Annotated in this window: 390 protein-coding genes, 1 tRNA gene and 15 pseudogenes (2 of these 406 cut by a window edge); 163 read left to right on the plus strand and 243 right to left on the minus strand. The window is 70.7% G+C overall.

From position 1 onward, the window contains the following. The 3 genes in view from D1369_RS06330 to ribA are tightly spaced (at most 45 nt apart) and all read right to left on the minus strand, a layout consistent with a single transcriptional unit that may run on beyond the window. Positions 1-910: the 5' portion of an FAD-binding oxidoreductase gene (locus tag D1369_RS06330; RefSeq protein ID WP_007385983.1), read on the minus strand. 239 nt of this gene lie to the left of the window's left edge; 910 of the gene's 1149 nt are visible here — the first part of the coding sequence; the start codon lies at positions 908-910; the stop codon falls past the left edge of the window. Continuing rightward, complete coding sequence (locus D1369_RS06335) at positions 907-1461, minus strand: hypothetical protein (RefSeq protein ID WP_118082321.1); 555 nt, start codon at positions 1459-1461, stop codon at positions 907-909. The genes D1369_RS06330 and D1369_RS06335 overlap by 4 nt, the downstream gene beginning before the upstream one ends. Before the next feature lie 45 nt (positions 1462-1506). Continuing rightward, complete coding sequence (ribA, locus tag D1369_RS06340) at positions 1507-2166, minus strand: GTP cyclohydrolase II (protein WP_007385981.1); 660 nt, start codon at positions 2164-2166, stop codon at positions 1507-1509. 38 nt (positions 2167-2204) lie between these two features. Between ribA and D1369_RS06345 the strand changes: the two are divergent. Then, a pseudogene (locus tag D1369_RS06345) lies at positions 2205-2951 on the plus strand (creatininase family protein); the annotation flags it as partial. On the opposite strand, the gene D1369_RS06350 reads toward D1369_RS06345, so the two are convergent. The 5 genes from D1369_RS06350 to D1369_RS06370 all read right to left on the minus strand — a co-directional run bounded on the left by D1369_RS06350 (position 2837) and on the right by D1369_RS06370 (position 7934). After that, the gene (locus tag D1369_RS06350; RefSeq protein WP_118082322.1) at positions 2837-4258 is read right to left on the minus strand and encodes a lysylphosphatidylglycerol synthase transmembrane domain-containing protein; all 1422 of its coding nucleotides are present in this window, start codon (positions 4256-4258) and stop codon (positions 2837-2839) included. The pseudogene D1369_RS06345 and the gene D1369_RS06350 overlap by 115 nt on opposite strands. After that, positions 4255-5262, minus strand: a complete 1008-nt coding sequence (locus D1369_RS06355; RefSeq protein WP_007385979.1) for a class I SAM-dependent methyltransferase — start codon at positions 5260-5262, stop codon at positions 4255-4257. The genes D1369_RS06350 and D1369_RS06355 overlap by 4 nt, the downstream gene beginning before the upstream one ends. Beyond that, positions 5259-6443, minus strand: a complete 1185-nt coding sequence (locus tag D1369_RS06360; RefSeq protein WP_037902028.1) for a glycosyltransferase family 4 protein — start codon at positions 6441-6443, stop codon at positions 5259-5261. Before D1369_RS06360 ends, D1369_RS06355 begins: the two co-directional genes overlap by 4 nt. Further along, on the minus strand, positions 6440-6838 hold the full coding sequence (locus D1369_RS06365) for a 6-carboxytetrahydropterin synthase (RefSeq protein WP_020123858.1): 399 nt from the start codon (positions 6836-6838) through the stop codon (positions 6440-6442). Before D1369_RS06365 ends, D1369_RS06360 begins: the two co-directional genes overlap by 4 nt. Positions 6839-6953: 115 nt before the next feature. Continuing rightward, entirely contained in the window at positions 6954-7934 is a 981-nt protein-coding gene (locus D1369_RS06370) for a zinc-binding alcohol dehydrogenase (protein WP_007385976.1), read from the minus strand. Positions 7935-8055: 121 nt separating this feature from the next. Between D1369_RS06370 and D1369_RS06375 the strand changes: the two genes are divergently transcribed. Continuing rightward, positions 8056-8853 (plus strand): CDP-alcohol phosphatidyltransferase family protein, encoded by a 798-nt coding sequence (locus D1369_RS06375; RefSeq protein WP_037902025.1) that lies wholly within the window; start codon positions 8056-8058, stop codon positions 8851-8853. 24 nt (positions 8854-8877) lie between these two features. On the opposite strand, the gene D1369_RS06380 is transcribed toward D1369_RS06375, so the two are convergent. The 5 genes from D1369_RS06380 to D1369_RS06400 form a co-directional block, all read right to left on the minus strand. Further along, a complete protein-coding gene (locus D1369_RS06380; protein ID WP_007385974.1) occupies positions 8878-9327 on the minus strand; it encodes a GNAT family N-acetyltransferase in 450 nt (149 codons plus the stop codon). 705 nt (positions 9328-10032) lie between these two features. After that, on the minus strand, positions 10033-11250 hold the full coding sequence (locus tag D1369_RS06385; protein ID WP_007385973.1) for an MFS transporter: 1218 nt from the start codon (positions 11248-11250) through the stop codon (positions 10033-10035). After that, positions 11247-13040 carry an ABC transporter permease subunit gene (locus tag D1369_RS06390; protein ID WP_118082323.1) on the minus strand — a complete coding sequence of 598 codons (1794 nt, stop codon included), beginning with the start codon at positions 13038-13040 and terminating at the stop codon, positions 11247-11249. Before D1369_RS06390 ends, D1369_RS06385 begins: the two co-directional genes overlap by 4 nt. 3 nt (positions 13041-13043) lie before the next feature. Beyond that, a complete protein-coding gene (locus tag D1369_RS06395; protein ID WP_205574520.1) occupies positions 13044-14525 on the minus strand; it encodes an ABC transporter substrate-binding protein in 1482 nt (493 codons plus the stop codon). A gap of 5 nt (positions 14526-14530) precedes the next feature. Then, a complete protein-coding gene (locus D1369_RS06400) occupies positions 14531-15067 on the minus strand; it encodes a GNAT family N-acetyltransferase (protein WP_082319496.1) in 537 nt (178 codons plus the stop codon). 116 nt (positions 15068-15183) lie between these two features. Here D1369_RS06400 and D1369_RS06405 point away from each other — a divergent pair, with 116 nt between their 5' ends. Together D1369_RS06405 and D1369_RS06410 are read left to right on the plus strand one after the other, a co-directional pair. After that, positions 15184-16143 (plus strand): ATP-binding protein, encoded by a 960-nt coding sequence (locus D1369_RS06405; RefSeq protein WP_007385969.1) that lies wholly within the window; start codon positions 15184-15186, stop codon positions 16141-16143. A 40-nt stretch (positions 16144-16183) separates the two neighbouring features. Next, positions 16184-16576 carry an SCO5389 family protein gene (locus D1369_RS06410; protein WP_007385968.1) on the plus strand — a complete coding sequence of 131 codons (393 nt, stop codon included), beginning with the start codon at positions 16184-16186 and terminating at the stop codon, positions 16574-16576. An 85-nt stretch (positions 16577-16661) separates the two neighbouring features. Here the strand turns inward: D1369_RS06410 and fusA are convergent, their stop codons facing one another. From fusA to D1369_RS06425, 3 genes are all read right to left on the minus strand, one after another. Next, a complete protein-coding gene (gene fusA, locus D1369_RS06415; RefSeq protein ID WP_118082325.1) occupies positions 16662-18698 on the minus strand; it encodes an elongation factor G in 2037 nt (678 codons plus the stop codon). A gap of 308 nt (positions 18699-19006) precedes the next feature. Beyond that, on the minus strand, positions 19007-20113 hold the full coding sequence (locus D1369_RS06420; protein WP_007385967.1) for an EstA family serine hydrolase: 1107 nt from the start codon (positions 20111-20113) through the stop codon (positions 19007-19009). Positions 20114-20210: 97 nt separating this feature from the next. Further along, positions 20211-20298 (minus strand) — tRNA-Leu (locus tag D1369_RS06425). A gap of 160 nt (positions 20299-20458) precedes the next feature. Here D1369_RS06425 and D1369_RS06430 point away from each other — a divergent pair. Continuing rightward, positions 20459-20884, plus strand: coding sequence for a PAS domain S-box protein (locus tag D1369_RS06430; RefSeq protein ID WP_037902019.1), 426 nt, complete (start codon positions 20459-20461; stop codon positions 20882-20884). Positions 20885-20946: 62 nt separating this feature from the next. Here D1369_RS06430 and frc (D1369_RS06435) read toward each other — a convergent pair whose 3' ends face one another. Next, positions 20947-22203 carry a formyl-CoA transferase gene (gene frc, locus D1369_RS06435; RefSeq protein ID WP_007385965.1) on the minus strand — a complete coding sequence of 419 codons (1257 nt, stop codon included), beginning with the start codon at positions 22201-22203 and terminating at the stop codon, positions 20947-20949. 29 nt (positions 22204-22232) lie between these two features. After that, the gene (oxc, locus tag D1369_RS06440; RefSeq protein WP_007385964.1) at positions 22233-23981 is read right to left on the minus strand and encodes an oxalyl-CoA decarboxylase; all 1749 of its coding nucleotides are present in this window, start codon (positions 23979-23981) and stop codon (positions 22233-22235) included. 254 nt (positions 23982-24235) lie between these two features. Between oxc and D1369_RS06445 the strand changes: the two genes are divergently transcribed. Continuing rightward, entirely contained in the window at positions 24236-25822 is a 1587-nt protein-coding gene (locus D1369_RS06445) for a FadD7 family fatty acid--CoA ligase (protein WP_007385963.1), read from the plus strand. A gap of 545 nt (positions 25823-26367) precedes the next feature. Here the strand turns inward: D1369_RS06445 and D1369_RS06450 are convergent. From D1369_RS06450 to D1369_RS06470, 5 genes are all read right to left on the minus strand, one after another. Next, positions 26368-27321 carry a LysR family transcriptional regulator gene (locus D1369_RS06450; protein WP_272920824.1) on the minus strand — a complete coding sequence of 318 codons (954 nt, stop codon included), beginning with the start codon at positions 27319-27321 and terminating at the stop codon, positions 26368-26370. Positions 27322-27383: 62 nt separating this feature from the next. Then, positions 27384-27596, minus strand: coding sequence for a formate dehydrogenase subunit delta (locus D1369_RS06455; RefSeq protein WP_007385961.1), 213 nt, complete (start codon positions 27594-27596; stop codon positions 27384-27386). A gap of 1 nt (position 27597) precedes the next feature. Continuing rightward, complete coding sequence (gene fdhF, locus D1369_RS06460; protein WP_007385960.1) at positions 27598-30414, minus strand: formate dehydrogenase subunit alpha; 2817 nt, start codon at positions 30412-30414, stop codon at positions 27598-27600. Then, positions 30411-32012 carry an NADH-quinone oxidoreductase subunit NuoF gene (locus D1369_RS06465; RefSeq protein ID WP_007385959.1) on the minus strand — a complete coding sequence of 534 codons (1602 nt, stop codon included), beginning with the start codon at positions 32010-32012 and terminating at the stop codon, positions 30411-30413. Before D1369_RS06465 ends, fdhF begins: the two co-directional genes overlap by 4 nt. Then, positions 32009-32488: a formate dehydrogenase subunit gamma gene (locus tag D1369_RS06470; RefSeq protein ID WP_037903877.1), complete on the minus strand. Its 480-nt coding sequence runs from the start codon at positions 32486-32488 to the stop codon at positions 32009-32011. The genes D1369_RS06465 and D1369_RS06470 overlap by 4 nt, the downstream gene beginning before the upstream one ends. Before the next feature lie 297 nt (positions 32489-32785). Between D1369_RS06470 and D1369_RS06475 the strand changes: the two genes are divergently transcribed. Continuing rightward, entirely contained in the window at positions 32786-33475 is a 690-nt protein-coding gene (locus D1369_RS06475; RefSeq protein ID WP_007385957.1) for a GntR family transcriptional regulator, read from the plus strand. Positions 33476-33493: 18 nt separating this feature from the next. Here the strand turns inward: D1369_RS06475 and D1369_RS06480 are convergent, their stop codons facing one another. Continuing rightward, positions 33494-34402 carry an acyl-CoA dehydrogenase family protein gene (locus tag D1369_RS06480; protein WP_037902011.1) on the minus strand — a complete coding sequence of 303 codons (909 nt, stop codon included), beginning with the start codon at positions 34400-34402 and terminating at the stop codon, positions 33494-33496. 120 nt (positions 34403-34522) lie between these two features. Here D1369_RS06480 and D1369_RS06485 point away from each other — a divergent pair, with 120 nt between their 5' ends. Continuing rightward, the gene (locus D1369_RS06485; protein ID WP_007385955.1) at positions 34523-34873 is read left to right on the plus strand and encodes a hypothetical protein; all 351 of its coding nucleotides are present in this window, start codon (positions 34523-34525) and stop codon (positions 34871-34873) included. Positions 34874-34923: 50 nt separating this feature from the next. On the opposite strand, the gene D1369_RS06490 is transcribed toward D1369_RS06485, so the two are convergent. The 5 genes from D1369_RS06490 to sucC form a co-directional block, all read right to left on the minus strand. Beyond that, positions 34924-35445, minus strand: a complete 522-nt coding sequence (locus D1369_RS06490) for a carbonic anhydrase (protein WP_007385954.1) — start codon at positions 35443-35445, stop codon at positions 34924-34926. A gap of 29 nt (positions 35446-35474) precedes the next feature. Further along, on the minus strand, positions 35475-36704 hold the full coding sequence (frc, locus tag D1369_RS06495) for a formyl-CoA transferase (RefSeq protein WP_037903875.1): 1230 nt from the start codon (positions 36702-36704) through the stop codon (positions 35475-35477). Between the two features lie 82 nt (positions 36705-36786). Continuing rightward, complete coding sequence (locus D1369_RS06500) at positions 36787-38343, minus strand: aldehyde dehydrogenase family protein (protein WP_007385952.1); 1557 nt, start codon at positions 38341-38343, stop codon at positions 36787-36789. A gap of 128 nt (positions 38344-38471) precedes the next feature. Then, on the minus strand, positions 38472-39401 hold the full coding sequence (gene sucD, locus D1369_RS06505; protein ID WP_007385951.1) for a succinate--CoA ligase subunit alpha: 930 nt from the start codon (positions 39399-39401) through the stop codon (positions 38472-38474). Positions 39402-39412: 11 nt separating this feature from the next. Continuing rightward, complete coding sequence (gene sucC / locus D1369_RS06510) at positions 39413-40543, minus strand: ADP-forming succinate--CoA ligase subunit beta (protein ID WP_007385950.1); 1131 nt, start codon at positions 40541-40543, stop codon at positions 39413-39415. A gap of 140 nt (positions 40544-40683) precedes the next feature. On the opposite strand from sucC, the gene frc (D1369_RS06515) reads away from it, so the two are divergent. From frc (D1369_RS06515) to D1369_RS06525, 3 genes are all read left to right on the plus strand, one after another. Further along, positions 40684-41916: a formyl-CoA transferase gene (frc, locus tag D1369_RS06515; protein ID WP_007385949.1), complete on the plus strand. Its 1233-nt coding sequence runs from the start codon at positions 40684-40686 to the stop codon at positions 41914-41916. Positions 41917-42090: 174 nt separating this feature from the next. Beyond that, positions 42091-43482 (plus strand): OFA family MFS transporter, encoded by a 1392-nt coding sequence (locus D1369_RS06520; protein ID WP_037902007.1) that lies wholly within the window; start codon positions 42091-42093, stop codon positions 43480-43482. A 1-nt stretch (position 43483) separates the two neighbouring features. Further along, the gene (locus D1369_RS06525; protein WP_007385947.1) at positions 43484-44902 is read left to right on the plus strand and encodes an OFA family MFS transporter; all 1419 of its coding nucleotides are present in this window, start codon (positions 43484-43486) and stop codon (positions 44900-44902) included. A gap of 411 nt (positions 44903-45313) precedes the next feature. On the opposite strand, the gene D1369_RS06530 is transcribed toward D1369_RS06525, so the two are convergent. Further along, on the minus strand, positions 45314-45988 hold the full coding sequence (locus D1369_RS06530; protein WP_086023285.1) for a GntR family transcriptional regulator: 675 nt from the start codon (positions 45986-45988) through the stop codon (positions 45314-45316). Between the two features lie 242 nt (positions 45989-46230). Between D1369_RS06530 and D1369_RS06535 the strand changes: the two genes are divergently transcribed. From D1369_RS06535 to fdhD (D1369_RS06545), 3 genes and pseudogenes are all read left to right on the plus strand, one after another. Then, positions 46231-47202 carry a 2-dehydropantoate 2-reductase gene (locus D1369_RS06535; protein ID WP_007385945.1) on the plus strand — a complete coding sequence of 324 codons (972 nt, stop codon included), beginning with the start codon at positions 46231-46233 and terminating at the stop codon, positions 47200-47202. Positions 47203-47249: 47 nt separating this feature from the next. Then, positions 47250-47996: pseudogene (locus tag D1369_RS06540) on the plus strand (molybdopterin dinucleotide binding domain-containing protein); the annotation flags it as partial. Positions 47997-48004: 8 nt separating this feature from the next. After that, a complete protein-coding gene (fdhD, locus tag D1369_RS06545) occupies positions 48005-48856 on the plus strand; it encodes a formate dehydrogenase accessory sulfurtransferase FdhD (protein ID WP_007385943.1) in 852 nt (283 codons plus the stop codon). A gap of 86 nt (positions 48857-48942) precedes the next feature. On the opposite strand, the gene D1369_RS06550 is transcribed toward fdhD (D1369_RS06545), so the two are convergent. The 16 genes from D1369_RS06550 to D1369_RS06625 form a co-directional block, all read right to left on the minus strand. Then, entirely contained in the window at positions 48943-49983 is a 1041-nt protein-coding gene (locus D1369_RS06550; protein WP_037902005.1) for a sugar phosphate isomerase/epimerase, read from the minus strand. 60 nt (positions 49984-50043) lie between these two features. Further along, positions 50044-51441, minus strand: a complete 1398-nt coding sequence (locus D1369_RS06555) for a nucleotide pyrophosphatase/phosphodiesterase family protein (RefSeq protein WP_007385941.1) — start codon at positions 51439-51441, stop codon at positions 50044-50046. Next, a complete protein-coding gene (gene eboE, locus D1369_RS06560) occupies positions 51438-52607 on the minus strand; it encodes a metabolite traffic protein EboE (protein WP_007385940.1) in 1170 nt (389 codons plus the stop codon). The genes D1369_RS06555 and eboE overlap by 4 nt, the downstream gene beginning before the upstream one ends. A 3-nt stretch (positions 52608-52610) precedes the next feature. After that, positions 52611-53459 carry a TatD family hydrolase gene (locus tag D1369_RS06565; RefSeq protein WP_037902003.1) on the minus strand — a complete coding sequence of 283 codons (849 nt, stop codon included), beginning with the start codon at positions 53457-53459 and terminating at the stop codon, positions 52611-52613. Further along, a complete protein-coding gene (locus D1369_RS06570; RefSeq protein ID WP_007385938.1) occupies positions 53459-54193 on the minus strand; it encodes an EboA domain-containing protein in 735 nt (244 codons plus the stop codon). Before D1369_RS06570 ends, D1369_RS06565 begins: the two co-directional genes overlap by 1 nt. Beyond that, positions 54190-55152, minus strand: coding sequence for a sugar phosphate isomerase/epimerase family protein (locus D1369_RS06575; protein WP_118082326.1), 963 nt, complete (start codon positions 55150-55152; stop codon positions 54190-54192). Before D1369_RS06575 ends, D1369_RS06570 begins: the two co-directional genes overlap by 4 nt. Continuing rightward, the gene (locus D1369_RS06580; RefSeq protein WP_118082327.1) at positions 55149-56456 is read right to left on the minus strand and encodes an SCO3242 family prenyltransferase; all 1308 of its coding nucleotides are present in this window, start codon (positions 56454-56456) and stop codon (positions 55149-55151) included. Before D1369_RS06580 ends, D1369_RS06575 begins: the two co-directional genes overlap by 4 nt. Next, the gene (locus D1369_RS06585) at positions 56453-57628 is read right to left on the minus strand and encodes an inositol-3-phosphate synthase (RefSeq protein ID WP_007385937.1); all 1176 of its coding nucleotides are present in this window, start codon (positions 57626-57628) and stop codon (positions 56453-56455) included. The genes D1369_RS06580 and D1369_RS06585 overlap by 4 nt, the downstream gene beginning before the upstream one ends. 94 nt (positions 57629-57722) lie before the next feature. Beyond that, a complete protein-coding gene (locus D1369_RS06590; protein ID WP_118082328.1) occupies positions 57723-59066 on the minus strand; it encodes a ThuA domain-containing protein in 1344 nt (447 codons plus the stop codon). A gap of 14 nt (positions 59067-59080) precedes the next feature. Next, positions 59081-61591: a PQQ-dependent sugar dehydrogenase gene (locus D1369_RS06595; RefSeq protein ID WP_037901999.1), complete on the minus strand. Its 2511-nt coding sequence runs from the start codon at positions 61589-61591 to the stop codon at positions 59081-59083. A gap of 138 nt (positions 61592-61729) precedes the next feature. Next, positions 61730-62734, minus strand: a complete 1005-nt coding sequence (locus D1369_RS06600; protein WP_007385934.1) for a sugar phosphate isomerase/epimerase family protein — start codon at positions 62732-62734, stop codon at positions 61730-61732. A gap of 14 nt (positions 62735-62748) precedes the next feature. Continuing rightward, positions 62749-63951 carry a Gfo/Idh/MocA family oxidoreductase gene (locus tag D1369_RS06605; protein ID WP_007385933.1) on the minus strand — a complete coding sequence of 401 codons (1203 nt, stop codon included), beginning with the start codon at positions 63949-63951 and terminating at the stop codon, positions 62749-62751. A gap of 158 nt (positions 63952-64109) precedes the next feature. Beyond that, positions 64110-65162: a substrate-binding domain-containing protein gene (locus tag D1369_RS06610; protein ID WP_007385932.1), complete on the minus strand. Its 1053-nt coding sequence runs from the start codon at positions 65160-65162 to the stop codon at positions 64110-64112. 17 nt (positions 65163-65179) lie between these two features. Then, the gene (locus tag D1369_RS06615; protein WP_007385931.1) at positions 65180-66199 is read right to left on the minus strand and encodes an ABC transporter permease; all 1020 of its coding nucleotides are present in this window, start codon (positions 66197-66199) and stop codon (positions 65180-65182) included. Then, positions 66196-67716, minus strand: a complete 1521-nt coding sequence (locus tag D1369_RS06620) for a sugar ABC transporter ATP-binding protein (RefSeq protein WP_007385930.1) — start codon at positions 67714-67716, stop codon at positions 66196-66198. The genes D1369_RS06615 and D1369_RS06620 overlap by 4 nt, the downstream gene beginning before the upstream one ends. Positions 67717-67816: 100 nt before the next feature. Next, positions 67817-68998, minus strand: a complete 1182-nt coding sequence (locus tag D1369_RS06625; RefSeq protein WP_037901996.1) for an ROK family transcriptional regulator — start codon at positions 68996-68998, stop codon at positions 67817-67819. 198 nt (positions 68999-69196) lie between these two features. On the opposite strand from D1369_RS06625, the gene D1369_RS06630 reads away from it, so the two are divergent. After that, positions 69197-70030 carry an NAD(P)H-binding protein gene (locus D1369_RS06630; protein WP_007385928.1) on the plus strand — a complete coding sequence of 278 codons (834 nt, stop codon included), beginning with the start codon at positions 69197-69199 and terminating at the stop codon, positions 70028-70030. 395 nt (positions 70031-70425) lie between these two features. Here the strand turns inward: D1369_RS06630 and D1369_RS06635 are convergent, their stop codons facing one another. From D1369_RS06635 to D1369_RS06645, 4 genes are all read right to left on the minus strand, one after another. Beyond that, positions 70426-71103 carry a GntR family transcriptional regulator gene (locus D1369_RS06635; protein WP_007385927.1) on the minus strand — a complete coding sequence of 226 codons (678 nt, stop codon included), beginning with the start codon at positions 71101-71103 and terminating at the stop codon, positions 70426-70428. Between the two features lie 129 nt (positions 71104-71232). After that, the gene (locus D1369_RS06640) at positions 71233-72171 is read right to left on the minus strand and encodes a beta-ketoacyl-ACP synthase III (RefSeq protein WP_118082329.1); all 939 of its coding nucleotides are present in this window, start codon (positions 72169-72171) and stop codon (positions 71233-71235) included. Positions 72172-72318: 147 nt separating this feature from the next. Beyond that, positions 72319-72456: a hypothetical protein gene (locus D1369_RS42810; protein WP_020124584.1), complete on the minus strand. Its 138-nt coding sequence runs from the start codon at positions 72454-72456 to the stop codon at positions 72319-72321. Beyond that, positions 72422-73756 carry an OFA family MFS transporter gene (locus D1369_RS06645; RefSeq protein ID WP_007385925.1) on the minus strand — a complete coding sequence of 445 codons (1335 nt, stop codon included), beginning with the start codon at positions 73754-73756 and terminating at the stop codon, positions 72422-72424. Before D1369_RS06645 ends, D1369_RS42810 begins: the two co-directional genes overlap by 35 nt. A gap of 154 nt (positions 73757-73910) precedes the next feature. Here D1369_RS06645 and D1369_RS06650 point away from each other — a divergent pair. Both D1369_RS06650 and fdhD (D1369_RS06655) read left to right on the plus strand, forming a co-directional pair. Next, a pseudogene (locus D1369_RS06650) lies at positions 73911-74100 on the plus strand (Fe-S-binding domain-containing protein); the annotation flags it as partial. A 7-nt stretch (positions 74101-74107) separates the two neighbouring features. Further along, positions 74108-74956: a formate dehydrogenase accessory sulfurtransferase FdhD gene (fdhD, locus tag D1369_RS06655; protein ID WP_007385924.1), complete on the plus strand. Its 849-nt coding sequence runs from the start codon at positions 74108-74110 to the stop codon at positions 74954-74956. 12 nt (positions 74957-74968) lie between these two features. On the opposite strand, the gene D1369_RS06660 is transcribed toward fdhD (D1369_RS06655), so the two are convergent. Next, entirely contained in the window at positions 74969-75790 is an 822-nt protein-coding gene (locus tag D1369_RS06660; RefSeq protein WP_037901992.1) for a LysR substrate-binding domain-containing protein, read from the minus strand. Between the two features lie 117 nt (positions 75791-75907). On the opposite strand from D1369_RS06660, the gene D1369_RS06665 reads away from it, so the two are divergent. After that, positions 75908-76627: an SDR family oxidoreductase gene (locus D1369_RS06665; protein ID WP_037901990.1), complete on the plus strand. Its 720-nt coding sequence runs from the start codon at positions 75908-75910 to the stop codon at positions 76625-76627. 4 nt (positions 76628-76631) lie between these two features. Here D1369_RS06665 and D1369_RS06670 read toward each other — a convergent pair whose 3' ends face one another. Then, the gene (locus tag D1369_RS06670) at positions 76632-77159 is read right to left on the minus strand and encodes an isochorismatase family protein (RefSeq protein WP_007385921.1); all 528 of its coding nucleotides are present in this window, start codon (positions 77157-77159) and stop codon (positions 76632-76634) included. Between the two features lie 16 nt (positions 77160-77175). Continuing rightward, a complete protein-coding gene (locus D1369_RS06675; protein ID WP_007385920.1) occupies positions 77176-77616 on the minus strand; it encodes a MarR family transcriptional regulator in 441 nt (146 codons plus the stop codon). A gap of 109 nt (positions 77617-77725) precedes the next feature. On the opposite strand from D1369_RS06675, the gene D1369_RS06680 reads away from it, so the two are divergent. From D1369_RS06680 to D1369_RS06690, 3 genes are all read left to right on the plus strand, one after another. Further along, positions 77726-78643, plus strand: coding sequence for a zinc-binding dehydrogenase (locus tag D1369_RS06680; protein ID WP_118082330.1), 918 nt, complete (start codon positions 77726-77728; stop codon positions 78641-78643). 100 nt (positions 78644-78743) lie between these two features. Further along, complete coding sequence (locus D1369_RS06685; RefSeq protein ID WP_007385918.1) at positions 78744-80606, plus strand: sialidase family protein; 1863 nt, start codon at positions 78744-78746, stop codon at positions 80604-80606. A gap of 11 nt (positions 80607-80617) precedes the next feature. Continuing rightward, a complete protein-coding gene (locus tag D1369_RS06690; protein ID WP_007385917.1) occupies positions 80618-81844 on the plus strand; it encodes a DUF4185 domain-containing protein in 1227 nt (408 codons plus the stop codon). On the opposite strand, the gene D1369_RS06695 is transcribed toward D1369_RS06690, so the two are convergent. Continuing rightward, positions 81780-82814, minus strand: a complete 1035-nt coding sequence (locus D1369_RS06695; protein ID WP_037903871.1) for a bile acid:sodium symporter family protein — start codon at positions 82812-82814, stop codon at positions 81780-81782. The genes D1369_RS06690 and D1369_RS06695 overlap by 65 nt on opposite strands. 182 nt (positions 82815-82996) lie before the next feature. On the opposite strand from D1369_RS06695, the gene D1369_RS06700 reads away from it, so the two are divergent. Next, complete coding sequence (locus D1369_RS06700) at positions 82997-83860, plus strand: LysR substrate-binding domain-containing protein (protein ID WP_007385915.1); 864 nt, start codon at positions 82997-82999, stop codon at positions 83858-83860. A 339-nt stretch (positions 83861-84199) separates the two neighbouring features. Continuing rightward, positions 84200-86026 (plus strand): AMP-dependent synthetase/ligase, encoded by a 1827-nt coding sequence (locus D1369_RS06705; RefSeq protein WP_007385914.1) that lies wholly within the window; start codon positions 84200-84202, stop codon positions 86024-86026. A gap of 27 nt (positions 86027-86053) precedes the next feature. Here D1369_RS06705 and D1369_RS06710 read toward each other — a convergent pair whose 3' ends face one another. The 5 genes from D1369_RS06710 to D1369_RS06730 are packed head-to-tail and all read right to left on the minus strand — an operon-like array spanning position 86054 to position 95571. Continuing rightward, positions 86054-88084 (minus strand): PQQ-dependent sugar dehydrogenase, encoded by a 2031-nt coding sequence (locus tag D1369_RS06710; protein ID WP_007385913.1) that lies wholly within the window; start codon positions 88082-88084, stop codon positions 86054-86056. Between the two features lie 11 nt (positions 88085-88095). After that, a complete protein-coding gene (locus D1369_RS06715) occupies positions 88096-90345 on the minus strand; it encodes an alpha-galactosidase (protein WP_037901987.1) in 2250 nt (749 codons plus the stop codon). Continuing rightward, positions 90342-93584 carry a glycosyl hydrolase family 28 protein gene (locus D1369_RS43410; protein WP_237557695.1) on the minus strand — a complete coding sequence of 1081 codons (3243 nt, stop codon included), beginning with the start codon at positions 93582-93584 and terminating at the stop codon, positions 90342-90344. Before D1369_RS43410 ends, D1369_RS06715 begins: the two co-directional genes overlap by 4 nt. 12 nt (positions 93585-93596) lie before the next feature. Beyond that, the gene (locus D1369_RS06725; RefSeq protein ID WP_007385910.1) at positions 93597-94388 is read right to left on the minus strand and encodes a hypothetical protein; all 792 of its coding nucleotides are present in this window, start codon (positions 94386-94388) and stop codon (positions 93597-93599) included. Between the two features lie 4 nt (positions 94389-94392). Then, complete coding sequence (locus D1369_RS06730; RefSeq protein WP_037901984.1) at positions 94393-95571, minus strand: glycoside hydrolase family 88 protein; 1179 nt, start codon at positions 95569-95571, stop codon at positions 94393-94395. A gap of 298 nt (positions 95572-95869) precedes the next feature. Here D1369_RS06730 and D1369_RS06735 point away from each other — a divergent pair, with 298 nt between their 5' ends. Further along, entirely contained in the window at positions 95870-96706 is an 837-nt protein-coding gene (locus D1369_RS06735) for an aldo/keto reductase (protein ID WP_007385908.1), read from the plus strand. Positions 96707-96790: 84 nt separating this feature from the next. Here the strand turns inward: D1369_RS06735 and D1369_RS06740 are convergent, their stop codons facing one another. After that, entirely contained in the window at positions 96791-97492 is a 702-nt protein-coding gene (locus tag D1369_RS06740) for an SDR family oxidoreductase (protein ID WP_007385907.1), read from the minus strand. A gap of 108 nt (positions 97493-97600) precedes the next feature. Then, positions 97601-98488 carry a class I SAM-dependent methyltransferase gene (locus D1369_RS06745; protein ID WP_037901981.1) on the minus strand — a complete coding sequence of 296 codons (888 nt, stop codon included), beginning with the start codon at positions 98486-98488 and terminating at the stop codon, positions 97601-97603. A 148-nt stretch (positions 98489-98636) separates the two neighbouring features. On the opposite strand from D1369_RS06745, the gene D1369_RS06750 reads away from it, so the two are divergent. Beyond that, positions 98637-99413 carry a phytanoyl-CoA dioxygenase family protein gene (locus D1369_RS06750; protein ID WP_237557694.1) on the plus strand — a complete coding sequence of 259 codons (777 nt, stop codon included), beginning with the start codon at positions 98637-98639 and terminating at the stop codon, positions 99411-99413. Positions 99414-99533: 120 nt separating this feature from the next. On the opposite strand, the gene D1369_RS06755 is transcribed toward D1369_RS06750, so the two are convergent. Together D1369_RS06755 and D1369_RS06760 are read right to left on the minus strand one after the other, a co-directional pair. Then, the gene (locus D1369_RS06755; RefSeq protein ID WP_007385904.1) at positions 99534-101264 is read right to left on the minus strand and encodes a glycoside hydrolase family 6 protein; all 1731 of its coding nucleotides are present in this window, start codon (positions 101262-101264) and stop codon (positions 99534-99536) included. A gap of 84 nt (positions 101265-101348) precedes the next feature. Further along, on the minus strand, positions 101349-102827 hold the full coding sequence (locus tag D1369_RS06760; protein WP_007385903.1) for a cellulose binding domain-containing protein: 1479 nt from the start codon (positions 102825-102827) through the stop codon (positions 101349-101351). A gap of 253 nt (positions 102828-103080) precedes the next feature. On the opposite strand from D1369_RS06760, the gene D1369_RS06765 reads away from it, so the two are divergent. The 3 genes from D1369_RS06765 (at position 103081) to D1369_RS06775 (ending at position 109503) form a co-directional block, all read left to right on the plus strand. Then, complete coding sequence (locus D1369_RS06765; RefSeq protein WP_007385902.1) at positions 103081-105996, plus strand: glycoside hydrolase family 48 protein; 2916 nt, start codon at positions 103081-103083, stop codon at positions 105994-105996. Positions 105997-106262: 266 nt separating this feature from the next. Beyond that, positions 106263-108932, plus strand: a complete 2670-nt coding sequence (locus D1369_RS06770) for a cellulose binding domain-containing protein (RefSeq protein ID WP_007385901.1) — start codon at positions 106263-106265, stop codon at positions 108930-108932. A 298-nt stretch (positions 108933-109230) separates the two neighbouring features. Beyond that, positions 109231-109503 (plus strand): hypothetical protein, encoded by a 273-nt coding sequence (locus D1369_RS06775; protein WP_007385900.1) that lies wholly within the window; start codon positions 109231-109233, stop codon positions 109501-109503. A gap of 49 nt (positions 109504-109552) precedes the next feature. Here D1369_RS06775 and D1369_RS06780 read toward each other — a convergent pair whose 3' ends face one another. From D1369_RS06780 to D1369_RS06795, 4 genes are read right to left on the minus strand one after another with little or no spacing between them, the layout of a single operon-like run. Then, a complete protein-coding gene (locus D1369_RS06780; RefSeq protein WP_007385899.1) occupies positions 109553-111430 on the minus strand; it encodes a rhamnogalacturonan lyase in 1878 nt (625 codons plus the stop codon). A 43-nt stretch (positions 111431-111473) separates the two neighbouring features. Next, positions 111474-111776 (minus strand): WYL domain-containing protein, encoded by a 303-nt coding sequence (locus tag D1369_RS06785; protein ID WP_342364946.1) that lies wholly within the window; start codon positions 111774-111776, stop codon positions 111474-111476. A 58-nt stretch (positions 111777-111834) separates the two neighbouring features. Next, positions 111835-112578, minus strand: coding sequence for a class I SAM-dependent methyltransferase (locus D1369_RS06790; RefSeq protein ID WP_118082331.1), 744 nt, complete (start codon positions 112576-112578; stop codon positions 111835-111837). A 4-nt stretch (positions 112579-112582) separates the two neighbouring features. Continuing rightward, entirely contained in the window at positions 112583-112888 is a 306-nt protein-coding gene (locus tag D1369_RS06795; RefSeq protein WP_118082332.1) for a 4a-hydroxytetrahydrobiopterin dehydratase, read from the minus strand. Positions 112889-113109: 221 nt separating this feature from the next. On the opposite strand from D1369_RS06795, the gene D1369_RS06800 reads away from it, so the two are divergent. Further along, positions 113110-113934 (plus strand): helix-turn-helix transcriptional regulator, encoded by an 825-nt coding sequence (locus tag D1369_RS06800; RefSeq protein ID WP_007385896.1) that lies wholly within the window; start codon positions 113110-113112, stop codon positions 113932-113934. Here D1369_RS06800 and D1369_RS06805 read toward each other — a convergent pair. Next, positions 113916-114341, minus strand: a complete 426-nt coding sequence (locus D1369_RS06805) for a hypothetical protein (RefSeq protein WP_007385895.1) — start codon at positions 114339-114341, stop codon at positions 113916-113918. The two genes, D1369_RS06800 and D1369_RS06805, sit on opposite strands and share 19 nt — an antisense overlap. A gap of 229 nt (positions 114342-114570) precedes the next feature. On the opposite strand from D1369_RS06805, the gene D1369_RS06810 reads away from it, so the two are divergent. The 3 genes from D1369_RS06810 to narJ all read left to right on the plus strand — a co-directional run bounded on the left by D1369_RS06810 (position 114571) and on the right by narJ (position 116866). Further along, positions 114571-115434, plus strand: a complete 864-nt coding sequence (locus D1369_RS06810) for a helix-turn-helix transcriptional regulator (protein ID WP_007385894.1) — start codon at positions 114571-114573, stop codon at positions 115432-115434. A 49-nt stretch (positions 115435-115483) separates the two neighbouring features. Then, entirely contained in the window at positions 115484-116284 is an 801-nt protein-coding gene (locus D1369_RS06815) for an SAM-dependent methyltransferase (RefSeq protein WP_007385893.1), read from the plus strand. A gap of 114 nt (positions 116285-116398) precedes the next feature. Continuing rightward, positions 116399-116866, plus strand: coding sequence for a nitrate reductase molybdenum cofactor assembly chaperone (narJ, locus tag D1369_RS06820; RefSeq protein WP_037901976.1), 468 nt, complete (start codon positions 116399-116401; stop codon positions 116864-116866). Between the two features lie 24 nt (positions 116867-116890). Here the strand turns inward: narJ and dnaK are convergent, their stop codons facing one another. The 8 genes from dnaK to D1369_RS06860 all read right to left on the minus strand — a co-directional run bounded on the left by dnaK (position 116891) and on the right by D1369_RS06860 (position 127136). Beyond that, positions 116891-118750 carry a molecular chaperone DnaK gene (dnaK, locus tag D1369_RS06825; RefSeq protein WP_007385891.1) on the minus strand — a complete coding sequence of 620 codons (1860 nt, stop codon included), beginning with the start codon at positions 118748-118750 and terminating at the stop codon, positions 116891-116893. A 109-nt stretch (positions 118751-118859) separates the two neighbouring features. Beyond that, positions 118860-119618, minus strand: coding sequence for a glycerophosphodiester phosphodiesterase family protein (locus tag D1369_RS06830; protein WP_118082333.1), 759 nt, complete (start codon positions 119616-119618; stop codon positions 118860-118862). A gap of 7 nt (positions 119619-119625) precedes the next feature. Further along, complete coding sequence (locus D1369_RS06835) at positions 119626-120969, minus strand: hypothetical protein (protein ID WP_007385890.1); 1344 nt, start codon at positions 120967-120969, stop codon at positions 119626-119628. Positions 120970-121062: 93 nt separating this feature from the next. Then, the gene (locus tag D1369_RS06840; protein WP_007385889.1) at positions 121063-121491 is read right to left on the minus strand and encodes an OsmC family protein; all 429 of its coding nucleotides are present in this window, start codon (positions 121489-121491) and stop codon (positions 121063-121065) included. Between the two features lie 64 nt (positions 121492-121555). Further along, on the minus strand, positions 121556-123349 hold the full coding sequence (locus D1369_RS06845; RefSeq protein WP_118082334.1) for a hypothetical protein: 1794 nt from the start codon (positions 123347-123349) through the stop codon (positions 121556-121558). Then, on the minus strand, positions 123346-124407 hold the full coding sequence (locus tag D1369_RS06850; RefSeq protein WP_007385886.1) for a MoxR family ATPase: 1062 nt from the start codon (positions 124405-124407) through the stop codon (positions 123346-123348). Before D1369_RS06850 ends, D1369_RS06845 begins: the two co-directional genes overlap by 4 nt. A gap of 178 nt (positions 124408-124585) precedes the next feature. Further along, a complete protein-coding gene (locus D1369_RS06855) occupies positions 124586-126670 on the minus strand; it encodes a phage holin family protein (protein WP_007385885.1) in 2085 nt (694 codons plus the stop codon). Between the two features lie 64 nt (positions 126671-126734). Further along, the gene (locus D1369_RS06860) at positions 126735-127136 is read right to left on the minus strand and encodes a hypothetical protein (RefSeq protein WP_007385884.1); all 402 of its coding nucleotides are present in this window, start codon (positions 127134-127136) and stop codon (positions 126735-126737) included. An 83-nt stretch (positions 127137-127219) separates the two neighbouring features. Between D1369_RS06860 and D1369_RS06865 the strand changes: the two genes are divergently transcribed. Both D1369_RS06865 and D1369_RS06870 read left to right on the plus strand, forming a co-directional pair. Next, complete coding sequence (locus tag D1369_RS06865; RefSeq protein WP_118082335.1) at positions 127220-127993, plus strand: MBL fold metallo-hydrolase; 774 nt, start codon at positions 127220-127222, stop codon at positions 127991-127993. Then, on the plus strand, positions 127990-128604 hold the full coding sequence (locus tag D1369_RS06870) for a VTT domain-containing protein (protein WP_007385882.1): 615 nt from the start codon (positions 127990-127992) through the stop codon (positions 128602-128604). The genes D1369_RS06865 and D1369_RS06870 overlap by 4 nt, the downstream gene beginning before the upstream one ends. Here the strand turns inward: D1369_RS06870 and D1369_RS06875 are convergent. The 5 genes from D1369_RS06875 to D1369_RS42825 form a co-directional block, all read right to left on the minus strand. Beyond that, positions 128601-129656: an MBL fold metallo-hydrolase gene (locus D1369_RS06875; RefSeq protein WP_037903864.1), complete on the minus strand. Its 1056-nt coding sequence runs from the start codon at positions 129654-129656 to the stop codon at positions 128601-128603. The two genes, D1369_RS06870 and D1369_RS06875, sit on opposite strands and share 4 nt — an antisense overlap. After that, positions 129653-130897, minus strand: coding sequence for an aminotransferase class I/II-fold pyridoxal phosphate-dependent enzyme (locus D1369_RS06880; RefSeq protein ID WP_118082336.1), 1245 nt, complete (start codon positions 130895-130897; stop codon positions 129653-129655). Before D1369_RS06880 ends, D1369_RS06875 begins: the two co-directional genes overlap by 4 nt. Before the next feature lie 156 nt (positions 130898-131053). Beyond that, positions 131054-131746 carry a hypothetical protein gene (locus D1369_RS06885; protein ID WP_118082337.1) on the minus strand — a complete coding sequence of 231 codons (693 nt, stop codon included), beginning with the start codon at positions 131744-131746 and terminating at the stop codon, positions 131054-131056. 201 nt (positions 131747-131947) lie between these two features. Next, positions 131948-132745 (minus strand): RNA polymerase sigma factor SigF, encoded by a 798-nt coding sequence (locus tag D1369_RS06890; protein ID WP_007385880.1) that lies wholly within the window; start codon positions 132743-132745, stop codon positions 131948-131950. A 324-nt stretch (positions 132746-133069) separates the two neighbouring features. Further along, positions 133070-133243, minus strand: coding sequence for a hypothetical protein (locus D1369_RS42825; RefSeq protein ID WP_162951068.1), 174 nt, complete (start codon positions 133241-133243; stop codon positions 133070-133072). A 129-nt stretch (positions 133244-133372) separates the two neighbouring features. On the opposite strand from D1369_RS42825, the gene D1369_RS06900 reads away from it, so the two are divergent. Genes D1369_RS06900 through D1369_RS06915 form a run of 4 tightly spaced genes read left to right on the plus strand, consistent with a single transcriptional unit; the run spans position 133373 to position 136867 of the window. After that, positions 133373-133759, plus strand: coding sequence for a DUF2795 domain-containing protein (locus D1369_RS06900; protein WP_037901963.1), 387 nt, complete (start codon positions 133373-133375; stop codon positions 133757-133759). Beyond that, the gene (locus D1369_RS06905) at positions 133756-134190 is read left to right on the plus strand and encodes a CBS domain-containing protein (RefSeq protein WP_007385877.1); all 435 of its coding nucleotides are present in this window, start codon (positions 133756-133758) and stop codon (positions 134188-134190) included. Before D1369_RS06900 ends, D1369_RS06905 begins: the two co-directional genes overlap by 4 nt. Positions 134191-134225: 35 nt before the next feature. Then, entirely contained in the window at positions 134226-134768 is a 543-nt protein-coding gene (locus D1369_RS06910; protein ID WP_007385876.1) for a type 1 glutamine amidotransferase domain-containing protein, read from the plus strand. Continuing rightward, complete coding sequence (locus D1369_RS06915; RefSeq protein WP_037901959.1) at positions 134768-136867, plus strand: catalase; 2100 nt, start codon at positions 134768-134770, stop codon at positions 136865-136867. Before D1369_RS06910 ends, D1369_RS06915 begins: the two co-directional genes overlap by 1 nt. Before the next feature lie 86 nt (positions 136868-136953). Here the strand turns inward: D1369_RS06915 and D1369_RS06920 are convergent, their stop codons facing one another. Further along, positions 136954-137235 (minus strand): DUF6158 family protein, encoded by a 282-nt coding sequence (locus tag D1369_RS06920; RefSeq protein WP_037901957.1) that lies wholly within the window; start codon positions 137233-137235, stop codon positions 136954-136956. A gap of 65 nt (positions 137236-137300) precedes the next feature. Here D1369_RS06920 and D1369_RS06925 point away from each other — a divergent pair, with 65 nt between their 5' ends. Beyond that, positions 137301-138404, plus strand: coding sequence for a Vms1/Ankzf1 family peptidyl-tRNA hydrolase (locus D1369_RS06925; RefSeq protein ID WP_007385873.1), 1104 nt, complete (start codon positions 137301-137303; stop codon positions 138402-138404). Between the two features lie 30 nt (positions 138405-138434). On the opposite strand, the gene D1369_RS06930 is transcribed toward D1369_RS06925, so the two are convergent. After that, positions 138435-140057: an ATP-binding cassette domain-containing protein gene (locus D1369_RS06930; RefSeq protein ID WP_007385872.1), complete on the minus strand. Its 1623-nt coding sequence runs from the start codon at positions 140055-140057 to the stop codon at positions 138435-138437. A gap of 235 nt (positions 140058-140292) precedes the next feature. Between D1369_RS06930 and D1369_RS06935 the strand changes: the two genes are divergently transcribed. Both D1369_RS06935 and D1369_RS06940 read left to right on the plus strand, forming a co-directional pair. After that, positions 140293-141126 (plus strand): class I SAM-dependent methyltransferase, encoded by an 834-nt coding sequence (locus D1369_RS06935; protein ID WP_007385871.1) that lies wholly within the window; start codon positions 140293-140295, stop codon positions 141124-141126. 42 nt (positions 141127-141168) lie between these two features. After that, positions 141169-141339, plus strand: coding sequence for a hypothetical protein (locus D1369_RS06940; protein ID WP_037903861.1), 171 nt, complete (start codon positions 141169-141171; stop codon positions 141337-141339). Between the two features lie 13 nt (positions 141340-141352). On the opposite strand, the gene D1369_RS06945 is transcribed toward D1369_RS06940, so the two are convergent. The 13 genes from D1369_RS06945 to D1369_RS07005 are packed head-to-tail and all read right to left on the minus strand — an operon-like array spanning position 141353 to position 151211. After that, on the minus strand, positions 141353-141616 hold the full coding sequence (locus D1369_RS06945; protein WP_037903860.1) for a gas vesicle protein K: 264 nt from the start codon (positions 141614-141616) through the stop codon (positions 141353-141355). A 20-nt stretch (positions 141617-141636) separates the two neighbouring features. Then, a complete protein-coding gene (locus D1369_RS06950; protein ID WP_007385868.1) occupies positions 141637-141825 on the minus strand; it encodes a gas vesicle protein in 189 nt (62 codons plus the stop codon). Next, positions 141822-142592 (minus strand): GvpL/GvpF family gas vesicle protein, encoded by a 771-nt coding sequence (locus tag D1369_RS06955; protein ID WP_007385867.1) that lies wholly within the window; start codon positions 142590-142592, stop codon positions 141822-141824. Before D1369_RS06955 ends, D1369_RS06950 begins: the two co-directional genes overlap by 4 nt. Then, positions 142589-142927 carry a gas vesicle protein gene (locus D1369_RS06960; protein WP_007385866.1) on the minus strand — a complete coding sequence of 113 codons (339 nt, stop codon included), beginning with the start codon at positions 142925-142927 and terminating at the stop codon, positions 142589-142591. The genes D1369_RS06955 and D1369_RS06960 overlap by 4 nt, the downstream gene beginning before the upstream one ends. Next, positions 142924-144042 carry an SRPBCC family protein gene (locus D1369_RS06965; protein ID WP_037901955.1) on the minus strand — a complete coding sequence of 373 codons (1119 nt, stop codon included), beginning with the start codon at positions 144040-144042 and terminating at the stop codon, positions 142924-142926. The genes D1369_RS06960 and D1369_RS06965 overlap by 4 nt, the downstream gene beginning before the upstream one ends. Continuing rightward, the gene (locus D1369_RS06970; protein WP_007385864.1) at positions 144042-144794 is read right to left on the minus strand and encodes a hypothetical protein; all 753 of its coding nucleotides are present in this window, start codon (positions 144792-144794) and stop codon (positions 144042-144044) included. The genes D1369_RS06965 and D1369_RS06970 overlap by 1 nt, the downstream gene beginning before the upstream one ends. Further along, a complete protein-coding gene (locus tag D1369_RS06975; RefSeq protein WP_007385863.1) occupies positions 144791-145054 on the minus strand; it encodes a gas vesicle protein GvpG in 264 nt (87 codons plus the stop codon). The genes D1369_RS06970 and D1369_RS06975 overlap by 4 nt, the downstream gene beginning before the upstream one ends. A 7-nt stretch (positions 145055-145061) precedes the next feature. Then, positions 145062-145832: a GvpL/GvpF family gas vesicle protein gene (locus D1369_RS06980; RefSeq protein ID WP_007385862.1), complete on the minus strand. Its 771-nt coding sequence runs from the start codon at positions 145830-145832 to the stop codon at positions 145062-145064. Further along, the gene (locus D1369_RS06985; protein WP_007385861.1) at positions 145829-146254 is read right to left on the minus strand and encodes a gas vesicle structural protein GvpA; all 426 of its coding nucleotides are present in this window, start codon (positions 146252-146254) and stop codon (positions 145829-145831) included. The genes D1369_RS06980 and D1369_RS06985 overlap by 4 nt, the downstream gene beginning before the upstream one ends. A gap of 58 nt (positions 146255-146312) precedes the next feature. Continuing rightward, on the minus strand, positions 146313-146681 hold the full coding sequence (locus tag D1369_RS06990) for a gas vesicle protein (protein WP_007385860.1): 369 nt from the start codon (positions 146679-146681) through the stop codon (positions 146313-146315). 44 nt (positions 146682-146725) lie between these two features. Continuing rightward, positions 146726-147658: a non-homologous end-joining DNA ligase gene (gene ligD / locus D1369_RS06995; protein WP_007385859.1), complete on the minus strand. Its 933-nt coding sequence runs from the start codon at positions 147656-147658 to the stop codon at positions 146726-146728. Continuing rightward, positions 147655-149502: a transketolase gene (locus D1369_RS07000; protein WP_007385858.1), complete on the minus strand. Its 1848-nt coding sequence runs from the start codon at positions 149500-149502 to the stop codon at positions 147655-147657. Before D1369_RS07000 ends, ligD begins: the two co-directional genes overlap by 4 nt. After that, complete coding sequence (locus D1369_RS07005) at positions 149499-151211, minus strand: NAD(P)/FAD-dependent oxidoreductase (RefSeq protein WP_037901953.1); 1713 nt, start codon at positions 151209-151211, stop codon at positions 149499-149501. Before D1369_RS07005 ends, D1369_RS07000 begins: the two co-directional genes overlap by 4 nt. A gap of 140 nt (positions 151212-151351) precedes the next feature. Here D1369_RS07005 and D1369_RS07010 point away from each other — a divergent pair, with 140 nt between their 5' ends. Together D1369_RS07010 and D1369_RS07015 are read left to right on the plus strand one after the other, a co-directional pair. Continuing rightward, positions 151352-152311, plus strand: coding sequence for an LLM class F420-dependent oxidoreductase (locus D1369_RS07010; RefSeq protein ID WP_007385856.1), 960 nt, complete (start codon positions 151352-151354; stop codon positions 152309-152311). Positions 152312-152320: 9 nt separating this feature from the next. Continuing rightward, a pseudogene (locus D1369_RS07015) lies at positions 152321-153072 on the plus strand (enolase C-terminal domain-like protein); the annotation flags it as partial. Positions 153073-153100: 28 nt separating this feature from the next. Here D1369_RS07015 and D1369_RS07020 read toward each other — a convergent pair. Continuing rightward, positions 153101-154117 carry an SDR family oxidoreductase gene (locus D1369_RS07020; RefSeq protein ID WP_007385855.1) on the minus strand — a complete coding sequence of 339 codons (1017 nt, stop codon included), beginning with the start codon at positions 154115-154117 and terminating at the stop codon, positions 153101-153103. A gap of 36 nt (positions 154118-154153) precedes the next feature. Continuing rightward, positions 154154-154660 (minus strand): phage holin family protein, encoded by a 507-nt coding sequence (locus D1369_RS07025; protein WP_037901946.1) that lies wholly within the window; start codon positions 154658-154660, stop codon positions 154154-154156. A 124-nt stretch (positions 154661-154784) separates the two neighbouring features. On the opposite strand from D1369_RS07025, the gene D1369_RS07030 reads away from it, so the two are divergent. Next, positions 154785-155135 carry a VOC family protein gene (locus D1369_RS07030; RefSeq protein WP_007385853.1) on the plus strand — a complete coding sequence of 117 codons (351 nt, stop codon included), beginning with the start codon at positions 154785-154787 and terminating at the stop codon, positions 155133-155135. 14 nt (positions 155136-155149) lie between these two features. On the opposite strand, the gene D1369_RS07035 is transcribed toward D1369_RS07030, so the two are convergent. Together D1369_RS07035 and D1369_RS07040 are read right to left on the minus strand one after the other, a co-directional pair. Then, positions 155150-157075: a DUF5107 domain-containing protein gene (locus D1369_RS07035; protein WP_118082339.1), complete on the minus strand. Its 1926-nt coding sequence runs from the start codon at positions 157073-157075 to the stop codon at positions 155150-155152. Between the two features lie 40 nt (positions 157076-157115). Beyond that, positions 157116-158015 carry an arginase family protein gene (locus tag D1369_RS07040; protein ID WP_037901940.1) on the minus strand — a complete coding sequence of 300 codons (900 nt, stop codon included), beginning with the start codon at positions 158013-158015 and terminating at the stop codon, positions 157116-157118. A gap of 59 nt (positions 158016-158074) precedes the next feature. Here D1369_RS07040 and D1369_RS07045 point away from each other — a divergent pair, with 59 nt between their 5' ends. Continuing rightward, positions 158075-158422, plus strand: coding sequence for a DUF6204 family protein (locus D1369_RS07045; RefSeq protein ID WP_007385849.1), 348 nt, complete (start codon positions 158075-158077; stop codon positions 158420-158422). Here D1369_RS07045 and D1369_RS07050 read toward each other — a convergent pair. The 5 genes from D1369_RS07050 to D1369_RS07070 are packed head-to-tail and all read right to left on the minus strand — an operon-like array spanning position 158394 to position 164044. Then, the gene (locus tag D1369_RS07050; RefSeq protein WP_007385848.1) at positions 158394-158957 is read right to left on the minus strand and encodes a GNAT family protein; all 564 of its coding nucleotides are present in this window, start codon (positions 158955-158957) and stop codon (positions 158394-158396) included. The two genes, D1369_RS07045 and D1369_RS07050, sit on opposite strands and share 29 nt — an antisense overlap. Positions 158958-158991: 34 nt before the next feature. After that, positions 158992-159915 (minus strand): LD-carboxypeptidase, encoded by a 924-nt coding sequence (locus D1369_RS07055; protein WP_007385847.1) that lies wholly within the window; start codon positions 159913-159915, stop codon positions 158992-158994. Beyond that, a complete protein-coding gene (locus D1369_RS07060) occupies positions 159912-161897 on the minus strand; it encodes a prolyl oligopeptidase family serine peptidase (protein ID WP_037903855.1) in 1986 nt (661 codons plus the stop codon). Before D1369_RS07060 ends, D1369_RS07055 begins: the two co-directional genes overlap by 4 nt. A gap of 16 nt (positions 161898-161913) precedes the next feature. After that, positions 161914-163218, minus strand: coding sequence for a M20/M25/M40 family metallo-hydrolase (locus tag D1369_RS07065; protein WP_007385845.1), 1305 nt, complete (start codon positions 163216-163218; stop codon positions 161914-161916). Further along, entirely contained in the window at positions 163211-164044 is an 834-nt protein-coding gene (locus D1369_RS07070) for a M55 family metallopeptidase (RefSeq protein WP_007385844.1), read from the minus strand. The genes D1369_RS07065 and D1369_RS07070 overlap by 8 nt, the downstream gene beginning before the upstream one ends. A gap of 146 nt (positions 164045-164190) precedes the next feature. Here D1369_RS07070 and D1369_RS07075 point away from each other — a divergent pair, with 146 nt between their 5' ends. After that, entirely contained in the window at positions 164191-165306 is a 1116-nt protein-coding gene (locus tag D1369_RS07075; RefSeq protein WP_007385843.1) for an acyltransferase family protein, read from the plus strand. A 21-nt stretch (positions 165307-165327) separates the two neighbouring features. On the opposite strand, the gene D1369_RS07080 is transcribed toward D1369_RS07075, so the two are convergent. The 4 genes from D1369_RS07080 to D1369_RS07095 form a co-directional block, all read right to left on the minus strand. Then, positions 165328-166053 (minus strand): class I SAM-dependent methyltransferase, encoded by a 726-nt coding sequence (locus D1369_RS07080; protein WP_007385842.1) that lies wholly within the window; start codon positions 166051-166053, stop codon positions 165328-165330. A 145-nt stretch (positions 166054-166198) separates the two neighbouring features. Then, positions 166199-168667 carry a SpoIIE family protein phosphatase gene (locus D1369_RS07085; RefSeq protein WP_118082340.1) on the minus strand — a complete coding sequence of 823 codons (2469 nt, stop codon included), beginning with the start codon at positions 168665-168667 and terminating at the stop codon, positions 166199-166201. Between the two features lie 132 nt (positions 168668-168799). Continuing rightward, positions 168800-171148, minus strand: coding sequence for an MFS transporter (locus D1369_RS07090; RefSeq protein WP_037901938.1), 2349 nt, complete (start codon positions 171146-171148; stop codon positions 168800-168802). A 148-nt stretch (positions 171149-171296) separates the two neighbouring features. Then, positions 171297-171740 carry an SRPBCC family protein gene (locus D1369_RS07095; protein ID WP_007385839.1) on the minus strand — a complete coding sequence of 148 codons (444 nt, stop codon included), beginning with the start codon at positions 171738-171740 and terminating at the stop codon, positions 171297-171299. 144 nt (positions 171741-171884) lie between these two features. On the opposite strand from D1369_RS07095, the gene D1369_RS07100 reads away from it, so the two are divergent. From D1369_RS07100 to D1369_RS07115, 4 genes and pseudogenes are all read left to right on the plus strand, one after another. Beyond that, positions 171885-172922 carry an Rv2578c family radical SAM protein gene (locus D1369_RS07100; protein WP_007385838.1) on the plus strand — a complete coding sequence of 346 codons (1038 nt, stop codon included), beginning with the start codon at positions 171885-171887 and terminating at the stop codon, positions 172920-172922. Positions 172923-173057: 135 nt separating this feature from the next. Beyond that, entirely contained in the window at positions 173058-174635 is a 1578-nt protein-coding gene (locus D1369_RS07105; RefSeq protein ID WP_007385837.1) for an alpha/beta hydrolase, read from the plus strand. Between the two features lie 39 nt (positions 174636-174674). Continuing rightward, positions 174675-174980: a hypothetical protein gene (locus tag D1369_RS07110; RefSeq protein WP_007385836.1), complete on the plus strand. Its 306-nt coding sequence runs from the start codon at positions 174675-174677 to the stop codon at positions 174978-174980. Between the two features lie 9 nt (positions 174981-174989). Continuing rightward, positions 174990-175440: pseudogene (locus D1369_RS07115) on the plus strand (GNAT family N-acetyltransferase). 4 nt (positions 175441-175444) lie between these two features. On the opposite strand, the gene D1369_RS07120 reads toward D1369_RS07115, so the two are convergent. Continuing rightward, entirely contained in the window at positions 175445-176020 is a 576-nt protein-coding gene (locus D1369_RS07120) for an adenylosuccinate lyase (RefSeq protein WP_007385834.1), read from the minus strand. 376 nt (positions 176021-176396) lie between these two features. Between D1369_RS07120 and D1369_RS07125 the strand changes: the two genes are divergently transcribed. The 13 genes from D1369_RS07125 to pssA all read left to right on the plus strand — a co-directional run bounded on the left by D1369_RS07125 (position 176397) and on the right by pssA (position 193316). Next, entirely contained in the window at positions 176397-178202 is a 1806-nt protein-coding gene (locus tag D1369_RS07125; protein ID WP_118082341.1) for a 3-hydroxyacyl-CoA dehydrogenase, read from the plus strand. A 160-nt stretch (positions 178203-178362) separates the two neighbouring features. After that, positions 178363-179178: a TetR family transcriptional regulator gene (locus D1369_RS07130; RefSeq protein ID WP_007385833.1), complete on the plus strand. Its 816-nt coding sequence runs from the start codon at positions 178363-178365 to the stop codon at positions 179176-179178. 311 nt (positions 179179-179489) lie between these two features. Beyond that, on the plus strand, positions 179490-180767 hold the full coding sequence (locus tag D1369_RS07135) for a nucleotide sugar dehydrogenase (RefSeq protein ID WP_118082342.1): 1278 nt from the start codon (positions 179490-179492) through the stop codon (positions 180765-180767). Then, positions 180764-182260, plus strand: coding sequence for a glycosyltransferase (locus D1369_RS07140; protein WP_118082343.1), 1497 nt, complete (start codon positions 180764-180766; stop codon positions 182258-182260). Before D1369_RS07135 ends, D1369_RS07140 begins: the two co-directional genes overlap by 4 nt. 100 nt (positions 182261-182360) lie before the next feature. Then, positions 182361-184424 (plus strand): polysaccharide deacetylase family protein, encoded by a 2064-nt coding sequence (locus D1369_RS07145; protein WP_162951001.1) that lies wholly within the window; start codon positions 182361-182363, stop codon positions 184422-184424. Next, positions 184421-185221, plus strand: a complete 801-nt coding sequence (locus tag D1369_RS07150; RefSeq protein ID WP_240436053.1) for a DUF1080 domain-containing protein — start codon at positions 184421-184423, stop codon at positions 185219-185221. Before D1369_RS07145 ends, D1369_RS07150 begins: the two co-directional genes overlap by 4 nt. 341 nt (positions 185222-185562) lie before the next feature. Beyond that, entirely contained in the window at positions 185563-186900 is a 1338-nt protein-coding gene (gene ccrA / locus D1369_RS07155; protein WP_007385827.1) for a crotonyl-CoA carboxylase/reductase, read from the plus strand. 17 nt (positions 186901-186917) lie between these two features. Beyond that, complete coding sequence (locus D1369_RS07160; protein WP_007385826.1) at positions 186918-188966, plus strand: protein meaA; 2049 nt, start codon at positions 186918-186920, stop codon at positions 188964-188966. Next, a complete protein-coding gene (locus D1369_RS07165) occupies positions 188963-189928 on the plus strand; it encodes a CoA ester lyase (protein WP_007385825.1) in 966 nt (321 codons plus the stop codon). The genes D1369_RS07160 and D1369_RS07165 overlap by 4 nt, the downstream gene beginning before the upstream one ends. A 2-nt stretch (positions 189929-189930) precedes the next feature. Then, entirely contained in the window at positions 189931-190437 is a 507-nt protein-coding gene (locus D1369_RS07170; protein WP_007385824.1) for a MaoC family dehydratase, read from the plus strand. 5 nt (positions 190438-190442) lie between these two features. Then, a complete protein-coding gene (locus tag D1369_RS07175; RefSeq protein WP_007385823.1) occupies positions 190443-191648 on the plus strand; it encodes an acyl-CoA dehydrogenase family protein in 1206 nt (401 codons plus the stop codon). A gap of 170 nt (positions 191649-191818) precedes the next feature. Further along, positions 191819-192475, plus strand: coding sequence for a phosphatidylserine decarboxylase (locus tag D1369_RS07180; protein ID WP_007385822.1), 657 nt, complete (start codon positions 191819-191821; stop codon positions 192473-192475). Between the two features lie 22 nt (positions 192476-192497). Beyond that, positions 192498-193316, plus strand: a complete 819-nt coding sequence (gene pssA, locus D1369_RS07185) for a CDP-diacylglycerol--serine O-phosphatidyltransferase (protein WP_037901932.1) — start codon at positions 192498-192500, stop codon at positions 193314-193316. 140 nt (positions 193317-193456) lie between these two features. Here pssA and D1369_RS07190 read toward each other — a convergent pair whose 3' ends face one another. The 11 genes from D1369_RS07190 to D1369_RS07240 all read right to left on the minus strand — a co-directional run bounded on the left by D1369_RS07190 (position 193457) and on the right by D1369_RS07240 (position 202723). After that, positions 193457-194575 (minus strand): glycerate kinase, encoded by a 1119-nt coding sequence (locus D1369_RS07190; protein WP_037901931.1) that lies wholly within the window; start codon positions 194573-194575, stop codon positions 193457-193459. A gap of 296 nt (positions 194576-194871) precedes the next feature. Beyond that, positions 194872-195690 carry a thioredoxin domain-containing protein gene (locus D1369_RS07195; protein ID WP_007385819.1) on the minus strand — a complete coding sequence of 273 codons (819 nt, stop codon included), beginning with the start codon at positions 195688-195690 and terminating at the stop codon, positions 194872-194874. Positions 195691-195693: 3 nt separating this feature from the next. After that, positions 195694-196182, minus strand: a complete 489-nt coding sequence (locus D1369_RS07200) for a MauE/DoxX family redox-associated membrane protein (protein ID WP_007385818.1) — start codon at positions 196180-196182, stop codon at positions 195694-195696. A gap of 35 nt (positions 196183-196217) precedes the next feature. Then, positions 196218-197102 carry an ABC transporter permease gene (locus tag D1369_RS07205; protein ID WP_007385817.1) on the minus strand — a complete coding sequence of 295 codons (885 nt, stop codon included), beginning with the start codon at positions 197100-197102 and terminating at the stop codon, positions 196218-196220. Positions 197103-197107: 5 nt separating this feature from the next. Beyond that, on the minus strand, positions 197108-198085 hold the full coding sequence (locus D1369_RS07210; RefSeq protein ID WP_007385816.1) for a daunorubicin resistance protein DrrA family ABC transporter ATP-binding protein: 978 nt from the start codon (positions 198083-198085) through the stop codon (positions 197108-197110). Continuing rightward, a complete protein-coding gene (locus D1369_RS07215) occupies positions 198082-198579 on the minus strand; it encodes a lasso peptide biosynthesis B2 protein (RefSeq protein WP_007385815.1) in 498 nt (165 codons plus the stop codon). Before D1369_RS07215 ends, D1369_RS07210 begins: the two co-directional genes overlap by 4 nt. Then, positions 198576-198839: a lasso peptide biosynthesis PqqD family chaperone gene (locus D1369_RS07220; RefSeq protein ID WP_007385814.1), complete on the minus strand. Its 264-nt coding sequence runs from the start codon at positions 198837-198839 to the stop codon at positions 198576-198578. Before D1369_RS07220 ends, D1369_RS07215 begins: the two co-directional genes overlap by 4 nt. After that, a complete protein-coding gene (locus D1369_RS07225; RefSeq protein WP_118082346.1) occupies positions 198836-200659 on the minus strand; it encodes an asparagine synthase-related protein in 1824 nt (607 codons plus the stop codon). The genes D1369_RS07220 and D1369_RS07225 overlap by 4 nt, the downstream gene beginning before the upstream one ends. Positions 200660-200782: 123 nt before the next feature. Beyond that, positions 200783-200917, minus strand: coding sequence for a lasso RiPP family leader peptide-containing protein (locus tag D1369_RS07230; protein WP_106433542.1), 135 nt, complete (start codon positions 200915-200917; stop codon positions 200783-200785). Positions 200918-201041: 124 nt separating this feature from the next. Continuing rightward, entirely contained in the window at positions 201042-201791 is a 750-nt protein-coding gene (locus D1369_RS07235) for an ABC transporter permease (protein WP_050789790.1), read from the minus strand. A gap of 23 nt (positions 201792-201814) precedes the next feature. Beyond that, entirely contained in the window at positions 201815-202723 is a 909-nt protein-coding gene (locus D1369_RS07240) for an ATP-binding cassette domain-containing protein (RefSeq protein ID WP_037903843.1), read from the minus strand. 131 nt (positions 202724-202854) lie between these two features. On the opposite strand from D1369_RS07240, the gene D1369_RS07245 reads away from it, so the two are divergent. Further along, positions 202855-204063: a sensor histidine kinase gene (locus tag D1369_RS07245; protein ID WP_240436054.1), complete on the plus strand. Its 1209-nt coding sequence runs from the start codon at positions 202855-202857 to the stop codon at positions 204061-204063. Further along, positions 204060-204770, plus strand: a complete 711-nt coding sequence (locus tag D1369_RS07250) for a response regulator transcription factor (RefSeq protein WP_007385809.1) — start codon at positions 204060-204062, stop codon at positions 204768-204770. The genes D1369_RS07245 and D1369_RS07250 overlap by 4 nt, the downstream gene beginning before the upstream one ends. A 38-nt stretch (positions 204771-204808) precedes the next feature. Here D1369_RS07250 and D1369_RS07255 read toward each other — a convergent pair whose 3' ends face one another. Beyond that, positions 204809-205528, minus strand: coding sequence for a response regulator transcription factor (locus D1369_RS07255; protein WP_007385808.1), 720 nt, complete (start codon positions 205526-205528; stop codon positions 204809-204811). An 815-nt stretch (positions 205529-206343) separates the two neighbouring features. On the opposite strand from D1369_RS07255, the pseudogene D1369_RS07260 reads away from it, so the two are divergent. The 3 genes and pseudogenes from D1369_RS07260 to D1369_RS07270 form a co-directional block, all read left to right on the plus strand. Beyond that, a pseudogene (locus D1369_RS07260) lies at positions 206344-206814 on the plus strand (ADP-ribosylglycohydrolase family protein); the annotation flags it as partial. Between the two features lie 105 nt (positions 206815-206919). Then, positions 206920-207414 (plus strand): NUDIX hydrolase, encoded by a 495-nt coding sequence (locus D1369_RS07265; RefSeq protein WP_007385805.1) that lies wholly within the window; start codon positions 206920-206922, stop codon positions 207412-207414. A gap of 91 nt (positions 207415-207505) precedes the next feature. Next, positions 207506-208243 carry a Sir2 family NAD-dependent protein deacetylase gene (locus D1369_RS07270; protein WP_007385804.1) on the plus strand — a complete coding sequence of 246 codons (738 nt, stop codon included), beginning with the start codon at positions 207506-207508 and terminating at the stop codon, positions 208241-208243. Here D1369_RS07270 and D1369_RS07275 read toward each other — a convergent pair. The 3 genes and pseudogenes from D1369_RS07275 to D1369_RS43720 form a co-directional block, all read right to left on the minus strand. Then, positions 208240-208722, minus strand: a complete 483-nt coding sequence (locus D1369_RS07275; protein ID WP_007385803.1) for a methylated-DNA--[protein]-cysteine S-methyltransferase — start codon at positions 208720-208722, stop codon at positions 208240-208242. The two genes, D1369_RS07270 and D1369_RS07275, sit on opposite strands and share 4 nt — an antisense overlap. 9 nt (positions 208723-208731) lie before the next feature. Then, a complete protein-coding gene (locus D1369_RS07280; protein ID WP_272920823.1) occupies positions 208732-210222 on the minus strand; it encodes an AlkA N-terminal domain-containing protein in 1491 nt (496 codons plus the stop codon). A gap of 49 nt (positions 210223-210271) precedes the next feature. Beyond that, a pseudogene (locus D1369_RS43720) lies at positions 210272-211047 on the minus strand (HAD family hydrolase); the annotation flags it as partial. Between D1369_RS43720 and D1369_RS07290 the strand changes: the two are divergent. Next, positions 210956-212044: an MFS transporter gene (locus D1369_RS07290; protein WP_240436170.1), complete on the plus strand. Its 1089-nt coding sequence runs from the start codon at positions 210956-210958 to the stop codon at positions 212042-212044. The pseudogene D1369_RS43720 and the gene D1369_RS07290 overlap by 92 nt on opposite strands. Positions 212045-212086: 42 nt before the next feature. On the opposite strand, the gene D1369_RS07295 is transcribed toward D1369_RS07290, so the two are convergent. The 9 genes from D1369_RS07295 to D1369_RS07335 form a co-directional block, all read right to left on the minus strand. Continuing rightward, positions 212087-215944, minus strand: coding sequence for a glycoside hydrolase family 2 TIM barrel-domain containing protein (locus tag D1369_RS07295; RefSeq protein ID WP_007385799.1), 3858 nt, complete (start codon positions 215942-215944; stop codon positions 212087-212089). Between the two features lie 227 nt (positions 215945-216171). Continuing rightward, positions 216172-216738: a hypothetical protein gene (locus D1369_RS07300; RefSeq protein ID WP_037901922.1), complete on the minus strand. Its 567-nt coding sequence runs from the start codon at positions 216736-216738 to the stop codon at positions 216172-216174. Between the two features lie 189 nt (positions 216739-216927). After that, positions 216928-217437 (minus strand): O-acetyl-ADP-ribose deacetylase, encoded by a 510-nt coding sequence (locus D1369_RS07305; RefSeq protein WP_007385797.1) that lies wholly within the window; start codon positions 217435-217437, stop codon positions 216928-216930. Positions 217438-217490: 53 nt separating this feature from the next. Further along, positions 217491-218903 (minus strand): NAD(P)/FAD-dependent oxidoreductase, encoded by a 1413-nt coding sequence (locus tag D1369_RS07310; protein WP_007385796.1) that lies wholly within the window; start codon positions 218901-218903, stop codon positions 217491-217493. 570 nt (positions 218904-219473) lie between these two features. Further along, on the minus strand, positions 219474-220319 hold the full coding sequence (locus D1369_RS07315; protein WP_007385795.1) for an inositol monophosphatase family protein: 846 nt from the start codon (positions 220317-220319) through the stop codon (positions 219474-219476). A 142-nt stretch (positions 220320-220461) separates the two neighbouring features. Continuing rightward, a complete protein-coding gene (locus tag D1369_RS07320) occupies positions 220462-222288 on the minus strand; it encodes a gamma-glutamyltransferase (protein WP_118083121.1) in 1827 nt (608 codons plus the stop codon). Positions 222289-222546: 258 nt separating this feature from the next. Further along, on the minus strand, positions 222547-223368 hold the full coding sequence (locus D1369_RS07325) for a class I SAM-dependent methyltransferase (protein WP_007385793.1): 822 nt from the start codon (positions 223366-223368) through the stop codon (positions 222547-222549). A 43-nt stretch (positions 223369-223411) separates the two neighbouring features. Then, positions 223412-224074 (minus strand): response regulator transcription factor, encoded by a 663-nt coding sequence (locus D1369_RS07330; RefSeq protein ID WP_007385792.1) that lies wholly within the window; start codon positions 224072-224074, stop codon positions 223412-223414. A gap of 540 nt (positions 224075-224614) precedes the next feature. Beyond that, positions 224615-225733: a sensor histidine kinase gene (locus D1369_RS07335; protein WP_118082348.1), complete on the minus strand. Its 1119-nt coding sequence runs from the start codon at positions 225731-225733 to the stop codon at positions 224615-224617. Positions 225734-225900: 167 nt separating this feature from the next. On the opposite strand from D1369_RS07335, the gene D1369_RS07340 reads away from it, so the two are divergent. Together D1369_RS07340 and D1369_RS07345 are read left to right on the plus strand one after the other, a co-directional pair. Continuing rightward, the gene (locus D1369_RS07340; RefSeq protein WP_037901919.1) at positions 225901-226905 is read left to right on the plus strand and encodes a carboxymuconolactone decarboxylase family protein; all 1005 of its coding nucleotides are present in this window, start codon (positions 225901-225903) and stop codon (positions 226903-226905) included. A gap of 150 nt (positions 226906-227055) precedes the next feature. Continuing rightward, complete coding sequence (locus D1369_RS07345; protein WP_037903834.1) at positions 227056-227724, plus strand: hypothetical protein; 669 nt, start codon at positions 227056-227058, stop codon at positions 227722-227724. Positions 227725-227777: 53 nt separating this feature from the next. On the opposite strand, the gene D1369_RS07350 is transcribed toward D1369_RS07345, so the two are convergent. The 9 genes from D1369_RS07350 to D1369_RS07390 form a co-directional block, all read right to left on the minus strand. Beyond that, the gene (locus tag D1369_RS07350; protein WP_007385789.1) at positions 227778-229328 is read right to left on the minus strand and encodes an NCS1 family nucleobase:cation symporter-1; all 1551 of its coding nucleotides are present in this window, start codon (positions 229326-229328) and stop codon (positions 227778-227780) included. A 160-nt stretch (positions 229329-229488) separates the two neighbouring features. After that, positions 229489-230508, minus strand: coding sequence for a TIGR03842 family LLM class F420-dependent oxidoreductase (locus tag D1369_RS07355; RefSeq protein ID WP_007385788.1), 1020 nt, complete (start codon positions 230506-230508; stop codon positions 229489-229491). Between the two features lie 11 nt (positions 230509-230519). Then, complete coding sequence (gene hydA, locus D1369_RS07360) at positions 230520-231914, minus strand: dihydropyrimidinase (RefSeq protein WP_118082349.1); 1395 nt, start codon at positions 231912-231914, stop codon at positions 230520-230522. Positions 231915-231945: 31 nt separating this feature from the next. Further along, on the minus strand, positions 231946-232788 hold the full coding sequence (locus D1369_RS07365) for a nitrilase-related carbon-nitrogen hydrolase (protein WP_118082350.1): 843 nt from the start codon (positions 232786-232788) through the stop codon (positions 231946-231948). A 155-nt stretch (positions 232789-232943) separates the two neighbouring features. After that, on the minus strand, positions 232944-234494 hold the full coding sequence (locus D1369_RS07370; RefSeq protein ID WP_007385785.1) for a PucR family transcriptional regulator: 1551 nt from the start codon (positions 234492-234494) through the stop codon (positions 232944-232946). 23 nt (positions 234495-234517) lie between these two features. Beyond that, complete coding sequence (locus D1369_RS07375) at positions 234518-235807, minus strand: aspartate aminotransferase family protein (RefSeq protein ID WP_007385784.1); 1290 nt, start codon at positions 235805-235807, stop codon at positions 234518-234520. Continuing rightward, the gene (locus D1369_RS07380; protein WP_007385783.1) at positions 235804-236646 is read right to left on the minus strand and encodes a nitrilase-related carbon-nitrogen hydrolase; all 843 of its coding nucleotides are present in this window, start codon (positions 236644-236646) and stop codon (positions 235804-235806) included. The genes D1369_RS07375 and D1369_RS07380 overlap by 4 nt, the downstream gene beginning before the upstream one ends. Before the next feature lie 182 nt (positions 236647-236828). After that, a complete protein-coding gene (locus D1369_RS07385; protein ID WP_240436055.1) occupies positions 236829-238769 on the minus strand; it encodes a hypothetical protein in 1941 nt (646 codons plus the stop codon). 134 nt (positions 238770-238903) lie between these two features. Further along, positions 238904-239155, minus strand: coding sequence for a helix-turn-helix transcriptional regulator (locus tag D1369_RS07390; protein ID WP_158680177.1), 252 nt, complete (start codon positions 239153-239155; stop codon positions 238904-238906). A gap of 33 nt (positions 239156-239188) precedes the next feature. Here D1369_RS07390 and map point away from each other — a divergent pair, with 33 nt between their 5' ends. Both map and D1369_RS07400 read left to right on the plus strand, forming a co-directional pair. Continuing rightward, complete coding sequence (gene map, locus D1369_RS07395; protein WP_007385780.1) at positions 239189-239956, plus strand: type I methionyl aminopeptidase; 768 nt, start codon at positions 239189-239191, stop codon at positions 239954-239956. Between the two features lie 174 nt (positions 239957-240130). Further along, on the plus strand, positions 240131-242662 hold the full coding sequence (locus D1369_RS07400) for an ATP-dependent Clp protease ATP-binding subunit (protein WP_037901912.1): 2532 nt from the start codon (positions 240131-240133) through the stop codon (positions 242660-242662). Positions 242663-242715: 53 nt separating this feature from the next. Here D1369_RS07400 and ggt read toward each other — a convergent pair whose 3' ends face one another. After that, entirely contained in the window at positions 242716-244512 is a 1797-nt protein-coding gene (gene ggt / locus D1369_RS07410) for a gamma-glutamyltransferase (protein ID WP_007385778.1), read from the minus strand. Between the two features lie 144 nt (positions 244513-244656). Here ggt and D1369_RS07415 point away from each other — a divergent pair, with 144 nt between their 5' ends. Further along, positions 244657-245418 (plus strand): hypothetical protein, encoded by a 762-nt coding sequence (locus D1369_RS07415; RefSeq protein WP_202477126.1) that lies wholly within the window; start codon positions 244657-244659, stop codon positions 245416-245418. A gap of 116 nt (positions 245419-245534) precedes the next feature. After that, positions 245535-247100, plus strand: coding sequence for a CocE/NonD family hydrolase (locus D1369_RS07420; RefSeq protein ID WP_007385776.1), 1566 nt, complete (start codon positions 245535-245537; stop codon positions 247098-247100). Between the two features lie 170 nt (positions 247101-247270). On the opposite strand, the gene D1369_RS07425 is transcribed toward D1369_RS07420, so the two are convergent. The 9 genes from D1369_RS07425 to D1369_RS07465 form a co-directional block, all read right to left on the minus strand. Further along, positions 247271-248017: an amino acid ABC transporter ATP-binding protein gene (locus tag D1369_RS07425; protein ID WP_037901910.1), complete on the minus strand. Its 747-nt coding sequence runs from the start codon at positions 248015-248017 to the stop codon at positions 247271-247273. A gap of 126 nt (positions 248018-248143) precedes the next feature. Then, positions 248144-248551, minus strand: a complete 408-nt coding sequence (locus D1369_RS07430) for a DUF6278 family protein (RefSeq protein ID WP_007385774.1) — start codon at positions 248549-248551, stop codon at positions 248144-248146. Positions 248552-248672: 121 nt separating this feature from the next. Beyond that, on the minus strand, positions 248673-249452 hold the full coding sequence (locus D1369_RS07435; RefSeq protein ID WP_007385773.1) for an exodeoxyribonuclease III: 780 nt from the start codon (positions 249450-249452) through the stop codon (positions 248673-248675). Positions 249453-249482: 30 nt separating this feature from the next. Then, the gene (locus D1369_RS07440) at positions 249483-250118 is read right to left on the minus strand and encodes an MBL fold metallo-hydrolase (RefSeq protein WP_007385772.1); all 636 of its coding nucleotides are present in this window, start codon (positions 250116-250118) and stop codon (positions 249483-249485) included. A gap of 33 nt (positions 250119-250151) precedes the next feature. Further along, positions 250152-251366 carry a 4-carboxymuconolactone decarboxylase gene (gene pcaC, locus D1369_RS07445; protein WP_237557691.1) on the minus strand — a complete coding sequence of 405 codons (1215 nt, stop codon included), beginning with the start codon at positions 251364-251366 and terminating at the stop codon, positions 250152-250154. A gap of 205 nt (positions 251367-251571) precedes the next feature. After that, on the minus strand, positions 251572-252555 hold the full coding sequence (locus D1369_RS07450) for a site-specific integrase (RefSeq protein ID WP_007385770.1): 984 nt from the start codon (positions 252553-252555) through the stop codon (positions 251572-251574). Between the two features lie 1010 nt (positions 252556-253565). After that, on the minus strand, positions 253566-254102 hold the full coding sequence (locus tag D1369_RS07455; RefSeq protein WP_007385769.1) for an Imm1 family immunity protein: 537 nt from the start codon (positions 254100-254102) through the stop codon (positions 253566-253568). Between the two features lie 40 nt (positions 254103-254142). Continuing rightward, positions 254143-261069: a polymorphic toxin-type HINT domain-containing protein gene (locus tag D1369_RS07460; RefSeq protein ID WP_240436056.1), complete on the minus strand. Its 6927-nt coding sequence runs from the start codon at positions 261067-261069 to the stop codon at positions 254143-254145. 197 nt (positions 261070-261266) lie between these two features. Beyond that, entirely contained in the window at positions 261267-264914 is a 3648-nt protein-coding gene (locus D1369_RS07465) for a LamG-like jellyroll fold domain-containing protein (RefSeq protein ID WP_237557690.1), read from the minus strand. Positions 264915-265355: 441 nt separating this feature from the next. On the opposite strand from D1369_RS07465, the gene D1369_RS07470 reads away from it, so the two are divergent. Then, positions 265356-268748, plus strand: coding sequence for a hypothetical protein (locus D1369_RS07470; RefSeq protein WP_118082353.1), 3393 nt, complete (start codon positions 265356-265358; stop codon positions 268746-268748). A gap of 679 nt (positions 268749-269427) precedes the next feature. Here D1369_RS07470 and D1369_RS43725 read toward each other — a convergent pair. From D1369_RS43725 to D1369_RS07495, 5 genes and pseudogenes are all read right to left on the minus strand, one after another. Further along, a pseudogene (locus D1369_RS43725) lies at positions 269428-269529 on the minus strand (3-oxoadipate enol-lactone hydrolase); the annotation flags it as partial. Positions 269530-269673: 144 nt separating this feature from the next. After that, positions 269674-269847, minus strand: coding sequence for a hypothetical protein (locus D1369_RS07480; RefSeq protein ID WP_202477125.1), 174 nt, complete (start codon positions 269845-269847; stop codon positions 269674-269676). Positions 269848-269977: 130 nt separating this feature from the next. Beyond that, on the minus strand, positions 269978-270802 hold the full coding sequence (locus D1369_RS07485) for an ABC transporter ATP-binding protein (protein ID WP_007385764.1): 825 nt from the start codon (positions 270800-270802) through the stop codon (positions 269978-269980). 4 nt (positions 270803-270806) lie between these two features. Continuing rightward, positions 270807-271772 carry an iron ABC transporter permease gene (locus tag D1369_RS07490; protein ID WP_007385763.1) on the minus strand — a complete coding sequence of 322 codons (966 nt, stop codon included), beginning with the start codon at positions 271770-271772 and terminating at the stop codon, positions 270807-270809. A gap of 56 nt (positions 271773-271828) precedes the next feature. Next, a complete protein-coding gene (locus tag D1369_RS07495; protein WP_007385762.1) occupies positions 271829-272866 on the minus strand; it encodes an ABC transporter substrate-binding protein in 1038 nt (345 codons plus the stop codon). Between the two features lie 471 nt (positions 272867-273337). Here D1369_RS07495 and D1369_RS07500 point away from each other — a divergent pair, with 471 nt between their 5' ends. Next, on the plus strand, positions 273338-274144 hold the full coding sequence (locus D1369_RS07500) for an SGNH/GDSL hydrolase family protein (protein WP_007385761.1): 807 nt from the start codon (positions 273338-273340) through the stop codon (positions 274142-274144). A 217-nt stretch (positions 274145-274361) separates the two neighbouring features. Here the strand turns inward: D1369_RS07500 and D1369_RS07505 are convergent, their stop codons facing one another. Beyond that, positions 274362-274937 carry a PadR family transcriptional regulator gene (locus D1369_RS07505; RefSeq protein ID WP_037901909.1) on the minus strand — a complete coding sequence of 192 codons (576 nt, stop codon included), beginning with the start codon at positions 274935-274937 and terminating at the stop codon, positions 274362-274364. Between the two features lie 131 nt (positions 274938-275068). On the opposite strand from D1369_RS07505, the gene D1369_RS07510 reads away from it, so the two are divergent. After that, the gene (locus D1369_RS07510; protein WP_007385759.1) at positions 275069-275461 is read left to right on the plus strand and encodes a nuclear transport factor 2 family protein; all 393 of its coding nucleotides are present in this window, start codon (positions 275069-275071) and stop codon (positions 275459-275461) included. Positions 275462-275850: 389 nt separating this feature from the next. On the opposite strand, the gene D1369_RS07515 is transcribed toward D1369_RS07510, so the two are convergent. Beyond that, the gene (locus D1369_RS07515) at positions 275851-276729 is read right to left on the minus strand and encodes an alpha/beta hydrolase (RefSeq protein ID WP_007385758.1); all 879 of its coding nucleotides are present in this window, start codon (positions 276727-276729) and stop codon (positions 275851-275853) included. Between the two features lie 509 nt (positions 276730-277238). Here D1369_RS07515 and D1369_RS07520 point away from each other — a divergent pair. Beyond that, entirely contained in the window at positions 277239-278087 is an 849-nt protein-coding gene (locus D1369_RS07520; protein ID WP_106433540.1) for a YihY/virulence factor BrkB family protein, read from the plus strand. A 233-nt stretch (positions 278088-278320) separates the two neighbouring features. Here D1369_RS07520 and D1369_RS07525 read toward each other — a convergent pair whose 3' ends face one another. The 4 genes from D1369_RS07525 to D1369_RS07540 all read right to left on the minus strand — a co-directional run bounded on the left by D1369_RS07525 (position 278321) and on the right by D1369_RS07540 (position 281644). Next, positions 278321-278860, minus strand: coding sequence for an NAD(P)H-dependent oxidoreductase (locus D1369_RS07525; protein WP_007385756.1), 540 nt, complete (start codon positions 278858-278860; stop codon positions 278321-278323). A 91-nt stretch (positions 278861-278951) separates the two neighbouring features. Further along, positions 278952-279932 (minus strand): aldo/keto reductase, encoded by a 981-nt coding sequence (locus D1369_RS07530; RefSeq protein ID WP_007385755.1) that lies wholly within the window; start codon positions 279930-279932, stop codon positions 278952-278954. A gap of 373 nt (positions 279933-280305) precedes the next feature. Then, on the minus strand, positions 280306-280788 hold the full coding sequence (locus D1369_RS07535; RefSeq protein ID WP_007385754.1) for a nitroreductase family deazaflavin-dependent oxidoreductase: 483 nt from the start codon (positions 280786-280788) through the stop codon (positions 280306-280308). A gap of 10 nt (positions 280789-280798) precedes the next feature. Continuing rightward, positions 280799-281644, minus strand: coding sequence for an SDR family oxidoreductase (locus D1369_RS07540; RefSeq protein WP_007385753.1), 846 nt, complete (start codon positions 281642-281644; stop codon positions 280799-280801). 226 nt (positions 281645-281870) lie between these two features. On the opposite strand from D1369_RS07540, the gene D1369_RS07545 reads away from it, so the two are divergent. From D1369_RS07545 to uppS, 4 genes are all read left to right on the plus strand, one after another. Beyond that, positions 281871-282830, plus strand: a complete 960-nt coding sequence (locus tag D1369_RS07545; protein ID WP_082319492.1) for a helix-turn-helix transcriptional regulator — start codon at positions 281871-281873, stop codon at positions 282828-282830. Positions 282831-283093: 263 nt separating this feature from the next. After that, a complete protein-coding gene (locus D1369_RS07550; RefSeq protein ID WP_007385751.1) occupies positions 283094-283699 on the plus strand; it encodes an ABC transporter ATP-binding protein in 606 nt (201 codons plus the stop codon). Beyond that, entirely contained in the window at positions 283696-284565 is an 870-nt protein-coding gene (locus tag D1369_RS07555; protein WP_007385750.1) for a hypothetical protein, read from the plus strand. Before D1369_RS07550 ends, D1369_RS07555 begins: the two co-directional genes overlap by 4 nt. Before the next feature lie 16 nt (positions 284566-284581). Further along, positions 284582-286477 carry a polyprenyl diphosphate synthase gene (uppS, locus tag D1369_RS07560; protein ID WP_007385749.1) on the plus strand — a complete coding sequence of 632 codons (1896 nt, stop codon included), beginning with the start codon at positions 284582-284584 and terminating at the stop codon, positions 286475-286477. A gap of 465 nt (positions 286478-286942) precedes the next feature. Here uppS and D1369_RS07565 read toward each other — a convergent pair whose 3' ends face one another. From D1369_RS07565 to D1369_RS07585, 5 genes are all read right to left on the minus strand, one after another. Next, positions 286943-288934, minus strand: a complete 1992-nt coding sequence (locus tag D1369_RS07565; protein WP_118083122.1) for an SWIM zinc finger family protein — start codon at positions 288932-288934, stop codon at positions 286943-286945. Between the two features lie 767 nt (positions 288935-289701). Next, positions 289702-292566 (minus strand): DEAD/DEAH box helicase, encoded by a 2865-nt coding sequence (locus D1369_RS07570; RefSeq protein WP_240436171.1) that lies wholly within the window; start codon positions 292564-292566, stop codon positions 289702-289704. 100 nt (positions 292567-292666) lie between these two features. Further along, positions 292667-293251, minus strand: a complete 585-nt coding sequence (locus tag D1369_RS07575) for a hypothetical protein (protein WP_007385744.1) — start codon at positions 293249-293251, stop codon at positions 292667-292669. Further along, positions 293248-294396: an ROK family glucokinase gene (locus tag D1369_RS07580; protein ID WP_020119061.1), complete on the minus strand. Its 1149-nt coding sequence runs from the start codon at positions 294394-294396 to the stop codon at positions 293248-293250. Before D1369_RS07580 ends, D1369_RS07575 begins: the two co-directional genes overlap by 4 nt. A 118-nt stretch (positions 294397-294514) precedes the next feature. Continuing rightward, entirely contained in the window at positions 294515-295252 is a 738-nt protein-coding gene (locus D1369_RS07585) for a GntR family transcriptional regulator (RefSeq protein ID WP_007385742.1), read from the minus strand. 130 nt (positions 295253-295382) lie between these two features. On the opposite strand from D1369_RS07585, the gene D1369_RS07590 reads away from it, so the two are divergent. After that, a complete protein-coding gene (locus tag D1369_RS07590) occupies positions 295383-296405 on the plus strand; it encodes a Gfo/Idh/MocA family oxidoreductase (protein WP_007385741.1) in 1023 nt (340 codons plus the stop codon). 70 nt (positions 296406-296475) lie between these two features. On the opposite strand, the gene D1369_RS07595 is transcribed toward D1369_RS07590, so the two are convergent. From D1369_RS07595 to D1369_RS07605, 3 genes are all read right to left on the minus strand, one after another. Further along, complete coding sequence (locus D1369_RS07595; RefSeq protein WP_037903826.1) at positions 296476-297678, minus strand: cytochrome P450; 1203 nt, start codon at positions 297676-297678, stop codon at positions 296476-296478. Between the two features lie 40 nt (positions 297679-297718). Further along, positions 297719-298408, minus strand: a complete 690-nt coding sequence (locus D1369_RS07600) for a response regulator transcription factor (RefSeq protein ID WP_202477124.1) — start codon at positions 298406-298408, stop codon at positions 297719-297721. 82 nt (positions 298409-298490) lie between these two features. Further along, positions 298491-299750: a histidine kinase gene (locus tag D1369_RS07605; RefSeq protein ID WP_007385738.1), complete on the minus strand. Its 1260-nt coding sequence runs from the start codon at positions 299748-299750 to the stop codon at positions 298491-298493. Positions 299751-299919: 169 nt separating this feature from the next. On the opposite strand from D1369_RS07605, the gene D1369_RS07610 reads away from it, so the two are divergent. Then, positions 299920-300120, plus strand: coding sequence for a hypothetical protein (locus tag D1369_RS07610; protein ID WP_037901896.1), 201 nt, complete (start codon positions 299920-299922; stop codon positions 300118-300120). Between the two features lie 54 nt (positions 300121-300174). Here D1369_RS07610 and D1369_RS07615 read toward each other — a convergent pair whose 3' ends face one another. Next, positions 300175-300564, minus strand: a complete 390-nt coding sequence (locus D1369_RS07615; RefSeq protein WP_007385736.1) for a ribonuclease domain-containing protein — start codon at positions 300562-300564, stop codon at positions 300175-300177. A gap of 178 nt (positions 300565-300742) precedes the next feature. Here D1369_RS07615 and D1369_RS07620 point away from each other — a divergent pair, with 178 nt between their 5' ends. Then, positions 300743-301498 carry a 3-oxoacyl-ACP reductase family protein gene (locus D1369_RS07620; protein ID WP_007385735.1) on the plus strand — a complete coding sequence of 252 codons (756 nt, stop codon included), beginning with the start codon at positions 300743-300745 and terminating at the stop codon, positions 301496-301498. 97 nt (positions 301499-301595) lie between these two features. Here D1369_RS07620 and alc read toward each other — a convergent pair whose 3' ends face one another. Both alc and allB read right to left on the minus strand, forming a co-directional pair. Further along, positions 301596-302711, minus strand: a complete 1116-nt coding sequence (gene alc, locus D1369_RS07625) for an allantoicase (RefSeq protein ID WP_037903824.1) — start codon at positions 302709-302711, stop codon at positions 301596-301598. Positions 302712-302747: 36 nt separating this feature from the next. Continuing rightward, the gene (gene allB / locus D1369_RS07630; RefSeq protein ID WP_007385733.1) at positions 302748-304088 is read right to left on the minus strand and encodes an allantoinase AllB; all 1341 of its coding nucleotides are present in this window, start codon (positions 304086-304088) and stop codon (positions 302748-302750) included. Positions 304089-304351: 263 nt separating this feature from the next. On the opposite strand from allB, the gene D1369_RS07635 reads away from it, so the two are divergent. Beyond that, complete coding sequence (locus D1369_RS07635; protein WP_007385732.1) at positions 304352-305146, plus strand: IclR family transcriptional regulator; 795 nt, start codon at positions 304352-304354, stop codon at positions 305144-305146. Positions 305147-305192: 46 nt separating this feature from the next. Here D1369_RS07635 and D1369_RS07640 read toward each other — a convergent pair whose 3' ends face one another. Beyond that, positions 305193-305477, minus strand: coding sequence for a DUF5955 family protein (locus D1369_RS07640; RefSeq protein WP_205574460.1), 285 nt, complete (start codon positions 305475-305477; stop codon positions 305193-305195). Between the two features lie 206 nt (positions 305478-305683). On the opposite strand from D1369_RS07640, the gene D1369_RS07645 reads away from it, so the two are divergent. After that, positions 305684-306283: an NTP transferase domain-containing protein gene (locus tag D1369_RS07645; protein ID WP_007385730.1), complete on the plus strand. Its 600-nt coding sequence runs from the start codon at positions 305684-305686 to the stop codon at positions 306281-306283. Between the two features lie 184 nt (positions 306284-306467). Continuing rightward, a complete protein-coding gene (gene aceB / locus D1369_RS07650; protein ID WP_118082355.1) occupies positions 306468-308102 on the plus strand; it encodes a malate synthase A in 1635 nt (544 codons plus the stop codon). A gap of 12 nt (positions 308103-308114) precedes the next feature. On the opposite strand, the gene D1369_RS07655 is transcribed toward aceB, so the two are convergent. From D1369_RS07655 to D1369_RS07670, 5 genes and pseudogenes are all read right to left on the minus strand, one after another. Further along, complete coding sequence (locus D1369_RS07655) at positions 308115-308402, minus strand: SelT/SelW/SelH family protein (protein ID WP_007385728.1); 288 nt, start codon at positions 308400-308402, stop codon at positions 308115-308117. Positions 308403-308413: 11 nt separating this feature from the next. Then, complete coding sequence (locus tag D1369_RS07660; protein ID WP_007385727.1) at positions 308414-309319, minus strand: HipA family kinase; 906 nt, start codon at positions 309317-309319, stop codon at positions 308414-308416. Positions 309320-309343: 24 nt separating this feature from the next. Beyond that, positions 309344-309433: pseudogene (locus tag D1369_RS43730) on the minus strand (integrase); the annotation flags it as partial. 259 nt (positions 309434-309692) lie between these two features. Then, positions 309693-309875 (minus strand): hypothetical protein, encoded by a 183-nt coding sequence (locus D1369_RS07665; RefSeq protein WP_158680176.1) that lies wholly within the window; start codon positions 309873-309875, stop codon positions 309693-309695. Between the two features lie 23 nt (positions 309876-309898). Next, positions 309899-310591 carry a phosphotransferase gene (locus D1369_RS07670; protein WP_240436057.1) on the minus strand — a complete coding sequence of 231 codons (693 nt, stop codon included), beginning with the start codon at positions 310589-310591 and terminating at the stop codon, positions 309899-309901. Positions 310592-310651: 60 nt separating this feature from the next. Between D1369_RS07670 and D1369_RS43735 the strand changes: the two are divergent. Then, positions 310652-310986: pseudogene (locus D1369_RS43735) on the plus strand (IS5/IS1182 family transposase); the annotation flags it as partial. 82 nt (positions 310987-311068) lie between these two features. Here the strand turns inward: D1369_RS43735 and D1369_RS07680 are convergent. The 4 genes from D1369_RS07680 to D1369_RS07695 all read right to left on the minus strand — a co-directional run bounded on the left by D1369_RS07680 (position 311069) and on the right by D1369_RS07695 (position 318903). Further along, on the minus strand, positions 311069-311416 hold the full coding sequence (locus D1369_RS07680) for a hypothetical protein (RefSeq protein WP_118082357.1): 348 nt from the start codon (positions 311414-311416) through the stop codon (positions 311069-311071). Next, entirely contained in the window at positions 311413-312162 is a 750-nt protein-coding gene (locus tag D1369_RS07685) for a hypothetical protein (protein ID WP_118082358.1), read from the minus strand. Before D1369_RS07685 ends, D1369_RS07680 begins: the two co-directional genes overlap by 4 nt. 62 nt (positions 312163-312224) lie before the next feature. After that, complete coding sequence (locus tag D1369_RS07690; protein WP_118082359.1) at positions 312225-316982, minus strand: RHS repeat-associated core domain-containing protein; 4758 nt, start codon at positions 316980-316982, stop codon at positions 312225-312227. A gap of 403 nt (positions 316983-317385) precedes the next feature. Beyond that, entirely contained in the window at positions 317386-318903 is a 1518-nt protein-coding gene (locus D1369_RS07695; RefSeq protein ID WP_162951003.1) for an IucA/IucC family protein, read from the minus strand. 70 nt (positions 318904-318973) lie between these two features. Between D1369_RS07695 and D1369_RS07700 the strand changes: the two genes are divergently transcribed. From D1369_RS07700 to D1369_RS07710, 3 genes are all read left to right on the plus strand, one after another. After that, positions 318974-320461, plus strand: coding sequence for an IucA/IucC family siderophore biosynthesis protein (locus D1369_RS07700; protein WP_118082360.1), 1488 nt, complete (start codon positions 318974-318976; stop codon positions 320459-320461). Between the two features lie 68 nt (positions 320462-320529). Then, a complete protein-coding gene (locus tag D1369_RS07705; RefSeq protein WP_007385720.1) occupies positions 320530-321795 on the plus strand; it encodes a VWA domain-containing protein in 1266 nt (421 codons plus the stop codon). Continuing rightward, positions 321795-322604 (plus strand): hypothetical protein, encoded by an 810-nt coding sequence (locus D1369_RS07710; RefSeq protein WP_037901887.1) that lies wholly within the window; start codon positions 321795-321797, stop codon positions 322602-322604. The genes D1369_RS07705 and D1369_RS07710 overlap by 1 nt, the downstream gene beginning before the upstream one ends. 40 nt (positions 322605-322644) lie before the next feature. On the opposite strand, the gene D1369_RS07715 is transcribed toward D1369_RS07710, so the two are convergent. After that, entirely contained in the window at positions 322645-323271 is a 627-nt protein-coding gene (locus D1369_RS07715) for a winged helix-turn-helix transcriptional regulator (protein ID WP_037901884.1), read from the minus strand. 87 nt (positions 323272-323358) lie between these two features. Between D1369_RS07715 and D1369_RS07720 the strand changes: the two genes are divergently transcribed. From D1369_RS07720 to D1369_RS07730, 3 genes are all read left to right on the plus strand, one after another. After that, positions 323359-324567 carry a pyridoxal phosphate-dependent aminotransferase gene (locus D1369_RS07720; protein ID WP_007385717.1) on the plus strand — a complete coding sequence of 403 codons (1209 nt, stop codon included), beginning with the start codon at positions 323359-323361 and terminating at the stop codon, positions 324565-324567. A 103-nt stretch (positions 324568-324670) separates the two neighbouring features. After that, a complete protein-coding gene (locus tag D1369_RS07725; RefSeq protein ID WP_050789785.1) occupies positions 324671-326989 on the plus strand; it encodes a hypothetical protein in 2319 nt (772 codons plus the stop codon). A 9-nt stretch (positions 326990-326998) separates the two neighbouring features. Next, positions 326999-327394, plus strand: a complete 396-nt coding sequence (locus tag D1369_RS07730; protein WP_007385715.1) for a hypothetical protein — start codon at positions 326999-327001, stop codon at positions 327392-327394. A 114-nt stretch (positions 327395-327508) separates the two neighbouring features. Here D1369_RS07730 and D1369_RS07735 read toward each other — a convergent pair whose 3' ends face one another. Next, complete coding sequence (locus D1369_RS07735; protein ID WP_037901881.1) at positions 327509-328237, minus strand: TetR/AcrR family transcriptional regulator; 729 nt, start codon at positions 328235-328237, stop codon at positions 327509-327511. Positions 328238-328326: 89 nt separating this feature from the next. On the opposite strand from D1369_RS07735, the gene D1369_RS07740 reads away from it, so the two are divergent. From D1369_RS07740 to D1369_RS07755, 4 genes are all read left to right on the plus strand, one after another. Further along, positions 328327-329187 carry an SDR family oxidoreductase gene (locus D1369_RS07740; protein ID WP_007385713.1) on the plus strand — a complete coding sequence of 287 codons (861 nt, stop codon included), beginning with the start codon at positions 328327-328329 and terminating at the stop codon, positions 329185-329187. 152 nt (positions 329188-329339) lie between these two features. After that, entirely contained in the window at positions 329340-329939 is a 600-nt protein-coding gene (locus D1369_RS07745; RefSeq protein WP_007385712.1) for a histidine phosphatase family protein, read from the plus strand. A gap of 70 nt (positions 329940-330009) precedes the next feature. Further along, complete coding sequence (locus D1369_RS07750; RefSeq protein ID WP_007385711.1) at positions 330010-330636, plus strand: hypothetical protein; 627 nt, start codon at positions 330010-330012, stop codon at positions 330634-330636. Positions 330637-330691: 55 nt separating this feature from the next. After that, positions 330692-331108 (plus strand): acyl-CoA thioesterase, encoded by a 417-nt coding sequence (locus D1369_RS07755; protein ID WP_007385710.1) that lies wholly within the window; start codon positions 330692-330694, stop codon positions 331106-331108. Position 331109: 1 nt separating this feature from the next. Here the strand turns inward: D1369_RS07755 and D1369_RS07760 are convergent, their stop codons facing one another. Then, on the minus strand, positions 331110-331505 hold the full coding sequence (locus tag D1369_RS07760; RefSeq protein ID WP_007385709.1) for a helix-turn-helix domain-containing protein: 396 nt from the start codon (positions 331503-331505) through the stop codon (positions 331110-331112). Positions 331506-331616: 111 nt separating this feature from the next. Here D1369_RS07760 and D1369_RS07765 point away from each other — a divergent pair, with 111 nt between their 5' ends. After that, a complete protein-coding gene (locus D1369_RS07765; protein WP_037901878.1) occupies positions 331617-333053 on the plus strand; it encodes an MFS transporter in 1437 nt (478 codons plus the stop codon). 118 nt (positions 333054-333171) lie between these two features. Here D1369_RS07765 and D1369_RS07770 read toward each other — a convergent pair whose 3' ends face one another. Then, positions 333172-334032, minus strand: coding sequence for an SDR family oxidoreductase (locus D1369_RS07770; protein WP_007385707.1), 861 nt, complete (start codon positions 334030-334032; stop codon positions 333172-333174). A gap of 87 nt (positions 334033-334119) precedes the next feature. Here D1369_RS07770 and D1369_RS07775 point away from each other — a divergent pair, with 87 nt between their 5' ends. Continuing rightward, positions 334120-334920: an AraC family transcriptional regulator gene (locus D1369_RS07775; protein ID WP_007385706.1), complete on the plus strand. Its 801-nt coding sequence runs from the start codon at positions 334120-334122 to the stop codon at positions 334918-334920. Positions 334921-334940: 20 nt separating this feature from the next. Further along, positions 334941-335750 (plus strand): chitosanase, encoded by an 810-nt coding sequence (locus D1369_RS07780; protein ID WP_007385705.1) that lies wholly within the window; start codon positions 334941-334943, stop codon positions 335748-335750. Here the strand turns inward: D1369_RS07780 and D1369_RS07785 are convergent. The 7 genes from D1369_RS07785 to D1369_RS07815 form a co-directional block, all read right to left on the minus strand. Next, positions 335735-337099 (minus strand): nucleobase:cation symporter-2 family protein, encoded by a 1365-nt coding sequence (locus tag D1369_RS07785; protein WP_037901876.1) that lies wholly within the window; start codon positions 337097-337099, stop codon positions 335735-335737. The two genes, D1369_RS07780 and D1369_RS07785, sit on opposite strands and share 16 nt — an antisense overlap. 233 nt (positions 337100-337332) lie before the next feature. Further along, the gene (locus D1369_RS07790; protein ID WP_007385703.1) at positions 337333-338712 is read right to left on the minus strand and encodes an 8-oxoguanine deaminase; all 1380 of its coding nucleotides are present in this window, start codon (positions 338710-338712) and stop codon (positions 337333-337335) included. Between the two features lie 114 nt (positions 338713-338826). Next, a complete protein-coding gene (gene pucL, locus D1369_RS07795) occupies positions 338827-339720 on the minus strand; it encodes a factor-independent urate hydroxylase (RefSeq protein WP_007385702.1) in 894 nt (297 codons plus the stop codon). A 2-nt stretch (positions 339721-339722) separates the two neighbouring features. Further along, on the minus strand, positions 339723-340136 hold the full coding sequence (gene uraH, locus D1369_RS07800; protein ID WP_007385701.1) for a hydroxyisourate hydrolase: 414 nt from the start codon (positions 340134-340136) through the stop codon (positions 339723-339725). A 5-nt stretch (positions 340137-340141) separates the two neighbouring features. Then, entirely contained in the window at positions 340142-340651 is a 510-nt protein-coding gene (gene uraD, locus D1369_RS07805; protein WP_037901875.1) for a 2-oxo-4-hydroxy-4-carboxy-5-ureidoimidazoline decarboxylase, read from the minus strand. Between the two features lie 84 nt (positions 340652-340735). Then, positions 340736-341044, minus strand: coding sequence for a helix-turn-helix domain-containing protein (locus D1369_RS07810; protein ID WP_086023284.1), 309 nt, complete (start codon positions 341042-341044; stop codon positions 340736-340738). Positions 341045-341091: 47 nt separating this feature from the next. Then, positions 341092-341343 (minus strand): hypothetical protein, encoded by a 252-nt coding sequence (locus tag D1369_RS07815; RefSeq protein WP_007385698.1) that lies wholly within the window; start codon positions 341341-341343, stop codon positions 341092-341094. A 144-nt stretch (positions 341344-341487) separates the two neighbouring features. Between D1369_RS07815 and D1369_RS07820 the strand changes: the two genes are divergently transcribed. The 3 genes from D1369_RS07820 to D1369_RS07830 all read left to right on the plus strand — a co-directional run bounded on the left by D1369_RS07820 (position 341488) and on the right by D1369_RS07830 (position 343871). Continuing rightward, a complete protein-coding gene (locus D1369_RS07820) occupies positions 341488-342309 on the plus strand; it encodes a TIM barrel protein (RefSeq protein WP_007385697.1) in 822 nt (273 codons plus the stop codon). 26 nt (positions 342310-342335) lie between these two features. Further along, the gene (locus tag D1369_RS07825) at positions 342336-343250 is read left to right on the plus strand and encodes a 2-hydroxy-3-oxopropionate reductase (RefSeq protein ID WP_007385696.1); all 915 of its coding nucleotides are present in this window, start codon (positions 342336-342338) and stop codon (positions 343248-343250) included. 381 nt (positions 343251-343631) lie between these two features. Beyond that, positions 343632-343871 carry a hypothetical protein gene (locus D1369_RS07830; RefSeq protein WP_007385695.1) on the plus strand — a complete coding sequence of 80 codons (240 nt, stop codon included), beginning with the start codon at positions 343632-343634 and terminating at the stop codon, positions 343869-343871. 226 nt (positions 343872-344097) lie between these two features. Here D1369_RS07830 and gcl read toward each other — a convergent pair whose 3' ends face one another. Further along, positions 344098-345882, minus strand: coding sequence for a glyoxylate carboligase (gcl, locus tag D1369_RS07835; protein ID WP_007385694.1), 1785 nt, complete (start codon positions 345880-345882; stop codon positions 344098-344100). A 156-nt stretch (positions 345883-346038) separates the two neighbouring features. Between gcl and D1369_RS07840 the strand changes: the two genes are divergently transcribed. Next, the gene (locus D1369_RS07840) at positions 346039-346731 is read left to right on the plus strand and encodes a hypothetical protein (protein ID WP_037903818.1); all 693 of its coding nucleotides are present in this window, start codon (positions 346039-346041) and stop codon (positions 346729-346731) included. A 279-nt stretch (positions 346732-347010) separates the two neighbouring features. Here D1369_RS07840 and D1369_RS07845 read toward each other — a convergent pair whose 3' ends face one another. Both D1369_RS07845 and D1369_RS07850 read right to left on the minus strand, forming a co-directional pair. Then, complete coding sequence (locus D1369_RS07845; RefSeq protein ID WP_007385692.1) at positions 347011-348597, minus strand: AMP-binding protein; 1587 nt, start codon at positions 348595-348597, stop codon at positions 347011-347013. Further along, positions 348594-350261 carry an AMP-binding protein gene (locus D1369_RS07850; RefSeq protein ID WP_007385691.1) on the minus strand — a complete coding sequence of 556 codons (1668 nt, stop codon included), beginning with the start codon at positions 350259-350261 and terminating at the stop codon, positions 348594-348596. The genes D1369_RS07845 and D1369_RS07850 overlap by 4 nt, the downstream gene beginning before the upstream one ends. A 116-nt stretch (positions 350262-350377) precedes the next feature. Between D1369_RS07850 and D1369_RS07855 the strand changes: the two genes are divergently transcribed. The 3 genes from D1369_RS07855 to D1369_RS07865 all read left to right on the plus strand — a co-directional run bounded on the left by D1369_RS07855 (position 350378) and on the right by D1369_RS07865 (position 355187). Further along, on the plus strand, positions 350378-351208 hold the full coding sequence (locus tag D1369_RS07855; protein ID WP_007385690.1) for a helix-turn-helix transcriptional regulator: 831 nt from the start codon (positions 350378-350380) through the stop codon (positions 351206-351208). A gap of 143 nt (positions 351209-351351) precedes the next feature. Next, a complete protein-coding gene (locus D1369_RS07860; RefSeq protein ID WP_118082361.1) occupies positions 351352-354168 on the plus strand; it encodes a LuxR family transcriptional regulator in 2817 nt (938 codons plus the stop codon). Between the two features lie 227 nt (positions 354169-354395). After that, positions 354396-355187, plus strand: coding sequence for a serine protease (locus D1369_RS07865; protein WP_007385687.1), 792 nt, complete (start codon positions 354396-354398; stop codon positions 355185-355187). Positions 355188-355333: 146 nt separating this feature from the next. On the opposite strand, the gene D1369_RS07870 is transcribed toward D1369_RS07865, so the two are convergent. Beyond that, positions 355334-356440, minus strand: a complete 1107-nt coding sequence (locus D1369_RS07870) for a winged helix DNA-binding domain-containing protein (protein ID WP_037901870.1) — start codon at positions 356438-356440, stop codon at positions 355334-355336. Positions 356441-356590: 150 nt separating this feature from the next. On the opposite strand from D1369_RS07870, the gene D1369_RS07875 reads away from it, so the two are divergent. Both D1369_RS07875 and D1369_RS07880 read left to right on the plus strand, forming a co-directional pair. Further along, entirely contained in the window at positions 356591-357793 is a 1203-nt protein-coding gene (locus D1369_RS07875) for a magnesium and cobalt transport protein CorA (protein ID WP_007385685.1), read from the plus strand. A gap of 34 nt (positions 357794-357827) precedes the next feature. Then, on the plus strand, positions 357828-358313 hold the full coding sequence (locus D1369_RS07880; protein ID WP_007385684.1) for an NUDIX domain-containing protein: 486 nt from the start codon (positions 357828-357830) through the stop codon (positions 358311-358313). Positions 358314-358813: 500 nt separating this feature from the next. On the opposite strand, the gene D1369_RS07885 is transcribed toward D1369_RS07880, so the two are convergent. After that, complete coding sequence (locus D1369_RS07885) at positions 358814-359296, minus strand: MarR family transcriptional regulator (RefSeq protein ID WP_007385683.1); 483 nt, start codon at positions 359294-359296, stop codon at positions 358814-358816. Positions 359297-359445: 149 nt separating this feature from the next. Between D1369_RS07885 and D1369_RS07890 the strand changes: the two genes are divergently transcribed. Together D1369_RS07890 and D1369_RS43740 are read left to right on the plus strand one after the other, a co-directional pair. Beyond that, the gene (locus D1369_RS07890) at positions 359446-360612 is read left to right on the plus strand and encodes a PP2C family protein-serine/threonine phosphatase (protein WP_037903816.1); all 1167 of its coding nucleotides are present in this window, start codon (positions 359446-359448) and stop codon (positions 360610-360612) included. A 31-nt stretch (positions 360613-360643) separates the two neighbouring features. Further along, positions 360644-360766, plus strand: a pseudogene (locus tag D1369_RS43740) (anti-sigma regulatory factor); the annotation flags it as partial. A gap of 131 nt (positions 360767-360897) precedes the next feature. On the opposite strand, the gene D1369_RS07900 reads toward D1369_RS43740, so the two are convergent. Then, complete coding sequence (locus tag D1369_RS07900) at positions 360898-361401, minus strand: MarR family transcriptional regulator (protein ID WP_007385681.1); 504 nt, start codon at positions 361399-361401, stop codon at positions 360898-360900. A gap of 471 nt (positions 361402-361872) precedes the next feature. Between D1369_RS07900 and D1369_RS07905 the strand changes: the two genes are divergently transcribed. Both D1369_RS07905 and D1369_RS07910 read left to right on the plus strand, forming a co-directional pair. After that, positions 361873-362229, plus strand: a complete 357-nt coding sequence (locus D1369_RS07905) for an STAS domain-containing protein (RefSeq protein WP_240436058.1) — start codon at positions 361873-361875, stop codon at positions 362227-362229. After that, positions 362229-363161 carry an anti-sigma factor RsbA family regulatory protein gene (locus tag D1369_RS07910; RefSeq protein ID WP_007385679.1) on the plus strand — a complete coding sequence of 311 codons (933 nt, stop codon included), beginning with the start codon at positions 362229-362231 and terminating at the stop codon, positions 363159-363161. Before D1369_RS07905 ends, D1369_RS07910 begins: the two co-directional genes overlap by 1 nt. A 198-nt stretch (positions 363162-363359) precedes the next feature. On the opposite strand, the gene D1369_RS07915 is transcribed toward D1369_RS07910, so the two are convergent. Continuing rightward, positions 363360-363572 (minus strand): hypothetical protein, encoded by a 213-nt coding sequence (locus D1369_RS07915; RefSeq protein WP_007385678.1) that lies wholly within the window; start codon positions 363570-363572, stop codon positions 363360-363362. Between the two features lie 63 nt (positions 363573-363635). Continuing rightward, a complete protein-coding gene (locus tag D1369_RS07920; RefSeq protein ID WP_106433641.1) occupies positions 363636-366866 on the minus strand; it encodes an RHS repeat-associated core domain-containing protein in 3231 nt (1076 codons plus the stop codon). 825 nt (positions 366867-367691) lie between these two features. Here D1369_RS07920 and D1369_RS07925 point away from each other — a divergent pair. Both D1369_RS07925 and D1369_RS07930 read left to right on the plus strand, forming a co-directional pair. After that, complete coding sequence (locus D1369_RS07925; RefSeq protein ID WP_158680175.1) at positions 367692-368033, plus strand: hypothetical protein; 342 nt, start codon at positions 367692-367694, stop codon at positions 368031-368033. Positions 368034-368092: 59 nt separating this feature from the next. After that, a pseudogene (locus D1369_RS07930) lies at positions 368093-368640 on the plus strand (transposase family protein); the annotation flags it as partial. Positions 368641-368674: 34 nt separating this feature from the next. Here the strand turns inward: D1369_RS07930 and D1369_RS07935 are convergent. Beyond that, the gene (locus D1369_RS07935) at positions 368675-370033 is read right to left on the minus strand and encodes a glycoside hydrolase family 43 protein (RefSeq protein WP_037901864.1); all 1359 of its coding nucleotides are present in this window, start codon (positions 370031-370033) and stop codon (positions 368675-368677) included. 974 nt (positions 370034-371007) lie between these two features. On the opposite strand from D1369_RS07935, the gene D1369_RS07940 reads away from it, so the two are divergent. From D1369_RS07940 to D1369_RS43745, 3 genes and pseudogenes are all read left to right on the plus strand, one after another. Continuing rightward, entirely contained in the window at positions 371008-373314 is a 2307-nt protein-coding gene (locus D1369_RS07940) for a beta-L-arabinofuranosidase domain-containing protein (RefSeq protein WP_037901862.1), read from the plus strand. A 63-nt stretch (positions 373315-373377) separates the two neighbouring features. Then, positions 373378-374802 (plus strand): non-reducing end alpha-L-arabinofuranosidase family hydrolase, encoded by a 1425-nt coding sequence (locus D1369_RS07945; protein ID WP_007385670.1) that lies wholly within the window; start codon positions 373378-373380, stop codon positions 374800-374802. A 117-nt stretch (positions 374803-374919) separates the two neighbouring features. Continuing rightward, positions 374920-375090 (plus strand): annotated as a pseudogene (locus D1369_RS43745) (hypothetical protein); the annotation flags it as partial. A gap of 151 nt (positions 375091-375241) precedes the next feature. On the opposite strand, the pseudogene D1369_RS43750 reads toward D1369_RS43745, so the two are convergent. Next, positions 375242-375412 (minus strand): annotated as a pseudogene (locus D1369_RS43750) (GntR family transcriptional regulator); the annotation flags it as partial. 299 nt (positions 375413-375711) lie between these two features. Here D1369_RS43750 and D1369_RS07965 point away from each other — a divergent pair. Beyond that, positions 375712-377901, plus strand: coding sequence for a carbohydrate-binding protein (locus D1369_RS07965; RefSeq protein WP_037901859.1), 2190 nt, complete (start codon positions 375712-375714; stop codon positions 377899-377901). A gap of 250 nt (positions 377902-378151) precedes the next feature. On the opposite strand, the gene D1369_RS07970 is transcribed toward D1369_RS07965, so the two are convergent. Further along, a complete protein-coding gene (locus tag D1369_RS07970; RefSeq protein ID WP_037901856.1) occupies positions 378152-378388 on the minus strand; it encodes a hypothetical protein in 237 nt (78 codons plus the stop codon). Positions 378389-379024: 636 nt separating this feature from the next. Here D1369_RS07970 and D1369_RS07975 point away from each other — a divergent pair. Genes D1369_RS07975 through D1369_RS07985 form a run of 3 tightly spaced genes read left to right on the plus strand, consistent with a single transcriptional unit; the run spans position 379025 to position 381490 of the window. Then, positions 379025-379462 (plus strand): GntR family transcriptional regulator, encoded by a 438-nt coding sequence (locus D1369_RS07975; protein ID WP_082319491.1) that lies wholly within the window; start codon positions 379025-379027, stop codon positions 379460-379462. Positions 379463-379466: 4 nt separating this feature from the next. Then, the gene (locus tag D1369_RS07980; protein WP_037903813.1) at positions 379467-380399 is read left to right on the plus strand and encodes an ABC transporter ATP-binding protein; all 933 of its coding nucleotides are present in this window, start codon (positions 379467-379469) and stop codon (positions 380397-380399) included. Then, positions 380396-381490, plus strand: a complete 1095-nt coding sequence (locus tag D1369_RS07985) for an ABC transporter permease subunit (RefSeq protein WP_050789783.1) — start codon at positions 380396-380398, stop codon at positions 381488-381490. The genes D1369_RS07980 and D1369_RS07985 overlap by 4 nt, the downstream gene beginning before the upstream one ends. 184 nt (positions 381491-381674) lie before the next feature. Here D1369_RS07985 and D1369_RS07990 read toward each other — a convergent pair whose 3' ends face one another. Continuing rightward, the gene (locus D1369_RS07990) at positions 381675-382370 is read right to left on the minus strand and encodes an SDR family NAD(P)-dependent oxidoreductase (protein WP_007385663.1); all 696 of its coding nucleotides are present in this window, start codon (positions 382368-382370) and stop codon (positions 381675-381677) included. A 102-nt stretch (positions 382371-382472) separates the two neighbouring features. On the opposite strand from D1369_RS07990, the gene D1369_RS07995 reads away from it, so the two are divergent. The 4 genes from D1369_RS07995 (at position 382473) to meaB (ending at position 388467) form a co-directional block, all read left to right on the plus strand. Then, entirely contained in the window at positions 382473-383351 is an 879-nt protein-coding gene (locus D1369_RS07995) for a helix-turn-helix transcriptional regulator (RefSeq protein ID WP_007385662.1), read from the plus strand. A gap of 150 nt (positions 383352-383501) precedes the next feature. Further along, positions 383502-385310, plus strand: coding sequence for a methylmalonyl-CoA mutase subunit beta (locus D1369_RS08000; protein ID WP_007385661.1), 1809 nt, complete (start codon positions 383502-383504; stop codon positions 385308-385310). After that, entirely contained in the window at positions 385310-387484 is a 2175-nt protein-coding gene (scpA, locus tag D1369_RS08005) for a methylmalonyl-CoA mutase (protein ID WP_037901854.1), read from the plus strand. The genes D1369_RS08000 and scpA overlap by 1 nt, the downstream gene beginning before the upstream one ends. Next, positions 387481-388467, plus strand: coding sequence for a methylmalonyl Co-A mutase-associated GTPase MeaB (gene meaB / locus D1369_RS08010; protein WP_007385659.1), 987 nt, complete (start codon positions 387481-387483; stop codon positions 388465-388467). Before scpA ends, meaB begins: the two co-directional genes overlap by 4 nt. A gap of 168 nt (positions 388468-388635) precedes the next feature. On the opposite strand, the gene D1369_RS08015 is transcribed toward meaB, so the two are convergent. Next, a complete protein-coding gene (locus tag D1369_RS08015; protein WP_118082362.1) occupies positions 388636-389430 on the minus strand; it encodes an ANTAR domain-containing protein in 795 nt (264 codons plus the stop codon). Positions 389431-389561: 131 nt separating this feature from the next. Between D1369_RS08015 and D1369_RS08020 the strand changes: the two genes are divergently transcribed. Continuing rightward, on the plus strand, positions 389562-389903 hold the full coding sequence (locus tag D1369_RS08020) for a winged helix-turn-helix domain-containing protein (protein WP_007385657.1): 342 nt from the start codon (positions 389562-389564) through the stop codon (positions 389901-389903). 200 nt (positions 389904-390103) lie between these two features. Here the strand turns inward: D1369_RS08020 and rox are convergent, their stop codons facing one another. The 3 genes from rox to D1369_RS08035 form a co-directional block, all read right to left on the minus strand. Further along, on the minus strand, positions 390104-391528 hold the full coding sequence (gene rox / locus D1369_RS08025) for a rifampin monooxygenase (RefSeq protein ID WP_007385656.1): 1425 nt from the start codon (positions 391526-391528) through the stop codon (positions 390104-390106). A 149-nt stretch (positions 391529-391677) separates the two neighbouring features. After that, positions 391678-392691 (minus strand): hemolysin family protein, encoded by a 1014-nt coding sequence (locus tag D1369_RS08030; RefSeq protein ID WP_007385655.1) that lies wholly within the window; start codon positions 392689-392691, stop codon positions 391678-391680. Continuing rightward, on the minus strand, positions 392688-394010 hold the full coding sequence (locus tag D1369_RS08035; protein WP_007385654.1) for a hemolysin family protein: 1323 nt from the start codon (positions 394008-394010) through the stop codon (positions 392688-392690). Before D1369_RS08035 ends, D1369_RS08030 begins: the two co-directional genes overlap by 4 nt. A 291-nt stretch (positions 394011-394301) precedes the next feature. Between D1369_RS08035 and D1369_RS08040 the strand changes: the two genes are divergently transcribed. The 4 genes from D1369_RS08040 to D1369_RS08055 all read left to right on the plus strand — a co-directional run bounded on the left by D1369_RS08040 (position 394302) and on the right by D1369_RS08055 (position 396729). Beyond that, positions 394302-394526: a twin-arginine translocase TatA/TatE family subunit gene (locus D1369_RS08040; protein ID WP_007385653.1), complete on the plus strand. Its 225-nt coding sequence runs from the start codon at positions 394302-394304 to the stop codon at positions 394524-394526. A gap of 73 nt (positions 394527-394599) precedes the next feature. Further along, the gene (locus tag D1369_RS08045) at positions 394600-395226 is read left to right on the plus strand and encodes a hypothetical protein (protein ID WP_037901852.1); all 627 of its coding nucleotides are present in this window, start codon (positions 394600-394602) and stop codon (positions 395224-395226) included. A 70-nt stretch (positions 395227-395296) separates the two neighbouring features. Then, entirely contained in the window at positions 395297-396001 is a 705-nt protein-coding gene (locus D1369_RS08050; protein ID WP_007385651.1) for a DUF1775 domain-containing protein, read from the plus strand. 92 nt (positions 396002-396093) lie between these two features. Beyond that, positions 396094-396729, plus strand: a complete 636-nt coding sequence (locus tag D1369_RS08055) for a hypothetical protein (protein WP_118082363.1) — start codon at positions 396094-396096, stop codon at positions 396727-396729. Here the strand turns inward: D1369_RS08055 and D1369_RS08060 are convergent. Further along, positions 396692-397555: an isocitrate lyase/phosphoenolpyruvate mutase family protein gene (locus D1369_RS08060; RefSeq protein ID WP_007385649.1), complete on the minus strand. Its 864-nt coding sequence runs from the start codon at positions 397553-397555 to the stop codon at positions 396692-396694. The genes D1369_RS08055 and D1369_RS08060 overlap by 38 nt on opposite strands. 162 nt (positions 397556-397717) lie before the next feature. Between D1369_RS08060 and D1369_RS08065 the strand changes: the two genes are divergently transcribed. From D1369_RS08065 to D1369_RS08075, 3 genes are all read left to right on the plus strand, one after another. After that, positions 397718-398107: a DUF6153 family protein gene (locus tag D1369_RS08065; protein WP_007385648.1), complete on the plus strand. Its 390-nt coding sequence runs from the start codon at positions 397718-397720 to the stop codon at positions 398105-398107. Between the two features lie 53 nt (positions 398108-398160). After that, complete coding sequence (locus D1369_RS08070; RefSeq protein ID WP_007385647.1) at positions 398161-398781, plus strand: DUF305 domain-containing protein; 621 nt, start codon at positions 398161-398163, stop codon at positions 398779-398781. A 128-nt stretch (positions 398782-398909) separates the two neighbouring features. Then, a complete protein-coding gene (locus tag D1369_RS08075) occupies positions 398910-399218 on the plus strand; it encodes a DUF3040 domain-containing protein (RefSeq protein WP_037901851.1) in 309 nt (102 codons plus the stop codon). Between the two features lie 3 nt (positions 399219-399221). Here D1369_RS08075 and D1369_RS08080 read toward each other — a convergent pair whose 3' ends face one another. Continuing rightward, entirely contained in the window at positions 399222-399794 is a 573-nt protein-coding gene (locus tag D1369_RS08080; protein ID WP_007385645.1) for an HAD-IIIA family hydrolase, read from the minus strand. Positions 399795-399973: 179 nt separating this feature from the next. Between D1369_RS08080 and D1369_RS08085 the strand changes: the two genes are divergently transcribed. Then, a complete protein-coding gene (locus tag D1369_RS08085; RefSeq protein ID WP_007385644.1) occupies positions 399974-400405 on the plus strand; it encodes a hypothetical protein in 432 nt (143 codons plus the stop codon). A gap of 232 nt (positions 400406-400637) precedes the next feature. On the opposite strand, the gene D1369_RS08090 is transcribed toward D1369_RS08085, so the two are convergent. The 5 genes from D1369_RS08090 to D1369_RS08110 all read right to left on the minus strand — a co-directional run bounded on the left by D1369_RS08090 (position 400638) and on the right by D1369_RS08110 (position 407263). Next, complete coding sequence (locus tag D1369_RS08090) at positions 400638-401792, minus strand: XdhC family protein (RefSeq protein WP_007385643.1); 1155 nt, start codon at positions 401790-401792, stop codon at positions 400638-400640. 46 nt (positions 401793-401838) lie between these two features. Continuing rightward, positions 401839-403296 carry an NCS2 family permease gene (locus D1369_RS08095; protein ID WP_007385642.1) on the minus strand — a complete coding sequence of 486 codons (1458 nt, stop codon included), beginning with the start codon at positions 403294-403296 and terminating at the stop codon, positions 401839-401841. A 145-nt stretch (positions 403297-403441) separates the two neighbouring features. Then, positions 403442-405829 carry a molybdopterin cofactor-binding domain-containing protein gene (locus D1369_RS08100; RefSeq protein WP_007385641.1) on the minus strand — a complete coding sequence of 796 codons (2388 nt, stop codon included), beginning with the start codon at positions 405827-405829 and terminating at the stop codon, positions 403442-403444. A gap of 1 nt (position 405830) precedes the next feature. Continuing rightward, positions 405831-406373 (minus strand): (2Fe-2S)-binding protein, encoded by a 543-nt coding sequence (locus D1369_RS08105; protein WP_037901849.1) that lies wholly within the window; start codon positions 406371-406373, stop codon positions 405831-405833. Next, positions 406373-407263, minus strand: coding sequence for an FAD binding domain-containing protein (locus D1369_RS08110; protein ID WP_007385639.1), 891 nt, complete (start codon positions 407261-407263; stop codon positions 406373-406375). Before D1369_RS08110 ends, D1369_RS08105 begins: the two co-directional genes overlap by 1 nt. 368 nt (positions 407264-407631) lie before the next feature. On the opposite strand from D1369_RS08110, the gene D1369_RS08115 reads away from it, so the two are divergent. After that, the gene (locus tag D1369_RS08115; protein WP_007385638.1) at positions 407632-409305 is read left to right on the plus strand and encodes a PucR family transcriptional regulator ligand-binding domain-containing protein; all 1674 of its coding nucleotides are present in this window, start codon (positions 407632-407634) and stop codon (positions 409303-409305) included. A gap of 127 nt (positions 409306-409432) precedes the next feature. After that, entirely contained in the window at positions 409433-410206 is a 774-nt protein-coding gene (locus D1369_RS08120; RefSeq protein ID WP_118082364.1) for a hypothetical protein, read from the plus strand. Between the two features lie 395 nt (positions 410207-410601). Here D1369_RS08120 and D1369_RS08125 read toward each other — a convergent pair whose 3' ends face one another. Beyond that, a complete protein-coding gene (locus tag D1369_RS08125; protein WP_037901847.1) occupies positions 410602-411411 on the minus strand; it encodes a GntR family transcriptional regulator in 810 nt (269 codons plus the stop codon). A gap of 155 nt (positions 411412-411566) precedes the next feature. Here D1369_RS08125 and D1369_RS08130 point away from each other — a divergent pair, with 155 nt between their 5' ends. Together D1369_RS08130 and D1369_RS08135 are read left to right on the plus strand one after the other, a co-directional pair. Then, the gene (locus D1369_RS08130) at positions 411567-412442 is read left to right on the plus strand and encodes a (2Fe-2S)-binding protein (RefSeq protein ID WP_118082365.1); all 876 of its coding nucleotides are present in this window, start codon (positions 411567-411569) and stop codon (positions 412440-412442) included. Positions 412443-412756: 314 nt separating this feature from the next. Next, a complete protein-coding gene (locus tag D1369_RS08135) occupies positions 412757-413797 on the plus strand; it encodes a DUF2637 domain-containing protein (protein WP_007385634.1) in 1041 nt (346 codons plus the stop codon). Positions 413798-413889: 92 nt separating this feature from the next. Here the strand turns inward: D1369_RS08135 and D1369_RS08140 are convergent, their stop codons facing one another. The 3 genes from D1369_RS08140 to D1369_RS08150 all read right to left on the minus strand — a co-directional run bounded on the left by D1369_RS08140 (position 413890) and on the right by D1369_RS08150 (position 416310). Continuing rightward, positions 413890-414312 (minus strand): ATP-binding protein, encoded by a 423-nt coding sequence (locus tag D1369_RS08140; protein WP_007385633.1) that lies wholly within the window; start codon positions 414310-414312, stop codon positions 413890-413892. Positions 414313-415119: 807 nt separating this feature from the next. Further along, complete coding sequence (locus tag D1369_RS08145; protein WP_007385632.1) at positions 415120-415587, minus strand: hypothetical protein; 468 nt, start codon at positions 415585-415587, stop codon at positions 415120-415122. Between the two features lie 111 nt (positions 415588-415698). After that, on the minus strand, positions 415699-416310 hold the full coding sequence (locus tag D1369_RS08150; protein WP_037901844.1) for a hypothetical protein: 612 nt from the start codon (positions 416308-416310) through the stop codon (positions 415699-415701). A gap of 211 nt (positions 416311-416521) precedes the next feature. Between D1369_RS08150 and D1369_RS08155 the strand changes: the two genes are divergently transcribed. After that, positions 416522-417937 (plus strand): helix-turn-helix transcriptional regulator, encoded by a 1416-nt coding sequence (locus D1369_RS08155; protein WP_007385630.1) that lies wholly within the window; start codon positions 416522-416524, stop codon positions 417935-417937. Between the two features lie 173 nt (positions 417938-418110). On the opposite strand, the gene D1369_RS08165 is transcribed toward D1369_RS08155, so the two are convergent. From D1369_RS08165 to D1369_RS43755, 3 genes are read right to left on the minus strand one after another with little or no spacing between them, the layout of a single operon-like run. Further along, a complete protein-coding gene (locus tag D1369_RS08165; RefSeq protein ID WP_118082366.1) occupies positions 418111-418482 on the minus strand; it encodes a VOC family protein in 372 nt (123 codons plus the stop codon). 27 nt (positions 418483-418509) lie between these two features. Next, positions 418510-420252, minus strand: a complete 1743-nt coding sequence (locus tag D1369_RS08170) for a pyruvate dehydrogenase (RefSeq protein ID WP_007385628.1) — start codon at positions 420250-420252, stop codon at positions 418510-418512. A gap of 54 nt (positions 420253-420306) precedes the next feature. Beyond that, positions 420307-422067, minus strand: a complete 1761-nt coding sequence (locus D1369_RS43755; RefSeq protein WP_240436173.1) for a protein phosphatase 2C domain-containing protein — start codon at positions 422065-422067, stop codon at positions 420307-420309. Positions 422068-422688: 621 nt separating this feature from the next. Here D1369_RS43755 and D1369_RS08180 point away from each other — a divergent pair. Both D1369_RS08180 and D1369_RS08185 read left to right on the plus strand, forming a co-directional pair. Continuing rightward, positions 422689-423171 (plus strand): DUF456 domain-containing protein, encoded by a 483-nt coding sequence (locus tag D1369_RS08180; RefSeq protein ID WP_007385626.1) that lies wholly within the window; start codon positions 422689-422691, stop codon positions 423169-423171. A 98-nt stretch (positions 423172-423269) separates the two neighbouring features. Continuing rightward, positions 423270-423641 (plus strand): PPOX class F420-dependent oxidoreductase, encoded by a 372-nt coding sequence (locus tag D1369_RS08185; RefSeq protein ID WP_037901840.1) that lies wholly within the window; start codon positions 423270-423272, stop codon positions 423639-423641. Here D1369_RS08185 and D1369_RS08190 read toward each other — a convergent pair. From D1369_RS08190 to rsgA, 3 genes are all read right to left on the minus strand, one after another. After that, positions 423638-424129: a methylated-DNA--[protein]-cysteine S-methyltransferase gene (locus D1369_RS08190; RefSeq protein ID WP_007385624.1), complete on the minus strand. Its 492-nt coding sequence runs from the start codon at positions 424127-424129 to the stop codon at positions 423638-423640. The genes D1369_RS08185 and D1369_RS08190 overlap by 4 nt on opposite strands. A 2-nt stretch (positions 424130-424131) precedes the next feature. Further along, entirely contained in the window at positions 424132-425511 is a 1380-nt protein-coding gene (locus D1369_RS08195; protein WP_037901838.1) for a DNA-3-methyladenine glycosylase 2 family protein, read from the minus strand. A 147-nt stretch (positions 425512-425658) separates the two neighbouring features. Further along, positions 425659-426759 carry a ribosome small subunit-dependent GTPase A gene (rsgA, locus tag D1369_RS08200; protein ID WP_007385622.1) on the minus strand — a complete coding sequence of 367 codons (1101 nt, stop codon included), beginning with the start codon at positions 426757-426759 and terminating at the stop codon, positions 425659-425661. 323 nt (positions 426760-427082) lie between these two features. On the opposite strand from rsgA, the gene D1369_RS08205 reads away from it, so the two are divergent. From D1369_RS08205 to D1369_RS08215, 3 genes are all read left to right on the plus strand, one after another. Then, complete coding sequence (locus D1369_RS08205) at positions 427083-427898, plus strand: hypothetical protein (RefSeq protein ID WP_037901837.1); 816 nt, start codon at positions 427083-427085, stop codon at positions 427896-427898. A gap of 178 nt (positions 427899-428076) precedes the next feature. Further along, a complete protein-coding gene (locus tag D1369_RS08210) occupies positions 428077-428322 on the plus strand; it encodes a hypothetical protein (protein WP_037901836.1) in 246 nt (81 codons plus the stop codon). Between the two features lie 715 nt (positions 428323-429037). Continuing rightward, on the plus strand, positions 429038-430738 hold the full coding sequence (locus D1369_RS08215; protein WP_037901835.1) for an RICIN domain-containing protein: 1701 nt from the start codon (positions 429038-429040) through the stop codon (positions 430736-430738). 57 nt (positions 430739-430795) lie between these two features. On the opposite strand, the pseudogene D1369_RS43760 reads toward D1369_RS08215, so the two are convergent. The 6 genes and pseudogenes from D1369_RS43760 to D1369_RS08245 form a co-directional block, all read right to left on the minus strand. Next, positions 430796-431006 (minus strand): annotated as a pseudogene (locus D1369_RS43760) (zinc ribbon domain-containing protein); the annotation flags it as partial. 134 nt (positions 431007-431140) lie between these two features. Beyond that, positions 431141-433615, minus strand: a complete 2475-nt coding sequence (locus tag D1369_RS08225) for a non-reducing end alpha-L-arabinofuranosidase family hydrolase (protein WP_240436174.1) — start codon at positions 433613-433615, stop codon at positions 431141-431143. Positions 433616-433747: 132 nt separating this feature from the next. After that, the gene (locus D1369_RS08230; protein WP_118082367.1) at positions 433748-434539 is read right to left on the minus strand and encodes a hypothetical protein; all 792 of its coding nucleotides are present in this window, start codon (positions 434537-434539) and stop codon (positions 433748-433750) included. Next, the gene (locus tag D1369_RS08235; RefSeq protein ID WP_037901830.1) at positions 434536-435069 is read right to left on the minus strand and encodes a SigE family RNA polymerase sigma factor; all 534 of its coding nucleotides are present in this window, start codon (positions 435067-435069) and stop codon (positions 434536-434538) included. The genes D1369_RS08230 and D1369_RS08235 overlap by 4 nt, the downstream gene beginning before the upstream one ends. A gap of 143 nt (positions 435070-435212) precedes the next feature. Beyond that, entirely contained in the window at positions 435213-435425 is a 213-nt protein-coding gene (locus D1369_RS08240) for a hypothetical protein (RefSeq protein WP_037901827.1), read from the minus strand. 640 nt (positions 435426-436065) lie between these two features. Further along, the gene (locus tag D1369_RS08245) at positions 436066-436560 is read right to left on the minus strand and encodes a MarR family transcriptional regulator (RefSeq protein WP_037901825.1); all 495 of its coding nucleotides are present in this window, start codon (positions 436558-436560) and stop codon (positions 436066-436068) included. Positions 436561-436650: 90 nt separating this feature from the next. Between D1369_RS08245 and D1369_RS08250 the strand changes: the two genes are divergently transcribed. Further along, on the plus strand, positions 436651-437787 hold the full coding sequence (locus D1369_RS08250; protein ID WP_037901823.1) for an ABC transporter substrate-binding protein: 1137 nt from the start codon (positions 436651-436653) through the stop codon (positions 437785-437787). A gap of 95 nt (positions 437788-437882) precedes the next feature. Here the strand turns inward: D1369_RS08250 and D1369_RS08255 are convergent, their stop codons facing one another. From D1369_RS08255 to D1369_RS08275, 5 genes are all read right to left on the minus strand, one after another. Continuing rightward, positions 437883-438425, minus strand: coding sequence for a DoxX family protein (locus tag D1369_RS08255; RefSeq protein WP_050789781.1), 543 nt, complete (start codon positions 438423-438425; stop codon positions 437883-437885). Between the two features lie 65 nt (positions 438426-438490). Continuing rightward, positions 438491-439261, minus strand: a complete 771-nt coding sequence (locus D1369_RS08260) for an SDR family oxidoreductase (RefSeq protein WP_007385611.1) — start codon at positions 439259-439261, stop codon at positions 438491-438493. Continuing rightward, positions 439258-440559, minus strand: coding sequence for a histidinol dehydrogenase (gene hisD / locus D1369_RS08265; RefSeq protein ID WP_007385610.1), 1302 nt, complete (start codon positions 440557-440559; stop codon positions 439258-439260). Before hisD ends, D1369_RS08260 begins: the two co-directional genes overlap by 4 nt. Positions 440560-440587: 28 nt before the next feature. Then, positions 440588-441523 (minus strand): VOC family protein, encoded by a 936-nt coding sequence (locus D1369_RS08270; protein ID WP_007385609.1) that lies wholly within the window; start codon positions 441521-441523, stop codon positions 440588-440590. Further along, positions 441520-442482 (minus strand): fumarylacetoacetate hydrolase family protein, encoded by a 963-nt coding sequence (locus D1369_RS08275; RefSeq protein WP_007385608.1) that lies wholly within the window; start codon positions 442480-442482, stop codon positions 441520-441522. Before D1369_RS08275 ends, D1369_RS08270 begins: the two co-directional genes overlap by 4 nt. 253 nt (positions 442483-442735) lie before the next feature. Between D1369_RS08275 and D1369_RS08280 the strand changes: the two genes are divergently transcribed. The 8 genes from D1369_RS08280 (at position 442736) to D1369_RS08315 (ending at position 450508) form a co-directional block, all read left to right on the plus strand. Continuing rightward, on the plus strand, positions 442736-443041 hold the full coding sequence (locus tag D1369_RS08280) for an antibiotic biosynthesis monooxygenase (RefSeq protein ID WP_007385607.1): 306 nt from the start codon (positions 442736-442738) through the stop codon (positions 443039-443041). A 38-nt stretch (positions 443042-443079) separates the two neighbouring features. Beyond that, positions 443080-444204 carry an FAD-dependent monooxygenase gene (locus tag D1369_RS08285; protein WP_007385606.1) on the plus strand — a complete coding sequence of 375 codons (1125 nt, stop codon included), beginning with the start codon at positions 443080-443082 and terminating at the stop codon, positions 444202-444204. Next, a complete protein-coding gene (locus tag D1369_RS08290) occupies positions 444201-445214 on the plus strand; it encodes an amidohydrolase family protein (protein ID WP_007385605.1) in 1014 nt (337 codons plus the stop codon). The genes D1369_RS08285 and D1369_RS08290 overlap by 4 nt, the downstream gene beginning before the upstream one ends. After that, positions 445211-446179, plus strand: a complete 969-nt coding sequence (locus D1369_RS08295) for a cyclase family protein (protein ID WP_007385604.1) — start codon at positions 445211-445213, stop codon at positions 446177-446179. The genes D1369_RS08290 and D1369_RS08295 overlap by 4 nt, the downstream gene beginning before the upstream one ends. 8 nt (positions 446180-446187) lie before the next feature. Then, on the plus strand, positions 446188-447558 hold the full coding sequence (locus tag D1369_RS08300; protein WP_037901820.1) for an FAD-binding oxidoreductase: 1371 nt from the start codon (positions 446188-446190) through the stop codon (positions 447556-447558). 3 nt (positions 447559-447561) lie between these two features. After that, positions 447562-448518, plus strand: coding sequence for a fumarylacetoacetate hydrolase family protein (locus tag D1369_RS08305; RefSeq protein WP_007385602.1), 957 nt, complete (start codon positions 447562-447564; stop codon positions 448516-448518). A 191-nt stretch (positions 448519-448709) separates the two neighbouring features. After that, positions 448710-449693 (plus strand): LysR family transcriptional regulator, encoded by a 984-nt coding sequence (locus D1369_RS08310; RefSeq protein WP_037901817.1) that lies wholly within the window; start codon positions 448710-448712, stop codon positions 449691-449693. Positions 449694-449731: 38 nt separating this feature from the next. Next, the gene (locus tag D1369_RS08315) at positions 449732-450508 is read left to right on the plus strand and encodes an SDR family oxidoreductase (RefSeq protein WP_007385600.1); all 777 of its coding nucleotides are present in this window, start codon (positions 449732-449734) and stop codon (positions 450506-450508) included. Positions 450509-450572: 64 nt separating this feature from the next. Here D1369_RS08315 and D1369_RS08320 read toward each other — a convergent pair whose 3' ends face one another. From D1369_RS08320 to D1369_RS08330, 3 genes are read right to left on the minus strand one after another with little or no spacing between them, the layout of a single operon-like run. After that, positions 450573-452108, minus strand: coding sequence for an MFS transporter (locus D1369_RS08320; RefSeq protein ID WP_007385599.1), 1536 nt, complete (start codon positions 452106-452108; stop codon positions 450573-450575). Then, positions 452105-452554 (minus strand): VOC family protein, encoded by a 450-nt coding sequence (locus tag D1369_RS08325; protein WP_007385598.1) that lies wholly within the window; start codon positions 452552-452554, stop codon positions 452105-452107. Before D1369_RS08325 ends, D1369_RS08320 begins: the two co-directional genes overlap by 4 nt. A 6-nt stretch (positions 452555-452560) precedes the next feature. After that, complete coding sequence (locus tag D1369_RS08330) at positions 452561-453331, minus strand: SDR family NAD(P)-dependent oxidoreductase (protein WP_007385597.1); 771 nt, start codon at positions 453329-453331, stop codon at positions 452561-452563. A 279-nt stretch (positions 453332-453610) separates the two neighbouring features. Here D1369_RS08330 and D1369_RS08335 point away from each other — a divergent pair, with 279 nt between their 5' ends. From D1369_RS08335 to D1369_RS08360, 6 genes are all read left to right on the plus strand, one after another. Beyond that, on the plus strand, positions 453611-454819 hold the full coding sequence (locus D1369_RS08335; RefSeq protein WP_007385596.1) for an FAD-binding oxidoreductase: 1209 nt from the start codon (positions 453611-453613) through the stop codon (positions 454817-454819). Beyond that, the gene (locus D1369_RS08340) at positions 454816-455115 is read left to right on the plus strand and encodes a (2Fe-2S)-binding protein (RefSeq protein ID WP_007385595.1); all 300 of its coding nucleotides are present in this window, start codon (positions 454816-454818) and stop codon (positions 455113-455115) included. Before D1369_RS08335 ends, D1369_RS08340 begins: the two co-directional genes overlap by 4 nt. After that, entirely contained in the window at positions 455108-456517 is a 1410-nt protein-coding gene (locus D1369_RS08345) for an NAD(P)/FAD-dependent oxidoreductase (RefSeq protein ID WP_037901813.1), read from the plus strand. The genes D1369_RS08340 and D1369_RS08345 overlap by 8 nt, the downstream gene beginning before the upstream one ends. Before the next feature lie 30 nt (positions 456518-456547). Next, positions 456548-457444: a dihydrodipicolinate synthase family protein gene (locus tag D1369_RS08350; RefSeq protein ID WP_007385593.1), complete on the plus strand. Its 897-nt coding sequence runs from the start codon at positions 456548-456550 to the stop codon at positions 457442-457444. A 20-nt stretch (positions 457445-457464) separates the two neighbouring features. Then, positions 457465-458466: a proline racemase family protein gene (locus tag D1369_RS08355; protein ID WP_007385592.1), complete on the plus strand. Its 1002-nt coding sequence runs from the start codon at positions 457465-457467 to the stop codon at positions 458464-458466. A 65-nt stretch (positions 458467-458531) separates the two neighbouring features. Then, positions 458532-458598, plus strand: the 5' end (the start) of a protein-coding gene (locus D1369_RS08360; RefSeq protein ID WP_037901810.1) for a GntR family transcriptional regulator. Its footprint extends 611 nt past the window's final position; the window shows 67 of its 678 coding nt (coding positions 1-67); the start codon lies at positions 458532-458534; its stop codon lies beyond the right edge, outside the window.

Genomic DNA, 458598 nt, shown 5'->3' on the forward strand with positions numbered 1-458598 from the left:
CGCCGGTGCGGCGCAGGTCGAGGAGAGCGGGGGCGCGGTGCTGCATGGCCTCGGCCAGGCGGGGGATCCAGCGGTCGTGGGTGGCGGTGTCGAAGCCGGGTCTCTCGTCGGGGTCGGACATGCCGAGGAGGAGGCCGGGGCCCTCGCGGTGGAAGTAGAGGCTGCTGGTGAAGTCGATGGTCATGGGGAGGCCGGGCGGCAGTGCGGCGACCGGTTCGGTGACCGCGATCTGGCGGCGCAGCGGCTCGACCGGCAGGTCCACGCCGACCATCGCGCCGACGGCCCGCGACCAGGCACCGGCCGCGCAGATCACCGTGCCGGTGGCGATCCGGCCCCTGGTCGTCGTCACGGCGGTGATGTCGTGGCCGTGCCGTTCGATGCCGGTGACCTCGGTGTGCCGGAGGATCGTCAGGCCGTGGCGGCGGGCGTCGGCCGCGTAGCCGTACACCACGGACTCCGGGGTGCAATGGCCGTCCTCGGGCGAGAAGGCGGCGGCGAGCAGGCCGTCGGTGGTGATGAGCGGGGACAGCCGGCGCGCCTCGGCCGGGTCGATCATGCGGCTCGGGACGCCGAGGCTGTTCTGGAGCCGCACGCTCTGCTCGAAGGAGGCGACCTCCTCGGGCGTCGACAGCAGGAACAGATATCCGACCCGGTGCAGGCCGATGTCCTGTCCTGTCTCCTCCCCGAACCGGCCGAACGCCTCCAGGCTGCGGGCCCCGAGCCGGATGTTGAGCTCGTCGGAGAACTGCGCCCGTACCCCGCCCGCCGCCTTCGAGGTGGAGCCGGAGGCGAGCTCGTCCCGCTCGACGAGCACCACGTCCCGTACGCCCGCGCGCACCAAGTGGCGGGCGATGCTCGTCCCCATGACCCCGCCGCCGATGACGACGACCTCGGCCGTGCGCGTGCTCACCGGCGCTCCCCCTCGGCCGCCCGCACCACGACGCGGGCGGCGGCCGCGTGCTGGTGGACGGTGTCACCGGGGGCGGCCCGGGCCACGGCTCGTCCGGTCGATACGTCACCCAGGCCGACGAGACCGGTCGCCGGCCCCGTCCGGAGCACGCCCCCGACCGACCCGGCGTGCTCCGCCGCGGTCGCCGGGTCGTTCACGACGACGGCCGCCGATCGCCGTAGGACTCCGGTGTCCGCCTCCCGGCGGGTTGCCTCGAAGGCGCCCCCGCCGACCACCGTGCACCCGGACGCGGGCGACGTCCCGCGCAGCACCGGTGTCGTACTCGGCGTGCGGGCAGCGAGCAGGCAGGCGCCCGCCATCGCCTCCTCGGTGTCCCCGGGCGCCTCGCGCGCGCGGGCGATCCCCCGCCCCCGGGCCTGAGTGCCCAAGCCCAGAACGGCGAGGTAGGTGGTGTCGGGCACGGCGGCACCGCGGCCGGCCACCAGGTCGCCCGGGGCCGCGTCGCGCGGGCGCGTGACCCGCTGTCCGGGGAGGAGGACGTCGTCGGTCATTCCCTCTTCCTGTCCGGATCCGGCCACCCGGAATCCGCCCGACGATCAGGACAGGTGGGCCACCGCGTCCAGATGGGGCAGGACGTGGTCCAGTCGCTCCCGCTTGGTGCGCAGATAGGTGATGTTGCTCTCGCACGGCGTGATCAGCAGCGGCACCGTCTCGGTGACCTCGATACCGTGCCGTTGCAGCGCCTCGCGCTTGCGCGGGTTGTTGGACATCAGGCGGACCGAGTTCACGCCCAGGTCGTGGAAGATGCCGGCGGCGACACCGTAGTCGCGGGAGTCCACCGGCAGACCGAGCGCGAGGTTCGCCTCGACGGTGTCCAGGCCCTCCGCCTGGAGCGCCATCGCGCGCAGCTTGGCGAGCAGGCCTATGCCCCGGCCCTCGTGGCCGCGCAGATAGACGACGATGCCGCTGCCCTCCTTGACCACGGCCCGCAGCGCGGCGTCCAGCTGGTCACCGCACTCGCAGTGCTGGGAGCCGAAAGCGTCACCGGTCAGGCACTCGGAATGCAGCCGCACGAGGACGTTCTCCGCGTCGATGTCACCGTAGACCAGGGCGACCTGTTCGTCACCGCGGTCGTGATCGAGGTAGCCGACCGCCTGGAATTTCCCGTACACGGTGGGCAGCGGGGCATTCACCACGCGTTCCACCCCGGTGCGCTGCGGTGCCTTCTTGCCGAGTACGCCAACGTAATCTGTCATGATCTGTTTCCTAAGCAGAGACGAAAGGCCGTGAAAAGATGAGCGGTTCGGAAATACGGTCGGCGGCGTACGGTCTGTTGCCGACGGACACTACGGAAGACGTACGGACGCGGGGCGCGGGCGTCTCAACTCAGGTCGCCGTCCTTCCGGTCGGGAGCTTCGAACAACACGGTCCGTACCTTCCCCTGGCGACCGACACCCTCGTCGCGTGTGCCGTCGCGCGGGAGATCGCCGCGGCGTACCCGGTGCACCTCCTCCCCCCGGTGACGATGTCCTGCTCGCACGAGCACGCGGCCTGGCCGGGGACCGTCAGCATCTCCGCCGTCACCCTTCACTCGGTGGTACAAGACATCGCCGCCTCGCTGCGCCGCTCGGGCGTCGAGGCTCTGGTCGTGGTCAACGGCCACGGGGGGAACTACGTGCTGGGCAACGTCGTCCAGGAGGCCTCCGCCCGCGGGGAGCGGATGGCGCTGTTCCCGGCCGCGGAGGACTGGGAGACCGCCCGTACGGAGGCGGGAGTGGTCACCTCGCTGCTCACCGACATGCACGCGGGAGAAATCGAGACCTCCATTCTTCTGCACACGCACCCGGAAAGTCTCCGCCCCGGTTACGAGACCTCCGATTTCGTCGCGGACGACCGTCGTCATCTCCTCACCCTCGGTATGTCCGGTTACACCGATTCCGGTGTCATCGGGCGCCCTTCACTGGGCTCGGCGGAAAAAGGGAAAGCCTTGCTGGAGAGCCTCGCGGCATCCTTCGGGACGTATTTCTCGATGCTGACCGCGTCCGGCGACGGCGCCGAGTAGGGCTTCGCCGGGCGCCGCAGACCCTGGTACCAGCGGGCGACCAGGACGGCCGCGCCCGGCAGGCTCGCCACGAAGCTGAGGACGCCGTACACGATCGCGGTCGCGAGGCCGGCGCCGGCGCCGAGGCCCATGGCGGCGAACGCCCAGGCGGTGACGCCCTCCCGGGGGCCGAAGCCGCCGATGTTCAGGGGCAGTCCCATGGCGAGCAGGGCGAGCACGGCCAGCGGCAGCAGGGCGGCGACGGAGGCGTCGGAGCCCGCGATGCGTGCGGCGAGCACGAACATCCCGAGGTGGCCGGCGAGGACGACGGCCGAGGAGAGCGTGACGCCGGGCCAGTTGCGGCGGGACAGCAGCGCCTCGCGGGCCTCGCCGAGGGTCGCGCGCAGCATCCGGCCGCGACGGGTGGAGGGGGCCCGGTTCATCCGCAGGGCCACGACGACGGCGAGCGCGCCGAGGCCGGCCAGGCCGGCGACGGGGGCGAGGTGGCGGGCCTGGGCCAGCACCGGGGAGTCCATGGTGAGCAGCACGGCACCGCCGACGACCGCCAACGCGATCTGACCGGCGACCCGTTCGAGGACGACCGCCCGTACTCCGCGGCCCATGTCGCCGGCGCTCTGTCCGTGGCGGACCGCGCGGTGCACGTCGCCGAGGACACCGCCGGGCAGGGCCGCGTTCAGGAACAGGGCACGGTAGTAGTCGGCCACGGCCTCGCCGAGGGGCAGCCGGATGCGCAGCCCGCGGGCCACCAACTGCCAGCGCCAGGCGCTGAACACGGTGGTCAGCACGCCGATCGCGAGGGCCGCCAGCAGGGCGGGGCCGTCGATCCGGCGCAGCCCGTCCAGGAAGACGCCGGTGCCGAGGCGCCACAGCAGGAGGGCGAGGATGGTGACCCCGGCGACCGTGCCGAAGTGGGTGCGCAGGGCGCGGGAGTTGAGGACGGCGCGCAGGGCCGTACGCCACCGGGGGGCTGCGGGGTGAGCGGGCTCGGGCCGGGCCGCGGTCACGATCACGCCGATCCGGTCGTGGGAGACGGCGGCTTCGGCCAGGTCCCCGGCGGGCACGCCGGCGGCTTCGAGGATCTCGGCCCGGGCCACGAGTGCGTCGGTCCGTGCGGTGAGCAGCTCGTCCCGGGTCTGGACCACCTCGGCCCGCAGGGTGCGGGCCCGGTGGGAGAGCGTGCCCGGCCCGGCCGGGTCCGCGGGTCGCCGTACGGGCAGCGGCGCCTTGGTGCGGCCGGTGCCGCGGGCCGAGAGGTCCGTGTCCGGCCGCACCGTCTCCACGCTCATGACGCTCCGCCCGTCGGACGGGACAGCGCCAGCAGGTCGCTGTGGTGGACGACGACCTTCAACTCGCCCGCGCGGCAGGCCTCCAGACGGTCCTGGAGGTAGCGCTCGGCACGCTCCTTCAGTTCGGGGCGCTCCTCGACGGCCGCGCCGACCCAGCCGCGCAGCCACTGCGCGGTGAGCGCGGACTCGGCGGGGCCCAGGCGCCAGGCGCTCGGGTGCAGCCGGACCGTCGCGCCCCGCTCGGAGAAGGCCTCGCAGGCGACGGTGACGGCGTCCGGGCCGAGCAGTCCGCCGCGCCGCTGGTGGGCGTTGAACGCGTCGGCGATCTCCTCGTCCAGCGGGTCGGCCGGGGTGAGTTCGACGCGGCCCGCCACGGACAGGGTGAGCAGGGCCGGGCATCCGGCGCCCGTGCAGGCCGCGGCGAGGGTGTCGATCTCCTCGCGGGTGAGGACGTCCAGGAGCGCGGAGGCCGTCACCAGGGACGCGCCGGCGAGGGCGTCCGGGGTGAGCAGGCCGACGTCGCCGCGGCGCGTCTCGACGGTGACCCGGCTGCCGTCGGCCGCGGAGCGCGGGGAGGCGACGGCCGCGAAGTGCAGGAGGTAGGGGTCCCGGTCGTGCAGGATCCAGTGCTGGGGGCCGTCCAGACGGGACGCGAGCCAGCGCCCCATCGAGCCGGTGCCGCAGCCCAGGTCGTGGATGACCAGTCCGGCCTTGCCCGGCAGGTTGGCCAGCCGGATGCGCAGCGGGTCGAGCAGATCGGCCGCCCGCGCGGCCGCGTCGGGTCCTTCCCGCAGTTCCAGCCACTCGGGGGCGTAACGGGGAGCGTCGTCGGGTCCGGCGTCCCTGAGGCGTACGGTCGGACGCTCGCCGGGGCGGGTGCTGGGACCGGCACCGGGGATGACCGATTCTGCTTCGGCAGGGACACCAGGATTCACCGACGCCACCTCTCGAGGCCCCGGCTGTGCCGGGATCTTGCCGCTCTGCTTGGTCGCCGTCTTCCTCATGCCGCCCTCCTGGGCTCGCTCGGGAGTCGGCCGAGTACTCCGGCCAGGCTGCGGGCCGTGGTCGCCCAGCCGTCCAGGGCGGCCCGTCGGCCCCGGGCAGCCGCCTTGAGCCTGCGTCGTACGTCCGCCTCGCCGAACCAGCCGCGCAGTTCGGCGGCGAGGGCGGCCGGGTCCTCCGGCGGGACGAGGATGCCGGGCACCCCGCCGTCGGGGGCGCGGCCGACCGCCTCGGCGACTCCGCCGACGTCGGTGGCCAGCACCGGGATGCCGCGCGCGAGGGCCTCGGTGACCGCCATGCCGTAGGTCTCGGCGTAGGAGGTGAGGACCATCAGGTCGGCGGCGGCGTAGCTGGCGTCGAGCTCGGCGCCGGCCTTCGGTCCCGCGAGGTGCAGGCGGTCCTGGAGGCCGTACCGCTTGATGAGCATCCGCAGGTGGGCGACGTACTCGGGATCCTGGGTGATCCCGCCGACGCACACGCAGCTCCACGGCAGGTCCTGGGCACCGGCCAGGGCCTCGATCAGCCGGTGCTGTCCCTTGCGGGGCGTCACCGCGGCCACGCACAGCAGTCGGGAGACTCCGTCGGTGCCGGAGGCGAGCGGGGCGATGTCGGCGCCCGGGGTGGCGACATGGACCCGCTCGGGGGCGAGGCCGTGGTGGGAGACGAGCCGGCGTACGGCCCAGTCGCTGGTGGCGATGACGGCGGGCACGGCCCGCAGCACCTCGCGCTCCTTGGCGTCCAGTTCGAGGGCGAGCCCGGGTTCGAGTCCCGTCTCGTCGCCGAGCGGCAGGTGGACGAGGACGGCGATGCTCAGCCGTTCGGCCTCCGGGACGACGATCTCCGGTACGCCGCAGGCGACCAGCCCGTCGATGAGGACGACGGTGCCGTCGGGCAGGTCCCGCAGGGTGCGGGCGAGTTCGGTACGGGCCGGCGCTCCCGGCCGGGGCCAGCTGCCGGCCACCGCGTGCCGCTCGACCTGCCAGCCGAAGCCGGGCAGGTCCAGGCAGACCCGCCGGTCGTAGGCGTTGCCGCCGCTCGGCGCGGTCGGGTCGTCCACGCCGCCCGGCATCACGAAGTGCACGGTCCGCAGGGACATCGGGATGATCTCGGCCTTCTTGAGAGCCGTGTGCTGTACGGGCACGTAGTCGAGCGTGGCCGTCCGCCCGGTCGTCATGTCGGTCACAGGGCACGCTCGTAACTCGCCCACGCGACATGCGACTCGTGCAGGGTGACGGTCAGCCCCGCGAGACCCTTGGCGCCCTCGCCGAGAGCGCCCTTCTCGATGCGCTCGGCGAGCCGGTCCGCGATGACCTTCGCCAGGAACTCCGTGGAGGTGTTGACCCCGGCGAAGTCGGGTTCGTTGTCGAGGTTTCTGTAGTTCAGCTCGCTGACTACGGCCCCGAGTTCCTGGGTGGCCAGTCCGATGTCGACGACGATGTTGTCGTCGTCCAGCTGTTCGCGCCGGAACGTGGCGTCCACGAGGAACGTCGCGCCGTGCAGTCGCTGCGCGGGGCCGAAGACCTCGCCGCGGAAGCTGTGGGCGATCATGATGTGATCGCGGACGGTGATGCTGAACAACGGACGACCCTCCAGGTGCGGCGCGTCTGGTCCCCGGCTGATCCCTGCCGGGGGATGCCGTGTAGTACGGCTCTCCGCTTCCCCGTGTTCAGCCGGATCTCACTCTTTTCTCAGGTCAGGCGCTCTTGCCGTACCTCACGAGGTGACAGAGGGCCGGAATCTCCCCACTGGCCAGCAAGGGCATCACCTCCGGCAGTTCTTCGAACGCGCTTTCCCCCGTGATGAGGGCGTCAAGCACCGGATCGGCGAGCAGTTTCAGCGCGAGGGCGAGCCGGTCGCCGTAGCTGCGGTTGCCGCGGGCGGGGGACACCGTGCCGACCTGGCTGCTGCGGATGACGAGCCGCCGGGAGTGGAAGGCCTCGCCGAGCGGCAGGCTGACCTTCCGGTCGCCGTACCAGCTCAGTTCGAGGACCGTGCCCTCGGCGCTGAGGAGTTCCAGGGAGCGGGCGAGGCCCTGTTCGGTGGCGCTGGCGTGGACGACGAGGTCGCAGTCGCCGAGGGCGTCCGCGGGGGACGCGAAGCCGACGCCGAGGGCCTCGGCGGTCTCGGCGCGGGCGGGGTCGGCGTCCACCAACTGGACACGCACGCCGGGAAAGCGGGCGAGGAGCGCCGCCACGGAGCTGCCGACCATGCCACCACCGACCACCGCGATCCGGTCGCCCACCAGGGGGGCGGCGTCCCAGAGGGCGTTCACGGCGGTCTCGACCGTGCCGGCGAGGACGGCCCGGCGGGCGGGCACGTCGTCCGGTACGACCGTCACGGCGCTCGCGGGCACCACGTACCGCGTCTGATGCGGGTACAGACAGAAGACGGTCCTGCCCTTCAGCGCGGCGGGCCCCTCCTCCACCAGCCCCACGCTGAGGTAGCCGTACTTCACGGGTCCCGGGAAGTCGCCCTCCTGGAACGGTGCCCGCATGGCCGCGTGCTGGCTCTCGGGCACCTGGCCGCGGAACACGAGTGTCTCCGTGCCCCTGCTGACTCCCGAGTACAGCGAGCGGACCAGCACCTCGTCCTTGCCGGGGGCCGGAAGCGCGATGTCCCGCAGCTCGCCCTTCCCCGGAGAACGGAGCCAGAACGCACGTGCGGCGGCCTTCATCGAAACCCTCCTGAACGATCGGGAACTCGGGCACGTACCTCGTCACGTAACCGAGGTGTGCACAGGCCGCGCACAGTACGCGGCCTTGATCGACTCTGTCATCTGGCCGGAGGAATGTGCGGTGGCCCTGAACAACACTTACGAAGCAAGGCTGGTCCAGCAGGAGACCGCTGTGGGAGCGGGCGTTCAGATCCTGTTGCTGGCCCTGCTCGGCACGGCGATAGGCATGGGGCCGGCGGGCTGGCTGACCGGCCTCGCCTTCGCCGTCGCCACCTGGGCCGTGCTCTCCAGGGCGCTGCACCGCACCCGGCCGCGGTCCTTCGGGCCGGCCAACCGGGTGACGCTGGGCCGGGCCACGCTGGTCGGCGGAGTGACCGCCCTGGTCGCGGACTCCTACCAGGACTCCCCGCCGGTCACCCTCTTCGTCGGCCTGACGGCGGTGGCCCTGATCCTCGACGGCGTCGACGGCAAGGTGGCCCGCGCGACGGGCACCTCGACGCCGCTGGGCGCGCGGTTCGACATGGAGGTCGACGCGTTCCTGATCCTGGTGCTCAGCGTGTACGTGTCGATGTCCCAGGGCCCGTGGGTCCTTCTCATCGGTGCCATGCGCTACGGCTTCGTCGCCGCGGCCCGCGTCTGGAACTGGCTCAACGCCCCGCTGCCGCCGAGCATGGCCCGCAAGACGGTGGCCGCGCTCCAGGGGATCCTGCTGCTGGTGGCCGCGTCGGGGTACCTGCCGCACACGGTGACCTTCGGGGTCGTGGCCCTCGCCCTGTCCACCCTCGTCTGGTCGTTCGGCCGGGACGTCCTGTGGCTGTGGCGCACGCACCGGGCGGACCAGGCGGCGGTGGGCGAGCTGCTGGAGCTGGAGTTCGTGGCGGTGGAGCGGGAGCGGGAGCCGGAGGCGGTGGCGTCCTGAGGCCCTGCCGGCTCGGCTCGCAGGTCAGCTTTTGAGCGGCACCCGGTAGACGGTCGACTCCCGCTGCCGGAAACCCTGCCGCTCGTACAGCCGGTTGGCCGCCGCCCGGTCCGGGCGGGAGGTCAGGTCGACGGTACGGGCCCCGGCCTCCCGGGCGAGCCGGATCGCCTCCCTGATCAGCAGCCCCGCGATGCCCTGGCCGCGGGCCGCGTGGTCGACGATCACGTCCTCGATACGGGCCCGCAGTCCCGCGGGCGCCGGGAACATGACGAGGGTGAGGGTGCCCACGACCGCCCCGGCCGCCGACCTGGCGATCAGCATGGTGTTGGCGTCACAGGCCAGGATGCGGTCGAGCGCGGCGAGGTCGAGGGCCTCGGCCGTCGAGGACAACTGCGGCAGCATCCGCGCGAACGCGCCGACGAGCTCCTGGTCCGCCTCCCGGACGATCTCCACCCGGATGTCCTGAGTCTCCATGGGGTGGACCCTATCGCCGCGACTGCGAGCCCTACGGCAGATCCGATGCGCCGGGGCACGGGAGCCGTCCGGCGGTCGCGGCGCGGAGGCTGGGGGCGTCGGATGGGTTCCTGGCTCGGCCGCTTGGCTGTCTGGCGGATGCACCCGATTCGGCCGTGAACGGTCCGGCGAGTACGTTCCCGGCGCCTGCGCCTCCCCGCGAGACCTGCCCCGGACACATGAACCGTCCGGCGGTGCGGTCGGCGTCTGAACTCCCGCCACGATCCTGCCCGGGGCGCGCCTGAACCGTCCGGCGACTGTTCCTCCCGCCGCAACCCTGACCGGGCCCCCTCAACCCGCCGACACCACCCCGCCCCGGCCACACAACCCTCCCGCAAGCCCTCCCAGCTCGGACACCTGAACCCACCCGGCGCGCGTGGTCGGCATCTGAACTCCCGCCACGACCCCGACCGCGACGCGCCCGAACCGTCCGGCATCTGTTACTCCCACCGCAACCCGCCGACACCACCCCCGCCCCCAGGCACCTGAGCTCTCCGACCAGCCCCCTCACCGGGACCGGAGCACCACAGGCGCGTCCTCCGTGTTCAGGGCGGACGCCCTCATGGGCCGGAGAGGGGCGGCATGGCCCCGCAGGGGCCAGCACCGGCGTCCGGAGGGGTCCGGGGTTGGCCGGGGACGGACTGCCCTGGCTCGACGCGTTCGTTGCTACCTCCGCGGCAGCAACCCCACCACCGCGACCGGCACTGCCGCCAGCACCAGCCACGGGAGCGCGGGCGGCAGTCCGCCGTCCAGCAGGGAGCCGGTGGCGGAGCTGCCGAGCAGCACGATCAGACCGGAGACGGAGGAGAGTGCCCCGGTGTAGAGGCCGAGTCGACCCTCTTCCGCGAGGTCGGGGACCCAGGCCCGGGCCACGGGTGCGACGAGCATCTGCCCGAAGGTGAGCAGGACGACGAACCCGGCCGACGGCAACAGTCCCGCCGTACCGGTCCAGCCGGCGGGACGGGACACCGCGACGACCGCGAACCCGGCGCCGATCAGCAGCAGTCCGGCCACCATGGATCGGCGCGGCGAGAGCCTGGCGCCGACCCAACGGGTGACGGGGAGCTGCGCTGTCACCACCAGCAGCGAGGACAGCGCGAACAGCCAGGCCACCGCCGACCGGGAACCGGTCGCACGCTCCACCTCGTCCGGGAGGGCGAGGTAGAGCTGGTTGTAGGCGAGCAGGTAGGCGCCGTACGCGCAGCACAGCGCGAGGAAGCGGCGGTTGCGGAGCAGCGCTCCCCATCCCCCTTCCAGCCGCACCCGTTGTCGCCCAGGGATGTGCTGCGGCAACCTCCACGCGTGCCCGGCGAGGACGAGCACGAAGATCCCGGCGCCGGCCAGACACACCGTTCGGAAGTCCACAGACAGCAGCAGCGCGCCGAGCAACGGGCCGACGAACGCCCCCGCCTGCCCGGCGACGGTGAACAGCGCGAGGACTCGGGTGCGTTGACCGCCCGCCTCCTCGTGGACGACGGCCTGCCGGGCGACCTCGGACTCCACCGCCGGTGAGAACAGCGCGGCGGCGAACCCGATGAGCAGGACGGCCCCGATGACCGCCCCCGTCCGTTCGGCGTACCCGAGCCAGGCGAACCCGGCGATCCGCAGCACGCATCCGGCGAGGACGACCGGCCGGATCCCGTACCGGTCGGCGAGCGCCCCGCCCACCACGAACAGCCCTTGCTGACTGAAGGTCCTGAGCCCCAGCACGAACCCGACCAGCCAGCCCGCCATCCCGACACCCTGCCCCAGGTGTGCGGACAGGAAGGGCAGCACGGCGAAGAAGCCGATGTTGAAGGCGAGTTGGGTCAGGATCAGCAGCCGCAGCAGCGGAGACAGGCGGGGGCTGGTCCTCGACGGCTCGATCGGCGTGGACGTCGTCATCCGGTCTCCACCAACTTCCCTGCGGACAAGGGCAGTTCGCATTCCCCCGTGGTCGCCTGACGACGTGCGCGCCGTCGCCGCCACCGCACCCCGCCCGCCGCGCTCACCGCCAGCGCCCCCAGCAGGGCGAGTGCGGCGGCGGGGGCGAGGACGGCCCAGGGGGCGCGTTCGGCATAGGGCTGGTTCTCGGCCAGGAGCAGGCCCCACTCCGGGGCGGGCGGCTGGGTGCCGAGGCCGAGGAATCCGAGTGAGGCGAGGGCCAGCGCGACGCCGGGCAGGCGCAGCAGGGCGTGTCGGGTGACGGACGGCAGGATCGCCGGCAGCAGTTCGTGCCGCAGGAGGTACCAGCGGTGCGCGCCCAGGGCCCGGGTGGCCGTCAGATGCGGGGTGGCGGATTCCTGTCGGAGCAGTGAGGAGGTGTGCGCGGCGAGCGCCGCCCAGGAGACGGTGGCCACGGCGATGGCGGGCGTGGCGGCGCCGCTCCCGGCGACGGCGGTCACGAGCAGCGCGGCGAGCACCGGCGGTACGGCGTTGACCGTGTCGACGAGCGGCCCGGACAGCCGGGGCAGCAGCCCGAGCAGAACGCCGACCACCAGTGCGGTGAAGCTGATGGCGACGGCGGTCAGAAGGGTGTCCAGGGCTCCGTGTCCGACCCGGGCGAGCAGGTCCCGGCCGAGTGCGTCGGTGCCGAACGGGTGAGCCCAGGAAGGGGGTTGGAGCCGGGCACCGGTGTCCAGGGCAAGTGGGTCGCGGAGCAGGCCGAGCGCGACGACGGCGGTCAGGAGGCCGCCGTGGACGAGAGGCAGGGTGCTGCGGGCGGGCCGTCGCGGGCGGTGCAGGGAGTCCAGGGCGCCGTCGCGCAGGGCCGGGCCGGTCAGGAGGCGGACGGCCAGTGCCGTGAGGCCGGTGGCGGTGGCGGCGAGGATCAGCAGGGCGAGCGTGCCCGCCTGGAGCACGGGCAGGTCCTGCGCGAGGGCGGCCTGGAGGCTGGTGCGGCCGAGGCCCGGGATGTCGTAGATCTGCTCCACGGCGACGGAACCGCCGGTGAGGCCCACGACGAACAGGCCCAGGTTGGGCAGCAGCGCGGGGACGCAGCGGCGGACCGCCTTGGCGGCGATGGTGCGGCCGGACAGTCCGCGGGCCTCCGCCGCCTGCGCCCAGGGTTCGGCGAAGGCGCTGGGCAGCAGGTCGTCGAGGAGGCGCCCGAGCACGGCCCCGGCGGGCAGGCCGAGGGCGAGGGCGGGCAGGACCGTCCAGCGGGGTCCGTACCAGCCGAGGGCGGGCAGCCAGCCGAGTTGTACGCCGACCACGGTGGCGAGCACGGAGGCGGTGAGGAACTCGGGCAGCGCGGCGAGCATCGCCGAGGCGCCGCCCCCGGGCCGGCGCCCGTCGAGGCGTCGGTGCGCGCCGAGCCACAGCGTGCGGGCACACACCAGGGCGGCGGTGGCCGCGGCGACCACGAGGGCCACCGTCACGAGCAGCAGGGACACGCCGAGTGCCTGGACGACGGTCGGGGTGACCTGCGTGCCGTTCAGCCACGACCGGCCGGCGTCGCCCCGGGGCAGCCCGCCGAGCCATTGGCCGAGCAGATGCAAGGGGCCTTCGTCCAGGCCGAGTTGGGCCCGGATGTCGGCCAGTACCCGCGGTGTCGGCTCGCGGTCCGCGGAACGCGCCTTGAGCACGGTGAGCGCGGGGTCGGTGCGGGACAGCCACGGCAGCAGGCCGATCCCGCACACCAGGGCCGCCGCGAGCAGGACACGCCACAGCAGGGTGGCCACTCGATGCCGCATGGATCAGCGTCGCGTTCCGAGGCCGACGAGGGTCCGCTCGTACGGGTCGAGCAGCAGTCCCCGGACGTCGGTGGCCACGCCGGAGATGATCTCCTGGTGGGCCAGCGGGATGACGGCGTCGGTGCCGAGGACCGCGGCTTCGGCGCGCATGGCCGCGTCCTGCCGTTCGCCGGTGTCGGCCACGGCGTCGGCCTCTGCCACCGCCCGGTCGACCTTGCTGTCGCACAGCCGGGAGAGGTTGTAGCCGCCGTCGCAGGTGTAGTCGCTCGCGAGGACGGCGACGGGGTCGCCGGTGTCGACGAGGCTGTTGCGGGCGCCGATGAACGCGTCGAACTTCCCTGCGAGCACGTCGGTTTCGAGCCGCGCGTATTCGCGCACCACCAGGGTGACCTTGAACCCGGCCTTCTGAAGCTGCTGTTGGACGACCTGGGCGGCTTCGGGGAGTTCGGGCCGGTTGTCGTAGGTGGCGAGGGTGACGGAGGTGCCGTGCGGCTCGGCCGCGCTCGCGCGTCCGGTGGGCCGCACGCGCTTGTCCTCGGCCCAGGTCACGGCCGGTCCGTAGATGCCGGTGCCGGGATCGGCGTACCCCTCGAAGACCCCTTTGACGACGGCCGAGTTGTCGACGGCCTCGCGAGCGGCGGCGCGCAGCTTCGGGTCCTCGAAGGGGCCGGACCCGGTGTTGAGGTGCAGGCTCGTGGTGCGGGTCGTCGCGGTCTCCTTGAGGGTGGCCTTGTCGAGGGTGGCGGCCTGGGCGACGGGGATCGCCTCGGCGACGTCGACCTGGCCGGTGCGCACGGCGTTGGCGCGGGCGGTGCCGTCGGCGATGAAGCGGGCGTCGATGCCGGAGGCCTGGGCGCGGCCGCCCCAGTAGTCGTCGAAGCGGTCGAGAGTGGCGGAGGAGGAGCCGGTGACCTTGGTCAGTTCGAAGGGCCCGGTGGCGGTGCCGACCGGATCCACTTCGCCTGGGGCGTAGGCCTTGGGTGCGAACACGGCGAGGCTGGGGCCGGCCAGCCGCAGCGGCAGCACGGGGTCGGCCGACTTCGTGGTGATGCGTACGGCGTCCCCGGCCCCCTCGGCCGTCAGCGTGACGCCGGACAGCGCGGCCGGGGCGGGCTTGGCCTCGGTGGCGTGGGTGAGAGCGGCGGCGACCGCGGCCGGGGTGACCTCGGTACCGTCCTGGAAGGTGGCCTCGCGCAGGGTGAACAGCCAGGTGCGGTCGTTCTCGCGGCGCCAGGACGCGGCGAGTGCGGGGGCGGCGGCGCCGTTGGCGTCGAGGGCGGTCAGGCCCTCGGTGACGCCGAGGCGGCTGAGGAGGGTGGCGTCGGCGCCGTACGGCGAGAGGTTCTCGGCGGGCGGGAAGGCGAGGGCGACCCGGAGGCGGGAGCCGTCGCTCGCGTCACCGTGGGAGTCACCGCCCGGGGCGGCGAAGCAGGCGGTGAGCAGCGGGGCGAGCAGGAGGGAGCCGAGTGTGTGACGGCGGCGCATCGCGGTCACCGTCCCATCGGTATCTCGAAGTGGACGACGTTGCTCGCGCCGCCCGTGGTCTCGCGCTCGTCGTGCACGACCTTGCCGAGCGAGCGCCAGAAGGCTTCGGCGCCCGGGACCGCCGGGTCGGTGTGCAGATACACGGAGCGGTAGCCGCCGTCGGCGGCCGCGAAGGCCAGCAGCTCGTCGACCAGGCGGCGGGCGAGGCCGCGCCTGCGGTGCTCGGGGCGGACGTAGATCCGGCGCAACTGGGCGGTCTCGCCGGAGGGATAGCGCTCGGCCAGCTCGCGCGGGTTCGGCGGGTGGGCGGGGCCGCGCGAGTCGAGGGCGCCGGTGGCCACGACGGTCCCGTGGTCCGGGTCGAGGGCGACGAGGAGGGTGTGGCGGGCCGGGACGAGATAGGCGGCGGCGGGATCGATGATGTCGCCGTGCCAGCGGGGCACGTACCCGGTTCCGAAGTCGCGGTAGAGGGTGTCGAGCATCACGGCTCGCGCACCTTCGAGGTCGTCCGGGCACGCGGCCCTGATGCTGTAGTTACGCACTTGCACATCATATGCATTAAGCCTTCCGGCTTGATCGCGGGGCGATTTGACAGTGATCGAATGGACGCCATAGAACCTACCAACATGACATCCATTTTCAAAAAGGTGGTGCGGTAGTGCGCATCGCCTTCGTCGGCAAGGGCGGCAGCGGCAAGACCACGCTCTCGGCGCTCTTCTCCCGTCATCTGGCCCGTTCCGGCGCACCGGTGCTGGCCGTGGACGGCGACATCAACCAGCACCTGGCCGAGGCGTTGGGCCACGACGGGGACGAGGCCCTGGACGCCCCGCCGTTGGGCGCGCATGTGGCCGACATCAAGGACTTCCTGCGCGGCACCAACCCGCGCATCGCCTCCCGCGAGGCGATGATCAAGACCACGCCGCCGGGCCGGGGTTCACGTCTGCTGCGTCTGCTGGGCGATGACGAACTGCACGCCAGACACGTCCGGCGGGTGGGTGACGTCCCGCTGATGGTGACGGGCGAGTTCGAGGAGAGCGACCTCGGCGTGGCCTGCTACCACTCCAAGCTCGGCGGGGTGGAGTTGTACCTCAACCACCTGGTCGACGGTCCCGGCGAGTACGTCGTCGTCGACATGACGGCCGGCGCGGACGCGTTCGCCTCGGGCCTGTTCACCCGCTTCGACCTGACCTTCCTGGTGGCCGAACCCACCCGCAAGGGCGTCTCGGTCTACCACCAGTACCGGGACCACGCACGGGAGTTCGGCATCCGGATCGCCGTGGTCGGCAACAAGGTGACCGGCGAGGACGACCTGCTCTTCCTCAAGGACCACGTGGGTGACGACCTGTTGACCCACCTGGTCCAGTCAACCTGGGTGCGCGCGGCCGAACAGGGGTGCCCCGAGGGCGACTTGGAGTCGCTGGAGCCCCACAACCGGCACGCCCTGTCCCTCCTGCGCGAGACGGTCGACGCCCACCCCCGCGACTGGGCAGCCCTCCACCGCCACGCGGTCGAGTTCCACCTCCGCAACGCCCGCTCCTGGGCGAACGAGGCGATCGGCCTCGATCTGACCTCCCAGGTGGACCCGGACTTCGTACCGGGCCCTGCCGCCCTCGTCTGACCCCACCCCACCCCCCACCGACAGACAGGAACCACCGCACATGTCTCTCGACGTCTCCCCGAAGCTCCTCGCCGAAGCCGAGCAGGGCACCATCCGCGAGGAGGACTTCGTGGACACGGTCCGCGCGTCCCTCCCCTACGCCTACGACCTGGTCGCCTCGCTTGCCGGTGAACTCAAGGGCGGCAGCGCCGAGTTCACCGACAACCAGACCCCTCCCCCGTCGGAGAAGGAGCGCGGCCAGCTGCTGCGCGCCCTCGCCAGCGACGCCATCCGGGGCAGCCTGGAGCGCCACTTCGGCGTGGCCCTGGCCTTCCAGAACTGCCACCGGGTGGCGGCGTTCCGCCCGGAGTCGGTGGGCGGTGACACGTACGTCCGCTTCACTTCGGTGCGCTCGCAGGTGCTGAACCAGTCGCCGGAGTTCAGGGACTGCTGAGCGGATCCTCGTGCGCGTGATGAGAGGCCGGGCGGTGCGACCGCCCGGCCCCTCGTTCTCGTACCCGGGACTTCCGTCCCGGCCGTCACCGTGCCGAGGTCACCGCCGGTGCCGGCGCATACCCCGTCGGGCGGGCCGTGAAGGTGCCGCGGCCCTGCGTCCGGCTGCGCAACCTGGTCGCGTAGCCGAAGAGTTCGGCCATTGGCACGGTCGCCGTCACGACCGCCGAACCGCCGCGCGTGGCCGAGCCCGAGACCCGGCCGCGGCGGGCGGCGAGGTCGCCGAGGACCGCGCCGACGGCGTCCTCGGGCACGGTGACCGTGACCTCGACGACCGGTTCCAGGAGGACCATCGCGCAGGCGCGCAGGGCCTCCCGGAGGCCGAACCGGCCCGCGGTGCGGAACGCCGTGTCCGAGGAGTCCTTCACATGGGTCGAGCCGTCGGTGAGGGTGACGCGCAGCCCCGTCACCGGGTGCCCGCCGAGCGGCCCTTCGGCCAGGGCGTCCCGGCAGCCGGCCTCGACCGCGCGGACGTACTCCTGCGGGACCCGGCCGCCCACGACCGTGGAGCGGAACTCGAAGGCCGCCTCCAAGGGCTCGACATCCAGCACGACATGCGCGAACTGCCCCGCGCCGCCGTCCTGTTTGACGTGCCGGTAGGCCAGCCCGGACACCCCGTGCCCGACCGTCTCGCGGTAACTCACCTTCGGACGGCCGACGTTGAGCGACAGCCCGTGCTCGCGCCGCACCTTCTCCACCGCGACCTCCAGATGCAGTTCACCCATGCCGGACAGCAGGGTCTGGCCGGTCTCGGCGTCCGTGCGGACGACCAGCGAGGGGTCCTCCTCGGCCAGCCGGGCGAGCGCGGAGGCCAACCGGTCGGTGTCCACGGACCGCCCCGCCTCGACGGCCACCGACACGACCGGCTCGGCTGTGCTGGGCGGTTCGAGCACGAGCGGGGCGTCCGGCGCGCACAGGGTCGAGCCGGCGCGGGCCGACTTCAGCCCGACGACGGCGACGATGTCACCGGCGACCGCCCGTTCCAACGGCGCGTGCCGGTCGGCCTGCACCCGCAGGATCCGTCCGACGCGCTCGGTGCGCCGCGTGCCCGCGTCCCACACGGTGGCTCCCTTCTCGATCGTTCCCGAGTACACGCGTACGTACGTCAGCCGTCCCGTGGCCGTGGCGTTCACCTTGAACGCCAGCGCCGCAAGGGGCGCCGCCGGATCGCCGGCCCTCTCCTCGCCGTTCACCCCTCGTACGGCGGGCACGTCGAGCGGCGACGGCAGATACGCCACGACCGCGTCCAGCAACGGTTCGATGCCGCGGTTGCGGTAGGCCGAGCCGCACAGGACGACCACGCCGTCGCCGCTGTGGGTGAGGTCCCGCAGGGCGGCGGTGAGGGTGTCCGCGGAGAGGGTCTCCCGGTCGCAGAACTCCTCCAGGGCGGCGGGGTGGCGTTCGGCGACGGCCTCCTCAAGGAGCCGGCGTCGCTTGAGCGCTTCCCCGCGCAGAGCGGCGGGCACCGGCCCGTCCTGCGCCGCCTCACCGGAGTCGGACCAGGTCAGCGCCCGCATCCGCACCAGGTCGACGACGCCGGTGAAGCCGTCCTCGCTGCCGATGGGCAACTGCACGACCAGCGGCGCCGGATGCAGCCGCCGCCGGATCGACTCGACAGCCGCGTCCAGGTCGGCGCCCGCGCGGTCCAGCTTGTTGACGAAGGCGATCCTGGGCACACCGTGCCGGTCCGCCTGCCGCCACACCGACTCGCTCTGCGGCTCCACGCCCGCGACCGCGTCGAACACCGCGACCGCCCCGTCGAGCACCCGGAGCGAACGCTCCACCTCGTCGGCGAAGTCGACATGCCCCGGGGTGTCGATCAGGTTGAGGCGGTGCCCGTCCCAGGCGCAGCTCACGGCCGCCGCGAAGATGGTGATCCCGCGGTCCCGCTCCTGCGGGTCGAAGTCGGTGACGGTCGTGCCGTCATGGACCTCGCCGCGCTTGTGCGTGGTTCCGGTGGCGAACAGGATCCGCTCGGTGACGGTGGTCTTGCCGGCATCGACGTGGGCGAGGATGCCGAGGTTGCGGACGGCGGCGAGCGGGTGGGATGTGTGGGTGCGCACGGCCCATGGCCTTTCAGGTGCTGTGATGACAGGGCTGCGCGATGGCCCGTACGACGACATGACGGCACGTCATACAGGCGTGCCGCGGTGGTACTCGACCGTTCAGACAGTCGTCGCGGGCATCCGGTGCCGGCCGCGCAGCGGGCACCGGAGGGTCCAGGACACGAGGATCACGTCGTACGACGTCCGGGGAACGGCGACAGCTGTGCGCACGCACATGGCCGTACTCCCCTCACTCGTCGTCCCTGGTCATGGCGAGTGTAGGGAGCCGGCCCGGCCCGGCGCACGGGGTTTTCCTGCGGCCGCGGTCAGCGGCGCAGGCCCTGGAGGCCGTCGTAGGCGGACATGACGAGGTCCATGCCGCGGGTGTCCTCGGCGGGTTCACGCATCTGGTCGGTCGCGTAGGCGACCACCATGCGGGCCTCGGGGTCGATCACGACCAGGGAGCCGCCCCAGCCGCCCCAGCCGAAGGAGGTCCCGAAGAGGCCGAAGCCGAGGCCGTACCGCTGGGTCATGCCGATCACGCGGTCCTCGCCGCTGAACTGCTCCTCGCGGGCGCGCTCGGCTCCCGCCGCCGACAGCAGCCGGACACCCCCGACCGTTCCTCCGCAGGCGAGCGCGGACTGTACGAGCGCGACCGAGCGGGCGTTGCCGAACCCGCTCGCGGCGGGGATCTCCGCGCGCCGCCACGCGACGCTGTTGGCGTCCCTGACGCGCATCGCGGTCCCCGCGGCGGGTGTCGCGTCGGGCCCGGGGGCGCCCGCGGTGTAGTCCTCGTCCCGGCCGGGCGGCGGGAGGGTACGGGCGACCCGGTGGTCGTGTCCGGCGGCGAGCCCGATGTGGAAGTCGGCGCCGAGGGGGCCGGTGACGTCCTCGGCGAGGAACGCGCCGATCGTGCGGCCGGTGATCCTGCGCACGACCTCGCCGACCAGGAAGCCCTGGGTGAGCGAGTGGTAGCCGGCCGCGGTGCCGGGCTCCCACAGGAGCGGCTGCGCGGCGAGGCGGGCGGTGGCGGCCGACCAGTCGTAGAGTTCCTCGACCGGGCCCTCCCAGTGGGGCAGGCCGGCGGTGTGCGACAGCAGGTGCCGTACCAGCACCTTGTCCTTGCCGGCGGCGGCGAACTCCGGCCAGTACCGGGCGACCGGGGCGTCCAGGTCGAGATCGCCGCGGTCGGCGAGGATGAGCGCGCACAGCGCCGTCATCGTCTTGGTCGTGGAGAAGACGTTGGTGATCGTGTCCCGCTCCCACGGAGCCGTCCGGCCGGCGTCGGCGAAGCCGCCCCAGACATCCACGACCGGTTCACCGTCCACGAAGACGGCCACGGAGCCGCCGACATCCCCCTCGTCCAAGAGCTCCGCCAGCTTGTTGGGGACCGCGGAGAACAGCTCGTCGTATGTGCCCTGGATGTCGGCCATGCCGGGTATTGAGCCCCTGCCGGGCGGTCCGCGTCAACCGAATTAGGGCGCCCGGTGGACCGTAACGCGAAAGACCCCACAGGAAGTGGGGTCTCACTGGTGTCCGAGGGGGGACTTGAACCCCCACGCCCGATAAAGGGCACTAGCACCTCAAGCTAGCGCGTCTGCCATTCCGCCACCCGGACGAGGTGTCTGCCGCCTTGACGGGGGTGTTCCCCGTGGCGACACGCACAACAATACCAAGCTTTCGGAGTGCCCTTCACCTGCATATCCGTCCGGCGAGGGTCCATGAAGACAGTATTCTGTATACTGTTGGCCACCAAACGGCCCCGGCTCGGAGGCGACATGGAAGATCTGGATTCCGCGGTGGTGCTGGGCATGGCAGACCAGGCACCCGACGGCATAGTGATCACCGACAGGGAAGGGCTGATCCGCTACTGGAACCGGGGTGCGGAGCGCATCTTCGGGTTCGCGGCGGCCGAGGTGACGGGGCAGAGCCTGGACGTCATCATTCCCGAGCGGCACCGCAAGCGGCACCAGGAAGGCTTCGACGCGGCCATGGAGCGGGGGTCCAGCAAGTACGGCGACGCGGATCTGCTGAACGTGCCCGCACTGGCGGCGGACGGCCGCAAGCTGTCCATCGAGTTCAGCGTGGTGCTGCTCTCGGGTCCCGACGGCAGCCCCTACTGCGGCGCGGTCGTCCGGGACGTCACCGCGCGGCGCGAGCGGGAGCGGGAGCTGATGCGGCGCCGGGCCGAGGCGTCGGTCTGAGCACCGGACCACAGCGAAAGGGGCCGTGACCTGTGAGGTCACGGCCCCTTTCAGCGCAGTGCTCAGACGATGACTCCGCTCTCCTTCAGCCGACCGATGGTCTCCTCGTCGTAGCCCAGTTCCACCAGGACCTCGGAGCTGTGCTCGCCCAGCAGCGGGGCGCCGACGACCTCCGGCTCGAAGGAGGAGAACTTCACCGGGCTGCCGACCGTCAGATAGGTGCCGCGGCCCTTCTGCTCGACCTCGACGACTGTGCCGCTCCTGCGCAGGTCCTCGTCGTAGGCGATCTCCTTCAAGCTCATCACCGGGGCGCAGGGCACCTCCCACTCCCGCAGGATGTTCACCGCCTCGTACTTCGTCTTGTCCGCGAGCCACTTCTCGATCTCCTCGAAGATCTCGAAGATGTGCGACTGGCGGGCGCGCGCGGTGGCGTACTCGGGGTCCTCGGCCCACTCGGGGTGGCCGATCACCTCGGCGGTGCGCTTCCAGTTCTGCTCCTGGACGGTGAAGTAGATGTACGCGTTGGGGTCGTCCTCCCAGCCCTTGCACTTGAGGACCCAGCCGGGCTGGCCGCCGCCGCCCGCGTTGCCGCCGCGCGGCACCACGTCGGTGAACTCGCCGTTCGGGTACTGCGGATACTCCTCCAGGTAGCCGACCCGCTCCAGGCGCTGCTGGTCGCGCAGCTTGACGCGGCACAGGTTGAGCACGGCGTCCTGCATGGAGACGGAGACCTTCTGGCCCCGGCCGGTCTTCCCGCGGTCGATGATCGCGGTGAGGATGCCGATCGCCAGGTGCATCCCGGTGTTGGTGTCGCCGATGGCGGCTCCGGAGATGGTGGGCGGGCCGTCCCAGAAGCCGGTGGTGGAGGCGGCGCCGCCCGCGCACTGGGCGACGTTCTCGTAGACCTTGAGGTCGTTCCAGGACGACTGGTCGTTGAAGCCCTTCACCGAGCCGAAGATGAGCCGCGGGTTGAGCTCCTGGATGCGTTCCCAGGTGAAACCCATGCGGTCCAGGGCGCCGGGGGCGAAGTTCTCCACCAGGACGTCGGCGTCCTTGATGAGCTTCTCCAGGACCTCCTTGCCCTCGGCGGTCTTGGTGTTGATGGCCAGGGACCGCTTGTTGCTGTTGAGCATCGTGAAGTAGAGCGCGTCCAGGTCCTCGATGTCCCGCAGCTGACGGCGCGTCACGTCGCCGCCGTTGGGGCGCTCCACCTTCAGCACGTCGGCGCCGAACCAGGCGAGCATCTGCGTGCAGGCGGGACCGGCCTGGACCCCGGTGAAGTCGATCACCTTGATTCCGGCGAGCGGCTTTTCACTCATGTGTGCTTCCTTTTCGTGAAGTTGCGTGGTCACTTCGTGGCCGGCGTGATGTTGCCGACGGTGATGCCCTTGGGGTTCAGGTGCGAGATGTGGCCGCTCTCGGTGCCGGCCGAGGGGTCGATCACGCAGTCGATGAGCGCCGGGCCTCCGGAGGCGAGGGCCTCGGTGAGCGCCGCGGTGACCTCGGCGGGCGTGGTGGCCCGGTAGCCCTTGCCGCCGAACGCCTCGATGAGCAGGTCGTGGCGGGCCGCCGACATGAGGGTCGTGGGCGCGGGCGCGTCGTCGTACGGGTTGGTATCGTCACCGCGGTAGACACCGCCGTTGTTCATGATCACGGTGACGACGGGCAGCTTGTAACGGCAGATCGTCTCGATCTCGATGCCGCTGAACCCGAAGGCGCTGTCGCCCTCGACGGCCACGACCGGGGCGCCGCTCTCGACGGCGGCGGCGATGGCGTAGCCCATGCCGATGCCCATGACGCCCCACGTGCCGCTGTCGAGGCGGTGCCGCGGTACATGCATGTCGATGACGTTGCGCGCGATGTCCAGAGCGTTGGCGCCCTCGTTGACGATGTACGTCTCCGGGTGCGCGCGCACGACATCGCGTACGGCCTTCAGGGCGCCCATGAACTGCATGGGGTGCGGGTCGGCCTCCAGCCGCTTCGCCATCTTGGCGACGTTCTGCGCCGAGCGTGCCCCGAGTTCCTCGCGCCAGGCCGAAGGGGCCGTGATCTGGCCGGGCTTGGTGCGTTCGGCGAGCGCGTCGAGCACGGACTCGATGTCACCGACGAGGGGTGCGGCGATGGGCTGGTTGCTGTCCATCTCCTTGGGGTCGATGTCGATCTGGACGAACTCGGCGTCGGGGTTCCACCCCGTCTGGCCATGACCCAGAAGCCAGTTGAGGCGCGCGCCGATCAGCATTACGACGTCGGCCTTCTTCAGCGCCAGGGAGCGGGCGGTGGCGGCCGACTGCGGGTGGTCGTCCGGCAGCAGGCCCTTCGCCATCGACATCGGTACGTAGGGGATGCCGGTCGACTCGATGAACTGCCGTACCTTGGCGTCCGCCTGGGCGTACGCGGCGCCCTTGCCGAGGACCACCAGCGGGCGCTCGGCGGAGGCGAGCAGCTCGATCGCCCGGTCCACCGCCTCCGGCGCCGGGAGCTGGCGCGGGGCGGGGTCGACGAGGCGGCTCAGTGTCCGGTCACCCTCCGCCTTGGGCAGGATGGCACCGAGCACCGCGGCGGGGATGTCGAGATAGACACCGCCAGGGCGCCCGGAGATCGCGGTGCGCAGGGCGCGGGCGATGCCGCGGCCGATGTCCTCGACCCGGCTGACCCGGTAGGCGGCCTTCACGAACGGCTGCGCGGCGGCGAGTTGGTCCATCTCCTCGTAGTCGCCCTGCTTGAGGTCGACGAGGTGGCGCTCACTGGAGCCGGAGATCTGGACCATGGGGAAGCAGTTGGTGGTCGCGTTCGCCAGCGCGACCAGGCCGTTCAGGAAGCCGGGGGCCGAGACCGTGAGGGCCACGCCGGGCTTCTTGTTGAGGTAGCCGGCGATGGCGGCCGCGTGTCCGGCGTTGCTCTCGTGGCGGAAACCGATGTAGCGGATGCCCTGCGCCTGGGCGAGCCGGGCCAGGTCGGTGATCGGGATGCCGACCACCCCGTAGATGGTGTCGACGTCGTTCATCCTGAGCGCGTCGACGACCAGGTGGTACCCGTCGGTGAGCTCGGTCGGAACGTCGGCTGCTGCCGCGGTCTCCAGGGTCGAGGGAGCGGTCATGGTCCGAGGTCCTCCTTGGGCAGGTCCTGCCGGGGCGGCTACTTCTCTCACCATCCGCAGCGCGCTCGTCCGCGTCCAAGACCCATCGGCGACCAGCCGATAAACGGTGTCTATCGAGGGCTGGTCAGGGGCCTGGCAACTCCCTTGATAGACAGCCGCTATCGGCCGTTCGCCAGCGGGTATTGGACGTCCACCGGGTGCCACCGCACGCTCGCAGAGGATGTTTCATCGGAGCTGTGCGAGGGGGTGGGGTCATGGCCGTTCCGGCCGCGGCATCCGTGCGTGACGCGAACCGGTACCGGCCTCCGCAGGTCACGGGCCTCGTCGACCTCCTCGATCGGCAGGTACGTGAACGCCCTTGCGCCCGGGCCCTGGTGGTGACCGGTGCGCGGGTGCGGCTGTCCTACCGGGCGCTGGCGTCCCTTGCCGACGAGGTGGCCGCCCGGCTCGGTGGGGCGGGGCTGGGCCGTGGTGACGCGGTCGGGCTGATCTGCGCCAACACGGCGGAGTTCGTGGTCGCGTTGCTCGGCGCGGCGCGGGCCGGGCTGGTCGCGGCTCCGTTGGATCCCGCGCTGCCGGAGGCACAACTGGCCTTGCGACTTGGGGCATTGGGGGCCCGAGCGGTCCTTATCGATACGTCGGCGTCCGGTCGTGACGTCATACTTCCAGTGCCCGCGTGGTCGCTGCGCGTGGACGTCTCGGGGGCGGGGACGGCCGCGGTGGCACTAGAACCCGGAGTCTGCGATTCGGCCCAAGTACAAGGTGCAGCGGGTGAGTTGTCGGAGCGGGACGCTCTCGTGCTGTTCACCGCCGGGACCACCGACCGGGCGAAGATGGTCCCGTTGACGCACGACAATGTGGCCGCCTCCCTTCGCACCATCTGCGCCACCTATGAGTTGGGCCCCGACGACGCGACGGTCGCGGTGATGCCGTTCTTCCACGGGCACGGGCTGTTCGCGGCGCTGTTGTCCTCCCTGGCGAGCGGGGGCTGTGTGCTGCTGCCCGAGCGGGGGCGGTTCTCGGCGGGCACGTTCTGGGACGACATGCGGGCCGTGCACGCCACATGGTTCACGGCGGTGCCGGCCATCCACGAGATCCTTCTGGACCGGTCGGAGCGGGAGTACCCGGGCGCGCAGGCGCCGCCGTTGAAGTTCGTGCGCAGTTGCAGCGCGCCCCTCAACACGGCGACCCAGCGCGCGCTGGAGCGGACGTTCGGCGCGCCGCTGCTGTCCGCGTACGGGATGACCGAGTCCTCGCACCAGGCCACCAGCGAACCCCTGCCGCAGCGGGGAGCACTCCGGCAGGGGTCGGTGGGCCGGCCGACCGGGGTCGCGGTGCGGGTCGTGGACCGCAGCGGACGGTCCTGCCCGGCGGGGGTGGAGGGCGAGGTGTGGGTGCAGGGGGCCACGGTCGCCCGGGGCTATCTGGCCGACGGGGACGAGTCGGCGCGGACCTTCGTCGACGGGTGGCTGCGCACCGGGGATCTGGGTGCACTGGACGAGGACGGGTACCTGTCGCTGACCGGCCGGATCAAGAACCTCATCAACCGGGGCGGGGAGAAGATCTCGCCCGAGCATGTCGAGGACATCCTCGCCGGGTGCCCGGGGGTCGCGGAGGCGGCCGTGTTCGCGGTGCCCGACGCGGTGTACGGGCAGCGGGTCGGTGCCGCCGTGGTGGTACGTGAGCCTGACGGCGTCGGGCGCGAGGAGATCCTGCGGTACTGCCGCGACCACTTGGCCGCGTTCGAGGTACCGGACCGACTCGAACTGGTCAACGCGCTGCCGTACACCGCGAAGGGGGGACTGGACCGGAAGGCGGTACAGGTGCGGTACGCACCCTGACGCGGGTTGTCGGAGGCACCGCCCGACGGGGCAGGTCTGGGCGCGGTGCCCCGGCAGGGCATGCACGGGCAGCGCCCACTGTGCCGGTCAGGGAGCAGCCTGCCGGGGGCGGCGCCCCCACAGAGCAGTCCTGGACGCAGCGCCCGAGGAGGCGGTCGGGCAGCGCCCAGCGCGCTCGGGAGGCCGCGGCGGGGCACGGAACTCGTCCCGGACAGCGCACCCGGGCCGCGCGCAGCGGCACACCCCGGTCGGCGAGGACGAGGCCCGGCGCCGCACTGCCGACAACTGGACAGGAAAGGGCAGCGCCGGCCGGACGCCCGCACCCCGGCGGAGCTCAGCGCACCCGGTGCTCGGTGGGCAGGGGACGGGCGATGAAGGCGTCCAGGGACAGGCTCCTCGCCGCACTGCGCACCCGGTGCTCGATGGGCAACGGATGGCGAAGAAATCGTCCAGGCACAGGCTCGTCGCCGCACTGCCCTACACCGCCCCACGACAACTGAACCCGAAAGAGCGCCGCCGACCCGACACCCGCACTCCGACAGAGCTCAACGCACCCGGTGCTCGGCGGGCAAGGGGCGGGCGAAGAAATCGTCCAGGGACAGGCTCGTTGCCGCGTTGACGAAGGCGCGGGCGGCGACCGAGCCGGGGGTCGCCGCGTGGATGGCCACCGAGACCTGGGCGCCGGCCTCGGGGTCGACCAGGGGCAGTGCTCGGGTCCGGCCGACCACTGGCATGGCTCGCAGCCAGGTGTGCGGCACGATGCTCGCCCAGCCGCCGCCGCCCACGTGGGCGTAGAGGGAGGCGATCGAGTCCGTCTCGACCTGCGGGGTGACCACGTACCCCTTCTCCGCGAACACGGTGTCGACGATCTGGCGGATCCGCATGTCCGGCGTGAGCAGCGCGAGGGGCAACTGGGCCGCGTCCGCCCAGGACACGGTGGCGGACTGGGCCACCAGCTGGTCGTCGGAGACCAGCAGCATGTATCTCTCCTGGTAGAGGGGGACGACCTGGAGTCCCTCCTGGTCGTCGGGGTCGAAGTGGGCGATGGCGACGTCGAGTTCGTAGTCGCGCAGTTGGCGGTGGAGTTCTTTCGTCGACAGGCGGGAGCGGACCTGGACCTTGGCCAAGGGGTGTGCCGCGCAGAAGGCGGCCACGGGGAGGGCGAGGGTCGTGGACGCGGTCGGGTCGGTGCCGAGGCGGAGGGTGCCGGTGATGCCGGACTGCACGGCGGCCACCTCGGCCTTGAAGGCGTCCTGTTCGGCGAGGATCCGCTTGGCCCATACGACGAGCCGCTCGCCCTCGGGGGTGAGGCCCTGGTAGTTGTGGCCGCGGTTGATCAGCGTGACGTTCAGCTCGCGCTCCAGTTTGGCGATCGCCGCCGAGAGCGCGGGCTGGGAGACGTAACAGGATTCCGCCGCCCGGGCGAAGTGCCGTTCCCTCGCCACCGCCACGAAGTACTCGAGCTGCCGGAACAGCATGAGCGGCTCCTCCCTGCCCATGGGATCACTGACTCCATACTGTATGCAGTGTGGAGCGATGTACAGGGAGGAGACCGCACAGGTCAGCGCAGATGCCTCACCGCGGCCACCACCAGGGGGTCGAGACCGTCCGCCCCGGCATCGACGAACTCGTGGAGCCGGGTACGCATGCGCGGGTCCCAGAACCTGGCGATGTGCCCCGCGATCGCCTCCGCGGCCTCCTCCCCCGGCAGATGTGCAAGGTTCCTGGCGATGTCGTTGGCCATCCTGCACTCCGCCGGCACGGTCGCTGTCATCTCAGTCCACCACCGTCACGAGGTCGCTCCCGGCGGCATCGGCCTCGCGCGACCGGTCCGGGCGGGCGAGCGCCACCTGTACGGCGGTCACCTTGTACTCGGGGCAGTTGGTCGCCCAGTCGGAGTTCTCGGTGGTTACCACGTTGGCACCGGTGACGGGGTGGTGGAACGTGGTGTACACGACCCCGGTGGGCATGCGGTCGGAGATCTCCGCGCGCAGGGTGGTCTGCCCGACGCGGCTGGCCAGGGTGACCATGTCGCCGTGGTTGATGCCGCGGACCTCGGCGTCGTGCGGGTGCAGTTCCAGTACGTCCTCGGGGTGCCAGGCGACATTGCCGGTACGGCGGGTCTGGGCGCCGACGTTGTACTGGCTGAGGATGCGGCCCGTGGTGAGAACCAGTGGGAAGCGCCGGGTGCTGCGTTCGTTGGTCGGCACGTAGGAGGTGACGACGAACTTGCCCTTGCCGCGCACGAATTCGTCCACGTGCATGATGGGCGTGCCCTCGGGCGCCTCCTCGTTGCACGGCCACTGGACGCTGCCGAGCTTGTCGAGGAGGTCGAAGGAGACCCCGGTGAACGTCGGCGTGACCGAGGCGATCTCGTCCATGATCTGGCCGGGATGGTCGTAGGACATCGCGTAGCCCATGGCGGTGGCGATCTCGCTGACGATCTGCCACTCGTGCTTGCCGGTCTTCGGTTTCATCACCGCGCGCACCCGGTTGATGCGGCGCTCGGCGTTGGTGAAGGTGCCATCCTTCTCCAGGAAGGACGCGCCGGGCAGGAAGACGTGGGCGAACTTGGCCGTCTCGTTGAGGAACAGGTCCTGGACGACGACGAGTTCCATGGCTTCGAGGGCGGCGGTGACGTGCCCCAGGTTGGGGTCGGACTGGGCGATGTCCTCGCCGTGCACGAACAGGCCGCGGAAGGTGCCGTCGATGGCCGCGTCGAACATGTTGGGGATGCGAAGTCCCGGTTCGGCGAGGAGGGTTCCGCCCCACAGGTTCTCGAAGACGGTACGGACCGCGTCGTCGGAGACGTGCCGGTAGCCGGGGAGTTCGTGAGGGAAGGAGCCCATGTCGCAGGAGCCCTGCACGTTGTTCTGGCCGCGCAGCGGGTTCACGCCGACGCCGTCGCGGCCGATGTTCCCGCACGCCATCGCGAGGTTGGCCATTCCCATGACCATGGTCGAGCCCTGGCTGTGCTCGGTGACGCCGAGGCCGTAGTAGATGGCTCCGTTGGGTGCCTCGGCGTACAGCCGTGCGGCGGCCCGGAGTTCGGCGGCCGGAACGGCGGTGATCTCCTCGACGGCCTCCGGGCTGTTCTCCGGGCGGGCGATGAACTCGGCCCACTCGTCGAAGCCTTCGCACCGCTGGTCCACGAAGGACCGGTCCACCAGGCCCTCGGTGACGACCACGTGGGCCATCGCGTTGACCACGGCCACGTTGGTGCTCGGCCGGAGCTGGAGGTGGTGTTGGGCCTCGATGTGCGGGGAGCGTACGAGGTCGATACGGCGCGGGTCCACGACGATCAACTTCGCGCCCTCGCGCAGGCGGCGCTTCATCCGGGAGGCGAACACCGGGTGCCCGTCGGTGGGGTTGGCGCCGATCACCATGATGACGTCGGCCTCGGCGACCGAACGGAAGTCCTGGGTGCCGGCCGACTCGCCGAAGGTCTGCTTGAGGCCGTAGCCCGTCGGGGAGTGGCAGACGCGGGCGCAGGTGTCGACGTTGTTGTTGCCGAAGGCCGCGCGGACCATCTTCTGTACGACGTAGACCTCTTCGTTGGTGCATCGCGAGGAGGTGATCCCGCCGATCGCGCTCGATCCGTGCCGGTCCTGGATCTCGCGCATCCGCCGGGCGACCGTGCCGATCGCCTCGTCCCACTCGACCTCGCGCCAGGGGTCGGTGATCCGGTCGCGGACCATGGGCTTGAGTTGACGGTCCGGGTGGGTGGCGTAACCGAAGGCGAAGCGGCCCTTCACGCAGGAGTGGCCCTCGTTGGCGCCGCCGTCCTTGTACGGCACCATGCGCACGAGTTCGTCGCCGCGCAGCTCGGCCTTGAAGGAACAGCCGACCCCGCAGTACGCGCACGTCGTCACAACCGACCTGGTGGGCATGCCCAGTTCGACGACCGAACGCTCCTGGAGTGTGGACGTCGGGCAGGCCTGGACGCAGGCCCCGCAGGAGACGCACTCGGAGTCCATGAAGGTCTCGCCGGCGCCTGGCGAGACCTTGGAGTCGAAGCCGCGGCCCTCGATGGTGAGGGCGAAGGTGCCCTGGACCTCGCCGCAGGCGCGGACGCAGCGGGAGCAGGCGATGCACTTGGCGGGGTCGAAGTCGAAGTACGGGTTGGAGGTGTCCTTCTCGGCGTCTAGGTGGTTCTCGCCCTCGTAGCCGTAGCGGACCTGCCTGAGGCCCACCACCCCTGCCATGTCCTGGAGTTCGCAGTCCCCGTTGGCCGGGCAGGTCAGGCAGTCCAGGGGGTGGTCGGAGATGTAGAGCTCCATGACACCCTGGCGGAGCTTCTCCACCTTCGGTGTCTGGGTGCTGACCTTCATGCCGTCGGCGCACGGGGTGGTGCAGGACGCCGGAGTGCCACGCCGGCCGTCGATCTCCACCACGCACAGCCGGCAGGAGCCGAACGCCTCCAGGCTGTCGGTGGCGCAGAGTTTGGGTATGTCGACGCCGGCCTGCGCGGCCGCGCGCAGCACCGAGGTGCCCTCGGGGACGGTCACCGGCAGACCGTCCACCTCCACGGACACGGTTGCCGGGCCCGGCCGTTCAGGGGTTCCGAAGTCGGGTTCCTTGAGCAGGGTCATGCCGTGCCCTCCGTCGCTTGTACGGGGTGGATCTCCAGCAGCCGACGGCCGCCGAGGAAGTCGTCGGGGAAGTGGGTCAGGGCGCTGCGCACGGGCAGCGGGGTCAGCCCGCCCATCGCGCACAGCGAGCCCTCGGTCATCAGGTCGCAGAGGTCTTCGAGCAGGGCGAGGTTCTCGTCCCGGTGGGTGCCGGCGACGATTCTGTCGATCACCTCGACCCCGCGCACCGCGCCGACCCGGCACGGTGTGCACTTGCCGCAGGACTCCTCGGCGCAGAACTCCATCGCGAAACGGGCCTGTGCCGCCATGTCGACGCTGTCGTCGAACACGACCACGCCACCGTGGCCCACCATCGCTCCGGCGGCCGCGAACGCCTCGTAGTCCATGGGCAGGTCGAACATCGACTCCGGCAGGTACGCCCCGAGCGGGCCGCCGACCTGCGCGGTGCGCACCGGGCGTCCGGAGTGGGTTCCGCCGCCGTACTCCTCGATGAGTTCGCGCAGGGTGATACCGAAGGCGGTCTCCACGATGCCGCCGTGGGCGATGTTGCCGCCGAGCTGGAACACCTGGGTGCCGCGGGAGCGTTCGACGCCGAGTCGCTCGTACGCCTGCGCGCCCTTGGCCATGACGACGGGCACGGTGGCGAGGGTGAGGACGTTGTTCACCACGGTCGGTCTGCCGAACAGGCCCTCGATCGCCGGGATGGGCGGTTTCGCGCGGACCATGCCGCGCTTGCCCTCCAGGCTCTCCAGCATGGAGGTCTCCTCGCCGCAGATGTACGCGCCGGCGCCGACGCGGACGTGCAGGTCGAAGTCGAGGGCCGAGCCGAGGATGCCCTTGCCGAGCCAGCCGTGCTCGCGCGCGACGCCGATCGCCCGGCGCATCGTGGCCACCGCGTCCGGGTATTCCGAGCGGATGTACAGGTAGCCCTCGCTCGCGCCGACCGCGTGTGCGGCGATCGTCATGCCCTCGATGAGCATGAAGGGGTCGCCCTCCATGACCATGCGGTCGGCGAAGGTCCCGCTGTCGCCCTCGTCGGCGTTGCAGCAGACGAACTTCAGCTCGTCGGCGCAGTCGAGCACGGTCTTCCACTTGATGCCGGCCGGGAATCCGGCGCCGCCGCGGCCGCGCAGTCCGGACGCGGTGACCTCGGCGACCACGTCCGCGGGGGCCAGTTCCAGGGCGGCGCGCAGTCCGGCGAGGCCGCCGTGTGCCTCGTAGTCCTCCGCGGACAGGGGGTCGGTGACGCCGACCCGGGCAAAGGTGACGCGGTTCTGGCGTGCCAGCCAGGGCAGTTCGTCGACGATGCCGAGCCGCAGCGGGTGATCCGCGCCGTCGAGCATCCCGGCGGCGAGGAGTCCGTCGACGTCCTCGGGGGCCACCGGGCCGTAGCCGACGCGTCCCTGCGGGGTCACCACCTCGACCAGGGGCTCCAGCCACAGCATGCCGCGCGATCCGTTGCGTACGACGTCGAGGGCGAAGTCGCCGCGGCCACCAGCGTGTTGGAGGGCTTGTGCGACCTCGTCCGCGCCGACGGACCTGGCCGCGGAGTCGCGGGGGACGTAGACGGTGGCCGTGGAGTGCGAGGGGTTGTTCATGAGGAGACCGTCCCGTTGAGGATCGAGCCCAGCCGGGCCGGGCCGACGCGTCCGTACAGCCGCCCGTTCGCCTCCACGGAGGGTCCGAGCGCGCAGTTGCCGAGGCAGAAGACCTGCTCGACGGTGACCGAGCCGTCCGCCGCCGTCTCCCCGAGGGGCAGGCCGGACTCGCGGGCGTAGCTGACCAGTTGGTCGGCGCCCAGCGCCTGGCAGGCCTCGGCGCGGCAGATGCGCACGGTGGTGCGGCCCGCGGGCTCGCGGCGGAAGTCGTGGTAGAAGGTCACGACTCCGTGGACGTCGGCCCGGGAGAGGTTGAGCTCCTCGGCGAGCACCGGCACGGCCTCCTGCGGCACATGGCCCAACTCGGCCTGCACGGCGTGCAGTACGGGCAGCAGCGCACCGCGCTCACCCCGGTGGCGGGCCACCACCCTCCGGACCACGCTCTCGACCGTCACGTCACTCCTGCTGGTCGTCATGATCGCTTCGCCTTCCGTCACGCGGGTCCCCGGCGAGGGGTGCAGGAGACTGGGACAATACTCCATACAGACTTCTGTATACACGACAGACCGAGCGAGAGGACTGAGTCCTGCCGAACGGGAGAACCGACTCAGGGAACCTGGGTACCGCGTGCGCCGACCAGGGCTGACCCGCCGCCGACCCACGCCATGTTGCATACCAAAACCTGTATGCTGACGCGGCCGTCGGCAACCCTCCGGACGGCCCCACTTGGCACAGCCGTCGTCGGGCGACACCGGCGGCAGAACGGGACAACCATGCGCGAGGCACTCACGGCCGCAGCGTCCCGGCGCGTCACCCGCCCGGCACCGCTGCGTCAGGCCGTGTACGACGCCCTGACCGAGCTGATCGTCAACGGCTCCCTCAAGCCCGGCCAGCATCTGGTCGAGGCCGAGCTCGCCGAACACCTCGGCGTCAGCCGCCAGCCGGTGCGCGAGGCCCTCCAGCGCCTCCAGACCGCCGGATGGGTGGATCTGCGGCCCGCCCAGGGGGCCTTCGTCCACTCCCCCACCGAGGAGGAGGCCGCCCAGCTCCTCGGCGTCCGGGCGGTCCTGGAGACCTACTCGGCCCAGCTCGCCGCCAAGAACGCGAAGCCCGAGGACATCGCGCGTCTCGACGAGCTCCAACTGGAAGGCATCGCCGCTCTTGCCGACGGCAACGTCGAGCGGCTCGTCTCCGCCAACACCGCGCTGCACGACTTCATCACCGCCGTCGCCGACAACGCCGTGCTGGCCGAACTGATCGCCCAGGTGGGCCAGAAGGTCCGCTGGTACTACACGCCGATCGCCAAGCCCCGCGGCAAGGAGGCCTGGAACGAGCACACGCAGCTCATCAGGGCCATCGCCAAGGGTGACGCACATCAGGCGGGCGAGCTCATGCGCAAGCACACCGAGCGTACGACCGAGTTCTACCGCAAGCAGATCGCGGCCAGGTCGAGCCAGGACTGACGTCGGACCGGGCATGGTTCAGGACGCGGCGAGGAAGCCGACGGGGCGGAGGGCGCTCCCAGGATCACTTGCCGGGTCGCGGCCCGGGTCGAGGGCTGGATCCAGGGGCGGGTCCAGGGCCGGGTCGAGGACGGGTGGGCGGCGGGTCTCCGCGGCGGCCCGCAGGTCCAGCAGCCACGGCAGGACCGTGCGCAGCACGACGTCCAGTCCGGCGCCGTCCGCGCCGAGCATCGCCTCCGCGGGCACCAGCACCGGGTCCGCGAACACCGTGGACGTCGCGCTGCCGCGGGGACCGGCGGCGCCGGGCCGCGCGGGGACGAACAGGTCCGGCGCGTGCGCCGGGACCGCCCAGAGAGTCAGCCCGTCGGGAGCGGTGAGGGGTCGGGAGGACCAGACGTAGAGGTCGGCCTCCCCCGCCGCGACCACCCGCTGCTTGCGGGCCCGCAACGCCACCACCTCACCGGAACGGGTGGCCACGGAGCGCGGCACGAGGAGCTGGGAGTCCGCCGCCGGCCCGTCCCCCTCCGCCTCCCCCATCCCCTCGCCCTCCGACTCCGCGAGGTCCCCCGACTTCGCGAGGTCGCCCGACTCCGCGAGGGCGAGACTGGCGAGATGGCGTCCGGCGGCGATCTCGGCGCGCAGCCAGGGTCCGCCGTGCGCCTCGATGACGGCCACGGCCGTGTAGTGCGACTGGAGCACGGTCGCGGTCGCCGGGCAGACGCGCGCCGTCCGCGCGACGACGTCGGCGGCTTCGGGCAACCCCCGTCCTCCGCCGCCGAATTCGGTGGAGACCGTGAGTCCCAGGAGTCCCGCGCGACCGAGGGCCGTCACGGCGCCGCGAGGGAACCGGCCCCGGACGGCCGCCGCTTCGGCGACAGGTCCCGCGAGGCCGGTCAGGACTTCGGAGAGAGCGGTGCGGTACGACACGGGGCATCCCCCTCGGGCATGGCTGCTGGTCCACTGTCCAACAATGATTGCATACAGTATTCTGCATGGGAAGGTGACCGCGCCAGGGGTCGAGCCGGGCAATTTCCGGGACGCGGCTCTGTGCGAGACGCGGAGCGGCTCCAGACCGCCGGGTGGGTCGACCCGCGCCCTTCCCAGAGGGCGTTCGTCCACTCCCCCACCACCGAGAAGTGCGCCCAACTCCTCAGTGTCCGGGGCCTCTTGGAGACCCATTTCGCGCGCGGCGGCGCCCAGCACACCACTCCCGGCGACACCGCTCGTCTGTGGGAGCTCCAGCAGACCGGCCTGACCGCCCTGGCGGCCACGGACGCCCGGGCGCTCGTGGAGGCGAACGCCGGGAACGAGCACGCGAGGATCATCAAGGCCATCGGCGAGGGCGCCACCGACTTCTACTGCCGGCAGATCGCCGCGGTGGCAGGCCGGGGTGACTGACCCCCGGCTCACCACCGCCCGCCTTGACGCCCCCAACAGGCCAAGGTGGCTCAGGAGTTCGGGGCGATCTCCCGCAGCAGCCCTGTCGTGACGTCGAAGACGAAGCCGCGCACGTCGTCGGTGTGCAACAGGAACGGCGAGGTGCGCACCCGCTGCATGGACTGCCGTACGTCCTGGTCGACGTCCCGGAACGCCTCCACCGCCCAGGCGGGGCGCTGACCGACCTCCAGCTCCAGCTCGTGGCGGAAGTCCTCGGTCAGGGTCTGCAGACCGCAGCCGGTGTGGTGGATGAGCGCCACACTGCGGGTGCCGAGGGCGCGCTGACTGATCGTCAGGGAGCGGATCGTGTCATCGGTGACCACACCGCCCGCGTTGCGGATGGTGTGGCAGTCGCCGAGCTCCAGACCGAGCGCGGCGTGCAGGTCGAGGCGGGCGTCCATGCACGCCACGACGGCAACGTGCAGGACGGGGCGGGCGCCCATGCCGGGGTCGGTGAATCGGGCGGCGTAGGCGCGGTTGGCTGCCACGAGCCGGTCGGTGACGGTCGTGGTTCGGGGTACGGAAGTCGTCATGTGGGGCTACCTCACTCCGGTCGGGTCGGTCAGATGACGCCCTGCTCCTTGAGCTGCGGCAACTCGCTCCGGGACAGTCCGAGTTCGCCGATGTAGATGTCCTCGTTGTGTTGGCCGAGGAGGGGTGGGGTGGTGATGGTGGTGGGGGAGTCGGAGAGTTTGAGGGGGTTGCCGACGGTGGTGAACGTGCCGCGGTGGGGATGTGCGACCTCGACGATCATGTCGTTGTCGGCCAGGGAGCGGTCCTCGATGATCTCCTTGGGGGACAGGATCGGCCCGCACGGAATGTTGTGGCGGTTGAGTTGTTCCAGGACCTGCCATTTGGGCAGGGTCGCGGTCCATTCCTCGATCAGCTGGAACATCTTCGCCAGTTTCGGCAGCCGGGCCTCGGGAGTGGCCCACTCGGGGTCTTCGGCGAGCTCGGGCCGGCCGATCAAAGCGGCCAGGGGCGTCCAGCCGACGGGCTGGACGATGACGTAGACGTAGTCGTTGGGGCCGCCGGGTGCGCACCGGACGGCCCAGCCGGGCTGGCCGCCGCCGGAGGCGTTCCCGGAGCGGGGCACGTCGTCGGTGAAGTCGTCGTTGGGGTATTCGGCCAGCGGGCCGTGTGCGAGGCGTTGCTGGTCGCGGAGTTTGACCCGGCACAGGTTCAGGACCGCGTGCTGCATGGCCACGTTCACCCGCTGGCCGCGGCCGGTCCTCTCGCGCTGCAAGAGCGCGGCCAGGATGGCGGCGACCGCATGCACTCCGGTGCCGGAGTCGCCGATCTGCGCGCCGGTCGCCAGCGGCGGCCCGTCCTCGAACCCGGTCGTGGCCATCGAGCCGCCCATCGCCTGCGCGACCACCTCGTACGCCTTGAAGTTCGTGTACGGGCCGTCGCCGAAGCCCTTGATCGAGGCGTACACGATCCTCGGGTTGATCTCCCGGATCCGGTCCCACGTGAACCCCATCCGGTCCACCGCACCCGGCGCGAAGTTCTCCACCAGCACATCCGCACCCCGCACCAGCGCGGTCAGGATCTCCCGGCCCCGCTCGGTCTTCAGGTTCAGCGTGATACTGCGCTTGTTGCAGTTGAGCATCGTGAAATACAGCGAGTCCGCGTCCGGGACATCCCGCAGCTGCCGGCGCGTGACATCCCCGCCCGGCGCCTCCACCTTCACCACATCCGCCCCCAGCCACGCCAGCAACTGCGTCGCCGACGGACCCGACTGCACATGCGTCATGTCCAGCACCCGCACACCATCAAGCGCCAACGTCATGCTCGCCACCCCATCTCTGCGTCGTCGTGTGTTCGCCGGTGGCCGGGCAGCGTCCCTTCCCGGTGCGCCGCCCTGGCCTTTCTCACGGCATCAGCTGGTACTCGGGGAAGTTCCCGGGCAGCCGTTCGCCGGCCGGACCCTGCGTCACGGCGCGGATCAGCAGTTCGCCCCCGACGAAGGCGCCGCGCCAGGAGGCGCCGAACCCGCCGAACAGCTCGTCGCGGTCGCCGCGGGACCGCGGCTTGCCGTGGCCGATCTTGAACGCGCGGATCTGCGGGGCGAGCCGGTCGAAGGTGGCCCGGTCGTCGGTGGACAGGGTGGCCACCAGGGCGCCGTTGGAGGCGTTCATCGCGGCCAGCAGTTCCGCCTCGGTGTCGACCAGGACGATGGTGTCGACCGGGCCGAAGGGTTCCGCGTGGTGCAGGGGTGAGGAGGGGGGCGGGTTGAGGAGGGTGACGGGCTGGACGTATGCCGAGGTGTCCTGGCCGGGCAGGAAGCGGGCGTCGGCCTCGCTGCCGCGGTGCACGGGGACGGCTCCGCGGTTGATGGCCTCGGCGACCTGGTCGCGGAGTTCCTTCGCCTTGGCCGCGTTGATCACCGGCCCGAAGTCCAGTGCGGGGTAAGGGTCGTCGGGGTGTTCGACGGCGAGGGGGTGGCCGAGGCGCAGGGTGCGCACGGCGGGGAGGTAGGCCGTCAGGAACTCGTCGAACAGCTCGCGCTGGACGACGAACCGCGGGTAGGCGGTGCAGCGCTGCTTGCCGTAGTCGAAGAGCTTGGGGATGACGGCGGTGAGCGCGTCCCAGTCGGTGTGGTTCCAGATGCCCCAGGTGTTGAGCCCCTCCTGTTCCAGTACGTGCCGCTTGCCGAGGTCGGCGACGGCCGTGGCGACGGCGGCGCCGGTGTCGCGGCCGCCGACGAAGGAGACGCAGCCGATCTCCGGCGCCCGCACCAGCGCCTCGGACAGCTCTCGCCCGCTGCCACTGACGAGGGTGACGGGAATCCCTTCGCGGGCGGCGAGCGCGCAGGCCAGGGTCAGGCAGGCGACGCCGCCGTCGGTCGGGGTCTTGGCGATGACCGCGTTGCCCGCCAGTGCCTGCACCAGCATGGCGTGCACGAGCACGCTCATCGGGTAGTTCCAGCTGGCGATGTTGGACACCGGGCCGTCCAGCGGGGCGCGGCCCTCGACCATCGGTTCGATGCCGTCGACGTACCAGCGCACGCCGTCGATGGCCCGGTCGACGTCGGCCTGCGCGAGCCGCCAGGGCTTGCCGATCTCCCAGACCAGCAGGAGCGCGAGGAGTTCGCGGTGCTGGGTGAGGGCGTCGAGGGTGGCCGCGACGCGGGCCCGGCGCTCTTCGAGCCGTATGTGCCGCCAGGCGCGGTGCTGGTCGAGGGAGGCGCGGACGGCCTGGTGGGCGGCTTCCCGGTCCAGGCGCGGCGGGCCGGCGATCGGGCTGCCGTCGACGGGGCTGGTGGCGGGCAGTGCCCGGCCGTCGGCCCGCCAGGCGTTGGCCCAGAGGTTGAGGACGCGGTCGTCCCGGAAGGCCTCGGGGGCGACCGCGAGGCAGCGCTGCCAGGCGTCGTTCCAGGAGGTACCGGACTTCACGACGAGGTGGGTGGAGTTGAGGGTGGTTGTCATGCGATGTCTCCGCTCTCGGTGCACAGTCGGGGGCGGGGCGGGGCGGGGTGGGACGGGGCGGGGCAGGGCGTCCGGGGTCGCGGCGGGGCCGGGCGAATTCTCCGTCCGCCGTCGTGTGTGGGTCCGGGTCAGGCGTGAGGGGCCTCGCGGACCTTGTCCTTACGGACCGTGTCCTCGCGGACCGTGTCCAGCAGGTCGAGCACGAGGCGCGCCGTCTCGGTGGGGGTGTTCCCGACCTTGACGCCGACCGCCTCCAGCGCCGCCTTCTTCGCCCGCGCCGTGCCCGCCGAACCGGACACGATGGCACCGGCGTGGCCCATGGTCCGTCCCTCGGGCGCGGTGAATCCGGCGATGTAGCCGACGACGGGCTTGGTGACGTGTTCACGGATGTACGCGGCCGCCCGCTCCTCGGCATCCCCGCCGATCTCCCCGATGAGAACGATCAGTTCGGTGTCGGGGTCGTCCTGGAAGGCCGCCAGACAGTCGATGTGGGTGGTGCCGACGACGGGGTCTCCGCCGATGCCGACACAGGTGGAGAAGCCGATGTCGCGCAGCTCGTACATGAGTTGGTAGGTGAGCGTGCCCGACTTGGACACCAGACCGATGCGGCCGGACCGGGTGATGTCCGCCGGGATGATGCCGGCGTTGGACTGACCGGGGGTGATCAGGCCGGGGCAGTTGGGGCCGACGATCCGTGTCCCCTTCTTCTTCGCGTACGAGGTGAAGGCGACGGAGTCGTGGACGGGGATACCTTCGGTGATGACGACGGCCAGCGCGATCCCCGCGTCCACGGCCTCGACGACTGCCGCTCCGGCGAAGGGGGGCGGCACGAAGACGACGGTGACGTCCGCCCCGGTTGCCCCTATGCCGTCAGCGACTGAGCCGAAGACGGGGACGGCCCGGTCGTCGAAGTCGACTCGCTGTCCGGCCTTGCGCGGGTTGACGCCGCCGACCACATTTGTGCCCGCCGCGAGCATGCGCCGGGTGTGTTTCATGCCCTCGCCACCGGTCATGCCCTGGACGAGGACCCTGGACTCCTTGGTCAGGAAGATGGCCATGTCCCTCTCCTTCAGCCGGCGTTGGCGAGTTCGGCGGCGCGGCGGACGGCGCCGTCCATGGTGGTGGCCTGCTGGACCAGGGGGTGGGCCCGTTCGTCGAGGACGGCCCGGCCGCGGCTGGCGTTGTTGCCGTCGAGGCGCACCACGAGCGGCTTGGTGAGGCGGACCTCGTCCAGGGCCCGCACGATCCCGTCGGCGACCGCGTCGCAAGCGGTGATCCCGCCGAAGACGTTGACGAACACGGACTTCACGGCCGGGTCCGACAGGATGACCGTCAGTCCGTCGGCCATGACCTGGGCCGAGGCGCCGCCGCCGATGTCGAGGAAGTTGGCGGGACGGGCCCCGCAGCCGGCGACCACGTCGAGGGTCGACATGACCAGGCCGGCGCCGTTGCCGATGACACCGACCTCGCCGTCGAGCTTGACGTAGTTGAGGCCCTTCGCGGCGGCGGCCGCCTCCAGCGGATCGTCGTGGGCGATGGTCTCCGCACCCCAACGGGACTGGCGGAAGCGGGCATTGTCGTCGAGGGTGACCTTGCCGTCGAGGGCGAGGATGTGCCCCTGCCGGGTGCGGACGAGCGGGTTGACCTCGACGAGGACGGCGTCCTGGCCGACCAGCACCTCCCACAGTCGTACGAGGACGTCGACGGTCTGCGGCGGCAGTCCGGCCGCCTCGGCGATCTCGCCCGCCTTCGCCGAGGTGACGCCCTCGGCGGGGTCGACGGGTATCCGGGCGACCGCCTCCGGACGGACCGCGGCGACCTCCTCTATGTCCGTGCCGCCCTCCGCCGAGGCGATCGCGAGGAAGCGGCCCGCGGCCCGGTCGAGGACGTAGGCGACGTAGAACTCGCTCTCGATGTCCACGGGTTGGGCCAGCATGACCTTGCGGACCGGGTGCCCCTTGATGTCCTTGCCGAGGATCCGGCGTGCCGTCCTCTCGGCCTCGGCCGGGTCGGTGGCGAGCCGCACCCCGCCCGCCTTGCCTCGGCCGCCGGTCTTGACCTGCGCCTTGACGACGACGCTGCCGCCGAGCCTGCGGGCCATCACCCGTGCTTCCTGGGGCGAGTCGGTGACCTCCGCCCTGGGCACCGGGATCCCGCGTTCTTCGAAAAGCGCCCGGGCTTCGTGCTCGTACAGGTCCATGCTTGGGCTCCCGTCTCAAAGTGCACGACTCAAAAGTGCTGCACGCCCCCTGGACATCACCCATCGGATGCGGGATAACAATCTTCATACAGTATTCGTCGACTGTATGCAATGTGCCAAACATGGCCGTGAGGTGATCCGTGACGACGTTGGCGCTTGATGGTGTGCGGGTGCTGGACATGACGCATGTGCAGTCGGGTCCGTCGGCGACGCAGTTGCTGGCGTGGCTGGGGGCGGATGTGGTGAAGGTGGAGGCGCCGGGCGGGGATGTCACGCGCCGGCAGCTGCGGGATGTCCCGGACGCGGACTCGCTGTATTTCACGATGCTCAACTGCAACAAGCGCAGTATCACGCTGAACCTGAAGACCGAGCGGGGCCGGGAGATCCTGACCGCGCTGGTGCGGGGTGCGGATGTGCTGGTGGAGAACTTCGCGCCGGGTGCGGTGGACCGGATGGGGTTCACGTGGGACCGGATCCGGGAGATCAACCCGAGGATCGTGTACGCCTCGATCAAGGGCTTCGGCGACGGCCCGTACACGAACTTCAAGGCGTACGAGGTGGTCGCGCAGGCGATGGGCGGCTCGATGGCCACGACCGGGTTCGAGGACGGGCCGCCGCTGGCGACCGGCGCGCAGATCGGCGACTCCGGCACCGGAGTGCATGCGGTCGCCGCCATCCTGGCCGCGCTCTTGCAGCGCGAGAGGACCGGCCGCGGCCAGCGGGTGAACGTGGCCATGCAGCACGCGGTCCTGAACCTGTGCCGGGTCAAACTCCGCGACCAGCAACGCCTCGCACACGGCCCGCTGGCCGAATACCCCAACGACGACTTCACCGACGACGTGCCCCGCTCCGGGAACGCCTCCGGCGGCGGCCAGCCCGGCTGGGCCGTCCGGTGCGCACCCGGCGGCCCCAACGACTACGTCTACGTCATCGTCCAGCCCGTCGGCTGGACGCCCCTGGCCGCTTTGATCGGCCGGCCCGAGCTCGCCGAAGACCCCGAGTGGGCCACTCCCGAGGCCCGGCTGCCGAAACTGGCGAAGATGTTCCAGCTGATCGAGGAATGGACCGCGACCCTGCCCAAATGGCAGGTCCTGGAACAACTCAACCGCCACAACATTCCGTGCGGGCCGATCCTGTCCCCCAAGGAGATCATCGAGGACCGCTCCCTGGCCGACAACGACATGATCGTCGAGGTCGCACATCCCCACCGCGGCACGTTCACCACCGTCGGCAACCCCCTCAAACTCTCCGACTCCCCCACCACCATCACCACCCCACCCCTCCTCGGCCAACACAACGAGGACATCTACATCGGCGAACTCGGACTCGGTGACGAGGAGTTGAGGCTTCTCAGGTCGGGCGGGGTGATCTGACGTGGTGAACCGGAGCCGCGTTTCCGGGCCGTTGGGCGGTGGTCCATGACGTGAACGAGCACGGGGTCCGGCGGCGGTGCGCGTCGGCGGGCCCCGGTGATCCGTGCGCGCACGAAAGGAATTTGGACAGGGGGCGCTGGCCAGATCTTTCGACGCAAGGAGTGCTTGAAGACCATGACAACTGTCGATTATTCGTCGTCCGCCGCCTTCAGAGAGGTGACGGACCGCAACGGCCGCGTGTACCGGGTCGGCGAGACCGACCGGCACATCATGGGACGACCACGATGGACCATGGTGCTCTTCCCGTGGATGGGCATGCTGGGCATCAGTTCCTCGGAGTACGCGTTCACGTCGGCCGAGGACACACTGCACGAGGCGCATCTGTGGAGCAGTGGGCACATCTTCTGGCTGATGGGTGTCTGGGTGTTCTTCCAGGCGGCCGTGGCCTTCCCGGCCGGGCAGCTCAGGGAGAGCGGGAAGCTTCCGGCCCGGTACGCGATGATGCTCGGCGCGCTGGGCACCGTGCTCGGCTACATCTCGCTGGCGTTCGCGCCGAACGTGATCTTCGCCTATCTGGGCTTCGGCGTGTGCAGCGGTATCGGTGCCGGTCTGGTCTACGCGACCTGCGTGAACATGGTCGGCAAGTGGTTCCCGGAGCGCAAGGGCGGCAAGACCGGCATGGTCAACGGCGGTTTCGCCTACGGCTCGGTGCCCTTCGTCTTCCTGTTCACCTCGTACATGGACCTCAGCAACTACCGGGGCGTCCTGGTGACGGTGGGCCTGGTCTGCTGCGCGATCGTGGCGTTCGCCGGGTGGTTCTTCAAGGACCCGCCGAAGAACTGGTGGCCGCCGCACGTCGACCCGCTCAGGCAGACCGACGACCCGAAGATCCGGCGGGCGCTGGAGAAGAACCCGCCGGCCGTCAAGCAGTACACCCCGAAGGAAGCGGCGCGTACGCCCGTCCTGTGGATGATGTGGTTCTGCCTGCTGTGCACGGCCGGCATCAACATCTTCGGCATCGCCTTCCAGGTGCCGTTCGGCAAGGACATGGGCTTCGCGGGCGGGATCGTGGCCACGGCGATGTCGCTGAAGGCGATCGTCAACGGCACCGGGCGCGGGGTGATCGGCTGGATCTCCGACAAGTTCGGGCGCCGCAACACCCTGATCATCGTGTGTCTGGTGCTGGGCACCGCCCAGTTCGGTGTGCTGGTCTCCGGCCAGATGGGCAGCATGCCGTTCTTCCTGTTCTGCTCCATGGTCTCCGGCTTCGGCGGCGGCGCGATCTTCCCGCTGTTCGCCGCGATGACGGCCGACTACTTCGGTGAGAACAACAACGCCTCCAACTACGGCATGGTCTACAGCTCGAAGCTCATCTCGGGGCTCGTCGGCTCCGGTGTCGGCTCGATCGTGGTCGGCGCCTGGGACTACCAGGGCGCGTTCGTGCTGGCCGGCTCGATCGGCCTGGCGTCCGCGGTCCTCGCGCTGTTCCTGAAGGCCCCCGGCAGGCCCCAGACCAGCCGTCGGACCGTACCCAACCCGCAACCGCTCGGCGAGGAAATGGCCTGACATGACGGCAGATCCGTACGCAGCACGCAGTGAGACCGACAAGACCGCACACTCCACCGCCGCATCACGTCCCTACCGAGAAGTGACCGACGCCAACGGTCGCGTCTACCGCATCGGCGAGACCGACCGGGACATCCTCGGCCACTCGCGCAAACTCATGGTGTATCTGCCCTGGGTGACCATGATGGCCATCAGCGTCTTCGAGTACGCGTACGGCTCGGCCGAGGACACGTTGTCCCACGCCCACGGCTGGACGCAGAGCAACACCTTCTGGATCCTCAGTGTCTGGGTCTTCTTCCAGGCCGGCATCGCCTTCCCGGCGGGCTGGCTGCGGGAGAGGGGCATCCTGACCGCCCGCAAGGCCATGTACATCGGCTCGGGCATGTGTCTGGTCGGATTCCTCGCCCTGTCGCACCTGGGCAACGTCTGGCTGGCGATCCTCGGATTCGGCGTCATCGGGGGGATCGGCGCCGGACTGGTCTACGCGACCTGCATCAACATGGTCGGCAAGTGGTTCCCCGAACGCCGGGGCGCCAAGACCGGGTTCGTCAACGGCGGCTTCGCGTACGGGTCACTGCCCTTCATCTTCATCTTCAACTACGGCTTCGACACGGCCAATTACCACCGCGTCCTGGATCTCATCGGCTGCTACATCCTGATCGTGGTCGTCGGGTGCGCGTTCTTCTTCAAGGACCCGCCGAAGAACTGGTGGCCCCATGACATCGACCCGCTCACCCATGGCGGCGGCGGTGCGAACGGGGTCGGCGCTCTGGCCAAGAACCCTCCGGCAGTACGGCAGTTCACGCCGAAGGAGGCCCTCAGGACCGGCATGCTTCCCCTGATGTGGATCGCCCTCGTCATGACCGCGGGCGTGTCGATCTTCGGGATCTCCTTCCAGGTCGACTACGCCAAGGAGGTGGGTTTCGGCCCGCTGGTGGCGGCCTCCTCGATGGGCGTCATGGCCGTCATCAACGGCGTCGGGCGCGGGGTCGTGGGCTGGCTGTCCGACAAGTGGGGCCGCAAGTCGACGCTGGTGTTCGTGATCGTCGTCCTGGGTCTCGCTCAGTTCGGCGTGATCTGGGCGGGCGACATCAAGAGCGAGTCGCTGTTCCTGGTCTTCGCGTTCCTGTCCGGGTTCGGCGGCGGCGCGTTCTATCCGTTGTTCGCGGCGCTCACCCCGGACTACTTCGGGGAGAACTACAACGCCTCCAACTACGGTCTGGTGTACAGCGGCAAGCTGATCAGCGGTCTGTTCGGCGGCGGCCTGGGTTCCATGGTGGTCGCGGCCTGGGGCTACGACGGGGCGTACGCCCTGGCCGGCGCCACCTCGATGCTGGCGGCGGCGATCGCCCTGCTGCTGCGGCAACCGGGACGGCCCAGAAGCGGAACCACGGCACCGCACCCACGAGCCGCGGCCTGAGCAGGGCGGTTCGGACAGCATGCGGCCCTTCCCCACGGCATCGGGGAAGGGCCGCCTGATCCGGTGGCTGGGGGGCTCCGGGTGCCGGGTGCGGATCTATGGCCGGGGGCTGATCAGTGGCTGGGTGCGGATCGGTGGCTGGGTGCGGATCGGTGGCCGCAGGCTGATCGGTGGCCGCCTGACTCGACGGCCCGGTGCCGACCGATTGCCGGGCGCTGACCGAGGGCGGGGCAGTGACCGACGGCAGCGTGCTGACCGACGGCCGCCCGACCCAACAGTTGGGTGCCGACCGATTGCCGGGCGCTGATCAACGGCCCCTCGATCCGACGCCCCGCGTGCTGTCCGTTGGCCGCCCGACCCAACAGCAGGGCACCGACCGGGGCCGTGCCCCCAACTTGCCTGCGACGTACGTTACTTCTCGCGGTCGTGGTACATCTTCCGCGTGTGCTCGGTGTGCTCCCGCATGATCGCGGTGGCGCGCTGCTCGTCACGGTCGGCGATCGCGGCGATCAGCTCACGGTGCTCGATCCAGGACTGACGTCCGCGCTGCCGGGCGACCGGCGTGTAGTACCAGCGCACCCGCCGATCCACCTGCCCCGCCAACTCCGCGAGGACCGCGTTGCCCGCCAACTCCATGACCTTCGCGTGGAGTCGGGCGTTGAGGGCGACCGCCGCATCCACGTCGTCCGCGGCGACCGCACTCTCCCCCTGCGCGCACAAGTCCTCCAGCACGGCGATCCCGGCACTGCCCGCGTTCGCGGCGGCCAGCCGGGCCGCCTCGGCCTCCAACAGCGTGCGCACGGTAAGGAGTTGGTCCGCCTCCTCGTCAGTCGGCTCATGCACGAACGCACCCTGAGCCGGCCGCAGATCCACCCACCCCTCGGTGTTCAACCGCTGCAGGGCCTCCCGCACCGGCTGCCGGGACACCCCCAGATGACCCGCCAGCTCACTCTCCACCAGATGCTGACCCGGCTGGAGAGCACGGGTCGTGATGAGTTCGAGCAGCGCGCCGTACACGCGATCACGCAGCGGACCGGGGCGCTCGAGCCTGGGCACCGTCCCGTACGGCAGTCCTGTCGTCGGCAACATCACGGTCCCTCCTGTACAGCGTTCGTCGCTGCAGCTGAGAGCCAATTATGAATTGGTTTTCGCCTACAGTCTACGGCGCACAACCCCCGCCGACCCGGACCTTACCGGGGCGTAGCAGCAGCTCATGGGCCTTGGTGACGTCAGAACCCTTGCTGAGCACTCTCTCCATCCTGTAGACAATATCCAGTCGACAAAGTCGGCAGTTCCTCGGTCACCCTCACCGAACGGAGCTTCCACCCATGAAAGTCGCAGTCCTCGGCGCCGGAGCCATCGGTGCCTACGTCGGCGCGGCACTCCACCGCGCCGGTGCCGACGTCCATCTCATCGCCCGCGGTCCGCATCTGGCGGCGATGCGGGAGCACGGTGTCCAAGTCCTCAGCCCGCGCGGTGACTTCACCGCCCGTGCCCACGCCACCGACGACCCGGCCGAGATCGGCCCGGTCGACTACGTCTTCCTCGGTCTGAAGGCCAACTCGTACGCGGCGTGCGGGCCGCTCATCGAACCCCTTCTCTCCGACGCCACCGCGGTCGTCGCGGCCCAGAACGGCATCCCCTGGTGGTACTTCCACCGGCACGGCGGCCCGCACGACGGCCACCGCGTCGAAAGCGTGGACCCGGGCGGCGCGGTCAGCGCGGTGCTCGCTCCCTCGCGGGCCATCGGGTGTGTCGTCTACGCGGCGACCGAGCTCGAGGGGCCGGGTGTCGTACGGCACCTGGAAGGCACCCGGTTCTCGGTCGGCGAGCCCGATCGCAGCCTCTCGCCCCGGTGTCAGGCCTTCAGCGAGGCCATGCAGGCCGGCGGGCTCAAGTGCCCGGTCGAGCCGAACCTGCGGGACGACATCTGGCTCAAGCTGCTGGGCAACATCTCCTTCAACCCCATCAGCGCGCTGGCCCGTGCCACCATGCGCCAGATGTGCCTGCACGGCGGCACCCGCAAGGTCATCGAGACGATGATGGCCGAGACCCTCGCGGTCGCCGAGGCGCTCGGCTGCACCGTCGGTGTCTCCATCGAACGCCGTCTCGCCGGCGCCGAGCGCGTCGGCGACCACCGCACCTCCACGCTCCAGGACCTGGAGCGCGGCAAGCCCCTGGAACTCGACGTCCTGCTCACCGCCGTCATCGAGCTGGCGGAGATCACCGGTGTGGACGTGCCCACGCTCCGCACCGTCCACGCCCTTTCCGACCTCCTCGCGCTCCGGTCCGCCGCATGACGGAACCGGGCACCCACGCCGTCGCGCCGTCACCGCGGATCCGGCCGAACGCCGGCACCGGGGTCGCGTTGGCCCATGCGATCGGCCGGGAGATCATCCGGGCGGGGCTGGCCGACCGGGCGTTCATCGAGCGCTCCACCTCCGGCTTCGAGGAGTACAGGCAGCTCGTCGGGCCGTGGACGGTGTCGCTCGCGGTGAAGGTGACGGGCGTACCGGCCGCTGTCGTGCGGGAGTTGGCGCACACCTTCGCACGCGGCGAGCCGTTGCGGGCATTCGTCGGCACCGGGCACGAGGAGGTCCGCGCGCTGATCGACCTGTCGCTGCTCACCGGCCGCGGTCACGACGGTCGAGCGGGGCGGACCCCTTTCCACCTGGTCCGGCACTCCCCTCCCGTCGATCTGACGGACGAGGAGTTTCCGGTCCGGCTCACCGAGGGGCGCCGTACGGAGTCGTACAACGCCCTTGTCCAGAAGGGTGGTTCGGGGTCGCCGCTGCGGCGGACCGACTGTGTCGAGCTGAGTCCGGAGGACGCCGAGCGCTACGGCGTGGTGGTCGGCGAAGAGGTGCGGGTCGCCACCCGGCGGGGCTCGACGACGGCGCCGGTGTGGGTGGATCCCGCGCTGCGGCCCGGTCTGGCGTTCATGACCGGCCGTCCGCCGGACGGGACGGACGCCAACCGTGGCGCGCGAAGGGCTGGTTGTCCGATCGCGGGGACCGTGGAGTTCCAGGCCGCTGCGATCCGGATCGAGAAGATGCCTGTCGAGAAGACGCCCGTCGTGGCGATACGGAGGTGAGACCGGACATGGGACGAGTCACGGAACGACGCAAGGTGATCCGCATCCGCGACGGGGCCCTCTCCTCCCGCCCGGACACCCTGGTCGCCGAGGAACCACTCGAAATCCGCCTCAACGGCAAACCCCTCGCCATCACCATGCGCACCCCCGGCGACGACTTCGCCCTCGCCACCGGCTTCCTCGTCAGCGAAGGCGTCCTCGCCCAACAACACGACCTCCAGAACATCGTCTACTGCGCCGGCGCCACCACAGACGGCACCAACACCTACAACATCGTCGACGTCACCACCGCCACCCACGTCGCCATCCCCGACATCACCCTCGAACGCAACGTCTACACCACCTCCTCCTGCGGCCTGTGCGGCAAAGCCAGCCTCGACGCCGTCACCACCACCACCCACTGGCCCATCCACGACACACCCCCGGTCCGTGTCAGTCCCGAACTCCTCGCCAGCCTCCCCGACCAACTCCGCGCAGCCCAACAAGTCTTCGACCGAACCGGCGGCCTGCACGCCGCCGCCCTCTTCACCGAACACGGCCACCTCCTCGACATACGCGAAGACGTCGGCCGCCACAACGCCGTCGACAAACTCATCGGCCGCGCCCTCCAACACGGCAACCTCCCCCTGTCCCGCACCCTCCTCCTCGTCTCCGGCCGCGCCTCCTTCGAACTCGCACAAAAAGCCGTCATGGCCGGCATCCCCCTCCTGGCGGCCGTCTCCGCACCCTCCTCCCTCGCCGTCGACCTCGCCACCGAGACCGGCCTGACCCTGGTCGGCTTCCTGCGCGGCCCCTCCATGAACGTGTACGCGGGCGAGGACCGCATCGCTCTGGCGGCCGTCGCGGCCGTGCAGGGCTGACGGTCTCTTCCGCTGCACGACGGCGGGACCCCGAAGGGCGGGGAGCGCCCCCTGCGCCCTCGGGGTCCCGTTTCTGTCGTGTGTGGTCAGCACTTCTCCCGCAGCGAGTGCAGGTAGGCGCTGGAGCGGCGGGCGAACGTGAACGACTCGGCGGGCTGGTCGTGCTCGGCCTGCCAGTGATGGGCCAGGCGCTCGCCCCGCAGCCGGGTCACGGCGGAGATGAACTTCTGGTAGTCGATGTCGCCGTCGCCGACGTCGGTCATGCGGTAGCCGTAGGTGTTGGCCGGGTCGCTCACCCCGTCCTTGACGTGGAAGAGCGGGTAGCGGTGGGGCTGCCTGAGGACGTAGTTCAGGGGTTCGAAGGGGGCGGGGGTGCCGTCGGGCCGCTTGGAGAAGCGGAACTGGCCGGAGTACGCCCAGAAGATGTCCATCTCCAGGAACACCAGGTCGGGGTCGGTCTCCCTGAGCAGCACGTCGTAGAGGCGGACCTTGGGGTTGTCGGTGGCGAAGGAGAACTCCTCGGAGTGGTTGTGCTGGTAGAACTTCATGCCGCGTGCCTTCGCCGCGGCTCCGTAGGTGTTGAACTCCTCGGCGGCACGCTTCCACGCGTCGACGGTCGAGCCGTAGCGGAACGGTCCCGAGGCGGTGCCGATGTGCTTGAGGCCGAGGGCCTGGGCGTCGTCGAGGACCTTGGTGAGGTTCTGGGCGAAGGTGTAGGCGTTCGGGTCGTCCGAGTAGTAGCCGACGTGGCTGCCGATCGGGTTCAGGCCGTGGTCGCGGGCCAGGCGCTTGAGCCGGGCGAGGGTGATCGGTCCGGCCGAGCCCTGGGTGTAGCCGGCGAACTCGACCTCGTCGTAGCCGTACTTCTCGAGTTCGGCGAAGACGGGGGCGAAGCCGAGCGTGGAGACCTTGTCGCGGAGGCTGTAGAGCTGGATGCCGAGGCGGCCGGGGGGCAGGACGGGGCGGCCGCGGCCGGACGTCTTGTCGGTGGCTTCGGTGGTGGCGGCCGCCGGGACCGCGGTGGAACCCAGCAGCGCGGCCGCGGTGGCGCCGGCGGCCACGCCGAGCATGCCTCGTCTGGTGAGGCGGTGGGTGAGTTCGGGGTCGGGCTGGAACATGCGGCTCATGTCGGGGACTCCTCGGGGTCGAAGGGCGTTGTCAGTGGTGGGTGCTTCACTGGTGACCAGTCAGGAAAGGCCGGCCAGTCGGAGCAGGAGTGACTTCACGTCGGTGGCCGCGATGCGGTCGCCGACTGCGCGGGGGGTGGAGCAGATGAGGAGCGGACCGTCGTCGTCGCTCCCGGGGAGGCGGCCGTGGCTGCCGCGAATAGGTGACGGGTCGAGGGGCACGACCGCCATGCGATAGCGCAGGCCGAGTTTCTTGCGGGCCAGCGCGGTGGCCGCCTTGACCTTGACGTAGGGGTCGAGCGGGTCCATGAACAGTTCGACCGGGTCGTAGCCGGGTTTGCGGTGGATCTCGACCAGCTGCGCGAAGTCGGGCGCGCGGTCGTCGTCGAGCCAGTAGTAGTACGTGAACCATGCGTCCGGCTCCGCCACGGCGACGAGTTCGCCGGAGCGCGGATGGTCGAGGTGGTGAGCCTTCTTGCCCTCGTCGTCGAGGAGGTGCTCGATGCCGGGCAGGCCGTCGAGGGCGGCTCGGGTGGCGCCCAGGTCCTCGGGGCGGCGCACATAGACGTGGGCGATCTGGTGGTCGGCGACCGCGAAGGCGCGGGACGCCATCGGGTCGAGGTATTCCATGCCGTCCTGGGTGTGCACGTCCAGGAGTCCGGCGCGGCGCAGGGCGCGGTTGATGTCGACGGGCCGGTCCGCGCGGGTGATGCCGTACTCGGACAGCGCGACGACGGTACGGCCTTCCGCGCGGGCGTCGTCCAGGAGCGGGGCCAGCGCCCGGTCCAGGTCGGCGGCGGCCTTGAGGGAGCGCGGGTCGTCGGGGCCGAAGCGTTGCAGGTCGTAGTCGAGGTGAGGGAGGTAGCAGAGGGTCAGGTCGGGGTGGCGGGTGCCCATGATGTGGCGGGTCGCGTCGATGATCCACTGGCTGGAGACGAGGTCCGCGCCGGGTCCCCAGAAGTGGAAGAGGGGGAAGGTGCCGAGTTTCTCGGTGAGTTCGTCGTGCAGGGCCGGGGGGCGGGTGTAGCAGTCGGGTTCTTTGCGGCCGTCGGCGTAGTAGACGGGACGGGGGGTGACGGTGAAGTCGGTGTCGGCGCCCATGGCGTACCACCAGCAGATGTTGGCGACCGTGTAGCCGGGGTGCGCGCGCCGGGCGGCGTGCCACAGCTTGTCGCCGGCGACGAGACCGTTGTGCTGGCGCCACAGGAGTACGTCGCCGAGCTCGCGGAAGTACCAGCCGTTGCCGACGATGCCGTGCTCGCTGGGGTGGGTGCCGGTGAGGAAGGTGGACTGGGCGGCGCAGGTGACGGCCGGCAGGACGGTGCCGAGCGGGGCGTGGGAGCCGGACTGGGCGAGGGACTTGAGGTGGGGCATGTGGTGGAGGAGACGGGGGGTGAGGCCGACGACGTCGAGGACGAGGAGAGGGGTCGGTGCCGCCTCCGGGGGCTGGTGGTTCATGGCAGCTCCTTCAGGCCGAGGTCCGTCAGCAGCTCGCGCGCGAGGGTGAGTTCGGCGGCGATGCCGTCGGCGAGCTGAGTGCGGCCGCGGGGCCGCAAGGCGGGTGGGAGGGCCTGCCAGGTGTAGGTCTCGACCTCCAGGTGGCGGGTGAGCGGGTGCGGGCCGCCGACGAGCCGGGTGAGGGCGGACTTGAGTAGGGGGAGCGTGGAGGTGAGGGGTGCGGCGGGGGCCGCGTGCAGGGGGACGTGGAAGTGGGCGCGCCAGGGTGCCCCGTCGGGCAGGGTGTCGCCGGCGAGGGCTTCGCCGAGGTCGTCGGTACCGCGCAGGCCCGCGGCGGTGGAGGTGCGGGTCTGGTGCAGGAAGCGGGGTTCGTCGAAGGCGGCGAGGGCCTCGCGGACTTCGGGAAGGTGGGGGTGTTCGGCGTGCAGGGCGGCTGAGAGCTGGGACTTGACGACGGGGACGCGGGCGGCGGTGAGCCCGTCCAGTGCGGTGTGCGGGTCTTCGAAGGAGGTGGCGAGATGGCAGGTGTCGACGCAGATACCGATGCGGTCGTGGGCGATCGCGGTCAGCGGGGCGACGGCGTCGGCGGTGGTCTCGACGACACAGCCGGGTTCGGGTTCGAGGCCGACGCGGATGGAGCGGCCGGTCAGCTCCTGGAGGGCGTCGAGGCGTTCGGCGAGGGTGCGCAGGGCGGTGCGGGCCTTGTCGGCGCTCCCGTCGTCGTAGGCCGTGCGCCAGGCCAGCGGCAGGGTGGAGATGCTGCCCTCGGTGACGTCGTCGGGCAGGAGCCCGGTCAGGACGCGGGCCAGGGCGGTGGTGTGGTCGAGGCGTTCGGGGTCGGTCCAGTCCGGCTTGTAGACGCGGTACTTGACCTCCTCGGCGCCGAAGCCCTCGTAGGGGAAGCCGTTGAGGGTGACGACTTCGAGGCCGCGGCGGTCGAGCGCACAGCGCAGGTCGCGCAGTGCGGAGGGGTCGCTGACCAGGGCGCGGGCGGCGTCGCGGGCGAGCCACAGGCCGATACCGAGGCGGTCGCGGCCGAGGCGGCGGCGGACGGGCTCGCAGTGGTCGCGGAGCTGGGCGAGGACGCCGTCGAGGGTCTCGGCGGGGTGGACGTTGGTGCAGTAGGCGAGGTGGACGGTGGTGCCGTCGGGGTGGCGGAAGCGCATGGCTCACGCCCCGCCGCGGAGGATGGAGTTGCCCTCGTGGGTGGCGTCGGTGGCGGCGATGGTGAGGTCGAGGCGGCCGCTGAGTCCGTAGAAGGCGACGGGGTTGCGCCACAGCACGCGGTCGACGTCGTCCTCGCTGAAGCCCTCGGCGAGCATGAGTTCTGCGACCTTGCGGGTCTTGAGGGGATCGCTGCGGCCCCAGTCGGCGGCGGAGTTCACCAGGACCTGATCGAGGCCGTACGCGCGCAGGATCGCCACCATGCGCTCCTCGTCCATCTTGGTGTCGGGGTAGACGGAGAAGCCGAGCCAGCAGCCGCTGTCCTTGGCCTCCTTGACGGTGGTCTCGTTGAGGTGGTCGACCAGGACGCGGTCGACCGGCAGGGCGGATTCACGGACGACGTCGAGGGTGCGGCGCAGGCCCGCGAGCTTGTCGCGGTGCGGGGTGTGGACGAGCGCGGGCAACTGGTGGTCGGCGGCGAGCTGGAGCTGGGCGGTGAGGGCGGTGTCCTCGGCCGGCGTCATGGAGTCGTAGCCGATCTCGCCGACGGCGACGACCTGGTCCTTGACGAGATACCGGGGCAGTTCGTCGAGGACGGGGACGCAGCGCGGGTCGTTGGCCTCCTTGGGGTTCAGGGCGAGGGTGCAGTGGTGGGCGATGCCGTACTGGGCGGCGCGGAAGGGCTCCCAGCCCAGCAGGGAGTCGAAGTAGTCGAGGAAGGAGGCGGGAGAAGTGCGGGGCTGGCCCAGCCAGAAGGAGGGTTCGACCACGGCGCGCACACCGGCGTCGTGCATGGCCTGGTAGTCGTCGGTGGTCCGTGACGTCATGTGGATGTGGGGGTCGAAGATGCGCATCAGGACTCCTTGCCGTGGGTGCCGTCCGCGCTGTTCGGGCCGTGGTCGGCGGCCGGCGCGGGTGGGGTGGCGGTGGGGTCGGTCAGGGTCAGGACGCGGTGCAGGTCCGCGGGCACGGGACGGCCCGCGGCGGTGCGTTCGGCGGCGTAGTCGCCGAGCATGCGGGCGAGTTCGGCGTCGGCGTGGGCCCGGCGCTCCAGGTCGGCCACCTCGGTCACGGGCACGCCGGTGAACAGGCACTTCAGGACGGCGTGCCGCCAGTGGTGGGCGGCGAGGTGGCGGGCGGCGTAGGGGCCGACGGCGGCGGCCAGGAGGCGGGTGTCGTTGGTGCGCAGGGCGTCCTCGACGAGCGGGAGGGCCTGCGGGCCGGGCACGAGGTGGGGCAGGGCGTGCAGGACGGCGCGGCGTTCGGCGGCGGTGCCCTGGGTATAGACGCGGGTCAGGGCGTCGGTGTCGGCGCGGGCGGCGTGCAGGATCAGGATGCGGGCGGCGTCGGCGTGTTCGGGGCCGCAGCGGCGTCCGGCCTCGGCGAGGCGCAGCTCCCACACGGAGATGGGGCCGTGGGCGCCGGGGTGTTCGGCGGCCTCGTCGAGGGCTCGGTCGAGCCAGACGCGGGCGGCTTCGCCGAGGCGGTCGGCAAGGTGGTTGTGCAGGTCGTGCGGCGGGGTTCGGGCGAGGGTGGTGCCCTGGGTGTCCGCCGCGGGGGTTGCCTGGTGGGCAGAGGGGTGGGTCATGGAGTGCTTCCTTGTGAGAGCGCCACTGCCTGTCGGAGGAACGGGAGGGAGCGTTCGGCGAAATGGGGGCCCGCGTGGGAGTGGCGGGGCAGTTCGACGACGGTGAGGCCCTGGTAGCCGGTGTCGGCAAGGGCGGCGAGGACCGGCGGGAAGTCGATGTCGCCGTCGCCGAAGGGGAGGTGTTCGTGGATGCCTCGGCGCATGTCCTCGATCTGGACGTGCCGCAGCCAGGGGCCGGCGGCGCGTACGCAGTCGGCGGGTGGGAGGGGTTCGAGGCACTGGCAGTGGCCGATGTCGAGGGTCAGGCCGAGGGCCGCCGGGTCGCCGAGGGTGGTGCGCAGGTGGTGGAAGTCGGCGAGGGTGGCGAGGAGATGGCCCGGTTCGGGCTCGACGGCGAGGGGGACGCCGGTGGCGGTGGCGGTGTCCAGGACGGGGGTGAGGGTCTCGGCCAGGCGTTTCCACGCCGTGTCCGGGTCCGTGCCCGTCGGGGTGACGCCGCTGAAGCAGTGCACGGCGTGCGCGCCGAGGTCGGCGGCGACCTGGACGGCCCGGAGCAGCAGGTCGGCACGGCGGGCTCGGTCGTCCGGGTCGGGGTCGAGCAGCGACGGGCCGTGTTTGCGGCGCGGGTCGAGCACATAGCGGGCGCCCGTCTCGACGGTGACCGTCAGTCCGAGCGCGTCCAGCCGGCGGCCGAGGCGACGGGTGCGGGCGGCCAGGTCGGGGGCGAGGGGGTCCAGGTGCATGTGGTCGAGGGTCAGACCGACACCGTCGTACCCGAGGTCGGCGAGCAGGGTCAGGGCGTCGTCCAGGCGGAGGTCCGCGAGGCCGTTGGTGCCGTAGCCGAAGCGGAGTGGGGTGGCGCCGGGTTCCGGAGCGGTCCTGGGTCGGGCGACGGGGGCCGTCTTGTCGCCGGGGCTCGGAGAGGGCCGGTGCCGGCGTGGAGAGAGGGGGTCGGTCATGTGACGCTCACCTTTCTCGCGAAGCGTCCGGCCAGGGGGGCGAGGGCGGTGGTGAGCAGAGCTGTGACGGTCGCGCTCTTCGTGCGCGAGCGGGCGGCGAGGGCGGCCTGGAGGGGGATCGTGGCCCGGATGCCGGCGGTGACGGCTCGTTGGGTGAGCGGGGGTGAGGGGTTGAGGGTGGCGTGGAGGTAGGAACGCGCTGTGGTGGCTGCGTAGGCGGCGGCGAGGGCGAGACGCAGGGCTGCGTGCGTGTCGAGGGGTTCGGAGTCGGCGCCGGGCCGTCGCGGACGGCGAGGCAGGCGGGACACCGCTGCGGCGGCCAGGTCCGCAACGCGGGGTGGGCCCGCAGAGTCGCGCGATCCGGGACCGCGTCGGCTCGCGTCGGTCCGGTCCGATGGCAGCGGACGCCGCCGGGTCACAGTCCGTGTCAGCACGGCCGTCGCGGCGAGCGCTGCGAAGGGAGCCAGCGCTGAACCGCCCTGGGCTTCGCGGCGGGACACGGCGGTGATGGCGAGGGTGTGGGCACCGAGCAGCACGGCGGAGGGCAGGGCCTGCCGGACGCCAGGCAGCGCGGCTGCAGGCAGAACCTGCCGGACACCAGGCAGCGCGGCTGCGGGGACGGTCTCGACGTTGCCGAGCACGGAACCCGGCGGCAGAGGGCCCCGGGTCCAGGTCCCGCCTGGCACGGCGTTCCTCTGGCCCACTCCCGCGCCCACGCCCCCACCCCCGGCTGTCGCTGCCGCGCCGAGCAGCAGGTCCAGGCCTCGTGCCGTCGCCATGGCGAACGGTCCTGCCGGGGTGTCCTTCAGGGCCAGGTCGTACGCCCAGACCGTGGCCGCGAGCGGCACCGCGATCGTGAGGGCGGGGCGGCCCGCGCAGGCCGCCAGGGTGAGGCCCGCGCCGGTGAGGGCGCAGGCCGCGCCGAGGGCCGACGTGGGGTGGACACGGCCGGAGGGGAGGGGGCGGTGGGGGCGTTCCACGGCGTCCACGTCGCGGTCGGCCCAGTCGTTGAGGGCCATGCCGGCCTCGTAGAGGCAGAGGGAGGACGCGATGGCGAGGAGGGTGCGGGAGGTGGGTCGTACCGAGGCTGCCGCCGCTCCGGCGAGGGCGTCGCCGGGGACGGTGAACAGGGCGGGCAGGCGCAGGAGTTCAGCCCAGGCGTGGGCGCGCGGGCGGTCGGTGTGTACTGGGGTCTGTGGTGCGGTGTGCCGGGAGGCGCCCTGGAGGGAGGTCGTGGTGGAGGGTGCCGTCGGCTCACCCGTCTCCTCGGGCAGGGCGTCCTCCGCTGCCCTGCTCGCCCTCACCGCTGCTCCTCCCCCGAACGACCTTCGGTGTGGCTCCGCGTACCGCCGTCGGCAGGACTTGCCCGAAGGCGTTCCGCGAACCTCACCAGTGCCGCGTACTGCTCCCCCAGTCCCGCAGGCCCTTGCCCCACCGGGTCCTTGAAGTAGAAGCCCAGTTCGCTCAGCGGGCCGGACAGTCCCCTCTCGTGGGCGCGAGCGGTCAGGCGGGCCAGGTCGAGTACGAGGGGGGCGGCCAGGGCGGAGTCACAGCCCTGCCAGGTGGTCTGGAGGATCATGCGGGTGCCGAGGAAGCCGTCGAAGGCGATGTGGTCCCAGGCGGTCTTCCAGTCGCCGAGGGCGGGGACGTCGTCGATGTGGACCTCTCCCTCGGGGGTGGTGGCGAGGGTGTCGGCCAGGACGCGTTCCTTGCCGGCGTTCTTCGCCGCGGCGGCCGCGGGGTCGGCGAGGGAGGCTCCGTCGCCGCCGCCCAGAAGGTTGGTGCCGGACCAGGCCCGGACCGTGAGGGCGCGTTGGGTGAACATCGGGCCCAGGACGGACCGGAGCAGGGTCTGGCCGGTCTTGCCGTCACGGCCCGCGTGGGGCAGGCCGGAGGACTTGGCCGCTTGGGTGAGAGCGGGGTGGTGCATGCCCGTGGAGGGCGTGAAGTTCACGTACGCGCACCCTGCGCGCAGGGCCGCCGCGGCGTACAGGGAGCTCGGGGGCAGGGCGTCGCCGGTGGGGGCGGGTTCGGTGGAGGCCACGTTCACCACCACCGCGCGCGCCAGCCGGCCGCGTCGTACGAAGGACCGTATGTCCGCGGCGAAGGCGGCGATCAGGTCCTCCTCGGTCCTTGAGTCGCCGGGGAGGGGCCCGCCGGGCCTGATCTCCCGTTCGGCGGCGGCGAGTTCGGCGCTCACCGCGGCCGGCAGACCGTGGGGCAGGACGCCGCCCGCCGCGAGGGCCTCGGCCCGTTTGGGCAGGGGGCAGTCCACGGTGTCGTGGCCGCCGAAGACCAGGGCGGACAGGTCGGGCAGGCCGCTCCCGGTGAGGGGCGGGGTCTCGGTGATCAGGCCCGTCGGTGGGTGCAGACCCGCGGCCATGGCGGCGCAGCCCGCGACGACCGTCGTGGCGACGGAACCTCGGGCCCCGATCAGCCAGACGCCGACACGCGGTACGGAATCGGACGCGGACATGGGCAGCCTCCTTGTCGAACGCGTCGTGTGCGAACCCCAGAAGTGAGGGGGAAAGACGGCGGGCGGGAGTCCGGCGTCCCCCGCCCGCCGCCGCTCAGTCGCCCTTGACGGGCAGTTCCTTGATCCGGATGTCGCGGAACGACACCTGGTCGTCGGCTCCGTGGTTCTGGATGCCGACGTGCCCGTCACGCAGACTCCGGGCCGGATCGGTGTTGGTGAAATCGTTGATCTTCACGCCGTTGAGCCAGACGCGGAGGCGTTCGCCCTCCACGCGGATCTCGTACGTGTTCCACTCCCCCGGCGGGTTCAGCGCGCGGTCGCGCTTCTTCAGGTCGGCGGAGCGGAAGCCGTAGACGGACCCGGTCGTCTTCTCGGGTACGTCGGTGGCGTCGATCTGGATCTCGTAGCCGTTGTCCACGGCGGACCAGGGGTCGTCCGAGGGCGGGAAGCCCACGAACACACCGGAGTTGTCGTCCCCGGAGGCGCTCGCCATCTTCCAGTCGAGCTTCAGGGAGTACGACCCGAGGTCCTGGCCGGGGTACCAGAGCATCCCCATGCCGCCGGACGAGGTGAGTGTGCCGTCGTCGGAGCGGGTGAAGGAGCCCGGGCCCGCCTGTTTCCAGTCGGCCAGCGACTCGGCGGTGCCGTCGAAGAGCGGGCGATAGCCGTTCTCCGGCCGGCAGTCGGCCTGTGTGTGGCCGGTCGCGTACCGGATTCCGCCCAGCAGGTGGCCGCGGAAGGCGGGATCGGCGTACGACTCCTTGGTGTGGCCGAGGCCGGTGTAGAAGGCTCGGCCGCCCTGGTAGTCCTGGCACCAGGCGATCGGGTGGTCGCCGTTCATCGTGCCGCCGGTGTACGACGACTCGTCGAGGGCGGCCAGGACGTGGACCCGTTCGCGGGGATTGGAGCGGTAGTTGTACCACTCGTCGGTGCGGTTCCACGTCGGAGAGAGCTCTGACGTGGACGGGTGGGCGCGGTCCTCGACCACCACGGTGGCGGGCTGGATCGCCGGGTGCGACTGGAAATAGGCGCCGGCGAGGCCGCCGTAGAACGCCCAGTCGTACTCGGTGTCGGCGGCCGCGTGGATGCCGACGTATCCGCCGCCGTGCCGGATGTAGCCCTCGAAGGCCCGCTGTTGGGCGGGGTCGAGGACGTCGCCGGTGGTGGAGAGGAAGACGACAGCGTCGTAGCGGCGCAGGTTCCGCGCGGTGAACGCGCTCGCGTCCTCGGTGGCGTCGACCGTGAAGCCGTCGGTCTCACCGAGCTGCTTCACCGCCGCGACGCCTTCGGGGATCGAGTCGTGGCGGAAGCCGGCCGTCTTGGAGAAGACCAGCACCCGTTCGGTGTCCGCAGGGTGTGACGCGGCGGGTTGGGAGACGCACCCGAGGAGCAGGGCGGCTCCCACAACTGCCGTCGTCCATCGTCCGGTTGTGTTCATGCGAGCCCCTCCTCTCAGCCGGTGGTGAAGGTGAAGTCGTCCACGTCGAACAGGGCGCCGGTGCCGGTCCCCTTGAAGACCAGGTAGAGCGTGGTGGTGTCCCTTGGGGCGCGGGACAGGTCGGCGGTGACGTCCTGGAAGGTCTCCCAGCCGCCGGTCACCGGCACGGTCGTTTTGCCGAGCAGGGTGCCGGTCGCGGACCCCGCACGGATCTCCAGCGTGCCGCCGGAACCGCCCGAAGAGACGCGCGCGGTGAGTGACTTGGCGTTGCCGAGGACGTACGGCGTGAAGGAGATCCAGTCGCCGTTGTTGATGTCGCCGACCGTGTTGCCGCCGTGTGCCGTGTCCTTGGCGATGACGGAGACGCCCGAGCCGGTGCCGAAGTGCTCGGCCTGGCGGTGCCTGGGCTGCAGGACGCTCTGGTCGTGCGTGGTCAGCGGGGCCTGGCCGCCGCCACCGTTGTCGGTGTACTCGGCGTCCATCACGCCGAAGATGTTGGCGTCCTCGTCGTGGCCGCCGTCGGCGCTGGTCTGGAGGGTGCCGGTGCAGCCGTCGGCGGAGGTGACGGGGTGGCCGTGGCTGTCGTGGCCGAGGACGAAGGTGACCTTGACCTTGGCGCAGTCGATGGGCCGGCCGTCCTCGGGGTCACTGACGCGCACCTTGAAGGGGATCGTGTCCCCGAAGCTGAACAGCTGCCCGTTCTTGGGGAGTTCGAGGATCACCTTGGGCGCGGTGTTGCCGACGACGATCTGCACGCTCGCGCTGCCGGTGCGGCCCGAGGGGTCCTCGGCGGTCAGGGTCGCGGTGTAGGTGCCGTTCTTCCTGTACCTGTGCGTCGGGTTCGCCGCGGTGGACGTGCCGCCGTCGCCGAAGTCCCAGCGGTAGGTGAGGGCGTCGCCGTCCTGGTCGCTGGTGCCCTCGGAGGAGAACCGCACCCGCAGCGGTGCCTGTCCGGAGGTACGGTCGGCCGCCGCCTGCGCGACCGGGGAGTGGCCGTCGGTGGCGTTCTCGATGCGGTACAGGGCGGAGTTCTCGTCGCCGCCGAACCAGGAGACGCCGTAGTCGAGGACGTACAGCGCCCCGTCGGGGCCGAAGGCCATGTCCATCACCTGGGTGCCGGTCCAGGGGATGTCGTTGATCGACTGGACGGTGCCGTCGGCGTCGCTGGTGATGCGCTTGATCCAGCGGCGGCCGAACTCCCCGGCGAAGAAGTCGCCGTCGTAGGCCTCGGGGAACTTGACCGGTGAGTCGAGCGAGGCGTCGTAGTGGTAGACCGGGCCGCCCATCGGGGACTCGGAGCCGGTGCCGAACTCCGGTACCGATCCGCCGTCGTAGGGGATCCAGGCGGCCTGCGCCGGGGGAAGGTCGGTCAGGCCGGTGTTGTGCGGGGAGTTGTTCTTCGGCGCGGCGCAGTCGAAGGAGGCGCCGGAGGTGCCGGTGGCGAAGTCGTAGTCGACGTAGGCGTCGTTGTCGCCCGTGCAGTACGGCCATCCGAAGTTGCCGGGGCCGGTCACCCGGGCGAACTCGACCTGGCCCGCGGGGCCTCGGGCCGGGTCGGCGGCGCCGGCGTCGGGGCCGTAGTCGCCGACGTAGACGATCCCGGTCTGCTTGTCGACGCTGAAGCGGAACGGGTTGCGGAAGCCCATGGCGTAGATCTCGGGCCGGGTCCTGTCCGTGCCGGGTGCGAAGAGGTTGCCGTCGGGGATGGCGTAGGAGCCGTCGGCGTTGACCTTGATGCGCAGGATCTTGCCGCGCAGGTCGTTGGTGTTGCCGGCGGTGCGCTGGGCGTCGAAGGCCGGGTTGCGGTTGGCCCGCTCGTCGATGGGCGTGAACCCGTCGGACTGGAAGGGGTTGGAGTCGTCGCCCGTCGACAGGTAGAGGTTGCCGGCCGCGTCGAAGTCGATGTCACCGCCGACGTGGCAGCAGATGCCGCGGGTGGCGGGGATGTCGATGATCTTCGTCTCGCTGGCCGCGTCGAGGGTGCCGTCGGTCTTCAGGACGAACCGGGAGAGCCGGTTGACGCCGTCGAAGGGGGCGAAGTCGGCCGCGGTGCCGGTCTCGGGGGCGTCGCCCGCGGGAGTGTTCAACGGGGGTGCGTAGTACAGGTAGATGAAGCGGTTGGTGGTGAACTGCGGGTCGACGCCGACGCCTTGGAGACCCTCCTCGTCGTGGGAGTAGACGGCGAGCTTGCCTGCGAGGCGGGTGGTGCCGGCCGCGTCGGTGATGCGGAGTTCGCCGTCGCGGGAGGTGTGCAGGACCGAGCGGTCCGGGAGAACGGCGAGCGACATGGGCTCGCCGACCTCGGGTTCGCCCTTGGCGAGGGTGACCTGCTGGAAGTCCTCGGCGGCGGCCGCGCCGGCGGCTCCTTCGCCGGCGACGGCTGCGCCGGCCTGGGGAGCGGCGAGGGTGAGGGAGGCGCCGGCCAGCAGGAAGCCGGTGAGCAGGGCCGCCGCTCTGCGCCAGGGGGCGCGTCGTCTGTGGGTCTCGATTCTGTCGGTCACGGTGGTGCGGTCTTTCCCGTGCACGGATGCCTCCCGAAAGGGGCCGGTCGTACGGGTGGGTGCGGGTACGCCGGGATGCGCCGTCATCCCGGAACTGACCAGTGCGGCTTGCTCGTTGCCCCAGCGGTGGGGCCTACTCCGTGATCGCCGGACCGGTGCGGCTCATTCGTTGCCGCCGAACGCCGCGTCGAACGAGGCCGACGGGGGCTCGAAGTCGTATGCCTTGAGTCGGTTCAGTGCCTCGGGTGCGCCCTGGAGCCGGTCCATGCCGGCGTCCTCCCACTCGACCGAGATCGGGCCCTGGTAGTCGATGGAGCGCAGCATGCGGAAGACGTCCTCCCAGGGGACGTCGCCGTGGCCTGCGGAGACGAAGTCCCAGCCGCGGCGCGGGTCGCCCCAGGGCAGGTGGGAGCCGAGGCGGCCGTTGCGGCCGTCTAGGCGTTTGCGGGCTTCCTTGCAGTCGACGTGGTAGATCCGGTCGCGGAAGTCCCACAGGAAGCCCACCGGGTCGAGGTCCTGCCACACGAAGTGGGAGGGGTCGAAGTTGAGGCCGAAGGCGGCCCGGCGCCCAACGGCGTCCAGGGCCCGCTGAGTTGTCCAGTAGTCGTAGGCGATCTCGCTCGGGTGGACCTCGTGCGCGAACCGCACGCCCTCCGTGTCGAAGACGTCGAGGATGGGGTTCCAGCGTTCGGCGAAGTCCTCGTAGCCGCGGTCGATCATCGACTCGGGGGCGGGCGGGAACATGGCGACCAGGTGCCAGATGGCGGAGCCGGTGAAGCCGATGACGGTCTCGACGCCGAAGGCACGGGCGGCCCGCGCGGTGTCCTTCATCCGGTTCGCGGCACGCTGCCGGACGCCTTCGGGGTCGCCGTCGCCCCACACCTCGCCGGGCAGGATGGCCCGGTGGCGTTCGTCGATGATGGCGTCGCAGACGGCCTGGCCGACCAGGTGGTTGGAGATCGCCCAGCACTTGAGGCCGTACTTGTCGAGGAGCGCGTGCCGGGAGTCAAGGTACGCCGGGTCGGCGAGCGCCTTGTCGACCTCGAAGTGGTCGCCCCAGCAGGCGAGTTCGAGCCCGTCGTAGCCGAAGTCGCGGGCGAGGCGGCAGACCTCTTCGAGGGGGAGGTCGGCCCACTGGCCGGTGAAGAGCGTGAACTTGCGCGGCATCTCTCGGAGCCTCCTCAGACGGCTATCGGGGTGTAGACGGAGTTCTTCTCGGCGCTCTCCTCGACGGCCGCGAGCACGCGCTGGACCTGGAGGCCGTCGGCGAAGGAGGGTTCGGGGCGGCGGCCCTCGGCGATCGCGTGGACGAGGTCGCGGGCCTGGTGGACGAAGGTGTGCTCGTAGCCGAGGCCGTGACCCGGCGGCCACCAGGCGTCCAGGTAGGGGTGGTCGGGCTCGGTGACGAGGATGCGGCGGAAGCCGGCGTGCGCCGCGGGTTCCGTGGCGTCGTGGTAGGAGAGTTCGTTGAGGCGTTCCAGGTCGAAGGCCAACGAGCCGTGCTCACCGTTGAGTTCGATGCGCAGCGCGTTCTTGCGGCCGGTGGCGTAGCGGGTGGCCTCAAAGGAGGCGAGGGCGCCCGAGGTGAAGCGTCCGGTGAACAGGGCGGCGTCGTCGACGGTGACCTGGCCGGTGCCGGTCCCGGAGACGGCGGCCAGGCCCTTGACGGTGCCCTCGGCCAACGGCCGTTCCCGTACGAAGGTCTCGGTCAGGGCGGAGACTCCGGCCAGTGGCTCTCCCGCCAGGTACTGCGCGAGGTCGATGATGTGCGCGCCGAGGTCGCCGAGCGAGCCCGAGCCCGCCTGTTCCCTGCGCAGCCGCCACGTCAGCGGGAACTGCGGGTCCACGAGCCAGTCCTGGAGGTAGGTCACCCGGACGTGCCGCAGCCTGCCGAGCCGCCCCTCGGCCACCATCCGGCGGGCCAGCGCGGTGGCGGGCACCCTGCGGTAGTTGAAGCCGACCATCGCCAACTGGCCCCGCTCGAAGGCCTCTTCGGCGGCCCGGGTCATCACCTGGGCTTCCTCGACGGTGTTCGCGAGGGGCTTCTCGCACAGCACGTGCTTGCCCGCTGCGAGCGCGGCGAGCGCGATCTCGGCGTGGCTGTCGCCGGGGGTGCAGATGTCGACGAGATCGACGTCGTCGCGCTCGATCAGCACCCGCCAGTCGGTCTCGGCGGCCGCCCAGCCGTGCCGGTCGGCTGCCCGGCGCACGGCGTCCGCGTCCCGTCCGCAGACCGCGGCCAGCACCGGGCGGCGGGGCAGGTCGAAGACGCGTCCGACGGTCCGCCAGCCCTGGGAGTGGGCGGCGCCCATGAAGGCGTAGCCGACCATGCCGACCCGGAGCGGCGGCACCTCGGCCCCTTCTGACTGCTGCGGCTGTGCCATGCGCGATGTCCTCCTCGTCGTCGTGGCGCGGTGGGGGGTGCAGCCCGGTCCGTCGACGAACCGGGCTCCTGGGACCCGCCCCTCGGACCGGGCCGGCCGGGGCGTGCTGCCGCTCGCGGCCGGCCCGGCCGGTAAGGCAGGTCCCGGGTCGGGTCGCCTCACTTGAAGCCGGTGGACATGTACTGGTCGACGTTGGTCTTGTCGACGACGGCCGAGTAGAGGGTGAGCGAGGCCGGGATCTCGAACTCGGCGAGGCCGCCGATGCCCTTGGACTGGCCGAGGGAGCGGGCGAGGTCGATCGCGGAGGCGGCCATGGTCGGCGGGTAGAGGACGGTCGCCTTGAGAACGCCGTTGTCCTGCTTGATGGCCTGGAAGGCGGACAGGGCGCCCGCGCCGCCGACCATCAGGAAGTCGCCGCGGCCGGCCTGATCGATGGCGCGCAGCGCGCCCACGCCCTGGTCGTCGTCGTGGTTCCACAGCGCGTCGAAGTTCGACTGGGCCTGGAGGAGCTGGGCCATCTTGGCCTGCCCGGACTCCACGGTGAACTCGGCGGCCTGCCGGGCCACCTTCCGCACGTTGGGGTAGTTCTTCAGGGCGTCGTCGAAGCCCTTGGTGCGCTGTTTGGTGAGTTCCAGGTTGTCGAGTCCGGCCAGTTCGATGACCTTGGCGTTCGACTTCCCCTTGAGCTTCCGGCCGATGTAGTGGCCGGCGTTGAGACCCATGCCGTAGTTGTCGCCGCCTATCCAACAGCGGTATGCCTGCGGGGTGTTGAAGATGCGGTCGAGGTTGACGACCGGGATCCCGGCGCGCATCGCCTTGAGGCCGACCTGGGTGAGGGCCTTGCCGTCCGCGGGCAGGACGACCAGCACGTCGACCTTCTTGTTGATCAGGGTCTCGATCTGGCCGATCTGCTGGGCGGTGTCGTTGGAGCCCTCGGTGATCTCCAGGGTGACGTCCGAGTACTTCTTGGCCCGGTTCTTGGCGTTGTCGTTGATGGCGTTGAGCCAGCCGTGGTCGGCCTGCGGTCCGGCGAAGCCGATGGTGACGGGCTTGCCGGGCGAGTCGGAGGCCGCGGGCTGGTCGTTCGCGGCCGGCTCGTCGTCGCCGGAGTCATTGCTGGTGCAACCTGCGAGGAGGGCACCGGCCCCGACGGCGGCGGTCCCGAAGAGCAGACCTCTGCGACTGGTGAAGCGGCTCGTGTGCTGTGGCATGGCGGTGAACCCTTTCCTCAGGTCGTGCTTGCGGTACGGCGCTGGACCAGCACGGCGGCGACGATGATCGCGCCCTTGGCGATCTGCTGGACGTCGCTCTGCAGGTTGTTCAGGGCGAAGATGTTGGTGATCGTGGTGAAGATCAGGACGCCGAGCACGGAGCCGGTGATGGTGCCGCGTCCCCCGCTGAGCAGGGTTCCGCCGATGATCGCGGCGGCGATGGCGTCGAGCTCGTAGAGGTTGCCGTTGGTGTTCTGGCCGGAGCCGGACAGGATGATCAGCAGGAAGGCGGCGATGCCGCAGCACAGTCCGGACAGCAGGTAGAGGTAGAGGCGCTGCCGACGGACGTCGATGCCGGCGAGCCGGGCGGCCTCGGCGTTGCCGCCGACGGCGACGGTGCGCCGGCCGAAGGTGGTGCGGTTCAGCACCAGCCAGCCGATGATCGTCACGACCGCGAAGACGAGGACCAGCGGAGGGATGCCGAGCACGTACGCGTCGCGCTCCCCGAGATCCAGCACGCTGTTGACGGTGACGACCTGCGTGCTGCCGTCGGTGATCTGCAGGGCGAGTCCGCGGGCCGAGGCGAGCATGGCGAGGGTGGCGATGAAGGGGACCATGGCGCCGTACGCGATGAGCAGCCCGTTGACCAGGCCGCAGCCGACGCCGACGATCACCGCGGTGAAGAGGATGCCCGCGAAGCCGTACTCCTGGGTGGCGACGGTGGTGGCCCACACCGAGGCGAGGGCGACGATCGCGCCGACCGAGAGGTCGATACCGCCGGAGGTGATGACGAAGGTCATGCCGACGGTGACGACACCGATCACCGAGGCCTGGGTGAGGACGAGTTGGAGGTTGCGGGTGTCGAGGAACTCGTCGGGCTTGGTGATCCCGCCGATGAGGACCAGTACGGCGAGCACACCGAGGAGGGAGAGGGTACGGACGTCGGCGCGGGCGAACACCCCTCGCCAGGCGGACGATTCGCTCACCGAAGGCACTTTGTCGGCGCTCCCCCTGGGCGGGGACACATGCTGCGTCATGACGCCGGGCTTCCTTCCATGACGAGGTCGAGTACACGGTGTTCGTCGAGCTCACGGGCGGGCGCCCGGTGGACGACACGGCCCTCGCGGAGCACCAGGACACGGTCGGCGAGGCCGAGCACCTCGGGGACCTCGCTGGAGACCAGCAGTACGGCCAGCCCTTCGTCGGCGAGCCGCCGGACGACCGCGTACAGCTCGGCGCGGGCTCCGACGTCGACGCCCCGGGTGGGTTCGTCGAGCAGCAGGACCCGGCAGCCGCGCAGCAGCCAGCGGGCCAGGACGGCTTTTTGCTGGTTGCCGCCGGAAAGGGTGCGGATCGGCACGGAAGGGTTGTCGGGCCGCAGGGACAGTTCGCGGGTCGCAGCCCGGGCCGCGCCGAGTTCGGCACGCCGGTCGATCCAACCGGCCCTGGAGAAGCGGGACATGGAGGAGACGGACACGTTGCGGGTGACCGACTCCAGCATGAGCAGGGCCTGCGCCTTGCGTTCCTCGGGGGCGAGCCCGATCCCGGCGCGGACGGCGGCGCGGACACTGCCGGGCTTCAACGCCCGTCCGTTCACGGAGACATGACCGGCGGTGGGCTTGCGGGCGCCGTAGACCGTCTCCAGGATCTCGGATCGTCCCGAGCCGACGAGCCCGGCGAGTCCGACGATCTCCCCGGGGTGGATCACGAGGTCAAGTGGCTCGAACTCGCCCTGGCGGGACAGTCCTTGGACCTCCAGCAGCGGCCTCTCCCCTTGTGCGGGAGCCGTCGGCCGCTCCGGAAAGACGTATTCGACGTTCCGGCCCGTCATCAGCGCCACCACCTCTCGCGTCGGCGTCGACTTGGCGGGCAGTCCGACCGCGACGGCCCGGCCGTCCTTGAGGACCGTCACCCGGTCGCCGATCCGCCGGATCTCCTCCAGGCGGTGGGAGATGTAGACGACGGCGACGCCCTCGGCGGTGAGGTCGCCGACGATCCGGAAGAGGTTGTCGACCTCGTCCGGGTCGAGGGCGGCGGACGGCTCGTCCATCACGATGAGCCGTACGTCGTGGGAAAGGGCCCGCGCCATGGACACGATCTGCTGCTGCGCCGCGGGCAACTCCCCGACCAGGCGCGCCGGATCGATCTCCGGGTGCCCGAGTCGTCGTAGCAGCGCGGCGGTGGACTGACGGGCCGCCTTGCCGCGTACGACGAACCCGGCCGTGGTGGGTTCATGGCCCAGGTGGACGTTCTCGGCGACGGACAGGTGCTCCACCAGGTCGAGTTCCTGGTAGATGGTGGCGATGCCGAGGCGCATGGCGGCGATCGGCGAGCGCAGGGCGACCTCCTCGCCGCGCCAGCGCAGGCGGCCGGTGTCGGGCTGGTGGGCGCCGGCCAGCACCTTGATGAGGGTGGACTTCCCGGCTCCGTTCTGGCCGAGCAGACAGTGCACTTCGCCGGCCTGGACGTCGAGGTCGACGCCGTCGAGGGCCCGGACTCCGGGGAACGACTTGGTGATGCCGGACATGCTGAGCAGCGGTGGTTCTGGTGCCATGAGGTCCCCTTGGCGGGCGTGCGGGCCGGATTCAGGGCAGGGCGAAGCAGGGCAGGGCGAAGCAGGGCGCCGTACTGGGATGCCTGACGGATTCGAGTGCTCAGGCGGGTGAGAACAGGTGGTCGCTGATGAGCCGGGCCGCGCCGATGACTCCGGCGGTGGGGCCCAACTCCCCCAGAACTATGGGTAGGTTGCCGGTCGCCAGCGGAAGGGACTGGCGGTAGACCTGGGTGCGGATCGCGGCGAGCAGGGTGTGGCCGAGGCCGGTGACTCCGCCGCCGATCACCACCAGGCCGGGGTTGAAGAAGGAGACCAGGCCGGCGATGACCTGGCCGGTCCGGTTGCCGCCCTCACGGATCAGGTCGAGGGCGGTGGGGTCGCCGGCGGCAGCGGCGGAGGCGACGTCGACCGCGGTCAGAGCGCCGTTCGCCGTGCGCCGTGCGGCGAGTGCCTCGGAGCGCCCCTGCTCGACGGCCTCCACGGCGTCCCTGGCGAGGGCCGCCCCGCTGAAGTGGGCTTCCAGGCAGCCCCGGTTGCCGCAGGCGCACGGGCGGCCGTCGGGCACGGCCTGGATGTGCCCGATGTCGCCCGCGCTGCCCGTCACCCCGCGGTGAACCTCACCGCCGGCGACGATGCCGCAGCCGATGCCGGTACCGATCTTGACGCAGAGGAAGTCGCCCACGGAGCGTGCGACGCCCGCGTGCATCTCCCCCATCGCCATCAGGTTCACGTCGTTGTCGACCATGACCGGGCAGCCGAGTTCCTGGCTGAGCGCCTCCCGTACGGGGAAGCCGTCCCAGCCCGGCATGATCGGCGGAGCCACCGGAACGCCCTCGGGGAAGCGGACCGGCCCCGGGACGCCGATGCCGGCGCCGTCGAAACCCTCCGCGAGCCCCGAGGCTCTCAACTTTGCTGCCATGGACAGGACTTGCTCGAAGACCGCGACCGGGCCCTCGCGGACGTCCATGGGCTGGTTGAGGTGTCCCAGGATCTCCAGTTCGGCGTTGGTGACGGCGACGTCGACCGAGGTCGCGCCGATGTCCACGCCGAGGAAACGCAGGTTGGGGGCGAGCCGGATGTTGTGGGAGCGGCGCCCGCCGCGGGAGGCGGCGAGTCCGTCGGCCACGATCAGGCCCGTCTCCAGCAGTCGGTCCACCTCCACTGCCAGCTTGGACCGTGACAGGTCGACCTGATCGCCCAGTTGCGCACGGGAGTTGGGTCCTCCGTCACGCAACAGCTTGAGCAGCCGGGCCTGATGCGCGTTCGCGGGTCGTGCCGTCATGCGTCTCACGAGCCCCTCCCCGCCTCATTCGGCCACCAGCCGGCTTGCTTTCCAGGGGAACGTAGCAGCGGCTGCCGAACCTGGGAAGAAGCTGTGCAGAGATTGCTGCTCACTTTCTCCACTCTCAGGACAAAGGCGTGTCGCACTCTGGTGTCCCGGCGCCCGCACCCGCAGGATGGGCCTCTGGGAGGGGAGCACATGTTTCTGGTGACGGGTGCGACAGGGAACGTGGGGGCCGAACTCGTGCGGGCGCTGGCGGAGTCCGGCGAGCGGGTGCGGGCGGTCAGCCGTTCCGGACGGAGGGAGGGGTTACCGCCGGGCGTGGAGGCCGTGGCGGGAGATCTGAACCGGCCCGAGAGCGTGCGGGACGCGCTGGACGGCGTACGAGGACTGTTCCTGATGCCCGGCTACGAAGGGCAGCGGCAGATCCTGGCGGACGCGCGGGCCGCCGCGGTGCGCCGTGTGGTGCTGCTCTCCGGCCTGTCGGCGGGCACGGGCGACCGGGACAACGCGGTGGCCGGCTATCTGCTCGCCGCGGAGGACGCGGTGCGCGGCTCGGGTCTCGACTGGACGTGCGTCCGTCCGACGAGCTTCATGACCAACGCACTGCGACTCGCGGACCAGATCCGCGAGGGTGACACGGTCCGGGTGCCGTTCCCGGACGCGCGGACCACCGACATCGACCCCTACGACATCGCCCAGGTAGCCCAACGCGCCCTGCTGTCCGACGAGTTCGCGGGCCGCGTGCTCGAGGTCACGGGCCCCGAGGCGCTGTTGCCCGCCGACCGGGTCCGGATCCTCGGCGAGGCACTGGGCCGGAACCTGCACGCCGTGGGACTGGGGCACGAGGAGGCACGCGCCGAGATGGAGGCAACGGGCATGCCGAAGCCGTATGTCGACGCCTTCTTCGCCTTCTTCGTGGACGGCACCCTGGACGAGTCGGTGGCGCTGCCCACGGTGGAACAGGTCACGGGACGCCCACCGCGCACCTTCGCCCAGTGGGCCCGGGACCACGCGGACGCCTTCCGGTGAGGTGAGCGGGACGAGGTGAGGCGACCACGACCGCTCACGCGTGGCGCGCCGTCCGCGGCGAGTGGGGCACGGTGAGACGACGACGACCGCTGCCGCGCGTGACACGCCGTCCGCGTGCGCTCGGTGAGCCCCCGCATCAGCCCAGCCACCCAACGCCACCCAGGCCCACGATCACCACCAGGACGCGGCACCCGGCCCACAACCCACGACAACACACCCGAACGACCCGACCACGACCGCCGACGCACATGACACGCCGTCCGCATGCGCACGCAGCACCCCCGCACCAGCCCCGCCACCCACCACCGCCCCAGGCCCACGATCACCACGACCAGGACGCGGCACCCGGCCCACGCTCCACGACCACACACCCGAACGACGCGACTACGCCCCGACTACGACCGCTGACGCGCGTGATACGACGTCCGCGTGTGCTCGGTGTGCTCCCGCATGATCGCGGTGGCGCGCTGCTCGTCACGGTCGGCGATCGCGGCGATCAGCTCACGGTGCTCGATCCAGGACTGACGTCCGCGCTGCCGGGCGACCGGCGTGTAGTACCAGCGCACCCGCCGGTCCACCTGCCCCGCCAACTCCGCGAGGACCGCGTTGCCCGCCAACTCCATGACCTTCGCGTGGAGTCGGGCGTTGAGGGCGACCGCTGCATCCACGTCGTCCGCGGCGACCGCGCTCTCCCCCTGCGCGCACAGGTCCTCCAGCACGGCGATCCCGGCGCTGCCCGCGTTCGCGGCGGCCAGCCGGGCCGCCTCGGCCTCCAACAGCGTGCGCACGGTAAGGAGTTGGTCCGCCTCCTCGTCGGTCGGCTCATGCACGAACGCACCCTGAGCCGGCCGCAGATCCACCCACCCCTCGGTGTTCAACCGCTGCAGGGCCTCCCGCACCGGCTGCCGGGACACCCCCAGATGACCCGCCAGCTCACTCTCCACCAGATGCTGACCCGGCTGGAGAGCACGGGTCGTGATGAGTTCGAGCAGCGCCTCGTACACGCGATCACGCAGCGGACCGGGACGTTCCAGTTTCGGTACGGCTCCCTGCGGCAGACCTGTCGACAACATCGCGGCCCCTCCTCGACGGCGGACACCCGCGGGCATCCCCGGACGCCCCCGACTCGTTGCCTTTTGTCTACAGTCTACGGCGTACAGCGGCCAGGTAAACCGCGCGTCGGCCTCGCCACAGCCCGCAGGTCAGGGGCAGCGGACGACCTGCCCGGCATAGGACAGGTTCCCGCCGAACCCGAACAGCAGCACCGGGTCCCCGGTCGAGATCTCGCCCTGCTCGACCAGCTTGGAGAACGCCAGGGGAATGCTGGCCGCGGACGTGTTCCCGGACTCGGTGACGTCCCGGGCCACCACGGCGTTGACCGCGCCGATCTTCTGCGCGAGCGGCTCGATGATCCGCAGGTTCGCCTGGTGCAGCACGACCGCGGCGAGGTCCTCGGGGGTGAGCCCGGCGCGTTCACAGGCCTGCCGGGCCAGTGCCGGAAGCTTCGTGGTCGCCCAGCGGTAGACGCTCTGCCCCTCCTGCGCGAACCGGGCCGGCTCGCCCTCGATCCGCACGGCGTGCCCCATCTCGGGCACCGACCCCCACAGCACGGGCGAGATACCGGGTACGTCGGCCCCCTCGACGACCGCCGCCCCCGCCCCGTCCCCGACGAGGACACAGGTGGTGCGGTCGCTCCAGTCGGTCACCGCGGACATCTTGTCGGCGCCGATCACCAGCGCCCGGGTCGCCGCACCGGCCCGGACGGTGTGGTCGGCGGTGGCCAGCGCGTGGGTGAAACCGGCGCACACCACGTTGACGTCCATCGCGGCGGGCGAGGGGATGCCGAGCCGGGCCGCGACCCGGGCGGCCATGTTCGGGGACCGGTCGACGGCGGTCGAGGTGGCGACCAGGACCAGGTCGATGTCGGCGGGGGTGAGCCCGGCCGCGGCCAGCGCCTTGGCGGCGGCGTGGGAGGCGAGCTCGTCGACCGGCTCGTCCGGGCCGGCGATGTGGCGGGTCCGGATGCCCACCCGGGACCTGATCCACTCGTCGCTGGTGTCGACCAGGCCCGCCAGATCCTCGTTGGTGAGCACCCTGGCGGGCTGGTAGTGGCCGACTGCGGCGATCCGCGAGCCGTTCATGGAGGGTCCCCCTCGTTGCCTTGGGTAGCGGGATCCTCCAGTCTGATCAGTGACTCACGGGTACGCGGGCACGTAAGGCCACAGGAAACGGGCGCCCGAGTTGTCGGCTTCGCTCACCCCTCGGACGCCCGGACCCCTTCCGAACAGTTACTTGGTGAACAGCTGCGTGGCCTTCTGCACGAGCTCGTAGAGCCCGTAGACGAGCGGTGTGCCCACCCACACCCAGGCCAGGGCGATGAGGGGGCGCCGGTCAGGCGGACTCTGACTGCTGTCGGGCTGTGACATCGGCGGCCTCCCTCGGTGCGGGAATGTGGTGACGGGCACTGACGGGGCGGACCAGCTCGTTGGCGACGAAGCCGACGACGAGCAGCCCGATCATGATCATGAAGGAGAGACTGTAGAGGTCGGACCCGCTCTTGCCCGCGTCCTCCTGCCGGTCGGCGATCCAGTTCACGATCAGTGGTCCGAGGACCCCGGCCGTGGACCAGGCGGTCAGCAGCCGGCCATGGATGGCGCCGACCTGGTAGGCGCCGAAGAGGTCCTTCAGATAGGCGGGGATCGTCGCGAAACCGCCGCCGTAGAAGGACAGGATCACCAGCGCGCACAGGATGAACAGCGGCTTCGACGAGTCGCCGAACAGGGCGATGAGCCCGTACATCACCGCGCCCACGCCCAGGTAGACGCGGTAGATGTTCTTCCGTCCGATCAGGTCGGACGTCGACGACCAGCCGATCCGGCCCGCCATGTTGGCGGCCGACAGCAGCGCGACGAAGCCGGCCGCGGCCGACACCGAGACCGGGGTCGAGGTCTCCTTGAAGAAGTCGGTGATCATCGGGGCGGCCTTCTCCAGGATGCCGATGCCCGCGGTGACGTTCATGCAGAGCACGACCCACAGACACCAGAACTGGGGCGTGCGCACGGCGTTGCGCGCCGAGACCTGCGGCCCTTCGAAGGCGCTGGGCGCGCTCTCGACCGGCTTCTCGCTGCGCGGCACGCGCACCAGCAGGACTCCGAGGAGCATGAAGACGGCGTACGACAGCCCGTGCACGAGGAACGCGAGCGCGATCCCGGAGCTGTCGGAGCCGAAGGACTCCAGCATCTGCGCCGACCAGGGGGAGGCGATGAGCGCGCCGCCGCCGAAGCCCATGATGGCGATGCCGGTGGCCATGCCGGGCCGGTCCGGGAACCACTTGATCAGGGTGGAGACCGGTGAGATGTAGCCGATGCCCAGGCCGATGCCGCCGACGAAGCCGTAGCCGAGGACGATCAGCCAGTACTGCTCGGTGGCCGCCCCCAGCGCGGACAGCAGGAAGCCGGACGAGAAGCAGACCAGCGCCACCGTCATCGCCCAGCGCGGCCCGTTGCGCTCCACCAGCGTGCCGCCGAACGCGGCGGACAGGCCGAGCATCACGATGCCGAGCTGGAAGGGCAGGGCACTCTGCGTGCCGCTGAGACCGAGCGCGGACTCGAGCGGCGGCTTGAACACCGACCAGGCGTAGGCCTGTCCGATGGAGAGATGGACCGAGAGAGCGGCCGGGGGCACGAGCCAGCGGCTCCAGCCCGGGGGCGCGACAGGGGGACTCATGATCCCGAACGGTAGGAACAATCAGGTTGGTTGAAAAGGCCGCTCGTCGGCTGTATGCGATGAGCGGTATCCCGGACGCGACGAACGGTCGAACCGGCCGGTTTCCCGGGCGGGCCGGGCCACGCCCGCACCCTTGCGGAACCGGACCTCGACCTGCGTCGGCGTATGCCCGACGGAGGCGGTCCCGTTCCGGTCGGAGTTCGACAGGCGGGCGGCGGGTACCTGGGGGCCGGGGTCACAATGAGATCGTGAAGGTCACCGCTCCGCTCGGCGGTCCGGTGACCCAGGGCAGCCTCTGCAGCAAGGGCCGTTTCGGCTACCAGCACGTACAGAACCGGGACTGAGACACATATGGGACGAGTCACGGAACGACGCAAGGTGATCCGCATCCGCGACGGGGCCCTCTCCTCCCGCCCGGACACCCTGGTCACCGAGGAACCACTCGAAATCCGCCTCAACGGCAAACCCCTCGCCATCACCATGCGCACCCCCGGCGACGACTTCGCCCTCGCCACCGGCTTCCTCGTCAGCGAAGGCGTCCTCGCCCAACAACACGACCTCCAGAACATCGTCTACTGCGCCGGCGCCACCAAAAACGGCACCAACACCTACAACATCGTCGACGTCACCACCGCCACCCACGTCGCCATCCCCGACATCACCCTCGAACGCAACGTCTACACCACCTCCTCCTGCGGCCTGTGCGGCAAAGCCAGCCTCGACGCCGTCACCACCACCACCCACTGGCCCATCCACGACACACCCCCGGTCCGTGTCAGTCCCGAACTCCTCGCCAGCCTCCCCGACCAACTCCGCGCAGCCCAACAAGTCTTCGACCGAACCGGCGGCCTGCACGCCGCCGCCCTCTTCACCGAACACGGCCACCTCCTCGACATACGCGAAGACGTCGGCCGCCACAACGCCGTCGACAAACTCATCGGCCGCGCCCTCCAACACGGCAACCTCCCCCTGTCCCGCACCCTCCTCCTCGTCTCCGGCCGCGCCTCCTTCGAACTCGCACAAAAAGCCGTCATGGCCGGCATCCCCCTCCTGGCGGCCGTCTCCGCACCCTCCTCCCTCGCCGTCGACCTCGCCACCGAAACCGGTCTGACCCTGGTCGGCTTCCTGCGCGGCCCCTCCATGAACGTGTACGCGGGAGAACACCGGCTGGCCCTGGAGGCAACGGCAGCCCCGAGCTGAGAGGCTTCCGTCTCAGCCCTGCGGCTCCTCGGCGAGGGCCTCGACGAACGCTGCGACGAGCGGTGATCTCCGGCTCGCCTCCCAGGCCAGGAGTACCTGGTCCGGCTCCGCGTCCAGGACCGGGACGTAGGTGATGTCCGGCCGTGAGTACTGCTGGGCGACGGACTCGGGGACGAGGGTGATGCCCTGTCCGGCCACCACACGCTCGAACTTCTCCTCGATGGTGCGGATCGGGACGTCGTCGGGGCCGGGATCGGCGTACCGCAGCCGGGGCTCGTCCGCCAGGTCGGCCAGGAGCAGCTCCTGCTTGCCGGCGAGCCGGTGGTCCGCGGGGAGCATCGCCACGCGGCTCTCGGTGAACAGCGGCAGCAGCTCCAGACCGCGCTCGCGGACCGGTGGTCGTACGTAGGCGAGGTCGACGGTGCCGTCGAGGACGAGGTCCTCCTGGTCGTCCCATTCGACCCGGCGGGCTTCGACGGCGACGTCGGGACGGGCGGCGCAGAAGGCGCGCAGGGCGTGGGACAGCACGATGCCCGCGCGGAAGCCGACGACCAGGCGGTGCGGGCCGTGGGCGGCCCGGTGGACCCGGCGCCGGGTGCCGTCCGCTGCGGCGAGCAGGTACCGGGCGTCGTCGAGGAGTTGGCGCCCGGCCGTGGTCAAGGTGACGCCGTGGCTGTCGCGTTGGAACAGGACGGCGTCCAAGTCCTTCTCCAGTGCCTTGATCTGACGGCTCAGCACCGGCTGGGCGATGTGCAGCCGTTCGGCCGCCCGCCCGAAGTGCAGCAGCTCGGCCACCGCGACGAAGTAGCGCACTTTCCGCAGGTCGAGGTCCATGGCCGTCCCTTCCCTCGGCGATGCCTCCAGGGTATCGCCGTCGCCGAAAGAGGTCTTGGACGGCGCGGCGGGGGCGCCCGCAGGCTGGAGCCGAACACCTACGGAAGGAGAAACGGCATGAGCCTGCAGGGACAGCGGATCGTCGTGGTCGGCGGTACGTCGGGCATCGGTCTGGCGGTGGCGGACGCGGCGGCCCGGGACGGGGCCGAGGTGGTGGTGGCCTCACGCCGGAAGGAGAGTGTGGAGGCGGCACTGAAGCAGTTGCCGCCGGGTGTCTCGGGGGACGTCCTCGACGTCACCTCGGAGGCCGGTGTGCAGGCCTTCTTCGCACGGACGGGTGCCTTCGACCATCTCGTCTTCACGGCGGGCGAACCGCTGCGGTTCGAGCCGCTGGCCGAGACCGACCTCGCCCGGGCGCGGAACTTCCTGGAGACCCGGCTGTGGGGCGCGCTCACGGTGGTCAAGTACGGGGCGCCGCTCGTCCGGGAGGGCGGGTCGGTCGTGCTCACCACGGGTACCGTCGCGCGCCGGCCGATGCCGGGGACGAGTGTGGTGGCCGGCCTGGCCGGGGCGATGGAGTCGCTGACCCGGGCGCTGGCCCTGGAGCTGGCCCCGGTGAGGGTCAACGTGGTCGAGCCGGGGGTGGTGCGCACCGAGCTGTGGCGCGAGCTTCCCAAGGAGGAGCGCGACGGCCTGTTCGCGGCCGCCGCCGAGTCGCTCCCCGTGGGGCGGGTCGGCGAGCCGGAGGAGGTCGCCGAGGCGTATCTCTATCTGATGCGCGGCGGTTTCAGCACCGGCTCGGTGGTGGTCGTGGACGGCGGAACGGTCCTGGTCTGAGCGGTCAGCCCGCCACGAAACGCACCTGATCCAACGTCACCACCGTGCCCAGGCGCGGAAAGTCGAGCCGTGTCGAGGACTCGTGCTCGGCAGCGGTGAAGGCGGCCATCGCGTCCTCCACGAGGACGAGGTCGTAGCCGAGGTCGAGGGCGGCGCGGGCGGTGGACTCGACGCCGAGGTTGGTGGCGATTCCGCCGAACACCAGGGTGGTGACGCCGAGTTCGCGGAGGCGGGCGTCCAGATCCGTGCCCTGGAAGGCGCCGATGGTCCGCTTCACGATCTCGAGGTCGCCGTGGTGGGCGAGACCGGGCACCAGCCCGCTGCCGGGTGGCTGGTCGGCGACACCGGGCCGTTCGACGCGCACCAGCACGACGGGTGCGCCGGCAGCACGGAAGAGGGCCGCCAACTCCGCCGCTGCGGTGAGGACTTCGGTGCCTTTGCGGGGTTCCAGGGGCAGCGCGACGATCCGGTCCATCAGATCGACGAGTACGAGGGCGCTGCGCGCGGGATCGAGGGCGAGGGGTCCGATCATGACGGAACGTTATCCGTCATCGGCCCTCCGTGCCGGAGATCCGGATCAACAGGCCCATGAACTGGGCGCGTTCGTCCGGGGAGAGGGGGGCCAGCAGCTCGTCGTTGGCGTGGCGGGCCGCCTTCTCGCAGCGGGCCAGCAGCCGGGTCCCCTCCGCCGTGAGGGACACCGCGTTCTTGCGGCGGTCGCCGGGGTCCGGTTCGCGCAGGACGAGCCCGGCGGACTGGAGGTCGTTGAGGACGCCGACCAGGTCCTTGGGGTCGAGCCGCACCGCGCGGCCGAGGTCGGCCTGGGCGACGGGGGCGAGGTCGCGGACGGCGGAGAGGACGACGTGGTGCCACATCTTCATGCCCTCGACGGCCAGCGCCTCGGCGACCAGGGTCCGTCCACGGGCGGCGGCGCGCCCTAGGAGCCAGCTGGGGAGGGAGCGGATCGCGGGGAGGGGTGCTTCGGCCATGGGACCAGCCTAGCCAGTATTCATTGGACTTCCCAACGACCCACCTCTTATCGTTGGGAAGCCCAATGAATCAGTCGGGCAGTCCGATGAATCAGGGGAGGTCGGATCGATGCGTCGCGTCCGTTACGAGTCCACGGGTGGCCCGCTGTTCCTGGAGGAGGTGCCGGTCCCCGCGCCGGGCCCGGGTGAGCTCCTCGTGCGCTGTGAGGCGATCGGTGTCACGCTGCCCGTCGTCCGCAAGGTGACCGAGGCCGTGGAGCCGGTGCCGCTCGGCGGCGAGCTCGCCGGTGAGGTGGTGGCCGTCGGCGCCGGGGTCACCCGTTTCCGGCCCGGCGAACGCGTCACGGGCCTGTGCTTCGGCCACGGTTACGCAGACTTCGCGCTGCTGCCCGAGCCCATGGCCTCCTCGGTCCCCGACGGCGCCTCGGCGGTCGACGCGGTCGCCCTGGTCCGCAGCGGTCTGGTCGCGCTCGGCGCCCTGGAGGCGGCGCGTCCCGAGCCGGGAGAGGCGGCACTGATCACGGCGGCGGCGAGCGGGGTCGGGCACCTCGCCGTGCAGCTCGCGCGGGCCCGGGGTGCCTCCCGGGTGGTGGGCGCGGTCTCCGGCCCGGCCAAGGCGGACTTCGTGCGCTCGCTCGGCGCCGACACCACCGCCCTTTACGGCGACGGCAGTTGGGGAGATCCCGTCGACTACGTCCTCGACGCGGTCGGCGGCGAGCTGCTCACCCCGGCGCTCGCCGCCCTGGCCCCGGGCGGGCGGCTGGTGGCGTACAGCTCGGGCGGCGGGACGATCCGGGCGTACGACCTCCTCGTCGGCGCCAAGTCCGTGACGGGCTTCCAGATGGCGCGGATCGCCCGCGAGCGGCCCGAGTTGTACGAGCGGTGGCGGCGGGAGCTGTGGCGGAGGTTCCTGGACGGCACGCTTCGGCCCGCCGTGCACGGGGAGTTCGCCCTGGAGGACGCGGCGAAGGCGCACGAGGTGATCGAGTCGCGGCGCAACCTCGGAAAGGTCGTACTCCATCCGTGACGGGACACGCGCGGGGTTCTTGTGAGGCGCGAGGGACGGAACTACCGTCCGTCACCGGAAGGTCACATTTCCGGATGTTCGGACAACTGAAAGGGCGCCCGTGCCGTCGAGTCGCGCACGTCTGAGATCCTCCCTGTCCGCCGTTTCCGCCACCGCCGCCCTGCTCGCCCCGCCGAGCGCCGCTTTCGCCCAATCCCTGCCCTCCGCACCGGGGTTGGAGCAGCAGATCCTCTTCAAGGCGGACCGGGACCCCGGCTACGCCTGCTTCCGTATCCCGGCGGTCGTCCGTACCTCCGCCGGCACCCTGCTCGCGTTCGCCGAGGGACGGGTCCTCAACTGCGGGGACGCCTCCGACATCGACATCGTCCTCAAGCGGTCCACCGACGGCGGCCGCACCTGGGGCCCCCTCCAGGTGGTCAGCGAGGGCGCGGGCGACACCCACGGCAACCCGGCGCCACTCGTGGACCGCGGGACGGGGCGCGTCCTGCTGGCCGAGACGTACAACCCGGGACGTACGGACAGCGGGAACTGCCGGGCACCCTGCGCGCGCACCCCGCACCTGCAGTACAGCGACGACGACGGCCGGACCTGGTCCGCGCCCCGCGACCTGAGCGAGGAGCTCCTGGCCGGGCGGCGCACCTCCTGGTACGCCACCGGCCCCGTGCACGGCATCCAGCTCGGCCAGGGACCGCACGCCGGGCGGCTGGTGTTCGGTGTCAACACCGAGACGTGGGAGGGCAGCCGGGTGACCGCCAACCACGCGGCACTCGTCGTGAGCGACGACGGCGGCGAGCACTGGCGGGTCGGCGCCACCGACTCCTGGCCGGTCGCCGCCGACGGCACCTTCCGGCAGAAGCCCTCCGAGGTCACGCTCACCGAGCGCGCCGACGGTTCCGTGCTCGTCAGCGGGCGCGAGCAGGACGGCACCGACCTCGGCCACCGCACCCAGGCCGTCAGCGTCGACGGCGGCGACAGCTTCGACGCGCCGTTCCGGGCCCTGCCCGACCTGTACGCACCGCAGGTCCAGTGCGCCACCCTCGACCTCGGCGCGCGCCTGCTGCTGTCCTGCCCGGCCGACCCGGACCGCCGCCGCACGATGACGATCCGCTCCTCCTACGACGGCGGCCGCACCTGGGACACCCCCGACCGTGCCACGGTCGTCACCACCGACTGGTCCGGATACTCGGACATGGCCCCGGTGGACGAGGGCACGGTGGGCCTGCTCTACGAGGGCGGGACCGCCGACGCTCGCGACGAGATCCGCTTCGCCCGCTTCACCGAGAACTGGCTGACACCGCGGCGCGGCCCCGACTCGACCACGCCCGACCGCGCTCCCCTCGCCCCGCCCGCGGCCGTGCTCGGCGGCGCCCGCGAGACGGCCGGGGTCATCGGCGGCGCCCTGGACCTCGACGGCGCCGACGACGCCGTACACCTGCCCTATCGGGCTCAACTCCCGCTCGGCTCGAAGGACTTCACCGCGTCCCTGTGGTTCCGGTACACGGCCACGGCCGGGGAGCAGCCGCTGCTGTGGATGGGCGGGGTCGGGACGGATCAGCCGCAGGTCTGGCTGCGCGGAGAGCCCGCGAGCGGCCGGCTGCGCGGGCTGATCACCGTGCGAGAGGGCGCGACGACCCTGCGGACGGCTTCGGTGAGCACGAACGGCGCGTACAACGACGGACGGTGGCACCACTTGGGCCTGCGCCGGGGCGGCGGCCGGCTCACGCTCTTCGTCGACGGTACGGCGACCGGCGTACCGGACGTGCCGGGCTCGGTCAGCCGCACCTCCCCGTTCGGTGTGCACATCGGGCAGCGCGTGGACGGCCGTGCCTTCTTCACCGGCGCGATCGACGAAGTCCGGGTGTGGGGCCGGGCCCTGACCGACGCGGAGATCACCGGCGCGGACCCGGCGTCGGAGGGCACCGTCCTGTGGCTGCCCATGGACCGGGTGAGCGGGAGCCGCTAACGTCGCGGACCGTGCCCGAGGACGCACGAGCACGACAGCGAACCGGCACCGGCGTCGGTCTGCTGCTGGCGCTGGTGCTCGGAGCCGTGCTGCTCACCGCCCTGCCGAACGGCGGTGGGCGGGACGCCGACGACTGCGCACCGCTCACCGTCGGCTCCTGGTCCGCAAACGACCGCCTCACCGGCGAGTTCGCGCGCTACGGCGACGACGGCGCCCGCACCGACGACTGGACCGGCGGCGACGGCACCCACTCGGTGCGGCTGCCCGACGGGCGGCTGCTGTGGCTGTTCTCCGACACCTACCTCGGCCAGGTGTACGGCCCGCCCAATCCGCTCGGCGAGTCGTTCGCCTGGCGCGACTCCGCCGCCCCTCTGGTGCGCAACTCGGCGGTGCTGATGCGCGGCGGCCGCCTGGAGGCCACCCTCCCGGCGCCGCTGTTCCCGGACCCGGGCCCGGACCAGTGGCGCTGGCCGGTCGCGGCCCGCGTCGAACCCCGCTCCCCCGGCTCGGACGAACTGGTCGTGCGGGTGCTGCTGTGGGTGCGGACGGCGGGCCGGTCCCCCTGGATCTACGGCGTCCCGACCGCCACCGAGGTGGCCACGCTCTCGCTGCCCGACCTGCGCGTCGAGTCGATCACGAAGGTCCTCGACGAGCAGCGGGTCAAGGACCCGTCCCGGCGGGTGCTGTTCGGGACCACGCTGGTCGAGGAGGGCGAGTGGACGTACGTCTTCGGGGGCGACGACGGCCAGGCCGCGTCCCGTACCGCCTCCTCGGCCTACGTGGCCCGGGTGCCGAAGGGCGGGCTCGCCGAACCGGGCGCCTGGGAGTACTGGGACGGCTCGGAGTGGACGACCGGCGCCCGCCCGCGCCCGGTGCTCGGGGACGGGCGGCGCACCGGGGTGGGCAGCGCCTTCTCCGTCGTACAACAGAACGGGACGTACGTGCTGTTCACCATGGCCGCCGGGACGAAGGGGCTGGCGGCCGTGACCTCGTACTGGGCCTGCTCCCCCACCGGACCGTGGCACGGCCCGGAGAGGGACTTCACCCCCTCCCTGCCCGCCGGGCAGGTCGCCGCCTACAACCCGCAGGCGCACCTCGAACTCAGCGGCGGGGGACGGCTGGTGCTCAGCTACGACGTCAACTGGCTGGAGACGACTCTCGCTTCGGCCCAGCTCAGCCGGAACGTGTCGCTGTACCGACCGCGGTTCGTGACGCTCCGGCTGACTCCGGCCCGCTGACCTGCGCGGTCTCTCCGGTCTCCGCCGGGACGGCGTCGTGCGAGCGGCGCTTGGCGATCACGGCGCAGACCATCAGCTGCATCTGGTGGAACAGCATCAGCGGCAGCACGGCGAGCGAGGCGTGCGCGCCGAACAGGACGCTGGCCATGGGGAGTCCGGAGGCGAGGGACTTCTTCGAGCCCGCGAACTGGATGGCGACGCGGTCCTCACGGCCGAAGCGCAGCGCCTTGGCGCCGTACCAGGTCAGGGCGAGCATCAGGGCGAGCAGGACGGCCTCGACGATCATGAGGCCGCCGAGCCTGAGCGGGCTCACCTGGTGCCAGATGCCCTGGACCATGCCCTCGCTGAACGCGGTGTAGACGACCAGCAGGATCGACCCGCGGTCGACGAGGCCGAGGACCTTCTTGTGGCGGGTGATGAAGCCGCCGATCCAGCGGCGCGTCAACTGGCCCGCCAGGAACGGCACGAGCAGCTGGAGCACGATCTCCAGGAGCGAGTCGGCGGAGAACCCGCTGCCGCTGCTGCCGAGCAGGGCGGCCGCCAGGAGCGGGGTGATGACGATGCCGACCAGGGAGGAGAAGGAGCCCGCGCAGATCGCGGCCGGCACGTTGCCGCGGGCGATCGAGGTGAAGGCGATCGAGGACTGGATGGTGGAGGGGACCAGGGTGAGGAAGAGCAGGCCCTGGTAGAGGGGGTGGGTCAGGAAGACCGGGACGAGTCCGCGGGCGGCGAGGCCCAGCAGCGGGAAGATCACGAACGTGCAGACGAGGACCGTGACGTGCAGCCGCCAGTGCTTGAGGCCGTCCAGAGCCTCGCGGGTGGACAGGCGGGCGCCGTACAGGAAGAAGAGGAAGGCGATCGCCGCCGTGGAGGCTCCGGAGGCCACGTCCGCGGTGGTCCCGCGTGCCGGTACGAGGGCCGCGAGACCCACCGTGCCGAGCAGCAGCAGGATGTACGGGTCGACCGGCATCCAGGCCGGCCACTTCAGGCGCTTCACGGTGCTCCACTTGCTCGTGTTCGACGACGGTACGGGGACATGACGGGTACCTCCCTCGGAACGGAGGATCCCCCTCCATCGTCCTCCCTCACCCCTTGATCGGGAATCCCGTACACCACTCTGACTGTCATCACGTTCCGCGATAAGCTCGCGCCATGTACGACCCGTCGCAGTTGCGCACGTTCCTGGCGGTGGCACAGACCCTGAGCTTCACGCAGGCCGCCCGGCGGCTGGGGGTGCGCCAGTCGACCGTGAGCCAGCACGTACGGCGCCTGGAGGACGCGGCCGGGCGGCAGCTGTTCACCCGGGACACCCACTCCGTGGAGCTGACGGAGGACGGCGAGGCGATGCTGGGATTCGCGCGGCGGATCCTGGAGGTGCACGACCAGGCCACCGCCTTCTTCACCGGTACGCGCCTGCGGGGGCGGCTGCGGTTCGGGGCGTCGGAGGACTTCGTGCTCACCCGGCTGCCGGAGATCCTCGAGGGCTTCCGGTACGACCATCCCGAGGTGGACCTGGAGCTGACGGTCGAGCTGTCGGGCACCCTGCACGAGCAGCTGGCCGCCGGGAAGCTGGACCTCGTGCTCGCCAAGCGGCGCCCCGAGGATCCCCGGGGTGAGCTGGTGTGGCACGACCGGCTGGTATGGATCGGCGCGGAGCGGCTCCGCCTGGAGGCGGACCGTCCGGTGCCGCTGATCGTCTATCCGCCGCCGGGGATCACCCGCACGCTGGCTCTGGAGGCGCTGGAGCGGCAGGGACGCGCGTGGCGGATCGTGTGCACCAGCGGGAGCCTGAACGGGCTGATCGCGGCCGCGCGGGCCGGCCTGGGGGTGATGGCCCACTCCCGGGGCCTGGTGCCGCCGGGGCTGGTGCGGGTGCCCGACCGGTTCGCGCTGCCGGAGCTCGGGCGGGTGGACTTCGTCCTGGTCCACGGCCGTCGGCGGACGGCCGCTCAGGAAGCCGCGGACGCCCTGGCCTCCGCGATTCTGGCGGGCGGGGACCGGCTGCACCGGGGCTGACGTGGCCCGCCCTGTACGGAGTGACGAATTCCCCGCCGGTGACGCTGACAGAAGTGCGACACCGGCCAGCGCGACGCCAGCCAGAGGACGACCGTTTCTGCAAGATCGCGAGCCGTAATCGGTACGTACAGATTCCGTGGAGATTGCGGCTCGGAAACTTACGCAACCGTCAGTTTTCTGTCCGACCCTTCCCCATGTGAGGGTATTTTCCGGTACTGACCAGGCCATACGTGAGCACCCCTCGGCTTCGGCCCCCCTCCCACCGGGGGGCGGGGTGGGGTAGCTTTCACGGCGCTGTGCGGAGCTTCACTGAGCGCCAGGGAGAGCGGGGAGCGGGGTTTGCGCGAGTTCACCAACCCTCCGTTGGCGTTGGCACCCCCCGTGGGCGGACTGGCCGACGTCGTCTTCGAGCATGCCCAGAACGACCCCGCGCACATCGCCCTCGGCCGCAAGGACGAGAACGGACAGTGGCGGGACGTCACGTCCGCGGAGTTCCGCGACGAGGTCATGGCCCTCGCCAAGGGACTGCTGGCCCAGGGCATCCGCTTCGGTGACCGGGTCGCGATCATGTCCCGTACCCGCTACGAGTGGACCCTGTTCGACTTCGCCCTGTGGACGATCGGCGCGCAGGTGGTGCCCGTCTACCCGACCTCCTCCGCCGAGCAGTGCTTCTGGGCCCTGTACGACGCCGAGTGCACGGCCGCGATCGTGGAGCACGAGGACCACGCGATGACGATCGCCACCGTCATCGACCGGCTGCCGCAGCTGCACCGGCTGTGGCAGCTGGACTCCGGCGCCGTGCGGGAGCTGTACGACGCCGGCGCCGCCATCGAGGAGGAGGTGGTGCACCGCCACCGGCAGGCCGTGACCCCGGACTCGGTCGCGACGATCATCTACACCTCGGGCACCACCGGCCGCCCCAAGGGCTGTGTGATCACCCACGGCAACTTCATGAACGAGGCGGACACCGTCATCGAGCGCTGGGAGCCGGTGTTCCACTCCAAGAAGGGCGACGAGGCGGCGACCCTGCTGTTCCTGCCGCTCGCGCACGTCTTCGGACGGATGGTGCAGGTCGCGGCGATCCGCGGTGGGGTCCGCTTCGGCCACCAGCCGCAGATGAACGCGGCCGCCCTGCTGCCGGACCTCGCCGCGTTCAAGCCGACCTTCTTCCTCGGGGTGCCGTACATCTTCGAGAAGGTCTTCAACGCCTCCCGCCGCAAGGCCGAGAAGGAGGGCAAGGCCGGGCCGTTCGAGAAGGCCGTCGACGTGGCGGTGAAGTACGCCGAGGCCATGGAGGCCAAGGCCTGGGGCATCGGTCCCGGCCCGTCGGCGGGGCTGCGGATGCAGCACCAGCTCTTCGACAAGCTCGTGTACGCGAAGATGCGGGCGGCGATGGGCGGCCGTATCAAACAGGCCATGACCGGCGGTTCGGCCATGGACCGCAAGCTGGGGCTGTTCTTCGCCGGCGCGGGCGTGCACATCTACGAGGGGTACGGCCTCACCGAGTCGACGGCGGCCGCCACCGCCAACCCGCCCGAGCGCACCCGCTACGGCACGGTCGGCCAGCCCATCCCGGGCATGACCGTGCACATCGCGGACGACGGCGAGATCTGGCTGTACGGCCCCACCGTCTTCCAGGGCTATCTCAACAACGACAAGGCCACCGACGAGACCCTGCACGACGGCTGGCTCGCCACCGGTGACCTCGGCTCCCTCGACGAGGACGGCTATCTCACCATCACCGGCCGCAAGAAGGAGATCCTCGTCACCTCCGGCGGCAAGAGCGTCTCCCCCGGCGTGCTGGAGGAGCGGGTGCGCGACCATCCGCTGGTCTCGCAGTGCATCGTCGTGGGCAACGACCGGCCCTACATCGCCGCCCTGGTCACCCTCGACCAGGAGGCCGTCGATCACTGGCTCGCGATGCACGACAAGCCCCGGATGTCCCCGGCCCAGCTGGTGCGCGACGCCGACCTGGAGACCGAGGTGCGGCGCGCCGTGGTGGCCGCCAACACCCTGGTCTCGCAGGCCGAGTCGATCCGCACCTTCCGTATCCTGGCGCAGCCCTTCACCGAGGAGCACGGGCTGCTGACCCCGTCGCTGAAGCTCAAGCGCAAGGCGATCGAGACGGCGTACGCGGGCGAGGTCGAGGCGCTGTACCAGGCCTGAGGACCTGCGCCACGGCCTGACGGCCTGTCAGCTGATCGTCACGCGGAAGATCTTGTCCGATCCGTCCGCCGCTCCTCCGTTGTTGTCGCAGTTGGTGGTCGACAGCCACAGCTGGTCGGCGCCCGGCACCTTGGTGACCGTGCGCAGCCGCCCGTAGGTGCCCACGTAGTACGCGGTCGGCGTGCCGACGCTCTCGTTGTCACCGTTGATCGGGATCCGCCACAACCGCTCGCCGCGCAGGGAGGCCATGTAGACGACGTTGCGCACGATCGCGATGCCGCTCGGCGAGGCATCCGAGACGTTCCAGGTGGCCTTCGGGTTGGTCATCCCCGCGGTGGAGCAGGTGCCCTCGCAGGTCGGCCAGCCGTAGTTGGCGCCGGGCTTGATCAGGTTCAGTTCGTCCTTGGAGCTGTTGCCGAACTCCGCTTCCCACAGGCGGCCGTTGCGGTCGAAGGCGAGGCCCTGCGGGTTCCGATGGCCGAGGCTGTAGACGTAGTTGCCGAACGGGTTGTCCGGGGCCGGTTTCCCGTCCGTCGTCATGCGCAGGATCTTGCCGTTGAGGGAGTTCTTGTCCTGTGCCAGGTCCGGTGTCTGGGCCTCGCCGGTGGAGACGTAGAGGTAGCCGTCGGGGCCGAAGGCCAGGCGTCCGCCGTTGTGGTAGCGGTTCTTCTTGATGCCCTGGAGGAGGACCTTGTAGTCGCTCAGAGCCGTCCCGTCGTACGTCATGCGGACCACCCGGTTGCCTTCGGACGCCGTGTGCATGAAGTAGACGTAATGGTTCGTCTCCCACTTCGGGTCGACGGCGACGCCGAGCAGTCCGCCCTCGCCGTTGGTGGTGACGGCGTTCGGCACGGTGCCGACCTGCGTCTTCGTGCCGTCCTTGGTGACCTTCCAGACCCGGAAGTCGTCCCGCTCGGTGACCAGCGCACTCTTGCCGTCGGGCATCCAGAAGATGCCCCAGGGGATCGTCCAGCCCGAGGAGAGGGTGGAGACCGAGGACGGGACGCCGCCGTCGGTGGCGCAGGCCTTGGTGGTGAAGGTGACCGTGTTGCTCGGCTGGCTGACGTTGCCGGCCGCGTCACGGGCGACGACGTTCAGGCTGTACGGGCTGTTGCAGGCCAGCCCGGTCAGGGTGGTCGAAGTGCCGGTGGTGACGGACTTGTAGACGGTGGTGTCACTGCGCACGTCGTAGCCGATGACCGCCCGGTCGTCGGTGGAGGCGCCCCAGCTCAGCGCGGCGCTGTTCGCCGTGACGTCCGTCGCGGACAGGGTGCCGGGTCTGGTCGGCGGGGTGGTGTCGGAGCTGGGTTTGGTGGTGCAGTCGACGACGGGGCTCGCCGGGGACGTGTTGCCGGCCGCGTCACGGGCGATGACCGTGAGGTTGTAGGTGGTGCCGGGGGTGAGACCGGTGAGCACCTTGCTGGTCGCACTGCCCGGCGCCTCACCGATCTTGTTGCCGTGCTCGTAGAGGTCGTACGCCGTCACGCCCACGTTGTCGGTGGAGGCGCCCCAGGCCAGCGTGAGCCCGTCCTCACCGATGTCGGAGCAAGCGGGCTGCCCGGGACGGCTCGGGGCCTGGGAGTCGGTGACGGCGGCGACGCCGATGCGGTCGAGGTTGGGACCGCCGCCCGCGGTGGTGGCGGTCGCGCGGATCTTGCCGGAGCCCGCGGTGAGCGGGACGTCGACGGTCTTGGTGGCCCAGGTGTTCCAGTCGGCGGTGGCCGGGAAGGAGACGGCCGGCGAGACGACCGTGCCGTTCACGGAGATGTCCATGGGCCGGTCGGTCGCGGTCCCGTTGGCGTAGCGGAAGGTGACGGCCGTGGTGCCCGCGGAGGCGGCGCTGACGGTGAACTCCACGTAGGAGCCCTTGACGTTGGTGTAGTCGACGAAGCCGGTGCCCGTGTAACCGGTGTGGTTGGTGGCCACCGTGCCCTGGACGACGGTCGCGTCCTCCGCCTGGTAGTCGGTGGCCGCGAGCGCGGTGCCCTGGCTCAGGCCGGCGAGCGGCAGAGCGAGGGCGGCGGCGAGGCCGTAGGGCAGAAGTCTGTTGATTTTCACGGTAGTTCCCATCAGCCCGTGTACTGGGTGAAGACCTTGAGGTAGTCGTACGGCTGCTGCGTCACACCGCTGCAGGAGTCGCCGTCGGTGCCCGAGCCGCAGGCGCGGTCGCGGTTGACGGACCAGTAGGTGAGGCGCCCGATGTGGTGCTGCTGGGCGTAGGCGAGCATGGTCCTGAAGTCGGCGACGCGGACGCGTTCACCGGAGTCGTCGGTCTTGCCGTTCATCGAGGACAGGCCGATGTGGGCGTAGGCGGTGGCGTCGCTGTAGCCGTACGCCGACTTGACCCGCGCCTTGAGTCCTTCCATGGCCTGCGTGGTCAGGGTGCCCATGTTCGTGGTGCCGCCGCCGAAGTCGAACGGCATGACGCACCACACGTCGTTCGCCAGGCCCGAGTTCGCCGCCCGCTTGATCATGTCGACGCCGGTGGAGTCGGGGCCGCTGGCCGTGGTGCCGAAGGTGATGACCGTCTTCAGGCCCGGGTTGTTCGCCTTGACCGTCTTCAGCGCGTCGACGACCCGCTGCCGTACGGTCGCGTTGGACCACTCGGTGTTCTCGATGTCGATGTCGAGGGCCTTCAGCTTGTAGGCGCTGATCACCTTCTGGTAGGCGCCGGCGAGCGCCGAGGCGCTGGAGCACTTCTCGCCGAGCTTGTTCCCGCTCCAGCCGCCGACGGAGACCATGACGTCACCGCCGGCGGATCTGATCGCGTCGATCCTGGACTGGTCGGTGCCGCCGGTCAGCGGGCGCGAGCCGTCCCACTTCGGGTTGCAGCCGCCGTCGGAGAGGATGAACGCGAGGGTGAACCACTTGACGCCGGTCGCCGACATCACCGACGTGGGGTTCTGCGGGTTGCCCCAGCCGAGGTACTCGTAGGGGGCGACGGCCATGCCCGGTGAAGCCGCCGCGCTCTTCAGGGAGTTGACGGGCTTCACGCGGATCAGCCGGGTCTCGCCGGGGCGCAGGGTCGCGCTGTAGGAGTCCGCGATCGCACCCTTGTGGGAGCCGGACCACAGGTCGGTGACGTCTCCGGAGCCGGTGAAGCCGACCTGCGACCAGTCCACGGCGACCGTCGCGTTGCCGGACGTACCGGTGTTGAAGAGGGCCACCACGTACTGGCCGTCGCTCTCCTTCTTGCTCCAGACCTGCTTGACCCCGCTGCTCACGATCCGCTTGGCGGCGACGCCGTCCTGGTCGACCCCGATGAGGCGGTCGTTGGTCAGCATCGCCTTGTCGACCGGGTCGAGCTCGGTCAGGTCGGTCCCGAGCAGCAGCGGCGAGGCGGCCATCGCCCAGAGCGTGAAGTGGGACCGGCGCTGGTCGGCGGTGAGGCCCACCCGGTCGCCGTTGCCGATCTCCAGGGAGTCCAGGTCGTTCCAGCCGCCGGGGCCCGCGTACGGCTGCCAGGAGGCCGCCGAGTCGAAGCGTTTGGTGACGTGCGACCAGTCGGTGAGCGGATAGCCGCTGCCGTTGGCACCGGGACCGCAGTAGCACTCCACGTCGCCCTGGGTGCGCCAGCTGTTCGCCAGCTTCTTCCAGGTGGAGGCGTCCGCGATCGCAAGGTTGTTGGACAGCGCGAAGTTGATCGGCCGTCCGGTGGCGCGCAGCGCCTTGTCCCAGGCCTGGACGTCGGGGACGTCCTGGCTGCCCACTCCGTCGATCTTGAGGTAGTCGACTCCCCAGGACGCGAACTGCTTGGCCCAGGAGTTGACGAACTCCTGCGCGCCCGGCTTCTGGTAGTCGATGTAGTACATGTTCTTGCAGTTGTAGTTCTTCTCCGTCTTCGACGTGTCCGCGATGTCCTTCGCGTGGTACGCGGTCCCCTCGATCGGGGTGTTCTTGGTGACGGCGTTCTTGGCGATGCCGGGCGTCACGTAGAAGCCGAACTTCAGGCCCTTGGAGTGGATGTAGTCGGCCAGCGCCTTGATGCCGGACGGGAACTTGGCGGAGTCGACGGTCCAGCGGCCGTAGGAGTCGACGACGAAACCGTTGGAGTCGCACTTCTGCCAGAAGTCGTCGAGGTTGACGTAGACGAAGCGGTGGTCCTTGAGGCCGCCGGCGACCAGCGCGTCGGCCTGGGCCTTGATCTTCGCCTCGGTCGGAGTTCGGCGCACGTAGCTCCAGCTGGACCATCCCATGGCGGGCCGGACGGACTGGCCGTTGTCGGAGGCGGCCGCCGGATGGGCGGTGCCCACGAGCGGCACGGCGGCGGCGAGGAGCAGGCCCGCCACCGCGGCCGTGAGCGATCTGATCCGGATCATGACTGTCCCCCGTTCGCGGGTGTGGCGTACGACGTGCCGATCCACGCCTCGTCGATGCGCAGTCGCTTGTAGCGGGTGGTGTCGGTGGAGGCGGCCCAGGTGGAGGTGACCTCCAGACGGACATAGCGGGCGTTGGCCGCGGTCAGGTCGATGCCCTGGATGCCGCGGCGGCTCGGCAGTTGGCCGGTCTTCACCGGGCTGCCCCAGGTGGTGCCGTCGGCGCTCAGATAGACCTTGTAGTCCTTGATCCGCGCCGACTGCTCGGTGTCCGAGCGGGCGTAGGCGACGGAGTCCTCGCGCTGGTTGAGCCCGAGGTACTGGACCTTCTTCGAGCTGCCGAGGTCGAAGGTGAGGTTCACCGGGAGGGTCTTGTCGTTGTCCCAGTAGGTGCGGTAGTCACCGTCACCAGCGGCCGATCCGGCGTGACCGCTCGCCGAGGCGCTCGCGCTCACCTTGACGCCGGTGAGGATGCCCTGGCGGCCGGCCGTGGTGACCTTGAACACCGTGTCGTACGGGTCCCAGGCACCGAGGCCGGTGAGGGTGAGTACGCCGCCCGACTGTGACCACGAAACCGCCGCGCCCGTACGGAGGTTGGTGACCGACGCGATGCGGTAGCCGTTGTCGCGGACGCGCAGGGTACTGGTGCTGGGCGGAGTCAGGACGTGGATGTACTGGCGGTCGGGGTCGGTTCTGCTGATCGTGGTCACGCCGTGGGCGCCGTCGTTCCAGAATCCCGGCTTGAGCCCGCCGTAGAGGTAGCCGCCGCCCTCCGTGCCGTGCAGGGACTCCCAGATGGGGTCGAGGTAGGAGTTCGCGAAGTTGTTGAAGTCGGCCTGGTTGGCCGGGAACTTGCCGTTGACCTGAGCGGTCTCTGCCATCAGCGCCTTCACGGACGAGCCGGCGTTGGTGACGAGGCGGCCGAGGGTGAGCATCTTGTCGACCGCCGGGTCGGTGCCGCCGTACCACCAGGCGCCGGTGGAGGGCAGCTTGAAGTCGGCCTCGGTGAGGCGGGGTTGGGCCGTGTAGACCGCCTGCGGGTAGTCGTACCCGGGCGACATCCCCGTCTTCTGCTCATTGCTGATCATGTCCATGATCGGCGTGTCTTCGTTGTTGTTGCTGAGCGTGTAGTTCGGACGCTTCTCGTAGATCTGCCGGTAGAGGTCGTGGCTCTCCCAGTAGGCGTTGTCGTTGTCGATCCAGAAGCCGCCCAGGTCGGGATAGCGGTTCATGACCTCGAAGAAGTTGTCGTAACTGAACTGTCCGAAGCCGTCGTTGGTGGTCAGGTCGACGTTCTTGCCCTTGTAGGCGGAGTAGGCGGCCGAGTCGAGCCACTCGTGGCCGCCCTCGTCGTGCCACTGGGGGTCGTTGGTCATGTAGAGGATGACCTTCAGCCCCTTGGCCTTGGCGGCGGTGACCAGTTCACCCAGGAAGTCCCGCTTGGTGGAGCAGGAGCCGGGGATCTTCGACGGCCAGGTGCGGGCGTAGCCGAGGCGGCTGTGGAAGGAGGCGAGGACGAGGTACTGGGTGTGCAGCTTCTGGGCCTCCTTCACCCAGTAGTCGGCGTTCCAGCCGCCGTTGGTGACGTCGTTCTCCCAGTCGGTGCAGCTGGTGTGGGCGGGCGCGGTGCGCAGGCCCCAGTGCAGGAACAGTCCGCCCACGGAGGCACGGAGGAAGTCCTGGCGGGGGTTCTCCAGATCCAGCGGCGTGACCGCCGTACCGCAGTCCTGGCCTCCCGAGACCCGCAGGGCACCGCCGGACGCGTTGTGGCTGTCCGTCAGGCAGCCGCCCGTCACGCCCTGGAAGCCCACGTCGAACGGGGAGCCGCCGCCCTTCTGCGCCGTGAACCGGGTGAGCCGGATGCCGTCCGCCGCGTTGGCGAGGAATGCCGGTCGGCCGTCGTCCGCTGCGAACTTCACGGAGCTGTCGGTGAAGCGGATGTCGTCGGCGTTGTGGAGGTACCAGCCGTAGGCCGGCCGGGTGCCGATGGCCTTGGGGTTGTAGTCGTTCGGGTCGTTGCCCGGCACACCGGTGGACATGGTGCCGTTGCCGCCCGGGACCGTGATGTCGACGTGGTTGAAGGTCACGCCCTTGATGCGGTGGCCGGTCTCGCCCCACAGGGTCGGGCTGAAGGACGGGCTGCTGCCCGTGGCCGTGATGTCGTCGTACGTGATGTCGCTGATCGATCCGACACCGGGACTGTTGCCGCACCGCTTTCTGGTGCCGATCTTCTGCATGATCGGCGAGTGGACGTTGGTCATCGTGATGTCGCGGTAGTGGACGTCGGAGATCTTCGCGCCGTCCATCGACACCATGCCGAGGCCGGACTTGTCGGCACCGTCGATACGGATGTTCTCGAACCGGTAGTCCGAGAAGTCGCCGCAGGTCTCCGAGCCGAACATGAGGGCGTTGCAGCAACGAGCGGACAGGAAGCTGTCGTTGACGCGGACGTGGCCGTTGGGGAGCTTGGCGCCGAGGGCGTAGTCGCTCTTGAAGACCAGGGCGTCGTCGTTGGCCCTGATGTTCGCGTTGGTCACCGTGACGTTCGTCGTGGAGATGATGTTCCAGCCGTCGCGGTCGCTCGCGGTGTCGATGATCAGGTGGTCCGACGTCACGTTCTCGCAGCCGTTGACGAGCGCCGCGAAGTGGCCGCCGCGGCGGAGGGTGAGGCCGTCGCCGATCGTGAGTCCGTCGCACCGGGTCAGGGAGATGATCTTGTCGGCCTCGCCCGACTTCGGGTTGCCGGTGATCAGGTTGCCCATGCCGTCGATGACGCCCTGGCCGACGAAGCCGATGTCGGTCAGCCGGTCGCCGTGGATCATCGCGTCGCGGAAGTGGCTGTGCCCGTAGTCCTGGTAGGCGTCGTACGGGTTGGACTCGGCCTTGTCGTAGGCGTCGGCGCTGGAGCCCTGGAGGGTGGCGCCCTTGTCGAGGCTGAGCGTCACATGGCTCTTCATGTGGATGGTGTTCTTCGACTTGTAGTCTCCGGGCGGGAAGCGGACGACTCCGCCGCCCGCCGCCGAACTCGCCGCGCTGATCGCCTTGTTGACGGCGGGGGTGTCGTTGGCGGAGCCGTCTCCCTTGGCGCCGTAGTCGCGTACGTCGAAGACGGCGGCGGCTCGGGGCGGGGCCTGCGGGGCGACCGGGGCCGCCGGGTGGCCGAGTCCAAGGACGAGGGCGAAGACGAAGAGGACGATCGCCGCCGCTCGGGAGCGGGAGCGTGAGGCAGTGGGGGGTTTCAAGGTGACGGCTCCTCAGACCAGTTGGTAGCCGCGGAGGTTGCTGAGCAGCAGGTAGGTGTTCTGGAGGGAGCCGGAGGTGTCGCCGAGGGAGCGGTAGATGCCCCACTTCGGGCGGACCCGGTCGGCCAGGAACGTGTCGACGCCGGTCTTCGAGGCGTCGATGACGGTCGAGCCACCGGACTTGAGGATCCAGCGGACCGAACCCGCCGAGCCGTCGCCGACCTTGATCTGGAAGTCGACGTCGGTCCACTTGTCGTGCAGCGGGTCCAGGTCGGTGCGGCCGACGAGGATGTCGTCGATGGCGAGCTTCAACTCGATGGTCTGCTTGCCGTTCACCCGGCGCAGGGACTGCACGACGATCGGCGAGGTGCCGTTGCCGGGCTGCTTCATCTGCATGATGTGGGTGAAGGTGGTGGTCGCCTTCAGGGAGCTCGGGATGAACATCGAGTAGGTGACCCGCCAGGTCTGGCCCTTCGTCCACTTCAGGTAGTTGCTGCCGCTGGCGTTGCGCAGCCCTGTGACCTCCTGGCGCTGGCGGTCGGTGGAGGTGTCGCGGTCGACGGTGTGCATGTCGAAGCGCCAGTTGTTGCCGGTGGCGTAGATGTGCGGCTGTCCGGCGGAGTGCGAGTCGGCGCGGTCGTCCTCGATCGTCTCGAAGGCGCCGAGGCCGTCGGCGCTCGCGGAGGGGGCCCACTTCTGCTGCCAGGAGGCGGCGTGGGCGGCGGTCGCCGTCGGCAGACCGACCGCGGCCGCCGTGGCCCCGCCGAGCGCGGCGCCCAGCAACGACCTTCTGGATGTGTTCATGACACTAATCACCTCGCAGTTGCTCGTTCATGATCAGGAAGGCGCCCAGGCCGTGGAGGTCGTTGGTGGCCCGGTCGCGAGCGATGTAGTACGCGTAGTCGCCGACGTTGGTACCGACGGAGATGTCGGCGAGGTTCGTGCGCCCGTCGGAGCCGACCGAGAGCCTGGCGAGCACGCCCTGGTAGCCGCGCTGTGCGACGGCCCGGAAATGCTGGTCCAGGTACCCCTGCTGGGCGCCGCGCGAGAGGGCGTAGGTGAACATGCTGGAGCAGGACGTCTCGGTCCAGTTGTCGCTGCGGGCGCCCTTGTCGATCACCTGGAACCAGCGACCCGTCGCCGGGTCCTGGTACTTCTCCAGACCGGCCGCCAACTTGCGCAAGATGCCGAGCAGTTGGGCCCGGCGTGGGTGGTGCTGCGGAATGCCGTCCAGCACGTTGACGATCGCCATGGAGTACCAGCCGACCGCACGGCACCAGTGCTCGGGGGCGAGCCCGGTGCCCGGGTCGGCCCAGCCGGCGCTCTTCGACTCGTCGTAGGCGTGCCTGAGCAGTCCGTTCGCGACCTGGAGGTGGCTTCCGTAGACGGCGAGCTGTTTCGCGGCCTCGTCGTCGGCGTACGAGCTGTCGCCGAACTCCTCTCCGTACTCGACGAGGAACGGGTTCACCATGTAGACGCCGTCCGCCCAGAGCTGGTGGGCGCGGCTCGCGGTGTCGGCGTGCCAGAAGCCGCCGTCGCTCGTGCGGGGGTAGGAGGCCAGGCGGTCGACGATCTTCTTCGCCGCCTTGCGGTAGCGTTCCTGGCCCGTCTCGTGGTGCAGGATCACCAGGAGCCGGCCGGCCTGCATGCTGTCCAGGCTGTTGAAGGACTGGCCGATCGAGCCGTCGCTCTTCACGAAGCGGTCGACGTAGTCCTTGATGTAGGTCAGGTAGCGGGTGTCATGGGTGCGTTCGTACGTGAGGTACTGGCCATAGAGGTACAGGCCGACCGGGTAGGACCAGCCACCGATGCTGCTCGGTGTGTAGCGGGCCATGGTCGACTCGACCATGGCCACGGACCAGTCCCGGTCCGGGGACCGGCCGATCGGGGAGCCGGCGGGCGGGGGTGCGGCGGCCGGCACGGTGACCAGGGTCGCGGCGGCCAGCGCAAGGGTCGTCAGGGCCGTACGAAGACGACGGCGTCTCATGTTCCTCCCTCTCCGTGAGCCAGGAGACACGGGAAACATCGGATGAAAGCCAGGGAGGATTCACGTCTGTGAACTGAGTTCAGGATTCCGCCCGTTGGCGCGATCCAGAGTCGCGGTAGGACCGTCGCCGGTCAATGGTCTGTACCGAAGACGTCGGATGCATTTCCGGCCAATTTCAGCCATCGTCCACTGACTCGCGGGTCAGTTCGGACGAATTCTCCGGTCAGGAATGCATCACGGCTTGTGATCGTTGACGATGGGAGTACCACCTGACGACAACCGTAAGGATCAAGAGCTCGTGAGCAGCAAGGTCCCCCCGATCATCCTCAACAACGGCGTCGAGATGCCCCAGCTGGGTTTCGGCGTCTGGCAGGTGCCGGACGACGAGGCTGAGCGCGCGGTCGCCACGGCGCTGGAGGCCGGGTACCGCAGCATCGACACAGCGGCGATCTACGGCAACGAGAAGGGCACCGGAAAGGCCGTCGCCGCCTCCGGAGTGGCCCGCGAGGACATCTTCGTCACCACCAAGCTCTGGAACAGCGACCAGGGCTACGACTCGACCCTGCGCGCTTTCGACACCTCGCTGGAGAAGCTCGGCCTGGACTACGTGGACCTGTACCTGATCCACTGGCCCACGCCCTCCCGCGACTTGTACGTCGACACGTACAAGGCGTTCGAGAAGCTGCACGCGGACGGCCGGATCCGGGCCATCGGAGTCTCCAACTTCGAACCCGACCACCTGGAGCGGCTGATCGCCGAGACGTCCGTGGTCCCGGCCGTCGACCAGATCGAGCTGCACCCGCACTTGCAGCAGCACGCGGCCCGCGAGTACCACGCGGAGCAGGGCATCGCCACCGAGGCGTGGTCGCCGCTCGGCTCCGGCAAGGGCCTCCTGGAGGTCCCGGCCGTCGTGGCCATCGCCCGGAAGCACGGCCGCACCCCGGCCCAGGTCGTGCTGCGCTGGCACCTCCAGCTCGGCAATGTCGTGATCCCCAAGTCCGTGACCCCGTCCCGGATCAAGGAGAACATCGCGGTCTTCGACTTCAGCCTGGACACCGAGGACCTGGCGGCGATCAGCGCGCTCAACGAGGACCGGCGCCTCGGCCCCGACCCGTCGACGTTCAACGCCGCCTGACGGCACACCGCCTCGGCCGGCGGTGCGGTCCCTGTAGTAGGGGCCGCACCGCCGGCCGTCGTGTGTGCCCGGTGGTGTCAGCCGTCAGACGGGCTGCCCGATCGGCCGTACGACGACGGTGTTGATGTCGACGCCCTCCGGCTGCCGTACGGCCCACACGACCGACGCGGCGATCTGGTCCGCGGTGAGGAGGTGGCCCGGCGGCAGGCTCCCGTAGCTGTCCCAGAACGGCGTCTCCACCCGTCCGGGGGCGATCAGGGTGACGCCGACGCCGAACTCGGTCACCTCACGGCGGGTGTTCTCGGCGAGCCCGGTCACCGCCCACTTCGTCGCCCCGTAGATGTTGCCGGGCCCGTGGACGAACCCGGCGACGCTGCCGACCAGGACGATCCGGCCGCGGGTCTCCTTGAGCGCGTCGATGGAGGCGCGGATGAGGAGGGCGGGGCCGAGCACGTTGGTCAGCACCATCTCGGTCCAGCCGGCGGGGTCTCCCGCGGCCACGGTGTCATGGGTGGCGAAGCCCGCGTTGGCGACGACCGTGTCCAGTCGCCCGAACTCCTTGAGCGTGCCGTCCACGGCGGCCTTGATGTCGCCGTACTCGGCGGCGTTGCCGACGAACGTCAACAACCCCTCCGGGTTGCCCAGTTCCTCGGCGAAGGCGCGCAGCCGCGGCTCACCACGCCCGGTGACGGCCACCCGGTGCCCCGCGTCGAGCAGTTGCCGCGCGACCGCGGCGCCGATACCGCTGCCGCCGCCGGTGATGAGCGCGACCGGTGAGTCGGACATGGCTTCCCCCTGTGTGCTTCTGTCATCTCGTGGACGCCAGGGAGTACATCAGTTGGAGCATTCTCGAAGTCAAGGGCCGCAGGTTCGCCGGTGCCCGGAGGCGGGATCTCAACCGGTCCGCACAGCCGTGTGCACCGTGTGCACCGCCAGCACGAACACATCCGCCCGCCGGTGCACACTCACCGCGTCCTCGGGATCGAGCAGCCGGTCAAGCGTCTCCCGGTCGTCCGCAGCCAGCCGCTCCGCGAAGACATCCCGCAACCGTCCGAGCGACCCAGCGATGTAGCCGCGCGCGCGATCGGTCGTCGGCGCCGGGAGATCCAGCATGAAACTGCGCGTACCGGTGTGCCGCAGCCCGGCCGAGGCCATCAGCGCGGGCCAGTCCTCGACCTCCGGGACGGAGTCGGGCAGATCCGCGCGCATCGCCGCGAACCACTCCTCCTCCAGCGCGTCGAGCCGCGCCTGGAGGCCCGGCCGCCCGATCCCGATGTCCCGCGGCAGGAAGCGCGGCGGCAGCCCGCCCTCCATCAGCGCCAGCGTGCCACCCCGCGCCAGCCGCGAGGCGAACGCGGCGATCCCGGCCCGCTGATCTCCGAGGTGGTGCAGGCTGCGGCTGGCCCAGAGCAGGTCGACCGGGTAGTCCAACTCATCTAGGATCCCGGGCAGTTCACCCGCCAGGGTGCCGAAACGGTCGGCGACGCCGAGCCGTTCGGCCCGGGCCTGCGCCCGCTCCAGCAGCGGCTCGGCCCCGTCGACAGCCACCACTCGGGCCCCCGGGAACGCGTCGGCGAGCAGACAGGACAGCACCCCGGGCCCACTGCCCGCGTCGACGATCAGCCCCGGCTCGGTCTGCTTGTGCCCGAGCCAGGCCAGGGCCCGCTCGTACAGGGGCGTGAACAGTTCCGCCTGGGTCTCCAGATGCTCGGCCATCCTGGACCAGTCGATGTCGGTGTGGTCATGGTGGTGGTGACCGTGGGTCTCGTGATCGTGCGCCATGGTGCCAGCCTCTCCTCGCGATGCGGTCAGCGTGCTCCGACGCACCGCGAAGAGGCCAGCGGAGTTGCCATGACAGCAACAAGCACGGCAAAGCGGACGTAAAGAAAATGGGATGCGTCCGTCCCGGCCGGTCCCCCACGATGACCCCATGGACGACGAACTGGTGGAGCGATTCCTCGGCGACGGATTCGTGAGGATCGAGGGCGCCTTCCCGCCCCGCGTCGCCCAGCACTGCGCGTCGCTGCTGTGGCGGGAGACGGGCTACGACCCCGAGGACCCGGCCTCCTGGAAGGACCCGGTGGTATGGGTGGCGGGGATGGCACAGGGCCCGTTCGCGGCGGCCGCCAACTCCCCGGTTCTGCACGAGGCGTTCGATCTGCTGGTGGGCGAGAACCGCTGGCAGCCCCGCTACTCGCTGGGCAGTTTCCCGTTGCGGTTTCCGCACGCGGAGGAACCCGACGACGCGGGCTGGCACATCGAGGGCAGTTACCTCCCCGAGGGCGCACCCGTCGGCATGTACCACACCAACCTGCGCTCCCGGGACCGCGCCCTGCTGATGCTGTTCCTGTTCAGTGAGGTCACGGAGGCGGACGCCCCGACCCGCATCAGGGTCGGCTCCCATCTCGACGTACCGCCCGTCCTTGCGCCGTACGGCGAACCGGGCGCGTGCTTCCTGGAGTTGGGCCCGAAGGTGGACAAGGCCTCGGCACACCGTCCGCTCGCCCACGCCACCGGCAGCCCCGGTGACGTCTACCTCTGCCACCCGTTCCTGGTCCACGCGGCCCAGCCCCACCACGGCGGGAGCCCCCGTTTCATGGCACAGCCACCACTGCTCCCGGCCGAGCCGTACGAGTTGGACCGCCCGGACGGCGACTACTCGGCGGTGGAGTTCGCGATCCGCCGGGGCCTGGCCAGAGAGCACTGACCAGACCCCGAGCGGCATGACTCCCGAGGGGCGCGGGGCGGTATCGATGTGCGGCTCCGCCGCGCGGGCGCGACCAGCCACAACGAACCGGCACCCGCAGCCCCACCGCACCCGGCCCGGCTAGAGCGCGGGATACGCGTTCTTCATGAGCTCCTGGAACTGCGCCGAGAACCAGTGCCCCGACAGCGGGGCGTTCGGCAGCGCACCGGACATGTTGTTGTTGTTCCGCGGGTTGCCGGTGTACGTCGGGTCGCACATCCGGTCGAAGCCCTTGCCCTCGTCGTTCGGGACGGCCGAGCTGGCCCCGTCCGACTCGCCCGGAGGCTTGATCCACACGTAGGCGTCGATGCCGGCGGCCGGGCTGGCCTTCGGGCGCTCACCGAGACCGGCGCCGGACTGGTTGCACCAGTTGCCGGTGTTGATGCGCCGGTCGATGCGACCGCCGTTGACGTAGGTGTCCACGTCCGTCATGGCGCCCGGACCGGTCGGCCGGGCGGTGCCGCCCCAGCCGTTACGGGAGGTGTCGATCAGCATGCCGACGCCCGAGGGGAAGCCCTGGTTCACGGCCTCCTGCCGGAATGCCTGGGCGTAGGAGAGCTCGTCGACGTAACGGTTCCAGTCCACCCACTTCGACTCGCGCACGGACTTGCCGTTCACGGAGTCGTTGATGGTGAAGTACTGCTCCTTCAGCGCGCTGTAGTTGGCGGTGTTGGTGATGAAACCGGTCACGTCGTTGAGGGTGGCGCCTTCGGCGGTCGCGGCCTGCTTGATCGTCTGGATGCTCGGCTTGAAGTTGTCGTCCCAGCCGAGCCAGCCGTGGTGCCCGGCGTCCACGTAGTTGTAGACGTTGGGAGCGTCACCGAGCTTGTTCAGCGCGTAGCCGACACCCTTGACGTAGTTGCCGTTGGCCTTCATCGCGTCGCAGTTCGGGGTGGCGGTGGCCCGCGGCGAGACGTTGGTGACCAGGTTCGGCAGCGAGTCGAGCTCGACCGTGTTGACGAGCCGCAGCGAGGCGTACTTCGGGTCGGCGAGGATCGCGGCGATCGGGTCGATGTACTGCGTCTTGTACTTGTCGATCTCCGTCGGGCCCAGTTCGCCGTTGGAGGCGAGGGCCGAGCAGTCGCGTCCGGGCAGGTCGTAGATGACCAGCTGGACGACGAGCTCTCCCGAGCCCTTCTGTTTCAGCGCCTCGTCGAGATGGGCGCGCAGGCCCATCTTGCCGCCGGTGCCGTTGATCGATGCGATCCGGTCCAGCCACACGCCGGTGGGCTGGTTGGAGATACGGCTGCCGCCCGGCTCCGCGGCGGCGTTGGCGGACCACTCGGGGTTCACGTACACCTTGGCGCCCGCGTACGGGTTGTCGACCCGGGTGCCGGGGGTACCGGGGTCGGTCGGGCCCGGGTCGGTGGGGCCCGGGTCGGTCGGGCCGCCGCCGTCGACGTTGCAGGTCACCCCGTCGAGGGTGAAGGTGGCCGGGACGGCGTTGGTGCCGCTGTAGCTGCCTTGGAAGCCGAAGCTGACCGAACCGCCGGTGGCGAGCGTGCCGTTGTAGGACTCGTTGGCGGCGGTGACGGCCGTTCCGCTCTGGCTGATCTTGGAGTTCCAGAAGTTGGTGACCTTCTGGTTTCCGGCGTACGCCCACTTCAGCGACCAACTCGACTTCGCGGTCGTGTTGTTGGTGATCGTGACGGCGGCGGTGAAGCCGGTGTCCCACTGGTTCTGCACCTTGTAGTCCACGGTGCAGGGGACGGCGGCGATGCCGGCGTCCCCGGGGGCCACGGCTAACGCGGTCCCGGAGGCCCCGGCGACGAGCGCCAGGGCAGCGAGGAGTGCTGTTCTCGTACGGCTCATGAGTGCGGGTTTCCTTCTCGTTCGCGGGTGTTGTCCGTCCAGCGGGTGCTGTCCGCCCGGCCGGTGCTGGCCGCCCGGCGGGCGCTATCCGTTCAGGGCGCGCAGATGGTCACGCAGCCCGGTGCCGAACGCTGTGGGTGTGCCGTCGTAGCCGCTGATCAGGGACGGTCCGGAGGAGCAGTCCCAGGTGTTCCAGGTCCAGCCGAGGTACGACAGGCCACGGTCGTCGAACCACTTCATGACCTGGTCGATGAATCCGTGCGCGCAGGTGTTCTCGCCGATCTCCCCCGCCACGAGGGGGACCTGGGCGGCCACCGGGGCGAGTGTGGAGTTCCAGCAGCCGGCGTTGGAGCAGGAGTTGAAGTTGTACACGTGCCAGGCGGCGGCGAGATTGCCCGCCGGGTCGGCCGGCTTGTACGTCAGCCACTGGCTGAGGTCGTTCGAGTAGGCGATCCCGCCGACCAGGAGCAGGTTGGTCGCGCCGGTGCCCCGGACGCTGTCGACGAGATCCTGCATACCGGCGACCTCGTACCCGATGCCCGGGCACTTGCCGCCGTCCCGCCAGCACTGCCACGCCTGGGTGGCCGTGGAGGTGGCGCGGTCCGGGTAGGGCTCGTTGAACAGGTCGAAGACCACGGTGCGGTCGCTCTTGAAGGTGTTGGCCACCGAGGCCCAGAAGGCGGGCGTGTACTGCATGTCGGGCATCGGCTTCTGACAGGTGGCGTGCACGTCGGAGCAGCCGGCGGAGTTGCCGGTGTACTGCCCGTGGGTCCAGTGCAGTTCGACCACGGGTGTCATGCCGTGGGCCTTGACCCTGGCGACCAGGTCCTTGACGGCGTTGATGTAGTTCGCCCCGGCGTAGGCCGGGTCGATGTGGGACAGGCCCAGCCAGCACTCCTCGTTGAGGGGAACGCGGACCGCGTTGGCCTTCCAGTCGGCGATCGCCTTGACGGAGGCGTCGTCGACCGGGCCGTCGAAGATGCCGCGGCCCTGGACGCACATGAACTCGCCACCGGACCGGTTCACCCCGAGCAGCCGACGGGTGGCGCCGCCCGCGTCCACGAGTTTGTTGCCGGAGACCCGGAGCGCGGGAGGTGTGCCGTCTCCGGAATCCGACGGAGGGTCCGTGGGATTCGGTGTGGGTTCGGTGGCCGTGTTGCAGCTGGTGCCGTTGAGCTTGAACGAGGTCGGTACGGCGTTGCTCCCGGACCGGGACGCGATGAATCCGGCGCTGACGCTCGCTCCGGTGGCCAGGGAGCCGTTGTAGCTCTCGTTGGCCGCGGTGACCGTCGTGCCGGACTGGGACCATTTCGCGTTCCAGCCCTGGGTGAGCTTCTGACCGCCGGCGAAGTCGAAGGTGAGACTCCAACTGCTCACGGCGGCCGTGTTGTTGGTGATGCTCACGGAGCCCTGGAAGCCGCTGCCCCACTGGCTGGTGACGGAGTACTCCACCGAGCAGGCAGGGGCGGCGCCGGACGCCGTGACCACCGGAACCGTCACGGACCCGATGAGGGCGACCGCGCCGGCAACGGCTTGGAGAACTGAACGCGGGGGGTGTCGCATGAGCGACTCCTTGCAGATCAGCGCGCCGTTGCGGACGCGTCGACTGACGGAATCGCTCCCACTGGTGCCAAGGAAGGTAGCGCCAAGTGACGGCAAAGAACAGAGGGGTCACTTGACTTTTCCCGAGCCCCGTTCGTCGAATCTTTTCGACTCTTCAAGCACCTTGACCCCTTGAACACACGTCCCCACTATGGGAGCGCTCCCACTGGTTCAAGCCTTGACTTCTCCGAGCCGCACCAAGGAGGAACCAGCAATGCCCCCCACCAGGAGACGCCGGACCGTCCGGCGATTGTGGACCGCTGTCGTGGCGGCCATGGCACTGCCGTTCGCAATGCTGAGTGCGGCTTCAACTCCCGCACAAGCAGCGTCAGTTCAGTGCAGTGTCGACTACAAGACCAACGACTGGGGTTCCGGTTTCACCGCGGATCTGACGATCACCAACCGCGGCACGGACGCCATCAACGGCTGGACCCTGACCTACGCCTACGCGGGCAACCAGAAGCTGAGCAACGGCTGGAACGGCACCTGGTCCCAGACCGGCCAGGCGGTCACGGTCAAGAACGCCACGTACAACGCGAACATCGCCGCAGGCGCCGCCGTCACCACCGGGGCGCAGTTCACCTACAGCGGCAGCAACGCGGCCCCGACGAACTTCGCGATCAACGGCACCAGTTGCACCGGCGCCCACCAGCCGCCGATCACCGTGCTGACCAGCCCCGCAGCGGGCGCGGTCTACACCCAGGGCACCGCGGTGCCCCTGGCGGCGACAGCCGCGGCTGCGGACAGCGCCACCATCAGCAAGGTGGAGTTCTACGACAACACCACGCTGCTCGGCACGGACACGACCTCGCCGTACTCGCTCTCGGTCTCAAGCTTGACCGTGGGCAGTCATTCGCTGCTCGCCAAGGCGTACGACAGCCTGGGCGCGTCCGGTGAGTCGACGCCCGTCGGCATCACGGTCGCCTCGGGGCCCGCGGTCGTCGCCTCGGCCACCCAACTGGCCGTCCAGCAGGGCAAGACGGGCACGTACACGGTGAAGCTGTCGACGCAGCCGAGCGCGAACGTGACGGTGACGACGGCTCGCGCGAGCGGCAACACCGGCCTGTCGGTGACCGGCGGTGCCTCGCTCACCTTCACGCCGTCGAACTGGAACACCGCGCAGACGGTGACGATCACCGGCAACGCCTCCGGCACCGGGGCCGCGACCTTCGAGTCGACGGCCACCGGCCACGCCAAGGCCTCGGTGACGGTCACCCAGATCGCCGCGACGGGCACCTACAACGCCCGTTTCCTGGATCTGTACGGCAAGATCACCAACCCGGCGAACGGCTACTTCTCCCCCGAGGGCATCCCCTACCACTCGGTCGAGACGCTGATCGTCGAGGCGCCGGACTACGGCCACGAGACCACGTCGGAGGCGTACAGCTACCTCCTGTGGCTGCAGGCCATGTACGGCAAGGTCACCGGTGACTGGTCCAAGTTCAACGGGGCCTGGGAGATCATGGAGAAGTACATGATCCCCACGCACGCCGACCAGCCGACCAACTCCTTCTACAACGCTTCCAAGCCGGCCACCTACGCGCCCGAGCTGGACACCCCGAACGAGTACCCTGCGAAGCTGGACTCCTCGGTCTCGGTGGGCTCCGACCCGCTCGCCGGTGAACTGAAGAGCGCGTACGGCACGGACGACATCTACGGCATGCACTGGCTGCAGGACGTCGACAACGTCTACGGCTACGGCAACTCGCCCGGCAAGTGCGAGGCGGGACCCACGGACACCGGACCGTCGTACATCAACACCTTCCAGCGCGGCGCGCAGGAGTCGGTGTGGGAGACGGTGCCGCAGCCGACGTGTGACGCCTTCAAGTACGGCGGCAAGAACGGCTACCTGGACCTGTTCACCGGTGACTCCTCCTACGCCAAGCAGTGGAAGTTCACCGACGCCCCGGACGCCGACGCGCGGGCCGTGCAGGCCGCCTACTGGGCCGACATCTGGGCCAAGCAGCAGGGCAAGGGCTCCGACGTCTCCGCGACCGTGGGCAAGGCCGCGAAGATGGGCGACTACCTGCGCTACGCCATGTACGACAAGTACTTCAAGAAGATCGGCAACTGCGTCGGGCCGTCCACCTGTGCGGCCGGCACCGGCAAGGACGCCTCGATGTACCTGCTGTCCTGGTACTACGCGTGGGGCGGCGCCACCGACACCTCGGCGGGCTGGGCCTGGCGCATCGGCTCCAGCCACGCGCACGGCGGCTACCAGAACCCCATGGCCGCGTACGCGCTGAGCTCCGTCGCCGACCTCAAGCCCAAGTCGGCCACGGGCGCGGCGGACTGGAACACCTCACTTGGTCGGCAGCTGGAGTTCTACCGCTGGCTGCAGTCCGACGAGGGTGCCATCGCGGGTGGTGCGACCAACAGCTGGGCGGGCCGCTACGCGCCTCCCCCGGCCGGGAAGTCGACGTTCTACGGCATGTACTACGACGAGCAGCCCGTCTACCACGACCCGCCCTCCAACCAGTGGTTCGGCTTCCAGGCCTGGTCGATGGAACGGGTGGCCGAGTACTACCAGCAGACGGGCAACGCGCAGGCCAAGGCGGTCCTCGACAAGTGGGTCAAGTGGGCGCTGTCCAAGACCACGATCAACCCGGACGGCACCTACCGGATCCCCGCCACGCTCCAGTGGTCGGGCCAGCCCGACACCTGGAACGCGTCAAGTCCCGGCGCCAACAGCGCACTTCACGTCACCGTCGCCGACTACACCAACGACGTCGGCGTGGCCGCCGCGTACGCCAAGACCCTGAGCTACTACGCCGCCAAGTCCGGTGACACGGCGGCGAAGACGACGGCCAAGGCGCTCCTGGACGGCATGTGGACCAACTACCAGGACAGCCTGGGCATCGCGGTGCCGGAGGACCGGACGGACTACAACCGGTTCGACGACTCGGTGTACGTCCCCAGCAGCTTCAGCGGCACGATGCCGAACGGGGACACCATCAACTCCTCGTCGACCTTCGAGTCCATCCGGTCCTTCTACAAGAACGACCCGGCCTGGTCGAAGATCCAGGCATATCTGAAGGGTGGCGCGGTGCCGTCGTTCACGTACCACCGGTTCTGGGCCCAGGCGGACATCGCCCTGGCCATGGGCTCGTACGCGGAGCTTCTCGAATAACCAGCCCCCGCCGAGCGCTCCGCGGGTTGGACCGTTGTCGACTGCGGGTCCGTTGTGGCTTGTCGCGCAGTTCCCCGCGCCCCTGAAGGGGCGCACCAGGCACCGTTCCTTCCTTGGAACCGCTCGAAGGCTCCGTGTATGAGGTCCCGCCACCGGACGGCGGGGCCGACCGGCCGGGCGGCCCCCTCCCGCACTGGGGGTCGCCCGGCAGCTCTCGCGCCACATGGAAAGCGCTTGCCCTCCCCCACCCGGGAAAGGACCCTCCCGTGCGAAGAACCCGCATCCTCACGGCCGTGCTCGCGCTCGCGGCCGGGCTGCTCGCCGGCACCCCACCCGCACTGGCGGCCGACAGCCCCGCGAAGGTCTCACTGGCCGCCGACACATACACCTGGAAGAACGCCCGGATCGACGTTGGCGGTTTCGTGCCCGGCATCGTCTTCAACCGCAAGGAGAAGAACCTGGCGTACGCCCGCACGGACATCGGCGGGGCCTATCGCTGGCAGGAGTCGACGAAGACGTGGACGCCGCTGCTGGACTCGGTCGGCTGGGACGACTGGGGGCACACGGGGGTGGTCAGCCTGGCCTCAGACTCCGTGGACCCGAACAAGGTGTACGCGGCGGTGGGGACGTACACCAACAGCTGGGACCCGAAGAACGGCGCGGTCATGCGGTCCTCGAACCGGGGCGCGAGCTGGCAGAAGACCGACCTGCCGTTCAAGCTCGGCGGCAACATGCCGGGGCGGGGCATGGGCGAGCGGCTGGCGGTCGACCCGAACAGGAACAGCGTGCTGTATCTGGGCGCGCCGAGCGGCAAGGGGCTGTGGCGGTCCACGGACTCCGGGGTGAGCTGGTCGCAGGTGGCGAACTTCCCCAACGTCGGCAACTACCAGCAGGATCCGAGCGACACCAGCGGCTACGCCAGTGACAACCAGGGCGTCGTCTGGGTGACCTTCGACGAGTCGACGGGGACGTCCGGGAACGCCACGAAGACGGTCTACGTCGGGGTCGCCGACCTGCAGAACTCGGTGTACCGCTCGACGGACGCGGGCGCGACCTGGACGCGGCTCGCCGGCCAGCCGACGGGCTACCTGGCCCACAAGGGCGTCCTGGACGCGGCGGGCGGCTACCTGTATCTCTCCTACAGCGACAAGGGCGGTCCGTACGACGGCGGCAAGGGCCAGGTGTGGCGGTACGCGACGGCGACCGGCACCTGGACGAACATCAGCCCGGTCGCGGAGGCCGACACCTACTACGGCTTCAGCGGACTGACGGTGGACCGGCAGAAGCCCGGCACGGTGATGGCGACGGCGTACAGCTCATGGTGGCCGGACACCCAGATCTTCCGGTCCACCGACAGCGGCGCGACCTGGACGAAGGCGTGGGACTACTCGTCGTACCCCAACCGCGCGAACCGCTACACCATGGACGTCTCCTCGTCCCCGTGGCTCACCTGGGGCGCGAATCCGTCGCCGCCCGAACAGGCGCCGAAACTCGGGTGGATGACCGAGTCGCTGGAGATCGACCCGTTCAACTCGAACCGCATGATGTACGGGACGGGGGCGACGCTCTACGGCACGGAGAACCTCACGAACTGGGACTCCGGCGGCCAGTTCACCATCAAGCCGATGGTCCAGGGCCTGGAGGAGACGGCGGTTCTCGACCTGGCGTCGCCGCCCTCGGGCGCCCCGCTGCTGAGCGCGCTCGGCGACATCGGCGGCTTCCGCCACACGGACCTCACCAAGGTCCCGTCGATGATGTTCACGTCCCCGAACTTCACCACGACCACCAGCCTGGACTTCGCCGAGACGAACCCGAACACGGTGGTGCGGACGGGCAATCTGGACTCGGGTCCGCACATCGCGTTCTCGACGGACAACGGCGCCAACTGGTTCGCGGGAACCGACCCTTCGGGTGTCAGCGCCGGCGGGACGGTGGCCGCCGCCTCGGACGGCAGCCGGTTCGTGTGGAGCCCGGACGGCACGGGTGTGCAGTACACGACGGGCTTCGGCTCGTCCTGGTCGGCGTCGAGCGGCATCCCGGCCGGGGCGATCGTGGAGTCGGACCGGGTCGACGCGAAGACCTTCTACGGCTTCAAGTCCGGCAAGTTCTACGTGAGCAAGGACGGCGGGGCGACGTTCACGGCGTCCGCGGCGAGCGGACTGCCGAGCGGTGACAGCGTGCGCTTCAAGGCGCTGCCGGGCGTGAAGGGTGACGTGTGGCTGGCGGGCGGGGCGACCGACGGGGCGTACGGCCTGTGGCACTCCACGGACGGCGGCACGAGCTGGACGAAGCTCTCGAACGTCGACCAGGCCGACGCGATCGGCTTCGGGAAGGCGGCGACCGGGGCGTCGTACCAGACGCTCTACACCAGCGCGAAGATCGGTGGCGTCCGTGGCGTCTTCCGCTCCACGGACAAGGGAGCGAGCTGGACCCGTATCAACGACGACGCCCACCAGTGGGCTTATACCGGCGCGGCGATCACCGGTGATCCGCGGGTGTACGGCCGGGTGTACGTCTCGACCAACGGCCGGGGCGTGATCTACGGAGACTCGTCCGACACCAGCGGCGGAGGCGGCGGCACCGACCCGACGGACCCGCCCGATCCCACACCGACGGGCGCCTGCGCGGTGACGTACAAGATCACCAACCAGTGGTCGGGCGGTTTCCAGGCGGACGTCCGGCTCAGCAACACGGGCTCGAGTGCCTGGACCGGCTGGGCACTCGGCTGGACCTTCCCCAACGGCCAGACGATCTCCCAGACCTGGAACGCCGAGTCCACCCAGTCGGGCTCGACGGCGACGGCGAAGAACGTCGGCTGGAACGCCAACGTGGCGGCGGGCTCGTCGGTGAGCTTCGGCTTCACGGGCAGCTGGTCGGGGACGAACGGCAGACCGACGGCGTTCACACTGGGCGACCAGAACTGCACGATCGCCTGACCTGAGCGTCGAGGGCGCGTACCGCACCTGGTACGCGCCCTTTTTCCTCCGCCGCCCGGCTTCGGGCCACCGCCCGTTCCGCCCGCGCCCCGGCCCGGCTGGGCCCGCAAGCGGGTGCTCATCCCCGTCGCCGTGGGCATCCTGCTCCTCGTGTGGGTATCGGGCCGCGGGCAACGGCGACGACGGCAAGAAGACCGCCGCCCAGCCCGCCCCGACCGTCACCAGGACGGCCACGGCGAAGGCGAAGGCCGAGGCGGACACGGCCGACAGCGCCGACACCGCCCCCAGCGGCAAGGCGGTGTTCAAGGTGTGGGGCTCCGCGCCCGCGGGCGTCGACATCACCTACGGCAGCGATGGCACCAACCTCCAGGGCAAGGGGCTGCCGATGGAGAAGACACTGAGCGTCGACGACGGCGCCCTCTACTACCAGGTGACCGCCGAGCTCATGGGCGGCGGGGACGTCCAGTGCTCGGTCACCATCGACGGCGAGACGAAGAAGGGCCGGGCCAAGGGCGGCTACACCATCTGTTCCGCGCGGCTCAACAGCGATTTCAGCGGCGGCTTCAGCTAGCCGCCCAGGTGGGTGCGTGCTCCCCCGAGGCGCACGCATCCACCCTCGGTCACGGCGTGTACACCGTCGGCCGAGGCGCCGTCGCCATCCCGTTGCCGAGGAAGAAGCTCGGGTGCGGGGGCTGGTTGTAAGCGGTGTTCTGCCAGGCCAGGCCGGTGCGGTACATCGTGTCGTGGAGCAGGGTCGTGATCTTCGTCGACGTCTCGATCGGGGTCGAGTAGATCCGCAGCGCCTTGTTGTCCGACGTCGGCCAGACGACCTCCTCGCGCCAGTCGCCGAGGATGTCGCCGGACAGCGACGGGGTCGCCTTGGTGCCGTTGTTGGAGTGGACCGACGCTCCGGTCAGGAGGCGGGTGTCCGAGGAGGTGCCGTACTTGTCGATATGGGTGCCGTCGAGGAGTTCACGGACCGTGTCGCCGTCCCACCAGGACAGGAAGTTCACCGAGGACGGTTCGCGGCCCTTGGTGGCACCGGCCTCGTCGCGGATCGAGGTGTCGGAGGCCGACCAGACCTCGGCCCCGTCGTTGCCCGCCCAGATGTCACCGGCCACGCCACGGCCGTTGTCGCAGCACGCGGCCAGTTTCCAGTTCACGGTGCCGTTCGCCGGGTTGATGTACAGCTCCGCCGGCTGGGACGACGACTCGGAGACCTTGAAGTACTCCAGGCCCGCGTGGGAGGGGTCGAGGTCGCCGAGGTGCTGGGCGTCGCCGTGCCCGGTCTTCGTCGTCCACAGCCCGTTGCCGTTGTCGTCGACCGCCATCGCCCCGTAGACGATCTCGTCCTTGCCGTCCCCGTCCACGTCCCCGACGGACAGGCTGTGCGAGCCCTGGCCGTCGTAGCCCTTGCCGCTGTTGGTCGAGGAGTTGGTGTCGAAGGTCCAGCGGCGGGTGAAGGCACCGCCTCGCCAGTCCCAGGCCGCGATCACCGTACGGGTGTAGTAGCCGCGGGCCATGACGAGGGAGGGACGCGTCCCGTCCAGGTACGCCGTCCCCGCGAGGAAGCGGTCGACCCGGTTGCCGTACGAGTCGCCCCACGACGACACCGTGCCGCGCGCCGGGACGTAGTCGACGCTCTGCATCGCCTTGCCGGTCTGCCCGTTGAACATCGTCAGGTACTCGGGGCCGGAGAGGACATAGCCGCTGGAGTTGCGGTGGTCGGCCGACGAGCTGCCGATCACCGCGCCCGTGCCGTCGACCGTGCCGTCCGCCGTCTTCATCGCGACCTCGGCCTTGCCGTCGCCGTCGTAGTCGTACGCCTGGAACTGCGTGTAGTGCGCGCCGGAACGGATGTTGCGGCCCAGGTCGATCCGCCACAGCCGGGTGCCGTCGAGCTTGACGCCGTCCAGGATCGTGTTGCCGGTGTAGCCGGACTGGGAGTTGTCCTTGGCGTTGGTCGGCTGCCACTTGAGGACGAAGTCCAGTGCCCCGTCGCCGTCGAGGTCGGCGACGGACGCGTCGTTGGCCTCGTAGGTGTAGGCGACGCCGTCGGGGGTCGTGCCGCCGGCCGGCGGGCTGATGGGCACGTCCTTGTAGCCGGTGCGGAGTTGGACCGCGTGCACCGAGTCGGCCTGCTCGACACCGCCGACGACCGCGCGGACCGTGTAGTCGGCCTCGGCGGGCGCGCCGGAGTGGAACCAGTTCGTGGAGCCGGTGACCGGGGCCGAGTTGACCTTGGTGCCGGCGCGGTAGACGTTGAAGGACACGTCGTTGGGGTCGGTGCCGAGCCAGCGCCAGCTGACCAGGTTGCCGCTGGCGGTGTGGACGCTGACGACGCCCCGGTCGAGCTTCTCGACCTGGCGGGCGGTGGCGGCCTCGGCGGAGCCGGGGGTCAGGACGGTGAGTCCGGCGGCCACGAGGGCCGCGGCGCCGGTCACCGCCGAGAGGACGGCTCGGCGTCTGCGGTGCGGGCGGGGGTGCGGGTGCTGCACGGGTGAACCTCCGTAGCTGTGCGGGCGGACGGGTTCCACCCCCTCAGTCGCCGCACGGGGAAGCCGAGTTGCCGTATCTTTCGGCCAGTTCGGAGATCGTTCGCGCCATCCGTGCGCGCAGCTCGGCGGGTTCCAGCACCTCGATGTCGGCGCCCAGGCGCAGGAACTCGCCCTGTGCGTGCCCGAGGGACTCGATGGGGACCCGGGCGAGGGTCCAGCCGTCGGAGTCGACGCACTCGTGGACCGCCCTCGGCAGCCGTACGCCCGGCGCCACCCGCACGACCGCCTCGCCCCGGTACAGCCGGTCGAAAAAGTCCCGCTGGTAGGCCGTCCAGTATGCGGCCAGGTCGAAATCCCCTGGCCGGGTGAACTCCTCACCTGGGTGACCAACTGGACCATGGACTTCAGCCGGCCTTCCGGAACGACCGGACGCTGAACACCGGGTCGGGGCGCGGGAGTTCCTGGTCCGGGAGCTTCTCCAAGCGCTCGGCGAACCGTTCGGTGAGCGGGTCGCCGGGCGGCAGCCGGGTGAACCAGCCGCGCCGCAGGTCGGCGGCGGTGTGCCGGGGACTGCGGCCCTGACCGCGGCCCGGGAAGCGGGCCTGGCCTGCCGGACGCAGGAGGTGGGCGGCGGCGTACGACTCGACGAGCGGTGCCGCGTCCGGGGCCGGGCGGCGCGGGCGCGGGGCGAGGACGGCGTCGATGTCGCTGCCCACGTCATGGGCGGCGGCCTTGTCGACGGTGGTGACGTACCCCCCGCCCGGCCTCAGGACCCGGGCACACTCGGCGACCACGGTCCGCACGTCCTCGGGCCGGTCCAGGAGGTGCAGCAGCCACACGCTGGTGACGGCGTCGAACACCGCGTCGGGGAACGGCAGCGCCCGGCCGTCGGCGAGCACGATCGCACCGGGCAGCCGTACGGCGGCCATGCGGGCCATGCCGTACGTCAGGTCGGCGCCCGTGACCCGGGCCGCGGGCCGGGCGGCGGCGAGCCTGCGGGTGACGATCCCGGTGCCGCAGCCCACGTCGAGGAGGCGCCGGGTGTCCGGCGGGATCAGGCCGAGCACGGCGTCGGCGGCCGCGGCGGCCCTGGGCTCGCCGCCGCGGGTGATGTCGTAGGCGCCGGCCTCCTTGTCGTAGTCGAGCACGGGCTCACTGGGCTCCGTGACCGGCGGCGAGCGCCTCCACCCGCTGCGCGAGCTGGAAGTCCTTCTCTGTGAGGGCGCCGCCCGCGCTGTGCGTGTGCACGGACAGCGCCACCGTGTTGTAGCCGAGGGTGAGGTCGGAGTGGTGGTCGAGCTCCTCCTGGACCTGGGCGACGTGGACGACCATCGCCGTGGCGGCGAAGTGGGTGCCGAGGCGGTACGAGCGGGTGAGCCGGCCGTCGGCGACGGACCAGCCCGGCAGCTCCGCGAGCCGGTCCTCGATCTCCTTCTGCGACAGGGGTTCGACGGGCATGGCCTCGCTCCTTCCTGGGGGTCGGAATGTCTTCAGCGTCCCACAGCTGAGCCGCTGCGGCCCTGGTCAGAAGGGTTCCCGGTGGTCAGCCGGGGACACCTGCGCCCATAAGGTCACCGGCGAGCGCGACGGTCCGGGCTCCCCGGCCTCGGCCTGCCGGACACCTTCGTCGCCCCTCCACGGCCCGCTCGTCCACCCGCTCCTCGACTACGGTCGTACGTATGACGACCGTCCCCTCCGCCGCAGCCTCCCCCGCCGACCAGGGCGTCGGACCCCTCCTGCGCGCCTGGCGGGAGCAACGGCGGCTCAGCCAGCTGGAGTTGGCCCTGCGGGCGGACTCCAGTGCCCGGCACATCAGCTTCGTCGAGACCGGTCGCTCCCGGCCGAGCGAGGAGATGGTGCTCCGGCTCGCCGAGCATCTGGACGTCCCGGTGCGGGAGCGCAACGCGCTGCTGCTCGCGGCCGGTTACGCCCCGCGCTTCCCGGAGACCCCGCTGGACGATCCGGCCCTGGGCGCCGTGCGCGAGGGGATCGAGCGGCTCATCCAGGGGTACGAGCCCTACCCGGCCCTGGTGTTCGACGCCGCGTACCACGTCGTGGCCGCGAACCGGGGCATCATGATGCTGCTCGACGGCATCCCGGAGTCCCTGCTCCAGCCCCCGCTCAACACCATGCGGCTCACCCTGCACCCAAAGGGTCTCGCCCCGCGCATCCGCAACCTGCGGGAGTGGCGCGGCCATCTGCTGGAGCAGATGCGGCGGCAGATCGCCCTGCGCCGCTCGGAGTCGCTGCGGGCACTGTACGAGGAGGTGGCGGCGTACCCGGTGACGGTCTCCGGGACCGAGGACCGCCTCGAAGAGCCGGAGTCGGTACCGTACTTCGCGCTGCCGATGCGGATCGAGCACGAGGGGCGGACCCTGTCGTTCATCTCGTCCACGTCCACCTTCAACACCCCCATGGACGTGACCGTCTCCGAGCTGGCCATCGAGACGTTTCTCCCAGCCGACCCGGCGACGGCCAAGTACCTTCACGCACTGCTGCCCTGACGGGCCTTCGACGCGGCGTACTGGAGCAGTGCGAACCCGGCGACGGTGATCGCCTGCAGCACGGTCCACACCGCACCGGCCGTGCTCGGCGACAGCCACAGCCCGGGGGCGGCACAACTCACCGCGGCCCACAGCAGGTTGGCCTCGACCACGACACTCACGGCGAGTGCCCGCGGACGACTGCGCGAGGCGAGGACGCCCACGCCGACGCCGTAGGCCACGAGGAAGGCACCCAGTCCGAGCAGCAGCCCGGAGTCGATGCCCAGGAACCGGCCGACCGGTCCGGACCCGAGGAGGTACACGAGACCGTTCGCGCCGGTCACCGCCGCGTCCAGGGCGAGGAAGCGGCGCAGCATGGTGTGCGGGTCCGAGGTGCGGGCGAGCACGGCGAGCTGGGTCGCGGACATGATGAATCACCCTCCGTCGAGGTCGGAACGTCGAGGTCGGAACGAGGAAGCGGACAGCGGGCCCCGGACCGGAGTGCGCCGGCCCGGAACCCGTGCCCACCACGATCCCGGCCGCCGGGCCCCCGGTCGATTACGCGGGAGGTAAGGAAGGAAGCGGTCGTGACCGGTGAGACCGGCTCGGGAACATGGCACACTGCACGCAAGCTTCGACGCGTAGGGGAGGCGTGGCGTGAGTGAGCGGCGACCTGCGCCGACCGTGGGCCAGGTGGTGCTCGGCAGACGGCTTCAGGAACTGCGGGAGGCGGCCGGCCTCAAGCGTGAGGAGGCCGCGCAGGTACTGCGGGTGGCCCCCGCGACCGTACGGCGGATGGAAATGGCCGAGGTCGCCCTGAAGATCCCGTATGTCCAGGTGCTTCTGGAGACGTACGGGGTGCCCGTGGAGCAGGTCGAGACGTTCGTCCAGCTGGCCGAGGAGGCGAACAGACCGGGCTGGTGGCAACGGTTCCACGACGTGCTGCCCGAGTGGTTCAGCCTGTACGTGAGCCTGGAGGGCGCGGCCGGGATCATCCGCTCCTACGAGCCGCATTTCGTGCCCGGACTGCTCCAGACCGAGGCCTACGCGCGTGCCGTCATGGAGGCCGGGACGATCGGGCAGAGGGGTCCTGAGTCGGTGGAGCGGCATGTGTCGCTGCGCCTGGCCCGGCAGCGACTGCTGGAGCGCCCGAACGCGCCCCATCTGTGGGCGATCATGGACGAGACGGTGCTGCGCCGCCCGGTGAGCATCCGCTCCGAGGTGATGCGCGAACAGCTGGACAAACTCCTGGAGTTCGCCGAGCGGGACCGGGTCACGCTCCAGGTGTGCGAGTTCGAGGAGGGCCCGCACCCGGGGACGTACGCGCCCTTCTCGCTGTTCCGCTTCACCGAGCCGGAGCTGCCCGACCTGGTCTTCACCGAGTACCTGACCGGTGCGCTGTATCTCGACTCCCGCCAGGAGGTCGCCACGCACCTGGAGGTCCTGGACCACATGTCGGCGCGGGCCGCCTCGGCCGAGCGCACGAAGAAGCTGCTGCGGGAGCGCCGCGAGGACTTCTGAGCGGGAAGCACGACGCCACAGGGTCTCACCACAGGGGAGAAGACACCGCATGACCGGATCCGACGCCGCCGCCCCCGCCATCGACACCAGCAGGCCGCACCCGGCCCGGGTGTACGACTGGTGGCTGGGCGGCAAGGACAACTACCCGGTGGACGAGGAGCTGGCCCGCCGGATCCTCGCCGTGGACGGCACGGTGGTGCGCGGGGCACGCGCCAACCGGCGTTTCATGCACCGGGCGGTGCGGACGGCCGCGGAGGCCGGGATCCGCCAGTTCCTGGACATCGGCACCGGCATCCCCACCGAGCCCAACCTGCACCAGGTGGCGCAGGAGGTCGCCCCGGAGTCGAAGGTCGTGTACGCGGACAACGACCCGATCGTCCTCAGGCACGCGCAGGCCCTCCTGCACAGCACCCCCGAGGGCGCCACGAACTACGTCCACGCCGACGTCCGCCACCCGGACACCATCCTGCGGCTGGCCGCGGAGACTCTGGACTTCTCGCAGCCGATCGCGCTGTCCCTGGTGGCGCTCACCCACTACCTGGACGACGAGGCGTACGGGCTGCTCGAGCGGTACGTCGCCGAGCTCGCCCCGGGCAGCTTCGTGATCCTCTCCCAGGTCACGCCCGATCTGAGCCCCGCGGCCATCGAGAAGGCCGCCGAGCAGTTCCGCCGCAGCGGCACCCCCTTCTTCCCCCGTTCGCTCGCCGAGTTCTCCCGCTTCTTCGACGGCCTGGAGCTGCTCGGCCCCGGGGTGATCCCGGTGTCGGGCTGGCGCCCGGGCCCCGAGGACGTGGCGGCCCAGGCGGAGGGCATCGTGCCGGTGTACTCGGGGGTCGCCCGCAAGGTCTGACCCGGACGGGTGCCGTGAACGGGTGCGCTCCCGCGCCTCGCCCTAGGTTCGAAGCGAGCCGCGGGCCGGCGGAGGCAGCGCACGTGACCGACACGACGACGCGGAGGAGGTCTGATGCCCTCGGACGCAGTGCTGTACCAGGCGGCGGCGCTCTGCCTGACGTATCCCGACGACGACTTCCGCGCGCGGCTGCCGCTGCTGCGCGAGGCGGCCCCGCAGCTGCGGGAGTTCGTCGACCACGCGGCGGTGACGCCCGCGCAGGAGCTGGCGGCGCACTACGTGCGGGTCTTCGACGCCACGGACCGGCACAGTCTGCATCTGAGCCGGTGGCAGGACGGGGACACCCGGCAGCTTGGGATGTCCCTGGTCCGCTTCCAGGAGGTCTACCGGGCCGCCGGTCTGGAGCTCACCGGCGAGGAGCTGCCCGACTTCCTCCCTGCCGTGCTGGAGCTCGCGGCCCGCACCGGGGACCTCGGCCTGCTCACCGGGCACCGCGACGGTCTGGAGCACCTGCGCTCCCGGCTCACCGACTTCGGCACGCCGTACGCGACGGTCCTGGACGCCGTGTGCGCCACGCTGTGAGACGGAGGTCGGCCTGACGGAGCGTCAGGCGGCCCCGCCCTTCTGGTCCTTGTCGTCGTCCACGATCTCCGCGTCGACCACACCCTCCTCCTCCTGCCGCGAGGAGCCCGGTTCGTCATGCGGAGGCTGCTGCTGGGCCTGGGCGTACATCGCCTGGCCCATCTTCTGGCTGACGGAGGCGAGCTTCTCGACGCCGCCCCGGAGGGTGTCGGTGTCGGCGTCCTCCTCCAGGAGCCGCTTCAGTTCGGAGACCGCCGACTCGACCTCCGCCTTCGTCTCCTCAGGAACCTTGTCGCCGTTCTCGCGGACGAACTTCTCGGTCTGGTAGACGAGTTGCTCGGCCTGGTTGCGGGTCTCGGCGGCCTCGCGGCGGTTGCGGTCCTCCTCGGCGTACTGCTCGGCCTCCCGCATCATGCGGTCGATGTCGTCCTTCGGGAGCGCCGAGCCGCCCGTCACCGTCATCTTCTGCTCGCGCCCGGTCGCGAGGTCCTTCGCCGAGACGTGCATGATCCCGTTCGCGTCGATGTCGAACGCCACCTCGATCTGGGGAACACCGCGCGGAGCCGGCGGCAGGCCCGTGAGGTCGAAGACACCGAGCTTCTTGTTGTACGCGGCGATCTCGCGCTCGCCCTGGTAGACCTGGATGCCCACCGAGGGCTGGTTGTCGGTGGCCGTCGTGAAGATCTCCGAACGGCGGGTGGGGATCGTGGTGTTGCGTTCGATGAGCTTCGTCATGATGCCGCCCTTGGTCTCGATCCCCAGGGACAGCGGCGTCACGTCGAGCAGCAGCACGTCCTTCACGTCGCCGCGGATGACACCCGCCTGGAGCGCCGCCCCGACCGCCACGACCTCGTCGGGGTTGACCCCCTTGTGCGGGTCCTTGCCCGTGAGCTCCTTGACCAGGTCGGTCACCGCGGGCATCCGCGTCGAGCCGCCGACGAGGATCACGTGGTCCACCGCGGAGAGCTTGATGCCCGCGTCCTTGACCGCCTGGTGGAAGGGCGTCTTGCAGCGGTCGAGCAGATCCGCGGTGAGCTCCTGGAACTGCGCGCGGGTCAGCTTCTCGTCGAGGTGCAGGGGTCCTTCGGCGGAGGCGGTGATGTAGGGCAGGTTGATCGTGGTCTCGGAGGACGACGACAGCTCGATCTTCGCCTTCTCGGCCCCCTCGCGCAGCCGCTGCAGCGCCATCTTGTCGTTGCCGAGGTCGATGCCGTACTGCCCCTTGAAGCGTTTGACCAGGTGCTCCACGATCCGGTGATCCCAGTCGTCGCCGCCCAGATGCGTGTCGCCGTTGGTCGCCTTGACCTCGATGACGCCGTCGCCGATCTCCAGCAGGGACACGTCGAAGGTGCCGCCGCCCAGGTCGAAGACCAGGACCGTCTGCTCCTCGCCCCGGTCGAGGCCGTACGCCAGCGCCGCCGCCGTGGGCTCGTTGATGATCCTCAGCACCTTGAGGCCGGCGATCTCCCCGGCCTCCTTGGTGGCCTGGCGCTGGGTGTCGTCGAAGTAGGCGGGCACCGTGATCACGGCGTCGGTGACGTCCTCGCCGAGATAGGACTCGGCGTCCCGCTTCAGCTTCTGCAGGACCCGCGCCGACAGCTCCTGCGCCCGGTACCGGGTGCCGTCGATGTCGCCCTGGTCCGGGAAGCGCCAGCTCCCGTCGCCCATGTGCCGCTTCACGGAGCGCGCGGTGCGCTCGACGTTCGTCACGGCCTGCCGCTTGGCGACCTCGCCCACCAGCACCTCGCCGTTCTTGGCGAAGGCCACGACCGACGGTGTGGTCCTGGCCCCTTCCGCGTTGGCGACAACCGTGGGTTCACCGCCCTCCAGTACGGCCACCACCGAGTTCGTGGTCCCGAGATCGATCCCGACCGCACGTCCCATCGCTGTCCCCTTCCACCAGGAGTGTCGCCACGGAGTTCCGCCAGGGAGCCTTCCCGCACTCCAGCACAAAACTTGAGTGCGCTCTTGTCAATGGTGCGGACGGCCCTGCTCAGTGGGACGAGTACCCCGGCGAACGCACCTCGTGCGGTTCCCCGCGCAGCGCGACGGCCCGCCTCGGCCGGTCGGTGATCAGGACGTCCACCCGGGGGTGGCCGAGGAAGGCCCGCATCAGGGTGTCGTCGTTGACCGTCCAGACCATGGTGAACAGGTCGTGGCGGGACGCCTCCCGGAGCACGTTGGCGCGGGCCAGCCGCTGGTGCACGGCCACCCCGCTCGCACCGCAGGCGCGCACCCGGCGCATCGGCAGGAGCTCGCTGAGCCGGACCCCGGCCAGCCGGGAGCGGGCGATCTCCTTGCCGTCCCGCCCCAGCGACAGCGCGGTGCGCACCCTCGGGAAGGCCCGCGTGACGGCCGCGACGGAACGGTCCTCCAGGGTGGTGGCGACGAAGCCGTCCTCACCGAGCAGGGCCACCGCCCGGTCGATCAGCTCGCGCTCGTAGCCGGTCTCCTTCAGGTCCAGGTGGCCCACCATCCGCCCCGCGATCAGGGACATGACGTCGTCGACGACCGGCACGGGATGTCCGGCGCGCTCGCTGAGCTCGGCATACGGGATCCCGGCCAGCGGCGGCCCGTCCGGCCCCACCCGGGCGTCGTGGTGGACGACGAGGACCCCGTCCGCCGTACGCCGGATGTCGAACTCGACGTACTCCGCCCCGGACCGGAGCGCGTCCTCGTAGGCCTCCCAGGTCGCGGCGGCGGCACGCTCGGATCCGCCCCGGTGGGCGCAGACGGCGGGACGGTGTGGCATACGGCGGTCAGCTTCCGGACGGTGGGCGCTGGGCGGGGACCGGGGTGGCCGGGGCGAGAAGGGAGCCGGAGCGTCTGCCGCTGCGGATGATCCGGACGTATCCGATCACGGCGAGCACCAGGAAAGGAACCCAGGCCAGGAGGTACGCCGGGAGGTACCGCGCGTCGAAGATGGAGCGGTGGGAGTTCACGGTCGTGGCGTTGGCACCGAAGAACGCGAGCAGCAACGTCGGCGGCAGGGCGATCAGGGTGGCGATCGCGACCAGCACGGACACCGTACGGTCCCGGCGGTCGTCGCGCTCCGAGAGCTCCGCGTCCAGGGCCGCCGAGCGGGCACTGATCACCGAGGTCAGCCGCTCCACCATGCGAGCGGAGTTGTCCAGGCTGTCGCGGATGCCGAGCGCGTCCCGCAGAGAGGACTGGAAGGCCTCCATGACCATCTCCGGGATCAGCAGGCTGTCGACGTACGCCTCCACCCCGAAGGCCAGGTCGAGCTGGAGCTCGTTGACGCCCGCGGACAGCTGTGAGATCAGCGAGCGGATCTCGTACGGGGAGCTCGCCGAGGCCTGTTCGTTCGCTCGCATCGTCTCGAAGGCGGCCAGTCGCGTGCGCTGGAGGACGGCGAGCGCCGAGACCATGCCGATGGCGACCAGGGTCAGACCGTTCTCCACGTGCTCGGCCCAGCCGGTGTGGACGGAGACACCGCGGCCGTGCGCGGAGAGCGTGGTGCCGTGGTTCCTGAGGTTGGGCGGTTCCGAGGTGGCCATCCGGCCGCGGTACACGATCTCGTTCAGCACGAGCGACTGCCGGGCCGCGTCGACGCCGAGCAGCTCCTCGCGCAGCTCTCCGCCGGGGAACACGAGTTGGTGGACGTTCTGGCCGAAGGCGAGAGGCTCCCGGAGTGCGAGCCACTGTCCCAGGACGTCCAGCAGCGGCCGGTCGCCGAGCATGATCAGGTCCCGGTCGAAGCAGGTGTCGGCGAGCCACGCGGAGAGGGCGTTCGGTTCTGTCCGGCCGGCGAACTCGCAGTCCAGGCTCAGGGTGATGTCACCGCGCGGGGTGGCGAGAACGGCGAACTCGGCCGACGCCAGGGCGAGTCCGTGGTGGCCGTGGGGCAGCCGCAGCTCCCCGGGCGCCACGTCCTGCACGAGCACCGGCACGGGAAGCACCGCCTCGCTCGACTTCAGGTGCAGGGCGAAGCGGCCGAACTCGAACCGGTCGACGAGGCTGCCGAGCGAGGGCTCTCGCGGGTCCAGGGCGCCGCTGAGGCTGAACAGCGCCAGAACACGGGTGGATCGGCGGGTCCCGGAGTCGAGCTCCGCCGTGCCGCCGGCCGTTGTCCCTGAAATCATCGCGTCCTTCCCACGCCCTGGTTTTCCTCCCCGAGTCCGTCAGCGCGCAGACCGCACCGGACGAGCGGCCTGCGCGAGACGGTGCCTTCGGGTTCAGGCCAGCTTCGCGTCCAGCGTGATCGGTACGGCCTTCAGGGCCTGGCTGACGGGGCAGTTGGCCTTGGCGTCGGTGGCGGCGGCGAGGAAGCCGTCCTCGTCGAGGCCCGGCACGGTGCCCTCGACGGTGAGGTGGATGCCGGTGATGCCCTCACCCGGCTGGAAGGAGACGTCGGCCGAGGTGACGAGCTTGGTGGGCGGGGTGCCCGCGCCGTCCAGGGCGTGCGACAGCGCCATCGAGAAGCAGCTGGAGTGCGCGGCGGCGATCAGCTCCTCGGGGCTGGTCTTGCCGTTGGCGTCCTGGGAGCGCGAGGCCCACGTGACCGGCTGTGCCTCGATGGCACCGGAGGAGTCGAAGTTGACGACACCGCTCCCCTCGAGGAGGTTGCCTTCCCAGACGGTGTGTGCGGAGCGCGTGGTAGCCACGGTCAGTCCTTTCGTGTGGTCCCGCTGACGGGGGTGTACGGGAACCATCCGATCACACTACGGCTCAGCTCACGCGGAAGACCGGCCCACGTGCGGTGAACGGCAGCCTGGCCCCCTGCGGGATCAGATAGGCGTGCTCGCGGCGCACCCGCAGCACGTCGCACCAGCCGTCGGTGATCACCAGCACGGGTGCGCTCGCGGGGAAGCCGTCGGCGCGGTGCAGGAGGTCGATGCCGGGCTGCAGGACGGTGCCGCCTCGGCCGTGCACCCGGACCCGCTCGGCGATCTCGGTCACCGGCAGGTAGCCGGCGTCGTGCGGGGCCGCGTCGCAGAACACGACCCGGGCGGCGGGGACGTCCCGGGCCTCGGCGTACGAGGCGATGGCGCCCAGTGCCTTGCCGAGCAGGGTGCGGCTCATCGAGCCGGAGGTGTCCAGGACCACGCCGAAGGTGCAGCGGGCGATCTCCTCGGGCGGGAAGTACCGGCCCGCGCGCGGGATGTCGGGGGTGGAGGACTGGCGGCGCGAGGGGCGGGCGTAGGACCGCACGGGCTGCGGGCTGGGCACGAACTCGTCGAACCAGCGGGCGAGTTGCGCGTCCCAGGGCAGCGGCGGATGGCTGAGCGCGCGGATCTCCTCGACCAGACCGCCGGGCAGGAAGCCGCGCTCCTGCCGCTGGTGCAGGTCGAGGCCCTGCGCGAGGCCCCGGCGGTAGAACTCGTCCAGGTCGACGTAGTCGCGGGGCGAGCCGAGCGGACCGCCGAGGATGTCGCCGACGCCCTTGCCGCGCAGCGTGGCCAGCCGGCGCATGCGGCGCAGGTCGCCGGCGATGCGGTCGTAGACCTCCTCGGAGGACAGGCCGGTGAGCTCGGGGTCGTGCAGCAGGCCCTCGGGCATGGTGCCGATCCGCATCTCGTTCAGCCAGCCGTTGATGACGTAGTCGCAGGCGATGTTGAAGAGATAGGGGTCGCGGGTGCCGCAGCGGTCGCCGTGGCGCAGGGCGGCGTGCAGCATCTCGTGGGCGAGGACGAACCGCCACTCCTCGTCGTCGAAGCGGCGCAGCGGGTTGATGTAGATCTCGGCGGCCTCGGCGTTGACGGCGGCGATCGCGATGCCGTGGGCGCGGGCGAGTTCGGCGTCGGCGACCAACTTGATGCCGGCCGCGATGCCGCCGAGCAGCGGATAGGAGGAGACGAACCAGCTCAGGGCCCGCTGCCAGGGGCGCAGCGTGGGAGCCTCGCCGTCGAGGGAGTCGCGGCGGCCGCCCGCCATGTCCATCGCCGCCGACACGGTCCGGGTCAGGGCGGTGGCGAACGCCAGCTGCCAGTCGGGCGGCTGGGACCAGCCCGCCCACCTGAGCAGCAGCTGGTCGGGCTCGGGGCCCGCCGTACCGCAGTGTTCGTAGACGGCGGGGATGCCGTCGCGCCGCCAGCGCGCGGCGAGTTGCTCCTCGTCGCCGTCGGGGTAGGCGGCGGGCAGCTGCTCGGGGGTCCGACCGACGCGGAAGCCGAGCAGGAAGCGGTTGACGACGACACAGCGGGCGGCGAGGTCGAAGCGGTCGGGCTGGGTGCGTTCGCCCTTCACTGCCGGGACGTGTCCGAAGCCGAGGTGGAGGACGGCGTGGGCGAGGGCCCATGCCCAGGCGGCGGGCTCGGCCAGGCGGTCGGGGTGCGCGTGCAGGTCTCCGTCGGAGTCGACGACCACGAGCCCGTCCCGGGGCGCGAACCGGCACTCCTCCCGGCGGCAGACGTCGAACTCGACGGCCGCGAGCGCCGGGTTGGCGCGCATCAGCCGCATCCCCTCGGCGAACGCCTCGCCCGCGAGGTCCCGCTTCTTCTTCTTTTCGGGGCTGCGGCTCACCGCCGCGCCTCCACCAGGCGGGGCATGTCCCGGGCGGCCTCGACGAGGAACCAGGAGGGCAGCACCGGGTTGCCGTCGGCGTCGGAGGCGATGACGGTCTGCGCGACCTCGACGGAGATCTCGGCGAGTTGGACCAGCAGCGACTTGGCGCGGTACGCGGTCTGCCGGCCGTTCGCCGACATGTGCTCCTTGCTGACCGGGAGTTCCTTGACCAGGCGGCCGCGGAAGGACTCGGCGAGGTAGTAGAGCAGGTCGCGGTCCTCCAGCCGGTTGGGCCAGCGAGCGTCGCCCTTGATGATCGCCTCGATGCCGAACCGGCTGCGCACGATCTTGACGTAGCCGCAGAACGCGGTGGCGTGCCGGGGCGTCAGCGTGCCGTGCGCGAGCACCTTCAGGGTCTCCTCGTCGAGGTCCCGGCCGAAGGAGTGCAGCGCGTCGGAGAGCATGTGCCAGGAGCGGGGCGTGGAGAAGGGCTCCTCGGTCTTCGGCGGCTTGGACCACAGGTGGTCGGGCCGGTCGGTGAGGTGGTCGAGGATCCAGGGGTGGATGCCGTTCTCGGCGGCCCAGACCAGCCAGTCCTTCGCGGACGCCTCCAGGTGGACGTGGGTGAGACGGTTGACGAGGGCGGAGGCGATGGGCCGGGCCAGCGCGTTGTCGGTGGCCCGGTTTCCGGCGCCGATGACGATGGACCCCTTGGGGAGTTCGTAGTCCCCGATACGGCGGTCCAGGATCAGCGAGTAGAACGCCTTCTGCACATCCGGCGTGGCCGCGTTCAGCTCGTCCAGGAACAGGCAGTACGGCTCGTCACGGGCGATGGACCGGGGCGGGCAGAACACCGACCGCCCGTCCCGGATCTGCGGCACTCCGATCAGGTCCTCGGGAGCGAGCTGCGTACCGATCAGGCTCACGCACTCCAGTCCCAGCGACGCGGCGAACGCCCTGACGAGGGAGGACTTGCCGATGCCGGGGGCGCCCCAGACAAAGACGGGCCGCACGGTGGCGAGGCCGAGGAGGAGGTCGGGGATCTTGGAGGGCGACACGGTGACGGCAGCCTGCAAAGCGGTGGCTCCAGGGGAGTGTTCGAAAAAGGGCAACTCGAACAGTGTCTGCGTCACGCGAATCAAGCGCAGCTGATTTTCCCAGGGCGACTGGACCCGCCTAGGGGCGCGGGGCTGTATCGAAATGCGGCTCCGCCGCGTGGGCGCGACCAGCCCCCACCGGCCCGCAGACAAGCAACTACGCGGCCTTCTCCTCCCGCTCAGTCACCGGCACTTGAGGACCCCCCGCCTCATCGAGCCACCCCCGCAGCACATCGTGAACCCGCTCCGCCCCGACCAGCCCCTCCGGCGGCGCGGACAGGGCGAGCGGCGACAACAGGAACGGCTTCCCCTGGGCCCCGCCAAGACCACCGTGCGACCCGATCTGCTCCTCGAAGGCCAGCACCTCCCCCTCCGCGGGGTCGTACCAGGAGTTGACCATGATGTCGGCGGTGTGCGGAAAGGAGTGCGTACGCCGTACGACATCCGCCGCGCCGGGCCCGAAGTCGGCCAACGGCCCCGGATTCTCGTCCAGTTGATCCAGCGGGATCTCCGTGCCGAACGGTCCGAGGACCACCCCGCCGTGCTCCTCGCTGCGCACCAGGAGGAAGCCGATGCCGGGATGGTTGGCGAGGGTGGTCAGCAGGGCCGGGTGCCGCGCGTCCAGCTCCTCCTTGGTCATCCGGTGGTGCACGTCGGGGAAGGAGACAAGGCCGAGGTTGCCGGAGGCCAGCACGATCGGCTCGGACCCACGGGCGGGCCGGTACTCCTCGCGCTTCTCCTTGCCCGGCCGACGCAGCGCGGCCCGGACGGCGGCGCGGGCCTCGGCCCCGCTGTGGGTGCGCTCGGCCCTGCGCGGCACGGGCAGCCCGCAGCCCGCCCGGACCAGGTCGCCGAGGGTGAGGCCGTAGCGGGCGCGGAAGGTCTCGCCGGGGCTCTGGCCGTGGTCGGAGAGGACGACGATCCGGTACGGGCGCGGGGCGTGCTCGGCGACGTTCTCGATCAGCGCGAGCGAGCGGTCCAGGCGCTCCAGGACCTTCGCGGCGTCGCGGCTGGTGGGCCCGGAGTGGTGGGCGACCTCGTCGTAGGCGACGAGGTCGGCGTAGACGGCCGTACGGCCCGCGAGCATGTCGCCCATGACGGCGGCGACCACGACATCGCGCTCCACGACGGTCGCGAAGGCCCGGACGAGGGGGTACAGGCCGCCGCGGCCCACCCGGGGGCGCTCCTTGCGGGTCCGGGCCCGGGTCGACTGGCCGATCTCCCGGCCGACCTCGGCGAAGAAGGACAGGGCGGTGCGCACGGCGTTGGCGGGGTCGGAGAAGTAGGCGAAGTAGCCGGCCCGGGAGCGGGTCTCGCGGCTGCGGCGGCGGGTGGCGATGGACAGGACGAGGGCCTGTTCCTCGGCGCCGCCGGAGAAGAGGTTGCCGCGGCTGGCGCCGTCGACGGTGAGCAGTCCGCCGTGTCCCGCCTGCTCCACGGCCCGGTGCTGGAGTTCGACGGCGCTGGTCGGGCGGTTGCAGACCATCACCTCGCCGCGGTCCTTCTCGTACCAGCGGAAGGCGGGGACGTCGTGGTTGCTGCCGTGCAGGATGCCGAGCTGGCTGGCGCCGGTCTGGCTGGACCAGTCGGTGCGCCAGGAGGTGAGCCGGTGGGTGGGGCGCACGGCACGGCCGGGGGTGTCGCTGTGCCCGATCCAGCGGGCGATCGTGGGCATCAGGCCCTTGCCGACGGCGGCCAGCAGGACGTCGTGACCGACTCCGTCGAGCTGGAGGAAGACCGTGCCGGGGGTGGCCGGGCCCAGGGGGCCGCCCCTGCGGCGGCGGTCGGCGAGACGGTACAGGCGGCGCCGGTAGGCCTCGTCGTCGCGCACCGCGAGGGCACCACCGGTGGCGGAGGCGACCGCGGACATCACGGCGGCGACCACGACCGCGGTCTCCGGGGCGGCGTCGCCGCGCTCGGCGGGGTTCAGGCGCAGGGCGAGCAGCAGCAGCGCTCCGTTGAGGAAGAAGACGAGCAGCCCGAGCACGAGGGTCGGGACGAGCAGGAACAGCCGGACGAGCAGCGGCCACACCACGGCCGAGAGCACACCGAAGGCGCCGGCGCCGAAGGCCGCCGTGACCGCGATCCGGGTCGCGCTGTCACCGGTCGGGGACTGGAGCCGGAAGTCCGGCAGGATGCCCGCCAGCACCAGCATCGTCAGGGTGGAGACGGCCCATACCGTGACGCTCCGCCCGACCTGACTGGCCACCCGTCGCCAACGCCGCGCACCCACGCCCCGCACACCTCACGTCCCGGCCCGTCGTCGGTGCGGGCGCTGGGACCAGCGTGTCATACGGGTCGGACAGTCAGCGTCCGTCGTAGCCCGCCGTCGGCATCGACAGCCTGCGGTGCACCCTGGCCTTCATCTGGGCGTCGTAGAGGGGCTCGGCGAAGCCCACCGTCTCGACCCGTACCCCGCGGCGGGCGCACTCGGCGGTGAACTCCTCCACGGAGGACAGGGCGCTCTCCAGGACCCGGCGGCTGGGGGCCACGAAGAGGTCCCGGCCCGCCCGCACCCCGTCCCACAGCACGCAGTGGTCGGCGCGCAGGCCCCGCACCAGCAGTTCCCGCCGCACGGTGTAGCCCCGTTCCGCGGCCCAGCGCGCACACATCGCGTGCTGGCTGCGGGAGTCCACCAGGAAGGGATCGGCGTCGAGTTCCTCCAGCGGCGTCAGACTCGCGATCGCCGTGACACGGACCGCTCCCATGGTGTCCCCCTCACCTCCGGGTTTCGCCGCCGACCCTACTCCAGCCCGTAGGCTTCGGGGAGTCGCGCGAAGGAGGCAAAGAGGTGCCGGTGGAGATCACCTGGTGGGGCCACGCCACCTGCACGGTCACGGATTCGGACGTACGTGTCCTCACCGACCCTCTGTTCGCCCGCCGGCTCGCGCATCTGCGCCGGCGCCGCGGGGCGGTACCCCCGCCCGAGGCCCGGCGCGCGGACGTGGTCCTCGTCTCCCACCTGCACGCCGATCATCTGCACGTTCCCTCGCTCGCGCGGCTGGAGCCGGGCACGCGCCTGCTCGTGCCCCGGGGCGCACCTCGCCAGGTGCCGGGGCTGCGCCGGCTCACCGACCTGCGCGTGGACGAGGTGGTGCCCGGTGACGAGCGACGCGTCGGCGACCTCCTGATACGCGTGGTGCCCGCCTGGCACGACGGGCGGCGCCTGCCGGTCGGCCCGCACCGCTCCCCCGCGCTCGGTTTCGTCGTGGAGGGCTCGGCGCGGACGTACTTCGCCGGGGACACCGGGCTGTTCGACGACATGGCCAAGGAGGTCGGGCCGGTCGACGTGGCACTGTTGCCGGTCGGCGGGTGGGGCCCGTATCTCGGGGAGGGGCACCTCGACGCGGGGCGCGCGGCCGAGGCGCTGGCCCGGCTGGAGCCGCGCAGTGCGGTGCCGGTGCACTACGGGACGTACTGGCCGATCGGGATGGACGCGGTACGGCCGCACGAGTTCCACGCTCCGGGCGCGGAGTTCGTGCGGTTGGCGGCCGAGTTCGCGCCCGGCGTGGACGTGCACCGGCTGGAGCACGGGGAGAGCGTGCGACTGGAGGTCGCACGGTGACGTGGCTCGCAGCCGCCACCACGGGGGCGACGCCCGGGGCCGCCGGACAGGCGATCGGGTATCCGACGTTGTTCCTGCTGGTGTTTCTGGGGGCGCTGGTGCCGGTGGTGCCCACGGGGGCGCTGGTGAGTTCGGCGGCCGTCGTGGCGTTCCATCAGACGGCGCCCCTCTCCCTGCTGTTCGTGTTCGTCACGGCCTCCGCCGCCGCGTTCCTCGGGGACATCGCCCTGTACTGGCTGGGGCGGCGCGGGATGAAGTCGAAGAACGGCTCGCGGTGGCTGGAGGCGCTTCGGTCCCGGGCGCCGGAGGAGCGGCTCTCGCAGGCGCAGGGGAAGCTGGCCGACCACGGGGTGGCCGTCCTCGTGCTGTCCCGGCTGGTGCCGGCGGGGCGGATTCCGGTGATGCTGGCCTGCCTGATGGCCGAGTGGCCCTTGCGGCGCTTCGTCCGGGGGAATCTGCCGGCGTGTCTGGCCTGGGCCGTGACGTATCAGCTGATCGGGATTCTGGGCGGGTCACTGTTCAAGGAGCCCTGGCAGGGGGTGGTCGCGGCGGTCGCGCTGACCATCGCGATCAGCACGGCGCCGACGGTGTGGAAGCGGGTCCGCTCCTAGGGGGTCTCCAGCACCCGTGAGCCTCCGACGGGCAGATCCCACAGGTCCTCCCGGGCCAGCCCCGCCTTCTCCCACGCCTGCCTGACCCTGGTCAGCGGCTCCAGCACCGGCTCCGCCGACAGGACGAACGTCGCCCAGTGCATCGGGGCCATCCTCCTCGCGCCCAGGTCCTGGGCCGCTCGCACGGCCTCTTCCGGGTCGCAGTGGACGTCGCTGAGCCACCAGCGGGGGTCGTAGGCGCCGATGGGCAGCAGGGCGAGGTCGATACCGGGGTAACGCCGGCCGATGCGGGAGAACCAGTGGCCGTAGCCCGTGTCGCCGGCGAAGTAGACGCGCTGCCCGTCCTGGGCGGTGAGGACCCAGCCGCCCCACAGGGTGCGGCAGGTGTCGGTGAGGGAGCGCTTGGACCAGTGGTGGGCGGGGACGAAGTCGAAGCGGACACCGCCCAGTTCGGCCGCCTCCCACCAGTCGAGTTCGGTCACCGCGGTGAAGCGGCGGCGGTGGAACCAGCGGGCCAGGCCGGCCGGGACGAAGACCGGGGTGTCGCGCGGCAGGCGGCGCAGGGTCGGGGCATCCAGGTGGTCGTAGTGGTTGTGGCTGATGACGACCGCGTCGACGCGCGGCAGGGCCTCCCAGTCGATGCCGACCGGGGTGATGCGCGCCGGGGTGCCGAGGATGCGGCGGGACCAGACCGGGTCGGTGAGGACGGTCAGGCCGCCGATCCGCACCACCCAACTCGCGTGTCCCGCCCAGGAGACGGCGACCGTGTCGGCGTCGACGGCGGGCAGCGGGCCGGGTGCGTAGGGCAGCTTCGGGATGTCGGCCAGGCCCTCGGGCCCGGGGCGTACGGCGCCCTCGCGGGCGAAGCGGGCCATGGCCTTCAGACCGGGCAACGGGGCGGTCAGACGGTCGTGGAAGGACTTCGGCCACACTCTGCGCTCCCCGAGCGGGCGGGGGGCGGCGAGCGGTGGGGACGCGGGCGCGAAAGAGGAGGGGGCCGAGGGCTCGTCGGCCACTCGCATGCTGGTGGTCGACTCGAACTGCTGCGTCATCGAGGAGGCTCCCATCGCCGAGCGTCGTCGCGGAGGTCGTCGAAGACCGACTCCAGGGTGGTCAACGCGCGTTGCACGTGTGGCAGTTCCAACGGCGCGGGTGACGTGAGGCATTCCGCGCGTTCCTCGTCGGATCCGCCGAGCAGGGGGCCGGTCGACAGCCGCACGCGCAGCGCGCCGAGGTCGTCGCCGAAGCGGTGGCCGCCGGGCGCCGGCATGCCGAGCCGGGCGGTGAGGAAGTCCTCCAGGTCCTGGGCGTCGCCGACGCCCCGCGCGACGAGCGCGGGCCGCAGGGGGCCGAGGTCGACGTAGAGGTGGCGGCCGGCCCGCGGGGGCCGGCAGAGCGCGCCCGCGCCGACGACCACGGAGTGCGCGGCGGCGGCCACGCGCGCGTGGAGGTGTCCTACGGCGGTGCGGTGGGCGGTGACCGGTTCGGGCTCGGTCAGGGCGTGGGCGGCGGCCGCGGCGACGGGGGCGGCGACGCGGGCGCCGAGGGCGGTCAGGACGTCCAGCACACGCGCGCGAAGGCCGTCGCCGTCGCCGTTCGCCGGGAAGCGGGCGAAGGCGGCCGGCCATCCGGCCGGGAGCAGGCTGCCGGCCAGGTCGGTGACGACGGTGACCCGGTCGGGCAGCATCTCGGCGGGGCTGAGCCAGACCGTCTCGCGCGGGGCGTGCACGGTGTCGCGCCAGGTCTCGTCGCTGACCAGGTGCAGGCCCTCCCCCGCGGCGGCCTCGACGGTCTCGTGCAGCACCTCGGGCGGGGCGACGGTGGCGGTGGGGTCGTCGGCGACGGACAGCACCAGCAGCCGCGGGTCACCGCCCTCGTCGCGCACCCGGCGCACGGTCTCCAGGAGGGCGTACGGATCCGGGATACCGCCGCACTCGGCCGGTGTCGCCACATGGAACACGGGTCTGCCCAACAGGCGTGCGTACGGCGCCCACCAGGCGGCACAGGGGCGGGGCACCAGGACGTCACCGCCGAGCGCGGCGGTGAGGGCGAGCAGCAGGGAGGGGGCGCCGGGGGCGGCGACCACGTGGTCGGGTTCGGCGGGCAGGCCGCGCCGGGCCGTGTAGACGCAGGCGGCCTCCAGGAGCGGGATGCCGCCACCGACCGGTTCGGCGCGGGGGCGGGCGGCCGCGGCGGCGAGGACGGCGGCGAGTTCGGGCAGGACGGGCAGCCCGTCGTCGGGCAGCGGAGGGCCGTAGCGGACGGGGCCGTGGCCCTCCGGGTCGGTCCGCATGGTCACCTCCGTAGGGCGCTGTCCGGTGACTCGTCCGGTCCGCCGTCTCGTTCTCTCGCGCCTGCCGCGCTCCTCGCGCTCCCAGTACCCACGGCGCCGCCGTCCCATGGGCGCGGGCGCGGGTTGCGCCTGTCACACGGACCCGAGGTTTCGATCTCAGGCGTCCGTCGCGGGAGCCTTGCGGCGCAGCCGGTACACGGCGCCCCCGGCGGCGGCCGCGATCAGCAGTCCGCCGGTGACCAGGGCGGGCACGGAGTCGCTGAAGGAGCCGCCCTGACCGGCGTGGACGGGTCTCTGGACGGCGGCGGGGTCGCAGCTCTCGGTGCGCGGCTCGGAGCTCGGCGCGGTGCGCGGCTCGGTCCGCGGCTCGGTGCGCGGCTCGGGACACGGGCGATGGCTGCCTTCGGGGGCGGCGGTACCGCGGTTGACGGTGAAGGTGGCACTCCAGGCCTTGCCCGGTGCGCGGTCCGCGGTCGGGCAGGTGCCGTCGACGGTCCACGCCGAGTCGGGGCCGACACCGCCGGCACCGTCCTGGAGTTCCTGGTCGGCGGAGACGCGCGCGGTGCCGCTGTAGGCGGGGCCGGAAACCTGGTCGTCGTTGCCGGGCACCAGCTGCAACCGTACGGTCTGCGACTCGAAGGCCTCCGAGGTGGCGTCGACGGTGGCGGGCGGTGTCCCGGTGCCGGGATCGCAGGAGACGGACACGGTGACGGTGCCGCCCGGCTGGACACTGCTCGGGCTGACCTCCGCCGCCGGGTCCGCGAAGGCGCTCGGCGCGGCGGCGCCCAGGGTGATCCCGAGCGCGGGGAGGACGAGGGACAGGGCCCGGAGACGGGCGGTGCGGCGCATGGGGTGGACTCCTTCGGCCGACGGCTGCGGGGCCCGTCGTCGGGCGTCGGGGTGTCGACGACGGGACCGAGGGCACGACGGTCGCACCCACAGCCATCACAGCCTGGCCCTCCCCGTCCCGCGCGCGGCCGGAGGCCATTGGCGGGACGGGGAGGGCCGAGTGGGTGACGCCGGGCGCCCGGGAGGTCCGGCGCGCTGCCGTCAGCCGGCCTCGTCCCGCAGGATCTGCTCGCGCATCCGTCCGCAGCAGCGGCTGATCAGCCGGGACACGTGCATCTGGGAGATGCCCAGCTGCTCGGCGATCCGGCTCTGCGTCATGTCGCCGAAGAAACGCATGTAGAGGATGGCGCGCTCCCGCTCGGGGAGAGCGGCCAGCCGGGGCTTGACGGACTCGCGGTCGACGACCGTGTCCAGGGCGGGGTCGAAGGAACCGAGGGCGTCGGCGAGCGAGTAGCCGTCCTCGCTGCCGGGCAGTTCGGCGTCGAGGGAGAGGGCGCTGAAGCTCTCCAGGGCCTCGAGGCCCACCAGGACGTCCTCCTCGCTCATGCTCGCGTGCTCGGCGATCTCGGCGACGGTGGGCCTGCGTCCCGGGATGGTCTGGGCGAGGTCCTGGGAGGCAATGCGGACGCGATTGCGCAGGTCCTGGACCCGGCGCGGCACGTGCAGCGTCCACATGTGGTCGCGGAAGTGGCGCTTGATCTCGCCGGTGATGGTGGGTACGGCGTAGCTCTCGAAGGCGTGGCCGAGGGCGGGGTCGTAGCGGTCGACGGCCTTGACCAGGCCGAGGGCGGCGACCTGGCGCAGGTCGTCGAAGCTCTCGCCGCGGCTGCGGAAGCGTCCGGCGAGCCGGTCGGCCATGGGCAGCCAGGCCTCCACGACCTGTCCGCGCAGGGTGTCGCGCTCGGGTCCCGGGGGCAGTGCGGCGAGCCTGCGGAAGGCTTCGGCCGTGTCGGGGGCGTCGTCGTGCGGGTGGTGCTTCGCGCTCACTGGAGTGGGCATGTGCGTCGCAGCTCCCTAGATGGTGCTCTGGGGTGGACGATCGGCGTGGGGTCCGCGTGCGGACAGATGCGGCCGCGGCGGCCGGTCGCCGCTCCCACGGACGTGCCTCCGGTCCGAAGCACTGTGAGTGCGCCTGCCCCCGGCCCCGCGGGCCAAACCCCGGTGACTCGCCGGGCTGCTGCCTGGGCCTTCCGTGTCGGGGAGGTCAGCCCGATGCGCCCCTGCCGCCGATCCCCCCGCACGCCACCTGGGATCAGCTGGAGGCCACGGCCGCGTCCGTCCTCAAGGGCGACGCCGACCGGGCGTCCACGGTGAAGCAGGGGTTCAGGGCGAAGGTGCAGGAGTTCCTGCCGGGGCGGGAGAAGGAGCAACCGTCGGCAGGACGGCCGGTTCGAGACCGTCGCCCTCCGGCTCCGGGAGCATCAGTTCCTCGTACCGGCCGAGCGCGAGCACCGCGCCGAGCATGAGGATCGGTATGAGCGCGACGAGGACCACCATCGCCATGTCCTTCCCAAGGGAGGTGCGCGGGGGGGTCGGGAACGGGTCTCCCGGCTTCGGTCCGGCAAACCCTGTGTCGGCGTCCGGTCCACGGGTACGCGGTGCGGACCCGAAGATCTGGAGGGAGACATGCAGCGAGGCAGCGACCGGCTGAGCCGCCACCGCGACGACGAGATGAAGCACGAACTCCAGGGTCTGCTCCGTTCCGGGCATCCCACCCGGACCGAGGAGTGGAACGACCCGGAGCCCACCGCCGACGACGATCCGCAGGTCTGGGGCGGCCCCGTGGCGCCGGGCAGCGACGGGGCGTCGCTGGAGTCCGTCCGACTGGAGCTGGCGCGGCTCCTGGGCCGCAGCTCGTTCCCCGCCACTCCCGTGGAGCTGGTGCGGGTGCTGCGCCGCAAGAACGCCCCCGACCCCCTCACCGAGGCGGTGGAGGCACTGCCACGCAAGGAGAGCTACGCCAATGTCCAGGAGCTCGCGCGGGCGCTGACCCGGACGGAGGGCACCCCGTGACGGCGGAGCTCGTCAGGGACGTGATGACACCCGGTGTGGTGGCCGTCCGCCCGGACGCCTCGCTGGTCGAGGCGGCGCGGCTGATGCGCGCGCAGGACATCGGCGATGTCGTCGTGGCCGACGGGCAGCGCGTGGTGGGGCTGCTCACCGACCGGGACATCACGGTCCGGGCCGTCGCCGACGGCGTCGACCCACAGACGGTGAGCGCCCAGTCGGTGTGCACGCCGGATCCGCTGACGGTCGCCCCCGGCGACCCGGTGACGCAGGCGGTCGCGCTGATGCGCACGCACGCCGTACGGCGGCTGCCGGTCGTCGAGGACGGTCTGCCCGTCGGCATGGTGAGCCTCGGGGACATCGCCGAGGCCCGGGACCCGGGTTCCGCGCTGGCCGACATCGTCAGCGCGGATCCGGACGACAGGGGCCTCCTGTGAGGGAAAAGCTTTCCAAGAAAGGACGTTGAGTCATCATGCGTATCGCGTTTCTGACCGCGCCCGAGGGCGTCGAGCAGATCGAGCTCACCGATCCGTGGCAGGCGGCGGTGAACGCGGGGCACGAACCCGTGCTCGTCTCGACGGAGTCCGGCAAGATCCAGGCCTTCAACCATCTCGACAAGGCGGACACCTTCCCCGTGCAGGAGGTCGTGGGCGAGACGTCCGCGGACTCCTTCGGCGGGCTGGTGCTGCCCGGTGGGGTGGCCAACCCGGACTTCCTGCGGATGGACGAGAAGGCCGTGGCGTTCGTGCGGGACTTCTTCACCCAGGGACGCCCGGTGGCCGCAATCTGCCACGCCCCGTGGACCCTCGTGGAGGCGGACGTCGTACGGGGCCGGGTGCTCACCTCCTGGCCGAGTCTGCAGACGGACATCCGCAACGCGGGCGGCACCTGGGTGGACGAGCAGGTGAAGGTCTGCGACCACGGGAACAACAAGCTGGTCACCAGCCGCAAGCCGGACGACCTCAAGGCGTTCTGCGAGACGTTCCTCGACGTGTTCTCCCAGGAGGCCGTCTGATGGAGTCCGCCGACCGGAAGCAGCGCCAGCGCGAGAGCTTCCACGCCGACGACCCGAGCGCCGGGCCGCTCACCACCGACCAGGGCGTCGAGGTGGACCACACCGACGACTCGCTCGCCGCCGGTGAACGCGGTCCCACGCTGATGGAGGACTTCCACTTCCGGGAGAAGCTCACCCGCTTCGACCACGAGCGGATCCCGGAGCGGGTGGTGCACGCGCGGGGCGCGGGCGCGTACGGCTTCTTCGAACCGTACGAGTCCTGCGCCGAGTTCACCCGTGCCGCCTTCCTCCAGGACCCGGCGGTGCGCACACCCGTCTTCGTGCGGTTCTCGACGGTGCAGGGCCCCAAGGGTTCCGCGGACACCGTGCGGGACGTGCGCGGCTTCGCCACCAAGTTCTACACGTCCGAGGGGAACTACGACCTGGTCGGGAACAACTTCCCGGTCTTCTTCATCCAGGACGGCATCAAGTTCCCCGACTTCGTGCACGCGGTGAAGCCGGAGCCGCACAACGACATGCCCACCGGCGCCTCCGCGCACGACAGCCTGTGGGACTTCGTGTCGCTCCAGCCGGAGACCCTGCACGCGATCATGTGGCTGATGTCGGACCGGGCGATCCCGCGCAGTTACCGCATGATGCAGGGCTTCGGTGTGCACACCTTCCGGTTCGTGAACGCGGACGGCAAGGGCACCTTCGTGAAGTTCCACTGGACGCCGAAGCCGGGCTCCCACTCGCTGGTGTGGGACGAGGCGCAGGAGTGCCAGGGCCGCAACCCGGACTTCAACCGGGGCGACCTGTGGGACGCCATCGAGGCCGGCGAGTACCCGGAGTGGGAGCTCGGCGTGCAACTGGTGCCGGAGGAGGACGAGTTCGCGTTCGACTTCGATCTGCTCGACGCCACGAAACTGATCCCCGAGGAGCAGGTGCCGGTGCGGCCGATCGGCCGGATGGTGCTGGACCGCAACCCGGAGAACTTCTTCGCCGAGACCGAGCAGGTCGCCTTCCACACGGCCAACGTCGTGCCGGGGATCGACTTCACCAACGACCCGCTCCTCCAGGCCCGCAACTTCTCCTACCTGGACACCCAGTTGATCCGGCTGGGCGGGCCGAACTTCTCGCAGCTGCCGGTGAACCGGCCGGTGGCGCCGGTGCGCAACAACCAGCGCGACGGCTACCACCAGAGCGCCATCCACCGGGGCACGAACTACTTCCCGAACTCGCTCGGCGGTGGCTGCCCGGCCCACGCCGGGGTCGACGGGAACGCGTTCACGCACTACACGGAACGCGTGGACGGACACAAGATCCGGCGGCGCAGCCCGAGTTTCCAGGACCACTACAGCCAGCCCGCGCTGTTCTGGAACAGCATGGCCGACTGGGAGAAGCAGCACATCGTCGAGGCGTTCCGCTTCGAGCTGGGCAAGGTGGACGCCCGGGCGGTGCGGGCCCGCACGGTCGAGCAGCTCGCGAAGGTGGACGGCGCGTTGGCGGCCCAGGTGGCCCGCGGTGTCGGGGTCCCCGAACCGTCCGGGGGCGAGACGGCGTCCAAGCTCTCCTCCCCCGCGCTCAGCCTGGAGTCGCAGCGCGGGGACGGCTCGATCCGCACCCGGAAGATCGCGGTCCTCGTCACCGACGGGATCGACGCCGAGCAGGTGACCTCGGTGCGGGAGCGGCTGGCCGCCGAGGGCGCGATCGTGGAAGCGCTGGCCCCGGTGGACGGGGAGGTGCGGGGTGCCGACGGTGAGCTGTACACCGTCGACCGCGCGCTGCCGACGGTCGCCTCCGTGCTGTACGACGCCGTCCTGCTGCCCGGCGGACCGGCGGGCACGCCGCCCGCGGCCGCCGACCAGGACGCGATGCGGTTCGTGCGGGACGCCTACCGGCACGGCAAGCCGATCGGCGCGCTCGGCTCGGGCGTCGGCATCCTGTCGTCGCTGGAGCCGGAGGGGCTGCGGCTGTCCACTGAGTTCCACCGCGTGGAGGCCGACCACGGCGTGGTGACGGAGACGTCTCCGGGCCCGGCGGGCGAGGAGTTCCTGGACGCGTTCGTGGCCGCGATCGCCGCGCACCGGCACTGGGACCGGCCACCGACGCGCCACTGAGTCCTTCGGGCATCCCACCGGTGGCCTGCTGATCGCGTGATCGGCAGGTCACCGTCGGCTGTCGGCGTCGGCTGTCGGGGGCCCGGTCAGTCCAGCGCCGGTGTCGCCGACTCCCCCGCCTTGCGCTCCCGCGCGCCCTCACGGGTCCGGCCCGCGGCCACCGTCCGGCGCGGGTTGCGGCGCAGGTACTCGCCCTCGAGGCGGGCCATGCGCTGGTTGTGGGCACTGAGCGCGTCGTTCGAGCCGTGGAGCAGCGTTTCGTGCCGGGTGCGATGGATCGTCTCCAGCTCTTTCATGAGCTGGTGGTCGTCCAACCGGCTGGGGTCGACTCCGGTCATCGTGGTGTCCCGCTCGTCGTGTTCGTTCATGTGCTTCGGGTACCCGCCCCGCACGCATTACCGCACTGCCCCCGAGCGGCATCCGGGAGGGAAACATGGATCTCGCTTTCCTGCATCCACTCTACGAACATCCGGGCCCCTGGGCCTCCGTCTACGTCGACACGTCCCGGCATACGGAGGACACCCCCCACGAACGGCATCTCGCGGCGCTGGCGGCCTCCCGCGAGCTGTCCGTGCAGGGAGCCGACGAGAAGACCTGCGTGGCCGTACGAGAGGCGCTGGAGGAACTGCGGCACTCGTCCGAACCGCACGGCCGGGCCGTCTTCGCCCGGGCCGGCGAAGTCGTCCTGGACCCCCCTCTGACCAGGTCACCCGAGGGCAGCCTGGTCCGCTGGGCCCCGCTGCCGCACACCGCGCCCCTGCTGGAGCTGGCCGGCGAGGACCCGCTGTGCGTGGTGGCGTACGTCGACCGCAAGGGCGCCGACTTCGAACTGCGCGGGGCGCTCGTCCGGCAGGGTGCAGGCACGGTCACCGGCAGGCAGTGGCCCGTCCACCGCACGAGCAGCTCCGACTGGTCGGAGCGGCACTTCCAGCTGCGGGTGGAGAACACCTGGGAGCACAACGCGGCCGAGATCGCCGACGCGCTGGCCGCTTGCCAGGAGGAGACCGGCGCCGACGTGCTGATCCTGGTCGGTGACGAGCGGGAGAAGCGGTCGGTGCACGAGCGGCTGCCCAAGGCGCTGCAGGACCGGGTCGTGGAGGCCGAGCACGGCGCCGGGAGCCGGCTGCTCGACGAGGACGTGGAGCGGGCCCGTGCCGAGTACGTACGGCAGCGCACGGAGCGGGAGCTGGAACGGTTCCTCGCGGCCCGCGCACCGGGCGACGACGGCCGTCCCGGGGCCGTGGAAGGCGTTCCCGCGCTGGTCGAGGCCGCACGTGAGCACCGTATCGACGAGCTCCTGATCCGCCCGGACGGGCCCGACGCGCACCGCGAGGTGTGGGTCGGCGAGGACGCCGACCAGCTGGCGGTCCGCCGTACGGATCTGAAGATCCTCGGTGAACAGAACTCCTGGTCGGCCCGGGCGGACGACGCGCTGATCAGGTCGGCGGTCGCGACGGGCGCTCCGGCGCTCTCGGTGACCCCGGTGGCCGAGGAGGCGCCGGTGGGCGGCCTGGGCGCTCTGCTGCGCTGGGCCTGAGACGCTTCGGACGGGCTCGGTGACCCTCGGTCACCGGGCCCGTTCCACGCGTCGCTCGTCCCACACCGGCTCCGGCGTCTCACGCACCCGCCCGTCCGAGCCGAAGACCAGGAACCGGTCGAAGGACCGCGCGAACCAGCGGTCGTGGGTGACCGCGAGGACCGTGCCGTCGAAGGCCTCCAGGCCCTCCTGGAGGGCCTCGGCGGACTCCAGGTCGAGGTTGTCCGTGGGCTCGTCCAGGAGCAGCGCGGTGACGCCCTGGAGCTCCAGCAGGAGGATCTGGAAGCGGGCCTGCTGGCCGCCGGAGAGCCGGTCGAAGTTCTGCTCGGCCTGGCCGGTCAGTTCGTAGCGGCGCAGCCGGGACATCGCGGCACCGCGGTCCTGGGCGTGCTCCTTCCAGAGGATGTCGAGGAGGGTGCGGCCGAAGAGCTCGGGGTGGGCGTGCGTCTGCGCGAAGTGGCCGGGCACGACCCGCGCGCCCAGCTTCCACTGCCCGGTGTGCGCCACCGTGGCGTCCCCCGCCAGCAGCCGCAGGAAGTGCGACTTGCCGGAGCCGTTGGAGCCGAGGACGGCGACGCGTTCGCCGTAGAAGACCTCCAGGTCGAAGGGCTTCATCAGGCCGGTCAGTTCAAGTCCCGCGCAGGTGACGGCCCTTACGCCGGTGCGGCCGCCCTTGAGCCGCATGGTGATGTCCTGCTCGCGCGGCGGCTCGGGCGGCGGTCCGGCCTCCTCGAACTTGCGCAGCCGGGTCTGGGCCGCCTGGTAGCGCGAGGACAGCTCATGGCTGATGCTGGCCGCCTGGCGGAGGTTGAGCACCAGCTTCTTGAGCTGCGCGTGCTTCTCGTCCCAGCGCCGGCGCAACTCCTCGAAACGGGCGAAGCGTTCGCGCCGCGCCTCGTGATAGGTGGCGAATCCGCCGCCGTGCACCCAGGCGTCCGCACCGGCGGGCGAGGGTTCCACGGAGACGATCTTCTCGGCGGCCCGCGAGAGCAGTTCCCGGTCGTGGGAGACGAACAGGACGGTCTTGCGGGTCTCCTTCAGCCGCTCCTCCAGCCAGCGCTTGCCGGGCACGTCGAGGTAGTTGTCCGGCTCGTCGAGCAGCAGCACCTCGTCCGTGCCGCGCAGCAGCGCCTCCAGCACGAGCCGCTTCTGCTCGCCGCCGGACAGCGTCCGCACCTGCCGGAACTGCGCCTTGTCGTAGGGCACCCCGAGCGCGGCCGTGGTGCACATGTCCCACAGCGTCTCGGACTCGTACCCGCGCACCTCGGCCCAGTCGGACAGGGCCTGCGCGTACTTCAGCTGGGCGGCCTCGTCGTCCACGGTCATGATCAGGTGCTCGGCCCGGTCGACGGCCTGCGCGGCCTCCTGGATCCGGGGCGGCGCGACCGACACGAGCAGGTCCCGTACGGTCGTCTCGTCCCGTACGGACCCCACGAACTGGCGCATCACGCCCAGACCGCCGCTCACGGTGACCGTCCCGCCGTGCGGTTTCAGCTCGCCGGAGATCAGCCGCAGCAGGGTCGTCTTGCCGGCGCCGTTGGGCCCGACGAGGGCCACCACGGCCCCTTCGCCCACCCGGAACGACACATCGCCGAGCAGCGCCCTCCCGTCGGGGAGGTAGTACTCGAGATGCGCGGCTTCCAGATGTCCCATGGGGCGCATTGTCGACGCGCGGACGGGACCAGGGCAAACGCATATCTCCTGCCACCGAGCAAGCACCCCGGGGGCGGGTACCCGGAGAAGCTGCCCGAGGCCCTCACCGTGTACCGGCCGCCGTCCGGGAGCTGATTATCCGTCAGTCCACATGTTAATACTGGGGTCTCACCATGCGACATGCGGGCGTACGGTTCCTGGTATCGACGGACTTGCCGAAAAGGGGAGCTCAGCCATGTCTGGACCACAGGGGAAGCCGCGGGAGACCGCCGTCTACACACACGGTCACCACGAGTCCGTACTCCGCTCGCACACCTGGCGCACCGCCGCCAACTCGGCGGCCTACCTGCTCGGTTCGCTCAAGCCCCACATGAAGGTCCTGGACATCGGCTGCGGACCCGGCACGATCACCGCGGACCTGGCGGCCCTGGTCCCGGACGGGCAGGTCACGGGCGTGGACCACGCGCCCGGCATCCTGGACCAGGCGCGCGCCACAGCCGCCGAGCGGCATCTGACGAACGTCGACTTCGCGGTCGCCGACGTGCACGCGCTGGACTTCCCGGACGACACCTTCTGCGTGGTCCACGCCCACCAGGTGCTCCAGCACGTCGGGGACCCGGTGCAGGCACTGCGCGAGATGAGGCGGGTCACCAGGCCGGGCGGACTCATCGCGGTGCGCGACTCGGACTACGCGGCCATGACCTGGTACCCGGCCTCCGCGGGGCTGGACGACTGGCTGGACCTGTACCGCCGGGTGGCCCGGGCCAACGGCGGTGAGCCGGACGCCGGCCGGCGACTGAAGTCCTGGGCGCTGCGGGCGGGCCTGACGGACATCACCGCGAGCTCCGGCACCTGGACCTACTCCACCGCCGAGGAGCGGGAGTGGTGGAGCGGGCTGTGGGCGGACCGCACGGTGGCCTCGGCGTACGCGCGGCGGGCCACCGAGGGCGGCCACGCCACCGCCGAACGGCTGCGGGCCGTCTCGGAGGCCTGGCGGGACTGGGGCAGGAAGGACGACGGGTGGTTCTGTGTGCTGCACGGAGAGATTCTGTGCCGAAAGGAAGTCTGAAACGCACATTCCGGGAAACTCGGAATGCAGGAGGTTCAGATTATGATTGCCATCCTGCTCGTTCTGCTTCTGGTGCTGATTCTTTTCGGCGCCGGTTTCGCGGTGAAGATTCTCTGGTGGATCGCACTGGCTGTGCTCGTCCTGTGGTTGCTGGGGTTCCTGATGCGTGGGACGACATCGTCCGGAGGCAGGGGTCGTTGGTACAGGTGGTGACGTTCCCGGGAACTCATTCCCGGGGAAGCAACGGCCCCAGCGGCCCGAGGTCCAGGTTCAGGTCCTCGGGCCGCAGTCCGTACCGCTCGCGCAGTTCGGTCATGCGCTCGTCGAGGAGCATGAGGGTGAGACCGATCCGCTCCTCCTGCTCCTCGCTCAGGTCGCCCTCGTCGAACCGGCGCAGCGCCTGGCGCTCCATGAGCTGTCGCAGCAGCTCCACGACGGTCAGCACAAGCTTGACCAGGTCACGCTCGACCGTGTCGGGCTCCAGGTCCATCCGGTTGCTGCGTCGGGTCGTCACAACAACTCCTCCCACGGTGAGGGAACTTGAGCGTTGACCGAGCTGATCAGCGCGTTGAGGTCGATGCGCACGAGGTCGACGTCCGCGATCCGCAGGGTGATGTCCCCGGTGATGACGACCCCGCCGGCCAGCAGCCGGTCGAGCAGGTCGACAAGGGCCACCTCGCGGCGCTCGATGACGGTCACGGCTGCTGTTCCTCCCCCGCGAAGGAATAGGCCGCCCAGGGCCCTGTGAGTTCCACCCGCATTCCCGGGAGTTCACCCTTGGTGCGGTCCACCATTTCCACGAATTCCTCGGACTCGCCGCGCGGCACGAGATAGGCCGCATTCAGAATGTTCTGTCCGGAGGCTCCGGACAGCGTGGGATTCTGCGGGGCGTGCAGCCGCGCGTCCTCGGCATATCCGGAAAGCGTTTCGTGCAGCTGGGTCGCGAAGGCCTCCGCCTGCTGCCACATCTCCTCGTGCGAACGCACGCTCTGCCGCCGCTGCCGCAGATAGTCCCGGCCCGAGACCGGCTTGGCCGGCGTCTCGGCGGGCTCCGCGCGGTCTGGGGCGGCCGTCTCGGCGTACACCTTGACGCCCCACTCCACCCGGTCATGAAGCCGGTCGAGGGTGCGCCGGAAGCTTTCCTCGCGTTCCTCGATCATCACGCGGACACCGCTGTCGTCACGGAACACGGTGCCGAGCCGGAGCGGCAGCGGGGTGGTGACGACGGTGAGCGCGTCGATCACGCTCTGGTGCGCGCGCACGGTCCCGGTCAGCCAGTCCAGGTCCTCGAGATGCCTGCGGAGCGGTTCTTCGGCGAAGTCCCGCTCCGGCACATGGCTGACGACGGCCACCAGCCCGTGGTGGTGCAGCAGTCGGGGCGGGTCACCGGCCACCCCGGCCAGCTGGGCCTGCAACGGGGTGCCGAAGGGGTGGCAGACGGCGTACACGTACCGCAGTCCGGTCATGAACTCTCCTCCTCGGCACGGCGGCTGGGCTCCAGCTCCTCCAGGCGCGCGAGCCGTTCGCGCAACTCGCTGTTCTCCCGGGCGAGTTCGTCACGGCGGGCGCGGGAGGACAACGCCGGGTCGTCCTCCCACCAGTCGATCCCCATCTCCTTGGCCTTGTCGACCGAGGCGACGATGAGCCGCAGTTTGATGGTGAGCAGCTCGATGTCGAGCAGGTTGATGCGGATGTCTCCCGCGATGACGATGCCCTTGTCCAGCACACGCTCCAGGATGTCGGCCAGGTTGGCGCCGCTCCCCTGACCGTAGGGATCCGGGAGCCGGCTGGGCATGCTCATCGTCGGCTCCCACCCTCCGCGTACTCGTCTTCCTCTTCTTCCTCGGGCACCTCTTCCTCGGACATCTCTTCCTCGTCCTCGGGAGCCTCATCCGCGGGAGCCTCGTCCTCGGGCTCCTCCTCCTCGTCGTACTCCTCGTACTCGTCCTCGGGCTCGCCCTCCTCCTCGGGCTCGTCCTCGGTCTCGTACTCGGCTTCGGGGCCCTCCTGCTCTTCCTCGTCCTCTTCCTCGGTGCCCTCGGCCTCTTCTTCCTCCGCCACCGCGTCCTCGTGGCTCTTGACGACCTCGCTGTCCTGGATCTCGCCGCGCCAGCCGTCCTCCGCCTCCCCCTTGAGGGTGATGAAGCGGGCGAAGTTCTTGAGGTCCAGCCGGGCCCGGCGGCCCTGGGCGCGCCAGATGTTGCCGGTCTTCTCGAACAGGCCCTGGGGGTAGTACTCGATCACCAGCAGGACGCGGGTGAGCTTGTCGGCGAGCTTGTGGAAGGAGACGACGCCCTTGGTCGTGCCCTTGGCACCCTCCGACGTCCACTGGATCCGTTCGTCGGGAATCTGCTCGGTGGTGGTGGCCTTCCAGTTGCGGTTGGACCAGAAGATCTTCATCTGCCAGTCGCTGTGGGTGTCGTCGGCGCGGTTCGCGCTCTTGACGCCCTTCGCGAAGGTGGAGAAGTCCTGGTACTGCGTCCACTGGTCGTAGGCCGTGCGCAGGTCCACGCCGACATCGATGAACTCGATGATCACCATGGGCTTCTGACCGGACCCGCTCTTGCGCTTGCCCTTGCCGCCGCCGAGGTTCTTGAAGGCGCCGACCACCTTGTCCTTGGCATGCGAGAAGCCGAGCTCGGCCGCGCTGCGCATGGGCCCCTTGCCCTCGGCGAGCTTGCGGCCGCCGTCGAGGGCGAGCTTGGCGAAGCCGGGGCTGTTGCCCTCGGCGATGTCGTTGAGCTTGCCGGTGGTCTCGCCGAGCTTGCGGCCGACGCCGACCAGCATGCGCTGGGCCTGCGCGGAGACGTACTCCTGCAGCTCGGTCTTGAGCCGGTCGGCGGCCTCGCTGTGGGCCATGTCGGTGAGCGGGTTGCTCTTCGCCTTGTCGGTGGCGTTCCGGGCGGTGTCGGTCATCACTCACCGCCTCCCTTCGGCAGTCGGGCCCGGGTACTCCGGCCGGCCCCCCTGGCCGAGGTCGCCTTCTTGGCGGCCGTCTTCTTCGCCGTGGTCTTCTTGGCCGCGGTCTTCTTGCCGGCCGTGCGGCCCGGGCTCTGCGCCGCCTTCTTCGCGGGCGGCTTGCGGCCCGGCTCCTTCTTCGCGGCCGTCTTCTTGGCCGGGGCCTTCTTGGCGGTCTTCTTCGCCGCGGCCGGAGCCTCGTCCCGCTCGTCCTCGTCGGCCTCGGCCTCGTCGTCCTCGTGCTCGTCCGAGGGCTCCTCGTCCGCCTCGTCGGTCTCCTCGTCCTCGTCGACCTCGTCCGAGGGCTCCTCGTCGGCCTCGGCCTCAGCGGTCTCCGTCTCCTCCTCGGGCTCCTCGTCCTCGTCGTCGGAGAGGCCCGGCACGTCCGGCGCCACGCCGGAGAGCTGATCACGGACCTCGGCGGTGCGGCCGTGCAGCCGGTCGGCGATCGCGTCGATCTGCCGCTCCACCATGGCCCCGGAGGCCGCCTTGCCGACGCCTCGCAGGTCCTCGCGGAGCGTGTCGCCTATCTCCTTGAACTGCGGGTTCTTCAACAGTTGCTGGGAGACCAGATCAGCCACGGCCCGCGGGCTCAGATGCATCCGCTTGCCGGCCACGAGCGTGCCGACGGCGAACGCCAGTTTCAGTTTCTTCGTGCGCCCGAGGAGATATCCGGCCCCTACGGCGAGGCCCAGTCCTGTTCGGTTCATCGTGTCGTCCCGTCGCCAGTCCCCGCGCCACCGCGCAGGCCGATCTCGAGTCGTTCGAGGAGCTCGTCCTCCTGTCGGTCGAATTCCTCCTCATCGATCTCTCCCGCCTCGAGCTGCTCCTCGAGCCGGGAGAGTTCGGCCCGGACCGTCGCCGGGTCGTAGTAGAGGCGCTCCGCTTCGCTCAGCACCTGCTTGATCACCCAGGCGCTGCCGCGTACCGGGGCGAACGGCAGCAGCAGCACCTCTCCGATGAGACCCACGGCCGCCTCACTCCTCCGCGTGGTCGATGCCGACCGTGGTGCCCGCCGGTTCCGCCGGGCCCGGTTCGACGAAGCTGTACGGCGGCAGCGGGCCGTTGACCCGCAGGTCGAGGTGCGGATGGGCCTTGCGCAGCTCGTCCACCGCCTCCAGGAAGGACGCGGCCCCGTCGCGCTCCACGAGGAAGGACACGTTGGCCAGCCAGCCGGAGGACTCGGGGCCCACGCTGATCGCGTCGGCCAGGGGCTCCAGGGTGCGCTGCACCACGTCGGCGTCCTCGGCCTCACGGGCCTTGACCGCGGCCACGACCATCTCGCCGAGCCTGAGGCGATCCTCGTAACTGCCGCCGCCCGCCTGCCGGTTGGCCTCGGTCATCGCGCGGACTTCCGAGTTGTCGGACATCACGCGGTGCAGTACGGCCTCTTCGTCGTGCGTGGCCTTGACGTTGTACTCGACCTTGCCGTCGAGGGTCCCCAGGCGCTCCTTGTAGTGCTCCTGGCGTTCCGCGAGCACCCCGGTGACGGTGCCGTCGTCGGGGGCCACGCTGCCGAACCGCATGGGCAGGATGCAGCCGTCCGCGCCCGCCTCGCTCAGCACGTTCTGGTGGGCGAGGAGGTCACGGCGCTTGGGCCGCAGCCCTTCGGGGGAGTCACTGACGATGGCCGCCAGCTCGCCCTCCTTGAGCACCCGCACCGGAAGGGCGGGGTTGCCCACCCCTACCAGGTCCTCGGACAGCGCGGGGTGGGAAGCGGCCGTAATGCCGTACACGTACGTGCTCACTCCTCTTCCTCCTTCCGGCGCGAGGACGTCGCCTTGCGGGCTCGCGGCCTGGACTCCGTCTGGCCTTCCTCACGGGCCTGCTTGAAGGCGCCGGATATGGTCTCGGCGGCCCCGGACAGCGCTCCCTTGGACTTGCCGCGGGCGCCGGACTCGGTGATCTCGCCGACCAGGTCGGGCAGACCGGGGTCCTTGCGGGGCCCGGCCTCCAGGTCAAGCCGGTTGCACGCTTCGGCGAAGCGCAGATACGTATCGACGCTGGCCACCACGACCCGTACGTCGATCTTCAGGATTTCGATGCCGACCAGGGAGACCCGTACGAACGCGTCGATGACGAGACCCCTGTCGAGGACCAGTTCCAGAACGTCGTAGAGGCCGCTGGAGCCGCCTCCGCCACCGCCCTGTTGTGCCGGGACAACGGTCATGTCGACCGCGCCTCCTTTTCTGTGTCCTGGTGAACGGATGTCTGTGCGGCGGAGCGGCCTACCGGCCGCCCTGCCTTTGTGCGTCCGAGCGCCCGCGTTCGTAACGGCGAACGCGCCGATAGCCGGTGAGCTGTCCCTCCGGGTCGAGTTCGACCTGGTAGCTCGCCATGAGGCTCATCGTGTCGGGCACACGGGTCAGCTCGAGGACCTCGATCTCGAGCGCCCAGCCGTCCTCCGTCTGTTCGAAGGACGACACGTTCTCGGCGGTCATGCCGGTGAGCTCGGCCAGCTGGGCGCGCGCCTCGCGCAGCACCTCCATGGGCTTGGGCCGCCGGTTCTCCGCCACTTTCTCGTCCGTGTCCTCTTCTGTCCCTTTGCGGGAGTTCCGTGAATCCTGTGATTCGGATGAGTTTTTTGTGTTCGACATAGCACCTCTCACCTCGGGTGGCCGCTCGTTCCTTCGCCAAACCTTCAAGAGCGCATCAAGGCGTTCAACCTGCGCCGGGCGGGCCCGAGGGCGCGCCTTTTGGCCATGACCCCGGCCCACGGGTTGGTGCGGGCCTGGTCGACCGCGTCGGCGATGGTCCAGCGGCGGGCGTCCAGACCCGGGTCGTCCAGCTGGGTCCAGGCCATCGGGGTGGCCACGGGAGCCCCGGGTTTCGCACGGACCGTGAAGGGTGCGACGGCGGTCTGCGCATAGCCGTTGCGCTGAATGTCGAGGTAGAGGCGGTCGCCGCGGTCCTTCTTGCGGGCGGCGGTGGTGAGCCGGTCGGGGTGGCCGGCGACCAGGGTGTCGGCGACGTCCCTGGCGAACTGACGGACCTCGTCGAACTCGTGCCGGCCGTTGAGCGGCACGATGACGTGCAGCCCGCGCGAGCCGGTGGTCATCAGCGCCGAGGGCAGACTCAGCTCGTCGAGGAGTTCCCCGAGCAGCCAGGCCGCCTCGCGCACCAGGGCGAAGTCGTCGTCCCCGGCCGGGTCGAGGTCGAACACCATCCGGTCGGGCTGCTCCACGCTCCCGGCCCGGGACAGCCAGCGATGCAGGGTGAGAGCGGCCTGGTCGGCGAGGTACAGGAGGGTGGCGGTGTCGTCACAGACGGTGTGACAGACGGTGCCGCCCTCCTTCGTCACCTCGACGCGACCGATCCACTCCGGGTAGGAGTCCGGGGTGTTCTTCTGCATGAACAGGGGGCCGTCGAGGCCGTCCGGGTGCCGTTCCAGCATCAGCGGACGACCCCGCAGGTGCGGCAGCATGAAGGGCGCGACGGAACGGTAGTAGTCGACGAGATCGGCCTTGGTGTACTCCTTGGCGCCGTCGCCGCCGGGAAAGAGCACCTTGTCCGGCCGGTGCACCTCGACGGTGCGCTTGCCCGCGCGTACGGTCCGTACGTCGTCCCCGGTCACGGCACGATCGCCTGCTCCACCAGCAGCCGTGCGGCGGCCGCGATCGACTCGGCGTCGATGCCCGCGGCATGGAGCGACTCCTCGGGCGAGGCCGAGCCGGGCATCGTACGGACGGCCAGGCGCACCAGGCGCGGTACGGGCCGGCCGTCGGTGAAGGCGTCGAGGACGGCGTCGCCGAGGCCGCCCTCCTCGCGGTGGTCCTCCACGGTCAGCAGGCAGCCGGTGTCCTCGGCAGCCTGGCGCAGGGTGGCCCGGTCGACAGGCTTGACCGAGTACAGGTCGACGACCCGGACGCGGATGCCCTCCTGCTCCAGTGCCTCGGCGGCCTTGAGTGCCTCGTGCACGGTGACGCCCGCGGCGACGAGCGTCAGCCGGTCGCTCTGGGAGAAGCGCAGCACCTTGCTGCCGCCGATCGGGAACTCCTCGTCGGCGCCGTAGATCACCGGGCTCTCGCCGCGGCCGGTGCGCAGATAGCGGATGCCCTCCAGGTCCGCCATCTGGGCGATCAGGCGGGCGGTCTGGTTGGCGTCGCACGGGTACAGCACGGTGGAGCCGTGGATCGCCCGCATCATCGCGAGGTCCTCCAGGCCCATCTGGCTGGGCCCGTCCTGCCCGATGGCGACACCCGCGTGCGAGCCGACCAGGTTGATCCCGGCCCCGCTGATGGAGGCCATGCGTACGAAGTCGTAGGCCCGGGTGAGGAAGGCCGCGAAGGTGCCGGCGTACGGCACCCAGCCGCGCGCGGCCAGTCCCACGGCGGCCGCGACCATCTGCTGCTCGGCGATGTAGCACTCGAAGTAGCGGTCGGCGTGTTCCTTGGCGAAGTACTCGGTACGGGTCGAGTCGCCGACCTCGCCGTCCAGGGCGACGACGTCACCGCGTCCGGTGCCGAGGGCGGCGAGGGCCTGGCCGTAGGCGTCGCGGGTGGCGACTTCCTCACCGGTGTCCCAGCGGGGCAGGTCGACGTGCCCGGCGCGGACGGCGTGCAGGATGCGGGCGGCGGGCGGGTCCTGCACCTGGACGCGCAGGTCGCGTACGCCACCGAGCTCCTCGATGGCGTCGTCGGCGTTCTTTAGCGGCTTGCCGTGCAGTCCCTCGCGGTCCTCGATGTCGGCGACGCCCTTGCCCTTGAGGGTGCGGGCGAGGATCGCGGTGGGCTGGCCCTTGGTGGACGCGGCCTCGCCGTACGCGCGGTCGATGGCGTCCACGTCGTGCCCGTCGACCTCGACGGTGTGCCAGCCGAAGGCCTGGAAGCGGCGGGCGTAGGCGTCGAGGTCGTGGCCGTGCCGGGTGGGGCCGCGCTGGCCGAGCCGGTTGACGTCCACGATCGCGGTGAGGTTGTCGAGGTGCTCGTGGCCCGCGTGCTCGGCGGCCTCCCAGATCGAGCCCTCGGCGAGTTCGCTGTCGCCGCACAGCACCCACACCCGGTAGTCGCTGCGGTCCAGCCGCTTCCCGGACAGTGCGATGCCGACGCCCACCGGCAGTCCCTGGCCGAGCGATCCGGTCGCCGTCTCGACCCAGGGCAGCTTGCGGGGGGTCGGGTGTCCTTCGAGACGGCTGTCGAGCTTGCGGAAGGTCAGCAGTTCCTCGTCGTCGACGGCACCGGCCGCCTTGTAGGCGGCGTACAGCAGCGGTGAGGCATGCCCCTTGGACAGCACGAAGCGGTCGTTGCCGGGGTGCGCGGGGCGGTCGAAGTCGTAGCGGAAGTGGTTCGCGAGGAGTACGGCCATCAGGTCGGCGGCGGACATCGAGGACGTCGGGTGCCCGGAGCCCGCGGCGGCCGAGGCGCGCACACTGTCCACGCGCAACTGCTGGGCGAGTTCGACGAGTTCACCGGTGTTCATGAGTCTCCTTCCGCGGGGTCCGCGTCAGTGCGTTCGACGGAGCCGGGGCCTTGGCCCGGCTCACCGCCGGGTTGATTCTTGGCAGGCTCGGGGCCCGGCTGATTCTTGGCGGGCTCGGGGCCCGGCTGATTCTTGGCGGGCTCCGAAGCGGGCTCGTTCCTGGCGGGCTCGGGCGACTGCTCCGGCGACATCCGGTCGGGCGACTCCCACTCAGGTGACTCCCACTCCACCGGCTCCCGCTCGGGCGACTTCCGGTCGGCCGTCTCGCGTGCCTTCGCCTCCGCGATCACCGCCTCACCCGCGCTCGCCACGATCTCCGGCTCCTGTCCGGCCGCGGGCTCGCCCGGCCGCGTCTCACGCTCGGTCGCGGCGCCGGGCCCGGATCGTGCGTCGGCCCTCCGGCGTGGGCCGGGTGCCTGCGCCAGCTCCGGTGAGGCGGTGTCCAGCGGTACCGCCCAGGACCGTACGAGGCCCAACTGGACGGCCTGGCGCGGGAGTACGGCGTCCAGCAGCCAGTCGGCGGCGACCCGGACCCGGTTGCCCGGCATCGCGGCGAGGTGGTAGCCGCGGGTGACGGCACCGGCCGCGAGGCCCGACAGCGGGACGCCCAGCGGGTTGGCCGCGGCCTTCACCCCGCCGAGGTCCACGACAAAGCCGAGGTCCCGGTGTGCGTAGGGGCGGCGCACGCCGGCGCCCAGGGAGGCGGCGACATTGAGGGCCGCCGTACGGCCCTGCCGCCAGGCATGCTGCGCCGTCATCGGCGTGTACTGGCCCGGGTTGTCCAGATCGGGCACCGCGGCCGCGTCGCCGCACGCGAACACCTCGGGCCGTCCCGGTACCTGGAGGTTCGGGTCGACGAGCAGCCGGCCGCGCTCCATGGGCAGTCCGAGCGACTCGGCGAGCGGGTCGGGCCGTACGCCCACGCACCACACGAGGGACCGCGTCGGGACGAACTCGCCGTCGGTCAGCAGCACTCCGTCCGACGTGGCCTCCTTCACGGAGGTACCCATCCGTACCTCCACACCCCGTTCCCTGAGCGTGCGGTCGGCGGTGCGGGACAGCTGCGGATCGAGCTCGGGCAGGACCCGCTCCGCGACGTCGAGGAGGATCCAGCGCGGCCGCATGCCCTTGCGCAGCGGGTGCCTGCGCACCTGGGCATCGGTGAACAGCTGCCCGTGCGCGGCGACCTCGGTGCCCGTGTAGCCGGCGCCGACCACGACGAAGGTGCAGCGGGCGGCGCAGGTCTCGGGATCGTCGGCGGCCGCGGCGAGCTCCACCTGACGGGTCACGTGGTCGCGCAGGTACAGCGCCTCGGGCAGGCCCCGGAAGCCGTGCGCGTGCTCGGCGACGCCGGGGATGGGCAGCAGCTTGTTGATGCTTCCGGCGGCCAGCACCAGCCGGTCGTAGGCGAGCGTGCCGCGGGCGCCCTCGGGATCGGTGTAGTGGACGGTGCGGCCGTCCAGGTCGATGCCGTCGGCCTCGCCGAGCACCAGCCGCACGCGGGGCAGGGTGTCGGAGAGGGAGACGGTCACCCGTCGGGGTTCCAGGATCCCGGCGGCGACCTGGGGCAGCAGGGGCAGGTACAGGAAGTAGTCGGTCGGGTTCAGCAGGGTGATGTCGGCCTTGCCGCGGGCTTTTCGGGACAGTTCCTTGGCCGTCCGGTACCCGGCGAAGCCGGCACCGACGATCACGATGCGGGGTCGACTCACGGTTCGCCTCCGGGGCTGTCGCGTACCTCGGGAGCCTTCCGCGTCCCCCTGGCCAGGGCGCCCAAACGCCGGTTTCCGCACGGACCGCCGGGTACTCGGACGAGGCCCCGCTCATCACGGAACCGCCGGAGGTACCCCCCATGCCCGAATACGGCTATTTCCTGTCGTGCGAGGAGTTCGGTCCCGCGGACCTGGTCGAACAGGCGCGGATGGCCGAGCAGGCGGGCTTCAGCTCGCTGTGGATCTCCGACCACTACCACCCGTGGAACGACGCGCAGGGCCAGAGCCCCTTCGTGTGGTCGGTGATCGGCGCACTCTCGGAAGCCGTGTCCCTCCCCATCGAGACGGCCGTGACCTGCCCGACCGTACGGATCCACCCGGCGGTGGTGGCGCAGGCCGCGGCGACCTCGGCCGTGATGACCAACGGCCGGTTCCGGCTCGGCGTCGGCTCCGGCGAGGCCCTCAACGAGCACGTACTCGGCCATGTCTGGCCGCCCGCGCACATCCGCCTGGAAATGCTGGAGGAGTCGATCCAGGTGATGCGCCGCCTCTTCACGGGCGAGGAGGTCAACCACCACGGCACGCACTACACCGTGGAGAACGCCCGCCTGTACACGGTCCCCGACGAGCCCGTCCCCATCGACATCTCCGGCTTCGGCCCGGCGGCCACGGCGCTCGCGTCCCGGGTCGGCGACGGCTTCATCACGATGACGCCCGACGAGTCGATGGTGGAGCAGTTCCGCAAGGGCGGCGGGGCCGGCAAGCCGGTCATCGGCGGTACCAAGGTCTGTTACGGCATCGACCGCGACGAGTGCGTCCGTACGGTACGCAAGCTGTGGTTCAACCAGTTCCTGCCCGGCGAGATGGCCCAGATCCTGCCCTCGCCGCGCCACTTCGAACAGCTGGAGCCGCTGGTCACCGAGGAGATGGTGCGCGAGAAGGCGGTGTGCGGGGACGACGTCGACGAGCACGTCGCCACGCTGGGCGCGTTCGCCGACGCCGGCTTCGACCGGGTCTACGTCAACCAGATCGGCCCCGACCAGCGCGGCTTCTTCGACTTCTACCGTACGAAGGTGCTGCCCCAGCTCCAGCAGGGCTGACCGAGGAGGCTGCACCGCCCGGTCGTCTCGGCGTACACGGTTCCGACCGACGTCCCCGAGGCCGACGGCAGTGCACGACGCGATGTGCCGTTCGGTCCGCAACGCGGGCCGTCCGGGCATCGCGGGGTGCGCGATCTCAGCCCTCGACATCGCCCTGTGGGACCTGAAGGCCCGCCTCCTGGAACTCTCGCTGGCGCGCCTGCCCGGCGTCGCCCGCGAACGCGTTCCCGTCTACGGCAGCGGCGGCTTCACGACGTACCACGACACGCATCTGGCCGCGCAGCTCAACGGCGGTCCCCCGCGACCTGTCCCGGGTACGCACGGCCCGCGAAGTCATCGGCCCCGAAGCGGAGTTGCACGTCGACGCGAACGGCGCGTACACCTGCAAGCAGGCGGTCCGGGTGGGCAACGCCCTGGCGGAACTCGGCGTCGGCTGGTTCGAGGAGCCGGTGTCCTCGGACGACCTGACGGGCCTGCGCCTGGTTCGTGACGCCCTCGTCTGCGATGTCACGGCCGGTGAGTACGGCTACGACCTGCCGTACTTCGCGCGCATGATCGCGGCCGGCGCGGTGGACTGTCTCCAGGTGGACGCGACCCGCTGCGGCGGTGTCACGGAGTTCCTGCGCGCGGCGGCGCTGGCCCAGTCCCACGGCCTGGAGATCTCCACCCACTGCGCGCCGCACGCGCACGCGGCGGCCGCGGCCGCGATCCCCAACATCCGTCACCTGGAGTGGTTTCACGTCCATGTGCGCATCGAGGACAGTCCGGCGCCCCGGTGCTCCCCGCCGCTCAGCCCCGGCGGCGCAGCCCGGAAGTCACCGCGACGCCCAGCGCACCGGCCGCGGCGGCCACGAGCCCCACGCCCATCCGGGCGCGGTTGCGGGAGAACCAGTCCTGCGGGCTCTTGGACACGGCCTCCTCGTCGAACCGCCCGTGCGCACCGAAGTCGTGCCCGTGCGGCCCGTCCACGGGCGCCCACAGGTTGCCGGGACCACCGTGCTCGCCCTCTTCCTGCTGTGCCTCGAAGTTGGTGCGGGCGAGATAACGGTCCAGGACCCCGGGCACGACCGCGTTGGCGAGGAGCGTGGCCACCGTGGACCCGCCGACCCAGTACTCCCGCCGGCGCGCGTGGGAGGCCGCGTGGACGACCGCGCGTGCGGCCACCTCGGGCTGGTACACCGGCGCCACCGGACGGGCCTTCCCGGGCATCCGGTTCAACACCCAGTCGAACTGGGGTGTGTTGAGGCCCGGCATCTGCACCATGGTCGTACGGACACCGGTGCCCGAGTGGAGCAGCTCGCACCGCAGGGACTCGTTGAAGCCCTGGATGGCGTGCTTGGCCCCGCAGTACGCGGACTGCAGGGGGATGCCCCGGTAGGCCAGCGCGGACCCCACCTGCACGATCGTGCCGCGGTCCCGCGGCAGCATGTGGTGCAGGGCGGCCCGGGTGCCGAACACATAGCCCAGGTACGTCACTTCGGTCACCCGCCGGAACTCGTCCGGGGTGATCTCGGTGAAGGGCGCGAAGACCCCGGTGAAGGCGTTGTTGACCCAGACGTCGATGTGTCCGTAGGCGTCGACGACCTGCTGGGCGGCGTCGTCGACCGCCTTGGGGTCGGCCATGTCGACGCTTACGACGAGCGCCTCACCGCCTGCCTGCCGCACCTCGTCGGCGGCGGCCGCGAGGCCCTCGCGGCCCCGGGCCAGCAGGGCGACCCGGGCTCCGCGTTCGGCGAAGGCCCGGGCCGTGGCCCGTCCCACGCCGCCACTGGCCCCGGTCACCACGACGACCTTGCCCTGCTTCACGTGCGCTTCCTTCCCTGCGTCGCGCACCACCACGCGTCAGGCCCGGTGGTGCGGCTGCTCGGGGTCGATGTCGTCCTGCCGCGGCGCGGCGCCCGGCTCCGGTGTGCCCGGGGTCTCGGGGGCGACGGACGGCATGGGCGGATACGGCGTCCCGAGCCCGCTCGGCGGGGCGGCCACCGGTGCGGCTGCCCCGGCGGGGCGGTCCGGCACGGCCGCAGCCTCCGTCTCCCGCCCGGCCGTCGGCCGGGACGCGGAGGGCCTGGCCGCACCGCGCAGGGCGTAGGCCAGGGCCCCCAGGATCGCGGCGGTGATCAGTGCGGCGGCCCAGTCGGGCAGCCCGAGGGCGAGGGCGAGGCCCACGGCGAGTGCCAGGGCCGCTCCCGCGTACAGCGCGACGGCGCCGGACGCGGCGTACAGCATGGCGGTACGGCGCTGCTTGCGCGTCTGCTCGCGCAGCTCGTCCCGTACGGTCTCGCGTGCCACCTGCGCCAGCTCGTCGACCAGATGCCTGTCCAGATGCTCCAGGTGATCCAAGCGCTCCATGGCCGCCGGGTACCCGCACGGGCGTGCGCGTAACGCCGGGCCGCTGGTGCGGTACGGGCGGCCGGGTCGGGAGATCGCGTGAAACGATCTCCGCGGCCCGGCGACCCCAATTAGGCTCGTCCGCATGGACATTCTGGGAACCACGCTGCGTGTCTGTGTCGACGACCTGGAGGCCGCGGTCGTCTTCTACGAACGGCTCGCGGGCGCCACGGCCCTCCGTTTCGAGCGCGGCGGCGTCCAGGTCGCCGCGGTGGGCTGTTTCCTGCTGATGAGCGGCCCCGAGGCCGAGCTGGAGGTGCTGCGCAAGGTCGCGGCGACCATCGCGGTCAAGGACGTCGACGAGGCCCACCAGCTGCTCACCGAGCTGGGCGCCCGGGTCGTCGCGGGACCGGTGCCCACGCCGGTGGGCCGCAATCTGATCGCGATGCATCCGGACGGGGTGGTGTACGAGTACGTGGACCGCAACGTCACCTAGCGGGACCGGCCCCCCTACGTCGGCGGCCGCATACGGAAGTCGTAGTGGGCCGGCAGCGGCTCGTCCGGGGAGCTGATCCGGCTCCACAGGTCGCCGATCGCCTCGGCGCCCTCCCGCAGGTCGGCGACCTCGAAGCCCTCCTCGAAGACGGCCCGGGCCGCGTCGGGCCGTCCCTCGGCGAGCAGCAGTCCGGCCTCGATCAGCCGGAACCTGCCGCGTGCCCGGATCGCCGGATACAGCCGCTCCCACACGGAACGCGCCTCGGAAGTGCGCCGTGCCGCGAGCAGCGCCTCCAGCGTCTCGCGACCGAGCGCGGCGGTGGCCGCCGTCCACGTCTCGCCGTCGTCGCGCCGCTCGTGGCACAGGTCGTCGAAGGCGTCGGCGTACCGGTCGGCGGCCCGCTCCCGATTTCCGGTCTCCTGGTCGGCAACGGCGAGACAGCGCAGCAACGGCCAGCGGGACGGCGCCAGTTCGAGTCCCCGCTCCCAACTGCGCACGGCCTGCGCGCGGTCCCCCGCGTGCCACTGGGCGACTCCCAGGTGGTACTCGGTGAGCGGGGTGGCGGGCGCGGTCTCCAGCATGTACCGCCAGTGCGGGGCGCCCAGGGTGTCCCCGGGCGGCCGTACCCGGCGCGGTTCGGGGAAGGACCCGGTCCGCAGCAGCTCCAGCCAGGGCGCCTGCGCCTGACCGAGGGTGCTCTCGTCGAAGGGTGTGCCGGGCAGTTTCCAGCCGGCGCGCAGCACTTCGAGGGCGCCCCAGCCCGAGCCGACGGCCAGGGTCTCGCCGGGTTCGGTGTCGGCGTACGGCCTCCAGGCGGCGTAGGCCGCGTCGACGGCGGCACGCGGCAGTACGGCTGCCAGGCGTGCCTCCGCCTCGGCCGGCACCGGCGGCGCGCTGAGCGGCCCGTACGCCTCCAGCCACGCCATCTCGCTCTCGGCGTCCAGCCGGACGTGCTCCAGCTGGGTGCGGGCGAGCCCGGCCTGGATCTCGCAGTAGCCGCCGGTACCGGGTTCGGTGAGCCACTCCTGCCAGCGTCGGCCGCCACCGCCGGTCCCCCACACGAACAGCTTGCGGCCGCGCAGGAGGTCGGTGGACGTCTGCGCCAGGCCGTGGCCGTCGGGGTCGAGGGCGGCGATCCAGCGGCGCCGGGCGTCGGGCAGGTCGTAGAAGTAGTCGGCGGCGTACGGGCTGTCCAGGGGGTCCGGCGGGACGGGCACCCGGCGCAGGTGGTGCTCGTGGCCGAACTGCCAGGCCTCCTCGGCCGGGGCGAGCACCCTGCGCCCCTCGGGGACGGCGATGTTCGACCACCAGTAGGCCGGTACCGGCCGCTCGTGCGGATTGCGGACGCGCACTCCGACGTACAGGAAGTCGGACCCGTCCGGGAGCCACAGGTCCACCTGGAAGGGCAGGTCGCGCAGCCGCTCCCACTCCCACAGGCGAAGCATCTCTCCGCCGTCGGGGGCGGGCACGCGGGCGGCGTGCAGGGGTGCGCAGGACAGGGTGGTGTGGCCGGTGGCGCCGATGTTCCACTCGATGCCGCCGGAGAACCAGGCGCCGTTCAGGGCGAAGTTCGCGGGCTGGAACACCGGGTTGCGGTACAGGAGTTCACGCCCGGTGGCCTTGTGGAGGAGGGAGGCGACCCGGCCGCCGAGACCGGGGAGGACCGTGGCCCTGAGCCGGTCGTTCTCGATCACGATCGCCTCGAACTCACGGGGTGCGCGCTCTCTGCCGTAGCCGTCCCGGACACGGACCGGCAACAGGCTTCCGAGCTGCCCGTAACCGGCCTGCCGGGCCATGTCCCGGGGCAGGTCGTCGCGCTCCCGCACGTCGATCCGGTGAACCTCGTGCAGGAGCCGCAGCGGAGGCAGAGGGTTGTCGGGCCCCAGCGGTGCGGCGGGCAGGGTGAGTACGTCTCGCCGGATCGTCGTCACGATCACCATGGAAACCGCTCGGCACCGAGTCGGCCAGAGGAGCTGCCGGTCAGGATTGCGCAAAGGCGTCCACGACGACGTCGGTGAGCAGTGCGCCCGCGGTGCCCTCGGGGTCCAGATCGGGGTCGTAGATGGTGACGTTGAGGCCGACGCAGGCGGGGGAGACGAGCAACGGCCTGAGCAGTGCGACGAGTTCGGCGGGCTGGAGTCCGTCCGGGTCGGGGCTGTCGACGGCGGGCATCACGGACGGGTCGAGGCAGTCGGCGTCCAGGTGCACCCAGAAACCGTCGATCTCCGGGATCTCGAAGGCCTGCGCGGTGGCCCGGGCGAGGGCGTCCGCGCCCCACTCCCGGAGGTCACCGACGGTCACCACCGGGATCTTGAGGCCGGCGAGTTCGGCCCGGTCCTCCTCGAAGGCGTCGCGGATCCCGAAGAACCGCACGTCCTCGTCCCGCAGATAGGGCTTCAGCCCCTCCAGATCCGTCAGGTCCTCCTGTCCGCGGCCGGTGCCCAGCGCGACCTCCTCGCCGCCCGCCGCGCCGATCCGGTCGGAGTTGCCGGGGTGCCGGAAGTCCGGCGAGGCGTCGACAGCGGCGAGGCCGTACCGGCCGATGCGGCGCAGGGCGAGCGAGGCGCCGAGCTGGATGGAGCAGTCGCCACCGAGGACGACGGGGAAGTCCCCGGCGCGCACATGGCGCTCGATGCGGTCGGCCAGCCTGACCGTGTAGGAGGCGATCGCGGCGGCGTTGAAGACGCCGTCGCCCTCCTGCCAGTCCCCTCGGTCGTAGCGCGGCGGCACCACCACCCCGCCCTCCAGGGCGTGCAGCCGCTGCACGATCCGCTGCTCCCGCAGGGCTCCGGCGAGCTTGTAGCAGCCGGGCACGGTACCGGGGGCGGGCGGACGCAGACCGAGGTTGGAGGGGGCGTCCAGCACGACGATATTCCGCATGCGGATCATCCTCGCCGACGTACAGTCGACCGTCCACGGGGATACGCGAGGGAGCGACAGTGAGTGAGCAGCACACCTACCGGGTGATCGTCCGCGGCACGTGGGAGGGGCTCACCGACGAGGCCCGCGCCCGGCTGCTCGCCGAGGCGGCGGACCATGGCATGGCGAGCATGCGGTTCTGTGAGGAGGGCTCGCTGTCGTACGAGCCGGCGCCGCTGAAGCACTTCTCGATGCGCTACATGGTGGTGTCGGACGCGGCGGACGGCGAGGAGATGGCGGGCGCGATCGCCGAGGACCGCGCGCAGACGGCACTCCGGGAGCTCGGCTACGGCTTCGGCGACCTGAAGTCCACGGTCACGGACCTCGACACCATGAAGATCAACCGGAAGCCCGCATCTCGGCGGTGATCGCCCAGCGCTCGTGGTCCCGCCACTCCCCGTCGATGTAGAGCATCTTCGGGGAGAACCCTTCGAGCCGGAAGCCGCAGCTGCGGGCGAGGGCGAGGGAGGCGGTGTTGCCGGGCTGGGCGTTGATCTCGAGCCGGTGCAGCCGCATCGGGCCGAAGGCGTGGCCGACCATGAGGTTCAGCCCCTCGCGCATCAGCCCGCGCCCGGCTGCGTGCGCGAAGACGCCGTAGCCGAGGGCCCCGCACTGGAAGCCGCCCTGGACGATGTTGTTGATGTTGATGAACCCGGCGATCACCCCGTCGCCCCGCTCGCCGTCCTTCTCACAGACCAGGAAGCCCACCTTGGTCCGGTCCTCGATCAGCCGGCCGGCATAGGCGAGATACGCGCTCTCGCTGTCCGGCGGGAACAGCCAGGGCTGGTGCAGTTCCTTGCTCTCCCGGGCCCGCGCGGTGAACTCGGCGCCGTCCTCGTAGGTGAAGTGGCGTATGCCGACGCGGGGGCCCTCGGCGAGGTAGCGGGAAGCGGTGTGCGGCATCCTGCCAGCCTAAGACCCGAGTCGACCCTTCTCGTCAGCGGAGCGCGGGTTCGTCGAGCGTCAGCGTGCCCGCTTCGGCGTCGAGTTCGGCGGTCACTCCGAACGGCATGGTCAGCGCCCCCTCGCAGTGGCCGAAGCCGAACTCCTCGACGACCGGTACGCCAAGGCCGCCGAGCCGGTCGGCCAGGACCGCTCGCAGCGTGCCGTAGGGCCCGCATCCGGCCCAGGAGCCGAGGGCGATCCCCTGGACGCCGTCCAGCCAGCCGGTGCGCAGGAGCTGGGTCAGCAGGCGGTCGACGCGGTACGCCTGCTCCCCCACGTCCTCGATCAGCAGCAGTCCGCCCCGGGCACCGGGGCGGGCGTGCCGCGTGCCGAGGTCGGAGACGAGCAGGCTGAGGCAGCCGCCCAGGGTGAGCCCGCGGGCCCTGCCGGGGGCCAGGGGGGTGCCGCGGGAGGTGAGGACACGGACGGTCTCCGGGGCGAACAGCGTGGCCCTCAGGTGCTCCTGCGCGACGGTGTTCTTGACGAAGTCGACACCGGCGGCGGCCGGACCGTAGAGCGTGACCAGTCCCGCCCGGGTGGCGAACGCCTGGTGCAGTGTCGTGACGTCGCTGAAGCCCACGAAGACCTTCGGTCCGGCGGCCCGCATCGCCTCCCAGTCGAGCAGATCGACGATCCGCTGGGCCCCGTAGCCGCCCCTGGCGCACAGCACCGCGTCCACGGAGGGGTCGCACCAGGCCTGCTGGAGGTCGGCGGCGCGATCGGCGTCGGCTCCCGCCAGGTAGCCCAGCTCGCCGTGCGTGTCCAGGACATGCGGGGCGACCACGGGGTCGAGGTCCCAGCCGCGCAGGAGGTCGAGTCCGGCCTGGAGCCGTTCCTCCACGACCGGCCCGCTCGGCGCGACCACGGCCACGCGGGCTCCGGGCGCGAGCCTGGACGGTCGTACGAGTTCCTTCACCTGGTGAGCTCCAATGTCGGGACGCCGGGCGGGTTGAGCCCGAACACCTGGGCGTACAGGGAGAGTTCGGCCTCCAGTGCGCGGATCATCGTGTCCGCCCGGCGGAACCCGTGCCCCTCCCCCTCGAAGGCGAGGTAGGCGTGCGGCACCTGCCGTCCCGCGATCCGGGCGAGGAACCGCTCGCACTGCGCGGGCGGGCAGATCACGTCGTCCAGGCCCTGGAGCAGCAGGAAGGGCGCGGTGACCCGGTCGGCGTGCTCGACGGGCGAGCGTTCCGTGTACCGTCCGGGGACCTCGGCGAGCGGTCCGACGAGGCTCTCCAGGTACTGGGACTCGAAGTCGTGGGTCTCCCCGGTGCCCCAGCCGGCCAGGTCGAGGATCGGGTAGACGATGGTGCCGCAGGCGTAGACGTCGGTCGTGGTGAGCGAGGCGGCGGCGGTCCAGCCGCCCGCGCTGCCGCCGCGGACGGCGAGCCGGTCGCGGTCGGCGGTGTCCTCGTCGGCGAGGGCGAGCGCGACGGCCGCGCAGTCCTCGACGTCGACCACGCCCCACTGCTCGCGCAACCGGTTGCGGTACTCCCGTCCGTATCCGGTCGAGCCGCCGTAGTTGACCTCGGCGACCCCGATGCCGCGCGAGGTGAAGTAGGCGATCGAGAGGTCGAGCACGAGGGGTGCGTGGCCGGTCGGTCCGCCGTGCGCCCAGACGACGTACGGCGGCAGCTCGTCGCCGGGCGCCCGGTACCCGGGGTGGTGCGGCGGGTAGACGTGGGCGTGGATGTCCCGGCCGTCCGGCCCGGTGAAGACGCGGATCTGGGGCTCGGGGTAGTGCACGGGGTCGACCGGGTCGTCGTGCTCGGCGCCGATCACCCGGGCCCGGCCGATGGGGGCGCCCCCGCGCGAGGTTGTTCGAGCGTGGGGGAGGGTGTCCAGCTCCACGACCTCGTAGGCGGTGCGCGGGCTGGCGCCCACGGCGACGATCCGCTCGCCGTGCACCGCGAGGGTGGGCGCGAACTCGGTCCAGGGACCGGCCGCGTCGACGAGTTCACCGGTCTCCGGGTCCAGGATGCCGAGCGCGGTCGATCCGGTGCCGTGCACCACGGCGATCAGACCGTTGTCCAGCGGGGCGAACCAGCGATGCCCGAGCTTCCACAGGGCGCCGCCGAACTCCTCCTCGCGCGGGCAGAGCTGCTCGCCGTCACGGTAGAGGTTCCACCAGCCGGTGCGGTCGCTCGCGTACAGGAGGCGGCCGTCGGGCGCCCAGTCGGCCTGGGCGATGGACTCCTCGGGGCCGCCGGCCACCGTGCGGGGCTCCCGGAGCGTGCCGCCCAGGACCTCTGCGACGACCAGTTCCGTGCCGTCCCAGGGCATCCGCGGATGGTCCCAGGCGAGCCAGGCCGCGCGTGAGCCGTCGGACGAGATACGGGGGCCGGTGACGAACCGGTGGCGGTCGTCGGTGAGTTCGCGCACCGCGTCCCGGTCCTGCACGGCCGAGCCGTCCAGCGGCACGGCGGCCAGGACCCGGCGGACGTCGGTGGGACCGTCCCCGGTGAACTCCTCCAGGACGCACCACACTTCACCGAGTTCGGATCTCAACTGCGGCTCCGCCCAGCGCAGTCCGCCACCCACGGGCGAGACCGGCGTGAGGGGGCGCGGCTCACCGCCGGGCTCGTACCGGTACAGCCGCTGGTCGGCGAAGTGCACGAACACGACGAGCGGTTCGCCGGCCACCACCGCGCCGGCCCAGGGGTGGCCGCCGTACTCGATGACCCGGCTGCGCACGTTCCACGGCGCGGGCAGCACCGACTCCTCGGTCCCGTCGGCGTGTCTGCGCACCAGGGTGCGGCGGCCGCCCTCGGTGGGCCGGGGTTCGGTCCACCACACCTCGTCCCCGACGAAGCCCAGCCATTCGGGGCGCCCGTCGTGCGCGGCGGCGAGCGCCGCGTCGATGGGTGAGGGCCAGGAACCGTATGCCGACGTCTGCACGTTCTCCCCCACTTGTTCAGGCCGTTCGCAGGAAGCGGTCGAGTACCCGTACGCCGAAGTGCAGTGCCTCGACGGGGACACGCTCGTCGACCCCGTGGAACAGGGCCTGGTAGTCGAAGCCCTCCGGGAGCTTCAGGGGCGTGAACCCGTACCCGGTGATGCCCAGGCGGGAGAACTGCTTGGCGTCCGTTCCGCCGGACATGCAGTACGGCACCACGTGTCCCTCGGGCGCGAACTCCTCCACCGCGGCACGCATGCCGGCGTACGTCGGCGAGTCGACCGGGGCCTGGAGGGCGACCTCGCGATGGCTGAACTCCCAGTCCACGTCGGGCCCCGTGAGCAGGTCGAGGGTCGCGCGGAACTCGTCCTCGCCGCCGGCCAGACAGCGGCCGTCGACGTAGGCCACGGCCTCCCCCGGGATCACGTTGAGCTTGTAACCGGCTTCCAGCATGGTCGGGTTGGCGCTGTTGCGGACGGTCGCCTCGACCAGCTGGGCGGCGGGGCCCAGCTTCTCCAGCAGCCGGTCCACGTCACTCAGGTCGGTCTCGATGCCGTAGAGCGCGGCGAGTTCCGTAAGGGCCGCGCGGACGGTCGGGGTGAGCCGCAGCGGCCACTCGTGCTCGCCGATACGGGTCACGGCGGCGGCGAGCCGGGTGACCGCGTTCTCCTTGTTGACCTTGGAGCCGTGCCCGGCCCGGCCGCGCGCGGTGAGCTTGAGCCAGCCCGTGCCGCGTTCCCCCGCCGCGATCGGGTAGATCTGCCGCCCGGCGCCGTCGTGGAAGGTGAACGCCCCCGACTCACTGATCCCCTCCGTGCAGCCCTCGAAGAGCTCCGGGTGCTCGTCGGCGAGGAACCCGGAGCCGTCCTCGGCGCTGGCCTCCTCGTCGGCGGTGAACGCGATCACGAGGTCCCGCCGGGGCCGTACGCCCTGTCGGGCCCAGCCCCGCACCACGGACAGGATCATCGCGTCCATGTTCTTCATGTCGACCGCCCCGCGCCCCCACACGACCCCGTCGCGGACCTCCCCGGAGAAGGGGTGCACGCTCCAGTCGGCGGCCTCGGCGGGCACCACGTCCAGATGACCGTGGACGAGCAGGGCGTCCGCCGACGGGTCACTGCCCTCGATGCGCGCGACGACGTTCGTACGGCCCTTGGTGCGCTCCAGCATCAGGGGCTCAAGGCCCGCCCCGGCCAGCTGTTCGGCCGCGTACTCGGCGGCGGGCCGCTCCCGGCAGTCGCCGCCGCCCCGGTTGGTGGTGTCGATGCGGATGAGGTCGGAGGTGAACCGGACGACCTCGTCCAGTGCCTGCTGGTCAGCCATACTGCTCCTCCACGGCGGCCGAGACGATGGTGGTGACCGCCTTGAAGGTACGGATTCCCGCGTACATGGTCTCGTTCGTGTACGCCACCTTCCGCGCTCCGATCCGCCGCACGCCCGGCACCACGGTGGCGGCCATGGCGAGGTGCTCGGCGTCGAACTCGACCGCGATCGTGAACGGCCCCGCCTGTACGGGTTCCTGACGGACCGCCAGCCGCGCGGCCTCCTTCGCGGCGGCCCGGATGTCGGCGGCCGTGCGGGCCGGCGTACGGCACACGGCCGCGTACCGCGAGACATGGTCCTTGACGGCGACCTTCAGCGCCTCGGGGGCGTAGCCGAGGGCGTCCTCGCAGGCCACGTCGTCCCCGGTGACGAGGACGACGGGGACGCCGTACTCGGCGACCACGTGCGCGTTGAGGTAGCCCTCGCTCGCGGGCACGTCGTTCAGCCACACCCCGGTGATGGAGTTGGCGAGGTAGGTGTGGGCGAGGACGCCCTCCTGGCCCGCGCCCGCGTGGTAGCCGAGGAAGGCGATGCCGTCGACGTCGCCGTGCTGGACACCTTCGACCATGGAAAGGTCCTTGTGCCGGCCGGTGAGCATCTGCGCACGCTCGTCGAGCCGCTCCAGGAGCAGGTTGCGCATGGTCCAGTGGGCCTCGTTGACGAGCACCTCGTCGGCGCCCCCGTCGAAGAAGCCCAGCACGGCGGCGTTCACGTCCGAGGTGAACATCGACCGGCACCGCTCCCACTGCGGTGTGCCGGGCAGCACGTCGGCCGGCCAGGTCACGCCGGTGGCGCCCTCCATGTCGGCGCTGATCAGGATCTTCATGGTTCGCCACGTTACGCGCCGCGGAGGTTTGCGTCGCCCGCGAATGGTGAGGTGAGCCGAATGCCGCTCACCCCTGCCGCACAGGTGACTCCTGGAAGACGCGTATTCTCCCTCGCGGGTTCCACAGGAGACGGACAGGGAGAAGCGTGAGCGAGACCGCACAGCCCGTACGGCCGGCAGGACGGACGACGGCCACCGCCGCCCCGGGGAACCCACCCGGACGCCCGAAGCAGCGCGACGCGTTCTTCGACAACGCCAAGTACCTGGCGATCGTGCTGGTGGCCATGGGCCACGCCTGGGAGCCGCTGCGTTCCGACAGCCGGGCCGTCACCGCCCTGTACACGATCGTCTACGCCTTCCACATGCCGGCGTTCATCATCATCTCGGGCTACTTCTCCCGCTCCTTCGACGCGAGCCCGGCGAAGGTCAAGCGGCTGGTCACCGGGGTCGTCGTCCCCTATGTCGTGTTCGAGACGGCGTACACCTTTTTCACCCGGTGGTCCGACGGCGTCCCGGACCGCGACATCAGCCTGCTGGACCCGCTGTATCTGACCTGGTTCCTGGCCGCCCTGTTCATCTGGCGGCTGACCACGCCGATCTGGCGCGCCGTGCGGTGGCCGCTGCCGATCGCCCTCACGGTCGCCGCGCTCGCCACGCTCAGCCCCTCCATCGGCGACGACCTCGACCTCCAGCGCACCCTGCAGTTCCTGCCGTACTTCGTGCTCGGCCTGTGTCTGCGGCCCGAGCACTTCTCGCTGGTACGGCAGTGGCGGGTGCGGCTGCTCGCGGTTCCGGTGTTCGCGGGCGCGGTGGTGTTCTCGTACTGGGCGGTCCCGCGCATGGACTATGCCTGGTTCTTCCACCGCGACGCCGCCGAGCACTTCAGCGTGCCCGCCTGGTACGGGCCGCTGATGACCCTGGCCCTCTTCGGCTGCTCGCTCGTCCTGGTCGCCTGCTTCCTGTCCTGGGTGCCGGGGCGCCGGATGTGGTTCACGACCCTGGGCGCGGGCACGCTCTACGGCTATCTGCTGCACGGTTTCGTCGTCCAGGCCGGCAACCACGTCGACTGGGCCGGGCACCGCTGGCCGCACACCCCGCTCGGCGAGGTCGCCGTCACGCTCGTCGCCGGTGCGGTGGTGACCGCGCTGTGCACCGCTCCCGTGCGGCGGGTCTTCCGGTGTGTGATGGAGCCGCGGATGGAGTGGGCGTTCCGGAAGACCCCGCCCGCGACGAGCGGGGTGCCCTCTCAGGTACGCCGATAGGGCGCGTGCACCGCCGGCCCGTCAGGCGGTGCGGCCCACCACCCACCACTTCGACGGCAGTTCGATCCGGGTGCCGTCAGCCCGGTACTCGGTGGTGACGAGCGGCAGCTCCCCGCTCGCCACGATCGTCAGCCCGGCCGCCCCGAGGTACACGGGCACCGCCTCGTCGGCGACCTCGCCGGGGGCGATGCCGTGCGCGAAGATGGGCGCCAGTTTGGCGGGCGGTCCGTCAGGGCCCTGTGCCAGGCCTACCAGGACGGACTTGGCGGCCTCGGAGAGCTCGACGAGGAAGGCCCGGCCGCGCTCCCCGACGAGCGTGGCGATCCCGTCGACCAGTTGCTGCCGGTCCTCGGGCCCGGCCTGGTGCAGCACGCCCCGCATGTAGACGTTGGCGTCCCCGAGTTCGGCGTGCAGGTTCTCCGGCTCGCTCTTGTCGCAGGCGTCAAGGAGTTGGTACGTCACCTGCCCGTCGGGGTCGGCGTCGCGCGCACGGTCGAGGGCGGCCGCGGACAGGTCGACGCCGACGACCTGGGTGAAGTGGGCGGCGAGGAAACGGCTCTGGGTGCCGTTCCCGCAGCCCAGGTCCACGAGCGGCAGCCCGGGATCGGCCAGCAACGGCTCGAAGTGGGCAAGGTGGACCCCGGCGGTCAGCACCGGCTCCGCGTCCCAGAACACGGCCCCTTGGCGCCCCGGGGCCTCCCGCCAGAAGCCCTCCCAGGACTCCCGGTACCGACCAGTCACGCTCATGCCCAACTCCCCAGGATGTGACACAAACCCGCCACACTTGGCGGGCCAGTACGGTGTATCGCGCCGGGGTCATGCGGACAAGCGCATGGCGCATTCCTTCACTGCCAGTTCGAGAAACACGCGCCCCCGACGACGAACACGACGCTCAGCGACGCGGCAGCGTCAGTTCGAACCAGACGGTCTTCCCGGCCTTCGTGCGACTCGCACCCCACTCCCGGGCGAGCGTGCTGACCACTCTGAGTCCTCGTCCCTGCTCATCGGTGGGTCCGGCGCTCAGCAGGTTCGGCAGATCGTGGTCGTCGTCGTCCACCTCGCACAGCAGGGTGTCCCCCCGCACGAGCCGCAGCTCGACGGGCCGGCTGTGCGAGTGCCGTACGGCGTTGGTGACCAGCTCGCTCACCATGAACTCCGCGCCGTCGGCCAGCTTCGCCAGGCCCCAGTCGCGCAGCTGCTCGCGCACCACCGCCCGGGCCCGCGCCACCTCGCCCGGATCGAGGGAGATCCGCCACTCGGCCACGTCGTCCGGCTCGATGCCGCTCAGCCGGACCATGAGCAGCGCCACGTCGTCCTTGCGTCCGCCCAGCGGGTTGAGGGCACGGATGATCGCGTCGCAGGCGTCGTCCATGGAGGCGGCCGGGTGCGCGGCGGACTCGGTGAGGGTCGCCAGCCCCACCCCGATGTCCTCACCCCGCACCTCGACCAGCCCGTCGGTGCACATCAGCAGCCGGTCACCGGGCTCCACACGCACGCGTACGGCCTCGAAGGGCACCCCTCCGACGCCGATGGGCGCGCCGGTGGGCAGGTCCAGCAGTTCACTGCGGCCGTCCGCGGCCCGCACGATCACCGGCGGAATGTGCCCCGCGTTGGCGAGGTGGAGTTCGCTCGCGATCGGGTCGTAGACGGCGTAGAGACAGGTCGCGAGGTAGGTGTCGCCGAGCCGCTGGGCGAGGTCGTCGAGGTTGCGCAGCAGCTGGGCCGGCGGCAGGTCGAGCGCGGCCATGGTCTGCACGGCCGTACGCAACTGGCCCATCATCGCGGCCGAGTTGAGCCCGTGCCCCATGACGTCCCCGACGACCAGAGCGGTCCGTGCGCCGGGCAGCTTCACGGAGTCGAACCAGTCGCCGCCGACCCGCCCGAGGAGCGTGCCCGGCAGATAGCGGGTGGCGATGTCGCAGCCCGCCATGCGCGACGGGATGTGCGGCAGCATGCTGTCCTGGAGGGTCTCGGCGACGGACTCCTGGAAGGTGTACATGCGCGCGTTGTCGAGCACGAGGCCCGCGCGGGCGGCGAGTTCGGCGCCGGTGACCCGGTCCATGTCGTTGAACTCGTCGCGCTCGGGGTGCCGCAGCAGGATCATGAACCCGAGGACCACGTTGCGGGCCTTCAGCGGGACGACCAGCATGGAGCGGCCGGTGATCAGCGGCCTGATGTCCCGCTTCTCGAACTGCGAGGCGATCGCGTGCCCCATCTGTTCGCTGATGCGGGGCACGAGGACGGGCTCACCGGTGGTCATGCACTGGAAGAACGGGGTGTGCGCGGGGAACGGCATGGCCTCGCCGACCGGCACCACGTCGTCCCAGCGGCCGGGTTCGTCGGTGTGTTCCAGGGCCACCCGGTGCCACATGGTGGTGGTGTCCGGAACTCCGTCGGGGAACCCCTCGCCGGCGACGACCTGTTCGCGCAGATAGGTGCCGGCGACATCGGTGAAGCGGGGCACGACGGCCCTGCTGACCTCGACGATGGTCCGCGACAGGTCGAGCGAGGTGCCGATCTTCCCGCTGACCTCGTTGAGGAACTCCAGGCGCTCGCGCACGGCGACGTACTCGAGGTCCTCACCCTCGTCCGGTTCGTCCTGCGGCAGCGGCAGGCCCTCGGCGGCCGCCCGGGCCGCCCGCTCGCGGCGGGCCTTGCGCTCGGCACGCCGGGGCACACCCCAGTCGGGGGTGACCGGCACCCGGTCGTTCTGGCTGAACTCCAGGACCGGATAGCCCAGTTCAAGAACCTGCGCTGCGATGCGGGCGCTCTCGCCGACGCTCATGCTGGGCAGGATCTCGGGGAGCCGACGGGCGAGTTCGTCGGCGCCGGGGAAGTCGGTGTGCAGGGCGAAGGCGGGCGCGATCCGCTCCACGGCCGCACCGGCCTCGTCCAGGTCGAGATCCCGGCGCAGCCCACCGGCGTCGGCGGCCAGCACCAGCAGCCGCTCCCGGCCCGGGCCCACCAGCGGGTAGGCCCACCACAGGACGTCGACGCGGTTCGCGCCGGGCACGGTGAGACGGGCGCGGCCGGCGGCCGGGTAGGACAGACCGCCGTCGAGGGAGGACTCGAGATCGGGTCCGAGTCCGTCGTAGGCCGCGTAACCGCCGTAAGGCGAGGTGTCCTCCTCCTCCGGAAGTGCTCCGGAGACGGGCAGCAGGTCGGCCGCGGAGCGTCCGATGGCCTCGTCCTTGCCGGCGCCGAACAGACGGCTCGCACCCCGGCTCCAGTGGGAGACCAGGCCGTCACGGTCCACGACGACCACGGCCAGCGGGACCCGGCCGGCCGCGGCGTGTCCGTCCGCCGCACCGTTCCCAGCTCCGCGGCTGGGAGGTGCGCCCCTCTCGGTGCCACGGTCCATGGCCCAGGCCCTCTCTCCGCAAGATCTGTGCCGCCTGTTCCACCGTACGGCGCCGGGCGGTCACGGTGTGCGGCAACACGGGAATTGGCCCGGACCGGATCACCCCGGCGTGCGCCCCGCGCTGACGCACCGTCAGTCCCCGTGTCCCAGCTGGAGATCCCGCTCCGTGCGGCCGCCTCCGGCGACCTGGAGGACGGTGGCGACCGGCGGGTAACCGGCGGCGATGACCGTGTACTCGCCGCCGGCCAGGTCGCCGAAGCGGAAGGTGCCGTCGGGGCCGGTCGTGAGGGTGTCCACCACGTTGCCGGCGACGTCCAGGAGCGTCACGCGCGCGTCCTCGACGGATCGTCCGCCCCTGGCCCGCACGGTGCCGCGCAGCACCGCGCCGCCCGCGAGTTCGACGTCCTGGCGGGTCTCCCGGGACGCCCGGACGGTGACCGGAAGCGCCGCGGGGCGGAACGCGGGCGCGCCGGCGGCGAGGGTGTACTCTCCCGCGACCAGTTCGGTGATGGCGTAGGCGCCCTCCGGGCCGCTGCGGGTGGTGGCGACGACCTCGCCGCGCGCGTCGGTGAGGGTGACGGTCGCGTCCGGTACGGGTGCGCCACCGGTGAACACACGGCCGGCGAGCCGTCCGGCGCCGCCGAGGACGATGTCCAGGTCGACGGGGCGGTCGCCGATCGTCACGGAGACGGCCTGCGGCTGGTGGCCGCTCGCGGCGGCGATGAGGACGTACGCCCCCGGCCCGGGCGTCGACAGCGCGAACCGTCCGTCCTCGCCGCTGGCACCGCGCCCGGTCTGCGCCCCGGCGACGTCGATGAGGGTGAGGGCGGCCCGGGGGACGACGCTCCCGTCGGTGTGCCGCACCGTGCCGCACACCGGGAGCGCGGTGGCGTGCGGCGAACGGGACTGCGGGATCGGGGCGGTCTCCGTGTCGGCGGTGTGGGACACCAGCGGTTTCTCCTTGAGGAAGAAGGCGATGAGCAGACCGAGGACGAGCACCGGCACGAGGTAGAGGAAGATCCTCGGCATGGCGTCGGCGTAGGCCCGGATGTAGCCGTCGCGCAGCGCCGGGGGCAGACCGTGGACGAGCTGCGGGGTGAGGGACTCGGGGTCGGGCAGCCCTTCGACGGTGGGGAGTCGCTGCTGCAGTGAATCCGCGAGCCGGTGGGCGAAGAGGGTGCCGAAGACCGCCGCTCCGACGCTGCCGCCGATCTGCCGGAAGTAGTTGTTGGCGCTGGTGGCGGTGCCGAGGTCGGCCGGGCGGACCGAGTTCTGCACGGCGAGCACCAGTACCGGCATCACCATGCCGATCCCGGTGCCGAGGACCGCCATCCAGATGCTGTAGTGCAGCCGGGGCGTGTCCATCTCCAGGCGGGACAGCAGCCACATGCCGACGGCAGAGAGGGCACTGCCGAGGATCGGCCAGATCCGGTAGCGGCCGGTGTGGCTGATGAGCTGTCCGGCGACGACGGAGGCGCCGACGATGCCGGCCATCATGGGCAGCATCAGCAGGCCGGACTCGGTGGCGCTCGCGCCGTCGACCATCTGCAGGAAGGTCGGCAGATAGCCGGCGGCCCCGAAGAGCGCGACCCCGATCACCAGGCCCACCAGGCCCGTGACGTTGAAGACGGAGTCCCTGAACAGCCGGAGCGGGATGAGGGGTTCGGCCGCGACGTGCTCGGCGACCAGGAAGAGGACGGTGGAGGCCACAGCTCCGGCCCCGAGGCCGAAAATCATCCGGGAGTCCCAGGCGTACTCGGTGCCGCCCCAACTGGTCAGCAGCACCAGGCAGGTGGAGGCCGCGGCGAGCAGCAGTGCGCCGGGCAGGTCGAGCCGGGGCCGCACCCGGGGCTTCGGAAGCTTCAGTACGGCGGTGACGACGGCCAGGGTCAGCAGCCCGAAGGGCACGTTGACGTAGAAGCACCACCGCCAGGACAGGTGGTCGGTGAACCAGCCGCCGAGCAGCGGGCCCGCGACGGAGGCGAGTCCGAAGGCGGCGCCGATCAGGCCCATGAAGCGGCCGCGCTGCCGGGGCGGCACGATGTCGGCGATGATCGCCTGCACACCGATCATGAGGCCGCCCGCGCCGACGCCCTGCACCGCGCGGAAGGCGATCAACTGGTCCATGGTCGCGGCCCGTCCGGCCAGCGCGGAGCCGGCGACGAAGACGACGATCGCGAACTGGAAGACGCCCTTGCGGCCGAGCAGGTCGCCGAGCTTGCCGTAGACCGGCAGTCCGATCGTGGCGGTGAGCAGGTAGGCGGTGATCGCCCAGGACATCCGGTCCAGGCCGTGCAGTTCACCGACGATCCTGGGGAGTGCGGTGGCGACGATCATCTGCTCCAGCGCGGCGAGCAGCAGCGCGAGCATCAGCCCGAAGAAGATCAACCGTACCCGGCGCGGGCCGAGTTCGACGGTGGGGGCGGGGGCTTGCGGTGGCGCTTCGAGCCTTTCCTCGTGCGTCGCAGTCGTCACGCCCACGTCCCGCTCCCCTCGTCGCGCCTGACCCGCATTTCCCGCATAAGGCGACAACTACGAGCAAGCGCGACGAGTTACGGCACGCCGGAGGGCCGTACGGAGATCCACTCGATCCGGTGACCGAGGGCAACGTCCGCCCGGCACCGGGGACTTACTTCTCGACCTCGGCGGCGAGCCGGTCGAGGAGGGAGTCGTAGATCCGGCCGAGGCCCTTGGGGGCGAAGGTCTTCTCGAAGAAGCCGCCGATACCGCCGGCGCCCTGCCAGGTGGTGGTCACGACGACGCGGGACTTGCCCTCGCCGGCCGGGGTGACCCGCCAGGTGGTGACCATGGAGGAGTTGCGGTCCTTCTCGACGAGCTCGCCGTCGGTGGGCTCGGTGACCTCCAGGAGGCAGTCGCGCACGCGCTTGCTGGTGGCCTGGAGCTTCCAGTGGACGAGGGTGCCCTCGCCGTCGCCGCCCTCGCGCACCTCGTACTCGCTGAACTGCTCGGGCAGCACCTTCGAGCGCGTGCCGCTGTAGTCGGCGACGGCGTCGAACACCTTCTCCGCGTCCGCCGCGACGATCCGCTCCGTAGTGGCCTCGACCTGCGCCATCGACTTCCTCCAGGACTTCGGGTTCTCGGGTGTTCTCGGGCTGGGGGCAAGCCAACCACCCCCGCCTGCGGGCGCCCAAATCGGGGTTGCACAGAAAATCGAACAAGTGTTTCACTCAAGGGGCAGTGCTACCGAGGAGGCCTCATGCGCTGGGAGAACCTCACCGAGTCCGCGGAACACGGACGGGCCGACGCCGCTCTCTTCGGCGCCGACGCGGTGGTCAGCCGTACCTTCGACACACCCGAGTTCGCCGGGATCACGTTCCACGAGATCCGGGCCCGCTCGATCATCAACCGGGTGCCGGGCGCCTCCCGCATGCCCTTCGAGTGGACGGTGAACCCCTACCGGGGCTGCTCCCACGCGTGTGTGTACTGCTTCGCCCGCAAGACCCACAGCTATCTCGACCTGGACACCGGTCTCGGCTTCGACTCGCAGATCGTGGTCAAGGTGAACGCCCCCGAGCTGCTGCGCCGCCAGCTGGGCTCGCGCCGCTGGGCCGGCGACCACATAGCGATGGGCACCAACGTCGACTGCTACCAGCGCGCGGAGGGCCGCTACCGGCTGATGCCGGGCATCCTCGCCGCCCTGCGCGACCACGCGAACCCCTTCTCGATCCTGACGAAGGGCACACTGATCCTGCGCGACCTGGACCTGCTCCGGCAGGCCGCCGCGGTGACGGACATCGGCATCTCGGTCTCGGTCGGCTTCACCGACCCGGAACTGTGGCGCACGGTGGAGCCGGGTACACCCGCCCCGGAGCGCCGCCTGGACGTCGTACGGACACTGGGCGAGCACGGCATCGGGTGCGGGGTGCTGATGGCGCCGGTGATCCCGTTCCTGAGCGACACTCCGGCGCAGCTGCGGGCGACCGTGCGCGCGATCGCCGCCTCGGGGGCCACCTCGGTCACCCCGCTGGTGCTGCATCTGCGGCCCGGCGCCCGGGAGTGGTTCATGGCCTGGCTGAACCGGGAGCACCCGTATCTGGTACGCCGTTACGAGCGGCTCTACGCGGACGGCGCCTACGCTCCGAAGTGGTATCAGCGCCGGATCACCCGTCAGGTCCATGAGCTGGCCCAGGAGTACGGCATCGGTCCCACGGGCGCGGGGATGCCCCGGCGGATCCGGGAGCCGGAGCCCGAGGTCGAGCCGATGTCCGAACCTGTCCAACTCACGTTGATCTGAGAGCGTTCGAGCGCATCGGACTGCCCAATCGGGTCAACTATCGTCAGAACAGGTTCTTCCGGGCGCACTTTCCGGGACGATGCGGCAGGGACCGTGACCCGCGCGGTCCGGAACCCTCCGTCCTGGGAGGACCCCATGAGAAAACGCGCAGCCGTGCTGTGCGGTGCCGCGGTCGTCGTGGCCGGGACCTTCACCTCGGTCCCCGCCGACGCCAGCGCCCCTCACACCACACCATCCGTCCACGCCGCGAAGCTCACCTGGAAGAAATGCGGCACCGCCGACTACCCGACGCTTCAGTGCGCGTCCCTCAAGGTGCCGCTCGATCACGCGAACCCGGGCGGGCAGCAGATCACCCTCGCGCTGTCCCGGGTCCCGCACACCGCGAAGAAGTACCAGGGCCCCCTGCTGGTCAACCCCGGCGGCCCCGGCGGCAGCGGTCTGACGTTCGCCGGGTTCATCGCCTCGGGCCTGCCCAAGGCCGTCGCGGCCCAGTACGACGTCATCGGCTTCGACCCGCGCGGGGTGGGCAAGAGCAAGCCCGCCCTCGACTGCAAGCCGGGTCACTTCAACCCGGTGCGCCCGAACTCCGTGCCGAGCACACCCGCGATCGAGAGGGCCAACCTCAAGCGCGCCCAGTCCTTCGCCGCCGCCTGCGGCCGGAAGTACGCGAGCGTGCTGCCGTACATCGACACCATCAGTGCCGTTCGGGACATGGACTCGATCCGCCAGGCCCTCGGCGCCAGGAGGATCAACTACTTCGGTTACTCGTACGGCACCTACCTGGGCGCGGTCTACGCGAAGCTCTTCCCGCACCAGGTGCGCCGCCTGGTCCTGGACTCGATCGTCGACCCGACCGGCGTCTGGTACGACGACAACCTCGCCCAGGACTACGCCTTCAACGACCGGCACCGCGCACTGATGGCCTGGATCGCCAAGTACGACACCACGTACAAGCTCGGCACCGACCCGGAGAGGATCGAGGCCAAGTGGTACGCGATGCGGGCGGCCCTCGCCAAGAAGCCCGCGGGCGGCAAGGTCGGCGCCTCCGAGCTGGAGGACACCTTCATCCCGGGCGGCTACTACAACGGCTACTGGCCCTACCTGGCCGAGGCGTTCGCGGCGTACGTGAACCACAAGGACACCGACCCGCTGGTCGAGGCGTACGAGAACTTCGCCGCCGTCGACGCCTCCGGGGACAACGGCTACAGCATCTACACCTCGGTGCAGTGCCGTGACGCCTCCTGGCCGCGCGACTGGCGCCAGTGGCAGAAGGACAACTGGGACGTGTACGAGAAGGCGCCGTTCATGGCCTGGAACAACGCCTGGTACAACGCACCGTGCGCGTTCTGGCCCACGAAGTCGCTGAGCCCGGTGAACATCGCCAACGGCAAGCTGCCGCCGGTTCTGCTCTTCCAGGCGACGAACGACGCGGCCACCCCGTACGAGGGCGGTGTCACGGTGCACCGGCTGCTGGCGGGCTCCAGTCTCGTCGTCGAGGAGGGCGGCGGGAACCACGGCGTCACGCTCAGCGGGAACACGTGCCTGGACACGTACCTGGCCACGTATCTGACCGACGGCAAGGTGCCGCGTGGCGGCGGCGAGGCCGACGCGGTCTGCCAGGCGCTGCCCGATCCGAAACCGCTGACCGCCAAGGCGGCGTCGACATCCTCGCGCGGCGCGGCGCTGCACCGGCTGCTCGGCTCCCGCGGCTGAGCGTCCGAGGCTCCTTCGGGGACCGGAACTGTCAGTGGCGTGGTCCACCATGGACGCAGTGAGCTGACCAGGATTCCCGCCCCCGACGGGGTGGCCCCCGCGGCCCAGTACTCCCACGTGGTGCTGGGCCGCGGCCGCTTCGTGGCGGTCTCGGGCCAGGTCTTCGAGAACCTCCGGCGCTGTCCGGCCGCCGCCGGAGCGACCTTCGACGACGTCCTCAAACTCACCTACTCCGTCACGGACATGGCCCACCTGCCGGCGATCCGAGCGGCCCGCGCCGCGCACAGAGGCGTTCGCGGTGCTGCGGGAGTAAATCGAAGGCCGTCGGGGGCGGTGGCTGCCTAGGGTGCCGTCATGGACGACCCTCTCCTCATCCGCGAGATGACCCTCGCCGACTGCGACCGCGTCGCCGAGATCCGGATCCGGGGCTGGCAGAGCGCGTACCGGGGCCTCATGCCTCAGCCGTTCCTCGACGCGCTCAGTGTGAGAGAGGACGCCGAGCGCCGCCGGGCCCGGTTCGGGCAGGGCGGCGCCGCCGTGGTGGACCTGGTCGCCGAGCGGGACGGCGAGATCCTCGGCTGGGCCTGCCACGGCCCCTACCGCGACGGCGACATCCGCACCGAGGACGCCGAGTTGTACGCGATCTACGTGGACCCGCGGCGGTACGGCAGCGGTCTCGGACACGCCCTGCTCCAGGAGTCCGTACGCCGCTGCGCGACTGCCGGCCGACGGTGCCGAGGACCCCTACGACGTGGACGGCGTCCTCGTGCCCGAGGTGCGGTACCTGAAGGACCTGTCCCTGTGACACCTCACCTCTGCCGGGGGATCCGCGCGAGCGCCCGCACCGCCGCCTCCGCCAGCGACGGATGCGCGAGAGCCTCGTGCAGTACGGGTCTGGCCCGGGCGTCGGCCAGCGTGCCGAGCCCCTCCACGCAGGCGAGCGCCACGCGGCGGTAGGGATCGCGCGGGTGCAGTCGGCGCTCCAGTGTGGTGATGAGGGCGGGCACGGACTCGGGGGCGCGCAGTTCGGCCAGCAGCCGGACCGGGTGCAGGGCGTAGGCGACCCTCAGTTCGTTGGTGGCGAGGGCGGCGGCCGCGCGGGCCGTGCGCGGGTCGTCGAGCCGCGCGAGGGCGTACGCGGCGGCGGCGCAGCGCGGCGGATCGCGGTGGTTGAGGAGCAGGACGAGCGACTCGAAGGCCCGGCGGTCCCCGGCGAGGCCGAGCCGGAACGCGGCCAGTTCCCGGGCCCACAACGGCTGTCCGGGTTCGGTGAGCACTCCGGCCAGCTCGTCCGGGTCCTCGGTCGCCACCAGACGGTCGAAGGCGGCCGACGCTCCCGACTCCCGCCGTAAGCGCTCCGTGAGCGATCGCAACTCTTCGTCCATGAACCCGAGGTTAGGCGGCCCGCCCGGGGCGCGGGACGTACATCACAAATCCGGGGGCTGGCGCGCTCGTTACCCACCGGTTAAGCTCAGACGAGCGAGTTACCCACTCGCGGAACTCCTTGCGGTGGCCTGGTGACGCAGCCGCCGTGAGAGCAGTCGGTTCGGTACCTCAGGTACCACCAGTACGACCCGGCCTGGGACAGGGCCGGTCGGATCCACCGTTCTCCGGGCCTGTGCAAGGCCTGTGACGACGGCCCGGGCGTGTGCGCTCGCAGCCCGGCAACACCCGCACGCAGCAGTTCCTCACGCACCCGGTGCGCCCCTCGGCGTACCGGGTCGCGTTCCCAGTCGTCACCCTCATTCCTGGAGTTCCGCGATGGCCACTCCCCTGTCCGACCCCTCTCTGTCCCCTCTCCAGACGATCGCCGTCGTGGGCCTCGGCACCATGGGCACCGGTATCGCCGAGGTCCTCGCCAGGGCCGGCCGCAATGTCGTCGGCATCGACATCAGCGAGGCACAGACCGCCAAGGCCGTCGCCACCCTGGAGACCGCGACGGCCCGTGCCGTGGAGCGCGGCCGGCTCACCGAGCAGGAGCGCGCGGACGTCCTCGCCCGCGTCCACGTCTCCACCGACCTGCGGGCGGCTGCCGACGCCGGCCTCGTCATCGAGGTGGCTCCGGAGTCGTACGAGATCAAGCACCAGATCTTCCGCGAACTCGACGGGATCGTGCGCCCCGAGACGATCCTCGCGACCGGCACCAACGCCCTGTCGGTGACCCGGCTGGCCGCCGACTCGGCCCGCCCGGAGCGGGTGCTGGGCCTGCACTTCTTCAACCCGGCGCCCGCGATGAAGCTGGTCGAGGTCGTCTCCTCGGTGCTCACCGCCCCGGCGGCCGTCACCGCGGTCACCGACCTCGCCCTCGATCTCGGCAAGGAGCCCGTCGCGGTCGGCGACCGGCCCGGTTTCGTCGCCGACGGGCTGCTGTTCGGCTACCTCAACCAGGCGGCCGCGATGTACGAGGCGAAGTACGCCTCCCGCGAGGACATCGACGCGGCGATGCGGCTCGGCTGCGGTCTGCCCATGGGCCCGCTCGCCCTGCTCGACCTGATCGGCGTGGACACCGCCCGCACCGTCCTGGAGGCCATGTACGCCGAGTCCCAGGACCGGCTGCACGCCCCCGCCCCGATCCTCAAGCAGCTCAGCGAGGCGGGCCTGACCGGCCGTAAGTCGGGACGCGGCTTCTACACGTACGAGGCTCCGGGCAGCGCGACGGTCGTGCGGGACGCGCTGACACCCTCGGAGAGCTCCGCGCAGGCCCAGGGCCGCGAGGTCCGTTCCGTCGGGGTCGCGGGCTCCGGGACCATGGCGTCCGGTATCGCGGAGGTCTTCGCCAAGGCCGGGTACGACGTCGTGCTCGCCGCCCGCAGCGAGGAGAAGGCGCAGACGGCCAAGGCCCGTATCGGCAAGTCTCTTTCGCGCTCTGTCGACAAGGGCCGCATGACCGCCGAGGCCGCCGCGCAGACCCTGGACCGGATCACCGCGGCGGGCTCCTACGAGGCGTTCGCGGACGTCGACCTGGCCGTCGAGGCCGTCGCCGAGGACCTGGAGATCAAGCGGCAGCTGTTCCAGGCCCTGGACAAGGTCTGCAAGCCGGGCGCGGTCCTGGCCACCACGACCTCCTCGCTGCCCGTCGTCGCCTGTGCCCGTGCCACCTCGCGCCCGCAGGACGTGATCGGCATGCACTTCTTCAACCCGGCGCCCGCGATGAAGCTGGTCGAGGTCGTCCGCACGGTCCTGACGGCCGAGGACGTCCACGCGACGGTCCGCGAGGTCTGCGGCAGGATCAGGAAGCACGCGGTGGACTGCGGTGACCGCGCGGGCTTCATCGTGAACGCCCTGCTGTTCCCGTACCTCAACAACGCGATCAAGATGGTGCAGGAGCACTACGCGTCGCTCGACGACATCGACGCGGCGATGAAGCTGGGCGGCGGCTATCCGATGGGCCCCTTCGAGCTGCTGGACGTCGTCGGCCTGGACGTCTCGCTTGCGATCGAGAAGGTCCTGCACCGCGAGTTCCGCGACCCGGGTCTGGCTCCGGCCCCGCTCCTGGAGCACCTGGTGGCAGCCGGCTGCCTCGGCCGCAAGACCGGCCGTGGCTTCCGCGAATATGCCCGCCGCTGAGCACGTCGGCGACTGGTTCACCGACGGCGAGGACTGGGGCGGACTGCTCGATCCGGGCAGTCCTCCCCCGCCCGCGAGACCTGGCGGCTCCCCGCCGGCCCGGGGCGGGACAAACCCCGGACACGCGCACCAACCTGCGCACATGCAGTACGTTCGGGTCATGCCCCAGCCCGCCAAGTCGTCCCGTACACCAGCCACGCCCGATGCGCCGGAGAGTGCCGCAGGAAATCGTGCGGCCGCCCAGCGGCTCAAGATGCGCCGAGAGCTGGCCGCCGCCGCGATGGAGCTGTTCTCCACCAAGGGGTACGAGGCGACGACCGTCGACGAGATCGCGGCCGCGGCCGGTGTCGCCCGCCGCACCTTCTTCCGCCACTTCCGCTCCAAGGAAGAGGCGATCTTCCCCGACCACGACGACACCCTGATCCGGGCGGAGGCCGTGCTGAACGCGGCCCCCGCGCACGAGCACCCGCTCGACACGGTGTGCCGCGGCATCAAGGAAGTCATGAAGATGTACGCGGCCCGGCCGGAGATCTCGGTCGCCCGCTACAAGCTGACGCGCGAGGTGCCGACGCTGCGGGAGGCGGAGATCGCCTCGGTGGCCCGCTACGAGCGGCTGTTCACGCGGTATCTGCTCGGGCACTTCGACGAGCACGCGCACGACGACGACGCGAACGACGACCCCCTGCTGGCGGAGGTCGCCGCGTCGGCCGTGGTCACCGCGCACAACCATGTGCTGCGGCGGTGGCTCCGGGCCGGCGGGCAGGGGGACGTGGAGGCGCAGCTGGACCACGCCTTCGCGATCGTGCGCAAGACCTTCGGGACCGGGATCGGGGCGGGCCGCACCGCGACCGCTCAGCCGCCGACCGCCGCGACGGTCTCCACCCAGGGCGAGGTCCTGGTCGCGCTCGCCCGCACCGACGCGCCGCTGGACGAGGTCATGCGCACCATCGAGCAGGCACTCAAGGAGCATTCCTGACGTACACGTCAAGGGGCCGGTACCGGGAAAACCCGGTACCGGCCCCTTTTCGCGTTCGAAGAAAAGTTTCTCTTCGAACTCTTCGCCAAGGATGCCCCAGCTCCTTCGCGATCTTCACCGAAAATCCCGCTCGTGGTCCGACGGCATGGCAGGCTTTCCGATCGTCGGACAGAAGACCCACGGGCCCGGGGAGGCCTGCGGTCTCGGCGTGAACACCGGAAAAAGCCTCGGGGAACAGGGGAATGAGGCTCGGTGCGCGCCCTCACAGTCCTTTCGCCGCCTGCCCGCGGCATTTCTCAGGGGGGATTACCTTGTCCTTTTCCACTCCGCCAGCCGTCGGCATCATCGGGCTCGGCTATGTCGGGCTGCCGACGGCTCTCGCCCTGCTGGAGTCGGGTCTCACGGTCATAGGACTCGACGTGGACGCCGCCCGGCTGGACGCCATCCGCGAACACCGTGTCGACCTGGTCCCCGACGACCACCGCCGACTGCGCGTCCACACCGGTGACGGCCCGGGCGCCGACCGGTTCGTCCTGACCACCGACCCCACGGCCCTGCGCGCCGCCGAGACGGTCCTGATCTGCGTCCCGACCCCCGTCGACGACCACCTGGTGCCCGACCTGCGGGCGCTGTCCGGCGCCTGTGCCACCGCCGCGGCCCAGGCGGTCCCCGGACAGACCCTCGTGCTGACCTCGACCAGCTACGTCGGCACCACCCGGGACCTGCTGCTGGGCCCGCTCGCCGAGCGCGGACTGCGGGTGCCCGAGGACCTGAGCGTCGCCTACGCCCCGGAGCGCATCGACCCGGGCAGCACCGAACACACCCAGAGCACGACCCCGCGGGTGGTCGGAGGAGTGAGTCCCGAGTGCACCCGACGCGCCGCCGACGTGCTGCGGCGCACCGGCGCCGAGGTGCACGAGGTGCTCTCGCCCGAGGCCGCCGAGATGACCAAGCTGCTGGAGAACACCTTCCGCGCGGTCAACATCGCCCTGGCCAACGAGTTCGCCACCATCTGCGGGGAGTTGGGCCTGGAGGCCCTGGAGGTCATCCAGGCGGCGGCCACCAAGCCGTACGGCTTCATGCCGTTCTTCCCCGGTCCCGGAGTGGGCGGGCACTGCATCCCCTGCGACCCGCACTACCTGCTGTGGCAGTTGCGCGAGAAGCGGGTCGCCTCGCCGCTGATCGACACGGCGATGACCGCGATCGCCACCCGGCCGCACGCGGTGGTGCAGCGCGCCCGGGACGTCCTCGCCGACCGGGGTGTGCCGCTGCGCGCGGCCCGGGTGCTGGTGGTCGGGGTGGCGTACAAACCGGGGGTGGCCGATCTGCGGGAGTCGCCGTCGCTGGAGATCATGGCCGCCCTCGGCGAGTCCGGCGCCGAGGTGGCCTACACCGACCCGCTGATCCCCTCGGTGTCCGTGGGCGGGCGGTGGCTGCGGTCCGAGCCCGAGCCCGGCGAGCGGGACTGGGACCTGGTGCTGGTCCACTGTGTGCACCCACGGCAGGACCTGTCGTGGATCGGGGACGACGTCCCGGTCCTGGACACCACCTACCGGCTGCAGGACTTCAAGCACCGGGCGGTGGTATGAGCGTCCAGGCCCAGCGGCCCGCCACACCCGGCGGGCCCGAGCCCTCCCCGTTCGTGCCCGGTCAGCGCGGCGCGCCGCCGGTCGGCCGAGCCCGCCTCACGGCGCTGACCGACCGCATGGACCCGGGCGTACGGCACGCCGCCCGCCGTCTGCTCGTGGTGATCATGCTGCTCCCGCTGCTGCTGATCCTGGCCCACGAGGCACCCCGGCTGGTCCAGGCCCCCCTGGTCCTCGGGTACGGCTTCCTGGTCCTGACGGTGACCGTCTCCATGCTGTTCATCGCCTACAGCCGCTACGACGACCCGTCCCGGCGGACGCTGCGTGGGCGCCCCCGTCACCTGGACCGCTTCCCCGAGCTGCCCGCGCGAGCACGGGTGAGCTTCCTGGTGGCGGTCAAGGACGAGGAGGACGGCATCGAGGCGTGCGTGCGTTCGATGGCCGGGAGCGACTACCCGAACCTGCAGATCGTGGTGGTCGACGACGCCTCCACCGACGGCACCCCCGCGGTGCTGCGGCGGCTGGCACGTGAACTGCCCCTGCGGGTGCTCTACCTGGAGCACAACGTCGGCAAGAAGCACGCCCTGGTCCGGGCCGCCGAGCTCGCGGACGGGGACATCCTCGCCTTCACCGACTCCGACTGCGTGCTCGCCCCCGACGCGTTGCGGCGGTGTGTGACCGCGCTGGCGCTGCACCGGGAGCTGGGCGCGGTCAGCGGCCACGCCCGGGCGCTGAACGCCGACGAAAGCGTGCTGTCCAAGGCCCAGGACGTCTGGTACGAGGGCCAGTTCCGGGTCGCCAAGGCCGCGGAGGCGACCTTCGGGTCCGTCTCGTGCGTGTCCGGGCCACTCGCCGTGTTCCGCCGGGACGCGATTGTCAACTATCTCCCCGCCTGGGCCGGCGACCGTTTCCTCGGTGGTGAATTCCGGTTCGCCACCGACCGGCAGCTGACGGGATACGTCCTGGGCCAGAAATGGAAGGGGCGGAAACTCAAGGCGCAATACGCCGATTCCCCTTTCGTCACCGAGCGGAATCACCCGGAACTGCCGTGGCGTATCGGCTATGTGCAGTCCGCGAAGGTCTGGACGACCGTTCCGGCTCGATTCAGGCCTTTCATGCGGCAGCAGGTGCGCTGGAAGAAGAGCTTCATCCGCAATCTGTTCTTCACCGGAACCTTCATGTGGCGGCGCGGGCTCGGTCCTGCGGTGCTCTTCTACGGGCACGTCCTGTGGGTGCTGTGTGCTCCGCTGATGGCCGTACGCCACCTGGTCTGGGCCCCGTACCACGGGCTGTGGTTCCTGACCGGGCTGTATCTGGGGGGCGTCCTGCTCAAGGGCGTGGTGTGGGGCCTGGCCTTCAAGGCGGACAACCCCCGATCCACGCGGTGGCGGTACCGGCCGCTGATGAGCCTGCTGTCGTCGCTGGTGCTGTCCTGGCTGCTGCCGTACTCGCTGCTGACCATCCGGCGCGGCGTCTGGTCGAGGAGGCTGTCGTGAAGGCCGTTCGAGCCGTCGGGCGGGGGCTGGCCGCGCTGCTGGCCGCGGGCGTCGTCATCGCCCTGTATCTGCTGGTGCTGACCCGGGGGAGCTGGCAGCCGTGGACCGCCCTGTGACCGGGAGGCGGTCCCGCCTCACCGCCCGTCTGCGCCGCGGCACCCTGCGCGGCGCCCTGGCCGCACTGACCGCGCTGGTGCTCACCGTGCCCTTCGTGGTCGCCTGGCGTGTCTACGTCGACCAGCGCAACGTGACCCGCCAGGTGAGCGTGCCGGCCGCGCACGTCGACGCGGCGACCGCCGCCCGCTGGAAGGCCGTCGGAGCCGGTCTTCCGGAACGCGCGGCGCCGGTGATCCTCACCTACCACGACCTCAAGCCGCACAGCGGCAGCCGCTACATCGTGGACCCGGCCGTGTTCGAACGGCAGCTCAGCGCCCTCCGGGCGGCGGGCTACCGCACCCTCACCACCGACGAGTTCGTCGCCTACCTGCTCGGCGGCCCGGTGCCGCCGCGCTCGGTGATGCTGACCTTCGACGACGGCACCCACGGCCTGTGGACCTACGGGGACCGCATCCTCGCACGGCACCGCATGAACGCCGTCTCGTTCCTCATCACCGGCAGGGTGGGCCGGCACCGGCCCTACTACCTGTCCTGGCAGGAGATCGCCCGGATGGCCCGCTCGGGCCGCTGGGACTTCGAGGACCACACCCACGACCTGCACAGCCGCACCCGGATCGGCCCGCACGGTGAGCTGGGCTCACTGCTCGCCCACCGCAGGTACCTCGCCTCCACCGGCCGTCTGGAGAGCACGGACCACTACCAGCGCAGGGTCAGGGCGGACTTCACCAGCTCCCTGGCGGACTTCGAACGACACGGCCTGCCCCGGCCCAGTCTGTTCGCCTATCCCTTCTCGGAGTCGGCGGACCCGCAGCAGACGTCGTATGTGCGCGACCTGATCGAGCGGACCTTCGCGGCGGCCCTGACGGACAAGACGTTCGCCCCCGAGCCGGCGGCCCGCAGATCGGCTGTCCACCAGGAGTACCAGCGTCTCGAGGTCTTCGCGGACACCACCCCCGACGCCCTGCTCGCGCAGGTGGCGGCCCGTACGCCGGTGCCGCCGACGGGTGACCCGCTGCGCTTCCCGGAGCGCTGGACGGGCATCAGCTGGAAGCCGCTCGGAAGCACCGACGTGCTCACCGGGAAGGGCTCGGTTTCCGACCACTACGTCTACGGCGCCTACGCTCCGTACGGCGCCGCCGACTGGGACCACTACTCGGTCACCGCCGGGCTGACCGCCCTGCCCGCGCGAGGCGGCAGCGCCACGGTGTTCGCGCGGGTCGGCGGGGACGCCACGGTCGGGGTGCGTGTCTCCCACGGCACCGCCCAGGTGGTCGGCGGCCGGACGCGGAACCGTGTCCTCGCGGAACACGCGCTGACTCCCGGCCCCTCCCACGAGGTCCGGCTGACCGTGGACGGTGCCCGGACCGAGGCGGTGGTGGACGGCCGCCACCGGTTCACGGTGCCGAACAGCAGCGGGGTGCGCGGCACCGGCGGGATCGCCCTGGCCCTGTCCCAGGGGGAGACCGGCCCGTCCTGGCCCGCGTTCAGCCACGTGGAGACCGCCCCGCTGCCCGGCTCGCCGGCCGTCGCGGGGCCCTTCGACGGTCCCGCCGGCTGGACCGACGGGGACGGCCGCCGGGCGCGGGCGGTCATCGGGGCCGGCGGTGTGCAGCCGATCGGCTCGCGCGGCTGGGCCTTCGCCGCCTACCGGCCCGGCAGCACCGCGCACTGGTCCGGCTACTCGCTGAACACCCGGCTCACAGGCCTGTCGGAGGAGGGGCTGCACAGCTCGGTCGTGGTGCGCCGGGGCGCCCCGGACCAGCTCACGGTCCGCCTCTCCCGCGGCTGGATCACCGTCCTGTCCGGGCCCGGCGCCCACCCTCGTACCGTGCTCTCCCGCAAGCTGCCGGACGCCGCGGAGCGGGATGTGCGGGTGTCGGTCGGGCCACGGACCACCGACGTCACCGTCGGTGCCGGGCTGGTGCACACGTCCGTCCCCGCCGCGGGCGGCACCGGTGGCATCGCGCTCGGCGTCTACCGGCGGTCGGAGGCCCAGCCGTGGCCCGGGTTCGCGGACTGCGCGGTCGACGGAGGGCGTACGGCGTGATCCGGCGGCTCGTGCGGCGTCGGCGGGCAGGACTCCTCACCGGGGTCCTGCTCGCCGTGCTGCTGGTGTCGGCGTTCGCGGGCGGACTGACGCTGCGCGACGCAGGCCGGGGCGACCCGCCCGCGGAGTTCCGGCCCGAGTTTCCCGAACGGGGCCTGGTCACCAACGAGTTCGCGTACTGGCACCCCGACGCCCCCGGCGCCCGCCACTCCCCCGACTGGACCATGACCAGCGGCTCACTGTTCGGGCTCGACGGGGCGGGCTGGTCGGGGCATCCCGACGGTGAGCGTCCCGACGCCGAGTCCGCCCGGGCCACGGACTCGGCGGTCTTCCGGCTTGCCTCGCGGCGCCGCGACTTCGGTGACACCCGCCTCTCCCTGCGGCTGCGTCTGACGGACCTGGTGACGACACCGCGCACTCCGGCGCAGCCGTACGACGGTGTCCATCTGTGGCTGCGGTTCCACAGCGAGCAGGAGTGCTACGCGGTCAGCGTGATCCGGCGGGACGGGCAGGTCGTGGTGAAGCGCAAGACGCCCGGCGGCCCGGCCAACGGGGGCACTTACGTGACCCTTGCCAGCGCGTCCGCCTCGTTCCCGCCGGATGACTGGACCCAGGCCGTGGCCACCGCCACCGACCTCCCGGACCACCGGGTGCGCATCACCTTGGAACTCGGGGGCCGCCGGGTGCTGGACGTGACGGACGCCTCACCGGGGGGCCTGTACACACCCGGTGGCATCGGCGTCCGGGGTGACAACACGGAGTTCATGTTCCGTGACTTCACGGCACAACCGGAATGACGCAAACGGGACGAACACCCTACTCGCCAGTAGCTTTGATCGATCATCGCTCATTTGTTACGTAAAGATTTCATCTGAGAGCAATCTCTGGCACTCAGTGCCTTGCACGGTGGCACGCGGTGTCTTACGTTGAGGGGAGTCCGGGCGGCCGGCGTGCAGAGACCTTTCGTACGTCGGCTGTCCCAGCAAGTCATCGATTTGCCCGCCCGGACGCCTGCGTCACAGGCAACCTCCCGCGCCACAAAGCGCTGCCGAACAGCATGACCGCCGAACCGACGGCACCGACGTAACCCTCAGCGTCTCCCCTCAAGACGCCATTCGCCGGAGGCAACACCGTGACCGTGAAGGACATCCTGGACGCGATCCAGTCGCCGGACTCGACGCCGGCCGACTTCGCCGCCATGCCGCTCCCCGAGTCGTACCGCGCGATCACCGTGCACAAGGACGAGACGGAGATGTTCGCGGGCCTTGAGACCCGTGACAAGGACCCGCGCAAGTCGATCCACCTCGACGACGTGCCGCTGCCCGAACTCGGCCCGGGCGAGGCCCTGGTCGCCGTCATGGCATCGAGCGTCAACTACAACTCGGTGTGGACCTCGATCTTCGAGCCGCTGTCGACCTTCGGGTTCCTGGAGCGCTACGGCCGCACCAACGACCTGGCCAAGCGCCACGACCTGCCGTACCACATCATCGGCTCCGACCTCGCGGGCGTGGTCCTGCGCACCGGCCCCGGCGTCAACGCCTGGAAGCCCGGCGACGAGGTCGTCGCGCACTGTCTGTCCGTCGAGATGGAGTCCTCGGACGGCCACAACGACACCATGCTCGACCCCGAGCAGCGGATCTGGGGCTTCGAGACCAACTTCGGCGGTCTCGCCGAGATCGCGCTCGTCAAGTCCAACCAGCTGATGCCGAAGCCCGGCCACCTGAGCTGGGAGGAGGCCGCCGCCCCGGGTCTGGTCAACTCCACCGCCTACCGGCAGCTGGTCTCCCGCAACGGCGCCGGCATGAAGCAGGGCGACAACGTCCTGATCTGGGGCGCGAGCGGCGGGCTCGGCTCGTACGCCACGCAGTTCGCGCTGGCCGGCGGCGCCAACCCGATCTGTGTCGTCTCCAGCGACCAGAAGGCGGACATCTGCCGCTCCATGGGCGCCGAGGCGATCATCGACCGCAACGCCGAGGGCTACAAGTTCTGGAAGGACGAGCAGACCCAGGACCCCAAGGAGTGGAAGCGCTTCGGCAAGCGCATCCGCGAGCTCACCGGCGGCGAGGACATCGACATCGTCTTCGAGCACCCGGGCCGCGAGACCTTCGGCGCCTCCGTCTTCGTCACGCGCAAGGGCGGCACGATCACCACCTGTGCCTCGACCTCGGGCTACATGCACGAGTACGACAACCGCTACCTGTGGATGTCCCTGAAGCGGATCATCGGCTCGCACTTCGCCAACTACCGCGAGGCCTGGGAGGCCAACCGGCTCATCGCGAAGGGCAAGATCCACCCGACCCTCTCCAAGGTGTACTCCCTGGAGGAGACCGGCCAGGCGGCCTACGACGTGCACCGCAACCTCCACCAGGGCAAGGTCGGCGTGCTGTGCCTGTCCCCCGAGGAAGGTCTCGGCGTGCGCGACGAGGAGATGCGCGCCCAGCACATCGACGCCATCAACCGCTTCCGCAACATCTGAGACACCCGGGGTCATAGATGACTGAGCGTCAGCCCGCCGCAGGCAAGCGGGAGAAGGACCGGCCGTGGCTCATGCGCACGTACGCCGGTCACTCCACGGCCGAGGCGTCCAACGAGCTGTACCGGCGCAACCTCGCCAAGGGGCAGACAGGGCTCTCCGTGGCCTTCGACCTGCCCACGCAGACCGGTTACGACTCCGACCACATCCTCGCCCGCGGCGAGGTGGGCCGGGTCGGCGTGCCGATCGCGCACCTCGGTGACATGCGCCGGCTGTTCCAGGACATCCCCCTGGAGCAGATGAACACCTCGATGACGATCAACGCCACCGCCATGTGGCTGCTGGCGCTCTACCAGGTGGTCGCCGAGGAGCAGGGCGCGGACATCACCCAGCTCCAGGGCACGACCCAGAACGACATCGTCAAGGAGTACCTGTCCCGGGGCACGCACGTCTTCCCTCCGGTGCCGAGCCTCCGCCTGACGACCGACATGATCGCGTACACGGTCTCCCACATCCCCAAGTGGAACCCGATCAACATCTGCAGCTACCACCTGCAGGAGGCGGGCGCCACACCGGTCCAGGAGATCGCGTACGCGATGTCGACGGCGATCGCGGTCCTGGACGCCGTCCGGGACTCGGGACAGGTACCGCAGGAGCGCATGGGCGATGTCGTCGGCCGTATCTCCTTCTTCGTGAACGCGGGCGTCCGCTTCATCGAGGAGATGTGCAAGATGCGCGCCTTCGGCCGCATCTGGGACCAGGTCACGCGCGAGCGCTACGGCATCGAGAACCCCAAGCACCGCCGCTTCCGGTACGGCGTCCAGGTCAACTCCCTCGGACTGACCGAGGCGCAGCCGGAGAACAACGTCCAGCGGATCGTCCTCGAGATGCTGGCCGTGACCCTCTCGAAGGACGCACGCGCGCGTGCCGTCCAGCTGCCGGCCTGGAACGAGGCCCTGGGCCTTCCCCGGCCCTGGGACCAGCAGTGGTCGCTGCGGATGCAGCAGGTGCTGGCCTACGAGAGCGACCTGCTGGAGTACGAGGACATCTTCGAGGGCTCGCACGTCGTCGAGGCGAAGGTCGCGAAGCTCGTCGAGGAGTCCCTCGCGGAGATCGAGCGCATCCAGGAGATGGGCGGCGCGATGGCCGCCGTCGAGTCGGGCTACCTGAAGTCGCAGCTCGTCTCCTCGCACGCCGAACGCCGGGCTCGTATCGAGTCCGGGCAGGAGAAGATCATCGGCGTCAACATCTTCGAGACGACCGAGCCGAACCCGCTGACGGCCGATCTGGACACCGCGATCCAGACGGTGGACCCGGCCGTCGAGGCCCGCGTGATCGCCGGGCTGCAGAACTGGCGCGACACCCGCTACCAGCCGCCCTTCAACCACCCGCGCCCGTGCAAGGCGCTGGAGAAGCTGAAGGAGGCCGCCAAGGGCACCGCCAACCTCATGGAGGCCACCCTGGAGTGCGCCCGCGCGGGTGTCACGACCGGCGAGTGGGCCGGGGCCCTGCGGGAGGTGTTCGGCGAGTTCCGGGCGCCCACGGGCGTCTCCTCGGCGCCGGTCGCGGTCCCGGCGGAAGCCGGCTCGGCCATGGCCGACGTCCGCCGCCGGGTCGAGGTGACCGCCAAGGAACTCGGCGTCGGCAAGCTGCGCTTCCTGGTCGGCAAGCCGGGCCTGGACGGGCACTCCAACGGCGCCGAGCAGATAGCCGTACGCGCGAGGGACGCCGGCTTCGAGGTGGTCTACCAGGGCATCCGGCTGACTCCGGAACAGATCGTGGACGCGGCCCTCGCCGAGGACGTGCACGCGGTCGGCCTGTCCATCCTGTCCGGCTCGCACGCCCAGCTGGTGCCGGACGTCCTGGAAAGGCTCCATGTGGCAGGCGCCACAGATGTACCTGTCATCGCCGGTGGGATCATCCCCAATGGAGACGCCGAACAGCTCAGGGCTGCCGGCGTGGCCGCGGTCTTCACCCCGAAGGACTTCGACATCACCGGAATCATCGGCCGCATCGTCGACGAGATCCGGAAAGCGAACAAGCTCGACCCCCTGGAGGTCCCCGCATGACCACGCCCGTCAACCGTCTGCGTCCGCGACGCTCCTGTCTCGCGGTCCCCGGGAGCAACCCCCGCTTCCTGGAGAAGGCGCAGGGCCTCCCCGCCGACCAGGTCTTCCTCGACCTGGAGGACGCGTGCGCCCCGCTCGCCAAGCCCGAGGCGCGGCACACCATCGTCAAGTTCCTCAACGAGGGTGACTGGACCGGCAAGACGAGGGTCGTGCGCGTCAACGACTGGACGACCGAGTGGACGTACCGCGATGTCGTCACCGTCGTCGAGGGGGCCGGCCAGAACCTCGACTGCATCATGCTGCCGAAGGTGCAGACGGCCGAACAGATCGTCGCGCTCGACCTCCTGCTGACCCAGATCGAGAAGACCATGGGCTTCGAGGTCGGCAAGATCGGCATCGAGGCGCAGATCGAGAACGCGCAGGGCCTCAACAACGTCAACGAGATCGCGACGGCGTCCCAGCGGGTCGAGACGATCATCTTCGGCCCGGCCGACTTCATGGCGTCGATCAACATGAAGTCGCTGGTCGTGGGCGAGCAGCCGCCCGGCTACCCGGCGGACGCCTACCACTACATCCTGATGAAGATCCTGATGGCCGCCCGCGCCAACAACCTCCAGGCGATCGACGGCCCCTACCTCCAGATCCGCAACATCGACGGCTACCGCGAGGTCGCCCAGCGTGCCGCGGCCCTCGGTTTCGACGGCAAGTGGGTGCTGCACCCGGGCCAGGTCGAGGCGTCCAACGAGATCTTCTCGCCCTCCCAGGAGGACTACGACCACGCCGAGCTGATCCTGGACGCGTACGACTACTACACGTCCGAGGCGGGCGGCAAGAAGGGCTCGGCGATGCTCGGCGACGAGATGATCGACGAGGCCAGCCGCAAGATGGCGCTGGTCATCTCCGGCAAGGGGCGTGCGGCCGGTATGCAGCGCACCTCCAAGTTCGAGATCCCGGAGGCCTGAGCATGCAGTTCGGACGCACCTACGAGGAGTTCGAGGTCGGGGCGGTCTACAAGCACTGGCCCGGGAAGACGGTCACGGAGTACGACGACCACCTCTTCTGTCTCCTCACCATGAACCACCACCCGCTCCACATGGACGTCAACTACGCCGAGAAGACAACGGACTTCGGCAAGAACGTCGTGGTCGGGAACTACATCTACTCCCTGCTGCTCGGCATGTCCGTGCCGGACGTCTCCGGCAAGGCGATCGCCAACCTGGAGATCGAGTCACTCAAGCACGTGGCGCCGACCTTCCACGGCGACACGATCTACGGCCAGACGACCGTGCTCGACAAGTGGCCCTCCAAGTCGAAGAACGACCGCGGGATCGTGTACGTCGAGACCAAGGGCTACAAGCAGGACGGCACGCTGGTCTGCGTGTTCCGCCGCAAGGTCATGGTGCCCACCGAGACCTACATCAAGGAGCGCGGCGGCGAGCAGCCCGGCCGCCCGGAACTTCAGGAGGGCTGACCCCCATGGCACGCCTCGCCCAGACCGCCGGTCTGACCGACATCCAGCAGGAGATCCTGTCCACCGTCCGGGACTTCGTGGACAAGGAGATCATCCCGGTCGCGACCGAGCTGGAGCACCGCGACGAGTACCCGCAGCAGATCGTCGACGGGCTCAAGGAGTTGGGCCTGTTCGGCCTGATGATCCCCGAGGAGTACGGCGGTCTGGGCGAGTCCCTCCTGACGTACGCGCTGTGCGTGGAGGAGATCGCCCGCGGCTGGATGTCGGTCTCCGGCATCATCAACACCCACTTCATCGTGGCGTACATGCTCAAGCAGCACGGCACGCAGGAGCAGAAGGACCACTTCCTGCCGCGCATGGCGGCCGGCGACGTCCGGGGCGCCTTCTCGATGTCGGAGCCGGGTCTGGGTTCCGACGTGTCGGCCATCACGTCCAAGGCGGTCCGGGACGGCGACGAGTACGTCCTGAACGGTCAGAAGATGTGGCTGACGAACGGCGGAACGTCAACTCTGGTCGCCGTTCTCGTCCGAAGTGACGAAGGACACCCTGAGGGCACCGCGCCCCACAAGTCGATGACGACCTTCCTGATCGAGAAGGAGCCCGGTTTCGGAGAGGTCCGTCCCGGTCTCACCATTCCCGGGAAGATCGACAAGATGGGCTACAAGGGTGTCGACACCACCGAGCTGATCATGGATGGCCTGCGACTTCCGGCCAATCGGGTGCTCGGCGGGGCCACCGGCCGAGGTTTTTACCAAATGATGGACGGCGTGGAAGTGGGCCGCGTCAATGTGGCGGCACGTGGCTGCGGAGTCGCTCAGCGTGCCTTCGAACTCGGCGTCCGGTACGCCCAGCAGCGTCACACTTTCGGCAAACCGATCGCTCAGCACCAGGCGATTCAGTTCAAGCTGGCCGAGATGGCTACCAAGGTCGAGGCCGCGCATGCGATGATGGTCAACGCGGCTCGCAAAAAGGACTCCGGTGAGCGAAACGACCTTGAGGCAGGGATGGCGAAGTACCTCGCCTCCGAGTACTGCAAGGAGGTCGTGGAAGACGCCTTCCGGATCCACGGCGGCTACGGCTTCTCCAAGGAGTACGAGATCGAGCGCCTCTACCGTGAGGCTCCGATGCTGCTGATCGGTGAAGGTACCGCCGAGATCCAGAAAATGATCATCGGTCGCAGGCTGCTCGAAGAGTATCGGTTCCAGGGCTAGATGTCCGGATACGGGGTGTTTTCTTGGAGAAGAAGATCACACCCCGTCAGCACGGTTCAGCCGCCGACTCGGCTTCCTGGCTTGCCCAGTTGTGGCCCGCGACCGGTACGATCCCGGAAAGCCGCCGTCCCCCGTCTAGTGCGCGGCATCATCCGCTACGAAGGTCATCCATGCCCCACAGCCAAACCTCTGCACATCGCGACAGCCTGGCAGGCGTACGCCTCGCGCGCGGAGCATCGCCGTGGCTCCTGCCGACCGTCGCCACCGCAGCACTGAGCCTGGTACGCGCGCGCAGGTCCGGCGCCGCCAAGGCCGTCGCCGTGCCCGCCACCGCGCTGGCGGCGGGCATGCTGTGGTTCTTCCGCGACCCCGAGCGCGAGATCGCCCCGGGCCGGGTCATCTCGCCCGCCGACGGTGTGGTGCAGAGCATCATGCCGTGGAAGGACGGTCGCACCCGCGTCGCGATCTTCATGAGCCCGCTCAACGTCCACGTCAACCGCGCGCCGCTCTCCGGCACGGTGACCTCGGTCGAGCACATCCCCGGCGGGTTCGTTCCGGCGTTCAACAAGGAGAGCGAGAACAACGAGCGCGTCGTCTGGCACTTCGACACCGAGCTCGGTGACATCGAGATGATCCAGATCGCCGGCGCGGTGGCCCGTCGCATCGTGCCCTACATCCCGCAGGGCACGAAGGTCGAGCAGGGTGACCGCATCGGTCTGATCCGCTTCGGCTCGCGCGTCGACATCTACCTGCCCGAGGGCGTGGAGGTCGCGGTCGAGGTCGGCCAGAAGACGACGGCTGGGGTGACTCGCATTGACCGTGATTGATCCCGAGACACAGGCGGGCTGGGTGCCCGAGGCCGACGAGGTCGACGACGAGGAGGAGATGCCTCTTTCTCTCCGCCTCTCGATAGCGGACACCCTCACCCTCGGCAACGCCACGTGCGGCTTCATGGCGGTGTACTTCACCACCACCGGCATCCTGATCCCGCACCTGACCGACAGCCAGGAGTCCGGCATGGCGCGCAACAGCGCGGCCACGGCGGTCATCCTGATGCTGTGCGCGGCGGTCTTCGACCTCTTCGACGGCCTGGTGGCGCGCAAGCTGCGCTCCTCGCCGATGGGCGCCGAGCTGGACAACCTCTCCGACCTGATCAGCTTCGGCCTCGCGCCGGCGTACTTCGTGCTCGTCTACGGCATGGTCGCCGACGACGCGTCGCAGCGGGTGGCGGCGGTGGGGGCCGTGGTGGTGCTGCTTGCGGTGGTCCTCAGGCTGGCCAGATTCTCCTGCGTGACGGTGGCGAACGGCATGTTCCAGGGCATGCCGTCCCCGTTCGGCGCGCTCACGGTGGTCGCGATCGTGCTTCTGGAGCTGCCGTTCGTGGCGACGCTCCTGGCGATCCTGGGCACCGCGTGGCTGATGGTGAGCCGGGTGGAGTACCCGAAGCCGCGGGGGCGGCTCGCGGTGGCAATGCTCTCCTGGATCGTGCTGGCGATGGGACTGCTGGCGGCCTGGGCCTTCGGTGCCCCCAGCGGCCAGCTCCTCCTCCAGACCGGCTGCGCGCTGCAGCTCGTGACGGGGGCGGTGATCCCGCTGTTCGCGACGGCCCGCCGGGTGAACAACTTCCGCGGCAACAGGCGCGAGGCGCGGGCGGCCCAGCTGCCGTAGCGCTTGGCCGTTGAACGCCCGAGGGGCCCGAACCGGTGACGGTTCGGGCCCCTCGGACGTGTGTCCGGCTGGAGGCGAGATGACGCCGGTGCTGGACGCGTACCGGCTGTCGGGGCCGCGCGTCAGTGATGTGGTTCGGGTCAGACCAGGAAGTCCCGGCCGATCCGCTCCGCCACGTCCTCCAGGATCGGGCCCGCCTCGGCGATGCAGCGCTGGATGTCGGGCTCGGCGTCGGTGAGGGGGTAGACGCGGCGGATGCCCGCCCGGCCGAGGGCCTCCGGGGGGAGGGCGAGGCGGCCGCACACGGCGACGACCTCCTTGTCCTTCGCACGGGCGGCCGCGGCGACGCCCGCCGGGGCCTTGCCGTGCAGGGTCTGCTCGTCGAGGGAGCCCTCGCCGGTGATCACCAGATCCGCCCACTCCAGCGCGGGCGCGAAGCCGAGGACGTCGAGCATGACGTCGATGCCCGGGCGGAACCGGGCGCCGAGCAGGAGGGCTCCGTAGCCGATGCCGCCGGCCGCGCCCGCACCCGGCGAGGCGGCGTACTCGGCGGCCTTCGCACCGACGGCCTCCTCCAGCACCTTCGCGTAGTGGGCGAGGGCGTTGTCCAGTGCCTCCACGTCGTCCGGCGAGGCGCCCTTCTGCGGGCCGTAGACCGCGGGGGCGCCCTTGGGACCGGTCAGCGGGTTGTCGACGTCGCTGGCCAGGATGAACTCGACGGACGCGAACCGCGGGTCAAGGCCCGACAGGTCGGCCGAGGCCAGGTCGGCGAGGCCACCGCCGCCCGGGGCCACGGGCTCGCCGTCGGCGTCCAGGAAACGGGCACCGAGCGCGGAGAGCATTCCGGCGCCGCCGTCGTTGGTGGCGCTGCCGCCGACCCCGAACACGATCGTGCGGGCACCCGCGTCCAGCGCGGCGCGCAGGAGCTCCCCGGAGCCGTACGTCGACGCCGTGAGCGGGGCGAAGACACCCGCCGGCAGCCGCTGGAGGCCGCTGGCCTCGGCCATCTCTACGACGGCGGTGTCCCCGCGGACCGCGAAGGCGGCGGTGATCTCCTGGCCGAGGGGCCCGGCGACCGCCACCTCCCGGCGCTCGAAACCGGCCGCGACCGCCGCGGCGACGGTGCCGTCACCGCCGTCGGCGACGGGCAGCGACTCGACCTCCAGGTCCGGCACGACCCGGCGCAGCCCGGCCGTCACCCGCTCGGCGACCTGCACGGCCGTCAGCGAGCCTTTGAACTTGTCCGCGGCGATGAGCACGCGCTGTGTCACGATTTCCCCTTGCTCTCCGGGCCTCTCGCACGTCAAGGCCAGTCGCGCCGCTGCGACCTTAACCGCACACGCCCCCCGGAGTCATGCACCGACCAGCCCCTGAGAAGGCCCCGTGAACCCTCTGTGCGGTGCTCCGGAACGGGGTGAACCGGAGCTATGACCCTTGTGGGCACTGAGCCAGAGCCTGGACGCGGACTGGCCGAGGCTTTCCTCGTCGTCGAGCTGCGCGACATGAGCCGAGCAGGGCGAAGGTGTGGGGCGGCCGAAGACCGGGGCGTCGCCCGTCAGTCGGATCCGACGAGCTTCCGTAGCCACGAGGTGTCCTGCTGCCACGGGATGATCCGGTCGCCCGACACGACGGTGGGCGTGCCGAAGGCCTTGCCGCTGCCCGTGCCCTGCCACAGCGACCTGTCGGCGGCGGCCCTGGTGCTGTTGGCGTGGATGCGGTCGTCGTACCGGCCGGCGTCGCCGAGAGCGGTGACGTCGTCGACGGGGACCTGGAGGCGTTCGGCGAGGTCGAGCAGTTGTCCGTCGGTCCAGCCCGCGCTGCCCTCCTTCGGCTGGGTCCGCAGCAGGCTGTAGTGGAAGTCCATGAACTTCCTCGGGTCCTTCGCGGCCACCGCGAGCGCCACGTTGGCCGCGCGTTGTGAGTAGCCCGGCGGGTTCGACAGCGGGTTGAGCAGGTCGAGCATGTGGTACTCGACCTTGATGCGGCCGGCCTCCAGCTCCCGCTCGATGGCGGTGAAGTACTGCTTCTCGAACTGGCCGCACACCGGGCAGAGGAAGTCCTCGTAGATGTCGATCGACACCTCGGCGTCCTCCCGTCCCACCCGCACGGTCCCGGTCCCCTCGTCCAGTTCGACCGGGTAGGAGGACTTGGTCGCCAGGGAACTGGCCGAGATCACAGTGTTCGCCACCCTGTCCCGCTCATTGCCCTGGACCACCGTGCCGACGGTGACGGCGAGCGCGAGCACGGCGCCCACCACGAGGGCGACGACCCGGCCGTTGCGGGGCGGTCGCGGGGCAGGGGGTGGGCGCCGGGGTCCGCTCGGCTGTCCCGGTTCGGCCTGCCGCGCGAGGGCGGTCCGGCGGGTGAGAGCCATGGTCTACTTCCCTTCTGTGACGGGCGACGCGGAACGAGCCGAATGCCGGGCCAGCAGGCCGTCGGCCGACAGCCGGGTCGCGGGGCGCCGGACCAGGACGAGTGCGAGAGCGAGGAAGCCGAGGTCCCGGGCGATCTCCATCGGGTACTCGGTCCGGCCCGCGGACACCTGGCCCCCGCCGCCGAAGCAGCCGCAGTCGATGGAGAGTCCGCGCGCCCAGGCCTGGACGATGCCCGCGATGAAGGCGACGAGTACGCCCACCGACAGGGCCGCGGCGGCCCGGGTGCCGACGCCCAGGAGCAGCAGGAGCCCCAGCCCCAGCTCCAGGAAGGGCAGCACGGCGGCGACCGTGCTCGTGAGCTGGTCGGGCATCACGTCGAAGGCGGCCACGGCGATGTACGTCTGGCCCGGGTCCATGGCCTTGGCGACACCCGACGCGATCCACAGGCCGGCGAGGCCCAGTCGGCACACGGTACTGATGATGACGTTCACTCGTGTCCCCTTACTCGGCTTACTCGCTACTCGGCTTATTCGGTGCGGGAGAACCGGCGAGCGGCCCCCAGTACGGCGAGCGCGGCGATGGCCGCGATGACGCCGAGTTCCAGGGCGACCGGTGGGGACCAGCCTCCCCAGGTGGGCCCTGCCGCCCGGCCGCCGTACTCCGCGCCGATCCCGGGAAGGGTGCGGCGGATCGCGTCGACGGCGTAGGTGAGCGGGTTGACGTTGACCGCGAAGCCGAGCCAGCCGGGCAGGCCGCCCACCGGGAACATCGCGCCTGAGGTGAAGAGCAGCGGCATCATCCCGAGGCTGACCGCGACCTGGAACGTCTCGATGCGTTTCATGGCCACGGCGGCCAGCACCGCCAGGCTGGTGAACACCAGGGAGATGAGCGCGAGTTCCGGAAGGACGAGCAGGAGCCGCGGCTCGTACGGGATGTCCGCCACCCAGGCAAGGGCCACCACCATCGCCCCGTAGACCGTGCCCGCCGCGGCCCCGCCCAGACAGACGCCGAGGATCAGCGCACCACGCCGTACCGGTGCGACGAGCATCTGGCGCAGCAGCCCGGACTTGCGGTCCCACACGATCGATATGCCGACCGCGATCGCCGGTGCCTGAACGGACATCAGGAGGACGCCGGGGTACAGGAAGGTCCGGTACTGGCGCATGCCGTCACCGGCCGAACCCGGGGAGGAACTCATCCCGGTGCCCAGAACGACCAGGAACAGCAGCGGAGTGAGCAGTCCCATGGCCAGGCGTACCGGATTACGGGTCAGGCGGGTCATTTCGCGCTGCCACAGCACGCGCACGGCCCGGAGGTTGGAGTGGGACGAGACCCGGGTCGAGGGCGGAGCGGCCGTCTCCCGGGGCGGGCGGGGTGCGGTCGTCCCGGAAGAGGGTTCTGTGCGGAGCATGGGCGCTATCTCCTTGCCACGTGGTCGGTGAGTGCCCGTGGGCCGGTGTCCGTGTCGCGGATGGTGCGGCCCGTGTGGTGCAGGAAGACGTCGTCCAGAGTGGGTGGCGTGACCGTGACCGAGTGCACGGGCACGCCGATCTCCGTGCACAGCCTGGGCACCATCGCGGCACCGTCGGCGACGCGCAGTCGCACGCCGTCGGCTCCGTGTTCCGGCTCCAGGCCGAAGGTGTCGCGCAGTGTCCGGGTCGTCAGCGCGTCATCGCCGGTGCGCAGGGTGACGAGATCCGCGCCGACGACCGTCTTCAGTTCCGCCGGGCCGCCCTGCGTCACGAGCTGTCCACGGTCCATGATCGCGATGCGGTCGCAGTGCTCGGCCTCCTCCAGGTGGTGCGTGGTCAGGAACACGGTGGTCCCCTGCTCCCGCCGGAGCCGGATCAGGTACTCCCAGATCGCGTTCCTGGTCTGCGGGTCGAGACCGGTGGTCGGCTCGTCGAGGAAGAGCAACCGGGGGCCGTGCATCAGGCCTCGGACGATCTCCAGACGTCTGCGCATACCGCCGGAGAAGGTGCGCACCAGGGTGTCCCTGCGGTCTGAGAGGTCGACAAGGTCGAGCAGCATGTCGATCAGGCCGGGCACCGCGCGCCTGGGGACGCCGAAGAGGTCCGCCTGGAAGCGCAGGTTCTCGGCGGCGGTGAAGTCGCCTTCCAGCGTGGACTCCTGGAACACCAGGCCGATCTGACGTCGTACGCGGTGCGGGTGCCTCGCCACGTCATGGCCCGTCACCTCGGCCCGGCCCGCCGTCGGTCGCAGCAGGGTGGTCAGCACACCGATGGTGGTCGTCTTGCCCGCGCCGTTGGGTCCGAGGAATCCGAAGATCTGTCCCGACTCGACGGTGAGGTCCAGCCCCGACACCGCCTCGGTGGTTCCGTAGCGCTTCGCGAGACCCTCTGTTCGTACGGCGATGCCGTCGCGTTCGCTCACGGCTGCCTCCCCTCGTGACGGCCCGCCCGAGCCTGGCGACGTGCCTGACGGCGGCCTTGGTGAAGGTGTTGGTCACGGTCTTGGTGACGCACGCTCAGAACCGTGTGGAACAAGGTCATGTCACCGGGCTCGCCGATCGCGGTGCCGTCCACCTCGACCCAGGCGTGCGCGCCGAACGGCCGGGTGCGGAACCCCGAGCACCAGTCGGGCCAGCGGCCGGCCAGGCGGCACAGCAGCGCCGTGGCCACCGAGCGCTGCAGACAGCCCGCGATGCCCGCGCAGCGCAGGCTGACCGTCACCACCGCCTGTCGGGCGGCCAGCGCCCGCTCCGCGTCGGCCGGGCGGCTTCCCCGGCTCACGAACCGCAGGACCTGGCACAGCCGCCGCGGCGGCAACCGGACCAGCAGTCGTGCCGCCCCGGCCGCGGACCGGGCGGTGACACGTCTGCGCCACGGCAGCGGAACCGAGCCTTCGACCGCAACAGGGATGCTCATGAGGCGCTCACCACGAGTCGTGCCCTGGTCAGCGCGTCGAGCAGGGCACGCACGTCACCGACGGCTCGCTCGGCCGCGTCGGGGGACTGCCGGGAGAGGTGCGTGGCGACGTCCTCCGGCGAACGGCCTTCCAGCAGCAGCCGTACGGTGGCGGCGCCGGACCTGTTGAGCTGCCAGAACCGGCCGACGCGCTGGTCGAGCAGCACCATCCCGCCCTCGACCTCGGTCAGCGTGACATGGGGGGCCAGAGCGACGGTCATCGTGATCCACCTCCAGAGTGCGCGGCGGGTGCCGAAGCGAGGGTGCGCAGCCATGACTCGCAGGCCAGCGTGTTCTGGAACGGGCCCAGATGTCTGGCGTCCGGCACGGGCCGGGTCAGCGCCTCCCGCAGGGCGCCGGCGTCGACCAGCCCCCGGTCGGCGGCCCGCAGGTCGGCACACAACTCGCGCAGTCGGCGTTTGTTGTCGTTCAGCCCCCGGAACATCTCGGCGCTGAACTCGCCCTTGTCCGGCCGGTCGAGAAGGGCGTCGGGGACGAGACCACGCATCGCGGCGGTGAGCAGGGGCTTGAAGCGACCGGGTACGGCCCTGTCCTCGACCCGGACCGACAGCGCGGCCTCGACGACCCGGTCGTCCAGGAACGGGGCCTCCCACGTGACGCCGTAGGGCTCCGTGTACCGGCCCAGCTGCCGGACGGTCGAGCCCTCCAGCACAAGGGACTCCAGCACACGGTGCCGGAACCGGTCCGGGTCGAGGGGCACCGGGGCGGTTTCCGCGGTCTCCCGCAGCAGCCGCCGGACCGTGTCGACGGTGTCGGGGGTCGCCCAGGGCGGCATCCTCGGGTCGATGCTCCAGCCCAGGGCGAGTCGGCCGGCGGGAGGTCTGGAACAGGTGAGGGTGTCCGCCGCCCCGCCGACCGCCTGTGCGAAACCGGTACGGTCGGTCAGCCCGCGCGCCATGGCGAACAGACCCCACCGGTTGAGAAGTTGATAGCGACGCAGCACCGGCAGGCTGCGGAGCGGGTGCCGGTGTGCCAGGGACCACAGGATGCTGGGCATGATCCCGAAGAGTTCGTCGCCGCCGAGGCCGGTCAGGTGCGTCCTCGACCCGTGTTCCGCGACGGTGTGGGCGAGCCCTTCGAGATGGGTCCGTCCGCCGTGCCAGGGCAGTGGCCCCTCGCCGAGGTGCCCGTCGGAGACCGGCAGGTCGAACCAGCTGCTCGCGCCCTGGGAGGGCACCGTCAGATGGCGGGCGTCGGTCAGCCGCTCGGCCGCCAGCCGCGCCCATCGCGCGTCCTCGTTGGCCCGGTCCAGCGGCTCCACGTGATAGGTGAGCAGGTCGGCGCCCTCGGCCGCCGCCACGAAGCACAGGGTGGTGGAGTCCATGCCGCCGGACAGGTCCGCGCTGACCGTGCCGGGACCGGCGGTCCGTACGCCGACCGCGTCGTGCAGGGCGGCCCGCAGGGTTCCGGCGGCCTCGGGCAGGGGTACCTCCGGGGCGGGCGGCGACCACCAGTGAACGGTGCGGGCCGGGCCGGTCGGGCCGAGTAGCGTCCAGTGGCCGACGGGAGGAACCGACACCGAGCTCCACAGGCCGCGCTGGGACAGCGGCCACGGCGGCTGCGGGGAGAGCAGCCGCAGCGCGAGACTGTCCTCGTCGACGGTGCTCCCGGTCGGCCCGACCAGTCGGTCGGGCCGGTCGGCGGCGACCGGCACACCGCGGACGGTGCCCAGGAAGAGCTGCCGGGCCGTGGACACCGAACCCTGGGCGCGGACCTGCCCGTCCATGGAAGCGATGAGATAGGGGTTCCCCGGCAGCGAGCGGGCCACCGCGTCGAGGCCGTGGAGTGTCCGTGCCCGGCCGAGCACCCGCTCGACCGTGGGGTGGTCGATCCGGGTGGGACCCAGCAGGACCAGCCGTCGTGCGCCGGCGGTCACCACCGTCAGCTCGTGCGGCTCCCAGCGGCCCAACAGCCACGGCCGTCCCGAGGGGTGACGGATCATCTCGTCGTCGGAGCGGGCCAGGTGGTCCGGGAGCAGCCTCGCGGCTTCCTCGCGGTCCGGCAGAATCAGGAAGTCCATGCGTGTGTTCACCTCGTCACGGCCGTTCAGTAACCTGACGGTGGAGGCAGGCTGTTGGCCCGCCTGCCTCCACCATCAGGTCGTCGGACTCCGCCCTCAGGGGGCGGTCAGCCGATCAGTGGGTCAGACACAGATCCAGGCGGTGCCGCAGCCGAGGAAGTCGGTGCAGTCTCCGCCCCACACACAGCGCGTGAGTTCGGCGTAGTCACCGATCTCGATGAGCTCGGGCGCCTCGTACAGCTCGTCGGTCGAGGTCATGGGTGTCCCCTGTCCGTTCGTTGTCGAGATGAGCACCGGCCGGTGCCCTCCGGCAACGTAGGTCGCCCGATGTCCCGGGCGCCCGGGACGGTTGTCCTCTCACGGGTCCCGGAGCGGTCCCGGGTCACACGTCCCGGGAGCGCAGGGCGATGTGGCCGCCGATGACCGCGGCGGTCGTCCACCCGAGCAGCACGGCCAGCCCGGCGCCCGCGGACAGGGTCGAGTCGCCCTGCTCGGCCACCTCCATGATCTGCGCGCCCGCCTGGGTGGGGAGGTAGTAGGCGATCGTCTTGAGGCTGGGGATGTTGAGCATGAAGGTCGGCAGGATGAAGTGGAACGGGATCAGCACGCTGAGGGACATCGCCGGGCTCCGCAGGATGACCGCCACCCCGGCGCTGAAGGTCCAGATGAGGGTCAGCTGGACGACCGCGCCCACCAGGGCGCGCGGCACCCCCGGGCTGTCCAGCGATACGCCGATGGAGCCGAGGGCCTGCTCGGAGGCGAGGAAGGCGACGAAAACGGTGACCACGGACACCCCGAGCGTCAGCAGCGCGCCGACGGTGAGCTTCGCCCCGTAGAGCAGGCCGCGCTGGGGCACGGCCAGCAGCGAGGTCCGGAGCATCCCGCCGGAGTGTTCGCCCGAGACGAGGAGGGCGGCGAAGACCACCAGGACCAGCTGGCCGATGCTCACTCCGACGAACCCGGAGTTGGCGGGGTGGAAGTCGGGCCGGACCAGCGGGCTGTCCTCGGCGATGGCCTTCTTGACGGAGAGGCCGTTGGTGACGCCGATGCCGACGCTGAGCACGAAGGTGAGGAGCAGGGTCCAGGACGTGGAGCGGACGGTGCGCGCCTTGCTCCATTCGGAACGGACCACCGCTGTGAGGGAGTTCGTAGACATCATCGCTGCCCCGCCCTGAACTCGGCGGCCTGCGCGGTCAGCCGCATGAAGGCGTCCTCTAACGAACTGTGCTCGGTGGCCAGTTCATGGACCATCACGCCGTGGGTGGAGGCGATGCCGCCGACGGTCGGCGCGTCCACGCCCACGGCCATCACGGTTCCGTCGAGCTGCTTGTGGGAGCTGATGCCCTTCGCCTTCAGCAGCGACAGCAGGTGCTCCGCCTCCGGGGTGCGGACCCTGACCTTGGAGACGGAGTTGTCCTCGATGAAGCTGTTCATGTCGGTGTCGGCGAGGAGCCGGCCCTGGCCGATGATGACGAGGTGGTCGGCGGTCTGTGCCATCTCGCTCATCAGATGGCTGGACATGAACACAGTGCGTCCCTCGGCGGCCAACTCCTTGACCAGCGTACGGATCCAGCGCACACCGTCCGGGTCGAGACCGTTGACCGGCTCGTCGAACAGGAGGATGTCCGGTTCGCCGAGCAGCGCGGTGGCGATGCCGAGTCGCTGTCCCATGCCGAGCGAGAACCCGCCGGTACGCCGGTCGGCGGCGTTGTCCAGTCCTGTCTGGGCCAGTACCTCGTCCACCCGTCGTCTGGGCAGCCGATTGCTCTCGGCGACACACAACAGGTGGTGATAGGCGGTACGTCCGGGGTGCGCGGACTTGGCCTCGAGCATCGCGCCCACCGTCCGCAGCGGTTCGCGCAACTGGCCGTACCGGCGCCCGTTCAGCAACACCTGTCCGGTGTCGGGGCGGTGCAGCCCGACCATGGCACGCATCGTCGTCGACTTCCCGGCACCGTTCGGGCCGAGGAAGCCCGTGACGCGCCCGGGTTCGGCCCGGAAGGAGAGCCGGTCGACGGCGAGGGCCGTCCCGTAACGCTTCGTCAGATCCTGTACCTCGATCATGCCGATCAGACTGTCGCGGCCCCGTGTACGGCACATCGGACCGCGGTCCACGAAGCGACCGTGGATCCGACCCTGGTCGTATGTCCCCGGTCCGATGCGGTCCCCGACGGGTCGGCCCTACCCTGGACCGGGTGTCGATCTCTGACCTGACCGTACGGTTCCCGCAGCGGCTCAGCCACCGGCAGTTGATCGGACTGGACGCGGCCGCCTCGTTCGCGTATCTCACGATCCTCCTGCCGTTGGTGATCGCCGGTGCGGACGGTCCAGCGCGGGTGCCCCTGTGGGTCCGGTGCGCGTTGGTCGCGGCGACGGGGGTGCCGCTCGTGGTCCGTCGGCGGTGGCCCCGTCAGGTGTTCGTCCTCGTGTTGGCCGCCACCTTGTCCCAGGTGGTCCTCGGGATCGCCGTCGACCCCTTCGTCGCCGCGGCTTTCGCGCTGTATCCCCTGGCGCTGACAACGTCGTCGCAGCGTCTGGTCCCGACGCCCGCGGTGGCCATGCTCTGCGCGGCGGTCGTGCTGGCCGGAGTCGTGGCGGGGTCGCCCCGTTCCTGGCAGAACGGGGTGGGGTTCCTCGTGGTCGGCACCGCGATCCTCGGGGCGGTGTGGACCGCCGGCTTCGCGGTACGGGGACGGCGGACGCTGGCGCGGGTGGAGGCCGCACGGCGCGAGGAACAGGCCGTGCACCGCGAACGCCTGCGGATCGCCCGCGAACTGCACGACGTCGTCACCCACAGCATGGGGCTCGTCACCGTCAAGGCGAGCATCGCCAACCATCTGCTGGCCTCCCGCCCACAGGAGGCGCACGATGCGCTCAAGGTGATCGAGACCATCAGCAGGGAGGCCATGACGGAGATGCGCGGCATCCTGCGCGTCCTGCGCGTTCCGCCGGACGGCGAACCTGCCGAACCGGCCGATCTGGACCCGATGCCGGGCCTGTCCGACCTTCCGGCACTCGTCCGGCGGGCCGCGCACGCGGACGCCCGGATCGACCTGGTCATGGACCCTGACATCCGGGTACCGGACGGCATCGGCCTGGCCGGCTATCGCATCGTGCAGGAAGCGCTCACCAATGTGCTCGTCCATGCCGCGCCGACCCGCTGCACCGTCCGGGTCGAGACGACCGCGGCCGACCTGCGCCTGGAGGTCCGCGACGCCGGACCGCCCGCCCGGGACCGGCGCCGCAGCAGGACGGGCGGCGGTCACGGCATCCCCGGAATGCGCGAACGGGCCATGATGTACGGCGGCAGTCTCACCGCCGCCCCGCATCCCGACGGCGGATTCCAGGTGACCGCGTGCCTGCCGTTCCTGCCTGCCCGTCCGACGTCCCGGGAGTCCCTGTGACCGCCTCCGCCGCGACCCGGATCCTGATCGCCGAGGACCAGGCCCTGCTGAGCGGCAGCTTCCGCGTACTGGTCGACTCCGAACCGGATCTGACCACCGTGGGCGAGGCGAGCACCGGCGCCCAGGCCGTCGCCATGGCCCGCAGCGAACGCCCCGACGTCGTCCTCATGGACATCCGTATGCCCGAACTGGACGGCATCGAGGCCACCCGCCGTATCTGCGGATCACCGGCGACCGCCGGCGTACGGGTCCTCATCCTCACCATGTTCGACATCGACGAGTACGTCTTCGACGGCCTTCGCGCCGGGGCCAGCGGCTTCCTGCTCAAGGACACCCCGCCCGCCGACCTCCTCACCGCCATCCGTGTCATCGCGGGCGGCGACGCCCTGCTGGCCCCCGCCGTGACGCGCCGTCTGATCGCCGAGTTCTGCCGACGCCCGGAGGCGCGCCCCGAAGGACGTCTCGACGGGCTCGCGTCCGCGCCCCGTGGCCTCGACGGGGTCACCGACCGCGAACGTGAGGTGCTTCTGCTGATCGCCGGAGGCCTGTCCAACACGGAAATCTCCAACCGACTGCATCTGAGCCACGGCACCGTGAAAACCCATGTCGGTCGGCTCCTGGCCAAACTGGAGGCGCGTGACCGTGCCCAACTCGTCATCGCCGCCTACGAGTCCGGACTGGTCCGCCCCTCGAGTAAGGGACGGTGACGTGCCTCGGGTAAGCGACGGTGCGGCGCCGCAGGACGTCAACAGCCGAGTCCGGCCTCCTTGGCGCGAAGCGCCGCCTCGGTGCGATCGTTCACCTGGAGCTTCGCGAGGAGATGCGACACATGGTTGCGCACCGTCTTCTCGGACAGCACCAGCGTCCTGGCGATTCTTCGGTTGGTGTAACCCCGGGCGAGAAAGTCGAGCACTTGCCTCTCCCGCTCGGTGAGAAACGGAAACGCGGCATTCGATGTCTCCGGCTGTGCACCGTCGAAGAAGGAGCTCAATCTTTCGGCGGTACCCACTCCGAAAGCCGCGCCTCCAGCGGCGATGACATGCAGGCAGCGCAGGATTTCCTGTTGAGACGCGCCCTTTCTCAGATAACCACGCACCCCGGCGCGTAATGCGGGGACAATCACGGCTTCCTCGTCGGCGCCGGACAATACCAGCACCCTGGTCCGAGCGGCCATGGTTGCCAGATCCTCGATCGAGCACCTGACCGGCACCCCATCCGCCCCCGTGAAGCACGGGTCCATCACGCAGACGTCCACCGTCGCGCCCAGTAGCTCAAGCCGTGTGCCGACCGCACCGGCCGTGGCCGACTCGCCGACCAGGTCGACACCGGGACTGCTGTCGACCATGGCCCGAATTCCCGCGCGGAATACCGGGTCACGATCGATGACGAAGATACGTACACCCTTCCCGCCGACGACATGACTTTCGTCATGAAAAGTTATGCTCTCCCGCGTTGCGCCGCTCATGACGCACCCACGGACCACATACAGGAGAGCCTTAAGATATACACAGAAACAACCATCGCCATACCCCCGTGACCATGCTCAAACGTGCCGCGCAAACAGCGAGGCACATATGTCAGCCATCTACCAGGGTAACCCCATGCTCCGCGACCGAGAAGTAACCACCGGAAGAAAGATGACCGAAAGCGACCGGCAACCGACACCTCCGCTCGAACGTCCCCTTTGCGCCCACCGCCACCAACGCCCACCATGCAACGCAAGGATGGCCAGCTCGAGAGGCCACGGAATCTGGCGGGATTCCAGCGGCGAATACTGGAACACATCATTCCGACCAGGTGATAACTGGCACCTTGTCTGAATTTTGCATGGGCCGTTGATTTCTGCGTGAGCGATCTGCCGGAAGACGCACAGCAGTCAGAAGCACTCGCTCTGTCCAATCCGGGTGAGCGCGAGTTCGAGGTCCTCGTCTCGGTCGGGTGATCTGCCGGCCAGCCGGTCACGAGAACGCGGTATCCCGCACACCTCGCGGGGTGTCGAATCCAACCGAGCGCAGGAGGCCTCTGGTGCCGCAGTCCTCCGTACCGGCGCCGATGTCGTACAACCAGGCTTCCCTGGGCGGGGCCGATCGTCCACGGAGTTGTGGCGACCTTGATCCGGCGGATCTCGCAGCGCCCGCGGCCGGTGCGAAGAGACGCTGTGCTGCCACCTCTCACGAAGGCTCTCGCGAAGGCATCCAGTCGCCGCGCGGAGTCATGTTTGCGATGCAGTCGACCGCGGCCGGCCCCGCCAGCGGGCAGAAGGCGGAACGGGGTTTCAGCGTGTACGGGGCGATGTGGGCGACGGCGCTGATCTCGGCGGCGTTCACCGCCGGCACCGTGCGCCACGCCGTGGACCAGGCGCTCGCGGTGATCCCGGCGAGCAGCCGCCTCGCCCGCACGGTACGCCGGGTGGCGTCCCTGCACGACACCCGGATGACCTGGGAGGACACGCTGACCACGGTCGCCGAGGAGACCGCGGGGCTCGGCTGGATCCACCCGATCCCCAACGCGGCCGTCCTGACCGCGGTTCTGCTGTACGGCGACGGCGACTTCACCCGCACCATCACGCTCACCGTCCGGGGCGGCCTGGACGGTTCGGTGGCCGGGGTGCTCACCGGGGCGGAGGCGATCCCGGACCAGTGGATGGTCCCGCTGGAGGACCGGGTGCGCAGCGCGGTGTTCAGGTTCGACGGGGTGCACATCAGCGAACTGGCCGAGCGGACGGTGCGGTTGGCGGGGGCGGAGGCCTGAGGCGGCCGGGCCGGGGCGCGCGGAAGCCGCGGGGGCGCCCCCTGAGCACCGTGACCACCTGCTGAGCCGGTGAAGGCGGCCGCGGATGCTGGTTACCCTTCGAGGATGACCACCACCCCTGACTTCGCCGCGTACATCGCCGGTCTTCCCCGGATCCTCGCCGGTGCCGCCGCTCTCTTCCGTGACGCCTCGGGCCGGGTCCTGCTCGTCGAGCCCAACTACCGTGAGGGCTGGGCGCTTCCGGGCGGCACGATCGAGTCGGACGAGGGCGAGACCCCGCGCCAGGGGGCGCGTCGCGAGACGCTCGAGGAGATCGGGCTCGACCGCGACCTCGGCCGGCTGCTCGCGGTGGACTGGGTGTACCGGCCGACCTGGCCGCCGCTGGTGGCATACCTCTACGACGGCGGTGTCCTCGGCGAGGACGAGCTCAAGGCGATCCGGCTCCAGGAGGAGGAGCTGCTGTCATGGCGGCTCGTGCCACGCGAGGAGCTGGCCGAGTATCTGCCCGACGGGCTGGGCCGCCGGGTCCTGGTCGCGCTGGACGTGCTGGCGGAGGGGTCGGGGACGGCGGAGCTGGAGAACGGGCACCGGGTGGGCTGATCCAGCGCGTGTCGGGCCGCATGGTTGCTCGCGCCCTGGCGGTGGGATATCCACTCGCCGCACCCGGATCACCCGTCCTACCCTCGGCATCATGACCAAGCCCCTCGTCGCCCTCCTCAGCGGCGCCGGAATCTCCACCGACTCCGGGATCCCCGACTACCGCGGTCCGAACGGGCTGTGGCGCAAGGACCCCGAGGCCGAGAAGCTCGTGACGTACGACTACTACATGGGCGATCCGGAGATCCGCCGCCGCTCGTGGCGGATGCGGCGGGCGAACGGCGCGCTGACGGCCGAGCCCAACGCGGCGCACGTGGCGGTGGCCGAGCTGGAGAAGTCCGGGGTGCCGGTGCGGGTGATCACGCAGAACGTGGACGGACTGCACCAGCTCGCCGGGATGCCCGCCCGAAAGGTCCTCGAACTGCATGGCACCGCACGGCAGGTGGTGTGCACGAGGTGCCACGCACGCGGTTCGATGGAGGACGCGCTCCTGCGCGTCGAGGCCGGGGAGGCGGACCCGCCGTGCCTGACCTGCGGCGGCATCCTCAAGTCGGCGACCGTGATGTTCGGCGAGCGTCTCGACCCCGTCGTCCTCGGCGAGGCCGTCGCCATCACCAAGGCGTGCCAGATCTTCATCGCCGTCGGCACCACCCTCCAGGTCCAGCCGGCGGCGGACCTCGCGGGTGTCGCCGCCGACCACGGCGCCCGGCTCGTCATCGTCAACGCCGAGCCGACACCGTACGACGACCGCGCCGACGAGGTGATCCGGGAGCCGATCGGCACGGCACTGCCCGAGCTGCTGCGCAGGGTGGGTGCCGGGAGCGGCTGCTAGAACAGCGCCGCCCCCCGCTCGAAGTCCAGCAGCCGCTGCTTGCGCTCCAGTCCGCCGCCGTAGCCCGTGAGACTGCCGTCGGCGCCCACCACGCGGTGGCAGGGGACGATGATGCCGATCGGGTTCCTGCCGTTGGCGAGGCCGACCGCGCGGGAGGCCTTGGGGTTGCCGAGGGCGTCGGCGAGTTCGCCGTAGGTGCGGGTCTCGCCGTGCGGGATCCGGCGCAGCTGTTCCCAGACCGTGCGCTGGAACGGCGTTCCGTGCAGGCGCAGTTCCAGGGTGAACTCCTTCAACTCGCCCTTGAAGTAAGCCGTCAGCTGGTCCTCGGCCTCCTTGGACCATCCGTCGTCCGGCGTGCCGAAGGTCTCCTCCGGCGGGCGGTGGCGCTGGTCGGTCATGTAGAGGCCGCACAGGACGCCGTCGTCGGCGACGAGGGTCAGAGGACCGTAGGGGCTGTCGATCACGGTGTGCTGCTTCATCGGACGTCCTTACACGGGGAGGAAGTTGATCGGGTGGCTGTCGGTGGCCCACAGGTACTGGACCGCGTAGGCCCGCCAGGGCCGCCAGGCCGCCGCGCGGGCCGTCAGCGCGGCCGGGGTGGCGGGCAGGCCCAACTCCTGGGCGGCGCGGCGGATGCCGAGGTCGGTCGGGAGGAAGGCGTCCGGGTCGCCGAGGCCGCGCATGGCGATGACGTCGACCGTCCAGGGGCCGAAGCCGGGGAGGGCGAGGAGGAGGGCACGGGTCTCGGACCAGTCGTGCTCGACCCCCAACCGAAGGCTCCCGTCGGCCAGTTGGTTGACCAGGGTGGTGAAGGTCGTACGGCGGGTGCGGGGCATGGCGAGTGTGCCGGGGTCTAGCGCGGCCAGCGCCCCGGGAGTCGGGAAGAGGTGCGTCAGGCCGCCCTCGGTGTCGTCCACGGGTTCGCCGTGGGCCGTGACCAGGCGGGCCGCGTGGGTGCGGGCCGCGGCCGTGGAGACCTGCTGACCCAGCACGGCCCGTACGGCGAACTCCGCCTCGTCGACCGTGCGTGGGACCCGTCGGCCGGGCGCCTTGTCCACGAGGGGGGCCAGCAGCGGGTCCGTGCGCAGCTGGTCGTCGATGGCGACCGGGTCGGCGTCCAGGTCGAGCAGCCGGCGGCAGCGGCTGATGGCGACGGTCAGGTCGCGCAGGTCGCTCAGCGTCAACCGGCAGGCGATGTGGTCGGGGCGGGGTGTGAGGGCCACGACGCCATGACCGTACGGCAGTCGCAGGGTGCGCCGGTACGCGCCGTCCCGCCACTCCTCCACACCCGGGACGGCGGTGGCCGCGAGGTGACCGAAGAGGTTGTCGGGGTTGAGGGGGGCGCGGAACGGCAGGCGCAGGGACAGGGAGCCGGGGGTGTCCGGCGTGTCCGGCGCGGTCCTCTTCGCGGCGCGTGTGCGCAGCTCGCCCGGCGCGAGCGCGTAAACCTCGCGCACGGTGTCGTTGAAGGTGCGGATCGCGGAGAAACCGGCCGCGAAGGCGATGTCGGCCATCGGCAGCGCGGTGGTCTCGATGAGGATCCTCGCCGTCTGGGCGCGCTGGGCGCGGGCGAGGGCGAGCGGGCCGGCGCCGAGTTCGGCGAGGAGCTGGCGTTCGACCTGCCGGGTGCTGTAGCCGAGGCGGGCGGCGAGGCCGGGCACTCCCTCGCGGTCGACCACGCCGTCGGCGATCAGCCGCATCGCGCGGGCCACGAGGTCGGCGCGCTGGTTCCACTCCGGGGAGCCCGGGCTGGTGTCGGGGCGGCAGCGCTTGCAGGCCCGGAATCCCGCCTGCTGGCAGGCGGCCGCGCTCGGATAGAAGGTCATGTTCTCGGGCTTGGGCGGGACGACCGGGCAGCTCGGCCGGCAGTAGATGCGGGTCGTCAGGACGGCGGTGAAGAACCATCCGTCGAACCGCGCGTCCTTGGACTGCACGGCGCGCACGCAACGCTCGGTCTCGGTGTACATCCCCGTCTGCATGCGTCCAGCATCGACCACCCGGCTGGGCCGGGCTGGCGAGAATCCGACATCAACCTCGCGTGTCCTGGGGCGGGACCTGGCCCGGTCGCCACGCGGACTCGCGCAGCAGCCGCAGTCCGTTGAGGCCGACGAGGATCGTCGAGCCCTCGTGCCCGGCGACCCCGAGCGGCAGCGGGAGGTGGCCGAGGAGGTCCCACATCACGAGCCCGGTGATGAAGGCACCCGCGGTCACCAGGTTCTGGAGGACCAGTCGGCGGGCGGCCGGGGACAGCCGTACGACCGCGGGAACGGTGGCGAGCTCGTCCCGTACGACGACCGCGTCCGCGGTCTCCAACGCGAGGTCGGAGCCCGCACGGCCCATCGCGATGCCGGAGTGGGCGGCGGCGAGCGCGGGTGCGTCGTTGACGCCGTCCCCGACGAACAGCACCTTGCGCCCGGCGTCCTGGAGCTCCCGTAAGCGGCGCACGAGCTCACGACCGTCCCCGCTCGTCAACCTCGGCCACCCCGGGCCCTTTCCTCCACGACCGCCCCCGCTCGTCCGCCCCGGGCCCTCTCCTCCACGACCGTCCGGATCCGCCCACCCCGGCCCGTGCCCCGGCCGGTGCCCCGGCTCCTGTGCGCGGGCGACGCCGACGATCCTCCCTCGATCCGCGCGACCACCCCGCGTCCCGGCGTCGCCACGAAGTCCGTCGCGCTCGCGATCCGGAGGCCCCTCGCCCACGCCGACGTCACAATCGCCCGCGCCAGCGGATGCTCACTGGGGTACTCGGCGGCGGCCGCCAGGGCGAGCAGCTCGTCCTCGTCGAGCTCCGCCTCCGGAAACGGTCAGGTCGTGCTCAAGCCGCTGTTCGGCACGCTCGCCGACCGGATCGGGGCGCGTCCCGTGCTGCTCGGCGGACTGGTGGCCTTCGCCGTCGCGTCCGCGCTCTACGCCCTCGCCGACAGCCCCGGTTGGCTGTGGGCCGCGCGGCTCGGGCAGGGTGCGGCGGCCTCCGCCTTCTCTCCCGCCGCGTCCGCGCTGGTGGCCCGGCTGAATCCGGCCGCCAAACGCGGGCGGGCCTTCGGGAGTTACGGCTTCTACAAGTCCGTCGGTTACACCCTGGGACCGCCGCTCGGCGGGGTGCTGGTGTGGGCGGGCGGGCTGTGGCTGCTGTTCACGGTGCTGGCGGTGCTGGGCGCGGCCGTGGCGGGGTGGGCGCTGATCGCCGTACCCGTCGTACCGCCCCTCCCCCGCACCCGGCAGACAGTTCTCGACCTGGCGCGGCGGCTGGCCGACCCGGCGTTCCTGGTCCCCACGGCCGCGCTCGCCGGGGCGACCGCCGCACTGTCGGTGGGCGTGGGCTTCCTGCCCGTGTCGGGCGCGGTGGCGGGACTGGGCACGGTGGCGACGGGTGCCGCGGTGTCGGTCCTCGCGGCCTGCGCGGCGGTGGTACAGCCGCGCGCCGGGCGGGCGTTGGACGCGGGCCGGCTCACGTTTCGGGGTGGACTGACCGCCGGGTTGTTGCTGGCGGCGGCCGGTCTGGGCTGCGCGATGCTGCCGGGTCTCGCGGGTGTGCTGCTGGGTGCCGCGCTGATCGGCGTGGGGACGGGGCTGATCACCCCGCTGGGGTTCGCGGCGCTCGCGGCCTCGACTCCGCCGGAACGGCTGGGGCAGACGATGGGAGCGGCCGAGCTGGGACGCGAACTGGGAGACGCCGGCGGGCCGTTGCTGGTCGCCAGGGTGGCCGCGACGGCGAGTCTGACGTACGGGTACGGGGTGCTGGCGGTGCTGCTGGCGTGTGGTCCGATGGTGGCGGCGGGCCTGGTTCGCCGACGCGGGTGAGGCGTCACCGGGAGTCCCGGGCCGCCCCACCCGCGCTGTGCGCTAGGCGGAGGCCGTCGGCCGCCGTGAGGCCGCCGTCGCCCGGGCCACGTCCGTCAGGGGCCGCAGCCGGTAGGTGTACGCGTAGTCCCGGTCGGCGAACAGCTTGTACTCGTCGTGGGTGTGCGCACCCCAGCTGTTGTCGCCGCCGACGCCCATCTGCCGGTGGTTGACCCGCAGGACGACGGCGTCGCGCGGCGTGAGCTGGTAGTCGTGGCGCACCCCGTTGGACAGGTCCTCCGGGGTGAAGTGCGAGGCGTTGACCTCCAGCAGGGGTTCACCGGAGACCAGCAGGCCCACGCCGTCCCGACCGGTCAGGGCGGCCCAGCGGACGTCGGTCTTGTTGCCGTTCTCCTGCGGGCGGATGTAGGAGGTCCACTGCTCGGCGACGGTCCCGGACCAGAGCCCCACGTCCGTACCGTCGTTGCGGTCCCAGTGGTTCTCCTCGGGTCCGCGGCCGTAGTAGTGCAGCCGGTCCAGGCGGCGCGGCAGGAACAGGAGCGTGCCGACCTCCGGGATGTACGGCAGTGAACTCGCCCCCGGGTGCAGGGTGTTGTCGACCTTGATCTCACCGTTGCCGAAGACGGTGTAGGTCGTGCCGTACGTCGACTCGGCCGTCGTCGGCAGGGTGCCGCGCACCTTGATCTCGACGGCCCGGTTCCGCAGGGCCCGCACGCTCACGTCGGTCACCTTGCGGTTCGCGCCGGCGTCGCGCCAGGTCTGGTTGCGGGTGTGCTGCCCGTTGCCGTGGTCGTTGTCGGTCGGCGCCCGCCAGAAGTTCGGGACGGGGCCCGAGGTGATCAGACGGGTGCCGTGCGCCTGGTACGACGTGATGGTCCCGCTGCCCTTGTCGACGGTGACGGAGAAGTCCTTGCCGGTGACGGTGACCTGGTCGGAGGCGTCCCGGTAGGTCAGTGCCGGGACCTTGGCGAGCGGTACCGGTGTCACCGCCGGGCTGTTCGCGTCGACGGCCAGCTGCTGCTTGGCCACCTCGAAGCCGGCCCGCGCCCAGGGCGTGGACTCCCTGGTGGTGAAGGAGAGTTGGAGGAAGTACTCCGTGCCGGGCGCGGGGGCGCTCGGGAGCTTGTACGGGACGGTGACGGTCTTGCTCGACAGCGGTGCCAGGTTCAACTGGTCCCGTGTCAACCTCCCGCGCTGCACCACCTTTCCGTCGACGGACAGGGTCCAACTACCGTCGAGTTCACGGAGGTTGGTGAAGAGGTGTTCATTGGTCAGGGTCACCGACCCGTCCGCGGCCCAGGACGCGTTGACCGCCTGGTAGATCTGCTTGACCTCGGCGGCCTTGCCGGTGTGGCCGCGGTCGGCGGTGACGATACCGTCCGCGACGAAGGCACCGTCGTTGGGGTTGTCGCCCCAGTCGCCGCCGAAGGCGAAGAAGGTCTTCTGGGCGGGCCGTTTCTCGGTGAGCCCCACGGTCGCCGCGTCGAACCAGAACCGCACGCCCTCGTCACCGGGTCCCCGGCTTTCGGAGGCCAGCTCGGCGGCGGTCAGGGCACGGGCGTACACGCGCGCCTTCCTGATCGTGCCGCTGAACTCCCTTGTGGGGTTGTCGACATCGACGGCCAGCGCGAGGGGCGCGGTGTTGCCGCTCAGTTTCTGGGTGGTGGTCCGGGTGGCCCTGACCTGGCCGTCCACATGGAGGGTCAGCGTGCCCGCGGCCGCGTCGAAGACACCGGCGACATGATGTTCCCGCCCCGTCCAGTCGTCCGGGAGCGCCCAGGTGGCGGTGATCCACTGGCCGCCGCCGTAGATGAAGAACTCCAGTGTCTTCCCGGACTGTTTGAGGGCGTAGTGGGTGTCCCCCTTGGCCACGACGGGCTGGTGATTGCCCGTCACCTTCGGGGTGAACCACGCCTCCAGGGTCAGCGAGCCGGTGAGGTCGAGGCGGGCGTCGCGGGCGAAGACCGTGCCGCCGGAGACGCCCTTGTCGCGGTCGAACCTGGCACTCGCGGGCAGCACTTCGCCCGCCAGGGCGCCGGGCCCGCTCTCGGTCAGCAACTGGCGTACGGGGACGGGCTCACTGAGGGACTGGTCGACGAAGTCCCAGATCCAGCCGCCCTGGAGAACGGGGTAGCGGCGGACGATGTCCCAGTACTTCTTGAAGTTGCCGTTGGAGTTCCCCATCGCGTGGCAGTACTCGATCATCACGTACGGCCGGGTGTCGGAGGTGTCCTTGGCACGCTGCTCCACGCGCGCGGGGCTCTCGTACATTTCCGAGCGGATGTCGCTGATGGTGGGCCGGTCGTCGCCCTCGTACTGCACGACGCGGGTGGTGTCGTACGACTTGATCCAGTCGCGCATGTTCACGAAGGTGCTGCCGCCGCCCGCCTCGTTGCCGAGGGACCAGATCACCACCGAGGCGTGGTTCTTGTCGCGATGGACCATGTTCTGGGCGCGCGCCACACAGGCCGCGCTCCAGTCGGGGTGGTTGCCGGGATACTGGTCGCGGATGCCGTGGGTCTCCAGGTTGGTCTCGTCGACGAGGTACAGGCCGTACTCGTCGGCGAGTTCGAGCCAGAGCGGGTTGTTGGGGTAGTGGGAGGTGCGGACGGAGTTGATGTTCATCCGCTTGATGATCGTGATGTCCTTCACGAGGTCCGCGCGGGTGAGCGCGGTGCCGCGGTCGGGGTGCATCTCGTGGCGGTTGGTGCCGCGGAAGGAGACCGGCTTGCCGTTGATGCGCATCAGCCCGTCCTTCAGGGCGAACTCCCGCAGGCCGACGCGGTGCGAGAGCGTCTCGATCACCTTGCCTGCGGGGTCGCGCAGCCGCAGGACCGCGGTGTACAGGTTGGGGTGCTCCGCCGACCACAGCTTGGGCGCGGGTACGGCCTTCGCCGCCTGTACGGTCGTCTCGTCGCCCGCGTCGAGCGTGACGGCCTGCTGGAGCGGCCGCGACCAGACCGCGTGGCCGCCCGCGTCGTAGAGCTGGGTCTCGACCGTGTAGCGGCCCGCGTTGCCGCCGCCGTAGTCGCGCACGCTCGCGGTGACGGAGAGCCGGGCGGACGTGTAGTCGTCGCCGAGCGGGGTCTCCAGTTTGAAGTCGCGCAGGTGGACGGCCGGGGTGGAGTAGAGGTAGACCGAGCGGAAGATGCCGCTCAGCCGGATCATGTCCTGGTCCTCCAGCCAGTCGCCGTCGGAGTAGCGGTAGACCTCGACCGCTATCTGGTTGGTGCCCGGCTTGAGGTGCGGGGTGATGTCGTACTCGGCGGGCGTGTAGGAGTCCTCGTGGTAGCCGACGAGTTCTCCGTTGATCCACACGTAGTGGGCCGACTTGACGCCCTCGAAGTGGAGGAAGGTCCGCCGCCCGGACCAGTCCTTCGGGACCGTGAAGGTGCGTCGGTACTGGCCGACCGGGTTGTAGCGGGTCGGGGCGGCGGGCGGCTGTGCCTCCTCGCCGAGACCGTTGGGGCCCCACCACGGGTAGGTGATGTTGATGTAGATCGGGAAGTCGTAGCCATGCACCTGCCACACCGAGGGGACCGGGATGGTGTCCCAGTCCGTGTCGTCCACGTCGGTGCGGTAGAAGTCGGTGTCGCGGTCGGCGGGGCGGTCGGCGTAGGCGAACTTCCACCTGCCGTCGAGGCTCAGGCGGTACGGCGAGCGGGTGCGGTCGGCGGCGATCGCCTGGCCGACGTCGGCGTACGGCATGAGCGTGGTGTGCGGGGGCTGGGTGCCCACCTGGAAGAGGTCGATGGCGCCGTTCCACTCCGGGGCGCCCTCCGCCGCGTGGCCGCGACCGGCCAGGGGTCCGGAGGAGAGCGCGAGGGCGCCGAGGACGGCGGCCCCCGACTCCAGCAGACGCCTGCGGCTGATGGGGGCAGGCAGATACGGGTGGGGCATCGGTGGAACCTTCCTCGGGACGACAGTGCGGTGTACGTACTGAGGGAGCGTCAATTCCTGTGTGCTATTGGTGACTTTGAGGCACAGGATGCGACTCAACCTAGATCCCGAAGACTGCGGAGGCAATGACTCTGTCGGTCTTTGTGTGGTCCTGGGGACATGGCGACATGCGGCACCCCCGCGTGCGTTCACGCGGGGGTGCCGTGGGGTGCGGTGCTGCCGTCGGGTCAGGCGGCGGTCGGCAAAGAGGGGAGTGCGCCGCCGAGGAGTCCGGTGACGGTGTCGACCACGGTGCCCAGGAGGCCGGTGACCGAGCCCACCACACCGTTCAGGTCCAGCGAGGTCAGCGACTCGAGCAGGTCGTCGATCGTGGACTGGAGCGAGTCCAGGAGGTCGGAGACCGGGTCGGCCGCCGCCGCGGCCCGGTCCGTGCCACTCTGCTGCCGCAGCTGTTTCCGGACCTCGGTGTTCGCCGCCTCCACGGCCTTCGCGTGGGCGGCCGCCTCGCTCGCGTCGAGGTGGGTGCCGTTCAGGTCGGCGAGGCCGGTGACGGCACCCAGGAGGGGCTGCAGGGGCTGGACAAGACCGCCGTGCCCGGACCGGTTCAGCGTGTCGAGGCGGTCCGTCAGGGTGTCGGCGTCGTCGATGCCGTACGCGAGGGCCGTCCGGGCCACTCCGTGGTCCGACGCGCTGCCTGCGTCGACGGCGGCGGCCGCGGTGCCGACCGGGCCCAGGATCAGCGCGGCACAGACCAGGGACGGCAGGAGAAGGCCGCGGGAGACGAGGGGGCGCATGCGGGGTCCTTTCGAAGGGTTTCGTAAGGCCCACCGTGAGAACCCGCCAGATCTCCCGCAACCGGTCGCGGGGGCCGACGCCCGGCCCCTCACCACCCCAGGACAGCCCTGAACAGGCACTTTTCCCCCACGCTCCCCCGTTTGCCTCGCCCTGGGACGTTCGGCCGTCGGGGTACGGGCCCTTCGGCGTCAGGCGACCTGGCCCGCGAACGCCCGGTACGCCGTCTCGTCGAACAGCACGAACCGGACCTCCTCGACCGCGGTCTCCGTCTCCCGTACGGTCTCCACCGCGATCCGGGCGGCGTCGTCCATCGGCCAGCCGTAGATGCCGGCGGACACGGCCGGGAAGGCGACGGTCCGGGCGCCCAGTTCGTCGGCGACGCGCAGGGACTCGCGGTAGCAGGAGGCCAGCAACTGAGAACGGTCCTCCTCGTGGCTGTAGCGGGGCCCGACGGTGTGGATCACCCAGCGCGCGTCCAGGTCGCCCGCGGTGGTGGCTACCGCCTTTCCGGTCGGCAGGCCCTTGCCGTAGTGCGAGGCACGCAGCTTTCGGCAGTCGGCGAGGATCGCGGGGCCGCCGCGGCGGTGGATGGCTCCGTCGACTCCTCCCCCGCCGAGCAGGGAGGAGTTGGCGGCGTTGACGATCGCGTCGGCGCTCTCTCGGGTGATGTCGCCCTGGACGAGCCTGATGGTGGTCATGACCGCCACTCTTCCAGCCCGCCCCGCCGGGGGCAGCCCGGCTTCGGTCTCCCTCAGGTCTGCTGTCGCAGCCTGCGCCATACGGCCTTCGCGGCGTTGTGGCCCGACATGCCGTGCACGCCCGGTCCCGGCGGGGTCGCGGACGAGCAGATGAAGACGGCCGGGTGCGGGGTGCCGTACGGGGACAGGGAGAGCTTGGGGCGCAGCATGATCTGGAGTCCGCTGACCGCGCCGGAGGCGATGTCGCCGCCGACGTAGTTGGCGTTGCGGGCGGCCAGTTCGGGCGGGCCCGCGGTGGCACGGGCGAGGACGCGGTCGCGGAAACCCGGGGCGAAGCGCTCCAGTTGGCGCTCCATGGCGTCGGTGAGGTCGCCGGTCCAGCCGCTGGGCACATGGCCGTAGGCCCAGAACACGTGCTTCCCGGCGGGAGCCCGACTCGGGTCGACGACACTGGGCTGCACGGTGATCATGAACGGCCTGTCGGGGGCACGGCCCTCCCGGGACGCGGCACGCAGCGCACTGCCGATCTCCGCACTGTCGGCGCCGATCTGCACGGTGCCCGCGGCGCGCGCCTCCTTCGCGGTCCACGGCACCGGGCCGTCGAGGGCGTAGTCGACCTTGAAGACGCCCGGGCCGTAGCGGTAGCCCTCGTAGTAGTTGCCGAAGCCGGCGATGCGGGCCAGGGCGGTCGGCGAGGTGTCGAAGACGTACGCGCGGGCCGGCGGCAGGTCGTCGAGCCGCTTGACCTCGTAGTCGGTGTGGACGCTGCCGCCGAGGTCCCTGAGGTACGCGGCGAGCGCGTCGGAGATCGACTGGGAGCCGCCGCGCGCCACGGGCCAGCCGCGCGCGTGTGCCGCGAGGGCGAAGACGAGGCCGATGGCGCCGGTGGCGACGCCGCCGAGCGGGGCCATGACATGCGCGACGAGTCCGGCGAACAGCGTCTTCGCGCGCTCGTCGCGGAAGCGGCGCATCAGCCAGGTCGACGGGGGCAGCCCGACCAGACCGAAGCGGGCCAGGGTGACCGGGTCGCGGGGCAGCGCGGTCGCGGGCAGGGACATGAAGTCGCGGGCCAGGGTGTCCCACGTGGGCAGGAACGGCTCGACGAGCCTTCGGTACGTCCCCGCGTCACGCGGCCCGAACGAGGCTGCTGTCTCGGCGACCGACCTCGACAGCACGGCGGCGGTGCCGTCGGTGAAGGGATGCGCCATGGGCAGCTCGGCGTGCAGCCACTCCAGGCCGTAGCGCTCCAGGGGCAGGGCGCGGAACGCCGGGGAGTTGATGCCGAGGGGGTGGGCCGCGGCGCACGGGTCGTGCCGGAAGCCGGGGAGGGTCAACTCCTCGGTGCGGGCTCCCCCGCCCACGGTGCCGCGCGCCTCGAAGACGGCCACGGAGAAGCCACGGCGGGCCAGCTCCACGGCAGCCGTCAGTCCGTTCGGCCCCGCACCCACCACGACCGCATCGAGCATCGACGGCACCTTCGGACCCCTTCGTCAGCCGATGGCCAGAGGATCAGGATATGCCGGGGGACCGACAGTCTCGGGGCGCGGGGGTAAGTCGGGGGCGGCGGGGGTCGGGGATGGGGGTCGGGACGGGGGCGGAGACGGCTTCGGGGGGAGGTCGGGTTCCGGGGGTGGGAGGTCAGGCTCGGGGAGAAGTGGCGGGGAACGGGGTCCGGCACGCCAGTGCGTCCGACGCGCGGGGCAAGTCGGCGGAGGCGGGGCAGGGACCGCTTCGGTGGATACCGGGCCCCCGGGGGGGGGGAGGCCAGGCTCGGGGAGGAATGGCCGGGAACCGGGGCCGGCGCGCGGGGAGCGGCCTGCACCCTCCGGTCGGGCGCCCCTGGCGCCCGACCGACGACGGCTCCGGTTGTGTCCTCTGCGGGGGGGGAAGGCTGGCTCCGGTCCCTTCGGACCCGACCGCGTGCGCGGCTCCGACCTCGCCCGACGGCCCCCCGGCTCCGGCCTCGGCTCGGCTCCCGTTTCCGCTCCGGTTTCCGCCCCCCGGCCATGAGTCCGGCCTCCGGCCCGGCCGTCGCGTCAGGCCTCGCCCGCCAGCAGCCCCCTCACCCTGCGGGCCGTCGCCGCGTCACGGGCCGCGGTGAAGGGGAGGGTGTTGCCGCCCTTGATGCTGAACGGTTCGCCGGTGAGGGTCAGATGGGCGCCGCCCGCCTCCTCGACCAGCAGCAGGCCCGCCGCGTGGTCCCAGGCCGCCTCCCAGGAGAACGCCACGGCGTCCGACTCGCCCCGGGCGACGGCGAGATACTCCAGGCCCGCCGAACCGCACGGGCGCGGTGCGACCCCGTCCGTCCACAGTCCCAGCAGGCCGCGCTTCTGCTCCTCCGTCGTGTAGTCCGGGTGGGAGGTGGCCACCCGGAGGTCGCGGCCCGGGTCGGGAGCGCCCGCGCGCAGCCGCTCGCCGTCGAGGAACGCGCCCCGGCCGCGTATCGCCGTGGCCAGTTGGTCCCGGGCCGGTGCGTAGGTCCAGGAGGCGAGCAGGACGCCGCTCCTCGCGAGCGCGACCAGCATGCAGAAGCCGGGGTCGCCGTGCACGAACTGCCGCGTGCCGTCGACGGGGTCGACTATCCAGACGGGGGTGTCGCCCTGCAGCGCCTCGTACGACGCCGGGTTGGCGTGGACCGCCTCCTCGCCGACCACGACGGAGCCGGGCAGGAGGGCGCCGAGCACCTCCGTGAGGTACTGCTCGGCCAGCCGGTCGGCGTCCGTGACCAGGTCGTGGGGGCCGGCCTTCTGGTCGACCTCATGCGCGGCGAGCCGCCGGAAGCGCGGCATGACCTCGGCCGCGGCGGCCTTGCGCACTGCCTCTTCCACGTCACCCGCGTGCCGGTCGAGAAACTCGTCGATGGTTTCCGTGTCTTCGATCATGACTCCATGAGAGCACGAGGGACTGACAATCCCCACCCGCCCGGTGAAGGGCGAGTGCCATCACCGTGAACACCGGTAATGCGGAGACAACGGGCGCTCGATCCAGGACGAATGACATGAACCCCCCGTGCGACCACACCTGTCACCGTCCCACCGCATACCCCTGCATCCCCCGCGGATTGGCCCCCGCCGACAGCACCCCCGTCTCCGGATCCCGCGCCACCGCGCACAACCGTCCCTCCGACCAGGGCTCCCCCACCGTGACGTCGTGCCCCCGCCGCCGCAGCTCCTCGACCACCCGGGGATCCGTCCGTGCCTCCACGGTGAGGCTCCCGGGCCGCATCCCGCGCGGATAGAACGACCCGGGGAAGCTGTCGTTGTGCCAGTTCGGGGCGTCGATCGCGCCCTGGAGGTCGAGACCGCCGCGGACCGGGGAGCCCAGGGCGACGGCCAGGAAGAAGTGCAGCTGCCACTGGTCCTGCTGGTCCCCGCCGGGGGTGCCGAAGGCCAGGACGGGCACCCCGGCGCGCAGGGCGATCGAGGGTGTGAGGGTGGTGCGGGGGCGGCGGCCGGGCGTGAGGGAGTTGGGCAGGCCCTCCTCCAGCCAGGTCATCTGGAGCCGGGTGCCGAGCGGGAAGCCCAGTTCGGGCACGACCGGGTTGGACTGGAGCCACCCCCCGCTGGGCGTGGCGGCGACCAGGTTTCCCCAGCGGTCGACGACGTCGAGGTGGCAGGTGTCGCCCCGGGTGGTGCCGTCGGAACCGGTCTCGGGCTCGCCCGGCACAGGGGACGTGGGGTTCTTCGCGACCGTGGGCTCTCCGACACCCATCGGGCTGAACCCGGGCTCGTCGGTGACGACCACATGCGCGTGTGCGCTGAGCCGCGGGGCGCGCCCGCCGGGGCTGCCCGGCCGCAGCTCGTACGAGGCCTTGTCGCCGACGAGTTCACGCCGCTGCGCGTTGTACTCGGCCGACAGCAGCTCGGCGAGTGGTACCTCGGCCGCGTCCCCGTACCAGGCCTCCCGGTCGGCCATCGCCAGCTTGCAGCCCTCGACCAGCAGATGGACGTACTCGGCGGACCCGTACCGCGGCAGTTCGGGCGGCAGCAGCGCGAGTTGCTGGAGGAGGACCGGGCCCTGGCTCCAGGGGCCGGCCTTGCACAGGGTCCAGCCGTTCCAGTCGTACGTCGCCGGAGCCTCGTAGCTCGCGGACCACCCGGCGAGATCGGCGGCCGTGAGCGTGCCGGTGTGCCGCGCGCCGCTGGTGTCCAGGGTGGGCCGCTGCGCCTGCCGTACGAGCGCCTCGGCGATGAACCCGGTACGCCACACCTCACGCGCCGCCTCGATCTGCGCGACCCGGTCGCCCGCCCCCGCCACCTCGTCGATCAGCCGCTTCCAGGTGGCGGCGAGGGCCGGGTTGCGGAACAGCTCGCCGGGCCGCGGGGCCTTCCCGCCCGGCAGGTACACCTGCGCCGACGAGGTCCACTCCGTCTCGAACAGCTCCCGTACGCTCTCGACGGTCGCGCCGACGTTCTCCACGGGCGCGTGCCCGTCCTCGGCGTACCCGATGGCGTATTTGAGGACGTCGGCGAGGGACTTGGTGCCGTGGTCACGGAGCAGCAGCATCCAGGCGTCGAAGGCGCCGGGGACCGCGGCGGCGAGGGGGCCGGTGCCGGGGACGAGATCCAGGCCCAGCCCCTTGTAGTGGGCCACGGTCGCCCCGGCGGGCGCGACGCCCTGCCCGCACAGCACCCGCACCTCCCCACCGGCGGGCGCGAGCAGGATCGGCACCTCGCCTGCGGGCCCGTTGAGGTGCGGCTCGACGACGTGCAGCACGAAGGCGCCGGCCACCGCCGCGTCGTACGCGTTGCCGCCGTCCTCCAGCACCGCCATCGCCGACTGCGAGGCCAGCCAGTGGGTGGAGGACACCATGCCGAAGGTGCCTTGAAGAGTGGGACGGGTCGTGAACACGCCTTTCACCTCACAGTTTCCGCGCATCGGCCGGACCTCTCCTCCACAGGCTATCGATCGCTTTCGCAGGACGAAGTTTTTGCGATCGCGCGAGAAGTCCATGAACCATGCGGGTGCCCGCGCCCCCCACGCGGGCACCAACTCGACCAGGAGTCACGCATGTTGTGGAAGGCCCTCACCCACCGTCGAGGCGACGTTCAACAGTGACTACTCGGGCGGTACGGCCGCGTAGTCGCCGCCGGGCAGACGGCGGCCCTGTCACACCGAAGGCCGTCTGCCCACCGTGAGCAGATGCCCGCTCGCCCCCAGCAGCGTCGGTTCCGACTCGATGTGCCGGCACGCTGCCAGCACGGTCTCGCGCCTGGCCGGGTCGTCCAGCCAGTCCTCCACGCCGCCCATCAGCCAGGCCACGCCCTCGACGCCGTACTGCCCCTCGACGGCCAGCCGCGCGTCCGCGAACTCCGCGGTCACCTCGCCCGGTTGGGCGAATTGGGCGACCGTGAAGAAGCCCTCGTCATGGTAGGGATGGCGACCGTCCGCGAGGACGGCGTCGGTGCGTTCGCGATGCTCCGGGATGAAGTAGCGCTCCTCACGCAGCAGGTCGTGCAGCTGCGCGTACCGGTTGATGGTGGCCGCGACCACCAGCCCGCCCGGCCGGACGACCCGGCCCGCCTCGGCCAACGCCCTTACCCGTTCGGCCTGTTCGTGCAGGTGGTACAACGGGCCGAGCAGGAGCACCACGTCGTACGACGAGTCGGATGACGCCAACTCGCGTGCGTCCCCGAGATGCGCGGCCACCCCGGGCAGCCGCGAGGCCTGGTCGACGTGGAGCGGTACGGGGTCGACGAGTTCGACCGCGTACCCGTCGCGCGCGAGCCACTCCGCGTGCACCCCGCTGCCGCCGCCGACGTCCAGCACGCGCGCGGGCGCGGCGGGCAGCAGTCTGCGCAGTACGTCCTGGGTGCGCCAGAACTCCAACCGTCCGGCGGGCGCTCCGCCCTCTCTGAGCCGGGCGTCCTCCTTGCCCCGGGCGTAGTAGGCGAGGATCTCTTCGCGCATCCGCGGAGGTGTCTCGGTCATCGCCTCAGAGTGCTGATCGCGGGCCGGGGCGGGCAACGGAATTTCAGGAGCCGCGTGCCGTCACCAGCCCCGACTCATAGGCGAACACGACCAGTTGGGCGCGGTCTCGGGCACCCAGTTTCGTCATCGCTCGGCTGATGTGCGTCTTGGCCGTGAGAGGGCTGATCACCATGTGCTCGGCGATCTCCTCGTTGGTCAGGCCGCGGGCGGCCAGGGCCGTGACCTCGCGTTCGCGGCGGGTGAGGCACTCCAGGCCGGGGGCGGTGGACCGGTCCGGGGGGCGGGAGGCGAACTCGCCGATGAGGGTGCGCGTGACCGCGGGGGACAGCAGCGCCTCGCCCCGGGCCACCACCTCGATGGCCTGGAGGAGGTCGGCCGGTTCGGTGTCCTTCAGCAGAAAGCCGCTCGCACCCGCCCGCAGCGCCTCGAAGACGTACTCGTCGAGACCGTAGTTGGTGAGGATCACCACGCGGACATCCGCCAGCTCGGGATCGGCGGCGATCCGCCGGGTCGCTTCGATACCGGTCATCACCGGCATCTGTACGTCGATCAGCGCGATGTCGGGCACCTGCGCCCGCACCAGCTCCACGCCCCGCTCCCCGTCCGCCGCCTCCCCGACCACCTCGATCCCGTCCTCGGCGTCGAGCAGGGCCCGGAACCCGGCCCGCATCAACGCCTGGTCGTCGACGAGCGCCACCCTGATCACACCGACACCTCCACACCCACAAGGAAGCCGCCCCACGCCTCATTCACGCCGCCTCCCCGACACCGGTACAGGGTCCGACGGGGAGCCGACCGCCCCCACCGCGGCGGCCGGTCCCGGTCCCGGTCTCGGTCCCTGGCGAGCGATCCCCCGCACAACCATGAAGCCGTCCCCCACCGAGACAACCCCACACAACCCACCCCGGAACCGCCCCGCGCCCCCGCGGCCGACCCCGCAGACCTCGAAACCGTCCCCACAGCCGTTCCCCACGCCCGCCCCCTCCCGCCACCAAATCACCCCACCCACCCAACCGATCCAGCACACACCGCGAAGCCGTCCCCCACAGCGACAACCACACACAGCCCACCTCGGAACCGCCCCGCCCCCTCGCGGCCAATGCCGCACACCGCGAAGCCGTCCCTCACCCCGGCAACCCACACGCGCCCCCGCCAGTCCGCCACCCACCCTCGCAACCAATCCCCCGGGGCCCCCGTCCTCAAGCCCCCGCACCCCTCGCACACCGAGACGCCACCCCGTGCCCGATCACACCCGCTCCCCCGCACCCAAAGGCAGCTCCGCCCGCACCGAGAACCCGCCCTCCGCGCGCGGGCCGGTGTGCAGCGTGCCGCCCAGGGCCGTGACACGTTCACGCATGCCCGTGAGGCCGTGGCCGGGCTGCGGCGGCCGGTCCGGGTCCGCGGCTCCGTCGTCGTCCACTCGGATCGTCAAGTCGTCCACGCCGTAGGCCAGTTCGACCCGCACCTTCGCCGGTCCCGCGTGCCGTGCCGCGTTGGTCAGGGACTCCTGGACGATCCGGTACACGGCCCGGTCGAGCGGGGCGGGCAGGGCGCACTCCTCGCCCCTCACGCACAGTTCGATGGCGAGGCCCGCGGCCCGCGCCCGCTCCACGAGCAGCGCCGGGGTGCCGGTCGGCTCGTCGGTGCGCAGGACCTCCAGCGTGGCGCGCAGCTCGCGCATGGCCTCGCCGCCCGCCTCCTGGATGGCGAGCAGGGCGGGCGGCACCTCCTCACCGCGCTTGCGCGCCAGATGGACGGCCACGCCCGCCTGGAGCTTGACGATGGAGATGCTGTGGGTGAGGGAGTCGTGCAACTCCCGGGCTATCCGCAGGCGTTCCTCGCCGGCCCGGCGCAGGGCGGCCTCCTCCCGGGTCCGCTCGGCCTCCAGGGCACGCTGTTCGGTCTGGCGCAGATAGGCCTGCCAGTTGCGGCCGGCGAGGCCCGTCACCACCGCGCACACGAACCAGCCCGCGAGCAGCGCGGTCTTCTCGACCGCCTCGTGGGCCGTGGGACCCGTCGCCGCGTACACCCCGAGGAAGACCCCGCTCGCCCCCGCGGCCCAGCTCCGGTGTCCCCCCTGGGAGGCCAGGTGGACGGCGGCGAAGACGGACAGCGCGCCGAGGGGGCCCGGGTGGGCGTGCAGGACGTACACCGCCCCGCTCACCGTGGCCACGGCCAGCACCACCAGCGGGGCCGTGCGGTGGAACGCCAGAGCGGCCGCGCTCACCGCGAGGAACCCGAAGTCGAGGGCGGTCGTGTCCGCGTCGAGAGCCGCCGCGGCCACGACGAGGGCGCCGACCACGACCACGAGGGCCAGATCGGCGAGCCGCTGGGAGATGGCCGGATCGACCGGGTGCCCGCTCATGCCCACACGCTAGACCGGCGCACCGACACCGGCGTCAGCCCTGTGGACAACTCCCCCGCTACTCCCCCCGCAGTAGTGCCCAGGCCGGCCCGCGCTCCCGGACGCAGCGCCAACTCCCTCCGGACGTACGACGACCGCGCCCGAGACCCACGGGCAAGGTGCTGGGCATGTCCACATCCTTCCGCTACACCCGGCCCCTGCCGCCCAAGTCCGCCACCGGCCCGGTCGCCGAGGTCTACGAGCAACTGTCCCGGGACTTCGGCATCGACGAACCCGTCACCTTCGTGGTCCTGTCCTCCGCGCCGGAGCTCCTCGCCCCCGCGTGGGCGCTGATGCGTGAGTCGCTGATCGCCGGCCCCGGCAGCCGCACCGGCAAGGAACTCGCGGCGCTCGGGGTCTCGCTGGCCAACCGGTGCCCGTTCTGCGTGGACGCGCACACCATGCTGCTGCACGCCACCGGCGACCACGCACTCGCCGAACGCGTCGCCCGAGGAGAGCGGCCGGTGAACGAGGAGCACGCGCGGGTGCTGGAGTGGGGCAGGCACACGCGCGTGCCGGGCGGCCTCGGCGCGGCGCCGTACCCGTTCCCGCGCGAGCACGCTCCGGGCTATCTCGGCACCGCGTTCGCCTTCCACTTCATCAACCGGATCGTGTCCGCCCTGCTCACCGAGAGCCTGCTGCCGGGCAACGTCCAGCGCTTCCGGGCCGTGCGCAGCCTCGCGGGCCGTACGCTCGCCCGGACCGTACGCCGACCCGCCCGGCCCGGTGCGTCCCTCGCGCTGCTCGACCTGCCCGACCCCGGCGAAGCGCCCGCGTGGGCGGACGGTACGCCCGTCGGACTCGCCTATGCGGCGCTGCTCCGGGCGGCCATGGCGGGCGCCGGCCTCCTCGGCACCGACGACCAGGACCTCGTGGAGGAGGTACTGCTGGACTGGGACGGCTCGCACCCGCCGCTCGACCTGCGCGGCTTTCCGGACCGGCGGGAGCGTCCCGGGGCGCGTCTGGTGCTGCTGGCCGCGCTCGCGCCGTACCGGATCAGCGACGAGGACGTGGCGGCCTGGCGGCGGCCGGAGCACACCGACCACTGTCTGGTGCAGCTTGTGGCCTACGGGGCGTTCCTGGCCGTGGACCGCATCGAGTCGGCCCTCCACCGGCCCATCGCCCGGACATAAGCGGACACATGACGCGACGACGGCAGGGCACAGTGACGGCACAGGTACGGAGCGAGTTCACACTTCCGCCCCACAGGGAGACATGTGAAACTGGCGTCCGTCCGCAGTGCGGACCCCTCCGCACCGTCCGTCCCCCACGAAAAGTGCGCCGTGCGAACTCTTTCCCTGCCGCTCGCGCTCACCGCGCGCATCTCGCCCGTCGTCGTGCTCGCCGCGGCGGGCTGGGTGCTGACGTCGGGCCCGGCCACCACGCCGGCCACCCAGAAGGAGTCGTCGGCGCCGCAGTCCGCCGGCGAGTCCCCCTCGGGCGCGTCCACGGCGGCCGCCACGAAGCAGTACACCGCCGCGCCCGCGCCGTGCGGCAGCATCAGCGCGGCGACGATCAAGTCGCTGGTGCCGGGCGCCAAGACGGCCGGCAAGGAGATCCCCTCGACGGACACGGCACTGCGCCGCACCTGCTCCTGGAACGCGCTCAAGGGGTACGACTACCGCTGGCTGGACGTGTCCTTCGAGATCACGGAGTCCGACCAGGCGGCCGCCAAGTCGTACAAGGAGAACGTCGACGACAAGAGCGGCGGCGGAAACGTCCCCGGCGTCGGGGACGCCGGGTACTCGGTGGTGAACCTCACCACCGAGAACAAGCAGCAGACCCGTGAGGGCGTGGTCATGATCCAGGCGTCCAACGCGCTGGTGACCGTGACGTACAACGGCAGCGACTTCGAGTCCAAGAAGGCGCCCAGCACGGACGAGATCAACAAGGGTGCCATCAAGGCCGCCAAGGAGGCGGTCGCTGCGCTGGAGAGCGGCCGGAAGGCCTGAGCCGGCAGATCCGGGCCGAGCCCGACCGCCCTCCACACACGCGTGGCGGCCTGTCAGGCCGCGATGCCCTCCTGCTCCTTGCCCTTCGGCAGCATCAGCGCGACGTAGAGCAGCAGTGACGTGGCCAGGCCCACCGCCCAGCCGTAGTCGGCCAGCGGCTTGAGGAACGGGATCAGACCGTCGGTCGGGAACGGGCCGGCCTTCTTGCCGTCCGCGCCCACTCCCGAGTACGAGCCGCCGACCGCGAGCAGACCGCCCACCACGAAGGCGACGATGGCCCGCCAGTTCCAGCCGTTGGTGTACCAGTAGCGGCCGCCGGGCGTGTAGAGGTCGGCGAGGTGCAGGACCGTGCGCCGGACGATCCAGTAGTCGGCGATGAGGATGCCCGCGACCGTGCCGAGCAGGCCGCCGACGACTCCGAGCCAGGTGAAGATGTAGAACTCCGGCGTGGAGATCAGCTTCCACGGGAAGATCAGGATGCCGACGACACCCGTGATCAGCGCACCCGTACGGAAGTTGATGAACTTCGGGGCCAGGTTGGACAGGTCGTACGCCGGTGAGACCACGTTGGCCGCGATGTTCACGGAGATGGTGGCGACCAGCACGATGACCAGCGCGAAGAGCAGCCCGAAGGCGTTGTCCGTCTTGGCGGCCAGCGCGACCGGGTCCCAGATGGCCTCGCCGTAGATGGCCTCGGATCCGGAGGTGACCAGCACGGCGAGGACCGCGAAGAGCGTCATCGTCGTGGGAAGACCGAGGGCCTGCCCCCAGGTCTGCGCCTTCTGACTGGCGCCGAACCGGGTGAAGTCGGGGATGTTCAGGGACAAAGTGGCCCAGAAGCCGATCATTCCCATCAGGGACGGGAAGAAGACCGGCCAGAAGTCGGCGCCCCAGCCCAGCTTCGAGGGCTGGTCGAGCAGCGCGCCGAAGCCGTCGGCCTTGACCGCGATCCAGATCAGCAGCACGAGCGCGCCGGCGATCACGAAAGGCGCGGCCCAGTTCTCGAAGTGCCGCAGGAAGTCCATGCCGCGGTAGATGATCGCGATCTGGAGCGCCCAGAACAGCAGGAAGCAGAGCCACAGGGGCCAGGGGTTGCCCGCGATCTTGCCCGCGTCCTCCCAGTGGCCGCCGGTGAGCTTGGAGCCCAGGGCGAAGATGCCGCTGCCGCCGATCCAGGTCTGGATACCGAACCAGCCGCAGGCCACGGCGGCCCGGATCAGCGCCGGGATGTTGGCGCCGCGCAGCCCGAAGGAGGCGCGGGCGAGCACCGGGAAGGGGATGCCGTACTTGGGTCCGGCGTGCCCGGTGGCCAGCATCGGGAACAGCACGATGATGTTGGCCAGGGCGATGGTGAACACGGCCTGCTTCCAGTCCATGCCGAGCGCGACCAGGCCGGAGGCCAGGGTCCAGCTGGGGATGCAGTGGGCCATGGAGATCCACAGGGCCGCGAAGTTGTACGTCGTCCACTTGCGCTCGGAGACCGGTACGGGACGCAGGTCCTCGTTGGCGAAGGGGCTGTCGGCGGGGAAGGCCTCGGGGGCGAGCTCGACGCGGCCACCGGCGGACTGCTGTATCGGCGACCCCGTGGGGACTGTTTCGGTCATGGGCAGGCCAATCGATCAGGACGGGACGGGATAGGCCGTGCGGGGGCCTTGGGTGGGACCGGGACGGGCGGGGAGGCCTTTCCCGGCCCCACCACCCCTCCCCGGGACGGCGGGAAGGGGGGACAAGGTGTGGGGGGTCGGTCGAGCGGTCGCGGTGGGGTCAGGAGTTGACGGCGGGGATGATCTCGGCCCCGTACGCGTCGATGGTGGCTTCCTGGGCGTCGTGCATGTCGTAGACGGCGAACTGGTCGACGCCCAGTTCGCGCAGCGCGTTCAGCTTCTCGATGTGCTTCTCGACCGGTCCGATGACGCAGAACCGGTCGACGATCTCGTCGGGCACGAACGCGGTGTCCGGGTTGTCGGCGCGCCCGTGGTGCGAGTAGTCGTACCCCTCGCGCGCCTTGATGTAGTCGGTGAGTTCCTGAGGGACCAGACCGCCGCCGGAGCCGTACTTGGAGACCAGGTCGGCGACGTGGTTGCCGACCATCCCGCCGAACCAGCGGCACTGCTCACGCGCGTGGGCGAGGGCCTCGGGCGAGTCGTCCGCGGTGACGTAGGCCGGGGCGGCCACGCAGATCTTCACCTCGGAGGGGTCGCGGCCTGCGGCGACGGCCGCGTCCTTCACGGCCTTGACCATGTACTCGGTCAGATAGAGGTCGGAGAGCTGGAGGATGAACCCGTCGGCCTCCTCGCCGGTCATCTTCAGGGCCTTCGGGCCGTACGCCGCCATCCATACGGGGAGTTCGGCGCCCTCCTTGATCCACGGGAACCTGATCACCGTGCCGCCGAGGTCGGCCTCCTGGCCCGAGCCGAGCGCCCGGATGACCTTCATGGCCTCGCTGATGCGGGCCAGCGTGTTGGGCGTACGCCCCGCGACGCGCATCGCGGAGTCACCGCGGCCGATGCCGCAGACCGTGCGGTTGCCGAACATGTCGTTGAGGGTGGCGAAGGTGGAGGCGGTGACCTCCCAGGTGCGGGTGCCCGGGTTGGTGACCATCGGGCCGACCTTCAACTTCGAGGTGTTCGCGAGAATCTGACTGTAGATCACGAACGGCTCCTGCCAGAGCACGGCGGAGTCGAAGGTCCACCCGTAGGTGAAGCCGTTGCGTTCGGCCCGCTTCATCAGGCTGATGACCTTCGAGGCGGGCGGATCCGTCTGCAGGACGAGTCCGAAGTCCATGGGCGCCACTCCTAGTTGAGGTACTGACAGGTGGAGCGCGGGGTGTACGTGCCGTGCCCGGCGTGTCCGGTGTACTCCCGCTCGGTGATGACGAGTTCGCCGCGCGAGAGGACCGTCTCGACCCGGCCGGTGAGGCGCTTGCCCTCGTAGGCCGAGTAGTCGACGTTCATGTGGTGGGTCTCGGCGGAGATGATCTGCTCGGCGTGCGGGTCGTAGATGACGACGTCCGCGTCGGCGCCCGGGGCGATGGTGCCCTTCTTCGGGTACATGCCGAACATCCGGGCCGGGGTGGCGCAGGCGATCTCGATCCAGCGGCGGCGGGTGATGTGCCCGTCGACGACGGCCTGGTGGAGCAGGTCCATGCGGTTCTCGACGCCCGGCAGGCCGTTGGGGATCTTCGAGAAGTCGCCGCGGCCCAGCTCCTTCTGGCCCACGAAGCAGAAGGGGCAGTGGTCGGTGGAGACCACCTGGAGGTCGTTGGTCCTGAGGCCCTGCCACAGCTTGGCCTGGTGCTCCTTCGGGCGCAGGGGCGTCGAGCACACGTACTTCGAGCCCTCGAAGTCCGGCTCCGCGAGGTTGTCCGTGGAGAGGAACAGATACTGCGGGCAGGTCTCGCCGAAGACGTTGAGGCCCTCGTCCCGCGCCCGCGCCAGCTCGGCCACCGCCTCCATGGCCGAGACGTGCACGACGTACAGGGGGGCGCCGGCGACCTGCGCGAGCTTGATGGCGCGGTGGGTGGCCTCGGCCTCCAGGAGCGCCTTGCGGACCTCGCCGTGGTAGCGGGGGTCGGTCTCGCCGCGTGCCAGCGCCTGCTCGACCAGGACGTCGATCGCGATGCCGTTCTCGGCGTGCATCATGATCAGGCCGCCGTTGTCGGCGGAGCGCTGCATGGCGCGCAGGATCTGGCCGTCGTCGGAGTAGAAGACGCCGGGGTAGGCCATGAACTGCTTGAAGGAGGTGACCCCCTCCTCCACCAGCAGGTCCATCTCCTTGAGCGTCTCCTGGTTCACATCGGAGACGATCATGTGGAATCCGTAGTCGATGGCGCAGTTGCCCTCGGCCTTGGCGTGCCAGGCGTCCAGGCCCTCGCGCAGCGAGTGGCCCACGCTCTGCACCGCGAAGTCGACGATGGTCGTCGTACCGCCCCAGGCGGCGGCCCGGGTGCCGGTCTCGAAGGTGTCGGAGGCGAAGGTGCCGCCGAACGGCAGCTCCATGTGGGTGTGGGCGTCGACGCCACCGGGGATCACGTACTTTCCGGTGGCGTCGATCGTGCGGTCCGCGGTCCAGCTCTGGGTACCGGGCACGGCGAGGGCGGCGATGCGGCCGTCCTCGATCAGCACGTCGGCGTGGATCTCGTCGGACGCGGTGATGACGAGGCCACCGCGGATGACGGTACGGCTGCTCATGTTCCCTCTCCTGCCAGGGTGGACGGTTCGGTCAGGGTGCGGTCAGCGGGGGGTACGCGTCCGGACGGCGGTCGCGGTAGAACTGCCAGCGGTCGCGGACCTCCCGCAGCTTGGCCAAGTCCAGGTCGCGGACGACGAGTTCGGTCTCCTTGTCCGAAGCGACCTCGCCGACGAACTGCGCCTCCGGGTCGACGAAGTACGTCGTCCCGTAGAAGTCGTTGTCGCCCAGCTCCTCCACACCCACCCGGTTGATCGCGCCGACGAAGTACTCGTTGGCGACGGCCGCCGCGGGCTGCTCCAGCTGCCACAGGTACGCGGACAGACCGCGCGAGGTGGCCGACGGGTTGAAGACGATCTCGGCACCGGCCAGGCCCAACGCCCGCCAGCCCTCCGGGAAGTGACGGTCGTAGCAGATGTACACGCCGATCTTCCCGACCTTCGTGTCGAAGATCGGCCACCCCAGATTGCCGGGACGGAAGTAGAACTTCTCCCAGAATCCGGGCACTTGGGGGATGTGGTGCTTGCGGTACTTGCCGAGGTACGAGCCGTCGGCGTCGATCACCGCGGCGGTGTTGTAGAGGACGCCGGGCTGCTCCTCCTCGTACATCGGCAGGATGAGGACGATGCCCAACTCCTTGGCCAGCGACTGGAATCGCTTGACGATGGGCCCGTCCGGGATCTGCTCGGCGTACTCGTAGAACGCCTTGTCCTGGACCTGGCAGAAGTACGGCCCGTAGAACAGCTCCTGGAAGCACAGGACCTGAGCACCCTGCGCGGCCGCGTCCCGGGCCGCCTGCTCGTGTACCTGGATCATCGACTCCTTGTCGCCCGTCCACGCGGTCTGGAAGAGGGCGGCACGAATCACTCTGCTCATCGGGACCTCCGGTCACTCGGTGTGCGAGAAGACTAGGAAGTCCGAAAACGGGCTTTGAGTTGCACGGTGTCACGTCTGCGGGCATGCGGCGTGCCACGGTGTCACCCTCTCGTGAGCCCATGTTTCACCGCCGTTTTCCCAGGTCGTGGCTTGTTTCAGGCCTGTTGCGCGTCGTGTGCGAGGAGTGCGATGTGTACCGAGGCGGCCTGCTCGAAATCGTCCAGGTCGACGCCCAGCCGGCCCTGTATCGCCTCCAGCCGGCGGTAGAGCGCGGGCCGGGAGACGTGGTGGAGCTGGGCGGTGCGGGACTTGTTGCGGCCGGTGGCGAGATAGGTGCGCAGCACCGCCAGCAGGTCGTCTCCCGCCGCGCACAGCAGCCCGTCCAACTCGCGCTCGGCGAAGGACTGCACGTGCGGGTCGTCGCGCAACAGCCTTATCAGTCCGCGCAGATGGACGTCCTTGAGGCGGACGACCGCGGGAAGGTCGAGTGCTCCCGAGGCGACCGCGTCCGCGACATGCCGGGCCTCACGCATGCCGGCGGGGACGTCGTCCCAGGCGGTGCGCGGGTCCGCGGCGGCCACGACCGTCTGGGTCAGCCGCGCCGCGAAGTTGGCGGTGAGCACGGCGGCGTCCTGGTCCCTGGCCAGGCTCAGCAGCACCGCGGTGGCCCCGTCGGCGAGTTCGGCGACGATACCGGGCAGCCCCAACAGCCGTAGTACCCGGTCGAGTTCCGCCGGATCGCCGTCCCGTACGACGAGCGGCACGAAGGTGCGCCGGTTGACGGGCAGTCCGGCCGCCCGGGCGCGGGGCAGCAGTTGCCGCGCCGGTACGACCCCGCTGACCAGGTCGGTGAGCAGGCTCTGCGCGGACTGCTCCTCCCAGCTGTGGGCGGAAGTGCCCCCGAGCATGCGGTGCAGGACGAGGGATTCGGCGGCGCGGTCGGCGAGGAGGCGTCCGGTGGCGGTGTCGCCGCGGTAGCCGCACAGCATGATCTGGCCCCAGCGCTCGCCGCGCCCGCCGAGTTCGGCGCGGATCCAGCCGTCGCCCTCGCTGCCGCCGGCCTGGCGGGCGATGCGCTCCCAGTCGCGCAGCACGTCGTCCACCGCGGACCGCTCCCCCGCGGTGGCGAGGACGCGGTGGGCGAGGTTGGTGACGACGACGGGACAGCCGCTGTGGTGGGCGATCTCGTCCAGCAGGCGCTGGAGCGGTGCGCCCGCGGTGATGAGTCCGGTCAGCGCGGTGCGCACGGCCTCGGACATGCTGACGGCGGCGAACTTCCGCCGTACCAGCCGGGCCTGCACCTCCTCCGTCAACTCGGCGAAGGGGAAGGGGCGGTGCAGGACGACCATGGGCAGCCCGCACCGCTCGGCGGCCCGGCGCATCACGTCCGGCGGGGCCGGGAAGGCGCGGCCGAGTCCGAGGACCACGGCCGCGGCCTCCGCGCGGTGCAGGGACTGGATGTACTCGGCCTGCTTGCCGTCGTCTCCGGCGAGCAGCACACCGGTGGTGAGGACCATCTCGCCACCGCTGAGCATCACACCGACGTCGGCAGCCTCGGCCACGTGCACCCAGCGCACGGCCCGGTCGAGCTGGGCGGCACCGGCCACCACCTCGGGCTCCCCGGCCAGGACCCGTTCCAGCATCAGGACCTGCCGGACCGACAGGGTCGGCGCCAGGGACTCCAGGGGCTCCGAGGTGGTGCTCATGACGGTGTTCCCTTGCTGTGGACCTACTGGAGGGTGCTCCTCAGAGCGTGTTCGAGGATCGCGGCGCCCTCTTCGGCCTCCGCGACGGTCAGGGACAGCGGCGGGGCGATCCTGAGGGCACTGGTGTTGTGCCCGCCGCCCTTGCCGAGCAGCAGCCCCTCGGCGCGGGCCGCCTCGAGGACGGCGGACGCGGCCTGCGGGTCGGCCTCGTCGGTGCCGGGTTTCACCAGCTCGACGCCGAGCATGAGCCCGCGCCCGCGCACCTCCCGTACGCCGGGAATCTGCGCGGCGACGGACCGCAGCCTCTCGATGAGCAGTCCGCCCACGCGCCGGGCGTTGCCCTGGAGGTCGTGTTCCAGGAGGTACGTCAGGTTCGCGAGGCCGGCCGCCATGGTGATCTGGGTGCCGCCGAAGGTCGAGATGCTGTTGGAGTCGAGGCAGTTCATGATCTCGGCGCGGGCGACGACCCCGCCGATGGACATGCCGTTGCCGATGCCCTTGGCGAAGGTGAGGATGTCCGGCGGGCCGGACTGCCCGTGCGCCTGCCAGCCCCAGAAGTGGTCGCCGGTGCGGCCCCAGCCGGTCTGCACCTCGTCGGCGATCCACAGGATGCCGTGCTCGTCGAGCACTTCGCGGAAGGCGGCGTAGAGGCCGTCGGGCGGGGAGGTGAAACCGCCGACACCCTGGATCGGTTCGGCGATCAGGGCGGCGGGCGGCCGGGTGTGGCCGAGGAGGTCCCTGAGGTCGTCGACGCAGGCCGCGATGAAGTCGTCGTCGCCGAGGGAGGCGTACGGGCCGCGGGTGCGGACGCCGCCGTGGACGTACAGCGTCTGGAGCGGGGACAGCGAGGTGGGCGACCAGCCGCGGTTGCCGGTGATGCCGACCGCGCTGAAGGAGCGGCCGTGGTAGCTGTTGCGCATCGCCAGGATCGTGTTGCTGCGCCGGTAGGTGGTGGCGAGCAGCAGGGCGGTGTCGTTGGCCTCGGTGCCGGAGGTGGTGAAGAAGACCCGGGCGTCCGGGATGCCGGACAACTGGGCTACGCGCTCGGCGAGTTCGACCATCGGCCGGTTCAGGTACAGAGTCGACGAGTGGATGATCCGCCCGGCTTGTTCGCTCACCGCCTTGGTGATCTCGGGCAGGGCGTGCGCGGTCATCGTCGTGAGGATGCCGCCGAAGAAGTCGAGGTACCTGTTGCCCTCGGCGTCCCACACGTAGCGGCCCTCGCCATGGGTGATCTCCAGCGGGTCCTCGTAGTAGAGGGCGAGCCAGTCGGGCAGGACGGCCCGGTGACGCCCCAGCAGGTCCTTGGTCACGGCTGCACCAGCCCTTCGTAGGCGTCGGGGCGGCGGTCACGGTAGAACGCCCACTGCTGGCGCACTTCGTCGACGAGGTCGAAGTCCAGGTCGCGGACGACCAGTTCCTCCTCCTTGTCGCTCGCCGTCTCCCCCACGAACTGACCGCGCGGGTCGACGAAGTACGACGTCCCGTAGAAGTCGTTGTCGCCGTACTCCTCGACACCGACCCGGTTGATGGCCGCGACGAAATACTCGTTGGCCACGGCGGCCGCGGGCTGCTCCAGGCGCCACAGGTGGGAGGAGAGTCCCCGATGCGTGGCGGACGGGTTGTAGACGATCTGGGCGCCGTTCAGGCCCAGTTGGCGCCAGCCCTCCGGGAAGTGCCGGTCGTAGCAGATGTACACGCCGACCTTGCCGACGGCCGTGTCGAAGACCGGCCAGCCGAGGTTGCCGGGCTTGAAGTAGTACTTCTCCCAGAAGCCCTTGACCTGCGGGATGTGGTGCTTGCGGTACTTGCCGAGGACGCTGCCGTCGGCGTCGATCACGACCGCGGTGTTGTAGTAGAAGCCGGACTGCTCGACCTCGAACACCGGCACGACGATCACCATGCCGGTCTCGCGGGCGAGGTCCTGCATACGACTCGTGGTGGGGCCGTCGGGCACCGGCTCGGCCCAGCGGTAGTGCTCGGGTTCCTGGACCTGGCAGAAGTAGGGGGCGTTGAACACTTCCTGGAACCCGATGATCTTCGCGCCCTGTCGGGCCGCCTCGCGGGCGTGCTCCTCGTGTTTCGCCACCATGGACTCGGTGTCGCCGGTCCAGGTGGCCTGGACCAGAGCGGCACGTACGACGTTGGCCATGAGCTGCTCCTTCGGCGGGGACGTCAGAGCCTCTACGCCCGTAGAAGGGGCCGTAGAGGGACGAACGTAAGCCTCCTGGACAGGCTTGCCAAGACCATCGTCGTTAACCCGCGAAGTCGATCACGTTTCACACTCCACTGGAGGAGTGATGTGCCCGGTCAGCGGGGGTTGTGGGGGACCTGTCAGGCGGAGAATCCGGCGACCCGCAGGGCGTGCACCAGGTCCCAGTGCCGCTCGTCCGAGACGCCCCGCGCGGCCGCCAGGAGGAGCGGTACGAGGGTCCCCGGGCCGGGTTCGGCGCTGCGGGCGGCCTCCTCGGGGGCGCGGACGCGGACGTAGGCGTCGAGGAGCGCGGTGACCTCACGGCGGCGGCCCTCGGCGACCAGCCCGAGCACGGCCGTGCCGATCTCGCCGGCGGGTCGGGCGACGCCCTGTCTGAGGATCTGTTCCCCGTCCGCACCGCGCCCGGCCGCGACCAGCGCGTCCGCGGCGGCCACCAGCCGGTCTGCGGGCAGTGACGCGGCCTCCCACAGCAGGGTCGCCCAGTCGGCGCCGAGCCCGGCGTGCTGCAGCTCCGCGGCGAGCAGCGGGAAACGGTCGGCGGGCCAGTGGGCGAGCTCGACGAGCACGCCGTGCGCCTCGCCGGTACGCCCCTGCGAGCGCAGCCGCACCAGCGTCGCGACCGTCGCGGCGGTCTCCCGCCGCGCCACCGCGTCCAACGGCTCGGCCCCCTGCCGCGAACCCGCCGCCGGCGCCTCCGCGGCCCCGGCGAAACGGGCCCCGCGCGGCCTCCGCCCCTTCGCCACGGGCGCGGTGGGCAGCTCGGGCACGGCCGCCGGGGGTACGACGACGGGGGCGCCGTCCTCCTCGACCACACCGGCGAACCGGGCACCGCCACGGCGGCGCTTGCGCTTTGCCTCCGGCGGTGGGGCGGTGGGGGTGGGTTGTCGCGGGGGGTCGACGTCGGGTGGGGGTGTGCGGTCAGCGCCGATGGTGGGGGCCGGGGCCTGCTGATACGGGGTGTGGGCCGTGCGGGAGACGTCGGACTGGCGGTGCTGGTGCGGGGCGTGTCCGGGGTGGGCTGCTTCTGCGGGGCCAGGGCGCTGGGGTGCGTGGTCGGGGGTGTCGGGGGTGTCGGGATCGACGGGGGCCATCGGGTGCGGGCGGTAACCCGGACGGGCCGTTCCAGCGGCCCCGGCTCGCCGAGACACGTCCCCGGAAGCCTCCCCCCAGACGGAAGCCTGCGGGGCAGCCACCGAGCGGGCGGCATCAGCGGTGCCGGAGTGATGTGGCGCAGCTCCGGAGGAGTCCGCCCAGGCCGGCCGGGATACGTGTCCTGAGCGGGCGGCCTCGGTGGGGCTGGGCCACTGCGGGGCGTGTCCGGCATCAGGCGCTTCGGCGTCGGTGGTCGGCGCGGCCTCGCGCTGCTGCGGCATGTTCGGGAACCGAGTGCTTCCGGGGTCGGCCTCGCGACCGTCGCCCCCTTCTGCATGTCCGCCGCCCCCGGCGTCCCCCCGACCGCGGTCCCCCCGCACCCCGTCCCCGTGCGCTTCCCGGAACACCCCGCCGTCCCCGCCCTGGCCCCGCCTGATCGCCCGGGCCTGGTCGTCCAACGTGCGGTGGTCCAACTCGGCCATCCGGGACTGGAGTTCGGCGCAACGCCGTACGGCGCGTTCGTGGTCGTCGCGGGCCCAGGCGAGGTCCAGGCGGATGGCGTCGGCCTCCTCCTGGGTCGTGGCGCCGGCGAGGCGGCGGCCCAGTTCGGCCTGGCGTTCCGCGGCGTAGCGCTGTTCGCGGAGCATGACGTCGAAGCGGTCACCGAGGGCGTCCCGGCCCCCGGGGCGGGCGTCGTGGGCGGCCTGGGCGGCGGCGTGCAGGGGGCGGGCCCGGTCCGCCTCGGCGTGGGCCACCTCCGGGCCGTACGCCGCGGCGAGGTCCTGAAGGAGCGACTCGACCACGTCCCACGGCGGCACTTCACGGCCGTCGAGGCAGGCCTGCATACCGTCCGGGTCGCGCTGCCAGAAGACGGCGCACCAACCGGCGCCCTGATCCAGGCGCGCGAGCACACCCTCCAGATAGGCCACGAACTCCCGCATCCGACCCGGGAGTTGATCCACTGCCATCGCTCAACTCCCGTTAGACCGGAGCACTCCGGTCCGTAAGGCAACACCAGCAGTGTTACGAACGGGCTACGGACAGTTTTCAAAGGGGCAGCAGGAGCCTCATGGCGCGCGCCACGCCGCTGAGCGAACTCCCGTCACACGCCCGCCAACTCGCACAGTCCGGCCAGCTCGTCCATGGACAGCCCGAGCACCCGAGCCAGCGCGGCCACCGTGAAGAAAGCCGGGGTCGGGGCCCGTCCGGTCTCGATCTTCCGGAGGGTCTCCGGAGAGATCCCGGCACTCGCCGCGACCTCCGCCATGCTGCGGCCACCGCGGGCCTCGCGCAGCAACCGGCCGAGCCGCTCGCCGCGTTCGTGTTCTTCGGGAGTGAGAGGGGTGCGCACCATGCCCCCCATTCTAATACCGGTATAGTAATTGGCATGGTGGAGCTGAAGACGGACACATCGATCGATGCCATGTACGAGGCCGGACAGGTGGTCGGGCGCGCCCTGACCGCCGTACAGAAGGCCGCTGACGTGGGTGTTTCCCTGCTGGAGCTGGACGAGGTGGCGCGTGGGGTGCTGCGGGAGGCCGGGGCGTCCTCGCCCTTCCTGGGCTATCGCCCCTCCTTCGCCTCCACGCCCTTCCCCGCCGTCATCTGCGCTTCCGTGAACGACGCGATCGTGCACGGCATCCCGACCGGCTACCGGCTGCGCGACGGCGACCTCGTCTCGATCGACTGCGGTGCCCAACTCGGCGGCTGGGCCGGTGACTCGGCGATCAGTTTCACGGTGGGCAGGCCGCGCGCCGCCGACGTACGGCTGATCGAGACCGCGGAACGGGCGCTGGCGGCCGGGATCGCGGCGGCGGTCGTGGGCAACCGCATCGGCGACATCGCGCACGCGATCGGCACGGTGTGCCGGGACGGCGGGTACGGGATCATGGACGACTTCGGCGGACACGGAATCGGCCGCCGTATGCACGAGGACCCGCCGGTGCCGAACGAGGGGCGCCCGGGGCGCGGGCTCGCGCTGCGGCACGGCATGGTGCTCGCGATCGAGCCGATGCTCATCGCCGGCGGCACCGACGAGTACCACACGGCGCCGGACGGCTGGACGCTGAAGACGAACGACGGCTCGCGCGCGGCACACACCGAGCACACCGTGGCCGTCACCGACGCGGGACCACGCGTCCTGACCGCGCGCTGAGCAGGCTCTCCGCAAGGCGCCCAGTGCCGCGGCGTCGCCCGCAGACCGCCGAATGTGCCCCGCTCCCCCATCCGTGCGAAGGTGTAACCGGCTGACACCCGGGTTACCCGGCCCCGGCACGTCGATCAGCGAGGGTGTCCCCGGCCCGCGCGGGGATGCCGGATGGGAACGCCCATGACCAGCGGATTCAGCGGACCGGAAGGCTATGACGCCTTCGGAGAGTTCCTCGCCCGTTTCTTCGGCGGGCCGCGTCCCGGCCCCCGCCAGATCAACATCGGCCAGCTGCTGAGCCAGCCGGCCAGGGAGCTGGTGCGGGGCGCCGCGCAGTACGCGGCCGAGCACGGGAGCCGGGATCTGGACACCCAGCACCTGCTGCGGGCCGCGCTCAGCGCCGAGCCGACCCGGACGCTGCTGAGCCGGGCCGGGACCGATCCCGACTCGCTCGCCTCGGAGATCGACGAACGCTCCGGCCCCGTCCAGCACCAGCCGGAGGAGGCCCCTCCTCCCACGTCGCTGTCCCTCACCCCGGCCGCCAAGCGCGCCCTGCTCGACGCGCACGAGCTGGCCCGGGCCCGGGGAGCCGGATACATCGGCCCGGAGCACGTGCTCAGCGCCCTGGCCGCGAACCCCGACTCGGCCGCCGGGCACATCCTCAGCTCGGCCCGGTTCGCCCCCACCGGTCTGCCTTCCGAGGCGGCCCCGGACGGCGGGCAGCCCGCCGGTGAGGCACCACGCCACACAGGTACGCCCACGCTCGACAAGTACGGCCGCGATCTCACCGACCTGGCCCGTCAGGGCCGTATCGACCCGGTGATCGGCCGGGACGAGGAGATCGAGCAGACCATCGAGGTGCTGTCCCGGCGCGGCAAGAACAACCCGGTGCTCATCGGAGACGCGGGCGTCGGCAAGACCGCCATCGTGGAGGGCCTGGCCCAGCGGATCGTCGACGGGGACGTGCCCGACGTGCTGATCGGGCGTCGGGTCTTCGCCCTCGACCTGACCGGGGTGGTCGCGGGCACCCGCTACCGGGGCGACTTCGAGGAGCGCCTGACGAACATCGTGGGCGAGATCCGTGACAACTCCGACCGGCTGATCGTCTTCATCGACGAGCTGCACACGGTCGTCGGCGCGGGCGGGGGCGGCGAGGGCGGCTCCCTGGACGCCGGCAACATCCTCAAGCCCGCCCTGGCCCGCGGCGAGCTGCACATCGTCGGCGCGACCACCCTGGAGGAGTTCCGCAGGATCGAGAAGGACGCGGCCCTGGCCCGCCGCTTCCAGCCCATCCTGGTCCCGGAGCCCACCCCGGCGGACGCGATCGAGATCCTGCGCGGGCTACGCGACCGCTACGAGGCCCACCACCAGGTGCGTTACACCGACGAGGCGCTGGTGGCCGCCGTGGAGCTGTCCGACCGCTATCTCAGCGACCGCCGCCTGCCGGACAAGGCGATCGACCTCATCGACCAGGCAGGAGCGCGGGTACGACTGCGGGCGCGCACCAAGGGCACGGACGTACGGGCCCTGGAGCGTGAAATCGAGCAGCTGACCCTGGACAAGGACCAGGCGGTCGCCGCCGAGCAGTACGAACAGGCGACCCAACTGCGGGACCGTATCGGCGAGTTGAAGCAGCGGATCGGCGAGGCCACCGGGGGCGACGAGGCCGACGAGGGCCAGCACCTGGAGGTCACCGGGGAGGCCATCGCCCAGGTGGTGTCCCGGCTGACCGGCATCCCGGTCAGCAGTCTCACCGAGGAGGAGAAGGACCGGCTGCTCGGCCTGGAACGCCACCTGCACGAGCGGGTGGTCGGCCAGGACGAGGCCGTACGGGTCGTCTCGGACGCCGTCCTGCGCTCCCGTGCCGGCCTCGCGAGCCCGGACCGGCCGATCGGCAGCTTCCTCTTCCTCGGCCCGACCGGCGTCGGCAAGACCGAACTGGCCCGCGCCCTCGCCGAGTCCCTGTTCGGCAGCGAGGAGCGCATGGTCCGCCTGGACATGAGCGAGTACCAGGAGCGGCACACCGTCAGCCGCCTGGTCGGCGCCCCGCCCGGATACGTCGGCCACGAGGAGGCGGGCCAGCTGACCGAGGTGGTCCGCAGGCACCCGTACTCGCTGCTCCTCCTGGACGAGGTGGAGAAGGCTCACCCGGACGTCTTCAACATCCTCCTCCAGGTCCTCGACGACGGACGGCTCACCGACTCCCAGGGCCGCACGGTCGACTTCACCAACACGGTGATCGTCATGACCAGCAACCTGGGCTCGGAGGCGATCACCCGGCGGGGCGCCGGAATCGGCTTCGGTTCGCAGTCCGGTGAGGAAGCCCGGCGCGAACAGATCCTGCGCCCCCTGCGGGACCACTTCCGCCCGGAGTTCCTCAACCGCATCGACGAGGTGGTGGTCTTCCGTCAGCTGACCGGCGAGCAACTGCGCCAGATCACCGAGCTGCTGCTGCAGAGCACCCGCCGCCTGCTCCGGGCACAGGGCGTCACGGTCACCTTCACGGACAGCGCGGTGGACTGGCTCGCAGAACGCGGCTACCAGCCGGAGTACGGCGCCCGTCCGCTGCGCCGCACGATCCAGCGGGAGGTCGACAACCAGCTGTCCCGCCTCCTGCTGGACGGCACGATCACCGAGGGCGACACGGTGACGGTGGACACGGAGGCAGGCGGTCTGACGTTCACGCGGACTCCTCAGGGGCGCGGGGCTGTATAGATCTGCGGCTCCGCCGCGGGGCGCGACGAGCCCCCAGGCGCCCCTGAGGACGACTACGGCGCGGGGTGCACCACTTGCGCGGACCCTCCACCCCGCCGCACCGTCTCGGCCGCCGCGAGCCACTTCCCACCCGGCAGCCGCTGCACACCGGTCGCCGCCCCGATCTCCGGGTTCAGCTTGAACGAGTGCCCGATGGCCTCCAGCTGGGACCGTTCCCCACTGCTGTACAACGCCGGCTCCAACTCGGTCTGCGCGGCGTTCCGCTGACTCGCCCGAGGCGCCGCGATCGCGTCCACGAGCGGCAGCCCGCGGTCGACGAACTCGGTCAGCACCTGGAGCACGGTCGTGATGATGGACGCCCCACCGGGCGAACCCAGCGCCACCACGGGCTTGTTGTGCCGGTCGAGCACGATCGTCGGCGAGATCGAGGACCGCGGCCGTTTGCCGGGCCCCGGCAGGTTCGGGTCGTGAACGGCCGGGTTGGCGGGAGCGAAGGAGAAGTCCGTCAGCTCGTTGTTGAGAATGAATCCCCGCCCGGGGACGGTGATCGCACTGCCGCCGGTCTGCTCGATGGTCAGGGTGTAGGAGACGACGTTCCCCCACTTGTCGGCCACCGTCAGATGCGTGGTGTTCTCGCCCTCGTACGTCGTCGGAGCCGCGGTACCCCGGTCCGTGCAAGCCGCGGGATGCCGCGGGTCTCCCGGCGCCACCGGGCTCGTGAGCACCGCGTCGTCCTTGATCAGGCAGGCCCGCGAGTCGGCGAACTTCTGCGACAGCAGCCCCTTCGTCGGTACGTCCTCGAAGGCGGGGTCGCCGACCCAGCGCCCCCGGTCCGCGAACGCGATCCGGCTGGCCTCGATGTAGTGGTGCAGGTACTGGACCTCACTGGCCTTCGAAAGGTCGGTGTTCTCCAGGATGTTGAGGGCCTCACCGACCGTCGTGCCGCCGGACGAGGAGGGCGCGATGGAGTAGACACCGAGCCCGCGGTAGGAGGTCTTGGTGGGCTTCTGGAGCTTGGCCCGGTAGGCGGCGAGGTCCTTCTCGGACAGGTCGCCCGGCCGTGCGTTCCAGCCCGAACCCGGGTCCACCGGCGGGTTGTTCACGGTGTCGACGATGTCGTCGCCGAGGTCGCCGTGGTAGATCGCGCCGACCCCCTTGCGGGCCAACTCCTGGTAGGTGCGGGCGAGATCGGGGTTCTTGAAGGTGGAGCCGACGACCGGCAGCTGCCCGCCGGGCAGGAACAGCTTGGCGGTGTCCGGGAAGTACCGGAACCGCGTCTCGTTGGACGCGGTCTGCGAGCGGAACGTGTTGTCGACCGTGAACCCGTCCCGGGCGATCCGCTCGGCCGGCTTCAGGACGGTGCCGAGCGATCTGCTGCCCCACTGGCCCAGCGCCGTGGCCCAGGTGGCGGGCGTGCCCGGGGTTCCGACGCTCAGCCCGCTGCTGACGGCGTCGGCGAAGGCGAGCGGCTTGCCGTTCTCGAGGAACAGGTCGGAGCCGGCGGTCAGCGGTGCCGTCTCGCGGCCGTCGATCGTGTGGACCGTACGGGACTTGGCGTCGTAGTAGACGAAGTAGCCGCCCCCGCCGATGCCGGAGGAGTACGGCTCGGTGACGCCGAGCGCGGCGGCGGTGGCGACGGCCGCGTCGACCGCGTTGCCGCCCTTCCTCAGCACCTCGATGCCGGCGGCGGAGGCGTCCGCGTCGACGCTGGAGACAGCGCCGCCGTAGCCGACGGCGACGGGTACTTTCTCGGGTGTCGAGGTGGCCTGCGGCGGTGCTGCCGCCCCCACCGACACCACGGCGGCCGAGACCGCCAGGACCGACAGTTTCCGTGCGACAGGGCGACGCATCCGTACCTCCAGTCCAGGACCGTCCGCGCAGCGTAACCACATCGCCGGGGCCCCGACACCCCTCTTCGGGTCAGGTGTCATGCGAATGCCACACTTCGAACACCGGTACGTAGGAGTCGTGTCGGCCCGCTAGCATGCGCGCACATGACAGACGACGTGCGCAACATCGTCCTGGGTGTGGTGGCGGCAGGCATCAGCGCCGCGCTCGGCTGGCTCGCCCGGACGTACCTGTGGAAGCGGAAACTCCGCCGCAAGCAGGCGTTCTTCGGACTGCCGGACAACTCCGAGTCGCTGCTGGTCGTGAACCGGGACGCGGGCAGCACCGAACTCGCGGTGCACCGTTACGACGTGTTCGCGCTGCTCGAACTCTCCGCCCTCATCAAGGACTGCGGCGCACACGCCGAGGTGATCACCCAGGACGCGGCCCGGCAGGGCTTCGGGGAGCGCACGGAGTTCTGCGTCGGCGGCCCCACGTCGAACCGGCGCATGATGGCGCACATCGCCGCCATGCTGCCCGGGGTGCTGGTGAAGGTCGATCCGTCGGAACCCGGCCCGATCCGCATGACGTACCAGATCGGCAGTGAGCTCTACCTCCTGGAGAAGGGGGTGTCCGAGTACGTCCTGCTCGCCCGTCTCACCGCCGGACAGCCCGGGTTGACCAGGCCCGTCTTCCTGTTCTGCGGTCAGACCGCGATCACCAACCAGGCCGCGACCCGCTACCTGGCCCGCAACCACGAGCGGCTGTACCGCAAGTACGGCGACAACTCCTTCGTCATCCTGCTGAAGGTGGTCAACTCACAGGCGTACGGCCCCGATGTCGCCGAACTGGTCGCGGACGTGACGCGCGCGGCCCAGACACCGCTGCCGACGCCCGCGGCTCCACGCAACTCCCACCGCGCCTCCTGAATTGATTCACACCACAACAATCGTTACTCCCACGTAACTTACCGACGGGTTACCTCTGGTAAGGCGTCGAGGTTACCGTCTGGTCACTTTGCATTGACACGAGTAGGGAGTGACCCGTGGGACACCCTCGCAAGGCCCTGCGTACGACCACCGTGGGCGCCGTCTCCGCGACTCTGATCGCCGGTAGCGCCCTCGGACTCGCCCCCACCGCCCAGGCGGCGGACGCCGTCCGCTTCGTAGACATCGCCGGTGACGGTGGCACCGTCCTCAAGGCGAACGTCATCACGCCCGCCGGCTCCGACGGCTCCCGGCGCTACCCGCTGCTCGTCCTGCCCACGAGCTGGGGCCTGCCCCAGGTCGAGTACCTCGCCCAGGCCCAGAAGCTCGCCAACTCCGGTTATGTCGTTGTCAGTTACAACGTCCGGGGCTTCTGGCAGTCGGGCGGGGAGATAGAAGTCGCGGGGCCGCCCGACACCGCCGACGCCTCCAAGGTCATCGACTGGGCACTCGCCAACACCCCTGCGGACGCACAGCACATCGGCATGGCTGGCGTCTCGTACGGCGCCGGCATCAGCCTGCTCGCCGCCGCGCACGACAAGCGCGTCAAGGCCGTGGCCGCCCTCAGCGGCTGGGCCGACCTGATCGACTCGATCTACTCCGGCCGCACCCAGCACGTCCAGGCCGCCGCCCTGCTGGACGGCGCGAGCCTGGTCACCGGCCGCCAGAGCGCCGAGATCCGGCAGATCTTCGACAACTTCTACGCGTCGAACCTGTCGAAGGAACAGGAGATGATCGACTGGGGGAAGAAACGTTCGGCCGCCACATACGTGGACCAACTGAACGAGAGCGGCGCGGCGGTCATGATGGCCAACGCGTGGGGCGACACGGTCTTCTCCCCCAACCAGTACGCGGACTTCTACGAGAAGCTGACCGGCCCGAAGAGACTGGAGCTGCGCCCCGGCGACCACGCCACGGCCGAGCTGACCGGCCTGTTCGGCCTTCCCAACGACGTGTGGACGGACACCGGGCGCTGGTTCGACCACTACCTCAAGGGCGCGGACAACGGCATCGACCGTGAGCAGCCGGTCCAGCTCAAGTCCCGTTCCGGGGGCGGCTACGAGGGGTACCCGGACTGGAAGTCGGTCGGCGCGACCCGTAAGAAGATCGCTCTCTCGGGCACCACCACGATCCACACCAACGTGGACTCGGGCGCGGACGGCGGGATCGTCTTCCTGTCCAGCATCCTCGACCAGATCGCCCAGGCTCCCCCGGTCGCCTCGATCCCCCTGCTCCCCCGCCGCTGGGCCGCCGTATGGCAGTCGGAGAAGTACCCGACCGCCCAACAGGTACGCGGCACCGCGAAGTTGCACACCACGCTCACCCCCACCAAGGAGAGCGGCACCCTCGTCGCCTACCTGTACGACGTGGGGCCGCTCGGCCTCGGCAAGCTGGTCTCCAACGCGCCGTACACCTTCCACGGGCAGGCGCCCGGCAAGCCGTTCGGCGTCGACCTGGAGCTGTTCTCCACGGCCTACGACGTCCCGGCAGGGCACCGTCTGGCCCTGGTGGTCGACACGGTCGACCCGCTCTACATCGAGCACAACCCGTCCGGCGCTCAGCTGACCTTCTCCTCACCGGCGAACGACCCGTCGTACGTGTCGTTTCCGCTGCGCGAGCAGTGATCTCCGGCCGGCGCCGGGCGGGTAGGGCTCTGTGACTGCTGCCCCCTACGGCTGACAGACCGTGGGGGGACCCCCGCCAGGCAGCAGCGTCCCTGGAGGCTCGGTCGCCGTCACCGTGGGGGTGAGCGGACCATCGTAGTCGAGGCTCGAAGACATGGCCGTCGCCTCCCTCAGTGCTTGAGGATCTTGGAGAGGAAGTCCTTGGCGCGCTCGCTGTCCGGGTGGGTAAAGAAGTCGTCGGGGGCGCGGTCCTCGACGATGCGGCCGTCGGCCATGAACACCACGCGGTTGGCGGCCGAGCGGGCGAAGCCCATTTCGTGAGTGACGACGATCATGGTCATGCCCTCCCGGGCCAGTTGCTGCATGACCTCCAGGACTTCGTTGATCATCTCCGGGTCGAGGGCCGAGGTGGGCTCGTCGAACAGCAGGGCCTTGGGCTCCATGGCGAGGGCGCGGGCGATGGCCACGCGCTGCTGCTGACCGCCGGAGAGCTGGGCCGGGTACTTGTCGGCCTGGTCGGCGAGGCCCACCCGGTCGAGGAGTTGACGGGAGCGCTGGTCGGCCTGGTCCTTCTTGCGTCCGCGGACCTTGACCTGGGCCAGTGAGATGTTCTGCAGGACCGTCTTGTGGGCGAACAGGTTGAAGGACTGGAAGACCATGCCGACCTCGGCACGGAGCTTCGCGAGGGCCTTGCCCTCCTCGGGCAGCGGCTGCCCGTCGAGCGTGATGGAACCGGACTTGATGGTCTCCAGGCGGTTGATCGTCCTGCAGAGCGTGGACTTGCCCGACCCCGAAGGGCCGATGACCACGACCACCTCCCCCTTGCCGACGGTGAGGTTGATGTCCTGCAGGACATGCAGCTCCCCGTAGTACTTGTTGACGTCACGCAGTTCGATCAACGGATCGACGACGGCCATGCCCAGCCCTACTCACTCTCAGCTGTGTCGTGGTTGCCGCAACTTATCGAGGCAAGATCGCACTTGAGGAACGACACGCACTTTTCGGTCATTAGCCGTATTTACGCCGCGCTTACGGCCATGGGTTCACTCCTCGGCGACCTCCGCGTAGAGCTGGGACAACTCGGGCACCCCGCTCGCGGCCCACTCGTGACCGGAGGCCACGACGTCGAACTCACGCCCCGATTGCAGCCGGATCACGGGCTGGCCGTCCGAGCGCAGATCCCAGGCCGCCCCGGGGACGGTCCGCACGATGACCGTGCCCAGATAGAGCCCGGCGTCGTTGCCGAGCCAGAGCAGGATCTCCTCGTCGTCCCGCCAACCCGGCACCAGCTGGTCGAGCGCCTCCAAGGAAGCTGCCGTGTCGTCCAGTTGGACACCCGAACGGGAGGCGTGGGAGCGCAGAAGCTCGCACTCGGAGAGGAGTTCGGCGATGCCCTCGGGGTCGCGGGTCCCCGGTTTCTCACTCCAGCCGCCCAGAAAAGGGATCTTCATACACCCAGCGTGTCACTCACCCGGCCCTGTGCACCACAGGCGCGCGGGCTGTCGTTTCCACCGTGCCGGGTGGAGCGAGGCCCAGACGTCCACGTCGTGGTCCAGGCGTCCGGATCGTGGTCTAGACGTCCAGGTCGACGACGACCGGCGCGTGGTCGGAGGCGCCCTTGCCCTTGCGCTCCTCACGGTCGACGTAGGCGTCGGTGACGGCCTTCGCGAAGGATTCGTTGCCGTACACGAGGTCGATGCGCATGCCGCGGTTCTTGGGGAAGCAGAGCTGGCGGTAGTCCCAGTACGTGAACGGGTGGTCGTACTTGAGGGGCCGCGGGACCACGTCCGACAGGCCCGCCTCGCGCAGGGAGGCGAGAGCGGCGCGCTCGGCCGGGGTGACGTGGGTGAGGCCCTCGAAGGCGGCCACGTCGTAGACGTCGTCGTCCGTCGGCGCCACGTTGTAGTCGCCCAGGACCGCGAAGGGCCGGCTGCCCGCGGCGTCACCGGCGACAGCGGCCTTGAGGGCCTCGAACCACTGGAGCTTGTAGGCGTAGTGCGGGTGGTCGACCTCGCGGCCGTTCGGCACGTAGACCGACCACACACGGGCCGGGCCGCAGGTCGCGGAGATGGCGCGGGGCTCCGGGGCGCCGTCGTAGCCGGGGTCGCCGGGCAGGCCCTTGACCACGTCGTCGAGGCCTACCCGGGAGATCACCGCCACGCCGTTCCACCGCCCCGTCGCGTGGACCGCCGCCTCGTAGCCCGCCTCGCGCAGCTGGTCGAACGGGAACTGCGCCTCGGCGACCTTGGCCTCCTGGAGGCACAGCACATCGGTGCCGGTGCTCTCCAGCCAGGCCAGCAGCCTCGGGAGACGAGCGGTGATCGAGTTGACGTTCCAGGTCGCGATGCGCATGCCTCACAACCTACCGGGCGGCACTGACACTCACAGAGCCGTGCTCTCCCCCGGCTTCAGCCGCAGGTGCTCCGCGCCGCCGAGGGCACCGATCTGGTTGTCGTAGATCGGGCGGGCGAGGTCGGTGAGGAGGGCGTCGTGGATGTCGTAGGCGCGCTGGGGCTTGACCTCACGGACGTAGTCGATGACCTCGGAGATCTTGCTCCAGGGGGCCATGACGGGGAGCATCAGCGTCTCGACGGTCTGGTCGGGGACGGTGAGGGCGTCGCCGGGGTGGAAGACCTTGCCGCCGTCGACGAGATAGCCGACGTTGGTGATGCGCGGGATGTCCGGGTGGATCACGGCGTGCAGTTCGCCGTGGACCTGGACGTCGAAGCCGGCGGCGGTGAAGGTGTCGCCGTGGCCGACGGTGTGCACACGGCCGGGGAAGGCGGCCGAGATCTTCTCGGCGACCGACCTCAGGGTCCAGATCTCGGCGGCCGGGTTGGCGTCCAGAGCGGTCCGCAGCCGCTCCTCGTTGAAGTGGTCGAGGTGTTCGTGTGTGACGAGGATCGCGTCCGCGCCGAGGGCGGCGTCCTCCTCACTGAACGTCCCGGGGTCGAGGACGAGCATCTGCCCGTCCTTCTCCAGACGGACACAGGCGTGCGACATCTTCGTGAGCTTCATGGGTCCATCCTGCCCCTGGGCGAAGTGCCCGGCTCACTCGGTGGGGGTGGTCTCCTCGCGGATGACCTGCTGGGCCACCTTGAAGGCGCTGTTGGCCGCCGGGACCCCGCAGTAGACGGCCGCCTGGAGCAGCACCTCCTTGATCTCGGAGGGGGTCAGGCCGTTGCGCAGGGCGGCCCGGGTGTGCGAGGCGAGCTCGTCCAGGTGTCCGCCCGCGACCAGCGCGGTCAGGGTGGCGACGCTGCGGGAACGGCGGTCGAGCCCCGGCCGGTCCCAGATCTCGCCCCAGGCGTAGCGGGTGAGGAGCTCTTGGAAGTCGGCCGAGAAGTCGTCGGCCTGCGCCAGTACCCGGTCGACGTGCGCGTCGCCGAGCACCTCGCGGCGCACCTTGATGCCGGTGTCGTACGGATCGGCGCGGCCGGCCGACTGGGGGGCCGGGGCGGCCGGCGCGATCTCGGCGATGGGCACCGGGTGCGGGGGCGCGACGTGCGGCGGCGCGGGCGTGAGGACCGGGTTGACCGGGGCGCCGGGGATCGCGGTCTGGCCGGTACTGGAGTCGAAGGCGGGCTGCCAGGCGGTGGAGAAGTGTCTGACGAGCAGGTCGGTGACGGCGGCGGGCTGCTCGACCGGCACCAGGTGGGAGGCGCCCGGTACGACGGCGAGCCGGGCGTCCGGGATGCCCGCGACCAGGGTGCGGGCCTCGGCGGGGCCGGTGACCTGGTCGTCGGAGCCGACGAGGACCAGGGTCGGCACCCCGACGCTCGCGAGGTCGGCCCGCACGTCGAACGCGGCGAGCGCCTCGCAGGCCGCGATGTAGCAGCCGGGGTCGGTGGTGCGCACCATCTGCACGGCCCACTCGGTGATCGCGGGCTGGGCTGCGGCGAACCCGGAGGTGAACCAGCGGTCGGGCGAGGTACGGGCGATGGGATCGAGCCCGTTCGTCCGTACGATCACCCCGCGCTGGCGGAACTCGTCGGCCGTGCCGAAGCGGGGCGAGGCGGCGATCAGCGCGAGCGAGGCGAGCCGCTCCGGGTGGCGCAGCGCCAGCTCCATGCCGACCGCGCCGCCGAGCGCGCAGCCCGCGTAGCCGAAGCGCTGCACCCCGAACCGGTCGAGCGTGGCGAGCAGCCGGTCGGTGAGGTCGCCGACCGAACCCGCCGGGTAGGCGGGCGCGCCGCCGTGCCCCGGCAGGTCGAACCGGAAGACGCGCCACTGCTTGATCAGTTCGGGGACCTGGCGGTCCCACATGTGCCAGGTGGTACCCAGTGAGGGACCGAGGATCAGGACCGGGGCGTCTTCTGGTCCGTCAAAGCGGTATTGCAGAGTTTCGACGTTCTTTTGACTCACCCGCCCACGCTCCCATATCTCACATTCTCGTCGTGAGCGGGGGCAGAACCGCTGGCCAATCCTCCCCACGTGTCCGCCGCCGGGCGCAAATCCTCCACATCGGGCTTCACATACCAGCGGTGCGTCGTCTCCACCTTGGTGTGCCCCGCCCACAGACTCGCCGCAGAGCGTTCTCATGCATGACCTTGTACGCCCGTTCCCGCAGCTGCCGTCCGTTGAGCGCCCCGCCGAGTTCGTCCACAGCGACGTACCCGCTGGCTTCGTACCGCTCCCCGGCCGCCCGCCTCTCAGACATCTGCACGGCAACGAATCGCGTCAGTGCCCCTCTGACCAGATCGGGCAAAGGGAGCTCCCGCTCCCCGGCAAGTGACTTCGTGTCCTTCTCCACCACAATCTTGTTCCCCATCAGCGTCCGGGTGTTGGCGATGGTCAGCATGGCCCGTTCCAGGTCGACGTCGGCCCAGCGCATGCCGCAGATCTCCGCCGGCCTGAGACCCATCAGCGACAAGAGGAACGGGGCGCAGAGCCGGTCGTCCTCGATTGCTCCCACGAAGGCATGGACCTCGTCGACATTCCACGGCGGCACCAGCGCCCTGGTCCTGCGCTCCGCCTTGCGTACCTTCCGAGGGATCGTCACTTCCTGGGCGACGTTCACCTCGACCAACCGCCGCTTCACCGCTCGGTTGAGTGCCTCCTGCAGCCGCGCCAGGGACATCTCGACCGATATCACGCTCAGGCCCGTGCCCACCTTGCCACCGCGGGTCCGCCCTCCCCGAAGCGCCCACTGCATCCACGCCTCGATGTGGTCCTCGGTGAGTTCTTGAAGCCGGATCTGCCCGAGCTGCCCCCTGACACGGTCCAGGGTCAGCGTGTAGCTGTATACGGTGCTCTCTTCCAGGTCTTCCGACTTCCAGGCGAGCCACTGATCGAGCCACTCGTTCACCGTGACCTCATGGGCCGGCACCAACGCCGCGTCATAGCGACGGTTCGTGATACGCGCGTACTCGGCCTTCGCCTCGCGCAGCGTGCCGAAGGCCCGAGTCACCTGCTTGCGCTTCCCCGTGACGGGGTCGGCCCCCACATCGACCACGAACCGGTACCGGACCTCCCCCTTCGCATTCGGCGGGCTTCTTAATCGGAACGGTGGTGCACACACTCCACGCCTGAGGCGCCGCTGCGTGTCAGCAACGGCGCCGCGGCCATCAGGGCTGTTCCCACCGCTACGCATGGCCAGATGCAAAGCAGCACCGAACACTTCAAGGGTCTGCACGATCCCCGGTTTCGGTAACCGGGGACCACCTGCTATGTATCGCCCAGCACAACGACAACCCGCCCCTCACTCCCTGCTTCCGCCTCAGACAGGAGGCCAGGGTCGAAGGGCGAGGATCACACGGACCGCGGAGGCCACCGCCGCGGCAAGAGAGGTATCTCGTGAATAGAGGCGGCCGAAGTGGCCGCCGGGCAGTGGCGGGTCCTTGGGCAGTTACGCCTGGGCCGCAACCGTGACGCCCTCCGTTACACCGATGTCGATGCAGTCAAGCACTCTCTTCTGCTGGGCGGCCGTCACCACGACCCCCCAGCGCCGCTGATCGTTGGTGTCGACAGCTCAATGCATGCGACCGCGGACTGCTCCTTCGGCGAGGCAGAACCGCCAGAACGGCTAGCCGGGCGTGGATCCGTCCCGCCCCAGAATGAAGTCGCTGCCCACAGTCTGCCTTCTCGGAGGATGTACGCGTGTATGGCGGAGAGCAACAAACAGGCACGCGGTTCAATGCGCAACTGGAAGAATCGGTAGTGAGTTCACGGCGTGGCCGCCTTGCTCTTCGTTTGCGCGGTGCGGCTGGGACGCCGGGGCCGCGGCGTTGGATCGTGCGGGGTGTCTTTGGTCCAGAACGGAACGTGCTGTTGGCCCTCCACCGCTTCGCGGTGCGCCTTCAGTACGGCGTCAAAATCGACAGCCCACACAGAAAACCTCGGTCCCCACGAAACCAACCAGGTCGTGGGGACCGACGTCACACAGGGTACCGAGTAGGCCAACAGCGTCGCTAGCGGACGGCCCTTGCCCGCGTGCCGCCGAAGAGCTGATCCACCTTGAAGCTGCTAATACGGCGGCAGGTCTGTCTCCAGTTCGCGGTCCGCGCGCCTTCCGCTTACTTCACCCAAGGTCCACTGCACGCACTCAGGTCTAATTCCTGTGCGCACGCGGCAGAACTCATGGACGGCGGCTTCAATTTCTTCTATAGGTAGCGTGCTGCGCGGATCGAACCAGTACGGTTCGCCCGGGTTGGACACGACTTCCGTGTCGAAATCGGGCGGGTTTGGGTTATCCGAGACCCAGATATTGTCAAGGACTTCATCCGTTTCCGGTCCCGGATATCCCGAATTCACGAACCAAATGAGCCCACCGTAGCCACTGTCCCTGTTCAGGGATACCACGAGGAAATTGTTTGGCATATCGGCATCGCTCACGTGCCGGCGATCCGACCATGAGAACCAGGCGATGGTGCCCGGGTGCCAGTGTTCGCCCCGCTTGTTCCAGCCCTGCAAAGAACCGAGGACTTCGGCAACTACGGTGGATACTTCTGTGTCCGTCTCGGCAAACCACCGGCGGTCGTTGCAAGTAACGTTAAGAATCATCGTGACTCGCATGTTACGCCAGGAGGTCATAACCCGTCAATCATGCTGGCGGGCCGGTGCCACGCAATACGCTGCTAGCCATTCCGCTTCCGCTGGGATACCACACGGTCATGGTCCAATCCTTTGGCAGAATGGCTTGCACGGATTGGTAGCAGTTGTAGCTGTCACTGCAGACGCCGTTTGGATTATTGATGACTACTACAGAATGCTGCTCCTTGAGCTCATTCCTGATTTTCCAGGCATATTTTGTCTCCACGTGCGAGACTGACGGGTGAGGGCCTTTACCCGTACGTCCCGGCATCGGGACACCTCGGTCTATCAGGAAATCGTTGATCGCCTTATTGGTGGCCGCATCCCCGGAAATCATCTCGTCGGACAGGGCTTTGCCGTCCTGATCGAAGAGTTGTCCGGTGGTCTTATTGCCGGTCTTCTTCGTTCGATCCCATTTGCTGGCGATCTTCTCCATGTAGTCCCGCGCCCATGCCGGGCAGTTGGAATTATGGACAAGGATCGGAGTTTCGCCGGCCAGGACGTAGAAGGTATGGAGTCTGTCGACCGTCAGGTTGTAAGTACGGCTGTGCTTGGCGTACCCGCGGTTGCCCTTTACGGTAACCGTGGTTCCGTCGTCGGACAGTAGCTTCATCCCGGGCTTGAGTTGCCCTGCCGGGACCCAGTCTCCCTTGGTCGGGGACCAGAATGGGTGTTCGTGCGTTGCGGTGAGGGTTTGCGTACCGCCGCCGGTCGCGATGGAAAGTTCGTTGAACTTCTTGTCGTCGTCCGTGACGATGCGGCTGGTGACTTCCTCGGCCGTAGTTTCCCCTGTTTCAGGGTCAGTCGCGAGGACCTTGTCGCCGAGTTCTATGTCCTCGATCTTTTGCGTGGAGCCGTCGGCCATTTCGACCTCGGTGCCGGCCAGGAAGCATTTGCAGGCACTCTTTACGGCGCCGCGCAGGGCGCGCTTTGCCAGAGCCTTGGCTGAGCCGAAAATTCCTGCGACAGCCGACACGGCATCTGCGGCGTCCCTGGTGTCTTCGTAGGCTTGGGAGTCAGTGTCGACTCCCTTAGATTCAACCAGCTCCTCGTAGTGCCCGCTCACGCCGCAATCCGCACCGAACCAGCACCAAGGCTCGGTCATGTATTCGATTGCGTCTGCTGTCTCCGCAATGAAGCCGCCTATTCCGGCGACGGCGTCTTTCCAATCGCCTTGCGCGCGTGGGTCTTCAGGCTCGACAGAGCAGGAAGGGGTCCATGCCTTGTCTGCAATAACGGGGTTGCAGTAATGTCCGGAACTCGTGGAGCTGTAACTGGCGCTGCCCATAGTGGACATGCCACCGCTTCCAGTACCGGAACCGGAGCTCGTGACAGCATGCACCACACCGACCACGACGGTGACGATGGCGATGATCGTCGCGATCAAAGACCCGAAAAACTTTCCGCTGGGGTCAGCGAAGGTGACCGGATTGTTGTTGCTGTAGGCGTAGCCGTTGATTTGCTGAGGGTCTTTCAGGTCTGCGACAGGATCAACGCTGGCAAACCTTCCGGTTGCGGGGTCATAGTCGCGAACCCCCAGATGGGTGAGACCGGTGGGGTCTTCAGTTCCGCCGATGAAGCCCTTGTCCCCGCGCCAACTAGCGGGCGTGCTGCCGCGAACCTCTCCGAAGGGTTGGGTGTGACGGCGAGTGAGCGCCTGGGTGGACGCGTCCACTTGGAGGCTTGCAGTGCCATTGCGGTCTGTGCACAGCCAAGTCAGTGAGCTTGGTGTACGCATGGCGATGATCTGCCCCGCGTGGTTGTAGTAGCGGGTAGCTTCCACCTTGCCGCTGGCCTTGTCCAGGCGCAGTTCGGTTTCGCCCAGATAGAGGGTGGTGCCGGTGGAGTCGCGCCGGATGAGCCGGTTGCCGTCAGCGTCGTTCAGGAAAGTGGTGGTGCCGCCGCTGGCTTCGGTGACCTTGGTCAGGGCCCCTTCGACATCCCAGTCGAGGGACTGGGTGGTGCCGTTGAGAGTGCGGGTCTTGGTGGCCCCGTTCTCCCAATAGGTGTAGCTGTCGGTGGTCTTGGATCCGCTGGCGAAGTCGGTCACCGTGTTTGCCAGGGCGTGCGGCCGAGTCTGATCAGCCGTCTTGTATGTGTAGTTGGTGGTAGCGGCGCCTCCGCTGGCGAGATGATTCGTGGCGGTTTTCCGGTTGCCGGCGGAGTCGTAGCTGAAGCTCTGCCAGTACGGGGCGCGTCCCCCGACGTTGCCGGTGGTGGGGGTGGTAGCGCAGTCGCCGGAGGCGGTCCAGGCAGCTTTCAGGCGTCGGTGACCGTCGTAGGTGAAGCACTGCTTGTCGCCAGGGCTGGTGGACCGGTCGTCGACCTCGATGGGGTTGCCGGCGAGGTCGTACCGGTAATAGAGGTCGGCGTCGGTGCCGGTGTGGGTTTCGGAGACGACGGTCTGGCGGGCCAGGCGCTTGGTGCCGTCTTCATAGGAGTAGTTGACCTCGGTCCAGTCAGCGGTGGAGGAAACCCCCAGGGTGGTGCGGATCAGCTCGCCGGCCGGAAGGTAGTCGGTGTTCTGCACGAGGCCGGTCAGCCCCTGCAGGGTCTCCGGCAACCTGGTGGAGGTGTACCCGTAGGTAAGGACTTCGGTACCGAGGCCGCCCATGGCCGGGATGGTGCGCTTTTGCAGCGTGCCGTCGAGGTTGTAGGCGTTATTGATGGCGTAGACGCCGGTTCCGGCCAGTGCCCCTTCTTTGGTGCTGATCGTGTACTGCTCTTTCAGCACCCGGTAGAGCTTGTCGTACGTGGCGTTGGTCTTGGCGTAGACATCTCCGCTCTTGCCGCCGACGTAGCGGATGGCAGAGGTGAGTCGCCCCTTGGCGACGGTGTCGTAGGACCACCGGGAGAGGATCTTGGCGTCGTCCGGGCTTGGGACCCCGTTGACGACGGGCACCTTTCCGTCGACCAGGGCGGTTTGTCTGCCGAGCGTGTCGTAGGTGTAGCCGCGGGTGCGCTGGCGGGCGTCGGTGGCCGAAACGACCTGGTCGAGTTCGTTGTACTCGGTGCTGGACTTGCCGGCATCAGGATCGTTGGTGCTGGTCTGCCTGCCGAGGAAGTCATAGCCGTAGGACCAGGTGTTGCCGTCGTCGTCCTTGACGGTTTTGAGGCGGTCTGCGTGGTCGTAGGTGTAGGTGAACTTGGAGTAGGTGGCGGTGGCGCTGTTGCCCTCGTACTCGCGCTTTTCGACCAGGCGGCCTCGGGTGTCGACCTGCTCGCGGATGGCAGAGGCGCCGGCGGGCGGCTCGACCGTGGTGGCATTGCCGTCGTAGCTGGTGGTGGTCCGGGAGTGTTCCTTGCCGTTGACCAGATTCACCTGAACGGTCGGGCGGCCCGCGCCGTCGAAGGTGGTGGTGGATCCGGCGGGTGCAGCCGTGGTCGGCTTGGCAAGCGCGCCGCTGGGAGCGGTGCTGTCGATGAAGTCGGCGGCTGTTTCCACGGCCAGGCCGCGCGTGTCGTACTTCGTCTCGGAGATGACGCGGCCGGTGCCGGTGGCGGCTGGCTTTTGAGTCTGCCGCGGGCGCAGCAGTGCGTCGTAGATGGCGTACTCGGTCTGGTAGGTGGTGCCGTCGTTGTTGAGGGACTTGGTGGCTACCCAAGAGGCGCCGGTGGCCTGCACCTTGTATTCGAACTTGCGGCTGGGAGATTGGTCCGCGGCTCGATCGCGATCGGCCAGCCATACGTCGGTGAGGCGGCCCAGTGCGTCGTACGCGAGTTCGGTGCGGTTGTTGTTGGCGTCCGTTATGGAGGTGTTGAGGTTCCAGTCGGTTGCGTAGTCGGTGGTGACAGTGTGGCCCGCTGCGTTGGTTTCGACCGTCTGAGCGAGGGGGCCGCTGTCAGCCGGGATGTAGTCGATGTGCTTCGTTCGGGTGCCCTTGGCGTTCCAGCTGTCGGTCGGGCGTCCCAGGGAGTCGAACGCCGCGGTGGTGACCGTTGTGTATTGGCCTGTTCCGTCAGTGGCGTAGCCGGTGAGGCGCTCAGCTCGTGTGATGTCGCCCTTGGTCGGCTCTGCTCCATACGCCTGGCTGTCGTAGGAGCTGCGTACGTCTGAGATGAGGTCGGTGGTCTCCGGATCATTGCTGCGGTTGGGTGTCGCGCTGCAGCCGGTGGAAACGGTCTCGATGCGCTTGGGGTAGGCCAGCAGCCATTTGCTTGTGTTTGTGGCATACCAGGTGCGGGTGCATTCTTGCTGGCCGCCCGCGTCGGTCTCCACTGTCAGCGGCTGACCGCTGGTTGTGTCGTACGTGGTGGTGCTGCTGGAGGTGATCTCGCTGCCGCTGTTTTGGCGTGTGCGCTTTACCTCGGTTCCGGTGCGCACCAGATAACCGGTGACCGTGCCGTACGAATGGGTGTCGCTGGAGGTCTTGTGGGACCAGGGGGTGGTGACGGTGGCTGAGACTTCTGAGCCCGAGGTGCCGTTGTACGTGATCTCCTCACGCAGCATGCCGGCGTACTGCTCAGAGTCGGTCTTGTCCACACCCTTGGAGTCGGTGATCGCTTCGCTGCGGGTGGTGCCGTTGGACTGCTTGTCGCCGTCCATGCCGCGGTAGTACAGCGCGGTGGTCTTGGAGCGGATGCCGGCCGCTTCGCCGGTGGTGGTGGTGACCTTGTTGTAGCCGCGCCAGATGCCCCACGTGCGGTACTTTGCCGGCGTGATGGGGGACTCGTCGTCGTAGGCCCAAGCGCCGCCAATGTCCTCGCTGTAGGTGTAGTTGGTCTCCTTCAGCGGCGCGCCGCCATACGGGTCCGATTCGGTGACCTGCTTGACGACGTACTTGTGGAAGAAGTCGGTGCGGGGCTGCGGGTCTTCTCCGGGGGTGGGGCTGGTGGGAGGAACCCACTTCACCGGGTAGCAGCGCTTAGTGTTCTTGTCGAGTGCCGTGGGAAGGTTGGTGTCTGCCACGCACTCGGGAGCGGAGTAGTTCACGGTCAGCACCGAGCCGGTCTCGGACTTGACTGTACGGATCCGCCATTTGATGTACGGCACGACGCTGTCGCCGGTCTTGTCGACGCGGTTGTGCAGCTGAATGCCGGAGAACGTGACCGCCGGAAGCGTGATGGGGCTGGTGCCGGACTTTCCGGTGTGCTGGATGCTCTCCAGCCACAGCCCGGGGGCGGAGCCGTCGCCCGGATCGGGGAACGAGTGTGTCAGGTGCCAGGTGTTGACATCGCGGTAGTCGGTGTCGGCTCCGGTGCCGGTGCCCTTGTAGACCTGGGTGGTGACGTCGGTGAGCCGCTTGCGGCTGAAGAACGAGGGCGCGTTGCGGTCGGTGCAGACGGTGTTGGCGGCGCAGATTTGATCGAACGGCACATCCGGCCAGGCCGCCTTGTTCGTGTCCGTCAGGGAAGCACAGGTTTCTCCGCCGGAGACGGGGATGCACCGCTCGGCGACGCCGAACTTCACGCGGGCTGCGGCGGGCTTGCTGAAGACGGAGTCGGAGCGCTGGCCGTAGTCGATGCGGTTCAGGTAGCCACTGCGGGTGTAAGAGGTGCCGTTGCCGGTGGAGGCGTTCTTGGCGTAGTAGTTGCCCTCTTTGGTGTACCAGTAGCTGGTGACGTTGCCGTGCGGGTCGACAACGTAGTCGAGGTTCCAGCGCCACGCCTGGTTCTTGGCCCGGCCGGCGAAGTCGGAGCCACTGGAGTACCCAGGTTCGCCGGAGTCGTCGCCGAAGACCGGCGCGACCCAGGTGGAGTTGGTGACGGGGTCGTCGGCTGCGGTGCCGTTGTCGGACCAACCGGGCAGACGGTTCTTCCCAAATACATACTGGGTACCGTCGGTGGTGGTGATGGTCCAGTACTCGCCCTTGTCGCTGTCGTCACCGTCGTCGCTGTTGACCGCGCCGGTGCCACGCGTGACCTTTTCGCCGTCATCGCTCTTGAGGTGCCAGCCGTTGGCATCCTTGATCAGCGGGCTGGACTTTCCATTGAGGACGACGGAAGCGTTGTCTTCCTTCCAGCAGAGGTCGGCCTTGCCATCCTGACCGTCGTCGTCACACGATGCATAGCTGCGCTCGATGTACGACGTGGGCAGGTTGAAGCCCTCACCGACCCATGACGGCTGCGCGGAGCTCGACGACGTGCGCCCGTCGACGCTCTGCGCGGAGTAGCCCACCGTCACCTGGGGAGCCTTGCCGGCTGCCGCAGGCACCACGTCCATCGGGTAGGACCAGGTGAAATCGCCGTTGGAGCCGCCGCCCGCCCAGCTGGACGACAGGGACAGCGAGGTTGCCTGGTAACTGCCCTGGTCGGAGGACGCGGCCGCGGCCAGGGCTACCACCATGGTGGTAGCGGCACCACTGACGCCCTTGGGGGTGGTGACCTGCGTAGTGATGGTGTCGCTTTGGGTGTCGTTGCTGGTCGGCAGCACCGCAGTGGTGCGGCATTCCCGTTTGTGAGGTGTGGTCAGCGCGCACACGGGCAGCTGGATGGCGCGCAGTCGTGATGCCCAGGCACCGCCGTAGGCGTTCGCGAAGCGGCTGTAGTCAATACGGATGGACATGCTCGAAGCGTTGGTGTCGCCATCCGCGCGCTGCACTGAGAGCACCAAGCCCTCGACGCCGAGCTTCTTGGTGAGCTTGCGGTCCAGGACCCTGACCTTGGCCCGGTCGGGGGCCTTGAGCAGCTTGGCCGTTGTCGCCTTGGCCTTGCTCTTCGGCTTGACCGGGGCGGTGAGGGTCACGGGCAGGCCGCTAGCCTTTGCACCCTTTCCGGCTTCGGTAGGAAGTTCAACGGTCACGGAGCCGGGTGTGGGCCACACAGGCTTAGTTGTGGCGGCTCTGCGTGTCCTGGCGGCTGCCGACACGGTCGGATCATTGATCTTATTGACCTTGGCCAGGAAGGCCGTGGCCTTGCCGTACTGCGGTTTGGGCAGCTTTGTATGGCTGCGGCTGACGTCGTCGGCTGGTGCCGCGCCGAGCAGCGTGGCCGTCACGGCAGCAACCACAGGCAGGCTGACCGCCGCCAGTCGGCGTCGTCCCGCCCGGTGCCACGACCATGAGGGCAGCACGAATCTGCGCCTTGTCACAGTGGGTTCCTTCGGTCTCGAAACGAGGCAGCGTGCCGGGTCGGACTGCCCGGCACACCGCGGGAATCGTGGCTGCGCCTCAGAGGATGCGCAGCGGTACAGGTTCAGCCAATGTCGATGGGCGGTTCGTCGACAATGGACAGCTGGGTGATCTCCTCCTCGGAGAGCACGCCGGCGTACACGCGCATGTCGTCGAGCTGTCCCGGAAGGGCGTTGCCCCATGCGCCGGTGTCGTGCCGTCGGGAGCCGCCGACCATGAGCGGGCCGGTGGGCTGGTAGACGTCGGCGACGTAGGCGCCGTTCTCGTCGCCCTGGCGTTCGCCGGTGACGTAGAGCTTGGCCGACTGCGTGACGGAGTCGTACACGCCGACCACGTGGATCCAGTTACCGGGCGGGTTGACCTCATCGGAAACAGTGGTGGCCGCTGGGCCGTTGAGGACGTCGGTGGCATAGACACCGAAGTTCCAGTCGCCCACCGTCTCTCCAGCCTCCTGCCGGTACCACAGGCGGAATGCGTTGCGCTGGTTGCCCGGGTGGGAGAAGACGGTGGGTGAATGGGCGACGGTGGTGTCCTCAAGCTTCAACTGCGCGAGATTGGCCCATCCGGCCACGGTGAAGCTGCCGCTGTCGTCCAGTGCCACCGCAGAAGTGGCACGGCCAAGGACGGCTTCGTTCAGTTCGAGGACATTGCCGTGTCCGGCGTCGTCGGTGGCTTTGAAGGCCGCACCGGTCTGGAGCAGCAGCTGATTCGCCCGGCCTGAGGCGTCAGCACCGGTGGTGCCGGAGGTCTCGTCCATGTTCCAGTGGGCGAGCAGCTCCGCCTGGGTCTTGCCGGTCGCGGGGTCTTCCAGGTTGGCCAGGGCTGCCAGCTCGTCGGGATAGACAACGCGCTTGTACGCCTGAACCTGGTCGATCTGGCCGGTGAAGTAACTGGAGGGGCCACCGCCGCCCTTGAACCGGCCGACCTCAAATGGGCCGGTGCTCGCCCAGGGCGTGGTGAAGGCCGTCTCCTGCTGCAGCTCACCGTTCACGTACAGGCGGAGCTGCTGGTTCTGACGGTCGAAGACACCCAGCAGATGAGTCCAAGCACCAACCACACCGGGCTTGGTGGAGATGGCCCGGACGATGGTGGGGCTTGCGGTGTCGGAGTCGGCGGCGTACCGGTTGAACACCCACCGGTCGAGGGACTCGGAGTAGTACAGCTGGAAGGCGCCTACCTTCGAGCCGTTCTGGTTGGCAACTGTACTGATCTTGTCGCGGGTGCCCAGGTTGGCCCAGGCAGAGACGGAGAAGCTGCCTGCGGTGTCCACGACAGATCCACTGGTGGCGGCGTAGCTGCTGGTGCCGTTGGTTTTAAGGCCCTTGCCTTGGCGTGCGTAGTTCGTCCAGGTGGCGTCGGTGAGTGTCAGGGGGTTGGCGGTGCCCTGCGCGTTGGCAACGGTGGTGCCGTTGCCCTCGTCGAACTTCCACACACCCGCCGCCGCCGCCGGTTTGGCCACGTTGAACAGGTAGTCGCGGGTCTCGCCCGGATTGCCCGCAGCGTCGAAGGTCTGCACGCGCAGGGTGTTGGTCAGCCGCTTGTCCGGGGTCACCGACACCTTGTGGGTGGCAGTGTTCGCGCTGTAGGTCTTGTCCTCGATCTTTACGCCATTGAGCCAAGTCACATAACGCCGAACATCAGCAGCTCCAGCGGCGATGGTGAACGTACCCGTCATGCCGACGCTGCCGGTCTCCGGCGACGTGGCGCAGGTGGTGCCGGCGCACTGCGGATACACGTTGTTGTCGGAGGTGATGTCGGGCTTCGGCGGGCCGGTGTTGTCGACCTTGAAGTAGCAGGACGCCGTTGACCACGGGCTGTACAGGTAACCGGTGGTTCCGTTGTAGGTGTACTTGTACTCGGTACGGGCCCGGAAGTGATAGGTGGTGCCGGACGTCAGGGTGGCCGTTGGGACCGTTCCTGCAGTTCCGCTTGCGGTGTAGGCGGAGGGCTTCAGCGAGGTCGGTGTGGTGCTGCTCCCTGTGTACAGTTCGAAGTTCGGTCGCAGCACGGCGTTGGAACCGTCCGCGGAGGTCGGGGTGGCCGTCAACCGCGGAGTAGTGTCACGGATGATCGCCGGGCTGGACGAAGACGAACATGACACGTTCGGATCTGACATCTTCACCGTCGATGGAGCGCTCGTCGGCGGCGTTACATAGGTGATCGACAGGATCGGCTTGCGCTCGGAAGTGGTCGCTGAATCCTTGGGCGACATGAACTGCTTCCAGGCGATCGGATCACCCTCGTCGGCCCGCAGCCCCAGCGTAGTTGTCGTCGACTTCGCCTTGGCGGTGTAGGCCACCGCGGACGTGGCGTCGAACTCAACGATTGCGTCCTTGCAGTCGCTGGAGAACCCGTTGGCCGCGGAAACAGTGTCCACCTTCGCCGACCATGAGGGCGCACCCCACTTAGTCGAGGAGTTGATGGGGCTCGTGCGCCACAACTCAACGTTCTTCTTGGTGCAGTTCGCGGACCAGATCTCGTAGGCCGAGAACTGCGCGTGCAGAATCTTCTTGCCGGACACCGCGCGGGTGTCGAACTGGAAGAGAGAGCGGGCCTTCTTGTTGTCGACGAACGCGTCGTAACCGACACCAAGAGCGTGGCTGGTGTTCCAGAAGGACGTGTCCAGCTCGCTCGACCAGACCGTGGTCCAGCCGGCCAGCTTCGCCTTGACAGTGGGCGGATCGATTACGACGGGGTACGTCGTCTCGGGGTCCTGCAAGAACTCCTGATCGGGAACGATCTGCAGCTTTTCATTGTCAGCTGAGACGTCGGCAACCGACGTGCGGGCCTGGCTGCCGGGCGTGAGCGCATCGACAGGATCAACCTCGGCGGTAACCTCCGAGTCGCTCCGCCCCAGCATCGTGTGCGTGCTGTCCGAGGTGCCGGCGTCCCACATCAGCGGGGCACTACTGATGAAGACCGGCTGTCCGCCGGCGTCCACGTAGGAAACCGCGTTGGCGTTGGTACGGGCCTGCAGGCCGTCGACCTTGACGGGGTAACTGATGGACTCCAAGGCGGGGTTGGCGGCGGCCTGCGGGGTGTGGACCACGAGGTTCTGCGAGAAGCCGTCCGCTGTCACCTGCACCACCAAGTCAACGTCCGGCAGGACAGACTTGTAGACGGCGTGCGAACCATCCAGCTCGGGCGTAGGAAGATCCCACGGCGAGAAGACCTGATAGGCGTGCTGCTTCTCTGTGAACTGGACCAGCGGCGCCGCGCCCCCGCCCGAAAGCACCAAGTTCTGAGCGGCCTTGGGCTCCACCGTACCGTTCGCCTGCCGCACCAGTGTGGTGTCCACAGCTACCCAGCGACCGTCTCTGCGCACCCGCTCGGGCGCCGAAGAAGTCTCCATCGTGAAGGTGCCGTCAGGGTTGGCGAAGACCTGTCCCGTCTCTGTTGTCAGCGCTTCGACCTCCGCGCGCTGACCGCTCGCCACCGCCTTCTGCGAAGCCTCTTGCTCCGCGGTCTTCGGGGGCAAGCCCTCGTCTTCCCAAAACGCCTTGCCGCGCGCCGCATCGTCCGCGGGGACCGAAGAAGTACCCTCGCGTCCTTCGGCGTTGCCGCCTTCGTCAGCGACCGCAGGCTGCAACAGCCCACCCAGCGCAACAGACGACGCGGTCAGCCCGACGATGCCAACGGCAAGGCACCGTCTCAGCCCGCGTCTCCCCCGAATGTTCAAAATTTCCCCCCGCCAACAATCAAAAATCTTCAAGAGCAGGGAGGAAATCTAAAGATCACACCAAGCGCGCGTCCAGATATCGACATTCGGACATCAATAGACAAATTGACATTAATGCGCCGGCGGCGGCATGTGAGTAACGCCACAGAAGCTGCACAGATAATCCTCAGACGGCGGTGTTCCAGAAGTCACTGAACCGTGCACGGACCAATGGAGGCCGTGACCCACATGTCGAGTTCGACGAACCATCGCTGGCAGCACCAGGACCGCAGCAAGCCCGACGCGTCCTTGATCGAAGTACCGGCAGCAACGAGGGTCGCGATTCGAATGGTGACCCTCGATCATGGGCGGTGGCCTGGAGTTCCTCGTCGTTGGCGGTACTGCGGAAGTGGCCGCTGCGGCCTGCCGCACGACGCCCCCCGCCCCGCCGAAATACGCAGGCGCCACCCCCGCCCGCCAGGCAGAATCGCCCTCATGTCCCAGCGTGCCGAACACCTGCTCGCAGCCATCGACCGGCTCTCCTACCCGCACCGCATGCGTGAGCTGGCCTCCGCTGCCCGGCGCGCCGCGGCAATGGGGGCGGTCGACGAGCTTGTGAACGAGCTCGCCGCCCGTGGCGTCCACGGACGGCGACTCGCCGCCACCGTGGCGGACATGGCGCGCCACGACACGTATCTGGAGGGCTGCCTCGCGGACCCCGACCGCCTCGTCCGCGCCCCCGCGATCAGGGCGCTGCGGCAGGGGCGGCTCACGGACGCCACCGTGATCGAGGCTCTCGAGGACGCACCCGCCGCCGTGCGGCAGCAGCTCGTGCACGCCATCGCCGTGGCGGGGCGTACGGGCCTCGCCGAGGCGCTGGTCGAGCCGACGTACCGGCGATGGGGGGCCGAGGCCGCCGCGGAACTGCTCGCCGCCTGCACGGCGGAGACCGCCGCCCGGCTGCTGCCCCGCCTGTTCCGCGGACTGAGCTCCTACCGGCTGCTCGCCGCCCGCCATCCCGCTCTGCTGCTCGCGGAGATGGAGCGACAGCTCGACACCCTCCCCGCCGTCGTACGGGACGGCTGGCTGGCCTCCCACGCGGACGCGCTCGCGCTCCTCGCCGAACGGGATCCGCTCGGCGTGCTGGCTGTGCTCGAGCGTTACGAGACGCTACCGATGCCCGTGAACCGCAAGCTGCACCTCCTGGTCGAGGCGGATCCCGGCCGCACGGTGCGGCTGCTGCTACGCCCGAAGCTGCGGTCCCGGCTGAACAGCGGCCACCTCGAACCCGCCGTGCTGCGCCGCCTCGTCCGCCACGCCCCGGCGGAACTCACCGACCTCGCCTGCGCCTGGAACGACAACGCAGCCGCTCTCGCCCGGCTGCTGGCCTGCCTGCCGCCCTCCCGCCGCGGCGCCCTGTTCGACGCGGCGATGGAGGGCAAGGACCTCGCCCACGCGGACCTCAGCCCCGCCCTGCTCGACGTACTGCCGTACGAGCGGCGCACTGCCGAGGCTCGGCGGATAGCGACGCTGGCCCGCGGCAGGGGCGCGCACTGGACGCAGATACTGACAGCAGCCGCCTATCTGCCGCCGGACGAGGTCCGTGACGACCTTCTCACCGCCGTCCGCCGCTCCGCCGCGGACGACCGCGCCACGGCGTACCCACTGCTCGTCCGCAACGCAGCACGCTCCCGCGACCCACAGGAAATGAGCCGGTTGCTGCGTGCGCTGCTGCAGCTGCGCAATGAACAGGACCCGGTCCGCAGCGCCGCCCTCTCCGCACTGGCAGAGGTGCCCCCTTCGCTGTTCGCGGAGGACGCCGCCGAGGACCTCGGACGAATCGCCATCGACGCCGTCGAAGCCCGCGACTCCTCCTGGAGCACCCGTCACGCGCTCAGCACGCTCGCCCTGTCCGTGCTGCGCGAGCACGCCGTCACGGGCGGCACGCGGCTCATCGGCTGGGCCCTCGACACCCTCACCCGGCTGTCCGGCCACACCGGCGGCGCGAACGTCGGCCGCCTCGACACCGTGCTGCGGCGCGGCCAGGAGTACGAGGTGCTGGCGGCGCTACGGCCGTGGCTGGAGGCCGCCACCGACAAGGCCGACTATTCGCTCGTCTTCGCACTCGTACGGGCACTCGGGCGGCGCGCGTGGGGGATGGCCGAACTCCAGGAGTACCTGTGGCAGGCCGTCCAGTTCGGAAACGACGCGTCCGTCCGCACCGCCGTCGACCTCTGGCTGGAGCAGCCGAAGGGGCGCGACGAGCGAGTGGAGTGGATCGTGCGGCTGGAGCCGTCCGCCGCCGTCCTGCCGTCCGTTCTCAGAGTCTTGACGGAGCGGCGTACGGACCTGCTCGACCCGGTGCTGGCCGACACCCCACCATACGGCCGCTTCCTGACCGCCCGCAGCCACTGGACGCCACCCACCTACCGGGCCCACCGCTGGGTGCCGCGCCAGCAGCGCGCGGCGGCGGAGCTGCTCGCGCGCACAGCGGGCGACGCGGAGCAGCCGGTGCATGTACGCGTCCAGGCCCTCTCGGCGGCGGCAGTGATCCCGGAGGCGGGCCTGGAAGTCGTCCGCCGCTACACGGGATCGTCGAACGTCCCGCTGGCGGAGGCGGCCCTCGGCGCACTGCCGTGGACCGACCGCCCCGGCGAGGTGCTGCCGCTGCTGCTGGAGCACGCGGACGGCGACCGCGCCCGGGTCGCGGTCTACGCGGCGACGCGGGCCGCGCAGTACGTCGCGCCGTCGCGGCTCGCCACGGAGCTCCGCAGGCTGCTCACGCCGAAGGACCCGCGGACGGTGAAGGTCACCAGCCGCAAGGAGGCGGTGCGCCTCGCGGCGACGATGCTGCCCCCGGCGCAGGCGGCACCGCTGCTGCGGGAAGCGTTCGAGCTGCCCGGGCAGCACCACGACGTGCAGTCGGTGTGTGTCGCGTGTGCCCAGGGCCTGCTGGCGGAGCCGGCCAGCTGGCCCATGCTGGAGTCGGCCGCGCAGGGACGCACGGAGCTCCGCCAGGAGCTGGCACGGGCGGCCGTGGCTGCGGTGGACGAGGAGCATCGGGCCAGGTACGCAGGGCTGCTGCATCACGCCTGCGAGCCGCTCGAACCGGAAACGGCTGCGGCGCTGTTCCCAGCACTGGCGGAATGGGCACCGTGGCAGCCGGAGATCGCCGAGATGCTGGTGGCCGCCACCACGGACCTCGCCGATCGGGCGGTGTGGGCGATGGCCGGGCAGGAGCTGGTGGAGCTCGCGGCGGACGACGACGGCCCGTACCTTCGGGCCCTGCGGGCGATGCTGGAAGCCACAGGAGACCCGGATCAGCCCGACGCCGAGCCCGAACGCGACCAGCCGGCCCGGCAGCGGGCCGCGAGCCTGCTGCACCACCTCCTGCTCCACCATCGCTATCGGGGCGGGGGCCGGCCGACGGCAGATGTGTTGCTGCGCGCCGCCGACACCGCCGCCGGGCACGAGCCTTTCGCGCGCTCCGTCGCGGAACTCCGGCTGTACGCCCTCGAACTGAACGACGACGCCACCGCGCTGTCGTCGGGCCTGCGCCGACTGGCTGCCGACTGCGAAGGACGTCCGCTGCTCGCCCGGGACATCGCCGAAGGGCTCAGCTCGCGGCTCGGCGCGATCAGCGGCCCCGCGCCGGACGCGTGGTCGGAGACCGCCCGCACGCTGGGTGCGGAACCGGGCCTGGCCCAGGGCCTGTTCGCCATCAGGCTCACCGTCTCCGGCGGCAGCCGCTCTCGGTGGACGGAGCCGTGGCGCGGCCGGCTCCGCACCCTGCGCCGGCACGCACACCCCGACGTCCGCGCGTCGGCACGCGAGACGGTCACGGCACGGGAGGCGCCGCCGTCGGTCCCAGGGACGATCCAGTGGTGACCGGGGCCCGCGCGGTGGCGCCGGGCCGGTGGCCGCCAGGCCCTGATCGCCCGGCTGCAGGCGGTCGCGTCCCGTCAGCTCAGCCCGCCGCGCCCACTGACTGACCGCGCGGTGCGCCCGCATCTGCCGGACTGTCATGTGCCGGCTGCCCTGCATGGTCGAGGGCGGCCAGCAGTGGCACCGCACGGGTGGATGCCCGGGTCGGCTTCGCGCAGGCGCCGAGGTAATTTGCGTACCGCGGCGTTGTCGCCGGTGGCATTCGCGAGAGGACGGCCTGCTCGAAGGCCCGCTGCTGGATCGCTCGACCTCTTCGGCGACGTCCTCGATCGAGTATCCGGCGTCGCGGAGCATTCGCACACCGGTCTCCAGACTGATCACACAGCCCTTTATGAGCGGGACCCTGTAACCGTCCGACCAGGTGGGAGACCTCCCGGGCCTCATAACGCTTGAGGCAACGAACGATTTCACGCCGGGTCTAATCGAGGAGAGGACCTCGCCGTTGAGGAACACTGAGGGCCCCTGCCGACACCTGACCGGCGGGGGCCTCAGTGACCATCACGCGTCATGAGCGATCACAGGCGTGTCACCAACCCCGCGGACTCACTCACCTAGCAAGGCCCTGACCTGGACTTACGCGCTCACCCTGAACTAACTGGACGGCCGTGCACGGTTTCTACGACATGTGCCAGGTGGTACCCAGTGAGGGACCGAGGATCAGGACCGGGGCGTCTTCTGGTCCGTCAAAGCGGAATTGCAGGGTGTTCATCGGTGTCTCACTCACCCGCCCGACCCTCTCATCTGTCACGGACGCCCTTATAACGGGGTCGGTGGAGACGGTCCTGACCAGGTTGAATACCTCGCGGGCGGCATATCTTTCGAGGCACCCGAGCCGGGTGAGCCCACAGGGAGTCCCCCGCACCGTTGATCAGGAGTTTCGCCAGACGGCCCCGCGCTGCTCGTATTCCATGACGGACTCGACGTCGAGGGCGACGGATGCTCCGCACTCGCGGGTGATCAGCCAGAGCGCCAGGCCGACTCCGCTGGTGACGCCGCCCGCGATCACCAGATTCCCGTCGTCGACGACTCGCGCGTCGGTCACTCTGCCTCCCTGCGCGGCCAGATCAGCCTTGGCCAGGTGGTGTGTCGTGCACGGACGGTCCTCCCGGCCCGATGGCGTCCTGCTCCTCCACCCGTCGCATGAGGATCTGAACACGTGGCGACATCTCGGATCAGCGGCCGGCCGTCTCGGCGGGTCGGCTGTCGTCCTCCAGGGCGTCTTCGTCGGCGAGCGGTTGGGCCGCGTACGTGATCCGGACGACGCCGTCGGCATGCCGTTCGGTGCTCGCGCGGACGCCGAAGACTTCGGCGAGGATCCGCGGGGTCAGTACCTCCAGGACCGACCCCGCCGCCACCACGGTTCCCTTGTGCAGGACGACCAGGCGGTCGCAGAGGCGGACGGCGAGGTCGAGGTCGTGCAGGACGGCCAGGGTGGTGACACCGGTAGCGCGGATGAGGTCGAGGAGTTCGAACCGGGCCCGGATGTCGAGGTGGTTGGTGAGTTCGTCCAGGACCAGCAGGTGCGGATTTTGGGCCAACGCGCGGGCCAAGAGGACGCGTTGGCGTTCACCGCCGGACAGGGAGGCGTAGTCGCGGTCCGCGAAGGGCCGTACACCGCAACGGTCGACGGCGTCGGCCACGGCCCGGTGGTCCTCGGCTCCGTCGCGGTCCAGCAGGCCGTGGTGAGGGGCGCGGCCCAGGGCTACGATCTCGGTGACGGTCAGGCCGGTGGTGTTGCCGCCCGCGTCCTGGAGGACTGCGGCGGTACGGCGGGCCGCGGCGCGGGGAGACAGCGCCCACACGTCGTCCTCGCCGACCCTGACGACCCCGCCCACCGGGCGCAGCGAGCGGTAGACGGCGCGCAACAGGGTTGATTTTCCGCTGCCGTTGGGGCCGACGAGGCCGACGATGTCTCCTTTGGCGGCTTCCAGGCTCACATCTCGGAGGATCGGGTTGCGGTCCAGGGTGATGTGGAGCTGGTCGACGGTCAGTTTCATGCGGTCAGTCCATCCCCTTGTTGCGGCGCAGCAGCCACAGGAAGAACGGGGCGCCGAGGAGCGCGGTGAGGATGCCCAGCGGCAGTTCGTTGGGGCGGTCGAGGGTGCGGGAGAGCAGGTCGACGAGGACCAGGTAGACGGCGCCCAGCAATGCGGTCAGGGGCAGCAGACGGCGGTGGTCGGCGCCGGTGGTCAGACGTACCAGGTGCGGGATCATCAGGCCGACGAAACCGATGCTGCCGGCGACGGCGATGACGGTCCCGGTCAGCAGCGCGCTGAGCACCAACAGCACAGCCCTCAGCCGGTTGACGTCGACACCGAGCGCGGTGGCGGACTCGTCGCCGGCCAGCAGCACGTTGAGGCGCCGGCCGAAGAGCGACAGGAGCGTGGTCGTGGTGAGCACGACCACGGTGACCGTGGGCAGTTGATCCCACTGGGCGCCCGCGACGCTGCCCAGCATCCAGAACATCACTGTCCGCAACTCGGTCGGTGTCGCCTGGAGTTGGACATAGCTGGTGGCGGAGAGGAAGACGTAGCCGACAGCGACGCCGGCCAGTACCAGCCGGGTCGGAGAAAGCCGTCCGCGCCGCTGTCCGAGCGCGAACACCAGCGCCCCGGCGGCGACCGCGCCGAGGAAGGCCGCCACGGACACCCCGAGCCCGGCGAGTGCCGCGCCCCCGCCCAGGGTGATGACGAGGACCGCGCCGAGCGTGGCGCCGTAGGAGAAGCCGAGGACGATTGGGTCGGCGAGCGGGTTGGACACCACCGTCTGGAGCACTGCGCCGGACACCGCCAGGCCCGCGCCGACCAGGGCCGCCAGGACCACCCGCGGGGTGCGGAAGTTCCATACGATCTGGTCGAGCGCGGGGTCGGAGGGGGCCGGTCCCGCGCCGGTGACGTGGTGCAGGACGATCCCCCACACGTCTCCGACCGGGACGTTCACCGCGCCGATGCTGATCGCCACGATCATGGTGGCGGCCAGCGCGAGGGGCAGGAGCGTGAACGCCAGCGGGATCCTGAGCCGGCTCAGAGGGCGTCGGGGTGCAGCATCTTCGCGATCCTCTCCACGGCCAGGTCGTTGCTCGGGCCGAGGTACATCGAGTCGGACAGCGTCACGTACGTGTTGTTCCTGGCGGCCGGCCACTGGGGGAACTCCTTCAGCAGTTTCCGGGCGTACGCCGCCGGATCGGGGTCGTTGTAGCTGATGACGACGACGGCGTCGACATCGGTGGCGGCCACCTTCTCCTTGCTCAGGTCGGCAAAGGTGGCCTTGGTGGTGTTCGAGAAGGCGTTGGAGGCGCCGGCCTTGGCGAGGATGTCGTTGACGATGCCGTGGGCGAGGACCGAGCTGAAGTCGTTGCCGCCCATGGACATGTTGGAGAAGAGCACCATGACCTTGGGCTTCTTCTCGCCCTTGACCTTTGCGGAGACCGCCGCGATGTTCTTCCCGGAGGCGGCGATCAGCTTCTCGGCCCGGTCACGGACGTTGAAGACCTTGCCCATGTCGCGCAGCAGTCGGTAGCTGTCGGCGAGGGTCATCTTGGAGGGGTCGTCGTCGCAGCCCTGCGGGGAGACGTAGCTGTTGGCGCCGACCTGCCCCAGCTGGTCGCGGGTGGCGAAGCCGTTCTTCTCGTCGAAGCCGTAGGTGGTGACGGACAGGACGAGATCGGGGCGCAGGCCGAGCATCGCCTCGCGCGGGATGTCGTAGGCCTCGTTGACCTTGACGTCCCCCGTGGGCAGCTTCTTGATGGCGGCGGCACGGCCGGGCACCTCGGACATGCCGTAGCCCTGCTGATTGGCGACGATCCTGTCCCCCAGGCCGAGGGCGAGGAGGGTGGAGACCTCGGCGACGGAGGCGCCGTTCATGACGACGACCCTGCTGGGAGCCTTCTTGAAAGTCTCCTTCCGGCCGCAGTTGTCGAGGGTCACCGGGTAGCCGGTCTTCGAGGCCGCGGCCTCGGTCGTCGTGTCGCCCGCCCTGTCGTCGGACGAGGAGCCGCATGCCGCCGTGAGGAGACAGAGGGCTGCGGCCAGGGCGGTGGCGACCGGCCGGTTCATCGACATGCGGACTCCTTGCGTACGGGCGGCCGTACTCATGGGCTGAGGGGCTTCTGGGGCAGTAGTCGGAGCGAAGTCGCGTTGAGTTCCCGGCAATTGACTGTTGCGGCTTGATTCAGCCCAGTCGGTAGGAGCGGTCTGGGATCTGGCTCTGGTACTCCAGGCAGTTGGGCGACGCCACAGAGCGCGGGCCGGGAGGCGCGGAGGCTTCCCGGCCCGCTGACGGCTCGGTGATGCTGCTGGTCAGGCGCTGGTTGCCGCGGTGCAGCGGGCGGTGAGGCCGCACGGGACCAAGGCGGTGGAGTGCGGCGGCGGACCGTCCTCGACGGCCTCAGCTCCTGCCTGAGTGGCGTCACTTTGCAGGAAGGTGTGCCCACAGCTATCTTCATACTCAACAATGCGACTAGGTGCCTAGTTGTTTAGCGATGGCCGTGCGCCACTTTCCATCAGCAACGTTGACGAGAGGCGGTCGGCCCCGTGTCGAGCAGTGGGTATCTGCGCTATGTCGCCCTGGGTGACAGTCACACCGAGGGGCTCGGGGACGGGGACGACGTCCGTGGTCTTCGGGGCTGGGCGGACCGGCTCGCCGAGCAGGTCGCCCGCCACAGCCCCGGCCTGCTCTACGCCAACCTCGCGGTGCGCGGCCGTAAGGCCGGTCAGGTGCGCGCCGAGCAACTGGCTCCGGCTCTCGCGATGCGGCCCGACCTCGCCACCGTGGTGGCCGGGGTCAACGACGTGTTGCGCCCGGGCTGCGACCTCGACGAGGTGGCCGGCCACGTTGAGGCGATGTTCGCCGCCCTCACCGCGCAGGGCGCCACTGTCGCGACCCTCATGTTTCCCGACGTCGGGCGCATCACGCCGTTGGCCCGCCCGATCGGTCACCGTGTTCTCGCACTCAACGCGCGCATCCGGGAGGCCGCCGACCGCCACGGCGTGGTGGTGGCGGAGACGGCCGCGCACGCGGCGGCGACCGATCCGCGGTTGTGGAGCGCTGACCGGCTGCACGCCGGCCCACTGGGACACGCGCGCATCGCGGCTGCCGTGGCCCAGGCACTCGGGCTGCCGGGCAGCGACGACAAGTGGACCCTTCCCCTTCCGGCCGAGGGGACGGACATCTCTGTCTGGAGGACCGCGGGGGCCGAACTGCGCTGGGCCGGCACCTTCCTCGGCCCGTGGGTCGGCCGCCGCCTGCGTGGCCGCTCCTCCGGCGACGGCCGCCAGGCCAAGCGGCCGGCACTGCTTCCGGTGACCGCGTCCGCTGGGGACACCTCCCCATCGGTGTGATGCTCTGGCTCGGGACCCGCGGTCGCGTGCCTCTTCGGCTTCGGCTTCGGCTTGACCCGGTTCTCCGCGCGCGAGGGACCGCATCGCAGTCCCGCCGACAAGGAACCACAGCCGGTCCTCGCTCCGGCACAGATCGACGACCCCTGAGAGGCCGGGCACCTCACGACCGTCCAGCTACTCACTTTGTTGACTAGCCGTGTGGGTAGGATCGCCGTGGTCAGCCGTCGGCCCGGAGCGCGGCCGTGCGCTGTTCGAGCCTGCGCAGCGCCATGTCCCCCCACTGGAGGTTCTCCCGCTCGAACGACATCCCGCGCAGCAGAGTGAGATACGGGCCGATGCGCTCGGCCTCGGCGAAGTACGCCTCCTCGGAGCGCCCGTCGAGCAGGCGCTGCCGGAGCCGCTCATAGCGGGCCAGCTTGGCGGTGGCCCACTCCATGCGCTCGGTAATGGCGGCCCTGACCGCTTCCATGTCGCCCGCGTCCAGGCACTGCACCTTGACAAGCAACTCGTCCCGGATCACCGCCGGTTTACCCAAGGGCTCGGCGGTGTAGGCGTGGACGGCCTTCCGCCCGGCCTCGGTCAAGGAGAACAGCCGCTTGTTGGGGCGGCGCTCCTGCTCGACGACGCGGGCCGTGACGAATCCTTCTGCCTCCATGCGCTCCAGCTCCCGGTAGAGCTGCTGAGGCGTGGACATCCAGAAGTTGGCGACCGTCGCGTCGAACGCCTTCGCAAGGTCGTACCCGGACGCCTCGCCCTCCAACAGCGCGGCCATCAGCGCGTTCCGCAAAGCCATGGATGCACGCTAGCAGCTTACTCAACAAGGTGACTAACAGGAGCCTTGGCAGCTTCCCCATAGACAAGCCCCGATGGACCTTCTAACCTCCATGGCACCTATTCATATTTTTGAGTATCAGAGGTGGGCTCATGCATCCCTTCCGCAAGGCCGTCGAGAGCCGCGATCTGGAGGCCGTGGCCGCTCTGCTGGCCGACGACGTCGTCTTCACCAGCCCCGTCACCTTCAAGCCGTACCCGGGCAAGGCGATCACCGCGGCGATCCTGCGCGGCGTCCTCCGGGTCTTCGAGGACTTCACCTACGTCCGTGAGATAGCCAATCCCGACGGCCGCGATCACGCCCTCGTCTTCACCGCCACTGTCGCCGGCAAGCAGCTCCAGGGATGCGACTTCCTGCACTTCGACGACGACGGGAAGATCGACGAGTTCACGGTGATGGTGCGCCCGCTCTCCGCCGCCCAGGCACTCGGCGAGGCCATGGGCGCCCAGTTCGAGCAGATCGCCCGAGAGGCCGCCGAACAGTAACCACGACGACGAGCTTCGACACTGTGGTCATCGGCGCGGGGCAGCCCCGGACCGACCGCCGCCCCCCTTGGAAGTCCAGCCGTACCTGTCGAGAAGCTGGGCGTCGCTGACGCGCCGCCGGCCGGCCCAACGCCGTGGACGCCCTGGAGGACGCCTTCCCCAGGAACCGCGCCCGCGTCGAGCGTTTCTTCGCACTCGCCAGGGACATGACGGAGCCGTCGCAGCAAACGACCTCGGCGCCGTGGGCAACGCGCGGGGCGTGGAAGACCTGCTGGTGGGCCACCCGGGCCGTAGTGGCGGTTTCTTCGGGTCCTGTCAGGCACATGGTCAAACCTGGGACCCGTCCCGCACTGCACCCGAACGGGGGGACTACAGCGCGCTCAGGGCGGTCACGCCACCGCGTTCAGCAGGTCGGCCAGCAGGTCGGGCCGTTCCAAGGCGATGAAGTGGCCCGCTCCCGGCACCTGCGTGAAGTCGGCGGCCGGCAGCAGCTCCTTGTCGGCTTGCCGGTCCGAAGGCCGCGACCAGTCCTTCTCCCCGTAGACGAGGTGGACGGGTGCCTTGACCTCGGAGTAGCGAGAGCGGGCGGCGATGAGACTGGGCAGGCTCTGGTACACGGCCCGGGCGACGCCCGCGTAGCCGGGGCGGCTGCCCACCTGGAGGAGTTCGTCGACGTAGTCCTCCCGCAGCGCGGTCTTGTCGACCACCCCGCCCTGCAGGATCCTGCGGAAGACAACCTTGGGCTCCACCCCGGCGACCACCGGGCCCACCCCCGGAGCGAGGGCACCGCCGACCACCACACGAGCGAGAAGACTGGACCGGGCGATACCGCCGGGGAAGTCGTACGTGTTCACCGCGACGACGCGCCGGACCCGCTCGGGCAGGTCCGCCGCAGCGGTCAGGGCGAGCACCGCCCCCATGGACTCCCCGACCAACGTCACGTCGTGGAGGTCGAGTTCGGTCAGGAGCCGCTTGACGCCCGCACGCATGGCCGACTCGTCGTACGACGCACCGGGCACGATCTCGGAGTAGCCCATCCCCGGCAGGTCGAGGGCATACACGGTGTACTGGTCCGCGATCAGCGGGATGAGGGAGCGGAAGTGCTCGGCCTGGGTGCGCACGGTGTGCAGCAGGACCACGGGAGCGCCGGTGCCCGCTCTGAGGTAGCGCAGGGTCCCCTCGTGGCTGCCGCGTCCTGCGCGCGGGGCGATGGTGTGGCTGGTGGTTCCCGGGATGTGGATCGTAGGACGTGGCTCTGAGCTGGGCATCTCGCGGCTTCCCTGTGCGTGAACTGCTGCGGACGGATGATGCGGACACGGCCCGCCCGAGGGAGGCGTGACCACAAACCAGCCCTTGGATTCATCGAGAAACCGACCGGTTTCCAGCATCGTAAACCGATCGGTTTCCGAGCGCAAGATCGAGGTTTCGGGGGTTCGTCCTGCGGGTGCGCAAATACCCCTCGGCCGCTTCGGACCCGTCGGCCGGCTCCCCGACCTGACACCGCGTCACCGCGTCACCGCGTCACCGCGTCACCGCGTCAAACGCCGTCCGTACCCGTCTCAGCCGAACGGCGCGCGGCCGACGGTCACGCCCACACGGTGAAGAAGGCCGGGGTCGGGCCCGGCCGGTTCCGATCTCACGGAGCGTTCCGGCTCGCGATGTGTCATCGGGGACCGGTTTCGGTGTGCCCGCGGCCACCCGACCGTCGCCGCACTGGCCATGCCAGGCAATACTGAACGCTGCGCTGCGCCGGTCAAAGAGGGGGAGCATCCGCGTCATGGATGATGCAGACGGTCACACGGCCCGGTGGTGGGTGGCGTTGCGCCGGACGCCGATGACCGTCTGGAACGACGACGTCACGGACTGGGCCGCTGCGCTGACCTACTATGCGGTTCTGGCCCTGTTCCCGTTGCTGCTGGTGATCCTCTCGATTCTGGGTCTGACCATGCCCACGGCCAAGCCGGAGGTCATCGACCGCATGACGCAGGCGGCCCCGGCCGAATCCCGCGCTCTGCTGCGCGGCACCCTGCGGCAGATGGCCGCACAGCCGACTGCGGCATGGACGCTGATCTTCGCCGGAGGGGCGGGGGCCCTGTGGTCGGGATGCAGCTATCTGAGCGTCTTCCGCCGGGCGCTGTACTCCATGCATCGGATCAGCGCGGACCGTCCGGTCTGGCGTACCGCACCGCGCATCATCGCCACGGCACTCGTCCTGAGCTCCCTGCTTCTGACGTCGACCCTCGCGTTGTTGCTCACCGGCGGCCTGGCCCGGCGTCTGGGCCAGGCTCTGGGGTGGGGTACCGGGCCCCAGGCCACCTGGGACACCCTGCGGTGGCCGGTCGTGGCCGTCGTGGCCGTCGCCTTGGTGCTTGTCCTGTACCGGTCAGGGCCGGCGTCCTCCCGCCCTGTCCGGAGGATGGCGCCCGGCGGCACACTGGCGGTGGCGCTTCTGCTGACCGTCTCACTCGGATTCGCCGTCTACACCTCCATGGTCAGCTATGACCGTCTGTACGGTTCACTGGCAGGCGTCGTGGTGTTCCTGGTCTGGCTGTGGCTCTCCAATCTGTCCCTCCTGATCGGCGCTCAGTTCAACGCGGAGCTGACGAAGCGTGCGCGCGGGGAATGAGCCGGTCTTCTCGTACCTGCGGCTGACCGTCCGTACCCCAGGGGCCGGTTCGCCCCGGCCGCGAGCGCGGCGAAGCCAGGTGGATGGCCTGGCATGGAGAAGCAGTCGGCGTCGCGCAAGCACATCGCGCGGCACCACCGGTGCCCCTCCACGACCAGCAAGATCACGATCCATCACGATCCAGGACGGCTGCGGCGTCACCACCGACTACAGGCCAGAGCCGTTGATCGCGGTCAGGCGGCGAACGCGGCGAGCAGTTCGCTGTACTGCTTGGCGGCCGTGGTCAGGTCCTGGTCGGAGAGGCCGAAGGCGGTGCCGTACAGCTTGACCATCGGCTGGATGTCGAACTGGCACAGGCGCAGGGTCGCGTGCCAGTTGCTGAGGAGGGTCTCGAGGGTGGCCTGGTTCGAGCCCTCGGGGGTGTAGTGGTCAGCGGGGACGCCTGCGGTGACGGCGACGATGGCCTTCTTGCCGGCCAGCCTGGAGGGGGAGCCGTCCAGGGTGAAGGCCCAGCCGAGGGTGAAGACCTTGTCCTGCCACTGCTTGAGCAGAGGGGTGGTGTTGTACCAGAACACGGGGTGCTGGAAGACGATCACATCGTGGTCGGCCAGCAGTGCCTGCTCGGCGTCGACGTCGATCTGGAAGTCGGGGTAGGTGGCGTAGAGGTCGTGCACGGTGACATGGGCCAGCTCGCGGACGGCGTCCACCAGGGCCTTGTTGGCCATCGACCGGGACAGGTCGGGGTGACCTACGACAAGGAGAACCTTGGACATGATGAGAGAACCTCTTCAGTGATCAGTGAAATGGGTGAACGGATGCGGGGTGGTCCGGGGCGACGGGTCAGCACGTCGCCGGGGCGTCAGATCACCGGTCGATGGTGGCCATGTTCGCCTCGTCGTGGCGCTCGCCCGCGGCCGGTGTGAGGTTGTTCAGGCGGTCGAGCTGAGCGGCACTGAGTTCGATGCCGTCGGCGGCGGTGTTCTCCTCGACGCGTGAGACCCGCCGGGTTCCGGGGATGGGGGCGATGTCGTCGCCGCGGGTCAGCAGCCACGCCAACGCGGTCTGTGCCGGGGTGGCGCCGATCTCGGCGCCGATGGCCCGCACTTCGTCGACGATGCGCAGGTTGCGCTGGAAGTTCTCGCCGGTGAAGCGCGGGTTGGTCTTGCGCCAGTCGTCGTCGGCGAAGTCGTCGACGGTGCGGATCTGCCCGGTCAGCAGGCCGTGGCCGAGCGGCGAGTAGGGCACGAATCCGATGCCGAGTTCGCGCAGCAGCGGAAGGATCTCGGCCTCGACGTCGCGGGTCCAGAGCGAGTATTCGGTCTGCAGCGCGGACACCGGATGCACGGCGTGTGCCCGGCGGATCGTTGCGGGACTGGCCTCGGAGAGGCCGATGTGGCGCACCTTGCCTTCGGCGACCAGATCGGCCAGCGCGCCGACGGTTTCCTCGACGGGCGTGTGGGGGTCGACGCGGTGCTGGTAGTAGAGGTCGATGTGGTCGGTGCCGAGCCGCAGGAGCGAGCCTTCGACCGCGGTCTTCACGTTGCCGGCGCTGCTGTCGATGACGCCGGGGCCGTCGCCGGCGTGGGAGACGAGGCCGAACTTCGTCGCCACGACGACCTCGTCGCGCCGGCCTTTGATGGCCTTGCCGACGATCTCCTCGCTGTGGAAGGGGCCGTAGATCTCGGCGGTGTCGATGTGGGTGACCCCGAGGTCCAGCGCCCGGTGGATGGTGCGGATCGACTCGGCGTCATCGAGCCCCCCGCCCGTGGTGTACATGCCGGCCATGGTCATGGCTCCCAGGCCGATGCGGGAGACATCGAGCCCGCCCAGTGATACGTGCTTCATCACGTACTCCTTGTAGTAACGGCCGTCAGGCCGGTGTGATCAATGGGGTGCGGCACCAGCCGGCGGACCGTGCCTCGGTGGTCCGCGCGCTGTCGGCGTAGGCACCGTTGCTGGACAGCGGGTCAGTGGCGCCGGAGGTGCGCCCGGCGGCTTCCCTCCTCGGCCTCGGCCTCGGCCTCGGCCGGGCATGGTGCTCAGGCGTGGGTGGCGTCGTCGCAGGTCAGGCTGCCGAGAACAGCGACGCCGCGGTCGCCGGTGGTGTGCTTCGTCCAGGCCGGGCGGGCCGACCAGGGGGATTCGAGCCGGCCGCTGTCAGGTGGGTCCGGCGCTGGTGTTGCCAGGCCAGGCTGCCGGGGGGGGCGGCTGCGCCGGGTCAGTGCTCGTGGGCCGTCGGCTCCAGAACGAGGACCGGGATCTCACGGTCCGTGCTCTTCTGGTACTCGGCGTAGTCGGGGAACGCTTCGACGGCGCGGGCCCACCACAGGGCCTTCTCGTCCCCGGTCACCTCGCGGGCCAGCATGTCCTGGCGCACCGGGCCGTCCTGTAGCTCGACCCGGGGGTCGGCCACCGCGTTGTGGTACCAGACCGGGTGCTTGGGGGCTCCCGCCATGGAGGCGACCACGGCGTAGAGGCCGTCGTGCTCCACCCGCATGACCGGGGTCTTGCGGATCTTGCCGCTCTTCGCGCCCAGGGTGGTCAGGATGACGACGGGCAGGTCGCGGAGTCTCTCGTCTTCCTCCCGTACGACCAGGACACTCAGCGTCGTTCCCTGCGTGCCGCCGGAGCTTTCGTACAGCTCCACCTGGTCACGTACGAACTGCGCCTTGCTCGGCTCGTACTCGCCTTTGAGGGGCATGTTGTCCCCCTCAGACGTGAGTGTCGTCGTAGGCCAGGCTGTCGCCGAGCTCGCGGGATGCCTCGGCCTGGGCGAGGAGTTCCTTCGCCTTGGCCTCGGCGGCCTCGATGGCGTCCGTACCGGCGACGAAACGCTGCAGGGGCTTCTCCTGCTGGGCGATGGTGAGCAGGGCGCGGGCGAGCTTGGCCGGGTCGCCGGGCTGCTTGCCGTTCATGCTCTTCATGCCCTCGATCCGGGGTGCGGTGCGCGGGGCGTAGTCGTCGATGGACAGCTCGGGCCAGGTGGTGGAGCCGTCCACGAGGAGTTCGGTACGGAAGTAGCCGGGCTCCACGATCGTGGTGTGGATGTTGTACGGCTCGACGTCGTAGCGCAGGGACTCCATCCAGCCCTCTTCCGCGAACTTGGAGGCGGCGTAGGCGGAGGTGAACTCCATGCCGACGAGCCCGGCGGTGGAGGTGATGGTGATGACGTGGCCGGCGCGCTGCTTGCGCATGATCGGCAGGACGGCGCGAGTGACGTTCATCGGGCCGAAGAGGTTCGTCTCGAACTGCCCGCGCATCTGCGCGGGCGAGATCTCCTCGAAGTAGCCGGTGAAGAGGTTCCCGGCGTTGTTGACCAGGACGTCGATGCGGCCGAAACGGTCGACGGCGGCCTGCGCGGCGGCCTCGGCGTCCTCCAGGCTGGTGACATCGAGCCTGGTGACCAGCAGGTTGTCCTGCGGCCCGCCGAGGGTCTTCTCGACCTCCTCGGGGCGGCGGCCGGTGGCGACGACCTGATGGCCGGCGGCGAGGCCTTCGCGGGCGATGTCCGTGCCCAGGCCTCGTCCGGCGCCGGTGACGAGAATGACCTTGCTCATGGGGGGGGGTCCTAGCTCTTGTCGGGGCGCCGTGATCGGGCACCCGGTGTGTGCGGGGGATGCGTGCGGCCCGACGGCTGGAGCGCCGCCGTATCCGGGCCGTTCACACCGTCGTGGACGGTGCACCACCAACAGAACCGGCTGTCACGCGAGGGTGGGAGTCCCTCTTGAGGGGGTCACTGACAGGGACCCCCAACCCGGCGGAAGCGCTCGTAGAGTGAGGCGCATGGCAGGCAGAAACGACCCCAATCGCCCCGATCGCGACATGCGCGATGATTTCCGCGCGGAGATCCGGGAATTCCTCGGCACACGACGGGCCAGGGTCACCCCCGAGCAGGCCGGACTACCCACGTACGGCGGAGAACGCCGACGGGTCACCGGGCTGCGCCGCGAGGAGGTCGCCCTGCTGGCAGGCATCTCCAGCGAGTACTACACCCGGCTGGAGCGCGGCAACGCCACCGGAGTCTCCGAAAGCGTCATCGAGGGCATCGCACAAGCCCTGCAGCTCGACGAGGCCGAACGCATCCACCTGCTCGACCTCCTGCGCGGCGCCGGCACCACCCGTCCGCCCCGCCGCCGCCCGGCCCAGCAGCGTGTCCGGCCCGCGGTTCAGCGCGTCCTCGACTCGATGGCCGGCACGCCCGCGTTCATTCTCAGCGGACGCGGCGACATCCTGGCCGCCAACCACCTCGGGCGCGCCCTGTTCTCCCCCGTCTACGCCGACCCGGTACGGCCGCCGAACAACGCCCGGTTCGTCTTCCTCAGCCCGCACGCGACCGAGTTCTTCCGCCACTGGGACGAAGTCGCCAATGACACCGTCGCCATGCTGCGCGCCGAAGCCGGCCGCGACCTCTACGACCGACGGCTCACGGACCTCATCGGGGAACTGTCCACCCGTAGCGAGGAGTTCCGGCGCCGCTGGGCCGCCCACAACGTCCGCATGCACACCACCGGTGTGAAACTCCTCCACCACCCGGTCGTCGGCGACCTCGACCTGCCCTTCGAAACCTTCCCGCTCCCCGACGGCCCCAGCCAGTTCCTCCTCACCTACACCGCCGAGCCCGACTCACCCTCGCAGGACGCCCTGAATCTGCTGGCCAGTTGGGCTGCGACCGACGACGGCATCGAGCGGTCCGCGCCGGCCAACGACTCGCAGCCCGCCGACTCGGGCGAGACACCCGACTGACCGACGAGCCACGCGAGTCGATCCGCGGAAGCCGTCAACGGCGCTGGCAGGTGGTCGCGCGCACATTCCTGTTCCGGAGTGCGAGGTGACATTGCTGTTGGTCCTCTGCCCAGAGCGGCACCCGGTCAAGAGCCTCGCATCCGCCAGTGGCGTCACATCGCCGCGCTCAAGAACTGGCGTACGACATAGGGCCCGTATCTTCTCCGCGCCATGATCGTTGGAAACCCGGGCGGGTCGGTCCGGTTGTATGAGGGGAGGCGAGCGTGGAGGTCAGGGATGTGCATCATGCCTACCGTCAGCGTGTGGTCCTGCGGGGCATCGACATACGGCTTCGGGCGGGGACGTTGTGCGGGATCGTCGGGGAGAACGGCGCCGGTAAGTCAACTCTGCTGAAGATCCTCTCCGGTGAGCTGCGGCCCTCACGCGGCACGGTCCGCCATGGTGGACGGTTCGGTTACTGCCCGCAGCACGTGGTCCTCAACGACGCGCTCACCGTCCGACAGCATCTGACGTTCTTCCAGAGGGCCTATCGCCTGGCAGACCTGCGCTGTGCCGAGCAGGTCATGGACGTGCTCGGGTTCGCCGAGTACGCCGATGAGCGGGCCGCGGTGCTCAGCGGCGGAACGCGGCAGAAGCTGAACGTGACGCTGGCGCTGATGCACGATCCCCAGGTGCTGTTGCTGGACGAGCCGTACCAGGGGTTCGACTGGGACACCTACCAGCGATTCTGGGAACTCGCCGCCCGGCTGCGTGACACGGGCCGCTCCGTCCTGGTCGTCTCCCACCTGGCCTACGACACCGAGCGACTGGACGAGTTGTGGCGGCTGGACGACGGGCTGCTTCGCCCGGACCAGGCGGTGGCCGCGTGAGGTTCCACCTGGCCCGCTTCGCTCTCGCCACCGGCTTCGCGCTGACCGAACACGGCCGCAACCGGTTCGCCATGGTCCTCGTGATCCTGTTCGTCCCTGTGTGGACAACCCTGGCCTACCTGGCGATGCCCGACACCCCGGCGCGGATGCAACTACGCGCCACCGGAGAGATGCTGGCGCCCCGCGGCAACGAACTCACCGAGATCAGCGGCGCGCTCAACTCGGTGACCCTGATCACCGGTTTCATGATGTTCGCCGCCACCTTCTCCGGCAACTGCTTCGACCGCCGGCTGGCGATGGCCGGCTATCCCCGCGCTCACCTCGTCCTGGCCAAGGTCACCGCACTGGCTCTGATCTCGGCTGCGGTCGCCGCCTACGCCACCGCGGTCACCTGCCTGGCGTGGGCCCCCCGGCAGCCTCTGCTGCTCGCCGGCGCGCTGTTCAGTGCCGGGCTCACGTACGGCGCTCTCGGCGTCGGCTTCGGCTCTGTGCTGCGCCGGGAGGTCGAGGGCATGTTCGCCATCGTGATGACCAGCATCATCGACCTCGCACTGCAGAACCCGGTCACGAGCTCCGGGGCCGACAACCCGGTCATGCGCTACCTGCCCTCCTACGGAGCCATGCAGGCCAGCACGGCGGCGGGATTCTCCACCACCCCGGTGCCGCGCTATCTGGCCCTCCAACTCGTGTGGTTTGCGGGGGCAGCCTTCATCGCTCTGGTGGGCTTTGGCCGCAGCACCCGAAGCGCCCTGCCCACCACCGCCCAGGACCCTGAGCCCGGGCCGGAAAGCGGCGACCCCTCCCTTCCCACGCCGCGCAAGGCTGCCGCACCCTCGGCCGCGGCGTCCGACACGCGAGCCCACTGAGGTACTGGTTCCCGATATGCGCCCGAAACCGCTGCCCACCCCCGCACACCCTGACGCGGCCCCGCAGGTGCGGCAGGGCAGAGCCACCGCCCGTTCGCTGGCCGGTGAGGAACCCGTTCTGCGGGCGGCCTACCGGCTGTGTCGCCGCACCACCCGGCAGCATGATCCCGGGATCCACGCGCTCATCCAGCTGGCGCCTGCCGTGCTGCGCCCGGCGTGCTGGGCTTTGTGGGCGGCGGCCAGCGTCCTTGACGACCTGTCCGACGACCCAGATGTGGAGCCGGACGAGCGGGCGGCTCGTGTCGAGGCGTGGACCAGGGCACTGCAGCACGACCTGGCGTCGGGAACGAGCACGGATCCCGTCCGTCACGCCCTGGTGGACACCGCCGGGCGGTGGCGTCTGGACCTGTCGAGCCTGCACGGCGCCATGGCGGTGACGCGAGACGACGCCCACGGCCTGCGCATCACCGACTGGGCGGCCTGGCGGGCCTGGTGCAGTGGGGGAGTCGTGCCCTGGGTCGACCAGGTTCGGCAGCTGTTCGAGCGGGCCGGTGCGCCGATGACGTTACGGCTGGACCGGCAGGCCGACTACGAGGACTTCGTTGCCGGCGCCCAGCTCACCGACATCCTCACCGACCTGAGCGTCGATCTCGCCCAGCGCCGTCTGCTCCTGCCGCAGGAGGCCCTGGACTCGTTCCCCGGCGCCGACTCGGACCTGTCCCAAGGCCACTGGAGCCCGGCTGTAGCGGCCTTGACCCTAGAGCTGACGGCCCTGGCCCGGCGATGGGTGACCCAGCCCGTCATGACGAGAGGAATGCACCCGGGCGCCGCCATCATGCTCGAAGCGGCGGCCGGCCTGATGCGCGCCCAACTCGACGCTGTCGACGCGGCGGGCCCCGCCCTGTTGAAGCGTGCCCCGCGCCCCTCCGTCGTGGCCCGCACCCGCGTGCTGGTCCCCGCCCGCCTCCGCTCGGCCATGGCCTGGAGCCTGACCCCCCTGACCGTGCCAGGTCCCCGGCCAACCGCGGCGGCCACGACCGAGGCGGCCACGACCGAAGCGGCCACGACCGACCCGGGCCCGGCAGCCGACGGCACCGGGCTTCGGCCCCCGCCACCGCACCCCCACGGCGCCCGCCCCCCGCAGATCGCCGCCGACCAGATGCCCTCCCACGTAGCGGTCGTCATGGACGGCAATGGCCGCTGGGCCGAGCAGCGCGGCCTGTCCCGCTCCGACGGCCACCGCGCCGGCATCCTCGCCACGCGCGAAACCGTCTACGGCGCCCTGGACATCGGCCTGCGCAACCTCACCCTCTACGCGTTCTCCACCGAGAACTGGAAACGCGACCCAGAGGAAATCGCGGTGATCCTTTCCGCACTCCGATACGAACTCACCGAAGGCCCCATCCGGGACCTCAACGTGCGCCAGCGCTGGGCAGGACAGCCCGGCAGACTGCCCGAGGACCTCGTCCAAGCCCTCATGCACCAGGAACGCCGTACCCGCGCCCGCACCGGCATGACGCTCACCGTGTGCATCAACTACGGCGGCCGCGACGAGATCACCCGGACCGCCGCAGCACTCGCCCAGGCAACCCGAGCGGGTGAGGTGAACCCCGACCTCATCGGCCCGGACGACTTCACCCGCCACCTGCCCCACCCCGACATGCCGGACGTCGACCTGCTGTGGCGCACCGGCAACGAACAGCGCACCTCCAACTTCCTGCCCTGGCACGCCACTTACGCCGAGCTCTACTTCACCCCCGACCACTGGCCCGACACCGACCGACGCGACCTGTGGAAAGCCATCACCGAATACACCCGGCGCCAACGCCGCCACGGCGCCGTCCCCACCCCCTCACCTCCCCGAGCTGCCCCCTGTCCACTGACGCGTTCCGGCTCGGGGCAATCGGAGTAACCGGTCCTCCCACCCCGGAATCAGCGGTTGGTGTGACTTGCGGGCGTCCTCGCCGACCACCGCGGACTCCGTCGCAAGCCGGTAGGGAGACTCCCGCAGGTACCGGGCTCACCTGGCCCACCGGGACCGTCGGGCCATAGCGGCGGAGAGGGGCTGCGGGTCCGGCGTCGCGGGCCCGGGCGTTGGCCGGGGCCAGTGGGGAGTCGGTCAGGTGTGGGCGGCGGGCAAGCAGCATCGGGCGTGTTCCAGGGGCGGGGCGGGCGGATCAGAGGTCGGCCGTTGTGCCGAGACCTGTACGGGGGCCGACCAGGTACGCGTCTACGAGTTGGCACGGCCCGCCGAGAGGGGCGGAAGGCACGGGCGGATCAGACGTCGGCCAGTGTGCCGAGACCTGTACGGGGGCCTACCAGGCACAGATCTACGAGTTGGCACAGGGCCCCGGGACGGGCGGAAGGCACGGGCGGGTCAGAGGTCGGCCGTTGTGCCGAGGCCCGTGAGGGCGCCGACCGGGTCCAGGTCGGGGGTGCCGCGGGGCCACCAGTCGTCGTGGCCCGGTTCGGACTCGTAGGCGTACCACAGACCGTCGCGGCCGAGGCGGAGTTGGATGTGGCCGCGGGGGTGGGTCAGGTGGTTGCGCCAGGGGCGGAAGGCGGGGAGGTCGGCGGCGAGGAGGAGGGGGCGGGCACGGTCGAAGCGGCCGGCCGGCGGGTCCCAGGGTTCTTCGAGCACGGCCAGTCCTTCGAGCCCGCCCTGCCTCCAGGCGGCGACCGCGCGGGCCAGGTCGGCCGGGGTGCGGTCGGTGGCTGCGGCGAGGGAGGCGTAGAGGGCGCGGGTGCCGGCGGTGAGGCCGGAACCGGGGCGGGCGGCGGCGAGGCGGACCGCGTCCTGCCACAGGGTGAGCTCGCCGACCGGGTCGCGGCCGGTGCCGAGCAGGGCGTGAGCGCGGGCGGCCGCGTCGGTGGCCAGCTGGTCCAGGGCGAAGGGGTCGGGACCGCCTGGGGACGCGGGGTACGCCGGGGGCTGCTCGGGGTGCGGAGGGACCGGCAACGGCGCCGGAAGCGGCGGGAGTCGGCGCGGAGCGAGCGCTTCGCCGGCCCGTACGCCGGGCAGCGGCGCCGGCTCCTGTCCCTGGGCGGCACGGGCCGCGCGGGCGGCGCTGAGGCGGGACAGGGCGTCGAGCAGCTCACGTTCGCCCCGGCCGCGCAGCAGGAGCAGGACGAAGGGGTCGGCGTCGAGCAGACGTGCCGTCTGGTAGCAGAGGGCGGCGGCGTGTTTGCAGGGGTGACCGCGGTCGGGACAGCTGCACTGCGGTTCGAGATCGCCGGGGCCGGGAAGCAACGGCACTCCGCACTCGGCCAGCGCCTCGGGCATCTCCCTGTCGAGCAGTGCGGCGATGTGTCCGGTCCGGTCGGCGGCGAGGTCCAGGAACCGGTCCCAGTCGGCGTCCCCCAGCGTCCGCAACCGCACCTGCACGCGGTACGGCCGGGCGCGGCTCCCCTGCACATAGGCGAGCACGAGCCCGGGCGTCACGGTGATCGCGTCCACATTCCCCTGCTCGGCATAACCACGGCCCCGCGCCAGCCGCTTGGAGTCCAGCGCGCCCTCCTCCAGCGCGGTGACCCAGGCGTTGCCCCACCAGGTGGCGGCGAACCGGGCGTCCTCGGAAGCGTGGGGAGGGAAGGCGGGGAAGGTGCGACGCAGGTCGTTGTCCCGGTTGGGGGCGGCCATGGAGTGGGGGTGTCGGGGGGAGGACGGGGCGGGGGTGTCCTGAAGGGAACTCCGTTGCTGCGCACGGCTGTTGTCCTGGGCCTTCTCCTGGGCCCCCTCCCGGTCCTTCTCCCGGCCCTCGTCCTCGTGCTCCTCCCCCGGCTGGGGCATGTCGTCCGGCATGCGGAACGCGTCGGCCAGCAACTCCCGTACGTCACGCGCCCGGGCGCCGGCGGCCGTACTCGGCGTACGGTTCCGGTCCCGGTCCCGGAACGCGGTCGGGGTGGTCCTGCGCGGCCGACGTGCGAGAGCGGCCTCCGCTTCTGCGGCCTCGGCGTCCGCGCGCCTCTTGCGTGCCGCACGCAGCGCTTCGCGTGCCGCATCGGCGGGCCGTGACCCGGAACGCCCCGCGGATGGGCCCTCGTCGGCGTCCGTGACCGGAGAAGCTGTCTCGGCGACCCGATCCGTCTCTTCACCGATGGACCCGGCGGAAGGGGTGGGGGCGGCCGCCACGTCGGACTCCCCGCTCGAGTCACGGCGGGCCGCGACAGCTTCCGGTCCGGGTGCGTGGGACTGCGTGGGACCGGCGGGGGCGGAGGAACCACCACCGGCGTCGGTCTCGGACCGGCCCAAGGCACCGTCCGCGAGCGCAGCACGCCGTGCCGCGGCAGCTTCCCGCAGGGCCGCGCGAGCCGCGTCACCGGGCCGGCGCTCGGCCGGGGCAGGGTCGGTCACGGCGCTTTCGGGCACCGCGCCATCCCTGGCGCCCTCCCTGTCCTGCCCGCCGGCGGTACCCGACCCGTCGGCGTCTGCGTCCACCCGGAGAACTGCACCCTCCGCCGCCGAAGGTTCCGCCCCCGGGGCCGCGCTCCCTGCGCCCTGCGCCGCAGAGCCGCTCTCTTCCTGCCCCGAGAGGCTGCCGCCCCTCTCGACGGCAAGGCTCCCGGCACCCTGCGCCACCCGGCCCACCGCAGAGCTCCCGGGTGCCTCGGTCACATGGCTCTCCGCACCCTGCGCGCGATCGCGATCGAATCCCGCCCCGCTCGTGCCCGGGTCCCCGGTCTCCTCAGCCGCGCGGCCCTCGGCCTCCTGGGCGACACCACCACCAGCGCCCTGCACCGCACAGCCCCCGCTCCCCCTGGCCGCGCCGCTCTCCGCCCCGTGCCTCATCCCCCTCGCCCCCGGGTGGCCGATCTCCTCGGCTGCCGAGTTTCCGGCATCGGACGCCGTCGAGTTGCCGACCTCCCGCACAGCCGGGCCGCCGCCCTCCTCAGCCGCGAAGTTGCCCGCACCCGACACCACGGAATCGTCGGCCGCCCCCACCGCCGGGCCACCACCCCCCGCACCCGCAAAACTCCCCGCCCCCGACACCGCAGAGCGCCCCTCCTGCGCTCCCCCACCGCTCTCCCCTCCGGCCAGACCCCCGTCCGGGCCCCCCTTCGTCTCCCCGGCCTCCCCGGCCGCCCGCTCCCGTGCCGCCCGCAGGGCTCGGCGGGCCTCGTCGGCGGGGCCCGGCGTCATGACGGCCTCCGGAGGGAGACCAGGTCGGTCAGTTCACGGTCGGTGAGTTCCGTGAGGGCGGACTCGCCGGAGCCGAGGATCGCGTCGGCGAGGGCGCGCTTGGATTCGAGCATCTCGGCGATGCGGTCCTCCACGGTGCCCTCGGTGATGAGCCGGTGGACCTGGACGGGCTGGGTCTGGCCGATGCGGTAGGCGCGGTCGGTGGCCTGTTCCTCGACGGCCGGGTTCCACCAGCGGTCGAAGTGGACGACATGACCGGCTCGGGTGAGGTTGAGGCCGGTGCCCGCCGCCTTCAACGACAGGACGAGCACCGGGATCGCGCCGCTCTGGAAGCGGTCCACCATGCGCTCGCGCTCCGGCACCGGCGTCCCGCCGTGCAGCAGGTCCACCGGGACGGCGCGGGCGGCGAGGTGGGCGGTGATCAGGCGGGCCATCCCCACGTACTGGGTGAAGACGAGGGCGGAGCCGTCCTCCGCCAGCAGGGTGTCCAACAGCTCGTCCAGCAGGGCCAGTTTGCCGGAGCGGGCGACCAGTCGCTCGCCGGCCGTCGGCGGGACCTCCTCCTTCAGGTACAACGCGGGATGGTCGCAGATCTGCTTCAGCGCGCCCAGCAGCTTCAGCACCAGGCCCCTGCGCGCGATGCCCTGTGCCGTCTCGATCGCCAGCAGTGACTCGCGCACCACCGCCTCGTACAGCGAGGCCTGCTCGCGGGTGAGCGGGACGGGGTGGTCGGTCTCGGTCTTGGGCGGCAGTTCGGGGACGATCCCGGGGTCGGACTTCTTGCGGCGCAACAGGAACGGGCGGACCAGGCGGGCCAGCCTGGTCACCGCCTCCGCGTCCTCGCCGTTCTCCACCGCGCGCGCGTGCCGGGCGCGGAAGGACTTGAGCGGGCCGAGGAGTCCGGGGGTGGTCCAGTCGAGCAGGGCCCAGAGCTCCGAGAGGTTGTTCTCCACCGGAGTGCCGGTCAGGGCCACGCGCGCGGGGGTCGGGATCGTGCGCAGGGCCTTCGCGGTGGCCGAGTACGGGTTCTTCACATGCTGGGCCTCGTCCGCCACGACCATGCCCCAGCGCTGCTCGGCCAGCCTGGCCGCCGCCGCCCGCATGGTGCCGTACGTGGTGAGGACGAAGCCGCCGTCGAGGTCGTCCAGGCTGCGCTCGGTGCCGTGGAAGCGGCGGACGGGGACGCCCGGCGCGAACCGGGTGATCTCCCGCTGCCAGTTGCCCAGGAGCGAGGCGGGGCAGACCACGAGGGTCGGTTCACGGCGTGCCCGCCGCAGGTGCAGCGCGATGACGGTGATCGTCTTGCCGAGACCCATGTCGTCGGCGAGGCAGCCGCCGAGGCCGAGGGAGGTCATGAGGTCCAGCCAGGCCAGGCCCCGGAGTTGGTAGTCGCGGAGGGTGGCGTGCAGGCCCGCGGGGGGTTCGGCGGGTTGCACTCCGGTGGTCAGGCGGTCGCGCAGGGCTGCGAGTGCGCCGACCGGCACCGCCTCCACCGTCTCGCCGTCGACCTCCGCGCTGCCGGTCAGCGCGACGGAGAGCGCGTCGACCGGGTCGAGCAGGCCCAGTTCGCGTTTGCGGGCCTTGCGGACGAGGGCGGGGTCGACCAACACCCACTGGTCCCTGAGGCGGACGACGGGACGGTGGGCCTCGGCCAGCGCGTCCATCTCGGCCTCGCTGAGCGGGTCGCCGCCGATCGCCAACTGCCAGCGGAACTGGAGGAGTTCCTCGCTCTCGAAGAAGCCGGTGCCGTCGGTCGCCGAGCCCGGCGCGGGGCGTACGACCGCCGCAGCGGTGAGGTCCTGCGCCAGGTCCCGCGGCCAGTGCACGGCCACCCCGGCCGCCGCGAGCCGGGTCGCGGCCACGCCGAGCAGCTCGCCCAACTCCTCGTCGGACAGGGCCAGTACGTCGGGCACGTCCTGCTCGGAGAGCCGGTCCAGGGGCGGCCACACGCGTGCCGCGCGCCGCACGGCGAGGGCCGCGTCCACGCGGGCGCGTGGCCCGAACACGGCGTCGGCCTCCCCCGCCCACAGGGTCGCCGCGTCGGTCACCAGGGTCGGGTCGGCGAGGCTGTGCACCTGGACGATCGCGGCGCCCGCACTGCGCACGCCGTCCGCGTCGGCGTTGAACAGGTTGTACGCCGACAGGTCCAGGCGGAGTGAGATGCGCACGCCCGCGTCCATGCCGGCGGCGACCTCGGCGGCCCAGTCCTGGGCGTGCGGCAGCCGCTGGGGCGCTCGGGCTGCGAAGGGCTTGCCGGAGGCGTAGGGGGCCGCGGGGGTGCGCGGCAGGGTGTCGGCGACCGCGTCCAGGAAGGAGCGCATCAGTGCTTCCGGTTCCGGCAGCCTGAGCGGGCCGGGGCCGGGCAGCGGGACCGCGTGGCCCTCGTGGGGCAGGGCGGCGGCGACCGCGCGCAGGTGCGCGATGTCGTCGGGGTCCAGGGGGCCGGCCCGCCAGGCGTCGTGGCCGGTGGCGGTGAGTCCGGGCAGCAGGCGGCCGCGGGCGGTGAGCCGCAGCGCGTGCAGGGCGGCCGCGCCCCAGCAGGCGGTGGCGGGATGGGCGGCGGGATCGCGCCGGGCCCGGACGAGCAGCGGCAGGGCCTCGTCGACCGGGAGCGAGAGGGCGGGGGCGGTCCGGCGCCGGACTCCGGCTCCGTGCGGTCGTACGACGGTGAGCTCGGTGCGCTCGGGGGACGGGGTGTCGGCACCGGGGCTCTCGGCCGGGAGGGGTGCGCCCTCGGGGTCCCAGAACGCGATACGGCCCTCGCGGGGAAGGGGCGCGGGCAGGAAGACGGCGGCGAGCCGGACGGGGACAGCCGCCCCCTGCTGCTCGCGCCTGGACTCGGCCCCGCGCTCGGCCACCATGGCCCTGTCGCTCATACGTCCTGTCACCTCCCGCCCGCATGTCGGATCAGTCGTCTTCGACTCTACGGGCGGGGTCTGACAATCGGCTCCGGCGACCGGGTCAGGGAACCGTGCGCGAGACGACGTACACCTTCGGGGCGTTCGGGACGGTCAGGTTGACCATGACGTCCTGAGTGGGCGCCGGGTCCTTCTGCGCGTGGGTCAGGCCCCACCAGGAGCGGGGGCCGTCGAACTTCCACCCGCTGATCTTCTGGTCGCGCTCGCTGATGGTGATGTCGTTCTTCTTGAGGTCGGCGCGGCTGACGCCCATGCCGGTGAGGAAGGCGGCGAGGCCCGCGTCGGTCGTCCGGAACTGGACGTAGAGGCGGCTGGTCTTCCAGTTGTTGGTCTCGTAGGAGGCGACCAGGTCGGCGGGGTGCGGCACGGGCACCTGGTAGAGGCGGCGCTGGACCTTGGACGGCCAGTCGGGCGTGAGGCCCGTCGCCGAGTACTTCGCCTCCTTGTCCTTGCCGCTGTCGCGGCTCTGGTTGGCGGAGATCACCAGATAGCCGGCCGGGACGCCGATGAGCAGGCCGATGATGAGCAGTGTGATCGCCCGGCGACGGTTCCGGTGGCGGCGGTCCTCGGTGGGGCGCTCCGGTTCGTCGGGGGGCGCCGAGGCCTGGCGCGGCAGGGAGGCCGTCATGCGGTGTCCCGGGACGTACGACGGGCCTCCACGTACCGCTCGTAGCGCTCGTGCCGCTCCACCCGGCGCCGGTTGGCGCGCCGGAAGCGGCGGGCGACCAGGCGGGCGAGGTCGGCGGCCCCGACCATGCCGGCCTCGGGGCCGAGCTGGGCGCGGGCGATACGGGCCTCGGGGCGGTAGCCGCGGCCGGTGAGCTGGCGCTTGAACGCGTCCCGCGCGGGGCCGATCAGCAGGTCGTCGGCCGCGCTGACGCCTCCGCCGATGACGAAGCAGGACGGGTCGAGGGCGGCCGCGAGGTTCGCGATGCCGACACCGAGCCACTGGCCGATGTCCTGGAGCAGCTCGATGCACATCGCGTCGCCCTCGCGGGCCAGCTCGGTGATCATCGGACCGGTGATGTCGGCGATGTTGCCCTTGACGTGCTCGATGATCCCGTACGCCACCGGGGAGTCGGCGGCGGCCAGCTCCCTGGCCTCCCTGACCAGCGCGTTGCCGGAGCTGTACTGCTCCCAGCAGCCGCGGTTGCCGCACGGGCAGCGGTGACCGCCGGGGACGACCTGCATGTGGCCGAACTCTCCGGCGACGCCGTACTTGCCACGCTTGACCTGGCCGTCCTCCAGGATCGCGCCGCCGATGCCGGTGCCGAGCGTGATCATGACCAGGTGGTCCTCGCCGCGACCCGCGCCGAAGCGCCACTCGGCCCAGGCCGCGGTGTTGGCGTCGTTGTCCACGAGGACGGGGACCGCGAGGCGGCCGGCGATGCGGTCGCGCAGCGGCTCGTTGCGCCAGGACAGGTGGGGGGCGAACAGCACGCGGTTGCGGTCGGCGTCGACCCAGCCCGCGGCGCCGATGCCGACCGCGTGGACGTCGTGGCGGTCGGACAGGTCCAGGACCAGTTCGACGATGGTGTCCTCGACGACCTTGGGGCTCTTGGACTTGTCCGGGGTCTCGGTGCGGACCTTCTCCAGGATGTTGCCGTCGGCGTCGACGACACCCGCCATGACCTTGGTGCCGCCGATGTCGATGCCCACTGTCGGCACGCGGGGTGCGGTCAGGTGTGAGCGGCGTTCCCGCGTGCCGACGGTCCGCAGGGCGGGGGCGCGGCGGGAGCCTATGGGGGCGCTGAAGTTGCCGTAGGTGCTCATCGGCCCCGATTCTGCCTCACCCCGTGCAGGGGTGCTGTCCGGGGGAGGAAAGGGGGATGCGCGCGTCATGCCGGCTGCGGGCCCGTCGTGGCTGGTCGCGCGGTTCCCCGCGCCCCCGCTAGGGGCGCACCAGGAGCTGGAATTCGAATGAGTAGCGCGTCGGGCGATAGGTGTGCGTGCCGTACTCGACCGCTCGCCCGGTGTCGTCGAAGGTCACTCGCTGCATCGTCAGCAAGGGAGCACCCGTCTCCTCCGCCAGGCGGTCCGCCTCCTCCGTCGTGGCCGCTCTCGCGCCGATCGTCTGGCGGGCGCTGTGGAGGGTGATGCCGGCCGCTCGCATCATGCGGTAGAGGCCCGTGGTCTCCAGCTGCGCGGTGTCCAGGTCGAGGAGGGCCGGGGGGATGAAGTTGCACAGGTGTGCCATGGGCTCGCCGTGGGCGAGGCGCAGGCGTTCCACCCGGTGCACGTCGCTGCCCTCGGCGACGCCGAGCGCGGCGGCGATCTCGGCGGTGGCGGAGACGACGGTGTTGACGAGGACCTTCGTAGCGGGGCGCTGGCCGGCCGCCTCCAGGTCGTCGTAGAGGCTGCTCAGCTCCAGCGGGCGCTTGACCTGGCTGTGCACGACCTGGGTGCCGACTCCGCGGCGGCGCACGAGCAGGCCCTTGTCGACGAGCGACTGGATGGCCTGGCGGACGGTGGGCCGGGACAGGCCGAGCCGGGCGGCGAGCTCGATCTCGTTGCCCAGCAGGCTGCCGGGGGTGAGCGTGCCGTGTTCGATCGCGGCCTCCAGCTGCTGGGACAGCTGGAAGTACAACGGCACCGGGCTGCTGCGGTCCACACTGAGCTCGAGCGTCACGGTCGGGTCCACTCCTGGTTTCGGCACGGGCCCGAGCGTAGCTCCGTGCGCTGTTGACGGGAAGTCGTGTAGTCAGATTGTCCGGACATACGCATTGACAGCACGGGGTTCGCGACCACACTTTGTTCACATGCGCATCGGGGTCATAGGGACGGGCCGCATCGGCACCATTCATGCGAGGACGCTCAGCCGTCACCGGGAGGTCGGTTCCTTAATCCTCACGGACGCGGACGGCGCACGGGCCCAGGAGCTCGCGCACCGGCTGGGGGAGACCGCTGCCCCGGGCGTCGACGAGATCTTCAAATGGGGCGTGGACGCCGTGGTGATCACCACCGCGACCTCGGCCCACGCCGAGCTGATCGGCCGGGCGGCGCGCTCGGGGCTGCCGGTGTTCTGCGAGAAGCCCATCGCACTCGACCTGCCCGGCACGCTGCAGGCCATCGCCGAGGTGGAGACCGCCGGGACGATTCTCCAGATGGGTTTCCAGCGCCGCTTCGACGCGGGCTACACCGGCGCGCGGGAGGCCGTGCGCTCGGGGCGGCTCGGACGGCTGCACACCGTGCGGGCGCTCACCTCCGACCAGGCGCCGCCGCCGGCGGAGTGGCTGCCGCTGTCCGGGGGGCTGTACCGGGACACCCTGATCCACGACTTCGACATCCTGCGCTGGGTGACCGGGCACGAGATCGTCGACGTGTACGCGGCCGGGTCCGACGCCGGTCCGCCGATGTTCCGGGCCGCCGGGGACGTCGACACCGCGGCCGCGGTGCTCACCCTCGACGACGGGACCCTCGCCACGGCCACGGCCACGCGGCTCAACGGCGCCGGATACGACGTGCGCATGGAGCTCGCCGGAGAGCTGGACCAGGTGGTGGTGGGCCTGGACGACCGCACACCCATCGCGTCCACCGAGCCCACGGGGCCGCCGGCGGCGGACAAGCCGTGGACGGGGTTCCTGGAGCGGTTCGGACCGGCGTACGAGGCCGAACTGGCCGCGTTCATCGAAGTGGTCCGGGGCGAGAGGGCGAACCCCTGCGACGGGCGCGAGGCGTTGCAGGCGCTAAGGGTCGCGGAGGCGTGCGAGGTGTCCCGGCGCGAGCGCAGGGCCGTACGGCTGGCGGAGCTCCCGGGCGGCACCGGCGCGGCCGTGTTCTGACCCCGGACCGCCAGTCCGACCGCGGCCCGGCACGTCCTTGCCGACCTCACCCTGTGCCGCCGTACCGTCCTCACCTCGCCGGGCCCTGCCACCGCACCGGCAGGCTCCGCACTCCCCTGATCAGCATCCCCGGCAGCCACTCCCCCGGCGGTCCGTCGAGTGCGAGAGCGGGGGCCCGGTCCAGCAGGGTCCGGATCGCCGTGCGGGCCTCCAGGCGGGCCAGCGGGGCGCCCAGGCAGTAGTGGATGCCGTGGCCGAACGCGAGATGCCCGCGGGGGTCGCGGCGGATGTCGAAGCGGTCCGGGGCCGGGTAACGGGAGTCGTCGCGGTCGGCCGCGCTCAGGCAGATCATCACCGGGTCGCCCTCGGCGATGGCCCGCCCCGCTATCTCCAGGGGCTCGGAGGCGTACCGGAAGGTCGCGTTCTCGACCGGGCCCTCATGGCGCAGCGCCTCCTCGACCGCGCTGTCGACGAGGCTCATGTCGGCGCGCAGGGCGGCGAGTTGGCCGGGATGGGTGAGCAGGGCGTGCACGCCGTTGGTGATGAGGTTGACCGTGGTCTCGTGGCCCGCGATCAACAGCAGGAAGGCCATGCCGCGCAGTTCCGACGGGGAGAGCCGGTCGCCGTCCTCGGCGGTGGTGCGGATGAGGTCGCCGAGCAGGTCGTCGCTCGGTCCGGCGCACCGCTTGTCCTCGATGAGCTCCGCCAGGTAGGCGCCGAGGCGCTGGACGGCGTCGTACGAACTCTCCGGGGTGGTGGGGGCCACGACCTCCGTGGACAGCTTCCGGAACTCGGTGCGGTCCATCTCGGGTACGCCGAGGAGTTCACAGATCACGGTGATCGGCAGCGGGTAGGCGAGGTACTGCACCAGGTCGGCGCGGCCGTGCGGCAGCATCGCGTCGAGGAGGTCGTCGGTGATCTGCTGGATCCTGGGCCGCAGTTGCTCGACGCGGCGCATGGTGAAGGCGCGGGAGACCAGGCCGCGCAGCCGGGTGTGCTCGGGCGGGTCGCTGTTGAGCAGATGGCGGCCGATCAGTGCCTCGTCGTCGAACACCATGCCGACCCTGCGGCCGTCCTTGGACAGCCTCGGATCCGCGAGGGCCGCGCGCGCCTCCTCGTGCCCGACGACGAGCCAGGTCGAGTAGTCGGCGTCGGAGCCGGGCGGGCGCACCCGGTGCACGGGGCCGAGGTCACGCAACCGGGCGTACACGGGGTGCGGATCGGCACGGAACGCCTCGCCGTACTCCCCCAGATCGATCACTGCTTCGGTCATGAACTCCCCCTTCACCCCCCTCAACGCCCGGCGACCGCGTCTAGTGCCCGTCCGGCTCGTGTTCCTCGGTGGGCTCCAGCAGTCCCGCGTCATAGGCCAACAACGCGATCTGCACCCGGTTGTTGAGGTCGAGCTTGGCCAGCACGCGGGACACGTGCGTCTTGACGGTGGCGACGCTCATGTAGAGGGCGGCGGCGATCTCGGCGTTGGACAGGCCCTGGCCGACGGCGACGGCGACCTCGCGTTCGCGGTCGTTGAGTGCGGCGATGCGCTCACGCGCGCGTGCCCGTCGGGTGTCGGCGGCGGTGCCGGCCGCGTGGGCCATCAGCTGACGGGTGACGGTGGGCGACAGGACGGGATCGCCGGCCGCGACCCGGCGGACGGCGGCGAGGATCTCGGCGGGCGGGGTGTCCTTGAGGACGAATCCGGCGGCGCCCGCGCGCAGGGCGCGCAGGACCTGCTCGTCGGCGTGGAATGTGGTCAGGACGACGACCTGCGGGGCGTCTGGACGGCCGCGCAGCCGCTCGGTGGCCGTGAGGCCGTCCACCGACGGCATCCTGATGTCCATGAGGACGACGTCCGGGCGGGTCCGGTCGACGGCGGCCTCGACCTCGGTGCCGTCCGCCGCCTCTCCGACGATCTCGATGTCCTCGGCTCCGCCCAGCATCAGGGACAGACCGGCCCGCACCAGGGGGTCGTCGTCCACGAGGAGCAGTCTGATCACAGTCATGGGCCCTACGTAACCACGCGGAGGCGAGGCGCAATCACCCTTGCCGGCGGGCGAGTTGCGCTGCCGACGACACCCGGCGCCGTCATCCCCACGGCAGCCACGCCCGCACCACGAACGCCCCGTCCGTCTCCACCCCGTGCTCCAGCCGGCCCCCGGCGAGCGTGGCGCGCTCGGTGAGGCCGATCAGGCCCTGGCCCGAGCCGGGGACGTGTGGCACCTCGCCCTCGGGCGGGGGGTTCCGGACGGTCACGGCGAGGCCCTCGCCCGGGCCGCCGGTGACGGTGACCGTGACCTCTGTGCCGGGGGCGTGCTTGCGGGCGTTGGTGAGGCTCTCCTGGGCGATGCGGTAGGCGGTGCGGCCCACGGAGGCGGGCACGGCGGCGGGCTCGGCGACCCGGCTGTCGAGGACAACCTTCATGTCGGCCTCACGGGACTCGGCGACCAGGGTGTCGAGCGCGGCGAGGGTCGGCTGGGGGCGGCCCGTGTCGTCGTGGTCCGCGGCCCGCAGCACGCCGATGATCTCCCGCAGGTCCTGGAGCGCCTCGTGCGCGCTCTCCCGGATGACGCCGGCCGCCCGGGCGACCTCCTCCTGGGGCGCGTCCGGCCGGAACTCCAGGGCGCCCGCGTGGACGCTGAGCAGGGTCAGCCGGTGCGCGAGCACGTCGTGCATCTCGCGCGCGATGGCCTCACGGGCGAGCCGCTGCGCTTGCTCGGCCCGCAGCCGCGCCTCGGTCTCGGCGCGCCGGGCGCGGTCGCGCAGGCTGAACATGAGCTGCCGTTTGGCCCGTACGAGCAGACCCCAGCCGACGACCGCGGCGACCAGGACCGCGGTGAGGACGACCGAGACGAGGTACGGCAGGTCCGCGTCGGGCCGCAGCCGGAAGGTGAGGGGGACCACCGCGATGTTGAGGCCGGCCACCCAGGCGACGTACCGGAAGGGGCGGTGCACGGCGAGGGTGAAGACGGCGATCAGGCAGGCGCCGCCGGCGGTGTCCGAGAGCACCCCGAGGGGGATCGTGGCCAGAGCCAGGCCGACGGGCCAGCGGCGGCGCAGCCACACGGCGGCGCAGGCGAGTGCGCCGAGCAGCTGGTCGAGGTCGGCCGCGGCGTGCGACACGTGCGGGTTGTCGCCCACCGCGTCCGCCGCGATCAGGCCGACGAAGACGGCCAGGAGGAAGCAGGAGAAGTCGACGAGCCAGTCGCGGGCGGTGCGCCGGGGCCGCCGTCCGGGCCGCGCGGCGGCGGGGTCGAACTCGTGGATCACGGCGGACGGCAGCAGCCAGCGCCGGCCGGGGAAGGCCGGGGGGTCGGGAACCGTCTCGTCAGCGCTCACGGTCGACAAATCTACGCAGTGAGGCCCGGCCACACCTCCCCACGACCGGGATCGGCGACCAAAGTCGCGGCAGCGCAGACTTTCGGCGCGGACGGCCGCGCGGGGCCGATGCTTCGGTGGGACGGGGTTCGCCCCGCGGCCGATGTCCGTGGGGGGGCCGCGGGGCGAGGGTCTTCCCATGAAGCAACTGCTGGAACTGCTCGGTTTCCTCGCCCTGGTGCAGGGAGGGGCCGGCCTGCTGCACGAGTTCACCGGCTGGCACGTCGGCCTCGTCCAGCGGATCGGTGTGCTCGACGGCTACGAGATCTACGCGAGCGTCGCCCTGATCGTGCTGGCGTTCGCGCTGTTCGCCGCCGCGGAGAGCCGGAGGTCAGGATGAACGCGGGGCGGACCTCCGGTCGGTCACGCCGTTCTCCCGGCCGCTACGACCTTGTCAGCAGCCGTAGTTGACCAGGTTGAACGTGGCGTAGTGGTCCGCCGTGTAGTAGTCCTCCTGGCTCTTCTGACCGGTGACGATCCGGCGCGCTCCACGCGTGGAGGAGCCGGGCGTGATCACCGTGTACTCGTGGTAGTAGCTGCTCGACCGGCTCGGCAGGACGCCTTCGCGGTTCTGGAAGACGCTGCCGTCCTGCGAGTAGGGGTAGGGGCCGCCCTGTTCGATCAGGTCCAGGGTGTCGTACGCCTGGGAGGGCAGCTTGGTGTAGCAGATGCTGCCGACGGCGGCGGCCGCCGGGGTGGCGGTGGTGACGGTACCGCCGACGAGGAGGGCGGACAGGACGGCCGCAGCGGCGCCGATGCGAGTGATCCGTGGGGGGAATCTCATGCCTTCATGATGACGCGCGTAGACCGTGGCATGTCAATGACAACTCTGCGGATTTTCCCGTCAAGTCCGATGTGTTTTCAGGGAGTTAACCTGACGCCCGACGTCTTCACGAGTCCCGCTGCCGCGACTGAGGTCTCTGTCCGTTCACCGCCGGCGGTTCAGGGGCCGGGCCGGTGGGATGGGGGTCATGACAACGACTTACGGAAATCTGAACGGCAAGGTCGCGCTCGTCACCGGGGGCAGCCGGGGGATCGGTGCGGCCACGGCGGTGCGGCTGGCGCGGGAGGGCGCGGATGTGGCCGTGACGTACGTGGACGGCAAGGAGGCGGCCTCGGACGTCGTACGGCGGGTCGAGGCGCTGGGGCGGCGGGCCGTCGCGCTGCGGGCGGACTCCGCGGACCCGGAGGAGGCGACGGGGGCGGTGCTGCGTACGGCGGAGGCGCTCGGCGGGCTGGACGTACTCGTGAACAACGCGGGCGTGGGGGTGCTCGGGCCGTTGGGCGAGCTGTCCCTCGCGCAGGTCGACCGGGTGCTCGCCGTCAACGTGCGCGGGGTGTTCCTGGCCTCTCAGGCGGCGGCCGCCCGGATGCGGGACGGAGGACGGATCATCACCATCGGCAGCTGCATGACCCAGCGGGTGCCCGGCCCCGGCGGGACCCTGTACGCGACGAGCAAGTCGGCGCTGATCGGGCTGACGAAGGCCCTCGCGCGTGAGCTGGGGTCACGGGGGATCACGGCGAACATCGTGCATCCCGGGCCCATCGACACGGACATGAATCCGGGGGACGGACCGTTCGCGGCGGGCCAGGCCGCGATGACCGCGGCGGGGCGGTTCGGGACGGCGGAGGAAGTGGCGTCGATGGTGGCGTATCTGGCGGAGGCGGAGTACGTCACCGGTGCGGAGTTCTCGGTGGACGGGGGGCATGCGGCGTGAGGCAGCGGCTCTTTGCGGGGCTGCCGCCGGCCCCGCGGCTCCGGCTCCCCGCACGCCGGGGTCGCTGAAGCAGCCCCCGGCGTGCGGGTACGAAGTCTCAGCCGCCCAGCTCCTGGTGCCTCGCTGACAGAGCCGCCGAACCCGACTCCGTCAGCGAACCGAACAGCCGCAGGCGCGAGATCCCGCCGTCCGGGAAGATGTCCACGCGCGCGTGCGTGCCCACCGCCGGGGCCGGCAGGACGAAGCGGTGGTTCGTGTCGGGCTGGAGACGGGTGCGCGGGAGGATCTCCCGCCAGTCGCCGTCCTCGCCGTCACGAACCGACACCGAGGCCCAGCCCGCGCTGTTCCCCTTCAGATACGCCGTGTCGATCTCGATCGCCCGGATCTGCGACTGGGCCACGAGACGGTAGCGGATCCAGTCGTTGCCCTGGTCACGGCGGCGGCGCGTCTCCCAGCCGTCGTCCATCTTGCGGGAGCGGCCCGGCTGGATGGTGTTCGACGCCGGCGAGTAGAAGAGGTTCGACGCGTCCTCCGCCCGGCCGCCGTTCTCCAGTGCGACCACGTCGAAGGTGCCGAGGACCTCCAGCCACGCCGGGTCCGGGACGACCTCGCCGTGGACGCGCAGGCGGGCGATGCCGCCGTCGGGGTGCTGGTTGACCCGCAGGTGGGTGAAGCGCTGCTCCAGGGACACGGAGAAGCCGTTCGCCGCGTGACCGCCGACCGGCGTCCGCGGGACGAGCGTCGTCCACTTCACGTCGTCGCCCAGCAGTTCCTCCGGGGACGGGGAGCCTGCCACGGACGTGCCTTCGACCGACACCGCCTGGGGGTAGTTCCCGCGGAAGTGCGCCGTGTCGACCACGATCCCCCGGATCACGCCGGGCGCGCCCAGGCGCACCAGCGCCCAGTCGTGGTCCTCGGCCGTCGGCCAGGGGTGTGCGGCCGAGGCGCCCCGGCGGCGCCGCGTCTCCCAGCCGTCCATGATCTTGCCCTTGTGCCCGAAGTGCTCGGGGTCGAACTCGGCCCGCTCGGGCATCAGCAGGTTCTCGCGCTGGGCGAAGAACTCGTCGTTGGCGGCGATGACTCCGGCGCCGAGCGTGCGTGCGGCGAGGTCGGCGTACTGGGTGAAGGGGAAGTCGGCGGTGCGGTAGTCCGCGTACGGGTCACCGCCGCCGTACGGGTGCGCGTCGCCGGTGAAACTGGGAATCGCCGTCACGTACATGTGCCTTTCTGAAGTTGCCGGTGCGGGTGATCAGGGCGTACGGGTGAGCAGTCGACCCTTCGGGGCGGTGAACTCGCCGTTCGCCACGACGCGTTCGCCGCGCAGCCAGGTCGACTTCACGACTCCGTGCAGGGTCTTGCCCGCGTAGGCCGTCACGCGGTTGCGGTGCTGGAGGGCCGCAGGGTCCACGGTGAAGGTCTCGTCGGGCGCGAGGACCGCGAAGTCGGCGTCACGGCCGGCCTCGATGGCGCCCTTGCGCGCGTCCAGGCCCACCAACTCGGCCGTGCGCGCGGACATCCAGCGGACCACGTCCTCCAGTGAGTGACCGCGCTTCCGCGCCTCGGTCCAGACCGCGGCCAGGCTCAGCTGGAGGCCCGAGATGCCGCCCCACGCCGTGGCGAAGTCGTCCGTCTTCAGGTCGGCCGTGGACGGGGAGTGGTCGGTGACCACGCAGTCGATGGTGCCGTCGGCCAGCGCCTGCCACAGCAGATCCTGGTTGGCGGACTCCCGGATGGGCGGGCAGCACTTGAACTCGCTGGCGCCGTCCGGGACTTCCTCGGCCGTGAGGGTGAGGTAGTGCGGGCAGGTCTCGACGGTGATGCGCACCCCCTCCGCCTTCGCCTGGGCGATCAGCGGGAGAGCGTCGCTGGACGACAGGTGCAGCACGTGCACGCGCGCATTCAACCGCTTCGCCTGGGCGATGAGTTGGGCGATCGCCGTGTCCTCGGCGTCGCGCGGACGGGACGCCAGGAAGTCCGCGTACTTGGGACCGGCCTGCTGCGGGGCGGCCTCCAGGTGGTGCGGGTCTTCGGCGTGGACGATCAGCAGCCCGCCGAAGGAGGCGATCTCGGCCAGGGACCGGGCGAGCCCGTCCTGGTCGAGATGCGGGAACTCGTCCACCCCGGACGGCGACAGGAACGCCTTGAAGCCGAAGACGCCCGACTCGTGCAGCGGGCGCAGGTCCTTGACGTTGTCGGGCAGGGCACCACCCCAGAATCCGACGTCGATGTGGGCCTTGTCGGCCGCGACCTCCTGCTTCGTCCGCAGGTGGTCGACGGTCGTCGTGGGCGGAAGGGAGTTGAGGGGCATGTCGACGAGGGTGGTGATGCCGCCGGCCGCCGCCGCGCGCGTGGCGGTCCAGAAGCCCTCCCACTCGGTGCGGCCCGGGTCGTTGACGTGCACATGAGTGTCGACCAGGCCGGGCAGCAGGACATCGTCCCCGAGGTCCTCCAGGCGGACACCCGACGGCACTTCGGCGTCGTACGGCAGTACGGCCGCGATCTTTCCGTCGGTGACCGCGACCGACGCGGCCCGCGTCCCCTCGGGTGTGATGACGCGCGTGGAGCGCAGCACCAGTTCAGTGTCGGACACCCGGACCCCTCTCTGCCGCCGTTAACTTCCGCGTAACGGAATTCAACTTTCTGTTGAAGGAGTCTTCACTCCCGGTCGAGCGCCGTCAAGGGCACACTTACTTAGGGTGCGCCTTGCGCCGACACTCTGGACGTTTCCACAAAGCGGAATTACGATTCCAGCAAGCAGAACGTAGCTATGCACCAGCGGGGAGTCAACCGACTGCCGGGTAGGCTTCTGCCCTCCTGCCCAGACCCGAAAGGCAGCCCCGAAAGGAACGCGCCGTGCCGACGTCCAGCGCCAGCACCACCGACTCCGCCAAGTCCGCCGGTGGCGGGGTCCAGTCCCTCGAGCGCGCCTTCGATCTGCTGGAGCGGATGGCGGACGCGGGCGGGGAAGTCGGACTGAGTGAACTGTCCGCGAGCAGCGGGCTGCCGCTGCCCACCATCCACCGCCTGATGCGGACCCTCGTGTCCTGCGGATACGTCCGCCAGCAGCCCAACCGGCGCTACGCCCTCGGCCCGCGCCTGATCCGCCTCGGCGAGTCGTCCGCCCGGCTGCTCGGCACCTGGGCCCGCCCCTACCTCGCGCGTCTGGTCGAGGAGACCGGCGAGACGGCCAACATGGCCCTGCTCGACGGGGACGAGATCGTCTACGTCGCCCAGGTGCCGTCGAAGCACTCGATGCGGATGTTCACCGAGGTCGGCCGGCGCGTCCTGCCGCACTCCACGGGCGTCGGCAAGGCCCTGCTCGCCCACACCCCCGACGACGAGGTGCGCGCCCTGCTCGCCCGGACCGGCATGCCGGCCGCGACGGAGAAGACGATCACCACGCCGGACGGCTTCCTCGCGGCCCTGAAGGACGTGCGCGGCCGGGGCTACGCGGTCGACGACAACGAACAGGAGATCGGCGTCCGCTGCCTCGCGGTGTCGGTGCCCAACTCCCCCACCGCGGCGGCGATTTCGATCTCCGGTCCGGCGGGCCGGGTCACCGAGGCGGCCACCGAGAAGATCGTGCCGGTGCTGCAGCAGGTGGCGTCGGAGCTGTCGGAGGCACTGGCCAGCCAGAATCCGGGGTGACGGTCCGACCCCCAGGCCTGGGCGGTACACCGACCGACCACCTGACCTAGCGCCGCGGCTCCCCGAACAACTCCACGGCCCTGCGTACGTCGGTCAGCCCCCGCGACAGCGCGCTCACCGACCCGATCGCCCCCGCGATCAGCAGCAACGACCGCCGCAGGCGCGGGACTTCGGGGGCGCCGTCGATCGTCATGGCGGCCAGCACGGCGAGTTCGTCCTCGGCGATGCCCCGGTCGGGGAACTCGGCCGGGTGCGCGGCGAGTTCACGGCGCAGCCGGGACACCGCGGTCCGCAGTTCCGCAACTCTCTGATCGTTCTCGCTGCCGGTCACTGGCCTCTGCCCCAAGCTCCGCAACACAGCTCTCCCCCTCGCACTCCTTCGTGCGCCCCCACCGTCGTGAAGCCCCTTCGGCGGCGGTCAGGCCCCGAGGGACGCGGGCCAGTAAACGCCACGCAAGGCGCCGCGCGCCACCGTACGGACCGAAATTCAGCCCATGGAAACCCGGCGCACGCCGGCGCGTCAGGTATGCAGGAAGCATGACGGAGAACGAACAGCAGGTCGCAGGACTGCTGCTGGCCGCGGGCGGCGGACGGCGGCTCGGCGGGCGCCCCAAGGCACTGCTCGCACACCGGGGACGCCCGCTGGTCGAACACGCGGTGGGCGTCCTGCGCGCGGCCGGCTGCACCCGCGTGCACGTGGTGCTGGGAGCGGCCGCGGCGGTCGTACGGGAGCGGGCCGAGCTCAATGACTGCGTACTGGTGGAGAACCCGGAGTGGGCGGACGGCATGGGATCGTCGCTGCGGGCCGGGCTCGACTCGCTCGCCGGAACGCAGGCACGGGCCGCGCTGGTCTCGCTGGTCGACCAGCCGGGCATCGGGGCGGCGGCCGTGCGCCGGTTGCTCGCCGCGTACGAGGACGAGAGCTCGCTCGCCGCGGCCGCGTATGACGGCGTACGCGGCCATCCCGTCCTCCTCGGCGCCGCGCACTGGGCGGGGATCGCGGCGACTGCGACCGGCGACCGGGGGGCACGCGCCTATCTGAAGGAGCACCACGGCGCGATCACGCTCGTCGAGTGCGGGGACGTGGCCGAGCCGTACGACATCGACACGCCCCCGGATCTGGCACACCTTGAGTGAACGCGGTGGCACGCAGAGCCACCATTGCTCGACCCGGAGAATCTCGACATCAACAAACCATTGAACTTCCACGATGAGGAAACTAGTATCCACTGCTCAGAAGCGCCTCACCCCTGCGAGGGGCGCCGCTCGCGTACCCGGTTCGACTGGCACCCGGTGCCACCGCTGAAGGAAGTGACCGCTCATGTCCGCACCAGCGCCGTCCCCGCTGGCCATCGTCGACGCCGAGCCCCTGCCGCGGCAGGAGGAGGTCCTCACCGAGGCGGCCCTCGCCTTCGTGGCCGAGCTGCACCGCCGGTTCACGCCCCGGCGTGACGAGCTCCTCGCCCGCCGCGCCGAGCGCCGCGCCGAGATCGCCCGCACCTCCACGCTCGACTTCCTCCCGGAGACCGCCGCGATCCGCGCGGACGACTCCTGGAAGGTGGCCCCCTCCCCCGCGGCCCTGGACGACCGCCGGGTCGAGATCACCGGTCCCACCGACCGCAAGATGACCATCAACGCCCTGAACTCCGGGGCCAGGGTGTGGCTCGCGGACTTCGAGGACGCTTCGGCGCCGACGTGGGAGAACGTCGTGCTCGGGCAGGTCAACCTGGCCGACGCGTACACCCGGAACATCGACTTCACCGACGAGAAGTCCGGCAAGTCCTACGCCCTCAAGGCCGACGAGGAACTCGCCACGGTCGTCATGCGCCCGCGCGGCTGGCACCTGAACGAACGGCACCTGGTCGACGCGAACGGCGCCCAGGTCCCGGGCGCGCTCGTCGACTTCGGCCTGTACTTCTTCCACAACGCCCAGCGGCTGCTCGACCTCGGCAAGGGGCCGTACTTCTACCTCCCGAAGACCGAGTCGCACCTCGAAGCGCGCCTGTGGAACGACGTGTTCGTCTTCGCGCAGGAGTACACCGGCATCCCGCAGGGCACCATCCGCGCGACCGTGCTGATCGAGACGATCACGGCGGCGTACGAGATGGAGGAGATCCTCTACGAACTCCGCGACCACGCCTCGGGGTTGAACGCGGGCCGCTGGGACTACCTGTTCTCCATCGTCAAGAACTTCCGTGACGGCGGCGCCAAGTTCGTCCTGCCGGACCGCAACGCGGTCACGATGACGGCCCCGTTCATGCGCGCGTACACCGAACTCCTCGTCCGCACCTGCCACAAGCGCGGCGCGCACGCGATCGGCGGCATGGCGGCCTTCATCCCCTCGCGCCGGGACGCCGAGGTCAACAAGGTGGCCTTCGAGAAGGTCCGCGCCGACAAGGACCGCGAGGCGGCCGACGGCTTCGACGGCTCCTGGGTCGCCCACCCCGACCTGGTGCCGATCGCCATGGAGTCCTTCGACAAGGTCCTCGGTGACCGGCCGAACCAGAAGGACCGGCTGCGCGAGGACGTCCACGTCGAGGCCGCCGACCTGATCGCGATCGACTCGCTGGAGGCCAGGCCGACGTACCCCGGTCTCGTCAACGCCGTCCAGGTCGGCATCCGGTACATCGAGGCCTGGCTGCGCGGACTGGGCGCGGTGGCCATCTTCAACCTGATGGAGGATGCGGCCACCGCCGAGATCTCCCGCTCGCAGATCTGGCAGTGGATCAACGCGGGCGTCGAGTTCGAGCACGCGGGAAACACCGTGAAGGCCACGCCGGAACTGGCCCGCAAGGTCGCCGCCGAGGAACTCGCCAACATCCGCCAGGAGATCGGCGAGGAGGCCTTCGCGGCCGGACACTGGCAGCAGGCCCACGACCTGCTGCTCCAGGTCTCCCTCGACGACGACTACGCGGACTTCCTGACCCTGCCGGCGTACGAGCAACTGCGCGGCTGATCTCCAGAAGGCTCACTTGTCCGAGTGGCCCAGGGACTTCCCCGGGGCCACTCGGTCGCGTACGGCCTGCTTGACGGCCGTGGGCTCCGGGAAGCCCTGCTCCCGCCGGTCCCAGACGATCTCGTCGTCGACGCGCACGACGAAGATCCCGCCCTTGCCGGGCTTCAGGGCGAGTTCCGTCAGCTCGGTCTCGAAGGTCGTGAGCAACTCCTGCGCCAGCCAGGCCGCGCGCGGCAGCCAGCGGCACTGGGTGCAGTACTCGATCTCGACCCGCCGGGAGTGCGAAGAAGGTTCCGTCATCCGAGGCTCCGTCATCCGAGGTGCACCGACCAATCCTGTTCCGCGGCCGGCTTGCCGTGCAGGTCGGGGACCCGCTTCAGCCACTCGGGCCGGCCTTCCTGTGTTCTCGCCGCCCGCTGGGCCTCCTCGGCGGCGAGTTCGTCCCGGGAGGGGAAGTCGGTGGGCAGCCATGCCCCGGAGGCCCGCACGCGCGCGTGGAGGTACGTCACGTAGGCCTCGCGTGCCTCGGCAGGCGTCGCGAAGTCGGTGAGCCAGGCGTCGGGAACGGCCGCGGTGACCTCGCGCAGCAGGTCGAGGGTGACCCTGGGCGCCAGTTCCGCGTCGGCGGCGCGGACGTCCGGGCCGTAGTGGCCGAGGGCGTGGTGGCGGAAGTCGTAGGACTTCGAGGGGTCCGTGCCCTCCCAGCGGTGGTGGAAGACGAGGGCGGCGCCGTGGTCGATCAGCCACAGCCGCGGGGGCGCGATGCCCAGGGTCGGCCAGACCATCAGGTTCGAGCTGTGGACCGTGCGGTCGACGTTGACGGTGAGCGCGTCGAGCCAGACGACGCGTCCGGCCTCCAGCGGGTCCACGGGGAAGGTCCTGGCGATCTCGGGGGTGAAGTCGCGCGCACCCGGCAGGTAGTCCATGCCGAGGTTCACCCCGGCGCTCGCCGCGTGCAGGTCCCGGACCTCCTGGTGCGGCTCGCTGTCGGCGATCGCCGGGTCGAAGTGCACCAGGACCAGTTCGGGGAAGCGCAGCCCCAGCGCCCGCGCCAGCTCACCGACGATCACCTCGGCGACCAGCGCCTTGCGGCCCTGGGCGGAGCCGGTGAACTTCACGACGTACGTCCCCAGGTCGTCGGCCTCGACGACGCCGGGGACGGAGCCGCCGGAGCGCAGGGGTTCGATGTAGCGGGTCGCGGCTACCTCTCTCAGCATCTCCCAAGGCCCCATCGTTCATTGCATGAAGTGAGCATAGTAACCAAGCGTGACAGCCGGGGAGGAATGCCCGAGCCATCGCGCCGGGGTCACCACGGACTCTCCCGCCGCGACGTCCGGGGCGGACGCTCGCTGCGTGCCGCTCACGGCTATCCACGCGATGTCATTCTGCAGATCCTGCAGCAGGAGCCGCTGCGCCGAGGAGACGGTGGTGTGAACCGTTCCGACCCGGGCTGCAGGGGTGGCAGACGCGGCGAGGGCGACGAAGCCGTGGTTGGTGTTCTCATGGACAACGTCGAATGTCCCCCGGTCGATCGCCTAGTAGGTGTTCGTCGTGAACAGCTCCCAGCACGGTTCGTAGCCGTGCGGAGTGTCATCTCCGACCGGCATGCCGGTCGGAGATGCCCTCGGCGGCCACCGGCAGGGATCCGGGCCCGACTCTCGAGAAGACGGTGACGTGGTGCCCGCGTTCTCGCAGACCGACCGTGAGCATCGCCATGAGCCGCTCGACAGGCCCGTAGCCGCGCGGCGGCACCGGGTACAGCGGAGTGGTCACGATCGCGATTCTGAGGCCGCTCCTCATTCGCGGAAGCCCTCCGTGGCGGAGATCCTCTGGTCCCACATGGCGACCGCCTCCGGGTCGCCCCACTGGACACAGAAGTCCCGGAACCCATGGCACAGGCGCACCATGGCCTCCTTCCGCGCAGGCCAGTCGGGCCGCGCACCGTACGCACGGTAGAAGGAGGACAGGTGGCCTGCCAGCTCCGGATGGTGGGTGCGGATGACCCACTCGGCCATCGCAAGGTCCTCCAACGGATTACCGAGGCGGGAGAACTCCCAGTCGATGACGGCGGCCACGGAGGTGCCAGCGTGATCGAGCAGAACGTTCTGCGGACCGAAGTCCCCGTGCACCAGGCGGCCCTCGCCGGGCTTGCAGGGGTAGCCAAGGTCCGCAGGGTCGAGCGAATGCAACAGTGCCAGCGCGGCACCACACAGGCCGAGCACCCCGTCAGGGCCCGCCGTCGAGAGCGCGTCCTGCGCGTGCACGCCGCTGACGAAGGCGATGCGCAGGCCCTCGTCCTGCGCACCAGCAACCACCTCCGGCACAGGGAAACGGCCCTGCAGCCGGGTGAGCGCCAGGTACTCCGCCTCCTGACGCTCGTTCGCAAGGGGCCCCAGGTAGCGCTTCTCGACGTACCCCTGCGACTTACGTGTGGCGTTCGTGTAGCCGTGCTCCAGCCTCAGGCTCTCGCCATCCGGGATGTCCTGCACTTAGAACTCCTAACAAAAAGTTCCAACTTACCTTGGAATGGTGGCGTCTGATGGGACACCTCCGGCGCGCTGGACTGGTCGAGGGCGGTGATCGACGGCTCGCACGTCAGGGCTCTCAAGGGGGGCCCAAAACAGGACCGAGCCCGGTCGACCGGGAAACCGCAACGACGTCACCCAAGCTCATCCCCCTGATCCAGACCGTCCCGCCCGAACGCGGCTGGCGCGGACGGCCCCGACAACGACCGGTCGCGCTCTACGCCGACCGCGGCTACGACCACGACACGTACCGCAAGCCCGAGCGGGCCCTGGGGATCACCGTGGTCGAGCAGAGCTTCGCGCTGCAGCACTGGTTCCGCCGACTGCGCATCCGCCGGGAGATCCGCGACGCCATCCACGAAGCCTTCCTCAGCCTGGCCACCGAGGGTGTTCGCCGACGAGGAGTGCCCGAGCCACCGCACCGGAGTCGCTCCAGGCGGTTCAGACAGTCAGTGGGGACCATGGCAGGGCAGTACGCCAGTGGTCGTCGTCGCGTGCCCAGCTCTTGACGGCGTCTGCGGCCAGGTCATGCCCGTGCATGGCGTAGGGGGCGGGGACGCGGGCCTGATAGTGGGCGTGAGGGCCTCCGTCGCGGTACTCGACGAGGCAACTGTGGTCGTCCTCCAAGTACACCTGGATGTAGTGCTGCCCGGGAGCAGGTGAGTCCGCCCGCTCGACGATCAGGAAGCGGTGGACGAGGTTGAGCTCGCTGAGGAGGTCGTACAGCATGTCCTCGTCGGGGTCGTCCCAGGTGTCGCCGTTCCACGCCTTCGCCCGGATCCTGGTCACGCGCTCTCGCCGGCGTGCACGACGGACCGTTCGGCGAGGTCGAGCAGTTCCTCGCTGGTGACACCGCGCTCACCGGCCGCGGTGTGCAGGCTGAGGCCGGTCGCAGGGTCGGCCTGGGCCTTGAGGATCTCGCCGAGGCGGTTTTCCCACTCGACCCAGCTGCCGGGGGCGCCTTCCAGCAGGGACAGTCCGTTCAGCAGGACCGACAGGGGGGCGATGCCGCGGTCGGGGCCGGTGCTGTGGCTCTGGGTGCGGGTGTTGTCGTAGCGCATCCGAAGGAAGGGGACACGCTCGCGGTCGAGCTTGGTCGGCTGGAGCGCCAGTCGGAACAGGTGGACGGCCTCTTCTTCGGTCTCCGTCCCGGAGAACTCGCAGCGGTAGCCGGGAAATAGGGTCCAGGTGGCCTTGTGGAGGTCGGCGTCGTCCTGCGCATGGTTGTCGTGGACGCCGGGGCCGACGGCCGCGATGGTGTCGAACTCCCAGCCGGGGCAGGTGAACCCGCCCAGAGCCACCAGCGGCCGGCCACTGTCGGTGATGGCAGTGCTGTGCTCGCGGGCGAAGGCGAGCACGGCCTGTGCCAGGGCCGCGTCGTAACGGCCCATGACCCGCATCTCCAGCAGATGCGTGTGGTCCGGGGTGAGGACGGCGTCGAAGTTGAAGATCATGCGGGACCAGTGCCAGGCGTCGGGCAGGCCCTCGATGGGGGCGGCTCCGGGCTGGGCGGCCACCTTCGACGTCAGGTCCATCGTCTGGCTCTCTTCCTGTCGCTCACTGTTGTGCCTCTGAGTGTGTCCGCTGCCGGAGCGGGTCAGGAGCAGGAGTAGTTGGGTCCGGTGTCCTGCCGGTACGTCGCCGTCATCCGTCCGCCGCCCGCAGAGTTCTGGCTGCGGCTCATGGGCACCAGGTTATTCGTGTCGTTGTAGTAGTCGTTGCGGGTGCCGCGGTCGGTGTTGTATCCGGTCTGGTTCCAGTGCTGGACGACCGGGTGCATGTGCTCGTAGGTCAGCTGGTCGCTGGGGACCGGGTTGCCGTTGGAGTCGAACCAGTTCAGCTGGTCCCGGGGAATGCGCTGGCCCGCGTTGGCGTGCCCGGCCGGGTAGACGGGGACGCCGCCCTGCATCTGGCCCTCCACGGTCCACTGCGAGGCCATGGCGTCGTGGGTGGACTGCCGGTAGCTGCTGGGGTACTCGGTGTCGCGGTTGTGCTGGATGACCGGCGCGTTGGGATCGCGCATCCACTGGCCGTTCGGGCCGTGGATGGCGGGCATGAGGCCGAGCGGGTCGGCGATCGTGAACGGGTTGTCGACGTAGGCGTAGTCGTTGGGGGCCGCGGCCAGGCCGAGGGGGTCGTGGCTGAGGTAGCGGGCGGTTTCCGGGTCGTAGTGCCGGAAGTAGTTGTAGTGCCAGCCGGTCTCCTCGTCGGCGTACTGGCCGGGGAAGCGCAGCGGGCAGTCGGTGGCCTCGGTGGCCGGGCTGTCCGAAGGGGCGGGCAGGGGCAGCCCCCAGACAGTGGTGCGTCCGCGCCAGGCGATGGTGCCGTCCGGGGTGACGAGTTCGGTGGGCGCGCCGGACAGGTCGGTGACGACGGCGTGGAAGCGCGGGTCGGCTGCGGGGTGTCGGTCGAGCTGGGTGAGCGGGCGGTGGGTGCCGGAGTGGTAGTCCCAGGTGGTCGTTCTTCCGGCCAGGGTGGTCTGTTCGGACAGCCGGGTGCCGTCCCAGGCGAAGAGGGTCTCCTCGGCCGTCTGCCCGTCCGCGTCGAGTCGCCGCTTGGCGGTTCGTCGGCCCGCTGCGTCGTACTCGTAGACCCAGCGGGCGCCGTCGGCGGTCGTGGTGCCGGTCAGCCGGTCTTCGCTGTTCCAGGTGTAGGTATGGATCTTGGTCTGGCCGTTGAGGAGCCGGGTGCGACGGCGGACCAGGCGCCCGTTGCCGTCGTACTCGCAGGTCGTACGGCCGAAACGGCGCAGCCGGTTGCCGTCGTATTCGCTGGTGGTGGCGTCCGGGTCGGTGCCGGGGCGGGCGGCGCGGGTGAGGTTGCCGGCGGGGTCGTAGGCGTACGACTCGCTCCAGCCGGTGCCGTGGACGGCGGTGACCCGCCCGGCGGGGGTGAGGTCGAAGCGGCGGCTGCTGCCGGTCAGGTCCTGGATCTCGGTCAGGAATCCGTCCGGGCGGTAGCTGTAGCGCCGGTGCTCCAGCAGTTGGTCGCCGTGGGACAGTTGCTGGGCGCCGAGGCGGCCATGGGTGTCCCAGTCGTGGGTGAGGCTGAGGCCGGGCCCGAGGCCCCGCAGGATCTCACGGCCGGTGGCGTCGAAAGTGAAGTCGATCCGGTGGCCTTCGGTGTCCAGGGCCGTGGGCCGGCCCGCGGCGTCGTAGCTCCACGTGGAGACGGTGCCCGACGGGGTGCGGCGCTCGATGCGGCGGCCCAGCACGTCGTACGCCCAGGTGGTGGTGCGGCCGTTGACGGTCTCGGACAGCTTGCGGCCCAGCAGGTCGTAGGTGTGCTCCACGGTGGTGGTGCCGTTGGCTGAGCGCAGCAGGGCGCCGGAGAGGTCGTAGGCGAAGGTGCTGACGCCGTCGGCCGAGTGCTCCTCGACGGGGCGGCCCAGGACATCGCGCACGTAGGTCGTCGTCTCGCCCGCGCCGTTGGTGCGGGCGGCGAGCGCGCCGGTCGGATCGGGCCGGTAGGTGAGGGTGCGGCCCGCGAAGTCCTTCTCGCGGATCAGGCGTCCGGCTGCGTCGTACGCGTACTCCCAGACGCGGCCGTCCGGGGCCGCGACACCGGTGAGGCGCAGTTCGGTGTCGTGGTGGAAGGTGTGGCGGACGCCGTCGGGTGTGGTGCGGGAGGCGGGGAGGTGGAAGTGGGTGAAGGTGAAACGGGAGGTGTTCCCGGCCCGGTCGGTGGCGGCGACGAGGTTGCCCTCGCCGTCCCATTCCCACATTTCCATTGCGCCGTCGGCCAGTTCGCGCCAGGCGGGCCGGCCCTCCGTCGTCCAGCCGAACCTCTCGGTGCGGCCGTCGGCATCGGTGAAGGTGCGTACGCGGCCGAAGGCGTCCCGCTCGACTGTGGTGGTGTGGCCCAGGGCGTCGGTGAGGGCCACGGGCAGGCCGGCCGCGTCGGCCGCGATCCGGCGGGTGTGTCCCAGGGCGTCGGTGATCGTGGTCGGCCGGCCCTGCGCGTCGTAGGTGTAGTGGGTGACGGCACCGGCCGGGTCGGTGGCCGAGAGCCGGTTGCCCCGCTCGTCGTAGGTGTACCGCCAGGTGGCGCCGTCCTCCTCGGTGATCTCGACGGGCAGGCCGAGGTCGTTGTGGAGCGCGCGCATGACGTGTCCGTCGGGGCGGAGGACGGCGGTGGTGTTCCCGGCGTCGTCGTACTCGTAGCGAGTGGTACGGCCCAGGGCGTCGGTGGCCGAGGCCAGGCGCTCGGGGCCGTCCCACACGCGGTGGACGGTATTGCCCTCGGCGTCGGTCCAGCCGGTCAGCCGCCGGTGCTCGTCGTAGCGGTAGACGGTGGTGTGTCCGAGGGAGTCGGTGTACCGGTTGGCGCGGCCGACCGGGTCGTAGTCGAGGGTGCAGGAGAGGAAGCCGTCGGCGCCGGTGCCGCGGATGCAGCGGTCCGAACTGTCGTACTCCCAGCGGTACCAGCCGCCGTTGCGGTCGGTGCGCTCGACGATGCGGCCGTTGCCGTCGTAGGTGAAGCGGGCGGCATGACCCAGGGCGTCGACGACCTCGACGAGGTCACCGTGTACGTCGTACCCGTACCGGCGCAGTGCCGTGCCCTGGGGGCCGCCGTCCTCGGTGTCGAGCAGCCGCAGCGCGGTGATCCGGTTGTCGTCGGTGTCGACGGCGATCCGGTAGCCGCCGCTGTGCCAGACCTCGACAGGGGTGCCGGACTCGGTACGGTCTATCTCCAGGCGGTGGCCGTTGCGGTCGGAGACCCCGGACAGCGGCAGGGTCATCCGGTGGGCGGCCGGGGTCCCGGGGGCGGGCTCCGTGATGGGAGCGAAGTGGAAGGTGTGGCCGGTGGCGGGGTCCGTGACATGGATCTCCCCGCCCGGTGTGCCGTCCCAGGTCAGCGGCCAGCGGGGGCCGTGCGCCGGCAGGACCGACTCGCCGGGGCGCGGAACGGGGTAGACCAGCAGCATGCCGTCGGCCGCGGCCAGGACCAGCCCGTCGCCATCGGCCTCCAGCCGCTGGTCGAGCGTGGAGGCCCAGGAACGGCCGAACCACTGACCGCAGCGGTACGACGACACGTGCGTGCGCTCGACGACCAGGGGCAGCAGGCCGGGCAGACTCACGTCGGTCTCGGTGAGGATCATCTCGCCGGATATCAGGTCGATCGGGTCGCCGCCCTTGCAGCGGCCGTTGGCCGGCTGTGCGGTCCCCAGCCCGTCACCGCCCGCGCCCTCCCGCAGGGGGCTCGTCGAGTCGCCGCCGCGCCGCCCCGTTCCCGGCCCTGTGGAGGCCAGGGATGTGCCCGGGCCGGACTTGGGGGATCCTGCGCTGCCGCCGCCGCCCTTGCGGAGGCCGTCGAAGTGATCGGCCAGACCACGGTCGTTGTCCTGATGGTTGCGGGCCATCTGCTTCAGGCCACGCGTCATGCTGTCGTCGAGGTGCTTGGCGGACTTCTTGACGGCCTCCTCAATGCCGTCGATCACCTTGTCCAGCACGGCGTTCGCCGTATCGGCGATCGCATCCTTGCCCTTCGTACGCCCGTAGTGGCCCTTGGCCGTGCTGATCCGGCCCCCGGCACGGTTCCGGAAGACGCCCCCCGCGCTCGTCAGACTGGTGGAGGCCCGTTCGTACTCGTCCGGGTCGAAAGTGAACGAACCACTACCCGCCCCTCCACCACCGCCACCGCCACCGCCACCGCCACCGCCACCGCCACCGCCGGCGCTGGCCAGTTTCATCTGCCCCTTGGTGGCGTCGGCCCCCTCGCCGAGACCGGCCTTGCCCGCCCGCGCGGTCTGGCTCAGGTCGACGCCGTTCTGCACGCCAAGGGCGTTGCCGCCCAGTTGGACCACCAGGTCCCCGACCATGGCACCCAGCGCCTGTTCCACCGGGGCCAGCGCCATGCCGACCACCTGCTCGGCGGCCTGCTCACCAGCCTCCTTGAACAGGCGCTTCAGTATCAGCCGGGTTGCCTGCGTGGCCCCGAGCGCGCCCAACTCCGACAGCCCCAACGTCAGGGGCGCCGCGGCTTGGGCCGCGGCGACCTCCGCTGCGAGAATGCCCAGTTGGACCACGGCCGCGGCCTTGGCGCCCTCGATGACCACCGCCACGCCGTCCAGCGCGGTCGCCGCCAGCCGGCCGCACTCGGCCAGGTTCTCCAGATGCTTGCCACGGATCTTGCCCCAATGGGCATCGAGCGCCTCCGCGGCCAACGAGCCACCGGAGGAAGCGACCAGCGCCTGGATCCCCTGATGGGCGGTCGCCGTGCCGTCCTTGATGTCGTCAGCGAACTCCCGCATGGCATCTGCCATCAGCCGGTAGTCGTCCTCGTCCACGTTCGGCCAGGACACCCCGATCAGGTCCAGCAGCTCATCCGCCCACCCAGGCAGCACCACACCCATGCCTGCGACTCCCCCGTCAACTCTCCAGCAACAACAGCTACTTGTTCGCCACGAGACACCAACTAGAATAAACGTTTCGAAATGCCTGGCGGGGGCTGTTGCGGTATGCCGGTGCTCCACGGCGTCGCGGGCTCGACCACCCGGGGCGCGGGGCCGTCCGGGGCCGGAGGGCTCCGGATGGCGCTTGGCCGATCCTGGTCGCCCGGGGGCGCGGACGCTCAGGCGAGGTCGCCGCGCAGAATTCCGTAGCACACGCCGTCACGCCACTACCGGTCGCGGAAGGCGACGCTGCGCAGGACTCCTTCGCAGGTGAACCCCGCCTTTACCAGGGCACGGTGTCCCACCAGCCGGACCACGGAAGGGACGGCGGCTTCCGGGGCCACGGCGTTCCGTGCCCTTCGGATCAGGCGCCGGCGACTGGGTTCGGCAGCGGCAGGTACCGTGCGTCCGCCCCGTCCGCCCCCGTCCACCGCAGCAGCAGGTTCGTCTTGCCGGGCAGGGTGGGGGCGGTGAGGAGGGCGGCGGCCTCGGGGAGGTCGTGGCGGGACAGCTCGCGGCGGACGGCCGGCCAGGGGTCGAAGCCGGGCCGGCGTTCGGCGAGGGCGGCGGCGACCTCGCACAGGTGGTTCACGACCAGGCAGTACACCAGCCGCTCCCAGCCGGCCGCGCGCGGGACGTCCGGCAGCAGCTTCACGCCCTCGGCGTCCCGGAACAGCGCCTGCACGGGCGTGCCGTCGCCATCCACGGCGACCAGGGTGTTCTGAAGGTGGGCCTCGAGTACGACGCCGTGGTCGGCGAAGGCGGCGAGGGCGGGCGGGACGACCGCGCCCAGGTACGCCTCCCACCAGGCCGCCGGGTCCTCGGCGGCGTCGAGCGGGTTGCCCTCGAAGCCCTCCACCAGGGCCGCGGCGAGCAGCGGGGTCGCCCCGGATCGCACATGGTCGCGCAGACCGTCGCGGACCAGGACGGCGAGTTCCTCGAAGGCGAAGTCGGCGGTGCGGTAGCCGCGGTCGCTCAGCCAGGCGGCGGACCCGGGGCTCGCGGCGAAGGCGTTCACGACCGCTTCATCCGTACGGCGGAGTGTGAGCAGGTCGTGGCGCCAGAGCCGCCGGATGTCGTTCGTGATGCGGACGTCGAGGCTGAACTTGAGGAACAGGTCCCGCGAAGGGGCGTACACCGTGCGGATCGCGGCCGTCGGCCAGGTCTCGAACCGGGTCGTGCCGAGCCGGACCAGGCGGCCGTCCTCGAAGGCCTCCGCACAGTGCACCAGGTCGAGCTGCCAGGGATGGGCGGGAAGCAGTCGGTAGCCGGGCGGGGCCTCGCCGAGCGTGTCGAGGGCCGCGGTGTCGCCCTCCTCGACGACGGCGTCCTCGCGCACCCCGAGCAGGACCAGCGGGAAACGGGCGTGGGCCTCGGGGGCGTACGGCAGCCAGGTGGCGACGGGGCCGCCGCCGCGGGCCTTGGGGGCGGGGTGGTGGGGATGGCCGGTGACCAGGCACTGCTCGGAGCGCTGGTACGGGTCGTCGGGCACCGTCGCCCGGGCCCTGGCCATGAGCAGGGCGGCCACCGCGTCCCGGCTGTCGATCATCTCGGCGGGCAGCTCGTGGTTGGACACTCCGGTGTGCCGGGTCAGTTCCTCGGCGGCCAGCTTCACGAGTTCGGTGTGCCCCACCCGCCGCCAGCCGGGCGCCGTGCGCACCTCGGGCTCGGCGGGCCGCCGATCGCCCCGCACCCTGAGCAGGCGCCCGCTGGGCAGCCGGTACACCCTGCGCTCGCCGGGGTCCGGGAGCGGGACGGCGACCTCGCGCAGCAGGCAGTTCAGCAGGGGCGCCGCCGCGTACGCGTCGGCGCCGTGTGCGACGGCTGTGTCGGCCGGCGGGGGCGGGAGATCCACGCGGTTCACTCGTTCTCTACGGTTCATCTGGGGCGATGACGATCAGTATGTCTGCCGTCACGGCCCCGCTGTGCCACCGTATCCGAGGAGTCCGCCCGTGCACCGTCCCCCCGCCGCCGAGGCCCGGTTCGCCGAAGAGCTGGCCGTCCTGCGCCCCGACCTCGTGGCGCGGTACGCGGCCGAGCTGCCCGGCGCCCGCGCGGCCGTGCTGTCCCGGCTGTGGCGGGGGCTCACGCACGAGCCGCTGCCCTGGATCGCGGCGCGGGAGGCCGGCCGGGAGGGGCTCACCCTGCGTCTCTCGGACGGCCGTCGGCTGCAGGGGCCGCATCCGGACCCGTTCGCCACCGCCGCCCACGTCACCGCCGTACGGCTCGACGAGGTCGCCCACGACGATCCGGCGCGTCTGATGACCGGCCTCGGAGTGCCGCACGGGGCGGACTTCGCGGCCGAACTCGCCGACAGTGTCGCGTCGATGGCGCTGTCGAGGGCGGGGCAGCCGCCGGGCTCGAAGGAGTGGCCGACGCACGACTGGCAGTGGGAGCAGCGGATCGTCGACGGGCACCCCTACCACCCCAACTGCCGTTCCCGGCCGGGCTTCTCGGTGGCCGAGCAGCTGGCCTACGGGCCCGAGCACCGGCCACTGGTACGGCTGGGGCTGATGCCCGTGCCGGTCGACGAGTGCCTGCTTACGGGGGCGTGGCCGGCGGAGCTGCGGGACGGGGAGCGGCTGCTGCTGCCCGTGCATCCCTGGCAGGCGGAGCATGTGCTGAAGCGGCCCGCCCAGGGAGGTGTCGAGGCGCACCCGCTGATGTCCCTGCGCACCCTCGCCCTGACCGGCGGCGGACCGCATGTGAAGACCGCGCTCAGCGCACGGCTCACGTCCTCGGTGCGGGACATCTCCGTCTACTCGATCGGTATGTCGGCGACCCTCTCGGAGTTCGCGGAGACACTGACCGCACGCATGGACGGGCTCCTGCACTTCACCCGCACGCTGGGGGCGGTGACCGCCAACTCGCCCGAGCTGGCGGCCGTGTTGCGCGAGTCCCCGCAGGCGTACGGCGACCGGGTCCTGCCTGTCGCGGCCCTTGCCACCACGGAACTGCCCGAATCCCCGGCATGGCTGGCCGAGTTCGCCCGGCTGGCCCTCACCGCCGGGCTGCGGCTCCTGGAGCTCGGCGTCGCCCTGGAGGCCCACGGCCAGAACCTCCTCTTGGTCCTGTCCGAGTCGGGCGCGCCGCTCCGTCTGGTCTACCGGGACCTCGCCGACATCCGGGTCAGCCCGGCCAGGCTGGCGCGGCACGGCATCCCGGTTCCGGCCCTGTCCGGGCGGGTCGTCACGGACGACGTGACGACCCTGCGGCGCAAGCTGTTCGGCTCTCTGGTGGCCGGGGCCCTCGCGGGTACGGCGGGTTCGGCGACGGCGTTGCGAGGGGCGCTGGAGACGGCCGTACGGGACCTGCCGCGCACCCCTGATCTGACCGCGCTGCTCGAACAGCCGCTGCCCACGAAGGCGTTGACGCTGATGCGGCTCTCGCCGGGGACACCGGGCGACCAGTGGACCGAACTGCCCAACCCCCTTCTCTGAGCGGCCGTTTCGGAGCCCGGTGAGCGGCCGTTTTGGAGCCCGGCGCACCTGATCAATAGGATCCGGCGATGATCACAAGAAAACGGCTGGCGGCAGGAGTGTGCGCCCTGCTCGCCGCCCTGACGGCCGGGATCGCCTTCCCGGTCACGGCGGCAGCCGGTGAACCCACGGGCGGCACCGCACCCCAGGTCGATCTCGTCCTCGACGTGAGCGGCTCGATGCGGACGGCGGACATCGACGGCGGCACCCGGATGGCGGCGGCGAAGCGGGCCTTCAACGAGGTGCTGGACGCGACGCCCGAGGAGGTCCAGCTCGGCATCCGGACCCTCGGCGCCAACTACCCGGGCGACAACCAGAAGACGGGCTGCAAGGACACCGCGCAGCTCTACCCGGTCAGCACCCTGGACCGCACCGAGGCCAAGACGCAGGTGGCGACGCTCTCGCCCACCGGCTGGACACCGATCGGCCCCGCGCTGCTGAAGTCGGCCGGCGACTTCACCGACAGCGCCTCCTCCAAGCGGATCGTGCTGATCAGCGACGGTGAGGACACCTGCGCCCCGCTCGACCCGTGCGAGGTGGCCCGCGAGATCGGCGCCAAGGGCATCGGGCTGACCATCGACACCCTCGGCCTGGTCCCGAACACCAAGATGCGGAAGCAGCTGAGCTGCATCGCGGAGGCGACCGGCGGTACCTACACCTCCGTCGAGCACGCCGACGAACTCACCGACAAAGTCAACCAGTTGGTGGACCGCGCGGCCGACCCGGTGGTGACGCCCGTGGCCACCGAGGGGGCCGGCACCTGTGCCACGGCGCCCACGCTGAAGTCCGGGCTGTACACCGACCGCGAGGAGTTCACCCAGCAGCGCTGGTACCGGGTGGACGTCGACCCGGGCCAGGAGCTGCGGGCCTCGGTGAGCGTGGGAGCCGACCGGGCCGTGAACCCGTCGTACGGGGTGCTGCTGCGGGCGGTGACCGTGCACGGCCGGGAGATCGTGCGCGGGGAGGGTGCGGGCAACGGCCGTACCGACGTGATCTCCACGGGACTCAGGTACCCGAAGGCGGACAGCGACGACGAGGACGCCCCCGCCGAGGCCGTCTGCCTCCAGATCACCAACTCCTTCTCGGCCGCCTCCGGGGTGAAGACCACGCCGGGTCTGCCTCTCGAACTGACCGTCGATGTCGTGGACGCGCCGTCCAAGGCGAGCGACGTGGCCTCCTTCGGTCTCGGGCGCGGCTGGTGGCTGCTCGGTGTGCTGATCCTCGCCGGCTTCGTCGCCGGTCTGCTGTGGGGCTGGCTGTCTCGCTGGCGGGTAGCGGTCTGGAGGACCAACTGATGCGGATCACACGCGCGTTGAGCGCATCCCTGCTGATGCTCGGGCTGGCCGTCGCACCGGCCGTCGCCGACTCCTCGCCCACGCCCACGGATTCGGCCTCGGCGGACGGTGACGCGCCTACCCAGGCGGGCACCTCCTTCCGTACGGCGACCGAGGTCGAACAGGGGCAGACCGCCACGGCGAGCGGCTCCACGGGCGACTACCTGTACTGGTCGTTCCCCGCGGACGCCGGACAGCGCCCCACCGTGAAGGCGACGGTGAAGCTGCCCGAGACCCATGCCGCGCAGACCTGGCAGGTCGACGTGTACGACGGACTGCGCCGCCGCCAGTCCTGCCAGTACGGCGCCCAGACCCGCACCGCCGCCACGGACTCCTCCTCGGTGGAGCTGGCCTGCACCCTGCGCACGGTCCGCGCCTGGTCGGAGACCTGGGCCAACGACCCGCTGCCGGGCACGTACTACGTGCGGCTGACGGCCGTCGGTCTCACCACGGCCGACCTGGGTCTCCCGGTCGCCACCGAGGTCCGGGTCGACTCCAAGGACATCGGCGGTTCGGCCGCGGTGGACGGCTCGCTGGCCGAGCCGCTGGTGCCGGGCATCGCGGTGAAGTCCGAGGCGGACAAGGACGGTTCGAAGGACTCCGCCGTGCTGTCCGCCATCGAACCCGAGGACGGCTGGTCCTCCGGCTGGTGGTCCGACCGGTGGGTGTGGACCGCGATCGGCGGCATGCTCGCCGCGCTGGCCGGGGTCGGCGGGTATGCGCTGACCCGCGGCGCGGGGCGACCCTCCCGGGTGCCGCCGGGAGCCTGATGACGCGTCGGGAAGGCCCGCTCCGGCGGGCCTTCTTCGTTCACCCCGTCCGCAGCAGCTTGGCGATCGTCCCGTCCCCGGTCACCTCGACCCGGCCGCCGCGGACCGCGGCCGGCAGGTCCAACTCCCCCCGGCTGAGGGCCTCGCAGGTCTCCGCGTCCAGGACCATCCGGGCGTCGGGCTCCCGGGGGGCCGCCCCGTGGCCGTACGCGGGACCGTCCTGAGCGCCGACGTACAGATGGAAGTCCCCCTCCTCCAGCCGCACTTCGACGAGCCCCTCGCCCTCCAGCGAGCGCAGCAGGGGCAGCGCGAACCAGTGCGCGCGGACGGCGTCGGTGGGCCGACGTTCGGCGAGTTCGGGCCCGCCCCAGGTGCCGAGGGCCTGGAGCACCGGCAGCAACTCGCGTCCGCGCGAGGTGAGTTCGTAGACGTAGGCCGCGCCGGGCGGGGGCAGCCGGCGCCGTGTGGTCAGGCCGTCGCGCTCCATGTCCTTCAGCCGGGAGGCGAGTACGTCCGTGCTCACGCCGGGCAGGTCGGCGTGCAGGTCCGTGTAGCGGCGCGGCCCCGACAGCAGTTCCCGGACGATCAGCAGGGTCCAGCGGTCGCCCACGGCGTCGAGGGCGCGGGCCGCGGAACAGTACTGGTCGTAGCTTCGGCGAGGTGACATGCGACGCAGTCTAGACAAGTTGTTGGACTTTCCAAGCTCCTACTTGGTAAAACCAAGCAACACAGGAAACCGGAGAGGCAGCAGCGCATGGAGTTCCGGCAGTCGAGCAAGCTCAGCGAGGTCTGTTACGAGATCCGCGGCCCGGTGATCGAGCACGCCGACGCACTGGAGGAGGCGGGCCACAGCGTGCTGCGCCTCAACACCGGCAACCCCGCGCTGTTCGGCTTCGAGGCGCCGGAGGAGATCCTCCAGGACATGATCCGGATGCTCCCGCAGGCCCACGGCTACACCGACTCGCGCGGCATCCTCTCCGCCCGCAGGGCCGTGGCGGGGCGCTACCAGACCCTGGGCCTGGAGGTCGGCGTGGACGACGTCTTCCTCGGCAACGGCATCTCCGAACTGATCTCGATGGCCGTACAGGCGCTCGTCGAGGACGGCGACGAAATCCTCATCCCCGCCCCCGACTTCCCCCTCTGGACGGCGGTCACCACGCTCGCCGGCGGCAAGGCGGTCCACTACCTCTGCGACGAACAGGCCGACTGGTACCCGGACCTGGACGACATGGCCTCGAAGATCACCGACCGCACCAAGGCCGTCGTCATCATCAACCCGAACAACCCCACCGGCGCGGTCTACCCCAAGGAGATCATCGAGGGCATCCTCGACCTCGCCCGCCGGCACGGCCTGATGGTCTTCGCCGACGAGATCTACGACCAGATCCTGTACGACGACGCCGTGCACCACTCGGTCGCCGCCCTCGCCCCCGACCTGGTCGTCCTGACCTTCTGCGGCCTGTCGAAGACGTACCGGGTGGCGGGCTTCCGCTCGGGCTGGCTGGTGGTCACCGGCCCCAAGCAGCACGCGAAGAGCTACCTGGAGGGCCTGACCATGCTGGCCTCCATGCGGCTGTGCGCCAACGCCCCCGCCCAGTACGCCATCCAGGCCGCGCTCGGCGGCCGCCAGTCCATCCACGAGCTGACCGCACCCGGCGGCCGACTGTACGAACAGCGCACCGTGGCCTGGGAGAAGCTCAACGAGATCCCCGGCGTCTCGTGTGTGAAGCCGAAGGGCTCGCTGTACGCCTTCCCGCGACTGGACCCCAAGGTCCACAAGATCCACGACGACGAGAAGTTCGTCCTGGACCTGCTGCTGCGGGAGAAGATCCAGGTCGTCCAGGGCACCGGCTTCAACTGGCCGACCCCGGACCACTTCCGCGTCCTGACGCTGCCTCACGCACAGGACCTGGAGGCGGCCATCGGGCGGATCGGGCGGTTCCTGAGCGGGTACCGGCAGTAGCTGGTGGTGTGGATGGGATTCACGGTCGGTGAGAGCGGGGATGCCATAGAGTGCGGCCACTGATCCCGGGGGCCGGGGGGATCGGGGGATGGGGGAACCCCAGATGTTCTTGTCACGTCGGCGTGCGTCCGGCACGCCCTCGGCTTTACGCGGCCGTCTCACGCTGCTGACCCTGCTCGTGGTCCTCGCGGGCAGCCCGTGGGTGCAGCGGCCGCTCTCGGACTACTACGCCAGGAAGTTCTACATAGAGCTGTCCGACAACAAGATCCTGCGCTGGCTCGTGGAGGCCGCGTTCCTGCCCCGCTGGGAGGTGTCCGCCGACCGGTACGGCGGCACGTCCTCGCTGGTCGTCAACGATCTCGCCGTCCTGGTCCTGCTCGCGGCGCTCGCGTTCTTCGCCCGGCGGCTGTGGGCCGGCGGGGCGTCGGGCCGGCTTCGCTGCCTCGTCGCGGGTGTGCTGGCCTCGGCGCTGGCCAACCTGTCCTGGTGGGGCATGCACGAGGCCTTCGCCGACGACGTGCCACTCGCACCGGCCGACGTCCTGGTGAAGGAACTGCTGCGCGGCGCCCTCCTCTTCGGCCTCGCGGTCGGCATCCTGCTCGCACTCCTGGCCACCGGTCTGCCGAGCACAGTCAAGGGCGCCGTGACGGCGCCGCTGCGTCGCTGGAGAGAGGGAGGGCCCGGCATGACGACCGCGCCGGTCCACATGCCGGTCGGGAGCGCACCGGGTGATGTCACCCGGTATCTGTGCGCCGCGGCCTACGTGGACGAGGGATTCGCCGAACGCGTGGTGGAGGACGTCCTGGCCGACGAGGCGGGCGCGGTGGCGTCCTCGCCCGACGTCGACCTGGTGACGGTCGTACGGCACTGTCTGACCGCGCAGGAGATGAGGCACCGCAGGGATCAGCGGCTGACGGGCGCGTTCGCCCTCGTGGCCGTGTTCGCGCCGCTGTGGCTGCTGTTCGTCTCGCTGTTCCTGTCGATCACCCGCCAGGCGGGCGGTCGGCCCAGCCTCGCCACCCGCGGCCGGCACCAGCCCGCGGGCAGGGTGCTGGTGGGCACGGCTGTCGCGGCGGGCATCGCGGTGCTGTTCGCGTTCTCCTTCGGGATCGCCCTGTCCTCGCTGCCCACCCCCGCGTTCGTGAGCTGGCTGCTGGGCTCCTACCTGGGCGGGGTGCCGGCCGCGCTGGCGTCCGTCACGGCGATGGCGCTCGCGTACGCGACGGTCGTAGGCCATGATCTCGCCGTCGACCTGCTGCTGCGCACGACCATGACCCGCGAGGCGTTCTCCCGGCAGCCGCGCCCGACCGTGCCGCCGCGCAAGTGGATGGCCGCGCGACTGGCGGCCATCCGGGAGGCGCAGGACGGGAACGTCACGGTGTACAGCGGGTACACGCCCTTCCTCGGCTATTCGGCGGCCGCCTCGCAGTGGTCGATCGCCGTTCCGCTGCTGCCCGCCGACGGTCCCGTGGGCGGGGTCTCGCGTTCCGCCGGGCCGGAGCCCTTCACCGTCACCGAACTCGTCGACCACGTACGCGCGCGGTTGCGGGCCACGGCCGTGGCCGGCGTGGCCGACGCGGCGGCGGACGGTGAGGCGGCCCTCGGGTCCCTCGCCGTGGCGGACCGGGTCTTCGCGAGCGGTACGGCCCTCGGCGACGACGAGCGGTTCATCAGGGCGACGAGCCTCGCCCCGGTCTCGCGGCTGTCCGCCGACCAGGTCCAGCGGATCATGGAGCGTCCGACCGGTGCGGTGCGGCACTGTCTGGCGATTCATCTGCCGCTGTGGGGCGGGGACGTGGTGCCGACCGTGTTCCTGCACTTCTCGACCGAGGGCAGAACGCTCCATCTGCACTGCAGCAACCACGTGCTCGGTCCGGTGAGAGCCGAGTTCCATGTCGTGGACCGGCTGCGCGGACCCCTCTCCCCCGAGGCGCGGCGGGGGCTGCTGCTGGACGCCGTCCCCGGCACCGGCAAGGCCTTCTTCGCCGCCCCGTTCCGGGCGCTGCGGCAGGCCCGCTTCGAGGTACGGCACAACAGACGCATGATGGACGAGCTGAGGGCCCTGCAGCAGGACCCGGTCTACGACTTCGGCGCCCGGCTCAGCATCCGGGAGCTGGCGGTGAGCCCGAACTACCAGAACTACTTCCAGGTCGTGGACGCCGCACGGATCACGGCCCTGGTGGAGCGTCACACCCTCGCCGCGATCCGCGTGTTCCTCGAGACGCACGGCTATGACATCACCGACTTCCGCGCCCAGCAGCAGACCATCCTCAACCAGGGGCTCATCCAGCAGGGCGGCATGAGCATCATCGGCAACCAGGCGATCGGCACGGGCGCGATCGCGACCCAGCAGGTCCCGCAGCAGTCCGGGGCGGCGGCGCCCGTCGCCGGTTCCGGTTCCGGTTCCGGTTCCGGCAAGTAGGAGGTCCCCATGACGGGCAACGACGACGGCCGGCAGGACCCTCCGGTCAACAACGGCGTCATGATCAGCGGCGGCACCCACTACGTCGGCAACCAGGCCGTGGGGCACGGCGCCCAGGCGTTCTCCGGCTCGGTCTCCTTCCAGCCGCAGGACGCCGAGCGCACGGCCGAACTCCTCGCGTACGTCGAGCGGTTGCTGGAGGAGCACCGGGCGGCGCTCGCCGATCCCGACGCCACCACCAGGGAGCTGCGCCGCCTCCGCGAGGAACTCGAAGAGCCCGAACCCCAGCGGACAGTCCTGCGACGGGCCCTCGACCGCCTCAACGAGTTCGTACAGCCGGTGACCCCACTCGTCGTCGCGGTGGGGCAACTCGCGCAGTCGGTGCAGGGGTTGCCAGGAGTGTGAGGGCGGGGGCGGCGGGCTGATCGGCCGGCCTGCCCGGTCTGGCAGGACGGGTCGATCCGGGCGGCCAGGTGTGTTGACCACGAGCGTTGTCAACAGTGGGCGCCTGGCGCGTGATCAGGCATGGGACGCTGCACCGTCCGCCGCCAGGCGCGTGAGCCACTCACGCAGCAGGCGCTGCTCGGCGTCGCTCAGGACATCGGCACCGTCGGGGAGGGCGGCGCGCAGTGCGCGGGCCGCCGCGGAGGGACCGGACTCCGAGGCGGGGACCGTCGGCTCGGCGCGAGTGACCGCCGCGACCATGGACTCACGCAGGACGGTCAACAGCGCCGGATTGCGGCGGTCCGCAGGGGTGGAGTTCCAGGTGATGACCGCGCCCTGGCCGGTTGCCTGGATGATCTGGGTGGCCAACTCCTCGTCGACCCGCAACCACCCGCCGGCCGCCAGTCGACGCACCCGCCCGTGGAGGATCTCCAAGCCCGCGCGGTGCGCTGCGCCCGATCCCCGGCCGACGGCCCGGTTCATCACCGCGAACAACTCGGGGCGGGAGATCCCGAACTCGACCACCATGTCCCAGCCGCGGCGCAGCTCCTCCACCGGGTCCTGCGGGGCGGGGTCGAGCTGCGCGCGTTTTCTCTCCAGGAACTGCGCGTAGCCGTGCTCGGCGACGGCCTCGAGAAGCCCCTCCTTGTCGCCGAAGAGGCGGTAGATCGCCGGCGGCTGCATTCCGGCCGCGGCCGCGACCGCGCGAGTGCTCACCGCGTCGGGGCCGCCGTTCTCCAGCAGCTCGACGGCGGCCTCGACGATGCGGCGCCGGGGGCTGTCGGTTGAGTCGCGCGTAGCCATGAACCGATGATACCGAGAATTTGATTCCACCGGAATTTCCAGTGTTACCGTTGCCGTGATTCCATCGGAAACAGTGAACGGAGAACTCAGTGATCATCGTTACCGGAGCCGCCGGAAAGCTCGGACGCCGCACCGTCGAGCGCCTCCTGGAGCGCGTCCCCGCCGACCGCGTCGGCGTCAGCGTCCGCGACCCCCGCAAGGCCCAGGACCTCGCCGACCGCGGCGTCCGGGTCCGGCAGGGCAGCTTCGACGACCCCACCTCGCTCGCACACTCCTTCGAGGGCGCCGAGCAACTGCTCCTCGTCTCCCTCGACCGCATAGGCCAGGAATGTGTCAGCGGCCACCGCGCCGCCATCGACGCCGCCGTGCGGGCCGGCGTCGGCCGCATCCTCTACACCAGCCAGATGGGCGCCTCCCACGACTCCCGCTTCCAGGCATGCCGGGACCACGCCCGGACCGAGGACCTGCTGCACGCCACCGGACTGCCCTGGACCGCGCTGCGCAACGGCTTCTACGCCTCCAGCGCCCTGCAGTTCCTGGAGCCCACCCGTCACACCGGCGACATCGCCCTCCCGGCCGACGGCCCCGTCGCCTGGACCGGGCACGACGACCTCGCCGAGGCCACTGCGGTGATCCTCGCCGAGGAGGCCCGCTTCGAGGGGCCCACCCCGCCACTCACAGGCCCGGCGGCGCTCGACTTCGACGCCATCGCCGAGATCGCGTCCAAGACCACCGGACGGCCCTTCACTCGCATCGTCGTCCCCGACGACCTCTTCCGAGAGCAGGTCCTGGCGCACGGTGCCCCGGCCCAGATCGGCGACCTGATGCTGAGCATCTTCGCCGCGGCGCGGAACGGCGAATTCACCGCTGTCGACTCGACGCTGGCCAAGCTGATCGGGCGAGAGCCCGCCACCTTCCGTAGCCAGTTGGAGCGCGCCTGGGCCGAATAGAGGTTCCCCAAGGCACCCGGCACGCACCCCCGAGCCCCCAGCCCAGTGAGACGGTCCTGGCCGGCAAGGAGGCCCGTGGTCGGACTGCCCGGTCCGGCCTGCAGGGTCCGGGGGTGTGTGGCACCGTGCTGGGAGGAAGGGTGGGCGGTGGCATGGGTGATCTCTTTCTGGTCCGGCACGGGGAGACCGAGTGGTCGCGGTCCGGGCGGCACACCGGCTCGACGGACGTGCCGCTGACCGAGCGCGGCCGGGAGGAGGCGCGCCGCCTCGTGCCGCTGATCCGCTCCCACCGCATCGGCGCCGCCTTCGTCAGCCCCCTCCAGCGGGCCCGGGAGACCGCGGAACTCATCGGGCTGCACGAGCTGCAGGTCGACGTCGACCTGCGCGAGTGGGACTACGGCGGCTACGAGGGCGTCACGACCGTAGAGATCCAGCGGGAGCGTCCGGACTGGTTCCTGTTCACGGACGGCGTGGCACCCGGCCCGCCCGACCACCCCGGAGAGAGCCCGGAGCAGGTCGGCGAACGGGCCGACCGCGTGCTGGCCAAGGTGGACGCGGCGCACGCGAACACCGAGGGATGCGTGGTGCTGGTGGCGCACGGTCACTTCCTGCGCGTGCTCACCGCCCGTCGGCTCGGGCTGCCCGCGTCGGCCGGGGCGCTGTTCCAGCTGGCCACGGGATCGCTGTGCCGACTGGGGACCGAGCACGGACGGCCGGTGATCGCCGGGTGGAATGTCAGACCCCCGTCGTAGCCTTCGAAGCGGAGGGGCTCGGTGATCCGTACGGCCCGTCGTACGGCCCCTCCCGAGGAAGGAGCACGCCGTGCCGCGACCGCCCACCGCCGCGCAGCGGCGTGTCATCGACGCCGCCGATCCGGTCACCGGGCGGATCAAGGGCACCGAGGCCCAGCTGGAGGCGCTGGTGAAGCGCGGGCTGGCCTTCCGGCATCCGAGGCCGCCGCACGACCACTTCCTGACCCCGGCCGGGCACCGCGTACGGGAGACGGTCGAGGAGGAGCCCGAGCCGACCGCCGCCCCAGCCACCGGTGGTGTGTTCGCCGCGCACATCGGCGGCACGCAGGAGGCCGCCGACACCGGTCCGGCCCGGACGCGTGAGGTGCACAGCGCCTGGCAGGGGCTGCTGGAGCTGCGCCGGATGACCAACCCCGACGGAGCCACGGACCGGCCCTGCGGCTGGGAGCGCGCCCATCTGGTGCAGGCGGCCGCGCTGGCGCTGGAGGCGGCCGGGCACGCGCCGGAAGCGGGGGGCTCGCCCGGCTACCGGGTGCGCGCGACTCCGCAGCCCGAGGCCGTGGCCGTGCACGCGCCGGACGGCGAGACGCTGCGGGCCTGCGCGATCACCCTGGAGAAGGCCGGCTGGCAGGTCGGCGAGTACACACAGCCGCGGACCAGGGCCCGGTACCTGCTGGCCTCGCCGCGCCGGGTGTAGGGGGCACATGCCAGGATCGGGCCCAGCAACTGCCATGGCATGAGAGGGGATTGACGTGAGTGAGCCGTTTTCCGTGCCGGTGACCGTCCGCGGGTACGAGACGGACGTACAGGGCCACCTCAACCAGAGCGTGTACCTCAACTACGCGGAGCACGCCCGCTGGTCGCTGCTCGATGCCGCCGGGATCACCCAGGCCGCGCTGATCGGCAGCGGGGTGGGCCCGGTGGCGCTGGAGACCACCATCCGTTACCTGCGGGAGCTGCTGGCGGGTGATGAGGTGGACGTGACCTGCGGATTCGAGTGGGGCGAGGGCAAGACGTTCCGCATACAGCAGACGATCCGCAAGAAAGACGGCACAGTCGCCGCCGAGATCACCGCGGTCGGCGGACTGATGGACCTCAAGGCGCGGCGCCTGGTCGCGAACCCCGGCGAGGTGCTCAAGGGCTTGGCCACGGACCCGGGCCTGCTGTAGCTCAGGCCGGCTCCGGTTCCCGTTCGGCGTCGTACTTCGCCCGCGCCTCGGCGATGTAGACCCTGTTGCGCTCGGCCCAGTCGGTCAGGCGCTGCAGGGTGTCGTGCAACTCGCGGGCGACCGGGGTGAGTTCGTATTCGACCTTGGGCGGCACCGTCGGATGCACGGTGCGGGTGACAAGGCCGTCGCGCTCCAGGTTGCGCAGGGTCAGGGTCAGCATGCGGCGGCTGATCCCCTCGATGCTGCGCTCCAACTCGGTGAAGCGGATGGGTCCGTGGGCGGCGGCGACGAGGATCTGCACGCTCCATTTGCCGGAGACCCTGTCAAGAACTTCCCGCACGGGGCACGCGTGCGCGTTCACGACCTGGACGGTTACACCGGTGTTCCTCTGGGACATCGAACTGCCTCCTTACGGCGCTCCCCATGGTCACTGACGATGTTCCCCGTTACAAGTCGTGCACCAAGGCCAGTCGTCGGAACCCACGGAGAACGCGGAGGCCACGCCGCCATGACAGCCGTCGTCGAAACCCCCACGCCAGCGCTGCGACGAACGTACTCCCGCTGGACGGCCCTGGTCGTCCTGTGCGCGGGAACGCTCATGACAATCCTGGACGGCAACATCGTCACCGTCGCCATGCCGGCCATCCAGAGTGACCTCGGGTTCTCGGGACCGGGCCTCGCGTGGGTGGTCAACGCCTATCTGATCCCGTTCGGCGGGCTGCTGTTGCTGGTGGGCCGGCTCGGCGACCTGGTCGGCCGCAAGCGGATGTTCGCGGCGGGGCTGGCCGTGTTCACGGCGGCGTCCGTGCTGTGCGGGGTGGCCACGAGCCAGGGCGCACTGATCGCGGCGCGTGCGCTTCAGGGCGTGGGCGGTGCGATGACCGCGGCGGTGGTGCTCGGCATGCTGGTCGCGCTGTTCCCCGAGCCGCGTGCACAGGCCCGCGCGATCGCGGTGTTCAGCGCGGTGGGTGCGGCGGGCGGAGCGCTGGGCACGTTCCTCGGCGGGGCGCTGACGCAGGCACTGAACTGGCACTGGATCTTCCTGATCAACCTGCCGATCGGGATCGTCGCCCTGCTGGCGGCGATCCGGGTGCTCGACGCGGAGGACGGCGAGGGTCTGGGCCGGGGCGCGGACTATCCCGGAGCCGCGTTGGTGACCGGGGCGCTGATGCTGACGGTGTACGTGATCGTCGGATCCGGCGACCACGCGGTGACCACGACCCTCCTGCTGGCCCTGCTCGCGCTCGCCCTGTTCACGGCGTTCACCGTCCGGCAGGCCCGTGCCGTCCGTCCCCTGCTGCGGCTGCGGCTGTTCGGCTCCCGGCTGCTGTCCGGCGCGAACGCCGTCCAGATCCTGATGATCGCCACGATGTACGGCTTCCAGTTCCTCGGGGCGCTGTATGTCCAACGCGTCCTGGGGTTCGGCGAGTTGCTCACCGGCACGGCTTTTCTGCCGGCGCCGATCGTCATCGGGGTGCTGATGCTCGGGCTGTCGGCACGGACCATCGGGCGCTTCGGCCCGTACCGGGTGCTGCTGGCCGGGCTCGTCCTCATCGTCGCCGGAATGGCCCTGCTGAGCCGTGCGCCGGCCGAGGGCTCGTACGCCGCGGACGTCCTTCCGCCACTGCTGTTGCTGTCGGTCGGCTTCGCCGCGGCCATGCCCGCGCTGACCGGTCTTGCCATGTCGGGTGCCCGGGAGGAGGACGCGGGGCTGGCGTCCGGATTGTTCAACACCACGCAGGTGGTGGGGGGTTCGCTGGGGCTGGCGGTGCTGTCGGTGCTGGCGGCCAGTCGTACGGATGGGTTGCTGGCGGGCGGGGCCGAGGTGATCTCGGCGACGGCTGAGGGGTATCAGGCGGCATTCCGGGTGGGGACGGGGATCGCGCTCGGGGCACTCGCACTGGCCGCGGTGGTGCTGCGGTCGCGGGTGGGGGCGGAGAGGTGAGGGCCTACGGATGTGCCACGCCGTGCCGTCCGGCGGCCGCGGGCACGTCGTGGCCGCCGCCCGGCAGCCAGGATCCAGCCTCAGCCCCTCCCCGCCGACCCTCGATCGGGACCCGGCCTCAGCCCCCGAACGCCTCCCTGTGGTCCCGTACCCACTCCTGGTACGTCCGTGGCGGACGAACCAGCACCTCCTCCACGTCCCCGGTGACCACCGCGTTGCCGCCCTCGGCCACGAAGCGGACGCTCCGCAGCACCCCCTCCGCGGCCTCCTCGCTCCAGCCCGAGGCCACCAGGTGTTCGCGGGTCTGCGGCGGGGTCAGTCCACGAAGCTCCACACGCCTGCCGAGCACCTCGCCCAAAGTCGCCGCCTGGTCCTGGGGGCTGAGCGTCTCGGGGCCGGTCAGGGTGTACGTCCGCCCCACGTGCCCCGGACCGACCAGCGCCGCGACCGCGATCTCGGCGACATCCCGCGGGTCCACGACCCCCTGCCGGCCCGAACCCAGCATGTTCGGCACCGGCTCACCCGAGCGGAGCGCCTGCGCCCAGCTCAACGTGTTCGAGGCGAAGGCGGACGGGCGCAGGATCACCCATTCCAGCCCACTTTCCCGGACCGCCTCCTCGCCGTGTCCGTGCGCGATGCCGCCCAGGCCCGTCCTGGGATCGCCCGCCATGATCGCCGAAAGCTTCACGATGCGCCGGACCCCCGCCGCTCGCGCCGCCTCGACCATCCCGCGGTCGCTGTCCCGGTCCTCCGGGCCGAAGACGCCCACGAGGAAGGCGCAGTCGACGCCCGCCATGGCCGCCGCCACGGAACCGACGTCACGGTGATGTCCGCGCGCCGCCTCCACGCCGGGCGGCAACTCGGCCTTCTCCGGGTCCCGCGTGAGCGCGCGCACCTTCTCTCCACGCGCCACGAGCTGTCGTACGACCTCACCGCCGATGGTGCCGGTGGCACCCGTAACAAGGATCATGACCACCACCGTGAGGCCCGCGGGGCACCGGACGATAGGAAATTCCGGCACGTTTCGCGCGCCCGAACCCCCCGGTCCCCCGCTTACGGTGGACGCGTGACCAACTCCGTTTCCGGGTGGGCTCCGCGCACTCCCGACGAGCTGCGTCCGTGGATCGCGGGGATCAAGGCCCTGGCCGTCGAGGAGGCGGATCCGCGGAAGCCGTTCGTGCAGCTGCCCGACCCCACGACCAAGGTGATCGTCCGAAGTGAGGGGCGGGGCCGGCCCACCCTGCTGGTCTCCGGGCCCCGGGTCCGGGCCGCGTACCACGCGGGCAAGCGGCAGGTGTCCTGCACGGAGGTGCGGCTGGCGCCGGGAGCCGTCCGGCCGCTGCTCGGCGTCCCGGCCGTCGACCTCGTCGGGAGAATCGTCCCGCTGGGCGCACTGCCGGGCCAGGCCGCGCGGCAACTGGCGTACGAACTCGGGCGGCTGGAGCCCGAAGAGGTGGTCGCCCGGCTCGCGGACGTCCTCCCGGGCCTGCTGCCCACCGCGGTCGGCGGGACACGGACCGAGCTGCTGCGGGCCGCCGTCGCCGCGCTGTCCGTCCGCTCGGGGCACATACCCGGCCACGTCAGGGAAGTTGCCCGTGAACTCGCCGTCAGTGAGCGCCAGTTGCGCAACCTGTTCAGCGAGGGTGTCGGCCTCTCGCCCAAGCACTACGCCCGCATCGACCGCGTCCGCGCCGTGCTCGCCCATGCCACCGAGCTGGCCTCGGCCGAACTGGCCGCCGTCACCGGCTACTACGACCAGTCCCACATGACGTCCGACTTCCGCACCCTGATGGGCGTCCCGCCGCGCTCCTACTTCACGGGCCGGCTTCCCGCTCCCCGCGCCTGCCAGGTGATCGACAGCCAGTGACGTGATTTCTTGGAGACGACGTGGCCTTCCCGTCCGGAGCAGCCGCCCGCCGCACCCTGCTCGCCGCCCTCGGAGCCGGAGTGCTGAGCTCGCGGCGGCCGTCCACCGAGGCCGGGGACCCGACCGGGCTCGACGACCCGGTCAAGAAGGACCTCGCGATGCGGCTGGTGTCCAGCGCGGAGAACTCCTCGCTGGACTGGCAGGCGCAGTACACGTACATCGAGGACATCGGGGACGGCCGCGGCTACACCGCCGGCATCATCGGCTTCTGCTCCGGTACGAGCGACATGCTGGCGCTGGTCGAGCTCTACACGGAACGGGTCCCCGCCAATCCCCTGGCCCCGTATCTGCCCGCCCTGCGCGCGGTGGACGGCACCGACTCGCACGACGGGCTGGACCCGGGCTTCCCGGCGGCCTGGCGGACCGCGGCGAAGACCTCCGCGTTCCGCACGGCACAGCGGGACGAGCGGGACCGCGGCTACTTCGACCCGGCGGTCGCGCGCGCCAAGAAGGACGGCCTCGGCACGCTCGGCCAGTTCGTCTACTACGACGCGATGGTCATGCACGGGCCCGGCGCCGACGCCCTGAGCTTCGGCGGCATCCGCGGCCGGGCCCGGCAGGGTGCGGACACCCCGGCGGACGGCGGTGACCAGACCGCCTACCTGCACGCCTTCCTGGACGCCCGGGTGTGGGCGATGCGCCAGGAGGCGGCGCACCATGACGTGAGCCGGGTCGAGACCGCCCAGCGGGTCTTCCTGGAACAGGGCAATCTCGACCTGGACACACCACTCAACTGGAAGGTGTACGGGGACAGTTACGAGATCGGCTGAGCGGAGACGGCCTCCATGGGGTGGGTGACGTCCTGGGCGTCCCCGCCCCGGCCGAGGTGGTTGAAGACCAGGTTCAGTGCCACCGCCGCCACGCACCCCGTGGAGATCCCCGAGTCCAGGACGATCTTCGCGGTCTCGGGGAAGGCGTGGTAGAACTCCGGCGCGGTGATCGGGATCATGCCGACGGCCAGCGACACGGCGACGATCAGGACGTTGTTGTCCTTGTCCAGGCCCGCCTTGACGAGGGTCTGGATGCCGCTGGCGGCCACCGAGCCGAACAGGACGACTCCGGCGCCGCCGAGCACCGGGCGCGGGACGACGGCGATGAGCGAGGCGGCCATCGGGCACAGGCCCATCAGCACCAGGAAGGCACCGCCGGTGGCGACGACGTAGCGGCTGCGGATCCTCGTCATCGCGACCAGGCCGATGTTCTGGGCGAAGGCGCTGCACATGAAGCCGTTGAAGAGGGGGCTGATCGCCGAGCCGAGGGTGTCGGCGCGCAGCCCCGCGGCGATGGTCTTCTCGTCGGCCGGGCGCTCGACGATCTCGCCCAACGCCAGCATGTCCGCGGTCGACTCGGTCATCGAGACCACCATCACCACGCACAGCGAGAGGATCGCGGCGAGCTGGAACCGCGGGGCACCGAAGTGGAAGGGGGTCGGGAAGCCGACGACGGCCGCGTCGGTGACGGGTCCGAAGTCCGTGGCGCCGAAGGGGATCGCGAGGAGCGTGCCGGCCACCAGGCCGATGAGCACGGCGACTTGCTTGACGAAGCCTCGGGTGAACCGCCGCAGGAGAAGCACGATGCCGAGCGTCGCCGCCGCCAGGCCCAGGTTGGTCGTCGAACCGTAGTCCCGCGCCGCGGGGTCGGGGCCCTGGGCCCAGCCGAAGGCGACCGGCAGGAGCGAGACGCCTATCAGGGTGATGACGGTCCCCGTGACGACCGGTGGGAAGAAGCGGATCGCCTTGCTGAAGAAGGGGGCGGCCAGGAAGCCGAGGAGTCCGGCGACGATCACCGCGCCGAAGATGACCGGCAGGGCGTCGGACTTGTCGTCGGTGGAGGCGACGACCGCGGTCATGGGGGCGACGCCGGCGAAGGTGACGCCGTTGACGAAGGGCAGCCGGGCGCCGATCTTCCAGATCCCGAGGGTCTGCAGGAAGGTGGCGAGGCCCGCGGTGAACAGGCAGGCGCCGGTGAGGAAGGTGAGGTCGGTGGCGGAGAGGCCGATGGCCGCGCCGACGATCAGGGGCGGGGCGACGACTCCGGCGTACATGGCGGCCACGTGCTGGAGGCCGGTGGTCGCCATCTTGAGAGCGGGGAGCTTTTCGTCGACGGGGTGGACTGACACTGCGGCTCGCCTCCGGGCGGTTACACGGCTGCTAAAACGCGGTGCCGTGGGTTTCATGGAGGTGGTGCGAGTGGTCGTGCGGGACCGGGAACGGAGACCGTTCCGGGGCGCGTGCGTCCAACACGCGCCCCGGGCACGGCCGCCGTGGAGCCCGGAACCGGGGTCCACGGCTGCCGGCCGGGAGCCGTCCCTCCCGACCGGAGTTCTTGGGCGAAGTGGTCAGCCCCGCGTGGTCAGCCCTGCGCGGCGATGCGCGCGAGGCGCTGGGCCTGATCCCTCGTGGAGCGCGCGATGGCGTCCTCGTCGACGTGCAACAGGCGTCCGTTCTCGACGATCTGACGGCCGTTCACGAACGAGGCCGTCACCGGGGCCGCCGCACCGAGGACCAGCGCGGTCACCGGGTCGGCGATCGAGGCGTGGGCGAGCGTGTCGAGCTTCCACAGCACCAGGTCGGCGAGCTTGCCCGCCTCCAGGGAGCCGGTCTCGGCCGCGCGGCCGAGGACCTGGGCGCCGCCATAGGTGCCGAGGCGCAGGGCCTGGCGGGCGTTCAGGGCGGCCTCGCGGTGGGCGCCGAGGCGGTTGATGAGCAGGGCGTTGCGCAGCTCGGTGTGGAGTTCGCCGGACTCGTTGGACGCCGTGCCGTCGACGCCGAGGCCGACCGGGACACCGGCCGCGAGCATGTCCGGGACCCGCGCGATCCCCGCGGCCAGGCGGGCGTTGGAGGACGGACAGTGGGCCACGCCCGTCTTCGTACGGGCGAACGCGGCGATGTCGGAGTCGTTCATGTGGACGCAGTGCGCCATCCACACGTCCTCGCCGAGCCAGCCGGTGGACTCGAAGTAGTCGGTGGGGCCCATGCCGAACAGTTCCTTGCAGAACTGCTCCTCCTCGACGGTCTCCGAGCCGTGGGTGTGCAGCCGCACGCCGAGGCTGCGGGCCAACTCGGCTCCCTGGCGCAGGAGTTCGGTAGAGACGGAGAAGGGCGAGCAGGGCGCGACGGCGACCTGGGTCATCGCGTCGAAGGAGGAGTCGTGGTGCTCCTTGACGGTCGCCTCGGTCGCGGCGAGGGCGCCCTCCAGGGTCTCCACGGCGAAGTCCGGGGGCAGGCCGCCGTCCTTCTCGCTGCGGTCCATGGAGCCGCGGGCGAGGGTGAAGCGGACGCCCGTCTCGCGGGCGGCGCGGATGATGGCGCCGGACAGGTCGCCGGAGCCGGCGGGGAAGACGTAGTGGTGGTCCATGGCGGTGGTGACGCCACCGCGGGCCATCATCGCCAGCGAGCCCTGGGCTGCCGCGTAGACCATCTGCTCGTCGATACGCGCCCAGGTCGGGTAGAGCGCGACGAGCCAGTTGAAGAGGTTGTGGTCGGTGGCGAGACCGCGGGTGATCCACTGGTAGTAGTGGTGGTGGGTGTTGACCAGGCCGGGGGTGACCAGGTGGCCGGTGGCGTCGATACGGCGGTCGACGTTCTCCAGGCCCTCGGGGGCCTTGCCCGCGCCGAGCGACTCGATGCGGTTGCCGGCGAGGACGACGTACCCGTTCGGGTACTCGGTGTCGTGCGCGTCCACGGTCGCGATCGAACAGTTCTCGATGACGATGCGCCGGTCTGCTGCCATGGTTCGTCCTTTGCGCTGAGGTGGAGAGGGCACGGCAGGACCCCGGGAGTTTGAGTGCCGCGGCCGGAGGGCCTTTCAGGTCCTTGCCCGGCCGCGGGTGCCGCGATGGAGTTGCTAGAGGTTCGTGAGGTCCACCGGGATCCTCGGCTCGACGCCGTCCCGCAGGACGGTCGCCTCGATCAGGCCGTAGGGCCGGTCGGCGGCGAAGTACACCTCGTTGTCGTTCTTGAGGCCGAAGGGCTCCAGGTCGACCAGGAAGTGGTGCTTGTTGGGCAGCGAGAAGCGCACCTCGTCGATCTCGGTGCGGTTCTCGATGATCCGGGAGCCCATGGCGTAGAGGGTCTGCTGGAGGGAGAGGGAGTACGTGTCCGCGAAGGCTCCCAGCATGTGCTTCTTGACCTGGCGGTACGACTCCTCCCAGTCCGGCGCCTCCTGGGCGTCGTCGGTCCAGTTGAAGCGCCAGCGGCTGGACACCTCCGTCGCCAGGATCCGGTCGTAGGCCTCCGGGAGCGTCGTGTACTTGTCCTTGACGTAACCCCAGAACTCGGAGTTGGTCGAGTTCATCACGGTCAGGTCCTTGAGCCCGGAGACCACCTCCCACGACGAGCCGTCGTAGGTGATCTGCGTCAGACGGGTCTCCTGGCCCTGGCGGACGAAGGAGTGCGCGTCCTCCCCCGGCGTCTCGATCCGCTCCCAGGAGTACTCCTCGACGCGGATGCGGGCGGTCCTGATCGGCTCCTGCGAGGTCACGAAGTGCCGGGCGAGGTGGATGCCGAACTGCTCGGAGGACTCGATGCCGTGCTCCTTGGCGAACGCGTACACCGTGTTCTTGGTGGTGTCGGTCGGCAGGACGTTGGCGTTGGAGCCGGAGTAGTGGACCTCTTCCATGTCGCCGGAGAGCGCCACGGAGACGTTCAGGTCCTTGATGTGGTGGGTGGCGCCGTCCCGCGTGATCTTGACGACTCGGTTCTCGGACTTGCCGTACTGGTTCTGTCCCAGGATGGGCATAGCTAGCTCCCTCGGTAAACGGAGTAGCCGAACGGGTTGAGCAGCAGCGGTACGTGGTAGTGCTCGCCCGGTACGACGGCGAACGTGATCGCCACCTCCGGGAAGAACACACCGGCACCGCTGTCCCGATTCGCGGGGGCGTCCTGCTGCGCATCGGCTTGCTTCTTCAAGAAATACGGCTCCACGGCGAAGTCGAGCCGTACGTGGGTGGTCCCCTCCGGCAGCACCGGCAAGTCCTTGCACCGCCCGTCCGCGTCGGTCGCGGAACCCCCGAGCGCCTGCCATTCCCCCTCTTGCCCTTCATGGGCGGACCGTCCGGCGCGGGCCGCGATCTGGACGGGGACGCCCTCGGCGGGGCGGCCGAGGCTGGTGTCCAGGATGTGCGTGGACACCGAGGCGGTGGTGCTGGTGCTCATGCTGCTCAGTCCTCTTCGACGATACGGGCGAGCCGGATGCGGTTGATCTTGCCCAGCTCGGTGCGGACGATCTCGCGTTCCCGCTCCGGCGGGTTGCCGATCCGCTCCTTGACCGCGTCGCGCATCTGCTCGCCGGTGCGGCCGGTCGCGCAGATCAGGAAGACATGGCCGAACCGCTCCTGGTACGCCAGGTTCAGTTCGAGCATCTCGGCCCTCAGCTCCTCGGAGGCGCCGGCCATGCCGCGCTGCTCGCGGGCGGAGGCCGGGTCGCCCGGCTTGGGGCGGCCGATCGGCGGGTGGCCGGCCATGGCCTCGGCGAGGTCGTCGGGGGTCAGCTCGGCCATGACGGCGTCGCTGGTGGCGTAGAGGTCCTCCGCGGTCGCGTAGGGGCGGGCGGCGAGCAGACGCCGAGCCCACGCCGTCGAGGCGCACGCCTCAAGGAGGACCGCGTGGGCCGCGTGCTCCTCCAGGACGTTGAACCGGGCCAGGCCGGGGGACGTGGAAGTCGAAGTCACGGGAGTCAGCTAACGCCTCCACGCGACATCACGTCAACACTTTGTTGAAAATTCGGGGTTACGAAACCCGTCGGGCTCCGCTGGCTACGTTTTGTCCCGGTTCAGGTAGTTGTAGACCGTGAAGCGGCTCACCCCGAGGGCGCTCGCGACGGTCTCCACACCGTGCCGTACGGAGAAGGCGCCGCGCGCCTCCAGTATCCGTACGACCTCCTGCTTGGCCTTGCGGTCCAGGTCCGCGAGCGGTATGCCCCGTTTGCGCTCCATGGCGGCCAGGATGTGATCGAGGGAGTCCGCGAGCTGCGGCAGGCGTACGGCGACCACGTCGGCGCCCTCCCAGGCGAGCACGACGTCATCGGGGCCGGCCTCGTCCGGCGGGAGCAGCTCGCCGCCCATGGCGTCGACCAGCGGCTTGACCGCCGAGATGAACGGCTCGTCGGCGCTCACGCGTCGGCCTCCCCGACCACGTTGACCTGGAGGGAGATCCGGGTGGCGCCGGAGGCCAGGGTCCTGCGCAGCAGGGCGTCCACGGCGCCGAGCACCTCGTCGGCGCCACCTTCGGCCGTGTTGCCGAACGGGCCGACGTCCACCGCGTCCAGGTCGGCCGCCTCGATGACCTCTCGGGCCACGAGCGCGTGCGCCGGGGCCTCGTCGAGGTCGAAGGGCTCGGTCGTGAACTCCACTCTCAATCGCACGCGCACAACCTAACCCGCGGTGCCGTTTTCCGTCGGGCCCTCTTGACAACGCCGTCGACCCGACGGCAATCTTCCAATAGACAGAAACTAACTTCCGCATTACGGAATACAGCGCCTACGACACGGAAGGGAGCGCCGCGACCGATGGGATTCGCCGACCAGCGCTTCAACGTCAACCTGTCGATCCTCTTCACGGAACTCCCGCTCCTGGAACGCCCGGCGGCGGCCGCCGCGGCCGGCTTCACCGCGGTCGAGCTGTGGTGGCCCTGGATCGACACCCCGACCCCCGAGCGGTCCGAGCTCGACGCCCTGAAGAGGGCGATCGAGGACGCGGGCGTCCAGCTGACGGGCCTGAACTTCTACGCGGGCGAACTGCCGGGCCCCGACCGCGGCGCCCTGTCGATCCCCGGCGAGGAGTCGGAGCGGTTCCGCGCCAACATCGACGTGGCCGCCGACTTCGCCGGATCCCTCGGCGCGACGGCCCTCAACGCCCTGTACGGCAACCGCGTGGACGGCGTGGACCCGGCCGAGCAGGACGCGCTGGCGCTGGAGAACCTGGTCCTCGCGGCCCGCGCGGCCGACCGGATCGGCGCGATCCTCCTGATCGAGGCCCTCAACAAGCCCGAGTCACCGCTGTACCCGCTGGTCAGCGCACCCGCGGCGGTGGGGATCGTCGACAAGGTCAACAACGCGACCGGCCTCGGCAACGCGAGGTTCCTGATGGACCTCTACCACCTGTCCATGAACGGCGAGGACCTGCCGGCGGTGATCGAGGAGTATGCCTCGGTCACCGGCCACGTCCAGATCGCCGACAACCCGGGCCGCGGGGCACCGGGCACGGGCACGCTGCCCCTCGACGATCTCCTCGGCCGGCTGAAGAAGGCCGGCTACGACGGCTGGGTCGGCCTCGAGTACAAGCCGGGCGACCGCCCGAGCGCCGAGACCTTCGACTGGCTGTCCCGCTGACCCCCTTTCCTGAGAGGCACCCCACCATGAGCAACCTCGCGCATTCTTCCCACCCAGCCCGCCCGGCGATTGCCTGGATCGGCCTCGGCATCATGGGCTCCCCCATGTCCGAGAACCTGGTCAAGGCGGGTTACGACGTCACCGGCTTCACCCTCGAGCAGGACAAGCTGGACCGGCTGGCCGCCGCCGGTGGCACGGCCGCCGGTTCGATCGCCGAGGCCGTGCGGGACGCCGACGTGATCATCACGATGGTGCCCGCCTCTCCGCAGGTGGAGGCCATCGCGTACGGCCCCGAGGGCATCCTGGCCAACGCCCGCTCCGGCGCCCTGCTGATCGACATGTCCTCGATCACCCCGCAGACCTCGGTCGACCTGGCGAAGGCGGCCGAGGACAAGGGCATCCGTGTGCTGGACGCGCCCGTGTCCGGCGGTGAGGCCGGTGCGATCGAGGCCGTGCTGTCCATCATGGTCGGCGGTGAGCAGGCCGACTTCGACGAGGCCGAGCCGATCTTCGAGGCGCTCGGCAGGACCATCGTGCGGTGCGGTCCGCACGGTTCGGGCCAGACCGTGAAGGCCGCGAACCAGCTGATCGTCGCCGTGAACATCCAGGCGTGCGCCGAGGCCGTGGTCTTCCTGGAGAAGTCGGGCGTGGACCTGAAGGCCGCGCTGGACGTGCTGGGCGGCGGCCTCGCCGGTTCGACCGTGCTGACCCGCAAGAAGGACAACTTCCTTCAGCGCGACTTCACGCCGGGCTTCCGGATCGACCTGCACCACAAGGACATGGGCATCGTCACCGACGCCGCCCGCAACGTCGGCGCGGCCCTGCCCGTCGGTGCCGTGGTCGCCCAGCTGATCGCCAGTCTGCGCGCGCAGGGCGACGGGGGCCTGGACCACTCGGCGCTGCTGCGGGCGGTGGAGCGCCTGTCGGGCGCCCAGGTCTGACACCCCCCCAAGACTCCGGGCGGCGCCCTCGCTGACATCTGTCCTGTCGCGCCCAGGCGGTGGCGCCGCCCGGAACCACATCGGTACTGAGACTCCCCGAGCGCGCCCGACGCGCCGGGCGACCCGGATGAGGGGTGGTCGCCCGGTACGGGGTGCGGTCGGGGGAGGACCGCGGCGGCGTGCGAGCCAGTGCGGTGGTGAAGGTCCCGGGCCCTCCTTCTTCGACCTGAGGGAAGGAGCGCGTTCCCGGTTCCGTCGCGGCCGCCGCGGTCCCGGCAAGACCGGCAGGAACCCAGAGCGCCGGATACGGACGGTCCCGTATCCGGCGCTCCGCCGCGTTCCCGGGGTGCGGAGCGCCGTGGATCGCAGGACTCTGAAGGCATGGCAGGACATCCAGCACAGCATCCGCATGTCGTGGTGCACGCCCCGGCCCTGGACGGTTCCCGGCGGGTCACCGCGAACGACGACAACCTCGGCGTCGCCTCGCACCTGGACGACGTCGTGGAGTTGCTCCGGCTCGCCGACCTGGACCGGATCGAGGTCGAGGACGACGACATCGTGGAGTGGCGGGGCGGCGGTCCCGACGACTGGCCGGGACTGTCCGAGCACCACGAGCGGTGAGCGGGCGTACCGCAGCGGTCGTAGGCCGGCTACGGAATCCTCAAATCAACCTCTGAACCTGATTCAGGGGCTTCTGCCGGACCCGTTCCGGGCGCATTCTCATCACACGAGGTTCGCCGGCACGGGGGCGGCGGGCATCGCGACGGGGGACGGCTTCGGGGGAGCCGGGCACGGGAAAGGGCGGTCCGACCTTCACGGTGGGACCGCCCTTCAGCTGTGCGCGGGGTCAGACCTTCAGCGGCCTGGTCGACGTCGGCGCGTGGCCCGGCTCCGTCGCGATCTCCTCGAACTCGACCACGTTGCCGATGTCGTTCGTCGTCGACATCGAGATGTTGGTGACCCGCTCCAGGATGGCCTCGACGACGACCGGGACCTGGAACTCGGCGGCGAGCTTCTTCGCCTGCTCCAGGGCCGCGCCCAGCTCCGCCGGGTCGGTCACCCGGATCGCCTTGCAGCCGAGGCCCTCGGCGACCTTGACGTGGTCGACGCCGTAGACGCCCAGTTCCGGGGAGTTGATGTTCTCGAACTCCAGGTTGACCTGGAAGTCGATGTCGAAGGCGCGCTGGGCCTGGCGGATCAGGCCCAGGTAGGAGTTGTTCACGAGGACGTGGACGTACGGGATCCGGTGCTGGGCCCCGACGGCCAGCTCCTCGATCATGAACTGGAAGTCGTAGTCGCCGGAGAGGGCCACGACCTGTGCCTCCGGGTCGGCCTTGGCCACGCCCAGCGCGGCAGGGATCGTCCAGCCGAGGGGGCCCGCCTGGCCGCAGTTGATCCAGTGGCGGGGCCTGAAGACGTGCAGCATCTGGGCGCCGGCGATCTGGGAGAGGCCGATCGTGGAGACGTACCGCGTCTCCGGGCCGAAGGCCTTGTTCATCTCCTCGTAGACACGCTGGGGCTTGATCGGGATGTCGTCGAAGTGCGTACGGCGCTGGAGGGTCGCCTTCTTCTCCTGCGCGGAGGCCGCCCACGCCGAGCGGTCGGGGAGTCGGCCCGCGGCCTTCAACTCCCTTGCCACCTCGACGAACAGCTCCAGGGCCGCCTTGGCGTCGGAGGCGATGCCGTAGTCCGGCGCGAAGATCCTGCCGATCTGGGTCGGTTCGATGTCGACGTGGACGAACTTCCGGCCCGCCGTGTAGACGTCCAGCTTGCCGGTGTGGCGGTTGGCCCAGCGGTTGCCGATGCCGAGGACGAAGTCGGACTCCAGGAAGGTCGCGTTGCCGTAGCGGTGCGAGGTCTGCAGGCCCACCATGCCGGCGTTCAGCTCGTGGTCGTCGGGCAGGACGCCCCAGCCCATGAGGGTCGGGACGACCGGAATGCCCGTCAACTCGGCGAACTCGACGAGGAGTTCGGCGGCGTCGGCGTTGATGACACCGCCGCCGGCGACGATCAGCGGGCGCTCCGACTCGTTGAGGAGAGCGAGCGCCTTCTCGATCTGCGCGCGGCTCGCGACCGGCTTGTAGACCGGGAGGGGCTGGTACGTGTCCGGGTCGAACTCGATCTCGGTGAGCTGGACGTCGATCGGCAGGTCGACGAGGACCGGCCCCGGGCGGCCGGAGCGCATGAGGTGGAAGGCCTGCTGGAAGACGCCGGGGACCTGGGCCGCCTCCAGGACGGTGACCGCCATCTTCGTCACCGGCCCCGCGATGGAGGCGATGTCGACGGCCTGGAAGTCCTCCTTGTGGATCACGGCGGTCGGGGCCTGGCCCGTGATGCACAGGATCGGGATCGAGTCGCCGGTCGCGGAGTACAAGCCGGTGATCATGTCGGTGCCGGCGGGTCCTGAGGTCCCGATGCAGACACCGATGTTGCCGGGGTGGGTCCTCGTGTACCCCTCGGCCATGTGGGACGCGCCCTCGACATGGCGGGCGAGGGTGTGGTGGATGCCCCCGGAGGCCTTGAGCGCGGCATAGAAGGGGTTGATCGCCGCGCCGGGAACACCGAACGCGTCCGTGACGCCTTCGCGCTTGAGGATCTCAACTGCCGCGCGGGCAGCGGTCATTCGAGCCATCGAGTACTCCTGTCGGATGCGTACTCCCGTCGCGCCCCGCCGTGAGTACTTCCGTAATACGGAATAAGTTTTCTACTATCTGGAAGCAATGTAGGTGGGTGGGTGAAGACCGTCAAGGGGCGGACAACCGGGCACGTCCTGGAGGACGATGAGGCCATGTCCGAGAGCGTCTCGGTGCGCTGTCCGGTCTGCCGGCGCGAGCACCTCTATGCGGCGCCGTCGTACCCGTGCGAGTGCGGCGCCCCGGTCTGCCCGCCGCTGGACCGGCACGGCACGCCCACGGCCGTCGCCCACCAGGTCTGGGACGAGGCGTGGGTCTGCGTGGAGTGCGCGGTCTGCGGCCGCAAGGCCGAGTGGCCCCAGCCGGAGCTGGGCTGTGGCTGCGGGACGGTCCTGCGGATTCCGGTGGCCGGGGAGACCTGCTCGTGGCCGGAGCCGGAGGTGAACGCCGAGGTGGACGCCCACGCTCCCCCACGGCGCGCCTTCCAGCCGATCACGATCCGCACCGCGCGTGACGCGGTCACCGTGGCCGCGCTGTATCTGCGCTGGCTCGGCTACGAGGACATCCGGCGCGCGGACCAGCGGCCGCCGTCCGGCATCGGTCTCGCGGCCCGCGGGCTGCTGGCCCAGGTGGACCCGACCGTGCGGCCGGCCTCACCGCGGGACGTGGAGTGCCTGTGGCTGACGGCCATGACGGAGTCCGCGCGCTGCGTGTACTTCTCCCTGGCCGGCTACACCCCCGCGGCCCGCGTCCAGGCCGACTCCCTCGGCGTCCCCCTGTTCGTCCTGGACCTGACGGGCACACCGCAGCCGGTGAACAGCCTGGCGGACGAACTGGACGGCGGGTAGGCCTCCGGCGGTGGTGGGGCGGCTGGGTGCAGGTGGCCAGGGGCGGGAGCGAGAGGGGCGGCTGGGTGCAGGTGGCCAGGGGCGGGAGCGAGGGGGGCGGCTTCGTGTCGCCGGCCGGACACGGACACCGGCGCTCCCCCCGCCCGACGGCGGAGCGCAAACACCGGCCCCCGACAACCGGACGCAGACACCAACGCCCCCCACCCCAAGACCGAGCACGGACACCAGCGCTCCCCCGACGGCCGCCGGCACGAGTGCCGCTGCGGGGCCCTCCGGCTCTCAGTCCCCCGCGTACGTCTCCCGCAGCTCCACCTTCCGTACCTTCCCGGACACCGTCATCGGGAAGGCGTCGAGGATCTTCAGCCGGCTCGGGACCTTGTAGTGCGCCAGCCGCCCCTCGCAGAAGCCGCGCAGTTCCTCCAGGGTCGGAGGGTCCGCCGGGTCCCGCGGGATGACGCAGGCCAGCACCTCCTCGCCGTAACGCTCATGGGGGACGCCGACCACCTGGACGTCCGCGATCTTCGGGTGGGCGTAGAGGAACTCCTCGATCTCGCGGGGGTAGATGTTCTCGCCGCCCCGGATGATCATGTCCTTGATGCGGCCGACGATCTCGACGTACCCGTCCTCGCGCATCGTCGCCAGGTCGCCGGTGTGCATCCAGCGCCCCTGGTCCACGGCCTCCGCCGTCTTCTCGGGCTCGTTCCAGTAGCCGAGCATCACGCTGTAGCCGCGGGTGCACAACTCCCCCGCCGTGCCCCGGGGCTGGGTGACCCCGGTCGCCGGGTCGACGACCTTGACCTCGATGTGCGGCAGGACGCGGCCGACCGTGCCGGTGCGGTGCTCCAGGTCGTCGTCCCTGCGGGTCTGCAGGGACACCGGGGACGTCTCCGTCATGCCGTAGCAGATGGACACCTCCGCCATGTGCATCTCCGCGACCACCCGCTTCATCACCTCCACCGGGCAGGGCGAGCCCGCCATGATGCCGGTGCGCAGGGAGGAGAGGTCGTACGTGGCGAAGTCGGGGAGGTTCAACTCCGCGATGAACATGGTCGGGACGCCGTAGAGCGAGGTGCAGCCCTCCTGCTGGACCGCGCGCAGGGTCGCCGCCGGGTCGAAGGAGGGGGCCGGGATGACCATGCAGGCGCCGTGCGAGGTCGCCGCCAGATTGCCCATCACCATGCCGAAGCAGTGGTAGAAGGGGACCGGGATGCAGATCCGGTCCTGCTCGCTGTAGGCGATCAACTCACCTACGAAGTAGCCGTTGTTGAGGATGTTGTGGTGGGAGAGGGTGGCCCCCTTGGGGAAGCCCGTGGTGCCCGAGGTGTACTGGATGTTGATCGGGTCGTCGCAGGACAGCTCCGGGTGCACCGCGTCCGGCACGGCCCGCCCGAGCAGCGCCTGCCAGCTCGGGTCGCCGATGTAGACGACCTCCCGCAACTCCCGGCACCTGACCCGCACTTCGTCGACCATCGCCCGGTAGTCGCTGGTCTTGTGGCTGAGCGAGGCGAACAGGAGCGAGATCCCAGCCTGGTTGAGGACGTACTCGACCTCGTGGGTGCGGTACGCCGGGTTGATGTTCACCATGATCGCGCCGATGCGGGCGGTGGCGTACTGGACGAGCACCCACTCGGGGCAGTTGACCGCCCAGATGCCCACCCGGTCCCCCTTGGCGACACCAGACGCGAGCAGCGCGGACGCCAACTCGTCGACGTCGGCGCCGAATTGCGCGTAGGTCCAACGCCTCCCCGACGGCACGTCGACGAGCGCCTCGCGCTCCGGCCAAGTGGCGACGGCCCGGTCCAGGTTGGCCCCGATGGTGTCGCCGAGCAGCTCGGTCGTGCTCACCCCGTGCGTGTACGAGTTCACCGGAAGTCCTCCTCGCGGTACTCCGCGTCCGACCCCGCCGCCGTGGCCTCACGCAGCTCGATCCGACGGATCTTCCCCGACACCGTCTTGGGCAGCTCCGCGAACTCAAGGCGCCGGATCCGCTTGTACGGCGCCAGCGCCTGCCGGGAGTGCTCGAACAGCACCTTGGCCGTGTCGGGGCCGGGCTCCCAGCCCTCCGCCAGCACGACGTACGCCTTCGGGACCGCGAGCCGCAGCTCGTCCGGCGCGGGCACGACTGCCGCCTCGGCCACCGCCTCGTGTTCGAGGAGCGCGCTCTCCAGCTCGAAGGGGCTGATCTTGTAGTCGGATGCCTTGAAGACGTCGTCGCTGCGGCCGATGTAGGTCAGATACCCCTCCTCGTCCCTCGACGCCACGTCGCCGGTCCGGTAGTAGCCGCCCGCCATCGCCTCCGCGGTGCGGTCCGGGTCGCCGTGGTAGCCGGTCATCAGGCCGACCGGCCGGGCCGACAGGTCCAGTGCGATCTCACCCTCGGTCGCGCCGGGCGCGCCGGACACCGGGTCGAGGAGCTCCACCTTGTAGCCGGGGCTCGGGCGGCCCATCGAGCCGGTCTTCAGCACCTGTCCGGGGCTGTTGGAGACCTGCACGGCGGTCTCGGTCTGGCCGAAGCCGTCCCGGATGGTGATGCCCCAGGCCCGCCGGACCTGCTCGATGACCTCGGGGTTCAGGGGTTCACCGGCCGCGACCACCTCCCGGGGCGGCGTGCGCAGCTGGGTCAGGTCGGCCTGGATGAGCATGCGCCACACGGTCGGCGGGGCGCAGAAGGTGGTGACCTGGGCCCGGTCCATCTCGGACATCAGCCGCCCCGCGTCGAAGCGTGTGTAGTTGTGGATGAAGACGGTCGCCTCCGCGTTCCACGGCGCGAACAGGTTGGACCAGGCGTGTTTGGCCCAGCCGGGCGAGGAGATGTTGAGGTGCACGTCACCGGGCTTGAGCCCGATCCAGTACATGGTCGCCAGGTGCCCGATCGGGTACGAGGTGTGCGTGTGCTCGACGAGCTTGGGCCGGGCCGTCGTCCCGGAGGTGAAGTAGAGCATCAGCGGGTCGTCGGCCAGGGTCGGACCGTCGGGCAGGAACTCCTCGGCGGCGGTGTACGCGTCCTCGTACGGCTGCCAGCCCTCCGGTACCCCGCCGACCGCGATGCGCGTGTAGTCGCCGGGCACCTCGTCGAACTTGGCGGCGTCCTCGGCCCGCACCAGGACATGCCGCACCCGGCCGCGCTCGACGCGGTCGCGCAGGTCGGCCGGGCCCAGCAGCGGGGTCGCCGGGATGACGACGGCCCGCAGCTTCATGGCGGCCAGGGCCGTCTCCCACAGCTCGGCCTGGTTGCCCAGCATGACGAGGATGCGGTCCTCGGCCTGCACCCCGCGCTCGCGCAGCAGGTTGGCGACCCGGTTCGAGCGTTCGGCCATCTCGGCGAAGGACAGCCGGATCTCGCTGCCGTCCTCCTCGACGATGTGCAGGGCGGTGCGGTCGTTGCCCTCGGCGATGACGTCGAACCAGTCGAGCGCCCAGTTGAAGTGCCGCGGGCGGGGCCAGGTGAAGCCCTCGTACGCCGTGGCGTAGTCCTCGCGGTGCTGGAGCAGGAAGTCCCGCGCCCCGCGGAAGTCCTCCGTGGCCGTCATGTTGCGTCCTCCTCGTACCGGACCATTGCCGGGCGGCTCTCTGCCATCGTGTAATCCGTGATGCAGGTCTCACTACCCCCGAACGGGGGTGTGTGCCGCGGTGAGGGGACGAACAGGTGACAGTGGACGCGGCCGGCGCGGTGGAGATCCGGCGTGCGCTCGCGCGGCTGCGGCGCACCACGGGCCTCCCGGTCGCCTTCGGCGGTCTGGTCGAGGCCGGGCGCCCGCGGATACGGATCAGCGAACTGAGCGGTACGGCCACCACCTCGCTCCTCGCACTCGCGGTGACCTCGGGCAACGGCCTCGGCGGCAAGACCGTCGCGCTGGCCCGCCCGTGCGCCGTGGCGGACTACTCCCTGTCCCGGCAGATCAGCCACGAGTACGACGCCGCCGTCGCCGCGGAGGGGCTGCGCTCGGTGCTGGCCGTGCCCGTGGTCGTACGGCGCCGGGTGCGGGGCGTGCTGTACGGCGCCCTGCGCGACGCCCAGCCGCTGGGCGACCGCACGCTGTCGGCGGCGGTGGACGCGGCACGGGACGTGGAGCAGGCGCTGGTCGTCGGCGACGAGGTACGGGACGTGCTGGTGGCGGCGCGGGCCGAGCCCGGTCAGGGCGACGCCGCGGCGTGGGAGCAGGTCCGGGAGGCCCACACGGCGCTGCGGGCGCTGGCCTCGCGGATCGGCGACCCCGCGCTGCGGGCCGAGTTGCTCGACGCGTGCGCGCTCCTGACCGGCGACGCCGTACCCGCGAAGGAGGTGGCTCTGGCCCCTCGTGAGCTGGACGTCCTGGCCTGCGTGGCAGCCGGGGCGACGAACGCCGTGGCGGCGGACCGGATGGGCGTGGGTGCCGAGACGGTCAAGGCGTACCTGCGGTCGGCCATGCGGAAGCTCGGGGCCAGGACACGGGGCGAGGCGGTGGTCGCCGCCCGCCGGGCGGGACTGCTCCCGTAACACTTGTACGCACATCATTCATTCGCGGGTACTTTGAATTTGTCCATGCGGTACGTGTTGTTATATCCCTCACCACATCTTCCAGCCGAATTTCAAAGCACCTTGCCTAATATTGGCCAGGACACGACACAGGGAGGGGAGCGGTGACCGTGCCACGCGACTTCCAGGAGCCTGCGAGATGCCGCCCTGACCTGGTCATCGGCCGGGACGAGCTGTTCGGCCAGGCCCGTGAACAGCTGACCCGCGGCGGCAGCGTGCTCCTGCACGGCCCCGCCGGAATAGGAAAGTCGACCGTCCTGCGGGCCCTGGCCGCGGAATGCGGCGAAGCGGCCCACACCGTGTTGCGCTGCTCGGCCACCGAGTCCGAATCCCACCTCCCCTTCCTGGCCCTGGCCGACCTCTTCGGCCTGGTCCTCGACGACATCTCGGACAAGCTGCCCGCCGCCCAGCGCACCGCGCTCGAATCGGCGCTGACCGGCCGGGGCGAGTCCACCCTCCAGCGCGACGGCCTCGCCCTGCGCCTGGCGGTGCTGTCGGCGCTGCGCGCCCTCGCCGCCGAGGGGCCGGTCCTGGTCGTCGCCGACGACGTGCAGTGGCTGGATCCGGCCAGCCTGGAACTGCTCGGCTTCGCCGCCCGCCGGCTCGGCGACATCCCCGTACGGATGCTGTGCGCGGTCCGCACCGACGGCCCCGAGTACGACCGCCATCTACGCGTGTTGCCGCCGGACAGTCTCGCCGTCCGCTTCAACCCGCTCACCCGCGCCCAGACGGCCGCACTGCTCGACCACCGGGGCTACACCGGCCTCCAGCGCTCCACCGTCCGGGACATCCACCGCACCAGCGGCGGCAACCCGTTCTACGCCCTGGAGCTGGGCCGCGCGCTCACCGAGAACCCGACCCCGCCGCGCCCCGGCGAGCCGCTGCCGGTGCCCACCTCGCTGCGGGCCCTGGTGCTCAGCCGGCTGGAGATGCTGTCCGAGGAGGCCCGGCGCACCCTCCTGGTGGCGAGCGCGGGCGCCCGTCCCACCCCGGCCCTGCTGCACGCGGCCGGGCGCGCGGACGCCGAGGCCGAGATGGCCCAGGCGGCCGCGCTTGGCCTGCTCGCGACGGAGGCCGAGGGCCCCGCCGTACGCTTCGCGCATCCGCTGATCTCGGCCGCGCTGTACGCGGAGGCGCCCGCACAGGAACGGCGGGACGCGCACCGGGCGCTGTCCACGGCCGCCTCCGACCCGATCGAACGGGCCCGCCACCTGGCCCTCGCGACCACCGGCGCCGACCCGGAGGTCGCCGCCCGGCTCGCCGAGGCCGCGGCCCTGGCCCGGGACCGGGGCGCGCCCTCGATGGCCGCCTCCCTCGGGCTGCTGTCGGCCCGGCACACCCCGGCCGACAGTGTGCCCGCTCCGGACGTACGGCGGCTCGCGGCGGCCGAGGACGCGATCACCGCCGGTGAACTGGATCTCGCCCGGGACATCGCCCGGGACGTGCTCACCCGGGCCACCGTGCCCGCGGACCGGGTGCGGGCCTGGATCATCGTGATCGACACCGCGGGCCACGCCATGACGGAGGTCGACGCGGTCTTCCCGCAGGCGCTGGCCGACGCGGGCGACGACCCCGAACTGCTCGCCCTGATCCGCTACCAGCTGGCCTGGCGGGCGCTGCTCGTCGAGGGCGACTTCGACGAGGCGCGCGGGGAGGCCGCACGCTCGGCGGCGCTGGCCGCGCGGGCCGGCGACCGCTACAACGAACTGATGGCGCTGTCCTTCCAGGCCCAGCTGGAGACCCTGATGGGCCATCCGGACGCCCCCGCGACCATCAAGCAGGCCCTGAAGGAGCCCCAGGACCCGCGGGTGGCCTGCCATCACAACGGCGCGGGCTACTCCCGCTTCCGCTGGCTGATCATGAGCGACCAGTTGCCCGAGGCCCGGGCCACGGTCACCGCGCTGCTGCGCGAGGTGCGGCGGCGCGGGTCGGTCGAGAGCGAGGTGCACTTCCTGCGCGGGGTGGCCGAGACCGAGTTGCGCTCCGGGCACTGCGGGCGGGCCCTCGACCTGGCCCGGGAAAGCCTGATGATGGCCCGGGACACCGGGATCGGCGAGGTGGCCTCGGCCGTGCTCGCCTCCCTCGCCGAGGCCTCGGGCGGCAGTGTCGAGCGGGCGCTCGAACTGGCCCGGGAGGCGGTCGACCACGCCGAGGAGAACGGCGACCAGATGTACGAGTCCCGGGGCCTGACCGCCCTCGGGTACGCGCAGCTCGTCGCCGGGGACGCGCCGGGGGCGGTGCGATCGCTGCGCCGGGTGCGCGAGCTGGAGCACGGCCTCGGCATCACCGATCCGGCGCGCGGCCGCTGGCAGGGTGACCTCGCCGAGGCCCTCGTACGCGTCGGGGAGACCGGCGAGGCGCAGGACGTCATCGACGTGACGCGGGTGAACGCGCTGCGGCTGGGCCGGGAGAGCGTGCTGGCCGTACTGGACCGGGCCGAGGCCCTGGTGCGGGCGGCGCGGGGTGAACACGACGCGGCGCTGGCGCAGTTGACGTCGGTGCAGGACCGTCTCGCCAAGTTGGGCCACGGCCTGGAGGAGGCCCGCGCCGCCTTCGCCCAGGCCCAGTTGCGCACCCGACGGCCCGGTCCGACCTCGTACGACGAGGCGGCCCGGCTCTTCAGGCGCTGCCGGGCGCTGCCGTGGCTGCGTCAGGTGGAGGCGGCCGCACTGGCCCGGCCGGTGGAGCCGGAGCCCGCTCCCACACTCGCGCCGGACGGACTGGACAGCCTGGAAGGGCTCGCCTCGATGGAGCGTCAGGTGGCCGCACTCGTCATGGAGGGCGCCACCAACCGGGAGATCGCCGCGCGGCTGTTCATCAGCGTGAAGACGGTCGAGGCGACGCTCACCCGGGTCTACCGCAAGCTCGGGATCCGTTCCCGGGTGGACATCGTCCGGCTGGCTGCGGGCCGACGGCCGTAGCCGAGGGGTCGTCAGAACAGCTTCTCCCGGGGCCGGCCGAAGGCCGACCGAGGGTTTTCCCTGCCCAACTCCCTTAGGGGGTTCCCTCATTGGGAAGGTGAACTTCCGCGTTCTAGCTTATGAACATGCCGCTCGCCCGGGCATACGGGGGTCGGTCCCGCGACCCCCGTGTACCACCCCCCACACCCGCGCGACCCCCCACCGGCACTCCTTGAGGAGACTCACCGATGTTCGGTCTCACCCGTGCGAAGAAGGCCGGCGCCGTGGCCCTGGCAACCGCCGCTGCCGCCGCCACCGCGTTGCTCGGCGCCCCCACCGCCGTCGCCGCCCCCCAGCCCATCGTCGGCGGTACGACGACGACCACGACCTCGTACCCGTTCATGATGCAGATCACGGACGCCTCCCAGAACCAGTTCTGCGGCGGCACCCTGGTCTCCGCGACCAAGGTGGTCACCGCGGCCCACTGCATGGTCGGCGAGACCACCAGCAGCGTGAGAGTCGTCGGCGGCCGCACCTACCTCAACGGCACCAACGGCACGGTCAGCCGGGTCAGCAAGATCTGGATCAACCCGAGCTACACGGACGCCACCAACGGTGACGACGTGGCCGTGCTGACCCTGTCGACCTCGATGCCGTACACGACGGCGTCGTACGTCTCCTCCTCCCAGACGAGCGTGTACGCGGCCGGCACCACGGCCCGCATCCTCGGCTGGGGCACCACCTCTTCGAACGGCAGCTCCTCCAACCAGCTGCGGACCGCGACCGTCCCGATCGTGTCCGACTCCAGCTGCAGGAGCTCCTACGGTTCGGACTTCGTCCAGACCGACATGGTTTGCGCCGGATACACCTCCGGCGGCACAGACACCTGCCAGGGCGACAGCGGCGGTCCCCTGCTCATCGGGGGCGTCCTGGCAGGGATCACTTCATGGGGAGAGGGCTGCGCGCAGGCCGGTTACCCGGGTGTCTACACCCGGCTGACCACCTTCTCCAGCCTCGTGACCACGCAGGTCAACTCGTAGGTCCCCAGAGATTCCTGAGGATCCCTCAGGTGAGAGACCGGGGGCGTTGCGGGCCACCACGAGCGGCCCGCAGCGCCCCCTATCCATGTGTGCCGGGACCAGGGGGACCCGGGAGACTCACAGGGACGGTCGGGTCGTAGGGACGGTCAGTGGGGTACGACCGTCCCGAACCGGATGTCGTACGGCGTCCCCGGGTGGAGCGTGGCGAGCATCCGCTCCCCCTCGGCGGTGACGTCCTCCCGCTGCGCCTTGGTGAGCCGGTCGAAGGGCTCGACGACGAGCGCGTCCGCGGTGAGTTTCCAGACGCCCGCGAGGAAGCCGTCGACGAGGAGCGTGCAGTAGGCCTGGTTGCCCTGCCAGCTGCGGCCCCAGTGCTCCTGCGGCACCACGCGGGTGCGGTCGGCGTGGGAGAGCAGCAGATTGTCGAACTCCGGCAGGAAGCGCGGCGGGGCCGGGGTGTCGCCGGCGGGGCGGGGCGCGTCGGGCAGGTCGAAGAGTTCGACGCCGTTCTCGTCGCGGAAGACCCGCAACTGGGGCCTGAGCCGCTCGAAGGCGTCGCGGAGGCGGGTGAGTCCTGCCCAGGTCTGCATGTCCTTCACGGAGGCGGGGCCGAAGGCGGCGAGATAGCGCAGGACGGTGGCATCGGGGGTGGGGACGGACTCGGCCGGGCGGCCGAGCCAGTGCTCGGCCGTGGTCAGCGCGACCTGGCCGCTCCTGCCCCACAGTCCGCGGGGGGTGACCTGGACGAGGGGGAGCCTGCAGCGGGCGGCGATGGCGAGAGCCTGCGGATCGGCGTCCGGCCACTCGACGAGGAGGGCCTCGCGCAACTGCTTCATGGTGCGCGGCTCGGCCTCGACGAGCTCCCGCGCGAGAAGGGCGAGCCGGTCGAGGTCGACGCCCTCAAGTCCCTTGCGGAAGTTGGTGAGTTCGCGGTCGCGGGCGGGCTGCACGAGAGGCCGCAGGGTGAGGCAGTCCTCGGCGGTGTGGGTGTGGATGGTCGAACGCATGGTGACGATCCGGACGACTTCCCGATCGGCCATCAGCTCCGACAGCGCCTCGGGGGTGAAGCCTTCGAGGCGGGCGGCGAGCGCGTAGTACGGCGGCTTGACGTTCTGGGCCTGGAGGCCGAGCAGATGCCCGACGGCGGCCTTCGCGGACAGACCGGACCGGCGCAGGAGCAGCTGCCGGTCGAGGGTCGCGCGGTTGAGGGCGCGGATGCCGAGCACGGGGGCCGACGTGGTCGTCTTCGTCATGAGAAACACGCTAGACCCGCTTGCGGACAGGTCTTGTCCGCAACTCTCACCGCGTCCTCGCGCGGTCCTCCCCACGATGTCATTTGCCCCGTATACCCTGCTCCGTGATCACGCCGACATCGGCCGACCCGAGAGCGAGAGGCAGCCACGATGTCCGAGCGACGCGCCCGACCCGCCCCGAAGAACTCCGGCGCCAAGAACTCCGGCGCCAAGAACTCCGGCGCCAAGGGCTCCAGGAAGTCCGTCTGGCGCCGCGCCCTGACCCCGCCCTCCGGATCTTCCGACGCTCCGGCGCCCGCCGACGAGCCACCCGCCTCCGAGACTGCCGAGCCGCCGAGCATCGTCCAGGCGGCCCTGTACCGCGACGGCGTACGCGTGTCCTCCCCCGCGACTCTCGCCGACACCTTCCGTGAACTGCGCGAACAGCCGTCCGGCATGGCCTGGATCGGCCTGGCCCGCCCTCCCGAGAACGAACTCCTCTCCCTGGCCGAGGAGTTCGACCTGCACCCGCTGGCCGTCGAGGACGCGATGGAGGCACACCAGCGCCCGAAGCTGGAGCGCTACGGCGACACGCTCTTCGTGGTCCTGCGGGCGGCCCGCTATCTGGACGCCCCCGAGGAGGTCGACTTCGGCGAGCTGCACGTGTTCGTGGGCCCGGACTTCGTGATCACGGTCCGGCACGGGGCGGCCCCCGACCTGTCGGCGGTGCGCCACCGCATGGAGAAGACACCGGAGTTGCTGAAGCTGGGCCCCGAGGCCGTCCTCTACGCCATCCTGGACGCGGTGGTCGACGGCTACGCGCCGGTCGTCGCGGGCGTCCAGAACGACATCGACGAGATCGAGACGGAGGTCTTCCGCGGCGACCCGGAGGTCTCCCGCCGCATCTACGAACTCTCCCGCGAAATGGTCGAGTTCCAGCGCGCGACCCGGCCCCTGGTCAGCATGCTGCACGCCCTGATGGCCGGCTTCGCCAAGTACGGCACGGACGAGGAACTGCAACGCTATCTGCGGGACGTGGCCGACCACGTCACCCACACCAGCGAACGAGTCGACGGCTTCCGCCAGGCCCTCACCGACATCCTCACGGTCAACGCCACTCTGGTCACGCAGCAACAGAACGCGGAGATGCGGGCGTTGGCGGAGGCGGGGTTCGAGCAGAACGAGGAGATCAAGAAGATCTCGTCGTGGGCGGCCATCCTGTTTGCTCCGACGCTGGTAGGAACCATCTACGGGATGAACTTCGACCACATGCCGGAGCTGAGCTGGAGGTTCGGGTATCCCTTCGCGATCGGCTTGATGGGGGTTGTCTGCACCACTTTGTACGTTATTTTCAAGCGACGGGACTGGCTCTGAGCGGCGATCTTGGACCGGCCCGTAGGGTGCTTCGATGCCTTTGCTGAACCTGCGGCACGCGGCTCGTGCGATCGTTCTGGACGGGGAGGACCGCATCCTGCTCTGCAGGTTCGTGCTTCCGGAGAGGGTGGTTTGGGCAACTCCCGGAGGAGGGATCGAGGCCGGCGAGTCACCTCGGGAGGCGTTGCGCCGCGAGCTGCGCGAGGAGATCGGGCTCGTGATCGACGGAACTCCGCCGCTCGTGTGGCAGCGGAAAGTCGTCGGGCCCGGCTATGTGAGCGGGTATGACGGCGCGATTGAGGACTACTTCCTCGTCCGCACTACTGCCTTCCGGCCGGACGGAGCGTTGTCGAGTGACGAGTTGGCCGCTGAAAACATCACGGGTTTCCGCTGGTGGCGCCTGTCAGAGATCGCCGACTATCAAGGATCGGATCTCTTTGGACCGCGTGATCTTGCGGATCCACTCACTCGATTGATCAAGGACGGAGTCCCCGATCAGCCACTGAAGCTTGGGCTGTAAGTCTGGTCGCTCGTTTTCGTCGGGTCTCATGCGGCGTCTCTTGCGCTGGGCCGGACTCAGTTCCATCGGCCGGCTCAGAGGCATGAAGGTGTCCGTGGTGCCGGGCTTCCTCCCGGCTGACCCAACTGCCCTTTGTGCGCCGCGTGATGGTGGCGGTAGCGGACTGCGCCAGTGTGCGAGCGGGAGCACTGCCTGCACGCGTACGGCCTGCGACAGCCGCTGGACGAGCGGCATCGTCCACACACATCGTGATCGTCTTGCCCCGCATTTTTCCGACCACGCCGTCACCAACTGTGAGCAGCGACCCAAAGGTTGCCTGTCGGCCGAGCCGGGCTCCGAGAGGAAGACGGTTGCCGTTTGGCAACTATAGTCATGAGGCAAGAAAGTGAGGTCGGACGTGCAGGGGAAGGAACCCGGATGTGCAAGTGGACGGAGGCCGCTCCGTTCGCTGACCACCGGCACGAAACGGCGGTGGCGAGTCCGGTGCTGCGGCGTTCCGCTCAGGCGGTCTGGCTGCCTGAGCCCTGGGCGTCGTGGATCCGGGCTGCCGCCACGTCACAGAACGCTTCGAGTCCCCGCAGCAGTGCGCCCCTGTGGGCGGCGGGCATCTGGTCGAGTACCGCCCGCAGCGCCTCCTCCCTGCGTGCGCGCAGGTCGACGAGGAACTCACGGCCGCGGCTGCTGAGGTGCAGGCGCACCTCGCGCCGGTCGGTCGGGCTCACCACGCGCTCGACGAAGCCGGCGGCCTGCAGGCGGTCGCACAGCCGACTGGTCGAGGGCGGCGTGGACGCGAGGCCGTCCGCGAGGGTGCGCAGGTTGATGTCGTCGTGGTGCTCGAGAATGAGCAGTACACGCAGCTGGGAGGCGGACACGGGCATTGTCGAGGCCCGGCCCCACAGGACTTCCAGCAGCTCCGCGGCCGTCGAGGTCACGCGCGCGACCTCGTCTGGCTCTGAGCGGGGGCGGAAGGAAGTCACAGTCACTCTCTCGCAGGCACCGGGGTGACGGTCAGCGTACTAAACGAGATGGCTGGCCAGGGATGGGCCGGACATCAGGCGCCGCCCTATCGCAGGGCGTCATTCCGTGCATGCGGTCTGTCAGCATCCGATGAAAGATTGGTGTGTTTACCATCGTGAACAGATTTGTGACCGCCGAGCGCGCTCTGCGTACGGCGGCGCCCCATCAGTTGCTCGACGCGGTCCGTCGTGTGCTCGCTGAGCAGTACGCGGCGGACTCCGTCGAGCTCTTCATGGCCGACTACGGCCTGACGGTGCTGCAGCCGGTGTCCGTGCTGCCGGACACCCTGGAGCCGGTGTCGGTGCACAACAGCCCGGCCGGCCGCGCCTTCGGTGCCCAGGAGCCGTTCATCGAGGGCCTCGCGGACGGCCTGGTCCGCGTGCACCTCCCTGTCACCGTGCGAGGAGACCGGCTCGGCGTCCTGTCGGTGACCCTGCCCGGCGGGGACCATGCGCGCGGTTGCCTGAAGGAGCTGGCGGAGATCGCCGAAGTGCTCGGGCATGAGGTGGTCGTGGCCGAACGGGACATGGACCTCTACCTGCAGGCGCGCCGCAAGGACCGGCTGACCCTGGCCGCCGAGATGCAGTGGCAGTTGCTTCCCGGCCGTTCCTGCGCCCGCCCGGAATTCGAACTGGGAGCCCAGCTGGAGCCCGCGTACGCGATCTTCGGCGACAACTTCGACTGGTCGGCGACCGCCGACCGGCTGATGCTGTACGTCTCCAACGGCATGGGCGAGGGGATCGAGGCTTCGCTGCTGACGAACCTGGCCATCAACGCCCTGCGCAACGCCCGGCGGGCGGGCATCTCCCTCGCCGACCAGGCGGCCCTAGCCGACCAGGCGGTCTACGCCCACTACCGGGGCCGCTGCTATCTGTCCGTCCTCATGTTCGACTTCGACCTGGTCAGCGGGCGGGCCCAGGTCGTGGACGCCGGTTCCCCGCAGTTGCTGCGCCTGCGGGGCGGCACGGTGGAGCGCGTCGCCTTCGAGGCGCAACTGCCGCTGGGCATGTTCGAGGAGACCGACTACGCGACGCAGGAGTTCGCGGTCGAGCCCGGCGACCGCCTCGTCTTCGTCAGTGACGGGGTCTACGCGGTCGCCTCCCCCAGGGGCGAGGCGTACGGGGATGCCGCGCTGGCCCGTGCGATCCAGTCCACCCGGCTGCTTCCCGCCGCCGAGGTCCCCCGGGCCGTCCTGCGGGAGCTGACGGGTCACCGCGGCCAGTCCGTACCGCACGACGACGCCCTGGTGGTCTGTCTGGACTGGCGCGGGCGGCCGGCATGACGGCCGTCACGCGAGCCGCCCAGGTTTCTGCCTGAGCGGTGCCAAACGACTGGTGCAGGAGTTCGCCATCGACAGCCGGCCCGGTCAGGGCACCACCGTTACCGTCGCCGCCTGGGCCTCCGGCGTGCCCTCACCCCGGCCGGGCTCGGGGTGAGCCGGGTATGGGACATCCAGCGCGGTCTTCCGCACTCGTTCCGACTACGGGCTGAGCGTCCTGCCACCGCTCTCCCACCTCCGCACACCGGCCGGGACGGCGCGGCACACGGACTGACGCGTTGACTTCTCTCACCGGTCCGGATTCTCCGACCGTGGCAATGCAGCATCCTGCGCACTGAGAAAGGCCTTCAGCCCACGACTCAGCGCGACCCTGTCACCCGGTTCCATCCCCCTCAATGCGACCGCCAGAGCCTGCACTCGACGCCCGACCACATCGCCGATCACATGCCGGCCAGGTGGGGTCAGGCTCAGCTGTACCTCGCGGCGTCTGTGCGGGTGGGACGCGCGTTCCAGCAGGCCGGCCGCCTCAAGGCGGTCGCACAGCCGACTGGCCGTGGGAAGCCCGATGTCCAGCCGCTCCGCCAGCGACGTGAGGTTCAGGCCCGGCGTCACCTCCAACGCACGCAGCGCCCTGAACTGATGCGAGGACAACCTCAGCGCCGCATCCTGCGCAGCGACGGACCACAGGTCCGCCAGTCTCCCCACAGCGTCGGCGATTTCCAGCGCGACGGCCTCAGGCTCATCACCCGGTCCCTTCGCCTGGTCTTCGCCGGGACCGTCGAGATGCGTCACGAACGAGTCACTTTCAGTAAACCCGGGTCCATGCAAATGCCATGCTCATTCAAACGCGGTACCCGAAGAGCAGACGCCCAAGCAACCGCTGTTGTGTGCGATCACTGAACGGGCCCATCTGCCCCTGCCCTGCGCTGATCACCAGACCCGCTCGCGGCCCGCCGCCTGGAGGACTGTCCGGGGGCATGAGGGCGCGGACGGCGGTGCCGTTTCCGCCCGGACGTCTTCGCGGCGGCGTGGCACCCGCAGGTCATCGACGCTCTGCTGCAGACGGCCAGGAATCCCGGCAACCGGGCTGGCGGCACGCCTACGGCGAGATCCCGCAGAGCGTCGCAGGGTGCGCCGGTCCAAGACAACCCCTTACAGAACCAGGCGGGTCAGCCGGCTGGATACACTTCCCCGTCGGGAGGAGCTGTTCCTCTGCCCGCGCCGGGATGGTCGGCAGGCGGCTTGATGTGAAGGAGTCCGAGCGTGGATGCCCCACATGCGGTGGGCGGACCCGGCCCGGTGGCGCCCGGGAGGGCCGCGTTGGAGGTGAGCCCGTTGCCCGGTGGTCGTTCTGGGATACGTGCCCGCGGTGAGATCAGCGTCCTCACGCGTCCGTCGTGGGAGCAGGCCCTGACACAGCTGGCCCGGCGGCACGCGGGCGTGTCGTACGTGGAGCTGTCGGATGTGGCGTTCGTCGACGTGGCCGGGGTGACCGCGCTGGCGCTCACCGCCATGAACCTGCCTGACGGGAGGGTTGTGGTCGAGAATCCCCCGCCGCAACTGCCGCGGGTGCTGGAGATGTTCTGGCCGGACCTGGACCGGATCGAGGTGGCTTCGTGATGAGCACGGTGACCACCCACGAGGCATTCGTGCACCCCGCCCTGTTCTACCGCACCGATCAGGAGTACACGCGGCAGACGGCGGCGTTCCTGCGCGAGGGCCTGACCAACGGTGAGCCGATGGCCGTGGCGGTGCCCGGCCCCAACCTGGAGCTGATCAAGGCAGGTCTGGGCTCGGACGCCGAGGGCATCCTGTTCCTGGACATGACCGAGGCCGGCCGCAACCCGGGGCGGATCATCCCCAAGGTGCTGCGCGGATTCGCCGACGCCCACCCGAACGGGCGGGTACGGATCATCGGCGAGCCGATCTGGGCGGGGCGCAGCGCGGTGGAGTACCCGGCGTGCGCGCAGCACGAGGCGCTGATCAACGCCGCGTTCGAGGGCCGGGCGGTGACGATCCTGTGCCCCTACGACGAGGTGCGGCTGGATCCGCAGGTGATCGCCGATGCGAAGGTCACCCACCCGACCCTCATCAGCGGGGAGGGCCATGAGTCGGTCAGCGACGTCTACGACTGGCAGGCGGTCGTCGACCGGTACAACCAGGAGCTGCCGCCGGTGCCGGACGCCGCTGCCTTCTCCTACGGCGGGGAGGACCTGCCGGCTGCCCGCCAGTTCGCTCTCGCTCAGGCGATGCGACTGGGCATGGCCGGGCAGCGGCTGATGGATGTGGAGCTGGCGGTCGCGGAGCTGACGACCAACAGCGTGGTCCACGGCGGAGGCCGCGGGACCCTCGCGGTCTGGGCCGAGCAGGAGCAGCTCGTGATCGAGGTCCGCGATGCGGGCCTGCTGACCGATCCGCTGGCCGGCCGCCGCCCGCCGAAGCCGGGCCAGTTGGGCGGCCGGGGGCTGATGCTGGTCAACTACGTGTCCGATCTGGTGCGCGTACACACCGGCGACGAGGGCACGACGGTGCGCATGTACCTCAGCCTGTAACCGCACGCGTGGGCGGCCCCCCTGTTCGGGCGGGCGGCCGCCCGCCCTGCGGAACTTGCATCAGCTGCCCAACGACATCGTCTGTGCCGCATCGTCTGTGCCCGCGCGCAGGCCGAAGACCGCCTCATCGAGAAGGACCTCGGCCTCCGCCAGGTCGCCCCCGGCGACGTGCTCGACAGCCTGCCGCATACGAGCGGTTCAACGAGGCTGCTTCTTCTTGATGTTTCCGATGTAGAGGTAGCAGGCCCCGTAGATGCAGACGGTAAGGAGCAGGAGCACCCAGCCGCCTGAGTTGCCCGCCGCGATCAACGCCACGGACAGGATGACTCCGGCCACGGCGAAGAGCGATGCGAACAGCATCCACCGCTTTACTGCCGCACGCTGTTCCATGGACCATCCGACATTCGGCATGTGCACTCCTTCGGTAGGGGTCCGGGGCCGGACCGAACCTGGGCCGGCCCCGGACATCGGGGTCTAGCCTCCGCTGACCGCGTTGGAGGCGATCTGCCCCACACTCCACGAGATGGCGTAGCAGCCGGCCGCGGCTCCCAGTGAGCCTCCCAGCGTCGCGGGTGCGGACGCGGCCACGGCGGCGCCGCAGGCCGCTCCTGCCAGGCCACCGGCCACCACCCCGGCGACATCGCCCCACAGCGCCCGGGCGTCTCCCTGATACAGATGCACGGCGCCCGTCGCGAAGTCTCCGACCGGGCCCAGTGCGCCCGCTACGGAACTGAGGCTGAGGGTGCCCTGGGGATCGATGCGGTTGACGGGGTCGCCCTCGGCGTACAGGTAGGGATTCTCCTCCAGGCCGGAGGGGTCGGGCTGGGTGAAGCGGCCGATGTTGGCGTCGTAGTAGCGGGCCTTCAGGTGGTACAGGCCGGTGGGATCCTGGTAGTTGCCGGCGAACCGGAAGGGCTGGGCGACCGGCTCGGATGACTGGGCCAGAATGCGTACACCGCGGGGGCTGTAGGTGTAGGTGTCGACCTTGTTGCCGTCCTCGTCGGCGAGGCCGACCACGCTGCCGATCGCGTCGGTGAGGTAGAAGTACGTCTTGCCCCCGGTCGTCATGGAGTTCAAGGTGCCCCCGGGCTCGCGGTTGAAGCCCATGTCCACGCCGGCTGTCGTCTTGGCCGAGAGGCCGAGCGGGCCGTTGTGGAAGAAGGTGTCGCCGAGGCGGATGCGTTCGCTCTGGTCGGTCGAGCCGTACTGTCCGGCGTAGGTCTTGCCGTTGACGCTGATCGAGCTGAGCTGGGAGTGGTCGCTCCAGGTTTCGCCGGTGCGGAGGTAGTCGTCGGTGGAGGCGGCGGCGGTCTCGTTGCCGATCGCGTCGTAGGACCAGGTGCCGGTGGTGCTGGACTTGCTGGTCAGCTGCTGGGCGTCGTTGTAGGTGTAGGTGGTGCCGCGCGGGCATCCCTGGTCGGTGCCCTGGGAGGTGAGGTTGCCGGCCAGGTCGTAGCAGTACTGCCAGGAATCGGCGATCGTGCCGGCCTTCTCCTCCTTGGCGTAGGAGAAGCGGCCCGCCCCGTCGTAGGTGTACGTGCGTTTCAGCCCGGTCGTGTTGTCGGTGCTGGTGCGGATCTTGGTGCCGTCGGTGGCGCTGTTCGTGCCGTAGCCGTACGTGTAGGCCAGGTCCACCAGGGTGCCCTGGTCGGAGGTCACCTTGATGGTCTGCGGCCGGCTGGACTTGTCGAGGCCGACCTTCTGCAGCGTTCCGCCGGGGTACGTGGTCGTCTCACGGACGTCGTTGTTGTCGTAGGTGTACTTGGTGATGCGGCCCTGCGGGTCCTTCAGCTGGGCAAGCTTGTTGACCTCGTTCCAGGTGTAGTCGGTCGTACCGGCCGGGTCCTGGTAGTAGTCGACGTTGCCGGCCGGGGTGTAGGCGAGCAGGGTCTGGGAGCCGTCCTGCAGGTGGCGGACCGTCTCGCGCTGCAGCGGATCGAACTCGTACTTGATGACGCCGGTGCCGTCCGAGCGCTGTGCGAGGTTTCCGTCACCGTCGTACCAGTACTCCACCCGGGCCTTGTTGGTGGAGTCGACGACGCGGATGCGGTCGAGGTTGTCGTAGGTGTAGGTGACGGTCACCCCGCGGGCGTCCGTCAGGGACTTGGTGCGGCCCAGTTCGTCGTAGGTGTAGGTCGTCCTGTCCAGCGGAGCCGGGGGCTTGGACCACTCGAGGTTGCCCTTGGCGTCGTAGTGGAAGTCGGTGGTGACCGTTTTCGTCGACGACATCTTCGTCTTCTGCGCGCAGCGCTGGCCCTCGAAGCCGCCGCAGGTGGGGGTGGCGGGGTTGTAGTCGTAGGACACGCTGCCGCCGCCGGTGCCGGTCTGTGCCACGGACTTGGTGTTGCCGGCTGTGTCGTAGGTGAAGGCGGTCTTCTCGCCGTCGGCGCTGGTGGAGTCCTTGGGTACGTCTGCGCCGGCGATGCTCTGCCAGGTGTTGACGGTCTTGCCGCCGGTCGGCAGAGAAAGGCTCTCCAGGTTGTTGCGGGTGTTGAAGCCGTAGTCGGTGACGTTGCCCGGGGTCGTGCCCGAGCCCATCGCGTCGGTGGCGGTGTCGAGGTTGTGGTTCGCGTCGAACTTCGTGGAACGCTTGTGCTGGAGGGCGTCCAGGACCTCGGTGACCTGGCCGTCGCCGTCGTGGGTGTACTTGGTGGCGTGCAGCTCCGGGTCGGTCGCGGTGGTGCTGCCCGCGGCGGTCGGCGCGGCGGCGCTGTAGCCGTAGGTCCACGTGGGTCCGGTGTGGCCGTCACTGTTGAAGCCGGTACCGCGCAGCATGGACGTGACACGGTTGGTGTCGTCGTAGGTGAAGACGGTGACCCGGCCTTCCGCGGTGGTGATCTTGTCTACGCGGCCTGAGGTGTCGTACCGGAAGGTGACCGTCTTGCCTTCGGCGTCCGTGGTGGTGGCCAGGTTGCCGTTCGCGTCGAGGTTGAACACGGCCGTGCGGCCCGTGTTGTCCTTGGCCTGCCACTGCGAGGCGCTCGTCTTGAGCAGGTCGACGAAGCGGCCGGAGCGGGTCTCGGTGAGCTTGAACCCCTTGTGCTCGCTGCCCTCATCGTGCTGCGTGACGGTAATGGTGCCCTTGTTGCGGTCGGTGACCTTGGTCAGCGTCCCGTTCGCGTTGTAGGTGTCCTTGGCGCCCGACTTCCACTTGGTGAGTGTGTAGGTGCCGTCGGCGTTCTTCTTCAGGTCCTGTGAGTAGCCCTTGGGTGTGGCGAAGGTGCCGTCGCTGTTCTTGCTGAAGCGGACGGTGGCTCCCGAGGCGTCGTAGAAGACGATCTCGTTGGAGGTGATGGCCAGGTAGCGCTCGTACTGCTGCCACCAGCGCTGGGAAACCTTTCCCCAGGGGGCGTCCAGCGAGTTGTAGGTCCGGGCCAGGGTCAGGCGCTGTCCTACGCCGGCGATGTCGAAGTCGGTCGCCGCCAGCATCAGGTTGCCGGTGGAGTAGTCGATCCGTGCGGTCAGCGCGTCGGTGATGGCGAACTTGGTGTAGCGATGCCAGGGGACGTCCCCCTGTCCCTCCGGCACCACGCTCAGGATCGCGGCATCGGCATCACTGGCGGCCGCGGACGCCTTCGTCTTTCCGGAGCCGCCCTTGGCCCGCTCGGCCTGCTCGCGCGACCAGGGCACAAGCTCATCGCTCGTCGGGTTGGTGGCCGCTTTGGATGTCCCGGGCTTGTTCGAGCCGACCTTCACCGCCGGCATGCTGAAGTCGGGGCTGTCCGAGCCCCACACCGTGGCAGGTTTGGTGTCGTCTGCCACCGCGCTCGCGCCCGGCAGTATCGATGCGGACAGCGCGGCGAACGTGACAAAAGCCAGTGCCGGCAGGCGGGTGGATCTCTTGCGGGCACGCCGCGGCGGCATGCCGAAGACACGCGGATGCATGGCTTCCCCCCATAGAAAGCAGATCCCAGCAACCCCATCGGTCACTAGGCGCCCACAACCTGTCACAGCAATCGCACAAGAGATCGGGCCGTTCCCGTGTTCCCGTCCACCATGCGGGTGGGAACCGGCCCCTCCTCTTCAGCTGGACAAAGGGTTCAGAAGGTGTGACGGGCGGCGGATCTCCCCCGGTCGAGGCGCCATGAGCGGGGCCTTCGCCATGGGGAGTTGACCGAAAGCTTTCCATCCGACAACTATTGAGCTCACGTCGCGGCACCTGCCCTGCCCCGACGGCCGAGCTGAGCTGCCCGCCCTGCCGGGCGCCGCTTGCCCGGGGGCATGGCCCGCGCGAGGATCCGCCTCATCATGTACACCGGCGCAAAAGAGACGAGTTGACCGTCTCCTGCATCCACCTGCAGGAAAACGAGAGAAAAGCTTTCCATCTGACAACAATCAGACTGGAATCTGTCAGACTCGTGACGCCACATGCGCCTCGCGGGCGGCTGGGTGCTACTTCATCGTATGTTCAACAGGGGGCCGGCCGTGCCGTGGTGGTGGAAGCGAAGACGTACTGAACCCACTTCGACGCACCCGGCCCCTCTCTTGGCTATCGGGTTGACTCAGGCCGACTTCCAGTGCCTCGTCCGTGTGATAGAGCATGCACGTGAGCGACTGGAAGACGCTGAGGACAGCACACCGGAGACAGTCCGCAACGCCTCGGGCGCTGAGCTGCTGTCACTGCTCTACCCGCGTGTCGGCACGGCTGTCGCCCACGACTGCGATGTGGCGATGCTGGCGTCCGAGATCCGCTACTTGGAAGCTGCTGTCGTCAACTTGGAGTCGTACGGCGGACACCAGTCGGTGCTGTGCGAGGGGTACACGCTCTTGGAGCGGATCGACTCCCTCAGGAGTGACGAACGGCAGGCGCAGCTGATCGACGGCATACTCACTCTGCCGCGGTCGGCTCCACGGGCCCCGTGCGACTGGTGAACGCCCCATGACCAGCGGATCTCGGTGATTGCATCAGACCCCGCCCCACGGCGGAACGCATACATGCCAAGGGCGATCAACCACAGCCAGCACGAGGGCCCCGCGCCTGCCTGGTCGAGGAGTTGGCGGCGCCGTGGCAGGCCGGGGTCGAGGGTCGTCGCCATGCTGCGGGAGGCGGGGTCCGCGAGCGGGCCGCGGAGACCGACGCCCGCCTCCAACTGGTCAGCGTCGAACGGCTGGTGGCCACGCTGAGCCATCTGCGGCACGACCTGTCGCGCGCGGTGCTCGGCCTGCTGTTCGGCGTCGACCGCTCCACCGTCACCCGCGCGATCGCAGAAGTACGCACGGCTCCCTGCGGATCGAGCATGCGCCGTCCCCGACCGTCCTGCCTGCGCCTTCGGACGCTGACGGATGTGTTCGCCTACGCCCAGGCCGAAGGCATCGAGCCGCGCCTGGACGCCACGGAGATCCAGGTCCGCCGGCCACCGGCCCTGCGGCCTGGCCGTATGCACGATGCCGCAGCCGCCCGCAACGAAGGCATCGCCGTCCGCTTCCAGCATTGTTCCTGAGCCGCGACCACCGCGGACAAGCGATCACACCGCCCAGAAACCTGCTCACCGGTCCGCCTGCACCGACGGCACTCAGGCCCAGGGGCTGACCACCGTGAAGGAGCTGTCGGCGCGGAACGTGTCGGTGTTCTGGTAGGGGTCCACGCGCAGGGCGTAGTCGTAGTGGCGGATGTAGCGGCCGGGGTAGTTGTACGACTCCAGGCGGACGGAGCCGGAGGCGCTGCCCGGGCGGGCGCAGTAGGTGGCGTCCTTCTTGAAGGTCTCGGTGCCGTTGCTGCTGTCGAAGCGGACCCGGAAGTCCCAGTGGCGGAGATAGCGGCCGGAGGAGTCGCGGAAGGAGTAGCAGTTGGCGTCGGCGAGGCCGGGTACGACGGTGAAGGTGGCGCTCTGCTTGACGGCGGTGCTGCTGGAGGTGCCCACCGGGTCGATGTAGCCGAGGCTGTCGGTGCGTACCACCGCGTACCGGTCGGGGTAGTTGACCGACCGCAGCGACCTGGAGGCGTTGGCGGGCAGGGTGACACCGCCGGGGACTGTCTCCTTCAGCACGGTGGCGTGGCGGATGAAGCCGGACAGCCCGGGCACCTCGGTGGGCGCGGACCAGGTGGCGAAGTTGTCGTAACTGTCGCTGTACCAGTACTTTCCGGCGCGGTAGCCGTCGTAGTAGATGCGCCAGCCGCCGTTGTCGAGCTGGACCAGGGCCGGACCCTCGACCCAGTCGCCGAAGCCCGCCCAGTCGCCCGTCTTGCGCAGGGTGTACGGGCCGGTGAGGCTGGAGGCGGTGGCGTACTCGATGTACTTCGTCGTCTCGTTCTTGGTGAACGCGTGGTAGGTGGAGCCGACCTTGACGATGAAGGTGTCGATGTAGTTCGGGCCGATACCGGACAGCTGGGTGGGCGCGGACCAGGTGGTCAGCGCCGCGTTGGTCGCCGTGATCTTGTAGGCGGTGAAGTGGGTGGCGGTGCTCGCCGCCGTCAGGGACACGACGACGTTGACGCTGCCGTCGGTGTCGATGAACCACTCAGGTGCCCAGGTGCGGGTCAGCCCGCTGATCGGGATCGTGTAGTTGTACAGGAACGTCCAGTTGACCCGGTCGGCGCTCCGGGCGAAACCGATCGTGTTGCCCGTCCAGTCGGTGGTGTAAGTGAGGTAGTAGTAGCCGTCGGTGTGCTTGAAGATGCTGGGGTCCCGGATCAGCCCGGACGGCGGGGTGTAGGCAGGCCCTTTCTGCAGGGTGAATCCGGTGGCGTCCGGCGAGTCGTACACATACAGGTTCGACTCACTGCTGTTGGTGAACGCGGTCATCGTGTACCGCGTGGCCTGCCCGGCCGGCGGGGCGGCAGCTGTCGCGGTGCCCTCAAAAACGGCGCCGCCCAGCAGGACCAGCAGCAGCGGGCCCAGCAGGGCGAGCAGCTTTCTTACGGTTCTGTTCACTCTTCCTCCGGGCTCGGCCAGTCCGCGCGTTTGCTCGATATATCGAACGATGTGCGGAACTTCGAGCAGAAGATAAGTTTGGGCCGCGGTTTCGTCAACGTTTCCGGCGAGTACCGTCGGCGCATTTCCTGGCCACCCGGATATCGAAGAAGCCGCGGTGTCACACACGTTGACTTCCACACGGGACCCCCTTTACGTTCAGCGCCAACCCCGTCCGGCAATTCGACCCACGTTCGAAATATCGGCCATTCGCGGTGCGAGAGCGGTCCCGCCCCCGGAAGGAACCCACCCCCCATGCCCGCAACCACGTGCTTTCCAGGCGCGAGCCCTTCGCCAACCCCACTGCCTGGACACCGGACTTCGACGCCCTCGAGGTGCAGGCGGTGTCTCGCGTGGGAGAACCGCCCGTCCACGCGATGACTTCTGCAAAAGGACGGTTCTTGGACGTCACCCGACGACAGCTCGGCCGGCTCGCCGCGGTCGGCGCCGGGGCGCTCGTGCTGCCGCACCTGCTGCCCCCGAGCAGGGCGGCGGCGACCGTACCTCCGGCCGGCACGTGGGGCGACCAGGGCGACGGCACTCTGACCTACGGTCCGCCGATCACGCAGAACGCCGTGTGCCCGCGCACCACTTGGGATGCCAACGGAGTCAGCCGAAGCGGCACCGGCTACGTCGACGTCGACTCGGGGCAATACGCCATCGCGACCACCGGAGTCTGTCCCGTGCGTCAGCGTGCGCAGCGGCAAGGTCGCAGGCGTCCACCGTGCGTCGAACGCGGACGGCACCGCCGTCGGCCGGTCAAGCCACCAGTGGCAGCCGCGCCCGCAGACCGGGGGGCGAGTTCGTCCTGGTCAGCCGCAACAGCGGCAAGGTGCTCGACGTCAGGGGAGGCAGTACGGCCGAGGGTGTCACGCTGATCCAGTACCGCGACGTCGGCAGTTGCAAATCGCTCTCTCGTCATCGAAAGGTGCAAGATGTCTTCCTCCGTCAGCAGACGGCGCCTTCTGCAAGCAGCCGGGGCCACGGTCGCCGCATCCGCAACGGGATCCTTCATGGGCGCATCTCCCGCGCAGGCGGCCGTTCCTCCCGCAAGGGCCGACATCGGGGTCTTGGCGCACCCCTTCGAACTCGGTCAGGTCCGGCTCACCGCAAGCCGGTGGCTGGACAACCAGAACCGAACGCAGAACTATCTACGGTTCGTCGATGTCGACCGACTGCTGTACAACTTCCGCGCCAACCACCGGCTCTCCACCAACGGCGCGGTTGCCACCGGCGGCTGGGACGCGCCGGACTTCCCCTTCCGTACCCACGTCCAAGGGCACTTCCTCACGGCCTGGGCACAGCTGTACGCCGTGAGCGGGGACACCGTCTGCCGGGACAAGGCCACCTACATGGTCGCGGAGCTGGCCAAGTGCCAGGCCAACAACAGCGCCGCCGGTTTCAGCGCCGGGTACCTCTCCGGCTACCCCGAGTCAGACTTCACCGCTCTGGAACAGCGGACCCTGAGCAACGGCAACGTGCCGTACTACACCATCCACAAGACCCTCGCCGGCCTGCTGGACGTATGGCGCCACATCGGCAGCACACAAGCCCGTGACGTGCTGCTCGCCCTGGCGGGATGGGTCGACTGGCGCACCGGCAGGCTGAGCGGCCAGCAGATGCAGACCATGCTGCAGACGGAGTTCGGCGGCATGAACACCGTGCTGACGGACCTCTACCAGCAGACAGGCGACGCGCGGTGGCTCACCGCCGCCCGGCGGTTCGACCACGCCGCGGTGTTCGACCCCCTGGCGTCCGGCCAGGACCAGCTCAGCGGACTGCATGCCAACACCCAGGTGCCCAAGTGGATCGGGGCCGCCCGGGAGTACAAGGCCACCGGCACGACGCGCTACCGGGACATCGCCACCAACGCCTGGAACTTCACCGTCAACGCGCACACCTACGCCATCGGCGGCAACAGCCAGGCGGAGCACTTCCGCGCTCCGAACGCCATCGCCGGCTACCTGAACAAGGACACGTGCGAAAGCTGCAACACCGTCAACATGCTCACCCTCACGCGGGAGTTGTTCGCGCTGGATCCGAACCGGGCCGCGCTGTTCGACTACTACGAGCAGGCGTGGCTCAACCAGATGATCGGCCAGCAGAACCCGGCCGACGGCCACGGTCACGTCACCTACTTCACTCCCCTCAATCCGGGCGGCCGCCGCGGTGTGGGCCCGGCGTGGGGCGGCGGCACCTGGAGCACCGACTACGGCACCTTCTGGTGCTGCCAGGGCACGGGCCTGGAGATGCACACCAGGCTGATGGACTCCCTCTACTTCCGCAGTGACGACACCCTGATCGTGAACCTGTTCGTGCCCTCGGTGCTCAACTGGTCGGAGCGCGGGATCACGGTCACCCAGACCACGTCGTACCCGAACAGCGACACCACGACCCTGCAAGTCACCGGCAACGTCAGCGGTACCTGGGCGATGCGCATCCGCATCCCGGGCTGGACCGCAGGGGCCACGATCAGCGTCAACGGCACGCGGCAGGACATCACCACCACGCCCGGCAGCTACGCCACCCTGACCCGCTCCTGGACCTCCGGCGACACGGTCACCGTCCGTCTGCCCATGCGGGTCGTCATGCGAGCGGCCAACGACAACCCGAACGTCGCCGCGATCACCTACGGCCCCGTGGTCCTGTCGGGCAACTACGGTGACGCCGGGCTCAGTTCCCTCCCGTCGCTGAACACGTCCTCGATCACCCGGACCAACGGCACTTCGCTCTCCTTCACCGCGACCGCCAACGGCTCCACCGTCAACCTGGGCCCGTTCCACGACGCGCACGGCCACAACTACACCGTCTACTGGAACACCAGCGACACCGTCCGGCTCGCCAACGTGGGCAGCGGTCTCGTGCTGGGCATCCAGAACATGTCCACGGCCGACGGTGGCCGCGCTCTGCAGTGGAACGACTCGGGCACCGCCGACCACGACTGGCAGATGATCGCCGACGGAAACGCGGTCCGCTTCCGCAACGCCCACAGCGGCAAGGTGCTCGGCGTCCTGAACATGTCGACGGCGGAAGGCGCGACCGTCCTGCAGTGGTCGGACAACGGCACCGCCGACCACCGATGGACGCTGCTCGACCAGGGAGACGGAACCTACAAGATCCGCAACGAGAACAGCGGCAAGTTGCTCGCCATCGCGAACAACTCCACTGCCGTGGGTGCGTTCGCGGTCCAGGACTCGGACGACGGCACTGCCGACAACCGGTGGCGCATCGTGAGGAACTAGGCCGCCGAGGAAGCACATCCTGGTCGGTCTCACGGGGCCGAACCGAAAACGCTCACCCAACGAATGAGGCCCGCATTGCGCAGACTACGTTTCAGCCGCGGTCATCTGGCCGTGGTGCTCGCGGCCCTGGTCGCGTCGGCGGCGACGCTCGTCGCCAATCCGGCTCAGGCGGCCACCACCAGCACCGTGCGCGGTGTCGGTAGTGGCCGGTGTCTCGATGTACCGGGTGCCGCCCAGACCGAGGGCACGAACGTGCAGGTCTGGGACTGCCACGGCGGGACGAACCAGCAATGGACACTGACGGACAACAACCAGCTGACCGTGTACGGCAACAAGTGCCTGGATGTCCCGGGCCACGCGACCACGGCCGGTACCCGGCCGGTGATCTGGTCCTGCAACGGCGGTACGAACCAGCAATGGCGGGTGAACGCCGACGGCACGATCGTCGCCGTGGAGTCCGGGCTGTGTCTGGACGTCAGCGGCGGCGCCACGGCCAACGGCACGGCGGTGCAGCTCTGGAACTGCAGCGGCGGCAGCAACCAGAAGTGGACCGGCCTGTCCGGGACGCCCAACTCGTGTTCTCTTCCGTCGACATACCGATGGACGTCGACCGGTCCGCTGGCGCAGCCGGCGAACGGCTGGGTGGCGCTCAAGGACTTCACCACCGTGACGTACAACGGCCGGCACCTGGTCTACGCGACCGTCTCTGACGGAACGTCGTGGGGCGCGATGACGTTCCAGCCCTTCACGAACTGGTCGGACATGGCCTCGGCCGGCCAGACGAAGATCAGCGGGTCCGCGGTGGCGCCCAAACTCTTCTACTTCGCGCCCAACAACATCTGGGTGCTGGTCTCGAACGGGTGGGGCACCGCCTGGCCCTTCAGCTACCGCACGTCGAGCGACCCCACCAACCCCAACAGCTGGTCAGCGCCACAGGAGCTGTTCACCGGCAGCCTCCCCACCGGCGGCCCGATCGACCCGACCGTGATCGCCGACGACCAGAACATGTACCTGTTCTTCGCCAATGACAAGGGCAGCATCTTCAAGTCGACCATGCCGATCGGGAACTTCCCGAGCAGTTTCGGCTCGTCGTACACGACGGTCATGAGCGACACGGAGAAGAACCTGTTCGAGGCGCCGGAGGTCTACAAGGTCCAGGGCCAGAACCAGTACCTGATGATCGTCGAGGCTCGTGGCGCGACCGAGCAGCGCTTCTTCCGCTCGTTCACGGCCTCCAGCCTGAACGGTCCGTGGACCGCGCAGGCCGCCACCGAGAGCAACCCCTTCGCGGGCAAGGCCAACAGCGGTGCCACCTGGACCAACGACATCAGCCACGGCGACCTGGTCCGCAACAACCCCGACCAGACCATGACAGTCGACCCCTGCAACCTGCAGTTCCTCTACCAGGGCTACGACCCCAACACCCCAAAGGACACCCCGTACCAGCGACTGCCGTACCGGCCTGGCCTGCTCACCCTGCAGCGCTGATCTGCGCGTACATGATCACAGGCTCGTGACCTTGCCCCTTGAGGGAGGCAAAGCACTTCCGCTTTGCCTCCCAGGACGGACCTCCCACGGTTCTTCCCCTACACAGACGACTGCTTCGTGTCTTACGCGTCCGCCGTCCTGACGGTCGCCGCGTCCGTCACGGCCGCGGTCCAGACCACCGCCACGGCCGCGCCGGGCTGGGCTGGGCTGGGCTGGGCAGGAACAGCTTCGAGCGAGGCCGCCGACGCAGGCCTGCGGGCCAACCCCACCAGGTTCCCCAGAGGCATGAAGGCGGCCGGCGACTACATCCACGGCAAGGGCCTGAAGTTCAGGATCCGGCACCTACCGGATTCCGGCGTCGGGAACCACCTCCATGGGCGTCACGAAGAAGCGCCACGGCTCGATCCCGGATCAGCCGTCTACTGGGCACACCCGCCCGTCACTTCCGCTCTGTCGTCCGGACGGGGAGAGGCTCGACCGAGCGCAGGTGCTCCCACTGCTTGGTGTTGCTCACGTGCAGCAGTGCGGCGGCCTGGCTGAGGGCGGCATCACGGGTGGACAGCGCGTTGAAGATCGCCTCGTACTCGGCCAGGGCGCGGCCGGCGGCTCTACGGGAAGGCGATCGCGGCGGCGGGCAGGGGCGTGCCGTGCGCCTCGCACATTTCGGCGATCGCCCGAGCGCGGTCGACCAGGGCGGCGGTGCGTCGCGGTAGCCGTACCTCATGCCCGGAACCGCTGGAACGCCATCGTGAACGCTGGTCGACGCGCACCCCACCACGGAGTGACCTGAAGAAGTTCCCGGCTCACGGCAACCGGGTGAGGGGTCTGTGACAACAAGGAAGCGGAGCCGGCCAGTTCCGGTGGCCGGGCTTTCCTCCAGTGACAGCATGCAAGGAGCACCTCACCCCCATGAACAACCCCACGAACGGCGGGCGCCGCGGGCGTCATCGCCGCCGCTGGACCGCCACCGCTGTACTGCTCGGTGTGCCCGCCGCCGTCGTGCCGTACCTCGTGTTCACGCAGGACGACTCGCAGGCCAGCAGTGCGCAGACCACGGTCGCGGCTCGGCCGTATGTGTGGAAGAACGCCCAGGTGGTGGGTGGCGGTTATGTCACCGGGCTGGTGTTCAACCCGCGGGAGAAGGGCCTGCTGTACGCGCGCACCGACATGGGTGGTGCCTACCGCTGGGACGCCGCGGCCGAGCAGTGGATCCCGTTGACCGACTGGATCGGCGAGAAGGACTGGAACCTGCTGGGCATCGACTCGGTGGCCACCGACCCCGTCGACCCCAAGCGGCTCTACCTCTCGGCGGGCACCTACACCAACGACTGGGCGGGCAACGGCGCGATCCTTCGCTCCACCGACAAGGGCCGCACCTTCAAGCGCACCGATCTGCCGTTCAAGGTGGGCGGCAACGAGGAAGGCCGCGGGGCGGGCGAGCGGCTGGTGGTCGACCCCGCGGACAACGGCACCCTCCTGCTGGGCACCCGTAAGAACGGCCTGTGGCGCAGCACCGACCACGGCGTGACGTGGCGTCAGGTCTCCTCGTTCCCCGTCAAGGACGGGGCGAGCAGCGGTGCGGGCATCTCCTTCGTGACGTACGGACCGGCCGGCAGCAAGACGATCTACGTCGGCGTCAACGACAAGTCCACCTCCCTGTACCGCTCCACCGACGGCGGCAGCACCTGGCAAGCCGTCTCCGGGCAGCCGACCGGCCAGCTGCCGCAGCACGGGGTGCTCTCCGGTGACGGCTCGCTGTACCTGACGTACACCGACAAGCTGGGGCCCAACGGCGTGACGGCGGGTTCGGTGTGGAAGTACACACCGGCCGGCGGGGCGTGGAAGAACATCTCCCCGTCCCAGGGCAGTTACGGCTTCTCCGGTCTGGCCGTCGACCCACGCAAGCCTTCCACGGTGATGGTCACCACCCTTGACCGCTGGTGGCCCGAGGACGAGGTCTACCGGACCACCAACGGCGGCACGACCTGGAAGGCCCTGGCCGACAAGTCGGTGCGCAGCGCCTCCGCCGCTCCTTACGTCGGCACGCACACCGGGCACTGGATGACCGCCCTGGCCATCGATCCCTTCAACTCCGGGCATGTGCTGTACGGCACCGGCAACGGCATCCTGCGCAGCAAGGACGCCAATGCCTCCGACAGCGGCGGCACCAGCCACTGGAGCAGCGGGGCCCGAGGGCTGGAGGAGACCGCGCTGATGGACGCGATCGCCCCGCCCGGCGGCGCCACCGTCATCACCTCCATGGGCGACCAGGGCGGCTTCCGCCACGACTCCCTCACCAAGGTGCCCTCCGGGCGCCTGAAGAACCCGCTGATGACCAACAGCACCGACATCGACTTCGCCCAGGCCAAGCCCGCGATGATGGTCCGCGTCGGCCGCGGCGGCGCGCAGGACGGCGCGTACTCCACCGACGGCGGCCGCAGCTGGCACGGCTTCAAGGCAGAGCCGGTGGCCAGTGCCCAGGACGGGCGTGTCGCGCTCGCGGCGGACGGCTCCGCCATCGTCTGGACCCAGGCAGGTCAGGCCCCGTACCGCTCGACGGACAAGGGAGCGAGCTGGTCCAGGGTCAACGGCCTGGGCACCGACGCCGTGGTCGTCGCCGACCGCTCCTCAGCGAGGACCTTCTACTCACTGTCCGGCGGCACGCTCTACGCCAGCACCGACGGCGGCGCGACCTTCACCGCCCGCTCCGGCAACCTGCCCGCCGGCAAGCTCAACGCCGTCCCCGGCATCGCCGGTGACCTGTGGATCGCCGGCGGCGATAAGGGGCTGCTGCACTCCACCGACGGCGGCCGTACCTTCACCACGCTCAGGTCCGTGCAGTCCGCCTCCGCCCTCGGCTTCGGCAAGGCCAAGCCGGGCGCCAACTACCAGGCCCTGTACCTGATCGGCACCGTCAAGAACGTCACCGGAGTCTTCCGCTCCACCGACAAGGGCGCCACCTGGCTCCGCGTCAACGACAACGCCCACCAGTGGGGCGCCATCGGCAGCGTCGGCGTCATCACCGGCGACCCCGACACCTACGGCCGCGTCTACGTCGGCACCAACGGACGCGGCCTCCAGTACGGCGACCCGTCCTGACCTCGAAGTTTCGTGACGGTCCGCCGACGGAGTCGGTGGACCGTTCTCGGCACCGTTCGCGCGTTGTCGGGAGCGGGCTCGCCAGAGCCCCGGTCCAGATTCCGTCTGGACCGGGGCTCTCGGCGTTCTCACTGCCTGGCTGACCGTCGGCTCAGTCGACGCTCAACCCCGAACTGACGGGCCGCCCTGCTCTCACGCCTCGCCTGGTGGGCAGCCGCGGGCCCGGCGTCGAGGTCTCCAGGTCCTCGACTTACTTGGTCGTCTGGTTGTCGAAGATCTCCTGGGTGTACTGGTCCATGGTCTTGGCGTCGACGTCGTCGCAGGCGTCGGGGCGCTTGCTTTGTGTGCCCTTGAGGTCCTTGACCTGCTTCTCCAAAGCGGCCTTACAGGCGGCGAGGTCGGGTTTCTCGCCGCTGCTGCTGCTGCAGGCGGTTGTCGTAGCGGCGAGGGCGAGCAGGACGGCTGTGATGGCTATACGGGTGCGCATATTTCCTCCTGAGACTGTTTGGCACAGATGGGCATCGTGCGGCAGGTGGGAGCCTGCTGAAGGTGCTGTGGCAGTGGTGAACAGCGCGTTCGCGGCCCTGTCCGACGGCGTCGTCACCGGAGTGCCGGTGAGGGCCGCGGAGAGGGAGTCCCCCCTGCCGCTCACGTCCCCAGACGAAGAGGAAGGCCACGATGCCGACGGTCAGGTCGACGGCCACCCCTCCCCTTAACCACTATTCCACTACTCGATTAGTGGAATGATGATGGAAGGGAGTGACGGGAGTTGTCAATAGGGACCCGAGCCCTGCGCTGCCAGGCGCTTCGCCCGGCGACGGTCGTGAAGGGTGAGCTCGGCAGCACGCGATGACACGTCACTGCAGCTCGCGCACGCCCTGACCACCGTCAGCACCCGCCGTGACAAATCGCCGCCGCGCACTTCCAACCCGCCCTCGATCACGGCTGCCGATGCAGGGTCCGCACCTGACTGACCACCGAAATGTCGGCCGATGGGCCCCTCTGGTCACTTCGGACACGACCAGATCTCGCCTCTTGCCTCTCCCGGACCCCGTTGACAACTGCCACCACTCCCTTCCATCATCATTCCACTAATCGAGTAGTGGAATGATGATGGAAGGGAGTGAGGGCCGTGGAGTACCGCATCGACAGGCGGAGCGGGGTCCCCGCCTTCCAGCAGATCGTGCAGCAGACCAAGCAGGCCCTGCGCCTTGGCGTACTGGTGCCGGGTGACCGGCTGCCCACCGCCAAGGACGTCGCCGAGACGAGCGCGGTCAATCCGAACACCACCCTCAAGGCGTACCGCGAGCTGGAGCGCGAGGGCCTGGTCGAACCGCGACCGGGTCTGGGCACCTTCGTACGTCGCACGCTGGGCCGCCCCGAGACGGGCACCGACTCGCCGCTGTACGGGGAGCTGGTGGCGTGGATGGCGAAGGCGGCCGGGGCCGGTCTGGAGCAGGAGGACGTGGCCGCGCTGGTCGCGTCGGCGCTGGAGCAGCAGTACGCCCCCGCCATCACGGCGGTCGCGGGGGCCACGACAACCAGGAGCACAGGTGAGTGACGTCATGTACGCGGGGCAGCCGGCGCTTGAGGCGCACGGGCTGGGGATGCGCTACCGGCGGGGCTGGGCGCTGCGGGAGTGCACCTTCCGGCTTCCGGCGGGCAGGATCTGCGGGCTGGTCGGCCCCAACGGGGCGGGCAAGACCACGCTGTTGAACATCGCGGCCCATGTCCTGAAGCCGACGCAGGGCTCGCTCAGTCTGTTCGGCGAGGCACCGGGCGCGGTTGAGTCCGGTCGGCGTACGGCCTTCCTCGCGCAGGAGAAGCCGCTGTTCCGTCGCTTCACCGTGGCGGAGACCCTGCGGCTGGGGCGGGAGCTGAACCCCGGCTGGGACCAGCGCGCCGCCGAGGACATCGTCCGCGCGGGCAACGTGCCCTTCGACGCGAAGGTCGGCACGCTCTCCGGCGGCCAGCGCACCCGCGTCGCCGTCGCCCTGGCTTTCGGCAAGCGCCCCGACCTGCTGCTGCTCGACGAGCCGATGGCGGACCTCGACCCGGTCGTGCGCCACGAGCTCATGGGCACTCTCCTCGCCGAGGCCGGCGAGCGTGGCACCACCGTGGTGATGTCCACCCACGTCCTCGCCGAACTGGACAACGTGTGCGACTTCCTCGTCGTCGTCTCCGGCGGCGGAGTGCGCGTCGCCGGTGACGTGGACGAGCTGATGACCATGCACACCGTGGTCACCGGGATCAAGGAGGGCGAGGGCCTGCCCGCCGCCCTCGGATACCACACCCTCGTCGAGGCCCGGACCAGCGGACGGCAGTTCACCGCGCTCATCCGCCCGGAGGGCCCGGTCACCGGCCCCTGGGAGGTGGCCGCCCCGAGCATGGAGGAACTCCTGCTCGCCTACCTCCGCTCACCCGACGCACCCCCGCTGATCACCCCCACCGCCCAGGTCCAGGGCCAGCCGTTCGGCACCGGGACGGTGGCGGCATGAGCACCTTCACCAACCCCTCGACCGGCGGCAGGAACGGAACAACGAACCGGACCATGAACGGCACAATGAACGCGACGAAGCACGCAACCAAGAACGGGGCCGGGAACACGAGCACCCCGCCCGCCGCCCGGCGCCCCCGCCTCAGCGGTATGACCTGGCTGGTCTGGCGCCAGCACCGGGCCGCGTTCTGGACCATCCTCGCCGCGACCGTGCTCTGCACGGCCTGGATGATCTACCAGCGCGGTCAGATGATGGACTTCCTCGACGCCTACGGCTTTCCCGCCAAGAACATCAACGACGCGGAGACGGAGTTCCAGCCGTACGCCGCCGCGTTCACTTCCGTCACCACCGGCCTCACGGCGATACCCGTCATACTCGGTGTCCTCCTCGGCGCCCCACTGCTCGCGAGCGACCTGGAGAACGGCACGGCCAAGCTGATCGCCGCCCAGTCCGTGAGCCGCAACCGCTGGCTCGCCACGAAGCTGGCCCTGGCCGGGCTGGTGGTCGTGGTCAGCACGGTGACACTGTCGGCGGTGTTCGCCTGGTGGTGGAACCCCATCAAGGCCCCCTACCTGGACTTCGACTGGACCTCCCGGGAGTTCTTCAACACCACGGGCCCGGTGCCCGTCGCCCTCTCCCTCCTCTCCGTGTTCGGCGGGGTGCTCATTGGTGTGATCCTGCGCCGCACGCTGGCGGCCATGGTCGTGACCCTCGGCTTCACCGTCGCCCTCCAGGCCGTCTGGGGCTACTTCAAGCTGTCGCTCGGCGACATCGTCACAGCCACCAGCAAGCCCGTCAGCCCCGGTGACCTGGTGATATTTCCAGACATGCCCCGCACCGCGCACGAGCTCGACGCCTCGTATGTCACCGGCGGCGGCAAACTGATCGACTTGACCACGTGTGCGGATGCGCAGACGGAGCAGGCGGCTCAGCTGTGCATGAAGAAGGCAGACATCGTGGGTGCGTCGGTGGATTACATCCCGATGTCGCAGATGAGCGGTATGCAGTGGTTCGGAGCATCGATTCTGTTCGCCCTGACCGCCGGGATCGTGGCCTTCCTCTTCATCTGGGGACGTAAGCGGCTCGTCTGAGGAGCCGTTCGCGCCCCCGCAGGGCAGAACGTCGAGCTGTCCTGGCGTCAGCGGCGGAGTGTCCTCCATCAGCGTCCAGGGTCTCTCGAGGTGGCTTGGCCAGCGCCCCTCATCGGTGCGGCGGCCGCAGGGGGCCGAGTCCACGCCCCCTGCGCCGCGCCGCTGAGCACCGGTCCAGGCTCGATCACCAGGCCACGTCGCCGTGACGGTCGCGGAAGGTTCCCGTCGGTCCGTCGGGCCCGATGGTGGCGAGTGCGACGATCGCGTCGGTCCCCTCCGTCACGGTCTGCGGCCCACTGTGCCCGTTGAAGTCGGTCGCGGTGTAGCCGGGGTCGGCCGCGTTCACCTTCACGTCCGGCCAGGACTTCGCGTACTGCGTGGTCAGCATGGTCACGGCGGCCTTCGACGCCGTGTAGAGCGGTGCGAGAGCCCGGCCCTCGGCGCGTGCGGCGTCGTGGGTCAGCTCGAACGACCCCATGCCGCTGGACACGTTCACGATGACCGGATGCGCGGACTTGCGCAGCAGGGGCAGGAACGCGTGCGTCACCCGGACGATCCCCACGACATTGACGTCGAACACCGTCGTCGCGTCAGCGGCCGTGAGCTGCTCGGCGGGGAGGTGCGGCCCGAGGACACCCGCGTTGTTGATCAGGACGTCGATGCCGCCTTCGCGAGCCGTGATGTCGGCGGCGGCCGCGGCGACCGACGCGTCGTCGGTCACGTCGATCCGGACGAAACGGGCGCCGAGTGCGTCGGCGGCGGCCTGGCCGCGCTCGTTGTCGCGAGCGCCGACGAGGACGGTGTGGCCGGCCGCGATCAGGCGGCGGGCGGTCTCGTACCCGAGGGACTTGTTGGCTCCGGTGATGAAGGTTGTGGTCATGCGTTCACTCTCGGGCCGTGACGAGGGGACAACCAGTGCCCCCCGCGACGGTAGGACTGCCAGTACCAGGCACAACGGCCGTACCGCGGCCACAATGGCCGAGTGGACGAGACCCTTGGCACGGCACTGCGCCGCTGGCGCGACCGGCTTTCTCCCGCCGACGTCGGGCGGCCCTCGCGGCCCGGACGACGTGCGGCGGGGTTGCGCCGCGAGGAGCTCGCCGACCTCGCGGGGCTGTCGGTCGACTACGTGGTGCGGCTGGAGCAGGGACGTGCGACGAGCCCTTCGGCACAGGTTGTCGCGAGCCTGGCCAGGGCACTGCAACTGCAGCCCATGGAGCGCGACTACGCCTACCGGCTGGCCGGCCTCCTCCCTCCCCAGGAGGGGATGATCTCCACGCATGTCCCGGCGGGGGTCCAACGCATGCTGGCTCGTCTCGGGGAGTACCCCGTGGGCGTGTTCAGCGCCGACTGGACCCTGCTGTCCTGGACCCCCTCCTGGGCGGCGCTCCTGGGCGACCCCGGCGCCCGGACACCCGTCGAGCGGAACCTGGTGCGGGCGGTGTTCGCCACGGGACCCTCGGGGCTCGCATCCTGGCCCGTGCTGCAGGACGGCGACACCCTGTCCACCGCCCTCGTCGCCGATCTGCGCACGGCTCTCGTCACCTATCCACGCGACCGTGGCCTGATCGACCTGGTCGAGGAACTGCGGTCCGCCAGCGCGGAGTTCGCCCGGCTGTGGGACGAGGGCGCGGTCGGTCCGCACGTCTCTGCCCGCAAGACCGTCGTACACCCCCAGGTCGGCGAGGTGACCTGCGACTGCGACGTACTGACCGTCCCGGGCTGCGACATCCGCCTCGTCGTCTACACGGTGGCCGCGGGTTCCGCCGACGCGGAGAAGCTGGAGTTCCTCCGGGTCACGAGCGGCGCGGGCGCGGACGGCGCCTCGCCGCAGGGACCCGGCCTGTTCTCCACGCCGTGACGGACGAGGTCCGCAACGGCTCCGCCGCCAGGCGGACCCTGACCACGGCACCGCGCGGGTCGTGGGAGACCGGGGTCACAGTGTCGTTGCGGGCAAGGTCACAGCCGTGCCCTCTGCTGCTCGTTCGTCGATCTGGCCTAGCATCCGAGCATGACGGTCCTGCCTGACGACGGGCTCTCGCTGGCCGCCGAGTTCCCTGACGCGAACCTTGATCAGTGGCACAGCCTGGTGGCCGGTGTCCTGCGCAAGTCGGGCAAGGAAGTCTCCGGCGCGGCAGCGGAGGACGCCCTGTCCACCGCGCTCGAGGACGGGCTGCGCACCCGCCCCCTGTACACCGCGCACGACGCCGCACCCGACCCCGGCTTCCCCGGTTTCGCGCCCTTCGTGCGCGGCGCCCGTGCCGAGGGGAACACCGCCGGCGGCTGGGACGTACGGCAGCGGCACGCGGTCGCCGACAACGGTGCGGTGCTCACCGACCTGGAGAACGGTGTCACCTCGCTGTGGCTGGTCGCCGGCGAGGGCGGCATCCCGGTCGCCTCGCTCGGCCAGGTCCTCGACGGGGTCTACCTGGACCTCGCGCCGGTCGTCCTGGACGCGGGAGGTCAATTCCCGGCCGCCGCACAGGAGTTGCTGCGGATCTACGAGGAGCGCGGCATCGACGGCGAGGCCGTGCGCGGCAACCTCGGCGCCGATCCGCTCGGCCACGAGGCCCGTACCGGCGAGGTGTCGGACTTCGCGCCCGTCGTCCCGCTCGCGCGCAAGTGCGTCGAGGAGTACCCGGGGCTGCGGGCGCTGACCGTGGACGCGCTGCCGTACCACGAGGCCGGCGGTTCGGCCGCGCAGGAGCTGGGCGCCTCGATCGCCACCGGTGTCGCCTATCTGCGGGGGCTGACCGAGGCCGGGCTGAGCGTCGAACAGGCCTGTGGGCAGCTGGAGTTCAGGTACGCGGCGACAGCCGACCAGTTCCTGACGATCGCCAAGCTGCGGGCCGCGCGCCGGCTGTGGGCGCGGGTCGCCGAGGTGTGCGGGGCACCCGGTGCGGGTGCGCAGGCGCAGCACGCCGTGGTGTCGCCGGTGATGATGACCCGCCGCGACCCGTGGGTGAACATGCTGCGGGCGACGATCGCCACCCTCGCCGCCGGGGTCGGCGGGGCGGAGGCCGTCACCGTGCTGCCCTTCGACCACGCGCTCGGCCTGCCGGACGCGTTCGCGCGCCGTGTCGCCCGCAACACCTCGACGATCCTGGTCGAGGAGTCGCACCTGTCCCGGGTCATCGACCCCGCGGGCGGCTCCTGGTACGTGGAGCAGTTGACCGACGAACTCGCCGAGGCCGCCTGGCGGTTCTTCCGGACGATCGAACGCGACGGCGGCCAGGCGGCCGTCCTGCGCTCCGGCCGGCTCCGCACCGACCTCGCCACGACGTGGGCGCAGCGCTCGAAGAAGCTCGCCACCCGGCGCGAACCCGTCACCGGCGTCAGCGAGTTCCCGCACCTCGACGAGAAGCCCGTACAGCGTGCCGCGGCGCCCGAGCCTCGCACCGGCGGTCTGCCCCGCGTGCGGCGCGACGAGGCGTACGAGGACCTGCGCGCCCGCTCCGACGCCCACCTCGCGGCGACCGGGTCCCGGCCGCGTGTCTTCCTGGCCGCGCTCGGTCCCGCCGCCGCCCACACCGCGCGCCTGACCTTCGCCGCCAACCTCTTCCAGGCCGGTGGCATCGAGCCGGTCACCGAGGGCACCTTCGAGGAGAGCGGCGCCACCGAGGTCTGCCTGTGCTCCAGCGACGCCCTGTACGAGGAGCGGGCCGACGAGGTCGCGGAAACCCTCAAGTCGGCAGGCGCGCAGCACGTGTTCCTCGCCGGGCGGCCCGGACAGTACTCCGGCGTGGACTCCTATGTCTTCGCGGGCTGCGACGCTGTCGCCGTGCTCACCGCCACCCTCGACCGCATGGGAGTGTCCTGATGGGAATCCCCGACTTCACCGGCATCGAGCTGGGGACCCCGACCACCGACGGCGGCGCCGACGAGTGGCGTACGGCCGTCAAGAACGCCACCGAGGGCGCCGAGCCCGTCTGGGAGACGCCGGAGGGCATCGAGGTCAAGCCGCTGTACACGGGCGCCGACCTGGAGGGCCTGGACTTCCTGGAGACGTACCCGGGCGTGGCCCCGTACCTGCGCGGCCCGTACCCGACGATGTACGTCAACCAGCCGTGGACGATCCGCCAGTACGCGGGCTTCTCCACCGCCGAGGAGTCCAACGCCTTCTACCGCCGCAACCTCGCGGCCGGCCAGAAGGGCCTGTCGGTCGCCTTCGACCTGCCCACGCACCGCGGCTACGACAGCGACCACCCGCGCGTGACCGGTGACGTCGGCATGGCGGGCGTGGCCATCGACTCGATCTACGACATGCGGCAGCTGTTCGACGGCATTCCGCTGGACAAGATGTCCGTGTCGATGACGATGAACGGCGCCGTGCTGCCGGTGCTGGCGCTGTACATCGTGGCGGCGGAGGAACAGGGCGTACCGCCCGAGAAGTTGGCCGGGACCATCCAGAACGACATCCTCAAGGAGTTCATGGTCCGCAACACCTACATCTATCCGCCGAAGCCGTCGATGCGGATCATCTCCGACATCTTCGCGTTCACCTCGCAGCGGATGCCCCGGTACAACTCGATCTCCATCTCCGGCTACCACATTCAGGAGGCCGGCGCGACGGCCGACCTGGAGCTGGCGTACACCCTCGCGGACGGGGTCGAGTACATCCGTGCGGGACGCGAAGTCGGCCTGGACGTCGACGCGTTCGCGCCCCGGCTGTCCTTCTTCTGGGCGATCGGCATGAACTTCTTCATGGAGATCGCCAAGCTGCGGGCGGCGCGGCTGCTGTGGGCGAAGCTGGTGAAGCAGTTCGACCCGCAGAACCCCAAGTCCCTCTCCCTGCGCACCCATTCGCAGACCTCCGGCTGGTCGCTGACCGCGCAGGACGTGTTCAACAACGTCACGCGCACGTGCGTCGAGGCGATGGCGGCGACCCAGGGCCACACGCAGTCGCTGCACACCAACGCCCTCGACGAGGCACTGGCGTTGCCCACCGACTTCTCGGCGCGCATCGCCCGCAACACCCAGCTGCTGATCCAGCAGGAGTCCGGCACCACCCGGGTCATCGACCCGTGGGGCGGCAGCGCGTATGTCGAGAAACTGACGTACGACCTCGCCCGCCGTGCCTGGCAGCACATCCAGGAGGTGGAGGCGGCGGGCGGCATGGCCAAGGCGATCGACGCCGGCATCCCCAAGCTGCGCATCGAGGAGGCCGCGGCCCGCACCCAGGCCCGCATCGACTCCGGCCGCCAGCCCGTCATCGGCGTCAACAAGTACCGCGTCGAGACCGACGAGGCGATCGAGGTCCTCAAGGTCGACAACTCCTCCGTGCGCACCCAGCAGATCGAGAAGCTGCGGCGGCTGCGCGCGGAGCGGGACGAGACCGCCTGTCGGGACGCCCTCGACGCGCTGACCCGGGCCGCCGACGGCGAGGGCAACCTGCTGGAGCTGGCCGTGCGCGCGGCCCGCGCCAAGGCCACCGTCGGCGAGATCTCCGACGCCCTGGAGAAGGTCTACGGCCGCCACGCGAGCCAGATCCGTACGATCTCCGGCGTGTACCGCAACGAAGCAGGGGAGTCGGAGAACGTGGACCGCACCCGCGCGCTGGTGGACGCCTTCGAGGAGGCCGAGGGCCGCAGGCCGCGCATCCTGGTCGCCAAGATGGGCCAGGACGGCCACGACCGCGGCCAGAAGGTGATCGCCACCGCCTTCGCCGACCTCGGTTTCGACGTCGACGTCGGCCCGCTGTTCCAGACCCCGGGCGAGGTGGCCCGCCAGGCCGTCGAGGCGGACGTGCACATCGTCGGCGTCTCGTCGCTGGCGGCCGGTCACCTCACCCTCGTACCGGCGCTGCGCGAGGCGCTGGCCGAGGAGGGCCGGGAGGACATCATGATCGTGGTGGGCGGGGTCATCCCGCCGCAGGACGTGCCGACCCTCCTGGAGATGGGCGCGGCGGCCGTGTTCCCGCCGGGGACGGTGATCCCGGACGCGGCGTACGACCTGGTGGAGCGTCTGTCGGCCGACCTCGGGCACGGGCAGTGATCGAGCTCGACGCGTATGTGAAGGGCGTGCTCGACGGGAAGCGGGCGATCGTCGCCCGCGCCATCACCCTCGTCGAGTCCACCCACCCCCGACACCGGTCACTGGCCCAGGAGTTGCTCACCGAGCTGCTTCCGCACAGCGGCCGGGCCCGGCGGATCGGGGTCAGCGGGGTGCCGGGCGTGGGGAAGTCGACGTTCATCGACGCGTTCGGCACCATGCTCACCTCGCTGGGACACCGGGTGGCCGTGCTCGCCGTGGACCCGTCCTCCAGCCGTACGGGCGGCTCGATCCTGGGCGACAAGACCCGGATGGAGCGCCTGGCCGTCGACCCGGCCGCCTTCGTCCGGCCCTCCCCCAGCGCGGGCACGCTCGGTGGGGTGGCGAAGGCGACCCGGGAGTCGATGGTCGTGATGGAGGCCGCCGGCTACGACGTGATCCTGGTCGAGACCGTCGGCGTCGGGCAGTCGGAGACCGCGGTGGCCGACATGGTCGACTCCTTCCTGCTGCTGAGTCTGGCCCGCACCGGCGACCAACTCCAGGGCATCAAGAAGGGTGTTCTGGAGCTGGCCGACGTGATCGCGGTCAACAAGGCGGACGGCCCGCACGAGCGCGACGCCCGCGCTGCCGCACGTGAACTGGCGGGCGCCCTGCGGCTCATGCACGGCAAGGACGCCTTCTGGACTCCCCCGGTGCTCAGTTGCAGCGCCCGCGAGGCGACCGGCCTGGACGTGGTGTGGGAACGCCTGGAACAGCACCGGAGCCTCCTCGACTCGACCGGTCGGCTCACTGCCAAGCGCCGGGACCAGCAGGTCGGTTGGGCCTGGGCGATGGTCCGGGACGAACTGCTCGGCCGTCTGCACGCCGACCCAGCCGTCCAGTCCCTCGCCCCGGACCTCGAACAGCAGGTCCGCGACGGCCGGTTGACGGCCACACTCGCCGCCGAGCGCATCCTCGGGGCGTTCGGCGGCATCACGAGGAACTGACCGCCCGGCACCTGAATGGCGGTCACTCGTGGCGCCGGGCTCTGAACTTCAGTGCGCGGCCAGCCACTTGGCCGACCAGGTCGCCGACGCCCTGGGGGGCGCAGCCCCAACCCGCCTGGTTCGGCGGGGGCTGCTGGAGTTCACCGGTGAGAGCGGGGCCCGCGGAACTCACGCGGCCGGTGGAGGCGTGGCCTGCTGATCCGGCCCCTGCTGCGCCTGCCCCCGCTCCCGCACCTTGGCGACGGCCGCCGCCATCTGCTGTTGCACCTGTTCCGGCACCGCAGCTCCATGGATGGCACCCATCAGCTCCTGGGCGAGCTCGTGCAGCTTGGTGTTGGTGTTCTGGGAGGCGGTGACCAGCACCGTCCAGGCGTCCTCGGCACTCAGCCCGAAGGAAGCCATGACGATCCCGCGGGCCACGTCGATGGCCGGTCTGGTCCGCATGGCCCGGCGCAGCTGGTCGACCTCCAGGCGCAGTTCCTGATCGACATCCATGGGCTGCGGCTGTTCCTCCACGGCGGGGACATGACCGGGAGGGCCGGGGACAGGACCAGGCACGGGTCCGGCGGCCGGGGCTCCCGGACCTTCGGGCCGCGCGGAATGCTCGGTCACGAACAGCTCCCGGGCCCCGGTCAGCTCGAGCAGGCGTCCGACGGCCGGACTGTACGCCCGGACGGTGACCGTCTTGCCCTGGTCGAGGGCCTCCCGGCGCAGGCTCAGCAGGACGTTGAAGCCACCGCAGTCACAGAACCGGACCTCGTCGAGATCCAGGTCCACACCGGTGGCCGAGTGGTCGAGGACGGCGTTGAGCTCGGACTGAAGCTCCTGGGCTCCCAGGTCGAACTCTCCCCGACAGATGACAACCGTTCGTTCCCCGGCCGGCAGAACCTCGATCGTGGCCAGACACGGCGGGCGCGCGTCCAGCGTGGTGAGGGGCTGCGCCGAGTGCGCAGGCTCCGGCATGACCCTCTCCCTCATGTGCTCGGCTGCCTCTGTCCCTCAGATTCCCTTCTGCCGCCAACATACGTCAACCAATACACGAAATAAAGTTCGGGTTTTTGAATACGTGAATGCTTGGTCGCTAGACTGCTGCCATGGATGGAGTGCCCGAGTCTCACACCGGATGGACGTTCGTCACCAACCACGCAAGGGTGCTGGCCGCGATCGCCGACAACCCCAGCACCCGGATCCGCGACATCGCCGCACACTGCCGCCTCACCGAACGCGCCGTGCAGAAGATCATTTCCGATCTGGAGCAGGACGGGTACCTCTCGCACGTGCGGGAGGGGCGCACGAACTCCTACCGCATCGACCCCGGCAAGGTCCTGCGCCATCCCGCCGAGGCGGGCCTGACGGTGGCGTCGCTGCTCTCCCTGCTCGTCCAGGACGAGGCGGACCGCAGCCCGCTCCCCGACAGGCGGCCCACCCCGGCCTGACACCGCGGCGAACGGAACCTGTCACGGCCCAGGCCCCGGCAGGTTCGCGGGCCTGGGCAGGCTCGGCGGGACGGCACTCCCGCGATCACGACGGCCGTTGCCCCACCGCCACGCCACCGAATGCCCCACTCCCACGTCCGCCGCCCTCCAGGACACCGGGCGCCGGCGGGCCGGCGTCACCGCTCCCGTCGGTCGCACGCTCAAGCCGCCGCGCCGAACCACCTGGGCAGTCGGTCCAGCAGTTCGGCCTGGTCCTCGCCGGCCCATGCCACGTGGCCGTCCGGGCGCAGCAGTACCGCGGGGGCGTCCAGTTCCTCGCCGGTGTCGACGACGTGGTCGACCCGGTCCGCCCAGCCCGCCACCGAGAGGCGCCCGGTGCCGTCGAGCAGCAGTCCGCGGCCGCCGCGCATCAGCTCGTAGAGGCGGCCTCGCCGGAGCGTGAGGTCCCGCAGGCGTCGGCCGAGCAGCTCGGGGCCCTCGCCGAAGTCGTAGCGGACGCCGATCGCGGTGATCCTCTCGATCAGGTACCGGTTCACCTCGTCGAAGTCCATCAGCCGGGACAGCAGCCGACGCACCGCCTGCGGCCCGGGCTCGGTCGACAGCAGCTCCATCTGCGCCCGGGTGTTGTTCAGTACCTCGGCGGCCACCGGGTGCCGTTCGGTGTGGTAGCTGTCCAGCAGGTCCTCGGGTGCCCAGCCGGCCACCTCCGCGGCCAGTTTCCAGCCCAGGTTGAACGCGTCCTGGATGCCGAGGTTGAGCCCCTGTCCGCCCACCGGCGGATGGACGTGGGCGGCGTCGCCGGCCAGCAGCACCCGGCCGACCCGGTAGCGGTCGGCCTGCCGGGTGGCGTCGCCGAAGCGGGAGAGCCAGCGCGGTGAGTGCACGCCGAAGTCGGTGCCGGCGACCGCCCGGAGCTGTCGTTTGAACTCCTCCAGGGTCGGTGCGACCGCGCGGTCCTTGCTCACCCCCTCGGCGGGCACGACGACGCGGTACAGCCCGTCCCCGACGGGCCCGAGACCGAACAGCTTCTGGGTGCGTCGGACTTCGGTCACCACGGCGGTGACCGTCTCCGGCGCCACGCCCACCTCCATCGCGCCGAGCAGCGTCTCGGCCTTGGCGGGCGCGCCGGGAAAGCCGACGCCGAGCAGCTTGCGCACGGTGCTGCGGCCGCCGTCGCAGCCGACGAGCCAGCGCGAGCGCAGTCGCGTGCCGTCGGCGAGTTCCGCGCTCACCCCCTCGTCGTCCTGGCTCAGCCCGACCAGCTCGCAGCCGCGCCGGACCTCGGCGCCGAGCTCGACGGCATGCTCGGCCAGCAGGCGGTCGGTGACCGTCTGCGGAATGCCGAGGACGTAGGCGTGCGCACTGTCCAGCCGGTCCGGCCAGGGCTTGTCGATGGCGGCGAAGAAGCCGCCGGCCTTGGACTGCTTCCCGTGCGCGAGGAACCGCTCCAGCAGCCCGCGCTGGTCCAACACCTCGATGCTGCGCACGTGCAGACCGAGCGAGCGGACGATCTCGGTCGGCTCCGCCGCCTTCTCCAGTACGACCACCCGTACACCGTGCAGCCGCAGTTCGGCCGTCAGCATCAGTCCGGTCGGTCCGCCGCCGACGACGGTCACGTCGATCATCGGATCCCCCTCCGTGTCTCGGACGGCGATTGTGCGGCACGACGGGGATCTTGCCGCAAGGCCCCCCGTGAGCTATACGTTGAAGAGGGCAAGGAGAGCGGTGATCTCCTTGCCTTTCCTCATGAGCGTCCCGTCGCGTACAGCCGCCCTCAGGACGGCTGGAGGTAGCGCGCCAGCAGGTCGTCGAGCGTCACCATGCCCGTCAGCGTGCCCGTCCCGTCCCGGACGACCGCCAGGGACGCCCGGTTGCGGCGGAGCAGGTCGATCGCGTCGGCGACCTTGGTGCCCTCCGTCAGCTCCGGGACCGGGCGGGCCAGGGTGCGGGCGGTGACGGTGCGGCCCCGGGCGCGGGCGACCAGGGCGTCGCGCGCGTGGAGCGAGCCGAGGACGAGGTCGCCCTCGCGGACCAGCATGCGGGTGCGGTCGTGGTCGGCGGCCGTGCGCAGGATGGTGTCGAGGTCTGCGGCGCCCGCCACCGACGTGATCTCCGCCGCCGGGATCCGGAGGTCGGCGACCGGGGTGTCGGGCTCGGTGAGGGAGCGGGTGAGCAGGTCCGAGTCGACCTCGCTGATCAGTCCCAGCCGCTCCGACTCCTCGACCAGGTGGGCGAGTTGCTCACGGTTGTGCACGGCGGTCAGCTCGTCGCGCGGGGTGACCCGGCACAGCCGTACCAGCGCGTTGCTCATCCTGTTCAGGACCGAGAGCAGCGGCCGCACGGCCTTGACCACGCCTCGGAAGGGCGGCGAGAGCAGCATCGCGGAGCGCTCGGGGTGGGCGATCGCCCAGGACTTGGGGGCCATCTCGCCGAGCACCATGTGCAGGAACACCACGACGACCATGGCGAACACGAAGGCGATGCCGTAGCTGAGCGCGCTGGGCAGGCCCAAGTGGTGCAGCAGCGGGTCGAGTTCGTGGGAGATCGCGGGCTTGGAGACCGAGCCCAGGCCCAGGGTGCAGACGGTGATGCCGAGCTGGGCGCCGGCCAGCATCAGCGACAGTTCGCGCATCCCGGCCAGGGCCGCCTTCGCCCCGCGCCGTCCCTCGGCCGCGGCCTTCTCCATGCGGTGCCGCTTGGCGGCGACCAGCGCGAACTCGGCGGCGACGAAGAAGCCGCTGCCGATCAGCAGCAGGACGGTGACGAGGAGCGCCATCGGGAAACTCATGCCGACTTCACCTTCTCCACGCGGACGCGTTCCGGCACGTGCCGGTCCAGTGTCCGTACGTCGATCACCGCACGGCCTCCGTCGAGCAGCTCGACGGTGACCCGGTCCCCGATCGCGGGGAAGCGGCCGAGGCGGTCCACGACCAGCCCCGCGACGGTGTCGTAGTCCTTCTCCTCGGGCAGTTCGACGCCGGTGGCGTCGGCGATCTCGTCGAGGCGGCGGCCCGCGTCGACCAGCCAGCCGTCCCCGTCGGGCACGGCGAGTTCGGTGACGGTGTCGGTCTCGTCGGCGATGTCGCCGACGAGTTCCTCGGCGATGTCCTCGTAGGTGACGATGCCGGCGACGCCGCCGTGCTCGTCCAGGACGACCGCGAACTCGTCGTCCCGCTCCCGCATCTGCGTGACCGCCTCCGGCAACGGGAGGGTGTCGGGCAGCAGCAGCGGGGTGCGGGCGAGGGCGCCCGCGGTGACCCGGGTCAGCTCATGGGCCGGCAGGCGCGTCAACTCCCGTACGCCCAGGACGCCCGGGACGTCGTCGGGGTGGTCGCCGAGGACGGGGTAGGTGGAGTGGCCGTGCGCGGCGATCAGGTCGACGGCCTCGGCGGCGGTGGCGTCCTTGCGGACGAAGACGGCGTCGACGCGGGGCACCATCACCTCGTCGAGGGTGCGCTCGGAGAACTCCAGAGCGTGGTCGAGGAGTTCGGCGGTGTCCCGGGGCAGTTCGCCCTGCTCGTGGGACTCGCCGATGAGGTGGCCGAGTTCCTCCAGGGTGGCCCCGTGGTGCAGTTCCTCGACGGGTTCGATGCCGACCCTGCGGAGCAGGCGGTTGGCCGCGTCGTCGAAGACGTGCACCAGCGGGCCGACGACCTTGAGGTAGCCGAGCGTGGAGGGCGCTAGGGCCTTCGCCAGCCGCTCGGGGACGGCGATGGCGAGGTTCTTCGGGGCCAGTTCGCCCAGGACCATCTGGACGACGGTGGCCAGGACGAAGGCCAGGACCACCGAGATCCCGCCGACGGCTCCCTCGGGGACGCCCAGGCCGGTGAGAGCCGGCTTGAGCAGGGCGGAGACGGACGGTTCGGCGATGAAGCCGACGACGAGACCGGTGACGGTGATGCCCAGCTGGGCGCCGGAGAGCATGAAGGACAGCCGCTCCAGCACGGTCAGCGCGCGGGCGGCCCTCCTGTCACCGGCCTCCGCCTCACGGGAGAGGGCGAGCCGGTCCGCGGAGACGTACGCGAACTCCTGGGCGACGAAGTAGCCGGTGCCGGCGGTCAGCAGGAACACGGCCAGCAGGCCGAGGACGGCACTCGTGGTACTCAACGGCGGGTCGATCGTGTGGGGTGGGAGTCCGTCGGTGTGGCGGACACGGGCTTGCTCCTTCGGTAGTGATGTGCGCTGTGTGAACGGCTGGGGCCAGGGCGGCGTTCCCCGGACCCACCAGCCGGGCGACGGGACCGCCCGGCGGTCATACGGTGGCCTTCTGGTAGGGGACAGGTCGCACTCAACAGTAAAGGACAGGCAAAGCTAGCTGTTCCCGGGAGTGCGGGGTACGCTGCCGGTCCGGCGGGCATCTCGTCCGACTTCGGCGTCACCCTGACGGAGGCCCACCCCATGTTCGGACTGAGCGAGCTCGCGATCATCCTCATCGTCGTCATAGCGGTCGTCGCCGTCAGGAAGGGCCCGGAACTGGCCCGCACGGCGGGCAGGTCGGCACGCATCCTCAAGGCGGAGGCCCGCGCAGGGCGGGAGGGCGGTCCGCAACCCAAGGTCGTCCAGGGAGAGGTCCTCCGGCCCGGAACCACCGGGGGCACCGAGCAGGGGCCCGGCACCCGCTGAGACATCGGCATCCGCCCTCGGTCCACGGTTTTCCCTGCCGGCCGGCCCCGCGATGATCCATGATGAGCGGGCCATGCACCTGCCGGCCACGACCACTCGCGCTCCGCTGCCCGTACTGCGGGCCGCGGTGTTCGCCGTCGTCGGCACTGTGCTCGGGGTCAGCGCCCATCATCTGCTCGCCGAGGGCCCGGTGCCCTGGGGGCGGGGGGCCGCCGCGACGGCCGTGCTCTTCGCGGTGGGTCTCATCGGGGTGCAGCGGCCCCGAAGCCTGGCGACGGTGGTCGCGTGCAGTGTCGCGGGACAGTCCGGGCTGCATCTGTGGCTGACGCTCACCGCCGCCGCGCACCACTCCGGCGGACACCTGCACGACGGCCGCCCGGCGTGGCACGAGCGACTCCACGGCTCCCTGGCCATGACGGCGGCCCACTCGCTGGTCGCCGTGCTCGTCGCCGTCCTGCTGCACCGCGCGGACGCGGCCTGCTGGACGGTGGCCCGCGGGGTGACGGCGGCGCTCGACGCGGTACGGGACCGACTGGCCGCCGCCCGGCTGCTGTTCACCCGGCCCGCGTCACCCGCGCCGGCGGCCGCGGTGACGGTCGTGCCGGTGTACGACGAACGGCCGCTCACGGCATGGCCGTTGCTGGCGCACGCGGTGGTACGGCGGGGCCCTCCGGCGGCGAGCGCAGCTCTCGCCCACTGACCCCACGGGGACGCCCTTCCGGCCCGCGCCGGACGGCCGCCCCGCCGTACCACTCCACCTGGAGACCTCCATGACCCGTATCTCCCTGCCCCGTCTGTCCCGTCTGTCCGTCGCGGCCGCCGGAGCGGCGGCCGCCGTGCTCCTGACGGCTGTTCCGGCCGCCGCCCACACCGAGGTCGAGGCCGACAAGGCGCAGGCCCTCGCCGAGAACGTCACCGTCTCCTTCCACGCCGAGGCCGAGTCCGACACCTCCGGGATCAAGGAGGTGCGGGTGGTCCTGCCCGAGGGCATCACCCCTGCCGACGTGACGTACGGCAAGGGCCCCGAGGGCTGGAAGTTCAGCGCGACCGACGACGGCTGGACCGTCAGGGGCACAGAACTGAAGACCGGCGAGAGCGCCGAGTACTCGGTCGTCGTACGGCAGTTGCCCGACGCGGAGGAGGTGCCCTTCAAGACCCTCCAGACCTACGGCGACGGGCACGTCGACCGCTGGATCGAGCTGGACGAGAACGGGGAGAACCCGGCGCCGACCCTGAAGCTCAAGGCGGCGGCACCGGACGCGAAGCCGCTCAGCCCCTCCCCGAGCACCGCCGAGAGCCCGACCCCGACAGCCGTGAAGACGTCTCCGGCACCCTCCCCGCAGGCCGCCGACACCGGGAAGGACGACGAGGGCGGGCTGTCCGCGGGTGCCTGGACCGGGATCGGCGCGGGATTCCTCGTGGCGGTGGCCGCGGTGGTCTTCGCGGTACGGCGACGCGGCGGCGCCGAGGGATAGGCGCACCCGTCCGGGGGTTTTCCCCGGCGCCCTGGATGAATCCCGCGCCTCCGGGTAGGCCAGCCCCACGGCGTACCCGGAGATGGAGTGCCATGACCTGCGCGAACTCCCCCGCACGGCACGGGACCTGGGCGGTGGCCCTGGCTGTCGCCGCCCTCGTCCTCACCGGAGCCTGCGACGACGGCGGCGGCGGTGACGAGGGCGCCTCCCGTACGGGCCGGCCTTCCGTCACCGGCTCCCAGGGCCCGACCACGGCCGGGGGCTCCCCCTCGCTCTCCACCTCGCCGACGCCGACCGCGACCGCACCCTCGGACCCGGAACAGGCCGAGCAGGACATCCGGAAGGCGTGGACGGTCCTGTTCGACCCGAAGTCCTCCCTGGACCAGCGCAGTGACGTCGTCGAAGACGGCGACGAGAACGCCCTGATGATCGACAACCTCTTCCGCGACCCGAGCGGCAGCAAGCTGCGCGCCGAGGTGACCTCCGTGGCGTACACCTCGGACCTGGACGCCGAGGTGGCCTACGACCTCACGAGCGAGGGGCGCCGACTGGACACCGGCGGCCCGGGGGCGGCCGTACTCCAGGAGGGCGGTTGGAAGGTCGCCCTGCGTACGGTCTGCGCGCTGACACGGCACGCCGAGGACGCCCCCGAGGCGCCGAGCTGTGCGCCGGTGTCCGCCGGCCCTGCCGCTAGCCCTGCCTCGAGCCCTGCCGGAACAGGTCGTTGAGCTCCGTCTGGGAGAGCTGGTCGGTGGCGTAGGAGAAGGTGCCCTGGTCGGCCAACTCCCGTGCCGCGTCGAGCAGACGGCGGTACATGGCACGGGCGATGCTGCCGCCGACCGTGACCCGCCGGACGCCGAGTGCGCGCAGGTCGTCGAGGGAGAGCGTGTTGCCGGTCAGGCCCATGACCACGTTGAGCGGGCCGTCGATCTCGCGGACCAGCCTGCCGATGGTCTCGGCGTCGGCGGCGCCGGGCACGAACGCGCAGTCGGCGCCGGCCTCCAGATAGGCGTTGGCCCGCCGTACGGCCTCGTCGAGCGTGCCGCCGACCAGGAGCGCGTCGGTACGGCCGACCAGGACGAAGGGCTCCCCGTCGGCCGCCAGGGTCTCGCGGGCGGCCCGGACCCGCTCGACGGAGAGCTTGTGGTCGTACAGCGGACGGGTGCGGTCGCCGGTGAAGTCCTCGATGTTGCCGCCCGCGGCTCCGGCGGCGACGGTCCGCGCGACGGTGGTGGCGACGGTCTCGGGCGACTCGCCGTATCCGTCCTCCAGGTCCGCGCTCAGCGGTACGGCGAGCCCGCCCGCGATCTCGCGGACCCGGCCCAGCATGGTCTCGCGGTCGACGCGGTCCTCGGGCGGCTGTTCGGCGAAGAAGTCGTGGTCGGGCCGTCCGAGCGAGAACGCGACGCCCGCGCTCGTGGTCGCCACGGCCGGGAACCCGGCCGCCTCCAGGATCCGGGCGCTGCCCACGTCCCACGCGTTGGGGAGCAGGAAGCAGCCCTCCCGGTGCAGTTCGGCGAAGCGCTGTGCCTTGGCTCGGCTGTCGGTGTCCACTCGGTCCTTCCCGGCCCGCCGCCCCTCGACGGACTCCCGGAGAACGTACGCCGGAGGCACCCGCGCCCGCGTGCACTGAACACAGGGCGGCGCCGGGCCGTACCCAGGACGGACGGCGTCGATGCACCGCCGTGCCACAGCCCCCCTCTTAGGATGAGCCCGATGACCAGCTCCGAGCAGCCCAGCGCGCGTCCGCCCCTGTGGCGGGCGCTGCTCCTGCTGGGGCTGCTCGTGGGGGTGTTGGGCATGCACGCCCTGGCGCCCGGTGGCGGCCTGGGTGCACACGAGGGCAGGTCCGCGCACATGGCGACGGCCGCCGCTGTCGCCGTCGACACCGTCTGTCACGACGGCTGCGGCTCGGGCCATCTCCACCACGCCGACGCGACCTGTACGTCGGGGGCCGTGAGCGGTGGGCCCGCCTTGCCCGCGCTCGTTCCCGATCCGTCGGGAAGCACCCCGGGCACGGTCGAGCTGTGCGCCCAGACGGCAGCGGCCCAGGAAGGTGCCCGCGCTCCGCCCTCCCTCGCGGAACTCCAGCTCCTGCGGATCTAGACACGGCGTGTTCCGCCACGTCCAGATCCCTTTCACCGCAATGGAGTTCCAGCATGCGCAGTACCCGTACCGTGATCCGCCGTGCCTGTCTCGCGGCGGTCGCCGTGAGCGCCGCCCTCACCCTCACCGCCTGCGGCGGCGACAGCGACGACAGCGGCTCGGCCGCCTCGTCGCCGTCGGTGTCCGCCGAGACCTCGGCCGGCACCCACAACGCCCAGGACGTCTCCTTCGCCCAGGGCATGATCCCGCACCACCAGCAGGCCGTGGAGATGGCCGGCCTGGCCGCCGACCGGGCCTCCTCCCCCGAGGTCAAGGACCTCGCCGCCCGGATCGAGAAGGCGCAGGGGCCGGAGATCGAGACCATGAGCGGCTGGCTGAGGACCTGGGGCAAGAAGGTCCCCGAGGCGATGCCCGGCATGGACCACTCGGCGCACTCCGGCATGGCCGGGATGATGGACAGCGCCGACATGGAGAAGCTGGGGAAGGCCTCCGGCAAGGAATTCGACTCCATGTTCCTGACCATGATGGTCGAGCACCACGAGGGCGCCGTCGAGATGGCCGGCACCGAGAAGGCCAAGGGCGAGGACCGGGCCGCCACGGCCATGGCCGGTGACATCGTCACCACGCAGAACGCAGAGATCGGCGAGATGAAGAAGCTCCTCGGCGAGAACTGACCCGTCCGCGTGCCGCCCCGGTGCCCGAGCCGCCGTCCGGCGCGGGCACCGGGGCCGTCGCGGGACGGTTCGCGGGTTCTTCTCCGGGCACTAGGAGAAAGGACTCTGCGGATTCACGAGGAGCGACAGTGACGACAGGGCGACTCCCCGATCACGAACAGCGCATCCTGGACGAGATGGAACGCGCCCTGCGCCGCGACCGCCGTCTGGCCCGCCGGATGCGCTCAAGCCGACCGCGCAGACGGCCGGACCTCACCCGGGTGACCCACTACCGGCCGCACGTCCTGACCGTGAGCCTGCTGCTCGCGATGTCGATCGGACTCATGGTGACGGGGATCGTCACCTCGCGGCCCGCGGTGATCTGGGCCTTCGCGGCCGTCTGGCCACTGGCCCTGTTCGCGGTGTTCCGTCTCCTGTGCCGCTGGACCCGATCCTGAGCCTCACGCCTCGCCGGTCTCGAAGGCCGACTCGATCGGCCGCTCGTCGACCAGGATCCGGCCCTGCGGCGGCCCGGTGAGCAGCGCGCGCACGGCGGTCAGGACGTCCGGCGCCACATGATCGGCCCGTGCCGTCTCCTCCGGCCGGGTCCGCTCGTCCGGTACGAGGATCCCGTGGGCGCCCACCCGGGCCGCGGCCTCGGCGTCCGCGGCCGTGCCGACGACCGCGCAGTCGGCCGGTGCGGTGCACACCCGGCCTGCCGCCCACAGGATCAGGCCCGGTTCGGGCGGACGGCAGTGGCAGCCGTCGTCGGGCCCGTGCGGGCACACTCCCCAGATGTCGAAGGGGCCGAGCAGTTCGTCGACGCGGTGGTTGACGGCCCGCACGTCGGCGTCGCTGAGCGGCCCGTGTCCGATGCCCGGTTGCAGGGCCACGAACCCGGTGCGGACGCCCTGCAGGCGCAGCATGCCGAGCGCCTCACCGGCACCGGGCGCGGGGCGCACCCGGTCGGGGTCGGGCGAGTCTCCGGCAAGGATGCTGTCGCGGTCGAACAGCACCGTACGCACGCGCGTCATGCGGCCACCTCCCGGCTCTCACGGCACTTCTTCCTCCCCACGAGTAACCGGGTGGGCCCGGTCCATGCGGCGGCCTGTCCTGCGGTTCGCTGCCCGCGGGCCCCGTCCGGCCGGGCGCCGTGCGGTCGCGCTCCCCATGAGATCCCCGCTGAACAGGACCGATTCCCTAAGATCAGCTCGTGGTCACCTTCCTCCTCGAACGTACGGCCCCGCTCTCCCAGGACGAGGCCTGGCGCCGCCTCACGGAGTGGCCCCGCCACGGCGAGGCCGTCCCCCTCACGCGCGTCACCGTCGTGCCGCCGGGGCCGACGGCCGAGGGCACGCTCGTCGTCGCCCGTTCGGGGATCGGCCCGCTCGGCTTCGACGACCCCATGGAGGTCACGGTCTGGCGCCCGCCGGCGGAGGGCGTTTCCGGCCTGTGCCGTCTGGAGAAGCGCGGCCGGGTGGTGCGGGGCTGGGCCGAACTGGAGGTGCACCCGGGCCCGGGTGGCCGGGCGCGCGTGATCTGGCGGGAGACCCTGCGATGTCCGCTCGTGCCCGAACGCCTGCTGCGCGTGGCCGCCCGGTCGGTGTTCGGGAGGGCGCTGAACCGGCTGCTGCGGGGATCGTGACGGGCGGGCAACGGTGGGCGCCATGACGGCAGTTGACGGTACGACCGTGCGGGCGGACGAGGTCGAGGAGCTCACGGCGGACGGGCTGACTTCGCGCGGATCCTCGTCGCCGACCCCGCCGGCCGCGCGGTCCGGGACACCGACGGCGCCCGCTGGTCCAGCGTCGAGCACCGGGCCGACCCGGCGATCCGCGGTACGCGTTCGCCTGGCCGGACCAGCTCCAGGTGTCCGCTCAGGCCACCGAGCCGATCCGCCGGGCCGGTACCGACGTCCCGTCGTGATGGATCGGTGTGTGCGCGCCGGTGAGGGAGACCCCGCTGCCGCCCCGCCGGGCCGCCACGATCTCCGCGGCGATCGACAGGGCCGTCTCCTCGGGCGTACGGGCGCCGAGGTCAAGGCCGATGGGTGACCGCAGCCGCGCCAACTCCAGCTCGGTCACCCCGACTTCGCGGAGGCGTTCATTGCGGTCGAGGTGGGTGCGGCGGGAGCCCATGGCGCCGACGTAGGCGACCGGGAGCCGGAGGGCCAGGCGAAGCAGGGGGACGTCGAACTTGGCGTCGTGGGTCAGCACGCACAGGACCGTCCGGGCGTCGACCTCGGTGCGCTCCAGATACGTGTGTGGCCACTCGACGACTATCTCGTCGGCCTCCGGGAAGCGTGCCTCGGTCGCGAAGACGGGGCGCGCGTCGCACACCGTGACCCGGTAGCCGAGGAACTTCCCGATCCGCACCAGTGCCGACGCGAAGTCGATCGCTCCGAAGACGATCATCCGGGGCGGTGGCACCGAGGACTCCACGAGCACGGTGAGCGGGGCGCCGCAGCGCGAACCCTGTTCGCCTATTTCCAGGGTGCCGGTGCGCCCCGCGTCCAGGAAGGCGCCGGCCTCGGCGGCGATCGTGCGGTCCAGCTCGGGATGGGCTCCGAACCCGCCGTGACCGGAGGGGTCCTCTGGGCGTACGACGAGCGCGCGGCCGACGAGTTCGCCCGGTCCGGAGACGATCCGCGCCAGCGCCGCCGCCTGTCCCTGCGCGGCGGCTTCCAGAGCGGCCGTGAACACCGTACGTACGGGGTCGCCGGCCCGGACCGGGGTGACGAGGATGTCGATGACACCGCCGCAGGTCAGGCCGACGGCGAAGGCGTCATCGTCGCTGTAGCCGAAGCGTTCGAGGACCGACTCCCCGTCTTCCAGCGCCTGTTGGCACAGTTCATACACCGCCCCCTCCACGCAGCCGCCGGAGACCGAGCCGATCACCGTGCCGTCGGCGTCCACCGCGAGGGCGGCGCCGGGCTGGCGGGGCGCGCTGCCGCCGACGGCCACCACGGTGGCCACGGCGAAGTCACGTCCCTGCTCGACCCACCGGTGCAGCTCTTCGGCGATGTCCAGCATGTCTCGGTCTCCTTCACAGCGGTTGCGTAGGGGGCGATCAAGCGTGCTAGCGCACGCCCATCCAGCTCTCGATGGGGTTGAGGGCGTAGTACACCAGGAAGATCACCGTCAGTCCCCACATGAAGGCGCCGATCTCCCGCGCCTTGCCCTGGGCGACCTTGATCGCGACGTACGAGATGACGCCCGCGGCGACGCCGGCGGTGATCGAGTAGGTGAACGGCATGAGCACGACGGTCAGGAAGACCGGGATCGCGGTGGCGCGGTCGGCCCAGTCGACATGGCGGGCGTTCATCATCATCATGGCGCCGATCACCACGAGGGCGGCGGCCGCGACCTCGCCCGGCACGATCGCCGTGAGCGGGGTGAAGAACAGACAGGCCGCGAAGAACAGGCCGGTGACCACGGAGGACAGTCCGGTACGGGCGCCCTCGCCCACTCCCGTCGCCGACTCGACGAACACGGTCTGGCCGGAGGCACCGGCCACCCCGCCGATCGCACCGCCCGCCCCGTCGATGAACAGCGCCTTGGACAGGCCCGGCATCCGGCCCTGCGCGTCGGCCAGCTTCGCCTCGGTGCCGACGCCGATGATGGTGGCCATCGCGTCGAAGAACCCGGCGAGCACCAGCGTGAACACGATCATGCCGACCGTCATCGCGCCGACCTCGCCCCAGCCGCCGAACTCCACCTTCCCGAAGATCGAGAAGTCCGGCATGGAGACCGCGCTGCCGTGCAGTTCGGGAGCGCCGCTCGCCCACTGCTTCGGGGCGATGGCCCCGACGGCGTTGAGGAGGACGGCCAGTACGGTCCCGCCGAGGATGCCGATCAGGATCGCGCCGGGGACACCGCGGGCCTGGAGCATGAAGATGGCGAGGAGGGTGACGGCGAACAACAGGACGGGCCAGCCGGCGAGTTCACCCGCGGGACCGAGGGTCACCGGGGTGGCCTTGCCCTGGTGGACGAAGCCGGCCTTGTAGAAGCCGATCAGGGCGACGAACAGGCCGATGCCCATGGTGATCGCGTGCTTGAGCGCCAGCGGGATCGCGTTCATGATCATCTCGCGCAGGCCGGTGACGACCAGCAGCATGATGACCACGCCGTACAGCACGCACATGCCCATGGCCTGCGGCCAGGTCATCACGGGCACGACCTGCGAGGACAGCACGCCGGAGACGGAGAGGCCGGCGGCGAGCGCGAGGGGCACCTTGCCGAAGAAGCCCATCAGCAGCGTGGTGAGGGCCGCCGCGAACGCGGTCGCGGTGATGAGGGCCTTCTGGCCGAGGGTGTCCCCCGCCACGTCTTTGCCGGACAGGATCAGGGGGTTGAGCAGGAGGATGTACGCCATCGCCATGAAGGTGGTGACGCCGCCGCGCAGTTCACGCGCGACGGTGGATCCCCGCTGGGATATGTGGAAGTACCGGTCGAGCCAGGACCTGCCTGCCGGGACGCGGGTGCCTTCTCCCGCGTCGTCGGCCGTGGTCCTGGGTTCCAGGGACTGCTGGGTCATGGTGCCGTCTCCCAAGGTTCACAGGGGCACCCGTGCAACCGCCTTGTCGGTCACGGGATTTGGGATGTGCACGACCCGGGGGACGGCCCAGGACGGACAGTTGGGGCCCGGGGGACCAAGTCCCCCGGGAAAACTCACCGGTTCATCACGTGCCGGTCAGGTGCTCCGGCCGTACCGGCGTCCTGTTCAGCTCAAGACCCGTCGCGTCGCGGATCGCCGCGAGCACGGCCGGGGTCGAGGACAGGGTGGGTGCCTCGCCGATGCCGCGCAGCCCGTACGGCGCGTGGTCGTCGGCGAGTTCGAGCACGTCGACGGGGATGGTCGGCGTGTCGAGGATCGTGGGGATCAGGTAGTCCGTGAAGGACGGGTTCCTGACCTTCGCCGTCACGGGGTCGACGATGATCTCCTCCATTACCGCCACCCCCAGACCCTGGACGGTGCCGCCCTGGATCTGGCCGATGACGGACAGCGGGTTGAGCGCCTTGCCGACGTCCTGCGCGCAGGCCAGTTCGATGACCTTGACCAGGCCGAGCTCGGTGTCGACCTCGACGACCGCGCGGTGGGCGGCGAAGGAGTACTGGACGTGTCCGAAGCCCTGCCCGGTACGCAGGTCGAAGGCCTCGGTCGGCCGGTGCCGCCACTCGGCCTCGACCTCGACGGACTCGTCCTCCAGTACGTCGACCAGGTCCGCGAGGACCTCGCCGCCGTCGGTGACGACCTTGCCGCCCTCCAGGAGGAGCTCGGCGGTGGCCCAGGCGGGGTGGTAGGAGCCGAACTTGCGGCGCCCGAGCTCCAGGACCTTCTCCCGGACGAGCTCGCAGGAGTTCTTCACGGCGCCGCCGGTGACGTACGTCTGACGGGAGGCCGAGGTCGAACCCGCCGAGCCCACCTGCGTGTCCGCGGGCTGGATGGTCACCTGGGTGACACCGAGCTCGGTGCGGGCGATCTGCGCGTGGACGGTGACCCCGCCCTGCCCCACCTCCGCCATGGCGGTGTGCACGGTGGCGACGGGCTCACCGCCGACGACCTCCATGCGCACGCGCGCGGTCGAGTAGTCGTCGAAGCCCTCGGAGAAGCCGACGTTCTTGATGCCGACCGCGTAGCCGACACCGCGGACGACGCCTTCGCCGTGGGTGGTGTTGGACAGACCGCCCGGCAGCTGCCGTACGTCGGCCTGCTCACCGGCCGCGAGCCACTGCTGCTCCGGGGGAAGCGGCATCGCCTTGACGCGGCGCAGGAGTTCGGCGACGGGCGCCGGGGAGTCGACGGGCTGCCCTGTCGGCATGATCGTGCCCTGTTCCATGGCGTTCAGCTGCCGGAACTCCACCCGGTCCATGCCCACCGCGTCGGCCAGCTTGTCCATCTGCGCCTCGTAGGCGAAGCACGCCTGGACCGCGCCGAAGCCGCGCATCGCGCCGCAGGGCGGGTTGTTGGTGTAGAGGGCGATGGCCTCGATGTCCACGTCGTCGACGACGTACGGGCCGATCGACAGCGAGGAGGCGTTGCCGACCACCGCGGGCGAGGCGGAGGCGTACGCGCCGCCGTCCAGGACGATCCGGCACTTCACGTGGGTCAACTTGCCCTCACGCGTGGCCCCGTGCTCGTAGTACAGCTTGGCGGGGTGCCGGTGGACGTGCCCGAAGAAGGACTCGAAGCGGTTGTAGACGATCTTGACGGGCTTGCCGGTGCGCAGCGCCAGCAGACAGGCGTGGATCTGCATCGACAGGTCCTCGCGGCCGCCGAAGGCCCCGCCGACGCCGGACAGCGTCATGCGCACCTTGCGCTCGGGCAGGCCGAGGACGGGCGCGATCTGCCGCAGGTCGGAGTGCAGCCACTGGGTGGCGATGTAGAGATGGACGCCGCCGTCCTCGTCCGGCACGGCGAGACCCGACTCGGGGCCGAGGAAGGCCTGGTCCTGCATGCCGAAGGTGTACTCGCCCTTGACGACGAAGTCGGCCTTCTTCGCCGCCTCTTGGGCGTCACCGCGGATGATCGGCTGCCGGTGCACGACGTTCGGGTGCGGGACGTGCCCGATGTGGTGGTCGTCGCGGTTCTCGTGGACGAGGATCGCGTCGGGGGCGGTCGCGGAGGCCTCGTCGGTGATGACGGGCAGCTCGCGGTACTCGACCTTGATCTTGGCGGCGGCGCGGCGGGCGGTCTCCGGGTGGTCGGCGGCGACGATCGCGACCGGCTCGCCGTGGTGCCGGACCTTGCCGTGGGCGAGCACGGGGGTGTCCTGGATCTCCAGACCGTAGTTCTTCACCTCGGTCGGCAGATCGTCGTACGTCATGACGGCGTACACGCCCGGCAGGGCCAGGGCCTCGCTCGTGTCGATGGAGACGATCTCGGCGTGCGCGACGGTCGAGCGGAGGATCTGCCCCCAGAGCATGTCCTCGTGCCACATGTCGGACGAGTACGCGAACTCGCCGGTGACCTTGAGGGTTCCGTCCGGGCGGAGCGTGGACTCGCCGATGCCGCCCTTGGTCTGCGAACCCTGGGTGATCTTGGTGGGGGTGCCGTTAGGAGTGGACACGTCAGACCGCCTCTCCCTGCCGGGCGGCCGCGAGGCGGACCGCGTCCATGATCTTCTCGTAGCCGGTGCAGCGGCACAGGTTGCCCGACAGCGCCTCGCGGATGTCCGCGTCGCTCGGGTTCGGGTTGCGCTCCAGCATCTCGTCGGCGGCGACCAGCAGCCCCGGCGTGCAGAAGCCGCACTGGACGGCACCGGCGTCGATGAACGCCTGCTGGATGGGCGACAGTTCGGTGCCCTCGCCGGTGTGGGAGTCCTGGGGCGAGGTGCCGCAGGCGCCGGTCCCGCAGGACCGCTGCTTGGCGTAGTCGGCGAGCCCCTCGACGGTGACGACCTCGCGGCCCTCGACCTGCCCGGCGGCGACCAGGCACGAGCACACCGGGACGCCGTCGAGACGAACCGTGCAGGACCCGCACTCACCCTGCTCGCAGGCGTTCTTCGAACCGGGCAGCCCGAGCCGCTCGCGCAGCACGTACAGCAGGGACTCGCCCTCCCACACGTCGTCGGCTTCCTGCGGACGTCCGTTGACAGTGAAGTTGACGCGCATTACGCAGCTCCCTCCGTGGTGGCGGCGGTGCCGCGGTACGACTCCCAGGCCCAGGTCAGCGTGCGGCGGGCCATGATGCCGACCGCGTGGCGGCGGTAGCTCGCCGTGCCCCGGACGTCGTCGATCGGGTTGCAGGAGGCGGCGCACAGGTCCGCGAACTGCTTGGCGACCGAAGGGGTGATGATCTTGCCGTTGTCCCAGAAGCCGCCCTCTTCCAGGGCCGCGTTCAGAAACTCCTCGGCGGTCTTGGCCCGAACGGGTGTCGGAGCCGCTGACCCGATTCCCGTCCGCACGGTCCGCGTCCCGGGGTGCAGCGCGAGCCCGAAGGCGCACACGGCGATGACCATGGCGTTGCGCGTGCCGACCTTGGAGTACTGCTGGGGCCCGTCCGCCTTCTTGATGTGCACCGCGCGGATGAGCTCGTCGGCCGCCAGCGCGTTGCGCTTCACGCCGGTGTAGAACGCGTCGATCGGGATGAGCCGCGATCCGCGCACCGACTCGACCTCGACCTCGGCGCCGGCCGCGAGGAGGGCGGGGTGGGCGTCACCGGCCGGGGAGGCGGTGCCGAGGTTGCCGCCGACGCCGCCGCGGTTGCGGATCTGCGGGGAGGCCACGGTGTGCGAGGCGAGGGCCAGGCCCGGGAGCTCGCCGCGCAGGTCCTCCATGATCCGGGTGTACGGCACGGAGGCGCCGAGCCGCACCGTGTCCTCGCCGACCTCCCACTCGGTGAGGTCACCGATGCGGTTCAGGTCGAGCAGGTACTCGGGCCGCCGATGGTCGAAGTTGATCTCGACCATCACGTCGGTGCCGCCCGCGATGGGCACAGCGGTGGGGTGCTCGGCCTTGGCGGCGAGCGCCTCCTCCCAGCTGGCGGGGCGAAGGAAGTCCATGACCGGCTCTCTTCTTCGTCTTGAGGGTCGTACGGATCGAGCCAGATCGGGTGCGGCGGGCCCGGCTCGTTCATGTGGTGTTCACGTGGAGTGGAGCCAGTACACAGCGGCGTACTCCGACGGGGTCAGTCACGGAAACCATGAAGGAGTTGGCTGGTCGGGACCGTCATCTTGTAGATTCGTATGAACGGTGGTGCTCGGTAACCTCCGTGTTTTCCTTGGGAAACATCCGATACAGCCCTGCGGAAACGTGCGGCACAGCCCACGTGACCTGGGACACAGCCCCGGAGGCGGCAGCGGCCGCTCCCCCTCCCCACCGGACCCCTTCTCCATCGTAGATTTCGAGACAAAGAACGGCGGCGACGAGAATGCGGCTGCGCGCACTGCTGGACACCGACGCGCTGGGCCTGCGGCTGCTCGGCGGCGAGGACGAACTGGACCGCACCGTGCGCGGTGTGATGACCACGGACCTGCGCGACCCCAGTCGCTACCTCTCCGGCGGGGAACTGGTCCTGACAGGCCTCGCCTGGCGCCGGGACGCCGCCGACTCGGAGCCTTTCGTACGACTCCTGGTACAGGCCGGGGTGGTGGCGCTGGCGGCCGGCGAGGCGGAGCTGGGCGATGTCCCGGAGGACCTGGTCGTCGCCTGCGCCCGGCACCGGCTGCCCCTGTTCGCGGTGCACGAGTCGGTGGCCTTCGCGACGATCACCGAGCATGTCGTACGGCAGGTCTCGGGCGAGCGCGCGGGTGACCTGGCGGCCGTGGTGGACCGCCACCGCCGCATGATGACCTCGGGCCCGGCGGGCGGTGGCCCGGACGTGGTCCTCGACCTCCTCGGCTCGGACCTGGACCTGCGCGCCTGGGTCCTGTCCCCGACCGGCCGCCTGATCGCGGGCCCGAAGGTGGCGGGCCCCGGCCTGCCCGCGGACACCTGCGCGAAGCTGGCGGCAGAGCATCAGGCCGCGGCCCGCACCGGTCGCCGCGGCCCCCACAGAGTCACGCTCGGCTCGTCGGCGTACTCGCTCTTCCCGGTCCGCAGCAGCGGCCGCTCCTCCCAGGCCTCAAGGGACGTACGCGAGACCGTCCTGTCCGACTGGCTGCTGGCGGTGGAGGCGGACGCCGGTGACTGGCCGGAGGAGCGCCTGGACCTCCTCCAGGGCGTCACCCAGCTGATCGCGGTCGAGCGGGACCGCAGGGACGCGGCCCGCACGGTCCGTCGCCGCCTGGCCCAGGAGGTCCTGGAACTGGTGCAGACGGGAGCGGCACCGGCCGAGATCGCCGCACGCCTGCGGGTCGCGGCGCCGGTCCTCCTCCCCGGCCTCGGAGCGGCCCCTCACTGGCAGGTCGTGGTGGCGCGGGTCGAATGGCAGGACGGTGAGCTGGAGGGCGGCCCGATGGCGCAGTCCCTCCTGGAGGAGATCCTGGTGGACCCCCTCGCGACCGGCCCCGAACCGTCCGACCGCATCGCGGTGGCCCACACCGGCGACGAGGCGATCGCGCTCGTCCCCCTCCCCGCGGTCTCCACCGAGCACGACGGCTCGGAGTCGGGCATCCTGGCGGAAGGGCTGCTGGAATCGGTCCGGGGCCCCTTGTCGGCCGGACTGGACGACGACGGCAGGGTGACTCTGGGCGTCAGCGCGTCGGTGCACTCGGCGGAGGGCCTGCGCGGCGCGCTGGAGGAGGCCCGCCACGCCCGCAGAGTGGCGGCGGCCCGCGCCGGCCGGGTCTGCGCCGCAGGTCACCAGGAGCTGGCCTCGCACGTCCTGCTGCTGCCCTTCGTGCCGGACGACGTCCGCCGCGCCTTCACGGCCCGGCTGCTCGACCCGCTCCGGGACTACGACCGCCGCCACCGGGCCGAGTTGATCCCCACCCTGGAGGCCTTTCTGGACTGCGACGGCTCCTGGACCCGGTGCGCGACCCGCCTCCACCTGCACGTCAACACGCTGCGCTACCGCGTCGGGCGGATCGAGCAGTTGACGAGCCGCGACCTGTCACGCCTCGAGGACAAGCTGGATTTCTTCCTGGCACTGCGGATGAGCTGAACCCGGCGGGTCCCCGGACTCCCACGACTTTGTGAATTCCTTCACCCACCCCCTTGGCCGGGCCCGTCGTTTCGTGCTGAGATGCCGCCACCACTCAAAGCTCGACGGCGCGCTCGGGGAGGGCAACGTGGCGCATACCGCCATGTCTGGTAACGGAACGACCGCCGGTGACGATCCACTCCAGACCGCGGTATGGCGGCTGCGCTCCCGGGCCTGCTGGGCCGACGCGGCCGCCCTGCTCCAACCGGTCACCGCACCGGCGGCCCTGCAGAGAGCGGCCCTGCTGGTGGAACGCTGCCTGTACACGGAGCAGGGCTGGGCGGAGGCGGAGGACGCGCTGCGCACCGCCGAGGCGCTGGCCCACAGCGACGACGAACGGGGGGCGGCCGCTTGTGAACGAGGGCAACTCGCGTACGCCTCGACGCTCCACGGGGTCCGTGACCGCGCGGACGAGGCGAGGGCCGCGCTGGGCCGGGCGGCTGCGCTGATCGCTCCGGGGGCGCGGGGACGGGCCCTGCTGGACTTCCGCCGGGGCCTGCTGGCGGAGAACCTGGCCCAGGCCCCGCAGGCGGCCCGAGCGGCCTACCGCCGCGCCCACGCGGGCGCCACGGCCCACTCCGACCCCCTGCTGCTGTCCTTCACCTGGCGCCACCTCGCCGGACTGGCCCTGCGGGAGGGCGAGTTGGCCGAGGCGCGGCACGGGTTCGCCGAATCGCTGCGGATCCGCGAGGAGTTGGGCTACCTGGTGGGCACGGCACCGGCGCTCGTCTCGCTGGCGGACGCGGAGGTGGAGCCGGAGGCGTCCCGACTGCGCGAGGAAGCACGGCGGTTGTACCAGCTGCTGGGAGGCGTACCGACGTGGCTGGCACGGCAGTTGGCACCGCCGGCGGCCACGGCGTGAGGTGACGGGGGGTGCCTAGGGGGGTGCCGGGTGCGGGTGTGTGGGGGTTGGTCGCGCAGTTCCCCGCGCCCCTGGGTGGGTGCAGTCACCCGAGTCGGAATGGGCCGTGGGCCGTTGGCCGCGTACGGCGGGAAGGGGACGGGGTGGGGGGTGTCCGCCCGCAGCGGCCGGCGTCCGATACAGAGCCCTGCTCAAGCAGCCGAGCCGCCGGACCGAGGACGGACACCCCCCACCCCGGCCCCGACCCCAAACCACACCGCACGCGCTACACAAGCCCCCACCGAACCCACAGCTGCGCCGCAGGCACCCAGGGGCGCGGGACTGTGTCCATATGCGGCTCCGCCGCGTGGGCGCACAAACACCCGCCCCCACCGAACCCGCAGAACACCCCCTCCTCAGGCCGCGCCGCCGGCGAAGTGCCCGCCCACCAGCCCCCGCACCACATCCAGATCCCGCGCGATCAACGCGTCCAGCAGCGCCGCGTGCTCCGCCGCGTCCGCGATCAGGTCCGCCCGTCCTCGCGCCGCGGCCCCGCCCACCAGCGGCCACTGCGACCGCCGGTGCAAGTCCTCCGAGATCTGCACCAGTTGCTCGTTCCCCGACAGCAGCAGCACCGCACGGTGAAACGCCCGGTCGGCCTTCGCGTACGTGGCCCGGCACCCCGAGGACGCGGCTCGTACGGTCGCCTCCGCCACCGGCCGCAACTCCGCCCAGCGCTCCACCGGCACACTCCGTGCCAGCCGCAACACCACCGGCACCTCGATCAGCGCCCGTACCTCGGCCAGTTCGGCCAGCTCGCGGGCGCCCCGCTCGACCACCCGGAACCCGCGGTTGGGAACGACCTCGACGGCCCCCTCCAGCGCGAGTTGCTGCATGGCCTCCCGCACGGGTGTCGCCGACACCCCGAACTGTTCTCCCAGCGCGGGCGCCGAGTACACCTCTCCGGGCCGCAACTCCCCCGCGAGCAGCGCGGTACGCAGGGCGTCGAGGATCTGGCCCCGCACCGAGGCCCGCTGCACGACCGGCCGGGGAATCGGCACCTCGCTGTGGGTGTGCTCGCCCCGGACCCCGGAACCCGCCTCGGCCCGGACTCGCGCCACGTCGGCGGCCCGCAGCTGCGGCGGCACCCGAACCGACCCCGCGTCCCGGTCCACGGACCGCTCCGCGCCTCCCGTCCCGGCGGAGCCCTGCACACCCTGCTTCACGGGCCCTCCTCCGGACGTGTCGGTACTTGGGGTCATTAACGGCAGGTTGTTACTCACCCGTCAAGCACCTTAGGCGCAGAACGCTCCAGTTCAAATCCTGAACAACTTGGTAAGGTAAGGCTTACCTCCAGTCGACTGCGAATCGGTGGACCCGCATGCTCACACCGCTGCCCGCCCCCCGTTCGGCCCCTGCCGTCCGGTCGGCCGTCACCGCCGCCTATGCGCGTCTGACCGAGGCCCTGCCGGTCCTCACGGTCACGGAGCTGCCCGAGGACACCCCGCTCCCCGCCACCGACGGCTGGGTCACCGCCGCCGACCTCGCGGAGAACGCGACGGCCCTGGACGCCTTCCTCGCCTGGGACGACGAGCAGGTCCTCAGGGACAAAGCCAGGAAGGGCCGCCCGGACGTGATCGCCGGCTTCGGTCTGCACCGCTACGCCTGGCCGGCCTGTCTCCTCTTCACGGCACCGTGGTTCCTGCACCGCCGGGTCCCCCGCTACCCCGTGACGCACGTCTCCTACGACCGCACCCGGGGCCCGATGTCCCTCGCGGTCCACCCGGGCCGCTTCGCCTGTCTCCCGGGCGACCCGGCGGCGGCACTGCCGGGCGCGTACACGGTCCCCGACGAGGAGTCCCTGCGCGCCGAGCTGCGGGACGCGGTCGCCGAGCACATGGAGCCGCTGCTGGCCGCCTTCGGCCCGCGCATGCGCCGCCGCGGCCGGGCCCTGTGGGGCATGGTGACCGACGAGATCGTCGAGGGGATCTGGTACGTCGCCGGGCTCCTCGGCGAGCACGAGAAGCGCCGGGCCGAGCACGCCCTGGAGCTGCTGCTGCCCGGGACGACGAAGCCGTACGTCGGCTCTCCGGCCTTCCGCGCGCTGGCCGGTCCGGACGGCGGGTCGCTGCTCACCCGGGACCGGGTGAGCTGCTGCATGTACTACACACTGGATCCGGCCGACACCTGCGTCACCTGTCCGCGCACCTGCGACACGGACCGCATCGCCAAGCTCACGGCGGCCGCGGCGAGTTGAGGACCCCTCAGGGGACCCCCGGCGCGGGCACCGCTTCCGCGTCCCGTAAGATCAACGCCGACTGGGACGCCCGTTCGGTTACAGGCAATTCACAACTTCCTCACTTGCCGCAGGAACTTTCCGTGGAACCACCCGTACGGGTAGTCTTATTCGAACTCAACTCCCGCCCCTCAAGCGGCAGTTCGAGCAGAACGCCGCCCTGGGCAACCCCTTGCACTTCCTTGGCGGCCTCTTGCCCCGAAAACGCCTGAGGGCCGTTGGGATTGGGCCACTATGGCGGGCGTTACGCCCTATCCCAATGCAAGGGACCCCAGATGAGACTGACCGACATATCGCTGAACTGGTTGCTTCCGGGCGCCGTACTGCTCCTGGGCATGCTGGCGGCGGTGGCGGTGCTCGCGCGGAGCAAGCGGTCCGGCGGGGAGCACGCGAAAGACGACTCGTGGGAGCGCAGCGAGGAGCGCCGCAGGCGCAAGGAGGCCATATACGGCACCGCCTCCTATGTCCTCCTGTTCTGCTGTGCGGCGGTTGCCGCCGCCCTCTCCTTCCACGGCCTGGTGGGCTTCGGCCAGGAGAACCTCGGCCTCTCCAACGGCTGGGAGTACCTGGTCCCGTTCGGCCTGGACGGCGCGGCCATGTTCTGCTCCGTCCTCGCTGTGCGCGAGGCCAGCCACGGTGACGCCGCGCTCGGCTCCCGGATACTGGTGTGGACGTTCGCGGGCGCCGCGGCCTGGTTCAACTGGGTGCACGCGCCCAGGGGTTTCGGTCACGACGGCGCGCCCCAGTTCTTCTCCGGCATGTCCCTCTCGGCGGCCGTCCTGTTCGACCGCGCGCTGAAGCAGACCCGCCGGGCCGCGCTGCGCGAGCAGGGTCTGGTGCCGCGTCCGCTGCCCCAGATCCGCATCGTCCGCTGGCTGAGGGCGCCGCGTGAGACGTACAAGGCCTGGTCGCTGATGCTGCTGGAGAACGTGCGCAGCCTTGACGAGGCGGTCGACGAGGTCCGCGAGGACAAGCGCCAGAAGGAGGCGGCCCGTCTCAGGCGCCGCGAGCAGGAGCGGGTGGAGCGGGCGCAGCTCAAGGCGATCAGCCGGGGCCACCGCGGCTTCGTCGGCCGGGGCGGCGGGCGCCAGTTGGAGCAGCCGCAGGCCGCCGCTGCCCTGGAGCGAGCTTCCGCGGAGCCTGCGATATCCACCCCGGAGCCGCTGCCGGTACGTCAGCGTCCCTCTCTCCAGCCCGTCCGCGGCGGTTCCGAGTCGGGCTCCGTCGATCTCACCGCGGAGGACGACACAATGGCCCTTCCGCGTCTCGACTCGCTGGAGCGCAAACTCAAGGATCTTGAGCAGCAGTTCGGCTGAGGCGAAGGCCGAGGCCTGAAGGGCGCGGCCGAAAGGCCGGAGCACCACGGGAAGGGGGCGTGACCGACGCGGTCACGCCCCCTTCCCGTGGTTCACGCCGCTCCGGCGTCGAGTTCGAACCAGACGGACTTGCCCACGCCGTGTGCCCGTACGCCCCAGGCGTCCGCGAGGGACTGCACCAGGGCGAGGCCCCTGCCGTGCGTGTGGTCGTCGGCGTTCGCCACCCGCACCCGGGGTATGCGGGCGACGAAGTCCCGCACCTCCACCCTCAGGGCCCGCGGCCCGACCGTGGCCGTGACGACCGCGTCGTGGTCGGTGTGCACGAGCGCGTTGGTGACGAGCTCGCTGGTGAGCAGTTCGGCTATCTCGGATCGCCCGGGCCTCCCCCAGTGCCGTAACAGCTCGCGCAAGGCCCTGCGTGTCTCGGGTACGGCCCCCAGGTCCGCCCGCTCCAGTGTGCGCCGGAGCTGAGGCGACTGCGCCTGCTCCAGGGCGCTGTCGGCGTTCTCCTCCATGGTCTGTACCGAGAAGGCCCCAACTGCCGTGGGACCGCCTCCTCGTGCCTGCCTCTTCATGACCCCCGCCCGCGTGCCGATGTCGGTTTCCCTCCTGCTCGAACACGTTCACGGGGATCCATGCCCCGTAGTTCATGCGCCAGTCATGTCGAATCGTCAACGACCAGGTGTTCGGCCACGTTTGCGGGGGCGACCACGGGCGCGTCGACGGAGCGGACGGATCCCGGACGCCGCCCCGCGAACCCCCGCGTACGACGGCGCGATCGCCGAGAGGAGGACGCCCCGCGGCGGACCGCACGGGCCTCCTGCCACGCGCTGCCTGTGCCGCTGGTCCCCTCCGGATGGCATGTGCCCGGCGCTCCGCCGTCCGAGCGCCGGACGCCCCGGGCGGCGCGCGAGCCCTTCACGAGCGGGAAGACTGGGAAAAGTACCTGTTCGGCGGGGTGAGTCCAGAACTCCGGGAGAAGCGGTCTGACCAGGCCCGGCAGTCGGCGACCGGCCCCGGTCGCACCCGTGCCCGGCCCGGCCGCCGGGTCAGGAGCCTGCCGTACGAGGGCACACGCGCCCCCTGAACACGTGCGCCCCCGCCGCCGGCACCCGAGGATCGGGGTCCGGCGGCGGGGGTGGGCCGGTGCACATGTTTCCCTCGGGCGGCCTCCGGTCCCACGATGCCGTGGGGCTCCCGGTCCAGCCGGCTCCGGGACACCGGGACCGCCTGGCATGGGCTGATCTGCCGACTCCGCGCTGCCGACCTCGTCGTATACGGCGAAGAGGTGGGGCAGCAGGGAAACTGGCCGGAATCCGCCGCTACTTGCTGCCGAGTCCCTTGGCACCGATGTGCAGGATCTTGTGGCTGCCGCGGGTCATGTCGACCACGAGGGTGCTGGTCTGGCCGGCGCTCCAGGTGAGGGTGACGACGGCCTCCGTGCGGGCGGCGGTGGAGCCGTTGTCGGTGACCTTCCAGGCGAGGGGCACGTTCTGGGCGCGCAGGACGCCGTCGGCGTGCTCCTTCTCCTCCCAGGCGTTCAGTTCCTTCTGGAAGGCGGGCGTGAGGTAGTGGGCGCGCAGGGCGTCCCGGAGGTCGCCGCTGCCCTCGTCGGTCACCGCGTCGATGTAGGCGCCGTAGAAGTCGGCGATGCGCGTGATGTTGTCGGAGGGCTTCCCGCTGACGCTGCGCGGTGCTCCGGCGGAGGCCTGGGCCGTGACGCCGAGCCCGAGGGCCAGGGCGAGGCCGAGGGCCAGGGTGGTGCGGCGGGTCGCCTTGGTCGTGTTCATCTGTGTTCCCCGTTTTCTTTGCGGTTCGTGCTGCTGGTCATGTGGTCCTGCTGCTGGTTGGTCCGTGCGGGGCCGCCCGCCCGACCCCCGTGCGGGAGGGCGGCCCCGGCTTCAGTGGAGCTTGTTCACCGCGGTGGCGGTCGTCTTCTTGAAGGCCTTGACCGGGGCGTCGGCGAAGTCGCCCATCTGGGACCACTCCACGACGGTGACGGTCCGGTCGTCCCGGCCGACGGACAGCAGGTGGATGTCGGTGGCGCCGAACGAGTGCTCGGTGTGCAGGCCGTGCACCCGGGCGCCCTCCTCGACCGCGACCTTGCCGTAGTCCTTGTACGTCGCCTCGAGATCCGGGTCGCCCTGTTCGAGGCGGTCCGCGCAGGTGCGGATCTCCTTGTTCATGCGGGTGGCGAGGGCCGCGGCCTTGGTCTTGGTGCCGACCTCGATCGTCAGCTGGCGGGCACTGGTGTCCAGGTCGGTGCGGAAGTCGCGGTACCGGGAGTCGTAACCCGGCAGCGCGTCCTTCAGGCAGAGCTGCAGTTCGTCCGGTACGCCGTCGGTCACCTTGCCCGCCGTCCACGTGGACGAGGGGTGCGGGGGGAGGTCGGCGGCCGAGAGGAACTTGGGCGCGGCCGGCGCGGCTCCGGCCTGCACAGCGAGGGTGACGCCGAGCATGAGGCCGGTGAGAGAGAGTACGGTGAGCCCGCCTGCTCGACTGTGCTTGGGCATGAGTGTCCCCCGTGAGATACGTACAGGAATGTGGGATGCCACGACGGCGCCGGATGGTCGGTCCGGCCCGGTCGGTGTGACACCAAGAGCATCAGCGGTCACACGGGGCGGACGCAACACGGGACACGGGATCCGTCGGCATGGAACCATCCCAGGCCTTCTGACGTGCAGGTATAGGGAGTGCCTGGGATGCGGGATCTAGGGGGAATCGTTGTCGGCACCTGAACCACAGGACGATGTCCAGGAGTTCGCGGCCCTGCTGCGGCGGCTGAAGGAGCGCACGGACCGCAGCTACGGCTCGCTGGCCCGGCGGCTGGGCATGAACACCTCGACCCTGCACCGGTACTGCGCCGGGGACGCCGTGCCGGTCGACTTCGCACCGGTGGAGCGGTTCGCCGCCCTGTGCGGGGCGTCGGCCGAGGAGCGGATGGACCTGCACCGGCTGTGGCTGTCGGCGGTGGCGGCGAGACAGCGGCCGCGGACTGCGGAGCCGACGGAGTCGCCTGAGTCGGCGGAGTCGCCTGAGGCTTTCGTCGTGCCGGCGGGAGCAGCGGAAGGTCCTCACGCGGACGCAGCCGATGGGCCGGGCTCGGGGAGCGCCTACGCAGGGGAGGGACCGGACGACAGTGAGAGTGCGGGAGAGCCGGACTCCGTGCAGGTGTCGGGGGCCGCTCCCCCGCCCCGCCCCTGGTACCGGCGTCGGCGTTTCCTCGTCACCGCGGCCGCCGTCGTGGTCGCTCTCGCCACTGTGGGCAGTCTGTCGGCGCTGCCGTCCGGCCGTCCCGCCTCGGACAAGGTGGCCCAGGCTCCCGACCCGTCGTCCCGGACGACCGCGTCGGGCCTGCCCGGCCGTTCCGGATCGCCGTCACCGAGTCCCTCCGCCACCTCCGCCTCCCCCTCGGCCGAGTCCACCGGAACTCACCCCTCCGCTTCAGCGTCCCACGGCCGCGGCACCTCGAAGGAGAGCGCGGGCCCCGCTCAGCAGGGGACCTCCGTCGGCACTCCCCTGACCTGGAGCGCGAACTCCCAGATCTGGGAGGGAAGCTGCGGTCACGACTACGTCATCGACAAGCCGCCCTCCGAGGTGCCGCCGCCCCCGCTCGTGCAGGACGCCGGGATCTGGGCGGCGACGCAGGGCGCGATCCACGGGCGGGAGACGAAGGTGCAGATCTCCGTGCAGGGACGGTCGTCCACGGCCGTCGTCCTGGAGGCGCTCCGGGTCCGGATCACCGGCCGCGGTTCCCCGGCACCCGGTACCGCGTACGCCATGGACCAGGGCTGCGGCGGCGGGATCACCCCGCGCGGCTTCGACGTGAACCTGGACATCGACCGCCCCATCGCCCACCCGGTCGCCGGCAACGAGACCGGACAGACCGTCCCCGCGGTGCAGTTCCCCTACCGGGTCTCCGCCACGGACCCGGAGGTGCTGCTGGTCACCGCGACGACGGAGACGTACGACTGCAACTGGTACCTCGAACTCGACTGGTCCTCGCAGGGCCGCACCGGCACGGTCCGCATCGACGACCACGGCCGCCCGTTCCGCACGACCAGCATCAAGGGCCTGACCCGTCTCTGGTACGGCACGAACGCCGCGGGCGAGCGGGCGTGGGTGCCGTCCGGCACCTAGGCCCTGTCGTCAAATTCCCGTCGTCCGCCCGAAGGGCGGGCCCCGCGGCGTCAGGTGCGTGCTCTCGGCGTGCCGGGCGCAGGCCCTCGTACTGGTTGTACGTGGGTCTGTGCCCGGTGCGGCGAGAGTGCGTGCATGGCGTCGCGGGGCAGGCGGGAATTTGACGACAGGGCCTAGGGCCCTTCGGGCGCGGACCCCACCCGGTGGGCCGTGCCGTCGGCGTCCACGTAGGTGAACTCCCGTAGCCCGTAAGGCGTGTCGGCCGGCTCGCTGAAGCGGCCCTCGACGCCGGACGCCGTCCATTCGGCATGGACGGCGTCGGCGTCACTCACGTAGAGGTAGACGACGGCTCCGGTGCGCAGGGGGTCGTGCTCGGACCACTCGCTGAGGTGGATGGAGACCGAGCCCCGCTCGACGAAGCCGTACCGCTGCGGACCGTCGTAGGCACGCGCGGAGAAACCCAGTCGGCGGTACCGCTCCAGGGCCGCGTCGAGGTTCCGGACCGGGACGACGGGCGCGACATCGGTGAAGACGATTTCCGGCATGCGGCCAGTCTGGCAGCTTCGGGCTCCTCAGGGCCGTGGCATGTTGCGGAGGTTGGAGCGGGCCATCTGGAGCATGCGGCCGACTCCGCCGTCGAGGACGATCTTCGAGGCGGACAGCGCGAAGCCGGTGACCATCTCGGCGCTGATCTTCGGCGGGATGGACAGGGCGTTGGGGTCGGTGACGATGTCGACGAGGGCGGGCCCCTTGTGCTTGAACGCCGACTTCAGGGCCCCGGCGAGGTCCTTGGGCTTCTCGACGCGCACTCCGTAGGCCCCACAGGCCTGGGCCACGGCGGCGAAGTCGGGGTTCTTGTTGGTGGTGCCGTAGGAGGGCAGCCCGGCGACCAGCATCTCCAACTCGACCATGCCCAGCGAGGAGTTGTTGAACAGGACGACTTTCACGGGGAGGTCGTACTGCACGAGGGTCAGGAAGTCGCCCATCAGCATGGAGAACCCGCCGTCCCCGGACATCGACACGACCTGTCGCCTCCGGTCGGTGAACTGCGCCCCGATCGCCATGGGCAACGCGTTCGCCATGGACCCGTGCGAGAACGAACCGATCACGCGGCGGCGGCCGTTGGGCGAGATGTAGCGGGCGGCCCACACATTGCACATGCCGGTGTCGACGGTGAACACCGCGTCGTCGTCGGCGAGTTCGTCGAGTACGGAGGCCACGTACTCGGGATGGATCGGGACGTGCTTGTCGACCTTGCGGGTGTACGCCTTGACGACCCCTTCGAGTGCGTCAGCGTGCTTCTTGAGCATCTTGTCGAGGAAGCGCCGGTTCGTCTTCTCCCTCACCCGCGGCGTCAGACATCGCAGGGTCTCCTTCACATCACCCCACACGGCGAGGTCGAGCTTGGAGCGGCGGCCCAAGTGCTCGGGACGCACGTCGACTTGGACGATCTTGACGTCGTCGGGGAGGAAGGCGTTGTACGGGAAGTCGGTGCCGAGCAGGATCAGCAGGTCGCACTCGTGGGTCGCCTCGTAGGCAGCGCCGTAGCCGAGAAGACCGCTCATGCCGACATCGAATGGATTGTCGTACTGGATCCATTCCTTGCCCCTGAGGGCGTGCCCCACGGGTGACTTGACCTTCTGAGCGAACTCCATGACCTCGGCGTGCGCGCCCGCGGTGCCGCTGCCGCAGAACAGGGTGATCTTGTCGGCCTTGTCGATCATCTCGACGAGCTTGTCGATCTCGGCGTCGCCGGGGCGGACGCTGGGCCGGGAGGTGACGAGGGCGGTCTCGGCGGCCTTGTCGGGGGCGGGCTGGTCGGCGATGTCGCCGGGCAGGGTGACGACGCTGACGCCGGAGCGGCCGACGGCGTTCTGGATGGCGGTCTGGAGCAGCCTCGGCATCTGCTGGGGGTTGGAGATCATCTCGCTGTAGTGACTGCACTCCTGGAAGAGGCGGTCGGGATGGGTCTCCTGGAAGAAGCCGAGGCCGATCTCGCTGGAGGGGATGTGCGAGGCGAGGGCGAGGACCGGGGCCATGGAGCGGTGGGCGTCGTAGAGCCCGTTGATGAGGTGCAGGTTGCCGGGCCCGCAGGAACCGGCGCAGGCGGCCAGCTTCCCGGTGATCTGGGCCTCGGCGCCCGCGGCGAAGGCGGCGGTCTCCTCGTGCCGTACGTGCACCCAGTCGATGGCGGCGTTGCGGCGGACCGCGTCCACGACCGGGTTGAGGCTGTCGCCGACGACGCCGTAGAGGCGTTTCACCCCGGCCTTGACGAGGATGTCAACGAACTGTTCGGCGACGTTCTGTTTGGCCATGGATCCATGCACCCCTTCGGTCTCCTTGGGTCCATCAATCCACACTGGCCGCGATCACGCCTCCCAAACAGCGGCGGCCGTACGGTCGTCGGCATATCCCTTGACCCGGACCTGGGAGTCGGCGAGGAACGCGGCGAGACCCGGCGGGGTGGGGTCCGACCACCGTCCCGTGAGGTACTCCCGCAGCTCGGGCTCGCCGCGCAGGGGGTCGGCGAGGCCGCCGGTGCACATCAGGAGGGCATCACCCGGGCGGGCGACGGAGGCGCGGAAGCGGAAGGCCTCGCGGGGCGGTTCGGGTGCGGGCTCGTAGGGGCTCGGGGGTGTGGGGATGCCGAGGTCCATGGTGAGGCGGTCGCCGTCGGGGGTCTCGGGGGGCAGCGAGCCGAAGCCGACGACCGGTTCGCCGGTGATGTCGGTGACCTGGGGTTCGATGTCGTGCCACTCGCCGTCGCGGAGACGGAAGAGGCCGCCCGCGCCGACGCCGAAGAAGACGCGGACCCGGCAGTCGGGATCGGCGGGCAGGAGCAGACAGCGCAGGGTGGCGGCGTACTCCTCCGGGTCGATGCCCTGCTCGACGGCGCTGGCGCGGAGCTTGCCGAGACTGCGGTCGGTGAGCCGGTGCAGCCCTGACTTGAGGTCACCTCGGCGGGCGGCGCCGATGTCCTGCGCGAGCCGGGCGTGACTGCGCCCCACGGCCCGTCCGATCCAGTGACACGCCTCGGCGGCGGCGCGATGGGCGCCAGGGGTGGCGCGGGCGCCGGTGGCCATGGCGACGAGGATCAACGCCTGTTCGCCGGTGCCGAAACGGGCGGTGAGCAGGGAGTCCCTGCGGGGCTCGCCCCGGAACCTGGCCGAATCCCCGCGCACGGACACCGCGCGCAGCGTGCAGGCCCCGTACCTGGCCCCGTCCAGCACGGTGTCCGCCACCAGGTCGTCGAGCTCGTCGGGGTCGGCGGGCGGGAGGGCGGTGGGTTCGGCGTCGTAGGTGGGCGGACCGGAGCCGACGAAGCCGACGGGTGAGGGCGGGAGGGTGGGGAGGTCCACGCGGGTCGCGGTGCGGGGTGCCTGTGGGGCGGGGGTGGGTTCGTCCTGGCGGGGCGCGCTGACCTGACCCGATCCGGGGTCGTGTCCGGGGCGCTCGGGCGTGGGGGTGGGCTGGGCCGAGGCGGGGCCGGTACGGGGTGGTGGCGCGACTGCGGGGGGCTCTTGGACGGACTCGGCTTCGGGGGCAGGGGTGGGGGCGGGTGGAGCAGCCCACCAGTCACCGTCGCCGCGTCGAGCGCCGGCCGCGCGTCGCTCCGAGGGCCCTGGAGGGATCTCGGGGCGGCCGGGAGTCGGCACGTCCTCGTCACCGCCGGCAAGGGCGGCCCCATCGGAGACAAAGCCCTCCCCGGAGCCACCCTCACGTGAACCGGAAACGCCCGGGACACCCTCACCCGGGCCGCCTCCGCGGAAGCCGGGCCCTCGGGCGTCGCCAGGCTCGGGCGAGACGAGCCGGTCGGCGACGATGTCCTGGGCCGGCCCGGCAGCGGGGCCGCCCTGCTGGACGGGTGCGCCGAAACCGCCCCCGCCCGAATCACCGCGGTCGGGCGGGACAGCACCGTCGACATCCCGCGCCGGACTCGAAGCGGGACCACGACCCACATCCTGCGCCGAACTCCCCGCAGGACCACCTCGCGAAACCGGCCCGCCTAGACCGGCCTCGTCGGCCCGGTCGTCGGCGTGCTGTGGTGGCGGGGGTGGGGCCGTGGGGCGAGGTGGGGCGGAGGGGTGTGGGGGTGGAGCGGTCGGGGGCCTCGGGGGCTCGGCCGGCATGCGCGAGGCCGGGACCGTCGTGGCCGGAGGAGTCTCCGTGGACGCACGACCACCTGGTGGCGAGGGTGGCCGGTCCTCGGGGGCGCGCTCGGCGAAGCCGGGTGGCTTGGGGCCGGGTGGGAAGGAGGCGGGTGCGTCAGAGGGCGGTTCCGGTTCCCACGGGGCCCGGTGCCGGCCGGGTGCGGGGGCCCTCTCGTCGGGGAAGCCTGTGCGCGGCGCGGGAACCCCGGCACCGGCACGAGGACTCCCCGCCCCGGAGCCGGCCTCGTCGGCCCCACTCCCCGTGCCCCCGGTCCCGTCCCGTACCGTCCCCGCCGCCGAGGCGAAGCGGTCGTCGAGGGTGTCCGGGGCCGGTGTGGGTCCCGTGTCGTCGGTGGAGTCGTACAGCTGCCTCCACCAGTCGTCCTCTTGACCGGTGGGCCTTCCCCCCTGCTGGCTCATGCCCCTAATTGTCCACCGTGGGGGCCGTATGAGAACGGGGCATCCGGAAAATCAAGTGCCGCCGCACCCGTCGAACGGCGTGTCGAGTGAGCTGTCGAACGCGTGTAGCCCAAAAGGTCGGGCCGGGCCCGCGGCCCTCGCTGATCTGCGCTTCCTGCCGTCCTCCTGCACCCTGGACGAATGGGAGTGTGGGACCTCCTGCTCGTCGGCCTGGTCATGCTGTTCGGCCTGGTCGGGGTTCTGGTGCCCGGCGTACCGGGGTCGTGGCTGGTGTGGTCCGCGGTCCTGTGGTGGGCGCTGAAGGATCCGGAGCCCGTGGCGTGGGGCGTGCTCGTGGGGGCCACGGTCGCCCTGTTCCTCTCCCAGGTGGTGCGCTGGGCGCTGCCGCCGCGCCGGCTGCGGACGAGCGGGGCCACCCCGCGCATGGCCGTGTACGCCGGGGTAGGCGCGTTCCTCGGCTTCTTCCTGATCCCCGTGCTCGGCGCGATCCCCGGGTTCATGGGCGGCATCTACCTCTCCGAACGCCTCCGCCTCGGCCGCCACAGGGAGGCGAAGGCCGCCCTGCGCACGGCGATGCGCTCGGGCGGCTCCAGCGTGCTGGCGGAACTCTTCACCTGTCTGCTGATCACGGGCGCGTGGCTGGGGGCGGTGCTGTGGGGATGACGTGGGAACAGAGGCCCAGCTGGTCCTGGACGGTCCGGGCAGGTCCTAGGGCGAGATACCGATGTGCGGGGCCTCGCGCGCGTGTTTGGGTGGCTGCCATGACCGAATTCAGTGAGGCCGAGCGCGCGTACCTGAGGTCCCAGCGGCTGGGGCGGCTCGCCACCGTCGACCCGCACGGGCAGCCGCAGGCGAACCCGGTCGGGTTCTTCCCGCAGGACGACGGCACCATCCTGATCGGCGGCCACGCGATGGGCCGTACGAAGAAGTGGCGCAACCTCCGGAAGAACCCGAAGGTCGCCCTGGTCGTCGACGACATCGTCAGCCTGAACCCGTGGACGGTGCGCGGCATCGACATCCGCGGGGAGGCGGAACTCCTCACGGGCCCGCACGAGTTGGGCCCGCACTTCAGCGAGGAGCTGATCCGCATCCATCCGCGGCGGATCCACAGCTGGGGGCTGGAGGAGTCCTAGGGGCTCTGGAGGGCGCCTTCGAGGGTGAGCAGGGCCGTCTTGCGTTCCAGGCCGCCCGCGTACCCGGTGAGCAGGCCGTTCGCTCCGATCACCCGGTGGCAGGGGCGGAGGATCAGCAGCGGGTTCGCGCCGATCGCGCCGCCCACGGCCCGGACGGCGACGCGTGAGGCACCGACGCGGGCGGCGATCTCGCCGTACGTCGTGGTCGCGCCGTACGGCACGTCGTCGAGGGCGTCCCAGACGCGGGTCCGGAACTCGGTGCCCGTGGGACGCAACTCCAGCTGGAACTCCTTGAGTTCACCGGCGAAGTAGGCGGCGAGCTGCTCCTCGGCATCCCGGAAGTGGGCGGGGTCGTGGACCCAACCCTCCTGGACGGTACGGCCGTTCTTCTGCCCGGGGACGGACAGCGAGGTCAGTGCGCCGGTCTCGTCGGCGGTGAGCAGCAGAGTGCCGACCGGGCTGTCGAGACGGGTCCAGCGGATGGCCATGATTACTCCAACTCTCCTGCTGTGCGCAGGTGTTGCCAGGCGTAGGAGCGCCAGGGGCGCCAGGTGTCGGGGGCGTCGAGGCCCGGTGGGGCGACATCCGGGTCGCCGAGGGCACGGGTGCGGATGACGGCGACGGTACGGGCGTCCACACCGGGCAGGGCGAGCAGCGCGTGCTGCGCCTCGTCGCGGTCGGCGCCCGGATCGAGTCGTACGGTTCCGTCGGCGAGGGCGGTGGCCAGCGTGCCCAGCGGACCGGCTTCCTCCGACAGGGCCGCGGGCTCGGGGAAGAGGTGGGTGAGGCTGCCGCAGGGCGCGTCCAGGGTCTTGCCGTGGCGCCGGACGAGCCGTTCGGATTCGCTACGGCCCACCAGTGCCCGTACGGCGCACTCCTCGGGGTCGGCGGCGCCGGGCGACCGGAGTCCGGGGCGGGCGGCGACCAGGGGGGCGAGCCGGGTGTCCTCCGCGAGCCGCTCGTCGACGGCGTAGGGGTCGGCGTCGAGGTCGAGGAGCCGCCGCAGCCGTCCGACGGCGGTGGTCAGGTCGCGGGGGTCGGTGAGGTGCAGCTGGGCGTCGAGCCAGCCGCCGGGGTGCGAGCCGGAGGTGGTCCTGGTCGTGCCGGGGCGTTCCCGGACGGCGACGATGCCGGTGCCGTGCGGGAGGCGGAGGGTGCGGCGGTAGGTGCGCCGGCCGGGTGCCCCGCTCACCTCCTCGACGCCGGGCACGGCTTCGCTCTCCAGCAGATCGAAGACGGCGCCGGACCGGTAGGGGCCGCGGTGGGCGAGCCGTAGCGGGATGCCCGCCGTGGGAGTGGCCGCGCGGCGGGTGGTCCGGGCCGCGGCCCGCAGGGCGCTGGGCGTGGCGGCGTAGATCTCCCGGACCGTGTCGTTGAACTGCCGCACGCTGGCGAAGCCCGACGCGAACGCGATCTCCGTGACCGGCAGGCCGGTGGTCTGGAGCAGGACGCGCGCGGTGTGGGCCCGCTGGGCACGGGCCAGTGCGACGGGTCCCGCGCCGAGCTCGGCGGTGAGCTGGCGCTGGACCTGGCGTGCGCTGTAGCCGAGGCGGTCGGCGAGCCCGACGACGCCTTCCCGGTCGACGACACCGTCGCCGATCAGGCGCATCGCCCGGCCCACCACGTCCGCGCGGGCGTTCCAGTCCGCGGAGCCGGGCACCGCGTCCGGACGGCACCGCCGGCAGGCCCGGAACCCCGAGCCCTGCGCGGCGGCGGCCGTCGCGTAGAAGCGGACGTTGTGACGCTTCGGGGTCACCGCGGGACAGCTGGGGCGGCAGTAGATCCCGGTCGTCTCGACGGCGAAGAAGAACTCCCCGTCGAACCGGGCGTCCCGGCTGCGGACGGCTTCGTACCTGGTGTCTTCGTCCATCACGTGTTCCAGTGTCCGCCGTCGGGGATGGTGCGGCTGGCGGAAAACGGACACGACGATCGGACCTGCCGGTGGGCGGGTGCGCGTCCGTCGGGGCTGGTCGCGCGGTTCCCCGCGCCCCTGAGTGGGTCCAGTCCAGCAGAACGCCTACGCCCAGCGCCCCCTCTTCGCCTCCATCGCCGCCTTCCCCTGTGCTCCCCTCTTCTTCCAGTCCTTCCGGATCTCGGCACGGAGCCTCGCGTCCGTCTTCGCCACGATCCGCTGGTTCTCCCGGATCAGCTTCCGGTAGCTCTCCAGCCGCCGCTCGGGCAGCTCACCGGAGTCGATCGCGGCCAGCACCGCGCACCCCGGCTCGCTCTCGTGCGCGCAGTCGTGGAAACGGCACTGCCGGCCCAGTTCCTCGATCTCGGCGAAGACCTGCGCGACACCCGTCTCGGCGTCCCAGAGGCCGACCCCCCGCAGGCCGGGCGTGTCGATCAGCACACCCCCGCCGGGCAGGGCGAGCAGGTTGCGGGTCGTGGTGGTGTGGCGCCCCTTCCCGTCCGCGTCCCGAGTGGCCTGCACGGCCATCATGTCCTCGCCGATGAGCGCGTTCGCCAGGGTGGACTTCCCGGCACCGGACTGCCCGAGCAGCACGGTCGTACCGCCGGAGGCGACCGCGGCGAGAACGTCGAGCCCCTCCCCGTCCAGCGCGCTGACGGTCAGCACCGGGACCCCCGGTGCCGTGGTCTCCACGTCCTGCACGAGATGCGAGAGCGTCGCCGCGTCCGGCACGAGGTCGGCCTTGGTGAGCACGACCACCGGCTGGGCGCCGGACTCCCAGGCCAGGGCCAGGAACCGTTCGATGCGACCGAGGTCGAGTTCGACGGCCAGCGACACGGCGACGATCGCGTGGTCGACGTTGGCCGCGAGGATCTGCCCCTCGGACCGCTTGGAGGAGGTGGAGCGCACGAAGGCGGTACGGCGCGGCAGATACGTCCGGACGTACCGCGGGTTGCCCGCGGGCTCGACGACGGCCCAGTCGCCGGTGCACAGCACCCGCATCGGGTCGTTCGGGGTGACGAAGGCGGTGTCGGCCCGCAGCATCCCGTCGGCGGTGACGATGTCGCACTGCCCGCGGTCGACCCGGACCACCCGTCCGGGCAGGAGCCCCTCGGGCTCGTAGGGGGCGAACGCGTCCGCCCAGTCCTCGTCCCAGCCGTAGGGAGCGAGAGCGGAGAAAACCTGAGAAGTGGAGCTGGAAGTCAAGGGAGACCCTTCACAAGGGTGGCCCCGGCGCAAGGAGTTGGTGTCAGCCGACGGCCACGGAGGTGGACTTGATGATCTGGATGCGGGCAGCACTCGTCGCAAAGACAGCCATCGGTCGACACCTCCCTCATTCCTCGCTCGTGGGGCACGGCAGCGGTGAGCCGCCGTGCGAAGTGCTCTCACCTTAAAGGCGCCGCCGACGGGGGCGCCACCGATTTTCCGGACCCCGAGCGAGCGCCCTCTCACTCGAACAGCCCGGTGCGCTGGTCGTACGGGAGGAGGGGTTGTGGCATGGAAGCCGACCCCCACCTCCAGGAGACCCCGTGACGACCCACCGCTCACTCCGCCCGCTCCGTGTCCTCGCCCCCGCACTGGCCACCGGAGTCCTGTTGACGACCGCCGGGTGCTCGGACGGTGAGGACAGCGGGCCGGACCGCGCGGACACCACACGGATCTCCTCCTCGCCTCTCGCGCAGGCCTCCCCGGCCCCGCTCACCGCGGCCGGGGCGCGGGCCGCGCTGGTGACCGAGGCGGACCTGGAGGACGACTGGACCCAGGTCAAGAACGCGGCCACGTGGCGCGACAGCCTGCTGGTCGGCAAGGTGGACGTCGCCGACTTCATCACTGCCAAGACGAATGCCGCCGACTGCCAGAAGTTCCTCGACCGGCTCTACGGCGACGATCTCCTGGGCAAGCCGTCCGGCGCGTCCGCGCTCACCGGCTTCGAGCAGGGCGACTCCCGGCTGTTGTACCAGGTGGCCGCCTATGAGAGGGCGGGGCTCGACAAGTCCTTCGCCTGGCTGAAGAGTCTGCCGGTCAAGTGCGACCAGTTCACGGCCAAGGACACCTCCGGCGCTCCGCGCACGGTCCAGGTGATTGAGCGTTCCCTGCCCAAGGGGGGCGACGCACAACAGGGGCTGCGGGTCACGGTCCAGGGCACCTCGGGCGGCGCGCCCGCCACCCTCACCCTGGATGTCGCGGCGGTTCGGGTCGGCACGGACGCGATCACCCTTACCAACGGCGGCCTCGACGGAGTCGACGGCGACAGCACCGAGCAGGCGGCGAAGCTCGGTACGGCACGGCTGAAGGACGTCCACGCGGGCCGGACGCCGGCCGCCGATCCGGGCGAGGTCGACTGACGGCCCGGTGAGCGGGGTCCGTCCCCCAGCTCGCGCGGCACCGCCAGCGCGAATTCGGCACATTGGAAATGAGAGTGCCTCTGACCTGCGCTTGTCGAGAGCTGCAGCGCTGATCAATGCATGGGGCATTCGGCCGGCACCCCGGCGGGCGCAGTGCTTCTCGCGTCTCACGCTGCAGGTGTCCGCGGTCGTCGACCACCTGCGTTCCACCCTGGATCTGCCGGCCGCAGCGACCAAGGCCGTCGGCGGTGCGAAGAGCGTCGCGGGCCTTCTCGACGCACTCGACGAGCAGGATGAACCTCCGTCCGACGCGACCATGCTCGCCGATCGCATCCGGGGCTGGCGTGACAGCAACCTCCTGAAGCATGTGCTCGACGAGTACGCCCTCCCCTCCATGCCGAAGATGGACCCACGACGAGATTAATGCCCTCTCAACTGCCGGGTGACGCGTAGTCAGTTGTCATGGGGTGCCCCGCCGTCGTACGGACACGGTGCCAGCCAGACTTCCCGGCTCACAGTGGGGAGTTCATCCCGTCGGGGCGGTCAGTAGTAGATGGGACCGAGCTCACCACCGCTGGCGATGATCGGAAAGTGCGCGCTGTGACGCCAGGTCGCTCGCCCCGTGGCGGCCGGCAACGGCGCTCCAATGTGCCCTGCCGCACCACCGTGGACTTCCGGTGCGGCGTGGCCGCGCGGCCTCGCGGGCCGGAAGCCTACTCCCGTGCCTTAGGGCACCTGCCTAAAGCAGCGAGCCGTGCCACTCCCGTGCCAGAACGGAGGTGATCACGTGTCGGGTGTGCCGGGCACGGGAGGGGACAGCGTCGCTTTCCTCCACGCTGTTGAGCTTCAGGGTGACCGTCCGGCCGGCAGAAAAAAGTTCTGTGGATGTTCGCGGCAACCTTTTCGGCCTCTCTGGCCACTCAGTGGTGTCCGGCGCCAAGTGGTCCGGTCAGATGCAACAGTTGAAAGAGAGCACAGGCATGTCCCTGGAACGAGAGCGCAGACATGTCCCCGGTCCACCCTCGTCATCGACGGCGTCCCGCAGCGGCCACCGTGCCGACGGCGGTGCGCGCGGTGGCCGTTCGAAGCATCGTGGTCGTCGGTTGCTCGCGCGTCGGGGGCTCTGGGGAGGTCTCGCCATGGTGGTCGTGGCCGGGTCGGCTGTGGTGGTCAGCCAGGCTTCGGCAGACCAGAAAACCCTGGATCTGAAGAAGTGGTACGTGCTGGTCAACCACAACAGCGGCAAGGTGCTGGACGACCGCGGCTCCGCCAGGAACGACGGCGCGGCGGTGGTGCAGTGGGCGCGCCACGGCGGGGCCAACCAGCAGTGGCGGTTCATCGACGCGGGTGACGGCTACTACCGGCTGCAGAACCGGACCTCCGGCAAGGTGCTGGACGACCTCGGCTGGTCGAAGACCGCCGGCTCCGCCCTCGTGCAGTGGAAAGACCTGAACGGCAGCAATCAGCAGTTCAAGCTGGCCAAGTCGTCCGGCGGCTACGTGCGTTTGGTCAATCGCTTCAGTGGCATGGCTGTCGGTGTCCACAAGGCCGTCAAGGCCAACGGGGCCAACGTTGTCCAGAACCGCGACCGGAGCGGCGCCGATCAGCAGTGGAAGCTCGTCGCGGTCGGAAACGTCAGCGGCGGCGGTACGCCCACCACGCCGAGCAGCAGCGCTCCCGCGAGCCCGACTCCGAGCGCCCCGCGCCCGTCGTCCTCGCCTTCGTCCGCGTCTCCGCCGCCCACGAGCGGTGGCGGCAGCTCGGCGAAGCGGTTCATGGGCAGCGACAAGGTAATCATCGGCGGCTCGATGACCGACGCCTCGGCGAACGCCGCGCCGTTCGACGCGCGCTACGCCTATGTGCACAGCCAGCCCGCGCCCTCGTCGGACTACTACACGGCAGCGAAGTGCAAGGACGGGTGGTCGAGCTGGTGGGGCTGCTGGAACGGCAGCACCACGGCGCCCGGCACATACGTGACCTGGCGGGACGAGGTGGCGTCCCAGGCGACGTACAAGGGCAGTTCGCGTCCGCAGAAGATGTTGTGGAGCTGGTACTCGTTGCGCGACCTCGGCGATGCGGCGGGCGAGGGCGACGGTCCGGGTGAGGTCAAGGCCATCAACCGGGTCGACCTGCTCACCCGGTACATGAACGACTACCGTTTCTTCCTCCAGAAGATCGGCACGTCGCACGACGCGATCGACATCGAGCCCGACTTCTGGGGCTACGTCCGCTCGCTCGGCGACCCGCACAAGGTTGCCGCGCAGGTCTCCGCCGCGAATCCGAAGGACTGCGGATCACAGGAGAACAGCGCCGCCGGACTCTCCCGCTGCCTGATCTCGATGGCCCACAAGTACGCGCCGAACACCGCCGCGGGGCTCCACCTCACCTGCTGGGACTGGCAGAACGACACCCAGAAATGCGTCAAGGACTACGCGAGCCTCGGGGCGCAGGACGCCGACATCCTGGTCTCCGACGTGTCGGACCGCGACGCGGGCTGGTACGCACAGCCGGCCCACGGCGGCCGTAACACCTTCTGGACCGACCAGACGGCCGCTGACACGCTGAAGTTCTGGAAGACGATGGCCGAGTCCGTGGGCAAGCCGGTGGTCCTGTGGCAGATCCCCGTGGGCAACATGGCGCAGAACAACACCCTCAACCACTACAAGGACGACAAGGTGGACTGGTTCTTCGCCCACATGGACCAGGTGGCGAACGCCCATGTCGCCGGCCTGTTCTTCGGTCCGGGGCAGCAGGAACAGACCACGGTCGAGTCCGACGGCGGAAACCTGATCAACAAGACGATCGCCTATCACAACTCGGGTGGTACAGCGCTTAAGTGACGTGCTCCCCGCCTTGAAAGGCGAGGATTCCGGCCTTCCCCACCGGTTGGCGTGCCGCTACGCGGCGCGGTTTCCGGTGGGGAATCCGTGTTTTCCTGTTTCTTCGCGCTGTGCCAGAACGGATTCCGTGCAGGTCCGAATCCCGGATGTGCAGGGGCTTGGGATCGTCCACGGTGCCGCAGAGGGAGCAGGTCTGGGAGGTCGGCTCGAACCGGCCGGTCTTCACCAGCGCGCGCCCGTACCGTTGCGCCTTGTATTCCAGCATGCTCCCGTCACCGACAGGCTCTCCACGGGGGAAAGGCCTATCCGCTCTGCCGGCCTCCTCACGGGCGCGTACCGCGCCGAAAGGCGCCCCCCTCTCTTCGAGGGGGGCGCCTTTCGTCGTCTTCGTCGGGCCGAGGGTCAGCGCTTCAGGGTGAGGACACCCGGCCGGTACGGCAGCTTCGCGTAATCGATGCCGTCCGATGAGGGGTTCCTGCCCTGGTAGAGGAACTGCAGGTTGCAGGGGTCGACGGTCATGGTCTGGTCGGGGTTGTTGCGGACCAGGTCGCCGTGGCTGATGTCGTTGGTCCAGGTGGCACCGCTGTTGGCCTTGCCCGCGAAGGGGCTGCTCTCGCTGCCGGCCTGTACGGCCCACGGGCCGTTCAGGCTGGAGGCCGTGAAGGAGCGGAAGTAGCGCCCGTTCGCACCCATCGCCTCGACGATCATGAGGTACTGGTTCTGGCCCTGGACCTTGTAGACCTCCGGCGCCTCGAACAGCTTCGCCTTCGTGTCGCTCATGACCGTGGTGTACGAGGAGCCGAAGCTGCCCGGGAAGTTCCCGAGCGGCATGGTCGACTTGTAGATCTTGCCGTTGTCATCGGCGAAGAACAGGTACATGTTCTGGTCGTCGGCGATCACGGTCGGGTCGATCGGGGCGCCCACGGGGAGGCTGCCGGTGAACAGCTCCTTCGGCGCGGACCAGCCATTGGGGTCGGTGGGGTCGCTGGACGTGCGGTAGCTGAAGGGCCAGGAGGTACCCCACCCGTTCGAGACCAGCACCCAGATGTTCTTGGGCGCGAAGTAGAACAGCTTGGGCGCCACCGCGGACCCGCTGATCTTGGTCTGGGTGGCCGTCGCCATGTCCGACCAGTCCGTGAACGGACGGAAGGTCATCGCGCCCCACTGCGATCCGGTGGAGGTGGTCGCGTAGACCAGGTGCTTGCCGTTGTACGTCACGGTGGTGAAGTCCTTCAGCGCGACCGACCCGTTCGCCGGTTCCGCCAGCGGGCCTGTCGAGGTCCACTTGTACGTCGACGGAAGAGCACAGGTGTCGCTCTTCGGCACCGCGGTCGTGTCGCTCTTCGGCGCCGCGGCCGGCTGGAAGTTCCAGCGCTGGTTGGCGCCGCCGTTGGTGTCCCAGATCTGGACGGGAGTGCCGTTGGCGGTCTTGCCGCCGGGGAGATCCAGCGCCCGGCCGCTGGCGACGTTGGTCAGCGTGTAGGTGCCGTCGCTGTTCCGGCTCGCCTTCCAGTGCTGGTGGGCGCCGCCGTTGGCGTCCCAGACCGTCAGCTTCGTCCCGTTGGCCGTCCGGCCGGCCGGCTCGTCCAGTACCCGGCCGCTGGCGACGTTGGTCAGCGTGTAGGAGCCGTCGCTGTTCTGGGTGGCCTTCCACTGCTGGTTGGAGGCGCCGCTGGCGTCCCACACCTGGAGCGGGGTGCCGTTGGCCTTCTGTCCGGCGGGCACGTCGAGAACGCGTCCGGCGGCCGCGTTGGAGAGCGTGTAGACGGTGCCGGAGGTGATGCCCCCGGCCTGCGTGCCGCCGCTGCTGCTGCTACCACTACCGCTGCTGGCGCCCAGGGCGGTGAGCACGGCGTCGTAGGCGGGCTTCTTGTTGCCGCTCGCGTCGAACAGCAGGGCGTTCTCACCGGTGCGCCAGGAGTCGCTGTCGCGGATGCCCCACACCGTGATGCCCGTGCAGCGGGCGACGTTCGTGCACGCCTTGACGGCGTTGGTGTAGGCGGTGGCGGACGCCTGGGCGATGTCGAGCTCGGTGATCTGCACGTCCACGCCGAGCGCGGCGAAGTTGGACAGGGTGGTCTGGAAGCTGGCGGGCGGGCCGCTCGCGCCGAAGTGGCTCTGGAAGCCGACGCAGTCGATGGGCACACCGCGGGACTTGAAGTCCTTGACCATCTTGTAGACGCCCTGGGTCTTTGCGTCCGACCAGTTCTCGATGTTGTAGTCGTTGTAGCAGAGCTTGGCGGCGGGGTCGGCGTCCCGGGCGGTGCGGAAGGCCTCCTCGATGAAGCCGTTGCCCAGGACGTCCTGGAACACGGAGCTGCGGTGCTGACCGCTGCCGCCGTCGGCGAAGGCCTCGTTGACCACGTCCCAGGCGTAGATCTTGCCCTTGTAGTGGGTGATCTCCTGGGTGATGTGGTTCTTCATCACCGAGCGCAGTGTGCCGGCATCGGTGATGGACTTGACCCAGCCGGGCAGTTGGGAGTGCCACACCAGGGTGTGGCCGCGCAGGCGCTGGCCGTGCGCGGAGGCGTGGTCGACGATCCGGTCGGCGGCCCCGAAGGTGAAGTTGCCGCGGGAGGGTTCGATGGCGTCCCACTTCATCTCGTTCTCCGGGGTGATCATCTTGAATTCCCGGTCGAGAAGAGTGGAGTACGTCGAGTCCCCGAGTCTGCCCGCGGCCACTGCCGTGCCGAAGTAACGGCCGCTGCCCGCCGCCGCGTCGGCGACGGTGGCCGGTGCGGCGGCCTCCGGCGAGCGTGCGGCCAGGGCGACCAGCGGTACGGCGGCACCCGCGGCGGCGAGGACCACGGAGGCGGCGATCACGCGGCGGGTTGCCGGACGGCGGCGATGAGAGCGGTTCTGATCTGACAACGGAATGTCCTTCTGGCACAGCGGGACTTGATCCGGTCCCGGATGCCTGTCAGTTGCCGCCGAGCACACAAAGGTTGCCACGACCGGGGCAGGCATGCTCACGGCCGCCGCCGTCGCCGCCCTGCCGCACAGCCGCGTTCACCGCGTCGGGACGAACCCTCCCCGGACCGACGCGGAGCCGCCCGGACCCTGTGCGTCGACGCGGTAGCCGTCGCCCGCGGCACTGCGCACTCCGGGACCGTTGTTGAACTGGACGGCGAACTCATGGGTCCCGGCCGGCACGGTCAGGCCCGGCTTGAGGACCCAGCGGTAGACCAGCGCGCCGCCGGTTTCCTGGACGGTGACGGTGAAGTCACCACTCGGCAGGGTCTGCCAGGTGCCGGTGCTCTTCGCTCCGCCGGTCTGCATGATCCGGATCTCGACCGTGAGCGAGGTGAGCGGCTGCGTCGTCTTGAGGACGAGGTCGCTCTGTGTCCAGTAGACGGTGCTCTTCTCATCCAGCGAGCCGGCCGACCACAGCGGCCCGTCCTGGTTCTCACCGGCGGTCGGCGGGGCAGTGGTGGCCGGCGGAGTCGGGCGCGAGCTGCCCGGGGTGGTGACCGGGGGCGGCACGGCAGGGGTGGGGCGGGTCGGTGTCGGGTGCGGGGAGCTGAGGGTCGGGGAGGGGGTGGCAGGCGTGGTCACGGTGGCCGACGGCGACGGCGACGCGGTGGTGACGATGGCGGCGACGGCGAGGCCGCCGGTCGTCAGGATGCCGCCGGCGGCAAGCGCGGCGAGGGCGACCCTGGTCCCGGACCGCGCGAACGGCCTCGCGCGGTGACGGACGGCGGGGCCGGCCATGCCGCGTTCGACCCGGGCCAGCATCCGCGCGCGGTCGGGCCGGTGGGCCTCGGCGGCCTCGCGCAGCCGACGGTCGATGTCCTCGCTCACCGGTTCCTCCTCCTTTCTGGCACCAGGTCCCCGGCCGCGTGTGCGCCCAGGAGCTTTTCCAGCTCGGCCATTCCCTTCGAGGTCTGGCTCTTCACCGTTCCGACCGATATGCCCAGCGCTGCCGCCGTCTCCTTCTCCGACAGGTCGAGGGCGTGCCGCAGCACCACGCAGGCGCGCTTGCGGAACGGCAGCCGGGCGAGCGCCGCGCGGACGTCCAGCACGGCCGCCATGTCGGGCCCCTCCACCTTCTCGGGGCTGCGGGACCAGAACAGCGTGATCCGGCGTCGCTCCCGCACCGTGCTGCGGATGCGCCCCCGCGCCAGGTTGGCCACCACACCGCGGGCGTAGGCGAGCGGGTGGTCGGCCTGCCGCAACCGGTCCCAGCGCTGCCACAGGGCGACCAGGGCATCCGCCGCGAGGTCGTCCGCCGCATCGCTCTCGCCGGTCAGCAGGTGTGCCAGACGGGCGAGCTCGCCGTAGTGGCGTTCGAAGAATTCGTGGAACTCCGCGGACGCGTCATCGAGGACCATCCCCCGGTCGCCCTCTCCTTGCCATGAAGTGCGCGTTAGTTGCGCGTTCAACAACGGGGAGCGCAGCCTAACAGTGCCCAGCCCTGGATTCGAACAGCGGTCGTGCATGGTTGCGGGGCGGTGCAGGCCGGCCGGCGGGCTGGTCAAGGCCGGGTGAACCGGACGCCGGTCGGCTGCGCGACGTCCGGCTGCACGGCGGTGCGGTCCACGGGCAGCTGCTCCCCGTGGATGTCGGTGATCCTGAACGACTCGCCGCAGCCGGTGACGACTCCCTTGTGTCTGACGGCCGATGTGATCCGTCCGGCCAGGGCCGTCGCCTTGGAGTTCGCGGGCGCGGTGCAGTTGGCCGAGGCCACCGGAGTGGCCGAAATCGAAGGGCACGGTGTGGCGGAGGCCAGGATCGTCGGACTGGCTGAGGCTGTCGGCTGCAGCGTTGCACCCGCACCGTCGCCGCCCGCCTCAGACCCGGCATCGGACGGGGCGGCCGCCCACGCGTCTGAGGCGAACGCGTCGGCTGCCCACCCGGCACCGGTTCCGCTCCCTGGGAGGACGGTCAGGGCCGGGCACGCCGGCACACCGATGACCAGCGACCCCGAGGGAATGCCCGTGAACAGTCCGCGCCTGCGCCACGGTTGCGGCGCGGCTTGCTTCGTCGCCCTCATGCCCGTCCATCCGGTAGTTCGAGTCGGTCTTCCGACTCCCAGTTGCCGCAGAGGACGAGAAGGTTGCCGCTCTGACGCTGATTTCTCGGCGACCGGTTCGGGGCGCGCAAGGCTTCCTGCAGTGACGGCGCCCCGCACGTCGAGGGCTGTGCGGCACGGGTGCCCGGTCACCAAACCCCTGGGGTACTGGGAGCCCCCACTCGGGCCGGCCGGACCGACGCGCCGGGCGGACTCTGGCGGTCCAACGTGGTGACGGCCGTCTTCGTCCTTCACCACGCATCAGCGTGAGGTTGGAAAAGGCTCTATGACCTCCCAGTCGGCAGACCGGTGCGCGCTATCTGCGCCGCCAAGGGAGTTCAGCCTGATAGTCGTCCTCGTGGGTGAGTCCCTTGATGATGGCCTCGCCGATCTCTGCGAACTGGCGGGCCTGGTCAGGCGTGAGGTGGTCGAACATCGCCCGGCGCGCCGCCGCGACGTGACTGGGGGCTGCGGCGGCGAGGACGGCGAAGCCTTCATCGGTGAGCACGGCGAGTTGGCCGCGCTGGTCCGTCGGATCGTCGGTGCGTCTCGCCCAGCCGCGTTTTTCCAGCGCCGACAGTGCGTGCGAGAGCCGGCTGCGGGTGACCTTCAGGTGCTCGGCGAGGTCGCTCATCCGCAGCGACCGGTCGGGGGCCACGGACAACCGGCTGAGCAGGTTGTACGTCGCGTGTGACAGGCCGGCGGCCCGTTGCAGCTGCCGCTCCAGGTAGTCGCCCAGCAGCGTGGAGAGGTCGATGTATGCCAGCCAGGCGCGCATCTCCTCCTCGGAGAGCCAGGGGGTGTCGCTCATCACACCAGCATATCCGAAGGTTTGTACTCTCAAACAGATTGCCCTATCGTCGATCCCGATGTTTGAGAGCTCAAACTCTTGGGAGGTGTCATGAGGATCACCAGGAAGGCCGGGGCCGCGCTGGTGGCGGCCGTCGTGGCGATGGGGGCCGGCGCGAGCTACGCCGTCGCCGATGTGAGCACGAAGGCAACGGCCGGCGCGTCGGGCGAGCAGGCGAAGTTGCAGGCGCTCTACCGCCAGGCCGAGACCGATGGCGGCGAAGTGACCGTCTACATGGGCGGCGACAAGCCGGGACAGTGGGATTTCATCGCCAACGCGTTCACCGCGCAGTTCCCCGGCGTCAGAATCCATCTGGTCACCGATCTGAGCAAGGTCCACGACGCTCGGATCGACAACCAGATCGCCACCCACCACCAAGTGGCTGACGTGGCCGTGCTGCAGACCGTGCAGGACTTCGACCGCTGGAAGAGCGCCGGCCAGTTGCTGAAGTACCGGCCCATCGGCTCCGGTGAGGTCTTCAACAACGCCAAGGATCCGCAGGGCTACTGGACCGGCGTGTTCTACGGCGCTTTCGCCGACATGGTGAACACCAAGGCGGCCGGGTCGGATCCGTCGGCGTTCACCGCGGCCGATCTGCTGAAGCCGGAGTTCAAGAAGAAGCTGATCTTCACGTACCCGAACGATGACGACGCCGTCCTTTACGACTTCAAGCTGACCGTCGACAAGTACGGCTGGAGCTGGCTGCGTTCCCTGGTCGCACAGGACCCCGCGTTCGTGCGCGGCACGCCGTTCTCGGCCGGACCCGTGGCGGCCGGGGACTACCAGGCGACGCTCGGCACGGCGGGCGACCCGAGGCCGAACGCGACCATGATCTTCCCGGCGAACGACCCGTTCAACAGCTGGGTGCAGCACGGTGCGATCTTCAAGAACGCTCCGCACAAGGCCGGCGCGAAGCTGTTCCTGAGCTGGCTGACGTCGCGGACCGCCCAGCAGCAGCTGATCGCTCCGTGGACCTGGTCGGTGCGCAAGGACGTCGCCCCGCCGGCCGGGCTGCGGCCGCTGGCCACGTATCACCAGACCGATGTGGCCGGGTTCCAGGCGTTCATGAGCGACCGGGAAGCGGTGGAGCGGTTCCGCTCGCAGGTGCAGCTCTACGTCGGCCAGGTCGTCGGTCCGGACCCGGCCGACCCGACCAACACCCTCGGCTTGACGCCCGGCAAGTTCTGACCGGACCCACTATGCCGAGCCGCCGCACGACCGCGAGCCTGTGCCTGCGATCGCGTGGCGGCTTACGCATCTGATCGATGTGTTCGGGATCCCGTCTAGTCCGCCGGCAACGGCTCTCGCGTCAGACCCTCGCCGCTGGTCCCGACCTGCAGGGGCTGAGACGCCTTCGACTGCACGGCTTCTTCCTGGTGATCGAGCCCCAGCAGGGCATCGAGCGACAGGGTGCCCGGTCCAAGCACCAGTACCGCAAGAAGCGCGGCGAGCATGAGGAAGTCCACCTCCGCTCCGCCCGAGCCCTTCGGACCGAGAACACCCAGGTGGAGGGCGTCGAGCTTGACCAGGACCGCGGTGCCCAGCATTTCCAGGCTGAGGAGCGCCGCGGCGACACGGGTCAGCAGTCCGAGCACGAGCAGGCCACCGCAGGCGAGTTCCATGGACGGCACCAGCCAGCGCAGCACCGAGGTGAAGGGCAGACCGGTCGGCCGCAGGAGGAAGTTCTCGAAGTTGTCGAGACCGAGAACGTTGATCTTGAAGAGGCTGTGCATGATCATCAGCCAGCCGATCGTCGTCCGCACGACGACCATCAGCGGATCGTTGAGCCTGCTGAGCCGGTTCGCGGCTGAGGTGTAGAGACGCATCATTGAGTCCTTCGAACAGGTGGGTATGGAGAGGAGGGTCTGCGTCGGGCAAGTGCCTTGTCCGGCTAGGCCGGTGCGATCATCCCTGCCGACAGGTCGATGTCGGCTCCGCACAGCCCCGGCATGGCCAGCATGGCTACCAGGGCCTGGGCGACCTCGTCCTCCTCGACCAGCCGGCCCAGCGCTGCCCGTGAGGCGAAGTCCCGCTCGGCTTCCTCGACGGTGCCGCCCGTCAATTCGGCCGTCAGCCGGAAGTTGCGGTCCATCCGGGGGCCCCGGACCGGCCCGGGCGAGAGGGAGTTGACGGCGACGCCCTGCGGACCGACCTCTCCCGCCAGCGTCCGGGTCAGACCCAGCAGCGCCATCTTGGAGGCGGTGTACGGGGTGCGGTTCAGCAGAGGGCGTTTGCCGCTCACGGAGGCCACGTTGACGACGTCACCGCGACCCGCTGCCAGCATGGGCGGCAGGAAGGCCCGGCACATCAGATAGACGCCGCGGACGTTGGCGGCGAACACGTCGTCCCACTCGTCCGGTTCGATGTCGACGAGGGGACGCACCGGGCCGGCCACACCCGCGTTGTTGACGAGCAACGACACGTCCTCGTCGGCGAGCTCGGCCGCGAGCTCACGCACCGCATCAGGGTCCGAGATGTCGCACACGGCCGTACGAGCCTGACCGCCTTCCTTCTCCGCCCGAGCCGCTGCCTCCGCGAGTGCCTGCTCGGTGCGGCCGACGAGGACCACCCGGGCCCCGGCCCCCACCAGGGCGAGTGCGAAGGCCCGCCCCAGCGGCCCTCCGCCACCTGTGACCAGCGCCGTACGGCCGTCGAGACTCATGCCGTGTTCCAGGCGAGCTCGTCGCCCGCCGCCTTCGCGGCCCGGACGTCACCGGAGCGCGCGTGCCCCTCGAACAGCTCCACCCGCGCGGCCCGCCCGCACAGCCGGCCGAGCAGGGTCTGCGCGTCGGTGTTGGTGACCTCCTGGTACGTGACGGTCTTCAGGTACTTACCGACCCACAGGCCGCCGGTGTAGCGGGCCGCGCCACGCGTCGGCAGGACGTGGTTGGTACCGATCACCTTGTCGCCGAAAGACACGCAGGTGCCCTCGCCGAGGAACAGAGCACCGTACTGCGTCATGCGCTCCAACGCGAGCCTCGGCTCGGCGGTGAGTACCTCCACATGCTCGAACGCGAACTCGTCGGCGAGCGCGTACAGTTCGTCGACCGAGTCGACGACGTGCACCTGGCCGTGATCCCGCCAGGCGGGCTCGGCGAAGTCCCGGGTGGGCATGGTCGGCAGCAGCCGCTCCACCTCGGCGATGGTCCGCTCGGCGAGCTCGCGGGATGTCGTGATGAGCACGGCGGGCGAGTCCGGGCCGTGTTCGGCCTGGGAGAGCAGGTCGACGGCGCATACGAAGGGGTCGGCGTGCTCGTCTGCCAGCACCAGGATCTCGGTGGGACCGGCGAACAGGTCGATGCCGATCTCGCCGAACAACTGCCGCTTGGCCTCGGCGACATACGCGTTGCCGGGGCCGGCGATCAGGTTGACCGGCTCCATGGCGTCCGTGCCGACGGCCATCGCGGCCACCGCTTGGACGCCGCCCAGCAGCCAGATCTCGTCCGCGCCCGCCAGGTGCATGGCGGCGACGGTGGCGGCCGGGATCTCGCCGCGGATCGGGGGCGTACAGGCGACGACCCGGGGCACGCCGGCCACCTTGGCGGTGACGATGGTCATGTGGGCGGAGGCGGTGAGCGGGTAGCGGCCACCGGGGACGTAGGCACCCGCGGCCTGCACGGGGATGTGCTTCTGGCCGAGCCGGACGCCCGGCAGGGTCTCCACCTCGAACTCCCGCAGCGAGTCCAGCTGGTGGCGGGCGAAGGTGCGCACCTGCTCCTGGACGAAGCAGATGTCGTCGATGACCTGCTGCGGCACCGACGCGACGATCTTCTCGACCTCCTCCTCGCTCAGCCGGAAGGAACCGGGGCTCCACTTGTCGAACTTCTCGGAGTACTCACGCACGGCCTTGTCGCCGCGCTCGCGGATGTCCGCGATGACGCCGGCGACGGTCTCGCGGACCTGCCCGAGGGAGGCGGTCACCTCGGCCTTGGGGACGGCGTGCTTCAGGATCTCTGCCACAACTGCGGCCTTTCTGAGAAGAGTCGGATCACACGGGCGGTGCTTCGAAGAGCACGTCGGGGTCGTTGAACTGCTCCTTGGCGACCGACTCGCTCATCGGGTCGGCGGTGCCCCACTGGTCCTGGGTGACCGGGTCGTCGACGTCGTGCCGGCCCGGATGCCACAGGTCCTCTTCGAGGACGGCGAGCTCGGTGGTGTACTCCACGGTGTTGCCGTGCGGGTCGTGGAAGTAGGAGAAGGTGTTGTCTCCCGCGAGGTGCCGGCCCGGCCCCCAGGTGAGGCGCGTTCCGGCCCGCAAGGCGCGGCCGGTGCCGCGCATGTACTCCTCCACCCCTCGCATCTCGAACGAGGCGTGGTGCAGGGAGACATGGGGGCCGCGCGCGATGGCGAAGGAGTGGTGCAGGGGGCTGCACCGCAGGAAGTACATGAGGTCGCCCATGTGCGTGGAGTACAGGGTGTCGGTGAGCCGGAAACCGAGGTGCTCGATGTAGAAGTCCCGCAGCCCCTCGGGATCCTGGGAGTTGACGACACAGTGCGAGAGGCGGACCGGAATCGCCTCACGTTCCTCGATCTTCCGGTGATCGCGGACGGCGACATCCGCGGAGACCTCGACGACCCGGCCGTCCGGGTCGAAGAAGCGGATGCCGTAGCCGCCGCCCGGTGTGTCCAAGGCTCGCGGCTCATGCACGAGCTGGACGCCCGCACGCCCGAGCCGTACCGCCAGTTCGTCCACGGCCTCCGGTGAGACGGCCCCGAAGGCCACCAGATCCATCCGCTTCCGCTCGTCCTTGCGGATGCGGACGACGTACTGCTCGGGGCTGCCCTCGGCGGCGAAGAACGCGAGACCGCTGTCGCCGGCGACCTCGGTCAGGCCCCAGGTGGTGCCGTAGAAGGCGCGCTGGGTCTCGAAGTCCGGTACGGCCAGGTCGACATGGCGCAAATGGGTGATGGGCTGGAAGGTCACTGTCCGCTCCTGACGGTGTTGCGCTGCAGGCCCAGGCCCGTGATCTCGGACTCCACGACGTCGCCGGGCTTGAGGAAGACGCCCCAGTGCGCGCCGTTGCCGGCCGGTGAGCCGGTGAGCAGGAGGTCACCGGGGCGCAGGGTGGTGGTCGTGGAGACGTACGCGATGAGCCGTGGGATGTCGAAGATCATGTCCTTGGTGGACTCGTCCTGACGGACGACGCCGTTGTGCCGCAGGGTGATCCGCAGGTCGTTCGGGTCACCGACGAAGGCGGCCGGGACGAGGAAGGGCCCGGTCGGCAGGAAGGTGTCGGCGTTCTTGGCGGTGAACCAGTCCGTGCCGATGGCCTTGACGTCGGGGCGGTAGAGGCGGTCGCGGGTGGTGAGGTCGTTGCAGATCGTGTACGCGGCGACGTACGACATGGCGTCCTCGACCTGGATGTTCCTGCCCGACTTGCCGATGACCAGGGCGAGTTCGAGTTCCCAGTCGTGCTGTTCGCCGAGCTCGGGGAGCACGATGTCGTCGTAGGGTCCGCACATCGCGCGCGGCGAGCCGAGGAAGACGTACGGCACACCGCTGCGGATCCGCTCGTCCATCATCTTCTCGGCGTCGGCGCGGGCCTCCTCGGGCGTGGCGCCGTGCATGCTCTCCTTCTCCGCGGCGACCAGGTCCACCACGTGCTTGCGGTAGTTGGCGCCGCTCTGCAGGATCTGGCCCGGCTCGATCGGGGGCAGCACGTGCAGGGCGGTCAGGGGGTGCCAGGGACCATCGGCGGACCGGGCGAGTTCGTCCAGGCGGGGCAGCCAGTTGTCCCAGTCCTCGACGAGGGCGCGTACGGACGGCACCAGGTCGGACAGGTCGCGCACCCGCGCCCCGCTGACCAGGCCGGGGAAGGCGCCCGCACTGTTGCGGAACACGCCGAGCGCGAAGGGTCCGGTGTGGGTGAGTGGATCGGGCACGGGCGGCTCTCCTCGTACGGGTGGGGTCGCCTTCGACGCTAGGCACCACGGAGAGACGGCGGAAATGGCCGTTCGCGATGCCTGCCATCATCGGGCCGCCCCTGCTGCCTGCAACGATGTGCGGCCCCACCGCGCGGCGGCTCCATCGGCGTACGGGATGGATGACGTCCTCCCTGCCGATGGCTCGATCCGTTGACCCCCGTACCCGCCGCCGATCAGGCTCGAAGCTCCCCAACCACCCCGAGGAGCACACGTGGTAGTCGAGCATGCCGAGCTGACCGTGGAGGCCGGCCGGGAAGAGGAGTTCCAGGAGGTCTTCGGCAAGGCCCGCGAGCTGCTCGCCGAGGCAGCCGGGTTCCGCTGGGCCGAGCTGCTGCGCTGCGAGGAGCGGCCGCGGACGTTTCTCCTGCTGGTCGGCTGGGAGTCGGTCGAGGCGCACACGGCCGGCTTCCGGGAGTCGGAGCGCTTCGCGCGCTGGCGCGCCCTTGTCGGGCCGTTCTTCACCGAGCCGCCGGCCGTCGAGCACTACCACGAACTCGGCCCGCGTTTCAGCGGCTGACCGCTGCCCCCTTTCTTCTACGTTCGCAAGGATCGTTCATGCCCGTACACAAGGTGCTCGTCGTCGGCGGCGGCATCACTGGAAGCGTGCTCGCCCTCGCGCTCGCGCAGCGCGGTGCCGACGTCGAGCTCGTCGAGATCTCCCCCCAATGGTTCGGTGTGGGCCACGGCATCACCCTCCAGGGCAACGCTCTCAAGGCGCTGCGCTCGGTGGGCGTGCTGGACCGGGTGCTGGCGCGGGCGGTGCCGTTCGACGTCCTTCGGCTCCTGCGTGCGGACGGCGAGCTCATCACGGAGTTGCCCACCCCCCACACCGGTGGGCCGGACCTGCCCGCGACGGCGGGGGCCCTGCGCCGCGACCTGCAGGACGCGTTGTGTGACGCCGTGTACACGCACGGCGTCACCGTCCGTCTCGGTCTGAGCGTCGAGCGCCTCGACCAGTCGCCCCGACACGTCGACGTGGCCTTCACGGACGGCTCCACCGGCCGCTACGACCTGGTGGTGGGCGCCGACGGCATCAACTCGGCCATGCGCTCCCTGATCGGGATCGTGGAGAAACCGCGCCCGGTCGGCATGTCGATCTTCCGTGTCGTCGCCGACCGCCCCGCCGAGATGGACTGCCACGAGGTGTACTACGGCGGCCCCCGCTACAAGGCCGGCTACAGCCCGATCTCCCCCGGTCAGTGCTACGCCTACCTGCTCGACAAGAACCTGGACGCATCCCTGGTCGGGCCGCGCGCCTCCCTCTCCCTCCTGCGCGAGCGCGGCGCCGGCTACGGCGGCACCTGGGGCAAGATCATCGCGTCCCTGACCGACGACACCGCCGTCGACTACCGCTGGATTGAGGCGATTCTGGTCGACGGGCCGTGGCACCGGGGCCGCACGCTCGTCATCGGCGACGCCGCGCACGCCTGCCCGCCGCTGATCGCGCAGGGCGCGGCCATGTGCATGGAGGACGCCGTGCTCCTGGCCGAGCTGGTCACCGGGGAGGAGCCGTTGGAGAAGGCCCTCGACCACTTCATGTCCCGTCGGCTGCCACGTGTGCGGACGGTACTGGAGAACTCGCTGCAGCTGGCCGAGTGGGAGATCAACCCCGACACGCCGGGTGCCGATCCCGCGCGGATCATGTCGGAGACGCTCGACTCGCTGACGGCGGCGGCATGACCACGGCGAGCACCCCTGTCGTCGACGTCCACGGCCACCTGGCCGTGCCCGCCGCCGACGCGCTGTGCGCGGGGCAGTCCGGCCTGGCCGCCGAACTGGCTGCCGAGCAACGCGCCCACAGCCCTCAGTCGCTGGCCGCCAACAGGGCTCAGCTCCAGTCGCTCGGGCCAAGGCTCACGGACGTGGGCTCGCGCCTCGCCGATCTCGACGCGATGGGCGTCGACATCCAGGTGGTCGGCCCGATGCCGATGCACCACTACTGGGCGGACGCGGACCTCGCCGCACGGCTGGCCCGCACGGTCAACCAGACGGTCGCGGAGCACTGCGCCGAGGCGCCCGAGCGGCTGTACGGCCTTGGTACGGTGCCGCTCCAGCATCCGGACCTGGCGGTGGCGCTGCTGGACGAGGCGGTCACCGAGTACGGGTTGTACGGCATCAGCGTCTCCACGACCGTGAACGGCCGGGAGTTGGCCGACCAGGCCCACGACGAGGTGTGGCGGAAGGCCGAGGAAGTCGGCGCGGTGGTCTTCGTGCACCCATGGGGGTGCTCACTCGGCGAGCGGCTCGCCACGCAGTACCTCGGGAACACGGTCGGACAGCCGGTCGAGACCACCGTGGCCCTCTCCCGTCTGATCTTCACAGGCGTCCTGGACCGCTTCCCCCGGCTGAAGCTCGTCGCCGCGCACGGCGGCGGCTATCTGCCGACGTACATCGGGCGCTCCGACCACGCCTGGCACGTACGGCCGGACGCCCGCGGGTGCGCCGATCCGCCGAGCGCCTATCTGCGGCGGATGTGGTTCGACGCGCTCGTCTACACCCCGCGCGCTCTGCGCCACCTGGTCGAGGAGGTGGGCGCCGACCGGGTCGTCCTCGGCACGGACCACCCCTTCGACATGGGCGTCGACGATCCGGTGGCCCGGCTGGACGCCGCCGGGCTGCCGGAGGCCGAACGTGCCGCGATCGCCGGGGGCAACGCTCTCGATCTGCTGCTGAAAGGACGCACCCGATGAGCCTCGGTCCCATAGAGGAAGAGCTCGCCAAGGCCCGTTCCGCCTACCGCAACTGGGGCCGCTGGGGCGAGGACGACGTACTGGGCACCCTCAACTTCATCGACGACGCGATCCGCGCCCACGCGGCGGGACTGGTCCGCCGGGGCCGGTCGCTCTCACTCGCCCTGGAGTTCAACGAGAACGGCCCGCAGCGTGGATTCCGCGGCCGGATCAACCCGGTCCACTACATGAAGGACACCGGCTCCGACGCGGCCGCCGGCACGCAGGGCTTCCCGCACGGGTTCGGCGGCGCCGACGACCACGTGGTCATGCCTCTCCAGGCCTCCACCCAGTGGGACGGGCTCGGCCACATCTACGACAACAAGCAGGCATGGAACGGCCGTCCGTGCACCATCGTGAGCGGCGACGGCGACTCGGTCACCGGCATCGAGCACATGAGGGAAGCCTTCACCGGGCGCGGTGTCCTGCTGGACGTGGGCCGCGCGGTCGGCGACGAGCACGGGGAACTCCCCGACGGATTCCCCATCCTGGAGGAGCATCTGCGCGCCACCATCGAGGCGCAGGGCGCGACCTCCACCGTCCGCCGCGGCGACCTCGTCCTCGTGCGCACGGGCCAGATGGGCCGCGTGAGGCGGCTGGGCGAGTGGGGCGGCTACGCGGCCGGTGACGCCCCTGGCCTCTCCTTCACCACCCTCGGCTGGCTGCACCGCACCGAGATAGGGGCGATCGCCTCCGACACCTGGGGACTGGAGGTGCGTCCCTACGAATTCGCCGAACCCGCCATGTCCCCGCTGCACCAGATCGCGATCCCGAACATGGGCCTTCCGCTGGGCGAGATGTGGGACCTGGAGGCACTGGCCGAGGACTGCGCGGCCGACGGCGTCTACGAGTTCCTGCTGGTCGCCGCTCCGCTGCCGGTCACCGGCGCGGTCGGCGCGCCCGTCAACCCGATCGCGATCAAGTGAGCAGCCCAGTGAGCACCCACCGTTTCTCCGGCACTCTCCACCTCCCCGGCGACGAGGACTTCGATGAGGCGTGCTTCGGCAGGGTCTTCAACGCCCGCCGCCCGTACGACCGGACGCCCGCCGCCGTACTGAAGGCCGCCACCGAACAGGACGTCGTCGAGGGCGTACGACTGGCCCTGCGTCGTGGCTGGCAGGTCGCCGTCCGCTCCGGCGGACACAGCTGGGCGGCCTGGTCGGTACGGCAGGACGCGCTGCTGATCGATCTCGGGAACTTCCGCGAGATGGCGTACGACCCGCAGACCGGCATCGTGACAGCGACGCCCAGCGTGAAGGGCGGCGACGAACTCAACCCGTACCTCGCCGAGGCCGGGCGCTTCTTCAACGGCGGGCACTGCCCCTCCGTCGGCATCGGCGGCTTCCTGCTCCAGGGCGGTCAGGGCTGGAACGCGCGCGGCTGGGGCTGGGCGGCGGAGAACATCGTGGCGATCGACGTCGTCACGGCCGAGGGCGAACTCGTGCGTGCCGACGAGACGCAGAACAGTGACCTGCTCTGGGCGGCGCGCGGCGCCGGGCCCGGGTTCTTCGGAGTCGTCACGCGCTTCCATCTGCGCACCCGCCCCCTGCCGAGGCACCTGGCGCACACCGTCCACGCCTACCCGCTGGACCTCTTCGACGAGGTCATGACCTGGCTGCAGGGCATGCACCACACGGTGTCGGACCTGGTGGAGATCGTCGCCGTCACGCAGACGCCACCGGGCGCGGAGGAACCGGTGCTCCTGGTCACGGGCGTGTCGATGACCGACACCCCCGAGCAGGCCGCCGATGCCCTGGCCCCGCTGCACGCCAACCCGTACGCCGACCGGGCCCTGTTCCGCGTCGAAGCGCAGCCCACCACGCCGGCCGAGCAACTCGCGGGTCAGCGCACCGCCAACCCCGAGGGCCACCGCTACCTCGTCGACAACGCCTGGTTGACCGGGCCCGCCGACGAGGTCGTCCCGGCGATGCGCAGGGCGTTCACCGAGCAACCCACCCGGCAGACCTTCACCATCTGGTTCTCCATGGCGCCACTGCGTGAACTGCCCGACATGGCTTTCTCGTTGCAGTCGGAGATCTACTGCGCGACGTACGTGATCCACGACGAGCCGGAGCGGGACGCGGAGCTGCGGGCCTGGCTGGACGAGGCGATGAGGGCACTGCAGCCGGTCACCGTGGGCCAGTACCTCGGGGACTCCGACCTGACCGTACGGCAGTTGAAGTTCATGGGTGACGAGCAGTGGCGCAGGCTCCAGGAGATCCGCGACGTACGCGATCCCAAGGGCCTGTTCGTGGGCTACCTGAGCGCAGGTTCTGTCACCAACACCAACCACTGGGAGCAGTGAGGCATGCGTTTCGCGACATACGAGTACGAGGGCGTGGAGCGCGCCGGTGTGGTCCGGGACGGGGTGGTGCACCCGCTTCCCGAGCAGGTCACCGTCCTGACGCTGGTCGAGCAGGAGGCCTTGTACGCCGCGGGGGCCGAAGCGCTCAGCGCCGCCAGCGAGCTGACGGTGGCCCAGGTGCGGCTTCTGCCGCCGCTGAAGCCGCCGTCCATCCGGGACTTCGTCGGTTTCGAGGCACACATCGAAGGGGTGTCCAAATCGCTGGACGGTCTGGAGCACGTTCCGCAGGAGTGGTACCGGGCGCCGAACTTCTACTTCACCAACCCGCACGCGGCATACGGCGCGCACGACGACGTACCCGTTCCCGCGGGCTGTTCGGTTCTCGACTTCGAGCTGGAGGTCGGGGCGGTCATCGGTCGCAGCGGACGCGACCTCACGCCTGAGCAGGCGCGCGAGCACATCGTCGGCTACCTCGTCTTCAACGACTGGTCGGCGCGCGACCTGCAGAAACCGGAGAAGAACCTGGGCCTCGGCTTCTCCAAGGGCAAGGACTTCGCGAACACGCTCGGCCCGTACCTGGTCACCGCCGACGAGGTGGAGGACCGGCGCGACCCGGACGGCTTCCTGGACCTGGAGATGACCGTCACCCTCAACGGCGAGCTGATCGGCCGGGACACCCTCGCCAACGTCTCCTGGACTTTCGAGGAGATGATCGCCTACGCCAGCCGGGACGCCTGGGTGCGCCCCGGGGACGTCCTCGGCTCGGGCACGTGCGGCTGGGGCGCGCTCGCGGAGCACTGGGGACGCCTGGGGGAGCGCACCCCGCCGCCGCTCACGCCCGGCGATGAGGTGGAGCTGACCGTGGAGCGGCTGGGGACGCTGCGCAACCAGGTCGTTCCGGGGCGCGCGGACGTCTACCTCCCGCGAGCGAGGAAGCGGGGGCGGACGCCCCGACCCTAGACCGTCGAGCTGTGTGGGGCCAGTGCCCAGCTGTTTCGGGCACTGGCCCCTTGACGTGCGGGTATGGCTTCGCCGAATGGCTCTCATCGCATCTTGGTGAAGGTTCGACCCCACTCTTTTCCGGACCGCAATATGGTGGTTACGCTCCCGATTCACCGATGCTTCAACGACGTGGCCGGAAGGGGACATCCGTGAGCCTGGGAGCGATCGATCTCAATCTTCTGCTTGCGCTGGAAGCGCTCCTGGAGGAGAAGAACGTCACCCACGCCGGTGTGCGCCTGTGCACCAGCCAGTCGGGGATGAGCGGCTCGCTGGCCCGGCTGCGCCGGCACTTCAACGACGAGCTGCTGGTGCGGGTAGGCCGGGAGTACGAGCTGACGCCGCTCGCCGAACGGCTGCTGCCGCTCGTCCAGGCGTCCCTGCACAAGGCGGAGGAGGCGCTGTCACTGACCCGGCACTTCGATCCGGAGCACAGTCGGCAGCGCTTCTCGGTGGTGATGTCGGACTACGTGATGACGGTGTTCGTGGAGCCGCTGCTGCGGGTGATCGCGCAGGAGGCGCCAGGCGTCCGCATCGACTTCCATCCCATCGTGGACGGGCAGCTGGAGACGGAGACGCACCTGCGGTGCCACGACCTGATGATCGTGCCGCTCGGCTACCAGATCCCAGGGGTGAGCGAGGCCGTGATGCACGACCGGTTCGTCTGTCTGGTCGACCCGGACAACCCGCGACTCGTGGACGGGCGGCTCGGTCTGCGGGACCTCGCGGAGATGCCGCACGCCGCGTGCTCGATCGGCAGGGGCAACACGCCCGTCGGCCGTCAGCTGGAGACCCTCGGCATCACCCCGAAGGTGCAGGTCAGCACACCTGGCTTCAGCGTCCTGCCGTTCCTGGTCAGCGGCACCGATCTGGTCACTCTGGTGCCGGAACGGCTCGCCCGCCGCTATGAAGGCTTCGCGCGCTGTGTCGCCGTCCCCACGCCGTTCCCCGACGTACCGCTGGTCGAGGCCATGCACTGGCACAACAACCGGCACGCGGACCCCGCGCACCGCTGGCTGCGCGAGACCGTACGCAAGGTCGGCGCCTCGCTGGACGAGCCGCTGGACCAGGAGATCACCGCCGTTGATACCACCCATGCCGAACATCCGTTTCCGGAGCTCAGCTCGGCTTTCTAGCGTGGTACGGGAGACATCCCGTATCCCCTGGAGGAGCCGTGAGCCCCTTGCGCCTGGCAGGCCGTACCGTCGTCATCACCGGAGCCGCACAGGGGCAGGGAGCCGCCGAGGTGACGGCCGCGGCCCAGGAGGGCGCGCGTGTGGTGGCCACCGATGTGCTGGACGAGGCGGGCGAGAAGCTGGCCGCGTCCCTGCGCGCCGACGATCTCGACGTGCGCTTCCGGCACCTGGACGTGACGTCGCCCGAGGACTGGTCGGCGCTGGCGTCGTCGCTGGAGACCGTGCACGGGCTGGTGAACAACGCGGGCATCCCCATGCGAGCCCGCCTGGGCGAGGTCGACCTCACCGACTGGAACCGGGCCTTCACGGTGAACACCACCGGCGCGCTGCTGGGCATCCAGGCACTCGCCCCGCTCATGCCCGTCGGCGCGTCGATCGTCAACGTGGGCTCGGTCGCCGGCCTGACCGCCCACCACGCGGTCGCTTACACGACCAGCAAGTGGGCCCTGCGGGGCCTGTCGAAGGTGGCCGCGCTGGAACTCGGCCCGCGGGGGATCCGTACGAACGTGATCCACCCCGGCTACATCGAGACCCCGCTGATGGCGACGGCGAACCCGGTGTTCGTCGAGGCCCATCTGTCGATGACACCGCTGGGCCGCGCCGGCCACACGGACGAGGTGGCCCCCCTGGTGGTGTACCTGCTGTCCGACGAGTCGGCGTACGTCAACGGCGCGGAGATCACCGTCGACGGCGGGTACGCGGCCCACGGCGGAGTGAAGGCGATCACGAACGCACTGGACACCGGCTCCGCGTAGGCCTCGCCGCACATGTGAGGAGGCCAGGGCTTCGGCCCTGGCCTCCTCTTCGCTGCGTTGCCCGCTACACGGACGCGGTCATCTGGATCGCCGGCTCGCCCGCGCCGACCGCGGAGCGGGCGGTGCTCTTGCGGACCAGCAGCAGGGTGACCAGCACGCCGAGCAGGGAGGCGCAGCCGCAGACCATCACACCGAGGGCCATGCCGTGGGCGAGGGCGGTCTGGGCGGCGGCCTTGGCGCTGTCGCTGCCGACGTTGACCACGGCGAGCGGTCCCGCCGCCTGCTGTATGCCGGCGTCCTTGCCACTGAGATTGCCCACCAGCGCCGAGGAGGCGGCGCCCATCGCGATCGTGCTGATCACGGCGGGGCCGAGTCCCTGTCCGAACTCGCGCACCAGGCTGGTGGCGCCGCTGGCCATGCCGGTCATGTGGATGGGCACAGCGTTCACGGCGGCGGACGTCAATGAGGACACGACGCAGATGAAGCCGACGCCGAGCAGCAGCACCGGGCCGAGGAAGGCCGTGAGGGAGGTCGTGGTGATGGGCAGCGCGGCGATCCAGAACTGTCCCGCGGCCATCGGCAGGAGACCTCCCATCAGCAGCCAGCGCGGCTCGACGCGGGTGAGCATCTTGCTGAGCACCGGCGCCAGCAGCAGCGGGATCAGCTGGAGGATCACCAGTGGCAAGCCGGCGCGCAGCGCGCTCAGGTGCATCACGGCGCCGAGCCGGATGGAGACGACGTACGCGGTGCCGACGAAGCCGAACATCCCGGCCAGCGCGACCACGGCCGCCGCCGAGAACGACGGGATGCGCAGCAGGTCCAGGTTGAACATGGGCGAGGCGGCACGCTTCTCGGCAGCGATGAAGGCGACGAGCGCCGCCGTGGCCAGGGCGAGCGCGCCGACGATCGCCGGGCTGCTCCAGCCTCGCTCGCCGCCCTCGATGATGCCCCAGAGCAGGGCGGTGAGGCCGACCGCGATGCTGATCTGGCCCGGCCAGTCGAGCGTGCGACCCTCGGGAGCCTTGGAGTCGGTGACGAGGAACCAACAGGTGACGGCCACGGCCAGTCCGAGAACGACCGGCGGCACGAACGCCCAGCGGAAGTCGGCGATCGTGGCGAGCACACCGGAGGACAGCGGGCCCGCGGCGGAGGCGATGGAGATGCTCAGCGCCCAGGTGGAGACGGCCTTGGCCCGGTCCTTCTGATCAGGCGTGGCAGCCGCGATCACCGCCAGGGAGCTGGGGAAGAGCGCGGCAGCGCCGATGCCGGCCAGCGCCTGCCCGACCCACAGCATGGTGATGTTCTGGGCGGTGGCGTTGAGGAGTTCCCCGAGTGCCAGGACGAATCCGCCGAGCACCAGAAGGCGCTTACGGCCGAACAGGTCGCCGACCACACCGAAGTTCAGTTCCAGAATGGCGGTGGGGAGAATGAAGGCCGAGGTCACCCATGCCACCTGGGACCCCGACGCCCCGAAAGCGGCCTGAATACTTCCGTTGATCGGCGCGGGCACGGTAATGCACAACTGTGCCACCGCCACGGCGAGACAACACGCGACAAGTGTTCCGCGGTCCAGTCTTCTCAGGGAGATCGAATCTTTCATTTTCCGTGCCCTCGCTCTGCGTTATCAAGGTGGGTTCCGACTTGCTTTTCGATGAGTTCGATGAGATTTCCCTCGGGGTCGCTGACCCAGGCCATGCGCACGCCGGGCTCGGGGGACGGCCCGGGTTTCACGATCTCGCCCGCCCCGTGGGCCAGGAGGGCCGTGTAAACGGGGTCCAGTTCGGGAGTGGTGAACGCGACGTGGCCGTATCCCTCGGTGAGGGCGGCGGTCATCGGGTCCGGTGCCCGCAGGCCCGGCGCCGAGCCGGGGCGGGCGAGGAGTTCGACACGCCAGCCATGGGGATGTTCCAGTACGACACCGCGCAGCCCCGGGATTCCAAGGTGGAAGTCGAAGACGCGTTTCAGCCCGAAGGCGTCCTGGTACCAGGCGGTCTGGGCTGCGAGATCGCGCACGTTGACGCCCACGTGGTCGAGTCGGGTGGTCACGGCCGCTCAGCCCGCCATCGCGCTGTCGCCGCCGTCGGCCATGAGGTTGGCGCCGTTGACGAAGGCCGCCTCGTCGGAGCAGAGGAAGGCGGCCGCGCGGGCGATGTCCTCCGGTTCGCCGACCCGGCCGACCGGGATGCGCGCCTCCATCCGGGCCCTGGGCCCGTCGGGGTCGTCGAGGAAGGGCGCGGTGGCGGAGGTGCGGATCATGCCGGGGGCGATGGTGTTGACGCGGATGCGGTGCGGGGCGCCGGCCGCGCACAGGTGCTTGCTCATCGCCAGCACTCCGCCCTTGGCGGCACCGTGCGGCACCATCGGCAGGAATGGCGCGCCGCGCACGGCGGCCACGGAGGCGACGTTGAGGACGGCACCGCCACCGCGCGCGATCAGGTGTGGCCAGGCCGCCCGCGTGCAGAGGTAGGGAATGTCCAGCTCGTTGCGGAGGGTGAAGTACCAGTCCTCGACGGGCTGGGTGTCGAACGGACCGTTCCGCAGCGCGGAGGCGTTGTTGTAGAGGATGTCGATCCCGCCGAAGGCCGCGATGCCGGCCTCGATCCACTCCCGGGAGCCCTCCTCGGTGGAGAGATCGACGGGCGCCAGGGACCGCATGACTCCCCCGGCCTTCTCCACGATGTCGACGGTCTCGGCCGCACTCTCCTTGTCGATGTCACAGCCGAATACAGTGGCGCCTTCGGAGGCGAATATCCGGGCCGCGGCACGGCCTATTCCGGCTCCTGTTCCACTGATGAAGGCGATTTTCCCAACCAGTCGACCCATATGAATTCCTGTGTCCCTTGTCCCATTCCGCCAAGGCGCGGTGGTGGCAGCGTAGGGAGGGGACTGGGCTGTAACAAGAAGAAGGTCAGCGATAGGGCATCGGACGTTCGTATGGCAGGTATGGGCGTGGCTCACAGCGGCACGGAAAGCGTCCGTACGCGGTTTTGCCCACGAGGCCGGTTGACAGAGCGGCCGGGGGCGGAGAGCGGGTGTGGGGTTGACGCGCCCCGAGGCTGTCGGGGTGTTCCCGCTCACAGCGGCATGTGACATAGTACTGATGTGAGCAAGCGACTGACCTGCGATGTCGTGGTCGTCGGAGCCGGGATGGTGGGCGCGGCCTGCGCCCTGTACGCCGCCCGGGCGGGCCTCGACGTGATCGTCGTCGACCGCGGCGCGGTGGCCGGCGGCACGACCGGCGCCGGTGAGGGCAATCTCCTGGTCTCCGACAAGGAGCCGGGTCCCGAGCTCGACCTCGCCCTGCTGTCCGGCCGGTTGTGGGCCGGCCTGGCACAGGAGGTGGGCGACGCGATCGAGTACGAGCTCAAGGGCGGCGTGGTCGTCGCCGCCACCCCCGACGCCCTCGAAGCCCTGGAGAAGTTCGCGACCGGGCAGCGGGCCGCGGGCGTCGAGGCGGTGCGGGTGGACGCGGATCGGCTCCGGGAGCTGGAGCCCCAGGTGGCGCCCGGGCTCGCCGGCGGTGTGCTGTATCCCCAGGACGCGCAGGTCATGCCCACGCTGGCCGCCGCCCGTCTCGTACGCGCCTCGGGTGCCCGCCTGGTCACGGGGGCGGCGGTGACCGAGGTACTGCGCGGTGCCGGCGGCGCCGTACGCGGGGTGCGGACCGGCCGGGGCGAGATCCACGCGCCGCATGTCGTCAACGCCGCCGGGACCTGGGGCGGTGAGCTGGCCGCGCTGGCGGGAGTGCACCTCCCCGTGCTCCCCCGGCGCGGTTTCGTCCTCGTCACCGAGCCCCTCCCCCGCCTGGTCCGCCACAAGGTGTACGCCGCCGACTACGTGGCCGACGTGGCCAGCGACTCGGCGGCCCTGCAGACCTCGCCGGTCGTCGAGGGGACGGCGGCGGGGCCCGTCCTGATCGGCGCGACCCGTGAACGGGTGGGCTTCGACCGCTCGTTGTCGCTGCCCGCGCTGCGGGCACTGGCGGCGGGCGCGACCCGGCTGTTCCCGTTCCTGGAGCGCGTGCGCGCGATGCGGACGTACCTCGGCTTCCGGCCGTACCTGCCCGACCACCTGCCCGCGATCGGCCCCGACCCGCGGGTGCCCGGCCTGTTCCACGCGTGCGGGCACGAGGGCGCGGGCATCGGACTGTCCACCGGGACAGGGCAGTTGATCGCGCAGGTGCTGGCCGGGGAAGCGCCGGCGCTGGATCTGGGACCGTTTCGGCCCGACCGTTTTCCCGTCTCCCCACCACTCGCCTCCTCGTCCAGTTCCTCGTCCAGTCCCGCGTCCGACTCCGAGGGGGCCTCGTGAATCCGCTGGAACTGGCGGGCGCCGAACCCGGTCCCGCCTTCACCGTCACCCTCGACGGGCGGGAGATCGAGGCCCTGCCCGGCCGGACCGTCGCCGCCGCGCTGTGGACGGCGGGGGTCACCTCCTGGCGCACCACCCGGGGCGAGGGCCGCCCGCGCGGGATCTTCTGCGGCATCGGCGTCTGCTTCGACTGCCTGGTGACCGTCAACGACCGCCCGAACCAACGGGCTTGTCTGGTCCCCCTCCAACCGGGTGACGCGATCCGCACGCAGGAGGGGACGGGCCACCATGGGTGAACCGGAACTGGCGGTGATCGGCGCGGGCCCGGCCGGGCTCGCGGCCACCCTCGCGGCGGCCGCCCGCGGCGTCCACGTCACGCTGATCGACTCGGCGGCGGAGGCGGGCGGGCAGTTCTACCGGCAGCCCGCACCGGGGCTCGGGGCCCGTCGCCCACAGGCACTGCACCATCAGTGGCGGACCTGGGAGAGGCTGCGGGACGGACTGCGCACACACGTACAGGCAGGCCGGGTACGGCACTTGACGGATCATCACGTATGGATCGTCGAGCGCCGGGGGGCCGTCGGGCTCACCGTGCACGCCCTCCGCGGCCCGGAGCAGGAGGAGCCGGCCGAGGTGCGCGCCGACGCGGTCCTCCTCGCCACCGGCGGCTACGAGAAGGTGCTGCCCTTCCCCGGCTGGACCCTGCCCGGTGTCGTCACCGCGGGCGGGGCGCAGGCCATGCTCAAGGGCGGCCTCGTCCTGCCCGGCCGTACCGTTGTCGTCGCCGGGACCGGACCGCTGCTGCTGCCCGTCGCCACCGGGCTCGCGGCGGCGGGCGCTACCGTCGCCGCGCTGGTGGACTCGGCCGACCCGACGTCGTTCGTACGGCGGTCCCGGGCGCTGGCGGCCCGGCCGGACAAGGTGGCCGAAGGCGCCGGGTACGCGGGCCTGTTGCTCCGGCACCGGGTGCGTACGCTTCTGCGCCACACCGTCGTGGAGGCACACGGCGCCGAGCGGCTGGAGGCGGTCACCATCGCCGCCCTCGACCGGGACGGACGCGTGCGCCCCGGCACCCGGCGGCGGCTCGTCTGTGACGCCCTGGCCGTGGGCCACGGCATGCTGCCGCACACCGACCTCGCCGACGCGCTGGGCTGCCGGGTCGACGGGACGGACGTGCACGTCGACGACGAGCAGCGCACCGATGTGCCGGGCGTGTGGGCGGCCGGCGAGACCACCGGCATCGGCGGCTCCGCCCTGTCGCTCGCCGAGGGGCACATCGCCGGGCGGTCGATCGCGGCACGGCTGGCCGGGCGGGTGCCGGACCGGGGTGAGTGGGCGGCCGCGGCGCGCACCCGGAAGAGGCTGCGGGCCTTCTTCGCCGCCGTCGACTCCGTGTACGCGCCGCCCGCGCACTGGGCCGAGCAGGTCACCGACGAGACGGTGGTGTGCCGTTGCGAGGAGGTGTCGGCCGGTGCCGTGCGGGAGGCGGTGCGGGAGCTGGGGGCCGGTGATCTGCGGACCGTGAAGCTGCTCACGCGGGCCGGGATGGGCTGGTGCCAGGGCCGGATGTGCGAGCCCGGGGTGGCCGGAGTCGCCGGGTGCGCCCAGACCGCGGGGCGCAGACCGTTCGCGCGGCCGGTGCCGCTGGGCGTACTGGCGCGGGCCGGAGAAACCGCGACCAGTGAAATGGATCAGTGAAATGTCACACCCCATGGAGAGGGAATCCGTATGACCACCACCGACCCCCGCCCGTGGCGCGGTGTCCTCGTCGCCACCGCCCTCCCGCTGAACGACGACCTGTCCGTGAACCACGACCGGTACGCCGAGCACTGCGCCTGGCTGGTCGAGAACGGCTGCGACGGCGTCGTACCGAACGGCTCGCTCGGCGAGTACCAGGTACTCACGGCCGAGGAGCGGGCCAAGGTCGTGGAGACGGCCGTGGCCGCGATCGGCGGTGAGCGGGTGATGCCGGGTGTCGCCGCGTACGGCTCTGCGGAGTCGCGCCGCTGGGCCGAGCAGGCGCGCGACGCGGGCTGCGCGTCCGTGATGCTGCTGCCGCCCAACGCCTACCGTGCCGACGAGCGGTCGGTGCTCGCGCACTACGCCGAGGTCGCGAAGGCGGGCCTGCCGATCGTGGCGTACAACAACCCCATCGACACCAAGGTCGACCTGGTGCCTGAGCTGCTGGCCAAGCTGCACTCGGAGGGGTGGATCCAGGCGGTCAAGGAGTTCTCCGGTGATGTCCGGCGCGCCTATCAGCTTGCCGAACTCGCGCCGGAACTGGACCTGTTGATCGGCGCCGACGACGTCCTGCTGGAGCTGGCACTCGCCGGGGCGAAGGGCTGGGTGGCCGGGTACCCGAACGCGCTGCCCAGGTCGTCGGTCGAGCTGTACCGGGCCGCCGTCGGCGGTGACCTCGCCACCGCGAGGAAGCTGTACGAGCAGCTGCACCCGCTGCTGCGCTGGGACTCCAAGGTCGAGTTCGTGCAGGCGATCAAGTTGTCGATGGACCTCGTGGGCCGCCACGGCGGAAGGTGCCGTCCGCCGCGGGTCCCGCTGCTGCCCGAGCAGGAGGCCGTCGTGCGGGCCGCCACGGAGCAGGCCGTCGCTGCGGGACTCGCGTAACTCATCAAGGAGAGCGGACCATGCGCAGCAAACTCGTCCTGCACGCCGTCGACTCGCACACCGAGGGCATGCCCACCCGCGTGATCACCGGCGGGATCGGCACGATCCCCGGCGCGACCATGAACGAGCGGCGGCTGTACTTCCGTGAGCACCGCGACGACATCAAGCGGCTCCTGATGAACGAGCCGCGCGGCCACGCGACGATGAGCGGCGCGATTCTCCAGCCGCCGGCCCGCCCGGACTGCGACTGGGGGGTCGTCTACATCGAGGTCTCGGGCTATCTGCCGATGTGCGGGCACGGCACGATCGGGGTGGCGACCGTGCTGGTGGAGACCGGGATGGTCGAGGTCGTGGAGCCGGTCACCACGATCCGGCTCGACACCCCGGCGGGCCTCGTCGTCGCCGAGGTCGTGGTGGAGGACGGCCGGGCGAAGAACGTCACGCTGCGGAACGTGCCCTCGTTCTCCGTCGCCCTGGACCGCAAGATCGCACTGGCCGACGGGCGGACGGTGACATACGACCTGGCGTACGGCGGCAACTTCTACGCCATCCTGCCGCTGGAGGAGTTCGGGCTGCCCTTCGACCGGGCCCGGAAGGACGACATCCTGAAGGCGGGGCTGTCCCTCATGGCGGCGATCAACGCCGAGGAGGAACCCGTCCACCCGGAGGATCCGTCCATCCGCGGCTGTCACCACGTCCATCTGATCGCGCCCGGTGCCACCGCCCGCCACTCCCGGCACGCGATGGCCATCCATCCCGGCTGGTTCGACCGGTCCCCCTGCGGCACCGGTACCAGTGCACGCATGGCCCAGTTGCACGCGCGCGGTGAACTCCCGCTGCACACCGAGTTCGTGAACGAGTCCTTCATCGGGACGCGGTTCACGGGCCGGCTGCTCGGCACCACCGAGGTCGCGGGCCGTCCCGCCGTGCTGCCCAGCTTCACCGGGCGCGCGTGGATCACCGGCACGGCCCAGTACCTGCTCGACCCGACCGATCCGTTCCCGGCGGGATTCGTCCTGTGAGCCCGGAGGGCGTCGAGGATAATGCCGGGTGCCGCGTGACATTGCACCACTAGGAGATGCCCCTCATGGCCGCCCAGCGATCCAGCACCCCCGCTCTTCCCGTTCTCGGCGGAAAGAAGAGCAGCTACCGGG

The organism is Streptomyces sp. CC0208, from assembly GCF_003443735.1.
Taxonomy (GTDB): domain Bacteria; phylum Actinomycetota; class Actinomycetes; order Streptomycetales; family Streptomycetaceae; genus Streptomyces; species Streptomyces sviceus.

Bases quoted from the DNA above. Each gene is read 5' to 3' on its own strand.
- gcl (WP_007385694.1), bottom strand. From the start codon at position 345,882: ATGGCTCGAATGACCGCTGCCCGCGCGGCAGTTGAGATCCTCAAGCGC.
- D1369_RS07180 (WP_007385822.1), top strand. From the start codon at position 191,819: ATGCCCCACAGCCAAACCTCTGCACATCGCGACAGCCTGGCAGGCGTA.
- D1369_RS06610 (WP_007385932.1), bottom strand. From the start codon at position 65,162: ATGCCACAGCACACGAGCCGCTTCACCAGTCGCAGAGGTCTGCTCTTC.
- D1369_RS07120 (WP_007385834.1), bottom strand. From the start codon at position 176,020: ATGGACGAAGAGTTGCGATCGCTCACGGAGCGCTTACGGCGGGAGTCG.
- D1369_RS06600 (WP_007385934.1), bottom strand. From the start codon at position 62,734: ATGCCGCGCAAGTTCACGCTCTTCACCGGCCAGTGGGCCGACCTCCCC.
- D1369_RS06930 (WP_007385872.1), bottom strand. From the start codon at position 140,057: ATGGGACATCTGGAAGCCGCGCATCTCGAGTACTACCTCCCCGACGGG.
- D1369_RS07220 (WP_007385814.1), bottom strand. From the start codon at position 198,839: ATGACCGTCGCTCTGGCCCCCCATGTCACGCTGACCGAGGTCGAGGGC.
- D1369_RS07175 (WP_007385823.1), top strand. From the start codon at position 190,443: ATGGCACGCCTCGCCCAGACCGCCGGTCTGACCGACATCCAGCAGGAG.
- D1369_RS06740 (WP_007385907.1), bottom strand. From the start codon at position 97,492: ATGTCCGACTCACCGGTCGCGCTCATCACCGGCGGCGGCAGCGGTATC.
- D1369_RS06380 (WP_007385974.1), bottom strand. From the start codon at position 9,327: ATGGAGACTCAGGACATCCGGGTGGAGATCGTCCGGGAGGCGGACCAG.
- D1369_RS07940 (WP_037901862.1), top strand. From the start codon at position 371,008: ATGTCTTCCTCCGTCAGCAGACGGCGCCTTCTGCAAGCAGCCGGGGCC.
- D1369_RS07370 (WP_007385785.1), bottom strand. From the start codon at position 234,494: ATGAGCACCACCTCGGAGCCCCTGGAGTCCCTGGCGCCGACCCTGTCG.
- D1369_RS06765 (WP_007385902.1), top strand. From the start codon at position 103,081: ATGCCCCCCACCAGGAGACGCCGGACCGTCCGGCGATTGTGGACCGCT.
- D1369_RS06665 (WP_037901990.1), top strand. From the start codon at position 75,908: ATGAGCCTGCAGGGACAGCGGATCGTCGTGGTCGGCGGTACGTCGGGC.
- D1369_RS07215 (WP_007385815.1), bottom strand. From the start codon at position 198,579: ATGAGCATCCCTGTTGCGGTCGAAGGCTCGGTTCCGCTGCCGTGGCGC.
- D1369_RS07705 (WP_007385720.1), top strand. From the start codon at position 320,530: ATGATCACAAGAAAACGGCTGGCGGCAGGAGTGTGCGCCCTGCTCGCC.
- D1369_RS07315 (WP_007385795.1), bottom strand. From the start codon at position 220,319: ATGATCGAAGACACGGAAACCATCGACGAGTTTCTCGACCGGCACGCG.
- D1369_RS07025 (WP_037901946.1), bottom strand. From the start codon at position 154,660: ATGGAGCGCTTGGATCACCTGGAGCATCTGGACAGGCATCTGGTCGAC.
- D1369_RS07085 (WP_118082340.1), bottom strand. From the start codon at position 168,667: ATGGACCGTGGCACCGAGAGGGGCGCACCTCCCAGCCGCGGAGCTGGG.
- D1369_RS08040 (WP_007385653.1), top strand. From the start codon at position 394,302: ATGTTCGGACTGAGCGAGCTCGCGATCATCCTCATCGTCGTCATAGCG.
- D1369_RS07760 (WP_007385709.1), bottom strand. From the start codon at position 331,505: ATGTCCCAGAGGAACACCGGTGTAACCGTCCAGGTCGTGAACGCGCAC.
- pucL (WP_007385702.1), bottom strand. From the start codon at position 339,720: ATGCCCATCCTGGGACAGAACCAGTACGGCAAGTCCGAGAACCGAGTC.
- D1369_RS08095 (WP_007385642.1), bottom strand. From the start codon at position 403,296: ATGACCCAGCAGTCCCTGGAACCCAGGACCACGGCCGACGACGCGGGA.
- D1369_RS07510 (WP_007385759.1), top strand. From the start codon at position 275,069: ATGCATCCCTTCCGCAAGGCCGTCGAGAGCCGCGATCTGGAGGCCGTG.
- D1369_RS08250 (WP_037901823.1), top strand. From the start codon at position 436,651: ATGAGGATCACCAGGAAGGCCGGGGCCGCGCTGGTGGCGGCCGTCGTG.
- D1369_RS07865 (WP_007385687.1), top strand. From the start codon at position 354,396: ATGTTCGGTCTCACCCGTGCGAAGAAGGCCGGCGCCGTGGCCCTGGCA.
- D1369_RS08330 (WP_007385597.1), bottom strand. From the start codon at position 453,331: ATGGGTCGACTGGTTGGGAAAATCGCCTTCATCAGTGGAACAGGAGCC.
- rox (WP_007385656.1), bottom strand. From the start codon at position 391,528: ATGATCGACGTGACCGTCGTCGGCGGCGGACCGACCGGACTGATGCTG.
- D1369_RS07000 (WP_007385858.1), bottom strand. From the start codon at position 149,502: ATGAACACCGGTGAACTCGTCGAACTCGCCCAGCAGTTGCGCGTGGAC.
- fdhD (WP_007385924.1), top strand. From the start codon at position 74,108: ATGGGACGAGTCACGGAACGACGCAAGGTGATCCGCATCCGCGACGGG.
- D1369_RS06535 (WP_007385945.1), top strand. From the start codon at position 46,231: ATGAAAGTCGCAGTCCTCGGCGCCGGAGCCATCGGTGCCTACGTCGGC.
- D1369_RS07065 (WP_007385845.1), bottom strand. From the start codon at position 163,218: ATGGCTGACCAGCAGGCACTGGACGAGGTCGTCCGGTTCACCTCCGAC.
- D1369_RS06880 (WP_118082336.1), bottom strand. From the start codon at position 130,897: ATGCGGACCGACCCGGAGGGCCACGGCCCCGTCCGCTACGGCCCTCCG.
- D1369_RS06390 (WP_118082323.1), bottom strand. From the start codon at position 13,040: ATGCGGCATCGAGTGGCCACCCTGCTGTGGCGTGTCCTGCTCGCGGCG.
- D1369_RS06715 (WP_037901987.1), bottom strand. From the start codon at position 90,345: ATGATCCGGATCAGATCGCTCACGGCCGCGGTGGCGGGCCTGCTCCTC.
- D1369_RS07165 (WP_007385825.1), top strand. From the start codon at position 188,963: ATGACCACGCCCGTCAACCGTCTGCGTCCGCGACGCTCCTGTCTCGCG.
- D1369_RS06635 (WP_007385927.1), bottom strand. From the start codon at position 71,103: ATGTTGTCGACAGGTCTGCCGCAGGGAGCCGTACCGAAACTGGAACGT.
- D1369_RS08065 (WP_007385648.1), top strand. From the start codon at position 397,718: ATGACCAGCTCCGAGCAGCCCAGCGCGCGTCCGCCCCTGTGGCGGGCG.
- D1369_RS06565 (WP_037902003.1), bottom strand. From the start codon at position 53,459: ATGCGCATCTTCGACCCCCACATCCACATGACGTCACGGACCACCGAC.
- D1369_RS07990 (WP_007385663.1), bottom strand. From the start codon at position 382,370: ATGACCACAACCTTCATCACCGGAGCCAACAAGTCCCTCGGGTACGAG.
- D1369_RS07050 (WP_007385848.1), bottom strand. From the start codon at position 158,957: ATGCCGCACACCGCTTCCCGCTACCTCGCCGAGGGCCCCCGCGTCGGC.
- D1369_RS06620 (WP_007385930.1), bottom strand. From the start codon at position 67,716: ATGGCACCAGAACCACCGCTGCTCAGCATGTCCGGCATCACCAAGTCG.
- D1369_RS08045 (WP_037901852.1), top strand. From the start codon at position 394,600: ATGCACCTGCCGGCCACGACCACTCGCGCTCCGCTGCCCGTACTGCGG.
- D1369_RS06605 (WP_007385933.1), bottom strand. From the start codon at position 63,951: ATGGCACAGCCGCAGCAGTCAGAAGGGGCCGAGGTGCCGCCGCTCCGG.
- D1369_RS43755 (WP_240436173.1), bottom strand. From the start codon at position 422,067: ATGCCGGCCGAGCCCCCGAGGCCCCCGACCGCTCCACCCCCACACCCC.
- D1369_RS08080 (WP_007385645.1), bottom strand. From the start codon at position 399,794: ATGACGCGCGTGCGTACGGTGCTGTTCGACCGCGACAGCATCCTTGCC.
- D1369_RS06730 (WP_037901984.1), bottom strand. From the start codon at position 95,571: ATGAGACGCCGTCGTCTTCGTACGGCCCTGACGACCCTTGCGCTGGCC.
- D1369_RS06985 (WP_007385861.1), bottom strand. From the start codon at position 146,254: ATGACCGTTGTCCCGGCACAACAGGGCGGTGGCGGAGGCGGCTCCAGC.
- aceB (WP_118082355.1), top strand. From the start codon at position 306,468: ATGTCCGCACCAGCGCCGTCCCCGCTGGCCATCGTCGACGCCGAGCCC.
- D1369_RS08215 (WP_037901835.1), top strand. From the start codon at position 429,038: ATGGTGGTCGTGGCCGGGTCGGCTGTGGTGGTCAGCCAGGCTTCGGCA.
- eboE (WP_007385940.1), bottom strand. From the start codon at position 52,607: ATGCGCTTCCGCCACCCCGACGGCACCACCGTCCACCTCGCCTACTGC.
- D1369_RS06670 (WP_007385921.1), bottom strand. From the start codon at position 77,159: ATGATCGGACCCCTCGCCCTCGATCCCGCGCGCAGCGCCCTCGTACTC.
- map (WP_007385780.1), top strand. From the start codon at position 239,189: ATGGTGGAGCTGAAGACGGACACATCGATCGATGCCATGTACGAGGCC.
- frc (WP_007385965.1), bottom strand. From the start codon at position 22,203: ATGAGTGAAAAGCCGCTCGCCGGAATCAAGGTGATCGACTTCACCGGG.
- D1369_RS08055 (WP_118082363.1), top strand. From the start codon at position 396,094: ATGACCTGCGCGAACTCCCCCGCACGGCACGGGACCTGGGCGGTGGCC.
- sucD (WP_007385951.1), bottom strand. From the start codon at position 39,401: ATGGCCATCTTCCTGACCAAGGAGTCCAGGGTCCTCGTCCAGGGCATG.
- scpA (WP_037901854.1), top strand. From the start codon at position 385,310: ATGGGAATCCCCGACTTCACCGGCATCGAGCTGGGGACCCCGACCACC.
- D1369_RS06970 (WP_007385864.1), bottom strand. From the start codon at position 144,794: ATGAACCGAACAGGACTGGGCCTCGCCGTAGGGGCCGGATATCTCCTC.
- D1369_RS07515 (WP_007385758.1), bottom strand. From the start codon at position 276,729: ATGCCCAGCTCAGAGCCACGTCCTACGATCCACATCCCGGGAACCACC.
- D1369_RS06350 (WP_118082322.1), bottom strand. From the start codon at position 4,258: ATGAGCGTGGAGACGGTGCGGCCGGACACGGACCTCTCGGCCCGCGGC.
- D1369_RS06465 (WP_007385959.1), bottom strand. From the start codon at position 32,012: ATGAACAACCCCTCGCACTCCACGGCCACCGTCTACGTCCCCCGCGAC.
- D1369_RS07130 (WP_007385833.1), top strand. From the start codon at position 178,363: ATGCCCCAGCCCGCCAAGTCGTCCCGTACACCAGCCACGCCCGATGCG.
- D1369_RS08020 (WP_007385657.1), top strand. From the start codon at position 389,562: ATGGATGGAGTGCCCGAGTCTCACACCGGATGGACGTTCGTCACCAAC.
- D1369_RS07655 (WP_007385728.1), bottom strand. From the start codon at position 308,402: ATGACGGAACCTTCTTCGCACTCCCGGCGGGTCGAGATCGAGTACTGC.
- D1369_RS07335 (WP_118082348.1), bottom strand. From the start codon at position 225,733: ATGAGCGGGCACCCGGTCGATCCGGCCATCTCCCAGCGGCTCGCCGAT.
- D1369_RS08185 (WP_037901840.1), top strand. From the start codon at position 423,270: ATGACCGAATTCAGTGAGGCCGAGCGCGCGTACCTGAGGTCCCAGCGG.
- pcaC (WP_237557691.1), bottom strand. From the start codon at position 251,366: ATGTGGGACCGCCAGGTCCCCGAACTGATCAAGCAGTGGCGCGTCTTC.
- D1369_RS06645 (WP_007385925.1), bottom strand. From the start codon at position 73,756: ATGAGTCCCCCTGTCGCGCCCCCGGGCTGGAGCCGCTGGCTCGTGCCC.
- D1369_RS07985 (WP_050789783.1), top strand. From the start codon at position 380,396: ATGAGCACCTTCACCAACCCCTCGACCGGCGGCAGGAACGGAACAACG.
- D1369_RS07365 (WP_118082350.1), bottom strand. From the start codon at position 232,788: ATGAGCAGAGTGATTCGTGCCGCCCTCTTCCAGACCGCGTGGACGGGC.
- D1369_RS07520 (WP_106433540.1), top strand. From the start codon at position 277,239: ATGGATGATGCAGACGGTCACACGGCCCGGTGGTGGGTGGCGTTGCGC.
- D1369_RS06965 (WP_037901955.1), bottom strand. From the start codon at position 144,042: ATGACCGACACCGCCCGGAACGCCACCGACAAGGCGAAGAGCAACCCG.
- D1369_RS06700 (WP_007385915.1), top strand. From the start codon at position 82,997: ATGTACGACCCGTCGCAGTTGCGCACGTTCCTGGCGGTGGCACAGACC.
- sucC (WP_007385950.1), bottom strand. From the start codon at position 40,543: ATGGACCTGTACGAGCACGAAGCCCGGGCGCTTTTCGAAGAACGCGGG.
- D1369_RS07790 (WP_007385703.1), bottom strand. From the start codon at position 338,712: ATGGCAGCAGACCGGCGCATCGTCATCGAGAACTGTTCGATCGCGACC.
- D1369_RS07385 (WP_240436055.1), bottom strand. From the start codon at position 238,769: ATGGCAGTGGATCAACTCCCGGGTCGGATGCGGGAGTTCGTGGCCTAT.
- D1369_RS06625 (WP_037901996.1), bottom strand. From the start codon at position 68,998: ATGACGGCACGACCCGCGAACGCGCATCAGGCCCGGCTGCTCAAGCTG.
- D1369_RS07195 (WP_007385819.1), bottom strand. From the start codon at position 195,690: ATGGCTCTCACCCGCCGGACCGCCCTCGCGCGGCAGGCCGAACCGGGA.
- D1369_RS07325 (WP_007385793.1), bottom strand. From the start codon at position 223,368: ATGACCGAGACACCTCCGCGGATGCGCGAAGAGATCCTCGCCTACTAC.
- D1369_RS07505 (WP_037901909.1), bottom strand. From the start codon at position 274,937: ATGGCTTTGCGGAACGCGCTGATGGCCGCGCTGTTGGAGGGCGAGGCG.
- uraH (WP_007385701.1), bottom strand. From the start codon at position 340,136: ATGAGCACCAGCACCACCGCCTCGGTGTCCACGCACATCCTGGACACC.
- D1369_RS06750 (WP_237557694.1), top strand. From the start codon at position 98,637: ATGGACGACGAACTGGTGGAGCGATTCCTCGGCGACGGATTCGTGAGG.
- D1369_RS07715 (WP_037901884.1), bottom strand. From the start codon at position 323,271: ATGTCACCTCGCCGAAGCTACGACCAGTACTGTTCCGCGGCCCGCGCC.
- D1369_RS08110 (WP_007385639.1), bottom strand. From the start codon at position 407,263: ATGGACTTCCTTCGCCCCGCCAGCTGGGAGGAGGCGCTCGCCGCCAAG.
- D1369_RS42810 (WP_020124584.1), bottom strand. From the start codon at position 72,456: ATGTCACAGCCCGACAGCAGTCAGAGTCCGCCTGACCGGCGCCCCCTC.
- D1369_RS07525 (WP_007385756.1), bottom strand. From the start codon at position 278,860: ATGTCCAAGGTTCTCCTTGTCGTAGGTCACCCCGACCTGTCCCGGTCG.
- D1369_RS08150 (WP_037901844.1), bottom strand. From the start codon at position 416,310: ATGCCCAAGCACAGTCGAGCAGGCGGGCTCACCGTACTCTCTCTCACC.
- D1369_RS06805 (WP_007385895.1), bottom strand. From the start codon at position 114,341: ATGTCCGCGACCCAGCTCGCCGTGCTCGCCCGCACCTCGGACCCGCAC.
- D1369_RS06615 (WP_007385931.1), bottom strand. From the start codon at position 66,199: ATGACGCAGCATGTGTCCCCGCCCAGGGGGAGCGCCGACAAAGTGCCT.
- D1369_RS06570 (WP_007385938.1), bottom strand. From the start codon at position 54,193: ATGACCCACCCCTCTGCCCACCAGGCAACCCCCGCGGCGGACACCCAG.
- D1369_RS07240 (WP_037903843.1), bottom strand. From the start codon at position 202,723: ATGATCGAGGTACAGGATCTGACGAAGCGTTACGGGACGGCCCTCGCC.
- D1369_RS08105 (WP_037901849.1), bottom strand. From the start codon at position 406,373: ATGCGCGTCAACTTCACTGTCAACGGACGTCCGCAGGAAGCCGACGAC.
- D1369_RS06935 (WP_007385871.1), top strand. From the start codon at position 140,293: ATGTCTGGACCACAGGGGAAGCCGCGGGAGACCGCCGTCTACACACAC.
- D1369_RS06990 (WP_007385860.1), bottom strand. From the start codon at position 146,681: ATGTCGAACACAAAAAACTCATCCGAATCACAGGATTCACGGAACTCC.
- D1369_RS08180 (WP_007385626.1), top strand. From the start codon at position 422,689: ATGGGAGTGTGGGACCTCCTGCTCGTCGGCCTGGTCATGCTGTTCGGC.
- D1369_RS07910 (WP_007385679.1), top strand. From the start codon at position 362,229: ATGAGCACGGTGACCACCCACGAGGCATTCGTGCACCCCGCCCTGTTC.
- D1369_RS07825 (WP_007385696.1), top strand. From the start codon at position 342,336: ATGAGCAACCTCGCGCATTCTTCCCACCCAGCCCGCCCGGCGATTGCC.
- fdhD (WP_007385943.1), top strand. From the start codon at position 48,005: ATGGGACGAGTCACGGAACGACGCAAGGTGATCCGCATCCGCGACGGG.
- D1369_RS06680 (WP_118082330.1), top strand. From the start codon at position 77,726: ATGCGTCGCGTCCGTTACGAGTCCACGGGTGGCCCGCTGTTCCTGGAG.
- D1369_RS06490 (WP_007385954.1), bottom strand. From the start codon at position 35,445: ATGACGACTTCCGTACCCCGAACCACGACCGTCACCGACCGGCTCGTG.
- D1369_RS07880 (WP_007385684.1), top strand. From the start codon at position 357,828: ATGCCTTTGCTGAACCTGCGGCACGCGGCTCGTGCGATCGTTCTGGAC.
- D1369_RS08290 (WP_007385605.1), top strand. From the start codon at position 444,201: ATGACCACGGCGAGCACCCCTGTCGTCGACGTCCACGGCCACCTGGCC.
- D1369_RS08350 (WP_007385593.1), top strand. From the start codon at position 456,548: ATGACCACCACCGACCCCCGCCCGTGGCGCGGTGTCCTCGTCGCCACC.
- D1369_RS06760 (WP_007385903.1), bottom strand. From the start codon at position 102,827: ATGCGACACCCCCCGCGTTCAGTTCTCCAAGCCGTTGCCGGCGCGGTC.
- D1369_RS06410 (WP_007385968.1), top strand. From the start codon at position 16,184: ATGTCTCTCGACGTCTCCCCGAAGCTCCTCGCCGAAGCCGAGCAGGGC.
- D1369_RS06355 (WP_007385979.1), bottom strand. From the start codon at position 5,262: ATGAGGAAGACGGCGACCAAGCAGAGCGGCAAGATCCCGGCACAGCCG.
- D1369_RS08305 (WP_007385602.1), top strand. From the start codon at position 447,562: ATGCGTTTCGCGACATACGAGTACGAGGGCGTGGAGCGCGCCGGTGTG.
- D1369_RS07590 (WP_007385741.1), top strand. From the start codon at position 295,383: ATGCGCATCGGGGTCATAGGGACGGGCCGCATCGGCACCATTCATGCG.
- D1369_RS06445 (WP_007385963.1), top strand. From the start codon at position 24,236: ATGGCCGTTCCGGCCGCGGCATCCGTGCGTGACGCGAACCGGTACCGG.
- D1369_RS07390 (WP_158680177.1), bottom strand. From the start codon at position 239,155: ATGGTGCGCACCCCTCTCACTCCCGAAGAACACGAACGCGGCGAGCGG.
- D1369_RS08090 (WP_007385643.1), bottom strand. From the start codon at position 401,792: ATGCTGGACATCGCCGAAGAGCTGCACCGGTGGGTCGAGCAGGGACGT.
- D1369_RS07540 (WP_007385753.1), bottom strand. From the start codon at position 281,644: ATGAGCAAGGTCATTCTCGTCACCGGCGCCGGACGAGGCCTGGGCACG.
- fdhF (WP_007385960.1), bottom strand. From the start codon at position 30,414: ATGACCCTGCTCAAGGAACCCGACTTCGGAACCCCTGAACGGCCGGGC.
- D1369_RS06525 (WP_007385947.1), top strand. From the start codon at position 43,484: ATGACGGCAGATCCGTACGCAGCACGCAGTGAGACCGACAAGACCGCA.
- hydA (WP_118082349.1), bottom strand. From the start codon at position 231,914: ATGAGCAGCCGTACCGTCATCCGCGGTGGCCTCGTCATCACCGCGTCC.
- D1369_RS07530 (WP_007385755.1), bottom strand. From the start codon at position 279,932: ATGAAGCACGTATCACTGGGCGGGCTCGATGTCTCCCGCATCGGCCTG.
- D1369_RS08320 (WP_007385599.1), bottom strand. From the start codon at position 452,108: ATGAAAGATTCGATCTCCCTGAGAAGACTGGACCGCGGAACACTTGTC.
- D1369_RS06885 (WP_118082337.1), bottom strand. From the start codon at position 131,746: ATGCGCCGCACCGCCCGTCTCCGGGCCCTGTCCCTCGTCCTCCCCGCG.
- D1369_RS07105 (WP_007385837.1), top strand. From the start codon at position 173,058: ATGAGAAAACGCGCAGCCGTGCTGTGCGGTGCCGCGGTCGTCGTGGCC.
- D1369_RS06470 (WP_037903877.1), bottom strand. From the start codon at position 32,488: ATGACGACCAGCAGGAGTGACGTGACGGTCGAGAGCGTGGTCCGGAGG.
- D1369_RS06555 (WP_007385941.1), bottom strand. From the start codon at position 51,441: ATGAACCACCAGCCCCCGGAGGCGGCACCGACCCCTCTCCTCGTCCTC.
- D1369_RS08050 (WP_007385651.1), top strand. From the start codon at position 395,297: ATGACCCGTATCTCCCTGCCCCGTCTGTCCCGTCTGTCCGTCGCGGCC.
- D1369_RS08115 (WP_007385638.1), top strand. From the start codon at position 407,632: ATGCGGCTGCGCGCACTGCTGGACACCGACGCGCTGGGCCTGCGGCTG.
- D1369_RS07850 (WP_007385691.1), bottom strand. From the start codon at position 350,261: ATGACGGCCACGGAGGACTTCCGCGGGGCGCGGGACTTCCTGCTCCAG.
- D1369_RS07355 (WP_007385788.1), bottom strand. From the start codon at position 230,508: ATGGACTTCGGACTCGTCCTGCAGACGGATCCGCCCGCCTCGAAGGTC.
- D1369_RS06585 (WP_007385937.1), bottom strand. From the start codon at position 57,628: ATGTCCGCGTCCGATTCCGTACCGCGTGTCGGCGTCTGGCTGATCGGG.
- D1369_RS06455 (WP_007385961.1), bottom strand. From the start codon at position 27,596: ATGACAGCGACCGTGCCGGCGGAGTGCAGGATGGCCAACGACATCGCC.
- D1369_RS07485 (WP_007385764.1), bottom strand. From the start codon at position 270,802: ATGAAACTGACCGTCGACCAGCTCCACATCACCCTGGACCGCAACCCG.
- D1369_RS07545 (WP_082319492.1), top strand. From the start codon at position 281,871: ATGGCAGGCAGAAACGACCCCAATCGCCCCGATCGCGACATGCGCGAT.
- D1369_RS07730 (WP_007385715.1), top strand. From the start codon at position 326,999: ATGACGGGCAACGACGACGGCCGGCAGGACCCTCCGGTCAACAACGGC.
- D1369_RS07810 (WP_086023284.1), bottom strand. From the start codon at position 341,044: ATGGGCGGCGAGCTGCTCCCGCCGGACGAGGCCGGCCCCGATGACGTC.
- D1369_RS07980 (WP_037903813.1), top strand. From the start codon at position 379,467: ATGTACGCGGGGCAGCCGGCGCTTGAGGCGCACGGGCTGGGGATGCGC.
- D1369_RS07170 (WP_007385824.1), top strand. From the start codon at position 189,931: ATGCAGTTCGGACGCACCTACGAGGAGTTCGAGGTCGGGGCGGTCTAC.
- D1369_RS08070 (WP_007385647.1), top strand. From the start codon at position 398,161: ATGCGCAGTACCCGTACCGTGATCCGCCGTGCCTGTCTCGCGGCGGTC.
- D1369_RS07840 (WP_037903818.1), top strand. From the start codon at position 346,039: ATGTCCGAGAGCGTCTCGGTGCGCTGTCCGGTCTGCCGGCGCGAGCAC.
- D1369_RS07875 (WP_007385685.1), top strand. From the start codon at position 356,591: ATGTCCGAGCGACGCGCCCGACCCGCCCCGAAGAACTCCGGCGCCAAG.
- D1369_RS07620 (WP_007385735.1), top strand. From the start codon at position 300,743: ATGGGGGTCATGACAACGACTTACGGAAATCTGAACGGCAAGGTCGCG.
- D1369_RS07265 (WP_007385805.1), top strand. From the start codon at position 206,920: ATGACCACCACCCCTGACTTCGCCGCGTACATCGCCGGTCTTCCCCGG.
- D1369_RS06335 (WP_118082321.1), bottom strand. From the start codon at position 1,461: ATGACCGACGACGTCCTCCTCCCCGGACAGCGGGTCACGCGCCCGCGC.
- D1369_RS06920 (WP_037901957.1), bottom strand. From the start codon at position 137,235: ATGAACGAACACGACGAGCGGGACACCACGATGACCGGAGTCGACCCC.
- D1369_RS07645 (WP_007385730.1), top strand. From the start codon at position 305,684: ATGACGGAGAACGAACAGCAGGTCGCAGGACTGCTGCTGGCCGCGGGC.
- D1369_RS07070 (WP_007385844.1), bottom strand. From the start codon at position 164,044: ATGAAGATCCTGATCAGCGCCGACATGGAGGGCGCCACCGGCGTGACC.
- D1369_RS07915 (WP_007385678.1), bottom strand. From the start codon at position 363,572: ATGCCGAATGTCGGATGGTCCATGGAACAGCGTGCGGCAGTAAAGCGG.
- D1369_RS06875 (WP_037903864.1), bottom strand. From the start codon at position 129,656: ATGACGCAGCAGTTCGAGTCGACCACCAGCATGCGAGTGGCCGACGAG.
- D1369_RS06940 (WP_037903861.1), top strand. From the start codon at position 141,169: ATGATTGCCATCCTGCTCGTTCTGCTTCTGGTGCTGATTCTTTTCGGC.
- D1369_RS06500 (WP_007385952.1), bottom strand. From the start codon at position 38,343: ATGACAACCACCCTCAACTCCACCCACCTCGTCGTGAAGTCCGGTACC.
- D1369_RS07035 (WP_118082339.1), bottom strand. From the start codon at position 157,075: ATGGTGATCGTGACGACGATCCGGCGAGACGTACTCACCCTGCCCGCC.
- D1369_RS06725 (WP_007385910.1), bottom strand. From the start codon at position 94,388: ATGAACACATCCAGAAGGTCGTTGCTGGGCGCCGCGCTCGGCGGGGCC.
- D1369_RS06890 (WP_007385880.1), bottom strand. From the start codon at position 132,745: ATGCCCACTCCAGTGAGCGCGAAGCACCACCCGCACGACGACGCCCCC.
- D1369_RS06945 (WP_037903860.1), bottom strand. From the start codon at position 141,616: ATGGACCTGGAGCCCGACACGGTCGAGCGTGACCTGGTCAAGCTTGTG.
- D1369_RS07305 (WP_007385797.1), bottom strand. From the start codon at position 217,437: ATGACCACCATCAGGCTCGTCCAGGGCGACATCACCCGAGAGAGCGCC.
- oxc (WP_007385964.1), bottom strand. From the start codon at position 23,981: ATGACCGCTCCCTCGACCCTGGAGACCGCGGCAGCAGCCGACGTTCCG.
- D1369_RS07725 (WP_050789785.1), top strand. From the start codon at position 324,671: ATGTTCTTGTCACGTCGGCGTGCGTCCGGCACGCCCTCGGCTTTACGC.
- D1369_RS07310 (WP_007385796.1), bottom strand. From the start codon at position 218,903: ATGCTCGATGCGGTCGTGGTGGGTGCGGGGCCGAACGGACTGACGGCT.
- D1369_RS07970 (WP_037901856.1), bottom strand. From the start codon at position 378,388: ATGCGCACCCGTATAGCCATCACAGCCGTCCTGCTCGCCCTCGCCGCT.
- D1369_RS07685 (WP_118082358.1), bottom strand. From the start codon at position 312,162: ATGGACCTGACGTCGAAGGTGGCCGCCCAGCCCGGAGCCGCCCCCATC.
- D1369_RS08030 (WP_007385655.1), bottom strand. From the start codon at position 392,691: ATGAGTTTCCCGATGGCGCTCCTCGTCACCGTCCTGCTGCTGATCGGC.
- D1369_RS07965 (WP_037901859.1), top strand. From the start codon at position 375,712: ATGAACAACCCCACGAACGGCGGGCGCCGCGGGCGTCATCGCCGCCGC.
- D1369_RS07535 (WP_007385754.1), bottom strand. From the start codon at position 280,788: ATGCCCCTCAAAGGCGAGTACGAGCCGAGCAAGGCGCAGTTCGTACGT.
- D1369_RS06960 (WP_007385866.1), bottom strand. From the start codon at position 142,927: ATGAGCATGCCCAGCCGGCTCCCGGATCCCTACGGTCAGGGGAGCGGC.
- D1369_RS06385 (WP_007385973.1), bottom strand. From the start codon at position 11,250: ATGACGACGTCCACGCCGATCGAGCCGTCGAGGACCAGCCCCCGCCTG.
- D1369_RS07380 (WP_007385783.1), bottom strand. From the start codon at position 236,646: ATGGCCAACGTCGTACGTGCCGCTCTGGTCCAGGCCACCTGGACCGGC.
- D1369_RS06590 (WP_118082328.1), bottom strand. From the start codon at position 59,066: ATGAACACAACCGGACGATGGACGACGGCAGTTGTGGGAGCCGCCCTG.
- D1369_RS06370 (WP_007385976.1), bottom strand. From the start codon at position 7,934: ATGAAGGCCGCCGCACGTGCGTTCTGGCTCCGTTCTCCGGGGAAGGGC.
- D1369_RS07040 (WP_037901940.1), bottom strand. From the start codon at position 158,015: ATGCGGAATATCGTCGTGCTGGACGCCCCCTCCAACCTCGGTCTGCGT.
- D1369_RS07350 (WP_007385789.1), bottom strand. From the start codon at position 229,328: ATGACCGAAACAGTCCCCACGGGGTCGCCGATACAGCAGTCCGCCGGT.
- D1369_RS07455 (WP_007385769.1), bottom strand. From the start codon at position 254,102: ATGATTCTTAACGTTACTTGCAACGACCGCCGGTGGTTTGCCGAGACG.
- narJ (WP_037901976.1), top strand. From the start codon at position 116,399: ATGCCCTCGGACGCAGTGCTGTACCAGGCGGCGGCGCTCTGCCTGACG.
- D1369_RS06675 (WP_007385920.1), bottom strand. From the start codon at position 77,616: ATGGCCGAAGCACCCCTCCCCGCGATCCGCTCCCTCCCCAGCTGGCTC.
- D1369_RS06520 (WP_037902007.1), top strand. From the start codon at position 42,091: ATGACAACTGTCGATTATTCGTCGTCCGCCGCCTTCAGAGAGGTGACG.
- D1369_RS06420 (WP_007385967.1), bottom strand. From the start codon at position 20,113: ATGGCCGACATCCAGGGCACATACGACGAGCTGTTCTCCGCGGTCCCC.
- D1369_RS07495 (WP_007385762.1), bottom strand. From the start codon at position 272,866: ATGTCGATGAACCGGCCGGTCGCCACCGCCCTGGCCGCAGCCCTCTGT.
- D1369_RS07580 (WP_020119061.1), bottom strand. From the start codon at position 294,396: ATGAGCACCTACGGCAACTTCAGCGCCCCCATAGGCTCCCGCCGCGCC.
- D1369_RS08255 (WP_050789781.1), bottom strand. From the start codon at position 438,425: ATGCGTCTCTACACCTCAGCCGCGAACCGGCTCAGCAGGCTCAACGAT.
- D1369_RS07945 (WP_007385670.1), top strand. From the start codon at position 373,378: ATGAGGCCCGCATTGCGCAGACTACGTTTCAGCCGCGGTCATCTGGCC.
- D1369_RS07765 (WP_037901878.1), top strand. From the start codon at position 331,617: ATGACAGCCGTCGTCGAAACCCCCACGCCAGCGCTGCGACGAACGTAC.
- D1369_RS07100 (WP_007385838.1), top strand. From the start codon at position 171,885: ATGCGCTGGGAGAACCTCACCGAGTCCGCGGAACACGGACGGGCCGAC.
- D1369_RS08195 (WP_037901838.1), bottom strand. From the start codon at position 425,511: ATGGACGAAGACACCAGGTACGAAGCCGTCCGCAGCCGGGACGCCCGG.
- D1369_RS07710 (WP_037901887.1), top strand. From the start codon at position 321,795: ATGCGGATCACACGCGCGTTGAGCGCATCCCTGCTGATGCTCGGGCTG.
- D1369_RS07690 (WP_118082359.1), bottom strand. From the start codon at position 316,982: ATGGGTGTGGTGCTGCCTGGGTGGGCGGATGAGCTGCTGGACCTGATC.
- D1369_RS07270 (WP_007385804.1), top strand. From the start codon at position 207,506: ATGACCAAGCCCCTCGTCGCCCTCCTCAGCGGCGCCGGAATCTCCACC.
- D1369_RS07010 (WP_007385856.1), top strand. From the start codon at position 151,352: ATGCCCGAATACGGCTATTTCCTGTCGTGCGAGGAGTTCGGTCCCGCG.
- D1369_RS07920 (WP_106433641.1), bottom strand. From the start codon at position 366,866: ATGCCGGCGGTGAAGGTCGGCTCGAACAAGCCCGGGACATCCAAAGCG.
- D1369_RS08145 (WP_007385632.1), bottom strand. From the start codon at position 415,587: ATGAACACGACCAAGGCGACCCGCCGCACCACCCTGGCCCTCGGCCTC.
- D1369_RS07275 (WP_007385803.1), bottom strand. From the start codon at position 208,722: ATGAAGCAGCACACCGTGATCGACAGCCCCTACGGTCCTCTGACCCTC.
- D1369_RS06430 (WP_037902019.1), top strand. From the start codon at position 20,459: ATGGAAGATCTGGATTCCGCGGTGGTGCTGGGCATGGCAGACCAGGCA.
- D1369_RS07415 (WP_202477126.1), top strand. From the start codon at position 244,657: ATGACAGACGACGTGCGCAACATCGTCCTGGGTGTGGTGGCGGCAGGC.
- D1369_RS07660 (WP_007385727.1), bottom strand. From the start codon at position 309,319: ATGCTGAGAGAGGTAGCCGCGACCCGCTACATCGAACCCCTGCGCTCC.
- D1369_RS08295 (WP_007385604.1), top strand. From the start codon at position 445,211: ATGAGCCTCGGTCCCATAGAGGAAGAGCTCGCCAAGGCCCGTTCCGCC.
- D1369_RS06910 (WP_007385876.1), top strand. From the start codon at position 134,226: ATGCGTATCGCGTTTCTGACCGCGCCCGAGGGCGTCGAGCAGATCGAG.
- dnaK (WP_007385891.1), bottom strand. From the start codon at position 118,750: ATGGGACGTGCGGTCGGGATCGATCTCGGGACCACGAACTCGGTGGTG.
- D1369_RS08345 (WP_037901813.1), top strand. From the start codon at position 455,108: ATGGGTGAACCGGAACTGGCGGTGATCGGCGCGGGCCCGGCCGGGCTC.
- D1369_RS08135 (WP_007385634.1), top strand. From the start codon at position 412,757: ATGAGACTGACCGACATATCGCTGAACTGGTTGCTTCCGGGCGCCGTA.
- D1369_RS08165 (WP_118082366.1), bottom strand. From the start codon at position 418,482: ATGCCGGAAATCGTCTTCACCGATGTCGCGCCCGTCGTCCCGGTCCGG.
- D1369_RS07230 (WP_106433542.1), bottom strand. From the start codon at position 200,917: ATGACCTCGACCGACGAGCTGTACGAGGCGCCCGAGCTCATCGAGATC.
- D1369_RS07140 (WP_118082343.1), top strand. From the start codon at position 180,764: ATGAGCGTCCAGGCCCAGCGGCCCGCCACACCCGGCGGGCCCGAGCCC.
- uppS (WP_007385749.1), top strand. From the start codon at position 284,582: ATGCGCCCGAAACCGCTGCCCACCCCCGCACACCCTGACGCGGCCCCG.
- D1369_RS08355 (WP_007385592.1), top strand. From the start codon at position 457,465: ATGCGCAGCAAACTCGTCCTGCACGCCGTCGACTCGCACACCGAGGGC.
- D1369_RS07295 (WP_007385799.1), bottom strand. From the start codon at position 215,944: ATGCCCCACCCGTATCTGCCTGCCCCCATCAGCCGCAGGCGTCTGCTG.
- D1369_RS06575 (WP_118082326.1), bottom strand. From the start codon at position 55,152: ATGACCGACCCCCTCTCTCCACGCCGGCACCGGCCCTCTCCGAGCCCC.
- D1369_RS06835 (WP_007385890.1), bottom strand. From the start codon at position 120,969: ATGATTTCAGGGACAACGGCCGGCGGCACGGCGGAGCTCGACTCCGGG.
- D1369_RS06475 (WP_007385957.1), top strand. From the start codon at position 32,786: ATGCGCGAGGCACTCACGGCCGCAGCGTCCCGGCGCGTCACCCGCCCG.
- D1369_RS07820 (WP_007385697.1), top strand. From the start codon at position 341,488: ATGGGATTCGCCGACCAGCGCTTCAACGTCAACCTGTCGATCCTCTTC.
- D1369_RS07225 (WP_118082346.1), bottom strand. From the start codon at position 200,659: ATGGACTTCCTGATTCTGCCGGACCGCGAGGAAGCCGCGAGGCTGCTC.
- D1369_RS08235 (WP_037901830.1), bottom strand. From the start codon at position 435,069: ATGGTCCTCGATGACGCGTCCGCGGAGTTCCACGAATTCTTCGAACGC.
- D1369_RS07430 (WP_007385774.1), bottom strand. From the start codon at position 248,551: ATGAAGATCCCTTTTCTGGGCGGCTGGAGTGAGAAACCGGGGACCCGC.
- D1369_RS07695 (WP_162951003.1), bottom strand. From the start codon at position 318,903: ATGAACCGTAGAGAACGAGTGAACCGCGTGGATCTCCCGCCCCCGCCG.
- D1369_RS07720 (WP_007385717.1), top strand. From the start codon at position 323,359: ATGGAGTTCCGGCAGTCGAGCAAGCTCAGCGAGGTCTGTTACGAGATC.
- D1369_RS08130 (WP_118082365.1), top strand. From the start codon at position 411,567: ATGCTCACACCGCTGCCCGCCCCCCGTTCGGCCCCTGCCGTCCGGTCG.
- D1369_RS08140 (WP_007385633.1), bottom strand. From the start codon at position 414,312: ATGGAGGAGAACGCCGACAGCGCCCTGGAGCAGGCGCAGTCGCCTCAG.
- D1369_RS07125 (WP_118082341.1), top strand. From the start codon at position 176,397: ATGGCCACTCCCCTGTCCGACCCCTCTCTGTCCCCTCTCCAGACGATC.
- D1369_RS06550 (WP_037902005.1), bottom strand. From the start codon at position 49,983: ATGAGCCGCATGTTCCAGCCCGACCCCGAACTCACCCACCGCCTCACC.
- D1369_RS07095 (WP_007385839.1), bottom strand. From the start codon at position 171,740: ATGGCGCAGGTCGAGGCCACTACGGAGCGGATCGTCGCGGCGGACGCG.
- D1369_RS07615 (WP_007385736.1), bottom strand. From the start codon at position 300,564: ATGAGATTCCCCCCACGGATCACTCGCATCGGCGCCGCTGCGGCCGTC.
- D1369_RS06755 (WP_007385904.1), bottom strand. From the start codon at position 101,264: ATGAGCCGTACGAGAACAGCACTCCTCGCTGCCCTGGCGCTCGTCGCC.
- D1369_RS06900 (WP_037901963.1), top strand. From the start codon at position 133,373: ATGCAGCGAGGCAGCGACCGGCTGAGCCGCCACCGCGACGACGAGATG.
- D1369_RS07490 (WP_007385763.1), bottom strand. From the start codon at position 271,772: ATGATCGTGGCGATCAGCATCGGCGCGGTGAACGTCCCGGTCGGAGAC.
- D1369_RS06745 (WP_037901981.1), bottom strand. From the start codon at position 98,488: ATGGCGCACGATCACGAGACCCACGGTCACCACCACCATGACCACACC.
- ggt (WP_007385778.1), bottom strand. From the start codon at position 244,512: ATGCGTCGCCCTGTCGCACGGAAACTGTCGGTCCTGGCGGTCTCGGCC.
- D1369_RS07830 (WP_007385695.1), top strand. From the start codon at position 343,632: ATGGCAGGACATCCAGCACAGCATCCGCATGTCGTGGTGCACGCCCCG.
- D1369_RS06815 (WP_007385893.1), top strand. From the start codon at position 115,484: ATGACCGGATCCGACGCCGCCGCCCCCGCCATCGACACCAGCAGGCCG.
- D1369_RS06795 (WP_118082332.1), bottom strand. From the start codon at position 112,888: ATGCCCGTCGAACCCCTGTCGCAGAAGGAGATCGAGGACCGGCTCGCG.
- D1369_RS06800 (WP_007385896.1), top strand. From the start codon at position 113,110: ATGACGACCGTCCCCTCCGCCGCAGCCTCCCCCGCCGACCAGGGCGTC.
- D1369_RS06640 (WP_118082329.1), bottom strand. From the start codon at position 72,171: ATGAACGGCTCGCGGATCGCCGCAGTCGGCCACTACCAGCCCGCCAGG.
- D1369_RS07400 (WP_037901912.1), top strand. From the start codon at position 240,131: ATGACCAGCGGATTCAGCGGACCGGAAGGCTATGACGCCTTCGGAGAG.
- D1369_RS06395 (WP_205574520.1), bottom strand. From the start codon at position 14,525: ATGCGCCGCCGTCACACACTCGGCTCCCTCCTGCTCGCCCCGCTGCTC.
- D1369_RS07610 (WP_037901896.1), top strand. From the start codon at position 299,920: ATGAAGCAACTGCTGGAACTGCTCGGTTTCCTCGCCCTGGTGCAGGGA.
- D1369_RS08000 (WP_007385661.1), top strand. From the start codon at position 383,502: ATGACGGTCCTGCCTGACGACGGGCTCTCGCTGGCCGCCGAGTTCCCT.
- D1369_RS06860 (WP_007385884.1), bottom strand. From the start codon at position 127,136: ATGGGAGCGGTCCGTGTCACGGCGATCGCGAGTCTGACGCCGCTGGAG.
- D1369_RS42825 (WP_162951068.1), bottom strand. From the start codon at position 133,243: ATGGTGGTCCTCGTCGCGCTCATACCGATCCTCATGCTCGGCGCGGTG.
- D1369_RS07440 (WP_007385772.1), bottom strand. From the start codon at position 250,118: ATGAAGCTCACGAAGATGTCGCACGCCTGTGTCCGTCTGGAGAAGGAC.
- D1369_RS07745 (WP_007385712.1), top strand. From the start codon at position 329,340: ATGGGTGATCTCTTTCTGGTCCGGCACGGGGAGACCGAGTGGTCGCGG.
- ribA (WP_007385981.1), bottom strand. From the start codon at position 2,166: ATGACAGATTACGTTGGCGTACTCGGCAAGAAGGCACCGCAGCGCACC.
- D1369_RS07435 (WP_007385773.1), bottom strand. From the start codon at position 249,452: ATGCGCATCGCGACCTGGAACGTCAACTCGATCACCGCTCGTCTCCCG.
- D1369_RS07470 (WP_118082353.1), top strand. From the start codon at position 265,356: ATGTCCCAGCGTGCCGAACACCTGCTCGCAGCCATCGACCGGCTCTCC.
- D1369_RS06450 (WP_272920824.1), bottom strand. From the start codon at position 27,321: ATGGGCAGGGAGGAGCCGCTCATGCTGTTCCGGCAGCTCGAGTACTTC.
- D1369_RS07160 (WP_007385826.1), top strand. From the start codon at position 186,918: ATGACTGAGCGTCAGCCCGCCGCAGGCAAGCGGGAGAAGGACCGGCCG.
- D1369_RS07030 (WP_007385853.1), top strand. From the start codon at position 154,785: ATGGACATTCTGGGAACCACGCTGCGTGTCTGTGTCGACGACCTGGAG.
- D1369_RS08015 (WP_118082362.1), bottom strand. From the start codon at position 389,430: ATGCCGGAGCCTGCGCACTCGGCGCAGCCCCTCACCACGCTGGACGCG.
- D1369_RS06955 (WP_007385867.1), bottom strand. From the start codon at position 142,592: ATGACCGGACTGCGGTACGTGTACGCCGTCTGCCACCCCTTCGGCACC.
- D1369_RS07340 (WP_037901919.1), top strand. From the start codon at position 225,901: ATGTCCACATCCTTCCGCTACACCCGGCCCCTGCCGCCCAAGTCCGCC.
- D1369_RS06830 (WP_118082333.1), bottom strand. From the start codon at position 119,618: ATGCCACACCGTCCCGCCGTCTGCGCCCACCGGGGCGGATCCGAGCGT.
- D1369_RS07300 (WP_037901922.1), bottom strand. From the start codon at position 216,738: ATGCGCCCCCTCGTCTCCCGCGGCCTTCTCCTGCCGTCCCTGGTCTGT.
- D1369_RS07600 (WP_202477124.1), bottom strand. From the start codon at position 298,408: ATGACTGTGATCAGACTGCTCCTCGTGGACGACGACCCCCTGGTGCGG.
- D1369_RS07570 (WP_240436171.1), bottom strand. From the start codon at position 292,566: ATGGTGGCCGAGCGCGGGGCCGAGTCCAGGCGCGAGCAGCAGGGGGCG.
- D1369_RS07425 (WP_037901910.1), bottom strand. From the start codon at position 248,017: ATGGCCGTCGTCGATCCGTTGATCGAACTGCGTGACGTCAACAAGTAC.
- D1369_RS08260 (WP_007385611.1), bottom strand. From the start codon at position 439,261: ATGAGTCTCGACGGCCGTACGGCGCTGGTCACAGGTGGCGGAGGGCCG.
- D1369_RS07205 (WP_007385817.1), bottom strand. From the start codon at position 197,102: ATGCTCCGCACAGAACCCTCTTCCGGGACGACCGCACCCCGCCCGCCC.
- D1369_RS06695 (WP_037903871.1), bottom strand. From the start codon at position 82,814: ATGCCGGTCGACCCGTACATCCTGCTGCTGCTCGGCACGGTGGGTCTC.
- D1369_RS07735 (WP_037901881.1), bottom strand. From the start codon at position 328,237: ATGGCTACGCGCGACTCAACCGACAGCCCCCGGCGCCGCATCGTCGAG.
- D1369_RS08245 (WP_037901825.1), bottom strand. From the start codon at position 436,560: ATGAGCGACACCCCCTGGCTCTCCGAGGAGGAGATGCGCGCCTGGCTG.
- D1369_RS08170 (WP_007385628.1), bottom strand. From the start codon at position 420,252: ATGGCCAAACAGAACGTCGCCGAACAGTTCGTTGACATCCTCGTCAAG.
- D1369_RS07870 (WP_037901870.1), bottom strand. From the start codon at position 356,440: ATGACGAAGACGACCACGTCGGCCCCCGTGCTCGGCATCCGCGCCCTC.
- D1369_RS08285 (WP_007385606.1), top strand. From the start codon at position 443,080: ATGCCCGTACACAAGGTGCTCGTCGTCGGCGGCGGCATCACTGGAAGC.
- D1369_RS07575 (WP_007385744.1), bottom strand. From the start codon at position 293,251: ATGACGGCCTCCCTGCCGCGCCAGGCCTCGGCGCCCCCCGACGAACCG.
- D1369_RS06915 (WP_037901959.1), top strand. From the start codon at position 134,768: ATGGAGTCCGCCGACCGGAAGCAGCGCCAGCGCGAGAGCTTCCACGCC.
- D1369_RS08190 (WP_007385624.1), bottom strand. From the start codon at position 424,129: ATGGCCATCCGCTGGACCCGTCTCGACAGCCCGGTCGGCACTCTGCTG.
- D1369_RS06630 (WP_007385928.1), top strand. From the start codon at position 69,197: ATGTTTCTGGTGACGGGTGCGACAGGGAACGTGGGGGCCGAACTCGTG.
- frc (WP_037903875.1), bottom strand. From the start codon at position 36,704: ATGACGTTGGCGCTTGATGGTGTGCGGGTGCTGGACATGACGCATGTG.
- D1369_RS07080 (WP_007385842.1), bottom strand. From the start codon at position 166,053: ATGAGCGTGACTGGTCGGTACCGGGAGTCCTGGGAGGGCTTCTGGCGG.
- D1369_RS07280 (WP_272920823.1), bottom strand. From the start codon at position 210,222: ATGCAGACGGGGATGTACACCGAGACCGAGCGTTGCGTGCGCGCCGTG.
- D1369_RS06660 (WP_037901992.1), bottom strand. From the start codon at position 75,790: ATGGACCTCGACCTGCGGAAAGTGCGCTACTTCGTCGCGGTGGCCGAG.
- D1369_RS06925 (WP_007385873.1), top strand. From the start codon at position 137,301: ATGGATCTCGCTTTCCTGCATCCACTCTACGAACATCCGGGCCCCTGG.
- D1369_RS07255 (WP_007385808.1), bottom strand. From the start codon at position 205,528: ATGAGCGGCGCAACGCGGGAGAGCATAACTTTTCATGACGAAAGTCAT.
- D1369_RS07595 (WP_037903826.1), bottom strand. From the start codon at position 297,678: ATGACCGAAGCAGTGATCGATCTGGGGGAGTACGGCGAGGCGTTCCGT.